Below are 454,636 nucleotides of genomic sequence, written 5' to 3' on the forward strand. Positions count from 1 at the left end.
GAGGGCCAGAAGCGGGCAGGGCAGAACGTCACCATCAACGGAACCTTCTACCCACGCCTTGACGGCTTCATGATTGCCGGGCCGCAGTGGGCCAACTACATGGTGAACGTGGCTCCGCTCTACCCGGCTGCACCGTTCCCGCCGCCTCCTCCGGCCATGATGGGCTCGAATCCTTCGCCCACTCCCACCCGGTAACCACGCCCGAAGCCAAGGGGAACCAGGCAAGGGGCAGCCAGGCAGGGGGAAATCAGACAAGGGGAAGCCACAGGTCAGGGGCTATGGGCGGCAACCCGCTTTTCAGGGATGGAGTGGGTGTTCACGGCTCGTTCAAGCACCTGAACCGGCGGCTTCACCTGAACTCAAGCACCTGAACCGGCGGCTTCACCTGAACTGAGGGCTTTCCCCTGAACGGGTGGCCTCACCCGATCAGAGGGCATCCCTTGAGCAGTGGGTCTTACTGCCGTTGTGAAGGCGCTACCGGGGAGCGGCGGCACGCTTGCCCTGTACGTGTGGCCGGTGGGTGTTCGTGTTTCGACGGCATGCCGTTGCCCTGGCCCGGAAACAGTTGTGGCGCCCCACCGGGTGCTTCTTTGGTGTGGTTACAGGCTTCGCAGAGGCCCTGGCCGTTGGTGCTGGTGGTTGGGTGCGTCGCAGTAGGGGGTGCGGCAGGTGTCATCCCGTACCTGAATAAACCGGCGGAGCCCTGGCGGGAAGAGCCGGGCCTTGGAGTCCATCCCCACCAGCTCGCCACTGGCGGGTGCGGTGTAGAGCCGGCGCAGCCAAACTTTGAGTTCTTTGCTTTCCACGGTTCCTGCTGAGGGCGCGGTTCCCGGGCCGCCAAAACGAACGGCCCCCGTGCCGCTGTCTGCAGAATCATCTGATCCCGGGCCTGCTGGTCCTGGACCAGCCGCCACAAAACCGGTGGATCCTGCGCCAGCCATTTGCCCACCCAGGATGGCTTCCCTGGCCCATTCGCCTGGAACGATGCCGTAGCCGGTGAGGCGGGCGGGTTCGCTGTCGCCTTGGAAGAGGGTGCGGTCCGTCATGACGAGCTGGAGGTCGATGCCGGTGTAGCCGCCCGGGGTGCCGGTGATGCACTCCACGAGCTGATCGGCCATGATCGCTCCCTTGGAACGCTCATCACCGGAAGATTTCTGGGTGTCAGCGTGGCGCGTGAGGGCTGCGTAGGCGGCCACGCCTTGGGCGACCGGGAGCAGTGCCGTCAGGCGGGTCATCGTGTCAGGTGCCGGACGGAGGGTGATAGTCCGCTCACTTACGGCATGAGATGCCCGCTTCACGACCGACTGGGGGTCCCGCCGGTACGCTGCCGTTCGGACGCACGCGACAACGGCGCGGTCTCCGGCTCCGGTCAAGGTCCCGGTATCGGCTGCGATCTCCTCGTCCACTGCGCACCGGTCCTCGATGGACAGGCAGGCAGTTTCCTTCACCACCAAGGTGGCCCGCCACTCGTTCAACTGGCCCGATTCGAGCGCTGCCAGCGCGTGGGGCATCTCGGTGACCAGGGCTTTCCCCAAACCCAGCAGCCTGCCGCCCCGTGACGGCGACTCCCGCCGGGCGAGAGCGATTTCCGCGCCCACCCCGGCACCAAGCTCATCGGCGGGCACACCGGCTGCGGCCTGCTCCTGACGTGTTGCGAGGTCGTAGGCCACGGCGATCCGGGCCTGCTTCGCAGATACCGCAGACTTCAGTCCTCCAACTCCCGCATCTGGTCAATCATTCTTTGCCGGTCAGCAGCCACAGGAATGGAAGCCAGCGATGCAAGGACGTCAGGGACGGAAGGGACAGCACGGTTCCCCACCGGGACCGCCCCTATCGATAACTGATCCGCTTCCATAAACAAAGTCTTCCAGCAGGGTCAGACAAAACCCCGCTACCAACCTGGCTATGTGGATAACGCGGATATCCTTCACGGGCGCCCCGGCAGAGTGGCAGGATGGCGGGGTGGAAAGCCTCGAAACCAAGCGGCTGATCCTCCGCCCATGGGAGCCGGAGGACGCCGACTTCGTGCTGGACCTCTACTCCCGCTGGGAGGTGCAACGCTTTATCGGCAACCAACCACGCGTGATGAGGAAACGTGCTCAAGCTGAGGAACGGATCCTTACGTGGCGATCCATGGGCAACCCCTTCCACGGCGTCTGGGCCGTTCAGCTGAAAGAGCCAGCCCCTCTGCAGGACCCGGCCCTTCTGCAGGAGCCAGCCCAGCTGAAAGACCCAGCCCAGCCCCAGAACAGTCCGCCCCTGGCCGGCACCTTGCTCCTCAAGTCCATCCCGGCGTCGGGCGAAACGCTTCCGCTGCAGCCCTCGGGTGAGACCGAGATTGGTTGGCACTTCCACCCCGATCACTGGGGGCACGGTTACGCGTCGGAAGCAGCCAGCGCGGTCCTCGCCCACGCGTTCGACAACGGGCTGGACAGGATCGTGGCGGTCACGGCCCCGGCCAATACTGCATCACAGAGGGTCTGCCTGCGCATCGGAATGACCCACCGGGGACAAACCAACAGGTACTACAACGCAACCTGCGAGCTCTTCGAAGTCACATCACCCTAGCCCGGCCCCTTCCACAGACGCTGCCACCACGAGCGCGGCGGTTCCGGTTCCGGCGGCGGAAGCTCCTGGGCCCGGGCGGCACGGCGCTGACGCCACCGGTCCACCTCTTCGTCCACGTCCCGGGTCTTGGTGATCACCGGCGGGCCGCCCTGGAGCTGGCGCCGGGCGTCGATGACACGGCGGTTGAAGTCCTGCAGCATGTCCCTCACCTGTTGCTCGGTGTACTGCGCGTCCAGTTTGGCGTCCAGTTCGGCATCATGGGTGCGCAGCAGGAGGGCGGCCGGTCCGAGGCCACTGATGTTTTCCCGCTGGATGAGGCCCTTGACCCACCAGTCGGGGTCGTATGACTCCCCCAGGCCCGGGATCGGCTTGCCCGCATATTTGAGGTTGTCGAACTTTCCGTGCGCCATCGCATCCCGGACCAGGTATTCCGCCCGTGCGGCGTCGCTGACCTTTCGGCGCTTTTCACGCTCCTGCGCGTCAAGGGCGTCGAGCGCGGCTTCCTCCTCGGAACTGATGCCGGCTCCGCGGTAGGACCGGACCTCGGCGGCACGCTCCAGTCGCTTCCGGAAATCCTCCGCACCGCCGCTCATCGCCGCCACCACCCCTCGAAATGTTGCTTCCTTCCAGTATTCAGAAGCTTTTCGTCCGGTTCAACGCCCTCCCGCCAGCACGCATTCCGGGCGGTCCTGGACCTCCCGGCCGGGGGCGAAGGAATGCGTACGACGGCGGGAGGTGCCGCCGTCGTACGCTTTCCTTGGATGCCGTGAAGGTCAGGCGTTGGCGTGCTCGGCGAGGATGGCGTCGATCTGGCCGACGGCCTCCCGCATACCTTCCTCCATGCCCATCTGGACCATCTGCTCCATCTGTTCTTCGGATTCGAAGGTGGAAACGATGGTCATCCGGGTCCCCCCGCCGGTGTCCTCAAGGGTGACCGTGGCGTGGGTGGTGCCCATGGACTCGACCGGAGCCCCGTTTTCGTCGGCGAAACCGTCGTCGAACTCCAGCTTGCCGGGAGCCTCGATGGCAGTGAAGCGCCACCAGCCGCCGGCCTTTTCACCCTCGGGCCCGGTCATGTAGTAGCCGGCTTTTCCGCCGGACTCGAAATCGAACTGTTCAAAAGTGGCAGGCCAGGTGGGCGGACCCCACCAGCGCTCCAGCTGGCGTGGGTCTTCCCAGAGCTGCCAGACGCGTTCGACTCCAGCGTCGAACTCCGCAACGAGAATGAAGCTGAGCGCCTCAAGATTCTTGGTGGAACTGATAACCGGCATTGCAGAACCCTTTCCTTATCCTTCAGCCAGAATGTCAGCGATCCGGCCTACGCGCTGCCGCCAGATCGCCTCGTACTCATCGAGCAGCCGCCGGGCCTTTTGCAGCCCTTCGTGGTTACCGCGCACGATCTGCTCCCTTCCGCGCTTCTCCTTGGTGACCAGGGAGGCGCGCTCCAACACCGCCACGTGCTTTTGGACGGCAGCGAAACTCATGGCGTAAAGGCCCGCGAGGCCGGAGACCGAATACTCACCAACCATCACCCGCCGGACGATGTCCCGGCGCGTGGAATCGGCGAACGCCTGGAAAAGCCGGTCAAGTTCGGTTTCGCGGAGCTGATCTACAACCATCTGGTTGTACGATAGTCCTGGCGGGTACAGGTGTCAATGGGTTTCCTACAAGGAGCACCTGCGCAAGGAACGCTTGTACAACGAACACGCGGCCTGGATTGCCGTGGTGGCCGCCGTGGCTGCGGATGAGGGTACGGCGCTTTTCCTGCCCGACGGCGGAGCCCCGGTCTTCGAGGTGAGAGGCAGCGGCAGCTGTTGGGACATCCGCAGGACCAGGGGAAGGCTGGAGGGTGGCCGTCCGGACGGCAAGCGACAAGGTGCCTAAGCGTCGAAGTGTGTCTGGATGCTGGTGCCCTGCAGCTGTTCAATCAGTTCCGTGGCCACGTCCCGCAGCTTCCGGTTGCGGTTGCTGGAGACCTTGGTCAGGATCTCCATCGCTTCTGATTGCGAGCACCTGTTCTGCGCCATGATTACACCACACGCGAGGTTGATGGCGGTCCGGCTTTGCATTGCTGCTTCCAGGTCTTCCGCCCGGTTTTCCGCAGTTTTGATCCGGACCGACAGATGCAGCGTGCTGTGGGCGGCGGCGCCAAAACCCACGGCCTTGTCGTAGACGTTGGGGCTGAAGACGCCCGGCCTGGACGCGAAGAAGTTCAGTGCCGCGCTTGCTTCATTGTTGATTTCCAGGGGCACACCCAGCGAGCTGTAGACGCCTGACTCGGCGAATCTTTTGGCCAGCTCTGGCCACCGGGAGTCCGAGGAAACATCGTCGATAATCACCGGCGACATCTCCTTCAGGGCCCTCATGCAGGGCCCATCACCGACGGCCTGCTCGATGCGGTCGAGCTCGATGGCCCGATTGCTGCTGCCGGCAACCGTAGACGGCCTGCGCCGCAGCTTGACGGTCACGGCGCACTCAACGGCATCCCCCGACGCTTCGGAAACCGCTGCAGCGGCCAGCCCGGAGAGCCCCGACAGGAACTGCAGGCCATCCTCCGCCCCCACCAGGATGTCTTGAAGCTGCGCGACCGATTCGTTGTCCGATGAATTCGACATAGGCCCATCTTATGTGCCACCCATAAAAGCGGGGGCGTTGGAGTATTAGAGCTAGGGACGGTTGTGTTCCAGGGCTGCCGCCTCGGGTTCGTCCGAGGGCTTGGGCATCATCCTTTCCGATGCGCGCCGGATCGCTTCCCGGGCATGTGCCAGTCTTCGACTATCGAGTCCTGCCCCGTGCAGCGCAGCTTCCAGTTCGGTCATGGCATTGTGCAGTGCCGGCGCATCCGGGTGCTGGATAACAGCCGGCATGCAGGCATCAATGGCGGTCTGGAAGCTTTCCACGTCGCTTGGGTGCAGCCTTGGTGCAAGCCGGGTGAACGAGCGGACCAGTTCGGCACAGGTTTGGACCTGGCGCGACTCCGCACTGGCAATAACGAGGTTGGAGAGGGCCGAAAGTCCGCGGGCCACCGCTCCGTCCGTATAGACAATGGGAAGCTCCTCCCGATCCTTTGAACGGTCCGACCGGTCCCGTTCACCACTGATCAGCCAGCGCCCGAGGAGATCTGAGAGCGACCGCACAGCCACTATGGCTGTGCTGGGACTCTGGCCTGCGCTGGTGGCCGTGGCCCAGGCAATGTTCTCCAGCTGGTCCAAGGCATAGCCCGATTCCGCGTCAACGTCCCGAACGTCGTCGATGCCAAAAGCGGAGAGGACGTCTGCGTCGTACGAATCGTCATCTGCGTCCACCCCCACAACCCGCGCCACCACTTCGGCGAAGACGAGGTACTCACCGAGCCTGCCCTCGATGAGGATCTCAGCGTTCCTGCCGACCCGACGCGCCACTTCGGCCAGTTTGGGAAGGTCAATGGTCACCACGTATCCGCTGTCCAGCACCTTGACTGATCTTTCGGCTGCGCCCGGGAACGTCCGCCGTTCAACCCTGGTACTGCCCAACAGGCGCAGCTCGCTTTCCCTGGCCTCAAGGGCCAGTTCATGGATAGAGCGCATCACGGACTCGGGCCGCATCTGGTCGATGGTGGCGTGGATCAACATCAGCAGGACAACCAAGGCAACGATAGTCAAAAGCAAGGTTATACATGCGCCGTAAACAGGGGCCGGCCCCTCCTCCCGGGCAAGGCCGAGGACCAGGAAAGTGAAGGCGGAGGCGCCAACAAAAAAACCGAAGTAGGCCTGGTTCGGCTTGCGACGAAGAAACTGGTCCAGGACTACCGGAGTGAGGGAACTCGCTGTTTGCTGCACTGCAAGCAGCAGTACCGAGAACGTAATTGATGTGACGGTCAACAGGCTCGTTGCCACAGCGGACACGAAGTCGACCGCTCCGCCGCCAGGCACCAGGCTTTCAGCCGCGGCACGCAGCCCCGAGCGGCCGGTGGAGGAAGCATCCAGCACCGATACCACCACACCGGCAACGCAAAAAGAGATTGTAACCATCAGTGGCAGCCGCAGAAACTCGGCAACTCCGCGCTGAAGCCGGCTCGCCTCATGCATGCCGCCCGAGCTGCGGAGAGGATCCCGGAGCGCTGCTTTCCGCACCGCAGGTTTGTCCGTGTTACTCACCCGCCCACACCTCCGGATCTGTCCGTCCGTCCCCCATCCACGAATTAAGACCGCCTGCCTGACCACTTCGAATAACTACAAATACTGAGGATCAATGTTTACTTACCCGGCCGTCCGGGCCTTATTCAACGGGCCCGGACAGCAACGGATTCTTTGGCGAGCCAAGCGCCTATTCAGGAAGTTCCATCTGGAAACCGCACTGGCAGTGCAGTACCTGCGTGGTGAGGTAGACGTCCAAGGCGTCTTCAAACGGCCCGTCAGTGAAGGCCGGCATGCTGAGCCGGCGCAGTTCGGAGCCGGTTTTCCGCATGGGTTCCCCACAGTGGATGTAGTGCCTGCCGGAGGCAAGCACACCTTCGATGCGATTCCCGGGTCCCTCCGGATGGATGGACATTGCTATGCGGCGGCCGGGTAGCTGGACAGGATGTAGTCGGCCGCTGCCGGGCCCACCATCCGGAGTTTGGTGTCGTGGAGGTCGACGCCGGCCCGGTGCATCGCTGCGCGGAAGGCGACGTCCGTCTTGGCTAACATCCCCTGGAGCAGGCACCAACTGACGTAAAGCCCATAAAGGCAATCCGCAGACATAGGGCAGTCAGTGTCGAATTCCGGGACGGTTGCTTCAGCAAGGAACTTTGTGAAATGCGAGTCAGCCACGATGGCCCTCTTTCGCCGGTGTGCATTTTTCCGCCGTCTTGCTACAGCGGTCACTCCTGAAAGGCCCTGCACATGGCCCGGAGGGGTAAGTCATCAAAATAAGTGACGCCTACCACTAAGAATTTACGCACTGGCCGTACTTCTGTCCAATCGCATTTGTGGCGTACCCGCTGAACTCAAGGCATTACTCATCGAAGTGTGTACGCAGCGCGGGGTCCGGCGAGACTGATTCGATGACCCCTGCCGCCACATCCCGCAGCTTGACGTTGCGGCTGTTGGAGGCCTTCCTCAAAATGGCCATCGCTGCGGCCTGGCCGCATCGGTTTTGAGCCATGATCACGCCCACGGCAATGTCGATGGCCGTCCGCGACTTCATGGCAGCCTCCAGGTCCTCCTTCGCATCCCTCAACTGGGCCAGGCGCAGTTCAAGCCGGAGCGTTTTGGAAGACTGCTCGCCAAAAAACTCGGCCTGTGCGATGTCCCCAGGTGAAAAACCCTGAGCTGCCGATGAATAGACATTCAGGGCAGCCGAGGAGTCCCCCTCGAGTTGCAGGGGCACACTGAGGATAGAGCCGACACCATAGGCTGAGACTGCCTGGGAATACTCCGGCCAGCGGTGTTCGCTGGCAACATCTGCCACGTAGATAGTCTTTCCGGTCCGCATGGCCGCCAGGCAGGGCCCGTCACCATAGGCGTACTGAAGCTCATCCATGACCCGGGCCCTGGGCGTACTGGAAGCGACGGTGATGGGGCGCTTCCGGCGCACCACCGTCACGTTGCAGTGGAGTTCTCCGCCGGGCGGGGCCAGGAGGGAGGCCGAGAAAACCGCGAGTTCCTCGAAGAAGTCCTGGGCGTCAGCGGTTTGCAGGACGAGGTCCTGCAAACGGGATACGATCCCGTCCTGAATTGCAGCGGCAGCGGGCAAAACGTCTGCTCTGATGGGCAAAGAGGCTGTGTCGGGCTGGGCGTCCATTTCGATGTCCCTGAAATTGGGCTTCAACCGCAGCGGTTTCCCACGCGGCCTTTAGACGCCCACTTCCAAACGCTTTCCCCAGACTACATCGAGTCGACGTTCTTACGGAAAGCCGCTGTGCGGAACCCGGCGCGGCGGCATCTGCAGGGGCTATGCTGGTAATGGATCGAAAAAGTTTTTCCGGTCCGGCCCAGCAGGGGGCATCCCACAGCAATGTCCGCCGCAGAAGGTTGGCTACCATGCCACAACAGCTCCCCCTGGATGATCTCACTCTCGCATTGGCCCGCATTAATGACCTGCTCCTGACCGAGGAGAAGGTAGACAGGGCCGTCCAGTTGCTTGCCGAAGGCATCCGTGATGCCTTTCCCGGAAGCTCCGGTGCCGGCGTATCGCTCCTGGACGAAAAGGGCACCAGAACCAGCACAGGAGCCACGGACCCCGTTGTCCTGGAGGCAGATTCTGCCCAGTACGAGCTCGGCCAGGGACCATGCCTTACCGCCTGGGCCAGCGAACGCACTGTACTGATCGACGACGTCTTCACCGACGACCGCTGGCCCTTGTGGTCGCAGGCGGTCAGGGACCTGTCCATCCGGTCCGTCATCAGTTCACCCCTCATGGCAGGCAGGCGTTGCCTGGGGGCATTGAAAATTTACTCATCCCAGCCCGGGGCCTTCGACACTTCCACCTCACGACCGCTGGAAAAACTTGTGGTGCCGGCGGCTACCCTCTTGGACAACATCCAAAGCTCGGACTCCCCTCTTCGCTTTACCAGGGTCCTGACCTCTGCCCTGGACAGCCGGGATACCATCAACCGTGCCCAGGGCTTCCTGATGCGGCTGCACGGCTTGGACCAGGGCGAAGCCCTCAAGAAACTGGTAGAGCTATCCAGGACCTCCAGACAGTCACTTCTCAGCGTCAGCAGAGAGATACTCAACGGGACGAAGAACCTCTCCGATGACGGAACATGACAGGAGCAGCCCCGATCCCTCGGCTGGAATTGAGCAGGAACAAAGCCGGCTCCTGCGCAAAGCCCTGCTCCGCTCCGGCCTGAAGCATGGGGACCTCTGGCTGCGCTACTTCAGCATCGGAGGCACGGTGGGTGAGTACGAAGTGGATGCCTACATCCAGTCACTGCTGTCCCTGCCGCCGGGTCAACGGGACCTGCTGGCCCACGCAGCAAATGAACTCATCGACGAACTTCCACCATTGCCCCGCGCACCGTACTTGGAGGACCTCACCAAGTAAGAAGGAGCCCGATTCATGAAAAGCCGCACCGGCCTGCCCAAGGCCACCGCGTTGGAGTCCGCCGCTTTTTTCTTTGATGTGTTCCTGCCAACCACGGCGAAGGGCCCGATCATCCGCCGGCCAAAGGTGGAGGCAGGAGCGGAACGGCTGGGCCTGGATGACCGGGCAGTCCGCCGCATGGCCAAGCTCGCCCGGAAATACCGTGAGGGGCCGCTCATGCTCCGGCTCCCGGGGCGCGAGCAAGCCGTGGTGCTGCAGCCGGAACACCTGCATTACGTCCTGGCCAACTCACCGGAGCCTTTCTCCCCGGCGAGCAGCGAGAAGAAAGCGGCGCTTGCGCACTTCGAACCACGGTTTGTGCTCATCTCCGAAGGCCGGGAGAGGACCGCGCGAAGGGCGTTGCAGGAACAGGTCCTGGACGCGCACAGTCCTATTCATCACCTTGCAGCATCCTTCATACCCATCGTCCGGGGAGAGGCGGACCAGCTGTTGCGGGGCATCAAGGACGGAAGCCCGGCTGGAAACATGGAATTGGGATGGGACCACTTCATCCAGACGTGGGACCGCGTGGTGCGGCGAAGCATCTTCGGGGATCAAGCCCGTGATGACCACGAACTGACCGACATGCTGGCCAAGCTCCGGGAAAATGCGAATTGGTCTTTCCTCAAGCCCAAGGACAAGGGTCTACGGACGAAGTTCCTCAGCCGCGTTGAGGACCGGATGAAGAATGCTGAGCCGGGCAGCCTGGCATTTTCCATGGCAAAGATGCACCCCGGCCAGGACGCGGCGCCGGTAGATCAGATCCCCCAGTGGCTGTTCGCCCTTGAAACGACAGGTATGGCCACCTTCAGGACGCTGGCACTCCTGGCCACGCATCCGGAACACTTGGCCGCGGCCAAGGCGGAAGTGGAGCAGGACAGGACGGAACGCCGGCACCTGCCCTTCCTGCGCGCTTGTGTCCTGGACTCTCTGCGGTTGTGGCCCACGACGCCCATGATCCTCCGCCAGAGCACCAGGGAAGTAGAGTGGCCCGATGGCGACATGCCAGCCCGTTGCGGTGTCCTGATCTACGTCGCCTACTTTCACCGGGACGAAGCCCACGTCCCCCAGGCGCATTCCTTCACACCGGAGCGCTGGCTGGACAAGAACGGCGATGAGGGCTGGCCGCTGGTCCCCTTCAGCGATGGTCCGGTGTTCTGTCCCGGACGTCAACTCGCGCTGATGCTGAGCAGCGCCATGCTCGCCTCCCTTATTGAAAAGAGCTCTTTCACCCTGTCCTCCCCGCAGGCGCTTGGCCCGGAAAGACGCCTTCCCGGTGCGCTCAACAACTTCTCCCTGCGCTTCACCGTCTCCGGCAGCCAGCCGCATCCCAGCCGGGAGCCGAGTGCCTGAACGCGCGCGCCCGGGGAAGGCTCCCGCCGTCGTCATCGCTTCATGCCCGCAGAATCCCTGTGAGCCAAGGGACGGCGGGAACGCCTTGGCCCTATGCTGGAACTATGGCGCAGCAACTTCCCCTCGACGAGCTCAGCACTGTGATCGCTCGAATCCAGGGGTTGCTGCTGACGGAAGAAAAGGTGAAAACGGCCGTCCGGCTCTTAGCCCAGGCGGCCAAGGAGTCGGTTCCGGGCACCATCGGAGCGGGGGTATCCCTCCTGGATGCCCGTGGGCGCCGCATCAGCAGCGGTTATACGGACAGGATCGTGGCTCAGACCGACGCCATGCAGTATGAATGCGGCGAAGGCCCCTGCCTGACCGCGTGGGCTACGGAAAAGCCGGTTCTTCTCGAGGACATCCGGGAGGAGTCCCGGTGGCCGGACTGGCGCAGGGCAGTGCAAGGGCTGCCAGTGCGCTCGGTGGTCAGCGCTCCCCTCATTGCGGGCAGGGAGTCCATCGGCGCACTGAAGTTGTATGCCGCGGCCCCCAACACTTTTGACGAATCCAGCACCGCCTTGCTTCAACTTTTTGCGGCGCCGGCCGCCACGCTGCTCTCGCACATCCAGGCCAGCGAGGCACCCCACAAAATGACCGAGGGCCTGCAGACATCCTTGTACAGCCGTGACCTTGTGAACCGTGCATGCGGCGTGCTGATGGAGCGCCTGGGGATCAGCCACGAAGCGGCCCTGCAGTGGTTGATCAGGCAAGCGCGGGACGAGAACACAGCATTGCAGGACATCAGCGCGCACGTCCTGGCCGGGACGCCGGCGCCCGGGTCGTAGGAAGCGCCCATGGGCTTTGATCCTAACGAACCCGAACAACGGCGCAGGCTGCGTTCAGCCATGAGGGCCGCAGGCATCTCCGTGTCCGAGTTGTGGCTGAAGTATTTCGGCATGTCCGGAGACGCCGGCGAATACGAGGTGGAGGCATACCTGCAGGGGCTCCTGTCATTGCCACCGGTACAGCGTGACCTGCTCGCGTTGGCGGCCAACGAGCTCATTGACGACCTTCCCCGGCCACGGGCACCGTACTCTGACGATTTCGACGGTGGTCCAGGCCCCAGCCCAAGCACCTCCGGTCCCGCCGCACAAGAGATCCGGAAAGATGGCACCGGCGCGCAATCGGAAGCGGACGAGTAGATCGAAGGACCGGGCGTATCAATAGGTCCGGCACCGGCGTAGTGTCGGTAGTAGGAGATTTCGGGATAGCCAACAGATCCAGAGGTTGAATGATCGGGTTCCCCGCGTAGAGAGCGGAGGCCGCCAGCCAGGGGCATGTGCCCACGGCGCACCCATGGATCGAGGGCCGATGGCCCAGGACAGCAGCCTTACCACTTCGGACCAGATGCAGGATTTGCTCCTCGAAAGTCCCGGGTTCCCTGAGTTCCTCCTGGGTTTGGCCACTATCTCCGCCTCGTTGCTCGGCTCCGACGGTCTGGTCACCTGCACCATCACCGTGGAGCGCGACGGAGGCCCTGCAACGGTTGCGAGCAGCAGCGAGGAGGGGCGGCGGCTGGATGAAACGCAGTACGCGTTCGACGACGGCCCCTGCCTGACTGCCGCACGGCAGCAGCGCCTGGTGTTGATCCCGGACCTGAAAAGCGACCAGCGCTGGAGCGACTATCTGGACGCCGCACTCCGGGAAGGCGTGCGCTCCGTACTGGCTGTCCCCATCCCCACAGACCCCTTTTCGCATGCCGGATTGAACTGCTATGCAAGCACGGTGGGCGCCTTCAACGAGGCGACAATAGCGCTTCTCGGACAGCACGCGGCGGCCATGTCCCGTGTGCTCCGGATCGCCCTGCGGCTGCACGGGGCGGAAATCCATCCGGACCACCTCCGTGCTGCGCTGAAGTCGCGGGCCGTGGTGGACGCGGCCGTGTCGCTCATCATGCTCCAGCAGCACGGCGGACGGGAAGGCGCGCTGGAGGTGCTTCAACTGGCCGCGAAGTCCGGTAACCGCAGGATGCAGGACATCGCCACTGACATCGTCCGTGGAGCCGCACTCCCCGGAACCCAGCGAGACGGAGGGCAGGAATGAATCCCTTTGAAACTGACGGCCCGGAGCCAGCGGACCGGGCCTTCGAAGAACGGCGGGGCACAGCGGAGCGTTTCCGCAAGACCGACCTTCCGCTGGCCCAACTGTGGACGTACTACTACGGGCTGGGCGGCGGAATCGACGAGACGTCCCTGGATGCCTATCTTCACGAGGCACTCGACATCCCGGCCGGGCAAGTCGCGCTGATCGCCATGGCTTTGACGGAACTGATGGAAGGCGAAACCCAATGACGAACCACGAACCCATGGCCGGAAACTTTGGCGCCTTGCCTCAGGCCGCCCCGGCCATCCAGGCATCCCCGGACATGGAAACGCGGCTGCAGGGACTGGTTCTGGCCAGCAAGGATGTCATCAGCTTCCTGACCGATCTCGCGGTGCTGGCCTCCTCCAGGCTGTCCTCCCCGGGCAACCGTATCCACACCGGCGTCACCGTTATCCGGCGCAAGAGGCCCGAAGCCCTTGCCAGCAGCGATGCGGCGGCCAGAGCACTGGATGAGCTGCAGAACGGGTTCGGCGACGGTCCGTGCCTGACGGCCCTTCGCAACGGAACCACCCTCCTGGTTCCCGACCTGACCGACGAGCGGCGGTGGGCTCCGTATGTCAAGGCCGCCCGGGAGCATGGCGTCTGCTCGATCCTTGCAGTACCAATGGATCTGGCCGGCGAGGCCGAAGGCGTGATGAACCTGTATTCCGGCTGCAGCAGCGGGTTCACTGCCGAGGATATTTCCACCGCGGAAGCGTTCGCCAGCCAGGCCGCCAGTTCACTGCGGCTGGTCCTTCGGATCGCCCAGCTCAGTGAGGCCAGAAACGACCTCGCAATAGCGATGCAGTCCCGCACCGTGATCGATATGGCCATCGGAGCCATCATGGCCGAGAACAGGTGCACCCGGGACGTGGCCTTCAACATCCTGACCAAGGCCTCCAGTGCCCGTAATATCAAGCTGCGCGAAGTGGCGGCTGCCGTCATTTCATCCATTTCGGGCGAGAAGCAGATCGACACCTACTTCGACGAATAGACACGTGGCCGGCGTCGCCCTCCCTTGCCGACGTGATGAGTCTCACCTGCAACAATTGCCGGTTTCGGTTGTGGCGCTTCGCCGGCTCTGGGCACTATGGAAAAGCAGGGCAGCCGCCGCTGGGTTCACGCTCCCGGCAGCCTGGTGTGCTTGGTCACATCAGCCCTGTCCCGGTTGCTAATACTTAAAGCAACCTGCACCATGGAAGTACGGGAATGCGCTTTCCCACCTGCAGTCCATCCTCACCGACGAGGACACGGCCCGGGCAACGAAGACTCCGGACCGCCAACCGCATGAAATGGAAGTTGAATAATGACGTTCGATGCCAATAACTCCGTGACCCTCAAGATCTGGGACCGGTCAGCCCTCCACCACACGCTTGACGCCGCGGTGAGTGACCTCTCGGCCCGCCACAACACCACTTCGTGCCGCATTGCCGTCACCTGCAGCGGGCCCAACACGTTCACGTTGAGCGTCCGTGACGAGGGCGCCCTCGCATCGGCCTAACTTCCGGAAAACAAAACTGCAGCGGACGACGGCGGGAGGTTTCCGCCGTCGTCCGCTGCAGTTAATTGCCGCCCGGGTAGGTGCTGCTCATGGCCGCTGGCCGGCACGATGGGGGTGATCAGCAGCAGTCCTGATCGTCGTCGCAGCAACCGGAGTCGCCGCAGCAACCGGAGTCGCCGCAGCATCCTGTCGTCATTCCGCTCACCCCCTCCCCTGTTCCGGATCCTAGCTGTGGGTTGGTTCCTCAACCAGCGCGGTGGCGATGCTGTCCGCATCCTCCAGCGCCGCGAGGTAGCGTTCGGCGTCGAGGGCGGCCGCGCAGCCGGTGCCCGCGGCGGTAATCGCCTGGCGGTAGCGGTGGTCCACGGCGTCGCCGCAGGCGAAAACGCCGGAGAGGTTGGTGACGGTAGTGGGGGCGTCCACCTTGATGTAGCCGTCCCCGTCCAGGTCCACCTGGCCGGTCAGCAGTTCGGTGCGCGGCACGTGCCCGATCGCGACGAAAATGCCGGTGGCCGAGTGTTTCCGGGCCTCCCCGGAGCGGGTATCCGTCAGCGTGACGCCATTGACTTTCCCGTCACCGTGGATGGCGGTGACGGCGGAGTTCCAGGCGAACGTGATCTTGGGGTTGTCCTTGGCCCGCTGCGCCATGATGCGGGAGGCGCGGAGTTCGTTTTTCCGGACCACGACGGTGACTGACTTTCCGAACCGGGTCAGGAACATTGCTTCCTCCATGGCCGAATCACCGCCGCCCACCACGATGATGTCCTGTTCGCGGAAGAAGAACCCGTCGCAGGTGGCGCACCAGGAAACACCGTGGCCGCTGAACTTCTTCTCCTCCGGCAGGCCGAGTTCCTTGTACGCCGAGCCGGTAGCCAGGATGACGGCCGGGGCGCGGTGGGTTTCGCCGCCGCCGGTGACCACCGTCTTAACGTGGCCCTTCAGCGAAACCTCCGTGACGTCGTCGAACACTACCTTGGCGCCGAACTTCTCAGCCTGCTCCTGCAGCCCGTCCATGAGTTCCGGCCCCTGGATGCCGCCGGGGAAGCCGGGGAAGTTTTCCACTTCGGTGGTGTTCATCAGCGCACCGCCGGCGGTGACGGATCCCGCAAGCACCAGCGGCGCAAGGCCCGCGCGGGCTGCGTAGATCGCGGCGGTGTAGCCGGCGGGGCCGGAACCGATGATAATCAGCTGTTCGGTTGCGGGATGCTGGTTGTTCGCGTCAATGGTCACGGCAGGCTTCCTTTTGCGTAGGGCGTTTGGGAACAGGCTACTGGGCGTCCGGGTGCTGCGCGGGCACCAGTTCAGTGATCAGGTTCTCGATCCGGGTCTTGATCTCATCGCGGATGGGCCGGACGGCGTCCACGCCCCGGCCGGCGGGATCCTCCAGGACCCAGTCTTCATAACGCTTTCCAGGGAAATACGGACATTCATCGCCGCAGCCCATGGTGATCACCACGTCGGATTCCTTCACCGCCTCGGCGGTGAGGACCTTCGGCAATTCGGCGGACATGTCGATGCCCAGCTCTGCCATGGCTTCGACGGCGGCCGGGTTCACTTTGTCTGCGGGCCGGGAACCTGCCGAGCGCACCTCCACTGTGCCCTTGGCCATGGTAGTCAGGAACGCGGCGGCCATCTGGGAACGGCCCGCGTTGTGGACGCAGACGAACAATACGGAGGGCTTCCTGGCGGTTTCGGGGATCATGGTCTCTCCTGGGATTCGGGGGTTCAGCGGGCGCCGGGAGCGAAGGCGAAGTAGCGCCTGCGCACCCACAGAGCCGCGTATACAAGTGCAACAAGTGCGGGCACTTCAATCAAGGGTCCGACGACGCCGGCGAGCGCCTGCCCGGACGTCACACCGAAGGTGCCAATCGCCACCGCGATGGCCAGTTCGAAGTTGTTGCCGGCGGCAGTGAACGCGAGGGTGGTGGTTTTGGCGTAGCCAAGGCCCAGCCGCTTCCCCACCAGCATGCCCGCCGCAAAGACCACCACGAAGTAGACCAGCAGCGGCAGCGCAATCCTTGCCACGTCCAGGGGCTTGGAGGTGATGCTGCCGCCCTGGAGGGCGAACAGCAGGGTGATGGTGAAGAGCAGGCCGTACAGCGCCCATGGCCCGATTTTGGGAAGAAAAGCGGATTCATACCAGTCCCGGCCTTTTGCCTTTTCTCCGACGGTCCGGGTGAGGAAGCCGGCCAGCAGCGGGATTCCCAGGAAGATCAGTACCGAGGCTGTGATAGCTCCGAAGGCGAAGTCTGCGCTGGTGGCGGGCAGGCCCAGCCAGGACGGCAGGAGTTGGAGGTAGAACCAGCCCAGCGCTCCGAAGGCGAGCACCTGGAAGATGGAGTTGATGGCTACGAGGACGGCGGCAGCCTCACGGTCTCCGCAGGCGAGGTCGTTCCAGATCATCACCATGGCAATGCAGCGGGCCAGCCCAACGATGATGAGTCCGCTGCGGTACTCAGGCAGGTCTGCCAGGAACAGCCAGGCCAGGACGAACATAAAGGCCGGAGCCAGGAGCCAGTTGATCACCAGCGAGGAGACCAGCAGCTTCCTGTCCCCGATGATGCGCCCGGCCTGGTCGTAGCGGACTTTGGCGAGCACCGGATACATCATCACCAGCAGCCCGATGGCGATGGGGAGCGAGACCTCCCCCACCTTGACGGCTTCGAGCGCCGTGTCCAGGCCCGGGACCAGATTCCCTAGAGCGAGGCCCAGCAGCATCGCCGCAACGATCCAGACGGGAAGGAACCGGTCCAGCGTGGAGAGTTTTCCGACGACCGCGGCCTCTCCCGGAGCAGGTGGCGGCGGTTGGGTCTGGGTGCTCACGGTTCTCCTGGGAGGCTCAGCCGGGACTGAACAAGATTGATGGCTATCGATACGTGCAGTATGACCAGCTATATCGATGGATGTCAATCTGTTGCATAATGGGGTTCATGGCAGCCCAGCAGACCCTCGAACCCGTGGTTGACGACTCCTGCTGCGTTCCTTCCGGGAAGCCTGCCTTGGGCGCCGAGGATGCCCGGCAGAAGGCACAGGTCTTCAAGGCGTTGGCCGACCCCAACCGGCTGCGCCTGCTGTCCATTGTTAAAGCCGGGGAGTCCGGAGAGGCCTGCGTGTGCGACCTGACCGAGCCCTTGGACCTCGGGCAGCCCACTGTCTCACACCACTTGAAAGTCCTCGTGGACGCCGGGCTGCTTCACCGTGAGAAGCGGGGCACGTGGGCCTACTATTCCCTGGTTCCAGGTGCACTCGACGAGGTGGCCGGACTCCTGGGGACGCTGTGAATCAGCAACCCGAAGCGGAAGCCCGACTCCGCGGGGCGCGGCCCGCTGGGCTGAACCGTGCGTCACTGAACCGTGCATCAATGAACCTGGTCCCGGCGGGGCTCGTTTCGGCGTCGGGCTTTCTGCTGTTTGTCCGTGAGGACCGCCTGTCCGGCTTCCTGCTGCTCGGCGCCGCCCTCGTGCTGGCCGGGATCATCAGCCGGCAGTTGTTAGTTGACCTGGCCCTGGTTGCCGTGGGGTTGGCTGCAATGAGCCTGGTCCCCATCACCACGGACATCAGCACCGGGCACATGGCCGTGATGGGGACGGCGATGGTCCTGGCCGTCGGTGTCCCGTATGCCGTTTCGCGCTTCGCCACCAGGGACCACGCCATCCGGTTTCCCGTCCGGACCGGCCAGCCTTGGACCCGCGCTGAGAAGTGGTACCTGCCCGCGGTCCTGGTGATCGGGTATGCGCTGATGCCCGTCTACATGATCCGGACCGGCGTCTACAACAACTGGCCGGCCGTCAGTGACCCGGAGGGCATCGCCAGGCTTTTCCTCGGCACCAACGTGCTGGGCATCTGGGATGAGCTGTTCTTCATCTGCACCGCGTTCACGCTCCTGCGCCGGCATCTCCCGGACTGGCAGGCCAACCTGCTCCAGGCTGTGCTCTTCACGTCCTTCCTGTGGGAGCTTGGATTCCACGCCTGGGCGCCGTTCTTCATCTTCCCGTTTGCGCTGCTGCAGGCCCGGCTGTTCACCATCACCCGGTCGCTGTCCTACATCGTCAGCGTGCACCTGCTGTTCGACTTCGTACTGTTCCTGGTCCTCATCCACGCGCACAACCGCGCATGGATCGACATCTTCCTGTACTGACTCCTTTCACTCTGGACGTGCACTGATGCGGCGCCCATAGTTGAAGCGTGCAGACACCTGACCCTGAACTTGAGGCCCTCCGGAAGCGCGCGGAGCACGGTGATTCCGATGCCGTCGATGAACTGGTGGAACGCGCCGCCGAGCGCGGGGATCTGGCCGAACTCCGCCGGCTTGCGGACTCCGGCAGCAGGGACGCTCTCGACCAGTTGGTCGAATCGGCCGGCGAGCAGGGCGACCTCGATGAGCTCCGGCGGCTGGCGGCCGGCGGAAACCGGGACGCCGCCGAGGTGCTGGCCGAGATTGAAGACGACGACGGCTCCTAGCCCGGGGGGAATCATGAGTGTAGTCATCGACAACTTGGCCGCCGCCTTGAATGCCCACGACTTGGAAGGGGCGGCAGCTCTTATTCACGAGGACTACCGCAGCGAGCAACCGGCCCACCCCGGCGCGGCCTTCGTCGGGCGCGCTCAAATGCACGCCAACTGGCAGGCAATGTTTGCCGGCATTCCCGATTTCCACGCCGCACTGATCCGCTCGGTTGATGACGGTGACACCACCTGGAGCGAGTGGTCCTGGTCCGGGACGCGCAGTGATGGCCAGGACTTCCAGGTGCGTGGCGTGACACTCTTTGAGCTCAGGAACGGCAAGATCACCGCCGGCAGGCTCTATATGGAGGAGGTGGACCGTCTAGCCGTGCGTATCGAGCAGGCCGTGGAGAAGCTGTCGGGACAGCGGCCGGATACGGCGCCGAACCCACAGCAGTAACAACCAAATTTCCGGCCGGTCAGCAGAGAACACCCCAGGACAAGCCACTGGCTAGAAACGGATGGCGTCGATGACCTTGTGTTGATCCTCAATTCCTGCCAGGCCTCCACAAGGGCAGAAACAACCCCGGTCACGCGCTGGCTCCCGCCGGGACGTCCGCGGCCATGAGGACGCCGGATTCGAGCCGGTAGCCGGCCCGGGCAAGGGCTGCGACATTCACGTCGTGGGTGATGGTGACCAGGGTGGCGCCGATTCAGTGGCCACGGTATCCAGCAGTGCCATCACTGCCTGTCCGGTATCCACGTCAAGGGCGCCTGTAGGTTCATAGGCCAGGATCAGCCGCGGACGGCGGACCAGGGCACGTGCGACGGCAACTCTTTTCCCCAGAGCAATCTGGGGGAGCCCACCCAGCATATACGGCGAGTATTCCCGACCTTGTCACAGGTATTCGCGGAGTTGTCACACGGCGGGCATTAGCACCACAAGTTGCCACTTGTGCGGACCCCACTCGCCGGGAGGGGGTTGACAGGTTCCCGCTTATGTCTAATGCTTAGACGAAAGTTTGTGCAGTGGCGCACACTCGATTGGAGCAGTCAATGAAAGACATGTACTTCCAGCCCAAGCACGCCGCAATCTCCCGCAGAAGCCTTCTTTTGGCCGGACTGGGAACGGCCATGTCGGCCCCCTTCCTGGCTTCGTGCGCTGGCTTTGACACAAGTGGCGCGTCCGCCGGGGAAGGAACTGTGGGCTTCTTGTCCACCCAGTTCACACCCGTGGAGGAGAAACAGCGATATGAGGCGGTGCTGAAGAAATTCGCTAAGGCACCCGTCGCTTACAACTCCGTGGATCCGGGTGTCTTCTCGTCCACCGTCAGCACCCAGGCTTCCGCCGGCAACGTCAAGACTTCCCTGCTCGGCGGGCTGCATGGCGAGCTTGCCCCGCTCGCGGAGTCCCTCGAGGATGTGGACAACCTGCTCCGCGATCTGTCCGGCCGTGGTTTCACCAAGGAGATGCTCGAGCTGACGAAAGTGGGCGGCTCTGCGTCCCGCTACGTCCCCTGGATGCAGGCCACGTACGTAGTGGCCGTGAACAAAAAGGCCCTCGAATGGCTGCCGTCGGGAGTGGACGTCAACGATTTGACCTACGAGGGTTACCTTGCGTGGGCGAAGGCGGCAAAACAGGGAGCCGGGCGTCCGGTCTTTGGCATGCCCGCCGGCCCCAAAGGTCTGCATCACCGTTTCTACCAGGGCTTCCTGTTGCCGAGCTTCACTGGTGGCCAGATCACCACATTCCGGAACGAGGACGCCGCCACAGCCTGGACCTACATGCAGGAACTGTGGTCCGCCCTGACACCTGCCTCCACCAACTACGACTACATGCAGGAGCCACTGGCACGCGGCGAAGTACTGGTGGCGTGGGACCACGTGGCACGGCTGGTCAACGCACCGGCCAACAACCCGGATGAGTGGATGATGGTCCCCGCACCGCGGGGCCCCAAGGGCCGCGGTTACATGCTCATCATCGCCGGCCTCGCACTGCCGAAGAATGGCAAGGAAAGGGACCTGGCAGAGAAAGCCATCCGGGCTCTGTCCGAACCGTTGTCCCAGATTGAGACACTGCGAAGCAATGCCTTCTTCCCCGTTGTCCAGACGGAACTCCCTTCGGACCTGACAGGGGCCATTGCGCTGGAAGCCGCGGCAGTCCGCCGGCAGCAACGGTCAGCTGGTGCCCTTCTTGCCCTTCCCCCGGTGGGGCTGGGCCCGAAGGAAGGGGAAGTCTCCCAAATCTTCAAGAACTGCTTCCAGCAAATCTGCCTGGAAAACCGCCCGATCCGGCAAGTCCTTGACACCCAGGCGACACAGCTCAACACCATCTTGCAGGGCCTGAACGTGCCGTGCTGGGAACCCGATCCGATCTCAACGAAGTGCGAGGTAGCGTAATGGCCGTAGAGGCACCATCCACTCCGGCCGAAACGCTGACTCCACCCCGCCGGCGCAAGATACCTCCCGCGATCCTGCTGATCGCCCCTTCGGTGGTCTTTATGGCGCTTCTTCTTGGCTGGCCCGTCATCCAGGGAATCCTCCAGGCATTCCGCGATGAAAACGGCTTCACGCTGGACTTCGTCACGCGGATGGTCCAGGACCCCTACTTCTGGCCTGCCGTGCGGAATACCCTGCTGCTCATCGTGGTGATGATTCCGCTGCAGTTCGCGTTGGCGATCGGCATGGCGCTGATGCTGCGGACCAACCCCCGGCTGCACAAAGTCCACTTCTTCGTCTGGGCCATACCTCTGGCACTCAGCGACCTCGCGGCAGGGCTTGTCTGGCTGGCGATCTTCAACGACCGCGGCTACCTGAACTCGGCCCTGTCATGGTTCGGCATTGAAGGGGGCTCCTGGCTGGCCTACGACAATCAGGCGAGCATGTTCACGTGCGTCCTGATCGCTGAACTCTGGCGGGCAACATCACTGGTGCTGATCATCGTGGTCGCAGGCCTCCAGGGCATACCCAAGGACTACGACGAAGCCGCCCAGGTCTTCGGCGCCACATTCTGGCAGCGGCTGCGGCACATAACCCTGCCGCTGTTGAAACCCAGCCTTCAGGTCGCCCTCATTCTCCGGACAATCCTGGCCTTCCAGACCTTTGCAGTGGCCCAGGCCCTCACCGGACAAAACTTCCCCCTCGTAGTGGGCGAGACCTACCGCTGGTACACCGGCCTGCAGAACCCCAACGTCGCCGCTGCGCTGGCCCTGGTCATCCTCGTCGTCTCCATGCTCACCTCGATCTTCTACCTGCGGGCACTCCGCGACAAAAACCAGGGAGGGCTCCGATGAGCACCGCAGTGGATACCACCCCCATCGCACGGCAGAAGCGTAACCGTTTCCTCCTCCAAGCCGCTTGCATCGCCGTCTCGCTTTTTATGCTGGTCCCCATCTACCTGATCTCGCTGGCGGCATTGTCCACACGGGAGTCCCTCAATGCGTTTCCGCTGTCGCTGCTTCCCAACAATCTGTCCGTGGAGACGCTCAACGCATTCCTCGGATCCACCGGCATCTTCGGCGCCCTGGGCAACTCCCTGATTGTTGGGCTGGGAACACTGATCTTCGCCGCGGTCCTCGGAGTCCCCGCCGGATACGCACTGGCCCGCTACAGCTTCAAGGGCAAGGACCCCTACCAACTGTTCCTGCTCTTCACCCGCGCCCTTCCCATCGTGGTCCTGTCCGTCCCGCTGGCCAGGCTCTTCCTGACGGTGGACGTCTACGACACGACGTACGCCGTGATCCTGCTGCATACCGCCCTTGCCCTGCCAACCACCATCCTCATCTCGGCCAGCGTCTTCCTCAGTGTCCCTATCGACGTGGAGGAGGCGGCCAGGCTTTTCGGATGCACACCGCTTGGGGCCTTCACCAGGGTGGTCCTGCCCATGGCACTGCCGGGCCTCGCGGCGGCGTCAATCTTCACCTTCGTAATGTCCTGGAACGAGGTCTTGGGCGCCTCCATCCTTACCTTGGACCACCGCACGTTGCCTGCCCAGGTGCTTAGCTCATTGTCCGACTCGCCACTCGCGTACCGGTTTGCCGGCGGCTTTGCCCTGGTTATCCCGTCCATCATCTTCATTGCGCTGATGCGCCGCTACCTCACCAACATGTGGGGCTCAACCATCCGCTAGGTCCGCCCGACCTGCCACCGCACTTCAGAAGGAGCCGATCATGGCTGATATCCAGATCTCAAACCTCGTAAAGACCTATCCGGGCGGATCCGAACGGGCCACCGACGATGTATCCCTGCAGATCCAGGATGGCGAATTCACCGTCCTCCTGGGCCCCTCCGGCTGCGGCAAGACCACCCTGCTGCGCATGATCGCGGGCCTTGAACTACCTGACTCGGGCTCCATCTCTATCGGTGGCCGGGATGTCACCTACCTGCCGCCCAACAAGCGCAACCTCTCCATGGTGTTTCAGTCCTACGCTGTATTCCCCCACCGGAAGGTCCGTTACAACATCGGTTTCGGGCTGCGCATGGCAAAAGTCCCGGCAGAAGAAATCGAGCGGAAAGTCCAGTGGGCGGCGGACCTGCTGCAGCTTGGCCCGTACCTGGACCGGCTTCCCGCCAACCTGTCCGGCGGTCAGCGCCAGCGCGTCGCCGTCGCCAGGGCCATTGTGATGGATGCCGACGTCCTGCTCATGGATGAGCCGCTCTCCAACCTGGATGCCCTGTTGCGCCTGACCTTCCGCTCGGAACTTAAAAAGATCGTCCAGGATCTGGGCACCACCACCGTCTATGTCACCCACGACCAAAGCGAGGCCTTGTCCCTCGGCGACCAGGTGGCCGTGATGCGCAAGGGCCGGATCGCACAGCTCGGTGACCCGCTGGACGTTTACGATGCGCCGGCGGACCGCTTCGTGGGCGGCTTCATCGGATCCCCGCCCATGAACTTCATGGACGCCGCGGTCAGCCACGACGGCGGCACCCTGGTCCTGGGCGAACAACAGCTCATGGCCCCGTCCATCCTGAGGTCCTTCGCCGGAAGGAACGTCCTGCTCGGCGTCCGGGCCGAAAACGTGACGGTCAGCAACGAACGTTCCTCCGGCGACGTCGCCGCCACCGTCCTGGTGGTTGAACCCATGGGCTCGACCATCCTCCTGACCGTGGAAGTGGACGGCCACATCCTCAAAGTCCAGGCGCCGCCGACTTTCCGGACGGCACCCCACAAGACAATCTGGCTGGGCTTCGCCCCCAACACCATGCGCGTTTACGACCGCGAAACCTCGATGGCACTGGAGGCCAATTGAACCCCGTCACTTCCGTTTCCAAGGAACAGCTCCGCGCCGCCGCCATCGAGGTCCTTCGCCTCAATGACCTCGGCACCATGACCAGTGCCGCACCAAACCTCTACCCGCACATGTGGAGTTGGGATGCCGCGTTCGTAGCCATTGGCCTGGCCCGGACCAGCGTGCCGCGCGCCGTCACCGAGCTCCGGACCCTGCTCAACGCCCAATGGTCCACCGGAATGATCCCCCACATCGTGTTCAGCGATAACGACACCGGCTATTTTCCCGGCTTCGACCGCTGGGGAACGGCGAATGCGGCAGCCCTGCCCGCAGGTGTGAAAAGCAGCGGAATCTGCCAGCCGCCGGTGCACGCGATCGCTCTTCGCCACATCGTTGACCGCGGCCGGGAAAATGGCGGCGCGGACCAGGCAGCAGCCGAAGAATTTCTTGCCGAATCCTTTGACGGCTGGCTCGCGTGGCACCGTTGGCTCGCCACCGTGCGGGATCCCGACGGTGTGGGGCTCATTGAGATCCATCACGGCTGGGAATCCGGCTTCGACAATTCCCCCCGCTGGGACGGCCCCTACGCGCGCGTGGTGCCCGGCGCCGTCGCGCCCTTCACGCGGCGCGACACCCTCCACGTGGCGGACATCAGCGAACGCCCGGACGATGCCGAATACACAAAGTACCTGTGGCTGGTTCAGCAGATGGCGGACGTCGCCTTCGACGACGACGCCGTCCGGCAAGTGGTCGATTTCCGGGTACGCGACGTGTTTTTCTCGGCCATCATGGCCGCTTCCAGCGCGGTGCTGGCCGACCTTGGTGATGAGATCGGAAGGGACAAGGAAGCCGGGGAACTGCGGCTGATGGCGGCCCGGTTTCAGGCCGGGGTGGCATCAACAGTGGATCCTGCCACGGGCCTGGCGAGGGACTACGACGTGCTGGCGGGACAATCGATCGGCACGGAAACAGTGTCCGGGTTCGCGCCGCTGGTATCCGGTGGAGACCCTGCCCTTCTGGCCGCCCAGCGCGAGCTGCTGCAGGGACCGCGGTGGATGGGCTTCCCGGACCTCCGGTTCCCGCTACCGCCCTCGACCTCTCCTGCAAGCGACGCCTTCAGGCCCCGGACCTACTGGAGGGGGCCCGTATGGCCTTTCCTCAACCTCCTGCTTGGCTGGGCCGCCGCCAGGGACGGCGAACCCGGGCTCTATGGCCGGCTCAGGTCCGCTTCGCTTCAACAGTTGGCCGACCTGCAGTTCGGGGAGTACTACGAACCTTTCACTGGCGAACCTTTGGGCAGCCTCGCCCAGGCCTGGACTGCGGCTGCTGCGCTGGAGTGGATGGGAGCCGAGCCTGTCCCAGGACAATCCGAAACCCAAAAGGGCAACCAATGACCGCAGTTCCGATGCCGGCCGCGAGGGCCGACAGATCCCGCTCCAGGCCGGCGCCGCAGGAAAAGATCATCGTTGGCCTGGACATCGGCGGCTCGAAAACCCGTGGCGTCAGGATCGACGGCGGCCGGGTCACCCGGGAAGAGGTTGCGGGGAGCGCCAACGTCCAGAACGTTGACAAGTCCGTCGCCGGCCGGAACCTTGAAGCGCTCATGGCCGCCCTTGGCGGCGCAGAGGCTGACGAGGTGTACATCGGAGCAGGCGGGATCGACACTGACGAGGACGCCGGCAGCCTCCGGAAGCTCGTTTCCCCATGTGCTCCGCGCGCCACGGTGGAAATTGTCCACGACACCAGGCTCATCCTGGCAGCAGCAGGCCAGGACGTGGGGATAGCGCTGATCGCCGGCACAGGCTCCGCCGCGTGGGGCATCAACCCTGCAGGCGAAGAGGCCAGGAGCGGGGGCTGGGGTTACCTCCTCGGCGACGAAGGCAGCGGCTACTGGTTCGGCCGCGAGGCTGTACGCCACAGCCTCCGGCAGCTCAATCTGGGACTTGCGCCCGACGGGCTCACCGAATTGCTGCTGTCCGACTGCGGGCTGGACCGTCCCGAACACCTGATCAGCCAATTCCACACCAACCACGACCGACGCTACTGGGCCCAGCGGTCCAGAGTGGTTTTCGAGGCGGCAGCCCGCGGCCATGTGCTCAGTCAAGCCATCATCCGTGAAGGTGGATGGCATTTGGCGGAACAGGTCCTGCAGGTTGCCCGGCGCCTCGCCCTGGCTGGCCCGGTGATTGTTGGCGGCGGGCTCGGCCTCCACCAGCCTGCGCTTGTGGAAGCATTGAACGCCCATCTGGCCGGAGAAGGGCTGCCTGCCGCCCGGACCCTCGCCGTCGAGCCGGTTTTCGGTGCCCTTCACCTGGCCGGAGCCCTCCTCAACACCACTGCCGGGCCGGCCGCGGGAAGTCCGGAGCCCGCGAGGAAGTAGGCTTGTAAACCGGGAAAGGGGGCGGTGTGACAGTTGAAAGAATGCCTGCAAGCCTGGGCGGGGCAACCTCGCACGGGCATCTTCTGGAGCTGATTCGTTCAGCGGACGGGCTATCGCGCCAACAACTGCTTTCAATCACCGGCATGTCGCGTGCCACCCTTTATGAACGGCTGGATACCCTCACCCGCCGTGGCTACATCTACGAGGCAGAACCCCTCACTTCCACGGGCGGCCGGCCTTCCCGGAAGATCCGCTTCGAGGACCGCGGGCGCGTTGTCCTGGCGCTGACTCTGGGCCAGACCCACGGCACCGTGAGCATCACGGACACCACCGGCCGCCAGCTGCGTTCCGAGACCTTCGAACTGGAGATCAGCGCGCCGGCAGATTCGGTCCTGGCTCCCCTGGTGGACACAGGACGGAAACTATTGGCGCAGGGCACCGGCGAGACCCTGCTGGGTATCGGCGTCAGCCTTCCAGCACCAGTGGAAGCCGGGACCGGGCACGTGAAGCACCAGACCACCATCCCCGGATGGTCCCCCGATTCAGTGGTGCAGGCAGTCAAAGCAACCTGGGACCTGCCTCTGGTCATTGAGAACGACGCCCGTGCCGCTGCTTTGGGCGAAAGGGCCAGCGATGCTGAGACCGTTGTCTACGTCAAGGTCGGAACCGGCATTGGCTGCGGCATTGTGGTGGAAGGCTCCATTCTCCGTGGTGCCCATGGATCTGCCGGGGACATCGGCCACATCCGTATGTCCGCCGACGGCCCCCTCTGCCGGTGCGGCCGTCACGGCTGCCTGGCCGCCTACAGTTCGGGGCGCGCGCTCAGGGACAGGCTGGGCCATCTGGGATTAACGAAGCTGGAGGACATCGGCGCTGCAGCGGCGACGGGAAACCCGGAGGTCCTGCAAGCCCTGACTGATGCTGCGGACGTGCTTGGCCGGGCTCTTGCAGCTACGGTCACGACGCTCAACCCTGACCGCCTGGTACTGGGCGGACAGATCGGTGGCCTGCCCTGGTTTGTGGAAAAAGTGTCCTTGCGCGTCCTCACCGACGTGGTGGAGCGGATCGCCGAAGGGATAGTGGTGGAGGCAGGCCATCCAGAGGACCTCGCCGCCTGCCACGGGATCACTACCCTCGTCATGCGTAAGATCTTCGCCCCGGAAGCTGTTGACCAGCTCTTTGCGGATGACGCGGAGAGCGCCGCAGGCTAGGGATCCACCGGCGCATGCCGCGCCTTCAGGTAGAGGGGTTTGCCCCCATCGTCTTCGTTTCACGCCCCGTTTGTGGGAACACCCGCGCGGGGTCCGGTAGCCCCTGCGGGGATTGACGCGTGGGGATTAAGATCGGATCAGGGCCGAATGAACAGCCCTTTTCACAGGAGTGCTGCGATGCTTCTTGAGCGTATTTATGACGAAGACCTCGCCCAGGCCAGCTACCTGATCGGTTGCCAGGCCAACGGAACCGCGATGGTTATTGATGGCCGCCGCGACATCGCCGTCTACCAGCATCTCGCCCGGAAACACGGCATGAAAATTGTGGCCGTCACTGAGACCCACATCCACGCCGACTACCTTTCCGGCACGCGGGAACTGGCAGCAGCCACCGGCGCCACTATCTATGTCTCCGGTGAGGGCGGCCCGGACTGGCTGTACGGCTTCGACGGCGTGCGGCTGTTCGACGGCGCCACCATCAGCTTGGGCAACATCACCGTCACGGCGGTCCACACCCCCGGGCACACCCCGGAGCATCTGTCCTTCCTGGTGACCGACGGTGCCTTCACCAACCAGCCGGGCTACCTGTTCACCGGTGATTTTGTTTTCTCCGGTGACCTGGGCCGGCCGGACCTGCTGGATGAAGCTGCAGGCGGCACCGAAACCCGGTTTGCGGGAGCCAGGCAGCTGTTCGCAAGCCTCGGCGACAAGTTCCTCCCCCTGCCCGACTACGTGCAGGTCCACCCGGCCCATGGTGCCGGCAGTGCCTGCGGCAAAGCCATCGGCGCCATTCCCTCCTCCACGGTGGGCTACGAGCGCCTTTACGCCTGGTGGAGTCCCTTTCTCGCGGCCAACGACGAACAGGGTTTCGTCACCGAACTCCTTGCCGGACAGCCGGATGCCCACGCCTACTTTGGGCGGATGAAACGTGAGAACCGGGAAGGCCCGGCACTGCTGGGAGAGCGTCCACCGCTGAATGAACTGCCTGCCGCGGACGTCGCTGCCGGCATCGCCGCGGACCGGTTGACCATCATCGATACCCGTACCAGCCGGCACGTCCACCACGGCACAGTGCTGCGGTCCCTGAACATTCCTGCCGCAGCGATGGCCAGCTACGGCGCCTGGGTGGTGAATCCGGAGACGGATACAAACCCACTGGTGCTCCTGGCCAAGGACCGGGAACAGGCCCAGGACATGCGGGACCACCTGGTGCGGGTGGGCATCGACAACGTCGTCGGATACGTCCCCCGTGTTGACGGGCTCCCCATGATTACTCCCGTCCTCATCCGCCCCGCAGAGCTGGCGGGCCTGAACGCCGCCGTGGTTCTGGACGTCCGAAACCGCACTGAGTACGCCGCCGGGCACATCCCCGGCTCCCGGCAGCTCAGCGGCGGCCGCATAATGTGGCACCTCGATGAGCTTCCTGCCGGTGGCCGCATCGTCGCCTACTGCAAAACCGGAACGCGGAGTTCGGTTGCGGCGAGCGCGCTGCGCCGCGCCGGGTACGACGCCGTCGAACTGGACGGCAGCTACGCCGGCTGGCATGCCTGGCAGCGGGCACGCGACTAAGTCTCCAAGGGTTAGGGCAAACGCAACGGCGGGCCGGCCCCTGAAGGTGCCGGCCCGCCGTCGAGCGCTTTTTGTTACTGGTGCGTGGCGCCTTAGAGGGTGGCGGTGTCGATCACGAAGCGGTACCGGACGTCCGAGGCAAGGACGCGCTCGTAGGCGTCGTTGATCTTTTCGGCCGGGATGACCTCAATTTCGGCGCCAAGACCATGCTCGGCGCAGAAGTCCAGCATTTCCTGGGTTTCACGGATGCCGCCGATCATCGAACCGGCGAAGGAACGGCGTCCGCCGATCAGCGCGAAGGCGTTGACCGGGAGCGGCTCGGCGGGGGCGCCGACGTTCACCAGTGCGCCTTCGAGGGCCAGCAGCTGCAGGTAGGAGCTGATGTCGATCGAGGCGCTGACGGTGTTGATGATCAGGTCAAAGGTGCCGGCGAGCTCCTTGAAGGTGTTCTCGTCGCTCGTGGCGTAGTAGCTGTCCGCACCGAGGCGCAGCCCGTCCTCCTGCTTTTTCAGCGACTGGGACAGGACCGTCACGTCGGCACCCATGGCGTGGGCGAGTTTGACGGCCATGTGGCCGAGTCCGCCGAGGCCGACGACGGCGACCTTCTTGCCGGGGCCGGCGCCCCAGTGCCGCAGCGGGGAGTACGTGGTGATGCCGGCGCACAGCAGGGGTGCGGCGACGTCAAGGTCGATGCCCTCAGGGATGCGGACCACGAAGTCCTCGGTGACGACGACGTGGCTGGAGTAACCGCCCTGGGTGATGGTGCCGTCGCGGTCAACTGCCCCGTAAGTGCCCACCATGGAGTTGAGGCAGTACTGCTCCTCGCCCTTCTGGCAGTTGGCGCATTCGCGGCAGGAGTTGACCATGCAGCCGACGCCGACGCGGTCGCCCACGGCGTGCTTGGTGACGGCCGAACCTACTTCAGAGACGATGCCGGCGATCTCGTGGCCGGGAACAAGCGGGTACTGCTGCGGGCCCCAGTCGCCGCGGACGGTGTGGATGTCCGAGTGGCAGATGCCCGCGAACTTGATCTCGATCAGGACGTCGTGGGGGCCCACTTCGCGGCGTTCAATGGTGGTTGCAATGAGGTCATCTGCGGCAGACGGGGATGCGTAGGCTTTGACGGTAGTCATGGCTCTCCTGTGGTTTTGGGGGTTCTCTAAAATGCTAGCGGGATCGAAGTCAGGCAAACCGGCATATCGGGCCGGCAGGGGTGGCCCTGTTGGTACTGGTTCTGGCAGTCCTACCCTCAGCGGCCTTCGTACTGGTCATCGGTGACGTGCTCTGCCCAGATGGTGGTTACGGCGGGGTCATCATCGTTCTCGAGGATGGCGATGTGCTCCATGAAGGTTCCGTTGGCCGATGCATGCCAGTGCTCTTCCCCGGGCGGGGTGTAGAGCGTCTGGCCGGGGTGCACTTCGATGATAGTGCCATCACGGCTGCCAAAGCGGGCAACGCCGGCGGTGACGTGCAGGTACTGGCCGCGGGCGTGGGAGTGCCAGGCAGTGCGTGCACCCGGGGCGAAGCGCACCTTGGCGACCACCGCGCGCTGTTCGGGCACATGCGGGACGGCGATCAGGTCCAGCCACACATCTCCGGCGAACTGCTCGGGCGGGTTCTTCACGGTCTCGCGGGCAGGTTCGATGAACATGGTGTTTCCTTTCAGAGGGTGACTATTTGGCCAGGACGCGCTTGGCCAGCATGAGCGCGGACACGGCCTTGGGCCAGCCGGCGTAGAACGCGACGTGGGTGATGGCTTCCTTGACCTCATCTTCGGTGAGGCCGTTGGTGATGCCCAGGGGGATGTGCGCTTCGAGCTGTTCGATGTTGCCGGCGGAGACGAGGCTGCTGATGGTGATCAGGCTGCGGTCCCGCGGCGAGAGTTCCGGCCGCGACCACACCTGCCCGAACAGCACGTCATCGGTCAGTGACACAAACGTGGGCGCGAAATCGCCCATCATCTTTTGCATTGGAGTCTGTTCAGCGTTTTCAGACATCTGCTTTTACCTCCTGGAAGGGATTGGTTTTGGTGTGGGGGCGGGCCAGGACAAGGAGCCCGAACAGGGACAGCAGCGCCCCGCCGATCATGAGCAGGGCCATGGGGACAGCCGTGTCGCTGCCGCCCAGGCCCGCGATGGGGGCGACGACGCCTGCGGTGGTCCACTGCACGAGTCCCAGGACCGCCGAACTGGTGCCGGGATGCTCCGGTACCTCCGCGGAGGCGAGGGCGCCGCCGTTGGTGTTAATCAGGCCCTGCGCCACCATGAGGGCGAAGAAGCTGCCCATGGCCAGGAGCAACGGAGTGGCCCACCACAGCGCTCCGGCGAGCATGGCCGCGCCGGCCGCCAGGGCGATGAGCTGGCCAGCAAAGATAACCTTGCGGGTTGAAACGCGCCCCGCGAGCCTGGCGGAGACCAGTGCGGCGATGGTCATGCCGCCGGCGTTTGCGGCGAACACGATCGAATACATCACCGGCGACAGGCCGTTCATGTTCTGCAGGATGAACGCGGACGTTGCCACGTACGCGAACAGGGCAATAAAGGCCGACGACGCCACCACCACGTAGCCAACGAACCGGCGGTTGGAGAGCACGTCCTTCGCCGCGCGGCCGAATTCAGCCAGCCCGCCCGAGTGGCGTTTTCCGGCCGGGAGGGATTCCGGGACCATGAACAGGGCACAGAGGGTCATGAGGACGCCCAGGCCGGCGAGCGCCCAGAACGTCATCCGCCACCCGGTCAGCTGCAGGATGACCGCTCCGAGCAGCGGGCTGATGATCGGTGCCACGCCGCCGATGCCCATCACAATGTTGAGCACCCGGACCAGCTGTGACCCATGGGCCAGGTCGACGATGACGGCCCGGCCGATAACCATGGCCCAGCCGCCCCCAAAGCCCTGCAGGAAGCGGGCGATCATCAGGATCCCGATGTTCGGGGCAAGGGCGCAGGCCACCGATGCCGCCACCATCAGGACGGTGCCCGCCACCAACGGCAGCCGCCGCCCGCGCTGGTCGCTGAACGGTCCGCCCACAAGCTGTCCCAGCCCCATCCCGGCGAAGAACGTGGTCAGGGTCAGCTGCACCGCGGAGGCTGTGCTGCCGAACTCCTCGGACACGCGCGGAAAGGCCGGGACGTACATGTCGGTGGCCAGGGGTGCCACAGCCGTCAGGAAGATGACGGTGGCAACCAGCGTCGCGGAAACGGCGCCGGCCTCGGGGGCACGCGTTGCGGTTGGCAGCATGGAAAAGGACTCCATCTGGTTGATGACGAAAGGGGATAGTTCCATCAAAGCGCCTCCCGGAAGTCCTAGCGAGGGCCCTGCTGAAACGGGTTATGGCAGACCCTCCTTACGGGTTGGCCATTCGTCGTAACGTGTCCCTATGGATAACCGAGCCGAGGTACGGCAGTTCCTCTCCACCCGCCGTGCACGCATCACCCCCGAGCAGGCTGGTATCGAACCATACGGCGGGCGGCGCCGCGTGCCCGGGCTCCGGCGCGAAGAAGTGGCACGCCTCGCCGGCGTCAGCGTTGACTATTACACGCGGCTGGAACGCGGCAACCTCACGGGTGTCTCGGACAGCGTCCTCGACGCGATCGCCCGGGCCCTGGAACTGGACCGGGCCGAACACGACCACCTCTACGACCTGGCACGCTCATCCAACACGTCCGGCCGCAAGCGTGCCGCGAGCGCCGTGCCGGCCCGCGTGCGCCCGGAACTCCAGTACCTCCATTGACACCATCACGGCAGCGCCGGCCTTCATCGGAAACAACCGCATGGACATCGTGGCCGCCAATACCCTGGGCTACGCGCTGTATTCGGACATGTACCGCGGCCCGTCCCGGCCGGCGAACCACTCACGCTTCATTTTCCTCGACCCCCGGGCCCACAACTTCTATGTGGACTGGGAGCGGGCAGCAGCCACCAACGTGGCCATCCTCCGCCGTGAGGCCGGGCGAAACCCGCACGACAAGGGCATCGCGGAGCTGGTGGGTGAACTGTCCATGCGCAGCGACGATTTCCGCACGCGCTGGGCAGCCCACAATGTCCGCCGGCACTACGCCGGGACAAAGTTCTTCCAGCACCCTGTGGTGGGACTGCTCGAACTGAATTACCAGGTCCTCGGGCTGGAAGAGGACCCGGGGCATTCACTCACGGTCTACCCCGCTACCCCGGGAACGTCCTCTGACGAAGCCCTCAAGCTCCTCGCCTCGTGGGCGGCAACCGAGAAAATCACAGAACTGGCGCAGGCCCACGCGGGCTGACTAAGAGCCCCCGGCGCCCGGCTCCGACGCCCTCGGTTCGGGTTCATAGCCGATCAGCCGGTGGAGACCATGGCGGTCAATGACCTGGCCGTCGGAAGCGCGCCGGGGGTTTAGGCCCAACCCGTTCCTGCCAGCCGTCCAGTCACATTAACCTCCGTTGCGGATCATGGCGCAGGATTGCCCGGTTTGTCCTTCCGATGGCGCCATATGTAGCGCCGTTTCCTCACATTGAGTGTCTTTTGCAAGGTGCTGGCCAAGGCCTCGATAACCGTGCTTAGGTGTTTCCACGGCCTCAATCGGCCACACTAAACAGCAGTAGAACCAAGCAGAAACGAACAGGAGGACCCGATGCCGGAACCCATCATCCGCAGCCAAGGCACCCGCCCCTTCCGTTCCTTCTGTTGCGCCACGCACCGAATGTGCGCCATGCGCAGTGCCCTGCAGCGGCAGCTCCCCCGCTGCTGACTGCAGGCTGACAGCGCGCATCACCCCCGGTTTCCCAAGTTCCACTCCGGGCCCTCTTCGAGGGCCAGCTCGGCCGTGCCTTCCTTCCGCCTTCGCATGCCACTTTTCCCACGCCAATCCTCCGAGAGGCCACCCATGACTTTCGCCGCATCCTCACCGCCGCCGTCCGCCATCAGTCCCTCAACCTTCACCCGCCGCCGCGCCTTGGGCGCCTTCCTGGCACTGCCCGCACTCGGGCTCCTGACCGCCTGCGGAGGCTCTGCCACAGCCGGCAACCCGGCTGTTGACCAGGCGTCGCTGGCGCCCCTGGCCACGTCCGTTCCCGCCGAAACCACCATCAAAGTGGGCGACCCCACGGTGAAGGTGGCCCTGGAACTCTCTGGACTCAACAAGGAGCTCGACGGCTTCAAGGTGGAGTTCGCAAACATTTCCGGCGGACCGCAGACCACTGAGGCGTTCCGTGCCAACGCCCTTGATGTTGGTTCCGTGGCGGACATCCCGCCCATCCACGCCACCTGGACCGGGCTCGATGTCCGCATCATTGCCAGCGCCTACCGCCAGGACGCGGTGAACCACCCGATCTACGAGCTGGGCATCGCCCCCGGAGCCGGCATTTCCTCCCTGCAGGAGCTGCGCGGAAAGAAGATTGCCTACAGCCCGGGCCAGGCGCAGGGCGCACTGGTGCTGCGGATCCTTGAAAAGGCAGGCCTTGCCCAGGACGACGTCAAACTCGTTGAACTGCCCAGCACCGGTGACACCTACTCCACCGCGCTGGCCAGCAAGCAGGTGGATGCGGCGCCGCTGGGCGGGGTACAGATCAAGCGTTACCTCGCCAAATACAAGGCCGACGGCGGCACCACCCTCCGGCACGGCCTGCGGGATGATCCGGGGCACCTCTACTCCCCCGCCAAAGTCCTCGCCGACCCCGCCAAGGCCGCCGCGCTGGCCGCCTACGTGAAGGTGTGGGGCAAGGCCCAGCGCTGGATCGAGGACCACCCCGGGGAGTGGCTTGAGGGCTATTACGTCAAGGACCAGGGCCTGTCCCGCGAAGACGGCCAGTACCTGATCGACGCCGCCGGCAAGCGGGACGTTCCCACGTCCTGGGCCGAGGGCATCGAGCGGCACCAGCAGACCATCGACCTGCTCGCCCGTGAACAGAAGAAGCCGCAGCTTAAGGCCGGGGACCTCTACGACACGCGCTTCGAGGCCATCGCCGGCACCGCCTTTGCCGAAGCAGCGAAGGGTGGTCCAGCATGAGCGCCGCCCCCGTACTGGAACGTCCCGCCGTCGAACCCCACCAGGACCCGGCCCTCGCGGGACGCGAAGATGTGCGCCCCACCGGCCGCCGGCTTGGCCCGGGACGCCGGCGGCGGCTGGCGTGGCTGCTGGGCCCCTCGGCCCTGCTGACACTCTGGACCATCAGCTCGGCCACCGGCCTGCTGGATCCGAGGATCCTCTCCGAACCCTGGACCGTGGTGGCCACCGCCGGCGAACTCATTGCTGATGGCAGACTGCAGGAAAACCTCGCCATCTCGGCCCAGCGCGCCGGCCTGGGGCTCTTCTTCGGCATCGTCGTCGGCGCCCTGCTGGCCCTGCTGTCCGGGCTGAGCCGGGTGGGTGAGGCACTCATCGACGGGCCGGTGCAGATCAAGCGTGCCATCCCCGGCCTTGCCCTGATCCCGCTCCTCATCCTGTGGTTCGGCATCGACGAGACCATGAAGGTCCTCACCATCACCCTCGGCGTTTTCGTTCCCATCTACCTACAGACCCATGCCGGCCTGCGCGGCATCGACCTGCGCTACGTGGAACTCGCCCAGACCGTGGGCCTGAGCCGCGCCGCCTTCATCCGCAAGGTGGTCCTCCCCGGCGCCCTGCCCGGCTTCTTCCTGGGCCTGCGCTTCGCCGTCACCGGAGCCTGGGTGTCCCTGGTGGTGGTGGAACAGATCAACGCCACCAGCGGCATCGGCTACATGATGGAGCTCGCCCGCACCTATGGCCAAACCAACATCATCGTCCTCGGACTGGCCGTCTACGGCATTCTCGGCCTGATTTCCGACGGCGCCGTCCGCTTCTTCGAACGAAAGGCCCTCTCATGGCAGCGCACCCTGGCGGGTTGACCGCCGTCGCCCCTTCCGGCACAGCAGCACCCGCCGTCGTAAACCCTGCCGTCGTAAACCCTGTCGGTAAGCCCTCCTCCGGCGCCAGCGGCGCGGTGTCCGTGCGCGACCTGATCCGCAGCTTCGGCCCCAAAGGCGTCCTGAACGGCGTGGACCTGGACATCGCACCGGGCGAATTCGTCGCCCTCCTCGGCCCCAGCGGCTGCGGCAAGAGCACCCTGCTGCGGGCACTGGCCGGGCTGGACCACGACGTGCGCGGAAGCGGCATCATCAACGTCCCCGAGCGGGTGTCGGTGGTCTTCCAGGATTCCCGGCTCCTGCCGTGGGACACAGTGCTGGGCAACGTCACCCTGGGTTTGCGGGAGCACGACGCCGAGACGCGGGCACGCAAGGCCCTCGCCGAAGTGGGACTCGCCGGCCGCGAGAAGTCCTGGCCGCACGAACTGTCCGGCGGCGAACAGCAGCGCGTGGCGCTGGCCCGGTCGCTGGTCCGCGAACCTCAACTGCTGCTGGCCGATGAACCGTTCGGCGCCCTCGATGCCCTGACCCGGATCAAGATGCACGGGCTGCTGCGCGATCTGGTGGCCGCCCACCGGCCGGCCGTCCTGCTGGTCACCCACGACGTGGACGAGGCCATCGCCCTCGCCGACCGGATTGTGGTGCTGGACAGCGGCCGTGTGGCCGCCGTCCACCCTGTTGCGCCGGACATTGGCACGGCAGCAGACGCCGCCGGGCACGAAGCACTGCGCCGCGGACTCCTGGCTGACCTCGGCGTCGTCGGCGCCTCCCACTAAGTTCCCCACCCAAAGGACAAATCCATGACTTCCGAACACCCTTCCGAGCAGCGCAGACTCCACCTCAACGCGTTCCTGATGAGCACCGGTCACCATGAGGCGTCGTGGCGGCTGCCGGAAAGCGACCCGCAGTCCAGCACGGACATTGAGCACTACAAGCACCTGGCCCGCACGGCCGAACGGGGCAAGCTGGACTCGATTTTCTTCGCCGATTCTCCCGTCCTTTTCGGCGAGGTGGGCCGCCGGCCGGCGGGCAAGCTTGAGCCCACCGTGCTGCTGACCGCCATCGCCGGCGCCACAGAGCACATCGGACTGATCGCCACGGCGTCCACCACGTACAACGAGCCGTTCAACCTGGCCCGTCGCTTCGCCTCCGTCGACTGGGTCAGCGGCGGCCGCGCAGGGTGGAACGTGGTGACCACTGCCGGGCCGGACGCCGCCCGAAACTTCGGTGTGGATGACCAGCCCGCCCATGCCGTCCGGTACGAGCGTGCCGCCGAGTTCATTGAGGTGGCGCAGAAGCTGTGGGACAGCTGGCAGGACGACGCCGTGCTCGCGGACAAAGCCGAAGGCGTGTGGGGCGACTCCGAAAAGATCCGCGTCATTGACCACGAGGGCAAGCACTTCAAGGTCCGCGGACCCCTCAATGTGCCCCGCTCGCCGCAGGGGCACCCGCTGATCGTCCAGGCCGGATCGTCTGAGGACGGCAAGGACCTCGCAGCGCGGTACGCGGACGCCGTCTTCACTGCCCACCAGACCCTCGCCGATGCACAGGAGTTCTACCGCGATCTGAAGACGCGCACCGCCGCCACCGGCCGGGACCCGGAGACCATCAAGATCCTGCCCGGCATCGTGCCCGTCATTGGCGCCACCGAGGAGGAAGCCCTGGAACTGGAGCGGGAGCTGGACCGGCTGATCAAGCCCGAGTACGCCCGGATCCAGCTGGCCAAGACGCTGCGTGTGACCCCGGAGGACCTGCCCCTGGACCGCCAGCTCCCGGAGGACCTGCCCAGCGAGGACGAGATCGAGGGTGCCAAGAGCCGCTACACGCTGATCGTGCAGCTCGCCCGCCGCGAACAGCTCACGGTCCGTCAACTGATCGGCCGCCTGGGCGGCGGCCGCGGGCACCGCACCTTCACCGGAACGCCGGTCCAGGTGGCGGACGCCATCCAGGAATGGTTCGACGGCGGCGCGGCGGACGGTTTCAACATCATGCCGCCGGTGCTGCCCTCAGGGCTGGAAACGTTTGTGGACCAGGTAGTTCCGATCCTCCAGGAGCGCGGCCTGTTCCGCACCGAGTACACGGGCACCACGCTGCGGGAGCACTACGGCCTGGAACGCCCGGCCAACCGCTTCGCGGGCGACACCGCCCCGCAGCTGGCGTCGATCGGTTCGGCGTTCTGATGGGCAGGCAGCTCAAGCTCAACCTGTTCATCTACCCGGGCGGACACCACGAGGCCGCCTGGCGGCACCCGAAGTCCCACACTGACCGGCTGCTGGACATCCGCTTCTACCAGGAGCTGGCCCAACGGGCGGAGGCCGCGAAGCTGGATGCCGTGTTCTACGCAGACGGTCCCGCGCTGGAGAACAACGTGCAGTACGCCACCAGGTTCCGGATCGAGCCGTTCACCTGGCTGTCCGCGATTGCCGTCGCCACGGAACGGATCGGCCTGATCGGCACCGCCAGCACCACCTACCTGGAGCCGTACAACGCCGCCCGGCTGTTCGCATCGCTGGACCACCTCAGCAACGGCCGCGCAGGCTGGAACATCGTGACCACCGGAGCGGAGCGGGCAGCCCGGAACTTCGGGCTGGATGAGCACCCGCCGCATGCCGAGCGCTACTCCCGCGCGGACGAATTTGTCCGTGTGGCGGGCAAGCTGTGGGACAGCTGGGAGGACGATGCCGTGGTGGCCGACGCCGACAGCGGGGTTTTTGCGGACACGTCACGCATCCATCCGATCGAGCATGAGGGCGAGTACTTCCGTGTGGAAGGCGCGCTGAACACGCCGCGGTCCCCGCAGGGCCGGCCAGTGTTTGTGCAGGCCGGGTCCTCGGCCGACGGCAAGGCCTTCGCCGCCCGGCACGCCGAGGCCGTATTTACGGCCCACCAGACCCTGGAGAGTGCGCAGGGGTTCTACGCCGACATCAAGGCGCGGGCCGCGGCGAACGGCCGGGACCCGGGACAGCTCCTGGTCCTGCCGGGCATCAGCCCCTACCTGGGCTCCACGGAGGCGGAGGCGCGGGCGCTCAAGCAGGAGTTCGACGAGCTGACCCAGCCGGAGTACGGGCTGGGGATCCTGCGCAAGCTGCTGGGGGTTGACCTGGACGGCGTAAAACTGGACGAGGCCTTCCCGCCGGAGCTTTTGGCCGCTGCAGGGCGGGCTGGCAGCCGCAGCCAGCTGCTTTTGGAAGTCATCCGCCGGGAGAACCCCACCGTCCGCCAGCTGCTGCACCGGTTTGCCGGGGCCCGCGGGCATTACGTTTTCGCCGGAACCCCGGTCCAGGTGGCCGACGAAATCCAGCGCTGGTTCGAAGACGGCGCAGCGGACGGATTCAACATCATGCCGCCCTGGCTGCCCGGCGGCTTCGAGGCCTTCGCCGATGAGGTGGTGCCCATCCTGCAGTCCCGCGGCCTCTTCCGCACTGAGTACACGGGCCGGACCCTGCGCGAGCACTTCGACCTTGACCGTCCTGAAAGCCAGTACAGCGCGGACAGCAACCAACCCGCAAGCCAGTACAACAACCAACTCCTGGGAGCCTCCGCATGACCGAATACCGCAACCTTGGGTCCACCGGCCTCAAGGTCAGCCCGCTGACGCTGGGCACCATGATGTTCGGGGCCATCGGCAACCCGGACCACGAGGATTCCATCCGCATCATCCACCGTGCCCTGGACTCCGGCATCAACCTGGTGGACACCGCGGACGTCTACTCCAAAGGCGAGTCCGAAGTCATCGTGGGCAAGGCGCTCAAAGGCCGCCGGGATGAAGTGGTGCTGGCCACCAAGGTCCACGGCCGCCTGGGCGAGGAAGTGAACCAGGCGGGGAACTCACGCCGGTGGATCATCCGCGAGGTGGAGGACAGCCTGCGCCGGCTGCAGACCGATTGGATCGACCTCTACCAGGTGCACCGGCCGGAACCGGACACGGACATCGACGAAACCCTCGGGGCGCTCACGGACCTGGTGCGGCAGGGCAAGATCCGGTACATCGGCACGTCCACGTTCGAGCCGGGGCAGATCGTGGAGGCCCAGTACGTGGCGCGTGAACGCCACCGCGAGCGGCCGGTCACCGAGCAGCCGCCGTACTCCATCCTGGCCCGCGGCATTGAACGCGAAGTGCTGCCGCTGGCCCAGAAGCACCGGCTCGGCGTGCTGCCGTGGAGCCCCCTGGCTGGCGGCTGGCTGTCCGGCAGGATCAGGCCCGACGGCGCCCACAGCACCTCCAGCAGGGCCGCGAGGCAGCCGGAACGGCACGATCCGTCGTCGTCCGAAAATGCCCGCAAGACCCAGGCGGTACTGGAGCTGACCGAACTCGCCGACCAGGCGGGCCTGTCCCTGATCCACCTGGCGCTCGGCTTTGTACTGGAGCACCCGGCTGTCACGTCCGCGATCATCGGGCCGCGGACGCTGGAGCACCTTGAAGGGGCACTCGGCGCCGACAAGGTGAGCCTGTCCAAGGACGTGCTGGACCGAATCGACGAGATCGTCCCGCCCGGCACTACCCTGAACCAGGCCGACGCCGGCTACCGGCCGCCGTCGTTGACCGACCCGTTGCTGCGGCGCCGGAGCCGCTGAGGACCGGTGTTGCCGGGCGGCCGGACGACGGCGGGAAGCTCCCGCCGTCGTCCGGCCTGCTCACTGAAACGGCCCACAGCCCGGCGGGCCTCGCCCTCCAGGACGGGATCATCAGCGGTGGCGCGGGCGTAGGCCCCCACCGCGGTGAGCGCTTCCATCAGCTTCGCGGCCGCCGCCGCGGATCCAGCGTCCGGCTGCAGCAGGACCGCCTCCCGGTCCGCGGCCATCGTGGCCGCAAGGTCCTGCACGACGACGCGCTGCCGCAGGTCCCGGATGCGCTCCACCTCCACGAGCCTCTCGCGAAGCGGCCACAACCCGATGAAGCGGGTAAGCCATGCCCTGTGCCGTTTCTTGTGCAGACGCCCCTGCCAGTGCGGGTAATAGGTGAGTACCAACGTAACCGGGATCAGGAACAGCAGCACCCACACTACCCAGTCGGCGTCGCCAGGGTCAGGGCCTTCCCACGCATGCTCCAGCTCCCAATACAGCCCGCCGATGGCCATGCACGCCAGGATCCAGCTGACACCCAGGATGTCACGGCGCCGCCTTTGGCCCTTCGTGGCGTACTGGACGGGCGCCGGTTCGGTGGCGGTCCGCACCTCAGCGGCGGTGAGGCCGGTGTTCAGGGCAGTGGAGGTCCCGGCATCGGGCAGTCCCGACCGGTCCGGTACTTCCACAAAAACCGGCGGAAGCTCCGCCTGCTGTGCAGGCAGGTTGGATTGCTCGCCCATTATTCCCCCATCAACAGCGCCCGGACTGGCCCCTCGAGTATAAGGTTCTGCGGGTTATTCCGATCAGGCCGGGTGCACCCGGGTGGTGAGGTAGAGGCGGTGGGCGGTGATGACCAGCGAGAGCCACGCGGCTCCCAGCGCCCAGGCTCCCAGGACGTCCGTGAGCCAGTGGTGCCCGAGGTACACCCGGCTTAGCCCCATCGTGGCGGCGAAGATTGCTGCGGCCACCGCCGTGAGTGCGCGGGCGCGGGCAGATTTGAGGCGCAGGATGATCAGGTATGCCACGATCCCCGCGATCACCACGGAATTCAGGGAGTGGCCGCTGGGGAATGAAGCGGAATATTCGTAGGGCGGCACTGCGTCGGCCAGGTCCGGCCGGGTCCTGCCCACCAGTTCCTTGCCGGCGATGGTCATCAACAGCGACCCGAGCCCGGCCACGAGCATCAGGATGACGGGAGTCCAGGACCGCCGCCGCCAGGCCAGAAAGGCCATAACGGCCAGGGCCAGTACGGGCATTCCGACCGTTCCGCCCACGTCCGTATAAGCGGTGAGCAGGAGATCCAGGGTTGGGGACCGGAGTGTTTTGGCACCGTCCAGGACGGGGTGGTCCAGCCCTGCCACGCCGTCGGCTTCCACCACGGACTCATACACTTGGGCGAAAACCGCCGCCAGCGAAACGGCCAGCACCGCGCCAACAATCAGGGTGAGGACCAGCGCGGTGTGGGAGCCCAGCAGGCTGCTGACTCGTTTAACTACTGACGCCAGGAACCGGCCCGGCTTGGTATCCCACCTGGTAAGGTCCTGCCCGCCGACGAAGCGGTCCTGCTGGACTTCACCGGTGACGCCGGTCTCGGCCGGGTTCTTGCCTGTAACCATTTCCTGGGTCCTCCCCTGCGGCAGATTAGGAATTAGTAAGCAAGCTTACCTTGCCGCTCGGCGGGCTCCTCCTGCCCTTCGCCGTCCGGAGGCTGGGGTCCACTGTCCGGAGGACGGGGTTTGTAGACCCAGGCCACCAGCACCACCGAGATGATCATCAGCAGGAACCAGGAGACCAGCTTGTCCAATGGCACCGGGTGCCAGCCATTGACCTGGCTGGGGTACAGCCACGCGCCGGACCAGGTGGCGATGTTCTCGGCGATCCAGATGAACAGCGCCACCAGCAGGAAGGCGACGACCAGCGGCATCCGGTGGTGCTTCCGAAACACCCGGAAGTGCATCACGCACCGGCCGAAGATGATCACGACGGCGGCGAGCAGCACCCAGCGCAGGTCCCAGACGTAGTGGTGGCTGAAGAAGTTGACGTAGATGGCCGCTGCAACGATCGCCGTGATCCAGCGGCGCGGGTAGCCGGTAAAGCGAAGGTCGAAAAGCCGGTACACACGGACCATGTACGAGCCGACGGCGGCGTACATAAACCCGCTGAAGAGCGGCACCGCGCCGATCCGCAGGACGCCCTCGGCCTCGTAGGACCAGGAGCCGACGCCGGTCTTGAACAGTTCCATCACCGTGCCCACCAGGTGGAACAGGATGATCACCCGGAGTTCCCGGAGGGTTTCCAGTTTGAACACGACCATCAGGACCTGGATAAGGACAGCGGCGAGCGTCAGGAAGTCGTTGCGGGCCAGTCCTGCGCTGTCCGGGTACCAGAGCCGTGCGGCCATCAGCACCGCCAGGAGGGCTGCTCCGAAAATGCAGGCCCAGCCCTGCTTAAGGCCGAAGACCACGAATTCGGTCAGCCGGGGGCGGATGCGGCTGGCCGGGTCGCTGTCCAGGAACCGACGTGCGCCGTCGTCCAGGCGCTGCTCCAGCGGGGTGGAATTACGCATTCATAGCCGGGCGCTTGCCGGCACGGCTACTTGCGCGAATTTCGGCGTCCAGGCTGCGCAGGCAGTAGTTCTTGAACCAGTGCCTGATTCCCTGCGGCAGCTTCGGATAAATCACAGCCGTGGTCCTCATCGTGCGGTTGAAGCGGCTCTCGTGGCGGTCGCTCCAAGGGAGGCCAAAGTCCTTCCTAACCTGGTCGGGAAGGAGGCCCGCGGTGAGGAACCTGGCGGACGGCATAATGGCGCGGTACCAGAGCGCTGTGTGCTTGGGATACAGCAGCCCCCGGCCGACGCGCACCCCGCCGCCCTCCGCGCGCAGCGTGGAGATGCGCCCGCTCCAGTAACGGCTGAATGACGCCCGGTCCCCCGGCCACATTCCGGGCGGAACCTGCAGGGCGGTGCCGAGCCTCGCATAGTCCTGGTACATGGCATCGGCCGATTCGTCGTCGAGCGGGCCGTAGATCTTCTCGATGATGGTGATCGCTGTGTCGTAAAGCGTGGCGACCACCCAGAGCTGCAGTTCGGGATCGTAGGCATTGTAGCCCGGGGACTTCCCCTCGGCTTCCCTGCGGACCGGAACGTGGGCGCGGTTCACCCTGCGGCGGACCTCTTTCACCTGCTCATCCGTGCCGTACACAATGGCGTAGACGTACGTGAGGGTGCCCTTGAGCCTGTTGACCGGGCGGCCAACGAACGTGCTGTGCTCGTCAACGCCCCGGCCCACCGCCGGATCGGCAAGCTGCAGGAGGAGAGCCCGTCCCGCACCGGCGAGCAGGATGCCTTCTGCGCCGAACTCAGCCATTCCTCGCACCATTTCAACAGGGTACCGGAGTCGCTGGCTGGCGACGACGGCGGGACCTCCCGCCGTCGTCCGTTTTCAGTTGTGCGCGCTGAATTGGACGCCGGTGCTAAGCCTTGGCTCCGGCTGTTGGCTTGCCATGGAGCATGTCCAGTTCCCAGCGCGGAGCAGGCGATGATGCATGATGCCGCTCCCCCGGCCGGGTTCGCGAGGGCTGCACCGATTTCGGCGAGCCAGGGCGCCCGGTCGTCGTCGGTCAGTGGAACGCCACCGGCCATCTTGGCCTTGTTGGCGGCGGGATGGAAGTCATCGCCGTCGAAGAACGGAATGCCAAGCCGCTTCCCCAGCAGGGAACCGACTGTGGACTTTCCGCACCCCGAAACGCCCATCACCACCAGTGGCGGCCACGCGGTCATGATGCGCTCCCGGCGCCGAAGCTGAGCAGGACTTTTCCGGATTCTGCGGAGTTGCGTGCGACGTTGAAGGCTTCGAATGCCTGTTCCACGGGGTATTCGTGGGTGATGACAGGGTTGATGTGAAGCGAGCCGTCGGCGAGGGCGGCGATGACGTCGTCGATCTCGTCGTTGAACCGGAACGAGCCCTTGAGCTCCAGTTCCCGGGTGATGGCCAGGGAGATCAGGACCGGCTGCGGGCCGGTGGGCAGCAGCCCGACCATGACCACGGTGCCGCCGCGGGTTGCGCCCTGGATGGCAGAGGCGAGCCCGTGGTGGTTGCCGGAGGATTCAATCACGACGTCGGCCTCCACCGCGGCGATCGCCCCCGCATCGCCGGCGGTGATGACCTGGTCCGCGCCCACGGCCTTGGCGATTTCCAGCGGCTTGTTATGCATGTCGACGGCGGTGATCCGGCTCGCGCCGGCGCGTTTCAGGACCGCGACGGCCAGCGCGCCGATGGGGCCGCTGCCGATCACCAGCGCCGTCTTGCCGGCCACGTCCCCCGCCCTGGCGACTGCGTGCCAGGCCACGGAAGCGGGCTCAATCAGCGCCGCGGTGCGCAGGTCAATGCTGTCCGGCAGGGGCCGGAGCATCCGGGTGGGCAGGTTCACGTACCGGCTGAACGCACCGTCCTGGTGCGGGAACCGCGCCGCGCTGCCGAGGTACGTGCAGCCCGGGGAAAGGTTGGGCCGGTCCGCCGGGAACCGGGCAGCACCAGGGCCGGGCGTGGCCGGGTGGACCGCCACGGGGGTGCCCGCGGCGGGCCCGGTCCCGTCGGCCGCGGCACCGACCACCGTCCCGGAAATCTCATGCCCGAGCACCAGCGGCGCCTTCAGGATTGACTCACCGGCCGCGCCGTGCAGCCAGTAATGCAGGTCGGAACCGCAGATCCCGCCGTAGTGCACCTCGATCACGGCCTCGTCGGCGGCCGGTGCGGTAAGGGCCAGTTCGTCGATCCGGAGGTCGTTGGCGGCGTGGGCCACCACCGCCGGACCGGAAACGGGGAAAGCTGTCTCGGCTGTGGCCGGCTGAACCTGCGTTTCATTCGTCGTCATCAGACCACCACCGTCATTCCGCCATCAATAAAAATCGTCTGCCCGTTTACGAAGTCAGACCCGCTGGAGGCTAGCCACACGGCCGGGCCGGCGAGGTCCTGCACCGTGCCCCAACGGTTCGCCGGGGTGCGGCCCAGGATCCAGGAATTGAACTGCTCATCGTCCACCAGGTTCTGCGTCATCTCGGTATGGATGTACCCCGGCGCGATCCCGTTGATCTGCAACCCGGACGCCGCCCACTCCGCGGTCATGGCACGGGTGAGGTTCCGCAGTCCGCCCTTCGCCGCAACATACGGGGCGATGGTGGGCCGGGCCAGGTCCGTCTGCACCGAACAGATGTTGATGATCTTCCCGTGCCCGCGCGGAATCATGAACCGGGCCGCCTCCCGGCCCACCAGGAACGCACTGGTCAGGTCAGTGGAGATCACCCGTTCCCAGTCCTTCACATCCAACTCCAGCATCGGCACCCGGTGCTGGATCCCGGCGTTGTTCACCAGGATCTCCAGCGGCCCCACATGCTCCTCCACCCACGCGACACCCCGGGCCGCCGCGGCGTCGTCCGTGACATCGAAGGCGACACTGTGGATGCGGCCGGGGGCGAAGTCGACAGCCATCGCCGCCTCGGCGGACTTCAGCCGCTCCCCATTGATGCCGTTCAGCACCACTGTTGCACCGGCGTCGGCCAGCGCGCGGGCCAGCGCATTGCCGATCCCCCGGCTCGAACCCGTCACCAACGCAACCCGGCCCGTCAGGTCAAAAAGAGAACTCATGCGAACGGCCCTGTCTGCACCAGGTTGGCGGGAGCCTGCCCGGCGGCCAGCGCCTCGAGCTGCTTCCGGAGCAGCTTCAGGATCCGCGGCTGGAACGCCGACGCGTTGCCGCCCACGTGGGGCGTGATCAGGGCGTTGGTGGTGGACCACAGCGGGTGGTCCTGCGGCAGCGGCTCGGGATCGACGACGTCGATGGCGCACTGCAGGCGTCCGGACAGGACTTCCTTGGTCAGCGCTGCGGTGTCCACCACGGAGCCGCGGCCCACGTTCACCACCAGGGCGCCGTCCGGCAGTGCAGCCAGGACCTCTTCACCGATCAGCTGGTGCGTGTGCTCGTTCAGGGGCAGAACCGACACGAGGATGTCGTGCGTTGCGGCGAGCGCGGTCAGTTCCGAGGAAGCGTGGACCTCGCCGTGCTCATCCGTCCGGGCCGAGCTTCCCACCCGGGTGAGGGTGACTTCGAAGGGCTCCAGGCGCCGGGCGATCTCGTGCCCGATCCCGCCCACGCCCACCAGCAGGACCCGCCGGTCCGCCAGCGACTGCCGGCGCTCCGGCCGCCACAGGCCGTACTGCTGGTCCCGGACCGCCTGGTCGATGCCACGCAGCTTGGCCAGGATCAGGCCAATGGCAAGCTCCGCCGTTGCAGCCGCGTGGACTCCGGAGGCGTTGGCAACGCCGGCCTCCGGGCCTGCGGCCTCAATGACGCCGTCGTACCCGGTGGACTGGGTCTGGACAAACTTCAGCTGCTTCACCTTGGCGAGGGATCCCAGCACCGCGCCGGCGTTGATATAAGGCAGGATAACGCCGTCGATCTCAGCCAGCGTCCCGCCGTCGGGATCCTCCTTCAGGTCCCAGACCACTCCCCGCAGCCCTTGGGGCAGGGGTGAGAGATCGTCGAGGAGCTGCTGGTCGGGGAAGCTGACGGTGCGGACTGTTTGCATTGGGAAACCTATCAATCGGTGGAGCTGGCTTGCAGGGCTGGGGCTAGCGCCGGTCGAACGTGAGGCCGCCGGGGACCTGGAACGTGGGCATGAGTTCAAGCATGCCAACATTCACGTGCCGGGGTGTTTCGATGGCGTAATCCATGGCGTTGACGATGTCGTCGGTGGTCAACGACTCGTAGCCCTCGTAGTAGGTCTTCCACGCCTCTTCCATGGCTTCCGGCGTGCCGCCCATGTTGCGTCCGAAGATCTCCGTTTCCACGCGGCCGGGGCAGATTTCAGTGACGCGGATGCGCTTGCCCACAGTGTCGTTGCGGAGCTGGCGGGAGATCTGGTGCACCGCCGCCTTGGTCGCGTGGTAAACCGTATGGCCGTAGAAGTTGTATGTGCCGGCAATGGAGCTGACGTTGATGACATGCCCCCGGTCGCGTTCCACCATGCCCGGCAGCACCAGCCGGGTCAGCTGCAGCAGGCCGCGGAGGTTGACGTCAATGAGTTCATCGATGTCGCCCTCGCTGGAGTCCAGGATGTTGCCGGGCCGGGAGACGCCGGCGCAGTTCACCAGGACATCCACTTCAAGGTTTCCGACGGCGGCAGCCAGCGCTGCGGTGTCCGTCAGGTCCACGATGTGGGGCACCGCGCCGGTCTTGTCCGCGAGTTCCTTGAGCCGGTCCTCGTTCCGGGCCAGGGCGTGGACAGTAAGTCCGTGCTTGGCCAGGCGTTCGGCGATGGCGGCTCCCATGCCGGTGGATGCCCCGGTGACGAGGGCGGTTGAGTAGTCAGAAAAGGACATGTAAATCTCCTGGTGGATGCAGCGAAAGTGCCGCTGTGTGAAGTGGAAGTTAGGCGTCGCGGAGGGGCTGGTGTGCCCGGTCCTTGACGGTGCTGACGGCGGCAAGGGTGCCCAGGGCTGTGATGACCGCGTAGAAGGCGGGCATGTAGATGTTGCCGGTGGACGAGATCAGCCAGGTCATCAGCAGCGGCGCGGTGCCGCCGAAGAGCGCCGAGGAGATGTTGTAGCCCAGGCCGTAGGCCGAGTACCGGACCCGGGTGGGGAAAAGTTCCACGATGAGGATGTGGATCACCGCGGTGTGTCCGGCGAAGACCACGGCCATGATGCAGGCGCCGAGGATTGCCAGGCCCATCTGGCCCGTAGCGATGAGGGCGTAGGAAGGAATTCCGAGGATGGCCATGGCGATGGCAGAGCCTGCGATGACCTTCTTGCGGCCAATGCGGTCCGAGAGGGCACCCATGAAGGGGATGGCGATGCAGATGACTACCAGGCTGCAGGCCGTGACGAGCAGGGCTTCGCCAATGGTGAAGTTGAGCTGCTTGCCCTTGAGGAACGTGGGCATGTAGGAGAAGAGGACGTAGTAGCCGGAGCCGTTCATGAGCGGGATGAAGAGGGCCAGCAGCATGGCGCGGCGGTGTTCGGCGGAGGCGAAGGCTTCCTTGAGGGGGTTCTTGGACAGGCCGCCCTCTTCCTTCAGCTTCACGAAATTGGGGGTGTCGCTGATGGCCTTGCGGATGTACCAACCGATGACGCCCATGGGGATGGCCACCAGGAACGGAATGCGCCATGCGAACGCACCGAAGCCGCCGCCGTCGATCGCTGCCTGGGTGAGCCAGGGGGACATGGAGAAGGCAACCAGCGTGCCGGTGAGCAGTGCGGCGAAGGAGGCGATCTGGGCGTAGGAGGTGATGATGCCGCGCTTGCCTTCAGGGGCGTGCTCGGCCAGGAAGGTCATGGCACCGGCGGCTTCGCCGCCCACGGAGAAGCCCTGGAGCAGCCTGAGCAGCACGAGCAGGACGGGTGCGGCGATGCCGATGGCCGCATAGTTGGGCAGGAGGCCGATGCCGGCCGTGGCAACGCTGATCAGCAGGATGACGAAGACCAGGAGCTTTTGCCGCCCGATCCTGTCGCCCAGGTATCCGCAGACCACTGCACCCAGGGGCCGTACGAAGAAGGACACGGCGTAACCGGCGAAGACGAACAGCAGGGCGTTGTCCGGGTTGCCGGGGGCCAGGAAGACAAGGGCAAGCGTTCCGGCCATGAAGGCGAAGATGCCGTTGTCATAGAGTTCCACGAATATGCCGACACAGCCGGCGGTGACCACCTTGCGGGCCTGCTTGCTGCTGAGCCGCTCTTGGTGCGGCTGGGCCGCGTGCGTAGAGGTTGTCATGGCTTTCCTTACTAAGGGGATGGTAACAAGACTTTGAAGCTGAGGGGAGGGTGTTTAGGTTCCGGCTGCCGTGGCGAGCGTTGGCCGGACGGGCTTTCTGCCGATGCCCAGGAGGCCGAAGATGGTACTGACGGTGGACCGGAGATTTTCCAGTTCCCGCAAGGCCGCCCGGTACTTCGCTGTAGCTTCGGGAACGGTGGTCTTGCGGAAAGTTATGGTGTGGCCAGGGCGGGCCTGGGCGAGGACGTCCAGAGAGCGGCTGGTGACCACTGCCAGGACGGGATAGCCGGCAGTGACCCCACGGCCACGATGCAGCACCAGGAGTTCTTCCCGGGACGGCACTTCGATGGCGCCCACCGGAACGCCGCGGGACAGCACCTCGGCGGTGGACTGGCGTTCGGGAAGGGCTCCGCCAAGGCGCAGGCCGATGTGGTTGCTGCGGCCGCTGACGGTGTATTCGGTGTTGAAGAGCAGGCTGGCTGTGTCGCCAAACTCGTCCACGTCGGGGCCGTCCGTCACTTCCACCACCGCGGTGCTGTTGAATTCCGGCCGGGTCAGTCCCAGGCGGAAGAGCGGCAGGTCGAAGTACGGCTGGCGGATAGGCGGGACGGTTCGTGTGGCTTTCAGTTCGGTGCCTTCCGTAAGCCGCAGGCCGAAGCCGACGACGGTGTCCGGCGCGCAGCTTCCCAGGAGGACGGGCGCCTCTACCGAGCCGTGCACGGCGATGTAGGCGCGGAGCCCGCCAGTGATTTGTCGCAGCGCTACAGTTTCTCCGGCGCGGATGGACACTGGCTCCCACTGCTGGCACTCGCGCCCGCCCACCGTGAGGTGCAGGGGTGCGCCGGTGACGGCAATGAGGAGGTCCGCGGTGGCCCGCATGCGGAAGTCCAGCGCGGTGACTTCCAGCAGCGGCGCGTTGTCCGCGTTGCCGGCGAGAATGTTGGCCGCGCGGGCTGAGAACTGGTCCAGGGCGCCGTTCACGGGCAGTCCGAACCGGGGTCCGCGGAAGCGTCCCAGGTCCGTGACCACGGAGTTGCCGGGCTGCTGGATGATCAGGGCGCCGCTCATCGTGCTGCCTCCAGCTTCCGGCCGGCGTACTGTGCGAACTCTTCGGGCGGGATCTGGTGGAAGCGCAGGGTGTCTCCGGGAACGTAGGGAACCAGTGGTTCGCTGGCGGCGTCGAGGACTGTCAGCGGGGTCTGGCCGATGACGCACCAGCCGCCCGGTGCCATGGCCGGTGCGATGACTGCCTGCCGGCCGGCCACCGCGACCGCGCCTGCCGGCACGGACAGCCGGGGGTCCTTCAGGCGCGGCACGGGGAAGGGGAAGTCGGGGCCGTCCATCATGGGAGAGCCGGCCGGAGCGCCAAGGCAGCGGATCATGTAGGACTTGGTGGTGTGAAGCGCGATGATTTCCTCGACGGAGAGCTGCTGCTGGTCTGCCACGCGCTCCAGGTCGGGACCGTACTCGCCGCCGTAGACCACCGGGACGCTGAATTCGCGCGGTTTCCGGGCGGGGGCACCCGTGAATTCGAGCTGGCGCAGGCCGAGCAGGACGAAGGCCCGGACCTGGCGCGCGGAGGTGACACCGGGATCGAATTCCACAAGCAGTGAGTCATAGGTGGGCACTCCGCCGTGGACGCCATCGGCACCGGCAGCATCCAGCCATTCGGCGAGGGCATGAACCGTGGCCCAGTTGGCCTCCCGGTCCGTGGAGGCCGCGACGACGCGCAGTGCGGCGTCCCCGGATTCGAACACCTCCACCGGAGGCTGCGCTGGAGTTGGAGTGGCGGGCATATCAGGCGGCTTTCACTTTGGCGGCGAGCACCCGGGCGAGCGGTGCGATGGTGACACCGGCGCGTTCCAGTTCAGAACGGACCTGGCGGGCCAGCTGGACGGCGCCCGGGGTGTCCCCGTGGAGCAGGATGGTGTCGGCAACGATCCGCAAGTCGGTTCCCGCGACGGTTTCGATGACGCCTTCACAGACCATGCGGATGGTGCGGTAAACGATGGCTGAAGGATCGCGGATGACGGCGCCGGGGCGGTTGCGCGGAACCAAGGTGCCGTCCGCTTCGTAGGCGCGGTCCGCGATTCCCACGATGCCCACGGGAAGCTGGCGGGCTGCAGCGGCGTCGGCGAGTTCGCCGTCCTGGGCGAGGACGATGAGGTCCGGGTTGATGCGGGTGGCCGCGTCAGCTACGGCTTCTGCGTAGTCGGGACGGGTGGCAACGAGGTTGCCGAGGCGGCCGTGCGGGGCAAGATGGACGACGCCGGTGCCATGGTAGGCGGCGAAAGCGCTCAGGGCGCCGAACTGGTACAGGACGTCGTTGCGGACTTCGTCCGCGGTGAGGTCCATGGCGCGGCGGCCGAAGCCCCGCAGGTCAGGGAAACTGGGGTGCGCCCCGATGCTGACGCCGCGCCGCACGCATTCGGCCACGGTGGCGTTCATGATGTCCGGGTCTCCGGCGTGGAAGCCGCAGGCGATGTTGGCGCTGGAAACCACTTCGAGCAGGGCCGCGTCGTCGCCCATCGAGTAGGCACCGAAGCCTTCTCCGAGATCTGCAACGAGATCAACCATGGGTCCCATCTGAGCCCTCCTTTGGAGTGTTGGTACAGCGCTGGCCAGGGGCACAGCATCTGCTGCCGGAAGCGGAAGTGGTATGGACCGGCCTGCGGGGCTTTGGTCCGGATGCCCGGGTCACCGGGCTTGTAGAAAAAAGTCTGACACCGGGACTTTGATCACACAAAGACGTAATCCATGTCACGGGATAGGCGGCGGTTATGACGGGCATACAGTCCTCATGTGTCGACTCGTTTCCAGAAAGGTGCATTGCCCCGAACCGCTGTTCGTGAACGCACTCGATGTAGAGCCTTTACATTTCCGGGTTGTTAAAAGAAATAGCCCCGCGGGTAAAAGGACTGCTTATGCAAAATGCATCTGACGTCATCAGGAAATCGCATGATTGCCCGGGGGTAGAATGTACGACTAGTGAATTAGCGTTCTGGACAGAGACGTTCTGTACCGAGACGTTCTGGACACGGAGAGGGCGGCCATGGATACGCGAAAGCTTGCGTACTTTGTCCAGATCGTGGATTCGGGCAGCATCACCAAGGCTGCTGCAGCGCTCCATGTGGCCCAGCCGGCGCTGAGCCAGCAGGTCTCGGCGCTGGAGACGGACCTCAAGCAGCGCCTGTTGATCCGCAGCAAACAAGGCGTGGTGCCCACGGCCGCCGGGCATACGCTGTACCGGCACGCCCAGTCCATCCTGCGCCTTGTTGAGCAGGCCCGGCAGGACGTTGCCGCATCCGGCGCTGCGCCTTCCGGCCGGGTTTCCATTGCCATCGCTCCCTACAGCATGGCCTCGAGCCTGACTCCCAGGATCATCAGTGAAGTCGCCCGCAGGTATCCGGACATCGTCCTGCACGTGACGGAGATTTATGGCGGCGTCCTCAGCGAAGCCATCAAGAATGGGCGCCTTGATATGGCCCTCATTTACGAGCCTGGGCCCATCCGTGGTGTCCAGTTCACCACCATGATCGTGGAGGACCTCCACTTTGTGGTCAACGCCAGCAGGGCCGGCGTGAACCACGCGGACGGCGAGATCTCCCTTGAGGAAGTGGCCCGGCACGGGCTCTTCCTACCTGAACAGATCCATACCCTGCGCCAGGCTGTGGAGGCAGGGCTCACCAGCAAGGGGCTTCAGCTGCGGCTGGTAGGCGAGGTGGAATCCGTCCCGTCCCTCGCCCGGCTGCTGCGCGCAGACCTCGGTGCCACCATCATGCCCAAGTCCGCCGCGGATGCCTTGTTCCATGAGGAGGACTTCCACGTCCTGCGGATCGTGGACCCGGCTCTCCAGTGCAAGATTGCCCTGTGCACGCCGGACCACGATCCTCTATCAGAGGCAGCGTCCGCGGTTCTCCTGGTCCTGAAGGAAATGCTCCAGGAAATGCTGAACAATAAGTATGCGCGGTAGGCGCCCATAACACCCGCTTATTGGGGCATGCATCATTCGTCTTAGCGCCCTTGCCCTCCTGATCCTAAAATTAATTCATGGCCGGGAAATTGCGGCCGATTCATTCTTTGTAGAATTAATTGGAGCGAGTCGTGAAAAAGATAGACACTCTGAGGAGAATTACTGGAAAAGGCCTGAGCTTGATGGCCAAAACAGGTTTCCACTGCCCCGCAAATGGTTTTTGGCGTCCGGAGGACCGCTCGATGGACCCCATCTTCGTCTTCGAAGGCAGCCTCATGCCGGCTGGCCGTGGAGGGTCCACAGTCTGGCTCCTGGAGGACGCCGTGTTCGGCCCGCCGGAGTACCCGCTTCCAGCACGCTAAAAGTATCTCCGGGCGGTCCTTCCCCTTTTCCGCAGGCGGGCTGCATTTCCCTAGATAGACCTGCCTCTTCCTGGATCCGGCTCTTGCCCGCTCCGGTGCTTGCTCCCAATCTGGCTCGCCCCCTCCGGCGCTTGCTGGCAATCTGGACAATGATGCCCATCGGGTCAACCCGTCCCTGACCCTCCATCGAGGAATGTCAGACCCCCTTGTCATGATGGGTTCATGGGGAAAGCGGCGGTGGCTAAGGCGTTTGAGGACATCAAGGCCGCTCTTGCTGTGCTCAATGCCGAGGTGGATGAGTGTGGTTCGGCGCCGTTCTCGGATGCTGATCCGCTGGCCGGACTGGCTGATGGGTGTCTGGACATTCTTGCCGGGGTGCGGGTGGTGGAGGCCGGGTTTGCTGGTCTGAAGGCCCGGGCTGCGGTGACGTATGCGGACACTGCCCAAGCTGTTGCGGGGCCGGATGTCCCGGTGCAGGCGCAGGAAATGGCTGTCGCCGCTGAAATTGGCTGCCTCCTGGCCCTCGGTTCCCGGGCAGCGGGTGCGTTCCTGGCCGCGTCCCATGCCCTGTGCAAGGAGTTGCCGCCCACCCTTTCGGCGTTGCAGTCCGGGACGATTACTTGGCAGCATGCCCTGGCCATGGTGGATGAAACGGCCAGCCTTGACCCCGCCGGTGCGGCGGCCCTGGAAGCGTATTTCCTGGATCCGGATGTGAACAGGCCGCCCGCGGCTGCGCCGATCGGGGAGATGCCGGCGTACCGGTTCAAAGCCAAGGCCAGGAACTGGCGGGAACGGCACCATGCCGAGTCCATCGAAAAGCGCCATGCCAAGGGCATCGCCGACCGGCGGGTCGAGTACCGGCCGGACCAGGACGGCATGGCCTGGCTCTCGGCCTACCTGCCTGCCCACCATGCCTTGGCGGGCTGGAACCGGCTCACGGCCATCGCCCGGGGGATGCAGGGACCGGACGAGCCCCGTACCCTGGCCCAATTGAAGGCCGACAACTTCGCCGAGGCGATTCTTGGCACCGGCAACCACTCCGGGTGTGCCGGTGCAGGTGGCAGCGACGGAACCCTAACTCTGCCCGGCAACGGCATCGATGCGGAAACCGGCCCCGATGCGGCGGCTGGCCCATCATCGGGGATCCGGGCGCAGGTGCTGGTCACCGTGCCGGTATTCTCCCTCCTGGGATTAACGGACGAGCCAGCAATGCTGGACGGGTATGGTCCGATCCCGCCGTCGATGGCGCGCAAACTCGTAGAAGGCGGCGCCTCCTCGTTCTACCGGGTGCTCGTTGATCCGAGGGACGGGGCGCCACTGGAGATCGGCCGGACAAAGTACCGGATCAGTCAAGCCATGAGGAACTGGCTTAGGTTGCGGGATGGCAAATGCCCCTTTCCGGGATGCAGCAACAATTCGCTCGACAACGAAGCCGACCACATCCTCGCCTGGCATCAAGGCGGCACCACCGGGATATCGAATCTGGGACAGCCCTGCCCCAGACATCACCGGTTACGGCATACCAGCGGCTGGAAACCCACCCCGGCCACCAAAACCGCACCACCCGGCTGGACCTCACCCACCGGCAGGCACTACAAAAGCGAACACCAAGACTGGGAACCACCACACTGGCCAGGGCGACGACAGTCAGCGATCGGTGATCCGCCGGACTTTGTCTACATCGGGCTGTCGCCTGGAGAAAGCGAGCTCGAGCGGTTCCTGCATGCGCCGCCCGCCTGACTCACGGGGTTTCGACAGGCTCAACCACCGAAGTTTCGACAGGCTCAACCACGCGGGGGTCGAAGGCTCAACCACCGGGTTCTGGCTACGCCTGCTCGACCAGGAGTCCCTTCGCCTTCAGTACGTCCGTCAGGTTGCACAGGTCAATGGTGGTGCCGCCGGCCTTGTACAGGCTGATGAGCTCGCGCTCGGCGTCGTCGCGTTCCTGCGAGAGACGGATGACCTCCTCGATTTCATCCCTGCGGACCACCACTACACCGTCGGCGTCGCCGCGGAGGACGTCGCCGGGGTAGATGATTTCGTCGCCGAAGACCACCGGGTGGTTGATGGGGCCGATCGTTTCCTTGACGGTGCCCTTGATGGAGACGCTGCCGGAGAAGACGGGCAATCCGAGCTCAATAAGGTCCTGGGTGTCCCGGACACCGGAGTCCGTCACCAGGCCGGCCAGTCCCTTCGCTTTCATGGCGTTGCCGAGGACGTCGCCGAAAGTCCCGGCTTCCTCGTACTCCCCCGCCGCGGCCAGGATGACGTCCCCGGGCTCGGCATAGTGGATGGCCACCTGCAGCATGAGGTTGTCGCGGGGCGCGCAGCGGACCGTGGTGGCGGGGCCGCAGAAGGACATGGACCTGTCGATCGGCTTGATGCGGGAGCTGAGGGCGCCCTTGCGTCCCTGGGCCTCGTGGATGGTAGCGGACGAGAACTTCGCGAGCCGGCTGACGGCGTCGGCGCTGGGGCGGTCGACTGTGGTTTTAACGTGGATCATGGCGTTTTTCCTTCGGTGGGTTGGGTCAGTTGAGGGCTTGGACGGCCTTGTCGATGGCAGCGATGGATTCTTCGATGATGTCCAGGCTGGTGGCGTAGGAGATGCGGAAGTAGGGGCCCAGTCCGTAGGCGGATCCCTGGATGACGGCTACGGAGGCGGCCTCAAGGAGGTAGAGGGTGAAGTCCTGGTCGTTGCTGATGACGGCGCCGTCCGGTGTTGACTTCCCGATGACCCCCGCACAGTTGACGTAGGCGTAGAAGGCGCCTTCCGGCGTCGTGCATGACAAACCGTCGACGACGTTCAGGGCGGCGACTGCCGTGTCCCGCCTCTTGCGGTACACCTCGAGGCTGTCCCGGACGAAGCCCTGGTCACCGGTGAGGGCGGCGACGGTGGCGGCCTGGCTGACCGAGGAGGGGCAGGACGAGATCTGGGACTGCAGCTTGTTGATGGCGGCAATCACCGGTGCCGGCCCGGCCGCGTAGCCGAGCCGCCAGCCCGTCATCGCATAGGCCTTGGACACGCCGTTGACGGCAAGGATGCGGTCCTTCAGTTCGGGGGCCACCTCCACCAGGCTGGTGAGCTTGCCGTCGCCGAAGTAGATCTGGTCGTAGATTTCGTCGGTGAGTACGTGGACGTGCGGGTAGCCTGCCAGGACATCGGCGAGCGCCCGCAGTTCCGCGCGGGAGTACACGGCGCCGGTGGGGTTGGACGGCGCGTTGAGGATGACCCATGTGGTGCGGTCAGTGATGGCACCGGCCAAGGCCTCTGGAGTGAGCTTGAAGCCCACATCCTCGCCGCAGGAAACCACCACGGGCGTGCCTTCGTTGGCCAGCACCATGTCCGGGTACGAGACCCAGTAGGGAGCGGGAACGATCACTTCGTCGCCGGCGTCGAGCGATGCCATGAAGGCGGTGAAAATAACTTGCTTGGCTCCGCCGCCGATGGTGATCTCGGCCGGGGTGTAGTGGAGCCCGGTGCGCTGCTCGAGGGTCTGGAGGATGGCCTTCTGCAGTTCGGGAGTACCGGTGACGGAGGTGTATTTGGTTTCACCGCGTTTGATGGCCTCGACGGCGGCTTCCTTGATGTGTTCAGGGGTGTCGAAGTCCGGCTCGCCGACCGTCAGGTCGAGGATGCGGCGCCCTTCAGCTTTCAGCTCCCGCACACGGGCCGCGGCAGCCACGCTGGCGGAAGACTTGATGCGGGACACCCGCGAGGCAGGTACGAATTCAGACATGGTCTCTTCCTAGGGAGTCAGGAGCGAGCGGTACTCGTTTCCATCGACACTAGGGAAATCCGACGGGTCTGGATAAGACCAATACTGCGTGGACGGATAAGCGTCCCTTATGACTGGCAGACCCACAGTTTCCCGTTATGGGTCCAGTCACTATTGGTATTTCCGCGGACCGCGCCTTACTGCCTAGCCTCGTAGGTGGCCCATCCGCGGAGTTGGCCCCTCAGGCAAGATTCGAACCGAGGAGTGATCATGGCCGTGATGCACCAAGGAGATATCGGCTACTACCGTTACGGCGGAACGCCCAAGCCTGACAAGGCCGCCCTCGAAGCTGAAAAGATCCGGAAGCTGCTGAAAACGAACCGGCAGCGGCTTGCCTTCAACGCCAGCAGCAGCCGCCCCCTGTCCGCCCGGCTGAACCAACACATTGCTCAGGCGCTCCGGGACGGCATGAAGGTCACCCGCCTGGCCCAGGCTGCCGGGCTTTCACGCTGGACGGTCCGCACCATCGGGCTGACTTATGACGACCTGCTGCCATCCGGCCAGCCTGCGGAACAGCAGCTCGCCGATATTGCCGGGCTGAAGTCCGAGCTTGCCGAACTGGAGGAATCAAGGGCTGCCCTGGAAAAGCGGCGGCTCCACCTCCTGGCCGCTGCCCGCCGGCTCGGCCTGATGGACGACTTCGAGCTGGCGGCGCTGAGCGGCCTCCAAAGTGAGGCCATCCGCAAAATGACATGGGGACAACAGGTCCAAGTTCTCTAGACTGGCTTCTGAACGCCAAGTGACGGACACCAGAAAAGGAGCAAGGCATGAGCGGAGTAGTTGTTGTAGGTGTGGATGGCAGTGAGTCGGCACGAAAAGCCGCGGAGGCTGCGCGGGACCTGGCGGCCTCGCTGGGAGCTTCGCTCCACGTGGTGACCGCCTTCGAGACCGAGAGCGCCGAGACCTTCGGCGTAGGGTCGGACAAGGTGCGGATTTCCAACGCGGACAGCGCCGAAATCGTAGCGAACGGTTTGGGTACATCGGGACAACGTGTGGAGATCACCCACTCGGCCGCCCGCGGCAAACCGGCTGATGCCCTGATCAAGGAAGCCATCCGCCTGGACGCGAAGGTCATCGTGGTGGGCAACCGCAGGATGCGCGGCATCGGCCGGCTCCTGGGCAGCGTCGCCAACAGTGTGGCGCACAACGCCCCCTGCGACGTCTACATCGCCAACACCTACGACGACTAGCGGCCCGCGCGGCAAGCGGCTTTAGAGCCAAGCGGGCTTTTAAAGCAAGCGGCTTAAATAAAGCAAGCGGACGACGACGGGACCTCCCGCCGTCGTCCGCTTGCTTTAAGTAAGGGTGCGGGCCACCTGGATCATTGGTATTGCTCCCGCGCAGTTAAGGACGGGAGCCATGCGCCCAACACGGCCAGCGCACTGATCCAGGTTGTTGCCTGCCGTTTCCGGCCCGCACGGTCTTCTGGCCGGGCGGCGTCAGACGCTGGTTCTCCGCTTCAGCCAGCCCCATACAGCGGTGGCCACAAACAGGACCAGGCCGATGATCGCCAGCCACAGCAGGCCCTTGATCACGAAGCCCAGTACGGACAGAACGAGCCAAATGATAAGCAGTGTGATGATTAGTCCCATAGGGGAAGCTTAGGCCACCGAGGGGACAGCCCGCGCCAAGCGTTAGCTGGACACGTCCCGCTCAATTTCCTCGGCTAGGTCGTCCACGGCTTCGGGGCGCAGGTCGATGCCGGCCTCCTCGAACCGCTCCTCCAGCACGTGGGTTACGTCGTCCTGCACGTGGCCCAGGCGGATTTCATCCTTGACGTCTTCGGCAATACTTTCCGCGGTCTCCACGGCGTCAACCTCCTCTACGCTGTCGTCGTCAAAAGGGGCACCGGTATCAGCTTGGTCAGTCATACTTCATCGTTGCCGGTCGGCGGCGGTCGGTCAATGACGGGAACGGCTTAAAGGCAAGCGGACGACGGCGGGACCTCCCGCCGTCGTCGGCTCCCCGTTCGAAATGCCTAGCCTTTGATCTCCACCTTGACGAAGTCCTGCCGGTGGAACATCCGCCGCTCAGGCCAGCCGTCCATGACCACCCAGATGACGGAGCCGTCAGGGGTGGCGCCGTCAACCACCCCGCAGCCGAGGGGCTGGCCGTCCCGTGAAAGCCGCACCCACTGCCCGGGCGGCAAGGCGTTCCAGGAGACGCGCCGCCAGCTGTGCACTGCAGTCGGTTCCATTTGCGCCTACCGCAGGATGACCGTGCGGTTGCCCAGCAGCAGGATGCGCCCCTCGCAGTGCCAGCGGACAGCATTCCGGAGGGCCACGCACTCGGCGTCCCGGCCCACCGCCACCAGGTCATCGGCCGTGTATGTGTGGTCCACCTCGATCACCTGCTGCGAGATGATCGGGCCCTCATCGAGTTCGGCGTTGACATAGTGAGCCGTAGCGCCCACCGTCTTGACGCCGCGTTCGTAGGCCTGGTGGTAGGGCTTGGCGCCCTTGAAGCTGGGCAGGAACGAGTGGTGGATGTTGATGGTCCGGCCGGCAAGCTTGGCGGAGAGCTCGTCACTGAGCACCTGCATGTACCGGGCCAGGACCACGAGTTCCACGTCGAACGTATCCACGAGTTCCAGCAGCCGGGCCTCCGCGTCAGCCTTCGTGCTGGAGGTGACCGGAACATGGAAGAACGGAATGCCGTGCCACTGGACCAGGCCCTCCTGGTCCCGGTGGTTGGAGACGACGGCGACGATCTCCACCGGGATATCGCCTGTGCGTGCCCGGAACAGCAGATCGTTGAGGCAGTGGCCCATCCTGGACACCATCACCAGCACCCGGCGCTTCCGGCCATGCGGCTCCAGCTGCCAGTTCATCTGCCACTTCTCCCCCACCGGCCCGAAGTCGCGGCGCAGGTCCTCGGTGCCGGGCTGCTGCCCGGTACCTGACACGGACGGTTCCGAAGCGAAGTGCACCCGCATAAAGAAGTGCCCCTGCGCCTTGTCGCCATACTGCTTGATGTCGATGATGTCGCAGCCGCGTTCCAGCAGGAACGCCGAGACTGCGTGCACAATCCCCGGCGACTCCGCACAGTCAACCGTCAGAACATGCTCGACGGCGGCAACGGGCTCCGCCGTCGAGTCACCTGCCGCGGGGGCTGTCGTTTCGACTGCCGTGGTCACTTCTTCACCCCGTCTTTCACTGCACCGTCCAGGTCACGCCCGATAGCGGACGCCTCGGTGTCCATATCCTGCGCCAGCTCCGACTTGAACGTCTCGTAGCGGGCTACGTGCGCGGGCCGGCGGCGCAGCACCAGCCACGCGGCGCCGAGCAGGATGAACCACACAGGGGTGACCAGAAGGGCAACCAGCGTGTCCGGCTGCGTGGTCAGCGCCCACAGGACGAAGGCGAAGAACGCGAACACCGTCCAGACCATCGGGATCCCGCCGGGCATCCGGTACTTCGAGGCAGCGTGCAGGTGCGGGCGGCGGCGGCGGAACGCCAGGTAGCTGGCCAGGATGATAGACCAGACGAACACAAAGCAGACGGCGGACACGGTGGTCACCATGTCGAAGGCCTTGCCGATGTCCTGGCCTGCGTACATCAGCACCACGCCGGAGAGCAGCAGCACGCAGGAGAGGAACAACGCGTTCTGCGGCACCTTCCGGTTGGACAGCCGGCGGAAGACCGACGGCGCGTCCCCTTCCTGTGCCAGCCCGTAGACCATGCGGGAGGTGGAGTAGATGCCGGAGTTGGCCGAAGACATGGCCGAGCTGAGGACCACCAGGTTCACCACGGTGGCGGCGGCGCCTAGGCCGGCCAGGGAAAACATGGCGATGAACGGGCTGTGGCCGGCCTGGAACTGGGTCCACGGGGTGACGGACATCAGGATGATGAGGGCGCCCACGTAGAACAGGAGGACACGGATGGGAATGGAGTTGATGGCCTTGGGCAGGTTCTTTTCCGGGTCCTTCGCTTCGGCAGCCGTGGTACCCACCAGCTCAATGCCCACAAACGCGAACACCGCAATCTGGAAGCCGGCCACAAAACCCATGAACTCGTTCGGGAAGAATCCGCCGTGGCTCCACAGGTTCGTGAAGGCGGCAGGGCCGGCGTCGGACTGGAAGCCCGTGAAGATCATGAACATGCCCACGATGATCAGCGCGGCGATGGCAATGATCTTGATCAGTGCGAACCAGAACTCGGTTTCGCCGAAGGCCTTGACGGTCACCAGGTTCAGGAACAGCAGGATGGCTATGGTGGCCAGGCCCGGGATCCAGAGCGGCAGTCCCGGCCAGAGTTCCTTGGAGTAGCCGGCGATCGCGATCACGTCGGCGATTCCGGTGATCACCCAGCAGAACCAGTAGGTCCAGCCGGTGAAAAAGCCCGCCCAGGGGCCCAGGAGGTCTGCAGCGAAGTCGCTGAAGGATTTGTAGTTCAGGTTGCTCAGCAGCAGTTCACCCATGGCCCGCATGACGAAGAACAGCATGAAGCCGATGATCATGTAGACGAAAATGACAGACGGTCCGGCCGCGGAGATGGTTTTGCCAGAGCCCATGAACAGGCCCGTGCCGATGGCGCCGCCTATGGCGATCAGCTGGATGTGCCTGTTGGTGAGCTGCCGCTCAAGGTGCGGCTCCTGGCGGGAAATTACAGGTTTAGTTGTCACGTGCTGCTCCTCGAATCAATGCTGCCTGGAGTGCTGAAGTGGACGCCTGGTCCGGCCCGGCAGGAAAGGAATTGCCGGGCATGGAATCAAGGCTGTTGAAGCTGTAAAGATGGATACCAGCGATGTTGCCGGGCTGGCTTTCGAGGCCGGCGATCAGGCTGTCCGGCGAGTAGCGGTCGCCGGACAGGAGTTTGCGGGCCAGCGGGCCCTTGCGGCTGAGGAACTTGAGGGAACTTCCGACGCCGATCTGCCCGGCCAGTGCCACCAGTTTGGTCCGCGGGACGGACCCGGCCACGCCCGCCCACAGGGGCAGGTGGACGCCTTCACGGCGCAGGAGCGCCGCGAAGTCATGGATTTTCCCGGCGGAGAAGCACATCTGGGTGACCACGTGCATGGCCAGGTGCTGCTTAGCCAAAAGACCGTCGAGCAGGTCCACCGGGCTAACCAGCGGATGGCCCTCCGGGTACCCCGCGACACCCACCCGCATCATCCCGCCGCTGTACTGCGCGATGTCCTCGAGGACCGGAAGCGCCGAGTCATAGACACCGGCAGGCTCTTTCCGGTCTCCCCCAATAACGAAGACTTCGCGGATACCCGCCGCATCGCAGACGCGGACGATCTCGGTGAGCTCGGCGCGGCTGCGGAGGCTGCGGGCGGCGAGATGTGGCACCACGGTGTAGCCGGCGTCGCTCAGCTCCACCGCGGTGCGCATGGTCCGCTCGATGCCGTGGTGCGGCAGGCACGTCACGCTAAGCGTGGTGGTCTTGGGCACCAGGGCCTGGACCTGCTCAACGATTCCCTCTGTAGGGATGATTTCGATTCTGATGGGGAACATCATTGGTCCTGTCTGTTCATCAGGTATTGGTCATCAGATCTGGCCGGAGGCCGGGGCCATCACGCCGTTGCGGCCAAAAGGGAGCTGGCTTCCTGGCGGGTGCTGCCGGAGGACTCGATGTGGGCGAGTTCGGCGGGGATCTCCCAGCCTTTCTTCCGCATCGCGGTGGCCCAGAGCCGGCCGGCGCGGTAGGAGGAACGGACCAGCGGGCCGGACATCACCCCAAGGAAGCCGATCTCGTCCGCTTCCTGCTGCAGGTCCACGAACTCCTGCGGCTTGACCCACCGGTCCACCGGCAGGTGCCGCTCGGACGGGCGCAGGTACTGGGTGATGGTGATCAGGTCGCACCCGGCCTCGTGCAGGTCCCGCAGCGCCTCGGAAATCTCTTCGCGGGTTTCGCCCATGCCCAGGATCAGGTTGGACTTGGTCACCATGCCCAGGTTCCGGCCCTGCGTGATCACATCCAGGGACCGGTCGTACCGGAACGCCGGCCGGATCCGCTTGAAAATCCTCGGCACCGTCTCCACGTTGTGGGCGAACACCTCGGGCTTGGAATCGCAGATCGCGGCGATGTGTTCGGGTTTGCCGGAGAAGTCCGGGATCAACAGCTCCACCCCGGTGCCGGGGTTCAGCTCATGGATCTTCCGGACCGTCTCTGCGTACAGCCACACACCCTCGTCCTCGAGGTCGTCCCTGGCCACCCCGGTGACGGTGGCGTAGCGCAACTGCATGGCCTGCACGGACCTTGCCACCTTGGTCGGTTCGAACCGGTCCACCGGGGAGGGTTTGCCGGTATCGATCTGGCAGAAATCACACCGCCGGGTGCACTCGGAGCCGCCGATCAGGAACGTGGCTTCCTTGTCCTCCCAGCACTCAAAGATGTTGGGGCAGCCGGCCTCCTCGCACACCGTGTGCAGGCCTTCCTTCTTCACCAGGTTCTTCAACCCGACGAATTCCGGGCCCATCTGGACCTTGGCCTTGATCCACTCCGGCTTGCGCTCCACCGGGACAGCCGAGTTGCGCTGTTCAACGCGCAAAAGCTTCCGGCCTTCAGGTGCCAATGTCATGTGGTTCTCTTCTTTCAGCATTCGACGACGTTGACGGCGAGGCCGCCCATGGCCGTTTCCTTGTATTTGGAGCTCATGTCCTTGCCGGTCTCGCGCATGGTCACGATCACTTCATCGAGCGAGACCCGGTGGGAGCCGTCGCCCCAGAGGGCCATCTTCGCAGCGTTGATCGCCTTCGCCGCAGCGATCGCGTTCCGTTCGATGCAGGGCACCTGCACCAGCCCGCCGATCGGATCGCACGTCAGGCCCAGGTTGTGCTCCATCGCGATCTCCGCGGCGTTCTCCACCTGGGCAGGGGTTCCGCCCATCACCTCGGCCAGTCCGGCCGCTGCCATGGACGACGCCGAGCCCACCTCGCCCTGGCAGCCCACCTCAGCACCGGAAATGGACGCCTGCTCCTTGTAAAGCACCCCGACGGCGCCGGCAGCGAGCAGGAACCTGACCACCACGTCGTCGCGGTCCTCCTGGCTGGCATTCTCCATCCCCGGGGCAAAGTGCAGCGCGTAGTACAGCACCGCCGGAATAATCCCAGCGGCCCCGTTCGTGGGAGCGGTGACCACCCGGCCGCCCGAGGCGTTCTCCTCATTGACCGCCAGGGCGATCAAGTTAACCCACTCCTGCCAATACCTCGGGTCGTGGAACTCCTGGTCCTGGCCCTCAGCGTCCGGCCGTGAACTTTCCTTCTTCAGCCGGTCGTACCAGTCCGGCGCACGACGGCGGACCTTCAGCCCCCCGGGCAGCACGCCTTCGCGCTTCAGGCTGGTGGCCACGCAGCCCTCCATGACGGAGTAGATGTGCAGCAGGCCCTCGCGGATCTCCTCCGGGGTGCGGCTGTCCTCCTCGTTGACACGCATCACGTCGCTGATACCCAGCCCGGTTTCCCGGCAGTGCTCCAGCAATTCGGCGGCGGTGCGGAACGGGAGCGGCAGTTCCTTCTTCGATTCCTCCAGCTCCTGCTGCGCGGCGTCCTCCTCACCCTCACGGACGATAAACCCGCCGCCCACCGAAAAGAACGTGGCAGTGTGCAGCACTTGGCCACCGGCATCGGACACTGTGAAGGTCATGCCGTTGGTATGCCGCGGCAGGACGGTCAGCGGGCGCAGCACCATGTCCTTCACCCCGTAGGGCAGGGGCACGGCACCAGCGAGCTGCAGGATCCCGGTCTCGGCGATCGCAGCCAGCCGCTCCTCCACCTCCTCCGGCAGGATCTGCTCCGGATGGAAACCCTCCAGCCCCAGCAGGATGGCCGTCATGGTGCCGTGCCCGTGGCCGGTCGCCGCGAGCGAGCCGTACAGGTCCACCCGCAGCGACGCCACGTCCGCCAGCTTGCCGAGGCCCTTGAGCTCCTCCGCATAAACGGCAGCAGCCCGCATCGGCCCCACAGTATGGGAACTAGAGGGCCCAATCCCGATTGAGAAAAGGTCAAAGACTCCAACAGCCATGTGCGTGGTTCCTAACTAGGAGGGGGTCGGTGGTTGAGGGGTTTCGACAGGTTCAACCACCGGTGGTTGAACCTGTCGAAACCCTGCCGAACAGCTGAGGTTCGCTACGCCTGGGTAGAGGGGGTGGGCCTTGGCTAGGGCCTCTACGCGGTGACGCAGGCCGGTAAGGTCTGTGCCGGCGTCGGCCGTTAATGCTTCGGCGATGATGTCCGCAACCTCGCGGAAGGCGTCCTCGCCGAACCCGCGGGTGGCCAGGGCCGGGGTGCCGATGCGCAGGCCGGAGGTGACCATCGGCGGACGCGGGTCGAACGGGACGGCGTTGCGGTTGACCGTGATGTCGATCGCCGCGAGGCGGTCCTCGGCCTGCTGCCCGTCGAGTTCGCAGTTGCGCAGGTCCACGAGGACCAGGTGCACATCGGTGCCGCCGGAGATCACACTGATGCCCTTGCTGGTGACGTCCGGTTGGACCAGGCGCTCGGCGAGGATGCGGGCGCCGGCCAGGACGCGCTCCTGGCGTTCCTTGAACTCGGCGGACGCTGCGATCTTGAAGGCCACGGCCTTGCCGGCAATGACGTGCTCCAGCGGGCCGCCCTGCTGGCCCGGGAACACAGCCGAGTTGATCTTCTTGGCGATGTCGGCGTCGTCCGTCAGGATGATCCCGCCGCGCGGACCGGCGAGGGTCTTGTGCGTGGTGGACGTGGTGACGTGCGCGTGCGGCACCGGCGACGGGTGCAGGCCGGCGGCCACGAGGCCTGCGAAGTGGGCCATGTCCACCATCAGGTAGGCGCCAACGGAGTCCGCGATGCGGCGGAACTCGGCGAAGTCCAGCTGGCGGGCGTAGGCGGACCAGCCGGCAACGATCAGCGCGGGCTTGTGCTCCTGGGCAAGGCGCTCCACCTCGGCCATGTCCACGGTGTGGGTGTCCTCGCGGACGCCGTACGGCACCACGTTGTAGAGCTTGCCGGAGAAGTTGATCTTCATGCCGTGCGTGAGGTGGCCGCCGTGGGCAAGGTTGAGGCCCATGATGGTGTCGCCCGGCTTGATCAGCGCGTGCATCACCGAGGCGTTGGCCTGCGCGCCGGAGTGCGGCTGCACGTTGGCGAATTCCGCGCCGAAGAGCGCCTTGATCCGGTCAATGGCGAGCTGTTCGATGACGTCCACGTGCTCGCAGCCGCCGTAGTAGCGCTTGCCCGGGTAGCCCTCGGCGTACTTGTTGGTCAGCACCGAGCCCTGCGCCTGCATCACGGCGACGGCAGTGTGGTTCTCGGAGGCGATCATCTCCAGGCCGTCGCGCTGGCGGCTGAGTTCGTCGTCGATCTTCGCGGCGATCTCCGGGTCCAGAGTGGACAAGTCCGCGTCCAGGGACGGGGAAACGACCTGCTCGAATGCGGTAACTGTGCTCATGCCTGCGGCCGCGGCGCTCACAGTTCGCCGCCGTTGGCTGCCGCGTACTCTTCAGCGGACATCAGCGGACCCTCTTCGGTGACGGCCACCTTGAAGAGCCAGCCGGCGCCGTAGGGGTCGTTGTTGATCAAGGCGGGGTCGGAGACCACTTCCTCGTTGATCTCCACCACTTCGCCGGTGACGGGGGCGTAGAGGTCCGAGACGGACTTAGTGGATTCCACTTCGCCGCAGGTTTCCCCCGCGGTCACTGTGGAGCCCACCTCGGGCAGGTCCACGTACACGATGTCGCCCAGCGCATCCGCGGCCACAGCAGAGATTCCGACGCCGGTAGGCCCGGATCCATCAGCAGCAACCCACTCATGCTCGGCGGAGTACTTCAGTTCAGCAACAACTTTGCTCATGATTCTTTCCTTAGGTTCGTGTTTGAAAGTGTTGGGGCGTTCGCTCAAAACGTGCAGTAAGTGATGGGGCGTTCGCTCAAAACGTGCGGTAAGTGATGGCGCGTTCGCTCAAAACGTGCGGTAAGTGATGGGGCGTTCGCTCAAAACGTGCGGTAAGTGATGGGGCGTTCGCTCAAAACGTGCGGTAAGTGATGGAGCGTTCGGATAACGCGCGAAGGGTGAGCGAGCCTCGAGGGCCGGCGGAGCCGGGCTTTTCGAAAGCGTGCGTCAAAGCGACGAAGGAGCAGCACGCGTGAAAAGTCCGGTCTGCCGGTCCGAAGCCGACCCGAAGCCTATTTGGTGCGCTTGTAGAACGGGAGGTCGACGACTTCGAAGGGCTCTGCCTTGCCGCGGAGGTCGATGTCCAGGGCGGTGCCGGGTTCTGAGTGTTCGACGTCGACATAGGCCAGGGCGATCGGGTAACCGAGGGTCGGGCTCGGCTGGCCGGAGGTCACCTCGCCTACAGCGTTGCCGTCCTTGAGGACCGGGTAGTGGCTGCGTCCGGCGCGGCGGCCCAGGCCCTTGAGGCCCACGAGCTTGCGGCCGGAGGTGGAACCGGCGCCCAATTCCTTGAGCTCGGCAAGCACTGCCTTGCCCACGAAGTCCGATTCCTTCTTGAGCGAGACAACCGGGCCCAGGCCAGCGGCGTAGGGGTTGCCCGAGCGGGAAAGCTCGTTGCCGTAGAGCGGCATGCCCGCTTCGAGGCGGAGCGAGTCGCGGCACGCGAGCCCGGCGGGAATGAGCCCGTGATCAGAACCAACTTCCAGCAGGGCCTCCCACAGGCCGGCAGCATCCTCGTTGGGAATGTAGATCTCGAAGCCGTCTTCGCCGGTGTAACCGGTGCGGGCCAGCAGCAGTTCCTGCCCGTTTATCTCCACCTCGACAGCCGCGTAGTACTTCAGCTCGGTCACCAGCACATGCTGTTCGGCGGGGACCAGCGTCAGGAGGATGGCTTCGGCGTTCGGTCCCTGGACTGCGATGAGGGAGGTCTCAGCGGACACGTCTTCCACGCGGACGTCGAAGTTGGCGGCCCGTTCGGCCAATGCGGCGGCAACCACCGCAGCGTTGCCGGCGTTAGGGACCACGAGGTACTTCTGTTCGCCCCGGCGGTAGGAGATGAGGTCGTCGATGATGCCGCCGTCTTCCTGGCAGATCAGCGAGTATTTGGCCTTGCCCACGGCCACGGCGGACAGCTTGCCGGCAAGGGCATAGTCCAGGAAAGCTCCGGCGTCGGGGCCAGTGACCCAGACTTCGCCCATGTGGGAGAGGTCGAACAGGCCGGCAGCGTTGCGGACGGCGTGATGTTCGGCCAGTTCGGAGCTGTACTTCAGCGGCATCTGCCAGCCACCGAAGTCGGTGAAGGAAGCGCCGGCAATTTTGTGCTGCTCGTACAGCGCGGTGTAGTTCTCAGTCATCGGAAGTCCTTAGTTTTCGAACTCGGTGAGCGGCGGGCAGGAGCAGACCAGGTTGCGGTCCCCTGCTGCGCCGTCGATGCGGCCGACCGGCGGGAAGTACTTGTCCTGCCGCAGCGAGGAAACGGGGAAGGCGGCCTGCTCGCGCGGGTACATCTGGTTCCAGTCGGAGGAAACGACGGCGGCTGCCGTGTGGGGTGCATTCCGCAGCGGGGAGTTCTCCACGGCGAAGTCGCCGGCGGCCACCTGGTCGATTTCCCGGCGGATGGTGATCATGGCTTCGATGAAGCGGTCGATCTCCGCGAGGTCCTCGGACTCGGTGGGCTCCACCATGAGGGTGCCCGCGACCGGGAAGGACAGCGTGGGGGCGTGGAAGCCGAAGTCGATCAGGCGCTTGGCTACGTCCTCGGCGGTGACGCCGGTCTTGGCCGTCAGTTCGCGCAGGTCCAGGATGCACTCGTGCGCAACCAGACCGCTCTCGCCGGTGTAGAGGACCGGGAAGTGCTCGTCCAGCCGGGCCGCAACGTAGTTTGCCGCGAGCAGAGCTGACTTGGTGGCTTCGGTGAGTCCCTGGCCGCCCATCAGCTTCACGTACGCCCACGAGATCGGCAGCACGCCGGCGGAACCGAAGCGTGAAGCAGATATCGCAACCCCGTGCCCGGCCTCGTGCGCGGCCTTGTTGGCATCGCTCGGCATGAACGGCGCGAGGTGTGCCTTAGCAGCAACCGGTCCGACGCCCGGTCCCCCACCACCGTGCGGGATGCAGAAGGTCTTGTGCAGGTTCAGGTGGGACACGTCGCCGCCGAACTTGCCCGGCTGGGCGAGGCCAACGAGGGCGTTCAGGTTCGCGCCGTCAACGTACACCTGGCCGCCGGCTGCGTGGGTGGCGCCGCACACCTCGCGGACGTCGGAATCGTACACACCGTGGGTGGAGGGGTACGTGATCATGATGGCCGAGAGGACGTCCTTGTGGGCCTCGATCTTGGCCTGCAGGTCGGCGTGGTCAATCGTGCCGTCGGCAGCGGTAGCCACCACAACAACCTTCATGCCCGCGAGGACAGCCGAAGCGGCGTTGGTGCCGTGCGCCGAAGCCGGGATCAGGCAGACGTTGCGCTGCTGGTCACCGCGGGAGTGGTGGTAGCCGCGGATTGCCAGCAGGCCGGCGAGCTCGCCCTGCGAGCCGGCATTGGGCTGGATGGACACCTGGTCGTAGCCGGTGATTTCGGCAAGGTCGGATTCGAGTCCGGAAATGAGTTCACGCCAGCCGGCAGTCTGGGAATCCGGCGCGAACGGATGGATGGACGCGAATTCCGGCCAGGAGATGGCTTCCATCTCGGCGGTGGCGTTGAGCTTCATAGTGCAGGAGCCCAGCGGGATCATTGTGCGGTCCAGCGCCAGGTCGCGGTCCGAGAGGCGGCGGATGTAGCGCAGGAGCTGGGTTTCGGAGCGGTGGGTGTTGAATACCGGGTGCTGCAGGTAGGTGGAGGTGCGCAGTACCGTCTCGGGCAGCTCGAACCCGGCGGCCTCCACAACGGGACCGGCGCCAAAGGCGACGACCACTGCGGAGAGGACCTCCGGCGTCGTGGTTTCATCGACTGACACGCCAACTGTGTCCGCATCGATGAGGCGCAGGTTGATGCCGCGGGCTTCGGCGGCGGTGATCACCTTGGCGGCCTTGCCGGGTACGCGGACAGTGATGGTGTCGAAGAAGGTGTCGGACACCAGTTCGCGGCCGGCGATCTTCAGCGTAGCGGCGAGGGCGCGGGCGTTGTTGTGGACGGTTTCGGCGATCGCCTTCAGCCCGTCAGGGCCGTGGTAAACGGCGTAGAAGGACGAGACGATGGCCAGCAGTGCCTGCGCGGTGCAGATGTTGGACGTGGCCTTCTCTCGGCGGATGTGCTGCTCGCGGGTCTGGAGGGCAAGCCGGTAGGCGGGGACGCCGGCGTTGTCCTTGGAAACGCCCACGATGCGGCCGGGAAGGGTCCGTTCCATGCCGTCGCGGACGGCCATGTAGGCGGCGTGCGGTCCCCCAAAGAACAACGGCACGCCAAAACGCTGGGTGGAGCCGACGGCGATGTCCGCGCCCTGCTCGCCCGGCGGCGTGATCAGGGTGAGCGCCAGGAGGTCGGCGGCGACGGTGACCAGGGCACCCCGGTCCTTGGCTTCGGCGATGACGGCCGACTGGTCCCAGACCCGGCCGGAGACGCCCGGCTGCTGGAGGACCACACCGTTGACGTCGCCGTCGGGCAGTCCGTTGGTGAGGTCGGCGATTTCCACCTCGAAGCCCAGTGCTTCGGCGCGGCCCAGCACAATGGCGATGGTCTGCGGGAGGAGGTCGGCGTCGAGGACGGTCTTGCCGTCCTTCGCCGTCTTGTTCTTGTTGGCGCGGCGCATCAGGAGCACGGCTTCGGCGACGGCGGTGGCTTCGTCCAGGAGGGAGGCATTGGCCACCGGGAGCGCGGTGAGGTCCTGGACCATGGTCTGGAAGTTGAGCAGCGCCTCGAGCCGGCCCTGCGAGATTTCGGGCTGGTAGGGGGTGTAGGCGGTGTACCAGGCGGGGGCTTCGAGGATGTTGCGGCGGATCACCGGCGGGGTCACGGTGTCGTAGTAGCCCTGGCCGATCATCTGCACGGCCATCTTGTTCTTGCCCGCCAGCTTGCGGAGCTCGGCGAGGACCTGGACTTCGCTCAGGGCGTTCTCGAGGGTGAGGGGCTTGTCCTGGCGGATGGAATCGGGGACCGCGCTGTCGACCAGGCCGTCAAGGTTGTCGTAGCCGACGGCCTTAAGCATGGTGTCGATGTCCGACTGGCGGCGCGCGCCGATATGGCGGTCTGCGAAGGTGCTGGGGGACGATTGAACCGTCATAAGAGGAACTCCATAATTCAGGTGGCGCCTAAGCACCACGTTGATTCGGGTTCCTCCCCGCTCTGTATTGGACCTGAGAGTTTTGCGTTGCCCTGCCGTTTCGCAGGACGCCACTTGCACCGTCGGTGAGCCCGGTTGCCCGGACTGCTTTCCAGAGTTGCCTTGCCGCGGCGGTACGTGGGCCTGAGAGATTCCTGGGGAGGATTTGCTCCTACGGCGCCTGCAGAACGTACCGGCAGGACTCTCCCGCCGCAGATCATAAGCATGTGCCACTGGTGGGTGACACGGCTCACACCTTACAGGGTTGGGTGGCTGGATGCAAAATTACCGTCCGATAGGTCTGAAATCCTACCCGCACCCGGGATGCTTCATTCGCGGACGGACGACGGCGCGCCGTGCCGCCGGCGCCGTCTCACCAAAGTGCCGCGAGGCTCCGCCCCCTCCTGTGCCTGCGCTCCTCGGGCCTGAGACAATGGCCGAATGGAAATCGCACTGGGACTTCTGGTTCTCGTCGCGGTGGTCTGCGCCGGAAGCGCGTTGAGCCGGAAACTCAACATTTCGGTTCCGCTGCTGCTGGTGCTGGCGGGTGTGATCGGTTCCTTCCTCCCGTTCGTTCCGGACATTGAACTGAACCCGGAAGTGGTCCTGGTGGGACTGTTGCCGCCGCTGCTGTATGCCGCGGCGCTGCGGACTTCCCTGTTCGATTTCCGCTCCAACCGCCGGGCCATTGGACTGCTCTCGGTTGGTTACGTCATCTTCGGGACCATCACGGTGGGCCTGGTGGTCTGGTGGCTGTTCCCGGAGATTCCGCTGGCCGCCGCATTCGCCTTGGGTGCGGTCCTGGCACCGCCGGATGCCGTGGCTGCTACCTCCATCGCCCGGAAGGTGGGGATGCCGCGCAGGATTGTCACCATCCTGGAGGGCGAATCACTGGTCAATGACGCCACGGCATTGATTTGCCTCCGGGCCGCCATCGCCGCCATCGCGGGGTCCGTGTCCGCGGCGGAGATCGCCGGGGACTTCCTGCTCGCCGTGGGCGGCGGGCTGGTGGTGGGCATCGCCGCTGCCTACGTCCTGACTATGCTTCGCAAGCGCATCCGGAACGTCGCGATCAACACCTCCACGTCCCTGGTGGCCCCCTTGGTGGCATACCTCCCGGCGGAAGCGATCCACGCTTCGGGCGTCCTCGCCGTCGTCGTTACAGGGCTCGTGATGGGCACCAAAGCGCCTTCGATGCCCAACGGTGCCGCCCGGCTGAGCCAGCGCAGCAACTGGAACACCGTGCAGTTCCTGCTCGAGAACTCGGTTTTCCTGCTGATCGGGCTGCAGGTGCGGACGATCGTCGAGGGCGTCCAGGACGATTCCCTTGGTGCCGCAAGGATCTGGGCGGGTTGCGCTGTGATTCTGCTGGCGGTGCTGGTGCTCCGGCCGGTGTGGGTGTTCCCGGCGACGTACCTGCCCCGCCTGATTCCGGCCGTGCGGCGCAGCGATCCGTCGCCGCCCTGGCAGTTCCCGGCGATCGTTTCCTGGGCCGGGATGCGGGGGGTGGTCACCCTCGCGGCGGTGCTGGTGCTGCCCGAGGACCTGGAGCACCGTTCGGTGCTGATCCTCGCTGCCCTCGTGGTGGTCGGCGGCACGCTGACGCTGCAGGGCTTCACCCTCCCGGCGCTGGTCCGCGTCCTCAGGGTGCAGGGCCCGGACCAGCGCGAGGATGCGCTGAACAAGGCATCGCTGATGCAGCTCGCCACCGCCGCCGGGGTGGCCCGGCTGCAGGAACTGCGGACGGACGACGATCCGCCGGAGGTGGTGGCCATGCTGAAACGGCGCACCCAGGAGCGCGGGCTGGCGGCCTGGGAACGACTGGGGCGGCCCTCGGCGGAAACAGCGACGCCCAGCGAACGCTACGCCAGGCTGCGGCTTGCCATGCTGGAGGCGGAACGGGCCAAAGTGCTGGATCTGCGGCGCGGCGGCGAGTACGCCCAGGAGGTCCTCAGTGACGTCCTGGAGCGGCTGGACGTTGAGGAATCCATGCTGGATGCGGCGCTGGACGAGGTGGACACGTTCGGCGAGGGCGGCGGCGAAGGAATTGCCAGGCCCGGCGGAGTGTGCGGCCACCTCGAGTCGGCCCGGCCCCGAGAGGTCCCCCAGGATCCCTTCTGCGCGGACTGCCGCTTGGAAGGTACGACGCCGGTACACCTGCGGATGTGCCTGGGCTGCGGCAAAGTCGGATGCTGTGATTCCTCGCCCGCAACCCATGCATCCAGGCACTTTGCCGCCACCGGCCACCCGGTGATGCGGAGCATCGAGCCGGGCGAGGACTGGCTCTGGTGCTACCAGGACGACCTGCTGGGCTGACAGCCTGTTGGCATGGTTCAGGTGAGCGGACGACGACGGCGGAACGTCCCGCCGTCGTCCGCTGGATTGCCTTGGCCATCCCCGGCGGCCGTGAATTAGCCCTTTTCCTCTTCCAGGGCGAGATCCTTCAGGTGGCGGCGCAAACTCGTTGCAACCCTCCCAATGGCTTCAAGGTCTTCCGGGGCAAGGGCATCGACAAAGAACCGGCGTACCAGCCGGAGATGCGGCGCTGAGGAAGCACGGAAAGTCCGGGCCCCGTCCTCGGTCAATTCCACCTCGGCGCCACGGCTGTCGTTACCCGATTTATGCCGTCGGATGAGGCCCCTGTTTTCCATCCGCCCCAGGTGATGGGACAGGCGGCTTCGTTCCCACCCAATCCCCTCGGCCAGTACTGAGGAACGCAACTTGTGCTCCGGGGCCTCGCTGAGGGCCAGGAGCACGGCATAGTCGCCGGGGGACACACCGGACGTGGACTGCAGACCCGCCGCCAAAGCCTGGCGCATCGCCTCGGCCGTCTCGATGTACTCGCGCCACACGGCCAGTTCGTTCGGAGTGGGACTCTGCCGGGCGCCCTTGCTGCTGTGCTCCATGACCACCTTTTTCTACTTGACATGTCAACCCTACGGGTTGATGATTGACACGTCAATTAAGTAATTGACACATCAATTAGAGGACGGGCCCAGTGAGCGAAGTGATTTTTGGTTTGGATACCTTTGGCGACGTCCCCACGGATGATGCGGGTGGACCGGTAAGCCATGCTCGTGCCATCCGGCAACTGGTGGATGAGGCCGTTCTTGCCGATCAGTTGGGCGTGGACGCCTTCCTGGTCGGTGAGCATCACCGACCGGAATACTCGGTGTCGGCCCCGGAGACAGTCCTGGCCGGCATGGCCAGCCGCACCTCACGCATTCGCCTTGGGTCCGGGGTGACCGTGCTCAGTTCCGACGATCCTGTCCGGGTATTCCAGCGCTTCGCCACCGTGGATGCGCTCTCCAACGGCCGTGCCGAGGTCATTCTGGGGCGGGGTTCCTTCACGGAGTCTTTTCCGCTCTTCGGTTATGACCTCAAAGACTACGACGTGCTCTTTGAGCAGAAGATCGAACTGTTCGCGCAGCTTCTTGATGAGAAGCCCGTGACGTGGCGGGGCACGGTGCGTGCGCCGCTCGTTGAGGCGGATGTCTACCCCAAGACCGAGGGTGGCCTGAAAACGTGGGTGGGCGTTGGCGGCACACCCCAGTCGGTGGTCCGCACGGCCAAATACGGGTTCCCCCTGATGCTCGCCATCATCGGCGGACAGCCGGAGAGGTTCAAGCCGTTCATCGACCTTTACAAGCGGGCAGCCGCAGAGTTCAACACAACGGCCTGGCCGGTAGGCATGCACTCCCCCGGGTTCATCGCCGACACCGATGGCGAAGCCAAAGAGATCTTCTGGCCCCACTACAAGGTGGTCCGTGACCGCATCGGAGCACTCCGCGGCTGGCCCCCCGTCCGGCGCGAAGAATTTGAGGCCGAAATCCAGCACGGCTCGATGTACATCGGCTCGCCCGAGACGGTCGCCCGGAGAATCGCAGGTGCGGTGGCATCACTGGACGTCGGCCGCTTCGACCTCATCTTCACCTCGGGAGCGCAGCCGATCAGCGCACGCCTCAAAGCCGTGGAACTCTACGGAAGCAAAGTGGTGCCGATGGTCCGCGACATACTCGCCGCCGGCGGCAGCACTGGGGCAGCCGCATGACCCCCTCCGCCCCGATCAAGCCCTCCCAACCCGAAGGAAGAACATCGTGAACATCACCCTCTGGATCATCACCGCAATCCTCGCCCTAGCTTTCCTGGCGGCAGGAACCATGAAAATCGCCCAGCCGAAGGCGAAGCTTGCGGCCGCCGGCCAAGGGTGGGTGGAGGACTTCTCGGACGCCACGGTCAAGCGCATCGGCGCCCTCGAGATCCTCGCCGCCCTGGGCCTCATCCTTCCGGCCCTCTTTGGCATAGCCACCGTGCTGGTGCCGGCTGCCGCCGTCGGGCTCGTCCTGCTCATGGCAGGCGCGGCCATCACCCACGGCCGGCGCCACGAGACGCCGAATGTCGTTATCAACGTGGTCCTGGCCATCCTTGCCGCGGGGGTGGCTATCGCCCGGTTTGGCCCCTTCGGCTTCTAAGCGGCTCGAGCCTGCCCTGGATGCCCGACGGCGGGACGTCCCGCCGTCGTCATCCCCAGCTGGGTGACCCCCGTCTGGGTGACAGGAGGCTAGCCTCCGGGCAGCTGGATCACGCCGAGCTGCTGCATCAGCCCGAGGTCGTCCCGGTCCGACCAGTGCTCCACGATCTTTCCGTTGTGGATCCGATGGATTGCCACTGCGGTCTCCCGCAGTTGGGCGCCTGTGGGAGGGAGCGGCCCGGGGAGTTCGCCCTCGTGCCTGCCGGTGGCGGTCAGCCTGGTGACCACCCTGTCCCCTTCAGCGACCTGGTCCTCGATTTCATGGGTGCCGGGGGTCGCCGTCGAGAAGATGCGGAACGCCTGCTTCAGCCCTTCGCGGCCTGCCGGCAAGCCGGGGAATGGCGGGTGGTGGTCAAGATAGTCCTCAGCCACCAGCTCATCCATGGCATCAATATTCCCGGCGTCGATCTCGGCATAAAAGCGCCGCACGAGCTTTTTGTTGTCGTCAGTATCCACGGCCCGGCCTTCCATTTGTACACGGAATTTGTACTCGGACCGGATCAGCTGCTGCAGTTCAAGCGTGCCGTGGAGGGCCATTCTAAGCCCGCTTGGTGACCTCGGGAAGAAGTCAGGAGACGCCGGCGAGGACCTCGTCGATCCGGGCCAGGAGGCCGGGCCAGCCGTTGCCCATGCCCTCGATGGCCTGCTTACCCATCGGCGTATCGAGGCGGAAGCCGGCGTGTTCGTGGTGAAGGACGGTGCCGCCATCGACGGGCTCTAGGCGCCAGGTGATGGTGGTGTCCAGGTTGCCCTCGGAGAACAGGAAGGTGATGGACTTGCCGGGGTCCACGGTGAGGACTTCGCATTGCTGCTGGCCCCACGCGCCCATATCCAGGGTGAAGCGGTGGCCGACCACGGGGGCGATATCCCCCGGCGCCCACCAGCGGGCCAGGAGTTCGGGGGTGGTCAGCGCAGCCCACACGGCGTCCGCGGGGTGCGGGAAGCGGCGTTCGAGCCTGATGGCGTTCTCGGTCATAAGGGTTTCTCCTCGTCCAGAAGGTCGGCCAGCGCGTCGAGGCGCCGGTTCCAGTAGTGCTCAAAGTGCTTCACCCAGCCGCCGATCTCTTCGAGACCCGCGGGCTGGAGGTGGTACAGCCTGTTGCGGCCGTGCCGTTCTTCCCGGACCAGCCCGGCCTCGCGGAGGACGGCCAGGTGTTCGGACGCTGCCGAGCGGCTGAGCTCGAGCAGGCCGGTGAGTTCGCCCGCCGTCCTGGGACCCTGGCGGAGCTCGTCGAGGATGACGCGCCTTGCCGGGTTGGAGACAGCACCGAACACATCAGGAAGCACAGGACAAGGATATGTCGGAATTTTCCGACGCATCAATGTCCGGTCCCGTGGTTGAGCAAGCACTAAGCACTACTGGGGGGCTTCCGCTGCAAACGCTTGCAGCTGCCGCCTTTATTTCTTACGCACGTGCCTAACGGCCGGGCACAAAATTGGTTCCGCGGAAGGTATTGTCCTGCAAACGTTTGCATGCAAGAGTGGTCTGCATCACCTCCCAATCCTGCTTTCAAAGGAGAGAGCTATGCACGCACTCGACTGGATCGTTTTGTCCGGATACTTCCTTGTGATGGTGGGGATCGGCTGGTGGTCCCGGCGGAGGGTCCACAACGCGGCCGATTTCTTTACTGCCGGCGGCAAGATGCCGTGGTGGCTTGCCGGCATTTCGCATCACATGTCTGGCTACTCCGCCGCCGTCTTCGTCGGGTACGCAGCGCTCGCCTACACAACCGGATTTGCCGTCTACGTCTGGTGGGCGCTGAGCATCACGGTGGCCTGCGTAGTGGGATCATTCCTGTTCGCGCCACGGTGGCCACGGCTGCGTCAGCGACTGGGCATCATCTCGCCGCTGGAGTATCTCACCACCCGCTACAATCTCCCCGCCCAGCAGGTTCTGGCATGGTCGGGCACCGCGTTGAAGGTCTTTGATGTTGCCGCAAAATGGGCAGCCAGTGCCATCCTGCTCGAAACGTTCGCCGGAGTACCCCTGCCTGTCGGGATCGTCCTGGTGGGCGGCGTGACCATGGTTTACTCCACTATTGGCGGCCTCTGGGCAGACGCACTGACCGACTTTGGCCAGTTTGTCATTCAGTTCGTGGCGGCCATCGCCCTGCTGGTTGCCACGATGGCGAAGCTCGGCGGCATATCCTCAATCTTCGGTATGTGGGAGCAGCTGCCGCCTTCCCATTCCGCACCGTTCGGCGGAACCCTGACCATGGGATTCTTCCTGGCGTACATCGTCATCAGCACGGTTTCCTACAACGGAGGCACTTGGAACCTGGCCCAGCGGTTCATCGCCGCACCCACCGGATCTTCGGCCCGGAAGTCGACCCTCCTCTCGGGCGGACTCTACCTGGTGTGGCCGCTGGTCCTGTTCTTCCCCATGTGGGCAGCCCCGTTGCTTGTGCCCAATTTGGCGCAGCCGGAGCAGTCCTACGCGCTGGTGGCTCAGATGTTGCTGCCTGCGGGTCTGGTCGGGCTGGTTCTGGCCGGCATGTTCTCGCACACCATGGCCATGACATCATCGGACGCAAATGCAATCTCCGCAGTGATCACGCGTGACATTATTCCGGCGCTGCGGGGGTCTAGGCAGCCGCTTGCCTCGAAGACCGAACTGGCGGCAGGCCGTCTCTCCACGTTCCTGTTCATCGGACTTTCGATGGTGATCGCCCTGTCCGCGAATTCCTTCGGCGGCGTCCTGGGCCTTCTGATCCTGTGGTTCGGCGCCCTGGTGGGACCGATCGCCATTCCGATGCTGCTGGGCATGCTTCCCCCATTCAAGCGCTGCGGCCCGTCAGCTGCGCTGTTCTCGTGGGCCGCCGGTTTGATCGTGTTCGCTGTCAACAAGTACGTACTCACAGCGCAAATGGCCTCGCTGGGTGACCTTTCCCAGGCTGTTTCCGTCGCTGCTCCGATTCTCGCCTCCATCGTGGTCTACTGCCTCATGGGTGTCATTCGGCCATGGCGCAACGAGGAATCGGATGCCCTGGTCGATTCCCTCAGCGTCGATGCTCCAGAGGATGTGGACCAGGCGACGATCGCGGCCGGTGCCCGGGCATGACAGCAACGAAACCCGGTCCTAGCGGCGCTGTGCGCGGCATGACAGCATCCGGCTTTTCTCCCCGCGACCACCTGCAGGAAGCCATCCTTCCCTGGTGGGACAGCAACGGCGCGGACGATCTTCACGGCGGCGTCATGACCTGCTTTTCCAACGCAGGCGTTCTGCAGTCCACTGATAAGTACACGTGGTCGCAAGGACGCTGGGCGTGGCTGTGCGCGGAGATCGGCGCCGATGCGCGTCAGGGCATCCTGGAAGTCGACGACGAAAAGTGGTCCAGGCGGGCGGTTCAAACTGCCGAGTTTGTCCGGACGCACGCCGTGCTGGAGGGCGGATTCACCGCCTTCCGCACAGACCGGACCGGCACCGCCCTGCCGTCGGGCCCCTTTGGGGAAGTCGCAACCAGCGTCTTTGCCGATCTGTTCGCAGTCCTTGGCTTTGCAGGCGCAGCGAAAGTGCCCGGATATCCGGAGCCGGAAAAATCGCAGGCCGCGGCCACCGCTGACGAAATTCTGGCCAGCGCGCTGGCGAGAATCAAGTCTCGGAATGCCATGTCTGCCCCCTATCCTGTCCGGTCAGGTTTCAGCGACCTCGCCGCCCCCATGACCCTGCTCCACGCTGGATCCGAGCTCTTCCGGTCAACAGGCTCACCAGCTGCCCGGAGCGCCGTGTCCTACGCGCTTGGCCAGTTGCTTGAGGGTCAAGGCAGGGAACCGATGCTGCAGGAAACCCAGTGGTGGGAGTTCAGGCCGGACTCCGCCGGGGACACCGGCTCCCTCCTGGCAAGGCACAGGACACCGGGACACCTCTTGGAGTGCCTGTGGATGCTGATCCACAGCCAGGAGGCGGTGGGCGGTTCCGCATCAGCCCTCCCCGAGTGGCTTCCCGGGCTTGCGCTGCGAGCGCTGGAGCTCGGCTGGGATCAAGAGCACGGAGGGCTTTTCCGATACGTAGACAAGGACGGCGGCATGCCATCCGGGTCCCTTTTCCGCGGCGACCCCTATGAGGACCTCGTGCAATCCACCTGGAGCACCAAGTTGTGGTGGGTGCATGCGGAGGCCATGTATGCCACGAAGCTGCTCGCCCGGCACTACGGCGGTTACGGCTTCGAAGACTGGAATTCGAAGGTCACTGACTACACCCTTGCAACCTTCCCGGATCCGCACCGGAATGAATGGACACAAATCCGGGACAGACAGGGAGCGCCACTCGACAAGGTGGTGGCACTCCCGGTCAAGGATCCGTTCCACATCGCACGGACGGCGGTATTTCTCAATCGACTCGAAAAGGATGATTCACATGCAGCACAGTGACCTCGACGTCAGTCCGGCGCAACACGGGACACTCGCGGTCCGCGCCTACCCAACTAAAGAGGAACTCGGCAAGGCGGCCGGGGAGCATGCTGCCCTCGTCATCGCTGATGCTATTGCCGTCAACGGCACGGCCAGGGTCATGTTCGCCGCGGCGCCGAGCCAGGAAGCCACCCTGGCCACGCTCGTCGCGGAGCCCGGCGTCGACTGGTCACGCGTGGAGTGCTTCCACATGGACGACTACGTGGGGCTCCACCCGGATGCACCGCAGGGCTTCGGCAACTGGCTGCAGCGGCTGGTCTTCGATTCGGTCAGCCCCAAAGACTTCCACCGCATCAATACAGCGGGTGACGCGGCCCAGGGAGCGGAGGACTACGCCCGCATCATGGGCTCCGCGCCGTTCGATCTTGTGCTGTGCGGCCTTGGGGTCAACGGCCATCTGGCCTTCAATGACCCGCCGGCAGACTTCCACGACCAGAAAGCAGCCCGGGTGATTGCGTTGGATGATGTCTCGCGCCAGCAGCAGGTGGACGAGGGGCATTTCGAAGGGCTGGAAGACGTTCCCACGCAGGCCGTCACCGTGACCATCCCGCGTTTGCTTAACGCGGCAGTGATCATTGCCTCCGTGCCGGGGCAGGCGAAGAAGCAGGCAGTTGCAGATACCCTCGGCAAGCCCATCACGGGAGAACACCCCGGCACCATCCTTCGCACCCATCCCGAGTCGTCCCTCTACCTCGACAAGGAGTCTGATCCGCGATGAGTGACCCAGCAGATCTGGGCGCCGACTACCTGGCCCGCATCACCTCGCTCCTGGAACGCATCCATGCCGAGGAGCAGACTTCCATCGCGAAAGCGGCGTCGGTCCTCGCCGAACAGATAGCCGCGGACCGCCTCATCCACATCTACGGACCCGGCGGCCATTCCAACCTCGCCAGCCAGGAAGTGTTCTTCCGTGCGGGAGGCCTGATGCACATCTCGGCGATCCTCGACGAGGGGACCATGCTCACCGGCGGAGCGCTGCGCTCAATGGCGATGGAACGGACGCCCGGCTATGGTCGCATCGTGATCGAAAACGCGGGCCTTGTGCCCGGCGACGTGCTGATCCTGGTGAACGCGTACGGAATCAATACCGCCTTGATCGACGCCGCACTGACAGCCAGCACGCTGGGTGTCAGGACTATCGGCGTCTCCTCCCGGGAGCACGCCGAAAAGAGCGCAGCCGACCATCCCGCGCGGCACCCCTCAGGATCGAACCTGCACGACGTCGTCGACCTTCACATCGACACGAAAGTGCCGATCGGCGACGCCGTCGTGGAATTGCCCGGCGTCAGCGAAAAAGTCGGCGCTGTGTCCACCTTTGCCAACGCCTACACCCTCAATTGGCTCGTGCAATGCACCATCAGGGAACTGCGGGAGCGGAACATCGAGCCGCCCATCTGGCGGTCCGGCAACGCCCCCGGTGGCGACGAGGCAAACAGGAAGTTCCTGGACCGGTTCAAGGGTCGGGTGCATTCCTTATGACAAGGCAGTCCATCAAGGGCCGCGATGCCAGCCGCGGGGACGTTCTCACTGTTCATTTCGAAGACGGTTACATCGCCGCCGTCGAACGCAAACACGATCCGAACGCCTCGGACTTGCCGGTGCTGGCATCGGGTTTCGTCGACGCGCAGGTCAACGGCTACATGGGCATGGACGTCAACGCGCCCGACGCCGACAGCACAGTCATCGAGGGAATCACCGGGGAATTGGCGCGGATTGGCGTCACCACCTGGGTGCCGACCATTATCACCGCCAGCGAGGAAGCGATCAGCCATGCGCTGAGGTGCGTGGAAAAGGCCCGGAACGCAGATGCCCGGGTGCGGGACGCCATCCCCTGCGTCCACGTTGAAGGCCCTTTCATTTCCGACCATGACGGGGCACGTGGAGTCCACGACGCCAGCCAGGTCCGGGCCATCGATCCGGAGGAGGTGCGGCGGTGGGCCGCCATCACCCGGATAGGCGTGGTCACTGTGTCCCCGCACTGGCCCGATACACCAAGGGCAATCGAGGAGATCTGTTCAATGGGCATCCGGGTTTCCATCGGGCACACCCATGCAGGTGCAGCCGAGGTACTCAGCGCCATCGACGCGGGCGCAAGCCTGTCCACCCACCTGGGCAACGGAATTGCCGCGATGATCCCGCGCCACCCAAACGCCATCTGGACGCAGCTGGCCGACGACCGCGTGACCTGCGGGCTCATAGCGGACGGCCATCATTTGCCCCCGGAAACCATCGAGGTCATGCTGCGGGCGAAAGGACCCCGCGGAGCATTTCTCGTTTCCGATACGACGGCGATTGCCGGCAACGCGCCGGGCCGGTACGAGACTCCTGTCGGCGGGAGTGTAGATCTCGATGAGCACGGACGGCTCTCGTATGTGGGAACGGAGCTGCTGGCCGGCGCGGCAGCCAGCCTTCCCGACGGCCTGCGCAACGTGGTGAGGTCAACCAGCGTGAGCCTGGGACAGGCGCTCAAACTCGTCACGGAAAATCCGGCGCGATCACTTCCGGGAGCCCGTCCCGGACTGGGAACGCTGCAGCCCGGGGCGCCTGCGGACATGGTCCTCGTCTCCGATTCCGGAGCGGTGCTCGAAGTCATCAGATCCTCGGCGAGGATGGAGAACATCCGCCCATGAGCTCCCCATCCATGACAACTGACGACGGCGGCACCAACCACCTGTCGGTGGGCGCCGCCACCGTGGAGGTTGCCGTACCGCCAGGCACCAGGATGTCCGGTTTTGCTGCCCGTGTGGAGCCGAGCACCGGAGTTCATGACCCCCTTACCGTGCGTGCACTTGTTATCGACAACTTCTGCTGGGTGACGGTGGATGTGTGCGGCCTTGACGGCCCCGCCTGCCGGACCATAGCGGACCGGATCCCGTTCCGGGACGGCTACGCGGTGATCGGCGCCACCCACACACACGCCGGCCCCTGTGCAATGCGTGGAGGCTTAGGGGAATGCGACCCGGAAATCATCGAAGCCATCAGCGAAGCTGCAGCAGTTGCCGTCAAAGATGCTTCCAACTCACGGGAACCCTGCCGGGCCTATTACGAATCCTTCCAAGGTCTTGGCATCGCCAAAAACCGGCGGCACCCTGAGCGGGCAATAGATCCATCACTGCAGGTTGTGGCATTCAAGCGGGACGACGGGACAATCAGGACCTGGCTGGTGCAGTATCCCTGCCATCCCGTGGTGCTTGGCGCTGACAACCGGCTGATCTCCGGAGACTACCCTGCCTTTGTGCGCAGCCACCTCGAGCGCGAAGCCCCTGGATCCACTGCAGTCTTCCTGACGGGGGCGGCCGGTGATGTGAACACTGGCCATTCTGCCGAAAGTTCCTATTCCCAGGCATCCTCCCAGCACCGGACATTCACCGAGGCCCAACGGATAGGAGACCTTCTCGGCAAGGCTGCTGCCCGGGCACGGACATCAAGCCAGGCGCTCGGCAGCGTCACCCGGGCCGCCGCGGCTCCCGTTGAGCTGTGCTTCGAAGTACTTGACGCCCGCAGCCCTGCCGAGTCAGCGGCGCACTGGACTAAGCTCATGGCGGGTGCGGTACCGGGTCAGCGGGAGTTGCTGCAGACCTGGATTGACTGGGCAGCCCGCGACCAACTACTGCGGGATATGAAATGGAGAGGGACGGTGACAGTTCTGCGGCTTGGCGGTTTGCTGGTGGTGGCGCTGCCGGGAGAACCCTTCCTCGAGTGCGCCGAGCGCATCCAGGAAGCCTTCGACTCTCCCGTTCTCGTAGCCGCATACAGCAACGGCTGCCCTGGGTACTTTCCCACCTCGGATGAGTACGACCACGGCGGATACGAGGTCACCGACGCCCACCGCTACTACGGCATGCCAGCCCCGTTCAAGCGGGGCAGCGCCGAGCAGTTGGTGGAAACTGCGGTTGGACTGGGACGGGAGTTGTTGTGAAGAGCAAGTCCACGATTGTCCAAGTCGCGAAGCGTATCGGCGTGGCGCCCTCCACCGTTTCCCGCGCATTCACCGATCCGGGGAAGCTGAAGCCGGAGACCGTCCAGCGGGTGATGGATGCGGCTGCAGAGATCGGTTATGTCCCCAACCATCACGCCCGCGCTCTGATCACCGGCCGCTCCGGCGCTATTGGACTGGTGCTGCCTGACGTTGCCAACCCGTTCTTTCCGCCGCTGATCCGGTATGCGCAGTTGGCGGCAGAGGATTACGGGCTGGCAGTCTTCGTTGCCGACACCGCTGAGGACACCAAGCGGGAACTGCAGATGATCGAGCGGCTTTCACCGCAAGTGGAAGGGCTGATCATTGCGTCCTCGCGGCTTTCGGATCGGGTTCTTCAGACCATTGCCGAACGCCAACCAACGGTGTTGATCAACCGCGACGTGGCCGGCGTCCCGCGTGTCCTGATCAGCACTTCCAAGGCCCTCGCCGAAGGGCTCCATCACCTCGTGGAAGCCGGCCACACCCGCATTGCTTACGTTGGCGGGCCGGCGAGGTCCTGGTCCGATGCCCAGCGTCATGGCTGCGTACAGTCAACGCTGGAAAGCCTCGGACTGAAGCCGTTTTTCTTCCAGGCAAAGTCCGGAAACTACTCCGATGCCCTGGAAGTCAGCGGTGAGGTGGAAGCCGCCGGGGCCACGGCCGTGATCGCCTTTGACGACGTCGTTGCCCATGGCCTGATGTCCGGGTTCCGGGCACACGGCATGCGCGTCCCGGAGGACATCAACGTCCTGGGTTGTGACGACACCTTGGCTATAACAACGCATCCCCCGCTTTCGAGTATCTCGCTGGATCTGGCGTCCGCCGCCCGCAGCGCGGTCACAATCCTGCGCTCGGCCGGCAGGCCTGGTGCGAGCAGCGACCAGCGGTTTGAGCTGGAAGGGTCCTTGGTGCTTCGCGGCACGACCATTTGACCTGGCCCTCGCATCCGTGCACGGCCCGGGTTTAGGCTGGGCGGATGTTGACCCTCGGCACCATAGTCCTCGGCGTCAACGACGTCGCGCTCGCTACCGAATTCTGGCATGCCGCCCTCGGCTACGTTCCCCGTGAGCGAGGTGACGAGACGTGGGTGACGCTTGCGCCGGCGTCGGGCCCCGGAGCGCAACTGTCACTCATGTTGAGTGAGACGCCAGTCCAAGAGCACCCGCGGATCCATCTGGACTTATACGCGGACGATCAGGACACGGAGGTGGAGCGGCTCATCTCACTCGGCGCGCAGCGCGTGGACTGGGACCTGTACCCGGAGGATCCTGATTTCGTGGTCCTCGCCGATCCCGACGGGAACCGGTTCTGCGTCATCGACAAAAGCCCGCGGTAGCGCCGCCGTCGGACGCCTCCGGCAGTCCCTCTGCCGTCCGGGAACAACCGCGGCCGTCAGGCCGTTGGCATTCCTACGACCCGAGCCGCCTTTCATGTCAGCGGCACTTACGGAAGGAAACCACATGGTCAGGGCCATCTGGAACGGAAAAGTCATCGCCGAATCCACTGACACCGTGGTGGTGGAGGGCAACCACTACTTCCCGCGCGACGCCGTCAACGCGGGATACCTGCGGGACAGCGACCTCTATTCCATCTGCCCGTGGAAGGGCAAGGCCAGCTATCACACGCTGGAAGTGGACGGGAAGCTGAACGTGGACGCTGCGTGGTACTACCCGGAGACAAAGCCGCGGGCGAAGCAGATCGAGGACCGCATCGCGTTCTGGCGCGGCGTGACCATCGAGGCTTAGAAGGCGGACAACGGACGACGGACGACGGCGGGGAACTCCCGCCATTGTCCGTTGCCTTTTCGCAGCTGGGGACTTCCCGGCGCGGCCTTAGCAGTCCGATGCTGGCCCAAGCCGGTAGATTTAGCGGCGATGATTTCCATTGACCGGGACGATTCCACACACGGTGATGTGCACCAGCTCCTTAGCGAACACCTGGCAGACATGTTCGCCACCTCGCCGGCCGAAAGCGTTCACGCCCTGGACCCCTCTGCACTGTCAGTACCGTCGATTACGTTCTGGGCGGCCCGTGAGGACGGCGGCCTGCTGGGCTGCGGCGCGCTTAAGCTCCTGGAATCCCTCGCCGGGCTCCCCAGACACGGCGAAATAAAGTCCATGCGGACCGCCGCGGCGGCACGGGGAAAGGGAGTGGCAACCCTCATGCTCCGGCATATCCTCGCCGACGCCCGCGCCCGGAACCTCGAGCGCATCTACCTTGAGACCGGCACCGAGGATTATTTCGCCCCCGCTCGGCGCCTGTATGTCCGGAACGGCTTCACCGAGTGCCCGCCTTTCGCGGACTATGCCCTGGATCCCAACAGCGTCTATATGGAACTGCGGCTCTAAGTCCCGGGCTCGCGTCTCACATCCCGAAGAACGCCGGCATCACCGGGTGAAGGTCCCCAGCCCGGTCCTGTCGTAGAAGTCCAGGGTGACACTCGGCGAGGAGCCGCCGCCTGTTTCCGCAAACAGCGCACCGGCAAGGCCGTTGGCGTTTTCTCCTATGGACTCAAAGCTGAAGGTATCGCCGTCGAAATGGGTGAGAAGGAAAGTCGTGGGGTTGGCAGGCGGTCCCATTCTCATGGCCAGTTTTCCGCCCTCTTCGAGGACCACGAGCGGGCCATAGTAGGAGTTGTTGTAGGTGCCCGTGTAAGCGCTGTTTGCCTTGGCAGGGGAAGGGGCAGGCGCAGCTTTGGTGTAGTCGACCTCAGGTTTCTCGGACTCATCAATGCGCTTGAAGGCGCCTTCAGTGAATGCCAGCCAGTCCACCGTGGGTGATCCGTGCTGGGCTGTGTCCAGGAAGCCGGCGGTGATTGCTTCAGGAATCCCCTGCGGGCGCCCGTTGGTCAGGGCCACAATGGCCAATTGTTCACCGGGAAGCATGGCGACGGCGGTGGCGGCGCCAAGGTTGAACGCCCCGGAGTGTCCCAGCTGGACGCGGGCCTGGTCATCGTACGAGACGTTCCAGCCCAGCCCATAGAAACGCGAGCGCGCAGCGGGAGCCGAAGCCGGCCCGGAGACCGCATGGGGAACGTGGCTTGTTTGGAGGGCAGCCGCATCAATAACGGGCTTGCCCTCGTAACTGCCGTTGCCCAGCTGCAGCCGGAGCCATTGGGCCAGGTCCCGCACCGACGAACTCGCACCCCCGGCCGGAGCCTCGGAATCGGCGTTGCGGCGGTATTTCGCTGCCCACTGCTTGTTCCCCAGGGGCACATGAATGGTGGCCTTGTTTGTGGCTCGCTCGTAGTCCGAGTAACGGTAGCTGCTGGCGGACATGCCCAGAGGCCGGAATAAAACCTCGTCGGCCAGATCCTCCCAAGTCACTTTCAGGGCATCGGCTGCCGCCTGGCCGCCTTCCGTGTATCCGAAATTGCTGTAGTTATAGCTGGACCGGAACGTATCCAGGGGCTCCTGGTTGAGGTGGCCGAGGATGTACGCCCGGTCGAAGCCGAGGTCCTCCAGCAGGTCACCCGAGGCTGTTCGCAACCCACTGCGGTGCGACAGCAGATCAGCAAAGGTGGCATTCCGCGTGACGTAGTCGTCCTTGAGCGCGAAGCTCCTGTTATGTTCGATAACGGGGTCCGTCCAGTTGATGACCTCCCGCCCCACCAGCCCGGCCACCACTGTGGATGCCAGGGGCTTGGACACAGAAGCCACCTGGAACACGGTGTCAGGACTAATTTCCTCGGGCTTTCCGACTTCCCGGACCCCAAAACCTTTGGAGTACACCACCTCATCCTGATACACCACGGCGACGGCCATACCCGGGAGCCCGGTGTGCTCCATGGCGGACTGGATCTGTCCGTCGAGCTGGGCCAGGGCATGGTCGACTTTCCGCCGGTCCAGCAGTGGTTCGATCTGTCCCGGCGGGACCGGGAGCAGGGATGCCGGCGCCGTCGCTGAGGATACAGACTCTGCCGATGCGCCGGTACAAGCGGACAGCAGCGGCAACGCGGCGACACTGGCCGCCCCAATCCCGGCTGTCTTCAGCAGCGTGCGCCGGTTCGGGAAAGCGGAACCATCATTCATCTCGAATCCTTGATCCGTAGGCGGTGGGCGTTTCAGTAGGCCCCAGCCTTCCCGACAGCCTTAATAGTGAACCCCACACTGTAAGCAGGCAATGGATGCTGCGGAAGTTGGGTAGGCCCGGGCGCCACACGGATCAGCGGGCATAAGCTGATACCAGCAGCTCCCTTCCAGCCCCCGGGAGGTCGCCATGGACGCTGAAACCGCCAATGTGGTGGGTCATGATGTCACCACAATCACCTGCGTGTGCGGTAACAGTGTCAGCCAGGACGGATTGATTCAGGCGAACTCACAGGGCGTGCCTGTTTATGCAGAGACCCCCGTACCCGAAGGGCTGGCGGCATGGCCCGCGGACGAGGACCTCTACACGCTGTGCCCCAGATGCGGCCGCGTGTACCGTGACACGGTAATTGAGGAGACGGGAACCGCGCCCGTTGCTTTACGCGTCGACGTCACCGCTGGCCCCATTGCTGAGGCAATCCAAGTCCACTGGGACCTCAGCCCCTAAGCGGTAACTGCAGGGACTCCGTCCTCCTGCCGTTGTACCTCTGCCGGCGCAGTCCTTGTCAGTGAGTGGTGGGCGGTCGACGGCGGGCGGCCTCCCGCCGTCGTACGCTCGCGTGTCGCGCCCGGAGGGACAGCCCCTGCGCACCGTTGCTGGCACACTGGCCCAATGAACGCGGCACTCACACCTTCCCGCCGGCCCGGCATCCGGGCGGCGATGTTTGTTGATTTCGACAACGTCTTCACCGGCCTCCAGGCTCTGGATCCGCAGGCGGCGAAGCGGTTTGCCGAAGACCCCAAACATTGGGCCGACGCCTTGTCAGCCAGTGGTTCCGGCGAGGGGACGCGGCGCTTCCTGATCCGCAACTGCTACCTGAACCCCATGGTGTACTCGAAGTACCGCACCTACTGGACCCGCGCCGGATTCCGCGTCATCGACTGCCCGTCCCTGACCCAGCGCGGAAAGAGCAGCACGGACATCAACCTGGTGCTCGATGCCATGGACGCGCTCTCCGGCGGCGGTGGCATCGAAGAGTTCTTCATCGCCTCGGCCGATGCCGATTTCACCTCCCTGATCCAGCGGTTCCGCGCCGCCGACCGGATGACCACCGTTATCGCAGCCGGCGCGGTGGCCTTCGCCTACCGGGAGATGGCGGACCACGTGGTGGAGTCCCATGATTTTGTTGCAATCCTCAACGGCACAACGGCTGAACCCGTCGATGCAGCAGCTTCCGTGAAGCAACCGCAGGCACCTGCCGCAGCCAAGGCAAAAGCAAAAGCCCACTCCCCCGCGATCCGGGAGGTGGCGGAGTTTGTCCGGACGGCACCTGGACCGGTCGTTGGCGCGATGGTGGCACACCGGGCCCTCACGGCCGATCCTTCCTTGAAGACGGACTGGGGCGGCTTCGGAAAGTTTGGGACGTGGGTTTCCCAGATCGGCAAGAACGTCGAGTATTCAGCGGCACAAGGCGGCTGGGTCTGGGACTCGAAGCGGTTCTCAAGCGAGGATCTTCCCCTGCCCGCCGACATGCAGCCGGGGATCGAGGAGCGGGTCACCCGGGTGACGGACGTGCCTGCACTTTCCGCGGCCCAGTTCCGGCAGATCTTCCAGGCCATGGCGGCCCGGCTGCGGGAGCATCCGCCGCTCACCCGCGCTGAACTGTCGCGGAAGGTGCGCGATGATTGCGTCATCGCAGGCCAGCCGGTCTCCCGCAGTGCCGTCAGCTTTGTCCTCCAGGGCCTGGCCTACGCCAACTTCCAGTTCAGCGAGCAGTCGACGCCGGAGGAGCTGGCGGCAGCGTGGACCGGGAACGTGGAAGAACTGTGCCGGGTGGCGCTGCTGGAATTCGACGCGGCGGAGAAGCTGGCGGTGCGGCGCTGGGCCAGCGGCGGGCTGCTGGACAGCTGACCCAAAGAGAGCGGACGATGGCGGGATGTTCCCGCCGTCATCCGCTCTCCGTTTGTCAGCAGTTCTGCTTGCCAGGCGCTTCCCCAGCCGATCCCGCCGGCTCTTCTAGAACTGCCCGGTCGGGCCGCTATCCTCGACTTCGCCACGCCAGCCACCGGTTTCGGTACCGCGCGATTCGATGAAGTCCTTGAACTTCCGCATGTCCGCCTTTACCTGCATTTCGTCGATCTTCAGGGCCGCGCCTGCTTTTTCGGTGACGGTTTCGGGCGCCCATTCGAAATGGACTTTGACCTTCGTATGGTTGGCATCCAGCGGCGTAAACCTGATGATGCCGGCATGGGACTTGCCGTCGGTGCTGCGCCAGGCGATCCGGTCGTCAGGCTCCTGGTCGACTATTTCAGTATCGAACTCCCGCCGAACACCACCTACCTTGGTCACCCAGTGGTTGGTGGTGTCCGTCAGCTGGGTTACGGATTCCACACCGGACATGAACTGCGGAAAGGATTCGAACTGGGTCCACTGGTTGTACGCGGTCCGCACCGGGACAGCGACGTCAACGGTCTCTTCAACGTGTTCCATCTGCTTCCTCCTCGTGACGGACGGCCGCAACAGCGGACCGGCAGCACTGGCTATCCTGCCAGTCAGGCAGCCGCCACCTTTTCACCATAAATCCGGCAGCTACCGGGGTCCAGACCTTCGGAATTCCCTGTCAGCGTGCAGGTGCAAGGTACGGCGGACGACGGCGGGAGGCGCCCGCCGTCGTCCGCTTCCGTTTGTCAGGCCTCGCTGAAGGCGAGGTTGCTCGAGAGGTCCCGGTGGGCATCTGCTTGGTCTTGAAGCAGCTTGGCCCGCGCCTCGAAAGTATCCACGGCGTCGGCGCCTGCGGCGAAGCGCAATGGCGGCTCGTTCAGCTCGGCCAGCTGGATCAGCGCAGCGGCCAGCTTGGCCGGGTCTCCCCACTGCTGGCCGTCCATGCTCTTCCAGGTTTTGACGGTCTGCTCGGTGCGCTCGGCGTAGTCCTCGATGGCGGAGTCCGCATAGCTGGTGGATTCCGGGGTGAGCAGCTCGGTGCGGAAGAATCCGGGTTCCACAATCATGCTGCGAATGCCGAACGGAGCGACTTCCGGGGCCAGCGACTCGGCCCAGCCCTCCACGCCGAACTTGGACGCGGCATAGGCGGTGAGGAACTCGCCGCCTGCGATGCCGGCGGTCGAGGAGATGGTCACCAGCAGGCCTGAGCGCTGGCCGCGGAGGACCGGCAGGGCGGCGCGGGTGACGTTCATCGGCCCGAACATGGTGGTTTCGATCTGTGTCCGGAAGTCCGCCGGCGTGATTTCCTCGAAGAACCCGGCGTAGAAGTTGCCGGCGTTGTTCACGAGGACGTCGATCCGGCCGAAGCGGTCCACGGCTGCCTGGATGGCGGCCGTCGCCTCTGCGGGTTCGGTGACGTCGAGCTTCACGGCCAGTAGATCCGCATGCTCACCGACGGCCTGGGTGACCTTTTCCGGGTTGCGGCCGGTAGCGACCACCGCGTGGCCGGCCGCCAGGGCTGCCTTCGCGATGTCAGTGCCCAGCCCGCGGCCGGCGCCGGTGATGAACCAGACCTTCTTGCCCTTCGTGGTTTCCTGCCCGTGTGTGGTGTTCTGCTCAGTCATGGGTTGGTTCTGTCTTTCCTGGGTTGCGGGTTCCTGGTTGCGCGGGGGCGCGCCCAGGGAGGGTGGATCCGCCGGCACGATCGCCGCCGGTGGTTGTTTCTGGTGCTGAGTCCGTTGGCGTGGACGGCGCCGCCGCCCAGCTGGCGAGGAATCCCAGCGCGTTTTCGGAGGCGGAGCCCGGCTCCGCGGAGAAGGTGAAGACGGTCTGCCCTTCGTCGCCGGGGAGGTCCAGCGTCTCGAACTGCAGGGACAGGTCGCCGGCTACCGGGTGGTGGAAGCGCTTGGTTCCCGTGGTGTGGATGCGCACATCGTGCCCGGCCCACAACCCGGCAAAGAGTCCGCTGCGCGTGGTCAGTTCGCCAATCAGCTCGTTCAGGGCCCTGTCGTGCGGGTTCCGGCCGGATTCAAGCCGGAGCACCGCCACGGTGGTGGCCGCTATCGCGTTCCAGTCGGGGTAGAAGTCCCCCGCGCCCGGATCGAGGAAGAGGTACCGCGCCTGATTCGGGCGCCGGGTGGATCCTTCCGGGCCCAACGACTCAACCGAGGTGAACACCGGCCCGTAGAGGGCAAGGCCCAGCTGGTTGGCGGCGAGCAAGTCCGAACGGCCGTTCTGCACTATGGCCGCCACTCCCGTCATCCCGTCCAGCAGGCGCAGCACACCGGGACGGACCCGTTGCTGCAGCGGCCGGCGGGACGTCCGGCGCGACGGCGCGTTGGCCGTCCGTGCCAGGTCCATCAGGTGTGCCCGCTCGGCGTCGTCCAGCTGGAGGGCGGAGGCCACCGCCTCGAGCACCGAGTCGGAGACGCCGCGGAGGCTGCCCCGTTCCAGCCGCGTGTAGTAGTCCGTGCTCACCCCGGCAAGCTCAGCCACTTCCTCACGGCGCAGCCCAGGCACCCGACGCAGCTCCCCGTAGTTGGGAATCCTGGCCTGGTCCGGGCTGATCTTCGCACGACGCGAGATCAGGAACTCACGAATCTCTTCTTTCCTGTCCACGGCTTCAACGCTACGCAGCCTGCTCCTTCAGTGGCAGTGCCTGTCAGACACCCCCACGAAAACCTGCTGATCGGCAGGGTGTCGCCTAGATCCCGGGAATCACGGCGTAAGGCGATGATTCAACCCGATGACTTGATGAGCCAGTCGTAGGCTACATAGGAGGCCGGACACTAAGCCGGCCGCAGGCCCCGAAGGGAACATCGAGTGGATAGTAATCCTGGTACCTGGTTCTTAAGTGGCAGTGAGCGTGGGAATGCGGCCACCGGCGTGCATGCCGGAAGTGACGGATCAGCGTCCTGGTCCGAGGGTAACCTCGTGCGGCCCCTGGTTCATGGGGCCGCCTACTTCGCCCGGCTGCATGAGGAGCTGTCGGCCCTTCAAGCCGGAGACCGGGTGTGGTTCACCGACTGGCGCGGCGACGCCGACGAGCGGCTCACACCGGACGGACCGACGATCGGAGAGTTGCTGGCGCGGCTGGCCCGGGCGGGAGTGGAAGTCCGCGGCCTGATCTGGAGATCCCACGGTGAGCGCATTTCGGCCCCGATGAGTGGCCGGTCCAACGAGCTCCTCAGCCGCCAGGTCAACGATGCCGGCGGCGAGGTGCTGTTGGATCAGCGGGTGCGCCTCTTCGGCTGCCATCACCAGAAACTGGTCGTCATCCGCCGCCGCGACGACCCGTCACGGGACGTCGCGTTCGTGGGCGGGATCGACCTTTCCCACAGCCGTCGGGACGACGCCGATCACGCGGGAGACCCGCAGGCGGTGGCCATGGATTCCCGGTACGGGAAACAACCACCTTGGCACGATGCCGCCCTCGAACTGCGCGGCCCGGTGGTGGCGGATGTCCTGGAGCTGTTCGCGGAACGGTGGAATGACCCCCATCCCCTGGACCACCGCACGCCGTACCGGATGCTGCTGCAACGCCTGGCGGATATGCCCCGGCACCCCAAACCCCTGCCGGAGACAGCGCCGCCACCGCCGTCGGCTGGCCCCCACGCAGTACAGCTGCTGCGCACCTACGGCGTAAAGCACCCACCGTTCCCGTTCGCTCCCGGCGGTGAGCGGAGCGTTGCCCGGGCCTACACAAAAGCTTTCGCCCAGGCCCGCTCGCTGATCTACATCGAGGACCAGTATCTGTGGTCCGCAGAGGTGGCCGATGGAATCGCAGCTGCCCTCCAACAGAACCCCGGGTTGAACGTGATCGCCGTGGTGCCGCGCTACCCGGACTCGGACGGTCCACTCGGAGGGCCGCCCAAACGGGTGGGACAGTTGCGTGCCATCGAAAAGATGCGCCGCGTTGCCCCCGAAAGATTCGGCGTCTTCAACCTGGAGAACAAGGCAGGGACCCCCATCTATGTCCACGCCAAGATCTGCATCATCGACGACACCTGGTTCACGATCGGGTCGGACAACTTCAACCGCCGGTCATGGACTACGGACAGCGAGCTTACCTGCGCGGTCGTCGACACCAGTGCCGGTTCTGAGGCTTCCCGCTCGTTGGCCCATTCGCTCCGGCTCCAACTTTGGGCCGAACACCTGGGCCTGGACCAGAATGACCCCCAGCTCCACGATCCGGCAGCCCGGCTAGGCCTGTGGAAAGCCACCGCCGACGGCCTGGACCAGTGGCACAAAAACGGGCACAGCTCGCCGCGCCCCAGGGGACAAGTGCGGCACCACCACCCGCAGCCGGTGCCGCCCCTCCAGCGTCTCTGGGCGAATCCTGTCAACAGGTTTCTGGTCGACCCGGACGGCCGCCCCCGCAAGATGCGCGGCACCACCGAGTTCTAGGCAAGGACCCGAGCAAGAGAGGGAAGTGCGGCAGCTGAATGTCACGCTGCCCCCTCCCTACGGAAGCGGACGACGGCGGGAGGTTCCCGCCGTCGTCCGCTTCCTTGGTGCCTACTGGCTGAAGGGGACCTTTTCCCAGCTCAGGACGTCCGCACCGTCCGCGCTGTTGCCGGCGACCGTGAACCGCACATAGTCGACAGCATTGTTGGCCCCGTCCACCGTGATGCGCTGCAGGTTGTCCGCGGCGGGCTGGCCGTAGATGTCCAGCCAGGGCGAGCCCTCGGCGAGGGGCTCGTTCTGGGCGAACACGTGGCTGTCCCCGTTGATGAGGTAGACGGGCGCGTCGAACCGGTTGGTCTCCTCGGTGATGGTCTGCACGATCTCGCGGAAGCCGGAAACAGTGTCCGGGTCCGCGGACGCGCCGGCGAGCAGCGACGGATCGAACATGTCAGCCTGGGCCATCAGCACCACGGCCCTGTCGTTCCGGCGTTCGGCGTCCCGAAAGGTCTCGCGGATCTGGGCCAGGACGGCGTCTGTCCGGTGCTCCACTTCGGCCAGCTGCTCCGGAGTTGCGGCGGTCTTGCCCAGGCCGCTCCAGGGAAGGAGCGAGTTGTTGCTGCCCTGGATGTTCAACACGGAGAAGGCCACCCGGTTCTGGGTGAAGCGGACGTCTTCGGGAAGCCCCAGGTTCTCCTGCGTCTTGACCGGCATGGTGGCGCCGAGCGTTTTGCCGGGTTCGTTGAAGAAGACTTCCCGCAGTTTGTCCAGCCGCTCCAGCGGGTTGTAGGCGCCATTGTTGGTGCGGTGGCAGTCCACCCACTCGTTGTCCCCGGGCGTGTACACCAGAGGATGCGTGAAGGTATCGAGCTGGGTGCGGATGTAGGAGAAGTACTCGTCGGAGCAGACGGAGGAGCCGTTCTTGATATCGCCCACGTGTGCTACAAACTTCAGCTCCCTGTCCGCGTTCAAGTCCTGGATGCGGGACGGGAACTTCGCGATCTCGGCCGCGCCGTAGGGGATGTCACCAATAACGCCGAAGGTGAAAGCCTGCCGGCTGTCCGGGGTGCTGCCGGAGGTGGTGTCAGCGGCGGTGGCGGGCTGGGACGCAAGGAGGCCGAGCGCCAGGACGGCGGCCGCCGTCGTCATTTTTATGGTCTTAGAAGGCATGGGAGTGCTCCTGATTCTGCTGGGTGGTTACTGCGTGCGGGCGGTGAGGAACCGCTGCAACCCGGCGAGGTCGTCGGTGTTGATGTGGTCCACGCCGGCGTCGGCGAGTTCGGTCCAGACGGCGTCACGGGCTTCGCCTGACTGGTCCGGGGTGGCCCAGAAGCGGACGCGGTAGCCGTTGGCATGGGCCGCAGCCACGAAAGTGCGCAGCTTGGCGCGCTCGGCTTCGGGCATGGGTCCCACACCCTGCCACGTGAAGAGCTTGGTCCAGTTGTCGCTGACCAGTGGCATCAGTGCTGCGGGGAGGCCGGAGGTGAGGTCCGCGGACCGGCCGTCGTAGAAGCTGAACCGCTTAGTCTGTGCCTGCATGGTGGCCAGCGGGCGGTTGCCGCTGATGACCGCGGTGACCGCGCCGGTTTTCACGTTGCCGCTGGTGTAGCGGCTCATGATGTCCCGGTGGTCAGCCAGTTCCTGCTCGATGGCGGCGTAGGTGGCCTCGCCTTCGCTCTTGATGTCGATCAGGAGCTGCAGGCTCCCGTCCCATCGAGGGTAGACGCTGTGGCCGGGCTGGCTCCGGACCAGGTCCTCGAGCGGGTCAAGGTAGAGGCTCTCGAGCGTGACGCCTTGCTTGGCGTCGGCAAGGTCGTGGGCCACCCGCAGTTCGCCGTCCACCAGCCACACGTCTGCTTCGATGCTGGTGAAGCCATGCTCCAGCGCGTCGAACAGGGGGCGGTCATGCTCATAGTCGTTGTGGGCATGTGTCCCGGCAAGGGGCTGGCCGACGACGACGGGCGCGGGCTTGGGTGCCTCCGCCTGGGCGGGAGCTGTGGCTGTCCCGGCCAGGGTGGCGAGGACGGCGACGGCGGCGAGGGTGCTTTTCACGAACACGGAGTACTCCTGGTACCTCGGGGATGTCCGCCCGGCTATGGGGTGTGCCGGGCAAGGGGTGCGTGAAAAGACTGCTGGTCCAGGAAGAACGGGTGGGGACCTGGTGGTTGCTGGCGGGTGAACTGGGAGGGACAAAGGTGGCGATCTCGGGCGCGAGATGTCTTGCGCACTGCTCGGCGTCAGGCAACCAGGTTCAGGTCACTGCAGTAAGCGGACGACGGCGGGAGGTTCCCGCCGTCGTCCGCTTGCTTTAGGTGCCGCTCTCCCACATCGCTGCCCAGCCGCCTTGTGGGGATCGTGAGCCTGAATTTGCCCCAACACACCCTGCGGGTACCACCGGGTGTGTTGGCGGTCAGCCAGCGCCCTGGCCTTCGCGGGCCGTTTCCTCCAGAATCCTGGCTGAGGGCGGTGCCGTCATCAGTTGCCCTATCACCTCCGGTTTGTCCCAGACCTCGCTGCGGAGCCGCCCCAGAAAGCCGTTCGCAGCATCCTTGGTCTCGAAGTCAAGGAGCACGGCCACGTTGTTCTGTTCCTCGGTATCCCGGAACAGTCGGACGGACCGGGCGCCCGAGGCAGCGCGGCCTGCAGGATCGGTGTCGAATACCTTCTTGAAAGCCTCGTAATCCCGGACTGGATAGCTGATCTGCAAAGTGAACATCGTCGTTCCTTTCCCTCGGGTTATGGCAGGTCAAAGATAGGCCTTCCAGCACCATCCCGGTAGGGCCGAAGGCGGCTGGAACCGGGTGCGTTGCTCTCCTCACATACATCCGGTCCCTACAGCGCCGACCAGCCGCCGTCGGAGGGGCAGCGGGTAACGACGGCGGGAGGTTCCCGCCGTCGTCGCTCCTCGCCGTCCTCGCTCCTGCATGGTGCCGCTCCCCTATGCCGCGGCGGGAGTGTCAGTTTTTGATGACGTCGAGCTCAATCACAGCCCAGGACAGCGCCGGGAGTGTTGCCCGGAGTTCGGAGCCGCTCGCCTTAGCCTCTTCCAGCGGCTTGAGCCCCACCTGGTTCGGCCTGCTTTGGGTGTTGATGGTGAAACGGTCTCCGTTTTCGGGGATTTCCAAGACCTCCGCGCGGAGTACCTGGCGGGCATCGAACCCACGCAGTGAAACTTCGATGTCTGCCGCTTCCTCAAGGCCGCGGTTTGCGAAGAACAGCGCAATGCGGCCTGTTTCCTCGTTCCACGTGGCGCTGACATCCACAAGGTCGGTGTCGCCGAAGCGGGCATTTTCGTATTTGTCCGAGTCCACGGACAAGCGCAGGATCTGGCCCTTGGCCAGCTCTGCCATACGGGCGAACGGGTGGAAGATGGTCTGGCGCCACGCCGGGCCGTTTTCCTCGCTGAAGATCGGTGAGATCACGTTGACCAACTGCGCCTGGTTGGCGATTTTGACGCGGTCGCCGTGCCGGAGCAACGAATTTAGCAGTGTTCCCACTACCACGGCGTCCGTCACGTTGTACTTGTCCTCGATGACCCGGGGGTGCTCGCGCCAGCCCGCCTTTGCCACGTTGCGTGGCTGGTCTTCGGTGTCCAGGCCCCGCTGGTACCAGACGTTCCACTCGTCGAAGGAAAGGTTGATGTGCTTCTTGTGCTTTCCCTTCGCGCGGACCGCATCCGCAGTCGCGATGACTGATTCGATGAAATAGTCGGTGTCCACTGCGCTGGCGAGGAAGCTGCCGGCGTCGCCGTTGTGTTCCTGGTAGTAGGCGTGGAGGGAGACGTAATCCACCTCGTCGTACGCGTGTGTCAGGACAGTCTGCTCCCAGGCGCCGAACGTCGGCATGCCGGAGTTGGAACTTCCGCAGGCCACCAGTTCGATGTCCGGGTCAACGAAGCGCATGGCCTTGGCGGCTTCCTGCGCCAGGCGGCCGTATTCCTCGGCGGTCTTGTGGCCGATCTGCCACGGTCCGTCCATCTCGTTGCCCAGGCACCAGAGCTTGATATTGAACGGGTCCTTGTGGCCGTTCTTCGCGCGGAGGTCGGACCAGTAGCTGCCGCCCGGATGGTTGGCATATTCCACGATCTCGCGGGCCGCATCCACTCCCTTGGTGCCCAGGTTGATGGCTTCCATGATTTCCGTACCGGCCTGGCGGGACCAATCCACGAATTCGTGCAGGCCGAAGGCGTTGGACTCCACGGTGTGCCAGGCGCCGTCCAGGCGGCTGGGCCGGTTCTCCCGCGGGCCGATGCCGTCCTCCCAGTTGTAGCCCGAGACGAAGTTGCCGCCGGGATAGCGGATGACGGTGGCGCCGAGTTCCTTGACGAGCTTGAGGACGTCAAGGCGGAAGCCGTTCTCATCCGCTTCAGGGTGGCCCGGCTCGTAGATGCCGGTGTAGACGCAGCGGCCCATGTGCTCCACGAAGGAGCCAAAGAGGCGGCGGGGTACTTCGCCGATAGTGAAGTCACGGTCGAGGGTAATCCGGGCGCGGGACATGGGCAGCAGCTCCTTGGTTGTGGTTCAGGTCTGTTTGAAACGTTGGTTGGTAGGCGGAAGGTGCCGGTTCAGGTACCGGCGAGGCCCGTCGTCGCGACGCCCTTGATGATCTGGCGCTGGAAGAAGAGGAATACGAGGATGAGCGGCAGCGCCGCGAGCAAAGCCGACGCCATGTTCTGTGCGTACTGGATGCCGTAGGCGCTCTTGATGGTCTGCAGGCCCACCGGCAAGGTAAGGAGTGCACCGTCGTTAGTGGCGATGAACGGCCACAGGAAGTTGTTCCAGGCGCCGATGAACACGAAGATGGCGACGGCGGCCAGGATGGGCCGGGACAGCGGCAGGATGATTTGGGTGAAGATCCGCATGCGGCTGGCGCCGTCCATCACCGCGGCTTCTTCAAGTTCGCGGGGAATCTGGTCGAAGAATTTCTTGAGCACGAACACCATGGCCGGGTGGATGACCTGCGGCAGGATGATCGCCCAGGAGGTATCGATCATGTGCAGGGCGAGCATTTGGTAGAAAAGCGGGATGATCAGGACCGGCGGAGGGACAATGATGGAGGCGATGATCACGGTCATCAGCACCTTCTTGCCCTTGAAGTCGATCCGGGAAAGTGCATAGGCCACCAGCGCGGAGATCACCAGGGTGATGGCCGTGATGGCCGCCGAGGTGTAGAGCGAATTCCACGTCCAGAGCGGGATGTTGCCGTCCTGGAAGACCTTCACGAATGCTTCGGGAGTAAAGCCCGACGGCGGCAGCCAACTGACCTTCGGAGCTGCGGCGTCCGTCTCGGTCTTGAAAGCCGTGGCGGTGGCCCAGGCGAAGGGGATCAGCCACAGGACTGCGATAATCGCTGCGACCACGACGGCGGCTATCTTGCCCGCGGTTATTTTCTTGCGCGGTTGGCGCAGTACCTGGCTGGTGCTGGTGCCTGACTCGGGGCGGCTAAGCGTCTGAATTGCCATGGTTATGCACTCCTGCGGCGGGTGATGACGAACTGCATGACCGAGACGAGCACTATCAGTCCGAAGAAGATGTAGGAGATGGCTGCGGAGTAGCCCAGCCGATAGCCGGTGAACCCGGTTTCAAAGATGTACTGCACCACGGGCCGGGTTGATCCTCCGGGACCGCCGGCGGTCATCTGGTACACCTGGTCGAAGATCTTGAGTGAGGCCAGGATCTGGAGGAGCACGATCATCACAGTGGTGGGAGTCAGTTGCGGCAAGGTGATGGAGAAGAACTGGCGCCAGGCCCCGGCGCCGTCCAGGGATGCTGCCTCGTAGTGCTGGTGCGGGATGTTCTGCATCGCCGCCAGGTACAGCAGGAAGTTGAAACCCACCGTCCACCACAGCGTGGCAATGACGATGGCCCACATGGCGACATTGGGGTCGTTGAGCCAGGCAACCTTGGGAATTCCGATCTTGGAAAGGGAATCGTTGATGAGGCCAAGCTGCGGGTTGTACATCCATGTGAAGAACAGTGAGACCACAGTGGACGCGAGCAGGTACGGGGCGAAGTAGGAGAGCCGCCACAGCCATTGCGCCGGCAATCCGACGTTGAGCAGTGCCGCCATCACCAGGGCCACCAAGACCAGCGGAACCGTGCTGATGACCGTGAAGTAGAGGGTGTTGCCGAGTGAGCGCCACATGCCGGCGTCGGCCAGGGCTTCGGCGTAGTTCGCAAAGCCGATGAGGCTGTCATTGGCTCCGGTAAGGGACTTGCCGGTGAGGCTCATGTAGAGGCCGTAAAGAAGGGGCCACACGAGGAACACGAGGAAGAAGACCAGGAAAGGCGTGGCGAACCCCCAGCCACTGAGGTTCCTCCTGGTGAAGCTCCCGGGGCTCCGCCGGGCTGTTAGTGAAGAACTCATGAAGGACTCCTTTGTCGCTCGTGCGGTTAGACCGGGTTGGGCCGGGAAAGAAGGGTGTTGGTGCGCTCTTCGAAGGCGTCCCAACCTGCAACTGCCTTGTCGCGTCCCAGGAGGACGTTCTGTACGTTCTCCGCGAAGTAGGTCTGCCAGTCGGAGCCTGAGCCGCTGAACCAGGCTTCGGGATCGTAGGCAATGACATCGGCTGCATTGGCGTAATGCACCTGCGGCGTAAGGTCCTTGTAGGCCTGCGACTGGACCACGGGCTGGTAGGCAGGAATATGGCCCGCTTCTGCCCAGGAGAGTGATCCCTTGAGGACATCGCTGACGAACTTGTAGACGTCGCGGCGCTTCGCATCATCCACATTCAGTTGCCGTGGAAGAACGAAGGAATGCGAGTCCGCGTAAGCCGCTGGCGTGCCATAGAGCGTGGGAATGGTCGCGGCGTCCACCGGCAGTCCTGCCTTCTTGAGCGTCGGCAGTTCCCAAACGCCGCTAAAGAGCATGCCCGAGTCGCCGCGGGCGAATTCCGCGATGCCGGTGCTGATGTCGCCGCTTTTGGCCGCGATGGTGTCATCAAAAAGCGATGCCATGAATTCCAGCGACTCAATGGCTGCGTCCCGGTCAACCTTCATCGGCTGGCCCGGTGTCAGTTCCATGTCAGCGCCGTGCTGCTTGTAGAGGGTGTAGAAGAGCCGCCACATCTGGGATCCACTGCCAAGGTAGCCGAAGGACAATCCATGGGCTTGGGTGACCTTCTGCATTTCTTTGGCCATGGCCATGAATTCCTGCGGGGAAGCCACTTGCTGCAGTTGCCCGTTGCTGGCCAGGACTCCTGCCTTGCCGGCGATGTCCGTGTTGTAGAACATGACGAACGGATGTGAATCCAGGGCGATGGAGAACACCTTGCCGTTCTGCTGGCTCTTCTCCCAGATTCGCGGGGCGAAGTCAGCACCGGAAACTCCGTGCTCTGCCAGCAGCGAGAGGTCCCACGGGTCGATCAGGCCGCCTGGAGCGTAACCCGGAACCCGGCTGGCATGCATGATCGCTACCTCAGGCGGACGTCCACCTGCCGAGGCCATGGTCAGTTTGGTGTAATAAGGGGGTCCCCAGGCCAGCACGGTGGGATGCACCTTGAAGTCCGGATTGGCCTGGTTGGCGCCGTTGATCATCGCCTGCATCTTGATACCGTCGCCACCTGACAGCAGATGCCAGAAGCCGATATCCCGCACCGTGGAGGCCTGGGCGTTCCCGCCGCAGCCGGTCAAGGCGCCTGCTGCCAGGACGCTGCCCAAGGCGGCCGTTCCTGTCAGTAACTGCCTCCGGGACAACTGCTTCCCGGGAAAAAATTCAAACTGCTTCACCAATCACTCCTTTGGATGGGTCCGCTGAAAGGGCACTTCTTTTTGCTCAAAACTTCCGGTTCCGGCGCGCTGCGTTCCCCGCCAATGTTGCACTGAGGGTGACGCGGGTCTCACATTACATCGATGTAATAGCTGCGGCAAGAGAAAATTGTTAGCGCCAACAATTCGATCGACTGTTCTCGTTTCAGCCGCGGCTGCTGTCCCGTTCCACAATGCTGTAGTCGATGGAAACCACGCGCTGCTCCTGGCCCCGGTCCGCCATCCGTTCCGTCAGGAGGCGCAGGGCTTCGCTGGCAATGGCGCGCTTGTCAAAGGACACGGTGGTCAAGGAAGGCACGGCGTAGCGGCCGTCGGCAATGTCGTCGAAGCCCGCCACCGCGATGTCGTCCGGTATCCGCAGGCCCCTCTTCCAGAGCACACTGAGGGCGCCGATGGCCATGGAATCCGTGAAGCAGAACAGGGCCTCGGGAAGCGGATGCGAGTCCAGGTAGGCCGTGAGTGCCTCGGCGGCAGTCTGCGGCGTCCATTTTTCGCAGGGAACCAGCAGTGACTCGTCCCGGGCGATGCCCAGGATCTCCAGTGCCTGTTCATAACCTTGGGTTCTCGCGATCGCCGCGGCCGATCCCCTGCCCTGGGTGGTTCCCAGGACGGCGATTCTGCGGCGCCCGGACTTCGCCAGGGCCAGTGTCATGTCTCGCGCGGCCGCGACGCTATCCACGAAGACGCGGTCGGCGAGCTTTTGGGTGACCTCACCCAGCAGGACAACGGGCGGAAGGGCAACGCCTACCTGGACGGCGCTCTCATCCAACACCACAGGGTTAAGGATCAGCCCGTCGATCAGGTTGGTGCGGGCACGCACCATGAGTTCGTGTTCGCGCTGGGGGTCGGAGCCGGTTTCCTCGATCTGCACAACCCAGCCCTGCTCATGCGCCACCTCGACGATGTTGTGGGCAATTTCTGCCGAGTAGGGCGTAGCAAGGTCAGGCAAGGCCAGCGCAATCACACCGGACCTCCCGTTCCGCAGTCCACGGGCGGAGAGATTGGGCACGTAGTCCAGATCGAGAATGGCCTGCTCCACCTTCAATCTGGTGGCTTCACTTACCGGAACGATGCCGTTCATCACGTTCGAGACAGTCTTGGGTGAAACACCTGCGCGGCGCGCGACGTCCTTGACTGTTGCGCGCACTGCTCCCCTTTCAGACCCACGACGCCTACTCAGCAGGCAGTGGCTGGCACTGCCGATGACTTTGCTGACGATGTTACCTCCCGTCCCGGGCAACGCCGGAGGCGTGTTGATGCATCACTACCGAAGGGTCGTGCCGCGTCTTGAGGGCAGCTCCGTCGGATCGGGGGTGCCGACAAGGGAGGGTCTGCCAGTCCTCGTTTCAGCAGGGACTCCCTTGCCCTTCCACGAAGGCGTTGACTGGAGGTAAGCCCGGCACATCGGCGTCGGCAGGACGATACCAGCAAAGGGAGATTCTATGCATACACGGACACTTGGGCAGGGCCTGCAGGTCTCGGCTATCGGCCTTGGCTGCATGGGCATGTCCCAGAGCTACGGCTCCAACCCCGGGGACCGCCAGGCGATGATCGGTGTGCTGCGGGACGCGGTGGAGATTGGGGTGAATTTCTTTGACACCGCCGAGGTCTACGGACCCTTCGTCAATGAGGAACTCGTGGGGGAAGCACTCGCGCCGGTCCGGGAACAGGTAGTCATCGCCACGAAGTTCGGGTGGCGGATCGAGGACGGGAAATCCGTGGGGCTGGACAGTTCGCCTGAGCGGATAAAGCGCGTTGCGGAGGAGTCACTGCGCCGGTTGCGCGTTGACACGCTCGACCTCTTCTACCAGCACCGCGTTGATCCCGATGTGCCCATCGAAGAGGTGGCCGGCGCGGTGGGCGAACTCGTCCAGGCCGGGAAAGTCCGCCACTTCGGGTTGTCAGAGGCTTCGGCAGCGACCATCCGCGCCGCCCACGCCGTCTTTCCCGTGACGGCTGTCCAGAGCGAGTACTCGCTGTGGACCCGGGATCCGGAGCCGGAAGTGCTGCCAACGCTGGCGGAACTGGGGATCGGTTTCGTGCCCTTCAGCCCGCTGGGCAAGGGGTTCCTCACCGGAACCGTCGATACGTCCACGAAATTCTCGGAGGGTGACGTTCGGGGCACCATCCCCCGCTTCACGCCCGAGAACCGCGCCGCCAACCAGGCCCTGGTGAATCATGTGGCCGGACTCGCCGCGGCCAAAAACGCCACACCCGGGCAGATTGCGCTGGCATGGCTTCTGGCGCAGCAGCCGTGGATTGTGCCGATCCCCGGGACGCGCCGCCGTGAGCGGCTCGAGGAAAACGCAGGCGCAACCACCGTGGCGCTGTCCGCCGATGAAGTGGCCGACCTCAATGCTGTCGCCGCCCGGATCGGCGTGCAGGGGAACCGCTACAACGATCTGCATATGGGCCTCGTCGGGCGATGACCTTCATAACTGCGTAATTTTCAAACAGAAGCGGACGACGCCGGGAGGCCCCCGCCGTCGTCCGCTTCCCTGTGTGCCTGCTCGCTTCCCTAGAGCGCGGACCAGCCGCCATCGGAGGCAAGGATGGCGCCGTTACTGTTGGTGCCGTCGTCGCTGAGCAGGAAGGTGATGGATGCGGCGAGCTGCGCTGCGGTGGCGGGCGCGGGGACAGTGGCCTGCATAAGCGGGCCAAGGCGTTCGGCGGCCAGCTGGGACCCCCAGTCGGCAACGATGTTGGTGATCGTGGCACCCGGAGCCACGGCGTTGAAGCGCAGACCCTTGGGTCCATACATCACGGCCGAGTTCTTGGTGAGGCCTACCACTGCGTGCTTCGACGCGGTGTAGGCCGCGCCGGCAGCGGAACCTCGCAGGCCCGCTTCGGAGGCGACGTTAACCACGGAACCGGTCCCTGCCTGGAGCATCAGCGGCACCAAGGCGGTCGAACGGATTGATGGTGGTTCGCGGGCATCCCACCCGCTGCGATGACAGACCGGGCGTCACACAACGCGACGGCCTCCGGATCCGGACCAACAACGCCCTACCCTTGACTGGTGACTTTGACTAAGATTCGCACCGCCGCCGCGAGCTCCCTCGCCGCCGCCGGTCTCCTGTTTACCCTCGCCGCCTGCTCCGCGCCGGCCGCCACCCAGCCAACCACCTCAGCACCGGCTTCCACAGCAGCGGCTTCATCCAGCGCCGCTGCCGGGCCCTGCACCGGCGTGAAGGTCATCATCGATTCGGGCGCCCTGAAGCAGGCTGCCGCCGACACCTCCGTTTGCGTGCCCGTGGACGCGCCCACCGTCGCTTCCGCGGTGCTCGACAAGGCAAAGGTGAAAACCGAGGGCACCACCCAGTATCCAACTGAACTGGTGTGCCGCGTGAACGGCGTGCCTGCCGCGGACCTGGACATCGTCCACAAGGGCGGCACCTACCGGGAAGAGTGCAAAGGCATGCCCGCCGCGTTTGCCTACTGGGCTTTCTGGGTCAAGCCGGCCTCCGGTGACTGGGCATACGCCCAGGAGGGCCTCGCCACCCAGAAGGTGAGCCCCGGAGAGAGCCTGGAACTGCTCTTCACCGTCGACGGCGAACCGGCCGCCCCCAAGGCATGACCTTTCGACCCGCGCCGCTGCGCGCCGGCATTGCTCTTGCCGTCGTGTTCATCGCGGCGCGGGTCATCTACCGCGTCCTCTTCAACGGCGCGGGCATTGGCTCGCCCATCCTGCTCGATCTGCCAGCCATGCGTCTGCCTGCCCCCTACGCCCATGTGGTCTTCCTCGGTCCGGTCTCCGGTCCCGGGCTGTGGGCGGCGGTCCTGTCCGCCCTGCCCATTGCCGGTATGTTCCTCGGGTTCGGCCTGCTCAACGCCTGGGTGGACGTGGCCCGCGGCTTCGTGCACCTGGCCCGCCGCGGTCCCATGCAGGGCACTGCCCGGATGCTGGTGGTGGCGTGGGCGGCACTCCCTGCACTGTCCGACGCCGTGACCTCCGTACGCCTGGCGTTCCGGTTGCGGGGTGAACGCTTCGGACCCCGCGCCCTGGTGCCCGTGCTCGAGCGCACCCTGGAGCACGCCAGCAGGGTGGCAGCGGCCCTGGAACTGCGCGGCTTCGGGAGCCGGGCACCAAACCAGTCTGGCTCCCATTCCGAAGCGCCGGTCTTCATCCGGGACGCACAATTCCGCATCGGTGATGCCACCGTCCGTGTTGCCGGATTCACCCCCGCCAGTGGCTCTATTTCCGTCATTACCGGGCCCACCGGTTCCGGCAAATCCACCATCCTGCGGGGTATCGCCGGTCTCCTCTCACACGTCGACGGCGGCGAACTTTCCGGCACCGTGCGCATTGCCGGGGCGGACCGCACCACCACTCCGCCGCGCGATACAGCCCGCCACATCGGCGTCGTCCTGCAGAATCCCCGGGCCGCCTTCGCCAGCACCCGGGTCCGGGATGAAATCTCCCTCGCCCTTGAGCTGCGCGGCATGCCATCCGCGTCCACCAAGGCCCGCGTGCAGGAGGTTTCCGAGCGGATTGGCGTGGCCGCGCTGCTGGACCGGAATCTCACCACCCTCTCGGCCGGGGAGGCAACGCTCGTCGCCATCGCCGCCGCGGTGGTGGACCATCCGGCCCTGCTCCTGGTGGACGAGCCCCTGGCCGACCTCGACACCACAGCCCGCGCACGCGTCATCGCCGTACTTCATGCACTCGCCCGGGACGCCGGCGTCTGTGTCATCGTTGCGGAGCACCGTGCGGAGGCGCTCGTCCCCGCTGCCGATTCCTGGTGGACCATCAACGATGGCGTCCTGGTACCGAGTGCCGTGCCAGCCGCGCCTTCGCGCCCAATCGCTGTCCCCGAATCGTCGGAAGAGCCGGTGGACGTCCCGCCCGTACTGACGGCCGCCAACCTCGCGGTGTACCGCAAGGGCAAGCCGCTGGTGCGCGACGCGTCCCTGACCCTGCACCGCGGCGAAGTGGTGGCCCTCGTAGGGCCGAACGGCGCCGGGAAGTCGTCCCTCCTGGTGGCGCTTGCCCTCGGTGAAGGAGCGGTGAGTGAAGGAACGGTCGACAGCGGCACGGCCGACGGCGGCCGGGTCGCCCTGGTGCCGGACGCCTCGGACGACCTCTTCACCAGGGATTCCGTCGCGGGAGAGCTTCGCGCCGCCGAGCGGCGCCAGGCCCGAAAAGGCGGAGTCCAGCCTGCACCCGGCTCTGCAGCGTCCCGCCTCGCCCGTTTGCGCGGAGACGTCACCATTCCCATCGGGCACGAGCATCCCCGGGACCTTTCCGCCGGAGAGCGCAGAATCCTTGCCATCGCCCTGCAGACCATGGACGATCCTCAAGTACTCCTGATCGACGAGCCCACCCGCGGCCTCGATCCCGCGGCGCGCACGGCAGTTTCGGCGGCGCTGCGGGCCGCAGCGAACTCCGGTGCGGCGGTCCTGATCGCCACGCACGACCTCAACTTTGCCCACGGCCTCGGCGCCCGGATCCTCCCGATGCGTGACGGAGTCGCGCCCTCTGCCGAAACGGAAGCCGCTCGGGCTGATGCCGTCTCCGGGCAGCCTGCAACAGCACCTCAAATCCCAGCACGAAAGTTCACCGACGAACCGACCGACGAATCAACCGACGCTCACAGCGCGAGGAAGCACCACCGCGTCCGGATGCCGCGGCCCGTCGAGCTCGCCGTCCTCGCCGCCGCAAACCTCTTGGCTCTCGGTGCCTTCTGCTGGCCGCTGCTCGCCGCCGCGCTCCCGCAGGATGCCGCCGCGGCACTCCCGTACGCTGCGCTGGCCATGGCACCCATCGCCGTCGTGGCTATCGTGGTGTCCCTTGACGGATCCGTCCGCTCCGCACACACGGTGGCGCTGCTCGGTGTCCTGGCCGCGGTAGGTTCCGCGGTGCGGGTGGCGAGTACCGGCGTCGGCGGCGTGGAGGCGGTCTTTATTCTGCTGATCCTGGCCGGGCGGGCGTTCGGTGCCCGCTTCGGCCTGCTGCTGGGTGCAGCCACCATCGCTGTCTCGAGTGTGCTGTGGGGCGGGATAGGGCCGTGGACCCCGTTCCAGATCTTCGCCTGCGCGTGGGTGGGCGCGGGGGCCGGCCTGCTCCCCCGCCGGGTGCGCGGGAAGGCAGAACTGTGGATGCTGTGCGGCTACGGCGTGGTGGCGTCGTACCTGTTCGGCCTGCTGACCAACCTGTGGTTCTGGCCCTTCGCGGTGGGCGCCGGCACGGGCATCTCTTACGAGCCGGGCGCGCCGCTGGGCACCAACCTCAGCAGCTTCCTGCTGTACTCGCTGGTGACGTCGACGGCGGGGTGGGACACCCTGCGCGCCATCACCACGATCATCGGCATCGCGGTGGTAGGCCGGGCCATCCTCGCCGCGCTGCGGCGCGTGAAGCCGGTCTCCAGCGTGGGCGGGCAAACCAAGCAGGCACACTCCGCCCAGGCCAAGGACCCGCTGCAACTGAGGGCCTGAGGACCCCGCTGAAAAATAGTGGCAGGACCAGCCCCTTGTTGATGATGTGCTTCAGGCACCTGCGTATTGAGCAGGGGAGTTGGCTTCGACTGCAGTGTTTAGTTCCTGAAGGGTCGGTGGGTTTGCTCCGGGGCGCTGTACTGTGATGGCCGCGGCTGCCGCTGCGGTGTGTCCAAGCTGCTCCAGGACAGCCGGGGCGAAGCCTTCGGTTCCTCGGGTGAGGAAGCCCAGGATAAGGGCGGACATGTAGGAGTCCCCGGCGCCGATGGTGTCCGCAACTGTCGTTTTCACGGCGGGGATGCTGATGGTGGCGGCGGCTGTAGTGAATTGGGAACCTTCAGCGCCTTTAGTAATGACGGTCAACCGGGTGCCCAGTCCGAGGAGGTGGGCCGCGGTTTCGTCCAGGCTTTTCCGGGGGTACAGCCACTGCGCGTCCTCATCGCTGAGTTTGACCACGTCGGTGAGGGCCACGAGCTCTTCGAAGATAGCCTTCGCTTCCGTGTGGCTGCCGAGGAGGGCTGGCCGAATGTTGGGGTCATAGGTGATCATGCAGTGCCGGTGGGCCTGTTCCAGCAGGGCTTTTACGCCGCTGGCACCTGGGCTAAGGAAAGTGGCGATGGATCCCGTGTGCAGGATTTTGGGGAAGTACGCCGGCGGTGTGGGGGCCAGGTCCCAGGAAATATCGAACTCGTACGTGGCGGAGCCGTCCGGAGCGAGGGTTGCTGTTGCCGATGCCGTCCGGGCGAGGGATTTCGAACCGGGCAGGAGTGCCACTCCTGCACTGCGGAGATGGTTTTCGATGGCGGTCCCCCGGGCGTCCGGCCCGATGGCAGTGAGCAGACCCGTGGCCACGCCGAGGCGGCCGAGTCCGTAGGCTACATTGGCCGGCGAGCCGCCCGGGTGTTCCACCTGGCTGTGTGACGTTGTGACCACGTCGATCAGCGCTTCGCCCACGACCGTAACGTCAAGTGTCGGGTGGATGTCGTTCCGGGCTGTTGTGAGGTAATCCATGGTCTGTCTCTCGTGGGGAGCTGGGGTGGGGGCTGTTCAAGCGACGTCAGTCCGCGGACCGGTAACCTGGTCCGCGGACTGACGTCGGGGGGCAAACAGTTGATCAGGCGGTGGCTGCACCGGTCATGATTGCCACTGCATCGGTCATATTGTGGGATTGCGGGGTGATGGTGGCCGCGCATTTGCCGAGGCGCTGGATGTGGATGCGATCTGCCACGTCGAACACGTGGGGCATGTTGTGGCTGATCAGGATGACCGGCAGGCCGCGGTCCCGGAGGTCCCGGACCAGCTGCAGGACCTGGTTGGACTCGCGCACGCCCAGCGCCGCCGTCGGCTCATCCAGCACCACAACCTTTGAACCGAACGCCGCGGCACGGGCGACCGCCACGGCCTGGCGCTGGCCGCCGGAGAGGTTCTCGACCGGGACGGTGACGTCCTGAAGGGTGGAGATGCCGAGCCGCGTGAGCTCGTCCTTGGCTTTGCGGCGCATTCCCTTCGTGTCCAGGACGCGGAAGAGCTTGCCCACCGGGCCGGGGACCCGCTCTTCACGCCCGAGGAACAGGTTTGACGCCACATCGAGTGCCGGCGATACCGCCAGGTTCTGGTACACGGTCTCGATCCCGTGGGCGCGGGCATCCTGCGGCCGCTTGAAATGTACCGGCTGTCCTGAGACGAAGAGTTCGCCGGAATCCGGGACTTCCGCTCCGGTAAGGCATTTGATCAGGGTTGATTTGCCTGCACCGTTGTCGCCGATGATGGCCAGGACTTCGCCGGGGTAGAGGTCCAGGCTGACGCCGTCCAGGCCGACCACGCGGCCGAAGGTCTTGACGAGGTTCCTGGCTGACAGGATTGGCTCGCGGGTGGCGGTGTGGGGGGCTGCTGATTCTGTCATGGTCATGACTTGACCTTTCGGATCCACTGGTCGATGGACACAGCGAGGATGATCAGGACGCCTACGGCGAGGGTCTGGTACAGAACGTCCAGCCCGGCGAGCGAGAGTCCGTTGCGGAAGACGCCGACGATCAGGGCGCCGAGGAGTGTTCCCCAGACGGAGCCGCGGCCGCCGAAGAGGCTGGTTCCGCCGATCACGACGGCGGTGATGGAGTCGAGGTTCAGGTCCACACCGGCGTTGGGGCTGGCTGCGTTGGTGCGGCCGATCTGGATCCAGGCGCCGATGGCCAGGACGGCGCCGGCGGCGAGGTAGACGCTCATGAGGACTTTGTTCACGGCGATGCCGGCCAGGCGGGCGGCTTCCTTGTCATCGCCCACGGCGTAGACGTGCCGGCCCCAGGCCGTCTTGCCGAGGATGAAGGCGATGGCGATGTAGAGCAGGAGCATCACGACTACGCCGGCGGAGATCCTGACGGCGCCCACAGGGAAGGTCGTCCCGGTCCAGGTCAGCAGGCCCGGCATTGCCGAGCCACGCACCGTTGCTCCGTTGGAGTAAAGCAGCGTCAGGGCGATGAAGATATTCAGGGTGCCGAGGGTGACGATGAACGGAGGGAGCCGGAACCTGGTGACCAGGAACCCGTTCACGGCTCCGGCGGCGAGTCCCACGATCAGGCCTGCGAGCAGGGCAACGGGCGCGGGGAGTCCGTTGTTGACGGCGAGCTGGGCCACGACCATGGAGGACAAGATCATCACGGCTCCGACGGACAGGTCAATCCCGGCCGTGAGGATGATGAGTGTCTGGGCGATGGCAAGGGTGCCGACGACGGAAACCTGCTGGGTAATCAGCGAGAGGTTTTCAACCCGCAGGAACCTGTCATTAAGCAGGCCGAACACAATCACCGCGATGAGAAGTACGAGGGCCGGGCTGAGGGCGGGGTAGCGGTGGAGGATGTTGCGTATCCGGCTGAGCGGGGTCTGGCGGTCAAGGAATTCCTCCGCCAGGTCGGCATGCCCGGCGCTGGGCGGGCCGGCGGTCTGTTGCTGGGTCACGATGGGTCCTGATCTTCGATGATGGTTTGCTAGGGCGGAGCTAGCTCGGAATTGATGCTCCGGGGAGGCCGTAGCAGTGCGCGACCTCCCCGGGCGAATGGCTACGGGGTTCTACTTGCCCCAGCAGATATCGGAAGCTTCAGTGGTGGTGATGCTTTTGATGCCGTCGGCCGGCTTGTCGGTGACGAGTTCGACACCGGTGTTGTAGAAGTCCAGGCCCGGCGAGTTGGCAGGCTTGTTACCGGTCTTGGCCAGATCCACGATGGCCTTCACGCCAAGTTCGGCCATCTTGACCGGGTACTGCTGGGCGGTGGCGCCGATAACGCCGGACTTGACGTTGTTCACGCCGCTACAGCCGCCATCAACCGAAACCACGAGCACGTCCTTCTCCTTGCCCGCGGACTTCAGTGCCTCGAAGGCACCGGCGGCGGCGGGTTCGTTGATGGTGTAGACGACGTTGACATTCGGGTTCTTGGCGAGGAGGGTTTCCATCGCCGTGCGCCCGCCGTCCTCGGCGCCCTGGGAGGCCTGGCTGCCTACGATTTCGTACTCACCGCCCTTGCCGCCGGTGTACTTGCCGGTCTTGGCCTCATCACCGTTCTTCTTCTTGTCAGCGGTGTCGATGCCCAGCCCGGTCAGGAAGCCCTGGTCACGGTTATAGTCCACTGAGACGACCTTGTCGTCGAAGAGGTCCAGCAGGGCGATGGTCGCTTTTTTCCCGCCAAGCTGGGCTGCGGTCCATTTGCCGATCAACTGCCCTGCGGCGAAGTTGTCGGTGGCGAACGTGATGTCCGCGGCGTCGGCCGGGTCCGGCGGAGTGTCCAGGGCGATGACGAACAGGCCTGCATCCTTCGCCTTCTTCAGGGCGTCAACCACGGAGGGGCCATTGGGCGTGATCAGGATCCCCTTATCCCCCTTGGAGATAGCGTTTTCGATCGCCTGGATCTGCGTTTCCTCATCGCCGTCGGCCTTGCCGGCGGCCAGCTTCAGGTCAACCCCGTCTTTTTCGGCGGCTTTCTTTGCACCATCCTGCATGGAAACGAAGAACGGGTTGGTGGTGGTCTTCACGATCAGGGAGACGCCCACCTTCTCATCAGCGGAGCCTCCGGTGGCTGAGGGGCCACTGGAACTGCCGCCGCAGGCAGAAAGACTGACCGCTCCCAACGTCAGGACCGCTCCTGCCGCGAACAGGCGGGTGGCCATTGAACGGGGTGCTTTGGAACTCAACATTGAATCTCCTGGTGTTTGAAGCCTTGGCTGGCCTCGACAACGATGTCATAACGAGGTAAGCAGGATCACACGCTAGAGTCAATAGGAAAAGAACGAGAAGGAGCGACTTTCTTGACAACGATGTCCGATCGTTACCAACCACCCCTGTCCCCAACGCGACCCACAATGCGCCACGTTGCGGCACTCGCGGGTGTCGGAATCAAAACCGTTTCCCGGGTGATCAACGACGAGGCCGGGGTATCTGAGGCCACTCGGCAAAAGGTGCTCGATGCGATCGCGCAGCTGAACTACCAGCTGGACGTCACAGCCGGCAGCCTCCGCCGGGCGGGGAGAAGGACCCTCTCGGTTGGCCTCCTGTTGCCCAGCGTCTCAAACCCGTTCAGCGGTGAGATACACCGGGCCATGGAGGATGCGCTTGGCGCAAGGGGAATAGCCGTTTTCGCCGCCAGCCTCGACGACGACCCTAAACGGGAGCAGGCCATCATCGCAGCTTTCCTGGGCAGGCGGGTCGACGGCCTTGTCCTGACACCGATCGCTAAGAACCAGGCCTACATGATTCCGGAGCACTCCAGAAACCTGCCAATGGTCTTTATTGACCGGGAGCCGGTAGGGGTTGACGCTGATGCTGTGGTCACTGACAACGCCGTGGGCGCGGGCAAAGCGGCCGCACACCTGCTGATGCACGGACACACCAAATTGGCCTACCTGGGCGACCGCACAGACATCCAAACCGCGCGGGAGCGCCGGCGGGGCTTCCTCGAGGAGGTCGGTGGGGCAGGAATTCCCACCTCCGCACTACCCGTCATCGACGATCTTCATGATGAGGAAGCAGCGAGGCGGGCAGCCCTTGAACTGTTGAATTCCGAGGATCCTCCGACGGCAATCTTCTCCAGCCAGAACCTCGTCACCTTCGGAACGATGCGCGCCTTGAAGGAGCTTGGCGCACACAAGCGTGTGGCACTTGTCGGTTTTGACGACTTTACGCTTGCCGACATGATGGACCCCGGGGTTACTGTCATCGCTCAACACCCGGAGCGGATTGGCGTTAAGTCCGCCGAACGGCTTCTGGCCAGAATCGATGGCGACGATCAACCTCCGCGGACCTACGTTGTCCCCTCCGAGCTCATCCAAAGAGGCTCCGGCGAAATCCGCCCGCCGGCATAACCCTTTCCCAAGAAGAACTGCACCCTCTGCAACCAAATAAAGAGAGAGATCATGACCAAAACCTTGTATGCCGAATTCACCGTCAAAGCCGGCAGTGAGGCCCGCGTTGCCGAAATGATGGTCGAATTGACCCGGCACGTCCGCTACGAACCAGGCAACGAACTGTTTCTTCCCTACACCCGCGAAGAGAATCCCCGGGAATACTTCGTCTTCGAGGTCTACCGGGATGAAGCCGCGTTCCAAGAGCACATCACCGCAGACTACGGAGCCAGGTTCAACGAGGAATTGGCCCGCCACATCGAAGGTGACGCCTCGGAGCTGACCTGGCTCAACCCGGTCCTTTAGCCCGGCTGGAGACAGCGGCCATAGGGTAGGCGCCGCCCAGGGTTTCCCCTCAAGGACCGCCCCTTCGCACGCCTCAGCCCCCGTCCTGTGGACGCGGGGCCAGTCGTCGTTGCCTGGCCCGGCAACGTATTCAGACGCAAGAAATCAGCCACAAAATGGCCGTTGACTTGTCCGATAGACATCTTTTAGAGTCCATCGCGTTGACTGACAACGTTGTCTACTGGCTAGACACGCGCGATGAAGGGCGATACAAGCAACATGAAACAATCCACGATGCGGGGCGCGCGCAGCGTCTCTGCACTGACACTGGCCAGCCTCTCGCTCGCCACTGCATTGGCTGGTGCCATGCCCGCGTCCGCCGTCGAACTCGGCGATGAGCTGCACCGCCCGGCCATCCATTACACGCCAGAAAAGAACTGGATGAACGACCCCAACGGGCTCGTATTCCACAAGGGCGTCTACCACATGTACTACCAGCACAACCCCTCCGGGAACACCTGGGGGAACATGTCTTGGGGCCACGCCACGTCCAAGGACCTCGTCCACTGGGAAGAGCAGCCGTTGGCCATCTCCACCGATGCCCAGGAAGATGTTTTCTCCGGCAGCGTCGTCGTCGACAAAAACAACACGTCCGGACTGGGCACGGTGGAAAACCCGCCCCTGATCGCGATCTACACCAGTGCCTACAAGGAAGCGTCCCCGCACCGCGGCCTGCAGGCCCAGTCCCTGGCCTACAGTTTGGACGACGGCCAGACATGGACCAAGTACGACGGCAATCCTGTCCTGAGCCGGAACTCAGCCAATTTCCGTGACCCGAAGGTGTTCTGGTACGACAACCCGGCCGGCGGAGGCTACTGGGTCATGACCGCGGTGGAATCGCAGGAGCACAAGGTTGTCCTGTACAAGTCCGACAACCTCAAGGACTGGACCGCACTGAGCGACTTCGGGCCCGCCAACGCCACCGGCGGGCAGTGGGAGTGCCCCGACCTGTTCCCCCTGGCCGTTGACGGCGACACGAAGAACATCAAATGGGTCATGGTCGTCAACATCAACCCCGGCGGCGTCGCAGGAGGCTCCGCCGGCCAGTACTTTGTGGGCAACTTCGACGGCACCACGTTCACCTCCGAAACCACCAAACCAGCCACCGCCGCGCCGGCCGGAACAGTCCTGGCCGGATTCAACGACGGAACCTACAACGGCTGGACGGTGAACAACGAACCGGGCAACTGGAAGAATGGCCCCTTCGGCGACGCCCCGGCCGCCGGTTCCCTGCCCGGCCAGAGCCCCGTGACCGGATTCGGCGGCAGCGGGCTGATCAACTCTTTCAATGATGGGGACTGGCCCCTCGGTTCCATGCAGTCACCCACATTCACGGTGACAGATGACTACTTGAACTTCCTCGTGGGCGGAGGCAAGCACCCCCATGTCTCGGACAAGCTGGACAATAACCCGCCCGAGGGCGAGCTCAAGTTTGAGGGCTTCGAGGTTCCCGAGGGGACGACGCTGGCCGATGCCGGCTGGACCGGCACAGGAGACCTGACGCCCAATTTCCAGCCTGCCACCAGCGGTGGGGACTATTACATTGGCGCCAAACGGATCAACACCTTCGAATCCGGCACCGTACCCGGCGATGACCGCCAAGGCACCCTGACATCACCCGAGTTCCCCATCACGAAGAGTTTCATGAGCATGCTGGTCGGAGGCGGCAACCGCTCGGCGGACCCTGGACAGACCCTGGCCGTCCAGCTGCTTATTAATGGCAACGTGGTCCGCTCGCTGGCGGGCGACAATGCCGGGTTGCTGAACTGGAAAGGCTGGGACGTCTCCGAATTCGCCGGGCAAAACGCCCGGCTGCGTATCGTTGACCAAGCTACCGGCGGGTGGGGACACCTGACCCTTGACCACGTCATGCTCACCGACACTGCCGCTGTTCCCAGGTCCGATGAAGAAACGGTGAACCTGGTAGTCAACGGCAAGGTGGTACGTACGGCCACCGGCAACGACAGTGAAACCCTGGACTGGGCATCCTGGGATGTCAAGGAATTCGTTGGCCAGCAGGCACAAATCAAGGTTGTCGATAACAACCGGTTCGGCTGGGGGCACATACTCGCGGACGAATTCACAGCAAGCCCCGCCCCAGCGACGTCCCGGCTGGAGTCCTATGACTGGCTGGATTACGGACGGGACTACTACGCCGCTGTATCCTTCGGCAACATGCCGGAGGACAAGCGGATCATGCTCGGCTGGATGAATAACTGGGACTACGCCAACAACATCCCAACCAGCCCCTGGCGCAGTGCCATGGCCCTTCCCCGCGAAGTGAAACTCACCCGAACCCCTGACGGCCACCGCCTCATTCAAAGCGCCGTGACTCAAGTGGAAAAACTGGGAGGGAAAGTCAGCTACAACGATAAGAAGGGCGGCCCGATTTCCGCAGGCACGCACCCGCTGCCTGCACAGTCGGCAGGCCAGGTGCAGCAGGTGGACATCAGCTTCGCCCCCGGTACCGCAACAAAATCCGGCATCACCGTCCTTGGCGACGGACAGTCGTCCACCGTCATCGGCTACGATGCCACGACCCGCAAGATGTTCGTTGACCGCACGAAATCCGGCAACACCGCATTCCACCCGGCCTTTGCATCCATCGAGGACGCCGCCGTCACGCTGGACAAGAACGGCAACGTCACCATGCGTATCTACCTCGACCGCTCCTCCGTGGAGGTGTTCGCCCAGAACGGCCTGAAGACCATTACCGATCAGGTATTCCCCAACCCGGGAGCCGACAAGATGGCCCTCTTCGCCGAAGGCGGTACCGCCCAGCTCAAATCACTCACCGTGACACCGCTGGAAGAGGCAATGTTCCTCCCCGAAAAGAACTAACACACCCACGAAAAGACAGGCTAACCTGCGAGCTGGAGCTGAAGGGACTGGGTTCGGTGATACACCGGGCCCAGTCCCTTCAGCTTTTCCCTTCGAATCAATGATCCATCCATTCCGCATGGTTATCTTCAAAATCTTGCGCTTTTGTTGCAGCTCTTGTGACCCTAGTCTCATCATTACAAGCTCTTCGTCCATCAAATCCATACTTGTCCGATTAAGCGCCGGGCAGGCAGCATCGGGATGCTGTTCCACTGGAACGGCATCCCCTGACAGCCTTCGCCCATGGGAAGGAGAGCTGTCCCGTGCCCGTGAAGGGTGCTTCGGTGGCCTGAAACCTGGGGAGGTATCCTCATCGAAGCATCCTTCACGGGCCATGGGGCAGCGCCTGCAACTTTGCCGGACCAGTGCCAGGCCGTCCGAATGGAAGGCCTGGCACCAAATACCCCTACCAAAAGGAGTGTCCATGTCAGGAAACAGAGCCGTCGCCTACAAAGAACCCGGCGTCGTCGAAATCATCAACACCGACTACCCGACGTTCGAACTCAAAGATGGGCCCGGCGTCAACCCCGCCAATGTGGGCCGAAAAGTACCCCACGGCGCGATCCTGCGCACGGTGACCACCAACATCTGCGGCTCGGACCAGCACATGGTTAGGGGCCGGACCACTGCCCCTAAGGACCTCGTCCTTGGCCATGAAATCACCGGCGAAGTGGTGGAGGTCGGTCCGGACGTGGAGTTCATCAAGGTGGGAGACATTGTCTCTGTACCTTTCAACATCTCCTGCGGCCGTTGCCGGAACTGCAAGGAGCGCAAGACGGGCATCTGCCTGAACGTCAACCCTGACCGCCCGGGCAGCGCCTATGGTTATGTGGATATGGGCGGCTGGGTGGGCGGCCAAGCCGAATACGTGCTGGTCCCCTACGCTGACTGGAACTTGCTCAGGTTCCCGGATCGCGACCAGGCGCTGGAAAAGATCATGGACCTGACCATGCTGTCCGATATCTTCCCCACAGGCTTTCACGGCGCCGTCACCGCCGGAGTGGGCGTCGGATCCACCGTCTACATTGCCGGTGCCGGCCCGGTGGGCCTCGCGGCCGCCGTCGGCGCGCAGCTGCTCGGTGCAGCCGTCGTGATTGTCGGCGACATGAACGAAGACCGCCTGGCTCAGGCCCGCTCCTTCGGCTGCGAAACGGTGAACGTCACCAAGGGCGATCCGAAGGACCAGATCGAGCAAATCCTTGGCGTCCCGGAAGTGGATTGCGGCGTCGACGCCGTAGGGTTCGAAGCCCGTGGTCACGGGAAGGACGCTTCCCACGAGGCTCCCGCCACCGTGCTGAACTCGCTCATGGACATCACCGCTGCAGGCGGGGCTCTTGGCATTCCCGGCCTGTATGTCACCGGCGACCCTGGTGGAATTGACGAAGCAGCAAAGCACGGCTCCCTGTCACTGTCCCTGGGCACCGGATGGGCAAAGTCCCTGTCGTTTACCACTGGACAGTGCCCCGTCATGTCGTACAACCGCCAGCTGATGATGGCGATCCTGCACGACAAGGTCCAGATCGCCAAGGCAGTAAACGCCACAGCGATCCCACTTGAGGATGCACCGCGCGGTTACGCCGAATTTGACGCCGGTTCGGCAACGAAATTCGTGCTGAATCCGAACGGATACGTCAAGGCGTAGAACCCCACTCGGTGGGGCCGGAGATTGCGAAGCACACACCACCTGTGCAGGCCTCGCGGTCCGGCCCCACAGTCACACCCCGGCTGTAGACCGGGACAGTAAGTAGCCGTTCACCGTAAGTAGCAATCCGCGCCGGTGGCACGGGCCTTCCTGGCCCGTGCCACCGGCGCGCATCCACTCTCCCTGCATCAGCAAAGGCAAATCACATGACCCATCGCAACGACCAAGAATCAATTCTCCGCCTTAACAGCAACGGAAAGGAGCATGTTGACATCCGGCTCGAATCATCGAGTCCAGTGACCGTTCGGCTGCACCTGGATGGTGGCTGCAATTGCCAGCATGGCACTGAAAACCGCCCGGGTTCGTATGTCGACAGCGACCTCGGCGTCCGCTGACAGTGGCTGCCCCGGCCTTCCGGCATGAGCCCTAAGGCCGGGACCACATTCAAACAGGCATCTCAGGAACCTTCGCTGCACAGATGATCGTGAGTGTCATGCCCAGCTACAGCCCAACCTGCAGGTGCCGGTCGCGGCGCTGGCGCGGGAACTCGAAGGCAGCCGGTCAGTCTCGGCCGGACCGCTGAACGACGGCGGGCTGGGACACCCTGCGTGCCGTCACCACGATCATTGGCATCGCTGTGGTGGGGCGGGCGATTCTCGCCGCGTTCCGGCGGGTGAAGCCCGTCTCCAGCGTGGGCGGAAGCGTCAACGGACACTCCGCCCACGCTCAATCCACTCAGGCCAGGGACCGGCGGCAACTCAAGGTCTGAGGACATCCAAAACCCGGTGAATCCGAGGGCTCCCCGGCCGGAAATCGGTGCGTATTTGAAGCGAATAATTGCGCCCGGCTCCTCCCCCGGCCTACGCCCATCAGGTAATTGCCTCCGCGGGATTCGGGTACCTGGTACGCGGGTGCCCGTTAGCCCGCGGCCGTACCGTGGACAGCGGGGCCGGCGGCGAAGGTGTACGGCTGAGACCACGTGCATCTCCCCCAGCCGCCGCCGGCCCCACCCGGGTGAGAGGCCTCGCTGCGGTCCCTAGGCGTGGAGGCGCAGTGGCAAGACAATTGAAGGAGAACGGCCAGGATGACCCCTCGCGAAGCACCAGCCCACGGGCCGACGCAGTACGAAGCTGGTTGGCGGTTGAAACCGCGCCCATGGCCTGTTGGCCCCAGTGAGAGCTACGGAAAAGTGGACTTTGATGACGGCGTGGGAAAAGCCATCCTCACCCTCTTCGTTCAGCGCGCGCCCGAAGAAGGTTACGTCCTCCACATCGAGCACCTGGCCGCACCGCTGCGGGTAGCTGGTACGCTCCTTCGCCTGAGCCCGGCTCCACATGTGGACAGGGAGGCCCCAGACTTCCGCCGGATCACCGCTGCACATACGGCCGCAGCCAAGGCCACGGCTGAGCTGGACGCGGCCGTCAGCGCGGCCCGCGCGAAGGGAGACTCCTGGGAGGTTATCGGTACCGCCCTCGGCACGTCCGCTCGAACTGCCCGGCAGCGGTTCGGACACCTCTGAGACGACCGCGAAGTGTGCGGTTGACGAGGTGACGAACGTGCGTCACCGGCGCGGGCGGGCAAGCCGCGAAGGCCCACTCCACCCGGCCAGGGACCGGCTTCAACTTACACCTTGAAGTACTTCGCCTCCGGGTGGTGGAACACGAAGGCGTCGGTGGACTGTTCGGGGTGTAGCATCAGCTCGTCGCTGAGGACCACGCCCATGCGCTCGGGCTTCAGCAGTTCCGTCACCTTGCGGCGGTCCTCCATGTCCGGGCACGCGGGGTAGCCGAGCGAGAACCGCGCACCGCGGTAGTCGAGCTTGAAATACCCTGCCGTGTCTTTGGGCTCCTCGGCCGCGAAGCCCAGCTCCTTGCGAATGCGTGCGTGCCAGAACTCTGCCAGCGCCTCGGTGAGCTGCATGACCAGGCCGTTGAGTTCGTAGTAGTCGCGGTACTGGTTGGCGGCGAACATCTTGGAAGTGAACTCTTCGATCTTCGAGCCGGCGGTGACCAGCTGGACCGGGAGCACGTCGATCTGCCCGGATTCGCGCGGGCGCACGAAGTCGGCCAGGCACAAGTGCCGGTCGCGGCGCTGGCGCGGGAAGTCGAACCGCAGCCTATCGGTGCCGATCGGGCCGCCTGAACCGCCGTCGGGGGCGAGCAGTCCCACGGTGCCGAGGACGCCGTCGCGATCCTCCCCGTGGTGCAGCACCACTACCTGTTCCCCCTCGGAAACCACCGGGAAGTAGCCGTAGGCGACGGACGCGTCCAGCATGCCCTCGCCGAGGATGCGGTCCAGCCAGTACCGCAGGCGCGGCCGGCCTTCGCGTTCCACCAGTTCCTCGTAGGAGGCGCCGTCCTCGCCGCGGCCGGGCTTGAGCCCCCACTGCCCCATGAACGTGGCGCGCTCATCGAGGAAGGCCGAGTAGTCGTGAAGCGAGACGCCGCGGACGATGCGCGTGCCCCAGAACGGCGGCGCGGGCACGAGGTTGTCGGAGACGACGTCGGAACGACCGGGCATCGCTTCCGGCTCGGTCACGGTGAACTTCGCGCCGCCCTTGTGGATGCGCTTCTTCAGCGGCGGCAGGCCGACGTCGTCCGGGGACGCGCCGCGGGCCACCTTCACCAGCGGCTCCATCAGGGCAAGGCCTTCGAAGGCGTCCTTGGCGTACCTGACCACGCCGTCAAACTGCTCCGCCAGGTCCTGCTCCACGTAGGCGCGGGTCAGGGCTGCGCCGCCGAGGATGACCGGCCACTTCTTCGCCAGGCCGCGGGACTGCAGTTCCGCGAGGTTTTCCTTCATCACCACGGTGGATTTCACGAGCAGCCCAGACATGCCGATCACGTCGGCGTTGTGCTCCTCGGCCGCTGCCATGATCTCGGCGATGCCCTGCTTGATGCCGATGTTGATGACTTTGTAGCCGTTGTTGGTGAGGATGATGTCCACCAGGTTCTTGCCGATGTCATGCACGTCGCCGCGCACGGTGGCGATAACCATGGTGCCCTTGCCCGAGGAATCCGACTTCTCCATGTGCGGCTCGAGCAGGGCTACGGCGTTCTTCATCACCTCGGCGGACTGGAGAACGAACGGCAGCTGCATCTCGCCGGCACCGAAGCGCTCGCCCACCACCTTCATGCCTTCGAGCAGGTGGTCGTTGATGATGCCGAGCGGGGTCATGCCCTCACTGCGCGCCAGGTCGAGGTCCTCTTCCAGGCCCTTGCCCTCGCCGTCGATGATGCGCCGCTCCAGGCGCTGGCCGGTTGGCAGCGCGGCGAGTTCAGCGGCGCGCTGGTCCTTGAGTGCTGCGGTGTCGACGCCGGCGAACAGGTCCAGCATGATGGCCAGGGGGTCGTAGGTGGTGTTGCCGTCGGCGTCGTATTCGCGGCGGTCATAGACGAGGTCCAGGGCCACTTTGCGCTGATCTTCCGGCAGGGAGGCGAGCGGGACGATCTTGGCGGCGTCGATGATGCCGCTGGTCAAGCCTGCCTGCACGGCCTCGTGCAGGAACACCGAGTTCAGCACCATACGCGCCGCAGGGTTGAGGCCGAAGGACACGTTCGAGACGCCGAGCGTGGTGTTGATGCCGGGGTACTTGGTGGTGATCTGGCGGATGGCCTCGATGGTTTCGATGCCGTCGCGGCGGGTTTCTTCCTGGCCGGTGGCGACGGGGAAGGTCAGGGCGTCGACGATGATGTCCTCGACGCGCATCCCCCATTCGCCCACCAGGGCGTCGACGAGGCGGGAGGCGATGGCCACCTTGCCTTCGGTGGTCCGGGCCTGGCCCTGTTCGTCGATGGTCAGGGCGATCACGGCAGTGCCGTGTTCCTTCACCAGCGGCATGATGCGCGCGAAGCGGCTGTCCGGGCCGTCGCCGTCCTCATAGTTGACGGAGTTGACCACCGGGCGGCCGCCGATGAGTTCGAGCCCGGCCTGCAGCACGGGCGGTTCCGTTGAGTCGATGACCAGCGGGAGGGTGGAAGCCGAGGCGAAACGTGAGACGACCTCCTTGATGTCGGCCACGCCGTCGCGCCCCACATAGTCGATGCAGACGTCCAGCAGGTGCGCGCCGACGCGGACCTGCTCGCGGGCAATATCCACGCAGTCGTCCCAGCGTTCTTCCAGCATCGCCTGGCGGAACGCCTTCGAACCGTTCGCGTTGGTGCGCTCACCGATAGCGAGGTAGGCGGATTCCTGGTCGAAATTCACGTGATGGTAGAGGGAGGCAATGCCGGCTTCGCGCTCGGCGGGGACGCGGGCGGCGCCGTTACCGTTGCTGGCTGCCGCGGCTTTGGTGCGGAAGGGGGCAAGACGTTCGACGACGGCGGCCATGTGCTCCGGCGTCGTACCGCAGCAGCCGCCCACCAGGCCCAGGCCGAATTCGCGCACGAACTGCTCGTGCGCGGTGGCGAGTTCGGTGGGTGAGAGCGGGTAATGCGCGCCGTTGGCGCCCAGGACGGGCAGGCCGGCGTTGGGCATGCAGGCGATGGCGACGGAGGACTGCTTGGAGAGGTGGCGGAGGTGCTCGCTCATCTCGTCCGGGCCGGTGGCGCAGTTCAGGCCGATGGCGTCGACGCCGAGCGGCTCGAGTGCGGTGAGTGCGGCGCCTATTTCGGATCCCATCAGCATGGTTCCGGTGGTCTCGACGGTTACTTCGACGAAGATGGGGAGCCGGATGCCGCGGGACACGATGGCCTGCTTGCAGCCGTTGACCGCGGCTTTGGTCTGCAGGAGGTCCTGGCTGGTCTCGATGAGGAAGGCGTCCGCTCCCCCGTCGATGAGACCCTCGGCCTGCAGGGCGAAGGTCTGCTTGAGGTAGTCGTAGCTGGTGTGGCCGAGGCTGGGGAGTTTGGTGCCCGGCCCCATTGAGCCGAGGACCCAGCGCATCCGTCCGTCTGTTTCTTCTGCCGCTTCTGCGCGTTCGCGGGCGATTTTCGCACCCTTGCGGGCGAGCTCTTCGATGCGGTCGTCGATGCCGTAGTCGGAGAGGTTGGACCAGTTGGCACCGAAGGTGTTGGTTTCGACGGCGTCGATGCCCGTGGCGAAGTACGCGTCATGGATGTCCGCGAGGACATCCGGGCGCGTGTCATTGAGGATCTCGTTGCAGCCCTCCAGCCCTAGGAAGTCATCCTCGAGCGACAGTTCCCGGCCCTGCAGCATGGTGCCCATCGCGCCGTCGGCGATGACGACCCGGTGGTTCACCGCGTCCAGGAGTTCCTGTGAACGGACGGGACGGGCGACGGAGTCTATATCAAGAGCAAAACGAGGCATCTAAACAGGTTACGGGCGACACGCCGAAACATTGCTTCGTATGTCCGTGTACTACGACGGGGCTGGTTCTGGCTAGAGCCGGGCCCTGCAGTTACTCTCGTTTGGTTGCGAGAATTTCGAGTATCAGTTGCAGCCGTGTTTTCGCTCTTACACTAGACCCACCCGCGACAACCCACTCCTCAAGCCGATCCGCTTCCAGGGCTGCCTCAGCGTCTTTAAGTTCTAGAGCAGCCTTCTCGGCATCTTTGCGAATCTTCCTGTAAACAGATTCACGAATAAACGCCCCGGGCACCCAGCTGGGAAGAATCCAACGACCATCACCTCCTAGTCTCAACAACCCGAGCAAGGGCAAGAGCGTTGGCAAGCCTAGAAGTACAACTTGGTGCAGGATCGCATCGTGCCGGTCCATTGCGGCTATTACGAAACCCGATGGCACCAGAATCATTAGCAACCCAATAGGGGCAGCGATACGGGAAAACAAACTGCGCTTGTGCCACTGCACACCTGCATAGCGCACCAAGGGCAAAAGAAGTGCGGTGATAACCAGACTGCCTAAGATATAGACTGGCGCATTCTCCAACCTCGCAGTCGTCAGGACGACGTCCATAATCCCTGCAACTGCCCCTAGCGCAAGTGCCTGCCAAAGACATTTTAGAGTACGGCGCCATCGGGAAAGTATAAATTTAGGATAGGGCTTCAGCTTGTTGTAATGCTGGCTCACATGCCTAGCCTCAATCACCCGAATCGTCGGGTTCTTGAATTCGACTAGCACTATTCGCCGGGCGGCGTCGGCGGCAACCAATGAGTTCATGGCTGCTAAGAGAACGACCACGAGAAGGTAACTGAGAGATTCCGCTCAACACCGTCAAGAAGTACCGCTACCAAAGAGGACAGGGCCAGGGTGCAACTTGCTGCTGTACCCCCAACAGCAAGGTATGCGATGAGCATCCGATGGTTGTAGTCCGCCATAGTGGCTGCTCGAGACGAAGTGCTACTTTGTGCCATCACCTGAAGGGCAATAGTCCCAGCGGCAACGGCAGCCAATGCAGCTAGGACATCAGATTCCTTGAGATCCATCGGAACGAACGGCCGTGCGTAATCGCCCTCGGTCCAGTACAACAGAAGTTCAACGGCAACCATGTACGTGGCCAAGAACGATCCCAGGCCAATTATGGACCAAAAAGACATTCTCGGCACGACATCTCGATCCTCAACGGATCTCCTGGTTACTGATTCCCTCACCACATTTACCAAATCGCCTTCCCCAATATGCAGTCGTTTTCACGTCTGAATATAAGCACACAAGGGAAAGCCGTTGATGTGTGTCAACGTCAACCCGTCCAAGGACCAAGGCTTTGTCACCCTCCTGCGAGACGGCCTACCGGGCAGATGGCTCAATGGAGCTGCTTTTAGGTCCCCGGATACTTTGCTCAAGTGCGTCGAAGATCGGGAGGGCATGCTCATAGTCTGTGATACCACGACCGCTGCGGATGAACCTGCACAGGCTGCGGTACATCCACCTGCCGTTGCTTCATGCTTGTTTGGCGTCGTTCGCATGTTCCACGAGCTTCGCAAACTCCTCACTACGCCCTAGGAGGGCCGCCATCTCATTTTCAACCTTGTATAGCTCAAGCGTGTCCTGTTTAGATCGATTATCAAGAGCCCTTAGGGTTTCGGCGTAGATCTGCAGCTTTTTGTACTGGTTCTGCAGTCCGGCACTTGCTCCCGTTCGTTCCGGCCGCTGCACCTGAGAAGCGCCCACTAGGGTCGCTTCAATTCTGGAAAGCCGGTCTAAGACCTGCTCTAACACGTCGGCTACGGCGTCGGCACTGTCAGAAGTATCCGCCCTGATCTGGCTGAACATTTCAAAACTGGTTAGAGGGGTTACGAGGTCTTGGGTGTTACTAATGGCATATTCTGCGTACTCGCGGAGTTGCTTCACCGCTTCCTCAACAGAGGCAAGGTCGGTGATATCGTAAAAAATAGTTCTCTGATCGACGATGTCGAATGGCACCGTTTCACCTTTACTGATCAAATGAACTACCGGTTTTCGCCAGCCGTGAGCAATAGCTAACTCATAAAAAACGTTCGGATTGTGTCCCGTCAGATCCGCTACAACAAGATCCGCTTCATACAGCTTTCTAATAACGTGCTGGCCAATGGAGTCCGGGCTTTTGCCTTCATCAGCACGATGAACCTCCCACTCATCACCCTTCAAGGCCTCCCGAAATATGTACTTCAAGGCGTACATTGCCTTTCGATAGACCTCTGAACCTGGAACTCCGATCGGCGAAACTATGAATACCGATTTGCGTACCGGCTGAACCTTCTCAGGGTTCGTTACTCGGGCGTAATTGGGCATGGTCCGATGTTACGGCAACTCCAAAGCTTGTTTGACTATAGGTCCCACATTGCCCCGCACCACCTTGCGGAACCGCGCGTGACAGTATCTCCGCTCAGGAGCAGCATGCCACCGCTGATAGCGCATGCTTCAGTGCTAAAGCGACTAAGATCCCTGGCTTCGCCCCTCCAGAGTGGGCCTAGCAAATTGCCGGGCACTGGACAGTTCCAATTTCGCCGGGAAACCACAAGGAGGGGAAAGGCGGTCTCCCCTCCTTGTGCCTCGTTGGCTCAGGGTGGCCAGTGGGCTGCCATTACCCCAGCGCCGCACGTCCATATAGTTTCCAACATGTAGTGGTAGTAACTTCTAGACTTGACCTCTATGGCTTGAACTTGCCTGTGCTCACCTCTCGGCATACACCACCTCTTTCCTGACCGACGCTCCGCCCACATTCCGAATCCGAAGAATCTTTCACTGAGCAGACGTACGACCGCTAGGAGGAGCAACCCAACGAGGACACCCGTGATGACGCCCCAAGATCCGAGTCCTGGGACCACTGGCACCCTCAACCAACGATGTATTGAATATATAAGAATGCGAAAAGTCATCAAAATTGATAACTAGTTGCTTCCTGACGAACTGAAACCCCCTTTATCAAGTCAAATCGCAGGAACCCGCCCTTCGGCTTTCGCTAGTAATTAAGCTGCACTCCACTGGCATCACCCCCGCAACAACAGCTTGCGTTTCCGATAGGGGTCCATCCAACGGAGATAAGCAATGCCTGAAACAGCTGCGCCTAATCCGTACCCCTAAACCTCCGCCACAGGAGCTGCGAACTGGGCCTCATACAGCCGCGCGTACGCACCGCCCGCAGCCAGCAGCGAGGCGTGCGTGCCCTGCTCCACGATCTGGCCAGCCTCCATCACCAGGATGAGGTCGGCGTCGCGGATGGTGGACAGACGGTGCGCGATCACGAACGAAGTCCGGTCCGACCGCAGGGCACTCATCGCCTTCTGCACCAGCACCTCAGTCCGGGTGTCCACGGAAGAGGTCGCCTCGTCGAGAATCAGCACAGACGGCCGCGCCAGGAACGCCCGCGCAATCGTTAGCAGCTGCTTCTCCCCCGCGGACACATTGGAGCCCTCGTCATCCAGCACGGTGTCGTACCCCTCAGGCAAGGACCGCACGAACCGGTCCACATACGTCGCCTGGGCCGCCTCGAGGATCTCGGATTCAGTAGCCCCAGTCCGCCCATACGCGATGTTGTCCCGGATGGTCCCGCCGAAAAGCCACGTATCCTGCAGCACCATCCCCAGCCGCGAGCGCAGCTCGCGCCGGGGCACCGAGGTGACGTCCACCCCGTCGAGCGTTATCCGCCCCGCATCCAGTTCGTAGAACCGCATCATCAGGTTCACCAGCGTGGTCTTGCCCGCACCCGTCGGGCCCACAATCGCCACCGTCTGCCCCGGCTCCGCCACCAGAGAAAGCCCACTAATGAGCGGCTTGTCCGGCGAATACGAGAAGGAAACGTCCTCGAACACCAGCCGCCCCCGCCCAAAAACCGGCGAAGCAGAAGCAGCAGGCTCAGCAGACTCCTCCGCCTCGTCCAACAACGAGAACACCCGCTCCGCCGAGGCCACCCCGGACTGCAGCAGGTTCGCCATGGACCCCAGCTGCGCCAGCGGCATGGTGAACTGCCGCGAGTACTGGATGAACGCCTGCACGTCGCCCAGCTGCATCGCCCCGGACGCCACCTGCAGGCCGCCCACCACGGCGATTCCCACGTACACCAGGTTCCCGATAAACGTCATGGCCGGCATGATCAGCCCGGAAATGAACTGCGCCCCGAAGCTCGCCTCATACAGCTCCACGTTCTTCTGCCGGAACCGCTCCCCCACCTCCTGCTGCCGGCCGAACACCTTCACCAGCGCATGCCCGGTGTACGTCTCCTCGATCTGCCCGTTCAGCTCCCCCGTATGCTTCCACTGCGCCACGAACAGCTTCTGCGAGCGCTTGGCAATCAGCGCGGTGATCCCCAGCGTCAGCGGAATGGTCACCAGCGCAATCAGCGCCAGCGTGGGCGAGAGGATCACCATCATCACCAGCACGCCCACCACGGACAGCACCGACGTGACCGCCTGGCTGATGCTCTGCTGCAGGCTTTGCGAGATGTTGTCCACGTCGTTGGTGACCCGGCTCAGCAGCTCACCGCGCTGGATCGAGTCGAAATACCGCAGCGGCAGCCGGTGGATCTTCGCCTCGATCTCCTCGCGCAGCCCGGACACCGTCCGCTGCACCACCCCGTTCAGCACATACGCCTGCACCCACATAAACCCCGACGCCAGCACATACAGCACCAGCGCCCACATCAGCACACTGCCCAGCGCGGCGAAGTCGATCCCCTGCCCCGGCGTCAGCGCCATCGGCGTCAGCATGTCCGCCTTCTGGTTCTCCCCCGCGGCCCGCAGCTGCGCGATCAGCTGCTCCTTGCTCACCCCCGCGGGCAGCTGCCTGGACACCACCCCGGAGAAGATCAGGTTGGTGCCCTCCCCCAGCAGCCGCGGCCCGATCACCTGCAGCGCCACGCTGGCCACCGCCGTGGCGAGCACCAGCATCAGCCATGCCCGTTCCGGCCGCAGTTTGCCCAGCAGCCGCTTGGCCGACGGCCCGAAGTTCATCGCCTTCTCCACCGGGACATTCATCCCTGCAAAGGGCCCGCCGCGCCCCGGCCCGCCTGCCGGACGCGGAATGCGTACGACGTCGGCACTTGCAGTTTTGGAGGCGGGTGCAGCCTTGGTGCCGGCTTCGGAGGTGGGTTCCGGGCTCATACCGTCTCCTCCGCTGCCAGCTGTGAGGACACAATCTCGCGGTACGTCTCCGACGTCTCCAGCAGCTCACGGTGCGTTCCGCGCCCCACGATCCTGCCGTCGTCGAGCACTAGAATCTGGTCCGCATCCATGATGCTGGAGACGCGCTGGCCGATGATCACCTGCGTGGCCCCGGCGGTGCTGCGCTTGAGCGCCTGCCGCAAGCGGGCATCGGTGCCGGTGTCCAGGGACGAGAACGAGTCGTCAAAGATGTATAGCTCAGGCTGTTTCACCAGCGCCCGGGCGATGGCCAGCCGCTGCCGCTGCCCGCCGGACACGTTCGTGCCGCCCTGGGAGATGGGTGCATCCAGCCCGCCCTCCATTTCCTCCACGAAGTCCCGGGCCTGGGCGATCTCCAGCGCCTCCCAGCACTCGTCGTCGGTGGCATCCGGCTTGCCGTACTGCAGGTTGCTGCGGACGGTCCCGCTGAACAGGTACGGGCGCTGCGGGACCAAACCGATGTGCCCCCAGAGCAGGTCCGGGTGCAGCTCCCGCACGTCCACTCCGTCGATCCGGACCGAGCCGGTGGTGGCGTCGAACAGCCGGGGCATGAGGTTCACCAGGGTGGTCTTGCCGGCGCCGGTGCTGCCGATGATCGCCGTCGTCTGCCCCGCCCTGGCGGTGAAGCTGATCCCGGAGAGGACCGGCTGGTCGGCACCCGGGTAGGCGAATCCGGCGTCGGCCATCTCCAGCTCGCCGCGCCGCACGCTGCTGCTCAGGGGCTTCCCCGGCAGCCGCACGCTCGACTCCGTCCCCAGCACCTCCCCGATCCGGTCCGCGGAGACGGAGGCACGCGGGATCATCACGGCCATGAAGGTGGCCATCATGACGGACATCAGGATCTGCATGAGGTAGCTCAGGAACGCTATCAGGGTGCCCACCTGCATGGACCCGTCCTCAATCCGGAACGAGCCGAACCAGATCACCGCCACGCTGGATACGTTCAGCACCAGCATCACCACGGGGAACGCGAGCGCCATCAGCCGGCCGGCCCGCAGCGCGGTGTCCGTGACATCCTCGTTGGCCTGGGCGAAGCGCGCGCTCTCGATGTCCTCGCGGACGAACGCGCGGACCACCCGGATGCCGGTGAGCTGCTCGCGGAGGACCCGGTTCACCGTGTCGATCCGCTTCTGCATCTTCCGGAACAGCGGCACCATCCGGATGATGATGAGTCCCACGCTAATGAGCAGCACGGGCACGGCGACGGCGATCAGCCAAGACAGCTGCACATCCTGCTGGATGGCCATGATCACCCCGCCGATGGCCAGCATGGGCGCGGCCACCATCATGGTGGCGCCCATCAGCACCAGCTGCTGGACCTGCTGGACGTCATTCGTGGACCGGGTGATCAGGCTGGGCGCGCCGAACTTGGTGACTTCCTGCTCCGAGAACTCCCCCACCCTGGCGAAGATGGCACCCCGAAGGTCCCGGCCGGTGCCCATGGCCGCCTTCGCCCCGAAGTACACGGCGATCACGGCGCAGGCGATCTGCAGCAGCGTGATCCCCAGCATCAGGCCCCCGAGGTTGAGGATGACACCGGTATCCCCCTTGGCCACGCCCTCATCGATGATGTCCGCGTTCAGCGTGGGCAGGTACAGCGACGCGATGGACTGCGCCAGCTGGAAAATGACGACGGCGATCAGCAGCTGCCGGTGCGGCCGCAGGTATTCAACAAGGAGTTTCCAGAGCAATGCCGGCTCCAACCTGACAGTGTCCACAAGAGGTGGTGCGAAGGTCAGTTTACGTCCGGAGGCTGGGAAATGGGCGGGCGAACTCGTGGGGCTACACTACTAAGCGCCCGGCCGCGTGATGCTTGTGTAGTGCTCCGGGCGTCGATGTTGAGAGAAGTTGAACACGTCTCGCCGATACCGAATTACCATGTCGAGGTCAATTTCGGCTGTCACAATTTCATCATCGAGTGTTCTGGCGACAGCGACAATTTCCCCGGACGGAGCGATGATGGCGCTGCCACCTATCTGGCTCACCCCTTCCTCAGTTCCCGCTTTGGCCGTTCCGATGACCCACATCGAGTTTTGGTAGGCTCCGGCCTGCATGGACAGATGGTTGTGAAAATCGGTCAGGTTGTCACTTTCCGGAAGATGAGGGTTGGATGCAGGCGTGTTGTAGCCCAAGCAGACAACTTCAGCGCCGGCCAGGGCCAGCACCCGGTACGTTTCCGCCCACCGCCGGTCATTGCAAATAGCGAGCCCAATTCTGGTATTGCGCCACGCTTGCACTCCAAACCCGAGGTCACCAACCTCGAAGTATTTCTTTTCCAGGTTTTGGAAAGGGGTTCCTGGCTGAAAGTCACGAAACCCCGGCAGATGAACTTTGCGGTAGCGATGGATCACGCGGCCATTCTCGTCCACGAACGCTGCAGTGTTGAACTGCCGCTCATCCCTGGTTCGTTCTGCATAGCCCAAAACGAATGCAACTCCCAGTGTGCGGGCAGCGTCAAACAACGCCTGCGTGCCGGTTCCGGGGATATCCTCCTCGAAATAGCTGCGAAGTTCCACTTCATCCTTGACAAGCCAGTGCGGAAAAAAGGGAGTCAAAGCAGCTTCCGGAAAAACCACCAGCTCCGCCCCTTCCGCTGCGGCTGCTTCAAGGAGCCGGATAAGGCGGGCCAAGGTCTCCGCTCGCGTCGCCGAACGCGGTACTGGCCCCAGCTGGGCGGCTGAAACGGTCAAAGTCCGGGTACTCATCAGCGGCTTTCAGAAGTAGGGGAGCCTGCCGGTATCGGCTGGCGGAAAGGGCTGCTTCCGCACCTGGATCCGCCGGTGCGCAGAAGCCCCAGTATAGAGAGAGATTGCCCATGCCGGCGAAGCGGCTCCGGTAAGTTGACCATATGGCTACCCCTTTCGAATTCTTCAAATCCAAGCTCCAGTATGAGATCGATGTGATGGATGTGGCAGACGGCCTGCGTGCCGGGGAGTTCGTGCTGGTTGATACTCGGCGGCGCGCATCCTGGGACCACGCTCATATTCCCGGGTCCCTGCACTTGCCCTCGGCAGAAATAACTACCGCTGCGCCGCATCACATACCTCTGGGGAGCCGGGTGGTGGTCTACTCCTGGGGCCCTGGTTGCAACGGCAGCACAGTAGGGGCGTTGGCTTTTGCTGAACTCAAATATCCTGTGCGTGAAATGATCGGCGGGATCGAATACTGGATCCGGAATGGGCTTCCTGTAGAAACCGCGGACGGCCTGATTTCACGGGAAGTCGACCCGCTGGTGCGCGCAGACCGCCGACCTTGACGGCCCTGTGCCCGGTCATCCCCACTTGGCAGTTCCCCGCTATACCTGCCCTGGAGTGCCCCGGGTGGCGATTATTTCTGCGAGCAGGTCGAGTTGGCGGCTGTCGTCCAGTGCTGAACCGATCGCGATCGTTGCCGCCCCTGCCTGAAGGAAGTCGATCGCGTTGGAAGCGTCGATCCCGCCTGTGGCGACAAAGGAGACCCCGGGGAAGGGTCCGCGCATTGCCTTGAACCATTCTGGGCCAAGAATGGATGCCGGGAATGCTTTGAGGACCGTGCAGCCCAGGCGTGCTGCTGACTGTATCTCGCTGGGGGTGGCCACTCCTGGGAGGTGCGGCAGTCCCAGGTCCCGGCAGAGGTTGACGACTCCCGGGTCCAGGCCCGGAGCGACCGTAAAGGCGGCACCCATCTTGGCGCTTTGCCGGACCTGTTCTTCTGTTACAACGGTTCCCGAGCCGACCGGTTTTTCACGTTCAGCCCCCGCTTCAATCACGGCCGCCAGCGACGGCACGGCGTCCGGGGATTGGATTGGAACCTCGACCAGGTCTATGCCGAGATCCCATGCTTTTGAGGCCAGTTCAACGGAACGCTTGGGATCCATGTTGCGCAGAATCGCCATCACGGGCTGTCCTCGAAGCAGATTGGTGACGTCAGTGGACACGGGTGTTTCCTTTCGGAGAGAGGGAATGCAGATCGTCAAGGTGCGAGGCGTTGAGCCGGATCCCGGACCAGTCTTCCCCGTCAAGTTCGCTGACGGCCAGGATGTCCTCGGCGGCAGGCAGCACTGGCAGGTCGCTGACGTGCTGCAGCGTCAGTCCGGCCATGAGATGCCCAAGGCGGAGTGCCCTCGGGGTGTCAAAACCCCGCAGGAATCCCGAGAGGTACCCGGCAGCGAAGGCATCGCCGGCCCCCACTGGTTCCACAACCTCCGCGGCCAGGGCGGGTTGACGGGTAACAGTCCCGCCTGCGAAGTGAACAGCTTCGATGCCCGCGTCCTTGACCACCAAATGGGGCACGTCGGGAAGGATTGCTCGTACGTCTTCCGCACTCTCAGTACCCCATAGTCCTTGCGCCTCATCCCTGCCGACCACCACGATGTCTGCATGGCGTGCCAGCTCGAGCAGTCGCTCGGCGGCTGCCTCGAGCGGCCAGAGGGCGGGACGGTAGTTGACATCAAAACTTATAAGGACATCGGGGACCCTGTGGTCAATGAGGATGTGCTGAAGCAGGCTGTTGGCCGAGGACGAAAGCGCTGCGGTTATCCCCGAAACATGGCAAAGGGTCCGTTGTTCAAGGGCCAGCAATGCGGAGTCGACGGGGCTGAGTGCAGAGGCGGCCGAGCCCGCGCGGTAGTAGTACACACGGCTTGCTCCCGGCTCGCGGTCTTTGAAGTAGACCCCCGTCGGACGCCCCGGATCCACCTGCACCCTGTCCAGTCGGACTCCCCTGCCTCGAAGGAAGTCGGCAATGATGTGTCCGAAAGGATCATTGCCAAGCCTGCTGATCCACTCGACCTCGTGGCCCAGATGCGCGATCCCAGCCGCAACGTTGCTTTCCGCCCCTCCCACGTGGATGCCCAAGTGGGAGTTTTTGGCCAGGCGCCCCTCATCGGGTGTCAGCAGCACCATGGTTTCGCCCAGGCATAATATCGGCGGCGTGCCGCCCGCCGCTCTTTCTGTGCTCATGGTTTTTCCAGCGGGAGCCGTCACCTAGTTGGCGGCCAGCGGCGCGGTGTCGAGCAGTTCGCCGTTATCCGCTGAGTACCAGAGGACGTCGTCAGGGTCGAACGATACCGAGCACATCTGGCCGTGTTCGAGCCAAACGTCGCCCACCAGCTTTGCATAGAACAGGTCGCGGGAAGCCCGCGCCCCCACTTCAAAGTCGTGGGCTTCGGTGCCGAATTTGAAACCAACAACCGTCTCCGCCCCCAGGTGCTCCACCGTGATGACTTGCGCCTGGTAGCCCTGCTGCCCGTCGGGATTGATGTTGACCTTCTCGGCACGGATGCCCAACTGCATGGCTCCCTCGGCCGTTGGTGAAGGGGCAAAAGGCAGTACGTTGCCGAACATCTCCATTCCCTGTCGGCTTCGGGTGACAGGGATGAGGTTCATGGGCGGGGCCCCGATGAACTTGGCCACGAAGGTGTTCGCGGGCCTGTCGTAGATCTCCTTGGGCGTCCCGTACTGCTGGACAACCCCGTCATTGAGGACAATGATGCGCGTTCCCATCGTCATGGCCTCGACCTGGTCGTGGGTCACGTAGACGAAGGTCTTCTTAACCCGGTCGTGGAGTGCCGAAATCTCGGCCCGCATCTGGGTTCGCAGCTTGGCATCGAGATTACTGAGGGGTTCGTCCAGGAGGTAAAGCGCTGGTTCACGGATCAGGGACCTTGCTACCGCGACTCTTTGCCGCTGCCCTCCCGAGAGGGCCTTTGGCCGCCGGTCCAAGTAAGCGGTCAGCTCAAGCATCTCCGCCACCTGGTCGATCTTGGCGGCGATGTCCTTCCTCTTCATCAGGGCGCGCCGTGCAAAGCCACCGGCCACAGGGATGTGATGCCACCAACGGAAGTTGTCCATGACCAATGGGAACCCGATATTGGCGCGCACGCTCATGTGGGGGTAGAGAGCATACGACTGGAAAACAAACGCTATGTTGCGCTTCTTTGGTTCCAGGTTGTTGACCACGACGCCATCGAAGCGGAGCTCGCCGGAGGAAATATCAGTCAGTCCGGCGATCATTCGGAGCATGGTTGATTTCCCGCAGCCGGACGGTCCCAGCAGGACCAGGAACTCCTTGTCCGGCACGGTCGCGTCGAAGTCCTTGATGACGGTGTTGCCGGCAAAATTCTTGCTTACCTGGTCAAATTCAATCGTTGGCATGGAGCTATCCCTTTACTGATCCGGCGGTGAGCCCGGAGACGATCTTGCGCTGCATGAGGAGGAAAAAGACCACGGCCGGGACAGTAAAGACCAGGGCCGCGCTGAACACAGTATCCAGTGGCGTCGAGAACTCCCCGATGAAAGAGGCCAGGCCAGTGGAAGCGACCCAGGACGACCGGTCGCGGATGAACGTCGTGGCGAACAGGTATTCGTTCCACCCGTCGAAGAACGTGATGACTGCGGCGGCGGCCATGGACGGTGCCACGAGCGGTACTACCATGACCTGGAGAATGCTCAGCGGGCTGCAGCCGTCCACGCGGGCCGATTCCTCCAGCTCAAAGGGAATGTTATCGATGGCGGACTTCAGGATGAACAGGGCCACCGGCATCGCGAATGCGGTGTTGACGAGCACCAGGCCACCGAGCTGGTTCAGCAGGCCGAGAGCCGCAAACAGCGAGTACAACGGCACCACCAGCAGGGCCTCGGGCAGCATCTGCGTGGCGAAGAACAGGAAACCCATCGGCCCTTTGCCGACGAACTTATAGCGCGAAAGCGCATATGCCGCCATGGTCGCCAGAATCAGGCTGAGGAAAGTGGTGCCAAAAGCGACGACGGCGGAATTGGCCATCCAGTGCAGGAACGGTGTGTCCGTGGTCAGGACAGAGAAAAGGCCGAAGGTCCTCGATATGTCGGGAATGATTCTTTGTTGCCCCTGGTACAAGTCATTGGTGGGCGTCATCGCCGTATTGATGATCCAGAAGAGCGGGAACCCGGCAAGGCAGGTCAAGAGCAACGCCAGAAAGGCCCTCACTCCGACGCTTAAACGTCTGTGCGCAATCATTAGTCCAGTCCGTTCTGCTTATTGGCCCGCTGTTCGACAACGAAATAGATCGCGGTGACCACGAGGGAGAGCACGAGGCCCAGCATTCCGGCCGCGGCCGCCAGTCCCAGCTGGCTGTTGTTAAAGGCCTCCCGGTAGACGTCGATGACAATGGTGTTCGTCGCGTCCACGGGCCCGCCCCCGGTCAGCAGCCAGATGATCTCGAAGCGCCTGAAAGACCAAATGGTCATCAGCAGTGCAACAACGCGAAGGGTGGGCAGCAAGAAGGGGAGGACTACCAGCTTGAAGGTGCTGTAGCTGTCTGCTCCGTCAATCCTGGTTGCCTCGTAGAGGTCCTCGGGAACCGACTGCAAGGCGGCCAGTACCACCAGCATCACGAAGGGAGTGACCTTCCAGACCGTGGAAATGACTACCGAGGGCATTCCGTAGGCCGGATCAGTCAGCCAGCCACGTTCGCCCAGGCCCAAGGCGCTGCTGGCAGCATTGGCGATGCCGGTCGAGTCGTTGTAGATCCATCGAAACACCAGCGCTACAGCGACCGTGGGAACAGCCCACGGCATCACCATGAGGGCACGAGCCAGCGTTCGTGCCGGAAAGTACCGGTTGATGACAAAGGCTGAGACGGTGCCGAGCGTCAGCGACAGGACAACGGTGAAGGCAGTGTAGATGAGCGTGGTGACCACTGATTTGAAGAAGGCCCCTCCGCCCAGCAGGTGGTCATAATTGTCGACGCCGATGTACCGTCCCGCCGTCGGGTTGAGAAGGCGTGTGTTGGTGAAGCTCAGGTCGAGCCCCTTCAGCAGCGGGACGACAGCGAACAGGAGCAAGTACAGGACGGCGAGTCCGATAAAAAGATATGGAGTCCAACTGAAGCGCCTGCGCGGGGTTGCCGGTGCCGAACGGGTGGTAGCGGTGGTGGTCGCGGTCATCGATGGGTTCTCTCGATAGGGTCGACTGCCCGGGCGGTAGCCGCCCGGGCAGGCCTGCGATTGCTAGGGAGCCAGGCTGGAGGCCTGTTGCTGCGCGGCGTCCATCGCTTCCTTGGCCGATATGCCGGTGGTGAGCATTCGTGCAACTTGCGTAAGGACGATGGTCCGCACCTGCGGCGTCTTGGTTTCAAAGCCCGGAATCACCACCGAGGAGGAGTTTTCCAATTGCTTGTAGAACGCGTCGATCCATGGATTGGCTTTGATCTTGGCGTCCGGGGCGGACACGCCAGTGGCGATACCGGAGGGGAACAGTGCATCCACGAACTTGGACTGGGCATCGGCCGTCATCATCCACTTGAGGAAATCCTTGGCAAGCGCCTTGTTCTTAGAGTGGGCGTTGATTCCTATGGAGAAGCCCGCATAGGCAGATCCGCCCTCTGGGAACGGCAATGGTGACGCCGACACCTGGGTGGACTTCACGCCGTCCTGGCTGGAGACCATGGTGAGCAGGGCGGAGGAGTTGTCGATGACCATTCCGACTTCCCCGGCGGAGAACTTGCTCCGGTACGTTGAGGCATCGTCGCCTACACCGAATCCCCCGGACTTGTAAGCCTTGAGGAAAGCATCCGCAGCAGCAACGTTTTCGTCACTGTTCAAGGTGAGCTTCTTGCCGTCCGACCACTTTCCGCCGTATCCGTAGACCCAGTTGCTGTAATCCGTGAACCAAGGCGCTTCCTCATTGAGCTGGTGCCGGACAACGAAACCGGTTTTTCCGGTCTTGTCCTTGATTGTCTTGGCGGCCGTAACAAGTTCATCTGCGGTTGTTGGCGGCTTCACGCCGGCTGTCGACATGATGTCGTTGTTGTAGAACAGGGCGTAAGGCACTGCCTCCCAAATCAAGCCGAGCTGCTGGCCGTCGAACTTGTAGTTTTCATTGGTCTTGCGAAGGGCTTTTTCACTGTTCGAATCCAGGATGCCGTCCAAGGGCTCAAGGGCACCGCTGGAGGCCAGCTCCGGGAAGAAGGGATCCGGAATGATCAGGATGTCCGGTCCGGCACCCGAGCCAATCTGGGTGCTGATGGTTTTCTCGTAATCGGCGCGGGTGATTTCCTGCTTCTCAATCTTCGCCTTGGTATTGACCTTTTCGTACTCCTTGACCGCGGCCAGGATGTTGTCGCCACGGCCCTTCTCCAACCACTGCCAGTTGGCGAAAGTAAGCGTCCCTCCCTCCGAGGCGGCGGGACCCGTCTCTGTTGTGCCGCCGCCCCCACCGCTGCAACCAGATAGTGCCAGGCTCAGGGCAACCGCCGCGGCTCCGCTCTTCATCACTGTTCGAATCTTCACAAGGACTCCCGAATTGTGCATATGTTGCAACAGCTGTTGCGCAATTGCTATATTGTCAGTTGCGGCTCGTACTGTAAATAGGAATTTGCTATTTCTGTATGCGGCGCACTGCCCGTCCTGGTTTTGCGGAAGTGCGGGTTCCCTGGCGGATGGTTGCTTCGCCGTTGACAAACACGTGATGGATCCCATCGGGCAGCACTTTGGGGTTGTCGTACGTGGCACGGGATCCTACTGCCTGGGCGTCAAAGACGACCAGGTCTGCCCAATTGCCCACCTTGACCACTCCGCGGTCAGCCAAACCCAGCCGGCGGGCTGGCCGCGATGTCGCGTGCAGGACGGCTTCTTCCAAGCTCATAACGCCAAGCTCCCGGACGTAGTGGCCCAGGAAGCGTGGAAAAGTTCCCCAACCGCGCGGGTGGGGCCGGTCACCTACGAGGATTCCGTCGCTGCCCACCGTGTGGGCTCGATGGCGCATGACCGCTTGCACATTCTCCTCGTTGCCAACCTGCACCAGGCATCCTGCACCGAAATCGTCAGCAACAAGCAGGTCCAGGAAGGCAGCGCCGGCGGAAGCCCCCCGCTCCCCTGCCATTTCCGTCACGGTCTTACCAACGGCCCAGGCGTTGTCGGTCCGTTGGGTGGAGGCGATAACGATCGTGGTCCAGTCCATCGGCACGCCGTGATGTCCGTCGGACCCTTCCACCTCAATCTCGCGAAGGATCCGCTGCCGAACCGTCGGGTCAGCCAGCCGCTGGCCCATCGCGTCCTTTCCGCCCTCGTGGACCCAGCTGGGGAGCAGGGCCGCCAGATAGGTCGCCCCGGCCAGGTAGGGGTAGGAATCAAGGGTGACGTCGAGGCCCGCACCCATGGCTTCGTCAATCGCGGCCAGCACTTCAACAGCCCTTCCCTTGTTCTGCGGAAAATTGACGTGGCAGTGAGCAAGATGCAGCGGGACCCCGGCAGCGCCGGCGATCTTCAAACAGGCCTGGTAACCCTCCACCACGTCCGCCCCGTAGTTCCGGTGATGGGGGCAGTAGTAACCACCGATCTCCTTGACGGCGGCCAGGGCATGAACCAGCTCCTCATCGGAGGCGTACATTCCCGGTGTGTACGTCAGGCCTGTCGACATTCCCATGGCGCCATCCCGGAGCCCCTGGGCAACAATGTCCCGGATCCTGCCCAGCTCGTCTGCAGTGGCGGCACGCGATTCAGTGCCCATCACCATCATTCTCGCCGTGCCGTGGGGTACGAGCACTGCAACGTTAGCGGCCGCTCCCTCATCTACCTTTGCCAGGTAGTCCGCGATGCTTCGCCAGGAGTAGTCCAATTCAGGAGTGCCATTCCAACCTGCGATTTGCTCCCGGGTGGCCGCCATCACTTCGTCGTTGACTGGCGCATATCCCAAACCGTCCTGGCCAACCACCTCCAAGGTGATCCCTTGGGCCACCTTGGAAACATGTTCCGGATCAGCAAGGACGGCGAGGTCGGAGTGTGCGTGCATGTCAATGAACCCGGGCGACACCACCAAGCCCCGGACGTCCAACTCCTCACCGCTGAAGTCCTGCCCTGGAGGGAGGATGCCGCTAATCCGGCCGTCGCTGACTGCAAGGTCAGCCGTAAACGCCGGCCTGCCCGTACCGTCAATGATCGAACCGCCCCGCAAAACTAAGTCACCCATTGCAGCCTCCGCTGAAGCATAAAAATGTTGCACTCTTTGCACAGGGGTGTGCAAGACTGTTGGAACACTGCGAGTATATAAGGGGAGTGAATGTCTCAAGCCGTGCAGCGGGCAACCGAAATCCTGGAATTCCTGGGTGAGGGCCCCCGGAGCCTGAGCGAGACGGCCAAGCGCTTCAATGTGCACCGCTCGACTGTCCTGCGGCAGCTGCAGACACTGGAAGAAGCTGGTTTTGTGCTGCGTCGGGGGAACGGCCACTACAGCATCGGGCCAACGATGATCGCGATCGCCCAGCAGGCCCTGGACAGCCTCGACCTGCGCTCCGTCGCCCACGACGAGATCCGGAGCCTGCATGCACGCACCGGCCAGACGATCCACTTGGCGCAGCTTGTCGAATCAACGGTCATGTACGTGGACAAAGTCGAGGGACAGGACAGTGTCCGGATGTACTCCCGCATTGGAAAGACTGTGTTGCCGCACGTCACCGGGGTAGGGAAGGCAATACTCAGCCAGCTTTCAGAGAGCCGCCGTGATTCCACCCTGGCAGGTGTGGAGTGGAAAGCATTCACGCCAAACACGCTTGCCACACGGGAGGCACTTGATGAGCAGTTGGCCGTCATAAAAGACCAGGGGTGGGCGATCGACAACGGAGAGTTCGAGGACTTCGTCAACTGCATCGCCGTGCCCATCACCAACTCCAGCGCAAGCACTGTAGGCGCCATCTCCCTCACGGCAATCAAGGCCGTGGCCACCGTGGAGGACCTCATGGTGCATCTGGACGACATCCGCAGCACCGCCCAGACCATTTCCCGCCACCTCGGCTAGTCACCAACGAAAGGCAGCATGAACTTCTATTCCGGCTTGGGCCTAAAACCCGTCGTAAACGCCGCCACAACCTTCACCGCGCTCGGTGGCTCCCTGATGCCCGAGGAGGTGCTGGAAGCGATGAAGGAGGCGGCGGGCTCTTTTGTCGACATGCACGAACTGCATCTGGCAGCCGGGAAGCGGCTGGCCGAAATCACCCGCAATGACGCCGCCTACGTCACCTCCGGCTGCGCGGCGGCCCTAATCCTTGCGCTCCTGGGCATCCGCACAAACGGAGACCCCCGGATCCTTACCGAATTCCCCGGCCGGGACCTTGCCCCCAGCGAAGTCATTATGCACGCGGCCCATCGCATTCCCTATGACGCAGCGATAGCAATGTCCGGCGTCACTATCCGCCAGATTGGCAACATCCAGCAGACGTTTGACTGGGAGCTGGAGGCAGCGATCACGGAAAAAACGGCGGCCGTCCTGTACGTGGCAGGAACGCATCTTCCACAGGTCGCCTTGCCCCTGCCCGAAGTTGTACGAATTGCCAGAAAAAAAGGCATACCGGTGATTGTCGATGCGGCAGCGCAGCTTCCGCCAGCCGAGAACCTTTGGCACTTCACCAAGAACTTGGGCGCGGACATTGCTGTATTTTCCGGGGGAAAGGCGCTGCGCGGGCCGCAAGCCAGCGGACTAATGGTGGGAAGCCCCGACATCATCGAAGCAGCCCGCCAAAACGGAGCACCCTTCCAGCGCTGGGCACGGGCCATGAAAGCCGGCAAGGAAGAGATAGCGGGGCTCCTGACCGCCGTGGAACGCTTTGTCAACCTTGATCACGCTTCGCTTCATAGCCAATGGCTCGCAACAGTGGAGGCCTGGCATCAGGGACTCATGAACCTCGACGGTATTTTCCTCCGCCCTGAAGCCCTCAATGAAGCCGGCCAGCCAGTCCCTCGCCTCTACGTCGGCATCAACGATGCCGCCCGGGCGGCCCGTTCCCTGTCCGCCCTCACGGCAGCAAACCCGCGAATCGCGGTCCACCCGGACGTACGAAACGGTACGCCGCACGGATTCTGGATCGGACCGGACCTGCTTCAGGACGGCGAAGCAGAGGTCGTGGCCGAGGCGGTACGCACAGCAGTCGCCAGTTCGTAAGACAACACCCACCATCCACACAAGGAGAACCATGACCAAGCAGGCCATCACCATTCCCAACGCCCCGGCCCCGGCTGGACCATACAGCCAGGGGATCGTCGCCAACGGCTTTCTGTACACCGCAGGGTTCGGCCCCCAGGATCCTGCCACGGGAGAAGTCCCCGAAGGCGTCGCAGACCAGACCCGCCAGGTGCTTCGAAACATCGAAGCGGTTCTTCGCGAGGCGGGCGCCACCTTTGCCGACGTCGTCAAGGTAACCGCGCATCTCCAGCACCTCAAGAGGGATTTTGACGAATACAACCAGGCATACGTGGAATTCTTTCCCGCCCCTTTTCCCGTCCGCACAACCGTCGGTTCGGACCTCTATGACATCCTCGTCGAAATAGACGTTGTGGCCGCCCTGCCCCAGTAGCAGCGGCGACACCATGCCCCGGAGGCCCGCCGGCCCGCCGTCTTCGAACGACGGCGGCTCCTGACGGGGTGAGATTATCTTGAAGAAAACGAGGACCACAGGGGGCGGTACCCTGGAGAACACCGTGTTAGCGAATGCTTCTGTTGTCGTCATTCCATCTTCGATGGCTTTGCGGACGTCGTTCTTGGTGCTTGCTTTTAACGGTGGCTTGAGGATCTCGTCCTCTATGCCGGCTGCTACGGCAAAGACTCAGCCGCAGTCGGGTGAGCGGAAATTGCTATCCCAGCCGCGCATCAAACCGCCGCCTGTACTCCGTTGGTGTCGTGGAAAAGGCGGCCGCGAAGTTCTGCCGCAGGGTGACGGCGTTGCCGAATCCGCACTCAGCGGAGATCTGGTCGATTGACAGGTCTGTGGTCTCGAGCAGCCGGCGGGCAGCGTCAAGGCGGCGGGCCCGGATCCAGGCTGCCGGCGTTGTACCGGTTGCTGCCCGGAAGGACCGGACGAAGGTGCGGCGGCTCAGGTGCGCCTGGGCAGCGAGCCGGTCGATGGTGAGGGGCTCACCCAGGCGGCCCAGGGCCCATTCGAGCAGGCGCGAGATCGGGTCATCCGTGGAGCGCTCCGGCACCGGATGCTCGATGTACTGCGCCTGCCCGCCCTCCCGGTGCGGAGCAATGACCAGGCTGCGCGCCACCTGGTTCGCGGCTTCCGCTCCCAGCTTGGCGCGCACCAGGTGCAGGCAGGCATCCAGGGCGGAGGCCGTGCCGGCCGAGGTCAGGACGTCACCGTGGTCGATGTACAGCACAGAGCGGTCGAGCGGGACATCTGGATGCCGAACAGCCAGGGAATCAAACGCCTGCCAGTGTGTGACCGCCCGCCGCCCCGCAAGCAGGCCGGCGTCGGCTACGGGGATCGCCCCAAGGCACAACCCCAGAATTGGCGCCCCGCGACCGTGTGCCCTTTGAAGCACCTGCCGCAGCGACTCGCTGGGGACGCGCCCGTCGTCGAACCATGAAGGCACCACCACAACGTCCGCTTCTTCGGCGGCCGCCGGCCCTTTCACCTCGCCCAGCCCATAGCCCTCAGCGGTTGCAATTCCGCCTTCCTGGTCAGAGAAAAGGACCGTCTTCCACGCGGCAAGGCCTTGGCGGGCCACCTCGTCAAAAACCATCTGCGGAACAGCGAGGTGAAACATCGTTGCGCCATCGAAGGCGTACACGGCGATCCTCATCCAGCTCCCTTCCTCTACTTTGGCCCGAACCCATCGTATATGCGCCTTCGTGCCACTGTTGGTGCGCCTCGCTCGCGGGAAGACTGGAAAGGTCGCCAGAAAAGGCAGTCAAGCAACCATCAGGGAGAAACAAGAACATGAGCACCCCCCGCCGCGCACTCATCCTCATCGACGTCCAGCAGCAATACTTTGATGGCCCCCTCGAAATCCAGTACCCGCCCCACTAGGAATCCCTTCCCACCATTGCCAAGGCAGTTGACGCTGCCACCGCCGCCGGCATTCCCATCGCCGTGATCCAGCATTCTGCCGGTGTTGGCGCGCCCGTCTTTGCCCCCGGCACACCCGCCTTCGAGCTCCACCCCGAAATCGAACGCCGCAAAACCGGTGAATGGAAGTCGCTGGTTAAGCAGTACGGCTCTGTCTACGCCGGTACGGACCTCGCCGAATGGCTGCGGAAGCACGACGTTGACACGGTCACCTTGGTTGGCTACATGACCAACAACTGCGTGCTCGCCTCCGCCGTTGAGGCAGAGTTCCTTGGCTTCACTACCGAAGTCCTCTCAGACGCCACGGGCGCCATCAACCTTGCCAACGACGCAGGCTCCGCCGACGCGAAGACCGTGCACACAACACTCCTCACGCTGCTGAACTCCAACTGGGCAGCGGTGGCCGATTCGGATACGTGGATCAACGCGCTGGGCGCCCGGCAGGCACTCTCAAGGAGTGACCTCGGCAGCTCCGCAACCGCGGGCCTGGAGCTCGTCCCCAGGCGTAAACAGACGCCCCGGCTTCCCGCCCTTCTCCGCCCGGCGGGAAGCCAGGGAACATCGCCGGCGATCGCGCCGTTGCAAACACGGGGACCAAGCCCCACCGAATCTCAAGGACTGTTACATGAAGTGGATTCTTCTCGCCGGCGCGATCCTGAGTGAGGTGACGGCGTCCCTCTCCCTGAAAGCCGCCCTGGATAATCCCGCCTTCTTCGTCGTGGTTGTTGCCGGCTACACCGCCTCCTTCGGCTTCCTCGCAGGAGTCCTCCGCAAAGGCCTCGGCCTCGGCGTCGCCTACGGCATCTGGGCCGCGCTAGGAGTAACGCTCACCGTGCTGCTGGCAGCCCTCATCTTTGGCGAAGCGCTGACCCCCATGATGCTGGTCGGCGTCGCCATGGTCATCGGCGGCGTGCTGTGCGTTGAACTCGGGTCACACAAAGAATCCGCAAAAGAGCCGGCACGAGAAATGGTGGGCTCATGATGTGGCTGCTGCTGGCAGCAGCCATCCTCACCGAGGTGACCGCCACCTTGTTCCTGCGTGTCGCTTCCACCGGCAAGCGCCGCTGGTACATACCTGTCGGCGTCGGGTACTTCCTGGCGTTCACCCTCCTCACCCTGACCCTGGACCAGGGAATGAGCCTCGGGGTTGCCTACGGCATCTGGGCGGCTGCCGGCGTCGCACTGACCGCCCTTGCCAGCCGAATCTTCTTCAAAGAGACCATCACCCCCGTCATGATGCTGGGGCTCGGCCTCATCATCGGCGGCGTCCTGCTCATCGAACTCGGCGCAGCGCACTAAGGCAGTAGATACGCCTTCCCTCCTCACGTTGACGTAACGGGCGTCACCTTCTATGATTAATGAATCGATTCAAGGGAAAGGGCTTTCCAAGCCCTGGAACCGTCAAGATCACCTTGACCATCCGGAACAGAACAGATCCGGTTCCTTGCCAATGACGACGAAGGAATTCATCGAATGAGCACCATCCCCGGTGAAAGCCGCTCCATCCCGGAAGTAAGCACCGGCCGGCGGGACCCGAAGAAGGCCGCCATGAGCGGCTGGATCGGCAGCGCACTTGAGTACTACGACTTCGCGCTGTACTCCCTGGCCGCGACGCTGATCTTCCCGGCCATCTTCTTCCCGTCCGAGAACAAGACCGTGGCCATCATCGCCTCGCTGGCCACGTACGCCGTCGGCTACGTTTCCCGTCCTGTAGGCGCGGTTGTCCTGGGCGCCTACGGTGACCGGCACGGCCGCAAGAAGGTGCTCGTCTTTGCCATGTTGCTGATGGGCTTCGCGACCTTCGCCGTCGGACTCCTGCCCACGTACGGACAGGTCGGTGCCCTGGCTCCGATCCTTTTGGTGATCCTCCGCCTGATCCAGGGGTTCGCCGTCGCCGGTGAACTGGGCGGAGCCAGCGCGATGATCGTGGAGCACTCCCCCGATGCCAAGCGCGGCTTCTTCGCAAGCTTCAGCCTGCAGGGCACGCAGGTGGGCTCCATCCTGGCCACCGCCGTCCTGCTTCCCCTGTCGGCCATTCTCCCCGCCGACCAGTTCCAGGCCTGGGGCTGGCGCATCCCGTTCCTGCTCAGCGCCTTCGTGATCCTGGCCGGCTACCTTATCCGCCGCCGCGTGCAGGAGCCGCCCGCATACCTGGCGGGGACGGAAAAGGGTAAGGCGAAGCCCCGGTTCCCGATCGTTGACCTCGTACGCAGCCACCCCTGGGTCATGGTCCGCTGCGTCATCATGACGTTCACCAACGTGGTGGGCATGGCAACACTCATCTTCGGTGTCTCCTACGCCACCCAGAAGGGCTACGGCAACGGCTTCACCAGCAGCGAATTCCTCTGGGTGACCCTCGTGGCCAACGTGGCCGCCGTCCTGACCATCCCGCTGTTCGGCGCACTGTCCGACAGGATCGGCCGGCGGATGCTGATGGTGGCTGGCGGCATCGGCGGCGGTGTGCTCGCCGGCGGGTACCTGTGGGCCATCGAGCAGGGAAGCCTCGCACTGGTCTTCGTCTGCATCGTGATCGTCCAGGGCATCTTCTTCCAGATGTGGAACGCCACCTTCGCAACGTTCTTCCAGGAGCAGTTCCCCATGCGGATCCGCGTCACCGGGTTCGCGGTGTCGCAGAATCTCGGCCTCATGATCGCATCGTTCTTCCCCAGCATCTTCACCGCGATCGCCCCGCCGGGATCCACCAACGTCCCCATGGTCATCGGGCTGACCACGTTCGGCATCTGCGCCGTCGCGGCGCTGGCCACCCTCCTGTCCCCCGACACCAAGGGCAAGTCCCTTGATGACCTCGAAGCGAACAAGGCTGGCGCGGAATCGCCAAAGCCCGCGATCGCCCGCGAGAGCGTGACGGCGAGCTAACTCATACCGTCCTGGGGGCTGACGTGAGTGGCACCCAGGGCAGAGAGGACGACGGCGGACTTCCCGCCGTCGTCCTCTTCCGTTAAGCACCGGCAAGCATGTGCCGGGCCCCTCCCCCGGGCTTCCCGCTCATGGTTACATAGGAGGGTTGAACCGGCCGCCCGAGTCCGACCACGGCCTCGGCCAGATGGAAGGAAGCACATTGACCGATCCCCAGGAACATCCCCCGGTTCCCACCCCCGGAAGCGCCCAGGGCCTGGACACCAAGGCTGAGGGCGGATGCCCTGTGGCCCATGACAGCGTTACCTCGCACGGCAGCGAGAGTGAGAACCCGGCGATCGATTCGCCGCAGCCCAAGGGGCACCGCCCGCGGACTGTCGCCGACTGGTGGCCCAACCAGCTGGATCTCTCAGTTCTTCACACGCATGGTCAGGCGAGCAACCCGCTGGGCCCCACGTTCAGCTACAGCGAGGAATTCCAGAAGCTCGACGTTGAGGCGCTCAAGCAGGACATCACGCAGGTCCTCACCACCTCCCAAGACTGGTGGCCCGCGGACTTCGGCCACTACGGCGGCCTGATGATCCGGCTGAGCTGGCACGCCGCCGGCACCTACCGTGTCCACGACGGCCGCGGCGGTGCAGGGGACGGCAGCCAGCGGTTCGCGCCGCTGAACAGCTGGCCGGACAACGCCAACCTCGACAAGGCCCGGCGGCTGCTGTGGCCGGTCAAGCAGAAGTATGGCCAGAAACTCTCCTGGGCGGACCTGCTGGTCCTCGCAGGCAACGTCTCCCTGGAGTCGATGGGCTTCCAGACCTTTGGCTTCGCTTTCGGCCGTGAGGATGTGTGGGAGCCCGAGGAGATTTTCTGGGGACCTGAGGACACCTGGCTCGGCGACGAGCGCTACATCGGCGAAGGCCAGATGTCGGAGGAGGTCGGCTCCACGGAAATGGGCCTGATCTACGTCAACCCGGAGGGGCCGATGGGCAACGCGGACCCGCTCGCGGCCGCAGCGTTCATCCGCGAAACCTTCAAGCGCATGGCCATGAATGACGAGGAGACCGTGGCGCTGATCGCCGGCGGCCACACCTTCGGCAAGACGCACGGCGCCGGCGATGCCGACGCCCATGTGGGCCCCGAGCCGGAGGGCGCCGACCTCGAGGCGCAGGGCCTGGGCTGGCTCAGCACGTACGGCAGCGGCAAGGGGCCGGACACCATCACCTCGGGCCTGGAGGTCACCTGGACCGACCGGCCCACCGAGTGGAGCAACCGCTTCTTCGAGATCCTGTTCGGGCACGAATGGGAGCTGGTCCAGAGCCCCGCGGGCGCCAAGCAGTGGGTGGCCAAGGACGCCGAGAAGATCATTCCGGACGCACACGACCCGGAGAAGAAGCACCGGCCCACGATGCTCACCACGGATCTCTCGCTGCGCGTCGACCCGATCTACGGGGAGATCTCGCGGCGCTTCCTGGAGAACCCGGACGAGTTCGCGCTCGCGTTCGCCAAGGCCTGGTACAAACTGCTGCACCGCGACATGGGTCCGGTGGGCCCGCACCTGCTGGGGCCGTGGGTCCCGGAGCCCCAGCTCTGGCAGGACCCCATCCCGGCCGTTGATCACGAGCTGATCGGTGAGCAGGACATTGCGTCGCTTAAGGCCAAGTTGCTGGACTCCGGGCTGTCTGTTTCGCAGCTCGCCAGTACCGCGTGGGCGGCAGCGTCCACCTACCGCAAGACCGATAAGCGCGGCGGCGCCAACGGCGGACGGATCCGGCTGGAGCCCCAGCGCGGCTGGGAGGCCAACGAACCCGAGCAGCTGTCCACGGCTTTGCAGGCGATCGAGAGGGTGCAGCAGGAGTTCAACTCCGCCCAGGCCAACGGCAAGAAGGTTTCGCTGGCGGACCTGATCGTCCTCGGCGGCTGTGCCGCGGTGGAGAAGGCGGCGAACGACGGCGGGTTCCCCGTCACAGTGCCGTTCCGGCCCGGCCGGACCGACGCCGCCCAGGAGCAGACCGACGTCGAGTCCTTCCAGTACCTGCAGCCGCGGGCGGACGGGTTCCGCAACTACGTCCGCCCCGGCGGAAAGCTCCCGCCGGAGACTCTCCTGCTGGACAAGGCGTACCTGCTGGACCTCTCCGCGCCGGAAATGACAGCGCTGGTTGGCGGCATGCGCGCCCTCGGCACCAACGTGGGCGGTTCCAACCACGGAGTCCTCACCGACCGGCCTCAGGTCCTGACGAACGACTTCTTCGTCAACCTGCTCTCCCCCGGCACCAAGTGGAAAGCGTCCGAGGCGGAGGAGAACGTCTACGAGATCACCGACGTCTCCACCGGAGAACTGAAGTGGACCGCCACACCAGTGGACCTGGTCTTCGGCTCCAACTCCCAGCTCCGGGCGTTGGCCGAGGTTTACGCCAGCGACGACGCCAAAGGGAAGTTCGTCAACGACTTCGTGGCGGCCTGGGTCAAGGTCATGGAGCTGGACCGCTTCGACCTGGGCTAAGTTCGATTTACTGAAGACTGCGTCCGGGCCGGCTGCTTCCTGCGGCCGGCCCGGATTGCTCATCATGCCGTTTTCAAGTAGGGTGATTGCCCGCAAAATAGGGGAGGTTGCCCGAATTGTGGGGGGTTCTTGCCCTTTAATAGGGGTGATTCTCCGTTGAGGACACACAGTTCCCTATGCCAGAATGGGCGTGGTTTCGCTTGTCCGCGATGGGAAATTCGTCGAAAAGCAGAGTCGTGTCTGGCCGTGTGACTCAGCTCTTACGCGGCCGGTTCGGTCCCCGCGATACCTGGGGACGTGCCGGGTTGTGGGTGGCAACTCAGCATTCTCCTACAGCCATGGCGCCCGTGAGCCTGAACAAGGCCTCCCAGTAATCGGAACTGGCGGTGGAGCCGTTCCGATCAATGATGGGAACGGCGATCATGACCCGGTTCCTCCGCCCAGGCTTTTATGTTGGCTCGAAGACGAACCGCACCGGAATAACCGGAGTGATTCTGCGCCCAGGATGCCAGCCCGATGCTTACTGATCCGTCTGTCCCCGCCAACGGGACCAGGGACGGGGTCCTCCTCAAGGTGGAACCGCCGGAGGGCGCTTTCACTGCCCCGGCCCTCACGCTGCAACGGGTGCTCTTCGCCAGCGCCGAGGCGTACCCGTTCATGAAGGTGGGCGGACTGGCTGACGTCAGCAGTGCTCTGCCGAAGAGATTATCCCGGCTGGGCTTTGACGTCCGTCTGGTGATTCCGGCTTACAGGGGCCTCGGAGGCAGCCCGGTGCTGACGATCGATGTGCCGTTGGGTCCGATCGCCGAGCGCGTCATTGTTCGCCGGCTCCCGTCCTTGGGCGGAGTGGACGTAATCGCACTTGACGCTCCGGGGTGGTTCGACCGGGAGTTACCGTACAGCTATCAGGACAACGACGTCATGCCGTTTGTGCTGTTCTCCAAAGCAGTCACAGCGCTGGCTGCCCAGGGAGAGTGGCTTCCGGACATCATTCACTGCAACGACTGGCATTGCGGGCTCGTGGCGCAGGAAGTCCGGCAGGGACTGCACAGGCAGGCGCTAGCAGGAACCGGGATCGTCTTCACCATCCACAACATCGCCTATCAGGGGCCTGTAGGGGCCGCGACCGACCAGCTGATAGGACTGCCGCAGGGCGGAAGCTTGCTCGAACGGGGCATCGCATTCGCAGACCGGATAAACACCGTTAGTCCCCGTTACATGGAGGAGATCCTCACCCCGGCCCAGGGAGCGGGTTTGGACGGGCTGCTGCGGGCCCGCAGGGGCGCCGCCCGCGGCATCCTTAATGGCGTCGACTACGACGAGTTCAGCCCCGGGGTGGACCCGTGGATTGACACCCGCTACAACGGCGATTTCATCGCAGGCAAGGGCGCGAACAAGAAAGTCCTGCAGAAGCTCAGCAACCTGGAGCCCGCTCCAGACCGACCGGTCTTCGGCATGGTGGCCCGGCTGGTATCCCAGAAAGGGATCAGCCTGCTGACTTCCGCTTTGGAGCAGTTCGTCGCCCGGGGAGCCCAGGTGGTGGTGCTGGGTGAGGGTGCGCCCCGGTACCGGCGCCAACTGCAGTCGGCCACCCGGAGTTACCCCGGAAGCGTGAGCTACCATCCCACGTCGAGTGAATCCCTGGCCCGGCAGGTCTACGCCGGCAGTGACTTCTTCCTTGCGCCATCCGTTTTCGAGCCGTGCGGGCTGACGCCGCTGATCGCCCTGAAATACGGCACCATCCCCATCGTGCGCCGCACCGGCGGCCTCGCCGACACCGTGACCGATTACGTCGAGGATCCGGCCGAAGGACTGGGGTTCGTCTTCGTGCAACGCCGCGTCACGTCCATGCTGTCGGCTGTGGACAACGCACTGGCACTCTACTCACGGACGCCCGAAATGAACCATCTCCAGCGGAGGGCAATGAGGGCAGACTTCTCCTGGCGGATGCCTGCGCGTGAGTATGTGGCCGTGTACGAGGAGGCCCTGCACTCACGCAATATCATCGAGGTCAGCCGGGGCACCGAACAGACCAGCCAGCCGGGACTCCGGCCGAGGCCGGGTTCCGCTCCGCTTCCCTTGGCGCTCGTCCACCATGCCAATCAGTTCCTGATTACCGACGGCTATCAGGACCGGGAGGGCCTGACCTCACTGCTTAGGGGGTACAGTGCGCTGCTGCGGCTGCACGAGAAGTACCGCGTCCCGCTGAACCTCCACCTGTCCGGGACACTGATTGAAGCCGCAGCCTGGCACCACCCTTGGTTCCTGGCGGAGGTCCGCCGGCTTCGCGACGTCGGCCTGGTCTCACTCATGGGCGGGACATACTCCGAAAACGTCCTTACCGCCTTCGGCAGGGAATACAACCGGCGGCAACTGCAGGAGTTGTTTTGGCTCTACCGGCACCACCTCGGGTGCGCACCCGGCGATCTGGAGATCTGCTGGGTTCCTGAGCGGGTGTGGGATACGGACCGCCTTGCCAAGGTCCTGACCGACCCTCGGCTGCCGAATGGCGGATATCGTTACGTCCTGCTCGATGATCGGCTGCTGTATCCCTCCGATGGTGCCCACGGCGTCAGCGACAGGCTTGAATTTGATGGCGCTGACCCGGCCAGCCCTCCTCCTTCGGATGCCCTTCGCCCATACCGTATCAAGGGCGGCAAGGGCCTGCAGATCGTGCCGATGTCGACCCGGCTGCGCTACTGGATTCCTCCTGATGACAGGAGCCACTGGCGTAGCCTGTCCCGGGCTGCCGAGCTTCCAATGGCTCCCGGTGATGACAGCATCCTGGTCTACGCGGACGACATGGAAAAGAGCGCGGGAGTGGGGCCGTGGCATCCCAGTGCCCTCGGCCGGTATGAGGAGTTCCTGCGCTGGCTTGCCACCCAGCCCAAGCTTTTACCTGTGGACCTGTCATCGTGGCTTCGCCAGCGCCGGAGGAGCCCGGCTGTCCGGGTTGTGGAACGCGGGACCTTCGTGGAGCTGGCCAAGGACTGGCACGCGGGCGAAGACTACAGCGGCTGGGGCAAGGACGAAGCGTGGGCCCCTTACCAGGAGCACCTCGCCCGGGCCCGCCGTGTAGTGGCCGACGCAGAGCGGGCGGGCGCAGAACCCCGGCTGACGGCGCTTGCCTGGAAGCATGTGCTTGCTTCCGGGTATGAGACGGCATGGCACGACATTGACCACCCCGACCGGCTGCCGGCCCCTTGGGCCAAGGCTGTGGCCAGCCATGTGCGGGCCGCCTGCGTGTTGGCCGCCGCCGCCGGATGGTTCGGCCGGCAGGTCCGCCCGCTGGAGGCCGAAATGATTGACATTGACGACGACGGCGTCGAGGAGCTGGTGCTGCGAAACGAGCACCTGTTCGCGGTGCTCGCCCCGAAGCATGGCGGCCGGCTGGTCTACCTGGCGTATCGGGGCCCTAACGGGGGCGTTTTAGTAATCGGCAACCCTACTGACGACTGGAACCGCCAGGAGGAGCTGAACACTTACATGGACGTGCCAGCCAACCACCCCGGCGGCCTTGCCGATGGCGGAGGCGTCCACGACCGATACGACGTCAGCATCCACTGGGGGGACGGAATCATCGTATCGGAGCTGAGGAACGTGCAGGAGGACAGCCCTCTGTTCGGGTTGTGCAAAACCGCGGTCCTTGATGATGCTGCCCCTGCCCTGCTAGTGGCCTACGACCTGCCTGCGGGGGCAGACGGAATCAGCATCCATACGTGCCTGTCGCCGGACTACTACCGTTTGCTCCGCCATGGCGTGGCAGAGCTGCAGCGTACTGGAGGAACCAGTTGGCAGGGCGCCTCCAGCAGGGCAACCCAGGTATGGGTAGCGCTGGCCGACGACGAAGACAGCGCGTGGTGCGACCCGGAAGCACCGGACCCGGGGCACGGGGTCCTCATCAGCCTGCGTGCGCAAGTAGGCTCCTTCCACCTGCTCATCGGCCTCGGCGAGATTGACGAGGAGGCCGCCCAGGAAATGGTGAAGTCGGGCCGGGAACGGCTCGCCACCCTGGCCGCAGGCGAGCTGACGGGAGACCGAGCGTGAGCGCACCAATCCCTGACATTGATGCACGTGCCCAGCGGCAAGCGATTGCCGAGTCCCTGCTCGCCTCGCCGCCACCGCTTGATGCCCTTCCTCCGGGACGGGCGCAAGTGCTCACACGCTCGGTTGTGCATGCCTCCCGGAGCCGGCCCGTTGTCCGGTGGACCGTAGCCCTTGACTCCGGGTCCGGCACCTCCACTCTGCTCGCAGTGATCGGCAAGGGCTACCGTGCCGGCGGCGGCGAGCAGGCATGGCGGTTGCTCAGGAGCCTGCGTCAGGCCGGCTTCGATGAGGCAGAACTCAGGGTTCCTGCGCCATACGGGTTTGACCCGTCGCGTCAGCTTCTCGCGCAAGAGGAGGCCCCAAGCACCACGCTGCATTCACTCTTGGACGGCGACCCACGAACGGCCGCGCCCGAAGCCGGCCGGGCAGGGCGCTGGCTGGCCCGCCTGCACCACGTCAGGGGCGTTCATGCGCCCGACCTGGCGGCAGACTTCGAGCGGCTCAAGCTGGCCCAGTATGCCGAGGCGTTGGCCGGGCTCTTGCCCAAGGCGGCCGCGAGAGTGGCAGAGCTCACCGCAGCCACCATTGAGGAGCTGGCCAGGACCGACGGGCCCCGCGTGCTCACACACGGCGACTTCCAACCCAAGAACATCCACTTGGACCGGTACCGTTTCGTGGTCATCGACTTCGATCGCGCCGCATGGGCCCCTGCCGGGCGGGACCTCGGCCATTTCATCGGGCAGACCCTGACCATGGGCGCCTCCCGGCACGGAAACCTGACGGCCGCCGTGCCCTGGGTGGACGCGTTCCTGGAAGACTACTCGGCTGCCGGCGGCGATGAAGGTGCAGTCCGGTCCGTCCCCGCCTACGTTGCCCGCACCTTCGCCGAGGTCCTTTTCTACCGCCTCGTAGTTCGCCCGGTCAGGGACTCCTCGTTCGTCCCTGACTGGTTGGACGCCTGGGAACGGGCTGTGAGCGCCGCCGCGGGAGGGAGGTCCCGGTGAGACGAACCAGCCGGCGCCAGACTCCCATCTCTGCGGCAGGCACTCCTATTCCCGTCATGCAGGCCCACATGATCCTGCGTACCTTCGGACCGTTCCTGCGCCCGCAATGGCCCGGCTGCCTGCTGGCCGCGCTGCTCGCGGTCGCCGGGACGGGCATCGCGCTGCTCAAGCCATGGCCGCTGAAGTATCTCTTCGACGAAGTGCTGTTGCCCACCGGGAACCCCACCAGCCAGGACATCCAGTACATCCTGGTCCTGGTCGTCGCGGCGCTGGCCGGCATCGCCGTCCTGGACTCCTTGGTCGGCGCAGCCCGAAGCTATATCCTCACCGTGGTCGGCGAACGCGTCTCGGCATCAATCCGTACCAAGCTCTACGATCACCTGCAGCGGCTGCCCCTTGCGTATCACGAAGGGACACCAACAGGTGAACTGACCACCCGCCTGACTGGAGACGTCGACAAGGTGCGGGCACTGCTTACCGTGACGCTCGTTGACGCCTCAACGCACGTGCTCACACTGGCCGGCATGGCCGGGGTGCTGCTGGTCATGGACTGGCAACTGAGCCTGGCGCTGCTGTTGGTGCTGCCACTGTTGCTCCTCACGGTGTCCAGCTTTCGAGCCCGCATCCGCACAGTGGAGGAAAACGCGCGCGACAGCGAGGGCGACCTGGCAGCGGTAGCGCAGGAGTCACTGGTAGCGATCAAGCTGGTCAAGGCCGCAGGACGGGAAGATGACGAGTCCAAGCGCTTCCGTCGCCACTCCGATGCCGCAGTCACTGCTGTGCTGCGCTCGGCGCGGACAAGCGCCGCATTTGGCGCCGCCGTGGACGCTGTGGTGGCTGTAGCCACCACAGGTCTGATCTGGCTTGGAGCCCAGCGTGTGCTCAAAGGCGCGCTGACACCAGGAGACCTGGTCATCTTCACCTCCTACCTGCGTGACTTCTTCGGCCCAACACGCGCCCTGTCCAAGCTGCCCGCCCAGCTGGCCCGAGCCGGCGTGCGCGCGGCCCGCATCGCCGACACCCTCCGGCGCAGCCCTGACATCCAGGACAAACCCGGTGCCCTTCCCGCCGGCCCACCCCGGAAGCAGCTGAGCCTGCACGGGGTCGGATTTTCCTACACCCACGACCGCCCCGTCCTGCGGGATGTGGACCTGACGGTCCCAGTGGGCAGCACCCTGGCAGTTGTCGGACCCACCGGGGCCGGGAAGTCCACAATCGCTGCCCTTATGTGCCGGCTGCAGGACCCCACCAGCGGCCGGGTCCTCCTGGACGGGACGGACCTGCGTGACCTGACTGGCGCCAGCCTGCACACCCAAGTGGGGCTGGTTACCCAGGACGCCGTGCTGTTCCGGGCATCCGTACGGGAGAACATTGCGTACGGCCGGCCCGATGCCTCGCTGGAAGAGGTCCAGGACGCAGCCCGCGCGGCCCAGGCCCACAACTTCGTGCAGGCGCTGCCCCGCGGCTACGACACCGTGCTGGCTGAGCGCGGGGCAACGCTGTCCGGAGGCCAGAAACAGCGGTTGGCACTGGCGCGCGGATTGCTGCAGGGCTGCCCGGTCCTCGTGCTCGACGAACCGACGACGGGTCTGGATGCCCAATCCGAGCACGCGCTGCTGGAGGCCCTCCTGCGCGTGGCATCCGGGCGGACCACAGTGATCATCACGCATCGCATGGCCGCGGCCATGGCAGCAGACGAGATCGTCGTCCTTGATGCGGGCCGGGTAGTGGAACGCGGTACCCACCACAGGCTCATCGCCCGCGGCGGCCTGTATGCCGAGATGTGCCGTCTGCAGGGCATCACCGGCTTACGCCCCGCATGGAACGGCACCAGCCACGGCAATGGGCGCCACCCCTCACCACAGTCCGAAGTCGAAGCTGACCAGCCCACTACCTACCTGAGAGGAAGCCGACCATGACCGGGCACAGCACCCAGCCGGACCCCACCAACTTGATAGCTGGCGTCACCGGTAGCAGGACGCATGTACCGTCCGGCGCACGAGTTCACTGGATTACCCATAACCCCTTCCGAGTACAGGAGGACGCATGAACCGCACCCAAATCCCGTCCCAACACCGCGATATCAAGGAGCAGCAGGTCAATCGTGCCGAACGGGTCTGTGCACCGGAGTTCCTCAACCGCTATGTCCGCCCACACTTGATTCCGGCTGTTCCGGGCGCCTCGGACGGAGGCACGTGGACAACAAAGGTGATTCAGCTGGACGGATCGGGGGCCGCCACTGTAGAGATCAATCTCGACGACGGCCCCCCTGTTTTCGCCAAGCTGTTCCCCTTCGAGGATGGCCCTGCCGTGCACGCAAAATTGCAGGCCATGCGCAACGCCGGGCTGGGGGCCGGCTCCCCGTTCCAGGCTGTCGAGCCGTTGGCGTGGTGCGGGGACGAAAAGGTCCTGCTGTGCCGGGGAGCCCCGGGCAAAGCACTGTCGGAAGTGCTCGACGACGGCGCTGAACTCACCGAGGGCTGCGCCCGCGCGGGATCATGGCTGGCCCACCTGCATAAGGTGGATCTCCGGGTCGGGGCCCCACACTCCCTACTCGTGACAGGGGAACTGACGAGCCTGGCCAAACGCCTTGTCAGAGTGGCGACTGACCGTCCTGGCTACGCTGAGGTGGCATTGGGCATGCTCGAACGGTTGGACGACCTCACCCATGACACCGTGGACAGCGTCCATGCCCAAAGCCACGGGCAGTACCGGCCGATCCACGTCTTTCTGACCGAGGAAACCGTTACGGTGATTGACCTCGACCGCAGCGCCCCGGCGGACCCCGCCCGCGATGTGGCCGAGTTCCTCCACCGGCTCCGCCAAGGCGTTCACTCAGCCACCGGCGACATTTCCCGCGCCGACCAGCCGTGCGACGCTTTCCTCGGCGCGTATCGGGAGGCAGCCGGCGTCGAACGGCTGCGAAACCTGCGGTTCCACTGGTGCCGGTATATATTCCACAGCCTCAACCGCGACGTGAAAAACGGGGCCGCCGACTGGCACAACGGTGCAAACGATGTCTTCCGACGTTACCGGGAGGAGTTCTACAGGGTGGCAGAAGGGCGGGCAGGCGCATGACGTCGACCATGGGCGTCCTGCTGGACCGTGCCGGGGCGGAGCTCCCGCTGTCCGAGCTCGCGAGTCTGTGGCCACTGGGTGGTTGGAACTCAGTTGCCCCGGTGGCAGGCGGCAAAAACGAGCACCTGCGCGTTGAAGCCACGGATGGTGTCCACTACCTGCGCCGCTCGTACCGGTCCAAACCGCATGAGGAACTCGCCCGCCAACTCCGCCTCATGCGGCTGCTCCGGGAGCGGGGATTCCCCGCACCGGAGGTGGCCCCGGCCACCTCCGGCAAGGACCATGCCGAGCTGGACGGCCGGTTATGGATCGCAACGCGGGGAGTCGAAGGGACACCGTTCATCGATGCATCGCCGGCGCATGTGCAGGCTATGGGACGAACACTTGCCCGGTACCACCAGACCGTGGCCGACCTTCCAGCGGCAGTGGCCGAACCCGCCGTGCTGCTTGAGTTGCGCACGCGGGCAAATGACGAAGGGGTAGAGCCGGCCCTGAGAAACCGGACCGCGCACCTGGTCGCACAATTAACCGCAGTCCTGCCGCACCTGCCCCGGATGGTGGTGCACGGCGGCGCCCGACGAGGCAGCCTGGTATTCAACGGCAGCGAGGTAGCGGGCGTCCTGGACTTCGACAGTGCCCACGCGGACGTGCGGGTCCTGGACCTCGCCGTCGCCGTGCACGACGTCGGCAAGGTCTACACCCGACCAGGCGAAGCCGACAATAAGGTCGCCCTCGACCTCGGCCGGGTCACTGACCTGCTGGCCGCATACAGCCGGGACTTGCGGCCCACCGAGGCAGAGATCGAGGCGCTGCCGCTGCTGCTGGAGGCCAAACGGTTGAAGCGCGGCCTGGGACGGCTCAGCCGGTCACGGCACGGCGAGAGGCTCTCCGACAATGACTACACGAAGATCCGGTTGGAAGACCAGCGGATCGCTTGGCTGGAGGAGCACCGCAGCGCATTGGCGGCCGCTTTCCGGAAAGCCCTGGCGTAGCTGTGAACCCTGAAGGTTGGAGCCGGACCGCTTCGACCTGAGCTAAGTTCATCTGATGCAGACGCGTCCGGGCCGGCTGCGGTTTGCGGCCGGCCCGGAGCGCTGCTCGTGTCAGGCCCAGAAGTCGGCGGCCACGGCGGTGTCCTCCTGGAACTCGCTGACTTCCGTGACTTTCCCGTCTCTCAGCGTGAACACGAGGACGCCGTTCTGTTTCATCGACTTCCCGTTCCGCTCTGCTTGAGCGGTTTGCAGGGCCACCGTGTGACGCTCCCCGGGGATAACGTCCTGCAGGTCAACTTTGACCGTGCCGTCTGACCGGGAAAACAATTCACCGAAATAGCCCATGATGGCCTGTTGGCCCTGTTTATCGCCGGAGAGGCCGCTGGTGCCGCCCACACGGTAGACCGCATCGTCGGCGAAGAGGCCCAGAAGGCCCTCCACATCGCCGGCGTTGAAGGCCTCATAACCGCGCCGCACCACTGCGGCGTCTTCCTGAATTCCCATCTCGAACCCTTTCCGTCGTTGTCGTCCGGGTCCCAGCGCAGTCAGCATAGGCCTGCCCGCTGCGGTTGTCCACGGGTGCGAGTAAGCCTCGAATTACCCCGCCGGTGGCAAGGTTTTGGGGTCTTAGGGAGGCAGCTGGATCGGCGCCTTTGTGCAGTTGATTACTCGGCGATGTCCTCCGCCCACAGTTCAGGGTGTTCATTCTGGAACGTGCGCATCATGTCAACGCACCGGTCATCGTTCAAGACCACTACTTCGACCCCACGTGATCGCAGAAGGTCGAATTCGCCGGGGAACGTCTCTGCCTCGCCCACCACCACGCGCGGAATCTTGAACTGGATGATGGTCCCGGTACACATCGCACAAGGTGCCAGGGTGGTGTAAAGGGTCATGTCCCGGTAGCTCTTCTGGCGGCCGGCAACGCGCAGTGCAGACATCTCGCCGTGGGCGATCGGGTCACCATTCTGGACACGCTCGTTGTGCCCGCTGGCTATCACTTCTCCGCCGCGGGCCAAGGCAGCGCCGATCGGGATGCCGCCCTCCCGGAGGCTCTTTTGCGCGGCTTCGTAGGCAGCTTCGAAAACCGGATCTACGGTGACTCGTTCAGTTTCAGTCATGGGTGCAGTCTAAGTGGCCGAGTTTAGTTGTGTTGATGGCTGGGAGGACAAGCGCTGAGCCCTCGCAAGCATCCCGTTAAAGCCTGCGGAACCGGGCCGTTGACCACATGCAACGGCGTGAGTACTGTGGGTCAACTATCGAACCTTGCCCTGGAGGCAACAATGGCCGGCAAGTCGAAAAGCAGCAACGACTACGAATTCCTGACCGTCTGGCGCGTGGCCGGTACCCCGCACGAGGTGGTGGACATTCTTGGTGATGCCGGAACCTTGGCCCGTTGGTGGCCCTCCGTGTATTTGGACGTTGTGCCGCTGGATCCCGGCAACCCGGATGGGACTGGCAAGGCGTTCTCCCTGCGCACCAAGGGCTGGCTGCCCTACACCCTCAAATGGCAGCTCACTGTCACCGAGCCCGTCACGGAACAAGCGCTCGCCCTCTCGGCCCACGGTGACCTCAACGGCACCGGACGCTGGACGTTCGAACAGGACGGGCCGGAAACGGTGGTCACCTACGACTGGCGGGTCAGTACGTCGAAACCGCTGCTGCGCCGGCTGAGCTGGCTGCTCAAGCCCGCTTTCTCCGCGAACCACCGTTGGGCCATGGCCCGCGGGCAGGAAGCACTCGCCCTGGAACTACGACGACGACGTCCCGGCGCGGATCCCGCCAAAATCCCCCAGCCTGCGCCTCCCACGTTTGCAGGCCGGCACCGCCGGCCCACGAGTACAACGCACGCCTGACAAGAACTGCGGGGAACTCTGCGGGTTGCCCAACCCGGGCTGACTGCCCCAAAGGGAGCAGCTTGGGCTAGCCTGACGTTCATGGCCCGGTCAGGCTCTCCCGCACGCGCATGGATCGGAACGATCGTGTTCCTGTTCCTCGCGCCGGCGGCTTACTGAGACGCTTTTGGTGAAGCGCTCAGGACCATCGAAGCGAGTTCCTTGGCCAGTCGGACCGCGTCCGTATGCGCATCAAGCTGTGAGTTGGCCACCGCTCCGTCGTAGAGGAGCTCCAGGCGGGCGGCTACGCCAGCGGGATCATCGAACCCCGCTTCCTGGCACAGCGCCAGGATCATGGTGCTGAGCCAGTCGCGGAAAGTACGCAGCGCCCTGGCCTCCATGCTGTCCGGGAGTGCTTCCGCATTCGCATTCGCAAATGCGCAGCCTTTGTAGCCGGGCTCAGTGACGGCTTCCTGCAGGCTGTCAAACATGGCCAGCAGTTTCTCGACGGGGTCTTCCAGCCCTTGCTGGTACCGTGCGATTCGGTCGCGCCGGCGCTGGTCGCGGCCAGCGAGATAGGCGGCGACGAGCTCTTCCTTGCCCGAAAAGTTGTAGAAGAGCGAACCTTTGGCAACGCCCGCCTCTTCGATGACCCTGTCGATGCCGACCGTGTGGACACCCTCGGCATAAAACAACCTGTCTGCCGCCTCAAGGAGGCGTTGACGTGCCGGGACCCGGGTGGAAGTCATAACACAAAGCGTATCAGACAGACCTGTCTAAAAAAGCTTGACTTCATTGAACCGATCTGTCTAACTGATTTGTGTTAGACCGTTCTGTCTAAGGAGACTTCAATCTTGGCCTGTGTACTCTCACCCCGCTTTTCCTTTGCCGGACTCGCCGCAGTCTTTGGGGCATTCTTTTTCGCCGCCGGGGCCCCGACGCCCCTCCTCTCGCTCCGCCAGCAGGAGTGGGGCTTCTCGGCGGGAACCCTCACCATCGCCTTCTCCGTCTACGCCTTAGGACTGCTGGCCGCGCTGTTGGTGGGCGGCTCGCTCTCTGACCACATTGGCCGCCGCCCGGTAATGCTCGCCGCCTTGTATGGCGAGCTGGGTTCCATGATTGTGTTCGTGTTTGCGCCGAGCATCACCTGGGTCATCGTCGCCCGCGCCCTCCAGGGCCTCGCCACGGGATTGGCCACCAGCGCCTTCAACGCGGCCATTGCCGAGCAGGCACCGGCCCACCTGAAGAAATTCGCCGGCGCCCTGGCAGGAGCGTCGGTGGCAGGCGGCCTCGGCATCGGTGCACTTGCGGCCGGGGCGGCAGTCCAGTTCACCCCTGACGCCAACACGCTCATTTTCGTGGTCCTCAGCGCCGTCATGGTGCTCGCCATCGCCTTTGTAAGCCTTACTTCCGAGACAGCCCCAAAGCGGCCCGGCGCGCTCCGCTCGCTCACCCCCCGCGTTGAGCTCCCTGCCCCTATCCGCGGCGAATTCCTGGCCGGTATTCCCGTACATATCGCCGGCTGGATGTTCCCAGCCCTCTTCCTTGGGCTTTCACCGGCGGTGCTCCGGCTCCACTTTGCCCTGGACGGCGGCCTCGTTGCGGGTTTCACCTCATTTCTGGGCCCTTTCGCTGCGGCCGTTTCAAGTTTCGCCTTCGCGCGGCACTCCGCACGGCGCAGCACCCTCCTGGGCGTGATCCTCATCCTCGCCGGCATAGTGATGGTCCTTCTCGGAGTCCATGAAACCTGGCTGCCCGCTGTCTGGATCGGCGCGGTGCTCGGAGGTGTTGGCTTTGGTGGCTCATTCGGCGGGCAGCTTCGGCTGATCGCCCCGCACATCCAGCCGCACCAACGCGCCGGCCTCTTCTCAGGTATCTATGCCGCCGCGTATCTGGCGTTCAGCGTCCCCGTGATCATCGCGGGCCAACTCGTGCCCCTCCTCGGACTGGTCCCCACCCTGCAGTCCTACGCAGGCGCCATCATCGCCTTTGCCGCTTTGGCCATCGTCATCCAGGCGGCACGGCTGCGGCAGGACATCGCGCTTAAGCCAGCAACCGCCAGTTCTGCCGCCTGACACGAAGTCCCGGCTTTCATTGACAGTCTCCTGCTCCCTCTTTAGGCTCCTGCCATCGCGGATACGGAACCGAAGGAGCAGTGCGTGGACCAGGACAGCAGGCAGTTACGGGAGCAGCTTGGCCGGCTCGGCTTTGGCGGTACGGGAGTAGGCAACCTGTACCGCGCCATCTCCGACGAGCAGGCGGCGGATACCTTGGAGGCAGCCTGGGACGCGGGCATCCGCTACTTCGACACCGCACCGCACTACGGGCTGGGCCTCTCGGAGCGGCGGATGGGCGAAGTCCTGGCCAAGAAACCCCGGCAAGAATTTGTCCTCTCCACCAAGGTGGGCAGGGTCCTGGTGCCGTCGCCTGCAACGGAGGATGCCCGGGACCCGGAGGGATTTGACGTGCCCGCTGCGCTGCGGCGCGAGTGGGACCCCTCCGAGGCCGGGGTAAGGCGAAGCATCGAAGACTCGCTGGAACGGTTGGGCCTGGACTACATCGATATCGCCTACCTGCACGATCCCGATGTCTACAGCATGGAAGATGCGGTGAGTTCCGCCCTTCCCGCCCTGGAGAAAGTCCGGGCGGAAGGACTGGTGCGGGCCATCGGCGTCGGGACCAACACCGCCGGAGCCGCCCTCCAGTGCGTCGAGGCGGCAAACCTGGATTTCCTCATGCTGGCCGGCAGGTTCACCATGCTGGAACAGCCCGGCTCGGACGGCCGCCCAGGCGAGGGGCTGCTGGACCGATGCCTTGAGCTGGGCACAGGGGTGGTGAGCGTCGGCGTTTACAACTCCGGCATCCTCGCCAAACCCGAACTGCCTTCCGATGCCCATTACAACTACTCCCAAGCCAGCGAAGAGATCCTGGAACGGGCCAGGCTGCTGGCCGGGATCTGCAAAGAACACGGCGTCGAGCTTCCCACGGCCGCCATCCAGTTCCCCTTCCGCCACCCCGCCGTCATCAACGTCACCGTGGGAGCCAGCAAACCGGAACAGATCAGCCAAAGCGCCGAGCGCATGTCCACTGAGGTCCCCGGGGAATTGTGGCAGGACCTGCAGGAGCGCGGACTGATCCCGGCCTGACCCGAAATCCAGCCCGCGCGTTACTGAAGCTGGTCCTGCCCTTTACTGGATCCGTCCGAATCTTGTCGAATCCCTCCAAAATGGGGCCGCCAAGGGAGAACTAGCGTCTGCTGTGAAGAACTTCCACGGCAAGCGCAAAGGACCAATCAATGACGATCCAGGAAAATGTACGGACAAGCCCGAAGTCCGCGAGCGTCGGCAAGGACTATCAGAGCAAGGGCCATCACATCCTGGAGATCGCCCGCCAGCAGGTTCTCGAGGACGGCATCGGCCTGGCCCAGGCTCAGCTCGAAGAGGTCCTTCGCCTCCCGGACGAGACGCTTCCCGCCGCTTTGGAGTTGGCGCACCAGGTCCGGCTCCGGCACTGCGGCGAGGACGTGGAGGTGGAAGGCATCATCTCCATCAAAACGGGCGGCTGCCCTGAAGACTGCCATTTCTGCAGCCAGTCCGGGCTCTTCGACTCCCCCGTCCGCGGCGTCTGGCTGGACATCCCGGAACTGGTCAAGGCCGCCAAGGAAACCGCCGCCACCGGAGCCACCGAGTTCTGCATCGTTGCCGCCGTCCGCGGACCCGACATCAAGCTGATGAACCAGATCAAGTTCGCCATTGACCGCATCAACGAAGAAGTGGACATCAACATCGCCTGCTCGCTGGGCATGCTGACCCAGCGCCAGGTGGACCAGCTCAAGGACTGGGGCGTCCACCGCTACAACCACAACCTCGAAACAGCGCGCAGCTACTTCCCCGAAGTCGTCACCACCCACACCTATGAGGAACGGCTGGAGACCTGCAATATGGTCAAGGACGCCGGCATGGAACTGTGCTGCGGCGCCCTGATCGGCATGGGCGAAACCGTGGAGCAGCGGGCAGAACTCGCCGCCCAGCTCGCAGCCCTGGAACCCCACGAAGTCCCGCTGAACTTCCTCAACCCCCGGCCCGGAACCCCACTGGAAAACCAGGGCATTATGGACGGCAAGGACGCCCTCCGCGCCATCGCCGCCTTCCGCCTTGCCATGCCCAAAACCGTCCTCCGTTACGCCGGCGGACGCGAACTCACCCTGGGCGACCTCGGCACGCGCGACGGCCTGCTCGGCGGAATCAACGCCGTCATCGTCGGCAACTACCTCACCACCCTCGGCCGCCCCGCCACCGCGGACCTGAACCTGCTCGTGGACCTCAACATGCCCATCAAGGAACTCCAGAAGACGCTATGAAGCTGGTTTCGCTCCCCAACGGGGTTTCGACGGGCTCAACCAACGGGGTTTCGACAGGCTCAACCACCGGGGTTTCGCTCGGGGTTTCGCTCCCCAACCGCCCCCTCCCCTCGCAAGCTCGGCCAGGGAACCCGGCGGTCGTGGGCCCCGGCTCAACCACCGGGGACTATTGCGGGCACTGCGGGGAGCCGTCCGACGGCGGCGGCGGTCCGCCGTCGGACGTTCACCAACGCTGCGGCGAGCGCCTGGCGATGGAGCCGCCACGGTATTGCGCCACGTGCCGGCGCCGGATGAAAGTCCAGGTGGCACCGCTGGGCTGGACGGCAGAGTGCTCCAGGCACGGGGTGATTGCCTCGTGACGGATGGCAGGGACCGTAGGATCTTGTGATGGCCCAACTCGTGCGCCCGAACAAACTTCCACTCGTCCTGGCTGGAAGCATCCGCCGAGTTCGCCGGTGCCCGCCAGGACGGACCGGGGGGCAGACGGCTGGTCCCCCGACGAGCTTAAAGACCCGCAGGCGGCGGCGTGTATGAGGACACCCGCAACCGCAAGCGCCACTATTGGATCAAGACGGCGCCGTAAACGCCTGGGCGTGGCCCGCTGACGCTGGATACACCTCTCTAAAACGACTTTGCTTGTTTAAAAGCCTTGCGCCTTCTAAAATTAGAAAATCTACTTTTAGAAGGAGTCCACAATGCAGTGGCGGGATCCGGCGCTGATGTTCCGGCGCTTCCAGCACCTAGGCGCCAGGACCAGGTGACGTGGAATGGACTGGCAAGGCTGGGCCGTGTTCGGGCTGCTGGCAACCTCCGCGCTGACCGCGGTGATGATCGCCGCCCAGATGGCGGGGCTGACCAGGCTGGACCTCCCGCTGGTGCTGGGAACTTTGGTAACGCCTGACCCGGACAAGGCCAGGGTGGCGGGATTCTTTATCCATCTCGCCGCGGGGCAGGGTTTCGCCCTGGGCTACGCCGCCGTGTTCGCGCTCCTGGGGCAGGCAACCTGGTGGCTCGGTGCCCTGCTGGGACTGCTCCACGTTGCGGTGGCACTCACGGTCATCCTGCCCCTGCTGCCGGGCGTCCACCCGAGAATGGCAACCACCAGGGCGGGGCTCAGTACGACGGCGGCGCTGGAGCCACCCGGGCTGCTCGGCCTGAACTACGGCATCCAGACGCCGGCCGTGGCCGTGGTGGCCCACGTAATCTATGGTGCAGTGCTTGGGCTGCTTCTGGGGCCACGATGAGCGTTAATCACCTGGACCCCGTCCCCCGCCAGCTTGACCGTACCGTCCCCTTCCGGGCGCAGGAAAGGCCCACCCCCATCGCGGACTATGGGCTCCTTGGCGATACGCGGACCGCCGCACTTGTCTCCGCTGGCGGGTCAGTGGATTGGCTCTGCGCTCCCGCGTTCGACGGCGAGCCCCTCTTTGGTGCCTTGCTGGGAGGACCGGAGGCGGGCAGGTTCCTCGCAGGGCCGGCAGGTCCCGCCACGGTGGTTTCCCGCAAATACCGCGAGAATACGGCGACGCTGGAAACGGTGTGGGCGGCCGGGAAGGACCGGCTCGTTCTCACCGAGGCCATGATCGCCGAAGTGGCCGGCGAGCTGCTGCCCACCACCATCCTGGTCAGGCGCCTGTCCGCGGAAGGGTCACCGGTACCCGTCACGGTACTTTTCGACCCGCGGGTCGGCGAAAACCACCGCCTGCCGCGGGTGCGGCGGGGGCACGACGTCGTCTGCAACTGGGGTCCCCTGGCAGCTTCCCTTGGAGCGAGCCCCCGCCTCGGACTCGAGCCCGGGCGTCCCCTTACCTTCGACGTCACTCCGGGAAAACCCCTGACACTTGTCCTGGCATTGGCCTTCGGCGAACCCCTGATCCACGTGGATCCGGCGGCAGCGTGGGACCTCGTTGCAAGGGACGAAGCCAGCTGGCGGGCATGGACCGAGGAGATTGACGAAACCATCCCGTACCGCCAGGAGGTGGTGCGGAGCCTGCTCACGCTCCGGCTCCTCACCTACTCCCCCTCGGGAGCTCCAGTGGCCGCCCCCACCACGTCCCTGCCCGAGGACCCTGGCGGCATACGCAACTGGGACTACAGGTACGCCTGGCCCCGGGACGCCAGCATCGGCGTCGGTGCTTTCCTCCGCGCTGGCAAGACGCAGGAAGCAGAGAACTTCCTTGGCTGGCTCCTCCATGCCAGCCGCCTGCAGCGGCCCCACCTGCCTGCCCTCCTCACGCTGACTGGAGGACTCGTTCCGGCGGAGCGGCAGCTGGCCCACTGGTCCGGCTACGGCGGCAGCAGCCCGGTGCGGACCGGCAACCTCGCTGCCTCACAGCACCAGCTCGACGGTTACGGCTGGGTCATTGACGCCGCCTGGGCGTTCGTGGAGAGCGGCCGCAGGCTGACATCGGAAACGTGGCGGGCCATGAGGGGCTTCGCGGATCTGGTGGCCGCCACGTGGGAGAAGCCCGACGCCGGCATCTGGGAAGTACGCGGTGAGCCTGCCCAGCATGTCCATTCCAAAGTCATGGCCTGGCTCGCGCTGGACCGTGCCCTGCGCATCGCGGCCACGCACCGGCTCAGCACGCGGCGCCGGCTCCGCTGGGAAACTGAACGGACCCGGATCGCGGCGGAGCTCCGCACCAACGGCTACAACGAAGCCATGAACTCGTACACCCGCACTTACGGTTCCCAGGACATTGACGCAGCCCTGCTGGTCCTGCCGCTCACGGGCCTGGAAAAGCCGGATTCGCCCCGCCTAACGGGGACCATCGACGCAGTCCGCAGGGAGTTGTCCGCAGGCTTCCCGTTGCTCTACCGCTATCCGCCGGGACAGGATGGCCTCCCGGGGACGGAGGGGGCGTTCCTGCCCTGTTCCTTCTGGCTGGTGCAGGCCCTGGCCAATACCGCCCAGCACGAGGAAGCCTCCGCCCTGTTCGAGGCGCTGCTGGAGAAGGGCTCACCGCTGGGACTCTTCAGCGAGGAGATGGACCCGACCTCCGGCTTGTTTCTCGGCAACTTTCCGCAAGCCCTCACGCATTCCGCGCTGGCGCAGGCCGCACTTGCCCTCCGCGACAACCCGCCCGTCCTCAACCCAACGAACAACCCCCGAAATAAGGAGCAATGATGGAAAATCCCACCGCCCACCAATTGTCCAAGCACCCCAAGACCCCACTGGCGGGACCCTACGGGCACCCGCTCCACCCCACCCTGGTAACCATCCCCATCGGGGCGTGGACGGCGAGCCTTGTTTTCGACGTCGTGGCTCTGCTGGGAAGCGACGACGCACCCTTCCTGACCGGTGCGCAGTGGCTGGTGGGAATCGGCATCCTCGGGGCACTTGCCGCCGCCGTCTTTGGCCTCATGGATTTCATGACGCTCACGGGCGGAACAACCGCCCACCGCACAGCACTCGTCCACATGTCGCTGAACCTGACCGCCGTCGCCCTCTTTGCCATCAGCTTTTTCCTCCGGCTCGGGAGCGACAAGCAGGACTTCAGCTTCCTTCCCTTCGTTCTCAGCGTGGTGGGCTACCTGATCGTCGGGGCGTCCGGCTACCTCGGCGGGAAACTTGCTTATCACTACGGGGTGAGGGTTGCCGATGAGAAAACGCAGAGCGAAGGGTTCAGGCAAGGGTCGGAGAAGAACCTGAACTCACGGTGATGGCGAGGCGACGTGCCAGCTTCCTGAATCAGCCAGCGACGAGGAACGCGACGATCCCGATGAGAGGCAGCGATGCTTGACCGATCGCACTCCGCCACAGGCGGTGCTCGGTCACCCACAGCCACGGGCCGAGGATGAGGTGTGCGGCGAGCGCGACGAGGACGATGCCAATTCCTGCAGCCCGGGCCTCACCGCCCGAGTTGGCAAGCCAGATCCCGACCCCGATCCCAAGCGCGGTCAGGATGTTGTACATGCCAACATTCATCGCCCACATGCGGACGGCACCTTCGGTTCCCGGTTTCACGTAGAAGATGGAACGGAATCGTTGATCCCCGTGGAAGAAGATTTCCAGCGTCCCGACGGCTACGAGGCTAACAGCGTAGACCCCTGCCGCTATTTGAGTGACAAGGTTCATGCCGGCCTCCTAGTTAGCGCCACCGCGCAGATAACCCGCGTCATTCCACTCGATGGTGTGCCATCGCGTTTGGTCCGGCCGTCCCGGTGCGATCCGGACCACCGGGGGCGCAGTCAGCAGGAACTCGGCTGCGCAAAAGGTCTCGGCCGGCCGCGCGGGCGTGGGCAGCACGCAGAGACCGTTATCGGTCGCGCTGAGAAGCCTCTGCATGTCGCCCAAGCTTCTGATCTGGTCCAGGCCGCCCTGCAGGCCGGACATCCGGGTATGGGTCCCATGGGCTTCAAAAGCGTGCAGGCCCTGGTTGGCATCGTCCTCATACGGCGACCACAGAATATGGTTCGTGTGGAGAAGGTTCCTGCTGGCGGGGCCGGCAACACATCCTTCTGAGGAGCACTCGTAACCCCGGATGCCCATAGGGTCCCCCAGGGCGTAATGCTGGCCAGAGGCGTGCGGAATCGATGCAAGATAATCCGAAGCAGCCGCAGCATCCCGGCGTAACAGCAGTTCCCGGATGACAAATGCGACAGGAAGGCCTTCTGTGGCTGCCGGAAGTGCCCGCAAGGTGTTAACGCAGACTCCCAGGCCTGCAGCATTCACGCCCAGAAGTCCGATCATGCCTGCGCCTGAAAGGACAATCTGGTCCGGGCCGTCCCCACTTTCAATCTGCAGAACAATCTGTGATCCACCCATCGCGGCAGGCAGGTCCATGTTCTGTCCCAGCACGGCAGTGGCAGTGTTCTTGCCGCCGTCCTGAATGAATGTGCCGATGGTGCTGCACCCGATGTTGGGATCCCTCTCGTAGCGCCATTCCTCATCCATCAGGTTGTACACAAGAACATCGTCGACAGGCTGGCCGCTGCCTGCCGCAATTCCTTCGACCTCCGCGAAGAGATCAGGGCTTAACTCCTTGGCGCTGGCCGCGAATCCGGTGGAGGACAGAAAATCCTCGATGTACTCTTTGGCCGCCATGTTCTCGCGGAGGGCCAGAGATTCCCGCCACCGCTCCATCGCGTCACCGATGAGATCCCGGAACTCCTCTCCATGGGCGTTTCCACGGGCAACCCCGTCACCCTCCACGCGGAGGAGGCGCAGGCCGCCGGCGCTGCCCGGGCCTGAATCAGGTTTGGGAGGGCCGCTGAAATTGCGTGAATCCATGCTCTCTTCCAGTGGTGAATGACGGAAAGCCCCCGCGCGAGTCGCGCTCCAGCGCGGGGGCTTCCCTTGTGCTTCCGCTTTGGGGAAAAACTGGAAGCAGACAGAAATCTACCGGCTGGTAACCTGGCCGGCGGTAAATATTGCCACTATCGGCCGATTCTTGATTGAACCTTGAGCCGGGACCGTTTCCGGCAGCTGGAATGGCGCTGGTTCAGTCGGCCTCGGGGTCGCTGGTTGCGTCCGGATCCTCTTCGGGCTCGAAGGTGTTGGGTTCCCCATCGGCGCCGATGCCCACGCCATCCGCGCCGCCGGGAACACCGCCGTCGTTCTTGCCTTTGGAACCCTGTTCACCGCCCTGCAGCTCGTCGTCAGGAAGGGAGTCGGGTGAGTTGATCGTCATTGTTCCTCCTTCAATGGCTGGGCCTCCACGCTAACAGCCCCCGGCGCGAAAGGCGCCGGGACAGCACGAAAATTTGTTCCGTCGGCAGGAAATCCGGGCTACATTCTGGAACAAAAAGGCAGATGGAACTACCAAAATCTCTTGACTTCCCCTGTTTCAAGCTGTTACAAATTTTGTAACGCAGGTATGAATGACTCCGATATCCGCGCCCCCCATTCCAACGCAACGGGCGGCTTGCCCCCTCTTTGAATCGATACAAAAACACGACGTCGGGGCCTCGCTTCCACCCGTCATCAAAGGAGATGAACGTGACCGAACCCAATTCGCCCCACCCCTCCCATCAACCGCTCCTGAAGGTTCTGGCCTGCTGCCTCGCCACCGCCGCCCTGGCCACCGGCGCAGGCCTGACCCTCAACGCGCCCGCTGCCTACGCGGAGCCGAGCAACTACAAATTCGATTTCGGCGGCGGTCCGGTGGAACCGGGCTACATCGGCGTCAGCGCGACAGACTCGTACAGCCCGGAAATCCGCTACGGCTTCAACACTCCCGAGCACATGGCGAACGTACCGGCGAAAGGCACCGGAGCCGGGAGCGACGCCGTCCGCTTCCTTGAGTTCGGCACCAAGAGCACCAACACGTTCAACGTGGACCTCAAGGAGGGCCTGTACAAGGTATCGGTCACACTGGGCGACACTTCACGGGCCAGCATCGCGGCCGAGGGCGTGTTCCAGGAGATGAACCTGACGGGCAACGGGGCCACGGCTTCCTTCGAGATTCCCGTGACGGATGGCCAGTTGAACCTGCTGGTCACCGAAGGCAAGGTTGGCACGGCCTTTACGCTGAGCTCGGTGGAGATCGAGAAGGTTTCGCGCCATCCTGAAATGGACCCAACTATCTGGGTTGGCGGTGACTCCACGGTCGCCAGCTACTACCCGCTGGAAACAAGCGCCCAGGGCGGCTGGGGCCAGACGCTGCCGCAGTTTGTGGATCCTGAAGCTTTCAACGTCCGGAACATCGCGACCGGCGGACAGATCGCCCGCGGCTTCCGTAACGACGGCCAGCTTGAGGCGATCCTGCAGTACAGCAAGCCAGGCGACCTGTTCCTGCTGGAAATGGGCATCAACGACACCGCCGCCAAGAACGCCACCACCGAGGCGGAGTTCAAGGAGATCATGCGGGACATGATCCGGCAGGTTGCAGCCACCGGGGCCACTCCCGTCCTGGTCACGCCGCAGGGCCGGGCCACCGACTTTGTAGACGGCGTCCACTCCTCCGTGGACCGCTGGTACCGCCACTCCATCGTGGCCTTGGCCCAGGAGGAAGGCGTGCATCTGGTGGACCTTAATGTCCTGGCCTCCGAGTACTTCACCGGGATCGGTCCGGAGGCAACACTGGCCCTGTTCATGACCGGCGATACGCTGCACCCCAACCGCGCCGGCGCCACCGAACTGGCACGCCTCGTGGCGGAGGACCTGGCCCGGCAGGGCCTCTGACCAAAGCACTGACGACGGCGGGACGCGGCAGTGTGCCGCGTCCCGCCGTCGTCCTATCCCCCGAGGTGGTGAACGGTGAAGGCGGTCAGGAAGCCTACCGACGCCGTGAGCCCTGTGAGGTTATGGTGTTCCTCGAAAGCCTCCGGGATCATGGTGTCCGCCAGCATGGCCAGGATTCCCCCGGCAGCCACAGCGGTAATGAACGCCACCAGCTCGCCCGGCGCGTTCTCCAGGGCTGTGTAGCCAATGAGTGAGGCCACCCCGCTGAGCAGGGCGATGCCTCCCCAGAGGCCGAAGACGTAACCGGCGCCCCTGCCGGCTTTCTTCATTCCCGCGGTTCCGGACAGCCCCTCGGGGACGTTGGAGATGAACACGGCCACCATCATTGCCGGGCTCACCGCGCCGCCCGCCAGCATCCCCACGCCAAGAACCACCGATTCCGGTACCCCATCCAGCAGTGCGCCCACCGCAATGGCAGTGCCGCTGCCGGGATCATCGGCCTCGGACGGCTGCTGGTCCCCGGAGCGTTTGCGGTGCTTGGCGCCTGCCCGCGCCAGCAGCATGTTGGCCCCGACGTACACCACTGCTCCCGCCAGGAAGCCCACGGCCGTCGGCCAGAGTCCGCCGCCCTGCACGGCCTCGTCCACCAGTTCGAAGGCAAGGGCGGAAATCAGCACCCCGGCGCCGAACGACATGATCGAGGACACCAGCTTGGGCGGCAGCTTCCACCGCCAGGACAACGCCGCGCCCAGGACCAGTGCAGCCCCGGCGGCCGTGCCCCATAACAGTGCCTGCACCCATACCGGCATGTTCCCGCTTCCCGGCCCCAGCAGGGGTCTGTCTCGTCACGGCTGCCGGCACCCCAAGCCGGCCAACCCTCAAAAAGCCCAGCGTAGTACAGGCTCCGGCCCGGAACGGCAGGCGGCCGAGTTGAGGCAGGACCCGTTGAAAACGACAACCGGAGCCACGGCCGGCCATCGGAAGCGGGAATGGCCCCGCTTGCAATGGTGCACACAATCCGTGCGACCCGTCCGCCGCGCAGAATTGATGCGATCTTGAGGGAAACCTTGCTGCCCATTGACCTTGCAGGTCCACGCTGGAGGCATCGGACCAAATCAGCTTGTGGGGAGCAGGGAGTCATGGGAAACGAAGTAGATTCTGATCAAGTAACCGCCGAGGGAGGCTTGCTCACGGATCAGCATCCGCTCGACTTCTACGCTTTGGGGCTGGCCGGCTGCATCGACCGGCTCACCGGGCCCCTCCGCCAGCGCGGGACCGCCATCCGCTGGGATACCCCGCACTGGGGCATCGAGATCCCGTCAGATTGCGCCACCCTTCTCTACCAGTCGGCCCGCGAAGCGCTCAGCAACGCCTTCAAATATGCCCAGGCCTCGCAGCTCAACCTGCAGCTCGCCGCTGTGGACCACGGAATCCGCCTGGTGGTGTCCGACGACGGCAACGGCTTTGACAGCGACCTCGCCAAATGCGGCCGGCACCACGGCTACGGCCTGCGGCTGATGTCCGTGGCCGTTCATGAGGCCGGCGGAACCATAGACATCTGCTCCGCCCCCGGGCAGGGCACCAGCGTCACGGTAACCATGCCGCTGGACTAAAAGCTCGGATGCCCGCCGTTGCTGGGACGGCGGGCATCCGTACGCCTGGCTCCCTGAGACAGGAACCCCCGACTTACCGGGAAAGCTTCTCCGCGTCGGGTTCGAGGTCGCCGATGTGGCCGGGTGCGTTGGCGGCCAGGACGCGGGCCACGAAGGCGCCGTATTCGTCCATGAAGTGGCGCAGGAACTTCGCGGTCCCCTCGTCCTTGACCTCGCCGTTGTCGCCGAACACCTCAGGGTTGAAGTGGATATAGGCTTCCGGGGCGTTCAACTGCGGAGCGTCCAGGAAGCTGAGGACGCTGCGGAACGAGGACTGCATCACTGCGGTGCCGATGCTGCCCACCGAGGCACCAATAATGCCGGTGGGCTTGCGGGCGAACGAATTGCTCCCCCACGGACGTGAGGCCCAGTCGATAGCGTTTTTGAGGGCGCCGGGAATGGAACGGTTGTACTCCGGGGACACGATCAGGATTCCGTCGGAAGCTTCAATTGCCTCCTTGAGGGCGCGGCCTGCCGGCGGAAAGTCGGCGTCGTAGTCGTAGCTGTAGAGGGGTAGGTCCTTGATGGGGATCTCCGTGAACTCCAGGTCCTCGGGAGCCAGTTTGATCAATGCCTGGGAGAGGACCCGGTTGATGGAGCCGGTAGCGAGGCTCCCCACGAAGTATCCGATCTTGAACGGTGCCATGAGTGTTCCTTCCAAGGGCCGGGCAGCGCCCGGCCGTCCATGTTCTGTTTGGAAAAGGTGCCGCCCGTGGCTGGACGGCGCTTGGTGCCACTGCACCACCAGTCCAGCACAGAAGAGGGGGCCCCGGCCAGAGCAGGGAAGATCCTTGACAGGCCGGGCCGGGGAGCGCTGAATGATCTGTAGCGGAGTTCACGGCCCGGTCAGGAGCAGTCATGAGCGAGAATCCAATGCAGGATGAGCGGGTCCATACGGAGGCACCCGCCGAGGGCGACCCGGATGCGGACGTCTCGGAAATCAGGGTCCACACCCAGGATCCGGCCGAAGGGGCAGATTTGCCGGACGTGCCGGACATTCCGGCTGCAGGCAAGACCGAATAGCCGCGCGCCCATAGCGGCACCGCCCGTACATTTGCCACATCCCGGCTACCCCTTGCCTGCGCACCGTCGCGCACACTAGGTTTTAACCCGCACTGAGAAAGCGCTTTCCCGCCACGGGCGGCGATTACTGGCGCATCAATCACCAGCGGAATTGGATCACATGACGGACAAGACCCTCATCAGGTGGATCGACGGCGAGGCACCTGCGGAGATCAGCGGCGGAACGACGTGGGGCATGCCTTTTGCCCGAGGAACGGTAACGGATTCAGGCGGGATTTCGGTCCGGGACGCCGGCGGAGAAATTGTGGCCAGCCAGGCCTGGCCCCTGGCCACCTGGCCTGACGGCTCCCTGAAGTGGGCCGGGATCGCCCTCCCTGCCACGGATGCACCCTCCCGGGCCTACGGGGTGACCGCCGACGGCGGTGCGTCAGCCCGCGAAGCCAGCCTCCCGCCGTCGGGCGCCACCAGAGTCACCGTCACCGAAACCGCCGAGGCGCTCACCGTGGACACCGGCACACTGCAGATGGTGATCGACCGCGGCGGCTCGCACCTCTTTACCAGCCTCACCCGCGGCGGCATCGAGGTAGCACGGAACGCGCGCCTGGTCAGCCTCCTGCAGGACAACGTTACGGAGGGCGCCGGGACGGCAAGCCGCGAGGCCTTCACCGGCGAGGTCACCGCCGTTGTGCTTGAACAGGACGGTCCCGTACGCGCCGTGGTGCGGCTGGAGGGGCACCACCGCCCGGACGCAGCGGGCAGCGGCAAACAGAGCTGGCTGCCGTTCGTGGTCCGGTTCTATTTCTACGCCAACGCCCGCAGCGTCAGGATGGTGCATTCGTTCATCTGGGATGGCGATGCGGAGCAGGACTTCCTGGCCGGGCTCGGCGTCCGGTTCAGCGTGCCGCTTGAGGCTGAGCTCCATGACCGGCACGTCCGGATTGCCGGTGCGGACGGCGGATTCCTGCTCGAAGGTGTCCGCGGGCTGACAGGCCTCCGCCGGGACCCGGGCGGGGAGGTCCGCCGCGCGCAGCTGGACGGCCGTGCCACCCCTCCCCTGGCCGAGTGGAACCCCGAGGTGTCAGAACGCCTGCACCTGATCCCCGCCTGGAACGACTACACGCTAACCCAGCTCAGCGCGGACGGCTTCGAACTGCGCAAACGCACCGCAACGGGCCATGCCTGGGTGGGCATCTCCGGCGGGACCAGGTCGGCCGGATTCTGTTCCCTGACGGATGCCCGCGGCGGGTTCGGGGTGGGCGTCAAGGACTTCTGGCAATCCCATCCGGGCCAGCTGGACATCCGCAACGCGGCCACGGCGGAAGCTTCCCTTACGGCCTGGCTGTACTCCCCGGAGGCGCAGCCAATGGACCTGCGCTTCTACCACGACGGGCTGGGCCAGGACACCTTCGAGGAACAGCTCGAGGGGCTTGAGATCACCTACGAGGACTACGAGCCGGGCTTCGGCAACGCAACCGGCATCGCCCGCACACATGAGTTGACCCTCTTCGCGTACGAATCCACCCCGGCCACGGAAAGCCTCGCCGCCGACGCCGCCGCGGCTTCCGCCCCCGCCCTGCTGCAGGCCACCCCCGGGTACCTGCATTCCGTGGGCGTCTTCGGCGACTGGGACCCTGTGGACCGCAGCACACCTGCCCGCGCCGGGCTGGAAGACCATCTGGATTTCCTCTTCGACTTCTATGCCGGCCAAGTGGAGCAGCGGCGCTGGTACGGCTTCTGGAACTACGGCGACGTGATGCACACCTACGACCACGACCGCCACGTGTGGCGGTACGACGTAGGGGGCTACGCATGGGACAACTCCGAGCTCTCCCCGGACCTTTGGCTTTGGTACTCGTACCTGCGCTCGGGCCGGGCGGACATCTTCCGCTTTGCCGAGGCCATGACCCGGCACACCGGCGAGGTGGACGTCTACCATCTCGGACCGTGGCGCGGCCTCGGCTCCCGGCACAACGTCCAGCACTGGGGCTGCAGCGCCAAGCAGCTCCGGATCAGCACGCCCGCCTACCGCCGCTTCTACTACTACCTGACGGCGGACGAGCGCACGGGAGACCTGCTCACCGAACTGGTGGACAGCGACCAGAACTTCCTGGGGCTGGATCCCGTACGGAAGGTTCGGCCGGACGCTGACACCTACCGGCCGAACCGGAACGCCCTGGGCGTGGGGCTCGGCACGGACTGGGGATCTCTTGCAGCCACCTGGCTCACAGACTGGGAGCGCACCGGGAACCCGCGCTCCCGCGACCGGCTCCTGGGCACCATGGCAGACATCGGCGCCCTCAAGTACGGCTTCCTCACGGGCGAGGCCCTGTACGACCTGGACATGGGACGGTTCGATACCGGCCGCGAACTGATCCAGGTGTCCCATCTGAGCGCCGTGTTCGGCCTGGTGGAAATCTGCAGCGAACTGGTGGACCTGGTCCCGGACCCGGACTTTGAACGGGCGTGGCTGCAGTACTGCCGGATCTTCCTGGCTACAAAGGAGGAGCAGGTGGAGGCAGTGGGCCAGCCGCTGGCGGGCGTCTACCTCACCCAGGCGCACAGCCGGCTGACTGCGTATGCGGCCGCTCGGCTGGACGATCCGGACCTGGCCGCCCGGGCATGGGAAAGCTTTGCCGAGGGCGGGGAGCACCTGAACCACGAGTCGGCCTTCACGCTGCGGACCATTGAACCGCCGCATGTGCTGCTGCCCGTGGACGAGGCACCCACCGTATCCACGAACGACACGTCCCAGTTCGGCCTCGCCGTGATCCAGAACCTGGCGCTGATCGGCAAGCACCTGCGCTAGCTCTAACATCCGCATTCCGCCGCCAAGTTCCGCCGTCCTACTTTCGACTCTGGAAACCCGCCCGCCCAAAAGGTATGTTGGTAAGCATGCTGATGATTTTTACCGACTCATCAGCTTCCGGTAAGAAAGCGAAGGAGACGTTATGAGCACGAAGGTGGAAAAACGCATTCTGGTGAACGTACCGGTAAGCACCGCTTACAACCAGTGGACCCAGTTCGAGGAATTCCCGCACTTTATGGGTGGCGTCAAGAGCGTTACGCAGCTCAGTGACGACCGGTTGCAGTGGGTGGCCGAGATCGGCGGCGTCCGCAGGGAGTGGGAAGCCAGGATTTTGGAACAGATTCCGGACCGCAAAGTAGCTTGGGCGGCCACGGAAGGCGCCACGAACGCAGGCGCCGTGGACTTCGAGGACGTGGGCGGCGGCCAGACCTCCATCCAACTGACGCTCGAATACGAGCCCGAAGGACTGATCGAAAAGGTGGGCGACAAGCTCAACGTGGTGGACCGCCAGGCCGAGGCAGACCTGAAGCGGTTCAAGGAATTCATTGAGGACGAGGGCTATGCCAGCGGCGCGTGGCGCGGCAGCGTCAGCTCCGGAGCCCCCGTCGGCACGCCGGGCGTCGAGGATGCGGCAGGATCACGCGGCGACTCCGGCAAGGCCGGCGTATCCGGCAAGGTTGCTGCAGGCGTTGGCGTTGCCGCGGTAGCAGGCGCAGCCGCCGCCATGGCTGCCGGCACCAACAAGGGCACAACGGAGGCGGCCGACGAAACGGTAACTCCCGTGGTTCCCGGAGAACCCGTCACCGTCACGCCGCTGACGACCGACACAACCACCGATGCCGCAGCCACCGGCACGGGCACGGGCACCTCAACAATGGGCACCGCCGGAGCGGGCATGTCAGCAACAGGCACGACGGCGGCAGCCGGCTCCACCGGTTCAGTCGCGGACCTGGGCGATGACAGGGTGGGACACGCCTTCGACCAGACGAATGGCCTAGTGGACACCACCGGCGAGTCGGACGAGACGCTTGAGGGCGAGAACTTGAGCGCCGGCGAGCGGGCCGAAAATGAGCGCCGGCCCGACGGCGGCCTGCCGCCCCTCGGTGGCAACCTCGGCCAGCACTGACCGGAACCCGACCGCCTGAGGAACATCCCGGCGTCGAACGTTTCGGCGTCGGAGGTTCCCCGATAACCGGATGTTCCAAGGAAAAGCAAAGCGCCGCCCGCCTCTCCCCCGAGGCGGGCGGCGCTTTGCCGTTGCTGCTTGTTGCTACTTCTCGTCAGCGCCGGCGTAGAAGACTGACGGCGCGGCCGGCGTCTCCATGCCCTCACCGATGAAGAAGCTCGGGTGCGGCGGCTGGTTGTAGGCAACGCTCTCGCGGGCCACACCCGTCCGGTACATGGGATCGTGCATCAGGGTGCGGAGCCGGACCTCAGTGGGCGAGGTGCTGGTGTAGATCCGCAGCTCAGTGCTGTCCGACGACGGGTAGGCCAGCTCCTCCCGCCAGTCACCCAGGAGGTCCGCCTGCATCGACGGGTTGCCCTTGGTGCCATTGTTGGTCCTTGCACCGGCGGCGGTCAGGAGCCGGTCGCTGGATTCGGTTTCCCAGTTCCACTTCGAAACGGTGGGAACGCCCACCTGCGTGGCGGCGTCGAAGTCATGGTCAACAATTTCGCGCAGCAGGTCGCCGTCCCACCAGGCCATAAAGTTGGCGGCCGGGATCTTCTCGGAAATCCGTTCCCCCTTCGCGGACATCAGGTATCCAACCGGGGAGTTCCAGGCAGCGTCGCCGCCAACGGCCCATGCTTCGGCCCCTGCGTGGCGGGGATCGATGTCACCGACCGCCCCGCGGCCCGTGTCACGGGTGGCAGGAATGCTCCAAAGGATTTCACCCGTGGCGGCGTCGCGGAAGGTGGCGCCGCGGTTGCCACTCTGGCTCATGCTCTCGTGCACTGCGAAGGTTTCCAGGCCCGGGCGGGACGGATCCCAATCGCTCGTGTGGATCGCGTCGCCATGGCCGAGCCCGGTGTTGTAGAGGGGCTTGCCGTTGTCGTCGATGGTCATCGAACCAAAGACGAACTCGTCTTTGCCATCCTGGTCCACGTCAGCCACCGAGAGGTTGTGGTTGCCCTGGCCCTTGTACTGGGCTCCCTCAACGTCCGAGTCAAAGGTCCAGCGCTTCACCAGCTTGCCGTCCACCAGGTCGTAAGTGACCAGGACCGCGCGGGTGTAGTAGCCGCGGCTGAACATCATGGAGGGGTGTTCGCCGTCGAGGTAGGCGACGCCGGCCAGGAAGCGGTCCACGCGGTTGCCGTAGTTATCGCCCCAGGCCGCCACCGAACCGCGCGGCGGGTCGTAAGGCACGGTGTCCATAATGGTTCCGGTGGCGCCGTTGAACACGGTAAGGAATTCCGGTCCGGACAGGACGTAGCCGGCGCTGTTCCGGTAGTCTGCGGCAGCATCACCGATGACCGTCCCGGATCCGTCCGTGGTGCCGTCCGCCGTCTTCAGGGACACCTCGGCCTTGCCGTCGCCGTCAAAGTCGTACGCGAGGATCTGGGTGTAGTGGGCGCCGGCGCGGATGTTGCGGCCCAGGTCGATGCGCCACAGCTTGTTACCGTCCATCTTGTAGGCGTCCACGTACACGTTGCCGGTGTAGCCGGACTTCGAGTTGTCCTGCGCATTGGTGGGGTTCCAGAGCTGGATGATTTCGTAGGTGCCGTCGCCGTCCAGGTCTGCGACGCTCGAGTCGTTGGCCGTGTAGCTGTAGGGCTTTCCATCCTTGCTGACGCCGTCGGCCGGCTTGTCCAGCTTGATGGCCAGGTAGTTCTGGGCGAGCGGCGTGAACTCGGCGCTGAGCTTGTCCTGCCCGTTGCCGTTGCCCACCGTTTTGATGACGTACTTCGGCGCTGCCGTACCCGCCGGGTCAACGTAAGTGGTGGTATCGCGGATGGGCTCATCGGTGAGCTGGACGCCGTCGCGGATCACATGGAAGCCAACGCTGTCCTTGTCCAGGCCCAGCATCCGCCAGCCCAGGGTAACGCCCTGGTCCGTCAGCACCGCCACAGGAGCGCGGTCCAGGTTCTCCATCTGACGCTTGAGTTCTGTGCCCGACTGAGCCGGCGCAGTGCCGGGGTTTGCCTGGGCCAGGGGGAGGCCGGTAAAAGCGAGTGCGGCGGCCGTCAGCGATGCTGCTGCGGCAAGGGGAGCCGCTTTCCAGGCACGGCCGGCCCGGGATGCGGGGGAACATTTCGGGTGATAAAGCAAAAGGACATCTCCTTTGATGCGTCGGCAGCTGAGTCTGCGGCACGACAGTTGAAACGTTTCACTCCCCGTCGCAATCGAACCTTTCTGGGTGGTTCGGGCGGTGTGAAGCAGGAGGGAAAGCGCTTTCTGCCCTTTAGGTTTATCAGCGTGCTGAGCTTCGGGTCAAGGCCTTTCCGTTCCTAACTGGGAGTATTTGTTCTATTGCGTTTCGTTATTGGCAGGTCACCGCGACAACCGGCTGGCGGAACCACGACGGGTCCTGCCGCCACGCGCAGTGGCGGCAGGACGCCGGCGTACGTCTTTTCGACGTCTTTTATTCCCGGAACGCCCCTGAAATATCTGCGGCGTAGCAGCTGTTGGCGCGCATATGACAACAATCGGAATCATTGGTGCAGGACACATTGGAAGCGCAGTTGCCCGGAAGGCGGTGGAGCTGGGCTATGACGTGGTCATCAGCAACTCCCGCGGCCCGGAGACCCTGGCCGGGCTGGTAGCGGAACTCGGGCCGAAGGCGCGTGCGGCCACGGCAACGGAAGCGGCTGCGGCCGGAGATTTCGCTGTGGTCACCGTGCCGCTCAAGAACTACAAGGACATCCCGGTGGAGCCGCTGGCCGGCAAGATCGTGATCGACACCAACAACTACTACTGGGAGCGTGACGGCCGCATCCCGGCGCTGGACAACGGCGAGGCCACCACTTCCGGCCTGCTGCAGGAGCACCTCCCCGACTCAAAGGTGGCCAAGGGCTTCAACCACATCATGGCCTCCCAGATCACCACTGACGGAACCCCTTCCGGCACCGACAACCGGCGGGCGCTGGCAACAGCAAGCGATTACCCGGAAGCGGCCGAACTGGTCATCCGCCTGTACGACGAATTCGGCTTCGACACCGTAAACATCGGCGACCTGGAGGACAGTTGGCGTGTGGAGCGGGACCGGCCGGCCTACGTGGTGCGGCAGAACGCCCAGGAGCTGAAGGACAACCTGGCCAAGGCGCAGCGGACCGTTTAGCACCGCAGTCCTGGAATCCAGTTGCCCCGGAACCCAGGAGCCCGGGAAACTGGCTGGCAGCTGACGAGTGCAAAACCGCGTTTTGACGACGTTAACTGCCAGCCAGTCGGGCGCTAACCTAATCCCAGGCCGGGACCAGGACTACCTCATAGCGGGCCGCCTGCCTGCCGAACTTCGCGTTGACCGCGGCGAGGGTATCCCCAAACCTGGCCACCGTCGTCGGGATGTCGAAGTTCTTGCTCTTGATCACGTCCTCAACCTTGAAAGAGGACAAATTATCGGAAAGCTTGAGCCGGCTGATCCGGTTGTCCATGTTCTGGACGGCCCATAGGGTGTGGTCTTTCACCAGGATCCCGTCGATGAACTCCAGGTTCGGACCTTTGATCCTGTCGCTCTTTCCCGTCTCAGGATCCACGGCGTAGAGGGCCTCATCCCTGGTGTGGGCAACAATCAGCGTGTCTCCATCTTCAGCTACTGCGATGCCATTCATGCCGAAGTCGTTGGGGCCCAAGGCAGATGCCGCGTCGCCCTTCACAGTCAGGGTCCTGACCGCCTTGCGCACCTCACCCGAGTGGCTGACCTTCACCAGGTAGAGCTCGCCATATTTTGAGTTGGTGAACCACGCGCCATCGTCGGTGAGGGTCACATCATTGATGAACGAACCAGTCTTCGTGGTCAGCGTGACCTCGGCCACCGTCTTGCGGGTTTCGGTGTTGTAGACGTAGGCCTTGCCCGTGGCACCGCCCGCCACAAACAGCAGGTCGTTGCTGACATCCGCCTTCATTCCGACGGCCATCCGGCCCTCGGGCGCGTCGATAATGCGCTTGGCCTTGCCTTCACGGATGTCGCCGCGGAAGATGTCTCCTGTATTCAGTTCCCCGGCGAAGAACGTTGTCCCTTCTCCTGCCGCGATGCCCTCGGCGGACTTGGCACCCTGGAGGACAATGACGTCGTCGTCACCGGAAGACTCCGATGCCGCTGCCGGCAGGGCTGAAGGTAAGAACAGGGCCAGAAGAGCGATGAAACCAACGGCTGTACGGCGTTGCACTGTTCGGCGCATAATGCTTCCTAGATATGGATTGATGCGCGGGGCCAAAATTGCGCCAACTCCGCGCGGTGGTGCTGTCAGCCTAAGCACCTGCAGGAAGCCCCGCCAGAGCCTGATGCCCCCTTCATAGAAGAGGGGGCACCGCACCCGGGACGGCATTCGCCTCCGGGTTCTGCTTACAATCGAAACCTCAATCAACTACTGAGGGACCCATGAAGAAACTCGCCACAGCCTTGATCGCCGCCGGACTCGTAGTCTCGGCCACGGCCTGCACCGCCTCGAACCAGCTCACCACCGCCGAAACGTGCGAGCGGATCCAGAGCGTAGTGTCCAACCCGGCCAACAACGCAGGCAAGACGGGCATGAACCGCCTCGCCAACCAGATCCGTCCCATTCACGAGGTTGCCTCCGACGACCTCAAGCCCGCCCTCGAGTCCATCCTTGAATACACGGATGAGCAGGCCAAGGAAACGCCGGACGAAGCCAGGCTCGCGGAGTTGCAGGCCGGGTACCAGGAAGCCGGCAGCACCTACAGCAAGTTCTGCAGCTAGCCTTCACTTTCTGCTGGCCGGACCCGGTTGCCTACAAGGTGGCCGGGTCCGTGTTTGCCCCGCAGAGAATGACCGCCACGCGCTCCCCCGCTTTTGGCACGAAGCCGCCAGAGGTCAGGGCAGCGAACGCTGCGGCGGCACCATGCTCCACCACCAGCCGGTAGTCGTTCCACAGGAGCGAGCGTGCCGCGATGATGTCGTCGTCGGACACCAGGACACTTTCGACGCCGGTGCGGACCGCAACGGCGAAACCGATGTCGCCGATGCGGCGGGCACCCAGCGAGTCCGCAGCGACGCCAGATACTGCAACGTCGACGGGTTCGCCCGCTGCCAGGGCGGCATGAAGCGTCGGGGCGTTCCGGGGTTCCACGCCCACTACCTGGGCACGGCCTTCCACCGCGGCCGCGATTCCAGCCATCAGTCCGCCGCCGCCCACCGCCACCAGCACTGTGTCCACCCCGGCGATCTGTTCCAGCAGTTCAGTCCCCACCGTTCCGGCGCCGGCGGCGATCTCGGGTTGATCATAGGCGTGGCAGTAAACAGCTCCGGCGCGCTGGGCATGTTCCACGGCGGCCTGGTACGCCTCGGCATATTCAGCCCCGCCCTGGACCACGGTGGCACCGATCGCCTCGAGCTTCCGAACCTTCACGGCCGGAGCCGCAGCGGGCACGAACACCGTTGCCGGCACTCCCAGCTGGGCTGCAGCATAGGCGTTGGCCAGCCCGGCGTTGCCGCCCGAAGCAACCACCACACCCGCGGTGGAATCCAGCTCACCGCGCTCTTTGCTGGCCAGGATGCGGTTCAGCGCGCCGCGTGCCTTGAAAGTGCCGGTGTGCTGCATGAACTCGCACTTAAACCACACCTCAGCGGGGAATGCGTCCGCCTGTAACACCGGTGTCAAGCGGGTAAGCCCGGCAGTCCGCCGGGCCGCGTCATCAACATCGGTGCGGGTAATCATGTCAGCCTTCGTCGTCCCAGTTTCGCGGCTCATCAAGGGCTTCCTCAGGCTTGTGCTCCTGCGGCGGCGCGCCACTTCCGGAGTACGACGCCGGCACGGTTCCGGCTGCATGGGCTTGCTGCTCCTCGCGGATGTTGCTGGCGCCCGGGAGCTCCGGATGCTGGCCGCTTTGCGGCGCCTGCACTGCCTGCTTGGCTTCGTCGGGGTCACCCGGGCCGCGAAGGTCGGCGGTGTTCCGGGGCTCTTCATTGGACGTGGTCATGGTGTCCTGCCTTTCACCTGGATACCGGCTGCACTATGCCCGGGCAAGTGCCCTGGTCACGTGTCCAGCCTACGTTTACTGCTGTCACAATCGGTTATTTAGCCGCGGTCCGCTCACCGCTCCTGAACAGCCGGCAAACCAGGCAGAAAGGCGGGCGGGACCATCAGGTCCCGCCCGCCTTTCTGTTCCCCCGGAACTAGCGCGAAGCCGTCGGTGACGCAGACGACGTTTCGGTGTCTTCCGTCTCCGTTGCCGTTGAGGTCGCCGTAGGTGATGCTGAACGGCTCGTGGACGACGTGCCCGCTGACCCCGACGTGCTGGCGGACGTGGGGCTGGAAGTTCCGCTGCCGGCATCGGCCTTCTTCAGCACTTCATTGATCAGGTCCTCGAGCTCCTTCTGGTCAGGGTCCCCCAGGTTGGCGCCGCTCTTGGTGGCCACCACCAGCAGCCTGCCTTCGGCCGCGGAGACCTGCATCAGCTTCTGCTGGTTTTCGCCGCTGCGCGTGCTGAGGGTGCCGAAGGTCTTTTCGGCGTCGGTATCAGCCTGGAGCTCCTCGCTGTTGACCTCATACTTCTGGCCGAGCGCGGTCACCGAGAACTTGGCGCACTGGTCCATCTTGCCGCTGATCCCATCGAGGACCTCGACGGCGTCCGGACCGTCGCTGCCGGACTGTGCGGACAGGGTGCGCGGCTGGTCGCCCTCGGAAAGCGCGACGGCGACTTCGCCGCTTTCCACCTTGTCCAGCAGTCCCGCTGTGGCAATGTCCTTGCAATCCGCGGGGTCCACCGTTGCCGTGCTCAGGAGCAGGTTGGCGATGTTGCCGCCCTGATCCACCTGTTCCTTGGAGTAGAGCTTCAGTTCGTTGCCGTCGTCATCCTTCATTCCGGAGATCAGTTCGCGGAGCTCATCCTCGGTATAGACCTTGGCTTCAGCCGTCTTGCTCGGAGTGGCCGTCTGGCTCGTAGAGGGAGTCGCCGTGCCCCCGCCGCCGCCCGTGCATCCCGCCAGGGCAATCATCGCCGCCGCCATCACTCCAAGTGCAGGAACTTTTCGCATCAAATACAACCCCTTCTAAAGATAGAAAGCATGCTTAGTGTTTCCAGCCTAAGCCTATGTCCGCGGCTTGGGAAATAACTAAGCCTGACTTTCTACTTTGATTGCTGTTGCAGTTGGCCGCCGTCAGGCCGGCAGGGCTCCGGCCTCCCGGGAGGGATGCCGCCACGCCCCGCTGGCGGTCGGCTGATGGCCCAGGCTGCGGGAGATGGCGCGGGCAGCGGCCCGCACCAGGGGAACCAGTTCATGGGCCGGCGTCACCGCATCCGGAACCACGATGGACAGGGCGGCAAGGACCTCACCTCCGGCCGAATAAATGGGCGCCGCAACCGAGACGGTCCGGGAGGGCTGTGTTCTCCGGACCACTGCCGCGCCGGACTGCTTGACGCCGGCAAGCACCGCTCGAAGGTCAGCCGCCGGCAGTTCCCCGGCCCCGCGCTCGGCCTCCGGTTCCGTCCCTTGTTCGGCCCTTTGTTCGGCCCCGGCAGGCTGCGCCAGCAGCTCCTCCAGCACGCCGGGAGTGGAGTAGGCCAGCAGGACCTGCCCCACGGCGGTGGTGCGCAGGGGCATTCGGCCTCCCACCCGGTAGGCGACTTCGGTGGCATGCCGCGACGAGAGCCGGTCGATAAGTACCGCGTCCCTGCCTTCGCGGACGGAGAGCAGTACATGGTGGCGCGTCACCTCGTACAGGTCTTCCAGGTACGGAAGCGCTATCTGCCGGACGCCATGGCCGCGCGGCGAGAGCGAGGCGACTTCCCACAAGCGCACCCCCACCACGTACCGGCCATCCTCCAGCCGCTCCAAGGCACCCCATTCGGTCAGGTGCCTCACCAGCCGGAGGGCTGTGGCCGGGGCGAGTCCCGCGAGCCTTGCCAGCTCGGACAGGCTCAGCGCCCGGCGTCGCTCGGTGAACTGTTCCAGCAGACTCAGCGCGCGCACCACCACGGGCTGGCCAGGGCCTTCCCGGAGCCCCCTTGCCCCGCCTGCTCCCGCCACGATCCCTCCAGAACTTGCCTTATGGTCTTTCAAGCGTCCGCCGTGTGGTCCGTGCCACAAAGTGCATTTTCACTCAGTGAAAAGTACAGTCACCGGAGGGGAGCCAGGGAGCCAAGCTGATGGACGTCCCGCCGGCAAGTTTGCCCGCCGCCCTTTGATCCGATTGGAATCAACGATGAACTCCAATGCCCCTCGAAAATCCCTTGTCGGAATTTTTGTGTTGTGCTGGCTTGGCCTGCTCGCCGACGGTTATGACCTCTACGTTTACGGGGCCACCCTTCCCGGCCTGATCGGCCAGCCGCCGTTCAACGTCACACCCGCAGCCGCCGGCGCAGTGGGTTCTCTGGCGTTAGTGGGCATGCTGCTCGGTTCCCTTGTTGTGGGCACCTTGACCGACCGCCTCGGCCGGCGCAGGATCTTTGTCAGCGCCCTGGCCCTGTTTTCGGTGGCCATGCTCGCCTGTTCGCTGGCCCCCACGTGGGAGTTGTTCGCGGCGTTCCGCTTCATCGCCTGCTTCGGCGTGGGAGGTTTGCTTCCGACGGCGGTGGCCCTCACCAACGAGTTCGCCCCGCCGGGCAGGAAATCCCTGGTCCTGGGGGCAGTCCTTACCGGGCCGGCTACGGGCACTGTAGTTGCCTCGCTGACCTCATTGGCCCTGCTGGAATCGAGCGGCTTCCGCCCGGTTTACGCGATCGGGGCTGTCGGTCTTTTGCTGGTGCCGTTCGCCTGGTTCCTCATGCCTGAGTCGCCGTCGTTCCTGCGGACACAGCGCCGGGATGCCGAAGCAGACCGCATTGAAGCCAGCTACGCGCTCCCCCGCACAGCAGAAGCACCGTCCTCCGCCGTCCGTATCTCGCCCACCCGTGCCCTGTTCGCCAACGGCACCGGCCGCACCACAGTACTGCTGTGGGCCATTACCGTGCTGAGCCTGCTGACCATATTCGGCGTCAGCACCTGGCTGCCCCAGATCATGCGGACCGCGGGGTTCGGCGTCGGATCATCCGTGTCCTTCCTGCTGGCCTACTCCGTGGGCGCTGTAGTGGGCACGGTCCTCGCGTCGGTCGGCAGCCAAAAGTTCGGGCCCCGGCCGCTGGTCATCGTGGGCTTCATCAGCGCCGCGGCCGCCCTCCTGCTGATGTCCACCAACCCGCCGGCCGCACTCATGATGGTGCTCGCCGCCGTCGCGGGCTTCGGTGGCCTGGGCACTCAGAACATGATCAACGACTACATCGCGCAGTTCTACCCGGCAGCCACCCGCGCCACCGGCCTGGGATGGGCGCTGGCAGTGGGGCGCATCGGAGCGATTGCCGGCCCCACTTACGGCGCCTTGCTGGTCAGCTTCGGCGGCGGCGTCCCCGTAGCTGCCATGGCATTCGCGGCGCCTGCCCTTGTGGGCGCCGCCCTGATGCTGGCCCTGCGGAGCCGGGTGACCAAACGGTCCGCACCCCAGGAAGCGGAGCTGGTCGCCTGACCCGCCCCCCAGCGCTGCCCTGTGTGGAATAATCCGAAAGAGTGGTCCTCGCCGGACCGCTCCACGGATCGAAGGGCCGACGTGCCAGCCACAGCACCATCCAGGAGCAGCGCTCCGACGGCGAGCGCGACCATCAACAACACCCAGGTCATGGCGGCGGCTCTCTGGAGGGCGACCTGATGGGCAAGGATCTGATACTTCGGGGGCGCATCGTGTCCGCGAGCATGGACATCGATGACGGGCTTGTCGCCGTGGCCGGCGGCCTGATCACATATGCCGGGCCGGCGTCGGAATACCCTGGAGACCGGGGTGATGCCGGTGACGCCGGCGGCTCCGGCGGCTCCGGCGGCTCCGGCCGCATTCTGTTGCCGGGCCTGGTGGACCTCCACTGCCACGGCGCCCACGGCGCGGACTTCGCGGAGGGTTCCGAGGAAGGTGCCCGGGCTGCTGCCCGCTACCTGCACAGCCGCGGCACCACCACACTGCTGGCCAGCCTGGTCACGGGAACGCCCGCGGACCTCGTCCGGAACCTCAAGGTGCTGCGGGCGGTAGCGGAGGAGGGGCTGGTTGCCGGGTCACACCTGGAAGGCCCCTTCCTCTCCGGCCAACAGTGCGGCGCGCACGACCCCGCGCTGCTGCTGGAACCCGACGCCGGCCTGGTGGCCCAACTTTTCGAAGCGGCGGGGCCCACCCTGGCGTCCATGACCCTGGCTGCCGAACTGCCGGGTGCATCCGAACTGGTGGATCTGCTCACTCGCCGCGGCGTGCTGCCTTCGCTCGGGCACACTGCAGCGGATCACTCCGGCGCGGCCGCCTTCCTGGAGCGGGCCGCCGTCGGGCTTGCGGAAACGCCGCCTGGTGCGGATTCGAGTAAGGGGCGGAGGCCCACCGTCACTCACCTCTTCAATGCCATGCCCACCATGCATCATCGCGCCCCTGGTCCCGTCTCCGCCTGCCTGAGTGCCGCGCGCGCCGGGAATGCCGTGGTGGAATTGATTGCCGACGGCGTCCATCTGGCCCCGGAAACGGTCAAGACAGTCTTCGAACTGGTGGGCGCGGACAACATCGCACTGGTCACGGACTCCATGGCCGCGACGGGCTTGGAGGATGGCCAGTACAGGCTCGGCACACTCGCGGTAACGGTTGACGGAGGAGTGGCCCGGGTGGACAACACTGGTGCCATCGCCGGCGGAACGGCGACGTTGCTGGACGTTGTGCGGTCCGCCGTTGCAGCCGGTGTCCCTATGCAGGACGCCGTCACGTCGGCGACTGCAGTACCGGCGGCGGTCCTGGGACTGTCGACGCAGGCAGGTGACCTGTGCGCAGGGATGCGGGCCGACGTCGTTGTCGTTGACCCTGGACTGAACCTGGCCGGAGTCCTGCGGCGGGGCGAGTGGGTGACTTCGCCTTAACAGTCCTCCGATCAGAATGTCAGTGCCTCCGGGGACGATGTTGGTATGGGAACGGATCCGGCAGGCGACGCGGTGAGTGCGGCATCGCTGTTTCCTGCCGCGCCGGCTGCGCCGGTTCGTCCATCAGCAGCATCTCCACAAAATGTCAGTGCCTCGATGGATGATGCTTCTATGGGAAACGGCGCGGGCACAGTGGCGGTGATGGAGGGCATTCATGCTTCCGTCGCTGGCCTTGATGCGCTGTTTGTTGAGGATGCCCGCTTGAGCGCGGGCCGCCCGGGCCCTGCTAATACTGACGGCGTTGACGTCGTGACCGATGTGCTGCAGCGCCGGTACGAGATCCGCCTGGAGCGGATGGCGGTAACGAAGCAGCTGGAAGCACAGATCGCCGCCATCAAGGCCCGGGACGCGGCCGAGGCCATCGAAATCCAGCACACAATGACCCCGCCCGAAGCACCCGCACACGAACGCACTTACGCGGAGATGTCCGCGATCGAGGAAATCGCAGGCGTCCTGACCATCAGCTCCCCCGCCGCCGGGGCGCTCGTCACCCAGTCCCGGCAAGTCTGCTCCCTGCCGCCGGTCATGGACGCCCTCTCCGCCGGGGCCATCTCGTGGCAGCACGCCAAAATCATTGGCGACGAAACCGAAGGCCTCGGCCCCGCCGGCGCGGCCGCCCTCGCCGCGCACTTCCTGGACCCCGACGCACCCAACCCGGCACGCGGAGCCGCCGGCGAACTCGTACCGTCACGGTTCCGGACCCGAGTCCGTAACTGGCGCGAACGCCGCCACCCCGAATCCCTCGAAAAACGCCACACCAAAAGCGCCGCCGACCGGCGGATGGAATACACCCCGGACCGCGACGGCATGGCCTGGCTCTCCCTGTACCTGCCCGCCGACACCGCATCCGCCATCTGGAACCGCAGCACCGCCCTCGCCCGCGGCCTCCAGGGCCCCGAAGAGCCCCGGTCAATGACACAACTCCGGCCCGACATCGCCGCCCGTTTGCTCCTGGCCGCAGGACCAGCCCTCAGCCCCGCCCCGGAAAGCACCGCAGAAGAATTCAACACCGAAGAGAACACCGATGCCCCCATCGGCGTGGCCTCCCTGTCCGTCAATGACCAACCCGCTGCCGCCGCCGGCGCCGGCGCCACCGACGGCACCTCAACCGGATCCAGCGAGCATGAAGCTACTAGCACCGACGCCGCCGACCTCGCCTCCGCCGGGCATGAGGGAACCGGCCGCAGCGGTTACACGGACCTCGCCAGCGTCCCGGTCCCGAATGCCCAAGTGCTCGTCACGGTCCCGGTGTTCGCACTCCTCGGCCTCACCGACGAACCCGCAACCCTGGACGGCTACGGTCCCATCCCCGCCTCCATGGCACGCAAACTCGTTACCGACGGTGCCAGTTCCTTCTACCGCGTCCTCGTCGACCCCCGGGACGGCGCACCATTGGAAATCGGCCGCACCAGCTACCGGCTCACCAAAGCCATGAAAAAAGCACTGCATCTCAGGGACGGCAAATGCACCTTCCCCGGCTGCAACAACCACTCCCTCGACAACGACACCGACCACCTCACCGCCTGGCACCAGGGCGGACATACGGGTATCAGCAACCTGGCACAGCTCTGCCGCAAACATCACCGCCTCAAACACAACAGCCCTTGGGAACCCACACCAGCCGCCAAAAACGAACCACCCGGCTGGACCTCCCCCACCGGCCGACACTACAAACCCGAACAACCCGACCAGGAACCACCACAATGGCCACCCGGACTCCTACCCATGGGCGGAACCAAGTTCCTGAACGCTGAAACGCCCAAGTTGCAGTCGACCGAAACGCCGAGGTTCCGGCCCGCTGACTTATCCAACTTCCAGCCTGCCGATAAGAGCCTCTTGGAAAACGCCCTCATGGACTTGTTAACCGGCTGAGGTCTCCGCACCGTCTTAACCGGCTGAGGAAACAGCAACCGAAACGCTCAGTCAGCGCCGGGAAGGTTCACTTCCACGAGCCCGCCGTTGACCCGGGTTTCGAACAGTGGCTGCCTGGACGTGGCCGGCCCGGCCTGCACCTCGCCTGACCGCAGTGAGAAGGTGCTGCCATGCCAAGGGCACACGACGCAGGGTTCGCCGCCGCCCCCGGCTGCGCTATCCGTCAGGCTGCCGCCTTTGAGCTTGCCCTCGTGCAGTGGTCCGGACAGGTGGCTGCAAACGTCGGACAACACGCTCACTGTTTCCGCCTCCCGGAACACCAGCAGTGGAATCCCGGCGACTACCCGCTGGTGGAGCTTCCCGTCGGGCAGGTCCTCCAAGGGTGCGAGCGGTTGCCATCCACTCGGGAAGCGGTGCGGAATATCCTCGCTGTGGTTGACGCCGGCGGCCTGCCGGTAGCTGAGGTGGCCACCCAGGAAGCCGCCAAAGCTGACTACCCCCAGGCCCAGATAGGCAAGTACCTTGCCCGCACCCTGCTGCCCCTGTGCACGTGCCACGAGCGAGGCGGTGTAGAGGCTTACGGCCGTGATGTTAGCAGTCGCGTGGACCAGCCCCACTCTCTGCTGCTGGCTGTGCAACTGCGACCAATCCATAAAACCGGCCACCGCGGCCGGCACAGCGGAGGCGCTTCCCACACCGATGAGGACACTGGCCGCCCTGTCGTTGCCGGGGAGCGCATCCAGGACTGCCGCCGAAAGCCAGGAACCCAGCGGAACCTGGACAGCCAACGGATGAACCGGATGCCCGATGGGAACGCCGTGCAGGATATCCCGGGCCCACTGGGGCCGGACAGTGCGTTTGACGATCTTTCGTACCTTCTTGGCCACAGGATCCAGCCAATCGGCATCTTCCAGGCGGGCAACAAGCTCAAGTGCCGGCAGCGGTTTCATGTGTCTCCCTTACCCCGTTTGTCAGTATGCATTGGGTACAGCGCAGTCGATGGGTTCAGTCGAAACTGTCCACGCGGGTGTACAGCCGATACCGTCCTGTCGATGCCGGTCAGCCTAGCCGCTGGCGGGCGGAAGGCACAGGGGTGGACAAGACACTAACGGAGTGGAAGAAGCGCAGGTCAGCGCAGCGGGGACCCCAGAACTGAGAACTGGTTGCCGCCCATCTCACCGGAAAGCGGGGGCATTGCCTCGGCGATCGCTGCCCGGACGCTTTCCAGCTGGAGCGACCCCCGGTGCGCCTCCGGTGACTCCCACGAACGCAGTTTCCGCTGCCACCTGAAGCACTGGTCAGCTGCCCACAGATGGGGACAATTCTCGAACGTTATCCACCGCTACGGCGGCCAGGGAGCTACCTGGAAGACTGCCCAATTCAGCCGTGAACAACCCGAATTGACCCCAGGTATGGACAGATGAGGAGTTAGTTTGGTGTCACGGCTGGATCTACCGTCTTTCCTAACGCTGGTTCGTCTTCAATGAGCGAAAGCCCCTTTAAAGCAGAGTATGGGTCATGCCTCTAGCCCCGGGTGGTGCCCAGGTTGGATACTTAGGCCATGGATGGCCCGCTGGGGTCGGCCGAGGGCGGGGAAGCTCGCGAGTTGGAGCGCCTGCGGCGACGTGCGTACGGACGGGATGGCAACATCGCGGGGGATGTGGCGGCTCAGGCTCGGCTTTCCGAACTGGAGGCCGCCCAACACAGACAGCCGACTCCCGTCATCGATCCCACCCCGAGCGTCCCCGCCCCGGTCCCGAAACGCGTCCCGGTCGCTGAGCCGGTCGAAGGGGCGCGGTCGACTTCGACGTCGGTCCCGCAGGCTGTCGACGGAGCCCCCGCGGCACCGTGGTGGCGCCGCCGCCGCTGGTTGATGATCCTCGGCGGCGCCACCGCTGCCCTCGCCCTGATCACGGTCGCATGGCTGTTGCAGCTGCCTGCTGATGAGCCCACTGCAACCCCGGCCAACACGTTAACGGAAATGGCGCCGCCCGTCCCAGATGGGCAGCACCGTGGGGAAGACGAAGACTTGCCCACGCCCGGACCGGACTTCGTGCTCGCATTGAAGTCGGTCGGTGCGGACGCCGATGAGCCGCAAGACAGGCTCGGCACTCTTGACGCGCTGGGTCTCAGTGCCAATGAGCTGCGGCAATACGAGAACTTCAACGGTCTCCGTGTCTGGAGCGGAGAGTCTCGCTACGGCATGGTCTGTCTGCTCCTGGCCGATCAGGCGATTCGCGAGTTCAACGGTGCCGAAGGCTGTTCCCCCAGAGGCCTCGAGACCGTCGCGGAGGTGGTGTGGTTCAATGCCGGGGGTCTCACCCGATTCGTGCTCAACGGCGACCACGTCGAGGTCTACGTGTTCACCAGGGCCGCCGACGCGTCACGAGGCTAGCTAACGCGCCGCGCCACTATAGTCGCCGCGGTTTACCCGCTTAACCGAATGAGTGAACATCGGCTGCTGCTCAGCTAGGCCGACGCACCCTGAGCTGCCCGCACTGGCTGCAACTCGGAGTTTGTTACCTTCGAAATTCGAAGCTGTTGCGACGTTTGTTGGAAACCGCCGGATGCAGCGGTGGCCGTGATGTTCATACCGGTACCTTTTCGTTGAAGGACGGACGGCACAGGGATGCGGCAAGGTCATGAGAAACGGTAGGAAGAACATGTTTCCGGAAAGATAAATCCGTAATGCGGAAGCATTAAGTCCAGGAATCAGGAGGCCTGAGGGATGGCAGAGGCGCCAATTCCGGCAGGAAATAGTCGTTAAGTACGTGAAGCGAACACGCCTTTCGGTACTTCCTGATGCGAAATCTAAAGCGTACAAGGTCACCCAGCCAAAGCAACAATCAACTGATCGGGACGCCTGGCTGCGGACCGAGGAGTACCGCGAAGGAGGGAACACTGGAAGGAGGGAACACTGCTAGTCAAGGTCCGCTAGGCAAGGTACGACGGCGGCGGCGGTCCTGCATCGCCGTCGCACCCCTGTCATATCCTCCAGTAAGAACGGGCGCCACTGTGGTTCGATGGTGTTCTCTTCTTCGAAATGGAGGCGGACTTGGAAGTCTGGACGGGGAGCCCCTATCCGCTGGGTGCCACGTACGACGGGAGCGGTACCAACTTTGCCGTGTTCAGTGAAGCCGCGAGCGCGGTGTACCTGTGCCTGTTCGATGAGGACGGCGTCGAGCAGCGGATCCGCCTTGAGGCGGTGGACGCCTTCGTCTGGCACTGCTACCTGCCTCACGTTTTGCCCGGCCAACTGTACGGCTACCGGATGGAGGGCCCCTACGAGCCTGCCCGTGGCCTCCGCTTCAATCCCAACAAACTGCTGCTGGATCCCTATGCCAAGGCACTCAGCGGCGACATCAGTTGGGGCCAGCCGATGTTCTCCTACAACTTCGGCGACCCCGCATCCTTCAACAGCGAGGACTCCGCCCCGCACACCGTGCGGTCGGTGGTGATCAGCCCGTTCTTCGACTGGCAGCACGACCGGCCGCCGCGGATCCCCTACAGCGACAGCCTGATCTATGAGGCCCACGTGAAGGGTCTCACCATGACCCACCCGGAGGTACCTTCCCGGGAGCGCGGCACCTACGCCGGCATTGCACACCCCGCCGTCATCGAACACCTGCAGAAGCTTGGCGTCACGGCGGTAGAGCTGATGCCGGTGCACCAGTTCGTCCAGGACAGCACCCTCAAAGACAAGGGGCTCACCAATTACTGGGGCTACAACACCATCGGATTCTTCGCCCCGCATGAGAGCTACAGTTCCAGCACTAAACCGGGCCAGCAGGTGCAGGAATTCAAGGCGATGGTCCGCTCCCTGCACGCCGCGGGCATCGAGGTGATTCTCGACGTCGTCTATAACCACACCGCCGAGGGGAACCATCTGGGCCCCACCCTCTCGTTCAAGGGCATCGACAACCAGGCGTACTACCGGCTGGTGGAGCATGAAAAGCAGCATTACCTGGACTACACCGGCACGGGCAACACGATCAACGTCCGCCATCCGCACACCCTGCAGTTGATGATGGATTCCCTCCGGTACTGGGTGCTGGAGATGCACGTGGACGGGTTCCGCTTTGACCTCGCCTCCGCCCTGGCACGCGAGTTCTACGAAGTGGACCGGCTGTCCAGCTTCTTCGACCTCGTCCAGCAGGATCCCGTGGTGTCCCAGGTGAAGCTCATTGCTGAACCATGGGATGTAGGTCCCGGCGGGTACCAGGTGGGGAACTTCCCGCCGCTCTGGACCGAATGGAACGGTAAATACCGCGACGCCGTCCGCGACTTCTGGCGCGGCGCCCCCGCCACCTTGGGTGAATTCGCCTCCCGCTTAGCAGGCTCGGCCGACCTTTACGAAAGCTCAGGCCGTCGGCCCGTCGCCTCGATCAACTTCGTCACCGCCCACGACGGATTCACCCTGCGCGACGTGGTCTCCTACAACGCCAAGCACAACGAGGCCAATGGGGAAAACAACAACGACGGCGAGTCCCACAACCGCTCCTGGAACTGCGGTGCAGAGGGGCCTACTTCAGACCGCGGCATCCTTACCCTGCGGGCGCGCCAGCAACGCAATCTTCTCGCCACGCTCCTCCTTTCGCAGGGCGTCCCCATGGTCCTGCACGGTGACGAACTGGGGCGCAGCCAGCAGGGAAACAACAACGCCTACTGCCAGGACTCGCCGCTCTCGTGGATCGACTGGGAGGCCGCGGACCAGCCCCTCACGGAGTTCCTTGCCGCCGTCAGCCAGCTGCGCCGGGAACATCCCACGTTTCGGCGCAACAGATTTTTTCAAGGCCGTCCCGTCAGACGAGCGGTCGGCCAGCCCCTGCCCGATATTGTCTGGCTCGACAGGGATGCCACAGCCATGGTGCCGGAGGACTGGGACAACCCCCTCGCCCGCGCCATCGGGGTGTTCTACAACGGGACAGCGGTGGGCAAAGACCACCGGGGCCGGGTCATCAACGACCACAACTTCCTGCTGTACTGCAACTCGGGAGACGAACCCGTGGTGTTCACCCTGCCCAGCGTCGAGTACTCGCCCAGCTGGGAACAGCTCATCGATACTGCCGGGAAACACGCGGACACCGGCCTCCTGCATGCTGGCGGAACCGTGGAGCTGGCCGGGAAATCCCTCCTGGTTCTTCGGGCCTACACCGCGCCGCCGGAGAAGCCCGACCACTCGGTATCTGCATCCCTCGCTCTGGTCTGGACTCCTGACGCGCCGCGTCCGCCAGATTCTTCAGTATCCGCCCCCGCTGAGAAGGCGGATTAATCTATTCGGTGTAGTATCTTGGCTGTCCCCGACAACCCCCACCGGTGCTGCCGTCCTTCGCGCACGCCCGCGGGCAAAGGAGCCTCCATGAGCCACCCCAGGTCGAACGAGCGCCAGTCGGCATGGGCCGTATCAGCAGCACCCACGGCTGATCAGGGGGAGCGCAACGTGAGCCCGTGGACGTCCGCACTCATGGGAGTCCTGGCAGGACTGCTCGGCCTGGCTCCCTGGCTTGTGACCGGCGCACGGCTGCCGCTGCAGAACCTGTGGGCAACGGAAGTTCTTCCGGCACAGATGCCGGTATCGCTGCTGCCCCTGAGCCAATACGAACTCACCACATTGGTGGCCCTGATGACAGTGGGTGGAGCCCTTGCCGGTTTCACGGTTCGGCTGTGCCGGCCGGGACGACGTCGGGCGGTAACTTGGAGCGCGGCGGCGGGCGTCCTCGCGGTCCAGGGCGCAGCCACGATCCAGGCGTTCAGTGTTGTCCGCGCCGGGCTGGCGCCGGGATCCGCCTCGGGTCTTTACTTCGCGGGCCTGCTGGCGGGGGTGATTGCCGCCGTCGCTGCCAGCGCGGTGGCGCTGTTCCTCCTGGCGTCCAAGTCACCTGCCCTGGCCGCTTTGGGGCTGGGCCTTATGGCGGTCCCCTTTGCGTCCTGGGCGGTGGAATGGGTGGTGAACCTCGCCGGCGTTGGCAACGTACCTGCCGCGGTACCCACGATCGCCCGCTGGCTACCCGCAGTGCTGGTAGGCCTGGCGTTGGCTTGGTGCGGGTTCCGGCCCACCATCCGCATCCTGGTCTGGGCAGGGGACCTTGTACTGCTGTGGGTAGTGCCGGCGCTGTTCATTTCAGTCAATTACGTCCTTGGCACCCGCGTTTACCTGGGCGACTTCGAGGAGATGGCCTTCATGGGACGGCAAATCCTGGCAGCCACCCTGGGCCCGGCCGGCGGGGCAGGACCACTTATCCTGCTCGCGACCGCCATCGCCCTGGCGGGAACTGGCATCCTGGAAGTACGCCGCAGGCGGCAGGCGCGGCCTGCGGCGTGAGGCCGTGCTTTTAGGCGTGAGGCCGTGCTTTGCGGTGCTTTTAGCGCCGGAACAGCCAGCAGGAATAACTCAGATCAGCGCGTGCATCCCGAAGCTGCGCGGCCTGCCGAACGAGGCGGCACCGAGGAACTCGACGCCGACGAACGGCTCCTCCCCGACCACCCATTCATCGTGTCCGGGAGGAAGCGCATAGGTGTCATTGGCGTGGATGGTTGACCTCCCGCCGTCGGCCGTTTCAATCTCGAGCTGCCCGGAGATGCAGTAGCCGAGGTGGTGGTGCTCGCAGAAGTCGGTCAGTTCGGCGGGCTTGGCGGACAGGGACCACCGCCAGCCGGGCGCGAGGATCAGCCGCGCCACCGAGTAGTCGTCCACCGTGACAAGATCGAACTCCGCCTTGTCCGGGCAACGCTTTTTATCGGGATCATCAAATGATTTGACTGCCAACGCTCTGATGAAATTTGCGGTCATGTGGACACAGCCTGTTGATCGGGATGGGGACGCCTGGCTGCGAACCAGACGGTGGGTTCGGATACCGACGAGCGGTGAAGTATAAGCGAGACCTTGAGCCGTACACGCCTTTGCCCCCGGCGCACACGCGTCCGCCGGGCAGTGCCAGCGTATCTCTAACCGTAGCCCTACCCCCTCTGAAGTCAATGGGGAAAACCGACCAGTATTGGGTAGCCCGGGCCCTAGCGCGGGCCCAAGCGCAGGCGCACGATTAACTATCGGATCCCAAACCAGACTGAATCCGGCAACGTCAGGCCCCCCGCTCAACCGGGGCGTGCTGATCGTAAAATGGGACTGCAGGCTGCGGCCGCCACCCTGCTCAACGGCAAGGCTCAGTCGCGCCCTGGCTCGACCCAATATTGGGGAATTGCACCCAAAAACTGGTGAAACGCATCCTTTCAGGAGCAAAAATGTCCATCACTCCAACAATTAAAAGCCGTACAACCCGGGCAAAGATCGCCCTGATTCCGGCTCTCTCGCTGGGCCTGTTCGTGGGTTCCGCGGCATTCGCTGCCCCGGCCCACGCCCACGACGACGACTCAATTAGAGGCTGTACCGTCAAGCCCCTGAAGCCAACGGACGAACGAGGCAACTGGGTGAACTTTAGGATCAGTGTGAAATGTGAAGACGGGAAAAGGACCGTCCACATCAGACAGATCCGGTACGAGGCTGACCGCGGCAGCGATACCCGCCTGGGCGACGACTACTTCGTGCGCCATCTGGACCACAAGGACGACTACAAAATCATAGACAGCCTTGACCACGTCCAACAGAACCTGGACCGCCACGGCAGCGAAGAGGTCTATCACAAGGTTTCGTTCGCGGTTGAAAACGCCAATGGTCACCTGTCTGACTGGTCCGACTGGGAAAAGAGCGAAGTATTGAGGGACGTGAACGTCCACTAGTCGGTTCAGCAAAAACCGATGCCGCCAGGAGCCAGGGGCTATGAGCCCCTGGCTCCTTCGTCTGCAGCAATTCCTGCACTGCTGCCGTTTTGCTCCAGCAGGCCGCTCCCGCCGCCTCAAGCCCCCTTGACTCACCCCGCCCTCCTTCCCTACACTTTTCATAAAGCAGAATCTAAATTCCACAAAGCGGAAACGGTAGGAACCGGAGAAGCAGAGAAGATAGATCAAAGCCCTCCCTGGAAGGACCTACGATGACGTACACAGTGAACTGCTCCATCCTCCTCACGGAGCTGCCCCTGCTCGAGCGCCCGGCCGCGGCCAAGGCAGCGGGCTTTGATGCTGTCGAGTTCTGGTGGCCCTTCGAAAGCTCAGTCCCCGGCGACGCCGAGGTCGCCGGATTCGAGAACGCCGTCACGGACGCCGGCGTGCAGCTCACCGGCCTGAACTTCAACGCCGGCAACATGCCCGGCGGCGACCGCGGCCTGGTCTCCTGGGCCGGCCGCGAGTCTGAGTTCAAGGACAACATCGACGTCGTTGCCGAAATCGGCGCGCGTCTGGGCTGCAAGGCGTTCAACGCCCTCTACGGCAACCGGCAGGACGACTTCACCCCTGAAGAGCAGGACGAACTCGCAGTCAGGAACCTTGCCGCGGCAGCAGAAGGCGTGGCCCGGATCGGCGGCACCGTCCTCCTCGAGCCCGTCAGCGGCGCACCCAGGTACCCGCTCCTCACGGCTGACGACGCACTCAGGGTCATCACCCGCGTGAAGGCGGAGGCCGGCGTCGACAACATCAAGTTCCTCGCCGACTTCTACCACCTGGCGGTCAACGGCGACGACGTCGAATCCGTCATCGAGAACCATGCCAAGGACTTCGGGCACATCCAGATCGCGGACAACCCCGGCCGAGGCGCCCCGGGCACGGGTACCCTCCCGCTCGGCGAGTGGATCGCACGCAGCCGCGAACTCGGCTACGAGGGCTACATCGGCCTCGAATACAAGGAACCGCAGGAAACAGCCTTCAGCTGGGCCATCCGCCAGCACGCCTCGCAATAAACGCCCACCACTCAGACTTTCAGTAAAGGAAAAAACAATGAGCAACGTTGCAGTTATCGGCCTCGGAATCATGGGCCTGCCCATGGCCATCAACCTGGTCAAGGCCGGCCACGCCGTCACCGGCTTCAACCGCAGCCAGGACAAGATCGACAAGCTCGTCTCCGAAGGCGGCAAGGGCGCCACCAGCATCGCAGACGCCGTCAAGGATGCCGACGTCGTTATCACCATGGTGCCGGACTCCCCCGACGTTGAGGGTGTGGTCAGCGGCAAGGACGGCGTCTTCGCCAACGCCAGGCAGGGCACCTTGTGGATCGATGCGTCCAGCATCCGCCCGGACGTCGCCAAACGCCTTTCCGACGAAGCCCGCGAAGCCGGCATCCGCCCCCTCGACGCACCGGTCAGCGGCGGCGAGCAGGGCGCCATCGACGCCGCCCTCTCGATCATGGTGGGCGGCGACAAGGCAGACTTCGAGGCAGCACAGGATGTCCTCACCGCCGTCGGCAAGACCATCGTCCACGTGGGCCCCTCCGGCTCCGGCCAGACCGTCAAGGCAGCCAACCAGCTGATCGTGGCCGTCAACATCGAGGTCCTCGGCGAGGCCATAGCCTTCCTTGAGGCCTACGGCGTGGATACCGATGCAGCCCTCAAGGTCCTCGGCGGCGGCCTGGCCGGCTCCAAGGTCCTGGACCAGAAGGGCCAGAAGATGCTGGACCGCAACTTCGACCCCGGCTTCCGCCTGGCCCTGCACCACAAGGACCTGGGCATCGTCACCTCCGCCGCCCGCGAAGCCAACGTCGCCGTCCCCCTCGGTGCCGTCGTCGCACAGCTCGTCGCGGCCACCGTCAACCAGGGCGACGGCGGCCTCGACCACTCCGGACTCTTCAAGCAGGTCCTCCAGCTCAGCGGCCGCGAGTAGGTTTCAGCGGGCTCAATCACCGGTGATTGAGCCTGTCGAAATCCAGGTTTAGACCGGCTCACCCAACGAACTTTTAATGCCCTCACCAGCAGGGCTTCCTACAGCACACCCAAAAACAGGTTTCGACAGGCTCAACCACCGGGCCCAACCACAGCTTTCAAGGAGCACACCATGAGCAAGATGCGTACCGTTGATGCAGCGGTTGCCATCCTGGAAAAGGAAGGCGCCATCGAGGCGTTCGGCCTGCCAGGCGCGGCAATCAACCCCTTCTATTCCGCAATGCGCGCCCACGGCGGCATCCGCCACACCCTGGCCCGGCACGTAGAAGGCGCAAGCCACATGGCCGACGGCTTCAGCCGCGCCAAGGACGGCAACATCGGAATCTGCATCGGCACATCCGGCCCCGCCGGAACGGACATGATCACGGGTCTGTACGCCGCCTGGGCCGATTCCATCCCCATGCTCTGCATCACCGGCCAGGCGCCTGTTGCCAAGCTGCACAAGGAAGACTTCCAGGCCGTGGACATCGAGTCCATCGCCAAGCCCGTCACCAAGATGGCCATGACCGTCCTGGAGCCCGGCCAGGTCCCAGGTGCCTTCCAGAAGGCCTTTCAGCTGATGCGCTCCGGCCGCCCCGGCCCGGTACTGCTGGACCTGCCCATCGACGTCCAGCTTGCCGAGATCGAATTCGACATCGATACCTACGAGCCGCTGCCCGTCGAAAAGCCCAAGGCCAGCCGCAAGCAGCTGGAAAAGGCCCTGGACATGCTCACGGCAGCCAAGCACCCGCTGATCGTGGCCGGCGGCGGCATCATCAACGCCGGCGCCTCCGCCCAGCTGGTTGAGCTGGCCGAGACCCTGAACATCCCGGTCATCCCCACCCTCATGGGCTGGGGCACCATCCCTGACGACCACCGCCTCATGGCCGGCATGGTGGGCCTGCAGACCTCCCACCGCTACGGCAATGAGAACTACCTGCAGAGCGACTTCGTGATCGGCATCGGCAACCGCTGGGCCAACCGCCACACCGGCGGACTGGACACCTACACGGCCGGCCGCAAGTTCGTGCACATCGACATCGAGCCCACGCAGATCGGCCGCGTGTTCTCGCCGGACCTGGGCATCGCGTCCGACGCCGGTGCGGCGCTGGCTGGGCTGGTTGAACTCGCCAGGGAGCGCAAGGCGGCCGGGTCCCTGCCGGACTATAGCGCGTGGGTTGCCGAATGCGCCGAGCGCAAGGCCTCCCTGCACCGCAAGACGCACTTCGAGAACATCCCCATCAAGCCGCAGCGCGTGTATGAAGAGATGAACAAGTCCTTCGGCCGTGACACCATCTACGTGTCCACCATCGGGCTGTCCCAGATCGCCGGCGCGCAGATGCTGCACGTGTTCGGCCCGCGCAAGTGGATCAACGCAGGCCAGGCAGGCCCGCTGGGCTGGACCGCTCCGGCAGCCCTCGGCGTCGTGCGCGGCAAGCCGGACGAGACGGTGGTGGCCCTCTCCGGCGACTACGACTTCCAGTTCATGATTGAGGAACTGGCCGTGGGCGCGCAGTTCAACCTGCCGTACATCCACGTGGTGGTGAACAACTCCTACCTGGGCCTGATCCGCCAGTCCCAGCGCGGCTTCAACATGGAGCAGAACGTGTCCCTGGCGTTTGACAACATCAACTCGCCCGAGACAAACGGCTACGGCGTGGACCACCTCAAGGTGGCCGAGGGCCTGGGCTGCAAGGCCGTCCGCGTGGAAGACCCCAACGACCTCGCCGCCGCCTTCGACAAGGCCAAGGCACTGATGGGCGAATTCCAGGTTCCCGTGGTGGTGGAAGTGATCCTGGAAAAGGTCACCAACATCTCCATGGGTGTGGAAATTAACGCGGTGAACGAGTTCGAGGAACTGGCCGAGACCGCCGCCGACGCCCCCACCGCAATCCTGGCGCTGCAGGCCTAAACCTGCACACCTGGAACCTGCACACCTAGAACAAGAAAGACAGCCATGCGGATCGTCATTGCCCCGGACAAGTTCAAAGGGTCCCTGTCCGCCCCCGAAGTGTGCAGCCACCTGGAAAAGGGGCTGCAGCGCGGAGCGGGCGGGAACCTTGAGGTCCTGCGGATCCCGGTAGCCGACGGCGGTGAGGGCACCCTGGACGCCGCCGTCGGCTCCGGCTTCACCCGCCGCAGCGCACTGGTGGCCGGGCCAACAGGCGAACCGGTCACGGCCGACTTCGCTGTCCGGGGCAATGAGGCAGTCATCGAAATGGCGGCTGCCTCGGGCCTGGCCCTGCTCCCCGCCGGAGCATTGGTTGGGGGACGGCCAGGCCCGGCGGCGGCGCGCACCGCCACCAGCCTGGGCACCGGCCAGCTGATCCGCGCCGCCCTCGACGCAGGCTGCAACCGCATCATCCTGGGCGTGGGCGGCAGCGCCAACACCGACGGCGGCGCCGGAGTCCTGCAGGGGCTCGGCGCCCGGTTCTTCGATGCAGCGGGCACCGAACTTCCGGCCGGCGGTGCCGCTTTGGCCCACCTGGACCGGATCGACTTCGGCGGGTTCGAACCCCGACTGAAGGACACACGCTTTGTGCTAGCGTCCGACGTCGACAATCCCCTAATGGGCGCCCAGGGCGCCGCGGCGATTTTCGGCCCGCAGAAAGGCGCCAAACAACAGGACGTCGGCTTGCTCGACGCCGCCCTGGCCAGGTTTGTCGAAGTCCTGGCCAGGGAAATCGGACACCGTGCCATCAAGGCGTCGGAAGCCCCGGGCGCCGGAGCGGCAGGAGGCGTGGGCTACGCAGCCATCGCCGTACTGGCCGCAACCCGCCGCCCAGGCATCGACGTCGTCCTCGAATTCACCGGACTGGAGCAGAGATTGGCCGGCGCCGACCTGGTGATTACGGGCGAAGGCAGCCTGGACGAGCAAAGCCTGCTGGGCAAAACGCCCATGGGCGTTGCCCGGGCCGCCGCCGGGCAGGGCGTTCCGGTGATCGCGGTATGCGGCCGGACCACCCTTCACCGGAACCAGGCCAGCGCCGCGGGATTCGACGACGTTTACGCTTTGACCGAGCTGGAAAGCAATGTAGACAGGTGCATAGCAGAGGCTGCACAGCTTCTGGAGCAGCTGGGCACGCAGATCAGCGGAAGGCTGGCAGCAAACAGGCTGGCCCGCACCGCCACCACCAAGGAGGACCTCCATGTCTGAAGAACGTTTTGACCTGGTCATCCGCGGCCAGCGCATTCTCACCACCGCCGGCCTCGCACCCCGGGAGGTTGGTGTCCGCGGCGGAAAAATCGTCGCGCTCGAACCGCTGGGCAACGGCCTGGCCGGCACCGAGGTCATCGAACTGGCCGACGACGAAACCCTGATCCCCGGCCTGGTGGACACCCACGTCCACGTCAACGAGCCCGGCCGCACCGAGTGGGAGGGCTTCGCCTCCGCCACACGGGCCGCGGCAGCCGGCGGCGTCACCACCATCATCGACATGCCCTTGAACTCCGTCCCGCCCACCACCACAGTGGAAAACCTCAAGCTCAAGCGCGAGGTGGCCGAGGACCAGGCGTTCATCGACGTCGGGTTCTGGGGCGGCGCGATCCCCGGCAACAAGGGCGACCTGCGCGCCCTGCACGATGAAGGGGTGTTCGGCTTCAAGTGCTTCCTCCTGCACTCCGGTGTGGACGAGTTCCCGCACCTGGAGGCGGACGAAATGGAAGAGGACATGCGCGAGCTGAAGTCCTTCGACTCGCTCATGATCGTCCACGCCGAGGACTCCCACGCCATCGACCACGCGCCCCATCCCGGCGGCGCGCACTATTCCACCTTTCTCGCCTCCCGCCCGCGCGGCGCCGAGAACAAAGCCATCGCCGAGGTGATCGAACGGGCCCGCTGGACCGGTGCGCGTGCTCACATCCTGCACCTCTCGTCGTCGGACGCGCTGCCCATGATCGCCTCCGCAAAGCGCGACGGTGTGAAGCTCACCGTGGAAACGTGCCCGCACTACCTCACGCTGATGGCCGAGGAAATCCCGGACGGCGCCACCGCCTACAAGTGCTGCCCGCCCATCCGTGAGGCCTCCAACCGGGAACTACTCTGGCAGGGCCTGCTGGACGGCACCATCGACTGCATCGTCTCGGATCACTCCCCCTCCACGCTGGACCTGAAGGACCTGGAAAACGGTGACTTCGCCGTGGCGTGGGGCGGCGTTTCGTCGCTGCAGCTGGGCCTGTCCCTGATCTGGACCGAGGCCCGGCACCGCGGCATCCCGCTGGAGCAGGTGGTGTCCTGGATGGGCGAGAAGCCGGCAGCCCTCGCCCGGCTCTCCACCAAGGGCCAGCTGGCGCTGGGCTACGACGCCGACTTCGCCGTCTTCGCCCCGGACGAGGCCTTTGTGGTGGACGTGTCCAAGCTCAAGCACAAGAACCCCATCACTCCCTACGACGGCAAGGCCCTCTCCGGCGTGGTCCGGAAGACGTTCCTGCGCGGCGCCGTGGTGGACGGCCAGACCCCCACGGGCAAGCTGATCCGCCGCGGCGGAGTCTAAGGACGCCCCGTGGCCGTGGAAGCGCACTACCCAAGGGGGTTGTCCCGGCATCCGGTTCCTGCCAAACGGGCGGCAGCCCGCGGCCTTGCCATGTGGGTGGTTCCCGAGGAGGGCACCAGCCCCGAACTGCTGGCCCGCGCCGCCCAACTGGTCCTTGCCCGGGCCCTGCAAACTGCTCCGGAGGCGGAAGTCCATTGGCCTGCCGCCGGAGCCCCCACGTCCGGGGTCTCCGCCCCAGCGGAAGGAGCCGCAGACCACTCCTCCCGCACTCCTTCCGCGGCGGAGAACCCCGGCGCACGTGAAGAAGCACCTGAAGAGGCCCCTGAGGGGGCACCTGACGTGGCACCCGCCGCGCTATCCAGCGAGGACGACGGCGGCACGCGACTGCCGCCGTCCGCTGGCCCTGTGAGCCGGGTCGCCGTAGACCTGGCGGCCGACCAGGTCCTGCTGGACGGCACGCCGGTGGCGCTGACCGGCGTCGAGTTCAAGGTGCTCCGGTACCTGGTGACCCACCTGTCCCGTCCGGTGGACAGGGAGGAACTCCAGGAGTTCCTCGATTCGTTTGAAACCCCCGGCGCCTCGGCCCGGTCCATCGACGTGTACGTGGGCCGGATCCGCCGGAAACTCGGCAATGCCCGCCATGCCGTGGCAACCGTACGGGGCGGCGGATACCGGTTTATGCCGGGTGCCTGCGCAACTGTCCGGGGCCCGGCGGAATACTGCATATGACGCCGGAGTTGTATGACTAAGCGGGAACCCGCTTCACTTGATGTTTTGCCATTAACTGACAAAGACTTCCAAAGGAACGCCATGAGCCAGACCCTGACCACCAAGCTTCAGCCCGGAACCCAGGCCCCTGATTTCACCCTTCAGGACGCCCAGGGCCGCGAGACCGCCTTGGCCGACTACCGTGGCAAGAACGTCATCGTGTACTTTTACCCCAAGGCCGCCACTCCCGGCTGCACCACCGAGGCCTGCGACTTCCGCGACAGCCTTGCCTCGCTGCAGGGCAAGGGTTACGAGGTCATCGGCATCTCCCCCGACGCCCCCGAGGCACTGGCCGGCTTCACCGGCGACTTCTCCCTCACCTTCCCGCTGCTCTCCGACGAGGACCACGCAGTTGCCCTGGCCTACGGCGCCTGGGGCGAGAAGCTGGTCGACGGCGAGATCGTTGAAGGCATCGTCCGTTCCACCGTGGTGGTGGACCCCGCAGGCTACGTCACGCTCGCCCAGTACCAGGTGAAGGCCCAGGGCCACGTGGCAGCGCTGAAGGAAGCCCTGGGAATCTAACTTTCCCCGGACGCGCCATCACGTCCTGCAGCTTTTCCCCGGACGCGCCATCACGTCCCGCAGCCTTTCCCGGGACGCTCCATCACGTCCCGCAGCTTTTCCCCGGACGCGCCATCACGTCCTGCAGCTTTTCCCTGGATGCCCCCGCACTTCCTGCGGGGGCATCCAGCGTTTTGACCCAGGCCTATTGCCTTGCTTCCACCGTCCTTTCGAACCGGTACGCTGGTGCTGGTTGCCGCATGGAGGCTCTGGCGGTGCAGGTTGAAACGGGGAGTCCTATGGCACGTCCGCTCATCGCGACGAAGCTGTTCGTCCCGAAGGTGCGATTCCAGGTTGTGACCCGCGCACGGCTTCTGGAGCGCCTTCGCCGAGGAGCCGACGCGCGGCTGACCCTGGTGTCTGCCCCGGCCGGATTCGGCAAAACCACCCTCCTGGCCCAGTGGTTGGGCACCGGGCCGGACGACAGGGCGCACGAACGGCCGGACGAACGGCGGGTCGCCTGGGTCTCGCTGGACGCAACCGACAAGGAATCTTCCAGTTTCTGGACCTACGTGGTGTCGGCGCTGCAAGGAGCAGTGCCAGGCGTCGGATCATCAGCCCTGGAGCTCCTCGCTTCCCCCGCTGCGCCGGTCGAGGGCGCGCTCACCACTCTGGTCAACGACCTGGCCGCGGCCCCGAGCGAGGTGTGGCTGGTTCTCGACGATTACCACCTCGTGGACAACCCGGAAGTTGGCAAAGGGCTGGCCTTCCTGCTGGAGCACCTTCCGCCCAACATCCACGTGATCATCAGTACCCGGGCAGACCCGGGGCTCCCGCTGTCGCGCTGGCGGGCGCGGGGCGAGCTAGTGGAAGTGCGGGCAGCGGAACTCCGTTTTACGTCCCAGGAGGCAGCCGCCTACTTCAACGAGGCAGCCGGGCTGGGTCTTTCCGAGGCGGACGTAGCGGCCTTGGAGCAGCGCACGGAGGGGTGGGTTGCCGCCCTGCAGCTGGCAGCACTCTCCCTTCAGGGGCGCGCGGATATTGCCGGTTTCGTTGCCGGGTTCGCCGGGAACGACCGGTACATCGTGGACTACCTGGTCGAGGAGGTACTTGAGTATCAATCCCAGGAGGTCCGGAACTTCCTGCTGAACACGTCGGTTTTGGACCGCCTCAGCGGGCCCCTCTGCGACGCGGTAACGGGCGGCGGGGACGGGAGCGGGATGCTCACCGCCCTTGAGCGAGCCAACCTTTTTCTCGTTCCGTTGGACGACCGGCGGGAGTGGTTCCGCTACCACCACCTTTTCGCCGACGTCCTGCGGGCGCGCCTGCTCAGCCAGCAGCCCGGGCTTGTGCCACTGCTGCATGAGCGCGCCAGCCTCTGGTACGAACACAATGCCTTGACGGATGAAGCAGTCAGTCACGCGCTGGCGGGCCAGGACTTCGGCCGTGCCGCCCACCTGATGGAACTGGCGGTCCCCATGATCCGGCGCGAGCGGCAGGAGAGCCTGCTGTTCGGCTGGCTCAAGGCACTGCCAGACGACGTGGTCAGGCGCAGCCCCGTTCTCAGCGTCTTTTACGGGTTTATGCTGATGGCCACCGGTGACCTCCAGGATGTGGAGGCCCGGTTCGAGGACGCCGAACGTGCGCTGGCCGAGGTGCCGCCCGGCCAGCCTCTGCCCTGGGCCGACACCGAGGAGCTGCGCGCGCTCCCCGCCACCATCGCCGTCTACCGCGCTTCGCTGGCCCAGGCACGAGGTGATGTGGCCGGGACGGCGGAGCATGCCCGGCGGGCTCTTGACCTGGCCGGTCCCAACGATCATCTTTCGCGCGGTGCAGCCGCCGGGTTCCTGGGCCTCGCCGCCTGGGTGGGAGGGGACGTGGAGTCCGCGCTCGAGACTTTCACGCAGGCTGTGGAAAGCCTGCATGCGTCCGGCAACCTCGTCGATGCCCTGAGCAGCACCGTGATCCTGGCTGACATGTGGCTCGCCGCGGGCCGTCCCGGCCAGGCGCGGCGTCTCTACCTGGATGGGCTGCGGCTGGCCGAGTCGCTGGGGGACCGCGTGGCCCGGGCAACGGCGGAACTGCATGTAGGGCTCAGCGAAATTGAGTGTGAAGCCGGGGATCCCGCCGGCGCGGAAGGACGCCTCCGGGAAGCAGCCGTGTTCTTTGACCGGTCCCCCATGACAGAGAGCCGGTACCGGTGGTTTGTCGCCAGGGCACTGACTGCCTGGGCCGGCGGAAGTCCGGACGACGCCGTCGGCCTCCTTGGCCAGGCGGAGCAGCTCTACCGGCGGGGGTTCTTTCCGGAGGTACGCCCCATCGCTGCCATGCAGGCCAGGATCCGGATCGCCCAGGGCGAACTCGCTGAGGCCGGCGACTGGGCGAGGGCAAGGCGTTTGTCCGTCACCGACGACGCCAGTTACCTGCGCGAGTTTGACCACCTGACGCTGGTGCGGCTTCTCATCGCGCAGTTTAGGGGACAGCCCGACGACGGCGGCGCCAGCGACGAGGCAGCCCGCCTTCTAGAGCGGCTGCTTGAGTCCGCTGCGGCAAACGGCCGGGCCGGAAGCATCGTGGAGATCCGCATGCTGCAGGCACTGCTCGAAGACGTGCACGGACACCGGGAGCGGGCCCGCGACATGCTGGGCCGCGCCTTCACAGAGGTACCGGAACCCGGCGGCTATGCACGGCTCTTCCTCGCGGAAGGGGCGCCGATGCTGGGACTGCTGCGCGACGCCGTCGAGCACGGAACCGGCGGCGACCACCCCCACCGCCTTCTCAGCATGGTTCCGCCGGCAGATGCTGAAGCCCCTGACCAGGGCCACGAACCGCCCGGCCCGGACAGGCAGGCCTCGACGGGCGCGGTGTCAAACGCCGAAAAGCTGAGCGGGCGGGAACTGCAGGTACTCAGGCTCCTCGACAGCGAGCTGAGCGGGCCGGAGATTGCACGGGCACTGTTCATCTCGCACAACACCCTGCGGACCCACACCAAGCACATCTTCGCGAAGCTCGGCGTCAGCAACCGGCAGGGCGCGGTCCGGCGGGCAAGCGAACGGCGCCTGATGTAAACACAGCAGACTGTAACTGCGGCCCCATTTAATTGCACCACCGCCCTAGCGGTGACACCGGAATCACCCTGTCACTCACATCAATGGGTGACGCCTGCTCACCCTGTCCGTCCCTAGGTTTGAATCAGCGCGCAGCGCCCGCCGCGGAAACCCGGAACCAGGGAGCCCACAATGTCCATCACAGCCATCCACCTCACCCGGGCGTCAGGCCTGGCCGCCGTCGCCGCCGGCCTGCTGTTCCTTGGCGTTCAGATCAACCACCCGCAGCTCGACGCGGAGTTCGTCACCACCACGGAATGGTCGGTCCGCCAAAGCCTGAAGATCCTGATGGCCGGCCTGTCACTGGCCGGAATCACGGGGATGTACCTGCGCCAGGTGAAGCAGAGCGGGGCGCCCGGCCTCATCGGATACCTCATTTTCGCCGCCGGTTACCTCATCATGATGAGCGTCGAGGTGGTGGGGCTGGTGGTCCTCCCTGCGGTGGCCCACACTTCAACGGGTTACGTGAACGACGTCCTCGCCGCAGCCACCGGCGGGCACCCGAACGGCGACATTGGCCTGATGCAGCCGCTCACCCTGGTTGCCGGGCTAACGTACATGCTGGGCGGACTGGTCTTCGGGATCGCGCTCTTCCGCGCCAACGTCCTGGCCCGGTGGGCTGCCGCAGTCCTCGCCGCCGGCACCATCTCAAGCATCCTGATCCCCTTCCTGCCGCAGATCAACGAGCGGCTGTTCGCCGTGCCTACCGGCGTCGCCCTGATTGGCCTTGGTTATTCGCTGTGGCGCAGCCAGCGCACCGTGGCGGTGGGGATCCTGTCCCAGGCTGCGGGTTCACCGCTCGATCCCGCCGGCACACGGTGACCACCCGCCTGGCCAGTCCCACCTGGGCAAGCACCACCTGGTCGACATGGTCGGCCAGGTGGGTGCTGTTCAACCGCGGGGGCGGACCTCATGACTGAACTCTCCAGATCCCTGGTTCCCGACGGCTACCGGCTCCGGGTCCACGGCCACCTCCAGGACCGCTGGGAAGCCTGGTTCGAGGGCCTCACCCTGACCCGTGAAGACGACGGCACCACAAGCCTCTGCGGTGAGGTTCCGGACCAGGCCGCGCTTCACGGGCTGCTCACCAAAATCCGCGACCTCGGCGTGCTCCTCATTTCCGTCGAAGCCCTGTACCCGGATGTTCACGGCCCGAAACCGGTTCCTGCTCCGTCCGGAAACTAAGCTCAGAGGGGAGGGCATTCAGGTGGAGGAACTGCGGAAGGAACAGCCATGGCGCACGACCCGGCAGGAGAAGCAATCTCGAAAGTCGGCGCAGAGCACGACGATAAATACAGTGCGAACCGGGAACGCTTCGAGGCTCAATCCTGGTACGAGATTGACCGCCGCCTGATGCTGCTGCTGGCCCCTCTCTTCCGGGCAGGCGACGACGCAACACACGAGGCAACAATAGAGCTCACCGTAGTGGTTGACGGCACCATCATTTCCGGCTCTGTGGTTTCTGAGAATGCCTGGATCCAGCGGCAGAATGACCAGATCCGGATCGGCAGCCCGGCAATTGCGGACGCCCTCGCCGCCGTCGAGTCGAAAAGGAACGAACACAGCCTCGAGCCAGCCGAAGATGCCGAAGCAACCGCCCTCCAGAGGCAGAACCGCTACATTCATTTCCTTGCTCCGGTGCTGCTTTCCGGCGGAGTCCATGTACGCCTGCCGGCCACCAGGGTTGATCTCCGCAAAGTGGCCGCCTGGAGCATCGGACGCATATCCCTTGATTAAGGGAGCAGCCGCGTGGGTGTGTGACAGGATGGCCGCATGGGGATCGAGGTCCGTCCGGCTGCGGGGTTTGAGGACGTCCGGGCGTTGGTGGGGCCCAAGCGCCCCGACGCCAACGTCTGCTGGTGCCTGAGCTACCGCATCCCCTCAAAGCAGAACCAGGCGTTGCGCGGCACGGAGCGCGGAGACCTGGTGAAGCAATTGCTGACCCAGGATCCCCCGCCGGGGGTCTTGGCGTACGACGGCGGCGAGCCAGTGGGGTGGGCAGCGGTTCACCCCCGTGCGGACACCAGTTTCGCCGGCAACCGGAAGATCCCGCACGTGGACGATCTGGACGTCTGGTCAGTATGGTGCATCCGGGTGCGGCCCGGCCACAGGGGACAGGGCATCTCACACCAGCTGTTGAATGGCGCCGTGGACATGGCCCGGAGCTACGGGGCGCCTGCCATCGAGGGCTATCCCCTGGACAACCACGGGCAAAAGGTAGACCTCACTATGGCCTACGCCGGCACGCGGAAACTTTTCGAGGACGCCGGCTTCACCAAGGCGGCGGACACGGAGTCAATGCTGAATGGCTTCCCGCGGGTGCTGATGCGGCTGAACCTGCAAACTTAGCCGGCCCGGAAGACAAACAGGGTCAGGGTTTCTTCCGCCAACTGCCCGGCCAGCCTTCGTCGATAGCCCACAAAGCCAGGAGCAGGGCATCCACTGTCATAAGCCCCGCGATGAGGTAAGCCCACCCGGTGTACCACGCCATTGCAATCTCCTGACTGTATCCCCCAGCCACTCGATTGCACCTAAGTGTGGCACCTAAACCGCCGCAGCGGAACGCCCCAACTCCACACTTCTGAAAAGTGCCTCCAACCTGTTGTGCGCCTCGGTCTCCAGGCTCAGGCGGCGCGTCAGCTTCTCCACCTGCGCAGACATCTCCTCACCCACCGGAAGCCGGTCACCGGGCCAGCTGGATGACTCCCGCGACTCGGCCAGCGCTTGAGCCAGCGCATTGGCTGCGGCCCGCACCTTCCGCGAGTGGAAGTAGACACGCAGCAGCGCCCTGCTTTTGGCCAAGGCCGCGCGCATCAGTTCCCGTGGCCGCGCCGACGTTGCGGCGGCGTGCCCGCCGTCGTCCTGCTTCACGGAGGCCGCCTGATCCGCGGAGCCCTGGTTCACACAGGCTGGTTCCGCGCAGACTGCGGCAGCCGCCGTCGTCCTGCTTGTTATGTTGATGTGTCTCATTGGCTGCGCCTCCCTGCAGGCCGGGCCAGCCTCCGGACGGCGTCCTTGACCCTCGTTCCCACGAAGCTGGTCCCTACCCACGAGTGTCCCGGGCCTTCCTCAACGTCCGGGCAAGCAGGTCGAAAGATTTCCGCAAGATCCGCACGGCGGCTCCCCTGCGCTTTCCGGGCGCCCCCGTGACGCGCGAACCATATGGGAATCAGCCGGCAATCAGCAGGGGGAATTCAGCAGCTGTGAAGCGTGCGACATGCCCTGTTGCGGTTAATACTGTAGAAGTAGACCTATGGTCTCTCCCCCCGAAATCCGTCGTGCCGTTGTCATCGAAGACGACCCGGACATCCGCGGGCTGCTGGTCCGGGTCCTGGTCAAGCAAGGCTTCGACGTAACGGAGGCCGGAGCCGGCCTGCCCGGGGTTGAGGAGGTCCGCCGCTGCCAGCCTGATTTGGTCACGCTGGACCTGAACCTGCCGGACGTTGACGGCCTCGAAGTCTGCAAGCTGCTCCGCGAATTCTCGGACGCCTTCATCGTGATGCTCACCGCGCGCGCCGATGAACTGGACAAGCTGACCGGCCTGGACAACGGGGCGGACGAGTACCTCAGCAAGCCGTTCAGCCCCCGCGAGCTGCAATCGCGGATCAATGCCCTCTTCCGCCGCCGGCCCTCCGCTGCCGCGGATTCAGCAGCCCGAAGTGAGCTGGAACGCGCCACAGAAGTCCAGCAAAGCCTCCTCCCCAAGGAGGACATCCGTGTGGACGGCTACGACGTCGCCGGCGTGTTCCGCCCCTCCCGCAGCGTGGGCGGGGACTTCTACGACTGGTACCAGTCACCGGACGGGCTCCACCTCACCTTCGCCGACGCCATGGGCAAGGGCATGGGTGCGGCGCTCATCGCGGCCACGGTCCGCGCGGTGATGCGCTCCATGGGGCACCGGCAGGACCTGGACGGCGCTTTCGCCTCCGCCAGCCAGTCGATCGCCGCAGACCTGGACTCCTCCAACTCCTTCGTCACGTTGTTCCACGCGCGTTTGGACGCAGCCTCCGGAACCGTCAACTATGTCGACGCCGGGCACGGACTTGCGCTGCACGTCCGCTCCGGCGGGGCTGCTCACCGGTTGCCCTCCGGCGGACCGCCGGTAGGCGCCTGGGCAGGCTCGCAGTGGCCGCAGTCCAACCTGGAACTCGCCCCGGGAGATTCCCTGGTGGTGGTCAGCGACGGCGTGCTGGACGTCTTCGACTCGGTGGAGGACTTCACCGAAGCCGTTCGAAGCGCCATCCAAAACCAGGATTCAGCGCACGCAGCCAGCGGCGCCATCCTGGCCCTCGCTCCTGCCGAGACAGCGGAGGACGACGTCACCGTGGTTGTGGTCCGCCGGCTGCCGGAGCAGGCAGCGGCGTGACCCGCTTCTGGACCCGCCTGGTAGTGGTGCTGACCGTTGTCACCGGGCTCAACTACGTCGCCTGGCGCTGGGCCGCCTCGTTGAACTGGGACGCCTGGTGGATCGCGTTGCCGCTGGTGGTCGCCGAGACCTACAGCCTGATCGACGTGATGCTGTTCGGTATGACTGTCTGGAGGCTGAAGATCCGCAAGGGCGCCCCGCCGCCACCCCACGATGCCACCGTAGACGTCTTCATCACCACGTACAACGAAGACCTGGACATGGTGATGACCACGGCACTCGCTGCCCAGAAGATCCGGCATCCCCACAGCACCTGGATCCTGGACGACGGCGCCCGGGCCGAACTCAAGGCCCTCGCGGAACAGCACGGCCTGGGCTACGTCACCCGCAGCGAGGACTGGACCTCCAACCTCCCCCGGCACGCCAAAGCCGGCAACCTGAACAACGCCCTGATGCAGACCCAGGGCGAGTTCCTCCTGATCCTGGACGCGGACCAGATCCCCGAGCCGGACATCCTCGAAAAGACCCTCGGCTACTTCAACAACCGCCGCGTCGCGCTGGTGCAGACCCCGCAGTACTTCAGCAACGTTCCGGTGAGCGATCCGCTCGGCAGCCAGGCACCCCTCTTCTACGGCCCCATCCAGCAGGGCAAGGACGGCTGGAATGCCGCCTTCTTCTGCGGCTCCAACGCCATCCTGCGCCGCGAGGCCCTGATGCAGCTGGGCCTGGTGGGCTACGTCAAGGAGACCGAGAAGAGCATCCGGCGCGCGCTGGCAGCTTCACGCTCGGCCATCAGGCAAGCCCGGCGGTCCGCGGACCGGGAGGCTCCACTCGTCGCCCAGGTGCTCGACGAGGTGGAGGCAGCCACCCGGGAAGCCCAGCAGGACCTCGAAGCAGGCGGAGCGCTGAGCGAGATCACGTACCGGGTGCGCCGCCGCGTGGATACTGCCGTACAGACCCTGGTGATGGCCGACGTCGAAGCCCTCCAGGCCGACCTCGAAGAGATCGCCGCCATGGAACTGGCCCATGTGGGCGAGTCCGGTGTTCCCGTAGTGGCGGACGATGCCGTCCAGCGCATGTCCGCCCGCGACTGGTCGCCGCTGGGCGCCCTGGAATCGGTGCAGGCCGTCCTGGACGCGCTGTCCGTGGAACGCAACGACGAAGCCCAGCCGGTCATGCCGCTGGCCACCATCTCCGTCACGGAGGACATGGCCACCGCGATGCGCATGCATGCCATGGGCTGGGAGAGCGTCTACCACCACGAGATCCTGGCCTATGGCCTCGCGCCCGAGGACATCGCCACCATGCTCACGCAGCGCCTGCGCTGGGCCCAGGGCACCATCCAGGTGCTGCTGCGTGAGAACCCGCTGGTCCAGAAGGGCCTCAAGCTTGGCCAGCGCCTCATGTACTTCGCCACCATGTGGACCTACCTCAGCGGCTACGCGGCAGTTATCTACTTCGCCGCCCCCATCATCTACCTGCTGCTGGGCATCCTTCCGGTGACGAGCCTGAGCTGGGACTTCTTCATCCGGTTCATCCCGTTTATGGTGGTCAACCAGCTGCTGTTCGCCGTTGCCGGCCGGGGCATCCCCACCTGGCGCGGCCAGCAGTACAGCCTGGCCCTGTTCCCCACCTGGATCAAGGCGTGTTCGACGGCGGCCCGCAACGTCTGGTTCGGCCGTCCCCTCGGCTTTGCCGTCACGCCTAAGGCCCGCCAGAGCGGCGGACCCAGCTGGAGCCTGATCCAGCCACAGATCGTGGTGTCGGTGCTGCTGGCGGTGGCCGCCGTCGTCGGAATTATCCGCCTGGCCACCGGCTTTGCCGAACCGCTCGGCACCCTGGTGAACGTCGCCTGGGTCATCTTCGACCTGGTGGTCATGAGCATTTTGGTGCGCGCAGTGCTTTACAAGGGTTACGAACCGGCAGCGGATCCCGTTGTCCCGGGGAACACAGAGAGGAATCCAGATGGAGTTTAGCTATGAGGTCAAGGACTCGTATGCGGAGGTCAAGGCGGACGGGCGGCTGAACATGGTCTCCGCGCCCAAACTGCGGGAGTTTGTCACCGATGTGATCGCCGGCGGATCCAACCGGATCGTGGTGAACCTGGAAAACACGGCGTTTATGGACTCCTCCGGCCTGGGTGCGCTGATCGGCTGCCTCAAGGCGGCCCGGCAGGCGGGCGGGGACCTCCGGATCGCGGCCGTGCAACCGCAGGTGAAGATGGTCCTGCAGCTCACCAGCATGGACAAGGTCCTGACGGCGTACGGTACTGCCGAAGAGGCTCGGCAATGACTGAGGTCCTGGCGTCACGCAGCTTCCGGGGGCTGGCGGCAGAGGATGCCATCGAGTCGGTGCACAACGACCTCGACAGCCTGTGGCGCGACGTCCCCTTTGTGCAGGACATGGACCAGATGACGTTTACGACGGCGGTCATCGAGTCGGCGTCGAACATCGTCCAGCATGCGGAGCCGGCCGGGCAGAATGCGGTGGAGCTCGGCGTGGACATCACCGTCCAGCCCACGCTGCTCCAGGCCCGGGTCAGCGCCTACAACGCCAAGCCGCCGTTCGGGCTGATGGAGCCGGCAACACCCGGCGAGGACGCCGAGTCCGGCCGGGGCCTGGCGCTGATCCAGGCCCTCGTCACCACCGTCACGTTCGAGCGGCAGGACGGCACCAACACGTGGGTCCTGTCCCGGACGTCGCAGCGCTAGACCCGTCTGAGGATCAGGGCTAGTCCAGGAATACCACCGACACCGTAGTCCCGCCGCCCGGGGTATCGCCGATGAAGAGCTCGCCGCCGTGCGCCTGGGCGATCCGGCGGCAGGTTGCCAGGCCCAGCCCTGTCCCCGGACCATCGCCGGGGCGGTTCAGCCGCATCAGGGGTTCCACGGCCTTCCTGCGCTCTGATGGCAGGATGCCCCTGCCGTTATCGGCCACGTGGATCGTAACCCCGCGGGAGCACCGGGTGGCCGTTACTGTCACCTTGGGCTCCCGCTTCCGGTCCCGGTAATTCAGGGAGTTCGCGAGCAGGTTCTGCACCAGCGTGCGCAGCTGGGCCCGGTCGGCGTACAGCTCCGCGTCCTCGCACAGGATTCCGCTGCTCAGCCCGAGGTCCAGTCCAAGGTCCCGGGCCGCCTCTGCCGTGACACCCAGCAGGGAAACACGCTCACGGTTCAGCTGCCCGTCCGCCCGGGAATAGTCCAGCACGTCCTCCAAAGCGCTCAACATGCGCTGCCCGCCGCTGCCGATATGTTCCAGGTACTCCTTGGCCGGGTGGTTAGGGGGAATCCCGGGATCGTCTTCGGCCAACTCCACGTAACCAAGGATGGTAGTGAGGGGAGCGCGAAGGTCGTGGCTGACCCGGCCGGCAAACTCGGACAGCATCGCGTTGCTGCGCTGGAGTTCCGCCAGGGCGTCGTTGAGCTGCAGGGTGCGGTGCTGGAGCTCGAGAAGCTCCACCACCTGGTGCGCCAGCACCTCCACCAGCTCGATCTGTCCGCGCGTGGGAAGTTCGGCGGTATCGGAGAACACGCACAGTGAGCCCAGCACCAGGCCGCTGGAAGTCCTGAGCGGCACCGAGGCATAGAAGCGGACCTGTGCGATTTCCCCCGTCACAAACGGGTTGGCAGCAAAGCGCGGGTCCTGGGAGGCATCCCGCACCACGGTTGTCCCGGGGCTGAGGAACACGCTCGCGCACATCGAGTCTTCCCGGGAACAGACGACCCGGTCGATGCCGGAGGCCGCAATCTGCAACTGCTGGTCCGCCGTGATGATGTTGACCACGCTGTAGGGCACCCCGCACAACGAGGCAGCCAGCCGCACCAGATTGTCCAGTGCGCCCCTTGCCCGGGCATCCCTTAGCGCAAGAGTTTCGCCGGCAGCAGGTATCAGCCCGTATTCCCGCAGCTCAAGCTCACGTGCGGCATCCTGATCGGTCAGCGTTTGCATAGCCGTCCCGTCCGTATTCATTTTGCGTCCCCCAGTAATAACTGGTCGAGCCTGCGGCTCTCCCGCGATAGTACCGCCTTGGCCTGGCAGCTGCTGTAGTCTCTTGACACCACCGCCATGCTCCACTTCAATATTACGTATGCTGAAATAACAGTTCCATGATGCGGAAGCCTGCGCCGGTAAACCCCCGAGGGGCTTTAGCGGCGATCGGGTGCCGGAAGTCCGGCCTCCGCATAGCCGTCACCATGGATGCCAGCGTTTGTTACTGAGGAAGCAGCCAGCATGAAGCTTGCCGAATTCAACACCGCGGAGCCTGCGCGCGCCGCGGAAACCCTCAAGCCCTGTATTGACGTCCGGCGCTGGGTGGACACCGTAACCGCAGCGCGGCCTTTCCCCTCAAAGGATGCGCTCCTGGCTTTTGCCGCAGAAGCCGCCAATCCGTTCACGTCCGCCGAAGTTGAGTCCGCCATGGCGCACCACCCCCGGATCGGGGAACGCCCGACGGCGGCCACTACCGAAGCGTCCATGTCCCGTTCGGAGCAGGCGGGCGTAGACCCCGCGGACGCTGACGTTGCGCAGGCTTTGGCGCTGGGCAACAGGGACTACGAGGAGAAGTTCGGCCGGGTCTTCCTGATCCGGGCCGCCGGACGCACCGCCCCCCAAATCCTGCAAGCCTTGAAGGACCGGATTGCCAACTCCCCCGCCAAAGAAGACACCATCGTGGCCCAGCAGCTGCGTGAGATTGCCGTTCTGCGGCTCGAAGGACTGATCACAGAATGAGCGTCTCCCACGTCACCACCCACATCCTCGACACAGGGGCCGGACGCCCGGCGGCGGGGGTCGCCGTCGTGCTGTACCAAAACGACGGCGGCACCTGGCAGAAGCTTGCCGGCTCCACCACGGACGCTGACGGGCGGGCCAAGGACCTGGGTCCGGAGCAGCTCGAGCCGGGGCACTACAAGCTCAATTTCGCCACCGGCAGCTACTACGCGGGCCAGCAGACCGCCACGTTTTTCCCGGAGGTGGACCTGGTGTTCGAAGTCACCGGCACTGAGCACTACCACGTCCCGCTCCTGCTCAGCCCGTTCGCCTACTCCACGTACCGCGGCAGCTGACCTCCCCCGTTGCCCTGTCACTCACGGTCCCCAAACCTGGGTTTTGGCAGCCGTAAATGATAGGGCAACGGCGGAAATGTAGGCTTGATGCATGCCTCCTGAAGAACCTGCCGCCGAGCGCCGCGAAGTAACCGTCCGGCGCGCACCCAAGTACGTTCCGTTCCTGATCCTGGGCGCACTGGTGGGCGTGGCGGTCGCTGCCGCAGTCGCTTACGGCCTCCCCGCAACGCCAGACTTCGACCCCGCCTCCGTGTTCGGATTCTTCCTGGTCCTGTTCGCCGGAGCAGGCGCGATCTTGGGCGCCGCGCTGGCGCTGGTCCTGGACCGCCGGAGCGTAAAACGGCAGCAGCGGGCGGTTGTGGAAGCGGTTCCCGACTCCGAGCCCGATCCGGACACCCAGCAGTAGCGCCAGTCACAAAGGGCCGGCCGGAAAAGTCCTACCGCATCTCGTGAGATAATCGACCAGTGGCACGCGGCGATGGAAAACTTTCTCATGATCTTCTCCCTGGCGAAAAAGGCCCCCAGGACGCCTGTGGCGTTTTTGGGGTCTGGGCACCAGGTGAAGAAGTAGCAAAACTCACCTACTACGGGCTGTATGCACTGCAGCACCGCGGCCAGGAGTCGGCTGGTATAGCCACCAGCGACGGCAAGCGGATCAACGTCTACAAGGACATGGGACTCGTCTCCCAGGTCTTCGACGAGACCACCCTGAACACCCTCACCGGCCACCTGGCCGTGGGGCACTGCCGCTACTCCACCACCGGAGCCAGCCACTGGGCCAACGCCCAGCCCACCCTCGGCGCCACCAGCACCGGCACCGTAGCCCTGGCGCACAACGGCAACCTCACCAACACCGCCGAGCTCAACGCCATGATCCAGGAACGCAATGGCGGCCAGCTCACCGGTGAAATGAAGCAGGGCAACACCTCGGACACTGCCCTGGTCACGGCCCTGCTGGAGGGCGAGCCTGGCAAGACCCTCGAAGAGACGGCCATCGAGCTCCTGCCCAAGATCAAGGGCGGCTTCTGCTTCGTCTTTATGGACGAGGGCACCCTCTACGCCGCACGCGACACCTACGGCATCCGTCCGCTGGTCCTGGGCCGGCTGGAACGCGGCTGGGTTGTGGCCTCCGAACAGTCCGCCCTCGCCACCGTCGGCGCCAGCTTCATCCGCGAAATCGAACCCGGCGAGTTCATCGCGATCGACGAGCAGGGCGTGCGTTCCCAGCGCTTTGCCGAGCCGACGCCGGCGGGCTGCGTTTTCGAGTACGTTTACCTTGCCCGTCCGGACGCCGCCATTGCCGGCCGCTCCGTCTACGAGTCCCGCGTGGAGATGGGCCGCCAGCTGGCCCGCGAAAACACGCAGGTGGCGGACATCGTCATCCCGGTTCCGGAATCCGGCACGCCCGCAGCCGTGGGCTACGCCGAAGAGTCCGGTATCCCGTTTGCCCACGGCTTCGTCAAAAACTCCTATGTGGGCCGCACCTTCATCCAGCCCTCACAGACGCTGCGCCAGCTGGGTATCCGGCTCAAGCTCAACGCCCTCGAATCCGTGATCCGCGGCAAGCGCGTGGTGGTGGTGGATGACTCGATCGTCCGCGGCAACACCCAGCGTGCCATCGTGCGGATGCTCCGCGAAGCCGGTGCAGCGTCCGTGCACGTGAAGATTTCCTCCCCGCCGGTTCAGTGGCCCTGCTTCTACGGCATCGATTTTGCCTCCCGTGCAGAACTCATCGCCAACGGCGCCACCATCGAGGAGATCTCCCAGGCCATCGGCGCCGATTCCCTCGCCTACATTTCCGAAGACGGCATGATCGACGCCACCCGGCAGCCGCGGGAGCGCCTGTGCACCGCCTGCTTCACGGGCAAATACCCCATCGAACTTCCGGACGCCAACAAACTGGGCAAGAACCTCCTCGAGCGCACGGACCTGGGCGGCCTGAAGCCTTCGCCGTCGGCCCTTCCGGGTCAGACAGCCGCCCTTGCCGTGGATCCGCAGGAGGACCCGTCGGAGAAGGCCGGCGCCACCGGCTGCGACCCCGGACCGGACTCCGAGTTTGAGAACCTGCTGACCGAAGCCGACCTCGTGCCAGACGTACACGCCGCCACCGGCGCTGACAAGAAAGAGTCCGTATGACTTCCGCTGCCCCCGCCGCCGGCAACACATCCGCTGCAAACGCTGCCGGCATCACCTACGCCTCCGCAGGCGTCGATGTTGAAGCCGGCGACCGCGCCGTCGAGCTGATGAAGGGTGCCGTCAAGGCAACCCACAACTCCTCGGTGATCGGCGGGGTAGGCGGCTTCGCCGGCCTCTACGACGTCTCCCGGCTCCTGACCTTCAAGAAGCCGCTGCTGGCGACCTCCACAGATGGCGTAGGCACCAAGGTTGCCATCGCCCAGGCCATGGACATCCACGACACCATCGGGTTCGACCTCGTGGGCATGGTGGTGGACGACATCGTGGTGGTTGGTGCAGAGCCGCTGTACATGACCGACTACATCGCCTGCGGCAAGGTGGTGCCTGAGCGCATCGCCGATATTGTCCGCGGCATCGCCGCCGCCTGCTCCGTGGCCGGCACCGCGCTGGTGGGCGGCGAAACCGCCGAGCACCCCGGCCTGCTGGGCGAGCACGAGTATGACGTCGCAGGCGCAGCCACGGGCGTGGTTGAAGCTGACCAGCTGCTGGGACCGGACCGGGTCCGCGCGGGAGATGTGGTCATTGGCATGGCCTCCTCCGGCCTGCACTCCAACGGCTACTCCCTGGTCCGCCGCGTGATCAACCACGCCGGATGGGCCCTGGACCGCCAGGTATCCGAACTCGGCCGCACCCTGGGCGAGGAACTCCTCGAGCCCACCCGCGTCTACGCTGCAGACTGCCTGGACCTGGCCCGCGCGTTCCCCGTCACAGGAGCTTCCGCCGTCCACGGCTTCAGCCACGTCACCGGCGGCGGCCTCGCAGCCAACCTGGCCCGCGTACTTCCCCAGGGCCTCGTGGCCACCGTGGACCGCTCCACCTGGGAACTGCCGGCCATCTTCAAGCTGGTGTCGGAGCTGGGCAACGTGCCGCTGGCAGACCTCGAGCGCACGCTGAACCTGGGCGTGGGCATGGTGGCAATCGTCTCCGCTGAGGCCGCCGACGCCGCCGTATCCCGTCTTAACGACCGGGGCCTGCCGTCCTGGGTGATGGGAACCGTTACCGAGGATTCCGATTCGATCCTCAAGTCCGGACCGGACTACGTGCAGGGCGCCAAGGGTGTGGACGGCGGCGCCGTCCGCTTGGTCAACGCCTACGCCTAAATACCCCATCGAGTGCTCCATAACCGGCCTTTCCAAGCTCGAAAGGGCGGTTGCGGAGCACTCGATCGCTTTAGCAGTCCACTAGCTCATGGATGGCCAGAACCGGCAAATTGAGATAAGTCACGTACTTCCCTTGACTACTAAGCATACTTAGCTTTAGGCTTGTTAATGGAAGCGCAGTACAGATGTTCAACCCCGGAGCCTTCCCAAGGCCTACTGCCCAGCCCGACTAAGCCGGCGTTTGGGCGCCGAGCCGGTTGAACCGCCTTCCCCGCCGAAACCGGCGGATGCCAGAAGAAGCAACCACAGAGACGCCCGGTCCCCTGCGCCATGCATCAGCACGGCTTTCAGGCAGCCCAAGAGCTAATCGCGGACTGCCCGATTGGGGGCACCAGGGCCGATATCAAGGGAGCGAAAACTATGTCAGTTCTGAAGAAAGCCACCGCCGCAGCCGCTGGAAGCCTGTTCCTGATGGGCGCCATTGCCGGCCCTTCCCAGGCGGCAAACAACAACACTTTCAACGACGGCCTCGTTAATGTCACTGTTGGCGACATCACCGTCGAGGATGCCGTTGACGTCAATGTGGCCGCCAGTGTCGCAGCAACCCTCTGCGATGTCGCGGACATCGGTTCGATCGCAGTTCTCGGCGAAGCGGTGGATGCCACCGGATCCGAGCAAACCATCTGCGATACCGCGACCGGTCCAGTTCGCATCATCAATAACTAGTAGAGCAGCGGACTCGATGAGGAACAATCGACAAAGCGCTTAGTCGGCCTCCCCTTCCGGGTTCCACGTGAAGAGCCTCAGCCACCGGCTGGGGCTTTTTCGCATAAAAACACCAAACCACCAAAAAGCCCGCTGCCTGCACCGGTAACGGTGCGGGCAGCGGGCTTCATAACTGAGGTCAGCACCCGCGATCCGCCCGGATCCGGGTGCCAAAAAGAAGCGCTGCACCGGTCCAAATCAGGAGACCCGGACCTCAAACTGGATCCGTTGGTGCCACGGCGTCACAGGGCTGCCAAGTACGGCAACAGCACCTTGCGACAACTAGCCGATGCGACGGGTGTCTACCTCGTCGTCGTCTTCTTCCAAATCATCCGCGTACTTATCCACATAAGCCGAATAATCCGGTTCAACCGGCTCATTCGCATAATGGCTCGTGGCACGACTGCTCGGGCCCGTCAGCTCACGCTGAAGTGCCGAATAGTCAGTGTTCGGGGAGTAGTACTTGATATCCCGAGCCTGCTTGGTAGCTTTTGCCTTTTGACGGCCGCGCCCCATGGCGTGACCCCCTTTTGTACTTGGACCGGAGGTGGTCACCTTGGCGTAGGTGAGGCCCCGGAATGTTTGGTCAATTTGTCGTACACCTAGATTACATGCTTTCGACTGGCCCCGCTTGCCAGTTGCGGCTCGCGACGGTGACATGCAGTACTATTCCCGCCCAATCAAGGCCGGAAACGGGCTTTTTTCTTCGGTAGAGTCACTTAAGCAACTGCTGGTACCGGCCGGCAACCCGGCTGCCCGAGTGGACAAATACGCAGGAGGATGCACCCCGTGAACCACCAGGATGTCCCGCCCAAACCGAGCTCGCCACCCACCGCCGGCCTCCCGCGGGTCCCCGCCGCTGAGTACGGCGTACCGGCGGCCGAGCCGCCGGCACGGAACCAGGGCCAGGTTCACCACCCCCAGGGGCCGGGCGATGGCCGGAGGCAGGGAAACCGGCGGATCCTCTGGAAGGCATTCTTCGCCGTCGTCCTGCTCGTGGTCATCGGGTCGCTGGTGTGGCTCGTCCTGTGGCTGAACTCCAGTGGGGATCCCGAAGCCTCAGAAGGTGCCGGCCGGGGAGTGCTGGAAACAACCGTCACGCCCCCGGCGACGCCACTGCCCCTGCCGCGGGAGGTGGAGCCTGCCGCCTATGCTCTGGGCGACTGCTTCACGGACTTTGACCCCGAAGCGCTGAAATCCACGGTGGTGCCCTGCGACACCGGCCACTCCGCCCAGCTGGTTGCGGTGTTCCGCTACCCGGAAGAGGTCGAATATCCCGGCGCGGAAGCGCTCAAAGCCAAAGCCCTGGAAGCGTGCCAGGCGGCAAAACTCGGGCCGGCCGCGGAGCAATTCACCTTGAACTACGAGCGGAGCTTTCCCAGCTCCACCAGCTGGGGGTCAGGAGATCGACGACTGGACTGCTACGTGACGTCCCCCGGCGGGAACAACGTTAACGCGAGCGTGCTGCCCTAGTACTTTTGCAGCACCCGGGCAGCACGCCCCGCTTTCGAGCCCCGCTTCGGCGGACCTGGTCTTTCCCGCGGACCTGGTCTTCTGGCCGAGCCCCTAATCTTGCTGGGTGACCTGGTCCTTCCGGCGCACCACGAGCCCGGTTCCCGGGACGGGACCGCCGCCGGGACCGGACAGTGCCTCCAGCCCCTCAATGGTGAGTTCGTCCACGTCGGTGGCCGTGTCCACCAGCACAGTGTCCCCGTCAGCAATATCGCCGGACAGGATGGCCTTGGCCAGGCGGTCGCCAATCTCCCGCTGCACCAGACGGCGCAGCGGACGGGCGCCGTAGGCGGATTCGAAGCCGGACATGGCCAGCCAGGCGCGGGCGCCTTCCGAAACGTCGAGGGTGAGCCGCCGCTCGTGCAGCCTCCGGCCCAGCTCAGCCACCTGGAGCTCCACAATGCGGGCCAGTTCTTCGACGGACAGCGGATCGAACAGCACCACTTCGTCCAGCCGGTTCAGGAACTCCGGCTTGAAGGAGGCGTTCACGGTGGCCAGTACGGCGTTCCGTTTGGCCTCCGCATCAAGCGACGGGTCCACCAGGAACTGGCTGCCCAGGTTGGAGGTCAACACCAGGATGGCGTTGCGGAAATCCACGGTGCGTCCCTGGCCATCGGTGAGGCGGCCGTCGTCGAGGACCTGCAGGAGGATGTCGAAGACCTCGGGGTGGGCCTTCTCCACCTCGTCCAGCAGAATGACCGAGTAGGGCCGCCGGCGGACGGCTTCGGTGAGCTGGCCGCCTTCCTCGTAGCCCACATATCCCGGAGGCGCGCCGACCAGCCGGGCCACTGAGTGCTTCTCGCCGTACTCGGACATGTCGATCCGCACCATGGCGCGTTCGTCGTCGAACAGGAAGTCCGCCAGGGCCTTGGCCAGCTCGGTCTTACCCACGCCCGTGGGGCCCAGGAACAGGAACGAGCCGGTGGGCCGGTTGGGGTCGCTGATGCCTGCGCGGGCGCGACGGACGGCGTCGGACACGGCCGTGACGGCCTTCTTCTGGCCGATGAGCCGCTTCCCGAGTTCCTCCTCCATATGGAGGAGCTTCTGGCTTTCACCCTGCAGCATGCGGCCGGCGGGGATGCCGGTCCAGGCGGAGATGACCTCGGCGATGTCGTCCGCGGTCACCTGTTCGGCCACCATCTGCGAGGACTTGTCCGTGACAGCGGCTTCGGCCTCCGCGGCAGCGTTGAGCTCACGCTCCAGCGCAGGGATCTCGCCATAGAGAATCCGCGACGCCGTCTCCAGGTCGCCTTCACGGGCAGCCTTGTCGTAAGTGGAGCGGAGCTCATCCAGCTTCGCCTTGAGGTCACCCACCCGGTTGAGGCCGGCCTTCTCAGCCTCCCAGCGGGCGTTCAAGGCGGCGAGTTCCTCTTCCCGGTCCGCCTTGTCCGCACGAAGCGCAGCGAGGCGCTCCACCGACGCTGCATCTGTCTCGCCTTCCAGGGCCAGCTCTTCCATGGTGAGCCGGTCGACGGCGCGACGGAGCTGGTCGATCTCCTCGGGGGCCGAGTCGATCTCCATCCGGAGCCGGGACGCGGCCTCATCCACCAGGTCGATGGCCTTGTCCGGCAGTTGGCGGCCGGAGATGTAGCGGTTGGAGAGCGTTGCGGCAGCAACCAGGGCGGAGTCGGCAATGGCCACCTTGTGGTGCGCCTCGTAGCGCTCCTTCAGGCCGCGGAGGATGCCGATGGTGTCCTCAACGCTGGGCTCTCCCACATACACCTGCTGGAAGCGGCGTTCCAGGGCCGGGTCCTTTTCGATGTTCTCGCGGTACTCATCCAGTGTGGTGGCGCCGATGAGCCGCAGCTCGCCGCGCGCCAGCATGGGCTTGAGCATGTTGCCGGCGTCCATGGAGGAATCGCCGGTTGCCCCGGCGCCCACCACTGTGTGGATCTCGTCGATGAAGGTGACGATCTGGCCTTCGGAGTTCTTGATCTCCTCCAGGACAGCCTTGAGGCGCTCCTCGAACTCCCCGCGGTACTTGGCACCGGCCACCATGGACGCCAGGTCCAGGGCGATCAGGGTTTTGCCGCGCAGGCTTTCGGGAACGTCACCGGCCACAATGCGCTGGGCCAGGCCCTCGACGACGGCTGTCTTGCCCACGCCGGGCTCGCCGATGATCACCGGGTTGTTCTTGGTCCGCCGGCTCAGGACCTGGACAATCCGGCGGATTTCCGTGTCGCGGCCGATGACGGGGTCCAGCTTGCCGGCCCGGGCCATCGCGGTAAGGTCAGTGCCGAACTTTTCCAGCGACTGGAACGTGTTCTCCGGGTCGGGGCTGGTGACCTTCCGGTCGCCGCGGACACCCGGCAGGGCGGCGAGCAGCGCCTCATGGGAGGCACCGGCGTCGCGCAGGACCCGGGCCGCGGCGTCATTCCCGCCGGAGAGGCCGAGGAGGAGGACCTCGGTGGATACGAAGGTATCGCCCAGCCGGTCCGCTTCCTCCTTGGCGTTCTGGATCGCCTGCAGCGCGGGACGCGACAACTGGGCCTGCTGGCTGGAGCCGCCGGAAGTGGCCGGCAGGGCCTTGATAGCGCTGCTCGCTTGGACACTGACGGCGTCCGGGTCGGCGCCGGTGGCGCGGAGAAGCGCCACAGCAACGCCCTCGCGCTGATCCATCAGCGCTTTGAGCAGGTGGGCCGGCTCCACCTGCGGGTTGCCTGCCGTGGAGGCGTTCATGGCAGCAGCCGAGAGAGCCTCCTGGCTCTTGGTGGTGAATTTGACGTCCAAAGAGAGCTCCTTTCGGGGGTTATTCGATCTTAGGGTTGAGTCTACTACGCTCAACTTTAGATGGGGTGCTATTTATTTCCTGTTTGCCCACAGCGAACCAGGGACAAAACCCGCCCGAAGAAATCCGTTTCCAACCCGACCGGTTCACTCTAGGATCGCCTTGTGACCGGGGCAATGGTGCCGCCGGCATTGGGAGACGGGACTGGCAATGAAGAAGTTTGTTGTTCTCTATAACGCACCACAATCGGCCCAGGCGCAGATGGCCGAGAGCACGCCCGAAGCCGCCCAGGAGGGAATGAAGGCCTGGACGGCATGGGCCGAACGGGCCGGCGAAGGAATCGTGGATATGGGCACGCCACTCGGGGAAGGGAAGGAAATTACAGCCAACGGCACGTCGGGTACCAACACGGGATTGGGCGGCTACACGATCCTCCAGGCCGACGATCTGGCCGGGGCCGAGGCGCTCCTCGACGGGCACCCCCACCTCATGATGCCGGGCGCCAGCATCCAGGTGTACGAATCACTCGATATCCCGGGCATGTAAGCCGGCAGCCAGCCACAGCACCGCAGTCAAGGCCCAAAAGAAACCGGCGGGCGGCTCCCCCCAGAAGCCGTCCGCCGGGTCCTTATCCGCCCATTCGGGACTTTACCGCTATTCGTGGTGCTTGTCAGCAGATGTGACTACTTTTGTAATGTCCGTGGGCGGCTTAGGCCGGGTACACCGCCACGGAGGTTGCTTTCACCACGAAGTGCACTGTGAGGCCGGGGACCAACCCCAGGTCTGCGGAGGCGGCGGGCGTGATGTCGGCCGCGAGGCTTCCTGCCCTGACCCGGATGAAGTCGCCGTGCGGTTCAAGATCGGTGATGGTCACCTCGAACGAATTGCGCGGACTGCCGTGGGCGTCATCGAGGAACACGGACACGGCCGACGGCGGGAACACTGCCACCGCCGCCCCCTCACCTTCGTCTGTCCGCGGGCGGTCCTCCAAGCGCCGGTCCTCCATAGGCCGGCCCTCAGGTTGCCGGTCTTCCAGGTGCCGGTCCTCCCTAAGGCCGGCAACCGCCCAGCCCTCGGCGGTCCTGATCCCGTCGCCTTCGAACGTCCCGGCCATCAGGTTCAACCCCGCCAGCCCTGCCGCGAACGTGCTGCGCGGCCGCTGGAGCACTTCCCGCGTGGGGCCCTCCTCTGAAATCCTGCCGTTCTCGAGGATGACAACGCGGTCCGCCAGCATCAGGGCGTCCAGGACGTCGTGCGTGATGATGATGGCCTGCCGGCCCGTGAGGACCCGCTTGAGCAGCCGGCGGAGAAGCGGCGCCGAGTGGATATCCAGCGCCGCCATGGGTTCGTCCAGGAGAAGCAACGCGGGGTCCGCGGCGAGGGCCCGGGCAATGGCAACGCGCTGGGCCTGGCCGCCGGAGAGCTTACCGGGGCGCCTGGCCTGAAGGTCAAGGGCGTCCACCTCGGCGAGCCAGCCCAAGGCCTCTGCCTTGGCTTGCTTCCTCGGCACACCCGCACTGCGCGGCCCGAAAGCCACGTTGTCCACTGCGCTAAGATGCGGGAACAGCAGGGGCTCCTGGGCGAGCAGCGCGGTGCCCCGGTGGTGCGGCGGCGTCCACGCGCCCCGGCCAGCCGAAAGCTCGAAGAGGGTCCGCCCGTTGAGCTCGCCCCGGCCGCTGTCCGGCCGAAGCAGGCCTGAGATCACGGACAGCAGTGTGGACTTACCGGCGCCGTTAGGACCCATCACGGCCACCGTCTCGGTGGATCCCAGCGTCAGGGCCACATCGAATCCCCGCCCGGCCACAGCTGCCTCAAGTGCGAACGTCACGGGACGTCCCCGCCCGCTCCGGCAGCCGTCGTCGTCCGCTGGATCCCGAAAGTTATGCCTCCGCCGACGGGCCGCCGGTAGGCGAGTGCCACCACGCCCACTGCCACGGCCATCAACACCAGGGAAAGGGCGACGGCGGCGTCAGGGTCGGTTTCCCGCTGGAGGTAAATCTCCAGCGGCAGGGTCCGGGTCACCCCTTGGAGGCTGCCCGCGAAAGTCAGTGTGGCACCGAACTCGCCGAGGCTTCGGGCGAAGGCAAGTACCGCTCCGGAGGCCAGCCCGGGGAGCACCAGCGGGAGCGTGACGCGGCGGAAAACGCGGCCGGGCGAGGCCCCCAGGGTTGCCGCCACCGCTTCATACCGTTCGCCCCCGCTCCGCAGCGCCCCCTCCAGGCTGACCACGAGGAAGGGCAACGCCACAAACGTCTGGGCCAGGACCACGGCGGTGGTGGAAAAGGCGATCTGCAGGCCCAGAACCTCGAGGGTCCGGCCCAGGAGGCCCTGGCGGCCAAAGGTGTACAGGAGTGCGATGCCGCCGACCACCGGCGGCAGCACCAGCGGGAGCAGCACGAGGGAGCGCAGGAGGCCCTGCAGCCGGAACCTGCCCCGGGCCAGGACCAGGGCCAACGGCACCCCGAGAACGATGCACAGAACTGTGCTGGCCGTGGATGTGCGCAGGCTCAGGCCCAGGGCAGACAAGGCCGGGTCCGAGGTGACCAGGGGAAGGAAGTCTGCCCACTTCACCCTGGCAACCATCGCGAACAGGGGCAGGACCACCAGCAGGGCGGCCAGGACGGCCACCATGTAGGTCCAGCGCGGAATGCTGCGGTAGGCGTGGCTCATGGTGTGCCGCCTCAAGGCCTGCTGCTGCCAAAGCCGGCTGCTGCCAGCACGTGTTGGCCCTGGGGGCCGGTCACGAGGTCAAGGAAGGCTTGCACCTTGGTGCTGTTCCTACTGTTGGCCAGCGCGGCGATCGGGTAGCTGTTCACGGCTGCTGCGGCTTCAGGGAAGGGAACGGCTTCCACCTTTCCTGCGGCAGACTTGACGTCGGTGACGTAGACCAGCCCGGCGTCCGCTTCTCCGGAGATGACCTTTCCGAGCACGTCCGTCACGGAGTTTTCCTCGCTGACCGGGTTCAGATCCGTTCCCGCTTGCTGTTCGACGGCCGCCGCGGCGGCCCCGCAGGGGACCTGCCGGGCACACTGGACCAGCCGCGTTCCCGGCTTGGCGAGGTCAGAGAAAGAACGGATGCCTGCCGGGTTGCCAGGTGGGACCGCTAGGGCGAGGGTGTTCGTGGCGAAAATGCGCGGCTCACCGTCCACCAGTCCAGCCTGCTGCAGCTTGTCCATGTTCCCCGTGTCCGCTGACGCGAAGACGTCCGCCGGGGCACCCTGGCTGATCTGGGTTGCCAGATCAGCCGAGCCGGCGAAGCTGAGGGTGACGGTGGTGCCAGGGTGGCCGGCTTCGTACGTCTTTGCCAGCTCGGTGAAGCTGGCTTTGAGGGAGGCTGCGGCGAACACGGTCAGGGTATCCCCGGCGCCGCTGCTTCCGGCGGCCGAACCACCGGCAGTGGAGCATCCCGGCAGCCCCGCCAGCAATGCAAGGGCGGCCAACAGCCCGGCGAGTTTTTGGCTCTTCGACAACGCCACCTTGTTCACAGCGCCTTGCCCTGCGGCGTTTCGATGATCACGGTGGTGGCCTTCACCACGGCGGTGGCCACGGAGCCGAGTTCCAGCCCCAGATCCCGCACGGCCTCGCTGCTCATCAGGGATACCACCCGGAAGGGCCCGCACTGGAGCTCCACCTGTGCCATGACCTTGTCCATGGTGATACCGGTAACCAGGCCTACGAACCGGTTCCGCGCCGAACTGCCGTTACGGTGCGGATCGTCCGGCAACTGTGCGAGCTTCTGTGCATGCCGTGCCAGCTCCAGGCCATCCACGGCGAGGCGGCCCCCGTCGTCCTTCACCGGCGTCAGCGCGCCGTTGTCCATCCAGCGGCGCACGGTATCGTCGCTGACGCCGAGGAACCGGGCGGCCTCAGAAACGCGGATGATAGTCATAGGCCCAGTGTAGGGCGCAGGTACGGCAGGAAAAGCAAAAGTATGCCGCATCTCCGGGGAGCGTCACATCATGGATCCCCGCTGGAAGGACACCACCAGACTTCCTCCACGGCCGTCTACGTCGATCCGCCGCAATCCACTGGCCAAGGTGCGGCCCTGCCTTCCTTCGCCGGAATGAACTTCTTAGGATCTCCGTGTCCGTGCGCCGGAAAGGCGGGTAGATTCACCGCATGGGGATACAGAAAGTCTGGGCCGGGATTGTTGAGTGGCTGAGGGCTAACGCACCAGTAACAGCCCGGACCATACGGGCCCCCGCACCCGAAGCACATATTCGTTCGTTTGAAGAGGCAGCCCCGAACGGGTGGCCCAAAGACGTGTCCACCCTCTATCGCCTCTTCGATGGCGCAGAACCATCAACCGCAGGGTATATCTTCCCCAACTACCGGCCGCTCCCATTGAAAGAAGCCGGGAAAACGCGACAAATGATGCTCGACATCTGGGTGCGGGTCGTAGATGAAGCAAATGCCGTGGATGAACGCGGGAAGAGGTCGCCTCTTTACTTAAATCTGCGTGCCGCCCACGAAGCTCAAGGCGGTGCTCCTGCGCCCATGCACCATGAACCTCACGACCGGGCACATGCTGAAGCTGCAGAGGCGGGCACCCGGGCCTCTATGTTTATCTCATCCTTCCTCCCGGTGGCAGACGATGGTTCCGGCGACTTTCTGTTCGTCGACCTCAGAAAGGGACGGCAGCATGGCTGCGTCAGCGAATATTTCAAGGAGGAGGCCGATTGGCGCCCGGCCATCTGGCCATCTCTTGAAACTCTTTTGGCCGACACTCTGTTGAGCCTGCGGACCGGCCAACCTGCACTGTCCTTCATACCCACAGTTGCAGAGGGCAGGCTCAATTGGGGAATATTTCCGGGACGTTGAGGTCCTCCCGGCCATGTGTTGCCGTTGGAAGGCCCGGAATGCCGGACTGATCGGACACGCCCGAGCCGCGCTAGGATCTTTTCAGCAAGCGTCCGCAGGCTCCGGAGCTCGGGAAGGATCACTTGATATACATCGACCCGCCGCTCTGGCCTGCCCACGGAACACACTTTTCGCACCTGGTCTCGGACTCGTCATTGGAAGAACTGCACGATTTCGCTGCGGGCGCCGGTATCCCGGAGCGGGCATTCGACGGCGACCACTACGACGTGGCGGAGCGGCGCTACAACGATCTGGTGGCGGCCGGAGCGGTCCCCGTCGAGGCCCGGATCCTGGTTCGGAAACTGATCGCCAGCGGCCTGCGCATCCCGGCCCGCCAGCGGAACAAGTCGCTCAAGGTGCCGCTGTTCAACCGGTGGGAGGCCATCATGCCCAGGCACGACTCGCTCTTCCTGGACCTCCTGGACCGCTGGAGCGAGCCCCACCGCAGGTACCACGGCTGCACCCACCTGCTCTCGGTCCTGGAAGCCCTCGATCTGCTGACCGATCCCGCCGACCCGCCCCGCACCGTGCTGCTGGCGGCCTGGTTCCACGACGCCGTCTACCGCGGAGTTGCGGGCCAGGATGAGGAGGAGTCGGCCCGGCTCGCGGAGGATCGGCTGGAAGCTGCCGGCCTTCCCGACGCGGAGGTTGCCGAGGTGGCACGGCTGGTGCGGCTGACGTCCGACCACCGCCCGGAGCAAGGCGACGACGACGGCGCCCTCCTCTGCGACGCGGACCTTTCCGTCCTCGGCGGGGAACCTGGCGAATACGCCCGGTACGTGGCGGACGTCCGCCAGGATTATGCGCACATCGGCGACGCTGACTTCGCTGCCGGACGCGCCGACGTCGTACGCCAACTCCTGGAACTTGACCCCCTGTTCCACACAGGACGAGCCAAAGAGCTGTGGCAGGATGCGGCACACCGGAACCTGCTCGGGGAACTGGCGTGAACGCGCCCTACTCCAACCCACGCCACTCGGTCACCCCGAGCGCCGCCCACCGTCAACTGGACTACACCGTCCGGCTGGAATGGGGGCTCGACGGCGCCCGGACCGTGGCGTCCGGGGCCGACCTCGCCGTGGTGGTGGACGTCCTGTCCTTCAGCACGTGCGTCAGCGTCGCCCTCGACCGGGGCGCCGAGGTTTTTCCCTTTCCGTGGAAGGACACCCGGGCGGAGGATTTCGCCGCGCATCACCACGCCCAGCTGGCTGGTCCCCGCAACGGCGGCGGGCTCAGCCTCTCCCCCGCCAGCTTCCGGGCCGCGGAATCCCTGGGGCGCGTGGTGCTGCCCTCGCCCAACGGCTCCGCGCTCTGCCACGAACTGGCAGGCGAAGTCCCGCTGGTGGCCGCCGTTTGCCTCCGCAACGCGGGGGCAACAGCGGATTGGGTGGCAGCGAACCTCCCGCCCGATGCCGTGATCGCCGTTATTGCCGCCGGCGAGCGGTGGCCGGACGGCACCCTCCGCCCGGCTGTGGAGGACCAGATCGGGGCGGGAGCGTTCATCGCCGGCCTCGCGGCTGCGGGCAAGGGCGGTTACGAGGCCGAAGTGGGCAGGCACGGCTACTCACCGGAGGCCATCGCAGCGGCGGCGGTGTTCGAGGCCGCAGAGCCCCGGCTCCGGGAGATGCTGCACGGATGTTCCAGTGGCCTTGAGTTGTCCGGTGCGGGCTACGCCGGCGACGTCGATATCGCTGCAGAGCTGGACGACAGCGACGCCGTGGCTATTCTGGCGGACGGGATGTTCAGTCCGCGCTGAGCGTCCTTCTGTTTGCGGCTCCCCAGCCGGTGGATTGGCGTGGAGGGCTGCACTGCTGCCCCCGCTGTCAGCCCTTTACGGCTCCGCTGCGTGGATGCAACACTGCTCGGATGACCCTGCGCATGCAAGCCATCAGCATTGATTCCATCGATCCGAAAGTGCCCGCGGACTTCTGGGAAAAGGCGCTGGGGTGGCGCCGCACCTACGAGGCAGACGACGAGATTGCGCTCGAGCCGCCGGCGGGCAGCCCCGAAGACGGCGTGTCCCCTGACCTGCTGTTCCTCAAAGTGCCCGAGCGCAAGGAGGTCAAGAACAGGCTTCACCTGGACCTGCGGCCTGAAGACCAGGACGCGGAAGTGGCGCGGCTGGAAACGCTTGGCGCCCGGCGCGTTTCAGTCGGCCAGGGGCCGGACGTCACCTGGGTGGTGATGGCGGATCCGGACGGGAACGAATTCTGCATCCTGCGGGCGCTGCGGCCCGATGAATTGACGGGCTAAACCCTTCGGGTGAACCCGGCAGCAGCTCCGCCTATCCCCCGGCAGCAGCTCTGCGTATCCGCGGCGTCACGGCCCGCGGCACCATCCCCACCGGTACGTCGCCACAAACGGCGCGCTCGTAGGCACGATCTGCTTGCCCAGCGGCATCAAGGACACCGGGATGAGCTTCAGGTTGGCGATGGCCAGCGGGATGCCGATGATGGTGACGGCCATGGCGAACGCGGTGACCACGTGGCCGATCGCGATCCAGATGCCGGCCACCAGCAGCCAGATCACGTTGCCCAGCAGCGAGAACACGCCGGTGCCGCCGGGCTTGTCCACCACCATGCGCCCGAACGGCCACAGTGTGTAGGCCGCGATCCTGAACGAGGCGATGCCCCACGGGATGGTGACGATCAGCAGGCAGCAGATCACACCCGCCGCGAAGTAGCCCAGCGCAAGCCAGAAGCCGCCGAAAACCAGCCAGATGATGTTGAGCAGTGTCTTCATCCACCCATTGTGCACCGGAGGCTCTGACAAAAGGATGGGGGCCTGCCCTGACCGGCCCCTGAACTCTGATGGATTTGGACTATGAGCGAATTGAACTGTGACGAATTTGAACTCTGACGGATTTTAGAATGCGGCTAGACCGGCGCGTCAGCACCTTTTGCCGAATGCACAAAGGCGCGGATTTTAGCCAGGTCCTTCACGCCGCGCGATGCTTCAACACCCGAGGAAACGTCAACACCCCAGGCATGGGCTGCCCTTGAGGCCCCGCCAACGTTCACCGGGTCCAGTCCCCCGGCCAGGAGCCAGTGCCGCCCTTGGAGTGCAGGCAGCGCGGCAACGGAGGCGTAGTCCCAGGCTTCACCCGAGCCGGGCACCGCGGCATCGATCAGCAGAAGGTCCTCGCCCCAGTCCTCAAACTCCTCCGGAGCGGCACCCATGGTGACAGCCCTGATCAGCTTCATGCCGGCGTCGTGCACCATGGCCACGTCCTGGCGGGACCGCGGGCCGTGCAATTGGATCCATTCCAGCCCTGCCGCCCTGGCGATAGCGACGGCGTCGGCCACCGGTTCGTGCCGGAATACCCCGATCGGCGAAACCCCCGCGGGGACAGCTGCCAGCAAGGAGGACGCCTGCGACGGCGACACCACGCGGGGACTGGCGGTGAGGACGAAACCGACGGCGTCAGCGCCGGCCTCTACTGCCTCGCGGACTGATTCAGCCGTACTGAGACCACACACTTTGACGAACATTCCCGGCTCCTTCAGGCTGTTTTCGTGTTGTCCCCCCGGAGGAGAGTAGCAGGGAAGGGCCCAACCCGCGACGCTGTGAAGGCCGGCCGGGAACTAGGCTGGGCGCATGGAGATTATCCGCTTTGCAGACATCAAGCCCGAGCCCTGGCGCAATGGTGGAGGCGTTACGCGCCAACTGGCCAGCCAGTCAGGGGCCGGATCGGCGAAGGACGGGAGCTGGGACTGGCGGGTCAGCATCGCGGACGTCAGCAAGGCCGGTGACTTCTCCCCTTTCCCCGGGATGGAACGGGTGCTGACCGTGGTGGAGGGCGAGCTCCTGCTGTTGACCGTGGACGGCGCGGAACAACCGCTGGAAAAGTACCGCCCCTTCCGCTTTCCGGGCGGTGCGGCCACGACGGCATCCCTGCCCACGGGTGATATCCGGGACTTGAACGTCATCACGCGCACCGGAAGTTTCAAGGGCTTTACGTCCATCATCGAACTCTCCAAGAAGCGCGCCCAGCCCATCTTCGAAGGCTCCTTCGGGATCCTTCTGCAGGGGCAGGCAACGGTTGGCGACGCCGTGAATGAACCCGAACCACTGGCGCGGTACGACGCCGTGGTGGGTTCCGACGTCGACACCCCTGAGATCCTTGGCCGCGGCTTCCTGGCGGTGGTCTCGATCGACCCCGTCGAGGTTTAGCCCCGGCACGGGGTAGGCCAGCCTCGCCTTGCAGTAGCCGAGCCTGTCCACACTGGTCACTGCCTACGGCCGTCCCTAGACTCGGGCTATGACCACATCATCCTTCAATGCGCTCCTGTCCACCCAGATCGGCAACGAATTCACGGCATCGCAGCAGTACATTGCGGTGGCCACCTGGTTCGCCAACCAGGATCTCCCCCAGCTGGCCCGCTACTTCTACCGGCAGTCCGTGGAGGAGCGGAACCACGCCATGATGATGGTGCAGTACATGCTGGACCGGGACATCGCGTTCACCATTCCGGGTGTTCCTGCCGTCCGCAACGACTTCGCTTCCGTCACCGAACCTCTGGCCCTTGCCCTGCAGCAGGAAAAAGAGGTTACCCGGAACATCGAAGACCTGTTCCGGGCCGCACGCGGTGAAAACGACGCCCTGGGCGAGCAGTTCATGCTCTGGTTCCTGAAGGAGCAGGTGGAGGAGGTCGCCTCCATGACCACACTCCTGAACATCGCCGAGCGCGCCGACAACCTGTTCGACATCGAGAACTTCATCGCCCGGGAAACCGTTGGCGACGGCGGCCGGGACACTGCCGCCCCCTTAGCGGCCGGCGGCACCCTCTAGCCGCCGGCCAGCCCGGTTGAATGCTGTGGTGAGGTCGGGCACCATCGGTGGCCGCCCGGCGTCGGGCGTTGCTACGCTGGAAGCCAAGGTTCCGTGTGGGAGCCTCCGGACGACGGTTCAGTACCCGGCACGCGACAAGACTGGCCAAAGGATCTGTCATGTCGTGGTTAATCCTCCTTCTATCCGGCGCCCTTGAAGCCGTGTGGGCCGCCGCCCTGCACCGCACGTTCCAGGCTTCCGGCCGGCGCCGCATCGCCCCCGCCGTGCTGTTCCTGGTTTCTGTCGCGGCCAGCACCGGCGGCCTGGCCATCGCCATGCAGTCCATTCCTACTGGCACCGCTTACGCCGTCTGGGTGGGCGTGGGTGTGGTGCTGACTTCCGCATACGCCATCATCACCAAGGTGGAGCGTCCGACGGCGGCACGCCTCCTCCTGCTGTCCGGCATCGCTGCATGCGTGGTTGGCTTGAAGGTGGTGGCGTGATGCTGCGGCGTGCGATTCCCTGGCTGGTCCTCCTCGCCTCCGCCGTCCTGGAAGCAGTGTGGGCAACAGCCCTGGGCCTGTCCGACGGCTTCAGCAAGCCCCTGCCCACCCAGGTTTTCGCCGTCACGGCAACCCTGAGCATGCTGGGCCTGGGCGTCGCCATCCGGCATATCCCGCTGGGCACCGCTTACGCCGTGTGGGTCGGGATCGGGGCTGCGCTGACCGTCGGCTGGGCCATGGCCACCGGCGTGGAGCCCTTCAGCCTGGTCAAGGTGGTTTTTATTGCCGGAATCGTGGGCTGCGCGGCCGGGCTGAAGGCACTGCCCTCAGGCACTGCCGCCCCGGAGCCCGAACCGGCTCACTCGTCCCGCCGCTGAATCTCCCCACCTTTAGGGGAGGACGACGGCGTGTCCCCACGAATCGCCGTCGTACCTCACGTTCTTGAAATGAAAGATGGGGAGATTCAGCGGGCGGTCTAGGCTTTTGCCATGGACTCCCCCGAGATTATTGAGGCGATGGACGCCCTCCGGGCCAGGATGGTCCCCGGAACGCGGACCATCCTTGGCATAGCGGGCGCGCCCGGTTCCGGGAAATCCACCTTCGGCGAATGGATCCGGCAGCAGTTTGGGCCCGGCCTGGCCGTGGTGGTTCCCATGGACGGCTTCCATCTGGGCAACGCCATCCTTGACGGCACGCCGTTGCGGCAGCGCAAGGGCGCAATAGACACGTTCGACGCCGGCGGGTACCTTTCGCTGCTGCGCCGCCTGGTGCGCCGGGACGAGCCAGTGGTCTACGCACCGGCGTTCCGGCGCACCCTGGACGAGCCGGTGGCCGCGTCCATCGCTGTCCCCGCCGAGGTTCCGCTGGTGATCACCGAGGGCAACTACCTGCTGGCGGAGCTGGACCCGTGGAAAGAGGTCCGGGCCCAGCTGGACGAGGTGTGGTTTGTGGACACTCCCCCGACCCTGCGGCTCAAGCGCCTCGTGGAACGGCATGTGTCGTTCGGGATGGACCGGGACGCAGCCAGCGCTTGGGCCACCGGGCCGGACGAGGCCAACGCAGTGCTGATCCAGGCGACGCGGCCGGCAGCTGACCGGGTCATCCCCTGGGACTGACCCAATGCCCCACACTCTGAAACCCGTGAAGGAACGAACAGGAGAACCCATGGCAGCAACAGTCCGGCTCGGCGGCGGTTTCGACGTCAGTCCGCTTGGCTTCGGTGGAATGGCGCTCACCCCGGTTTATGGGGAGGTGGATCCGGAGGACGCGCTCCGGACGCTGCATCACGCCGTCGACTCCGGTGTCAGCTTCATTGACACCGCGGACATCTATGGCGGGGGCAGCAACGAGGAGTTGATCGCCCGGCTGCTGAAGGAACGGCGGGGCGAGGTCCAGTTGGCCACCAAGTTCGGGCTGCTTGGCTCCCCGGCTGAGGGGTATTCGGACATCCGGGGCGATGCCAGCCATATCCGGCAGGCCGTGGACCGCAGCCTGCAACGGCTGGGCACTGACGTGATCGACCTCTACTACATGCACCGCCGCGACCTCCGCGTTCCGATTGTGGAAACCGTGGAGGCCATGGCGGAGCTGGTGCAGCAAGGCAAGGTCAAGCACCTGGGGCTGTCGGAGGTGACGGCGCAGGAGCTTGAAGAAGCCTCTGCAGTCCATCCCATTGCGGCGGTCCAGAGTGAATGGTCCATCTGGAGCCGCGACGTGGAACGCAACGTTGTTCCTGCCGCGGCTGCCCTGGGGGTGGGCTTTGTGCCGTACTCGCCGCTGGGCAGGGGATTCCTGACCGGCACCGTTGACGCTGCCAACCTGGGCGAGACGGACTTCCGACGCCGGATCCCCCGCTTCGCCCCGGATGCGGCCAGTGCCAACCAGGCAGTGGTGGCCACCGTCAGGGCTGTGGCGGACGAGCTGGATGCAACGCCGGCCCAGGTGGCCCTGGCCTGGCTGCTCGCCCAAGGCAAGCGGCTGGGCCTGCCGGTCGTCCCGATCCCCGGCACGCGCAAAACGCACCGGATCGACGAAAACCTTGGCGCACTGGCTTTGGAGCTGACCCCGGCGCAACTGGACGCACTGGCGGAAGCTTCGGACGCCGTCGTCGGCTCCCGCTCGGCGGATCCCAACTGGGTGTCCGAAGGGCGCGAGTAACCGGGGCCGGGAACAGTCGTCCCTAGACTGAAGCCTATGGACTCACTTCTTTACGACCTGCCGGCGCTGACCATCCGCCGGATTTCCGTCAGCGAGATGGACAACAACGTGTACCTGCTGACCGGCAAAGCCAGCGGCGCGCAGGTGCTGATCGACGCCGCGGACGACCTTCCGGCCATCCAACAGCTGCTGGAGGACGGCGGCGCGGATACGTCGGCCGAACCGAACCTGGCGCTGATCGCCACTACCCACCAGCACTCGGACCACGTCCGGGCACTGAAGGGGCTGGTGGACGCTACTGGTGCCAGGACCGCAGCGGGGACCGAGGACGCACCGCACCTGCCCGTCAACGTTGACCTGCTGCTGGACCACGCTGCCGTGAGCAACTTCGACGGTTTCGACCTGACAGCCATCCATTTGCGCGGGCACACGCCGGGCTCGATCGCGTTTGTGTACGAGGACCCCGAGGGCCCGGCGCACATCTTCTCCGGCGACTCGCTGTTCCCCGGCGGCGTGGGCAACACACAGAAGGATCCGGAACGGTTCAACCAGCTTCTTACCGACGTCACCCAGCGGCTGTTCGGGCCCTACCCGGACTCCGCCATCGTGCACCCGGGCCACGGCAAGCCCACCACCCTTGGTGCCGAGCGGCCGCACCTGAAGGAGTGGCGCGCCCGCGGCTGGTAGACAGCGGTGGTTGAGGGTTTCCGTGGTTGAGCCCGTCGGGTACCGACAGGCTCAACCACCGAAAATACTCTTAGCGGCTGCGGCGTTCGTTCGACGCCGGAGCGGAAGCACGGCGCGGGCCGCTGCGGGCGGCACGGCCGGAGCCGCCGTTTCCGGCACTGTAGGACCCGCCGGACGTTCCACCCGTGTTGGAGGACCAGACGGCCTTGTTGCCGCCGGTTGCGCCTGCGCCTGCGGAGCGCTGGCCACCGGTACGGGTGCCTGCACCGGCGCCGGCTGCGGCTCGCTGGCCTGTTGCCGGACGTCCGTTGCGCTGTCCGCCTGAGGAAGCCGGGCGGCCGGAGGAAGCCGGGCGACCGGTGCCGCCGCGGGGAGCGTCGCTGCGGGTTACGCGTGAATCGGTGCGTCCGTCGGAACCGCGGCCGGCCGCTGCACGGCCACCTGCCGCGGGGACGTCATTGCGGTGGGTGGAAGCAGCGGTGCCGCGGCCACGGGCGTTGCGGCGGGCAGCCGCTGCCGCAATGGCGCGGTCCTCGTTCTGCTCGGCAACCCGGTCGAAGGCTGCACGGGCTTCCGTGCGGCCTTCAAAAGCAACTGCCCGGCGCTCGGAACGCGGAACGTCGGTGCGGACGGCCTCGGCCCCGACCTTGCCGCGTCCACCACGGCCGCCGCGTCCACCCGCGGTGGGGGCAGCCTGGCGGCGGGCGCGCTTGCGCTCGGCGTTGGCACCCGTTGAGGTGCCGCCGCCCTGCTTGGAAGCCTTGGCAGCCAGCAGCGCGGCGCGGGTCCGGGGATCGACCTTGTCCGCGATGTCGCCGGTCAGTTCGCCAACAATCGGCGAGTTGGCGGTGACGCGCTCGAAGTTGACGTCCACTCCGGCGGCCTTCATCAGCTTCTTCACGTCGGTCTGCTGCTCGGGCAGGGTGATGGTCACAACGGTGCCATCGGAACCGGCGCGGGCGGTACGGCCTGAACGGTGCAGGTAGGCCTTGTGCTCGGTGGGCGGATCAACGTGGATGACCAGTTCGACGTCGTCCACGTGCACACCGCGGGCGGCGACGTCGGTTGCCACCAGGACGCGGACATCGCCGGAGGAGAACTCGGCGAGGTTGCGGTCACGGGCATTCTGCGAGAGGTTGCCATGCAGGTCCACGGCGGGGATCCCGGCGTCGGTGAGGGTCTTGGCCAGCTTGCGGGCGTGATGCTTGGTCCGCATGAAGAGGACGCGGCGGCCGGCGCCGGAGGCGAGCTCCACGATCAGCTGCTTCTTGACGGTCTGGTCATTGACCACCAGGACGTGGTGTTCCATGGTGGTCACCGCGGCCTGCGGGTCGTCCACGGAGTGGGTGAGCGGGTTGGACAGGTAGCGCTGGACGATCTTGTCCACGCCGTTGTCCAGGGTTGCGGAGAAGAGCAGGCGCTGGCCCTGGCTGGGGGTCATGTCCATGAGCTTCTTGACCACGGGCAGGAAGCCGAGGTCGGCCATGTGGTCGGCCTCGTCCAGGACGGTGATTTCCACGGCCTCAAGGGTAAGGATGCGCTGGCGGATCAGGTCCTCCAGGCGGCCGGGGCAGGCGATCACAATGTCGACGCCGGCGCGCAGGGCCTTTTCCTGGCGGGCCTGGGAGATGCCTCCGTAGATCACGGTGGTGTTCAGGCCGGCAGCCTTGGCCAGCGGCTCGATGGTGGCGTTGATCTGGGTGGCCAGTTCGCGGGTGGGCGCCAGCACCAGGCCCATGGGGCGGCCGGGCTTGCGGAAGTGCTTGGCTTCCCGCTCAGCGAGTCGTGCTACAAGCGGGATGGCGAACGCGATGGTCTTGCCGGAGCCGGTGCGGCCGCGGCCCAGGACGTCGCGTCCTGCCAGCGTGTCAGGGAGGGTCTTCACCTGGATGGGGAACGGCTCGGTGATTCCCTGTGCGGTGAGGGTGTCGGCAAGGGCTTTGGGCGTGCCGAGGGCAGCAAAAGTAGTCAAAGTCAAAGGTCTTTCAGGCGGTATCCGTACGGATATCGGCCCCCGACGCCGGTTGGCCAAGGGGGTTCGCCGAAGAAAATTCAGGTGATCAACCAGCCTGCTGCCGCTTATACAAAGCGGCGGCCGGGACCAAATGGAACGCGTTCATCGACGCAGGATGTGCCTCTCACATGAAAAAAGCCCTGTCCCCAAAGTTCGGGGTACATGGGCATCACTGCACATCAAGTTCCACCAGTCTACCATCCCGCGCGCACTTCCCTTCCCGCCCTGCTTCTCCCCCTCCCCGATGGGGCCGGGCACTAGCTGGTTGGGCGTTGCCAACACCGCCGCAGCGGGGCAGGGTTGAGGCATGACGGAACACGCTGCCCACCAGCAGGAACACCAGGCAACTCACGACGGCGGCCCCGGCCTCGCGGGGCACGCGGGCTCCGCGCGCGGTGAGGGAATAGGCGGTCAGGGCATAAGGGACGCGGCGGCGCTGTGGGACGAGCGGTACCGCAGCAAGCCCCAGGTCTGGAGTGGCAAGCCGAACCCCCAACTGGTGCGGGAAGCCGGCGGACTCCGGCCGGGCCATGCGCTGGACCTGGGCTGCGGCGAAGGGGCGGACGCCATTTGGCTGGCCCAGCACGGCTGGACCGTCACCGCCGTCGACGTTTCCGCCGTTGCACTGGAACGGGCGCACGGCCACGAGAAGGCGGCGCTCGCGCGGGAAAGCGTGCACGCGGCCGAGGGCGCCATCGCCAGCCGGATCCACTGGCAGCAGGCCGATCTCGAGCAGTGGCAGCCGGAGGACTCGTTCGACCTTGTGACCTCGCAGTTCCTCCACTCCCAGGAGCTGGCCTGGCAGGGACCGCTCCGCGCCGCCGCCGCGGCCGTCAGGCCAGGCGGAACCCTGCTGGTGGTGGGCCACCACCCGGACCGGTTGCCGCCTTGGGGAGGGGCGCACACCCACCACAACATGTTCTACACCGCTGACGAGCTGGTCCGGGAGCTGGAACTGGACAGCCCTGAGTGGCAGCTGGAAGTACAGACCAGCCGGGAGCGGCCGGTGACCGGACCGGAGGGCCAGCAGGCCACCATTGCCGATGTGGTGGTCCGGGCCAGCCGGCTCCCCTGAATCCTGCCGCCGGCTACTGCCCAACCGCCCGGCTGGTGACCCGGGGCGCCACCGCCACCGCGGCTGCGGCGAGCACGGCGGTAAGGCCGAAGACCCCGGCGAAGGATTCGATCGTCGTCGTGAACGCGGCGAAAACGATGCCCGTGGTGGCCAGTGCCAGCGCGCCGCCCAGCGAGTCTGAGATGGACATGGCCGAGCTGTTGAAGCCCTCGTTCTCCTTGCTCGACAGCGCCAGGGTCATCACGCTCAGCCGCGGATAAAGCAGGCCCATGCCGCCGCCCGCGAGGATCCACCCGGCGATGACGACGACGGGTGGCCAGTGCAGCGCGGTGGTCGCCAACGCGAGGAGTACAGCCGCGAGGACCATCATTGAGCCGGTCCGGACGGCGCCGCGATGGGATAACCGGGTACCGAGGCGTCCTTGGACGGCCGCTGCCCCCGCCCAAGCAAGCGCTCCGCCGGTGAGGGTAAGGCCCGCAAAGGTGGGCGCGAACTCGTACTGCTCGATCAGCAGGTACGGCAGGTAGACCTCCGCGCCGAAGAACCCGGCGGACGCGAGCCCGCGGACCAGGATCACGCTGGGCAAGCCGCGGCGGGCGGCGAGCGTACCCTGCGGCACCAGCGGCCGCACGGCCACCAGCGCAATCACGACGGCGGCCACAGCCAGGAATGCCGGCGCGGCGGCGAAGCCGGGGAGGCGGACTTCCCGCGAGAGGTTCAGACCGAGCACGGCGAGCGCGGCCAGGCTGGCCCAAGCGAGGCGGCCTAAGGCCCACGGCGCTGGCGGCTGGGCCGCGACATCGTCCTGTCCCCGGCCCGGCCCCATGTTCCGCAACACCGGAACGATCATCATCAGGGCTGGAATGACCAGCCCCACCACGCCCAGGAACACCCAGTGCCAGCTGAACACCTGCGCCACCAGGCCGGCGGCAAACGGCCCAACGAGGGACGGGATCACCCAGGCCGCGGAGAAGGCGGCGAAGATCTTGGGGTGCAGCAGCCCCGGGTAAATCCGGGCTACCAATACATACAGCGCCACTGTCAGGGCGCCGCCGCCCAGCCCTTGCACCAGCCTGCCCGCCACGAGCAGCGGCATGGACACAGCGGTGCCCGCGATCAGCAGTCCCGCGACGAACAGCGCCACGGACCCATAGAGGGGGACCGTGGGGCCGCGGCGGTCGGACCAGTTCCCGGCTGCAACCATCCCGATCACCCCGGTTGCGAGCGGGCCCGCGAAGGCCAAGGCGTAGAGGTCCGCGCCGTGCAGTTCGCGGCTCACCACGGGCATGATGGTGGTCACGGCAAGGGATTCGAACGCGGCCAGAAACACCAGCGCGCAGGTGCCGATGGTCACCCACAGGTACGGCCGCTGCAGGATGCCGGATTGGGTGTCTGCCGGGGGAAGGGTTGTGTCGCGCACGCTCTGGCCCGATCGGTTGCTTATCTTTCCTGCCAGCATAGCCGCCGGGTACGATGCACCTACGCGGCGCCAGCCACGGCAGCAGGAACGATGACGCGTCCAGTGGCCGTCGAGTCCCGGTTCAGCATCCACCCCACCCGCTTGACAGTACTCAGCATCACTACGCTCTCCACCAGCTCAATTGCGGGGATCCGCTGCTGCAGGGCGAGCTCGGCGTTCATCACATCGGCCAGCGACTGCAACCACATGATGATCACAAAGTTGGTGCGGCCCGTAGTGGAGGCACTGAGCCGGACGTTGCGCAGGCCCCTGAGCTCGGCCGCGGCAGTCTCATGCTGTCCTGGCGGGACGTTGGCGAACCACTGGCATGTCACAGGGTAGCCGGAGAACTTCTGCGCCACTTCGCAGCGGAAGGAGAGCACCCTGCTGGCGAGGACCCGGTTCAGCTGGCGCTGCACCGTGGCCGGGTGGCGGCCCAGCTCCCGGGCGATGTCGGCCGCCGTGGCCCGCCCGTCCCTGGCAAGGAAGGGAAGCAGTGCCAGGTGGCTTTCAGGCAGGGGCTCCACAACGGCTTCCGGGGGTGCGGACCCTGCCGCTTCGGGACCCGCCTTCGCCTGCAGCGCCGCGACCTGGGCTCGGTCCAGCACATTGAGGCGCCAGGCGTACCCGCCCGAGTGCAGCCTGGTGCACAGGGCGGTCTGGTACTTCAGGAGACCCTGGATGTCCTGGAGCCGGGACGCCACGGCCGTAGTGAACTCCTCCAGGGACCGGGTGAGGACCGTCAGCATCAGGTCCCTGTTGCTGGCGGCCTCCTCGATGGTAACGATCTCGGGGACCGCGGCCAACGCCTCCGTCACCTCAGCCCGGCGGTGCATTTCGCAGTCAACGTCCACGAGTGCAAGGCACATCTGTTTGGGGTCGCCCATCAAGTGGGCGGTCACCCAGGCCGCACCTGAACCGCGGACCCGTTCCCACCGTGCCGCAAGTGTAGTGGCGTGGACACCAAGAATTTCTCCTGCATCCGCCCAGCTGATCCTCGGCGCGATCTCCAGCGCGTTGATGAGGGCAAGGTCCTCCTCGCTCAGTTCCATATTCATCATTCTTCCGGAGGGATGCGCAAAACGTGGAAGACAAGGAGGGCTTCTGCATTTTTCGAGCAGTTTGAACATATGTGAACCAAGTCACCCCAGACTGGATAAAACTGATTCTTGGAGGAGCAGCAATGACCATCACATCAGCGGCCAGGGAACTCCAGCCCGAACTCACCCGCTACCGCCACGCCATGCACCGGGAGCCGGAAATCGGCCTTGACCTGCCCCGGACGCAGGAGAAAGTCCTCCGGGCATTGGACGGGCTGCCTTACGAAATCACCCTGGGCAAGGAGACGACGTCGGTCACGGCGGTCCTGCGGGGCACCGGCGGCAGAGCAGGAATGGGCGAAGCAGGGCAGGATCAGCCTGTGCCATCGGTCCTGCTCCGTGCCGACATGGACGGCCTGCCCGTCCAGGAGAAGACCGGCGTCGACTACACCTCCCGGCTGGACGGCGCCATGCACGCCTGCGGCCACGACCTCCACATGGCCATGCTCGCCGGCGCCGCCACGCTGCTGGCCGAGAGCCGGCACCGCCTGGCGGGCGACGTCGTCCTGATGTTCCAGCCGGGCGAGGAAGGCTTCGATGGCGCCAGCTACATGATCCGTGAAGGTGTACTGGACGCTCCCGGGCGCCGTGTGGACGCCGCGTACGGGATGCATGTGTTCTCCGCCCTCGAACCGCACGGCACCTTCGCCACCAAACCCGGCGTGATGCTCAGTGCGTCCGATGGCCTGGTGGTCACTGTCCTCGGCGCAGGCGGCCACGGCTCCGCCCCGCACACTGCCAAGGATCCGGTGACGGCGGCCGCCGAGATGGTCACCGCGCTGCAGGTGATGATCACCCGCCAGTTCAACATGTTCGATCCCGTGGTCCTGTCCGTCGGTATCCTCCATGCCGGCACCAAGCGGAACGTCATCCCGGAGACCGCGCGGATCGAGGCCACCATCCGGACGTTCTCCGAAGCCTCCCGGGTAAAGCTGATGGACTCGATTCCGCGCCTCCTGCAGGGCATCGCGGCAGCGCACGGCCTGGAGGTGGACGTCGACTACCAGCAGGAGTACCCGATCACCATCACTGACGCGGATGAAACCCATACTGCCGAGAACGTCATCACCGGGATGTTCGGCGACTCCCGGCTCTCCCGCTGGGCCACTCCCCTGAGCGGCTCGGAGGACTTCTCCAGGGTGCTCGCCGAAGTACCCGGCACCTTCATCGGCCTCAGTGCCGTCCCGCAGGGCGCTGACCATGCCGCCTCCCCGTTCAACCACTCGCCGTATGCAACGTTCGACGACGGCGTGCTGGCTGACGGCGCCGCCCTCTACGCGGAACTGGCCATGCAGCGCCTTGCGGCGCTTTCGTCCACGCGCACCAACTCCTGATCCACCCTTCCAGGAAGAGAACTCAGATGACCACTATCGTCAACCCGCAGCGCACCGCACGGGCTGCACTGCGGAAAACCATCGTCGGGACCGGGATCGGCAATGCCGTCGAATGGTACGACTGGGCGATTTATGCAACCTTTACCCCCTTCATAGCCAGCCAGTTGTTCAGCAAGGCGGACCCGGCGTCGGCCGTTCTGTCCACGCTGGCGATCTTCGCCGTCGGCTTCGTCGCCCGGCCCTTCGGCGGCTTCCTGTTCGGCTGGATCGGCGACCGTGTGGGCCGTAAGACGTCCATGACCCTCGCGGTGGGCTTGGCGTCGCTCGGCAGCCTAATGATCGGCATTGCGCCCACCTTCGCCAGCGTCGGGGCGTGGGCGTCACTGATGCTGCTGGTGGCCCGGCTGGTGCAGGGCCTGGCGCACGGCGGCGAGCTGCCGTCGTCGCAGACGTACCTTTCTGAGATGGCCCCGAAGGAAAAGCGCGGCTTCTGGGCCACCCTGATCTACACCTCGGGGACCGTGGGCATCCTGTTCGGCACGCTGCTGGGCGCGGTCCTGAACATGGCACTGAGCACCGACGCCATGAATGCCTGGGGCTGGCGTATCCCGTTCCTGATCGGCGCGGCACTGGGGCTGTACGCCCTGATCATGCGGTCCCGGCTGCACGAAACCGAGGCGTTCGAGAGCGAATCCGCCGGCACGAAGCGTGCTCCGATTTGGCCGCAGATCGTCCGCCACCGGAAGCAGGCCCTGCAGGTCATCGGCCTGACCGTGGGGCTCACGGTGATCTACTACATCTGGGGTGTGGTGGCCCCTAGCTACGCCACCACTGCGCTGAAGATCGACCGCGGCGAAGCACTGTGGGCCGGCGTGGTCGGGAACATCGTGTTCATCGCGGCGCTGCCGGTGTGGGGCAAGCTGTCTGACAAGATCGGCCGCAAGAAGGTGCTGTGGTCCGGCGCCATCGGATCCGCCGTGATGCACTTCCCCATGACCTGGCTGCTGAAGGACTCAGCATGGCAGCTGGCCGTCAGCATGTCCGTGATGCTGATCTTCATCGCAGCGAGCGCCGCGATTGTCCCGGCCGTGTACGCGGAACTCTTCCCCACCAGTATCCGCACCGTGGGAGTAGGCGTCCCGTACTCCATCTGCGTGGCACTGTTCGGCGGCACAGCCCCGTACCTGCAGCAGTGGCTCGGCACCACCCTCCACGTGCCTGACCTGTTCAATGTCTACGCCGTGCTGCTGCTGGTGGTCAGTGCCGCGTTCGTATTCACCATCCCGGAGACGAAGGGCAAGGACCTCACCCACTAGTCTTCCCAGGCAGGTAGCAGCAGGTGCCGTCATGAGCTCATAACGGCACCTGCTGCTACCCGTTTCAGTTACCGACGAAACGGTTCCGTCCCGCCCGGTAGCCAAACAAGGCCGCGAGCAGCCCCACGGCCAGGAAAAGGACGCCCGCGGCGGTGAAGGATCCGGTGGCCTGGTGCAACTGGCCCACCATCAGGGTTCCCGTTGAACCCAGGCCGTACCCCACGCCCTGCATCATTCCCGAAAGGTGGGCTGCCGTGTGCCCGTCACGGGTGCGCAGCATGATCATGGTCAGCGCCACCGCGGTGAGGCTGCCCTGCCCGAGTCCCAAAAGACCTGCCCAGACCCAGACCAGCTCAAGCGGACCGAAAATGCTCAGCGCAAAGCCGCCGCCGGTCATCAGCGCCACCACCGTGTTGATGCCACGCTGGTCGCGGAACCTCGCAGCCAGCGCCGGCGCAAACAGTGAGCCGAGCATCTGCAGCACAATGCTGGCCGAAACGATCAGCCCCGCCGTGGCGCCGTCCACTCCCCGTTCGCGCAGGATCGGCGCCAGCCAGGCGAACACGCTGAAGGACATCATCGCCTGCAGCACCATAAAGATGGTGACCTGCCACGCAACCGGCGAACGCCACACGTTCACGCCGTCCTTCACCAGCTGGTGCCGCACGGCGCGCTGCCGGAGCGCCACCGGAAGGAAGAGCAAAAGCACGACGGCGGCAGGCAGCGCCCACAACCACAGCGCCAGGGTCCATTCCCCCGTCGCCGCATAGACAGGGTACGTAAAGCCCGCTCCCAGGGCGGCTGAAGCGCAGATGGCGGTGGTGTACAGCCCTCCCATTAGTCCCAGCCGGTGCGGAAAATCGCGCTTGACCAGCCCCGGCAGGAGCACGTTGCACAGGGCGATGGCGGCGCCGCAGGCAGCAGTTCCGGCCAGCAGGGCGGGTAGCTGTGACGGTCCTGCGGGGCGGAGCAGGAGTCCCGCCGTGAGGAGCGCCATCGCGCCGAGGAGGACGCGTTCGGGGCCGAAGCGGCGCGCCAGGACCGGGGCCAGGGGCGCAAACACGCCCAGCAGTGTCACCGGGACTGTGGTCAGGACCACCACGGCCCACCCGGGCAAAGCGGCGTGCGCCGTGATTTCGGGAAGCACGGCCGAGAAACTGGAGAAGACCGTGCGCAGGTTCAGGCCGATCAGGACCAGGCACAGGCCCAGGTAAACGAGGGCCCTTCGGCTTCCTACCTGTGTTGGTTCCGGGGCGGGAAGCTCGTCAATTTCCGCGTCCACCAGATTGTCCGGCCGGGCCGCGTTGGCAGGCCGGGGCTCCGCCGCCGGTTTCCCGGACCGCTGCCTTTTTGCCGCCGCATTTGTCGCTTCTGTCACCTGCCCATTCTTGCAGGACGCCGGCGGACGAAGTTATCCACATACGGCAGGTGGCGCCTACTGCGAAGGTCACGGCCTCCATAGGTTGGAACAACACACCCGCAGGGTTCAGCAGCGGCCTTCGGACCTATCTGAGGAGAACCATGGGCATCCCGCCACCAGATACGAACCGGCCAGTAGATGGAACAAAACCGCCCGACGGTCCCCCTGAAGCGGGAACCCGGGAACAGGGAACAGAGGGCTACGAGCGTAAAGCAACTCACAGCGTCACGATGGCGGTCCTTGCCATTCTCAGCATGATCGTGACTGCTCCATTGGCAGCGTTTGCCATGCTCGGCACTTATCCGTCCAGTGGCCCCTCACCTCTGCCTTGGGTGGCACCTTTGGTGTTCTTCAGCCTGCCCCTCCTGTTTGCTTTGCCCTCCCTGGCGCTGGCAATTTCCGTCATCAAGAACTCCCCGGATACGTCACCCGCCCGGTCATCGGCGGCGTTTGCCTTGTGCATCTCGGGGCTGGTCTTTGCTTTGGCCCTCGGGCCTGCACTGGACCAACTGGGGAACTGATGATTCCGCCCTCCGGCCGCCGGTATTCTGGAAGGGATGAGCGAATCCCCAGAAACCCCCCAGCCGCAGCATGTCCCCAGGCCGGTGACGCCCGGCACGCAGGCTTCCTACGGCACATACGGCGGGCGGCCGGTCAGCTTCGTCCGCCGCGGAACCCGCCTTCAGGGACGCCGGCAGGCGGCTTGGGAACTGCATGCCGAGCGGTGGGCGGTGAACGTCCCCCGGCACGTCGCCAACACCTCCGTCCACCCGGACTACACGTTTGATGCCGAGGCGGAATTCGGCCGCAAGGCACCCCTCATCGTCGAGATCGGATCGGGCCTGGGCGACGCCATCTGCCACGCCGCCGAGCAGAACCCGGACACCGACTTCCTCGCAGTGGAGGTCTACACCCCCGGGCTCGCCAACACCCTCATCAAAATCAACAGCCGCGGCCTGAGCAACGTGCGGGTGGTTGAGGCCAACGCTCCGGAAGTGCTGGCCACCATGCTTCCGGAGGGCTCCGTCAGCGAACTGTGGGTCTTCTTCCCCGACCCCTGGCACAAGTCGCGGCACCACAAACGGCGCCTGATCCAGCCCGAGTTCGCTGAACTGGCCGCACGAGCGCTGAAAAAGGGCGGCCTGTGGCGGATAGCCACCGACTGGTCCAACTACGCGGTCCACGTCCGCGACGTCTTGGCGGACTCCAAGGACTTTGAGAACCTGCACACCGGCGAGCGCCGCGGACCCGAAAGCCCGTTGACCCACGTGTGGCAGTCGGGCGTGGAATCAGTGGTGGGAGGAGCGCCCGTCCGGGAAGGCCGTGCACCGGTCAGCACGGAACACACCGGGCCCAACGAGGGTGTGGATGAAACGGGCGGCTGGGCGCCGCGCTTCGAGGGCCGGATCCGGACCAGCTTCGAGGCCAAGGCCCACGAGGCCGGGCGGCTGATCTTCGACCTCTGCTACCGCCGGCGGTAGACCCACCCGCCGGCAGACCGCGGCGCCCATCACGACCTCAGCCGTGGTTCAGCCCGTCAGGCCACGCTGATGGACCCGACGATCTCCTTCAGCATATCCAGCCTCGGCTCCCCCCGGGGTTGCTGTAAGGCCAGATGACCACCAAACCGATGAACCGCCCGCGTTCCCTCACGCCGACGGTTGCTGCAACCTTTCCCGAGCCGTCGGCGTCGTCATAGCCCACCACCACGGCGTAGGCGGCTTTGCCGGCCAGGTTGAGTTCGCCTTCGGTCAGTAGGGTGCCACCCCTCTCCTCAAGGTAGAAGCCGGACATCAGGTGCGCCCAGCCGTTGGCTTGCGGTGCGCCCCGGACGGAGGTGTCGGTGGGGACCTTGCAGTAGGTGGAGACGTTGGTGGTGGCCCGGCTCTCGGTTTTCACTTCCACTTCGCCCAGCTTGACGTCCAGCCCGGCCTCGTTGGAGGCCGTGACCACGCTGTTGACGATGTTGTTGTCCTTGTCCATGTTCAGCTCGAGCCCGCCCTTGCCGGACGCCTCGAAAGTCCGGCCGTCAAGGTTCAGCCGCGGCTTCAGCACCGCTGGATGTCAAACGCCTGAACCACAAGCTCCACACGCTATTCCACACAGTTCCCCCACTGGTTCGCCGGGACCAATTCCGCGTGGCACGATGGCGGTATACGGGGCACGCACCGTTCGCGCTTTGGCACCGGCACAAAGGAACAGCCATCAAAAGAGAACTGAAGCAGGCCGCGGACGCGGCAGAGGATGTCACCAACTCCCGCCCCCTGGAGCTGCTGGCCAGGGCAGGTTTTGCGGCCGGCGGCATCCTGCATCTGCTGGTGGGCGCCATCGCCTTCCGGCTGGCCAGGGGCGGCACAGGAAGTGCCGATTTCAGCGGCGCCGTGGCTGAGCTGGCCACCCAGCCTGCCGGACCCTTCCTGTTGTGGGCCAGCTTCGCCGCGTGCGCCGCCCTTGCCCTGTGGCAGGCCGGCGATGCCATCTTCGACTACAACCATCTCCAAACCAAGGAAAAGGTGGGGAAGAAGGCCAAGGCAGCGGCGCAGGCCCTCGTTTACGCGGGGCTTGCCCTGACGCTGCTGTCCTTCGCGCGCGGCACGGGCTCAAGCGGGGACAACCGGGAGAACATCAGCGACCTTACCGCCTCGCTGATGCGGGCTCCGGGGGGCGTGGTACTGCTGCTCCTGCTGGGCGCCGGCATTGCCGTGACCGGAGTGGCCTATGGCATCCGCGGTATACGGAAATCGTTTGTGAAGCAGCTGGCGATGCCGGGGTCCCCTGCGGCAAGGAACGCCGTCACCGTGCTGGGCGTAACCGGGTACGTCGCCAAGGGAATAGTGCTGCTGCTGACCGGCCTGCTGATCGCCATTGCCACCCTCGAGGCGCATCCCGAGGACTCCACAGGACTGGATGGCGCCCTCCGGGCGCTGCGCGACCAGCCCTTCGGCCTGTACGTCCTGGCGGCCGTGGGCGCGGGACTGATCTGTTACGGCGTCTACATGGTTGTCCGGGCGCGCCTGGCGAAGATGGTCCACTAGCTGCGCTCCGGGCGCGCGGCGGGTCCGGAACGGGCCCGCCCAAGGTGCGCATAGGGTTGGACCATGCCCCAGGTACGCGCAGAACGCTTCATCCGCATCGACCCGGACACCGCTTTCGCCTTCTCCCAGACCACCGGCACCTTCCGGCTGAAGTGGGATCCTTTCATCTCCGGACAACAGTTCCTGGGCGGCGCCGCCAGCGCGGGCAAGGGCGTGCGCACACGCACCCGCTCGCGCCTCGGCCTGACGATGGTCAGTGAGTACGTCTCCTATGCTCCGCCCAAAAACGTCGGCATGACCATGGTGTCCGGCCCCTGGTTCTTCGAAAACTTTGGCGGCGGCTGGCGGTTCACAGCCGACGACGGCGGCACGCGGGCAGTCTGGAAGTACACCTTCTCCTGCCGCCCGGCGTTGTTGCGGCCGGTGATGGAGCGGATCGGCCGCTGGCTGCTGGGCCGGGAAATCGAGAAACGGATCGAAGCGTTCGCCCGCGCCTGCGAAGACCCCGCCCTGGTTGCCGAGTTCCGGGCCCTGGAACCAGGCAAGGTGAACGGGAAGCAGCAGTAGCCCACGGGGCGTCCTTCAGGGCGCTGTATATTACGGCACAGTAAATTGGGGCACACTGATTACGGCCCTGTGATTACGGCACAGTGATCACGGCAACGGCTTGCTGCGTGCCGTCCCGCAGTTCCACACTGGAGATGCTGGCCAGCTGGATGGGTGTTGCCCCGGTGACCTTGACCCGGCCGCTGGGCGTGGCCGTCCAGGCACAGGCACGGTCCTCCCCGCCGGCACGGTCCCGGACCCACAGCGACAGCGTACCGTCGGCCGGGAGGCTGCTGCCGTTCACTGCCAGCTCCGTTCCCCAGGTTTTGCGGGCCAGGTCGATGCTGAACTGCAGGCCCCCGCCCGACTGGACCGAGTAGGTGGCGTCCGGCTGTGGGGCCCGGCCCAGCAGCGGACCTACGGCCAGGCCCACGGCGAGGCAGGCAGCGGCGACGGCGCCTGCCAGCGCCGCCCACCGCCGTCGTGCCTTACGACGGCGGTGCGCCAGTTCGGCGAGGAGGGCCACCGGGGCCGCAGCTGTTGGCGCGGCCGCCGCCGCCGACGGAACAACGGTAAGCGCCACCGCGTCCGGTACGGGAACGGCGTCCAGCAGTGCGGGCACCTTCTCCAGCCGGCCCAGTTCCCCCCGGCACTGCGCGCACTCACGAAGGTGGTCTTCAAAACTCTTAAGGTCCACGGCATCCAGCCCGCCCAGCAGGTAGGCGCCCAGCAGCTGGTGCGGTCCGGGAGCGCTCACCGGTCCACCCCCATCTCGTCCAGGATGGTCCGCAGGGCACGGACGGCATAGTACGCGCGGGATTTGACCGTTCCACTGGGAATATTCAGCTGCACGGCGGCCTCGTTCACTGTGAAGCGGCGGTAGTGCAGGGCCACCAGGACGTCCCGGTGTTCCCTGGTGAGGCGGAGCAGTGCCTCCTCGATCAGCACGCGGTTCAACAGTTCGTCCACCCGCTCCACGGCTTCAGCGTGCCCGTTGAGCCCGTCCCCCAGCGCTTCGGCCGGGCGGTGTTGGGCGCGGCGGTAGTTGTCAATCATGATGTTCCTCGCGGTCCGGAACAGGTAGCTGCGGAGGCTGCCGTTGACCTCGGGCGCGTGCTGCCACACCCGGAGCACGGTTTCCTGGACCACGTCCTCGGCAAGTTGGGGGTCCCGGGAGGCGCTGAGCACAAAGCGGCGGAGTGCGGGGCCGTGGTCACGGTAAATGGACTCCACCACGTCTTCGTCAAGTGGCATTCCAGGACCTCCAGTCCCAGCCTCTGCACGGCTGTTCCGCGCTTCCCTGCTGGTACCACGTCCGCAGCCGGGTTTTGGTTCATCGTGAACCATTCTTCACCCTGGTGCGTCGTATCGGTTAGCGTCCGGCGATTGGCGCCGGGCACTACCGAAGGAGCAACCCATGAAACAGCATGTGTTTGGGGCAGGCCTGGCCATCTTGGCCCTGACAGCGGCCCTAAGCGGGTGCGCCGGCGGCAGCGGAACCACTCCTGCGGCCACCAGCCCCGCTGCTGCGGCAAGTTCACCTGCAGCGTCGGCACCCGCATCGTCTTCAGCAAAGGCATCCTCAACGGCGTCCTCAACGGCGAGTGCAGGCGTTGACCTTAAGACAGGATCCTCAAGTTTGGGCACCATCGTGGTGGACGCCAAAGGCATGAGCCTTTATTACTTCACCAAGGACGTCAAGGATTCAGGCACCAGTGCCTGCACGGGTGGATGCCTGACCGCGTGGCCGCCGCTCACCACCACTTCTGCCACACCCAAGGTCGAAGGGGTCACCGGGAAGGTAGGCACCATCACAACTCCGGAAGGCGCAAAGCAGGTGACCCTGAACGGGATGCCGCTGTACTACTTTGCCAAGGACACCAAGGCCGGCGACGTCCTGGGCCAGGGGGTCAACAATGTCTGGTACGTTGCGGATCCGGCGGGCGAAATGATCACGAAGATGCCTGCTGCCGGCTAGTCACCGTCGGCGTTTGAGGCGGGCTTGGGTGATGTCAGGAAAGGTGACGTCAGGGAAGCGGGACGGCCGGCAACGTCCCCGGCAGGGGAACCTGAGAAGGGACCGGCACCTCCGGTGGCTTGCCGAGGCCGTTGGCGATCTGCCCGGGAACTGCCCCGGGCAGGGTTTCTGAAGCGGGGACTTCCCCGGGCCTCCCCGGGGAAGTTTGCTGGCCATGGGCAGTCTCCGCCGCAGCAGGATGGTCCGACGGCGGCGTGGCCGTCGGGTGCGCCGCTGCGGCGGGGTCCGCCGGGATCGATGCCGGGTCCCCCGGTGCAGAGCCCGCGGGCACTGTGCCGGGGACCGTGGGAACAGGAGCGGAGGGCTGCCCCGCCTGATCGCTGGCGGGAGCTCCGGCGGAACCGGTGATAAAGGAGGTAAAAGCCTGGTTGAGCTGGGTAAACGAGTCACGGATGCCCTGGTCAGATGCTGCGGCAACGGCACCGCCGGCGCCGAGCGATACCGCTACGGACAGGGTGGTGAGGGCAATCCGGCGCTTGGCCCTGCGGGCCGCGAGTTCGTCGCGGGGAGCCGGATTTGCCTGCACGGCGGGCACTGATGCTGCTTCGGCAGCGCGGGATGTGATGGCACCGGCGCCGTTGGCGCCTGCCATCAACGCCAGCAGTTCGGCAGAGGGCTGCGGCGCTGCTGTGCCCAGCGCCTGGAGCTCCAGGAGGACGGGGCGGAGCTGGCTGTCGCCGCCAAGCTCTGCTTCCAGCAGCAGCTGGTCCACTGCCGCGCCACGGTGCAGTCCTGCGGTGTCACTCATGGTTTGCCTGGTTTCTTTTGAGCGTCTGTGCCTTGAGGTTGTGAAGGGCCCTGCGTTGAAGCTGTTTGATGGCTCCCTCGCTTTTGCCCATAATGCCGGCTACCTGTTCGATGGACAGGTCCGCCACCACGCGCAGGGCCAGCACTTCCTGGTGTTCGTCGCTGAGCCCCTCCAGCAGTGCTTCGGCCGCGCCGTTCAGCTCCACTGCGTGGTCTTCCGCCGAGGGCGTGCTGCGGCGGTCCTCCTGCGGGTCGTAGGGAGTCACCCAGGGCCTGCTTTCCAGCCGCCGGTAGTGGTCCACCATCCGGGCGTGGGCGATGGCGAAGAGCAGTGACTTTGCGCCCTGCAGCCCGCCGCTGAGGCCGCTGATCTTGGGGAAGAAGGCCAGGAACACGTCCTGGGTGACCGCTTCGGGATCGTCCACGCCGCGTGCCTTGAGGTAACCCAGCACCGGGCCGGCGAAGGTCCGGTAGGCCACGCCGAAGAGCGCTGCCGGGTCGGTTCCGGCGGCGTCGTCGAATATGTCGATCTGTTCTTGGGCCAAAGTGACTGGCACCAGCGGCTCCTCCATCCCGGGACGGGCAAGGCCTGTCCCGGTTTACGCGGCGGTCTGCGGGTCCCTCCCGGACTGCCCGGCTGCCTTCAGGCGGGCGGGCCCGGACTGCATGTCCGGGTGCCGTTTCCGGGCGCCATTTCCGGGTGCGGGTGGTGATCTTGAAGATCGGGACTGCCTTACTGCGGGAAACGGAACTTGTCCCGTTTCCCGCAGTACACACTAGCTAAGCCCGCCTAGCGGACCGAAACGGAGGGTGCGTCCACAACGTGGCCGGCTTGGCCGGGAACGGCGGGAACTGCAGGTACGGCAGGAACTGCAGGCTCGCCGTCGACACCCGGGACCGCGGGGACTGCCGGAACAGCAGGCAGCTCAGGACGCTCCGCGTCAACAGCGGCAGAACCGGTTGCTTCGGCACCGGCCTGTGCGGCGGCGTCAGCCTGGGCCGCGACGTCGGTGCAGAAGGATTTGATGTTTGCCTCACCCTGCGCTGCGATGGCCAGCGAGGAGAAGCCCTCGGAGGAAGCGTTCAGGCCCCCGCTGGTGAACGCCGTGCAGAGGCCGAGGGATGCGGCGCCGGCTGCATCAACGGCGGTGCCGGCTGCAGCCGAGGCAGAGGCCTGGGCGGCGATGTTCTCGTCGGAAACGGTGGCGTCTCCGGCTGCTTCGGCGTCTGCATCAGCGGAGGCGTTGGCTGCAGTGTCCGCCGCGGCGTCCGCGGTGGCCTGGCCTTCGGTGGCTGCTTCTGCGGCGAGCTTCGGGGCCGGGGCGCCGAAGAGGTCGTGGGCGCTCTGCTGTGCTTCGGTGGGGAGAACACCGGAAACAGCAGCGGCTCCGGTTCCGCCGACGGCAAGGGTTCCGGCTGCGAGGACTCCGGCGGCGACTTTGCTGGTGGCGAGAACGGTGAACAACGACATGAGAAACTCCAAGATCTAGACAACACTTTCGGTTCGGGCCCTGCGAGCGGACCCATCACCTCCTACATCGCAGGGGCAGGCGGAAAGGTTACGGCTGTGCAGAATCTTTTTTCGTAGCCCTCTGCAGCAGGCGTTGCCCGCACCGGCCAGGAGGCGGGTGCCGCCAGCCAGGAGGCGGGTCCGGCCGGCGCTACGATCGAGGCATGCCTACAACCCCCGAGCCGCAGAAAAAAGCCGGCACCTGGCAGCTGATGGTGGACAACAACAAGGCCCTCCTGGTCCGGAAGACCGGCCAGGACACCGCACATTGGGCCGGGAAGGCCCGCGCCGCCGGCATCCACAACGACGGTGAGCTCCGCCGCTGGATGCGCGACGAATTCGGTGTGATCGGCTACGCCCAATATGCAGTGTCCTGGGAAATGTTCGGCTACCCGGACTTTATGCTCCGCGACGCCGATGAACTGATCGACGGCCAGTACGCCAACCACCCGCATCTGAGGCCCATCGCCGATGCGCTCCTGGCGTGGGCCTCTGCCACTGACGGGGTGGGGATTCAGATGCGGAAGGGCTACGTGTCACTCCACAGCCGGCGGCGGAAGTTCGCCCAGGTCACCAGGACCACCAACAACGCAGTGGACGTGACCCTCCGGCTCGGCGCCGCTGTGCTGGATCCCCGTATGGAGGGCAGGATCGACACAGTCAAGACCCGCGCCGATGACCCGTTCATCCGCCGGGTCCGGCTCACGTCAGAGGACCAGGTGGACCACGAACTGCTGGAGATCCTGGCAGCCGCCCTGGATCAGAACAGCTGACGGGGCGCCGCTGCAGAGTTCGCGGATGATGATTTCGAAGTCGGGGGCGTTCTCCGCAGGCAACCCGGAGCTCAAGCCGGCTTCCTGGAAGATCGGCTACAAGCCCATTCCTGGCGACGGAGAGCCTGTCTTCGGTGAACTGGAGAAGGTGCCTGGATGCTTTGTGGCGTTCACGCACTCGGGGGCCACGCTCGGACTGATCGCCGGCGAACTGCTGGCCGGCGAAATCCTCACCGGGTCCCGCCACCCGATGCTGGAGACCTTCCGGCCGGAGCGGTTCGTGCAGCCTGCCAACAACCAACCTGCCAACACCCGGTCGCCCAACCGCTAATCCCCCCACGCGAAGTGCGCGGCCGCGGCCGTGGTGCGCTGTTGATTCCCGACGGCAGCACCACGGCCGTTCTGTTCAGGCCCTGTCTGTCCTGCCTTCCGCCCTCGGGGACCCGCGGCACGCCCTCCCCCGCAGGCGAACTAAGATGGATCAGATAACCAACCACCGGCCCCGCCCCGCCGCGGCCTGTTGAAAGTAGCGCGCACCATTCCATCCCAACCGGACGAAAGTACGGCACTGGCAATACAGACCCCCGCCATCAACGACCGTTCCCTGGCGGCCGGACTGGCATATGCCATGGGCAGCCGCGTCTCCGGCATCTCGTTCGACGCCGCCACCGGGCTCATGCTGGGCAAGGTCCGCGGCGGTGCTGACATGCCCTATTCCACCACCGCCAAACTGGTCCGCAAGGCCGGCGGCTGGAGCTGCACGGTGGGGGTGTGCAGCTGCCCGGTCCGGAAGGACTGCAAGCACGTGGCGGCGCTGCTCTTCGCGGCAGAGGACAACCCTGCCACCCGCGTCCAGCTGCTGTCACCGGGCACCGCCACCCAGACTTCGCGTGAGCCGGCAGTGGCCGTCTCCGATTGGGAAAAAGCGCTCAGCCCCCTGATCTCCCAGCCCGGGGCTGCACCCTCCACCAACGGCGTGCCGCTGGCACTCCAGTTCGAGATCGAAGAGCCTGCCCCGCACTTCTCCTACACAGGGCGGCGCGATCCGCTCCGCAGCGTCCGCCAGCTTAAAGCGCGCCCCGTGATCATGGGCACCAAGGGCAAGTGGATCCGCGGCGACGTCTCCTGGAACACCCTGAACTACCTGAACTTCCGCCGCGAGTGCAATGAATCGCACGTGGAGTGGATGCAGGAGTTCCTGGCCGCCCACTCCGCCTCGGCCGGCCGGATGCAGAACTCCTCAGGCCTCTGGCTGGGTTTAAACACCTACTCCGGTAAAAACCTGTGGAGCCTGCTGGCGGAGGCCCGGAAGATCGGGCTGGCACTCGTTCACTCCAAGGGCAGCGACCAAGTGCGGCTCGCGGAGTCCCCCGCCGCCGTCGGCCTGAACCTGGGCCGTTACGGCACCCCTGTGAATGAAAGCCCGGTAACTGAACCCGCCCCGGGTCAAGGCACACCAGCCAAGGAACAGGCCTCCGACGGCGGCCTGGAGCTGGCGCCCACCATCACCGTGGAGGGGGAAGAGGTTGATCCGGCCGCCGTGGGAACCATCGGCCGGCCCGCGCATGGCATCTTCTTCACGTCCGGGGAAGCCTCCTTACCGGGGGTCCCCGACCCTGACGGCGTCATCACGCTGGCACCGCTCGAGGGCGGCCTGAGCGAGGAACTGCTGGCGTTCGTCACCGCCGGGAGCACCCTGCACATCCCCGCCAAGGACGAGACGCGCTTCCTCACCGGCTTCTATCCCAAGCTCAAGCAGGCGGCCCGGGTCACGGCCCGCGACGAGTCTGTTGCCCTGCCTGCCCTGGCAGTCCCCACCCTCTCGCTGCTGGCCAACTACGCCGCCGACCACCGGGTCCGGCTGCACTGGGAGTGGCACTACAAGACAGGAAACCTCGTCACCGCCCAGCCGCTGTGGCGGCACCCCGGCGACCACGGCTACCGCGATGACACCGCCGAGGCCCGCATCCTCGAGGGCATCGGCCGGCCCTGGGAAGTGGTTCCGGCCCTGGGCGAATCCGCCACCGGGGGCTGGGGCACACCCCGGCTCGCCGCGTCCGTGGAGCTGAAGGGCCTGGACACACTGGCCTTCACCGAGGAGGTCCTCCCCCGCCTGCGCGAGGCCCCCGACGTGGACGTGGACACGGTGGGAGACATCGCCGACTACCGCGAGGCCGAGGAAGCGCCGGTGGTTTCCATCTCCACCAAGGCCACCGAGCAGCGCGACTGGTTCGACCTTGGCATCCAGATTTCGCTGGAGGGCCAGCCGGTGTCCTTCGCCGCAGTATTCTCGGCGCTCGCAGCGGGCCAGACCAAGATGCTGCTGCCCAGCGGCGCCTACTTCTCCCTCGACCTGCCCGAGCTGCACCAGCTCCGGGCACTGATCGAGGAGGCCCGCTCACTGCAGGACAACAAGGATGCGCCGCTGCAGATCAGCCGCTTCCAGGCCGGCCTGTGGGATGAACTGGCGCAGCTGGGAATCGTGGACGAGCAGGCAGCAGCTTGGCGCTCGGCGGTGGGCGGCCTGCTGGAGGGCGGCGTTGACGGCCTGCCGCTGCCCGCCACCCTGAACGCGGACCTCCGTCCCTACCAGCTTGAAGGCTTCAACTGGCTCACCTTCCTGTACAAGCACAGCCTGGGCGGGATCCTCGCGGACGATATGGGCCTTGGTAAGACTGTGCAGGCGCTCGCGCTGATGTGCGCCGCCAAAGATCTGGCCCTTTCGGCCGCTGCCGAGGGTTCCGGCACCAGCGCGGGTTCCGGCCCTTCAGGTTCCGGCGCACCAGGGCCTGGCGCTTCAGGGTCCGTGGCCGACGCCGGAGCTCCCTTTTTGGTGGTTGCCCCCACCAGCGTCGTGGGCAACTGGGCGTTGGAAGCCGCGCGCTTCGCGCCCGGCCTGAAGGTGCACGCGGTCAGCGAGACCTTCGCCAAAAGCAGCCAGCTCCCGGCCGAGGCACTCGCCGGCGCGGACATCGTGATCACGTCGTACGCCCTGTTCCGGATCGATTATGACGCCTACGCGTCCCGTGACTGGGCGGGCCTGGTGCTGGACGAGGCGCAGTTCGTGAAGAACCACCAGTCCAAGGCGTACCAGTGCGCCCGGAAACTGCCCGCGGCCTTCAAGCTGGCCATCACGGGCACGCCGCTGGAGAACAACCTCATGGAGTTCTGGGCGCTGACTTCCATCGTCGCGCCCGGCCTGTTTTCCAGTCCCAAGCGCTTCGCGGAGTACTACCAGAAGCCGGTGGAGAAAAACGGCGACAAGGGGCAGCTGGACAAGCTCCGCCGTCGGGTCCGTCCACTGATGATGCGCCGCACCAAGGACCAGGTGATCAAGGACCTGCCGCCCAAGCAGGAGCAGATCCTGGAAGTGGTGCTGAACCCGCGCCACCAGAAGGTGTACCAGACGCATCTGCAGCGGGAACGGCAGAAGATCCTGGGCCTGATCGAGGACGTCAACAAGAACCGGTTCACCATCTTCCAGTCGCTGACCCTGCTACGGCAGCTCAGCCTGGACGCCTCACTGATTGATCCGGCGTTGTCGTCGGTCCGGTCGAGCAAGCTGGACGTGCTGTTCGAGCAGCTGGAGGACCTGGTGGCCGAGGGCCACCGCGCCCTGATCTTCAGCCAGTTCACCGGGTTCCTGGGCAAGGTCCGGGAGCGGCTGGACGAGGAGAAAATCGAGTACTGCTACCTCGACGGCGGCACCCGCAACCGTGCCGACGTGGTCAGTGAGTTCAAGAACGGCAGCGCGCCGGTGTTCCTGATTTCGCTGAAGGCCGGCGGTTTTGGCCTCAATCTCACCGAGGCCGACTATGTGTTCCTGCTGGATCCGTGGTGGAACCCGGCCTCGGAGGCGCAGGCGGTGGACCGGACGCACCGGATCGGGCAGGCGCGGAACGTTATGGTCTACCGGCTTGTGGCCAAGGACACGATCGAAGAAAAGGTCATGGCCTTGAAGGCCCGGAAGTCGCAGCTGTTCGCCGACGTGATGGAGGGCGATGCCCTGGCCGGCGGTGCCATCACGGCCGAAGACCTGGCAGGGCTGTTCCAGGAGTAGCTCCGGAATCTGCGCAGCGCAGGTGCGTTTGCGCGTCCTCTATCCGCCTATGCTGGTATCCACAACAAAACTATAACGTTGGAGAAATGGTGCCAAAGGACAGCGTGCAGCAGGACCTACCGGAAGCGGACCAGCTCGCCAATCAAGCCCGCGCTTCACCGGCCCTGCCTCCCCTGCGCGCGGACGCCTTTACCACCCCCTACCGCGACCCCGTCTGGGACGGCCCCACCGACCCGGTCCTGGTCCCGGACCACCTCACTGGCGAATGGGTGCTGTTCTACACCCAGCGCCGCGCCTCCGCTCCTGGCCTGACCGGCGTCGAATGGGTGCACGGCACGGCGATCGGAACGGCAAGGTCCTCCGACGGCGGACTCAACTGGACCTACCAGGGCACCGTGGACGGACTCGTCCCGCCGGACACCGAACTCCCGGCAACCCTGTGGGCTCCCGACGTCGTACGGATCGGTGACCAGTGGATCATGTACCTGACCGTCCTCGGCGGGGCGCGAACGGACTGGACAGGGACTGCGTCCATCGTCCAGTTCGCCAGCCGGGACCTGGTCCAGTGGGAGTACCTGGGCACCGTTGACCTGGCCTCGCCCCGCGTCATCGACGCCGCCGTTGCCCGGTGCGGGGACGGCCGCTACCGGCTCTGGTACAAGGACGAAGCCCGCGGATCCAATACCTGCAGCGCGGTCAGCGATACCCCGGCGGATCCGTCGTCGTGGGTTCTTGAAGGGCTGGCCATCCCGGGCCGCCCGCATGAAGGGCCCAAGGTCTTCCGGCTCGGGGGAACGTTCTGGATGATCGTGGACGAATGGCGTGGCCAGGGCATCTACCGCTCAGAAGACGCCGCAGGAGGCTGGATCCGGCAGGAACACCTGGGCGGACTCATCCTTACAGCGCCGGAATCCGTGGAAGGGCGTCCCGTCGTCGGACGCCATGCGGATGTGGTCCCCCTCCCCGGCAGGGAAGGTGGCAAGGAACGCGCCCTCCTGGTCTATTTCACCCACCCGCACTGGGGCGGCGAAGACATCGACACCATGGCGCCGGATCCCCGGACCCGCCTCAGCCACATCCTGGCGGCGGTGCTCGAGGTCAGCGATGGCAATCTGGTCTGCAGCGGGCCCTGAACCGCAAAAACAGCACAAGACAAAGGGCCAAACCTTGGAACTATAAGCCAGCTGCTGCTGGCACCGGTCCAAGGTTTAGCCCTTTGCCTGACTCGTATCCCGGGCGCCCCCACCCGGAATTCTTTAGTGCCTAGACCCGCTGGGGCGAACCGAGCTCCACCGGATCTTCGTCCGTGAGGTACGCCAGCTCGGAGTGCGCGGCGAGGTCGATGCCACGCAGCTCGTCCTCGGGCTTGATGCGCAGGCCAATGGTCTTGTCCAGGATCTTCGCCAGGACCCAGGTGATGCCGAACGAGTAGGCCAGGACGGAGACTGTTGCCAGCGCTTGGACACCCAGCAGCTCCAATCCGCCGCCGTAGAACAGTCCGCTCACACCGTTAGGTGCAGCTTCCGTCGCAAACAGGCCGATCAGCAGGGTGCCGAGGATGCCACCCACCAGGTGGACACCAACGACGTCGAGCGAATCGTCAAAGCCGAGGCGGAACTTCAGCTCAATGGCCAGGGAGCAGACGGCCCCGGCGATGGCGCCGATGGCCACCGCACCGAGCGGGCTGACAGCACCACAGGCCGGCGTGATGGCAACCAGTGCAGAGATCAGGCCGGAGGCCGCCCCCATGCTGGTGGCGGCTCCATGGCGGACCCGCTCAACGAGCGCCCAGGCCAGGAGGCCGGCGGAAGCAGCAACAGCGGTGTTCAGGAAAACCACCGACGCTGACTGTCCGGCGGAGAGAGCGGAACCGGCGTTAAAGCCGAACCAGCCCACCCACAGCAGGCCTGCGCCCACCAGCACCAGCGGGCGGCTGTGCGGCTTGGCGTGTTCCACCTTGGGCCAGCCGGAGCTCTTGCCGAGGACCAGGGCCAGGGCCAGGGCGGCGGCGCCGGCGTTCATGTGCACCGCGGTACCGCCGGCGAAGTCGATGGCCTTGATGCCGCTGGCGATCCACCCGCCAACGGTGCTGCCGTCGGCGGAGGAGAAGGCGAACACCCAGTGCGCGATGGGGAAGTAGACGATGGTGGCCCAGATGCCGGCGAACAGCATCCAGGCGCCGAATTTCATGCGGCCGGCTGCGGCTCCGGCAACCAGCGCCGTGGTGACGCAGGCGAAGAACAGCTGGAACGCTGCGAAGAGGATTACGGGGATAGAGGCGCTCTCATCAGCCGCAAGCAGCTGGCTCATACCGGGGAATTCCGTGACGTCCCCGATCAGCCCCACGCCGCCGACCGAGTTTCCGAAAGCCATCGAGTAGCCGAAGAGCGCCCAGAGGACGGCCACAAGGCTGGCGCCGCCGAAGCACATCATCATCATGTTGAGGATGCGGCGCGAGCCCACCATGCCCCCGTAAAACAGGGCCAGGGCGGGGATCATCATACAGACCAGAGCGGAACTGGCCAGAATCCAAGCGACATTTCCCGAATCCATGGGAAACCCCTTTCGTGATGCGAAGAGAGAACGGTAAGTTGCCGTCAGAGCCGCTCCGTTGGGAGGGACGCGGGGTCTGGTCCCACGTTCAGCGGAGGGTGGCTGTTGCCGTCGTGCTCCAACTGTATGGCGGCCACTTTTGGGTAGGTTTCCGGCGTGTTAAATGATGGTTTCAGTCGTTCACGCCCGAGTTTCAGCAGTCCCACTGATTCCAATAGCCCTACCGGCATCAGCCGCAACGGAAGAGCAGCCCGGGAGGGCAGCAGCGGCTGCGGCGGGGAGCCGGGCGGGACGTACGACGGCGGTCCTAAACGATGGTGCGGGCCTTGCCGAGCAGCCCGGCGAGGGAGTCCGCCAGTGCCACGGCGCCTTCCTCCGCATCCCAGTCCTCCACCAGTTCGTCCGGCGAGTGCGAGACGCCGGTGGGGTTCCGGACGAACAGCATGGCAGTAGGGACGTGCCCGCCCAGCACGCCCGCGTCGTGTCCCGCCCCGGTGTCCAGGACCGGCGCGGCGGGAAGCAATTCCTGCAGCCGGTCCCGCAGGCCGCCGTCGAAGTGCACTGTGGGACTCAACGATTCCGTGGTCAGGCTGGCCAGGCAGCCTTCCTCCGCGGCGAACATCCCGCTGTTCAACCGGATGGCCTCAACCAGGGCCGCGGTGACGGAGTCGTCCGGGTGGCGGACGTCAATCCACAGGTCCACGCGCGAGGCAATCACGTTGGTCCCGCCCGGAACGGGTTGGACCCGGCCAACGGTGGCCCGGGCGTCCCGGTACTTCCTGGCCGTATCGCGGATGCTGACCATAATCTTGGCAGCAGCGATCATGGGGTCCTTGCGGCCGGCCATGAGGGTGGTCCCGGCGTGGTTTCCCTGCCCGGAGACGCTGAGCTTCCAGCGGCCGTGGCCCAGGATCGAGGAGCCGATGGCCACGGGCTGGTTCAGGTCGATCAGCCCCCGGCCCTGCTCCACATGCAGCTCCACAAACAGGCCCAGCTGCTGGAGGGCCTTGTAATCGGCGCCGATGAGCCGGGGATCCTGCCCGTTCGCGGCGGCGACGTCAGCATAGGTGTTGCCGTCCGGGTCCTTGAGCCGGCGGGCCTTGTCCGGGTCCAGCTCTCCGGTCAGAAGCCGGGAACCCAGGCAGGCCACGCCGAACCTCGAGCCCTCCTCCTCTGGAAAAACTGCGATGACCAGCGGCCTTCGGGGGCGGAGCCCGCGGGCCTTCAGGATGTCGACGGCGACCAGCGCCGAGGCGACACCCAGCGGGCCGTCGTACGCGCCGCCGCCCGGGACGGAATCGAGATGGCTGCCGGTAGCAACAGCGTCCCGCCGCGTGCCAGCGGAGGTGTCCCACCAGGCCCAGATGATGCCGTTGTGGTCCGTATGGACGTCAAGGCCGCGCCGTTCCGCCTGCTCAATGAACCAGCTCCGCAGGTCCGTTTCCGCACTGGAGAAAACCGGCCGCGAATAGCCACCCCGCGATGCATCCCTGCCGATGGTGGAGATGTCCTGCAGCAGGCTGGAAACAGTGGAGGCACTGGTTCGGGCAGAAGGCAGCGCATCCGCTGTGGGTACTGTCTGTGGAAGGCTCACTGGTATCCGTTCTATGTGGTCACAGCTGTTGAAGACGCGGTCCGGAACCGGCCGGGAACATTCCCGGCACCGGTGGCCAGGTCCGCAGCCCATTGGCCGATCAGCGGCGCAAACTTGGCGCCGTGCCCGGAGCACGGCGACAGAACCGTGACGTTGTCCGCTCGGTCGATGAGGAAGTCCTCATTGGGCGTGTTGGTGAACAGGCACGTGGTTTCGGCGTACGGTTCCGGGTCCAGGCCGGGAAGGTAGCGGCGCACGTAATCCACCACCCGGCGGCGGTTGGCCGGGTCCACTTCTCCGGTCTGTTCCGCGGCCGACGGGATGAGCCTGCCGCCGTTGTACTCGGCCACTTTCTGCCCGGCATGGCCGGCGTCCCGTCCACCGGGAAGGCCGTAGGCCTGGATCTCTGCGGCCTTGTGGATGAACGTCGGCCAGCCCCGGGCACCGGGGGCGGTGGCACCGGCCGCAGCGCCGCCGTCGTGATCCCGGTACTTGAAGTGGAACGCCTGCTCCTGCCGGACAGTGATCTCCGGAAGCCCCGCCAGGAAACCGGCCGGAAGGGACAGCTGCCCCAGCAGGCCGGGGAGCCAGCCGCCCGCACTGATCACCACGTTGCCGGCGTCCACGGTTTCACCCGTGGAAGAACGGAGCCGGTAACCGGCGCCCGTCCGCTCCACGCTCTGCAGCTCCCAGCCCGTCACCAGCCGGGCGCCATGGCCGACGGCGAGGTTCACCATGGCGTTGACGGCGCCTTCCGCGTCAATCACGCCGGCGCCGGGGTGCCACAGAACCTCGGTATCGAAGGCGATCTGCGGCCAATGCCGCCGGGCCTCGGCAGCGGACAGGAGTTCGTGCTCGATGCCTTTACCGGCCAGCACGGAGGCCAGCAGCCGGGGATTGCGCTCCGGGCCGTAATCCACGGCGCCGTAGGGAGTGATCAGGGAGGTTCCGGAGGCGTCGGCCATCCCGTCCCACAGTGCCTTCGACTCCAGGACGGCCCGGGTATAGAAGGCGTCCGGGTAGGCGTAGCGGAAGATCCGGGCGGAACCGTGGGAGCTGCCATCGTGGCTGGCGGGGACATTGCGTTCCAGGAGGGTGACCTGGTGCCCGCGGGAGGCGAGCTGCCAGGCGGTGGCGGCACCGGCCAGGCCGGCGCCCACCACTACAAAGTCTGACGAGTCTGTCACGGGCAACGCCCTAGCCTGCGCCGGGGATCCAGCTGGTGCCGGCCAGCGGCACCCGCGCCATGGCTGAAGCCTCGATGGTCAGCGCCACCAGGTCCTCAGGCTCCAGGTTGTGCAGGTGCGACTTTCCGCAGGCCCGGGCGATGGTCTGGGCTTCCATGGTGAGGACGCGGACGTAGTTGGCCAGCCGCTTGCCCGCAGCTACCGGATCCAGCCTGCCCGCGAGTTCCGGGTCCTGGGTGGTGATGCCGGCGGGGTCCCGGCCGTCCTGGAAGTCATCGTAGAAGCCGGCGGCGGAGCCCAGGGCGGAGTATTCGGCGGCGTAACGGGGGGCGTTGTCGCCGAGGGCGATCAGCGCCGCGGTGCCGATGGCCACCGCGTCCGCGCCCAGGGCCATGGCCTTGGCGACGTCGGCCCCGGTGCGGATGCCGCCGGAGACGATGAGCTGGACCTTCCGGTGCACCCCGAGTTCCTGCAGGGCCCGGACGGCCTGCGGGATGGCGGCGAGGGTGGGGATGCCCACGTTTTCGATGAACACCTGCTGCGTGGCGGCGGTTCCGCCCTGCATTCCGTCCACCACCACGACGTCCGCGCCGGACTTCACGGCGAGCGCGGTGTCGTAGTAGGGCCGGGAGGCGCCGATTTTGACGTAGATGGGGGTCTTCCAGTCGGTGATTTCCCGCAGTTCGCCGATCTTGATTTCCAGGTCGTCCGGGCCGGTCCAGTCGGGGTGGCGGCTGGCGGAGCGCTGGTCAATGCCTACAGGCAGGGTGCGCATGCCGGCCACACGCTCGGTGATTTTCTGGCCCAGCAGCATGCCGCCGCCGCCTGGCTTGGCCCCTTGTCCCAGCACGATTTCGATGGCGTCGGCCTTGCGCAGGTCATCCGGGTTCATGCCGTAGCGGGACGGCAGGTACTGGTACACCAGGTGCTTGGACTGGCCGCGCTCCTCAGGGGTCATGCCGCCGTCGCCCGTGGTGGTGGAGGTGCCCACCTCGGACGCGCCGCGCCCCAGCGCCTCCTTGGCGTTGGCGGACAGTGCGCCGAAGCTCATGCCGGCGATGGTCACCGGGGTCTGCAGGTGCAGCGGGCGGGTGGCGTGCCGGTCGCCTAGGACGACGTCGGTATCGCACTTTTCGCGGTAGCCCTCCAGCGGGTAGCGGGACATGGAGGCGCCGAGGAAGAGCAGGTCGTCAAAGTGCGGGACCTTGCGTTTGGCGCCCCAGCCGCGGATGTCGTAGACACCGGTGGCGGCGGCGCGCTGGATATCGGCGATGGTGGCACGATCGAAGGTGGCGGACTCGCGCAGGCCCAGGGCTGCGATATCAGGCGCAGCCAGGTTCTGTGCAGGAAGGTTCTGTGCGGGCGCTTCAGCGGGCAGGGGTACTGAGGTGATGGTCATGGGGGCTCCTAGTACGACGTCGAGTTGTCGACGTGGAAGTGGTAGAGATTCCTTGCTGAGCCGTAGCGCTTGAAGTCTGCCGGGTCGTCGGTACGGCCGGCGGCGGCCAGCAGCTCGGCGAGTTCGGCCAGGTGCTCTGCCTTCAGCGGCTTTTCGATGCAGTCCGCGCCGAGTGAGGCCACGGTGCCTTTGACGTAAATGCGCGCCTCGTAGATGGAGTCGCCGAGCGCGTCACCGGCATCGCCGCAGACCACCAGCCGGCCGGCCTGGGCCATAAAGGCGGACATGTGGCCGATGTTGCCGCCCACCACAATGTCCACGCCCTTCATGGAAATCCCGCAGCGGGCCCCGGCGTTCCCGTCGATGACCACCAGGCCGCCGTGGCCGGTGGCTGCGGCGGACTGTGAGGCGTCACCCTTTACGTGGACTGTCCCGGACATGATGTTCTCGGCCAGCCCGACGCCGGCGTTGCCGTTGACTGTCACGTCCCCCTTTTGGTGCATCCCGGCTGCGTAGTAGCCGGCGTGGCCTTCGATGGCCACCTTGATGTCCGCGTTGATGCCGACGGCCAGGCTGTGCTTGCCGCCGGGATTGGTGACGGTCCAGGCCTGGCCGTCAACGGCGTTGTGGATGGCCTGGTTGAGTTGCCGGACGGTGCTGCCGGCCAGGTCCACTGTGGTGGTTTCCGCAGTCGCGCCGGTTTCCGGAGCAGTTCCTCGGGCGGGCGCTTCGGGGGCTGTCAGAGTGACCATGTGTAGACCTTTCCGGGTTCCGGTTCAAAGATGCGGGCATTTTCAATGCCGGGCAGGGCTGCCAGGGCACGGTATTCGGAGGCCATGGCCACGTAGTCGTCCGTTTCGGCGATGATGGCCGGCTTGCAGGCGATAGGGTCGCGGACCACGGCCATGCTGTCCGCCGTGGTGACCACCAGGGTGTAGAAACCGTCCAGGACCTTGCCCAGGTTCACCAGGGCTTCCTCAAGGGTGTCGCCCTGCTTCAGCCGGGAGGCGACGTAGCGGGCGCCCACTTCGGTGTCGTTTTCGGAGTCAAAGACCACGCCCTCGCGCTTGAGATCACGCCGTACGGTGGCGTGGTTGGAGAAGGAACCGTTGTGGACCAGGCACAGGTCGTCGGCAACCGAGAAGGGATGCGAACCGCCGGCGGTGACAGCGGATTCGGTGGCCATCCGGGTGTGGGACAGTCCCTGGCTTCCGCCCATCGCTTCCAGCCCATGCTCGGCGGCAATCTCCATCGGGTGGCCCACGCTTTTCATCACGGCAACGTGCTCGCCGCGGCCGATGATGGTGGAGCCCGGCAGGGTTTCGCTGACGGCCTTCACCAGCAGGTCCGTTCCGACGGCGGCACTCACCAGCGTGGTATCGCCCACCACCTGGACAGCTGCTGCCGCGTCCGGCGGGAGCAGGGCGGCGACGCCGCTGGTGATGGCCGCCGTCGTCATTCCCTGGTCCTTGCCCAGGAGGCTGAGGGTGGATGTTCCCTCCTTGACGAGGCCGGGGGTGTTGTAGACGGCGAGGCCCGCTGAGTCCGGCCCGCGGTCCACGATCTGGCAGAGCATGGAGGACAGCAGGCTGCCCATCCGGGGATGCAGTGAGGGGTTGCGCAGCTGCAGCGCAGCGATTCCGCACATGGTGGAAGTCCTTTACAGAGTAGGGGTCAGATGGACGTCAAATACGTGCGGATTTCCCAGTCGCTGACCTGGTTGTGCCAGCTGAGGAATTCCTCTTCCTTGGCGTCCGCGTAGTAGCTGGCGATGGCGGGGTCACCGCTGAGGCTGGCCAGGATGACGGGGTCCTTCCGCAGTGCTTCCACGGCGTGGAGCAGCGTGGCCGGCAGGAAGTGAGCGTCCGGCCTGGACTCCCCGGGGCCGGACGGCTGGCCGGGGTCCAGGGACTTCTCCAGACCGTCCAGCCCGGCGGCGATGGTGGTGGCGAGGGCAAGGTACGGGTTGGCCGAGCCGTCGCCGGAGCGCAGCTCGATCCGCTTGTTGTCCGGCACCCGGATCATGTGGGTGCGGTCGTTCCCGCCGAAGGATGCCTTCCGGGGCGACCAGGTGGCGCCGGAGGAGCTGGTGGTGGCGCCGGTCCTTTTGTAGGAGTTCACGGTCGGGGCGAGGAATGCCTGCAGTGCGGGGGCGTGGTCCAGGACGCCGGCGATGAACGAATAGGCGAGGCCGGAAAGCCCAAGGCCGCGGCCATCGTCGTCCGCGCCGTCATTCGGGAACAGCGCCTCGGCACCGGACCACAGGGACAGGTGGAAGTGCAATCCGGTGCCCGTGCGGTCGGTGAACGGCTTGGGCATAAACGTGGCAGTCATGCCGCGCTGCTCAGCCAGGATGTTCAGGATGTAGCGGAGGGAAACCACGCGGTCCGCGGTGGTGAGAGCGTCCGCGTAGTTGAAGTTCTGCTCGAACTGGCCGGCTGCGTCCTCGTGGTCGTTGGCGTAGTTGCCCCAGCCCAGGCCGTTCATCGCATCGGAGATGGAGGTGAGGTGGTCGTACATCCGGGTGACGCCGCGGGCGTCGTAGCAGGGGCGGGGCGAATCGTCCCGGTCGTCTGCGGTACTGAGCGTCCCGTCGTCGTTCTTTTTCACCAGGAAGTATTCAACCTCGGCGCCCACCTTGGCCTGCATGCCCTGATCTGCCAGACGGACCAGGGTGTTCTTGAGGACCACCCGCGGGGCGTAGGGCCAGGGCTTGCCGTCAACGTGCGGGTCGCAGTGGATGATGGCCAGGCCCTTTTTGATAAAGGGAACCGGAGTGAAGGACGCGAGATCCGGAATGGCGATCAGGTCCGAGTCCTGCGGCTTTTGCCCCATCAGGCCTGCGGCGTAGCCGGCGAAGCCCATCGCGCCTTTTTCCAGTTCATCGGCGGCTTCCACGGGGACCAGCTTGGCGCAGGGCTTCCCGGTCATGTCCACAAACGTGGCAAGGAGGAAGCGGACCTCGTGCGCCCTGGCGACGTCCGCGAGGGAAATCCGGCCGGTGCTCTCCGCCAGGGGTACATCTGTTGGTGTTTCAGGTGTCGCGACACTTGTCATCGGAACTGTCCTGTTCGCTTTGCTGTTACTCGATATGAAACCTTGTTGAACCACAGTAGTCAAAACGATGTTTCAGAAGAGCGCAGGATTTGTTAACTCTGGATGTCGCGAAGGAATTTATTGGGCGGGGAGTTGTGCAGCAGGTGCGTTTCGACCTGCGCGAAGGCGCAACTACGTCACCTGCCACGCGCCTGGTGAACCGGGGTCACGCGAGCTGGTGGTGTCCGGCTGCCACGCGCGGCAGCCGGTTACTTCGCGGCGACGGCCAGGAACCGGATGGGGAGTTCCTGAAGCTCGAGCGGTCCGTGCGGGCCCTCGCCATCAAGCAGCAGGGAATCTCCCGGCTCCATGGTGTATTCGTACTGGCCGTGGCCGTAAACCATCCTGCCGGCGAGCATGTAGATGAACTCGGTCCCGGGGTGCTGGAAGAGCGGGAAAACGTCCGAGGCGTCCGTCAGTGTCACGAGGGTTGGCTCCAGCGCATCTGTCCGGCCCTTCAAGGTACCCAGCACGCGGTATTCGTGCCCGTGCTGGGTGCCGCTGCGGACGGTGAGGCTGCCCTGGCCGTTCTTGGTGAACGTGGCGTCCCGGTCGGTGTCAGCGCCGCGGAAAAGCGCGGTCACCGGGATCTTGAGCCCGTCGGCAAGGCGTTGCAGCGTGGTCAGCGAACAGGACGTGCTGGCAGTTTCAATCTTCGAAATCATCGCTTTGGACAGCCCGGTGCGGGCAGCAAGCTCCGCGGAGGACAGGCCATGGGAGGTACGGTAGCGCCGCAGCTGGGTTGCGATCACCTGTTCGAGTTTTCCCGCAACCTCTTCCCGGGCATGTTCCGTCATATCAGCCATCATAGGTGGCGTGCTGCGGTGACGAACGGCCACAGCAGACACCGCCAGCAGTTTCATAACGCGTCGGTCACGCCCCGGAAGGCTTGGCGCCGTATCGGCCCGGGCCGGGACAAATCCGCCAGCGTGGCGGCTAAGCTGGGGAAAAACCCGCCCCATCATGGCCCGGGCAAGGGCAGGGCGGCAAGGACCAGTGGCACTGGTCGCGAAAGGACATCGAATGGCGCGAGCGACAGTCCAGGACGTCGCTAAAACAGCCGGAGTGTCTGTAGGCACTGTGTCTCGCGTCCTGAACGGAAGTCCGGCCGTCAGCAAGGCGAGCAAGGAAAAGGTCACAGCCGCCATCCTCCAGCTCAACTACCGGCCCCTCGCCTCCGCCCGTGACCTGCGCCGGGACCGGACCATGCGCATACTGGCCCTGGCCAAAAACCTGAACTCACCCGTGATCAGTGAAGTTTTCCGTGGTGTCGGAGACGCTGCGGCAGTGTCGGGATATGTCAGCCTCATCGCACCAACCGCTGGGGACCTGGAACGGGAACAGCAGTTGGTGGACATGCTGCGCAACGGGTCGGTGGACGGGCTGATCATGTTTTCGCCCACGATGCCGGATGAGGATATGGAAGAAATGGCCGAGCAGCTATGCGTTGTCCAAGTGTGTGAGATCGCTGATTCCGAGGCAGCATTCGGCGTCTCCATTGACGACCGGAAGGCCGCCTTCGACATTACGCAGCACCTGATTGAAACGGGCGGCCGGCGCTTGGCGATGATTGGCAACAGGGCGGCCCGCTCCGGTCGACTGCGCGAGGAAGGCTTTCGCCAGGCTGCCGCCGAAGCTGGCTTGTCGCCGGACCAGATGCTGTTCGTCGAAGGTGAGTTCGACTTCCATACAGGGCGCCGCCTCACCAGGAAGCTGCTCGCGGCGGATCCCCTTCCTGACGCCGTTTTCTGCGGCAGTGATACCGTCGCCGCAGGCTGCGTCCGGGAAATTACGGACGCAGGAATGCGGGTGCCCGAGGACATAGCCGTGGCGGGTTTTGACGACTCAATACAGGCCGAAATGTGTGTGCCGGAACTGACCACGATCAGGCAGCCGGCCTATGACATGGGCCGCGTAGCATTCGGCGAGCTCTTGGCGCGGATGACCGTGCCTGCGGTTCACCGCCGTGGCCGGATCTTCCTTCCCCACGATCTTGTAGTGCGGGACTCGACAAGGAACTAGGACAAGGGTTGACAGCCGCACGTGGCGCCTGTCACACTTCTTTGGAATCGATTCCACGCACCTTGTGGGAGTATCCGTCCAGACTTTGGAATCGATTCCATCTTCAACAGAAGCCAGCCCGGCAAAGGAGCCATTTGTGGACTTGATTCGACTTTCTTCTCCCGTCCAGGAAGACACAGGACCGTCAAAGCCGGTGATGCGGAAGAGCGCTTCCCGCCGGCACGCGCGCCTCACCGCTTCGGCCGTTGCGGCTATGGCTGCCGGCTTGCTGATCACCGGGTGCGGTGGCGGCGCGGCCACGCAGGGCGCGGACAACGCGGCCGCTGCCGATCCGGCCTCGGCGGCTGGCGCCACCGGAAGCATCAACATCTGCGGCGGCAAGGACGCCTCCGGCATCTATAAGGGCACAGCGGAAGCCTTCACCACCGCGAACGGCAAGGTCACCGCCAAGTACACCGAGATCGGAGCGACCACCGACGAGGCCCGGACCCAGGCCGTACAGCGGCTTGAAGGCAAGTCCACCGAATGCGATATCTTCGTCGCGGATGTCATCTGGACCTCCGAGTTCGCCTCCCAGGGCTGGCTTCTGGACCAGACCAAGCTGGTCGAAGCGAACAAGGACCGCCTCATCCCCTCCACAGTGGAGACCGCCAAATACGAGGACAAGTACTGGGCTTCCCCGTTTTTCACCAACGCAGGACTCGTTTACTACCAGAAGGACAAGGTGGCAAAGCCCGAGACCTGGCAGCAGCTCTACGCTGAGGCAGCCAAGGCCCCGGGCAACAGTTTTGTCTACCAGGGCAAGCAGTATGAGGGCCTCACCGTCAACTTCCTGGAGATGCTCTACAGCGCCGGAGGAGAGGTGTTGGACGACAAGGGCGAGGTCAAAATCGACTCGGCGGAAACCCGGGAGGTACTCGACTTCATGACCAAGGGCCTCAAGGATGGCTCCGCGGACCGTGCGGTGCTGACCTACAACGAGGATCCGGCCCGGTTGGCCTACGAGTCCGGCAACTTTGGCTACCAGCGCAACTGGCCGCACGTCTACCGCCTGCTCAACGCCACCCCGCTGGCCGGCACTTTCGGTGTAGCTCCACTTCCGGCCTGGGAAGGCGGCAAGGCCTCCGGTGTCCTGGGGGGCTGGAACCTGGCGATCTCGGCCCATTCCACCAACCCGGCCGGAGCTGTGGCGTTCATCGACTTCGCCACCACCCCGGACTGGCAGAAGCACGTGGCCATGGACTTCTCGCAGGCCCCGGTCAACGAAGCCGCCTATTCCGATGTTGCTGTCCTGGCGAAGATGCCGTTCGCCACCGAACTGCTCGCCTCAGTCAAAGGTGCCAAGCCGCGCCCGATCTCCCCGGTTTACCCGCAGATTTCCCAGGCCATCTACAAAAATGTGTATGCCGTCCTCTCCGGCACCGCCTCTTCCGAGGACGCCGTAAAGGCGATGGCCCAAGAGATCACCACCGCAAAGGCGAGCTTCTGACCATGGCAACCAGGTCCCTTGCCGCCAGCCGTGGGGTGAACAGCCGTGGGGAGAACAGCCGCGACCGGGCGGAACGGCGGCTTGCGTTCCGGATGACTGCTCCGGCCCTGGTCCTCATGGCGTTGGTGGCGGCGGTGCCCATCGGCTATGCGCTCTGGCTGTCCCTGAACCAGTACAGCGTCCGCACTGCCGGTCTATCCCGCTTCGTCGGCCTGGAAAACTACATCACGGCCCTCAGCGGACCGCACTGGTGGGCCGCCTTCGGCCAGACCTTCCTCTTCGCAGGACTTTCGGTCTCGCTCGAGCTGGTGCTCGGCACGGCCATGGCATTGCTGCTCAACCTCGCCTTCAAGGGCCGCGCACTCTTGCGGACCGTGGTCCTGCTGCCCTACGCGGTGGTGACCGTGGTCAGCGCCATCACCTGGGAAACAATGTTCCAGCCCAACCTGGGCCTGGTCACCAACGTGCTATCGACCCTGGGCCTGCCCGGCGGGGACGTGGTCTGGCTCGGCGAGCACGGTTACGCGATGGCCGTGATTGTGCTTGCCGACGTCTGGAAAACGACGCCGTTCGCTGCCCTGATCATCCTGGCCGGCCTGCAGGTCATCTCCGCAGAGACCTACGAGGCGGCCGAACTCGACGGCGCCAACAAGTGGCAGGCCTTCCTCAACATCACCCTGCCGCTGCTCCGTCCTGCGATCGTTCTCGCAGCGATCTTCCGCAGCATGGATGCCCTGCGCGTCTTCGACCTTCCGTTTGTGCTCACCCGAGGTGCCAACGGGACCGAGTCCATGTCCATGCTGGCGTACACCCAGCTGCGCGAAAACCGCCTGGTGGGCGAAGGATCGGCGCTGTCCATCCTGACCTTCCTCACCGTCATGGCCGTGTCGGTTGTCTACATCCGCTTCGCCGGCGGCAACATCCGCGAAGTCGCCAAGGAGGAACAATTAGCACACTGACTGCACAGCGCACGACGGCGGCACCCGCCGCCCCCGGCAGGGCACCGAAGCGGAGGCTCCGCGGCGAGGAGAAGCTCCACCCGCTCGTCTGGGTCTTCGTCATTGCCGTCATGTGCTTCTCGCTCATACCGTTCTACTGGCTGGTCAACACCTCCCTCAAGAAGGGCGTGAGCCTGTCCAAGGGCGAACTCTTTCCGAGCCAGCCCACCTTGGAGAACTACCTCCTGGTGTTCCAGAACCCCGAGTTCCTCCTGGCCCTGCGCAACTCAGTGATCATCGCCGTCGTCACCACAACGGTGGCACTGGTGTTCGCTTCCTTCGCCGCCTACGCCCTGGCCAGGCTCAAGATGCGCCGCAAAGCCTTGATCCTGACCCTGATCCTGTCGGTTACCACCTTCCCCGCCATCGCGATCGCCGCCCCGATGTTCTCGATCTGGCGTGAAATCGGCCTCTACGACACGCTTCTGGGCCTCATCATCCCCAAGCTGACTTTCGCGTTGCCCCTGGCGATTTACACACTGACGTCCTTCTTCCGGGAGATCCCGCGTGAACTCGAGGAATCGGCGTACATGGACGGGGCCACACCCTTCACCGCGTTTCGCAAAGTCATCCTGCCGCTGGCAGTTCCGGGCCTTGCCACAACGGCGATCCTCGTGTTCATCTCGGTGTGGAACGAATTCCTGCTTGCCGTCACCCTCACCACCTCGCCGGAGGCCCGTCCGGTCCCGGTTGCGATTGCGTTTTTCAGCGGAACCAGCGAGTTTGACCAGCCACTGGGCACCATCAGTGCCGCGTCCGTGATCATCACGGTCCCGCTCGTCATCCTCGTACTCGTTTGCCAGAAGCGCATCGTTTCCGGCATGACCGCCGGCGCCGTCAAGGGCTAAAACCTCAACAATCAGTCCCAAGCACCACAAGAAAAGGAAAATATCCGTGAGCAACGACCAGTCCCCCAGCCAGCAGGCTTCTGCCCTGGAAGAACCACAAGCCGAAGAACTGAGGGTAGGCGTCGTCGGCATTGGCTGGGCGGGCCAGCAGCACCTGAAGGCCTACGACTCGCTGGAAGGCGTCCGCATCGTGTCGCTGGCGGGGATGGAGCAGGAGCTCCGCGACTCGCTGCAGGCAGAATACTCGATCCCGAACGCGTTCGCCGGCTGGGAAGAGATGCTGGAACACGGTGGCCTGGATGCGATCAGCGTGGCAGTGCCTACCTTCCTGCACGCGCCCATCGCCGTTGCCGCCCTGGAACGGGGAATCCACGTGCTGAGCGAGAAGCCCATCGCGCGCAACGCCGTCGAAGGCCAGGCCATGGTGGACGCCGCACGCAAGGCCGGCCGCGTCCTGGACATCGCCTTCAACCACCGCCGCCGCGGCGACATCAAGGCGCTCAAGGAAGTGATCGACGGCGGCGGCGTGGGCCGCCCGTACTACGCCAAGGCGTCATGGCTGCGGCGCTCCGGCATCCCCATGCTGGGGAGCTGGTTCACCAATCCCGAGCTCGCAGGGGGCGGGCCCCTTGCCGACATTGGCGTTCACGCCCTCGACTATGCCCTGCACCTCCTGGGCGAACCGAAGGTGGTTGCCGTATCCGCAACCACCCATTCAGAGCTGGGCCCGCGGGGCCGCGGCGGAAACGACCGATATACCGCGATGGCCACCAGCCACGCGTTCGAGGTGGAAGACTTCGCCTCCGCGTTCCTGCGGCTGGAGGGCGGCGCCACGCTGCTGATAGAGGCAGGCTGGGCCAGCTACCGGGAGACGGATGACCTGCTGGACTTCACGGTCTACGGGACCGACGGCGGAGCGGAGCTCAAGGTACAGGGGGCACCGTTCGCCCCGGTGGGAAAGCTCAAGGTGTTCACCGAAAAGGACGGCGAGAACGCCGACTACGTGCCTTCCGCGCTGCCGGGCCGCGCCCACGATGCCGTGATTGAAGACTTCGTGACGGCCGTTCGCGGCGGTACGGAAGTATGGGGTGAACATGATGGATCCTTGGCGCTCTACCGCGCCCAAATCATCGATGCGTGCTACCAGTCGGCACGCGAGCAGAGGGAGGTTCGTCTCTAATGAACGACAAGCTGAAAATCCGGGTCTGGAACGAGGGTGTCCACGAGGCACTCAACGAGCCGTCTCACATCGGGGAAATCTACCCGAACGGGATCCACGGTGCCATCGCAGCCGGGCTGCGCTCCTACTACCCTGACGCCGAGATCACGACGGCAGTCCTGGCCACGGACGATGAACACGGCCTCGACGAGGAGATCCTTGCCGAGACCGATGTCCTGCTTTGGTGGGGACACATGGCCCATCACGAGGTGAGCGACGCCGTCGTCGAACGCGTCCACCGGCACGTCCTCGGCGGCATGGGATTGATCGTGCTCCACTCGGGGCACTTCGCCAAGGTGTTCACCAAGCTGCTGGGCACCAGCTGCTCCCTGGCCTGGCGGAACGACGGCGAGCGGGAGCTGGTGTGGACCGTCAAGCCCTCCCACCCCATCGCCGAAGGCGTGGACAGCCCGATCGTTATCCCCGAGCAGGAGATGTACGGCGAGCTGTTCGACATCCCGGACCCGGACGACCTGATTTTCATCAGCTCCTTCGCCGGCGGCGAGGTGTTCCGCTCCGGCGTCACCTTCACCCGCGGGAAAGGCCGCATCTTCTACTTCAGCCCGGGCGACCAGGAATACCCGGTCTACCACCACCCGCAGATCCAGCGGGTCCTGGCCAACGGCGTGAAGTGGGCGGCCCAGCCGGAGCTCCATCGTGCGGCCCCGGAAGTCAGCAACCCGGCCCGGGACTGGTTCGGCCAGGGGTAAGCAGATCAGGTGCATTGGCTGCGGCTGCGGCTCCCCCGGCGCAGCCGCGCCACCAGTGTGGCGGCGAGCAACGCCGTCGCCAGTTCCAGTCCGATGACCAGCAGCAGCTGGGCGGCGCCCGCCCGCGCAGCGTACGACGCCGGCCCTCCGCCATGCGTGTGTCCGGCACCTCCGGTGCCGAGCAGCAATGCGACATGCAGTGCGACCATGGCCAACGCCACAAGAGTCACGTGATGCAGCGCGCCGATGCGGCTGTGGCGCCACACATGAACCGTGCACGGCACGCAGACGGCGGCCAAGGCAATCATGAGGAGGCCCAGCCAAGCGCCATGGTGGCCCGCTACTGCCACCCAGAGGTGCGTCGCGCAGGAAGCAGCGGTGACCACGGCGCAGGCCCGGGGATGCACGACGGGACCGCGGGTGCGGACCCGTCCTGCCGTCGTCGGCCTTTCCATCTTGTCGTGGACGGGGCTAGTGGCAGGAGCCACCGGTGGTTCCCTCGCTGTGGCAGGAGGATACCTGCTGGTTCGGGTTGGCGGGGACGTCCAGCACCGGGCTGCGGTCAAAGAAGCCCTCGGGGCGGAGCTTGAAGCCCACGGTGTCCACGGGCATGATGGGCCAGTCCTCCATCCGCGGGAAGTGGGTCAGCCCAAAGGTGTGCCACACCACGATGTCCTGGCCGTCGAGTTCCCGGTCCTCCGCCACAAAGGCGGGCAGGCCGGCTCCGCCGGAGTGCTGGTTGACGAAGTCGCCCGTGGGGTACCGCTCGTCCTCCGCGTAGCGGGTCACCCACAGGTCCTTGGTGGCGAAGGCTGCCCGCTTGGCGATCGAGGATCCCGGGTCAGCGAGCAGGGTGGGCTGGTTTTCAGAGTGGAGTTTGTAGCCCACCGGCTCTCCCAGCCGGTTCCGGGACTCCGGGTTGGAGATGATCCACGTCCGGCCGCTGCGGGCATCGGCCTCTCGGACACCCTCCGATTCGCTGGCGAGGAGAGTGCGCCTGCGGGAGAAGGCATTGCCGCGTTCGTTGCCCGGGCCCATCGCCTGGCGGACCACGTCCTCCTCCTCCACCCGGTTCGTGAAACCGTCAACGGCCATGTCCAGCCGGGCGCTGAAGAGGTGCTGGTGGAAGGGTGCGCCCAGTCCCGGGGCGAGCTGGGAAATGTTGTCCGAGCCGCCCTCCGGGAACGCGGAGGTGAAGACCACGCCGGTGGCCTTGGCCTCGAACTCGATGGTGCCGTCCAGGTACAGGTACCAGTAGAAGCCGTAATCGTAGTTGCCGATGGTGGTGAAGAAGGAGATCACCAGGCGGCGGTTCCGGCGGGTGTAGTTGATCCCGGTCCAGAGGTCCGAGTGCTTGGAGAGGACGCCCCAGTCCTCCTCATGCATGCAGATGCCGTTGCGGATCTCGCGCGGATTGCCGAAGGCGTCCGAGATGACGGGGCTGAGGTAGGTGATGTCGCCCAGGCAGTCGCAGCCGAGCTCCAGGGAGTTGGCGTACTGGCCCACCAGGTATTCGCCGGTGTCGAAGTAGTTCTGCCACGACCGGATCGGTGACGGGTCGCCGTACGGGACCACCATCTCGGCGATGGAAGCACGGTTGATGATGGGCCGCAGCCGGCCGCCGTCACGGAAGCCCAGGTTGTGCAGGACCACTCCTTCGCGGACGTCGAAGCCCACGTCCACGCTCCACTTTTCCCACTCCACATGGTTTCCGCCGATGACGGTGAAGCTGGGGCCTTCTGGCTGCGTGATGCTGATGGGCTTCTGGGTGGTCCGCAGGGGGCCGGTCAACTCCGGGTCCGTGTAGTTGCCATGGTCAGCCGGGATGGGCATAACCCCGAGGTCGATGACCTGCATGACTTCCTTGTTCACCACGTCCACGTAGGCCAGCAGTCCGTCCACGGGATGTGCCCAGGCGCTGTCCGCCGGGAAGTCCTGGACGAAAGCCAGGCCCCGGAGGATCCGGCGCCCCTTCTCCTCCGCGTACTCGAATACGCCGGCGGACAGCGGCGCCACGCGGACGCCAGCGACGTCCAGGCCGCGGGCAGCAAGGGCGTCCAGCCAGCGCTGGTCAGCGGCCAGCAGCGACTCCACCAGTTCGAACTCCTCCTCGAGAACGGGAAGTTCACCGGTCACGGCGGTATCGAGCACGACGGCGGATTCCACCTTCTGGTGCGTCAGGGAGACGATGACATCGCTTGGCGCAGCCCCGGAGACGTCGTGGATAAAGATCCGGAAGCGCCGATCCTCCGCCTGGTCGGCGCCGCCTTCGGCTCCGGGCCGGCCGCCCCGGACCGGATCCAGGAGTCCCAGGTACGCAATGCGGTGCTGCGCCCCAAGGAGGTCCTCCGACTGCAGGACGGACCGTATCTCCAGGATCTCCGGGGCGGTGGCGAGGCCGAATGTTGATGCGGTGTCAACGGGTGCAAGCGTCATGGTCAAGCCTTTGATCGGACCCCTGGTGGGTCGGTCGGTTTATTTTCTATAGTTGTAGAGAATAAGCTGTACGTAAGATGGGCCACAAGGGTTTGGGCGAAAATATTTCCGGGGAGCAGCTGCGGTGCCAAAGATTGTTGACCATGATGAGCGGCGCCTGGAACTGGTGGATGCGACATGGCGCATCATTGCGCGCCATGGCCTGGAGGGCGCCACGATGCGCGAGATCGCCATGGAGGCAGGCTTCGCCAACGGCGCCCTGAAGCCCTACTTCCCCACCAAGGACACCTTGCTCGAATTCGCCTTCAGCCATGTGTTCAACCGCACGAACCAGCGGATCGCGGAGGTTACGCAAGGCCAGTCCGGCCTTGCTGCCCTGCGGGCCTTTTGCCTCGAGGTGCTGCCCCTGGACGAGGAGCGCGTCAACGAGGCGCGGATCGTGATCCCCTTCTGGCAGAAGGCGGTCAACGACCCGCAAAAAGCATTGATCCACCAGCAGTCAATGGCCGAGTGGCTTACGGTCATCCGGCATTGCCTCGCGGAGGCCCGGGACGCAGGCGACGTGAGTACCGCTGTCGACGATGACGCCCTGGCCGGCCAGCTCCTGAACATGCTGCTGGGCGCACAGATCGAGGCAGCCCTGGCACCGGCGGGCCGCGGAGACTTCGGTCACCACCACCAGCTTGAGGGCTACCTGGCCCTGCTGAGCCAGCCGGCGGACCATTGAACGCTGAGAGCGCAGCCGCGACCATTCCTGCTGACATCGACACTCCCGAGATCCTCGTGGACGTTGACGTCCTGGACCGCAACATCACCCGGATGGCCCGGGCCGTGCAGGCGAAAGGACTCGTCCTGCGTCCGCACGCCAAGACCCACAAGATCCCGGAGATCGCCGCCCGGCAACTCGCGGCCGGGGCGGTTGGGCTGACCGTGGCCACTATCGGCGAGGCGGAAGTGTTCGCCGCGTCAGGAGTCCAGGATCTCTTCATTGCCTACCCCCTGTGGGTCTCTCCGCAAAAGGCAGTGCGGCTCCGGCAGCTTGTAGCAAGCGCGAAAATTTCAGTAGGCGTGGACTCGGCAGCCGGAGCTTCCGCGCTGGGTGCAGGTCTCGGCGATGCCGCCGGGGAGATCAGCGTGCTGGTGGAGATCGACAGCGGCCACCACCGCAGCGGCGTCCAGGCTGAAGCAGCAGCAGCCGTTGCCCAGGCAGCGTCCGGCGCCGGCCTCAAGGTGGCAGGGGTCTTCACCTTCCCCGGCCACAGCTATGCGCCAGGCATGCCCGTCGAAGCGGCGGTGCAGGAGCAGGACGCCCTGCACCGGGCAGCGGAAGCGCTGGGCGCGGCGGGCTTCGAGGCCGCTGTGCGAAGTGGAGGATCCACCCCGACGGCGCTCCTCACCGAAGGCTCTGCTGCCACCGAAGTGCGTCCCGGCGTCTACGTCTTCGGTGATGCCCAGCAGCTGGAGCTGGGCCGTTGCGCCCTTGAGGACATCGCACTGGCGGTTGCGGCCACCGTGGTCAGCCACCACACCACCGCTCCGGACAGCCCGCAGCGGTTCATCCTTGACGCCGGGAGCAAGATCCTGGGCAGCGACCGGCCGGCCTGGGCCAGCGGGTTCGGGCGCCTGATGGACCACCCCGGGGCAAGAATCACCGCACTGTCAGAGCACCACGCCACAGTGGAGTGGCACAACGACGGCGCGCCGCCGGCCATCGGTACGCGTCTCCGGGTCATCCCCAACCACGTCTGCCTCGCCATCAATCTCGTGGATGACGTGGCCGTTGTGAGCCAGGGCAGGCTGACTGATCGCTGGGCGGTGGCAGCCCGGGGGAAGAACAAATAGCGGCAATTCTTTTTTCGCCAAGTGTTGAAAAAAGACGGCGGGTGGCACTAACCTGATGGGACTGTGTTGCAGGACACAGTTTCGGGGGAATGTCAGATGGCCCGCCCGTCGTCAGGAACATCCATGCAAGCACCAGCCTCGCCCGCCAGCCAGAACCAGAACCTCACCACCAGGGTTGCGGCGTCTTTCGACCACTGGAAGCACCTCGTGGCCGAGTCCTTTGTGCCGCTCACGGCAAAAACGGCTGACGTGGACGGCTTCCGCGGGCAGCTGCGCGCGCGGGTACTGGACCGGATGTCCATCGTGGAAGTCACCGCCACATCCCATGAGGTCCACCGCACGCCAGCGCTCATTGCCCAGGCCGGCGAGCGCTATTTCAAGCTCAGCCTCCAGCTTGAGGGCACCGGACTCCTCATCCAGGACAACCGGGAGGCGCTGCTCCAGCCCGGTGATCTGGCCATCTATGACACCAACCGCCCGTACACCCTGGCGTTCGAGGAACAGGCCCGGATGATGGTGGTGATGTTTCCATGCGGCGCCCTCACGCTGCCCACGGATTACGTTGGCCAGCTCTCCGCCGTCAGGATGCCCGGCAGCACGGGCCTGAGCGGGATCGTGGGACAGTTCATCCGCCAGCTCGCCGAAAATATCGACATCCTGAGCGGTCCCAGCGGGTCGCGGCTGGCCACCAATGCCCTGGACCTGGTGTCCACCATGCTGCATGCAGAAATGGACATCGCCCCGGACCGGATGAAGCCGCAGGCCCTGCTGGCCGCGTCCGTTCGCGAATACATCGAGGGCAACCTGTCCGATCCGCTGCTCTGCCCGGCGAGCATCGCGGCCGCGCACTTCATCTCCACCAGGCACCTGCACAACGTCTTCCACGAGTCCGGCAACACCGTGGCCGGCTGGATCCGGAGCCAGCGCCTTGACGGATCGCGCCGCGACCTGCGGGATCCCCTGCACGCCGGGAAGTCCGTCAGTGCGGTGGCTTCCCGCTGGGGGTTCCTTGATGCGGCCCACTTCAGCCGCACCTTCCGCGACGCTTTCGGCATGTCCCCCACCGACTGGCGCCGGGGCGCCTGAGCATCAGCACCGGCGGGCATTAGTGCACGACGGCGGATGGCGCCGGCTTGGCATGCCCGGCTTAGATCAGCCCCTGCGCGAGCATCGCGTCGGCCACCTTCACGAATCCGCCGACGTTGGCACCGAGGACGTAGTCGCCGGGCGCACCGTATTCCTCCGCGGTGGCAGCGCACAGGTCATGGATTCCCACCATGATGTCCGTGAGCCGCTGCTCGGTGTGCTCGAAGGACCAGGAATCGCGGCTGGCGTTCTGCTGCATCTCCAGGGCGGAGGTGGCCACACCCCCGGCGTTGGCTGCCTTGCCGGGTGCGAACAGGACACCGGCCTGCTGGAAGACGGAGACGGCGTCGGGCGTGCTGGGCATGTTGGCCCCTTCACCCACGGCGAGCAGGCCGCCCCGCACCAAGGCGGCGGCAGCAGCGCCGTCGAGCTCGTTCTGCGTTGCACACGGCAGCGCCACGGTGGGGCCGGCGGCGTCCCAGACGGAACCGCCGTCCACGTACGTGGCGCCCGGCTTGCGGACGCCGTATTCCTTGAGCCGGGCGCGCTCCACTTCCTTGACCTGGCGCAGCAGCGGAACGTCGATCCCTGACTCGTCGATGATGTAGCCGCTGGAGTCCGAGCAGGCAACCACCGTGGCGCCCAGTGCCTGCGCCTTGGCGATGGCATTGATGGCCACGTTTCCGGAGCCGGAGACCACCACGCGCTGCCCGTCGAAGGAGAGCCCGCGGGTCTTGAGCATCTCGTTGGCGAAGATGACTGTCCCGAAACCCGTTGCTTCCGGCCGCACCAGGGACCCGCCCCAGGAGATCCCCTTGCCGGTGAGGACGCCGGATTCGTAGCGGTTGGTGATGCGCTTGTACTGGCCGAAGAGGTAGCCGATTTCACGCCCGCCCACCCCGATGTCGCCGGCCGGGACGTCGGTGTACTCGCCGATGTGGCGGTAAAGCTCGGTCATGAAGGACTGGCAGAACCGCATGACCTCGGCGTCGCTGCGGCCACGCGGGTCGAAGTCGGAGCCGCCCTTGCCGCCGCCGATGGGCATGCCGGTCAGTGCATTCTTGAAGATCTGCTCAAAGCCGAGGAATTTGACGATGCCAAGATTCACCGACGGATGGAACCTCAGCCCGCCCTTGTACGGGCCCAGTGCCGAGTTGAATTCCACCCGGAAGCCGCGGTTGATCTGAACCCGGCCGTGGTCGTCAGTCCAGGGGACGCGGAAGATGATCTGCCGCTCGGGTTCGCAGAGGCGTTCCAGGATGGCTGCTTCAAGGAACTCGGGGTGGCGGTCGTGGACCGGCCCGAGGCTTTCGAAGACCTCGGTGATGGCCTGGTGGAATTCCGCCTCGCCGGGGTTCCGCGCCAGAACTGTATTCCTGATGGTTTCCAGCCGTGCATCCATGAGTTCTTCCTAACGTGGCCTGCACGGGACGGCCACGAGGAGGCGGCGTTGTCCTGAAAAAAGTTTACGTTTCAACTTATCGGATTACGACTGCGCACTGTTAGGCGGGCGGGCGCGCTTCAGCTAATCTCCGTATTGTGACAGCAAACTTCCGTCTTATGAAATTTGAGGGGAATAATTCTCCCGGCCCCGGGGCGTCCTGATGCCGTATATTTGCCTGCTCCTCTCCGGTGCCCCGCTGCTGGTCAACGGGCTGGCAACACTGGGACGCCTGCCCCGCCGCGACGCAGCCGTGCTGAGCCTCGTGGTGGGTATCGTCCAGGTGGTGCTCGGCGTCGTCGTCCTGTCCCCGGGCACTCCTGCAACCCCAGCACTGACTGCCGCCGGCATGTTCCTGTTCGGCCTAACGTACGTCTATGCGGGCCTGGACGTCCTGCTGGCGCTGGGCTCCAAGGGGCTGGGCTGGTTCTGCGGCATGGTGGCCTTCGTTGGACTGCTCCTGGCAGCGGCGTGGCTTCGTGACGATCCCCTGCTGTCCGTTATGTGGCTGGTTTGGTCCGTGCTGTGGGCGCTGCTTTTCGCCTCGCTGGCCCTGGGCCTGGCCCGGGTAGACACCTTCACGGGCTGGGCGCTGGTGCTCACCAGCCAGGTCACGGCTACAATCCCGGCTTTCCTGGGGCTGGCCGGGCTGTGGCCACACAGCCCGTCGGTAGCCGCCGCTGCAGCGGTATTACTGGGCGGGCTGCTCGTCCTTGCCGGCGTTCTTGCCCGGCGGACCCTGGCCGCAAAGGGAATGGCCCGGGCCGATGCTGTCGCACCGGACCGGGCCCTTCAAACCCCTCACCGCGTCAGCGAAGGAAGCTGTCCGTTAACCGGCGTTCCCCAGACTGCCGGCCTTCTGCCGCCGTTCAATCCGTGACTCCACCAGGACACCGGCGGCGAACATCACCGGGACAGCCACCAGCAGGGCCGCGGCCGTTTCTGCGCTGCCGCCAATCAGTGCGGTGAAGTTGCTGACCACCAGGGCCAGCACCCACGCCAGCAGCAGGGTGGCCAGGGCAGGCGCCAGGAAGGTCTGCCAGAGCTGGACTTCCACACGCTCCCGCCGGAAAAATCCCACCACGGCCACGGAACAAAGGATGTACAGCACCAGCAGTGCAGCAACAGCCAGTCCGCTGAACCAGGAGAACAGGGTCAGGACAGGATCCAGCGCGAGCAGCGCGAAGGGAACCACCAGTACCACGGCGGTGGCGGTCTGGATCCGGGCGGCCGCGGCGGGGGCGCTGTGGCGGTTGGTCCGGGCCAGGACGGCGGGCATGGAGCCCTGCAGTGCCAGCGAGTGAAGGTACCGGTTGATGCCGTTATGGAAGGCGATGATGCCGGCCAGCAGGGACGTCACCAGCAGGATGCCCGTGGCAGTGCCGGCCCACGGTCCGAACAGTTCCACCATGGGAGCCAGCACAAAGCTGGTGGAGTCGCCCGATTCAAGGGCCGCACCGGCTGCGTCCATGACCTGGCTGGGGCCGTAGTAGCTCACCAGCATCCAGGAGATAAACGAGAAGAACACGGCGATCACGGCTACTGACAGGTAGGTGGCCCGCGCTACGGTGCGGTGGGCGTCCTTGGCTTCTGCCGAATAGATGGCGGTGGATTCGAAGCCGAACATCGAGGCCACAGCGAACATGATGGCCACGCCCGGGGCGCCGGCGGCGATGGCCTCCGGGGAGAAGGACGCCGCGATGCTGATCCCCTCGGGACCGCCGCCGCTAAAGAGCACCGTGAAGCCGAACATCAGCAGGATGGCCACTTCGAGCCCCACCAGCAGGGCGAGGACCTTGGCGCCGAGTTCGATGTTGAGCGAGCCCAGCACCTGCACTCCGGCCATCGTGGCCAGGGCCAGCGCCCACCAGGGGACGTTGACGCTAACGGAAGCCAGCAGCCCGGAAAACGCTGCCCCATAGAGCCCGTACATCGCTGCCTGAACCGTGCTGTACGCCAAGAGCGCCAACCAGGCCGCGCCGGCTCCGGCCTTCCGGCCGAAGGCCGCCGTGACATAGGCGTAAAACGCGCCGCTGCCCTGGATCCTGCGGCTCATCGCCACGAATCCCACGGCGAAGATGACAATAACGACGCCCACAATCAGGTAGGCGCCCGGGGCGCCGGCACCGTTGCCGAGGGCGGCGGCCAAGGGGGAAGCACCGGTGATTCCCGTCAGGGGCGCCTGGGCGGACAGAACGAAGAACAGGATTCCCATGACGCCGATGCTGCCGGCGCGGAGGGCAGTGGAGTGTTCCTTTGCGGGGCTTGCATCAGCAGTCCGGGATTCGGAATTGGAAATACTCATTGGATCCTTCTTAACGGTCATGAGCGCTGGGGGGGAAGGGTGCGGTTCAAGGTCCTGCACCGTTGAATCCAGCATGGCAGCGGACCGCCTCAAGGGTTTTGTCGCGCAGCGATCAGTTGTTGTACCTGAGCGCAATGCCCGGGCTGGAGCGGGACGCGTCCGCCACTTAATCCAAGGCGGTGCCGAATCACCTGCCCGTGGCATACTGCCGTTACCAGACATCGCCGGATCCGCCGGCCGGAAGGGGTCCCTTCGTGCAGGAATTCGGTGTGGACGAGACGGCGCGGCAGCACGTCGTCGAGGCCCTTGCCAGGGCGGACAGCGGCGCGGGGACGGACTTTCAGCGGCGGTTCGACCGGCACTTCCCGGACCTCTGCCGTCTCTTCCAGTCGCTGTACGGTTCCCGCGAGGACTGGCTGGACCAGCTCACCGCACTGGTCCTTCAGAACGCCCGCTCCTGGCAGGACCGCCCGGCGGAGCTGAAGGCCCTCGACGCCGAGCGGGAAGCCAACAGCGGCTGGTTCCTGGCCAACAAGATGCTGGGCGGGGTCTGCTACGTGGACCGGTACGCCGAAAGCCTGGAGGGAGTCCGCGCCCGCATCCCGTACTTCAGGGAACTGGGCCTCACCTACCTGCACCTCATGCCGCTGTTCCTGGCGCCGGAGCCGCACTCCGACGGCGGTTATGCGGTCTCCAGTTACCGCCAGGTCAACCCGAAACTTGGCACTATGGAACAACTGCGCGAGCTTGCGGCGGAACTGAAAGCCAACGGGATCAGCCTGGTGGTCGACTTTATCTTCAACCACACCTCCGACGAGCACGAGTGGGCACGGCGCGCCGCCGCCGGGGATCCCGAATTCAGCGATTACTACTGGATCTTCCCGGACCGCACCATGCCGGACGCCTTTGAACAGAATGTGCGGGAGATCTTCCCGGAGAACCACCCCGGGTCCTTCATCCGGATGGAGGACGGCCGCTGGGTCTGGGCCACCTTCCACACCTACCAATGGGACCTGAACTACTCCAACCCGGACGTTTTCCGTGCCATGGCCGGCGAAATGCTGTTCCTGGCCAACCAGGGCGTGGACATCCTGCGCATGGATGCGGTCGCCTTCATCTGGAAACAGCTCGGCACCCCCTGCGAAAACCGCCCCGAAGCCCATACGCTGCTCCAGGCCTTCAACGCGGTGTGCCGGCTCGCCGCGCCGTCGCTGCTGTTCAAGTCCGAGGCCATCGTGCACCCCGACGAAGTGGCGCTCTACATCGACCCTGCCGAGTGCCAGATCTCCTACAACCCGCTGCAGATGGCGCTGATCTGGGAATCGCTGGCCACCCGGGACGTGTCGCTCCTGGCCCAGGCACTGCAGCGCCGGCACAACATCGCCGAGGGCACGTCCTGGGTGAACTACGTCCGCAGCCACGACGACATCGGCTGGACTTTTGCTGACGAGGACGCGGCGGAACTGGGCATCAACGGCTTTGACCACCGCCGGTTCCTGAACTCCTTCTACGTCAACCGCTTCCCCGGCAGCTTCGCCCGCGGTGTGCCCTTCCAGGACAACCCCAAGACCGGTGACTGCAGGATTTCAGGCACGACGGCGTCGCTGTGCGGCATGGAGGTGGACCCGGCTGAGGCGGTGGAGCGGATCCTCCTCGCCCACTCGGTTGCCTTCAGCACCGGCGGCATTCCCCTGCTGTACCTCGGCGACGAGGTGGGCCAGGTCAACGACTACAGCTATGCCTCGGAACCCGGGCATGAGTCGGACACCCGCTGGGTCCACCGGCCGCACTACCCGGCGGAGCAGTATGCCCGCCGCCATGACCCTTCCACTCCCGAAGGCGCCGTCTACGCGGGCCTGAAACGAATGATCGAGGTCCGTGCCGGCGCTCCGGAGCTGGCAGGAACAAGGCTGGTGGACTTCGCCACCCACAACTCCCGCGTGCTGGCCTACCAGCGCCCCGGCGAGCAGACCTGGGTCCTGGCACTGGCCAACTTCAGCGACGAACCGCAGGCATTGCCCGCCGAAACCTTTTCCGGATACTCAGCCGCCGCCGTCGACCTTCTCTCCGAAGCCTCGCTGCAGCTGGACGACGGCGTCACGCTCCTACCGCGCCAGTATCTCTGGCTGCGCGTCACCCCCAGCTGATGTTCCCTTTTCCCAACTAAGTAGCGTCAAGTGTCGTTTTGACCGCCCAAAACGACACTTAGCGCTACCCAGTTGGGCGGGCGGGCACGGGACGTGAAACCATACGGATCATGGCCTCCAAGATTGCGTACCAGGGTGAGCCCGGCGCCAACTCCAATATCGCGTGCAAGCAGATGTTCCCGGACATGGAAAGCGTGCCCTGCGCCAGCTTCGAGGACGCGTTTGAACTCGTGTCCAGCGGCGAGGCGGACCTGGCCATGATCCCCATCGAAAACTCGATTGCCGGGCGGGTGGCGGACATCCATATCCTGCTGCCCCAGTCCAACCTGCAGATCGTGGGCGAGTTCTTCCTGCCCATCCACTTCGACCTGCTGGGCATCCCGGGCAGCACCATCGCGGACGCCACCGAGGTCCACAGCCACATCCACGCCCTGGGCCAGTGCCGCAAGCTGATCCGTGAGCACGGCCTCAAGCCGGTCATCGCGGGCGACACCGCCGGGTCCGCCCGTGAAGTGGCCGAGTGGAACGATCCCCGCAAGCTCTCCCTCGCTCCCCCGCTGGCCGCGCAGATCTACGGCCTGGAAGTGCTGGCCTCCCGGGTTGAGGATGATCCGTCCAACACCACAAGGTTCGTGGTCCTGGCCCGGGAGATGGCGCTGCCGGCCCGGGACGAACTGCCCGGACCGGCGGTCACCAGCTTCGTGTTCCGCGTCCGCAACGTCCCGTCCGCGCTGTACAAGGCGCTGGGCGGCTTCGCGACGAACGGCGTCAACATGACGCGGCTGGAAAGCTACATGGTGGGCAACGAGTTCGCGGCCACCATGTTTATGGCCGACGTGGAAGGTCACCCCGGGGACTTACCGCTGAAGCTGGCCCTCGAGGAGCTGGACTTCTTCACCACCGAGGTGCGCATCCTTGGCGTTTATGAGGCCGCGGAGTACAGGACAGCTCAGACCGTCAGCGGCTGACCCGTTGCCTGGCGCGGCTTGAGCAGGCCCGGCTTCAGCAAGGCAGCAAAGAACTCCCCCAGTTCCGCCGTCGCGGTGAGCGGCAGGACGTTCGCCACATACTGGTCCGGGCGCACCACCACCACCACGCCGCCGCGGTCCAGCCCGCGCAGTTCGAAGATGTCTGCCCCGGGATCGGTGGCGTACACCTTCTCGTAATCGGTCAGCTTGAACGGGCCCACCTGCGGCTTGAAGACGGCGGGAACCTTTCCAATGTCCACGGCCGTGTGCGGTTGCTGGTAAATCACCTTCACGTCGAACCAGGCGTCAGGATCAGCGTCCGACGGCGTTGCGGCCAGCGGCGAGTCAGGCGAGTTTGCGATCCACCCGGCGAAGTCCGCCACCCCTGAGTGCGTACCGGCGGGCGCGGCGTCCGCGAAGACGTAGATCCGCCACCGCCCGTCCGCCGTGGCGTGGTGGCCGAGGTGCATGGGGTTGGTATCGCCCACCCGCACCACCGGTGCTGATTTGAAACGCTTGCCCACGGGGAAGCCGGTGGCAAGGTCCTGGTGCTTCGCGGGTGCCACCAGCATGGACGGCGCGTACTCGGTCATGAATCCGGCCGGGAACTCGGCAGTGCGCACGTAGAAGTCTTCGAGGTCCGAGGGGTTCTCGAACTCCTCGGGCTTCTTGGCCATCATGGTGGACCATTCCTTGTCGAAGTCAATGAGATTCTTTGCCACCACCTGCCGCTCCGCGGAATACGTGGACAGCAGGCCTTCCGGGCTGCGGCCTTCCAGCACGTGGCCGAGCTTCCAGGCGATGTTGAAGCCGTCCTGCATCGAAACGTTCATGCCCTGGCCCGCCTTGGCACTGTGCGTGTGGCAGGCGTCGCCGGTGATAAACACCCGCGGGGTGCGCGTACCGCGCTCCTCCGGCAGGACGTCGTCGAACCTGTCCGTGAGCCGGTGCCCCACCTCGTAGACGCTGTGCCACGCCACGTTGCGGACGTCCAGCGTGTAGGGGTGGAGGATCTCGTTGGCCTTGTGGATGATCTGCTCGATGGTGGTGTTCCGGACGGCGTGATGGGTGGCCGGGTCCACCTCGCCCAGGTCCACATACATGCGGAACAGATGTCCGCCTTCGCGCGGGATCAGCAGGATGCTGCCTTTTTCCCCCTGGATGGCGCACTTGGTCCGGATATCGGGGAAGTCGGTCACGGCGAGGGTGTCCATCACGCCCCAGGCGTGGTTGGCCTGGTCCCCGGCAAGAGTGCAGCCAATCGCTGTGCGCACTTTGCTGCGCGCGCCATCGGCACCCACCACATATTTAGCCCGCACTATGCGTTCCTGGCCCTCATTCGGCCCGGAAGTGCGCAGGAGTGTCACGGTGACGGGGAAGTCGCCCTCGTCCGTGACGCTAAGGGACTGGAAGTCGTAGCCGTAGTCGGGCTTCAGGCGGGTAGGCGAGTTGGCGGCAAACTCGGCGAAGTAGTCCAGCACGCGCGCCTGGTTGACGATGAGGTGCGGGAACTCGCTGATGCCCATCTCGTCGTCGACAGCGCGGGCGGTACGAATGATGTTGGCATGGCTGGCGGGGTCCGGCTTCCAGAACGCCATCTCGGTGATGCGGTAGGCCTCGGCAATGATGCGCTCCGCGAACCCGAACGCCTGGAAGGTTTCGACGCTGCGCGCCTGGATGCCGTCGGCCTGGCCGATGGCGAGCCGTCCGGGACGCCGCTCGATGATGCGCGTGCTGACATTCGGGAACATGGAAAGCTGCGCCGCGGCGAGCATTCCCGCCGGCCCGGTGCCGACAATCAGGACGTCCACTTCATCCGGGAGCTCGTCGGGCCGGTTCAGCCCGACGCCAGCTGCCGGCTTTACCCGCGGGTCTCCGGATACGTAACCGTGGTGGTGAAACTGCACGGGATTCCTCACTTCGTTGTGTGGCTCTTCGGCCATAAGGCTTGTTCGATAATAGAACTAGGGTTTCCATATGAGAAAACTCGGGTGTGGGGCAATACTGTACGCCACCTGTAACGGGGACGACAAGGGTGCCAAAAATGCGAGCCTCGAACGCTTGACAAGCGTCAGCCAAAGCGCGAAGGTGATCGTATACGATTTCGTACTTCGCTAGGAGACGCTTTGGAGCAGGTCAACGGGGAGACCCTCGCAGCGGCACGCAAGGTGATCGCGGTGCACATCAACTACCCCAGTCGGGCCGCACAACGGGGACGCACGCCGGTCCAGCCGTCCTACTTCCTCAAGCCGTCGTCGTCGCTCTCGCTTAGCGGCAGCACGGTGGAACGCCCCGCCGGATGCGAACTTCTTGGCTACGAGGGCGAGATCGCGCTGGTCATCGGCAAGGCTGCCCGCCGCGTCAGTATCGAGGACGCATGGAGCCACGTCGCCGCCGTGACAGCCGGCAATGACCTTGGCGTGTACGACCTGCGCTGGGCGGACAAGGGTTCGAACCTCAAGTCCAAGGGCGGGGACGGTTTCACCCCGGTGGGCCCGGGACTGATCCCGGCAGACGCCGTCGACCCCGCCCAGCTTCGCATCCGCACCTGGCACAACGGCCAGCTCGTCCAGGATGACATCACGGAAGACCTGCTCTTCCCGTTTGCCCGGCTCGTGGCCGACCTGTCCCAGCTGCTCACCCTTGAGGAGGGGGACATCATCCTCACCGGCACCCCTGCCGGTGCGTCTGTCGCCAAGCCCGGGGATGTGCTCGAAGTGGAGGTCTCAGCCGGGAACCTCACCACCGGCCGTTTGGTCACCAAGGTGGAGGAAGGCACGACGCCGTTCGCGGACTTTGGTGCCGGACCCCAGGTTGATGACGTGCAGCGGGAGGAGGCGTGGGGTTCGCGTGAGGCTGCGGGACTGCCCGCGGCAGCCAGTGTCCTCACCCCCGGACTGAAAGCCAATCTCGAAAGTGTCGCCACGGCAACCCTGTCCTCGCAACTTCGCAAACGCGGCCTTAATAACGTCAGCATCGACGGCCTGCAGTCCACCCGGCCGGACCGCCGCGTGGTGGGCCTGGCCCGGACCCTGCGGTACGTTCCCAACCGCGAGGACCTGTTCAAGACCCACGGCGGCGGGTTCAACGCCCAGAAGCGCGCCATCGATTCCGTGAACGAGGGCGAAATCCTGGTCATGGAGGCCCGCGGCGAGAAGGGCACCGGCACGGTGGGTGACATTCTTGCCCTGCGCGCCCAGGTCCGCGGCGCCGCGGCCATCATTACCGACGGCGGCGTGCGGGACTTCTCAGCTGTGGCCGGGCTGGAGATGCCCACCTATTTCGCCAACCCGCACCCTGCCGTGCTGGGGCGGCGCCACATCCCGTGGGACACGGACATCACCATCGCCTGCGGCGGAGCCACCGTCCAGCCCGGCGACATCATCGTGGCCGACTCCGACGGCATCCTGGTGATCCCGCCGGCCATCGCCGAGGAACTCGTGGAGGACTGCATCACGCAGGAACAGGAAGAGAGCTTCATCTTCGAAATGGTCCAGCAGGGCAACAGCGTGGACGGCCTCTACCCGATGAATGCCGAATGGCAGGCCCGGTACGAGGAATGGAAGGCAGGCACCATGAATCCGGCAGCAGGTAACCCGAATGACTGAGACAGTGACCGGTCTTCCCGCGGCATCGGCGGGCAGCAAATCCGAGCAGGCCTACCAGGCCGTCAAAGCCCGGATCATCGAAGGAACCTACACTCCCGGTTACCGGCTGGTCCTGGGCAGCATCGCCAAGGACCTGGGATTCAGCGTGGTCCCGGTCCGTGAGGCCATCCGCCGGCTTGAGGCCGAGGGCCTGGTGACGTTCGAACGCAACGTGGGCGCCACCGTGGCCGGGATCGACCCCACCGAATACCTGTACACCATGCAGACCCTCAGCATCGTCGAAGGTGCCGCCACAGCGCTGTCCGCACCGCTGATCGACCCGGCAGCGATCGCCCGGGCCCGTGGAGTGAATGCCGAGATGCGCGAGTGCCTGAAGCACTTCGACCCCGTCAGGTTCACCGCGCTGAACCAGGACTTCCACAGCGTCCTGTTTGAGCACTGCCCGAATCCGCACATCCTGGACCTGGTGCACCGCGGTTGGAACCGGCTGGCGGCACTGCGGTCTTCCACCTTCCGCTTTGTCCCCGGCCGCGCCCACGATTCAGTAGACGAGCACGAGGCACTGCTCCGGCTCATCGAATCCGGAGCAGATGCCGATGCCATCGAGAAGGCAGCGCGCTTGCACCGCTCCGCCACCCTCGACGCCTACCTCGCGCAGGCCAAGAACCTCTGACCCGCTCCCCGGGAGCAAGACCCCCACCTCAGCAGTAAGGAAACAACAATGACGTTCACTGCAGAACAGACAGCCACCCATTACGTGCCGCAGGATTTGCCCCGCCACATCCAGCACTACATCAACGGCGAGTTCGTTGATTCGGTGGGCGGCAAGACCTTTGATGTCCTGGACCCGGTCTCCAACACCAACTACGCCACTGCCGCGGCCGGCCAGAAAGAGGACATCGACCTCGCCGTAGCCGCAGCCCGCGAAGCCTTCGTCAGCGGGCCCTGGCCCAAGATGAAGCCCCGCGAACGCGCCCGGGTCCTGAACAAAATCGCCGACGCCGTCGAGGCCCAGGAAGCCCGGCTCGCCGAACTGGAAACCTTCGACACCGGCCTGCCCATCACGCAGGCCAAGGGCCAGGCCCTGCGTGCGGCCGAGAACTTCCGTTTCTTCGCGGACCTGATCGTGGCCCAGTTCGACGACGCCATGAAGGTTCCGGGCTCGCAGATCAACTACGTGAACCGCAAACCGATCGGCGTCGCCGGCCTGATCACGCCCTGGAACACCCCGTTCATGCTCGAGTCCTGGAAGCTCGCCCCGGCCCTGGCCACCGGCAACACCGTGGTCCTCAAGCCCGCCGAATTCACCCCACTGTCCGCCTCCCTCTGGGCCACCATCTTCAAGGAAGCCGGCCTGCCCGACGGCGTCTTCAACCTGGTCAACGGCCTGGGCGAGGAAGCAGGCGACGCCCTGGTCAAGCACCCGGACGTCCCGCTGATCTCCTTCACCGGCGAAACCACCACCGGCCAGACGATCTTCCGCAACGCTGCAACCAACCTCAAAGGCCTGTCCATGGAGCTGGGCGGCAAGTCCCCCTGCGTCGTGTTCGCCGACGCCGACCTGGACGCAGCCATCGACTCGGCCCTGTTCGGGGTCTTCTCCCTCAACGGCGAACGCTGCACCGCCGGCTCCCGCATCTTGGTTGAACGCGCCATCTACGACGAATTCTGCGAGAAGTACGCTGCCCGCGCGAAGAACATTGTGGTGGGCGATCCTCATGATCCCAAAACCCAGGTGGGCGCCCTGGTCCACCCGGAGCACTACGAGAAGGTGGCTTCCTACGTCGAGATAGGAAAGTCCGAAGGCAGGCTTCTCGCGGGCGGCGGCCGGCCGGAGAACCTGCCGGAGGGCAACTACATCGCCCCCACCGTGTTCGCCGACGTCGCACCCGATGCCCGGATCTTCCAGGAGGAAATCTTCGGACCCGTCGTGGCCATCACCCCGTTCGAGAACGACGACGAAGCCCTCGCCCTGGCGAACAACACCAAGTACGGCCTGGCCGCCTACATATGGACGCAGAACCTGACGCGCGCGCACAACTTCTCCCAGAACGTGGAGGCCGGCATGGTTTGGCTGAACAGCCACAACGTCCGCGACCTGCGCACCCCGTTCGGCGGCGTCAAGGCCTCCGGCCTCGGCCACGAGGGCGGCTACCGCTCCATCGATTTCTACACGGACCAGCAAGCGGTGCACATCACCCTCGGCTCCGTCCACACCCCCAAGTTCGGCAGCATCGAAGCCTCCGCCGCCAACGAAGGCTAGGCCCAGGCACCCAGCCCGGCCTGCCGCCGTCGTACTTCCCAAAACCTTTCAAAGAAGAGAGCACACCATGACCAACTTCGTTCCCACCCCTTCTGTTCCGGCCCCGGACATTGTCCGCTGCGCCTACATGGAGATCGTGGTCACGGACCTCACCAAGTCCCGCGAGTTCTATGTGGATGTCCTGGGCCTGCACGTCACCGAAGAAGACGAAAACACCATCTACCTCCGCACCCTGGAGGAGTTCATCCACCACAACCTGGTGCTGCGCAAGGGACCCATCGCGGCCGTGGCCGCGTTCGCATACCGGGTGAAGTCCCCCGCGGAGGTGGACGCTGCGGAGGCCTACTACAAGGAACTCGGCTGCCGGACCGAACGCCGCATCGGCGGCTTCACCAAGGGTGTGGGCGACTCCGTCCGCGTGGAGGATCCGCTCGGGTTCCCGTACGAGTTCTTTTACGACGTGGAGCACGTGGAGCGACTCACCCAGCGTTACGACCTCTACTCCGCCGGCGAACTGGTGCGCCTGGACCACTTCAACCAGGTCACCCCGGACGTCCCCCGCGGCCGGGCTTACCTGGAGGACCTGGGCTTCCGTGTCTCGGAGGACATCAAGGATGCCGACGGCGTCACGTACGCCGCGTGGATGCACCGGAAGCAGACTGTTCACGACACCGCGCTCACCGGCGGCAACGGCCCGCGCATGCACCACGTCGCGTTCGCCACGCACGAGAAGCACAACATCATCCAGATCTGCGACAAGATGGGCGCCCTGCGCATCAGCGACCGGATCGAACGCGGGCCCGGCCGGCACGGCGTGTCCAACGCGTTCTACCTCTACATCCTTGACCCCGACGGCCACCGCATCGAGATCTACACCCAGGACTACTACACGGGCGACCCTGACAACCCCACCATCACCTGGGACGTCCACGACAACCAGCGCCGCGACTGGTGGGGCAACCCCGTGGTCCCGTCCTGGTACACCGAGGCCTCCCTGGTCCTGGACCTGGACGGCAACCCGCAGCCCGTGATCGTGCGTGAGGAGAAGAGCGAAATGGCAGTCACCGTGGGCGCCGATGGCTTCTCCTACACCCGGCCGAGTGAAGCAGCCGGGGCTGAGGGCTTCAAGCTTGGGGCGCAGCTGTAGCCATGCTGGATGCCAAGACGATCGAGGCCATCGCGGACGAACTGCTGGAAGCAGGTCGGAGCCGGACGCCGGTGCCGCGGCTGACGGCGCGCTACCCGCACATGACAGTGGAGGACTCCTACGCCGTGCAGCAGCTCTGGCGCCGCCGCAATGAGGAGGCCGGCCGGACCCTGGTGGGCCGGAAGATCGGCCTCACGTCCAAGGCAATGCAGGACGCCACCGGCATTACCGAGCCGGACTATGGCGCCATCTTCGATGACATGGTCCTCGAAACCGGCTGCTCAGTGGAGTGGGACCAGTACACCCACCCGCGGGTGGAGGTGGAGCTGGCGTTCGTGCTCAAGGACGGGCTCAAGGGCCCGGGCGTCACCATCTTCGATGTCCTGAAAGCCACCGACTACGTGGTCCCGGCCCTCGAGATCCTGGACTCCAGGATCGAGATGGAGGGCCGGACCATAGTGGACACCATCTCCGACAACGCCGCCATGGGCGCCATGGTGATCGGCGGCAACCCCGTCAAGCCCGACGCCGTGGACCTCCGCTGGGTCTCGGCCATCCTGTACAAAAACCAGACCGTGGAGGAAACCGGCGTCGCCGCCGGCGTCCTGGACCACCCCGCCAACGGCGTCCACTGGCTGGCCAACAAAATCGCCGCCCACGGCGATGCACTCAAGGCCGGGGACATCATCCTCGCCGGATCCTTCACCCGGCCGCTCTGGGTGTACAAGGGCGACACCATTCACGCCGACTACGGACCCCTGGGAGCTGTGACATGCCGCTTCCAGTAGACGACACATTCCGGGATGCCTTAGCTGCAGCCAACCGGCCCCTGGCAGGGATGTGGGTGTGCTCCGGCAACCCGCTGGTCGCAGAAATTTGCGCCGGGTCCGGGTTGGACTGGTTGCTGGTGGACGCCGAGCACAGCCCCAATGGGCTCGAATCCATCCTCGCCCAGCTCCAGGCCATCAACGGCTACCCGGTCCAGGTTATGGTCCGTCCTCCGGTCAATGACACCGTGGTCATCAAGCAATACCTCGACCTCGGCGTCCAGAACCTGCTGATCCCCATGGTCAACTCCGTCACCGAGGCCGAGGCGGCCGTGGCCGCCACGCGCTATCCGCCGCAGGGCGTCCGCGGCGTGGGGTCCGCCCTGGCCAGGGCCGCCCGCTGGAACCGGGTGCCGGACTACCTCCCCCGGGCCAGTGAGACCATCAGCGTCACCGTGCAGATTGAGTCGACGGCGGCCGTGGACTCCGTGGCGGACATCCTGAAGGTCGACGGCGTGGACGCGATCTTCGTCGGGCCCTCCGACCTCGCCGCGTCCATGGGCCTGCTGGGACAGCAGGAACACCCCGAGGTGCGCGCCGCCGTCGAACACTGCCTCGCGGCTGCCAAAGCCGCAGGCAAACCCGCCGGCGTCAACGCCTTCAATCCGGACACCGCCCGCCACTACCTGGACCACGGCGCCAACTTCATCCTGGTGGGCGCCGACGTCGCCCTCCTCGCCCGCGGCTCCGAAGCCCTCGCGGCCAGGTACATCCCCAAGAGCCCGGTGGTTGAGCCTGTCGAAACCCCCGCCAGCTACTGATCTTCCCTTCTTTAAGACTTCTTTCACGACTGTGAGGAAGGCCGACCGAGTGGAAGCCGCTCAGGCCGGGTGTTCTACCGGGAGCCCTGCCGCCTTCCACTCGGGAAAGCCCTCCTCGAGCCTTGTGGCGGGCCGCCCTTCGTCCATGATCAGCCGCACGGCCTCGTCCGCATACAGGCAGTAAGGTCCGCGGCAGTAGGCGACGATTTCGCTCCCCGAAGGAACGTCATGCAGCCGCGACTTCAGGTCCGAGACGGGCAGGGAAAGCGCACCCGGGATATGTCCGGCGTCGTACTCTGGCTGCGGGCGCACGTCCAGGACAACGACGTCCCCCTGCCGCAGCCGCACCAGCAGTTCGTCGCGCCTGATAATGCTCAAGCCGGCACGATCGCCGATGTAGGCATGGACGAGACTGTCCAACTCCCCCGAGTGCACTTCGGCTGTCTCCCGAAGTGCCCGCCATAGCCGCTCCACCGCCGGGCCGGCAAGGGAGTAGTAGATCCGCGTCCCCGAGCGTCGGGAGCAGACAAGGCCAGCCCGCAGCAAGCGCTGGAGGTGCTGGGATGTATTGGCCATACTCTGCTGGATCTCTGCGGCCAGCTCGTCAACCGGCCGCTCCCCCTGCCCGAGGACATCGATCAGCTGCGCCCTCCTGCCGTTCCCCAACGCCTTGGCAGCTTCTACCAAGCCGTCGAAGAGTGCCTCTTTATCCTGCTGGTCACCCACTTACGCCTCCTATTCAAGAGATCTCTTGACAAGCCTACCGTCCCGGGGTTCTTATTCAAGTATCCATTTGAATAAGAAAGGAAGTAGTGGCCGTGTCCACCATCCAAACTCCCGAGCGGAAGCAGTCCCGCGTTCGGACAGGAGCCGCTCTCATGACGTTGGCCGGTCTGGCCTTCGTGGCGTACGCCGTGATCTTCCTAATAATGAACTTCACGGACGCCTTCCTTGAGCTGGGCATCGGCTCCGACCAAGTAGACAAGGGCAAGGCGGAGATCGAAGCGTTCAGCCCGCAGCTGTACCACTACATCAGCCACCTGCACATCGCGCTCAGCGGCTTCATCGCTGCGACGGGACTGGCAGTCGCAGGCCTGTCATGGTACGGAGTTCGCCGCGGAGAACGCTGGGCCTTCGTCACAGCCGTCATCGTCCCGGTCGTCGGACTCGCCGTGGCCCTCCCCGCCCACTACCCATGGGGCCTGGCCACACTTGGGCATCTCGGCCTGATCTACCTCGCCGTGGTCATTTTCCTCGTAGGGGTCGTCGCGGCCTATAGCGGAATGCGGGGCCCTGCGACTACACACCACTGACACTCAGACGGCAGCCAATAGAACATGCCCGGCTGCCCGGATCCCGTTCCCTCCACGTCAACGGTCCTGCGCGAAAAGACAAGCATTCCTGACGCCCACTCAACGAGACTGGGAGCAACCCGCCGGCCATCCGGCAAGCGCCTGACTACTCGAAGTGGAGTACCCCATGGAAAGTTACGATGCCCTCCTGGCGTCCATCTCCCCCACATCCGGCCCTACCCGGACCATCCTCGACCCGGCAACCGGCGAAGAAGTGGGCGAGGCACCCATCCACACCCTCGAGCACCTTGAGGAGGCTGTCGCCGCCGCCCAGTCAGCCCAGCCTACCTGGGCAGCACTGGGCCACGACGCCCGGTCGGCCGCGCTTCTTAAAGCAGCCGACGCCGTCGAACGCTCCGCCGAGGAGCTCGCCCGCCTGCTCTCCCGCGAGCAGGGCAAACCCCTCAACGGCCCTAATGCCCGCTTCGAAGTCGGCGCTTGCGCCGCCTGGCTGCGCGTCGCAGCCACTACCGCGCTTGAGCCTGAAACACTCGTGGACGATGGCGAAACGTACGCCAAACTGCACTACAAGCCCATCGGCGTCGTGGGCGCCATCGGCCCGTGGAACTGGCCCATGATGATCACCGTCTGGCAGATCGCCCCGGCCCTGCGGATGGGAAATGCGGTAGTGGTCAAGCCGTCTGAATACACTCCGCTAAGCGTCCTCGCCCTCATCAAAGTTATCAACGAGGAACTGCCCGAAGGCCTGCTGTCCGTGGTTTCCGGGGGCCGGGGCGTCGGCGCCCGCCTCGCCGGACACCCGACCATCGGAAAGGTCATGTTTACGGGCTCCACCGCCACGGGCAAGGCCATCATCAAATCCTCCGCGGACACGGTCAAACGGCTCACCCTCGAACTAGGCGGGAATGACGCCGGCATCGTCCTGCCGGACGCCGACCCCAAGGCCATCGCCGAAGGGCTCTTCTGGGGTGCCTTCATCAACACCGGACAGACCTGCGCAGCCCTGAAGCGCCTCTACGTCCACACCGACATTTACGACGCCGTCTGTGAAGAACTCACTAACGTCGCCAAAGCGATGCCCATGGGAAATGGCCTGGACGAGAACAACGTCTTGGGCCCGCTGCAGAACAAGGCCCAGTACAGCATCGTCGCCAACCTGGTGGACGCCGCGAGGGAATCGGGCGCCCGCCTCCTGCTCGGCGGAAACCCGGATACCAGTCAGCCCGGCTACTTCTACCCCACCACCCTCGTAGCGGACATCGACAATGACAACCCGCTGGTGGCTGAGGAACAGTTCGGTCCCGCCCTGCCCATCATCCGCTACAGCACGGTGGACGAGGCCGTGGAGAAAGCAAACGCACTCGACGTCGGGCTCGGCGCCTCGGTCTGGTCGTCCGATCTTCACGCCGCCCGCGAAGTCGCAGCGCGCATCCAGGCCGGCACCGTCTGGATCAACAAGCACGGCGCCGTGGACCCGCGGATCCCGTTCGGCGGCGCCAAGCAGTCCGGCTACGGCCTCGAGTTCGGGGTTGAAGGCCTCAAGGCCCTCGGGGTACCGCAGGTCATCAACGGATAAGCACCGGGGACCGGCGTCGCCCCCATCACAGGGTTACCCCATGGCAGGGGCGGCGGCGGTCCGGCCGGAGAGCTGGCGTCGGGCCCAGCGGGCGAGTTTCTTGCCCTTGCCCTTCCACCAGTTGTCCTCGTCCTTGTCGTGGTGCAGGCGGAAGATGATGGCCATCAGCACGAACATCCCCATCACCACATCAATCCAGGACGCCAGCACCAGGGCAATCAGGACGGTTACCCCGTTGGCAATGATGGATGGAATGGCGAGGGTCCGGAAGACAGTGCTGGCGACGTAGCGCCGGTGGGACCGGGGCACGGACAGGGCACGCACCATGTCGAAGCACACGCATATCACCACCACTGTCTGGCCGATGGCCAGCAGGATCTGCCCGGGAATCGAGCCGCTGAAAGCGGCCACGCCTTCCATCCCCGGGCTCACGGCCGGCCCTTGCTTTGAGCATTAAACATAAAAACCCCCAGAAACTTGGAACCACTGCTGCTGATCCAGCAGTGGTTCCATTCAAGTTTCCGGGGGCCGAAGCGTCACGAGTAGTGGGTACTCGAATTTCGGCCGGCCTGCTTAAGCCGCTACCTATTGCCCGATGGCCCGCGGCCGCCACAGCACCACAGCCTGCGACCGCGGCCGGGGGCGCTGCCCGCGCGCCAGGCTCACCACGTCGCCCGCCGCGCCCGCCGCGAAGATCCGCGAATCGAACGGCTGCGGGCGCCGGCTGAGTTCCTCGGCGAGTTCCGAAACCCGGCGCTGCAGGGCGGCAACCTGGTTTTCGAGTTCCAGGATCCGCTTGATGCCTTCGAGCGAGACGCCCTCCTGGGAGAGCCGCTGCACCTCGCGCAGCATGTTGACGTCCCTTTGCGAATAGCGGCGGGACTTGCCGGGCGCGCGGCTGGGCGAAACGATGCCCAGCCGGTCGTACTGCCGCAGCGTCTGGGGGTGCATGTCCGCCAGTTCAGCCGCCACCGAGATCACGAAGATGGGCTGGTCTGAGTTGATGTCCACGGCTCATCCGTCACTAAAGCCGGGCCTTGGCGGCCAGGCCCTCTCGGACGTCAGCTCCGGACGTCGCCTCGGCAAAGGCCTTCACCGCAGCTTCGGCTTCCTTGTTCAGGTTCTTGGGAACGGCGACGTCGATCGTCACCAGCAGGTCGCCGGTCCCCTTGGACGTCTTCACGCCTTTGCCCTTTACCCGCAAGGTACGGCCCGACGGCGTCCCGGCCGGAACGCGCACACGCACTTTTTCGCCTTCGATGGTGGGCACTTCGATGTCGGCGCCCAAGGCAGCCTCCGGGAAGGTGACGGGGACGTGGATGCGGAGGTTGTCGCCGTCGCGCGTGTAGAACGCGTGCGGCTGCACCGAAACGGTCACCACCAGGTCGCCGTTGCCGGCGGGACCGGGCTGGCCCTTGCCCCGTACCCGGACCTTCTGGCCGTCCTTGATGCCGGCGGGAACGCGGACATCGATGACTTCACCGCTGGGCTCGCGCAGGCCAATGGTGGTGCCGCGGATGGACCCGGCGAACGAGATGCTGGTGGACGCCGTGCGGTCCGCGCCCTTCTGCGGGGCGCGCTGGAAGCCCGTCTGCCCAAAGCCGCCGCCGAACAGGTCTGCGAACTCGGGCGGAATTCCGCCTGCCGGGCTGAACCCGCCTGGCTGGCGTCCCGGGCCGCCGGTGAACAGGCCGCCGAACATGTCCTCGAAGCCGCCGTTGCCGCCACCGGCACCGCCGGGAGCGAAGCGGGCTCCGCCGCCCATTGCCCGGATGGCGTCGTACTGCTGGCGCTCTTCGGGATCGGAAAGTACTGAGTAAGCCTCGGAGATGTCCTTGAACTTCTTCTCGGAAGCAGTGTTCCCCGAGTTGGTATCAGGGTGATGCTGCCGCGCAAGCTTCCGGTAGGCCTTCTTGATGTCGGCGTCGGAAGCGTCCTTGGCAACACCAAGGATCTTGTAAAAATCCTTGTCCACCCAATCCTGGCTAGCCAATGGCGTTTCCTTTCAGTCTTTACTTGCTAAAGCTCTACGCGCTGCATGGGTAACGAACAGCTCTCCGCGGTACAGGGGCCCCCGCCCCTACGCGTGGTGGCTTGGTCCTCGCGGACCAAGCCACCACGCTCCGGCAGGCCCGATGCCACTCCCGGGGCCCCTGTACCGCTGCGAGCTTTGTGGTTACCTCACCTTAGGCGAGATGACCGCCGGTGCGGAGGCCGGATAGGGGGCGGCGGTGTGGAGGGCACCGCGGAGCGGGCACCGCCCCCTATCCGGCGTAGCGCCGAGCCAACCCGGACTAAGCAGGGACCGCCACGATGACTTGCGCGGCCCGGAGGACGCGGTCGCCTGACTTGTAGCCTGAGCGGAGCACCTGGCTGACGGTGTCAACTTCGATGTCCTCGCCGGGCTGCTGGATGAGGGCCTCGTGGATGGTGGGATCGAACTCCACGCCGGTCTCATCAATGCGTACCAGGCCGTAGGTCTTCAGCGCGTTCTCCAGCTTGGTGGCGATCGCGGCGAAGGGACCATCGGCGAGGTCACCGTGCTGGCGGGCTGCGTCGATGTCGTCCAGGACGGGCAGCACCGAGTTCAGGACGCCGATGACGGCCATCTCCCCTGCCACGGCCCGGTCGCGTTCAACGCGCTTACGGTAGTTGACGTACTCGGCCTGCAGGCGGAGGAGGTCGTTCTTCAGCTCGGCTGCCTCAGCACTGCTGGTCCCTGCCGGGACCCCCTGGGCCACCGATTCCTCAGCCGGCACATCGATTCCGTTGAGGATCTCCTCAGCCTGGGCCAGCGCGTCGCCGTCGGAATCCTCGGAACCGGCGCCGGGGGCAGTGTTGCCGCCTTCCGCGTGACCGCCCTCGGGGTGCCGGGCCTGGCCGGTCACCGGGTCAACCTTGCGATTGTCCCGGATGACCGGTTCCTGGTGGCCGTTGCCCTGCTGATCCTGGAGGTGCTCTTCACGGGGTGACGTGTTGTGCTCTTCCTCGTTACCGTGATGCGGCATGGTTACTTCTTCGCTTCGTCTTCGTCGATGATCTCGGCGTCGACGATGTCCTCGTCGGCAGCCTTGTCTCCGCCCGCGGCGGCACCTTCAGCACCTGCGGCACCGGTTGCGCCGTCCGGGGAACCGGCCTGCGAGTAGATGGCCTCGCCCAGCTTGCCCTGGGAAGCCTGCAGCTTCTCAAAGGCGGCCTTCACCGCGGCGTCGTCCGTGCCTTCGAGGGCCTTCTTGAGGTCGTCGACGTCGGTCTGGACCTCGGTCTTGACCTCTTCAGGCAGCTTGTCGGCGTTGTCGGCGATCAGCTTGTCCACGGAGTAGGCGAGCTGCTCGGCGGAGTTGCGGGTGTCGGTTGCCTCGCGGCGGGCTTTGTCCTCGGCTGCGTGCTCCTCGGCGTCACGGACCATGCGGTCGATGTCTTCCTTGGAGAGCGCGGTGCCGCCGGTGATGGTCATGGACTGTTCCTTGCCGGTGCCCTTGTCCTTCGCGGAGACGTGGACGATGCCGTTGGCGTCGATGTCGAAGGTGACCTCGACCTGGGGAACGCCGCGCGGAGCCGGAGCAATGCCGGTCAGCTCGAACGTGCCCAGCGGCTTGTTGTCGCGGGTGAACTCGCGCTCGCCCTGGAACACCTGGATGGCCACGGACGGCTGGTTGTCGTCAGCGGTGGTGAAGGTCTCGGACCGCTTGGTGGGGATGGCGGTGTTGCGCTCGATCAGGTGCGTCATCACGCCGCCCTTGGTTTCGATGCCGAGGGAAAGCGGGGTGACGTCGATCAGGAGGACGTCCTTGCGCTCACCCTTCAGCACACCAGCCTGGAGGGCTGCACCAACGGCCACAACCTCATCAGGGTTGACGCCCTTGTTCGGCTCCTTGCCGCCGGCGAGTTCCTTGACCAGTTCGGAAACGGCGGGCATGCGGGTGGAGCCACCCACGAGCACGATGTGGTTGATGTCGGAGAGCTTGATGCCGGCTTCCTTGATCACGTCGTGGAACGGCTTCTTGGTGCGCTCGAGCAGGTCCTTGGTGAGGTCCTGGAACTTGGCGCGGGTCAGCTGCTCGTCCAGGTGGACGGGGCCGTCGGGGGTGACGGACAGGTACTGGAGTGAGACGTTGGTGCTGGTCGAGGAGGAGAGTTCCTTCTTCGCCTGCTCGGCTGCTTCGCGGAGGCGCTGCAGGGCGATCTTGTCCTTGGACAGGTCGATGCCCTTGACCTTGAGCTGGTTCAGCAGGTAGTCAACAACGCGCTGGTCCCAGTCGTCGCCGCCGAGGCGGTTGTCACCGGCGGTGGCGCGCACCTGGATGGTGGAGAAGTTGTCCTCGTCCTTGCCGACTTCCAGCAGGGAGACGTCGAAGGTGCCGCCGCCGAGGTCGAAGACCAGGATGAGTTCGTCTTCCTTGCCCTTGTCCAGGCCGTAGGCGAGTGCCGCGGCGGTGGGCTCGTTGACGATGCGCAGGACGTTCAGGCCCGCGATTTCGCCGGCTTCCTTGGTGGCCTGGCGCTCGGCGTCGTTGAAGTAGGCCGGGACGGTGATGACGGCGTCGGTGACCTTTTCGCCCAGGTAGGACTCGGCGTCGTTCTTCAGCTTCATGAGGATACGCGCGGAGATTTCCTGCGGCGTGTACTTCTTGTCGTCGATCGCGACGTTCCAGCCGGTGCCCATGTGGCGCTTGACGGAGGCGATGGTGCGGTCGATGTTGTTGACGGCCTGGCGCTTGGCGATCTCGCCAACCAGGACCTCGCCGGACTTGGAGAATGCAACGACCGACGGCGTGGTGCGGCCACCCTCGGCGTTGGCAATAACGGTGGGCTCGCCACCTTCGAGAACGGAGACGACGGAGTTGGTGGTTCCGAGGTCAATACCTACTGCACGTGACATGTGTTGCTTCCTTCTTTCCTTGGAAACTTGCTGGCGCCCGAATGATTGAGCGTTCTGCACTCAACTTTACTCACGGCGCCGACAATGTCAACCAAACTTGAGCGTAGTACGCTCAACTTCCACTTTTGCAGCAGGATGCGGCTCCCTTTTTCCTTGTATTTCTGCGCTTAAAGGCCGACGGCGGCCCTCCGTTTCGCTGTTGGAGAACCGCTCCGCCGGGCTGCTTTCTTTATCAGTTGCTTGCGCTGCTACCTGTCGCTGTCAGTGCCGCCGTGCAGCGGACCGCGCTCCTCGGCCGTGGTGTTGACCTGCCCGTCAGTAAGCCGTTCGCGGATGCCGTCCGCTTCGTGTGCCGTGCCTGCGGTGCCGGCGGTGCCTGCGGTGCCGGCCTCGCCGTAGTCGCCATCCGGGTATTCGCCGTCCTCAAGGTTTTCGGCAGGCTCCCCTACGGTGCCGGCATCACCGTAGTCGCCGTCCACATACTGCCCGCCCTCACCTTCCAGTCCCGGGGCGCTGCTTCCCTTGCGGGGCTCCTCGCCAAAGGTTTCCGGATTCTCGGTCATGGTGCATCTCTCCTTTGAGTTCCGCGTCCATGCGGGCGCACTTGCAGTCTAACCAGCCCGAACTTCCGCCAACAGGGCAGGCTTCAACCTTCAGGAGCTTTGCCCAGGCAACCCCGCCACGCCCGCCAGAACGCTGAGGTGATAGTCAAAAAGCTCACCCGGGGCGGAGAAGGTGTCCGGCCCGTACTGGTTGAAGACCTCGAAGCTCACCGCCCCAAACATTGCGCTCCACACCAGGACCCCGCGCGCCACCAGCTCCCCGGAAATATCCAGGTTGAACTGCGAGCGGATCGCGGAGAGGTCCGATCCAAGTGCCGGAGGAATGGCCGCAACGCCCTGCTCCCGGACCATTAGCCGGCCGGCGCGTGCCGCGGCGTCGAGGATCCCTACCAGCGTGACGATCACGCGGGTGCCGGGCCCGGTGGTCCGCTCCGCGGGGGCTTCATACCCGGGCACTGGACTGCCGAAAAGGAGGGCATAACTGGCCGGCTCACGCAGCGCCCACGCCCGGACGGCCCGGCCCAGCGCGCAAAACCGGCCCATATGGTCACCCTCCGGAACGGCGGCCACCGCGGCATCAACTTCGTCGCCGAGTTCTCCGAAGGCGTCGATCAGCAGCAGCGTCAACAGCTCGTCGCGGTTCTCCACATACCGGTAAACCGCGGAGGACACCACCCCCAGGTCCCTGGCGACGGCGCGAAGCGAAAGAGCAGCGGCCCCGTGGACGGCGAGATGCTGCCGGCCCAGCCGCACAATGTCCGCGACAGTCCGGGCGCGGGCCCGCTCCCGTGGCGTCCCTGGCTGCAGCGAACCCGGCTGCAGCCAACCGGGCTGCAGCGAACCGGGCTGCGGCGTCCGAGCCGTCCAGCTCGCGGGGCGTTCCCCAGCCGGCGCCATTGCGTCCTTTTCCCGTTCAGTCACAGCTTCAGCATGCCACAACCTGAGAGCAGTGGAAGCAAAAGAGAGCACTGCTCTTGACTCTGCAACCGCCACGCCCCATGCTGATCCTGAGAGCACCGCTCTCACCATCAGCCTGCCAGGAGGAAAAATGTCGAAGACATTCGTGGTGACCGGAGCAGGGCCCGTCGGCTGGACCGTCGCCGGGCAGCTGGCCGGCGGCGGCAACCGGGTGCGCGTCCTGACCCGTTCCGGCAGCGGACCCACGCACCCGCTGGTGGAGCGCGTTGCGGGCGACGCCAGGGACGCCTCCCAGCTGCGGAAAGTCTTCGCGGGCGCGGGCGCGGTCTTCCACTGCATCCACGGCTCCGCCTACACGGCCGCCGCATGGGAGGCAGAACTGCCTGCGGCGGAGCAGGCGGTGATGGAGGCGGCGCAGGAGGCGGGCGCCGTCGTCGTATTTCCCGAAAGTCTCTACTCCTACAGCGAACCCCACCGCGTCATGACGGAAGGCAGCCTGAGGGCCGCCGCGGGCGGCAAGCGCGGAGTGCGGACGGAGCTGCTGCAGGCGCGCGAAGCCTCAGCCACGCCAACCGTGAGCGTGGTGGCCGGCGACTTCTTCGGGCCCCGCGTCCGGATGGCGCACGGCGGCGAACGCATCGTGGCGCCAATTTGGCGGGCAGGAACGTAAGCGTAGTGGGAAGCGCCCGGCAACCCCACTCATTCACGTACGTCGCGGACCTGGCCAGGGCAATGATCACGGCCGCCGGTATGCCCTCAGCCTGGAACTCTGTATGGCACGCGCCTACCGGGCCCGCGATAACCCAGCGGGAGCTCGCCCACGCCTTCGCAGCGGCGGCCGGCCAGCCTGGACCAAAGGTCCGCGCCCTGCCCGGCTGGATCCTCCGGGCGGGCGGAATCTTTTCCACCGATGCCCGGGAGCTGGCCGAGACGCTTTACCAGTTCGAGAAGCCATTCGTGATGGATTCATCGCTTTCCGAAGCGACTCTGGGCCTCGCCCCGACGCCTCTTCCCGAGGCTGCTGCCGCCACCGTGGAGTGGTGGAGGCAGCAAGGGTGACTGCTAGCGGCTGGCCACCTCTTCAAGGGGTTCGGCTCCGGCCTCCCGCTGCACGGCGGCGTCGTGTTCCGGCCTGCCCAGTTTGCCGGGCCACCAGATGCGCGGACCGATGTGATAGGCCAGTGCGGGAACCAGCAGCGAGCGCACCAGGATGGTGTCCAGCAGCACCCCGAAAGCGACGATGAACGCCAGCTGCACCAGGAACATGATCGGAATGACGCCCAGCGCGGCGAACGTTGCGGCCAGGACCACGCCGGCGGATGTGATCACGCCGCCAGTTACACCGAGCCCGCGAAGGATGCCGGGCCGGGTGCCGTGCTTCAGGGATTCCTCGCGGACCCGGCTCATCAGGAAGATGTTGTAGTCCACGCCGAGCGCCACCAGGAACACAAAGCCGAACAGCGGAACCGTGGCATCTGCACCCGGGAAGCCGAGGATGTTGTTGAAAACGAAGGCGGAGACGCCCATGGCCGCCCCGTAGGACAGCACCACCGAGAGCACCAGCAGGACCGGCGCCACAATGGAGCGCAGCAGAAGCATCAGGATCAAGAGGATCACCACCAGGACCACCGGGATGATGATCACCAGGTCGCGCTGGGCGGTGGTGTTGGTATCCAGCGCCGTCGCCGTCACACCGCCCACCAGTGCACCCGGGTCAACGGCTTTCACCTCCGTGCGGAGGGCTTTGACGGTCTCCTCGGCCTGCAGCGAATCCGCGGCGTCCTTCAAGGTCGCGTTAATCAGCACCCTTCCTTCACGGACGTCCGGGGCGCTGGGAGCACCGGGGGCTCCGGTGATGGGCACCGAACCTTGGGCCAGCAGGTAAGCCTCGCCGACGCCGTCGGACGCTTTCACCGTGTCCAGCACCTCCTGCGCCTTGCCCTGGCCGGCAACCACGACGGCGGGGCTGCCGCTGCCCGCGTCGAAATGGCGCGCCAGCGCGTCCTGGCCGTCCACCGCGTTGGAGGCGGTGAGGATAACGTCCGTCTGCGGGACGCCGTTTGCCTTCAGCTGAAGCAGCCCGCTCGCCGCAACCACCAGCAGCAGGACCGAAGCCACCCAGACGGTCCGGGGCCGCCGGGACACCAGGGAGCCGGTGGCACGCCACAAGCCCTTCTGGCCCTCGAGTCCGGTGACCAGCTCGGGTTCACGCTGGTCAGCCGGGACGAGCTTGGGCCGGAATGGCCAGAATGCGGCCCGGCCCAGGAGTGCCATCAGGGCGGGAAGCAAGGTCAGGGCGGCGAACAGCGAGCAGAGGATTCCCGCCGCAGCCACGGGACCCAGCGCTTTGTTGGAGTTCAGGTCGGAGAAGAGCAGGCACAGGAGGGCGATGATCACGGTGGCGCCCGATGCCAGGATGGGCTCGAAGGAGGCCTTCCAGGCTGTGAGCACACCGGCGGTGCGGTTGGTGGTGTGGGTCAGGGCCTCCCGGAACCTCGCCACAAACAGCAGGGCGTAGTCCGTGGCAGCACCGATCACCAGGATGGACAGGATGCCCTGGCTCTGCCCGTTGAGCTGGATCCACCCGGCCTTGGCCATGCCGAAGACCAGCAGGATGGCCGCGCACAGGGCGAAGACCGAGGTCAGCAGCACCACGATGGGCAGCAGGAGTGAGCGGTAAACAACCAGCAGGATCACGAACACGGCCCCCAGCGCCACCAGCAGGAGGATGCCGTCAATGCCGGCGAAGGCTGCCGTCAGGTCAGCCGCGAGCCCCGCAGGACCGGTGACATAGGTTTTGATGCCCGCCGGGGCCGATTGCGCGACCGTATCGCGCAGCTCCCGGACAACCTCCTTCACCTCTTTGGACGAGTCGATCGGCACGATGAACTGCACGGCCTTCCCGTCCCCTGAGGGGATGGGCCCGATCACCGCACTGCCCGCCTGCAGACCTTCCAGATCATTGCGGAGGCTGGCGATCCCGCCAAGCTGTACCGCGTTCAGGGTTTCGTCGGCTTCCAGGACGATAACGCCGGGCACCTCGTCGGAATCCCGGAACTTCGCCTGCCAGTCCTGGGCGGCGGTGGCTTCGGCGCTGGCTGGCAGGAATGATGCCTGGTCATTTGAGGAGACCTCGTCCAAGCGCCCGAACGTGGGTCCGCCAACGCCCGCGAGCGCGAGCCAGGCCAGCACGAGGATAACGGGGACGAGCCAGCGCAGCCAGAAAGGGACGCGCTCCTTGGCGGGGGAGTGGGATTTCATGATGCCTTCCGGACAGCGACGGGAGTAGACTTGATTCCATCCTAGAGTATCTCCACCATAGAGATAAGTGCTGGCCTAGCTTTTCTTCAGTTGATCCAATACAGAGAGGTTCCCGCGCCTGAAGTAATATCCGTCAGTACGGCCGGGCGCTGGAGCGCTCTGTTCGAAGCAGGAATGAGGAGGTAGACGTGGCAGGCAACAAGGCCCCCGCCGCACCCGCACCTCCCCCGGGGGCCGGGGCCCGGAAGGGTGGGAACCCCTCGCAAGGCGGGCCTCCCCAAGGCAGGGGCCCGCACCCGCTGATTCGGCTCCTTCAGGAGTTCACGCTCGAAGCCAACCGGTATGTGGATGCGGCCGGCGGCCGGAAAGACATGCACCGGACGGACCTGAATGCGCTGGCAGTCATCATGCGCCACACCGCAAATGGCGGCACGGTCACGCCCGGGCTGCTGCGAAAAGAACTGAACCTCAGCTCCCCGGCCACCACCGCCCTGATTGACAGGCTGGACAGCTCCGGACATGTAGTGCGGGAGCGGGACAGCTCCGACCGCCGGCAGGTCCACCTTCGAATGACGCCCAAGGCCTTCGAGGAGGGCGGCGCCATCTTCGCTCCGCTCTCACGCCGGATGGGCAGCGCACTGGCCACCTTCTCCCCTGAAGAACTGGAAACGGTCACCCGGTTTATGACAGCCATGGTGGAAGCCACGGTGGCGGCGCGGGAAGAACCCGCCGGCGCACCGGCCTCCTCCACCGCACCCAACTAAGTCGCGCCAAGTGTCGTTTTGAAGGGGCAAAACGACACTTGGCGCGACCTGGTTGGGGGTAGCGTTTGCTTATGAGTGCGCAGCAGCCCGAAGACGACGTTTACACGCACGGCCATCACGAGTCGGTGGTCCGCGCCCATGCCGCCAGGACCGCCGAGAATTCGGCCGCCTTTGTCCTGCCGCACCTGACGCCCGGAACGGAATTGCTCGACGTCGGCTGCGGCCCGGGCAGCATCACCTGCGATTTCGCCGCACTGGTGAGCCCCGGCAAGGTCATCGGCCTGGACCGCTCGCCGGACATCATTGCCCAGGCCACGGCCCTCGCCGTGGAGCGCGAGGTGGCGAATGTCGAGTTCGTTGCCGGCAACATCTACGATCTCGACTTCGAGGATGAAACGTTCGATGTGGTGCACGCCCACCAGGTGCTTCAACACCTGACCGATCCCGTTGAGGCGTTGCGGGAAATGCGCAGGGTGGCAAAGCCCGGCGGGATTGTCGCCGTGCGCGACGCGGACTTCCATGGCATGAGCTGGTACCCGGCCATCCCTGAGCTGGACGAGTGGATGGAGCTTTACCAGCGCATCGCGCGCAGGAACGGAGCAGAGCCCGACGCCGGGCGGCGGCTGGTGAGCTGGGCACAGTCGGCGGGATTCACCGACGTCGCGCCCACCAGCAGCAACTGGCTTTACGCCACCGGGCAGCAGCGCCGCTGGCAGGCCCGCGTCTGGGGCGAGCGTGTGCTTCATTCGGCGTTCGCCGAGCAGGCGCTGGAATACGGATTCGCCAACCCCGCGGACCTGGCCAGGATCTCCGCCGGCTGGCACCGCTGGGGATCCACGGACGACGGCTGGTTCCTGATCCCCAACGGCGAGGTCATCGCGCGGGCTTAGGCCGTTTAAGCGTCATTACCGATATCCACATAACAACTTTGCGGTCTGCCAGGGGACTGCTGCCAGGGAATATCCTCGGGCACATGGGCTACTACGGCGGCCATGAATACTGGGCGGAACCTTACATGGTGGAGGTTGACCAAGTAAGGTTGGTCAACATGGGACAGTACAACGTCCAGGAAGCAAAAACGCGTTTGTCTGAGCTGTTGAACCAGGTGGAAAACGGCGAGGATGTGGTGATTGCCAAAGCAGGCAGGCCTGTCGCCCGGCTGGTAAAAATCGACGGTCCCCATAAACGGGAGCTGGGCTTCCTGGGCCCCCTGCGCATTCCTGATGAGTTCTACGAGCCCTGGAGCGACGAGGAGATGGGGGCCGCGGAATGATGCGGCTCCTCCTGGATACTCACGTTTTCCTGTGGGCGGTTGCGGAACCGAAGCGCCTCTCCAGCAAAGCCAGGAGTTCCATCAGCAAGCTGGAAAACCAAATCTTCGTGTCGCCGGTCACCGCCTATGAGCTGTCATACAAGCACCGCCAAGGAAAACTGCCCTCCGGAGCGGCGATCGTCATGAGCTTTGGTCGGCAGGTTGCCCATCTTTACGCTTCTGAACTCGCGGTCTCGTCGCCTCATACCGTGGCGGCAGGACAACTGGACTGGGACCACAAGGATCCCTTCGACCGCATGCTCGCTGCCCAGGCGATGGTGGAGGGACTTACCCTCGTTACCGCAGATGAAGACCTGCAGGCTTTCGACCCCGTGGCAACCCTCTGGTGAATGCGGCACTAAACTTGGCTGGTGCAATTTTCCCTTTGGCTCGCCCTGGCCGGCGCCGGCGTCCTGATCAGTTTCACCCCCGGCGCAGGGGCCATCAACACCATGAGCAATTCACTGAACGCCGGGTTCCGGCGCTCCATGTGGGGAATCCTCGGCCAGCAGGCAGCACTGGTGATCCACGTGGTGATCGTTGCGCTCGGCGTGGGAGTTCTGGTGGCCAGCTCGCCCGTTGCCTTCAACGTCATCCGATACTCCGGGGCTGCCTACCTGGTGTATCTGGGTATCAGGCAGTTCCTCGCCAAGCCGGACCTTGAGCAGGAGAAAATTGCCGGCCTGAGGAACGAGCCCGCCTGGTCCATCTTCCGGCGCGGGTTCTGGGTAAACCTGCTGAACCCAAAGGCAATAATCTTCTTCCTCGCCTTTATGCCCCAGTTCATCCGGCCGGAGCTTCCCCTCCTTGCCCAGTACGCAGTACTGACGGCAACGATCGTGGCCATCGACATCCTGGTGATGTGGTTCTTCTTTGCGGCCGCCGCCAGGTCCTTTGAGCGGTTCACCCGCAGCCCTGGCGGCCAGCTGGTCCTCAACCGGTCATTCGGCGTGCTGTTTGTGGCCGTGGGTATCCTGCTGGCCCTCCTCCACTAGCTTCCCCGTGTTCCATCCGCCCCCCGAAGGCTATGTGACGGGAAAACACACCATCTTTACAAAAGGGTCAAGCTTTGCGGACCTGCCGCTAGCCAACAGGGTGTATTAGCACGCATGCTTAGTATATGAACTCAGCGTCGAGCCCATACAGAGTTATCGCCGTCTGCACCGGAAACATCTGCCGGTCCCCCATGGCCGAGCTGATGCTGACCGCCGCGCTGGAACGCGAAGGGCTGGACCAACTGGTAACCGTAGACTCCGCAGGCACCACCGGCTACGAGGCCGGCCGGCCGATTGACCCTCGAGCGGCCCGACGCTTAGGCGCAACACAGCTCACGTCGAACACGCACATTGCCCGCCAGTGGCAGCACGCGTGGTTCCGGGAACGCGACCTGATCCTGGCCCTGGACATCGACCACCACGCCTGGCTCAGCGAGTCCGCCCCGGACCAGGAGTCCCGGGACAAGATCCGCATGCTCCGCAGCTTCGATCCCCGGCTGGCGGACAAAGACCTGCTGGACCAAGGCATTGAGGACCCCTGGTACGGCGGGCAAGCCGACTTCGAGACCGTCTGGCACGAGGTCCACGCTGCCCTGCCCGGACTGCTGGACTACATCAAAGGGGCTGTCCTTAGAAACGCCCAGCTCCAGCGGCAGGCCTAGGCTATAAGCATTGCCTGCTGCAGGGCCTGCTCCAGCAGGGCCAGCTCGCAGACATGAAAGCCCGGCAGGGATAACGGTACGCTCTAATCCATGAGCCCAGCCCCCGTCATCATCGCCGTCGACGGGCGCTCGGGTGCTGGCAAAACTACCCTCGCCGTCGAACTGGCGGCACGACTGCGCGCCCACCACAAGGTCTCGCTGTTCCACCTCGAGGACATCTACCCGGGATGGAACGGCTTGCTGGCGGGCATCCACCGCTACGTGGCCACGGTCCTGGAACCCCTGAGCCGCGGCGAGGCGGCCACCTGGACCAGCTGGGACTGGGAAAACCATTACGACGGCGGCTCCCGCGTCACGCTGCCCGCCGAGATTGTCATCGTTGAGGGGGTGGGGGCGGCTGCCGCTGCCGCCAGGCCGCTGCTCAGCGCCGTCATCTGGGCGGACTCCCCGGATGACATCCGCCGCACCCGCGCCCTGGACCGCGACGGCGGAACCTACGAACCCTACTGGGACCAGTGGGCTGTGCAGGAAGAGGAATGGCTGCTCGGCGACGACGTCCCGCAGCACGCCGACGTGCGTGTGCTGAACCGCGCTGACGGAACCGCCCCTGCGGACGTGCTGCAGCTCCTGCCGTACCTTCCCGCCCTGGCCCCCACCCTGTCCCCCGAACTCGCGGCGCGCCGTGCCCTCAGCCTCCGGGCCGAGCGCCTTGACCGCCGTCCGAACGCAGCCGGCTTGTTCAGTTCCCTCTATGGGGCCTCGGCCAACGCCGTCTGGCTGGACTCTTCCAATATGGACGCTTCCAATGCTGACTCCTCCAACGGCAGCTCTGCTGCCCACGTCCGTGAGGACCGGGCAAGACCTGCAGCCGCTGAGCGCAGCCGCTTCAGCATCATGGCCGACAACGGAGGCTTGTTGGGCCGGTCCGTGACGCACCGTTCCGGTTACAGCAGGATCGAGGCGGGCTGCGCCTCAGCCACGGTGGCAGGCCCCTTCTTCCGCTGGCTCGACACCGTGTGGGGAGACGCTGCAGTCAGCACCCCGGAAGGGTACCCCGGCGAATTCACGCTGGGCTGGCTCGGCTGCCTTGGCTACGAGCTCAAACGGGAAACCGGCGGAACTGACCATTCTGCCTCCACCCCTGACGCAGCCCTGATCTTCGCCGGAAGGGCAGTGGTCCTGGATCATGCCGAAGGCACGGCCTGGCTCCTGGCCCTCGATGCTCCGGACGCCGATGAATGGCTGGAAGATGCCCGCACCGCTGTCGAAACAGCTGCCAGCCCCGCCGCCCAGGCTGCCGGAGCCCATGGGGGCCTTGGCACCCAGGCCAGCGGCAGCAACGGCGTCGTACTTCCGGACGCGCCCGCATTCACAAGCCGCGATAACGGTGCGGCATACCGGGAGAAAATCGCCGCCGCCCAGCACGAAATAGCCGAGGGAAACACCTACGAGGTCTGCCTGACCACCACGTTGTCAGCGCGGATTCCGGCCGCCGCGCTCGACCCGTGGCAGACCTACCTGGCCCTGCGCCGGAAAAACCCGGCGCCCTTTGCCAGCTACCTTCGGCTCGGCAGCCTGCACGTAGCGAGCACCTCGCCCGAGCGCTTCCTGAAGATAGCGTCCGACGGCGGCATGCGCGCCGAACCCATCAAGGGGACCCGCCGCCGCGCCTCCGATCCGGCTGAAGACGCCGCGCTGCGCACAGAGCTTGAGACGTCGCTGAAGGACCGCGCCGAGAACATCATGATCGTGGATTTGCTGCGGAACGACCTGAGCCACTTCGCCGTCCCCGGCTCCGTGACCGTCAGCCGGCTCTGTGCCATCGAAAGCTACGCCACCGTCCACCAGATGGTGAGCACCATCGACGCACAGCTTCAGCGCGGATCGTCCCGGGCCGAAGCGGTGGCCGCCTGTTTCCCGGCCGGCTCGATGACCGGCGCGCCGAAGATCAGCACCATGGCCATCCTGGACCGGCTTGAAGGCGAAGCACGCGGGCTCTATTCCGGCGCCATCGGCTACTTCTCGCTGAATGGCGCCACGGACCTCGCCGTCGCCATCAGGACCCTGGTGATCAATGCCGGCGGCGACGGAACCTCGGAACTGACCCTCGGCGTCGGCGGTGCTATTACGGCCGATTCAGTGCCGGACGAGGAATACGAGGAAATCCGCACCAAGGCCTTTGGGGTCCTCTCGACGCTGGGCACACAGTTCCCCGAAAGCTAGCCGCTGCACTGCACTTTCTAAAGCACCCTATTTCTATTGCACCGTCTTCTACTGCACGGTCTTCTACTGCACCGTCTTCTACTGCACGGTCTTCTACTGCACCGTCGCCGTCAGCCTGGCCACGTTGTCCACGTACCGCCTGGCCAGGGGCCGCTGGAGCCAGTCGGCCAGCCTGAGCTCGTGCGAAATGTCCCGGTACGTGTCTTCGACCGCGCGCATCTTGGTGACGATGTCCTCGCCCAGCAGCATCACGGACACTTCAAGATTGAGCGAGAACGAGCGCATGTCCATGTTGCTGGAGCCGAGCACCGCAACCTCGTCGTCGATGGTGAAGTGCTTGGCGTGGAGCACAAAGGGAGCTTTGTACAGGTAGATCCGGACGCCGGCCTCCAGCAGGGCCTCGTAGTACGAGCTCTGGGCGTGGTGGACCAGGAACTGGTCGCCCTTCTCCGAGACGAACAGCTCCACGTCCACACCCCGCTGGGCGGCAGTGGTGATGGCATAGAGCAGGGAATCGTCCGGTACGAAATACGGGCTGCAGATGGAAATCCGCTGCTGGGCCGAATAAATGAGGGTGTTGAACAGCCGCAGGTTGTTTTCGGTGATGAAGCCGGGGCCGCTGGGCACCACCTGGGCGGTGACGTTGCCGGGGTGGGGGTTGGTCGGAAGCTGCAGCTGGTGCTCCAGGGACTCGTCGGTTTCGCTCAGCCAGTCGGTGGCGAAAACCACGTTCAGGGTGGTGACGATGGGCCCGCGCAGGCAGGCCATCAGCTCCACCCATTCGCGGCCGGCTTTCCGGTGCCGGGGGTTGTTGTAGGAGGGCTCAATCAGGTTCTGCGACCCGGTGAAGGCCACTTCGCCGTCGATCACCATGATCTTGCGGTGGTTGCGCAGGTCCGGCCGGCGCCACTGGCCGTGGATGGGCAGCAGCGGGAGCATCCGCTTCCACTGGATTTTTCCGGCCCGGAGCCGTTTGAGCAGGTTCCGGTAGCCCTTCACTCGGAGGGTGCCAATGTGGTCAAACAGCACCCGGACTTCCACCCCGCGCTCCGCGGCTTCCTCCAGGGCTGTCATCAGGTCGTCGGTGATGTGGTCCGTGCTCATGATGTAGAACTCGGCGTTGACGAACTTCTTCGCCTTCCGCACCGCCTTGGTCATCTCAAGGATCGAATCCGGATACCCGGGGATCAGGTCCACTGAGTTGCCGTCCACCATGGGCAAGGAGCCCAGCCGCCGGTTAAGCTCCGCCGCGGACCGCACCCAGTCCGGGCCCGGGTAGTCGCTTTCGACGTCGGCCAGCGCCGAGATACCGGCCCGCACCCTGTCGTTGACATCCTGCTGCTGCTGCCGCCGGCGGCTGGACAGCTTGAAGTTGCCGAACAGCAGGAACAGGATGATGCCGACGAACGGGACAAAGAAAATGCCCAGCAGCCATGCCATTGCGGTGGTGGGCCGCCGGTTGCCCGGAATGATGCCTACGGCGAGCACCCTGATCACCAGGTCGGCGACGCCCAGCAGCACCACCACCCACATCGGCGCGGTGCCGGCAAGCGAAAATGGCCACAACACGTGAATAACCCCCGGAAGACTCCGCTCCCGGCGGACGGTTTCCGGCCAGGGCACTCTGCCCAGCTTATCCGCGGGCACCGCACTAAGCTGGACCCATGACCTCTCCAGCCAACGTGGTTCTCGTATTCCTCGATCCTGCTTTCCCCGACGGCCGGTTTGCTGATGCTTCCCAGCCCCAGTTGCTGGTGACGGACCTGGGCGCCACCCGGGGCGACGGAATCTTTGAGACCATGCACGCTGTGGGCGGCACAGTGCGGAAGATCCAGGCGCACCTGGACCGCCTTGCCGGTTCCGCGGAAGCGCTGGACCTGGCCATCCCCACAGAGGACGAGTGGCGCCGCGCCATCAGCGCCGCAGTCTCTGAGCACCGGTCCCGGCATCTGCCCACCTCCGCCCCTGATGAACTGGCAGTAAAGCTGGTGGTGACCCGCGGGGTGGAAGGTGCTCCGGCGCCCACGTCCTGGGTCCAGGTATCCCCTGCCGGCGCAGGCCTGCGCCGGCAGCGTGAGACGGGCATCGACGTCATCCTGCTGGACCGCGGCTACGACAGTCATGTTGCGGAACGCGCGCCGTGGCTGCTGCTGGGCGCGAAGACGCTCTCCTACGCCGTCAACATGGCAGCCCTTCGCTACGCCCACAAACAGGGCGCGGACGACGTCATCTTTACGTCCTCCGACGGCCGTGTCCTTGAAGGCCCCACGTCCACCGTGCTGATGGCACACGTGAAAACGTCCGACGACGGGAGGCCCGTAAAGCGCCTCGTCACGCCCCTGCTGGACAGCGGAATCCTCCCCGGCACCTCCCAGGGTGCGCTGTTCGCCGCGGCAAAGGCTGCCGGCTGGGAGTTGGGCTACGGCCCGCTTGAGCCGCAGGATCTCCTGGACGCCGACGCCGTCTGGCTGATTTCGAGTGTGCGGATGCTGGCGCCGGTAAACCGGATCGACGGCAAGGAAATCGGCACGCCGTCCCTGCAAAAAGAGCTGACTGCCGAACTGAACGAACTGTTCGCCGGCATTCAATAAACTCCAGGACTTTCAGGACGGTCCGGCGGAATACTCGAAGCGCTCCAGGACCGCGCTGCCGCCGCCCGCGCTGACACCGATCACGCGGCCGGTAAATCCCCCGGCAAGCAGACATTCAGCGGGCAAGGCATAGTCACCGGACGAAGATTGGCCTTAGTGTGTGGTTCATGACTTCTGACGCGGGACCTGCCGGGAAACTGTCCTTTGATGAATGCTGGGAACTTCTCGAAGGTGACACCCTGGGCCGGCTCGGCTTGACGGTGGACGGACACCCCGAAATTTTCCCGGTCAACTATGTGGTGCACCGCGGGAGCATTGTCTTCAGGACGTCCGGCGTCACCAAGCTGTGGAATGCCAGGGCGGAACGGCCGGCGGCCCTAGAGATCGACGGCTACGACGCCCACACCGAAGAGGCATGGAGCGTAGTGGTGCGCGGGGACACGGACATCATCGAGGACCAGGCTGACAAGGATGCCGTGGACAGCCTGGGGCTGGAGCCGTGGCAGCCGGGCGAGAAAGCCCACTACATCAGGTTGACAGCCCGGGCACTGACGGGCCGCCGCTTCAAGGTGAACAAACCGGACATCTGGAACACCCGCACCACAGACCGGCGCCGCGCTTCTTTCGAGTAGCTGCTGACCGCGCCGGGATGCTAGGCGGGCGAAGCGGCCGGGTGCTCTGAGAGCTGCGCTTCAAGCCCGGACAGCAGGATGGTCAGTCCCTGGTCCAGCTCTGTCTCGCCGTCGTATTCTGAAAGGTCCGGAGCCAATGCCCTCAGCCGGGGGAACTCCTTGGCGGGCAGCCGGTGCAGGCCGAGCCGCAGCAGTGCTTCGTTTTCTTCCGGATCCACCACATATTCCTGCAGTTCGTTCAGGATGTGGCCGTAGAGGAAGCCGTAGTAGGCGCGGTAGACGTGCAGGGCACCGGCGGGGTTGAACCCTGCCCCGATCAGCAGGGAGAGGATCTGTTCCAGCGGACGCAGGGTGCCCAGCGGCCTCAGCCCCAGTGGGGTGGAGAGGGGCCTGGTGACCAGCAGCGGCACCACGTTGGGGTGCTGGAGCGCGAGCAGCCGCAGGTTGTGGGCGATGCTGCGGAGCTGTTCTTTCCAGTCCGGGTCCTCGGGATGGATGGGGAGCTGGTTGAGGACCAGTTCGGACACTCCGTCAAGCAATGCTGCCCGGTTCTCCGCGTAGCGGTAGAGGCTCATGGGGTCACGGCCCAGTTCCTGGCCCAAACGGCGCATTGTCAGCGCATCCAGGCCTTCAGCGTCCACCAGTTCGAGCGCTTTGGCCAGCACCAGTTCACGGCTGAGCGGAGCCTTCCGGCCGCGTTCTTCGGTGCGTGAGGGCTTCGGGGAGGACATGTGTTTACCGTTCTGGAGCCGTCAGCAAGTGGGGTGCCCGAAGGTAATTCCAGACGCTTGCCGTATTTGTAGTCTACGGGTAAAGTCTACAGCGTAGACAAGGTGTTAGCGCCATCTTGCACCCATCGATTCCCGAAGATTCGATTAACGCTCCATTGCCTTGTGCAGGCTTTGAGGTTCCCGCTGCTGTAGCCGAACGGCGGCACCCACGCACCTAGCGAAGGGACGCCGTCATGGCACATTCGCAGTTCGACACTTTCCTCCAGGAAGCCACCCAGCTGGATAAGGCCTACGATCACAGCCTCGACGACGACCGGCTTTACGGCCTGTACACCAGCTGGTGCTTCATCAACCAGCAGACGCCCGGCCAGGAGTCCGTTTTCTGGGCAGCCATGAAACACCGTATGCCGGCGGGCCACAACGGCCTGCGCATGAAGGGCCCGGCAGCCGCCGACTACATCCTGACAAGCTACCCCGGCCTCGTTTAGGGTCTGGCACATGAAAAGGCGTGAAGCGCTTCCCGGCAGGAAGCGCTTCACGCCTTTTCGTTTTTTCAGCTCTCTATCCTTCTCCGACTGTCGCCTCAGGTCGGAATGATCCGGAAGAGGAACCGCGTCCGGACCATCACGCACAGGAGCCCCAGGACAAGCGCGCAGGCCGCCGTATTAATCCAAATGTCGCCTTGGCGCAGCGCCGGGATGTTGGCGATCACCGCGATCAGCACCACGTGGATGATGAAGACGTACAGGGTTGCCCGGCCCAGGGGAATCAGGAACCAGCCCAGGGCGCGGGCCACCGGTTTCCAGTAGGCCGTGAGGAATGCGTAGGCGGCCACCACCAGCACCAGGACGTTGAGGAGCCGGCCCGGGGCCAGATAAGTGCGGCCGAAGAAGAGGTCATACATGGTCCGGTAGGCCGTGTCCGGAACAATCGCGAGCCGCATATCAAAGGCGTTGGCCAGGTACGGGTTGCCCCAGGACAGGAACGCGAAAGCGAAGGCGGCCGCAGTGCAGGCGGCCACTGCCCAGGTGTGGTCAGTCAGCCACGAAACAATGCGGTGGCGGTGGAAGCCCGCCACCAGGCCGATCACGAAAAGGACCTGCCACACCAGCAGCGGGAAAGAGTCCTCGAACTGCGAGGGCAGGATCCGGAACCGGGTGGCCGCGCCCACTGCGTACACGGCCAGCGTGGCGCCGAGCACCCATACTGCCTTGCCGCGGTTGAGTGCGGCAAGGATCAGCGGGCTGACGAGCAGCAGCACCACGTACAGGCCCATCACGTTGAACTGCCACGGGCCGAACTGCAGCAGCAGGATGGCCGGCAGGACCTGCGGCGGTACGGGGAACTGGAACAGCGATTCCATTCCGGCGTAGAGGTCGTAGGTCCGGCCGGCGCCATTGTGCCCCGCCCCGCCGGTTCCCTGGTCAACGTAGGTGGTCAGTGCATCACTCTGGAACAGGGGCAGCAGCGAGATCAGGAAAACGCCGATCAGCACCGCCAGGGCCGTCAGGTAAAGCTTCCCCGCACGGCGGGAGGTCAGGTCCACCACCGTCCCAAAGTCCCGGTTGACCCGGGGCCCGTACACCATGCCCACCACCAGCCCCGAGAAGAGGACAAAAAGTTCGGCCCCGGAAACGAAACCCACCGCCTCCTGCGTGAGCAGCTGGAACAACGATGTCATGCCCAGGTGGTTCACCACCACAAACACAATGGCCATGCCGCGCAGCAGGTCCACCCGCGAATCCCTGCTTGAGGGATCGGTGTAGCCCCAGGCTGTTGCGGCATTGACCCGCCGGGGGATCTGCCAAAGCGCCACCAGGAGGATGATCAACGCCGCTCCCACGGTCCAGGCAGCCGCCCCCGGGAGGGTGTTGGCGCGGACGTATCCGCTGCCGGCAGCGATTTCGGTGGCAGGACCGGTCACCATGGGGGAAGCCTCGAGCCGGTCCAGGGCGGCAGCAGCAACCGCAGGATTCCCGGTGACCAGCCAGTCGATGCTGGCCACCCCCGTGTCCCTGGTGCTGGTCCGCTCATCCCAGGCCACTGCCGACGTGCCGGCGAAGTCCGTGGACGTGGCCGCATCCAGGACCTGGTCCCACCAGCCGACTTTGATGTCCACGTCGGAAGCGCCGCCGGAGGCCGGGCTGTAGAACGCGGAGGTCTGCAGCAGGAACGGCTTGTCCTTGCCGGACGCATAAGTCGCGTAGAAGTTTTCCCCGCCGGAGGCCGTGAGCATCTCCTGGAGTTCGTTCTGCCGGGGAACGGTGTTGACCGCCGCGCCGCCGGCAGTGTCGTCGTGGAAAGCGGCCAGGCCCACCCAGTCCACGGCATCGTCCCCCGGATAGTACGGGGCGTAGGCCGCATCGGAGCCGTTCCACACGCCGTCACCGTTGGTATCGAGCAGGGCGAAGCCATCGCTGCCCGGCACAGGGGCGTTCCGGTGCCGGTCAAACGGATAGTCCTTCCTCAGGTACGGCTCCCACACCATCGGTGGGCGGCTGCCGTCGGTATCTTCAAAGGCTGCGGCGACGGCCTGGAAGGCGGACCGGTAAGCGGCAGGCTGCTGGCCCCACTCCACCCAGCTGGCATTCATGTCGGGGGCAAAGCGGATCAGCACCTGGCCCTTGAAGTCCGCCGTCAGCCTCCGCACGTCGCCGGCGAATGATGCGGCAGCTTCAGCGGTAACCTGGTCAAGCGGAACGTTGGGCTTCACCGTGAGCATCGCGTGGGCGCCCTGCATCCCGGACTGCTCCAGGAAGCCCCGGATGTCGTTCTCCTCCGATCCACGGAAGGGCAACGCGATGTCGTGCCCGAAAAGCGCCGGCGACGCGCCGAACCTCTCCGTAAAACCGGCCGCCGTGTCCTCGCCCCATTCGAGGACAGCGCCCAACAGCGGTTTGCCCTCACCCGGGAAGGTGTCTGCAGCATGGGCAGCTCCGGCGGGCAGCACCACTGCCAGGAGGGCAATCGTCACCGCGGCAAGAAGGGCAGCACCCCCGCGGACAGCCGACTGGCGGGTATGTTGTCCCCGGAAATTTTGCCAATGGAGTTGCGTGGGACGGCTCTCCAGCACGGCGGCTCGTGGCGTGCTGATGGGGACCCCCAGGAATTTTGCTCCGACGGCGCGGCGGCGCCCTGACAAGAACCCTATCTGGCGTGGAAAGCCGCGGCGGGCGTCGGTCGGCTTCGCTGCCCGTGGCGGTTCCCGCCGTCGTACGTTCCAGGAACCGCCGCGCAATCACCCAAGCTGCTTCAGCGGCGCTTCAGTTACGGAACATGACGACGACGGCGGTGCGGCCCCGCGCGCCAAGTGTTACGTTTTTGGGGAGTAATGAGTACCGGTGCCAAGCCCTGACTGGCCGGTCGGCAACCCTCCTTCCGCGGCGGGGTGCCTCAGGTGAATACTCGGCATATCGACCGATTCGAGCTGCAAGCGTGAGAGAAGGAGATCCGTCATGTCTGACGCACCTGCCCCTGAAGAGAAATTGTCCTACCGCCTCATCAGCGGGCCGGATGACCGTGCGTTCTGTGAGCGGATCTCGGCCGCGCTGGCAGAGGGGTATGTGCTGCACGGAAGCCCCGCAGCAACCTTCAACGGCAGCAGCGTCATTGTGGCCCAGGCTGTAGTCCTGCCGGCCGCCATCGCGTCCGCGGATGCCGCCGTCGCCACTGCCGTTGATGACCTTGAAGCAGCCAGCGAAGACCTCGAGTTCGACGGCGAGGGCCACGCATGAGCTATGCAGGAGACCTCACCCCCCAGGAAGCCTGGGACAAGCTGCAGCAGGGCGCCATCCTCGTGGACGTGCGCACCGAGGGCGAATGGGCCCACATCGGCATCCCCGACACAAAGGCCACGGACAATGATCCGCTGTTCATCCAGTGGACCTTCCCGGGCGGCATTCCCAACCCTGATTTCATCAAGGACCTGAGCCTGCAGGCCCCCGACAATCCTTCAACTGAGCTGCTCTTCCTCTGCCGCTCCGGGCAGCGTTCCATCGCTGCCGCAACCGCCGCCACGCAGGCCGGCTTCACCTCCTACAACGTGCTGGAGGGCTTCGAAGGCGAGCCGGACCGCTATGGAGAGCGCACCGTCAACGGCTGGAAAAACCGCGGCCTGCCAACCAACCTGGGAAAGAACTAAGTGACCTTCAACGAAGACGCCGCCGGCTGGAGCCCCGACACCCAGGCCGTCCGCGGCGGGCTGGACCGCACCAACTTCCAGGAAACCAGCGAGGCTGTGTTCCTGAACTCCGGCTTTGTGTACGAATCCGCCGCCGCTGCCGAACGGGCCTTCACCGGTGAGGACGAACGCTTCGTCTACTCCCGCTACGGCAACCCCTCCGTTGCTACATTCCAGGAGCGGCTCCGCCTCCTGGAGGGCACCGAAGCGTGCTTTGCGACGGCGTCCGGCATGTCCGCAGTTTTCACCGCCCTGGGTGCCTTGCTGGCTGCCGGCGACAGGGTGGTTGCCGCCCGCTCGCTCTTTGGCTCCTGCTTCGTGATCCTCAACGAGATCCTGCCGCGGTGGGGCGTGGAGACCGTATTCGTGGACGGCCCGGACCTGGACCAGTGGCGCGAAGCCCTGTCCCAGCCCACCACCGCCGTGTTCTTCGAGTCGCCGTCAAATCCCATGCAGGAAATCGTGGACACTGCGGCGGTGAGCGAACTCGCCCACGCCGCAGGTGCCACCGTCGTCGTCGACAACGTCTTTGCCACTCCCCTGCTGCAGCGTTGCGGCCAGTTCGGCGCCGACGTCATTGTCTACTCGGGTACCAAGCACATCGACGGCCAGGGCAGGGTCCTGGGCGGCGCCATCCTGGGCACCAAGGAATTCATCGAAGGCCCGGTCAAGCAGCTCATGCGGCACACCGGCCCGTCGCTGTCCGCCTTCAACGCGTGGGTCCTCACCAAGGGCCTTGAGACCATGGCCTTGCGCGTCAACCACTCCTCCGCCTCGGCGCTGCGGATCGCCGAGTGGCTGGAGCAGCAGCCGGCCGTGAGCTGGATCAAGTACCCGCTGCTGAAGTCGCACCCGCAGTACGAGCTCGCCGCAAAGCAGATGAAGGCGGGCGGCACGGTGCTCACCCTTGAACTTGCCCCTTCCGGCGGCCGCTCGGGCAAGGAGGCCGCCTTTGCGCTGCTGGATGCCTTGCGGATCATCGACATCTCGAACAACCTGGGCGATTCCAAGTCCCTGATCACCCACCCTGCCACCACCACGCACCGGGCGATGGGACCTGAGGGCCGCGCGGCCATTGGCCTGAGCGATGGAGTTGTTCGGCTCTCGGTGGGGCTTGAGGACGTGGACGACCTGATTGGCGACCTGGAACAGGCACTCAAGCAGATTTAGCGCTGGCTGGAGCTTTGTGCTGGCTCCCGAGCGCTGGCTCCGCTCCGGCACCGGGACCATTTGCCGCTTGCTGCTCCTTCGTCGCTCTGACGCAAGCTACAAAAATGGCCCCGGTCCCCTCGCTGGACTACGCGACTGTACCGGAAATCTCGCGCGCTGCGCCGGAAATCCACCGGCCGTTGCCCTGGTCTCAGGCGTCCGGTACGGAGAGTTGGACGGCGACCACGTCGCCTTCACTGATCCGCGCTTTGTCCCTGATCGCCTTCTTCAGGGGCAAAAGGTAAGAACCGCTCTGAGCGTCCCGGAAGAGCGAAGTCTGCCAGGAGTGTCCGCCGATCTCGGCCCTGACTTTGATCGAGCCGAACGCCTTGCTGGACCCTGCAGTTTGAACGCGCACATCGTCCGCGATCTCTGCCGGCAGGGTCAGGAAGTGCCAACCGGCCTCGCCGGGATACAGCCACAATGCTGCTTTGAAAGAATACGACGCCGTCACGCGCCGAGTATGGCACTTTCGGGCCCCACATATAAAGCGGCCAAAAAGTTCTGCAGTTTTTCCCACCGGCCGGCCCACCGCACCTAAAATGTCAGACCCCCGTTAGAAGATGTTTCTATGGGAAACGGCGCGGGCACAGTGGCGGTGATGGAGGGCATTCATGCTTCCGTCGCTGGCCTTGATGCGCTGTTTGTTGAGGATGCCCGCTTGGGCGCGGGCCGCCCGGGCCCTGCTAATACTGACGGCGTTGACGTCGTGACCGATGTGCTGCAGCGGCAGTATGAGATCCGTCTGGAGCGGATGGCCGTAACGAAGCAGCTGGAAGCCCAGATCGCCGCCATCAAGGCCCGGGATGCCGCCGAGGCCATCGAAATCCAGCACGAGATGACCCCGCCCGAAGCACCCGCACACGAACGCACTTACGCGGAGATGTCCGCGATCGAGGAAATCGCAGGCGTCCTGACCATCAGCTCCCCCGCCGCCGGGGCGCTCGTCACCCAGTCCCGGCAAGTCTGCTCCCTGCCGCCGGTCATGGACGCCCTCTCCGCCGGGGCCATTACCTGGCAGCACGCCAAAATCATCGCCGACGAAACCGAAGGCCTCGGCCCCGCCGGCGCGGCCGCCCTCGCCGCGCACTTCCTGGACCCCGACGCACCCAACCCGGCACGCGGAGCCGCCGCCGGCGAACTCGTACCGTCACGGTTCCGGACCCGAGTCCGTAACTGGCGCGAACGCCACCACCCCGAAACCCTCGAAAAACGCCACACCAAAGGCGCCGCCGACCGGCGGATGGAATACACCCCGGACCGCGACGGCATGGCCTGGCTCTCCCTGTACCTGCCCGCCGACACCGCATCCGCCATCTGGAACCGCAGCACCGCCCTCGCCCGCGGCCTCCAGGGCCCCGAAGAGCCCCGGTCAATGACACAACTCCGGCCCGACATCGCCGCCGGCCTGCTTCTCAGCGCCGGCCCAGCCCTCAGCCCCGCCCCCGAAAGCACCGCGGGTCAAAGCACCGCAGGACAAAGCACCACGGGCGAAGGCAAGACAGAAACCACCGAAGACGGCTTCGATGCCCCCATCGGCGTGGCCTCCGTGTCCGTCAATGACCGGCCCGCCGCCGACCTCGCCTCCGCCGGGCATGAGGAAACCGGCCGCAGCGGTTACACGGACCTCGCCAGCGTCCCAGTCCCGAATGCCCAAGTGCTCGTCACGGTCCCGGTGTTCGCACTCCTCGGCCTCACCGACGAACCCGCAACCCTGGACGGCTACGGACCTATCCCCGCCTCCATGGCCCGGAAACTGGTCACCGAAGGGGCCAGTTCCTTCTACCGGGTGCTCGTAGATCCCCGGGACGGGGCACCGCTCGAGATCGGGCGCACCAGCTACCGGCTCACTAAAGCCCTGAAAAAGGCGCTCCAGCTTCGGGACGGCAAATGCACCTTCCCCGGCTGCAACAACCACTCCCTCGACAACGACACCGACCACCTCACCGCCTGGCACCACGGCGGAACCACCGGAATCAGCAACCTGGCCCAACTCTGCCCGAAACACCATCGCCTCAAACACCACAAACCTTGGACACCCACCCAAGCCACACACAACGAACCACCCGGCTGGACCTCCCCCACCGGCCGACACTACAAACCCGAACAACCCGACCAGGAACCACCACAATGGCCGCAGATCCTGCATGTCTTCGGGAAACCCTTCGAAGCGCCCGCCTTCGACCCACGCTGGGCGGAGCCGCCCACCCTGGAGCCGCCTGACGGTTACTTCCTGGACGTTGAGCCTCCGCTTGAAGAACCCGACGATGACAGTCTTGTGGATCCGGACGACATCCCGCTCGACGATCCTGCATGGGACGACTTCTACGCCACGCCCCCGAAACTCCCTCAGGACCCGTTTCCCGACTGGCACCTCTGGCTCAGCGAATCCCTCTCGGTCCCCTGAGGCTTGCTGTTCGCGGCTCTTTCCCCTGAATCCTGGCCCTCAGTCCCGGCCCACTAGGACTGCCTGACACGCAGCAGTTCCGGGGCCTCATCAACCGGGGAAAGATTCAACGCCCCCCGCATGGTGACGTCCACCGCATGCCTGACCACAGCGCTGAAACCAAGGTCGCCAGGTTCCGCGGCTGCCATAGCCCTGTCCCGGACGCGCCGCTGTTCAGCTGCCCCTGTTCCACGAGCAATGACGTCCTCCACCCCTTGCCGGGCCAAGGCCAGTTCACCTTGCTCCTGCAATACCGGGGCGAGATAGTCCACCAGGGAGCGCACCACGTCCGCGGCACGCGCCGGCCGGAAAGTCCCAAAGTCGAGCAGTTCCCCGCCAAGTCCCTCGCTGCTCGCCTGCCAGGAAGCCATCCGCAAAAGCACAGTGGGCACGGGAGCGGGATCCACTCCGTCGTGCCACTCACGGCTCGCAGTTTCCACCAGCGCCCGCACCAGGACTGCAATGAGTGCGGCGTCTTCTGCCCGAAGGCAGACGTCCGCCACCCTGACCTCAACCGTGGGATGGTTTCGCGACAGGCGGGCGTCGAAGTAAATCATCCCTTCATCCAGCATCACACCGCTGTCCAGGAGCCGGGCAACCACCCTCCGGTAGGCAGAGTAGGTCCCGTAGATTCCGGACGGTCCGGCAGTCGGCCAACGGTTCCATGCCTGCGTGCGGTAGCTCTCGAAGCCGGTCTGCATACCGTTCCAGAAGGGAGAATTCGCGCTGAGCGCAGTCAGCACGGCAAGCTTGTCGCGGATCCGGTCCAGCACTGCCACGCCCTCGTCGTGCGACTCAATGTAGGTGTGTACGTGGAAGCCGCACGTCAATTGCTCCTGGGCTGTCAGGCCAAACCGCTCCAGCATCTTGGCATAACGGGGATCAGGAGTAGTGTGGCTGGACAAACCGAGCGGTGAGGTGGCCAACGCCGCCACCCGTGCCTTGTTATTCCTGGCAGCCCTGTCCGCAAGCGCCCGCCCTGCCCGGATCTGCTCCAGCAGCTCTCCGTACTCCAGGCAGGGCCGGGTCTGGGTCTCTATCTGCTCCAGCTTGAGTTCGGCACTCAGTCCCATCTCGTCATCGATAACGGCTGTGTCCTGGGCGTGCAGAACACGAGGGTCGTCTGGAGCGTCGTCGGCGGCCATTCGGCGGCCGGACAGCAGCGCATCAGCAAGGGCCAGCGGTTCGCCACTGTCCGCATCAACGATCAGGAGTTCTTCCTCGACTCCGAATGTACGCATACTCACATTCTGCGACAGGGCAGCGCCTTTTGACGGCCTTCATTGTTTCATGACGAAGCGTGAATGGTCAGTCCTGGAAGTACTCCACCTTGGCCCCGATGGTGTTAAGCCGCTCTGCCAGGTCCTCGTAACCGCGCTCGATAACGTAAATGTTCCGCAGCTCGGACACTCCCCTTGCCGCCAGCATGGCCAGCAGCAAGCAGGCCGCGGGGCGTAGAGCCGGCGGGCAGCCAACCTCTGCCGCGCGCCACTTGGTGGGCCCGTTGACGTAGATCCGGTGCGGGTCCAGCAGCTGGACCTGCGCCCCCAACCGGTTCAGCTCAGTCAGGTAGATGGCGCGGTTCTCGTAGACCCAGTCGTGGATCATGGTTTGCCCGCTCGCATTTGCAGCGATCACGGCAAAGAAGGGCAGGTTATCGATATTCAGGCCCGGGAACGGCATGGGGTGGATCTTGTCCTCGGGAGCATTCAGCCGGGATGGCTTGGTGGTGACGTCCACCAGCCGGGTCCGGCCATTCCGGGCCATATACTCGCTCGAGATTTCAAGCCGCTGTCCCATCTGCTCCAGCGTGGCCAGTTCGATCTCCATGAACTCGATGGGCACGCGGCGGATGGTCACTTCCGAATTGGTGACAATACCGGCGGTGATGAGGCTCATGGCCTCGATGGGGTCCTCGGACGGGAAGTATTCAATCTCGGCATTGATCAGGGAACGGCCGGTGATCTTCAACGTGGTGGTGCCGATTCCGTCAATGCTTACACCGAGCATCTGCAGGTAGAAGCACAGGTCCTGCACCATGTAGTTCGGGCTGGCGTTGCGGATCACGGTCGTCCCCTCCCGGTGCGCCGCTGCCATGATGGCGTTCTCGGTGACGGTGTCGCCGCGCTCGGTCAGTACAAAGGAACGGTCGCGGGTATCGGCAGAGGGCGCCTGCACGGTGTAGAAGCCCTGAGTTGCTTCCACGCTGAGACCGAACTGGCGCAGCGCCTGCATGTGCGGCTCCACGGTACGGGTGCCAAGGTCACAACCGCCAGCGTACGGAAGGCGGTACCCCGAGGACTCATCCATCAGGGGCCCCAGCAGCATGATGACACTGCGGGTGCGGCGGGCGGCTTCCACGTCCATGGCTTCGAGGTTCAGGACCTCCGGCCGGCGGAGCTGAAGGTCGGTGTCATTCAGCCAGGTGCATTCCATGCCGATGCTGGTGAGCACCTCGACGATGCGGTTGACTTCCTCAATGCGGGCAAGACGGCGAAGAATAGTGGTGCCCCGGTTGATGAGGCTGGCACACAGCAGCGCGACACCTGCATTCTTGCTGCTGTTGACGTCCACAGCACCGGAGAGGGTCCGCCCGCCCTCCACCCGGAGGTGCGTCATTTGGGGTTTACCCACGTTGACGATGCTTCGGCCGAAAATTGTTTCGAGGCGCTGGATCATCTTCAGGCTCAGGTTCTGCTTGCCCTGCTCCATCCGGGCAATGGCACTCTGGCTGGTGCCGAGCTCCGAGGCCAGCTGTCCCTGGGTCCAGCCCTTCTCGCTCCGGGCATCCCGAAGCATGGCGGCAACGTGTTCCGTGGTCTCTTGCGTCATGGAGGCAATATATCATAAATGAGCTATGGCGGATCCTGGGAGAGCGCAAAAGCGGCAATAAGAGAACGTTTACCCACTACATGCGATAGAAATGGAACACTCTCCGTTCTTGACCCCGCCCACTGCGCCGGGGACACCGTAAGGACCTCTTCCTTCAGTGACCACGGAGGTGGCCCATTGCGGACGTCACAAGGCACGCGAACGCCAGCCGCCTGGGCTGCTTTGATGCTCGCCGCCCTGCTCCTGGTCCCTTGGCCGGCTTCCGCATCACCCTCACCGGGAGAAGGCACCCAGTCGCTCCTCGGCAACGATATTTCGTGGCCCCAGTGCAGCAAGGACCTTCCCACGAGCCAGGCGTTCGCGATCGTGGGCGTCAACAACGGCCTAGCCAACACCACCAACCCATGCCTCGCCAAACAGCTCACGTGGGCAGCGTCGTCATCCGGCGGCACACCGCAACCAAAGGTCTCCCTTTACGTCAACACCGCCAATCCGGGGAGCGCAGGCTCATGGTGGCCCACCAGCGATGAATATCCCGCCGGCACCCCGGTCCATAACCCCTACGGGCCCTGCAAGGCGAAGGACTACGGCAAGGCCTGCGCCTACATGTACGGCTACGCGAAGGCTTGGGATGACGCCTACATCCGCGGGATCAGCCAACCCTCGGATTACATCTGGTGGCTGGATGTGGAAACCGGAAACAGCTGGTCCACGGCAGACAAGGACGCCAATCGCGCAGTCCTGGAGGGCATGACGGACTTCTTCCGCAGCATCAACACCAAGGGAGTGGGCATCTATTCGACCGGCTCCCAATGGAGCCAGATCGTGGGAACCATCAGCAGTTCGAGCAACCTCTACTCACTGCCGAGCTGGCTGGCGGGGGCGCGCACGCAGACCGGTGCCAAAGGCAACTGTTCCAACCCGCCGCTGGCGTCGGGCGGCCGGGTCACGCTCACGCAGTTTGTGTCGCGGGTTCGACTACGACTATTCCTGCGTCTGAGCCCGCCCTGCGCCGCCCGCATATGCACCTGCACCAGCCGGACAAATCAGGCTTTGGCCGGTCAGCTCCCCAGCCACACCATGTTCCAGGTTCCTGCCCATAGTGCGGTAGCAAAGGCAGCACCGGCCATCAGCACGCCACCGCCCAGGACCCAGAGATCCAACCTGCTATACGTAGACTCCCGCGCCCAGGTCCGGGTTTCCCCGCCAAACCCGCGCGCCTCCATGGTCACCGCCAGGCGTGACGCGCGGCGGATGGCCTGAACCAGCAGTCCGAAACTCTGCCCCAGCGTCGCCTTGATCCGCTGCAGCGCGCTGCCCCGCGAGCCCACCCCGCGGGCACGCCGGGCCATGCCGATGGTTTGCCACTCTTCAGCCAGCAGTCCCACCAAGCGCATGGCCGCCAAGGTACCCAGCACGAACCGGTGCGGCAACCGGGCCTTTTGCGCCAGTGCGTCGGCCAGGTCAGTAGGGTCCGTGCAGCTCATCAGCAGCACCGCCGGCAGCGCAATCGCCAGCCCGCGCAGCATGAACCCGGCCCCCAGCTCCAGCGAGCCTTCGCTCATGGTCCAGATGCCGACGTCGATCAGCGTCCTTCCGCTGTCCGGCGCCAGGATGGAGGTGCTCCAGCCGCCCACGGCCGCGGCGATGATCAGCGGCCACCCCCGCTGCCACAGCAGCGTGAGGGTGAGGCCGGCCAGCGGGAACAGCAGGAGTTCCGCAGCGAGGGCCACGGAGGCGGACACCCAGTCGATGGACAGTGCCAGCACAGCGGTCACCAGGAAGACGGCGGCGAACTTGCTCAGCGGATTGGCCCGGGTCAGCAGGGCGCGGTTTCCCTGCAGGTTCAGCTCCCGCCTCATGATGCCACCGTCTGCGCCGCAGCGATTCGCAGCTCCGTCCCGCCCAGGGCCGCCGTGAATTCGGCATCATGGGTCACCGAGACCACCGCAGTCCCGGCGTCCAGCAGTTCGGACAGGAACGAGGCCAGCTCGGCCCAGGTGTTGGCGTCCTGGCCGAACGTGGGCTCGTCCAGGACCAGGACCTGCGGATGGGCAGCCAGGACCGTAGCCACGGAAAGCCGCCGTTTCTCACCGCCCGAGAGCGTATACGGGTTGGCGTCAACGAGCTCCGTCAGCCGCAACCGCTCCAGCAGCTCGTCCACCCGCTCCATGCCGTGACCCAGATGCCGGGGGCCAAACCGGAGTTCGTCCAGCACCTTCCCCGTGACGAACTGGTGCTCGGGCTCCTGGAAAACGGTGCCCACACGCTCGATCAGTTGTTCCGCCTTCCACTGGAAAGGATCAATCCCGGCACCGCGGCTGAGGGCCAGGGTGGCGGAGACCTTGCCGGCAACCGGCTCAAGCAGTCCGGCAAGGGTCAGGGCGAAAGTTGATTTTCCTGCGCCGTTGGGTCCCGTGACGGCCAGCGCCTGTCCGGCCCGGACCTGCGCGGTAATGCCTTGCTGCACGGGCATGGGCGGCAGCCTCCGGAAACCCTTGCGGCGGGCCCGTTCACGCGAGACCGCCAGTTCCTCGGCGGCGAGCAGGAGGTCGCCGGTTCCGGAAGCGGGTTCCGCCCGCCGCCGGGTTTCCGGGACATAGCCGGGCACCCATACCCCGGCAGCGGCCAGCATGCTCCGGGCCTCACTGAACACGCGGTCCGGCGGCCCGTCCAGAAGCACAGCTGGATCGGTGGACGAGCCGGGCTGCAGCACCACAATCCGGTCCACCAGGTCCTTCCACACGGACACCCGGTGCTCCACCACCACCAGCGTCGCCCCGGTCTTCTCGAGGCAACGCCCCACGGCGTCGCGGACCTCGATCACCCCCGCGGGGTCCAGGTTGGCCGTCGGCTCGTCGAGGAGGATCAGCCCGGGCCGCATGGCAAGGATGCCCGCGAGCGCAAGCCGCTGTTTCTGCCCGCCGGACAAGGCCGACGTCGGATGGTCCAGCGGCAGGTGGGACAGGCCGACGTCGGCCAGCGCCTCGTGCACGCGGGCCCAGATTTCGTCCCGGGGCACGGCAAGGTTCTCCGCGCCGAAGGCGACGTCGTCACCTACGCGTGAAAGGACCACCTGCGTCTCGGGGTCCTGCTGCATGAGGCCGGCGCGGCCCCGCTGCTCGCGCGGGTAGGCTCCGCCAACCAGCAGCGAACCGGACTCGTCGGAATCGCCCGCCTCGCCGCCGTCGTCGTTTACATCGCCCAGGACCCCCGCCAAGGCATGAAGGAGGGTGGACTTGCCCGCTCCGGACGGGCCGAGGAGGAGCACGCGCTCCCCCGGTTGGATGTCCAGGTCAAGGGCACGCACCGCGGGTTTGGCCCTGCCGGCATGCCGCCAGCCCCAGCCGCGGGCGCTGATGGCGGCCGGGCGCGCCGCAACCGGAGTCCCGTGCTGGGAGGTAGCGGTCATCAGGAGAAGACGGGCTCCGTTGCTGCCTTCCGGGAGGCGAAGGAGCTCAGGACCCCGGTCTTCGCGAGGCCGCGCGTGGCGACCCAGGACAGTGCGCCGGCAATGATGGCGCCCGAGATGGCCGTGAAAATGATGTACGCCAGCTTGTCCCCGCCCGAGTAGGCGATGTTCCAGCCCCACGGCGCGAAGGAATCGTTCAGGCCGCAAAACAGCCCGGCGCCGGCCCCGGCAAGCAGGGATACCGGCAGGTTGAACTTCCTGTACACGAAGATGGCGAAAATGATCTCTGCACCCAGGCCCTGGACGAAGCCGGAGAAGAGCACGGAGGCGCCGTACTGTGACCCCATCAGCAGTTCACCGGTGGCGGCCACGGTCTCGCAGAACAGTGCTGCGCCCGGTTTGCGGATGATAAGCATGCCCAGCGCGGCCGGGATCATCCAGCCGCCGGCGATCAGGCCGGTCAGGGGCGGGTAGACGGCGTTCATGGGGGCCGAGACTGCGGCGGCCCCCTGGGACCAGGCCCAGAAGATGACTCCGCCGGCGATGGCGATCAAGGCTGCCACCACGATGTCCACAACGCGCCAGGACTTGCTGGTGGTCTTCTTTACTGCTGTTGTTGCCATGCGATCCTCCTGAGGAACAGGAGGGGAAAGTGGACCGGCCGGCGCTGCTGCCGCGGCCGGACACACTTCGAGAACTCGACTCCCTTGCGCCGGTACTAACCGGATCAGGTTCGAGGGTCTGCGGCTGTCCGCACTCTCAGCGCCCACCTGCGGATCCTGGCATGGCCAGAACTGCCGACGGCGGCGCTCCCCTGTCGTTGAATGATTCTGTAGGTAAAACAATGCCCTGATGGGCGTGGTCCAGTTTACACCGGAGGAGGGGTAGATTGTGGGCCATGACTGCCAATTCGCGGGATATGACTGAGTTCGATCCCGACTCGGATGACACCCAGCCGGAAGGCTCCCTGCAAACGCTCATCGCCCGGATCGAGGGTGAAATCCGCGAGCTCCAGTTCCCCCGGTTCTCCATGGACGATGCGCTGAACCTGGGGCTGTTGCTGGTGGAACTGGGCAAGGAGGACCAGCTCCCCATCGCCATCGACATCACCAAGGGTGAACAGGTCCTGTTCCATGTCGCCCTGCCGGGCGCCACCCCGGACAACGAGCACTGGATCCGGGCCAAACAGCGTACCGCTGCCCGGTACGAGGTGCCGTCCCTGCTGGTGGGGCTCCGCGGACGGCTCCGCGGCGGACGGATTGAAGACCAGGCCTGGTTCGATCAAAGCCGGTACGCAGCCCACGGCGGCTCCTTCCCGGTCTATGTCACGGGGGTGGGCGCGGTAGCCGCCGTGACTGTTTCGGGGCTTCCCCAGGTGGAGGACCACAACATGGTGGTTCGGGCCCTGCGCGAAGTCCTTGGTTCCATGGGCGCGGACTGACGCCGGGCGTGGGTGAGATCGGACGCGGGGAGAGATCAGGCCAGAGCTGACGTCGGGCTTTGGCGGGGAGGGCACCATGAGCGGTCCCGTGGAGGAGAACCTGGTGCGGGCGGCGGTGGACAAAGCCGAGGACGAGATGATCTTCATCGGCCCGGACCACCCTTACTACCCGCTGCTCGCGGAACTTGTGGCCGCCGTCGGGATGGCCTGGCAGCAGGGGTACGAGCAGGGCCGCCACGGCGGGCGCCACCCGAACCCTTATACGTGGAACAGCCCGGAGGAGTGAGGGCGGGCGGGAAGCGTGCTTAGCTTTTATTAGTAATCATGCTTACTATGTTGTTCCCGGCTTTTGAGGAGTACAGGTTATGGCGGTCAGCACCCAGGCCACCGCAGCGAGGACCGGCCTGCAGAAGGCCACCCGAGCCACGGGCGCAATTTTCCTGCTGCTGGGAATTTTGGGATTCATTCCGGGCGTGACCGCCAACTACGGTTCCCTGCGCTTCGCGGGGCCCGGCTCTGGAGCGGAGCTGTTCGGCATCTTCCAGGTGTCCGTTTTGCACAACGGCGTCCACCTTTTGTTCGGTATCGCCGGCCTGGTGATGGCCAGGACGCACCGGCAGGGGAGGAACTTCCTCATCTACGGGGGCGTGGCCTATTTGTTCCTGTGGCTCTACGGACTGTTGGTGGGTGATGACCTGCCGGCGAACTTCCTTCCCGAGAACAATGCGGACATATGGCTGCACCTGGCACTGAGCCTTGCCATGATCGCCCTGGCCATTCTGTTGTCCCCTCGGACCGTCCCCGGCACCGCCTCGCGGGACCCCGACGCGGCGAACGAGACCTGACCGTCCATAAGACCGGCTGTCGAAGACGCAGCACCGGCAGCAATTCCGTCCGCCCAAAGGAGAATCATGAAGATCCCGGAACCCCGAGGTCCCATCAGCAGTACCCTGTTCACGACCCTCGCCCACATGCCCGGCAGCGCTGAGGGAGCCGCCGCCGTCGAGGAACTGCGCCTGCTGGCCACACCCGGGGCGGCGTCATCCGCTGACATCGTCGGGGACGACGACGCCCAGCTGGCCCTTTTCTGCCTTTACGAGCTGCACTACTCCGGACTTGTTGGCGTCAGCGATGAGTGGGAGTGGGAACCCGGGCTGATCCAGGTCCGCCGCCTTCTTGAACGGCCCTTTGAAGTGGCGCTCCGGACTGCCGCGGCATCCGCTGCCGGAGAGATCAACGTACCGGCCGCTGCGAAGCTGACCAGTGACGCCGTGGCGGACATCCTTTTCGGACTGGCCGCCGGTGACACCGGGCCCAGCGTCTCCCGCTTTGTCGCCAAGAAGGCGACCCTGGACCAGCTCAAGGAGTTCCTGATCCACAAGTCCATCTACCAGCTCAAGGAAGCGGACCCGCACACCTGGGCCGTCCCCCGCCTCACCGGAAGGCCCAAGGCTGCCCTCGTGGAGATCCAGGCCGATGAGTACGGCGGCGGGCGCCCCGAACGTATGCACAGCGCCCTGTTCGCCCGGACCATGCGCGGGTTGGGCCTGGACGACAGTTATGGCGCCTACGTGGACACCGTTCCCGCCGTCTCCCTCGCCGCAGTGAACATGATGTCCCTCTTCGGGTTGAACCGCCGGCTCCGCGGGGCCATCACCGGGCACCTGGCCATCTACGAGATGACCTCCTCGCAGCCGAACCGGCTGTACGGCAACGGCTTCCGGCGGCACGGCTTCGAAGCCGGGGTGACCCACTACTTCGACGAACATGTGGAAGCCGACGCCGTCCACGAGCAGATCGCCGGGCGCGACCTGGCAGGCGGCCTGGTGGAGGCCGAGCCTGAGTTGCTTGCTGACGTCCTGTTTGGTGCCACGGCGGCGATGGCCATCGACGGCAGGCTGTCCACCCACCTCCTGGCCAGCTGGGAAAACGGCATGACCTCGCTGAGGGCGGCAGTACCGGCGGCAGCATGAATACCCCGATCGCAGGGCCCTCCGCGGAGTACATCCTGCCGCTGCGCTGGGCGGCGGAGACGGAACTGAACTCGGAGCTGCAGGACCTCGCCGCCTACCTTGAGCGCCTTCTTGAATGGATTCCCGTCACCGTGGTGGACGGCTCCGCCCCTGAGCTGTTCGAGCGGCACCACGCTGTTTTTCCACAGGGCGTCCGCCACCTCCAGCCCGGGCCCGCCGGCGGTAATGGCAAGGTGGCCGGTGTCATGACCGGGGTGCGCGCCTCCTCGGCGGAACTGCTGGTGATAGCCGACGACGACGTGCGCTACACGCGTGAGTCGCTCGCCGCCGTCGTCCATCACCTCAGCTCGGCGGACATAGTGCGGCCGCAGAATTACTTTGACCCGCTGCCCTGGCATGCGTGGTGGGACACATCACGGACCCTGGTCAACCGGGGCCTGGTCGGCGGACTACCCTGGCACCCTGGCCGTTCGCAGGAGCGCACTGCTGGCAACCGGCGGCTACGATCCCGTGCTGTTCGAAAACCTTGAGCTGATCCGGACCGTCAAGGCAGCCGGCGGCCGCGAAAAGATAGTGCCGGATTTGTTTGTGGCCCGCAGGCCGCCGAAGTTCCGGCACTTCCTCAAGCAGCGCACGCGCCAGGCCTACGATGACTTCGCCCAGCCCCGGCGCCTCGCCGCCGAACTTGCCCTGCTGCCGGTGATTGCCTGCGCAGCCCGCCTTCCCGCCGGCCGGCGACGGACTGCCCTCCTGGGCCTGGTTGCGGCGCCCGTCCTCGTCGCCGAGATGGGACGACGGCGGCACTCCGGGACGGCGGCCTTTCCCTTCCGCGCAGTGTGGTTCGCCCCGCTGTGGACCCTCGAGCGGGCGGCCTGCATTTGGATCGCCCTGGCGTTCCGTTTGGGCGGGGGCGTGCCCTACGCCGGAACCCGGCTTAAGACTGCCGCCCACTCGGAGGCGGAACTCCGGCGCCGGCACCAGGGCAAACTCTCCACAATGCAGGGCGGCGCCCGGAGTTTTACCGACAACCCAAACAAGGAGCAGCCATGAACCAGGAACCCGCCGAAAGCTCCATCGTGGTGTGCCCCGACGGCCCGCTGATTATTCGGGGCGACTTCGACATCGTCACGCCGTCCGGTGCCCGGGTCCCCCGCCAGCGCCAAACGGTGGCACTGTGCCGCTGCGGCGCGTCAGCCATCAAGCCCTATTGTGACGGCACCCACAAAATGATCAAGTTCCGGACGGAACCTCCTGCCAATTGACGCAGCTACATGCCGGCCGCCGTTGCTGTGCCGTAGCCGCAGAATGGGCGGTTAGGCTGGGTACAGCCCGTTTTTCCGCCCGCAAGGAGTACAAAGAATGAATCTCTTCATCAAGCTGCTCGGTACCGGTATAAGCCTTGGCGCCGGCTTCATCGGGACCAAGCTGGTCAACACCGTCTGGGAAAAGAGCACCGGACGCAAGCCGCCCACCGGCAAGGACGAGGACATCCCCACCAGCCTGCAGTCCGCCCTGACGTTCGCGCTGATCTCGGCCTCCGTCAGCACCATCATCCAGGTCCTGGCCAACCGCGGCACCCAGCGTGCCATCACCCGGTTCGCCAAGAGCCAGGACATCGTCTGACGCCTTAGCCGCTTCTAGTTCAACGAGCCGTCGCCGGAACCGTCCTCGCGGGCGGTTTTGGCGGCGGCTTTTTGCACTACCGCCTCCAGTTCGTCGGCCGTCAGCAGTTCGCGGTGCAGGTGCTTGGTGCGGTAGCCGGCCCGGCCCACCATGTGCGCGGACACCGGCACCGTCAACAGCTGGAAGATCCAGGCGACCACCAGCGCCGGCCACACCCACCAGGTGCGCATCTGCAACCCGATCGAGGCCAGCAGCAGGAACAGCCCCAGCACCTGCGGTTTGGTGGCCGCGTGCATACGGCTCAAAAGGTCCGGGAAACGGAGCAGGCCGATCGCCGCACCCAGGGACATCACCGCACCGACCACCATAAACACGGCGGACAGCAGGTCAATCCAGAAATCCAGGCCAGTGGCGTCAGGACTCATCCGGCTGCTCCCTTCGGTCTGCCACAAAGCGGGCAACAGTGACGGACCCGATGAACCCGATGATGGAGATGGCCACCACCAGCATCAGGTTGTTCAGGTGCCGGTTCACGGCCATGTCCACGCACAAGGCCCCGCCCAGGATGGCGAGCAGGACGTCCGCCGCGAGCACCCGGTCAAGCAGTGACGGGCCCCGCGAAATCCTGATGATGGCCCCGCCCGCGGCGAGCGAGAAGATGACGGCTGTGAGAACCAGGACGGTCTGCATCAAGGGGCTGTCTCCATCCGTACGGCGTCGAGTTCTTCCCTGGTGCCCATGATCCGGATCAGCCCGGCCTCGATGGACCGGACCTCCTGCCGAAAGTTCTCCACATCTTCAGCGGAGCTGATGTTCAGGGCGTGCAGGTACAGGGTGGAGGTTGACCGGTCCACCTCCACCACCAGCGAGCCCGGAATCAGGGAAATGACATGCCCGGTGGCGGTGACCAGCAGGTCCTGGTGGCTCCGGAGCGTCACCGCCACCAACGCGTTCTTGACCTCGGACCCGCGCATCACGGCAAGGTACAGGACTTGGGCACTGGCCACCGCCACCTTCGCCAGGAACATCAGCGAGAAGGGCACGGCGTAAAGGATGTTGAAGCGGCCGCTCAGCTCAACCGGCGGCAGATAGAACAGCCGGGCCACAGCCACGGCCAGCAGGGCGCCGAACAGGAGGTTTCCCGGGCTGAAGTCCTGCCACAGGGCGCCCCAGACGATCACCAGCCACACCAGGAGCGGGAGTTCCTGGCGCAGCGAAATACGGCGTCGGCTCATTTTCCGCCTCCGGTCGTGAGGATCATGGGCACCACGGTGTCCTCGCCCAGGACTGCCTGGATATAGGCAGACCTGTTGAGCATGTCGCGGGCGGCCTGATCGGAAACTTCAAACAGCGGACCCGCGAACACTGTCAGCGCGACGCCGAGAACCACCAGTCCCAGCGTTGAGCCCACCATGGTGCGCGGCAGGAGCGTTACGGTGTTGCGCTTGGCCCCCGGCCCGGCAACCCTCGCCCCCGGCGCGGCGAGGAGCACGGGATCCGGGTGCTCGGCGTCGGTGGGCCTGCGCCAGAAGGCGCGGTTCCACACTCTGGCGATGGCCAGCAGCGTCAGGAGGCTGGTGACCACGCCGCCGATTACCAGGGCGTAGGCCAGCGGCGTGCCCAGCTCGATGCCGGCCTGCATCAGCCCCACCTTCCCGAGGAACCCGGAGAAGGGCGGGATGCCTGCCAGGTTCATGGCGGGAACGAAGAACAGCAGCGCCAGCAGGGGCGAGAGTTTGGCGAGCCCGCCCAGGCGATCCACCGACGAGCTGCCGCCACGGCGCTCAATCAGGCCCGTCACCAGGAACAAGCTGGTCTGGATGGTGATGTGGTGGGCCACGTAGAAGACCGCCGCCCCCAGTCCGGCGGCGGAGGACATGGCCAGCCCGAACACCATGTAGCCGATGTGGCTGACCAGGGTGAACGAGAGCAGACGTTTGATGTCGTTCTGGGCCAGCGCACCAAGGATTCCCACCACCATGGTCAACAGCGCGGCCACCATGAGGGGCGTGTTCAGCGTGTCTCCGGGGAAAAGCAGGGTCTCCGTCCGCACCATCGCGTAAACACCCACTTTGGTCAGCAGGCCCGCGAACACGGCGGTGACCGGCGCAGGGGCGGTGGGATAGGAGTCAGGCAGCCAGAAGGACAGCGGGAAAACAGCGGCCTTGATGCCGAACGCCACCAGCAGCATCACGTGCAGGAGGGTTTTGGTTCCCTGGTCCAGTTCGCCGAGCTTGATGGCGAGGTCCGCCATGTTGACGGTTCCCGTGGCCCCGTAAACCATAGCGATGGAGATCAGGAACAGCACCGAGGACACCACGGACACCACCACATAAGTGACGCCTGCCCGGATCCGCGGCCCGGTCCCGCCCAGCGTCATCAGCACGTAGCTTGCCGTCAGCAGGATCTCGAAGCCCACGTAGAGGTTGAAGAGGTCACCGGACAGGAACGCATTGGACACTCCGGCCACCAGGATCAGGTACGTCGGGTGGAAGATCGAGACGGGCGCGTCATGGTCGCCGTCGGCCATGCCCTGCCCGGTGGCGTAGACCAGCACGGCCAGGCTCACCGCCGAGGAAACCACGAGCATCAACGAGGAGAACTGGTCCACCACCATCACGATGCCCCACGGCGGCAGCCAGCCGCCGATGGTCACCGCGGCGGTGCCGCCGTCCCATACCGAGGCCAGCAGCAGGCATTCGAGCAGCAGCGTGAGGGACAGCAGGGCAATACTGACGGCGCGCTGGGCGCGTGAGTGCCGGATCAGCAGGAAGGTCAGGGCGGCGCCCAGGATGGGAAGTACGACGGCGAGCGGGGCAAAGCTTGCGATGTTCACATTCCGCCTCCTTCCGGGCCGGGGGCCACCTTCGTGGAGCCGGGTTTTTCTTCTGCGGCTGCGTGTTCGGCGGCCATTTCACGGCCGCCTGCCAGAACCGTCGCCACCGGAAACTCGGAGGTCTCAGCGGGGATCTCGGCGTCGTCCTCGGCGTCGAAACTTGGGGTTACCGCAACGCGGAGGTCTTCCACGTCATCCTGGATCTCATCCTGGCGGGCCAGGACCCAGGTGCGGTAAATGATGCCGAGCATAAATGCGGTGACGGCAAACGAGATCACGATGGACGTCAGGATCAGGGCCTGCGGAAGGGGGTCGTTGTAATCCGCCGCCGCCGTCTCCTTTGAATAAAAGGGTGCGAGGCCGGCGTAGCCGCCAGTTGCCAGGATCAGCAGGTTGGTGGCGTTGGCCAGGAGCATCAGCCCCAGCAGCACGCGCGTGAGGCTGCGTTCCAGGATCAGGTAGATCCCGCAGGCGTATAGGGCACCCATCACGATCAGCAGGGTCAGGTTGATGCTCATGCTTGGCCCCTCGAGGTGGTCTCGGCCGGGACGCCTTCCGGCTCCCCGTCACTGGCGGGCACATCCGCAGGTGCGCTCGCGGCGAAGTCCTGCTCGTCGTCGGGCACGTCGCCGGCGGGATCGGCGAAACGCTCTTCAAAGTGCTCGTCGATCTCGGCCCCGAGGCTCCGCAGGACGTCCAGCACCAGGCCCACCACCACGATGTACACGCCGATGTCGAAGATGGTGGAGGTGACGAATTTGATGTCGCCGAACACCGGCAGCCAGAGTTCGATGATGGCCGTCTGGAACACCTGTCCGCCCAAAAGCAACGGCACCGCACCGGAGGCGGCTGCCACTGCCAGCCCGATCCCCAGCAGGGCACCGGCGCTGACAGGAGTGGCTTCCCGAAGTTCGAACCGCCCGCCCGCCAGGTACCGGATGGTCAGGGCCAGTCCTGCCGTCAGGCCGCCGGCAAAACCGCCGCCGGGCAGGTTGTGTCCCGCCAGCAGGAGGTAGAGCGAGAAGATGATCATGGAGTGGAAAACCAGCCGGGTGACCACCTCGAAGATGATGGAGCGCCGTTCCGGGGCCAGGGTGCGGCCTGCAACGATCCACGCATCGCGGGCTGAGGCGGCGAACTTCCGGCTGACCGCAAGCGCAGCGGCGTCCCGCGTACCGGGGTCGATTCCCCTGAGTCGGCCCACGGTGCCTGCGGCGACGGTGGCGGAGTTCCTGATCCGGTCGCCGCGGCCGCGGACGAAGATCAGGCTGGCCACACCCGTGGCTGCCAGTGCCAGGACGCTGATCTCGCCGAACGTGTCCCAGGCGCGGATGTCCACGAGCGTCACGTTGACGATGTTCAATCCGCCGCCGCCCTCGTAGGCGAGGCGCGGGAACTCCAGGGACACCGGCGTCGCGATCCGTGCGCCCATGGCCTGGATCGCGGCGAAGACCATGGTGACGCCGAAGGCCAACCCGATGATCACACGCACCGCGCGGTACTTGCCGCCGGTGCGGTCCCGCAGTTCGGGGGGCAGGCTGCGCATCGCCAGGACGAAGGCCACCAGGATGATGGTCTCCACCAGCATTTGGGTCAGGGCCAGGTCCGGGGCGCCCTGCAGCGCAAACATCAGGGCGATGCCGTAGCCGGTGACCGAAACCATGAGGACGGCCAGGAACCGCTTGTTCGCTTTGACGGCGGCCAGGGCACCGATCACGATGCCCGCACCCACCACCAGCTGGATCGGGGAGCCCGGATCAAGCAGGTAAATCCCGTCCGGGAGGGGCTTGCCTGCCAGCAGGATGGCCGAGAGCGGCAGCACAAAGGCGACGCTCAGGATGACGGCAAGGTAGTAGTACAGCGAACCGCGCTGGGTGCGGCCGGTGATCCATACCGCCACGTCATCCAGCGCACCGATGGTCAGCTGGTAGGCCTTGTCCGCGTCCACCCACGGCGGCACCAGCGACTGGACCCGCGCCACGGCGTTGCGGCCGAAGTACATTGCCAGGCCCAGCGCGAAGGTGAGGGCCGTCAGTCCCAGTGCCGGGGTGAAGCCATGCCACAGTGCGAGGTGGCCGGCCTGTCCGGGTGCGGTGCCGGCGTCGGACGGGGTGGAGGCAAACAGCGCCGCATACGGCTGAATCCACGCGTCAACGGGGACCGGCCAGAGGCCGTAAACGATGGTCAGGAGGCTGAGGATGGCGGGCGCGGCCAGGAAGGAAGGGCTGATGGCCTTGAAGGGGGTGCGTTCCACGCCGGGCTTGGTGGCGAATGCACCCCACATAAAGCGGGCGCTGTACGCGAAGGTGAGGACGGATCCCAGGACCAGTCCGGCCAGGACCACCGTCCCCCACGCGCCGGCTTCGGGGTTACCGGCGTGGTGGACAAACGCCTCCAGCACCGATTCCTTGGCCACAAACCCGCCCAGGAGCGGAACACCGGCCATGGAAGCTGCACCAATCGCGGCCACGATGCCCAAGGCGCGCGAGGACCGGAAGACCCCGGACAGCTTGGTGACATCGCGGGTGCCCGACTGGTGGTCGATGATGCCCACCACCAGGAACAGCGTGGCTTTGAACAGGCCATGGGCCAGCAGCATCGCCAGGCCGGCGAGGGCCGCATCCGGCGTGCCGAGCCCCACCACCATGGTGAGGAAACCGAGCTGGCTGACCGTGCCATACGCGAGGATGAGCTTGATGTCGGTCTGGCGCAGCGCCCGGTAGCCGCCCACCAGCATCGTCGCCAGCCCGAGGCCCAGCACCACCGGCTGCCAGTAGGACGTCCCGGCGAAGCCCGGTGCCAGCCTTGCCACCAGGTAAATGCCCGCTTTGACCATCGCCGCGGCGTGCAGGTAAGCGCTCACCGGCGTGGGCGCGGCCATGGCTCCGGGAAGCCAGAAATGGAAGGGGACCAGCGCGGATTTGGTGATGGCGCCCACCAGGATAAGGACGACGGCGCCACTCACCATCGCTGCGGACGTCCCGTTCACCAGGTCGGGGGCCTGCTGGAGGATGGCCGAGATCCGGTAGGAACCGGCGGCCTGCCCCAGCATGATGAGGCCCACCAGCATGGCAAGGCCCCCCGCGGTGGTAACCATGAGCGCCTGCAGCGCCGACCGCCGGGCTGCCAGCCTGGTGCGGGCGAAACCGATCAGGAGGTAGGACAGGATGGTGGTGAGTTCCCAGAAGATGAACAGCAGCAGCAGGTCGTCCGCCACGACGAGGCCGAACATGGCGCCGGCGAATGCCAGGAGCTGCGCACCAAAGCCGCCGAGGTCCTCGTCCTTTTCCTTGAAGTACCGCGCGCAGTACACCAGCACCAGTGAGCCGACGCCCAGCACCAGGAGGGACATCACCCAGGCAAGTGCATCCATCCGGAAGGCGAGCTCGAGCTGGAGGCCCGGGATCCACGGGACCACTTCGGCTACCGCGCCGTCACTCGAATAGACGGGAGCGTGCTGGAACAGGAGCCAGGCAAAGGATGCCGCGGGAACAGCGGCCAGGATGTAGAAAGCGTTGCGGCCCCAAGCCCTGAAGAAGAACGGCGCCAGCACAGCCACCGTAAAGTGCACGGCAAGGACTGTGATCACTGGTATCTCCGCAACGTCAGGGATTCGATTGTCAAAAGTTGGAGCAGGCGGTTTATTCGTTAGGTCCGGGAGCGCCCAGTTTATCAAGGCTTCTGTACCCATTCTTCTCCCGCTGCTGTATCCTCCCGCCGCTTTCCCCGGTGTCATGGGCCGGAGCTCCGCCTTCTGTTCGCCATCGGCGGATACGATGCATCGTATGAACAGCGCCAGCGCTCCCGGGGCAACGCAGCCTTCCTCAGAACTTGAATCGGGGAACCGGGCCACCAGCAAGGGCCGCGTCCTCGCCTGGGCTTCCTGGGACTGGGGCTCGGCCGCCTTCAACGCGGTGATGACCACCTTCGTCTTCACGGTGTACCTCACCTCGAACGCGTTCGGCGGCGAGGATCAGGCCTCGGCGGTCCTTGGCGGTGCGCTGGCCATCGCGGGTTTCGCCATCGCCTTGCTCGCTCCGGTCACCGGCCAGCGCTCGGACGCCGGCGGCCGGCGCAAGCTGTGGCTCGGAGTCAACACGGCCGTCGTCGCCATCCTGACAGCCCTGTGCTTCTTTGTGTTCCCCCGGCCAGAGTTCCTCCTCCTGGGGGTGTCGCTCATCGCCCTGGGCAACGTATTCTTCGAGTTTGCCGGCGTGAACTACAACGCCATGCTGGCCCAGATTTCCACGCCCCGGAACATCGGCAAGGTCAGCGGGCTGGGCTGGGGAGCCGGGTACCTGGGCGGAATTGTGGCACTGCTGATCGTCCTGCAGCTGTTCGTCCAGCCCAGCTTCGAATGGTTCGGAGCCTCCACCCAGGACAGCCTGAATATCCGGCTTGTCGCTGTTTTCTCCGCCGCCTGGTTCTTCGTCTTCGCCCTGCCTGTGCTGTTCGCTGTTCCCGAACTGCCCAAAACACCCCAAGCCCAACGGCTGGGGATGGTGGCCAGCTATGGGCTGCTGCTCCGGCGGATCAAGGCGATCTACGCCACGAGCCCGCACACCATTTACTTCCTGCTGGCCAGCGCTGTTTTCCGTGACGGACTGGCAGCGGTGTTTACCTTCGGCGGAATCATCGCCGCAGGCACCTTCGGCTTTGAGCTGTCGCAGGTCATCTTCTTCGCCATCTTTGGGAATGTGGTGGCGGCTGTCGGCGCCCTAATTGGGGGCTTCCTCGACGACAAGGTGGGGCCCAAGGCAGTCATCCTCGGGTCCTTGGTGGGACTCCTGATCGCCGGGACCGTCATCCTGGTGCTGGGCAACGGCGAGTATTCCTTCTTCGGCATGGACTGGCAGGGATCCACCACCTTCTGGGTGTTCGGGCTCTTCCTCTGCCTCTTCGTCGGGCCGGCGCAATCCTCGTCCCGCGCCTACCTGGCGCGCCTTGCCCCGGACGGCGAGTCCGGCGAGCTCTTCGGGCTCTATGCCACCACCGGCCGCGCCGTAAGTTTCCTGGCACCGGCCCTGTTTACCCTCTGCATCACCGTGGCCACGCCGCTGGTGGCACCGGGCGAGGCCCAGCGCTGGGGGATCCTCGGAATCATGGTGGTGCTCCTGGCCGGACTCCTGGTCCTGCTGCCGGTGAAGTCCCCGGACAAGGCCCCCATCGCGGTGGTCCCGGCCGCCTGATACCTTCCTGGTCCCGGGCTTGTCCTCCCGATGGCTACCGTCCTGCAATCCCGTCCAACGCTTTCCCGGCGGACTTGTTGGCGCCCCCACCACATCGGCGCCGGCCAGACTAGGCTGGAATCATGAACGTGGATGAGACGGACCTTCCGGGCCTCGGCCGGCGGAAGGATTTTATGACGGCTTCCGGCCGCCGGATCGGCGTCGTGGAGCTGCGGGAAGGCCAGACGGAACTCATCGTTTCCACCTGGGATGATCCCGATACCTGCCAGGCGTCAATCCCCTTGACTTCGGATGAAGCAGCAACCCTCGGCAACCTGCTGGGCGGGCAGCACCTGGCCATGAAGCTGACGGAGGAACACAAGGATGTTCCCGGCATCGTCACCCGGCAGTTTTCCATCGCTCCGGGCTCCCCGTTCCAGAACCAGCCCATGGGGAAGGCCTGCATCCGTACCCGCTGCGGCGTTTCCATCGTGGCGATCATGCGCGAAGGTGAGGTGCTCCCTTCGCCGGGACCAGACGTCGTACTTCACACCGGTGATCTGCTTGTTGCTGTAGGCACGCAGGAAGGCCTCGATTCGGCGGCCGATATCCTTCGCAACGGATAAACGCCATGGACCCGTTGGCCCTGACCCTCATCGAGCTGGGGGCCGTTGTGTTCTGCCTCGGCCTTTTGGCCAGGCTGGCCGGACGGATCGGAATGTCGCCCATCCCGCTTTACCTGTTAGGCGGGCTGGCCTTCGGTGCCGGCGGGATCGTCAAGCTCGAAGGTATGCACGAGTTTGCCCACCTCTCCGGGGAAATCGGCGTTATCCTGCTGCTTCTTATGCTCGGCCTGGAATATACAGCTGCCGAGCTTTTCACTGGCCTGCGCCGCTCCTGGCAGGCCGGCGTCCTGGATCTGGTCCTGAACTTCCTCCCGGGCGCCGCCCTTGCGCTGATGCTTGGCTGGGGCGGCGTGGGGGCCATGGTGATGGGCGGCGTCACCTACATCTCCTCATCAGGAATCGCGGCCAAGGTCATCACCGACCTGGGCCGGCTGGGTAACCGCGAGACGCCAGTGGTGCTGTCCATCCTCGTGTTCGAAGACCTGGCCATGGCCGTCTACCTGCCCATCCTCACGGCTACGCTGGCCGGTGTAAGTTTCCTCGGCGGGCTGACGACAGTGGGTATTGCGCTGGCTGTGGTGAGCCTGGTGCTGATGGTGGCGCTGAAGCATGGGCACCACGTCTCAAAAGCCGTGCACAGCGAAAACTCGGAAGTCTTCCTCCTGAACGTCCTGGGTGCGGCGCTGCTGGTGGCAGGCGTGGCATCGGCAATGCAGGTGTCCGCGGCAGTAGGGGCCTTTATGCTTGGCATCGCCATTTCGGGCGCCACAGCCCACAACGCAACCCGTATCCTGGAGCCGCTCAGGGACCTCTTTGCCGCCATCTTCTTTGTGGCATTCGGCCTGAACACCGATCCCACGTCCATCCCGCCGGTTCTGGGCTGGGCGCTGGTGCTGGCCGTCATGACCGCGGTCACCAAAATGGTCACCGGCATCTGGGCTGCGAAGGGTGCCGGTATTGCACGCCCGGGGCGCCTCCGTGCCGGAGCGACGCTCATAGCCCGCGGCGAATTCTCCATAGTGATTGCCGGACTCGCGGTGGCGTCCGGCGCGGTCACTGACGAGCTCGCGGCGCTGGCTACCGCCTATGTGCTCCTGATGGCGGTCATCGGTCCGCTCGCCGCCCGCTACGTGGAACCGCTCGTCAAGCCGTTGCTGCGGCCCGTGGGCGTCGCTGCGAAAGCCTAGGTAGCCGTGCGGTACTAGATGGCCGTGCGGTGGAAGTTCAGGTGGCTGCGGCTGGCTGTGGGTCCCCGCTGGCCCTGGTAGCGGTTGCCGTAGTCGCCCTGGCCGTACGGGTACGCGGCCGCGGAGGTCAGGCGGAAGAAGCAGAGCTGGCCGATTTTCATGCCCGGCCACAGCTTGATGGGCAGCGTGGCCATGTTGGAAAGTTCCAAGGTGACGTGCCCGGAGAAGCCGGGGTCGATGAACCCCGCAGTGGAGTGCGTCAGCAGGCCAAGCCGGCCCAGCGAGGACTTGCCTTCCAGCCGCGCGGCGATGTCATCCGGCAGGGTGACGGTCTCATAGGTTGAGCCGAGGACGAACTCGCCGGGGTGCAGGATGAACGGTTCATTCTGTTCCACCTCCACCAGGCGCGTGAGTTCCGGCTGCTCTTCCGCAGGATCGATGTGCGCGTACTTGTGGTTGTCGAACAGGCGGAAAAATTTATCGATCCGCACATCCACGGACGACGGCTGGACCATCGCCGGATCGTACGGTTCAAGGACGATCCGCTGGGAGTCAATTTCGGCACGAATATCGCGGTCAGAGATCAGCACCGTCCCAAATTACCGTATCGGTTATCCACAGCCATATTCTTTCGTTGTTGCTGTCAACCTGTGGGGCTAATGTTGCCTCAGTGATTAAGGCGCCGGATGGTCTCCCGGATGGCCCAACAGAGCTGGGGATGTTGTGAATAAATTAGTGGCGCCCGCGTTTCTTGGCGTGCTCTGTTCGTTAGTGCTGGTCTCCTCGTCCGTGGGAGTCCTTCCCTCGCCGCTTGCGGCAAGCCAGTCTGCCGCGGCAGGCCCGCACAGTGTCACCCTGGGCCCGCCAACGGCCGACGGCGGCGGCGCCCGGGGCGACAGCTCAGTCCTGTCCCGGCTCACCCCGGCCGTGGATCCGGATATCAGGCCGGCCTCGCCGTCCAGTGCCGCAAGTGCGCCCGCTGCGCAGCAAGTCACCGGACAGCAAGTTACCGGGCAACAAGTCACTGGACGGCAAGCGATCGGGCAGCCCACCACTGCTGGAGCCTCAACCGAGGCGCTGGTGCCACCTGCACCTGCCACAACGGCGTCTGCCTCCGCTTCCGAAGTTCCCTCGATCCCGGCGCTTTGGGCACCTGATGAAGAATTGGAGACGCCCTCACCCACCCGGCTTGCGGCTCCTGAATCCCTTTCCGCCATGCCTGCGCCGGAGGCCCTGGTCCCGGACAGCAATGCGGCAGCTATTCTCACGGTGTTCAACAGGATCAACGAATACCGGGTGTCCAAGGGCCTGAATCCGGTGAAGTACCACCCCACGGTGGCCGGCTTGGCGCAGGAGTGGTCAGACAGTATTGCCTCACGTGAGGTGATTGAGCACCGCGCGAGCTTCTGGACTGACCCGCGTGCCATGAATCCCAACAACGGCGCCGGCGAAGTCATCGCCATCCGCACGGATCGGGACGCAGCCCAGCTGGTGGAATGGTGGAAAGGATCGCCCGGCCACAACGCAATGCTGCTCGATCCGCGTTTCAACGTGATGGGCGCTGGAATCTCCTACACCAACTCCACGTACCAGATCTGGGGCGTGGTGAACTTCTTCGGCTACACCACCCTTCCCGCCGGCACCATCAACTCTCCAGGCGGTGCGGGATCCGGCGGTGCTTTCCCACTGCCCGCCCCCAGCATGTGTGATGCCCCCGCACGTCACATGCCGCCCACGCTGGATCTGTCCGCCGCCGCCATCAAGGGGCCGGGAGACTTGGCAACCGTTGATTCATCCGGGCAACTTCTGGCCCGGGCAGCCAGCGGAGTACGCACCTTCGCCGCGGCCAGGGTCATCGGATCAGGCTTCGCGGGCGCAAAGGAGGTCTTCACCACGGACTGGGACCGTGACGGCGCCTTCGATCTCCTGACGCAATGGACCAGCGGGGCCCTGACCCTGCACCGCGGCGTCGCCACCGGAGGCTTCCAGGCGCCGGTCACCCTCGGGAGCGGAGGATGGGACACGCTGACCCTCGCCGTGGGCGGCTGGTGCGCCAACAACAGGCTTCCCCAGATTCTTGCCCTCGACGGTGCCGGGAACCTTTACCTGTACCCGAACAGGGGCACCGGCGACCTCTACGAGCGCACGCTGGTCAGCGCCATAGGTGCCGCACAGAAGTTGTCCATGGTGGATTACGACGCCGACGGGTTCCAGGATCTGCTGGCCCTTCGGGCGGACGGCTCGGTCCAGCTCCACCGCGGCTGGGGCACCACCGCGTTGCGGGCCGAGACCAGGCCCACCGTTGCCACCGGGTGGGGCGACGTCACCGGGATCCGGCCGCTCAAGGACGTCACGGCACTGAACTCCACGGGCCTTGCCCTGCGCCGGGCAAACGACGTGGTGCAGTATTGGGACCTGACTTCGGGAAGCCTCGCGGCGCCGTCGAACATTCCCGGCCCCTGGACCGGGCAGCGGCTGGCACAGTAAGGCCAGTGCCCGGTGCAGAACGGCTACGCCGCCGCCTGGAGCTCCATGATGTCATTGAGGCGCTCCAGCTGGGCCAACTCGGAGCAGAGGTTCCGTTGGGCCAGCCTGCTCAGGAACCCGAGCCGGTGAAGGAACCTGAGCCGGCCCTCCGGCTTGAATTCCAGGGCAAAGCGAACGCGTGTTCCTGAGGCTTCGGAGCTGAGGTAATAGCCCCCTGTGCGGTGGCCCAGACCTGACGTGACCTGGAACTGGATTTCTGCCCCTGGCCTTGCCTCAGTGATTTCCAGGTCGGCAGGAATGCTGAGTCCGGACCGTCCTGCAATCATCTTCCGGTAGACAGCACCTTTGGTCCCGGCGGAACCCTGGATCAGCTTGACGCTGCGCACCCCGTCGCGCCACAGCGGAAGGTTGGTGGCGTCGAGCAGATACAGGTACACAGCCATGGCGTCACGCCGGATGAGGACCTCATGCTCTGCGAATGCCATCAGGATCTTTCGTGGTTGACGTCGGCCTGCCGCATAGCTGCACCCCCCGGCACCGCAGCTACCGGTTCAGGTTAGCCAGCGCTCCTCATACCCTCCTAGCCCGTGCCGGGGACGTTATTGAAGAGTTACTGGATGACGGCCCCGGTGACCGGACACGCGGCGCTGACGCGCTCCTTGGACGGCCCGCCACCACATCTGCGCTAAGCTATGTTCTGCCCCTGAAACGGGGGCATCGCGGCTGTAGCTCAATGGTAGAGCGCTAGCTTCCCAAGCTTGATACGCGGGTTCGATTCCCGTCAGCCGCTCCACTTTGTCGCCCGGGTTGCAGCACCCGGACCTCCCCCGAGTGGTCTGCGCCGCCGGGCGCGATGGGACGGCACTCCCGGGTCGTTAGGTACCGGCGTGTATGGTCAGAGGTCAGGAACCTCTTCGGTTCCGCTACAGGAGCAATCATGGCTGACAAGTCCCCGCGTCAAGCAGCATCCAAAAAGTCCGGCAAGTCCATCAAGGAAAAGCGCGCAGACAAGAAGGCCGCTTCGGCGCCGGCCAGCTCCCTGGACACCACATCCAGCAAGGCCGCCAAGAAGAAGTGACAGGCCGCGGGAACAAATTGACCTTAGGCGTCCTGGCTTCCACTCGTAAGGCCGCCGAGCGCCGGCTCCCCATCCACCCTTTGCATCTTGAGCGGATAGCACCTGAGGTGCGTCAGCACCTCATCCTTGAGCAGGGCTACGGTGAGCGTTTCGGCGTCTCAGACAACCACCTCTCCACCCTTGTGGGGAAAATGGCCAGTAAGGAAGCGCTGCTGGCGGCTGCCGACGTCGTACTCCTGCCCAAGCCGCAGCCGGCGGATCTGTCCGAACTGCGGGACGGGCAGGTCCTTTGGGGCTGGCCGCACTGCGTACAGGACCGCGCCATCACGCAATTGGCCATTGACAAGAAGCTGACCCTGATCGCCTTCGAAGCCATGAACCACTGGGCCAGTGATGGCGGTTTTGGCCTGCATGTCTTCCACAAGAACAACGAATTGGCCGGGTATTGCTCGGTGCTGCACGCCTTGGCCCTGACGGGTTCCACCGGCGATTACGGGCGCCGCCTCAGCGCTGTGGTGATCGGCTTCGGAGCCACCGCCCGGGGTGCGGTGACCGCGCTGAATGCCCACGGGGTCCATGACGTCCAAGTCCTGACCAACCGTGGAGTGGCCGCCGTCGGCGCCCCCATCCACTCAGTGAATATCGTCCAGTTTGATCACGACGACGAAGCGCCCTTCTTGAGCCAGGTCATCACCGAGCGTGGCAGGGTGCCTCTCGCACCCTTCCTGGCCGAGAGCGACATCGTGGTCAACTGCACCTTGCAGGACCCCAATAATCCACTGACCTACCTGCAGACAGAGGATCTTGCCGCCTTCAGACCGGGCAGCCTGATCGTCGACGTGTCCTGTGACGAAGGAATGGGGTTCAGCTGGGCCAGGTCCACCACGTTCGCAGATCCAATGTTCACGGTCGGTGACCACATCAACTACTACGCGGTGGACCACAGCCCGTCCTATCTCTGGAACTCGGCCACCTGGGAGATCAGCCAGGCTTTGCTCCCGTTCCTGGACACGGTCATGGATGGCCCGGAAGCTTGGGCGCGGAACGACACCATCGCCCGCGCCATCGAGATCCGCGATGGCGTGGTTCTAAACAAGGATGTCCTCGAGTTCCAGAAGCGGGAAGACGTGTACCCGCACGCGGCCCGGTAGCCCAACTACCCCGCCGTCGCCTTGCTGACGATGCACACGGGGTGGCGGCGGTCCTTGAGGCTGACCCTCAGCAGCAACGAGCCCTTCCGGGCCAGGATGACGGCGACTGTGAGGGCCGCGAGCGCCGGGACTCCGCCGGCTACCAGCAGGGCGGCATGCGGGTTCACGTGCTCGGAAAGCCAGCCGAGCATAGGTCCGCCGATTGCCTGGCCACCGATCAGCACCATGATGTACAGGCTCATGACCCGGCCCCGGATCCTCATGTTCGAGCTCACCTGGACCAGCTGGTTGGAACCTGTCAGGAACATAAGGCACCAGAAACCGGACAGCACCATCACGGCGCCGAATACTGGCATGGACGGCGCAACGGCCGCGAGGCAGAGCATCACTCCGTACATCCCGGCACAGAACACCACGGAACGGAGCCTCAGCTGCCTCCGGCGGGTGGATGCCACCGCTCCTGCCAAGGCGCCGAGGGCGACGAGGGCGTTCAGCAGGCCGTAGCCTCCAGCTCCAACGTCGAAGACGTGGTCGGCAAAGGCGGCCAGCACCACGGGCAGGCTCATCGCGAAGACCGCGATGAATCCCGCCATCAGCCACGGCCAGTAGATGGTGGGCTTACTGAGGGCGTAGCTCAGGCCTTCGCGAAGCATCCCCTTGCTCTTGGGTGCGGGGGCACTGACGAACAGCTGGTCCTTCCGCAGGATCAGGAGCATGGCCACCGTGGAGCAGCAGGCAAAGGCGTTGCCGGCGAAGGCCCACCCTGCGCCAACCGCGGTAAGCATCCAGCCGGCGAGGGCAGGACCGATCAGGCCTCCCAGCTGGAAGGTTGTGGAGTTGACGCTGATTGCGTTGCGCAGGTACTTCGGTCCCACCAGTTCGTTGACGAAAACCTGCCGCGCCGGCTGGTCCAGCACGGTGACCAGGCCAAGGACCAGTGCGATGACGTAGACGTGCCAGACCTCGATCGCTCCTGTCAAAGCAAGGGTGGCGAGGGCCGCGGCCAGGAGAGCTGCCATGCTTTGGCACAGGATGAGGATCTTGCGCTTGGCGAAACGGTCCGCGATCATGCCGCCCCACGGTCCCAGCAGGAGGCTGGGAAGGAACTGCAACGCCACGGTGAAGCCCACGGCGGTCACGGATCCGGAAAGCTGCAGGACCATCCAGTCCTGGGAAATACGTTGCATCCAGATGGCGATGACGGCGATGAAGTGCCCGATCGCGAAGATCCGGAAATTGGGGACCTTCAGCGAGATGAACGTGTGCTTCCACGGAAGGCGTTCAGGGACGACGGCGAGGGGCTGGGTCTGGTGGTCCGGCGGTGCCGAGCTGGCTGAGTCGATAACGGGCTGGGTGACGGTTGCCGATGACGGCGGTGGGGGTGCCACAGGTGTGTCCTCAAATTGCGGTCGGTCCGGGATGTCGTTAACGCTAGGCTGGGACCTAGGATTATGGAGGCGTATTGTCCCTATAACTCGTATTGCGAACTGCAATGCCAATGACATCCGCACTCATGCCAATGGAGTCCAAAGTGTTCGAACCAGCCCAGCTGCGCTCCTTCCTGGCGGTGGCCGAAACGCTTAGCTTCACCAAGGCAGCTGAGCGGCTGGGCCTGGCCCAACCTACCGTCAGCCAGCACGTCCGCAAGCTGGAGACGGCGGCAAAGCGGGTGCTTATCACCAGGGACACGCGGGACGTGCGCCTCACGGACAATGGCGATGCGATGGCAGGGTTTGCCCGGAACATCCTGTCGGCCCACGACGCTGCTGCCCGGTACTTCTCAGGTTCCGCGATGCGGGGCAGGCTGCGTTTCGGGACGGCGGATGACCTCGCCATCACCGGCCTGCCGCGGATCCTTCGCGAATTCCGGCAGATCTATCCGCAGATCAACCTCGAACTGACAGTGGGCCAGAGTGACCAGCTCTACAAGAAACTCAATGCAGGCCAGCTGGACCTGGTGTTTGTGAAGTGGGTGGCCGGCGCCAAGGACGGCACCGTGGTGCAGCATGACTCATTCTCCTGGGTGGGGCAGGAACAGACTGTGCTTGAGCCCGGTGCGCCGGTCCCGTTGATTGCCTATCCCTCACCCAGCTTGAGCCGGAAGCTGGCCATTGACGCTCTCGAGTCCCACGGCAGGACCTGGCGTATCACCTGCACCACGCGCCAGATCAGCGGCGTGCTGGCTGCGGTCCGCGCGGGAATCGGGGTGGCGGTCATGCCGTCGTCGCTGGTGCCCGAGGACCTGAAGATCATCACGCGCCGCTTTGACCTGCCGGCAGTGGGCGACGTGGACTTCACGCTGATCCGCAACCCGTTGGCCAACTCCGAGGTCATCGACGCCCTGACGCAGTCCATTGTGGGCAGGACCATCAACCGGCCGGCGTAGGACCAAGGTGCCTCCGGGCAAGTAGCCCGGGCAGAAGCACGGGGGCCGGCGACCTCTCGCGTGAAGCCTTTGTGGCCGACGCCGTCCAGCGGCACCGAATATGCAGCCCGGGGAATTCTTCAGATTCCGGCTGTTGCCTTCCGGCCTCGGTGGTTTATGGCGAAGAAGGAATGTTTCCCGAGGATGAGAAAAGGACTTTCGTGCTGTTTAGCCCGGGCGCCCCGCCGGGTAGACCTGCCAGAAGCATCACACGACACCCACCTCAACGGATTCGGACTTTGGGTAGCGGCGCTGGGCACCTTCCTGTGCAGCCCGTGCTTGCAGCTGTAAGTAGCCACCGGGTACTGCCGTGTGCTCATTTCCATTGATCAGTGAAGGCCGCATAATCTATGCTGGTTTTCCCATGGTCAAGCAGATGGCCGGTTCACTAACACGAGCACGCTCCTGCGTGCCAGGTTTCACGTGCTCGGGACAGGCAGCCAATGACGACAGCCCGGAACACCCATCTCAGCTCCACGCACGCGCGCCCGCATAATGCGGCGCGTCCACCGGCCACCCGCAGCTCCACACTCGGCGCCGGCATCGCCACCACGGATACCGGATACGTGGGCAAGCCTACCTGCGACAAATGCCGCACCGACGAATTTGTCTACCTCGAGTCCTACATTCCGCCGACGTACCGGCGGGACGGCAGCGTGGCCACGTTGGGGGAAGTGGCCTACACCTGCACGCACTGCGAACAGTTCTCCGCCCACAGCGTTCCCGTGACCTGGGCACCCCCGGGGTGGTACCTGGGCTGACGCGCGCAAGACGAGGTCCGGTGGTTGAGCTCCTCGAAACCCAGGTTTCGACGCTCAACCACCGGACCTTCCTTTATGCCCTCACGTAATGACTAGATCAGGGCGTCCGAGAGGTGGTTCGGTGTGCCGAACCGGTGGGCTGTGATGCTGACAGCCTGCTCATGCAGGAACGGCAGCAGCTCAACGCGTCCGGCCTCCGTGACGGGGTGGGCGTAGACGGCCAGGTCGGGACGCCCGCCCGTGGCCTTCGCCAAAGCAGCGGCGTCCCCGCCGATGAGGCGGATCCGTGCCCCGGACAGCTTCCCTGCCGAAGCGAGGCGTTCCGCAGAAGCCAGCCACCCGGCGTCGGTCTCTACCGTCACCTCGATGTCCAGCGCGGTAAGCACCGGGCGCAGCTGGGCAGGAGGTTCGACGGCGGAGGATACCGTCAGTGCCGAACCCGCCAGGACCCCGGCTGCCACAGTCCGGACCAGGTGCGCCAGCGGCGCACCTTCGGAAAGACGCACGGTGACGGGCAGGCTCCGGTAGCGGAAGATGTTGCGTTCCGCGCTGAGTCCGGAGATGTCTTTGGCGGTGCCGAACTCCTCAGCCCAGGCTTCGGCGTCGGACGCCAGGGCGCGCTGCACTGACGCAAGCTCGCCCGGCTGCAGGGCGGTCCCGGCGGCGTTGATGATACGGCGGACCCCCGGGTGGGTAACAGGGGCGTCCGCGGCGCTGGCCGCCGGGGTCCAATCGCCCAGGCCAGCCAGGTAGTTGGGTCCTCCGGCCTTGGTGCCGGCGCCGACGGCCGACTTCTTCCACCCGCCGAACGGCTGGCGCTGCACGATGGCACCGGTAATGCCGCGGTTCACGTAAAGGTTTCCGGCCTGGATCGTGTCCAGCCAGACCCCGAGCTCTTTCGAGTTCAGGGAGTGCAGTCCCGCGGTGAGGCCGTACTCGATCTGGTTCTGCATGGCGATGGCCTCTTCGAGCGTGTCAGCGGTCATCACTCCAAGCACCGGGCCGAAGAACTCGGTCAGGTGGAAGTAGGATCCCCGCTTGACGCCATGGCGTACGCCCGGGCTCCAGAGCCGGCCGGTGTTGTCCAGCTTCTTGGGTTCAACCGCCCAGTTTTCGCCTTCGCCGAGGGTGGTGAGGGCGTTGAGGAGCTTGCCGTTGGCGGGCTCGATGATCGGGCCCATCTGGCTGGTGGGATCCTCGGGGTAGCCCACCTTCAGCGAGGTGACGGCGTCAATCAGCTGGTTGTGGAACCGCTTGGACTTGGCCACCGAACCCACCAGGATCACCAGTGAGGCGGCAGAGCACTTCTGGCCGGCGTGGCCGAACGCGGAGTAGGCCACGTCCTTGGCTGCCAGGTCCAGGTCGGCGCTGGGGGTGACGATGATGGCGTTCTTGCCGCTGGTTTCGGCCAGGAGCGGCAGGTCCTGCCGGAAGGAGCGGAACAGCTCGGCGGTTTCGTAGCCGCCGGTGAGGATCACCCGGTCAACGGATGGGTGGGAGATGAGCTGCTTGCCGAGTTCCCGTTCGCCGAGCTGCACCATGGTCAGCACGTCGCGGGGCACACCGGCCTCCCAGAGTGCTTCCACCATCACGGCGCCGCTGCGGGCGGCCTGCTTGGCGGGCTTGATCACGACGGCGGAGCCGGCGGCAAGTGCCGCGAGCGTGGAGCCGGCCGGAATGGCCACCGGGAAGTTCCATGGCGGGGTGACCACGGTGAGGTTCGCAGGGACGAACGTGGCGCCGTCCACCTCGTCCAGTTTCCGCGCGGACTCCGCGTAGTAGTGGGCAAAGTCCACTGCTTCGCTGACCTCGGGGTCGCCCTGGTCAATGGTCTTGCCGGTCTCGCTGGCCATGACCTCGAGCAGGTCCGCGCGGCGGGCTTCCAGGACGTCGCCGGCACGGTGCAGGATCCCGGCGCGCTCCGCGCCGGAGAGTTCGCCCCAGGCCTTGCCCTTTTCCACTGCGGTGGCGATGACCCTGTTGAGGGTGGCCTCATCCTTGATGGAAGCTGCAGCGACGGAAGCGTTGCCCAGGGTGGAGGACGGGACTCGTTCCAGGATGGCGCGGCCCCAGCGGCGGTTTTCGGGCAGGGACGGGTCGGTGTCCGGGGTGTTCTCAAAGCCCGTGTGCGGCATCGGGACGGGCGGGAGGCTGCGGTCCTGCTGCCGGTTGGCCGGCGGAACGCTGTTGTCCAATGCTGCCAGGGAGGCGAGGAAGCGCTGCTTCTCACGCTCGAACAGGGCTTCGTTTTCACTGAGTTCGAACACCGCGGACATGAAGTTGTCCTGGCTGGCGCCCTCTTCGAGGCGGCGGATCAGGTAGGCGATGGCGACGTCGAACTCGGCCGGGTGCACTACCGGGGTGTAGAGCAGCAGCGAGCCGACGTCCTTCTTGACGGCTTCGGCCTGGCCCTGGGCCATGCCCAGCAGCATCTCGAACTCGATGCCCGCTTCAACGCCGCGCTGCCTGGCCAGGAGCCAGGCGAAGGCGATGTCGAACAGGTTGTGGCCGGCGACGCCGATCCGGATGTTCTTGATCCGCTCCGGGTGCAGGGAGTAGTTGATGACACTCTTGTAGCTGGTGTCAGAGTCCTGTTTGCTGCCCCAGGTTGCCAGCGGCCAGTCGTGCAGGGAGGCTTCCACCTGCTCCATGGGCAGGTTGGCGCCCTTGACCACGCGGACCTTGATGGCGGCGCCGCCGTTGGCCCGGCGCCCGGCGGCCCAGTCCTGCAGGCGGATCATGGCGGAGAGTGCGTCGGGGAGGTAGGCCTGGAGCACAATGCCGGCTTCGAGGTCCTTGAACTCGGGCTTGTCCAGGATCCGGGTGAAGACCGCGATGGTCATGTCCAGGTCCTTGTACTCCTCCATGTCCAGGTTGATGAACTTGGCCTTCCCGCCGTCCCGGGCAAAGGAAGCCGCGCGCTGGAACAGCGGCGTGAGCTTCTCGACGACGTGTTCCACGGCTTCGTCGAAGGCCCAGGCGGAGTGCGGGGCGACGGTGGAGGAGACCTTGATGGAGACGTAGTCGACGTCGGGACGGGCCAGGAGGGTATGCGTCCCTTCGAGCCGGCGGGCGGCCTCGTGCTCGCCGAGCACCGCTTCGCCGAGGAGGTTGACGTTGAGCTTGATGCCGTCCTTGCGGATCTTGGCGATGGCCGGACCCAGCTTGGCGTCGGTGGCGTCCACGATCAGGTGGCCCACCATCTCGCGCAGGACCTTGCGGGCGACGGGGATGACCACCTGCGGCAGGACCGGGGCCATGGTGCCGCCCAGCTGCACGGCGCGGCGCATATACCAGGGCAGGAAGGCCGGAACTTTGGGTGCGAGTGCTGCCAGGTTGCGGGCGGCGACGTTCAGGTCCTCGGGACGGACCACGCCGTCCACGAAACCAACAGTGAACTCCAGGCCGTTGGGGTCCTTCAGGACGCCCGCGAGCTGCTGGGCGGAGGCGTCCACAGGGACCTTGGACGCCTCGGTCAGCCAGTGGCGGACCAGTGCGACGGCTTCGGTGGCCAGGGCGTTCGCCTGCGGCACATCAACGTCAACGGTCTGCGGCGCGATGCCGGCGGCGACTGCCGGCTCCATTGCAATGTGGGTCATGGTTTTCCCGATCTTTCTTGCTGTGGCAGGAGGTCTTTCCACCAGTATGAGCTTCTCCTCACATAAGATAAAGCGATCTTTTCTAAGCAATACAGGTTAGAAAAACCAACGCTTTGATCATCGCCTCCCGCACCCGCCAGCCCCCGACGCTCTCTCACTTAACGCGGGAAAAACGGAAACGCTCTATCACCATCCACAGGAAGGTGATAGAGCGTCCGGGTTTAAGCGACGTTAAGTGAGAGAGCGTCCCGGGGGTCAGCCGACGGGGCCGTGCATCTCCACGATCTCCTGGTGCCGGGGACTGTTGGGGTTCATCAGTGAGTGGCGCCGGCCATAGAAGAAGTAGATGGCCAGACCAATGATCAGCCAGACGAGGAAGCGTACCCAGGTTTCCCAGGGCAACTGGGTCATGAGGAATCCGGAGGACAGGATGCCGAAGGCCGGCACCAGGGGCATCAGCGGGAGGCGGAAGGTGCGCGGGGCGTCCGGCTTCTTGTAGCGGAAGATGATCACGGACAGGCAGACCACGACGAACGCCGCCAGGATGCCGATGTTGGTCAGGTCCGCGACTTCCTTGATGGGGAACACACCGGCCAGGAACGCGGACGTGATGCCGGCGATCCAGGTGACCCGCTGCGGAGTACCATGGCGGTCGGTCTTGGCGAACCAGCCCGGCAGCAGCCCGTCCCGGCTCATGCTGAACCAGACGCGGGTGACACCCAGGAGGAAGGTCAGCATCACGGTAAGGATGGACAGCACCGCAAACACCGAGATGATGGTGGCGATGACCGGCAGGCCCACGGAGGTGAAGGCGGACGCAAAGCCGGCCTTGGGATCGATGTCCTTGTAGTTCTGCATGCCGGTCAGGACCAGGGTGGCCGCCACGTAAAGCAGCATGGCGACGATCAGCGAGAGCACGATCGCCTTGGGCATGTGCTTCTTGCCGTCGGTGGCTTCTTCGGCCGCCGTGCTCATGGCGTCATAGCCGAAGACGGCAAAGAAGACAGTGGCGGAGCCTGCCACCACGGGGCCGAAGCCGCTGGGCATGAACGGGTTGTAATTGTTGGTGTCGATGTAAAAGACGCCGAGGCCGATGATGAAAAGAATCAGGATGACCTTGATGGCCACTGCCACCAGTTCGAACCGGCCAAAGGCCTTGGTGCCGCGGGACAGGATCCAGGTGACCAGCAGGCAGACCAGGATCGCCGGAATGTTAACGATGCCGCCCTTGCCCTCATCAACCGTGGACGTCATCCAGGCCGGCATGTGGATGCCGATGCCCGAGAGGAAGGCGTCAAAGTAGCCGGAGATACCGATGGCCACCACGGCCACGATCGCGATGTACTCGAGCAGCAGGTCCCAGCCGATGAACCAGCCAATCACCTCGCCCAGGGCAACATATCCGTAGGTATAGGCGGAGCCGGCGCGGGGAATCATGCCGGCAAACTCGGCGTACGAAAGCGCGGCCGCCGCCGAGGCGAGGCCCGCAATCAGGAACGAGATCAGCACCGCGGGCCCCACACCCGGGTTGTCGCCGCTGCCTGCTGCCACCAGGCCGGCAAGGGAGAAGATGCCGACGCCGATGATGCCGCCTACACCAATAGCCGTCAGCTGCCACAGTCCGAGTGACTTGAAAAGGCCGCTGTGTTTGTTTTCTTCCTCGATGTCGTCGATAGGTTTGCGCCGCATGATCGACTGGGTCATATCTCTACTGCTCATCAGGAACTCCTGCTTGGGTGCGACCCCATCACGGCGCGCGAAGAATCGCTTGTGACGGGGGTAACTCGGTCCCAACAGTATGCAAGGGTGCTTGCGTTAGATAAAGTGACTACTTCTAACCTATATTCATTAGTTTCGGTAAGGATTTCCTCATGCTTGACGTCCGCAGGCTCCGCCTGCTTCGGGAATTAAGCATCCGCGGGACTCTGGCAGAGGTGGCCGAGGCACTCCAGTACAGCCCGTCGTCGGTATCGCAGCAGCTGGCCCTCCTGGAAAAGGAAGTGGGCGTGGAACTGCTCCGGAAAACCGGACGGCGGGTCCAGCTCACGCCGCAGGCCGAAGTGCTGGTGGCGCACACGGCGAACCTGCTGGAAACCATGGAGCAGGCGGAGGCGGACCTCGCCGCTTCCCTGACCACCGTCACGGGCACTGTCCGGATCGCGGTGTTCCAGTCCGCGGCCCTGGCCCTGATGCCGGACACCTTGACGAGGATGACCAAGGCCTACCCGGAGGTCCGCATCGAAATGATCCAGCGCGAGCCCGAAACGGCCCTGCACGAGACCTGGGCACGGGATTTCGACCTCGTCATTGCCGAACAGTATCCGGGCCACGCCGCCCCACGGTACCCCGAACTGGACCGGGTCCGGCTGACCACCGATGCCATCCGCCTGGCGGTTCCACCCGCGTCCGACGACGGGCCCGCCGTCCGTTCGCTCGAGGACACCGCGGGACTCGCCTGGGTCATGGAGCCGCGGGGGGCGGCATCCCGCCACTGGGCGGAGCAGGCGTGCCGCAGCGCCGGCTTCGAGCCCGACGTGCGCTTCGAAACCGCCGACCTTCAGGCCCAGATCCGGCTGATCGAATCAGGCAACGCGGTGGCCCTGATGCCGGACCTGGTGTGGACCGGGCGCGGCACCACAGCCCGGCTGCTGGAGCTGCCAGGCAAGCCGCACCGCACCGTTTTTACCTCTGTCCGGCGCTCCAGCGCCCAGCGGCCGGCCATCCTGGCCGCAAGGGAGACCCTTGCTGCAGCAGCCGCGGCGGTGGCGGGGAACGACGCCGGGTGACCGGCCGCCGTCGTACGTTTCCTCCCAAAGGTGGGGCGCCAGTGTTCCCTGCGTCACTGCGCGGATCAGAGCCCGGCGCTAGAATGATGCCGTTATGAATCGAACAATGTTCAAGTCCAAAATCCACCGGGCCACCGTCACGCACGCCGACCTGCACTACGTAGGTTCCGTCACCGTGGACCTGGACCTGCTTGAGGCCGCCGACATCCTCCCCGGCGAGCTCGTGTCCATTGTGGATATCACCAACGGCGCACGGCTTGAGACCTACACGATTGCCGGCGAGCGCGGCTCCGGCGTGATCGGCATCAACGGTGCAGCGGCGCACCTCATGCACGAGAACGACCTTGTCATCCTGATTACTTACGCGCAAATGACCACCGAAGAGGCCAAGGCCTATGAACCGCGGGTGGTCCACGTGGACGGGAACAACCGGATGATCCAGCTGGGCAACGACCCCGCCGAGGGCCTCACTCCCGGGATGATGCGCCCCCCTTTCGCGCTTAACAACGCCACCGTCTAGCCGGAGCGTGCATCCCGGTACCCACCTCCGCCGCGCCCTGAGGGATAAGTCGCCGGTGACCCCGTGCTAGGTGTACTGGCAGGCTTCTTTGTGGTGTGGTGCATCATCCTGGTGGGCTGGTTCGTGGGCCGGCAGAAAATCCTGGGCGACAATGCACGGCAGGTCCTCAGCTCCCTCACCTTCTTTGTGGCCAGCCCCGCGTTGCTCTTCGAAACGCTGGGCAAGGCCCGCCTCGCCGAAGTCTTTGCCGCACCCCTGCTGGTGACGGCGGTGGCGGCCATCGCCACGGCCGGCATCTTCTTCACCATCGCCAAATGGTGGCTCAAGCGTTCCCTGCCCGAATCCCTGATGAGCGCCATGGCGGCGTCGCTCGCCAACTCCGCCAACCTGGGCATTCCCATCGCCGTCTATGTCCTGGGTGATGCCAGCTATGTGGCGCCGCTGCTGATTTTCCAACTGGCGTTCTTCACCCCGCTGTTCCTGATGATCCTGGACTCCAGCACCAGCGCGCACCGCACCACGCCCCTGAGTTTTGCGGTGATGATCCTGCGCAATCCCATGATTGTGGGCTCCGCGCTGGGCCTGGTGGTGGCCGGCACCGGCTGGCAGGTTCCACCCCTGGTGATGGAGCCCATCCACCTGATCGGCGGTGCTGCCATCCCGGCCATGCTGATCGCCTTCGGCATGAGCCTGAACGGCACCCGTCCGCTGCAGGCGGTTGCAGGCCGGCGCCTGGACACCCTGCTGGCGAGCGGGTTCAAGCTGGCCATCCAGCCGGCGCTGGCGTATCTCTTCGCCCGTTTCGCGCTCGGCATGGCGGACCACGCCCTGTTCGCCGTGGTGGTCACGTCCGCCTTGCCCACCGCGCAGAACGTCTTTGTGGCCGCCAGCCGCTACAAGACCGGCCTCACCGTGGCCAAGGACACCGTACTGATTACTACCGTTGTGGCCGTTCCGGCGATGATTGGCGTAGCGCTGCTGCTGACGTGAGGGGAGATTGATGGAAAAGATGCTGGACACCGTGGTGGTGGGCGGCGGAGCCATGGGATCGGCCGCAGCCTGGGCGCTGGCCCGCCGCGGACGGCAGGTGACGCTGGTGGAGCAGTTCGGGCCGGGGCATAAGATCGGCGCCTCGCACGGCAGTACGCGCAACCTGAATCCGGGTTACTACCGTCCCGAATACGTGGCCATGCTGGCCGAGGGGCTGGCTCTGTGGGACGAACTGGAGCAGGAAAGCGGCGAGACGCTGCTGGCCCGCACGGGCATCGTCAATCACGGCCCGGACCCGCGGCTTCCGGACGTCGCCGCGGCACTGGACTACGCGGGCATCCGCGCCGAATTCCTGTCCCCCGCGGAGGCGGGCCAGCGCTGGCGCGGCATCCGTTTCGATCAGCAGGCACTGCACATGCCCGACGGCGGGCAGCTCAACCCCGAGGCGGCACTCCCCGCTTTCCAGCGGCTCGCAGCAGCCCGGGGCGCTGAAATCCGCCACCACACCAAAGTGGTCGACCTGAAGGTGATGGACGACGGCGTCCGGCTGGCTTTGGAATCTGAGGCAGGCACCGAGGTGGTCACCGCCGCCCAGGTTGTGGTCACGGCCGGCGGCTGGACAGAGAAACTCCTCGGCGCCAGCGGCGCAGGGCTCCGGATTCCGAAGCTTCGGGTCACCCAGGAGCAGCCGGCGCACTTCCGGGTGGCCGATGGCGAGGCGGTCTGGCCCGGGTTCAATCACATGCCAGGCACCAGCGCGGAATACAGGAACTGGTACTCCCCCGTCTACGGGATGCAGACCCCGGGCGAGGGCATCAAGGCCGGCTGGCACGGCGTAGGCCCCCTGGTTGACCCGGACCGGCGCTCCTTCCAGCCAGAACCCGCGCAGCTCGCGGCACTGCAGGACTACGCGCGGACATGGCTCCCGGGCGTGGACGCCGATTCGTTCGAGGCCATCAGCTGCACGTACACCACCACCCCGGATGAGGACTTCATCCTGGACCGGATCGGACCGGTGGTGATCGGCGCCGGGTTTTCGGGGCACGGGTTCAAGTTCACTCCCGTGGTGGGCCGGATCCTTGCAGACCTTGCCACGGGCACGCGGCCGGCGCCCGAGATTTTCAGAGCCTCGCGTTAGCTATGCCCGGCGTCGGGGACCGGTCTCCCGGGACGGTTCTCCCGGGGTACCCGACATCTGCCGTCTCTGGCCGGGGCGTCTTCCCGCTAAGTGTCAGCGCTGCTGCGGCTGCTTTCGGGCTCGGTGTCCGGCCGGGCATTGCTTTGGGCCGCCTCATCTGCGGTGCTCGCCTCGCCCGCCTTCACTGCAGGCATGGCCAGCACCGCGGCCACGGTGAGGATGCCGCCCACCAGCGCCGCCAGGAAGACTGCGCCGGAAGCGGCCACCACGGCGGGAGCATCACCTTCGCCGCCCGCGTTCCCGTAGACCGCATTGGCCACGGCGCCGAAGACGGCCACGCCAAGTGCGCTGCCGATAGACCTGGCGAACATGTTGCTGCTGGTGACCACACCGCGCTCATTCCAGGAAACGCTGGACTGTGCAGAGATCAGGGTGGGAGTGGCCACCAGGCCCAAACCGAGTCCCACCACGAAGCAGCTGGTCGCCACCAGGGCCACGTTGGGAGTGGCAGCCGTAAGCGTCAGGACCAGCAGGCCCACCACGGTAATGGAGATCCCGATCAACGCGGTGGCCTTGAACCCGATCCGCAGGTAGAACCGGCCCGCCTGCGAGGCGCTAATGGGCCAGCCAAGGGTGAGTGCTGCGAGCGCCAGGCCTGCAATGAGGGGCGAGCTGTGCAGCGCCCCTTCCAGGAACGTGGGCACGTAGGAGGTCAGGCCAATCATCACTGCCCCGACTCCAAAGGACACCAGCGCGGTGGTGCCGAGAAGCCGCCGCGACACCACCCAGGACGGCAGGACCGGCTCCGCGGCCCGCCGCTCCACCACCAGGAACACGGCCAGCAGCGCCCCGCCTACCACGAAGATGCCAATACTTATCGTTGAATTCCACTCCCACCCCTGGCCACCTTGGAGGGCGCCAAGGATCAGCAGGCCAAGTGACCCCGCCAGCAGGGCCGCACCGGCGTAGTCCACCCGGTGCCTGGCGCGCTCCACGTTCTCATGCAGGGTCCGGAGCAGCATCCACGAGGCCAAGAGGCAGAGCGGAACGTTGACCAGGAAAATGCCGCGCCAGATGCCCAGGGCGGAGAAGATACCGCCAAGGCTCGGGCCTACGACGGAGGAGACAGCCCACACGCTGGCCAGGTAGCCCTGCACTTTGGCGCGCTCCTCCAGCGAATAAATGTCGCCCGCGATGGTGATGGACACGGGTAGCACCGCTCCCGCGCCGAGCCCTTGCAGCGCCCGGAAGGCGATCAGGGCGGGCATGCTCCAGGCGATCCCGCAGAGTATGGATCCGAGCAGGAACAGCCCGATGCCCGCCAGGATGATCGGCTTGCGGCCCACCATGTCGGACAGCTTCCCGTAGATGGGCACCGAGACGGCCTGGGCCAGCAGGTATGCCGAAAAAAGCCAGGGGAACGATTCGAACCCGCCCACGTCGCGGACGATCGACGGCACGGCGGTGGCCACGATGGTGGAATCGATGGCCACCAGTCCGGTGGACAGCATCAGGGCAATGAGAATAGGGCCCCGTTCAGAGCGGAACCCCACTCCCTGGGTTCGGGCGGTCATCATCAGTCTCGTTTCGGTTTGGGTCCCTGTTACCTCCACTCTAGGTACCCAAAACGCACACCTGCTATCTCCTGCCCTGGTGTTCGTCCAGGAGCCGGGCGCAGCGGATGAAGCCCAGGTGCGAGTAGGCCTGCGGATGGTTCCCCAGGTGGGTCTCCGTGCCGGGGTCGTACTCCTCCGGCAGCAGCCCGGTGGGCCCGAAAAGGTTCACCAGCTGGTCGAACAGGTCCCAGGCCTCATCGATCCGGCCTACCGCCACGTAGGCTTCGATCAGCCAGGTGGTGCAGATGTGGAACCCGCCCTCCAGGCCCGGCAGGCCGTCGTCGTACCTGTACCGGAAGACGGTGGGCCCCACCCGCAGCTCCCGCTCCACGGCAGTGACGGTGTCCAGGAAGCGCTGGTCCGCAACACCCAGCAGGCCGGAGAGGCCGATGTGCAGGACGGCAGCATCAAGGTCCGGACTGTCGTACGCCACGGTGTAGGACTGCGCCGACTCGTCCCAGCCTTCGCGCAGCACCTCTTCCCGGATGGTGCCGGCGGTCGGAGCCCAGGCCGGGTCCGGCTCCCGGCCGTGGCGGCCCGCAGTCCGCAACGCCCGGTCAAGGGTCACCCAGCACATCACCTTGGAGTAGACGTGGTGGCGGGCTGCACGCCGGGCTTCCCAGATGCCGTGGTCGGGTTCGTGCCAGCGGGCCAGGACCGCTGAGGCCATCTGGACCATCAGCTCCCAGTGGTCATCGGCGAGCGCGCTTTCCCGCTCGCTCAGGGCATGGATCAGTTCAGCAACGGGCCCGAAGACGTCCAGCTGGACCTGGTGGTCCGCGGCGTTGCCGATCCTGACGGGGCGGGAGCCGGCGTACCCGGGAAGGCTGTCGATGACGGCTTCCGTGGAGAGCGGCGCGCCGGTCACCGAGTACAGGGGGTGCAGCCATTCGGGGCCGGGTGCGTGTTCGAGGATCCGCCCCAGCCAGCCCAGGAATCCTGCAGCCTCCGCCGTGGAGCCAAGGTCCACCAGCGCGTTGACCGTCATGGATCCGTCCCGCAGCCAGCAGTACCGGTAGTCCCAGTTCCTTGTCCCGCCGATTCCTTCAGGCAACGACGTGGTGGGGGCGGCGAGGACTGCACCCGTGGGTTCGTGCACCAGGGCGCGGAGCACCAGGGCCGACCGCCGCACCAGGGAGGGTTTGACGGACGGGAGCACAAGTTTCTGGACCCACTGCCGGGCATGCAGGGCCACCCCCGACCGCCGCTCCGTCTCACCTTCCGGGTCCGCGGGCTGGGGTTCCGTATCGCCGCAGCGCAGGTTGAGGACCACGGGACCGTCCTGCAGGTTCACGGATGCTGTGGCTGTAGCGTGGCGCCCGTCCGAGGTGATGCTGAAGGTGACCCCGGGGGCGAACAGGATGATCGGTTCTGAGGTGCCCACAACGTGGAGTTCACCGCCGCGCGCCTCCATGCTGAACGGGGCATTGGCGTAGTCCGGCCGGGGAGCAAAGGTGATCCTGGCGGCGCCGTTGCCGGAGAGCACCCGGACCAGGCTGGTGATGCCGTCCGGGGCAGGCTCCAGGTAGTCCGTGACCGTGACGTCCGCCCACCGGGTTTCGACAATCATGGTGCTGTCCACGTACCGCTGCCCCAGCACCTGGGAGCCCTTGACCGGCTCCACAGAGAAGTGCCCGGCAGCGTCTCCGCCCAGGATGTGGGCAAACAAGGACCCGGAATCCGGCAGCGGGTGGCTCATCCAGCAGATCTTCGCATCGGGTGTCAGTAGCGCGGTGGAGGACCCGTTCCCGATCATCGTGTGCCGCTCAAGGCCTACGGCGTCCTCGCCGAATAGCCAGGCCCGGCGCAGTTCGAAGAGGAGGGCAAGGACCCGGGCAAAGGATTCCGGGTCGCGGACGCGGTGCGCCGCGGCGGTCTCCCCGGGCCCTACCCGCAGCCCGAGGTCCGGCCCGCGCAGGGTGGCGATGGCCAGTTCGTCACTGTAGGCATCCCCGGCGAACATGGCAGCGCTGGCTCCGAGCCGGGATCGGAGGCTCTCCAGCGCCTCCGCTTTGGACGGCTCCACCACGGACAGGTCCAGCACCGAACCGTCCACAATGAAGAACAGGCCGTGCACGCGGGCAATCTCCCGGGCGGTTTCCGTCACCGACTCCACGACGTCCGGCGGGGCGGGGCGGGTGTGGACCGAAACGGCCACGGGTTTGCGTTCGATCCAGATGCCTTTTTGGAAACCCACGGCCTCATTGAGCGCGGCGTTGACTTTTTGCAGGACGGATTCGGTGGCCAGGGTCTGGGCGTGTGCGAAGCCCATATCCGATTCCGCGCCGTGGGAGCCGATGAGATGAACCTCCACCGGAAGGCGTGATACGGCGGCAAGATCACGGAGCGAGCGCCCCGAAATGATGGCCGCGTGGGTGTTGGGGAGGGCTGCAAGGGCGCGCAGGGCTATGGCGGCGCTGCCGAGCGGGAGGATCTCCGTGGAGATGCCCTCGGCGTCGCAGAGGGTTCCGCCGTAGTTGCAGGCCACCAGCAGCCCGGGAACGCGCGCCAGTACTTTGAGCTCCGCGAGGAGCGCAGGCGTCAGCCCGTTGTCCGCCGCATCCGACTGGACGAAGGCCCGGAGCATCTCCAGCGGGAGGGAACGCGTGAGCAGCGCGGAATCCGCCACGCTTTGGTTCAAAGGCGTCGCCATGCGCGTACCCCTAAGGCAAAACCCGGCCGGGACTTCAGCCGCTGGATTGCCTGCGGACTACCGGTTGGTGCCCCTCCCGGGAATCCCAGCGATTCCCGAGGAGGCAAGTCCTATCCTCAGCCCCGGCGGTTTCCCACGAAAGTCCCCTTCATTGCGTATGTGTAAAAGTCCCGGAAATGCGCACCGGGCTTGTGCCGGGGACCTGCCCCCGGCCAGCCGGGGCGCCCCGAGGCTAGACCCTCGCCAGGCCTGCAGCCTGGGCCAGGAGCTCCACCGAACGCAGCCGCTCCTCCGTGCCGTTGCTTTGGTGGGCAACGATCAGTTCATCGGCGTCGGCGTGCTTGCCGAACCCGTCCAGGTAATCGATGACGGCATCCGGCGTCCCCACCGCCGAGTAGGTCATCATCTGCGAGACGTGCTGGCCCTGCGGCGAGTCGAGGATCATATCCGCTTCGTCGTCGGTGAACTCGCGGCCCCCGCCGAAGAACAGGGACACCCGCGCCCGCATCGTGGCCCGCAGCATGGCCTGCGCCTCCGCGGCGGAATCGGCGGCAACCACGTTCACACCGGCGATCACGTGCGGCGCGTCCAGCTGCGCCGAGGGCTTGAACTCCCGGCGGTAGATGGCCACGGCATCCTGCAGGGCGTTGGGGGCAAAGTGGGAGGCAAACGCGTACGGCAGCCCCAGTTGGGCGGCCAGCCGCGCACCGAACAGGGAGGATCCCAGGATGTACAGCGGAACGTTGGTGCCCTTGCCCGGGGTGGCTTCAACCCCCTGGATCCGGGTGGGGCCGGTGAGGTAGCCCTGCAACTCCAGGACGTCCTGGGGGAAGCTGTCCGCGGACATGGGGTCGCGGCGCAGGGCGCGCATGGTGTTCTGGTCGCTGCCCGGTGCGCGGCCCAGGCCGAGGTCGATCCGGCCCGGGTGCAGCGTCTCCAGGGTGCCGAACTGCTCTGCGATGGTCAGCGGCGAGTGGTTGGGCAGCATCACGCCGCCGGCACCGAGCCGGATGCTTTCCGTGTGCGCGGCAACGTGGGCGATCAGCACGCTGGTGGCGGAGGAGGCGATGGAGGACATGTTGTGGTGCTCGGCGTACCAGACCCGCCGGTATCCCAGCCGCTCCGCGCTCTGCGCCATGGCCACGCTGCCCGCGAAGCTCTCCGCCGCCGTCTGGCCCTTGCCGATGGTTGCCAGGTCAAGGATGGAGAGGGGAAGAGTCACGGTGAGTGCCGGCCTTTCAGAACTTTTCGTAGGATGTGCGGGCCCAGTCGCGGCGGGCACAGAAGATATAACGACGGCGGCGGCCGGCTTATTTCTGTGACTTCCGGAATACTCAGCAGGCTGATGAGGTTGCCGCCCCTATGAGCCTGGAGACAACAAACAAGTTGGAACTGTCCGCAACCATCGACCTGAAAGACCTCGGAAGGGTGCACCGGCTCGGCTTCGGTGCCATGCGCATTGTGGGCGACGGCGTCTGGGGCGAGCCCGCGGACCGCCAGGCCGCCGTGGCCGTGGTGCGACGCGCCGTCGAACTCGGCGTCGACTTCATCGACACCGCCGACTCCTACGGCCCGAACATCAGCGAGGAGATCCTGGCTGAGGCGCTGCACCCGTACAAGGACGGCCTGAAGATCGCCACAAAAGTCGGGTTCACCCGCACCGGGCCCAACAGATGGATTCCCGTGGGCCGCCCGGAATACCTCCGCCAGCAGACCGAACTGAGCCTGCGGAAGCTGAAGGTGGACACCCTGGACCTGCTGCAGCTGCACCGGATCGACCCCAAGGTGGACGCTGAGGAGCAGTTCGGTGTGCTCCGCGAACTCCAGGACGAGGGCAAGGTGCGGGCGCTGGGACTCTCGCAGGTCAGCGTGGCCGAACTTGAGGCGGCCGGGAAGTATTTCACCGTTGCAACCGTGCAGAACCGCTACAACCTGACGGACCGGAGCTCGGAGGACGTGCTGCGGTACTCGGAGGAGAACGGGATTGGATTCATTCCCTGGGCTCCCATTTCAGCCGGCGAACTGGCGCGGCCGGGTGGACCGCTGGATGAGGCAGCCAAGCGCCTGGATGCGACCACGTCGCAGGTTGCGCTGGCCTGGCTGCTCCGCCGCTCCCCCGTGATGATGCCGATTCCCGGCACCGGCTCGATAAAGCACCTTGAGGAGAACATGGCCGCCGCGGGCATCACGCTCGACGACGATACGTACGCGCAGCTCGAAGCCGCCAGCGAGTAGCCACTTCCGTGCAGAGAGGAGCAGCACCATGGCAAACATTTTGATGGTTGTTTCAGCAGCAGATTCGCTCACCATGAAGGACGGCAGCGAGCACCCCACCGGATTCTGGGCCGAGGAGCTGGTGGTTGCGCACCAGACGCTGGTCGACGCCGCACACACCGTCCACATCGCAACCCCCGGCGGGGCGAAGCCCACCGTGGACCAGGTGAGCCTGGTCCCGACTCGGCAGGTGGCGAGGAGCGGGCGAAAGGTTTCCGCAACTACCTCGCATCCATCGACGGCGAGCTATCGCAGCCGCTGGTCCTGGCCGATATCGACCTCTCCGCGTACGACGCCGTGGTGATGCCCGGCGGCCACGGCCCGATGGCGGACCTCTACAAGGACGCGGACCTGGGCCGGCTGCTGGCAACCGCGGACAAGGACGACAAAATCATCGCGCCGTTCTGCCATGGTCCCGCCGGTCTGCTGAGCGCCATGAACGACGACGGCAAATTCGTTTTCGCCGGACGCCGCCTCACCGTCTTCACCAATGAGGAGGAACTGGGCGGCGGCACCGGCGAAAACACACCGTGGCTGGTGGAGGACGCGCTGAAGGAAAAAGACGCGCTGATTGAGAACGCCGCGGCCTGGAGCTCCCACGTGGTCCGGGACGGCAACCTCATCACGGGCCAGAACCCGCAGTCCAGCGAGGACCTGGCGAGGGAAGTCATCAAGGCGCTGAGCTGACTCACGTTTGTGACGCAAGGAAGTGGCCCGGTCTTTTGACCGGGCCACTTCCGTCTGGGCGGACTTTGGGTGCAGCACTACCAGCTTCCCGAATGTGACCGCCGCGGTCCTCGCGTGACCTGCAGTTACTCCCTGTATCTCCGGATTTCAGCGCCTTTGATTCACCAGCTCACGCTGCCGGATAGTTGCTGCAACGAACCCATTCCGTTGCATCAAATACCTACCTCCAAGGAGGAAAAATGGCCATTATCAAGGCGAAACCGGCTGCTGCCGTGGCCCTCACCATCACCGCGCTGCTGGGGCTGGCAGCCTGCTCAGATCCGGGCGCGAGGGCGGCGACAGCACCGACGTCGGGATCCTCCAGCACCGCAGCAGGCAAGACCTTCAACCTGTCCCCGCAGCAGGACCGCTTCAAGGTCTCCGTTGACCCCGCAGCCGCAGCGCTGGTCCCCGAAACCATCAAAGCTGATGGCAAGCTCACTGTGGTGAGCACCGGCGGCACAGCGCCACTGAGCCTCTTCGCCACCGACAACAAGACCCTCATCGGCAGCGAGCTGGACATCGCCTACGCGGTGGGCGAGACGCTGGGGCTGGAGGTTGAGGCTCTTCCCGTGGCCTGGGCTGACTGGCCCCTGGGTATCGAATCCGCCAAATACGAAGCGGTGCTCTCCAACGTCACGGTCACCGAGGCGCGCAAGGAAAAGTTCGATTTCGCCACCTACCGGAACGACCTGCTGGGCTTCTACGCCAAGAGCGATTCGGACATCGGCGAGATCAAGGAAGCCAAGGACGTTGCCGGCAAGCGCATCATCGTCGGCTCCGGCACCAACCAGGAAGCCATCCTGGTGCGCTGGGACGAGGAGAACAAAAAGAACGGCCTCAAGCCTGTTGAGTTCCAGTATTACGACGACGACTCGGCCTCCACCCTGGCCCTTCAGTCGGGCCGCGCGGACCTGACGTTCGGGCCCAACGCGGGTGCCGCCTACAAGGCAGCCCAGGACGGCAAGAGCAAGCAGGTGGGCACCCTCAACGGCGGCTGGCCGCTGACTGCCGAAATCGCCTTTACCACCAAGAAGGACAACGGCCTGGCCGTTGCTGCCCAGGCTGCCCTAAACAAGCTGATCGAGAACGGCACCTACGCCAAGATCCTGGACCGCTGGGGCCTGTCTTCCGAGGCCATCCAGAAGTCCCAGCTGAACCCGGCGGGCCTGCCCAAGAAGTAGGCGGACCTGCCGACGAATGGATCCCCGCTTCGCTCCGGCAAGGCGGGGATTCTTCATGTTTGACGCCGGTCAATCAACAACCAGGCTCTGAGGGCCGCAACCTGTGTCCGGGCGGCACCGAAAGTGCACTGCCCCGGGTTTGGCAATAGTCTGGCCAGATGGGGACAAATACCGTGAACAATGGAGAACAGATCGACAGGCAGTCGCGCATTCTCGAAGCGGCGATGGATCTGCTCTCGCGGCACGGTATTTCAGGGGTCAGCATGCGTGCCGTAGCCCGCGAAGCCGGCGTCGCGCTGGGCCTGGTGAACTACTACTACGACGACAAGACGAGCCTGATCCGCGCAGCCCTGCGCCGGGTGGACGAGCACGACCTCCTGCTGGTTGCGCCGGACGCGTCGTTGGCCCCGGACGAACAATTGCGCAAGGCTTTGCGGCGCGTTGCGGGCGCTGATCTGCTGACCACCCGCTACCTGTCCCTGCGCCTGCACCTCTGGGCCCTCGCCCAGGCCGACGAGGACTACGCGCAAATCAACGCCGCCGCCTTCGACCGCTACATCGACGGGCTCGCTGCACTGGTCTCCAATGCCCAGCCCGGACTGTCGTGGGAGGAGTGCAGGGAGCGGGCATCCGACATTGTGGTGGTACAGAACGGCATGTGGCTGACGTCGCTTCTCGGCGTGGACAAGGAGTCCATCAAGCGAAGCATCACCCGCACGGAGCAGATCGCATTTGCGCCGGCCCAGGATCAAAACAGCGGCCACGGCGACAGCCACAGCGCGCTTCAGGAGCACTAGAACAAGGCGGCCTTCGCCGGTACCGGCACTTCACGTCACATTGAACGTTTGTTCAAAATAGGTATTGAACACTCGTTCAACATCCATTACTGTCCTGCGTATGACATACGCCACACCATCCACTGACACGGCAGCATCCACACTGTTCATCAACGGCTCATGGGAGCCGGCCGCGTCCGGCGCGGTGCGCCAGATCCGCAACCCGGCCGACGGCGAACTGGCAGCCACTGTGTCCGAGGCCGGCCGGGAAGATGCGGAGCGGGCCATAGCCGCAGCCCGGGCCGCCTTCGATTCCGGTGTCTGGTCCGGGGTGCCGGCACCCGAGCGCGGCACCTTCCTGCTCAAGGTCGCCGCGGAACTGCGCGAACGCCGGGAAAAGTTTGCCCGCGCCGAGTCGCTGGACACCGGGAAGCGGATCGTCGAAAGCCGCATCGACATGGACGACATCGCGGCCTGCTTCGAATACTTCGGCAGGCTTGCAGGGCAACAGGCCGGACGCATGGTCGATGCCGGGGACCCCGCCGTCGTCAGCAAAATTGTCTACGAGCCCGTGGGTGTCTGCGGCCTGATCACGCCTTGGAACTACCCCCTGCTCCAGGCGGCGTGGAAGATTGCCCCCGCCCTCGCCGCCGGCTGCACCTTCGTCCTCAAGCCTTCCGAGCTGACACCTTCCACCGCCATCCTGGCCATGCAACTGCTGCAGGACCTTGGCCTTCCCGACGGCGTCGCCAACCTCGTGACGGGACCCGGCGCCGAGGCGGGTGCACCCCTTTCGGAACACCCCGCCGTCGACCTTGTCTCCTTCACCGGCGGCCTGGAAACCGGCAAGCGTATCGCGGCGGCGGCCGCAGGGACGGTCAAGAAGGTGGCGCTGGAGCTTGGCGGCAAGAACCCCAATGTGGTGTTCGCGGACGCGGACTTCGACGCCGCCGTCGACAATGCCTTGAACGGGGCCTTCGTCCACTCTGGCCAGGTCTGCTCCGCCGGGGCACGGCTGCTGGTGGAGGAATCGATCGCCGAACGCTTCGTCGAGGAACTGGTCCGTCGCGCGCAGGGCATCCGGCTTGGCGGTCCGTTTGACGACGCTGCCGAAACCGGGCCGCTGATCTCCGCGGCCCACCGGGACAAAGTGCACACTTACGTCCAGCGCGGCCTCCAGGAAGGCGCACGGCTCCGCAGCGGCGGCGCGGCACCTGCCGGGGAGAAGTACGACGCCGGCTACTACTACCAGCCGACCATCCTGGACCAGGTGCAGCGAGGCATGTCCGTGGTCACCGATGAGGCGTTCGGCCCCGTGGTGACCGTGGAAACCTTCCGCACCGAGGACGAGGCCGTCGCCACCGCCAATGACACCATCTACGGGCTGGCCGGCGCGGTCTGGACCCAGGACGCCGGCAAGGCGCAGCGCGTGGCATCCCGGCTGCGGCACGGCACAGTGTGGATCAACGATTACCACCCCTACCTCCCACAGGCCGAGTGGGGCGGCTTCGGCCAGTCCGGCGTCGGCCGCGAGCTTGGCCCCACCGGGCTGGCGGAATACCAGGAAGCCAAACACATCTACCAGAACACCAACCCGCAGGTAACCGGCTGGTTTGCTGATCACAGCAAGGAGAACTAGATGCACGTCGACAACATCGAGGACCTCAGCGAGCGCTCGTTCGATTACATCGTCATCGGCGGCGGATCCGCCGGCGCGGCTGTGGCCGCACGGCTCAGTGAAGATCCTGAGGTGACCGTGGCCCTTGTGGAAGCCGGCCCGGATGACCGCAACCTGCCCGAGATCCTGCAGCTGGACCGCTGGATGGAGCTGCTCGAATCCGGCTACGACTGGGACTACCCGGTGGAGCCGCAGGAAAACGGCAACTCCTTTATGCGCCACGCCCGCGCCAAAGTCATGGGCGGCTGCTCCAGCCACAACTCCTGCATCGCCTTCTGGGCGCCGCGCGAGGACCTGGACGAGTGGGAATCCAAGTACGGGGCCAGCGGCTGGAACGCTGACGCCGCCTGGCCGCTCTACCAGCGGCTGGAGACCAACGAGGACGCGGGCCCGGACGCGCCGCACCACGGGGACTCAGGCCCCGTGCACCTGATGAACGTGCCCCCGGTGGATCCTGCCGGCGTCGCGCTTTTGGACGCCTGCGAACAGGCCGGCATTCCCCGGGCGAAGTTCAATACCGGAACCACCGTGGTCAACGGCGCCAACTTCTTCCAGATCAACCGCCGCGCGGACGGCACGCGCTCCTCCAGCTCCGTTTCCTATATCCACCCGATCATCGGGCGCCCCAACTTCACCCTGCTGACCGGCCTCCGCGCCCGCCAGCTGGTGATCGACGCGGACAAACGCTGCACCGGCGTGGACGTGGTGGACTCAGCGTTCGGCCGGACCCACCGGCTCTCCGCGCACCGCGAGGTCATCCTGTCCACCGGTGCCATTGATTCCCCCAAGCTGCTGATGCTGTCCGGCATCGGCCCGGCAGCGCACCTGGCCCAGCACGGCATCGAGGTCCTGGTGGACTCCCCCGGTGTGGGCGAGCACCTGCAGGACCACCCGGAAGGCGTGGTGCAGTACGAGGCCAGGCAGCCCATGGTGCAGACCTCAACGCAGTGGTGGGAGATCGGCATCTTCACCCCCACCGAGGACGGCCTGGACCGGCCGGACCTGATGATGCACTACGGCTCGGTCCCGTTCGACATGAACACTCTGCGGCACGGCTACCCCACCACGGAGAACGGCTTCAGCCTCACCCCGAACGTCACGCACGCCCGCTCCCGCGGAACCGTTCGCCTGCGCAGCCGCGACTTCCGGGACAAGCCCATGGTTGACCCGCGCTATTTCACGGACCCGGAGGGCCACGACATGCGCGTCATGGTTGCCGGCATCCGCAAGGCCCGCGAAATCGCCGCCCAGCCTGCAATGGCCGAATGGGCGGGCCGGGAACTTTCCCCGGGCATCGAGGCGCAGACCGACGAGGAGCTGCGGGACTACATCCGCAAGACGCACAACACTGTGTACCACCCGGTAGGCACCGTCCGGATGGGACCTCTCGACGACGGCATGTCACCGCTCGATCCCGAGCTGCGGGTCAAGGGCGTCACAGGACTTCGCGTCGCCGATGCCTCCGTCATGCCTGAGCACGTCACCGTCAACCCCAACATCACCGTCATGATGATCGGCGAGCGCTGCGCGGACCTCATCCGCGCCAGCCGGTCCGGCGAAGCCATGGCCATTGAAGAAATGGAGCTCACCGCGTCCCTCGCCTGAGAGGCGAGGTCCGGCGGCAGGGCATCGACCTTCCATTTGCCACGGCCGGCCGGTCATCACTATCGTGCTTTTCTGATTTAGGAGTCCCACATGGCGGAACCCAGCAAGAGTATTGATTCAAGCGGCATGGACGAGTTTGGTTATACGCAGACCCTGGACCGAAGCATCGGCAAGTTTGCCAGCTTCGCAGCAGGCGTCAGCTACATCTCCATCCTCACCGGTGTTTTTCAACTGTTCTACTTTGGCTTTTCCATGGCCGGCCCTGCGTACGCGTGGTCCTGGCCGCTGGTCTTCGCCGGCCAGCTGATGGTGGCATTGTGTTTTGCCGAACTGGCGGGCCGATACCCGGTTGCCGGATCGGTGTACAACTGGGCCAAGAGGCTCACCACCGGGACGTGGTCCTGGCTCGCAGGGTGGCTGCTGCTCATCTCGTCCATCGTGGCGCTCGGCGCCGTGGCGCTGGCCTTGCAGCTCACCCTGCCGCAGCTCTGGTCCGGCTTCCAGTTCATCGGAGACGGAACGGGCACCTACGACTTCGCCCTCAACGGCGTGCTGCTGGCGAGCATCATGATCGGCATTTCCACCATGATCAACGCGTTCGGCGTGAAACTCATGACCAGGATCAACAGCATCGGCGTGTTCGTGGAGCTGATCGCTGCCGTGCTGCTGATCCTCGCCCTGGGCTGGCACGTGGTGCGGGGGCCTGAGGTCTTCTTCGACACCGCCGGTTTCGGAGAAGGGCACGACCTCGGTTTCTTCGGCGTGTTTATGATCGGTGCCATGGCCTCGGGCTACGTGATGTACGGCTTTGACACCGCAAGCTCGCTGGGCGAGGAAACCAAGGACCCCAAGCGCACCGCACCCAAGGCCATCCTCCGTGCGGTGACGGCGTCCTTCCTGCTGGGCGGCCTGATCCTGCTCTTTGGCATCCTGGCAGCCCCGGATCTCAACGATCCCAAGCTGGGGGCGGCCGACGGCGGCCTGCAGTACCTGGTGCTCTCAGTGCTGGGCGGCCCCTTCGGGAAAGCCTTCCTGGTGTGCATCGTGGTGGCCGTGGTGGTCTGCACCCTGGCCGTCCATGCTGCAGCCATCCGGATGATGTTCGCCATGGCGCGGGACAACAACCTGCCCTTCAGCCGGCAGCTGAGCAAGGTGGACCCGGTCCGCCGGACCCCCACTGTTGCCGCGATCGTCATCGGCATCCTGGCCGTGCTCCCGTTGGTGGTCAACGTGATGCAGCCGGCGATTTTCACCATCCTGTCCAGCATCAGCATCGTCCTGATTTACCTGTCCTACCTCCTGGTCACCGTTCCGTTGCTCCGCAAGCGGCTGCAGAAGAAGTGGCCGCTTGCCGACGACGGCTCCGAGCCAGGGTTCAGCCTGGGCAAGTGGGGCCTGCCGGTGAATATCCTCGCGGTCCTGTGGGGCGGCGCCATGACGCTGAACCTGGTCTGGCCGCGGCCGGAGATCTACAACTCGGTGCCGCCGTTCGAGTGGTACCTGCAGTGGGGCGGCGTGATCTTCGTTGCCGCTGTCGCCGGGGGCGGGGCCCTGCTCTACCGGCTGAAGATCCGCCATCAGACGGGTGTTCTCGCGGAGCACGCCGCAGCGGTTGCGGCGCACCCGTCGTCTGGCCCGGCCTTACAGGCAACCACAACCGAAGCCCACGCGATGGAGGCCCCGGTGGCCTAGAGCCGCTGCTCCCACCCCGTCAGTTGGAGCCTGACGCCCCCAAGGAAGGGTCGACGGCGGCACTCACCTCAGTGCCGCCGTCGGCCCTTTCTTGATGCTCCAAGCACGTTGATGAAAAGTTCTTTCGCCGATACTTATGACTTCAGCATCAGGCACGAGTGGCCGGTCCACGGATGAATGGACACAACCATTGGGAGCAGGGGCAACAGGAAAGCCCGTGTCAGTGACACGGGCTTTCCTTCAGAGACTGCGTTTTAGACGCGGGACCTGCCGCGGACGAAGTGAACGATCAGGACGATCACGGCAACGACCAGAAGGATATGGATGAGGCCGCCGCCGATGTTGCCAAGCAGGCCGAGCAGCCAGAGAACGGCGATAATAATGGCTATCCAAAGCAACATAGTAGTATCTCCTTCGTTCGTCTGCGGATGGGATACTGCGGCCCGTCCGCTCTTCACATGGTTCGCTCAGCCTACGCCAGCGGCTGCCCTTGGGGGAGGCTACAGCTCACGCTGTTTCAGGCGTTGGGCTTGAGCCAGACAAGCGCGGCGACGACAATGGCGGCTGTACCGGTCTGAAGCGTGGGGGTGATGACCGGCGCGAAGTGTGGTGAGTGGTTGGCCGGGATATCGCTGGATACGGTCCCGGCCGCTTCGGCCTTCGCGTACAGTGCCGGATCGATCCCGCCGAGTCCCCAGTACGTGTATGGGATGCCCAGCGAGTCCGCGATTTCACTGAAGTCCTCGCTGGCTGATTGCCGGTCAAGAGTGGTTGCCTTCTTGCCGAAATGGCTGCGGAAGGCCTTGTCCACCCTTGCCGTTACGCCGGGATCATTCGTGGTCAGCGGGTAGTGGTCATAGAGTTCGAAGTCGGGATGCTTCGGGGAGCCGGCGGCGCTGCATTCCCCGCTGACGATCCGTCTGATCGCGTCCAAAACGAGTTTGCGGGTGTCGTTGTCGAAGGTACGGATGTTCAGCTCCAGCACGGCACGGTCAGAGATGATGTTGCTTTTCGTTCCGGCGCTGAGCCGGCCGATCGTGAGGACGGCGAATACACCGGGGGTGACCTCGCGGGAGACGACGGTTTGCAGGCGCAGAGCGATCGAGGCAGCCAGGAGGACCGGGTCTACGCTCAGTTGGGGCATGGAGCCGTGACTGCCCCGCCCGAAGACGGTGATCCTCATGCTGTCCGCGCTGGAGAGGAAGGCGCCGGGGCGGGTACCGAGGTGCCCGGAAGGAAACGCGAGCACGTGCTGGGCGAGCGCGACGTCCGGTTTCGGGATCATCCCCGCCAGACCGCCCTCGATCATCCGGCGGGCTCCGTCTGCCAGTTCCTCCGCCGGTTGGAACAGTGCGATGAACGTCCCGGTCCAGGCGGACTTACTTTCGGCGAGCAGCCGCGCTGCTCCCAGGAGGCAGGCAACGTGCACATCGTGCCCGCAAGCATGCGCCACGGGTACTTCTTCGCCCGCGTCATCGGCCGTCACTTTGCTGGCGTAGGGCAGCCCGGTGTCTTCGGCCACGGGCAGGGCATCCATGTCAGCGCGCATCAGCACGGTGGGGCCCTCGCCGTTTCTCAGGATACCTACCACGCCCGTGGAACCGACCTTCTGGTGCACCTCGTAACCGAATTCCTGCAGTAGCCCGGCGGCTTTGGCTGCCGTTCTGTCCTCCTGATTGCCGAGCTCCGGATGCCGGTGCAGGTCCTTGTACAACTCGTCCCGCCAGCCGGCGATGCCCTCCTGGCGGGCGAGAATCTGCGCTACTGTGTCCTGGCCCGGGCCGTCAACTTCGGTTCCCGTCTGCGTCCCATCCTTTCCTGCTGCGCCCATGGCCCGCTCCTTCCACCTTTGGAATCCCTGCCATCCCCCTGACAGTGTCCGCCCCAAGCTGGGCGGCTGCAAGGGACGACTCCCGGCCCCCGCTGCAACGGCAGTCGAGTCCTTCGGTAGGTTGGTTCGGTAATGCCAGCCAGTCAAACCGACTCATTGGAGAAGACGTGAAAGCGATTGTGTTCGAGGAGACAGGTCCGTCCGCAGTGCTGGAGCTTCGGGACAAGCCGTTGACTGATCCAGGCGCTGGTGAGGTCCGCGTCCGGGTCGTCGTCTCCGGGGTGAATCCCACCGACTGGAAGTCCCGGGCAGGCGGAGGAAGCACCAAGCTGGACGCTCCAAAGGTTCCTAATCAGGACGGTGCCGGCGTGATCGACGAGATCGGATCCGGAGTGACGGGATTCAGCATCGGAGACCGCGTCTGGCTGTGGGACGTTGCTTGGGGCGGCAATGAAGGCACCGCGCAGGAGTACGCGGTTGTACCGGCGGTCAAAGCAGTGGCACTTCCGGATACCGAATCCTTCGACACGGGCGCATCCATCGGTATCCCCGCCCTGACAGCGCACCGGGCGCTGACCTCGGCCGAGGATGGCCCCGCCAGGCTCGCACCCGGAGCCCTGTCGGGACGAACCGTGCTCGTTACCGGCGGCGCAGGCGCAGTGGGACATGCGGCCATTCAGTTGGCAGTATGGGCTGGAGCGACTGTCATTACGACCGTCAGCGGCGAACGGAAAGGTGAACTCGCGCGCCTCGCCGGAGCCCATTCAGTTATCAACTACCGGACGGACGACGTCGTGACTGCTGTCCGCCGAGCGGCCCCAGGCGGAGTCGACATCATCGTCGATGTTAACGCTCCAGCGAATATCGACTCCGACGTACAGGTGCTCAAGCCGAACGGAACCATCGCCATTTACGCGGCGAATCCCGGGGAATTAGTGACCGTTCCCATCCGTGAAAGCATGACGAAGAACGTCCGCTACCAGTTCATCCTGACTTACACCGTTGGGGACGAGCAGAAACAGCACGCCGTGAACGCCGTCTCCGAGGCGCTAAAGGCCGGCGCGTTGCGAGTTGGTGAAGAACATGGCCTGCCGCTGACCCGCTTTCCGCTCGAAGCGACCGCCGCGGCACATGACGCCGTGGAGCAGGGCACCATCGGTAAGGTGCTCATCGACGTCGCATCGTCATCCTGAGCTTCTCTATGGCCTTCCGACTCGCCCGGGCCGTTATCAACTGATCTGCCCCCACTCCCTGGCACGCGACGGGAATGTCCAGGAAGGCAGGGTCAAAAGGCGCATCGGAGCCGGTCAGGTCGGTCACCCATGCGGAGTATTCGGCGTGGTCAGGATGCGACGGCTCCACCAAGGCATCCATGACCTCCTCGTAGCCGGGAAAACCTCCGGAGTCTTCCAACGGCCCGCGCCGGGCGCCGTCCATCAGTAGGGCCGGCGGACTTGTTTCGTCCAAGGGCCGGCGGGCAACCAGCTCAAGCCGGTGAAGCCACCTGTCACCAAAAGTCGCACTCCCTGGATTCTCAGCAGCCGCATGCGGAAAACCCCCGGGCCGCGCCTAGCACCACCGCAAAATAGACAGTATGCTTACAAGCGGGTTGGCGGCTGCATCATTTGCCGCCAAGACCAGTCAAGCAACGGCTTCCACTACTCCCATTGATGATGGGCTCCCACCGTGTTGAAGCATGCCGATGCCGCCAGAGTTGTTCCCCGTAGTGCCGGTCGCCTGTCTGTCGATTACGTGACAACCACCGACCACGCCCTCTCCTTTTGGTTTTTCTTTTCAGCCTCATAAATCGCCCTCGCCTGGTTCCTCATGCCCAGGGTTCGGCTGACTGCGGTTGGACCCCATACACGGCAATGGGGCACGCCACGTACTCCCCGGGGCGTGGGCGGAGACTTCCAGCGGGGATTTATGAGGGTCAGGCGCAGAGGCAGCGCTTGGTGGAATAAGGGTGGGAAGTAGCTGTGCATGGTGCTCCCGGCGGAGCTTCCCGGGCAGGGATGTAAGGAGAGGTAGGTGACCATCGACTACTACGCACCTCACCCTTCCTCGTGCATCACCCAGCAGATGGCAAGGCAAATGGATGGGCGTGAGTACTGCATTGAATGTGAAGGATGAGTACGAGCACCTCGCTCATCCGGACCACACGTTTGATAACTGGCGTTAACAGACACCGCGAAACGGCTGGGGAGTCGCCTTAGCGGAGGAGCAAGGTATGTATGTGTCGACCAGCTTTGGCTTTACCTATACTTTCGGGCTTATGGACTGGGTGGGTCGCGCCGACTCGAAAACCCCCTCCGCGGTTGCCCTTGCCCTATTAATAATGGCGGTCACGTTAGCGACGAGAGCAGTCGTCACTCATAGCGCGAGGGAGCCCATTGCCGCTTTCGTTTACGGCGTGGGCGGGGCGCTCTGCCTGGCGGGGTGCATCTGGATGATGGTTGAAGCCTGGAATCGATGGCTGACCGGCTTGGGTCAAAGCGGGATCCACCTGGGTGGAATTTCTGGAGCAGCCGCAGGCACAGTACTAGCCCTGCTCCCGATCATCATCGTGACAGGAATCATGCGCTATGTGGGACGGCGCCTTTCAGGAGCTAAACCCGTTTCACACCACGCCATAACCCCGGCCGCAGCGAGCAGGCGTCCTGGTCCATACCAAACAAACCAATGACCACCGGGCAATCCAGCACTATGCAGATCACGCCAAGTTCAGTTTGGCGGAATGGAGCGACTATGGCCTTCCTGAACTTAGCCAGACTGCAGGGCGGCTTTAATGTCATCAACGGGCTTTGGCCGTTAGTGCACATGCGCAGCTTTGAGGCGGTCAGTGGAGCCAAAACCGATAAATGGCTGGTCCGGACCGTATCAGGGCTGCTCATCACCATTGGTGTGGAGCAACTGCGTGCCGCGGCCCGGTCTGGCAGCGATAGGTCAGCACGACGACTTGGTATCGGGACGGCGGCCACACTTGCGGCCATTGATTTGATCTACGTGGGCAAAGGGCGGATCAGCAAGATCTACCTTCTGGACGCCGTCGTCGAAATACTTATCCTTCAGGGTTGGTTGAAGACACCGAATACCATCAAACAAATATTCTCTGGACGTGTTCCTCCCCGGGGCATATCCTGATCTCGCATTGCTCGGGGGGGTGAATGGAATGGGCAGCTTGCTTCGCTATTGCCGCATTGTTTCTGTGCGCGCCCTTCTGGTCCCCGCCCTGATTGCACTGGCGTGGCTCGTGTGGGGCGCGGACAGTGCGCAGGCGTCAACGGACCCTTCCAAGGCCGCCGTCTCTGAAAGCGCCTTGGACCCTAGCCTCGTCAATGCTCCTTCATCCCCGGCTGCTCAGCTTCTGCCTGCCGGGCAGGACCCCGCCAGTTCCACCGCGCAACACGTTGCAGGTGTCGGGGGTGCCGTCGTCGGCGCAACCGCGCCTACTGTTTCCATAGTTACCCAGGTGACCGAGCCGGTGGCCTTGCCGGTGACCGGGATCGCGGCACCGGCAGTCTCCGCCGTTTCTCAGACAGCCACACCGGTGACCGCCACCGTGAACAGGACTGTCGCCTCTTTAGCCTCCACTCTCGACCGTACGGTGGCAGCTGTGGACGACGCCGTTGCTTCCATACCCCAGCCGCTACCCCGACTGCCCCTTCCGGCGGTCATACCTCCACAACTGCCCAACCCGAACGTTCCTGTCGCTACCGTTCCCGAGACGAAGCCGGCGGCGGTGTCCACTGTGCTGCCGTCACCTGCTGCGGACGCCCGGCAATTCGTCCCTGACCGTCCGTCCGGGGAGGTTAACCCGGTCCAAAACATTGATCCGCCGTTCAAGACATTCGCCCAGCCGAAGATCACTGCCTCAACCGGCCCTCTGGCCAGCGCTATCCAGGCACCGGCCCCAGGGCAGCTGCACGAACACCCCGTCACAGACTGGCTGAATAATGCCGCGACCCACGGCGCGCCGGGCTCCTCCGGCTCAGGCGGCTCCGCCTCACACATGGCCCATATTGCCGCCTTCTGGGACGGGCTGTCCCCCGCCGCCAGCGCCGTCGCCACCAATGCAGCGGTGACACCGCCTTCCGGTCCCGCCGCCGATCCGGGGTCTTCCCCCGACTGAACAGGTCAGCTCTGCCTTCACGCAGGCAGATAAGACCAGCCGTACGCCGCATTTCGGCCTACGGACTCAATGTTCAGTCAGGAGAAATGCCATGTCCAACCGCACCCCGCTTTCCGTTGCCTCAGACCAGTCCCGCCGCTCCCACATCGGCAACTGGCCGGATCCATGCCTGCACACATCGGCAGTGGCCCAACCCGCAACACCTAGGGTAGCCACCCCCGGGTTCATGATTTAGATCGGAAAAGGACCCGAAGTAATGTTGTTCCCGCACTGCCACGAGGCTGTGCGGGAACACCATCACCATGTTTAGACCTGAATTGGCTCAATCGCTTGATGTCACTGCCTTTGCGAACCGGCAGCGCCCAACCGACTGCTAAGTACGTAATCGCCAGGTTGACAGAACGTCGGCTATCAGCTTTTAGTCCTTAGGCAAAGGGCGATGGGGCAACGACATTTCAAATGTCATCGGGCTTACCGGATCGATGAGAACGCGATTTGAATGACGAGGCGGGCTTGGCGTTGGGGGAACAAAAAGAAGCTGGCCAGCATGTGCCGGCCAGCTTCCTAACAACCGACTAGAGCGGCTGGATGTTCTCCGCCTGCGGACCCTTCGGGCCCTGGGTGACGTCGAACTGAACCTTCTGGTTCTCGTCGAGGGAGCGGTAACCGCTGGACGCGATTGCCGAAAAGTGTGCGAACACGTCAGCGCTTCCGTCGTCGGGGGCGATGAAACCGAAGCCCTTTTCGGCGTTGAACCACTTGACTGTACCTGTTGCCATGCCTGTTTCCTTCACGGGTCGCGGGCCGGATCCGCTTTTCGGATTGCCGTCCCCGCCACTCACACCATGAGCCTATGGGCCAGCAGTGGGGGCGGGCAAGAGATTGGTCAAAGGCTGAACTTCGGGAGGACGGCCATACGAGTTGCGGCAGTCTGACTTGTGAGTACCTGGCCGGAGCGCAGTGTGAGGCACGACTGGCCCGTTGCCCAACTGCAAGACCATCGGGAAGGGTGGGCCGGCCTCATTGAAAAATTGCGCGAAGCGGGATCACGACCGCGCTTCTTGAATGGCTATTGTCGTGGAGGTACCCCTCTTGTTCTGACGATCTCCAGTCCTGCAATAAGCGCGAAAACTAGGGGCGGTAGCGCCATCACGCGGAGCTTTTTGAGCTGGGGCCTTAATCGCGATTAAGCGGCAGCGACAATCAATGGGGGACCAGTGGGGAGCGGCGTGGAGCCGGCGGCGGCTGGGGGTGGCCTTCGCGGTCTCAGACGACGGCCCTCGTCGCCGACTCCGCTTATGACGCTATGGCGAAGAGTTGAGAGATACCCGAGTAATCCGTACGTGTTTCCTGAAGCAGGACTACCCGCTGGCTGTTGGTGACTGAGGTGTCCATCACTAAGTGACAGTGGAGGGGGAGTGGCTCGACTGCTTCATTTTGGCTCAAGGCCAGATCTTCAAACATGCGGGAGCGGCGGTGCTTAGCCTGTGGGTTGCCAGCTCCCAGCAGTTTCTCAGGTTTCAGGGGTCATAATGAATCGAAGCTCCGGTCAACCGCTATTTGACCGGGGCTTCGCCATTGCTCGGCGCAGTGCTCCCGCGGCGTGAAGCACCTTTTACGTCTTGACGTATTTATTGATCTGCACGGGTGAAAAGTTGCCGCACATCTCGATGGGCGCCACGATATCGCTGGCAGAATTTTTTGAGGAACAACCGCGCAACCGCGTACGTTAGAGTCTCGTCCGGAAAGAGCATCAGAGAGACAGAAGGAAGAAGCTCCTAGTGGCAGCCGACTATGACGAAGTCCGTCCCGACGTCAAAGAATCCCAAGAGCGCTCCCTGGAGGATTTGCAGTCTGCAAACGCCCCTGATGCCCGCAGCGTCGTCACCGAACTGGACGAGGCCGACGTCCTTAATGAGGGGCTGACGCCTGGCGGGGAAATCATCTCGGACGAGCTCATCGTGCAGGTGATTCCGCAGGCCGCGGACGAGTTCACCTGCTATTCCTGTTTCCTTGTCCGTCACCGGTCCCAACTGGCGCGGGAAAGCAACGGCCATTCATACTGCATCGAGTGCGAAGGCTAAAACACGCACTTTTGCGGCGTATTGCGGCCCCTTGTGACCGCAGCTTTACATAATATAAGCTACCGGCTCTTTGAAACGGCGGGGGAGTACCCGCAAAAGGGGCTGATTCCTGCTGCCGCTCGGAGCATCTTTCCCGAAGTCCGGTAAGTCAGAACAGCTTAGCCAGCGATCGGTTCAGGTCGTCGATGTCCAGGAACGCAGGGTCAAAAGGCTCATCGGAGCCTGTCATATCGGCCACCCAGGCAGCGTGTTCGGCGTGGTCGGGATGCGACGGGTCTTCCAGCCGGGGCCGCGCAGGGCGCCGTCGATCAGTCGGGCCGGCGGGAATCCAGCTCAAGCCGGTGAGGCCAGCTGTCACCAAGTCGTACGTCGTGGAACACTATGCCGGAGCCCAATGGACGCAGCTGATCAAGCGTCATCGGACGCATGTCGACGTCCGCTCCTCGGTATGGATGCGGGGATGTGTAGGTCGAGTTATAGGAGCGGGCAGGCGTTTAGACTTGCGGGATGATCGACACCACGGGTTCAGCACAGACGCGGCTGCGCCGTCTACCGCGGTGGAGGGCTGACCGGCCGTTGACTGCCGAAGATGCCGCGAGCCGCATCACGGCGTTCGTGTATGGGAACATTCTTGTTCTTGCCGCGCTGCTTGCACTTCATCCGGATGACCTGACGGGACCGAAAGCTATTGCCTATGTAGTAGGAACGGGTGTCTCCACGTTCCTCGCTCACGTTGTCGCGGAGTTGGCCGGGGGAAGTGTTCACGCCGTGGAGGGTGAGACCGGAGCCGCGGGTCGTCTCCGGTTGCGGCACCACTTGTGGGATGCCGTGCCAATTGCCTCTTCCGCGATCACACCGGCCGTCTTGATGGCTGTCGTCCTGGTGGGCTGGGTTGCTCCCATCACCGGATTGATCCTTGCTATCAGTGTCACGGTGCTGCGCCTTGCTGGCCTTGGTTTCGTGGTTGCACGCTTACGCCAGAAAAAGGCATCGCTCCGCACGATACTGGCAGGGATCCTGCTCGCAGTGGTCTGTGTGGTTGCGGCCTTGGTGAAGTGGTGGCTGACGCACTAAGCACTAAGCTTTGTGCTGCCCACCATGTATGCAGGCATCTTCTACTACCAGTTCATGGTCCGCGGCGACGCCCTCCACCACGAACCACAAGGAAACCTGGGCACGCTGCCACACAGCCACTGGCACGGACCTAAGGAATCTCAACATGTTGTCAACGGAGTCCCGGCTGCCGTGAAAGCTTCCATGCGGCTTCTACCAACCTGTCAACGAATGTTGGCAGTGCCGTTGGGGTGTTCCGGCCAGTTGGTGGCGGGAACACCCGAACGCCTTTCTAGCTTATCCAGCCCGGGCTCGTCCGGCAGTCGTGCGCAGGCAGCCAGCCAGCCACATCATCCACATGCGTCGCTGCCGACCCCCGCGACGTCATTCAGCCTTGCGGCCAAGCCGCCATCCACGCGCAGATCGCAGCCGCTGATGAAGCTCGCGGCATCGGATAGCAGGAACTCTACAGCTTCTGCGACGTCCAGAGCCGTACCCCAGCGTCCGACTGGTGCTTGCTCGGCCAGTCCCGACGCTTCTGTATTTCCTTGCGCTTCCGCGAGCCCCATCGACGTCGCGATGAGCCCCGGCGAAATGGACGTCAGGCGTGCACCTCGCTCGCCCCACTGCCGTGCCCGGCTCTCGCAAATAAGTTTCACGGCATACTTGCTCACCTTGTAGGCGGCACCGCTAAGCGATAGCGGGTCAGCGTCGTCGGCCACGGATCGCACGAGGGGCTCCAACCCGTCGACGGTGTCAGCTGTGACAGCTTTCAGCGTGGCGTCGATCTCCGGTGAGCCGTCGAAAAGCTGCGCAGCCAGCGATGCAATCAGCACGCCGGCGGCGCCGGGCACCAGCCGTGGCTCGACCGCGTCGAGCAGATTGAGCGTCGCGGTGAGATTTACTCTCAGTACCTGCTCCCAGGAGCCCATTGTGGGGGAAATACCTGCTGTGTGCACGAGGGCGTCCAGGCCGCCGTTCTCCTCGATGAGGCGGCCGATTGTCGCGATTGTTTCTGGTGCGGAGATATCGCCCGTCACCGCACCTACAATGTTCGCGCCGTCACGGCGGAGGGGGTCAGCTACTGACGTGAGCGGTTCCGCGGTGAGCTCGGCCAGGATCAGGCGGTATCGCCTGCTGAGCACGCGCGCGGATGCCGCGCCCATGCCGCCACCGGCTCCCGTGATCAGGGCTAGCGGCCGCCGAGTGGTTTCCTTCTTGTCGTGGGTCATCCCATCTCCCTTTGTTCTTCGTTGCAATTTTCTGGATAGTTACGGGTGGTCGTCACACATGACCCGGGTGGAAGCGTTTCCCGTCTTTTGCCCCGGCTGTTGCCAAGGCGAGTGCAGACCAGAGATCAGTCCGTTCCAAACCGCACTCGAATTCGGACTTCGGCTGGCCCCTACGCGGGCCGGAAGCTCAACGATCCCGAGGATCTCGGTCCGCCGGGTCAAACAAATGCCAGCTGCGCGCATTGTCGTACTCTCCGTGTAGAGGCGATGGTCTGCGTGAATAGATACTTCTTCAGGACACCGGTTGCCCGGCATGCACCCCGGGTAGGCTCTCCGCACAGTATCGGTCGTGCACCGAAGGCGGGTTGCTCTGTTTCCCCGCCCATTTCGTCTTCCGTGATGGCGTCGATCCGGCCAACCGCCAGGCGCTTGGTCAGCTGGACCAGCACGTCTTTGCCTTCCCGGTCTACCGCAGGGTGTACGAGGACGGTAGCGCGGGGGGGTAAAACGCAGCGACTGAAGCCGTTCCGCTCTGATTCGGTGTGATGCAGTGCGATGGATGCGGGGTTAGACATTCGAGAACCTAAGGTCTCACTACTGCTCCCTTGTCAGTGAGGGGTGACTGAAGGTCCCTTTTTGCGGGAGGGCAAGCTGGAGCAGGCCAGAGCTGCGGGCCGACATCCATCGGACATTTTTGGTCCGTAAATAACGCTAGCAGGTGGATGTTGAGGCGACAAGGGTGCCCCCCTTGTCGTCTAAGATGTGCCGCTTGATGGAGGGGGTGCATCCTGTTCAACTGAGCCGGTTGATGTGTGCGCTCCAAACATGGGGCACGGCCTGTTTTTCGGCATTGTCGGTAAGGACAAGGCCCCGCTGGTGGCCGAACGGCTGATGTCCCCGGAGATGTTTAGCGGCTGGGGCGTGCGGACCCTGGCCAGTAACATGGGAGCCTACAACCCCGCAAGCTACCACAACGGGTCCGTCTGGCCTCACGATAATGCAATTATCCAAGCCGGCTTGCTGCGCTACGGGTTCATAGCGGAAGCACAACGGATTTCCACAGCCCTGTTTGAGGCGGCCGAGTACTCAGAAGGGCGGCTGCCCGAACTGTTCTGCGGCTTCAGCCGCGAGCACTTCGACGAACCCGCGCCCTACCCCACATCGTGCTCACCGCAGGCCTGGGCCGCCACGACCCCTATCCAATTGGTGAAGAGTCTCATGGGCTACCACGCCGACGTTGCCCTCGGAGGTCTCTGGATGGATCCCGTGCTCCCGGAATCCTACGGTAACCTGCACATCACCAACGCCCCCATGGCCGACGGCAGGATCACCATCGACATTTCCGGTTCTACCGCGTCCGTCCGGGGACTTCCTAAAGGCATGGTGTTCCACCGCGAAACGCGTCCGTGGGCGGCTGACCTTGTGGAACAGGCCATAAGGCACGGAAAGTACTAACGCGGTCGCGGTCAGGCAGGCTCAGGAGGGCAGCTTTCCGGTTTAGAGAGTCTCCTGTGATTGTCACGTGAGACGCGTTCAGCACCCTGTGATTCACATCGCATTTTCTATTGACATCGGTCCTAAAACTTCCAATACTTCACTTATGGACGATTTATGTCCCTAAGTGAAGTATCGCACAATCCTGTTCCGAGTCGTCGTGGTCAAAGTCGCCCATGAGGTGCAGCATCACCGAAGCTGATGCACCGCAGGTACTACGTTTGAGACCGCCACTGGACACCCCCAGCGCTGGTGGCTCCCTGGAACAGGATTCACCCAATTCCATTCCGAGCTGCCTAACGGCCTCAGGAGAGTAGATCCATGTCTCAAACTGAAGAAGTCCTGGACCAGACCCCGGACACCGGCAAGAAAACCGTAAGCCAAATTATTGATGCGCTGCCCCGCGTGGGTTTGACGAAATGGGCCGCGGTAGCCCTTTTCTGTTCCTTCTTTTTTTCAAACTACGAGATCGCAGTCTTCACGCTCACCATCCCCGGGCTCCGCCTGGGGCTGGGACTGACTCCGGGTGACTTTGCTTGGCCGGTCGTGTGGAATCTGGTCGGGTACGCCGTGGGGGCGTACGTCTTCGGCTATGTGGCCGACAGGCGCGGGCGACAGTGGGGACTTCGGCTGACCTTCGTCACCCTGGGCTTGGGCGGGCTGCTGAGCGGGCTCTCCTGGGACGTGGCATCGCTGTCGTTCTTCCGTTTTCTGGCCGGCTGCGGCATGGGCGCGGTTCTGGCCATCTGCTCCACCTACATCGGAGAAATGGCGCCTTCGAATCAGCGTGGCCGGTACCAGGCCCGCTTCTACCTCATTCAGGCCCCGCTGCTCTTGCTTGCAGGGCTCCTTTCCTTGCCGTTGCTCGCCGCTATGCCGGACACCGCATGGCGATACCTGCTCAGCTTCGGTGGTCTCGTGTTGCTGGTCGTCCCGCTTATCAACGGAAAGCACCTGATCGAGTCACCTCGGTGGCTGGAAGAGAAGGAACGTCGTAATGAGGCGCTGCGTGTGCTGTCCCAGCTGGTGGCAGGCGCCGGTGCTGGGCCGCTCCCAGCCGGAACCGAACTTGCGTCGGAAGCTAAGGAAACCTCATCGGTTGGTCCCCTGCGCACTCTGCTGGCTTCAGGCTATATGCCAAGGCTCATGGTGATACTTGGGTTCTGGTTCGTTTTCTTCATTGGGATGTATGGGTTCGGTAGCTACCAGACAATGATCCTGGAGGGGCTGGGCATCAGCACGAGTAACGCCCTGCTCGTGTCAGTACTGGGGCGGGCGGTGCCGATCTTGGCGGCCCTTGGCGTCTTTGTTGTGATCGAACGCTTCGAGCGGCGCAGTATCATCATCACCGGTGTGATCATCTTTGCGGCGTCCGTCCTGCTCATGGCTTCAGGTCTTGGAGAGTGGGCGGCCACGGTCGGTTCCCTTGGCACTGGTGTAGGAGTTTCTCTGATGGCAAGCCCTGCCTACACCTACACTGCCGAGGTCTTCCCCACCAAAGTGCGCGGGACAGCTTCGTCGATTTGTGACGGCATTGGGCACTTGGGCGGAGCTGTGGCGCCATTCATCATCCTTCCTATTCTGCAAAGCTTTGGGGCCTCGGCGGCCTGCTGGGCGATTATCGCCTGCCTGCTCCTGTCAGCCGCCATTGTCCGCCTGGGCGTGAAAACCAAGAACCGCACGCTGGAGCAGATCGCAGCATAAGCCCTGGGACTAAAAACCGTCACTGGGATAACCTCTTCTGGAGCGGGTCGTAGCACCGCTCCAGAAGAGGTTGGCGAAGGGAACACGATGAGTAATTCCACGGCACTTTTGGGCAGGCCCCGCGATCCGGCAATCGACCGCCGGATCAACGAAGCCGCCCTTTCGGTCTACGCAGCCCAAGGATGGCAGGCCATGACCATGGACGCCATCGCCAAGGACGCCGGGGTCGGCAAGTCAGCCTTGTACCGGCGCTGGCCCAACAAGGGCAAGCTGCTCATCGACGCAATGTTAACCCTGGAAGTAATACAGGACGTGGACACCGGCAACCTCCGGGAGGACCTCCTGATCCTCGCCCGGCAGTTCGCCGATATGTACTTCGGACCCACAAGCATGACCTACCTTCGGTTCCAGGTCGAGGCAAGGCTGATACCGGAGCTGCAGGAAGTCGGGGAGGATTACGTCCGCCGCCAGGTCCTCGCTGGCCGGAGTATTATTCGCCGGGCCATCGCCCGCGGCGAACTGCCGGTCGAGACTTCACCCACCGTTCCCATGGCCATGCTGTATGGCGCAATCATGACCCACTCCTTCTCCTATCCCCAGCAGCTCGACGAACGGGTCCGACGAAACCTCCCCCTTTTCCTAGAAGATCTCGTCGACTCCGTCATAGCGGGAGCAAACCGGTCCCGCCACCAAGGGGACGACGGTTCAAAGTTAGCTCCAGGAAGTCAACTGTGACCATTGTCTCCGGCACGGGGAACGGCTAGTCTTATTACGGACCCAGAACGTACCGTAAATACTTTTCCTTCTCGCGTGGACCGCAGTGTCGGCGGTCCGCCCCCCTTATTTCACCGTTATGCAAGGCGCATAGACGGGAAAGGTTGCAATGACGCAAGACATTACGTGGATGCCAGCTTGGCAAATTCGCGATCTTATCACTACGGGCAAAATGACCGCCGTGGACGTGCTCGAACACTTCATCGAGCGCATCGGGAAACTCGAATCCACACTTCATGCATTCGACGTTCTGGACTTGGAGGGCGCCCGGAAACAGGCAAAGGATGCAGACGAAGCCGTTCGTTACGGACATCCACTTGGCCTGCTCCACGGTATCCCCATCGGTGTCATGGACGCAGTCAAGGTCAAGGGTCTCCCAAACCACGTGTGGCATTCTCAGGAAGAACAGCACGACGATCTGTCTGTCGAACGGCTTCGAAACGCGGGAGCAGTAATTGTCGGACTCACCGCAACCTACTTCTGGGATCCTAACGAACGCCCCCGGAACCCCTGGGACCTGACCAAAGATCCTGGAAACTCGAGTCGCGGAAGCGCGATCGCCGTATCTGCAGGCATGCTCCCCCTGGCCCTCGCCGAAGATGGCGCCGGTTCGACGCGTCTTCCCGCATCTTGGTGCGGCGTTCTCGGCCTATCTCCAGGGCGCGGTTTAATCCCGTACATCGATTATCAGAAACCTGGCTTTGCGCTGACCGTGACCAATGGGCCCATCGCCCGTAACGCTCGTGACGCCGCGATCATGCTTCAGGCCCTCGCAGGCCCAGATGGCAGGGACTTCACCTCTATTCAGGCCGATCCTCCGAACTACTTAGAACGCATAGAGGAGGGGGCGAACGGCGTAAAGCTTGCTTGGACCGATGATTTTGGGTGGTCAAGGTCTCAATGGGTGCCAGAAACTCCAGCAATCGTTGAGTTTGCCCGGGAATCCGTTTTTGGCATGGCCGAAGTGGGGGCTGAAGTAATCGAGACGAGGGAGGTCTGGGAGGATATTCGCCCAGCAATGTTCCAGCTTGGTGTAATCATGAAGGGAATGGGTTATGAGCCTCCGATCGATGCCAGTGAAATTAGTGAGATGAAGAAACGTATTGACGAGGTTTGGGGACTAGCGGAGGATGCGTCCGTCCCATTCGCACTTCCGGGCGGTGTCGAAAGCGTTGAGAACTCCTTCGAACTTGCGAGTAAGACGAGGGAACAGGCTTGGCGTACCTTGCGCAACGTACTTGACGAGAATGATGCGCTGGTGTCTATCACTACCCCGCTTCCACCCCAGGATCTCTACCGTTGGGGAATGAGCGGTAGAGACCTCACAATGACGAGCTACTCCGCACACACCGCAATGTTCAATTTTCTTGGATTCCCTGCATATTCGGTTCCGATCGGGCTACTCAACGGGCTCCCTGTTGGAATCCAGATCGCCTCTAAACCAGGTAAGGAAGACCTCCTGCTGCGCCTTGCAGGGGCAATCATGGACAAGTATCCGCTGAAAGAACGACCTGCGGTCGCGCTTTAACAGATCCTCGGAATTGAGTGTGGAAAACCCAGCCGTGTAAGTGCCCGGATACTGCGATGACCTCGCGGGACAATCAGAGTGTCTAGGTTGAGATAGCCACGAGGAGGTACTGAGTGGCTAACGCTACCTTCCGCCTGACCTGACCACGTTCTGCCGCCTCGACGACCACGTGCGATGGTACGCGAGTGAGCGAGTCACGGAGAACCCCATCCGCTCCGCACTTGCCCAGCCACGGGTCGGGCTCCGTAAACGCGGCACTCGGTGATTGGCCTTGAAGCGGTCGGGCAGCAACGCATCGAGCCCGACCGCACGACACGTGCCCGTCAAGTTCTTCTGCTGCTCACAATCCGTGAGCTGATTGCACCACGGCCACCCGCTAAAGCTGTGGTGCCAAAGACCGCCCTACCTCCTACCGTGCTTGGCCCCTTCTCGGGTCTGGTCACATCCACGACGCCGCCCTTTCGGTATTTCCTTGAAATCGCGTCGCCTCTGTCATAGCGGGAGCAAACCGCTCCCGACGCCAGCGGACCAGTTCAACTGGCCCGGACGAAGTCAGCTGTGACCCTTGTCACGGGTGCGGGGAACGGCTAGTCTAGTTACGGACAAAGAACGTCCCGTAATAATTTTTCTTCCTCCTCACGTGGACCGCAGTGTCGCTGGTCCCCCCCACTTCAGTTTTGGAGTAGTCATGGAATCTTCTCTCACCCTTAGCCCCGCACCTCCCGTCGAGATAACGTCAGAGCGGCTGGCTTCACTTTTCCGGCCCCGCTCCATTGCTCTGATCGGAGCTTCGGACAAATCGTCCTTTTCCCACACCGCGTACACCAACCTGAAAGAGTTTGGTTTCGGCGACCGCACCTATCTTGTTAACAAGCGCGGCGCTGTCACTCACGGGGTTCAGACGTACACCAGTTGCGCGCACCTGCCCGAGCAGGTCGACGTTGGCTACTTCATGGTCCCGCAGGCCGTCACCTTGGAGGCCATGACAGAGGCCGCACAGGCGGGCATCAAAAACGCCGTCATCCTCTCCTCCGGCTACGGTGAGGCAGGCGCGGCCGGCAAAGCCGCCGAGCAGGAGCTCGTCGCCCACGCACAGAGCCTGGGCATGGTCCTTCTTGGCCCGAACCACTTGGGCTTTATCAATATCGTCGATCAAATCCCGGTCGCGTCTTTGAACAACATTCCCCGCACCTCGGGATCTGTGGCGCTGTTGTCACAGTCGGGAGCTTCGTCAGCGGCGATGCTGGATTTCGCAAAAATCGCCGATGTGGGACTTTCCTACGCAATTACGCTCGGGAATGAGGCGATGATCACCGCCGGTCACGTGATCGACTACATGGTCGACGACCCTTCGACAAAAGCCATCGCTATATTTCTGGAAACCATCCGCGATCCGGAAAACTTTAAGAAAGCTGCCCTGCGGGCCGCTGCGGCCGGGAAAGCCATCGTCATCCTCAAGGCGGGCAGCTCCGAACTCGCAGCCCGTACCGCGGCAGCACACACGGGGGCCCTCGTCGGCGACGATAAGACAATCAATGCGATCTTCCACGAGCTGGGCATTATCCGGGTGGACAGCATCGAAGACATGCTCGTTACCGCCAACGTTTGCGCCAGGATCGGCCGACTCGAGCACCCCGGCGTTGGTATCGTCTCGATCTCCGGCGGCGCCTGCGACATCATCGCTGACCGGGCCCAGGACTTCAGGGTCCAGCTTCCCACGATCACCGATGAGACCCGCACGCGCCTGCAGGAGGTCATGCCCGGCTTCGGAACCGTTCAAAACCCGCTCGATGTCACGGGCGCCGCCATCATTGACCCGTCACTGTTCACCAAAGCCATCCAGATTATGTCCGAAGACCCGAACGTCGGAATTGTCGCGGCCGTCAACAGCATGCCCTGGGAACGCCAGGAAGTACATCCGATGCAGCTGGGCGCGTACAAGGCCGTGGGCGAGGGAGCAAAGAGCGCGGCAGTACCTGTCGTCTTCGCCAACCAGGTCATCCAGCCCGCCAGCGACTTCAGCCGCGAACTCATGGAAGACGCGGGCATCGAACACACCATCGCCGGACTTGGTCAAAGCGTCTATTCCCTGGGAAAGCTCGCATGGTGGTCCGGCCGAGTGAGGGAGCTTGCGGCGCCAGCGGAACGGGTCGCTGTTGAACTCGACCGAGGCGCAACACCCCTTACGGGGTCCTGGTCCGAGTTCCAGGCCCGGAACTTCCTCGAGGCCGCCGGGGTCCCAGTAATACCGTCGAAACTCCTTACCAGCCCAGAGGAAGCAGCTGCCTTCGCTGCCGAAACCGGCACCGCACTTGCCCTGAAAATCGTCTCCCCGGACATCCTGCACAAGAGCGACATCGGCGGCGTCAAGCTGGGCGTCACGGGCCCGGCGGAAGCCTCAGCTGCCTACTCCGAAATCCTGGAAGCCGGTAGCAGGGTTTCGGGGGCACGGATCGAGGGAGTCCTCGCCAGCCCCATGCGCGCTGGCGGAACCGAACTGCTCGTCGGAGTCGTCCGCGATCCGCAGTGGGGACCCATCCTCGCCGTCGCCCTCGGCGGAATCTTCGTGGAAGTCCTGCAGGACTCGGCGCTGGCCTCGATCCCCGTATCACCGGCACGGGCAAAAGAAATGATCGAAACCCTGCGCGGAGCTGCCCTGCTCCGTGGCGTCAGAGGCACGGAACCGGCCGATCTGGACCGGCTCAGCGACGTTGTCGCCCGCGTGAGCGAGATCGCCCATGCCCTTGGCGATGACCTTGAATCCCTCGAAATCAACCCCCTCCGCGTCAACGGCGAGCAAATCGAGGCCCTCGACGCGGTCCTTACCTGGACCAACTAAACCTTCTGAAAGGAAAAGACATCATGATCCGCACCAAACTCACCGAACTCCTCGGCATCGATAATCCCTTGGTTGGGTTCAGCCGCTCACCACGGGTAGTCACCGAAGTCACCAACGCCGGGGGCTTCGGCGTCCTCGCCGCCTCCGCCTACTCCCCCGAGGAACTCGACGCCCAACTCAGTTGGATCGAGGAACAGGTCAAGGGACGGCCCTACGGCGTCGACATGCTGATCCCGGGCAAGACCGCAGCCGGGAACCCCAACGACCTCATTGCCAGCCTCCGGGCGCAGATCCCGCAGGAACACATCGACTTCGTAGCAGGCCTGCTGAAGAAATACGGCGTGCCGGAGGCAACGGAGTTCGAAAACAAGGACGAACTGTCAGCCTCGGTGAACCCCGAAGGCGCCATGGCATTGGTGGACGTCGCCTTCACACACAAGATCTCACTCATCGCCAATGCCCTCGGCACTCCTCCGCCGGTACTCGTGGAACGCGGGCACAAGGAAGGCGTCGCGGTGGCCGCCCTTGTCGGCCAGGCCAAGCACGCGGTGCGCCAGCTTGAATCAGGGGTCGACATCCTCGTCGCCCAGGGCTATGAGGCTGGCGGACACACAGGCACCATCGCCGGCATGGTCCTGACCCCGGAAATCGTCGCCATCGCCGGTGACGTTCCGGTGCTGACAGCAGGGGCGATGGCCAGCGGCCGCCAGATGGCCGCCGCCATCGCACTGGGCGCCTCCGGTGCCTGGGCCGGCTCGGTATGGCTGAACAGCCATGAAGACATTACCCCGATCGAAATCAAGCAAAAATTCCTTGCCGCGTCATCCAATGACACGCTGCGCTCCCCCACGCGAACCGGAAAGCCTGCCCGCCAGCTTCGCAGTGCATGGCACGACGAGTGGGAAGCCGAGGGTGCGCCCAAGCCGCTGCCGATGCCCCTGCAGCCCATGCTCGCTAACGCCGCTTGGGAATCCATTGACCAGGCAGCCGCCCAAGGCAACGAAGGGGCCCTGAAACTCGAGTCCTTCTTCATCGGTCAGGTTGTTGGCTCCTTCACTGAACTGCGCGGCGCCGGTGATATCACACGAGAGATCCTCGCCGACTGCGAACAGCGCCTCAAGGAACTGAGCGAACTCGTCGCCGACACCCAGCCCGTCTCCTAACTGACAATGCTCTCCACCGGGGGCCCGCTCTTGCCGGGCCCCCGGAACCATCCACAAAGGAATCAGCATGACCACCTCCACAGCTCCTGAGACGGACCGCCCGATTGTCCTCAACTGCAATGATGCAGTCACGGCCGAAGAAATCGGCCACGTCCTGCTTGTGACTATCAACCGGCCCGACGCCCGGAACTCTGTCAACCCCGACGTCATCAGGGGTGTGGGCAAGGCACTCGAGCACGCGGAGCAATGCCCCGGCGTTTGGGTTGTCGTCATCACCGGAGCCGGTGACAAAGCGTTTTGTGCCGGCGCGGATCTCAAGGCAGCGGCCGCCGGCGCCTTCAACGAGATGGGCGAAGAACTGGAAAAGTGGGGATTCGCCGGGTTCGTCAAACACCACATTTCCAAGCCCACCATCGCAGCAGTCAACGGCTTTGCCCTCGGCGGGGGCACCGAAATCGTCCTGGCCAGCGACCTCGCCGTCGCCTCCTCCGAGGCGACCTTTGGCCTGCCCGAGGTCAAGCGCGGAATCTTCGCCGGCGCCGGAGGAGCCTTCCGCATCGGCCGTCAGGTTCCCAAGAAAATAGCCATGGAAATCCTACTCACCGGTCAGCCCCTCACCGCCCAGCGCGCCCTGGAAATCGGCCTTATCAACAGGGCCGTTCCCCAGGACCAGGTCCTGGATGCTGCACTGGAGCTCGCTAACCTCATCTGCGAGAACGCGCCGCTGGCGGTACAAACCAGCAAGCGCATCGCCAACGCCATCTCCGACGGAAAGGTGCACAGTGAAGACGATGACTGGGCCCGATCCGAAGCCGAGGGGCAGGCCCTGATGCTCAGCCAGGACTCCCGCGAAGGAATGCTTGCCTTCGCTGAAAAGCGTGCTCCCAAATGGCAGGGCCAGTAAACAGAAACGGCGCTGCAGAATCAGGACAGGAATTTACATGAGCACATTAACTGACCGCACCCCGGCGATCGCCGGGCTTGGCATCACTGAACTTGGCAAGGTCTATGGCCGCAGCGCACCGCAGTTCGCTGCCGAGGCCGTCCAGCGGGCCGTCGCCGACGCCGGGCTCCAGCTCGGTGACCTGGACGGTCTCATCGTCTCCGGCGGCCTCGATGACACCGTTGACCTGAATATGCAGGGCCGGCTGGGGCTGACAGACCTGAAACTCTTCACCCAGATGCAGGCCTACGGATCAACGGCCGGGCAGATGGTCCAGTACGCAGCCATGGCAGTGCAGGCCGGGATGGCCGAGACGATCGCCGTCGTCTGGGCCGACGCTCCCCTCAAAGAGAAAGTCAGCGGGTCAGCTTCCTACGCCTCTGCCGCCACCAAGAACCCGGCCGGCTGGCAGGCCATTAACGGAACCTCCGGGCTTGTCAGCGCCAACCAGATGTACGCAATCGCCGCCCGCCGCCACATGGACACCTATGGTACGACCAGCGAACAGTTCGGAGCCATCGCCGTAGCCCAGCGCGCGTGGGCGGGTCGTAACCCCCTGGCGCAGCTCCGCGAGCCCATCACACTGGCTGACCACCAGGGGTCGCGGATGATTTCGGACCCGATGCACCTGCTGGACTGCTGTCTTGTTTCCAACGGCGGCATCGCCTTGGTGATTACAACAACCGAACGTGCCAAGAGCCTCGCCCAACCACCTGTCGAAATCCTCGGATGGGGACAGGGACATCCCGGCCGGACGGGGATCCGCAATGACAACTTTGGTCTCGCCACGGGAGCGGCAATTTCAGGTCCCACCGCCCTTGCGATGGCCGGTCTGACCGTCGATGACATCGATGTGGTCGAACTCTACGACTGCTACACCTACACCGCACTGGTCACCCTCGAAGACTACGGATTCTGCGCCAAGGGCGAAGGCGGAGACTTCGTAGCCGAACCCGGCATGCTCGGGCCCGGAGGGAAACTAGCTGTCAACACCGGCGGGGGTCAATTGTCCTCCTACTACATGTGGGGCATGACCCCGCTCTCGGAAGCAGTCATCCAAACCCGCGGCCAGGGAGGAGACCGGCAGGTCGCCAACCACGACCGCGTCCTCGTCTCTGGAAACGGGGGCATCCTCGATTACCACTCCACGCTAGTCCTTGGAACCGTCTAGGAGAATCCCATGGCCCTCTTCCCCATCATCACTGACGCCGACACCAAACCTTTTCTCGACGCTGCAGAACGCGGAGAATTCCTTCTGGTCCGCAGCAAGTCCACCGGCGAATACTTCGAACCACGGACCGACCCCACACTTGATGATGACCTTGAATATGCTGCAGCTGCCGGCACCGGCACCGTAATTTCCTGGACCATCGCGCACGGCAAAGACCGGGACGGCAACCCGACCCGGACCGGCCTCGGCATTGTCGAGCTCACCGAAGGACCCTGGTGGTGGACACGGATCGATGGCATCGGTTCGGACAGTCCAACAGGGAAACCAGTGCACGTCGAGTTCGAAAAGTCCGGCCCTGGCGAAATCCACGCAACCGTCCCCTACTTCGTCATGGACTGAAGTGGATCGGGCTGCAGGGACACCGTGAGTATCACTATCACCGGCCGCTGCAGTAAGCGCTTCGAGTCTCCAAACTCCTGTAAAGCTTTACCCACGCCGCATCGTGGTTATTGGTCAGCGCCTGGGTGCGCGAGCAGTGAGCTGGCTTCCTGGCGGGTGGTCCCGGAGTCCTGGATGCCTTCTGCGATGTGGGCGAGTTCGGCGGGGATGTCCCGGCCTTTCTTGCGCATGGCGGTGGCCCAGAGCCGGCCGGCCCGGTACGAGGAACGTACCAGCGGGCCACTCATGACGCCGAGGAAGCCGAGCTCGGTGGCCTCGTCCTGCAGGTCCACGAACTCCTGGGGCTTGACCCACCGGTCCACCGGCAGGTGCCGCTCGGACGGGCGAAGGTACTGGGTGATGGTGATCAGGTCGCACCCCGCCTCGTGCAGGTCGCGGAGCGCTTCGGAGATTTCTTCGCGGGTTTCGCCCATGCCCAGGATCAGGTTGGACTTGGTGACCATGCCCAGGTTCCGGCCCTGCGTGATCACGTCCAGGGACCGCTCGTACCGGAACGCGGGCCGGATCCGCTTGAAGATCCTTGGCACGGTTTCGACGTTGTGCGCGAACACCTCGGGTTTGGAGTCGCAGATCGCGGCGATGTGTTCGGGTTTGCCGGAGAAGTCCGGGATCAGCAGCTCCACCCCGGTGCCCGGGTTCAGCTCGTGGATCTTCCGGACGGTTTCGGCGTACAGCCATACGCCCTCGTCCGCCAGGTCGTCGCGGGCCACCCCGGTGACGGTGGCGTAGCGCAGCTGCATGGCCTGCACGGACCGGGCCACCTTGGTGGGCTCGAACATGTCCACCGGGGAGGGTTTGCCGGTATCGATCTGGCAGAAGTCACAGCGGCGCGTGCACTCGGACCCGCCGATCAGGAACGTGGCTTCCTTGTCCTCCCAGCACTCAAAAATGTTGGGGCAGCCGGCCTCCTCACACACCGTGTGCAGGCCCTCTTTCTTCACCAGGTTTTTGAGCTGGACGAACTCCGGGCCCATCTGGACCTTGGCCTTGATCCACTCCGGCTTCCGCTCCACAGGAACAGCAGAATTGCGCTGTTCAACCCGCAACAGCTTGCGGCCTTCAGGTGCCAATGTCATATCAACGCTCCCCATGGCTCTACTTGGTTGGACGGTCGTGAAGTCTTAGTGCCTGTTTCCGCTCTGAATTGCTTCATACTCATCCCTTGACTGGGTGCTACCCGTCGTTATTTGGACATAGATAAATTTGTGTCTGCGGGAGTACCAGCAAGAACTGAAATTTGGAGATCACTGATGTACAGGATCCTCGGATGCGTTTAGACCGGGCCTCGCATTGCTAGGCCACGAGGTTATTAGCGGCTTCGTGCATATGCTCGTGGATGGTCCTGATTGACAGTGCAGCGTCACCGGTTTCGATTGCGGTCACGATATCGCGGTGGCGCTGCGCGGTCATGTTGGTGGCGGCCCTTTCCAGACCACCGAACATGACGGACATGCGGATGGAGCCTTCAAGGGAGGTCCAGGAGTGAAGCAGCGTTTTATTCCCAGTAAGCCTGCAGAGGCTCCGGTGGAATTCTGTATCAGTGTCGATTCGCTCCTCGACTGGTGCGTCACGGGCAGCGTCTATCGCGTCAACTGCCAGATGCAGCGATTTCGTCGCACGATCACGCTCCGGGAGTTCGCAAAGTATACGAGCGGCCAGCGATTCCAGCGCGGCACGCACGGCGTAGATGTCCCGAATCTCAGTGACATTGATGGCGCGGACGGAGAGACGGCCCCGCTCTCCTGCAGTCACCAGGCCTTCTTGCTCGAGTTGCCGCAGTGCTTCACGGAGGGTTCCACGGCTGATCTGGAGCATTTCCGAAAGCTCTGTCTCGACCAGGTGCCGGCCGGGTACCAGCTCGCCTCTTGTGATGGCGGTGCGCAGCGCAGCAAGCGTCTGCTCGCGGAGGCTCTTTTTTTCCAGGCCGCGTAGCGGTGTGCGCAGTGCGCCTTGGTCTGGTGTGATGGGATCTCCTCATTGAGTCTTTGCGTATGTGCGGATGCAGATTTCCGGAGCTGGGTTAGCCCGTTGTCCGAGGCTCTACATGGTTAGGTCCCGCGGGACATCCACGATTGAGGAGTCATCCGCGGTATCGAGGCCTTCTTCCGAGGCTCGCTGGAATTCTTGGGCCACGGCGTTGAGGATTCTGGCATCGAATCCCGCCGCTGCCGCTGCGGTCTTCACCAGTGATGTGTCTTTGACGAAGATGGATAGGTGGGTCTGCGTGGGGCGTTGTTCTGGGGGCAGGAGCATGCGGGGGCCGCGGTCTGCGAGCATCCAGGATCCGCCAGCACCCCCACCGACGGCCTTGAGCACTTTTTCCTGATCCAATCCGAGCGAGTGAGCAAACGCGAGTGCTTCCCCTGCAACGGCGAGATGGGACGCGGACAGCAGCTGGTTGACCATTTTGTAAGCCTGTCCGTTGCCGACTTTGCTTCCGCAGTCCTGGATGGTCCCTATGGTTTCCAACGTCTCCCGGAGGGAACTCACGTCCGCCGAGTTGCCCGCGACGAAGAGGCCCAAGCGACCTTCAAGCGCGCCGCTGACTCCCCCTGTTACCGGACAGTCGATGACGCTGATCCCGCGGCCAGCAAGTTTGTCAGCGAAGTCACTCACCGCATCGACGCCTACCGTACTGAGGACCACAACAATCTTAATGGCGCTGGCACCGGACAGCAGTCCGGAGTCCAGCAGGTCCCGAAGTTGGTCGCCAGTTGCGACCACGACAAACAGGGCGGTGGCGTCGGTGAGATCCTCAAGTGCCGTAGACGCTGCGATTCCCAGCTCGGAGGCCTTGGCGACCTGGCTTTCATTCAGGTCCACGGCGCATAACGCCTGGCCGCTGTTGTGGATACGTTGCGCCATGGGCAGACCCATGGCGCCTATCCCGAGAAAACCGACGAGAGGAGCCGTAGTTACTGTGGTCATACTTTCTGCGCCACCTTGCAGTGCAGAAAGTATGACTCCAACTGTCATGGCTTCCCTTCGCCGCGGAGCGGTGCGTGGGTTTGCGGACAGGTCTTTTTGGAAGTTGCCCCTGAGTCGTGTCAGAGCATTTTGAAGAAGCTCCACAGAGGGTTTCCTTCCTATCGGCAGGGGACGCATGGGCCGCGGCGACCGTTCCCCAGCGTTTCGCCGCGACTTTCCTGATGCTTTGCGGCGGCTACAGAGCCTCTGAGTATCATCTAGGCCACCCAAAGGCTATATTGGTAGTACCAAGATGTCCAGCCTTAACGGTTCCTGGCCCCGCTCAGACGTCAATGAACCGCGCGTCGGCCATGGTGGCAGCAGCCTGCCCCGCCCTCCTGGATGCCGGGCGTCGGCCCTTCTTGTGGGATGGTGCCGCGAGAAATCGAAACGCCTCACACCAAACTCTGGATGTGGGCTTGACCACACTCAAAGGTCATGCCAAACTTACTTCTGGTACTACCAAGATTCGGGTTGTAGCGACATGCTGGTCATGTCGAATCAAAGCATGGACCTACTAATGGCCCGTAGCCCATATCTTCATCGGGTCGATAGCGAAAGGATTCTGCCATGGACACTGTTGTCAAGCGGAAGCTTCCCGAGAGCAGCGCGGAAACTCGCCTGCCTCGATCTGAACCGAATGAGCAGCCCGTCGGGGTAGCAGCCTGGCGCGTCAACCAGTGGAGCCTCCTTGTGGGGCTCGATGTGGAGGTCCGGCTCGAGCCGGGACAGCGTATTACCGGTCGAGTCGATGATGCGATGCCTGACTCCACCCTCCTTTGGCTGAACACAGATGGTACGGGGAGGCGGACAATCGAAAAGTCCCGAGGGCATGAAGTTTGGCTCCACGCGCCGGTCTCGGACCTGCGCCCGCGAAGGTAGAGACCGTCTGGTGTCTACTGCCCATTAACTGCATATGCGTTACACCTACATAGGCGTGAGGCCTCACGGCCCGCGCGAAAGGGACATATGAGCAACAAATCCCCCGTCTCGAATTCTGAGGCAACAAAACCGTCGGCCGAGAAGTCTCCTCCGATCATGAAAAAAGTCGCCTTCGCGAGTTTCGTTGGCACAGCAATCGAGTATTACGACTTTTTCATCTACGGCACAGCAGCGGCGCTGGTCTTCCCGACGGTGTTTTTCCCTGAAATGACACCGGCGCTGGCCGCAACGGCATCTTTTGCCACCTTCGCCGTCGCCTTCCTTTCACGGCCCCTCGGAGCTGCAATCTTCGGCCATTTTGGTGATCGCCTGGGCCGCAAGAAGACCCTGGTTGCCACCCTGCTCATCATGGGCCTGTCAACGGTGGCCGTCGGGATTCTGCCGGGTGCTGCCGCAATCGGCATTGCCGCACCCATCATTTTGTTGATCCTTAGACTGCTGCAGGGAGTGGCGGTCGGTGGTGAATGGGCCGGCTCGGCCCTGCTCAGCGCAGAATACGCGCCAGCCAATAAGCGTGGTCTCTATGGCATGTTCACCCAGCTGGGCGTGGGCGCCGGCCTGGTGCTGACCAACCTGGTCTTCCTTGCTGTCAACTTCACCATGGGAGAAAAGAGCGAAGCGTTCCTCACCTGGGGCTGGAGGATCCCGTTCCTTTTCAGTGCCGTCCTGGTCATCATCGCGCTGTACGTGCGGCTCACCATCGAAGAGACCCCGGTGTTCCGCGCAGAGAAGGCGAAGTCGGGGGCCGTCAAGGCACCCATCGTCGAGCTGTTCCGTCACCAGGGGGGCAGGGTAGTGCTGGCAGGCGGATGTATCCTCGCAGCCTACATCTACAGCTTCATGGGCGGAACGTTCCTGCTTGGATATGCCAGCACCTCAGTGCATCACCCGCGGACGCTGATCCTGGTGGGCGGTGTTCTCGGCGGACTCGCCCTGATGGCTGTCACTGCAGTCTCGGCGATCCTCTGCGACAAGTACGGGCGCCGCGCAATGATGATCCTTGGGTTCAGCCTGGCCCTCCCCTGGTCCTTCGCAGTCATACCCCTTCTCGATACCGGATCACCGTTCCTGTTTATCGTCGGAGTCATGGGAACGTCCGCGGTCATGGGTGTTTTCTATGGCCCGCTGGCATCCTTCATCCCGGAACTCTTCGCTACCCGGTACCGGTACACCGGGGCCAGCCTGGCGTTCCACGTCAGCGGCATCATCGGTGGCGCCATCCCGCCGCTTCTCATCGGTGCCCTCCTCGTGTCCTATGGAAGCTGGGCAGTAGGAGCCATGATGGCAGTTCTTGTACTGCTAAGCCTGCTGAGCACCCTTGCCCTCAAAGAAACGCGTGACGAGGCCTTGGACGCGGTCTACTAAAGTCTCTTAGTCAGGGAAATCCCCGGCGTCCTAATAGGTGGGCTCCGAGATGAGGAAACTCATCTCGGAGCCCACTTGAGATCTACCTCACAAGGGCGTATCGTACTCATTAGATGGATCCTGGATCCAGGATCCAGACAAGCTGCTTAGTTTCTCCAGCACAATGAAGTGGAAGGAAAAGATTTATATGAGTCTGGCCCAAAAAAGCGCGGCTGATGTCATGTCCTCCGGCGGTGTCCGGCCTGCCGTCGTCGATTGCGACGTTCATCCTATTCTGGAGTCTTCCGGTCAGCTGCTGCCCTATCTGGATGAGTACTGGCATGACCAGCTGGTTGCCGCGAGGACGCCGACGTATGAGCCGAACTATCACCCGCGAAACTCTGCAATCGCTCAGCGTCCCGGAACCAAGACAGCGGAAAATGGGCGAGCAGCCACTACGGTTGAAAACCTTGTTGCCGATGTCTTTAAGGACGGGTTCACGGATTTCGCGATTTTGAACTGCCTGTATGCCACTCAGCAGATTCATCAGCCGCGGCGGGAGCAGGCCCATGTCCGTGCGCTGAACACGTGGATCGCCAATGAGTGGCTGGCTAAGGACTCCAGGCTGAGGGCATCCATCGTTGTGCCCCTGGGAACACCGGAAGCCGCTGCGGCGGAAATCGATTTCTGGGCCAGCGACGACCGGTTCGTGCAGGTACTGCTGGTGGGCCAGTCCGAGTTGCTCTACGGCCGCCAGATCAATTGGCCGATCTGGGAAGCTGCAGAACGGGCCGGGCTTCCGGTTGCCATTCACATCGGAGGCGTATTCCGTCAGGCTCCTACATCTGTTGGATGGCCCGCGACGCACCTGGAATGGTATGTCGGCCAGACGTCCAATCTTGAAGCGCAGATCAGCTCGATCGTCTGTGAAGGCGTGCTTCAGAAGTTCCCGGGCACCAAGGTTGTTATCAGCGAGGTTGGTTTCAACTGGCTGCCGGCCTATATGTGGAAATTTGACAAGCTCTGGAAGAGCTACCGGCCCGACACTCCGTGGCTTGACCGGGCACCCTCGGATTTGATCCGTGAGCACTTCAGGTTCACAACCAGCCCGTCAGACGGTGCCGAGATTCCCGGGCAACTCGACAAGACCGTTGATCGTATGGGCTCAGATCGCTTGCTGGTTTACTCCAGCGACTATCCGCACAACCATGCCTCCGGGCCACGGGACATCGAAGCGGGAACCAACGACCAAGCACTTCTGGATCGGATCTACCGCCAGAACGCCGCCGAACTCTACAACCTGGTCGTTGCCGAAAACCGGATTGAGGGGAAATAGGAGCCATGACTACAACCAAAAGCGAAAAGGCGACTGCTTTGTCCAAGCCAGTCGTAACAACGGGGCTTATCGACGTCGATATCCACCCTCTTCCCAAAGTCGGGGGACTCAACGAGTACTTGCCAACCGGCATCCTGAAGCAGCTTGATGAGTACGGCATGAGGTCAACCACGGGACTCCAGCTCATCAGCGAATACCCGCAGATGTATGGCAACGCGATGCGCGCCGATGCCTGGCCCGAAGACGGCTACCCGGGCAGCGACCTGGACCTCATGCGGACGCAGCTTCTTGACCTGTACAACATTGAGCTCGGGGTGCTGCAGTGCCTCTCCCCCGGGGGTCAGACGCTGAATCCCGCTGGGCAGGCTCTGAACCCTGAAATCGGATCAGCCCTGTGCAGCGCACTCAACGACTACCAGATTGAACACCTGGTTCACCCTGAACCCCGCCTGCGTGTGTCAATGGCGGCAACCTTCGAAGCGCCCGACCTGGCTGTTAAGGAGATCGACCGCGTTGGCTCCGACCCGGCGGTCATTTCCATTCTTGGGCTGAGCAAGACCATGGAACCGATGGGCAGCAGGAAGTACTGGCCCATCTACGAGGCGGCGGTGGCGCACAACCTGCCCATCCAGGTACACCTGTCCCAAGGAGGCGGCCACGCCAACACGGGTACCGGCTGGACTTCGTATCACGCCGAGTACCATGTCGGTCACGTACAAAGCATCCAGTCCCAAATGCTGAGCCTCATTCTTCAGGGGGTCTTCGACCGGTTCCCCGGCCTCAAAATCATGTTCGTTGAAGGCAACGTCGCACACTTCGTCCCGTTGATTCAGCGGCTTGACTACCACTGGAAGACGCTGCGCAGTGAGGTCCCGAACCTGCAGCGCAAACCGTCTGAGTACATTCACGATCACATTTGGGCTTCCACACAGCCGATTGATGAGCCGCAGAACCCCCGGCATCTTCAGGAAATCATTGAAGAGTTCTGCCCTGACAACGTGCTCTTCGCCTCTGACTATCCGCACTTTGATTTTGACTCGCCTGAAACCGTGTTCCCGGCAAGCTTTTCGCCGGAGCTCAAGGAGAAGATCTTCAGGACCAACGGCATGCGATTCTTCGGGCTGGAGAATGGGGCAAAGTGAGTAAGTACGTTGTTGCCCGGGCTGGCGAGATTGAGCCAGGGGGCCGGAAAATCATCGAACTCGAAGGACGCTCAGTGGGCGTGCTGAATGTCGATGGCGAGTACTTTGCCCTCCTGAACCACTGCCCACACGCCGGGGCCGAACTGTGCAGATTTGGCACCATCTTTGGAGTGTCTTCCGCTGAAAAGCCTGACTCGCCCATCACCTACCAACGCGGGCCGTTCCATTCGCTGTCCGTGGCACCAGTGGGAGTTCGATATCCGCACCGGTGAGTCCTTCTACGACCCGAAAAACGCCAGAGTACGCAAGTACGACGTCGAGGTGTTCCCCGGGTCCCCGGAGGCATTGACAGACCCTGAGGGGGGCCTGCAAAAAGGGCCCTACGTCATGGAGGGATACGAGGTCAGTATCGAGGGCGAAGTCATCGTTGTGGACACGAGCCGTCGACGCAAAGAACGTCGTCCCAACATCGAGCCGTGATCTGCCGCTGACATCCGCCCCCTCCGGGGAGTCGCACTTCCGGGGCAGCTCAGAGGTCCAAAAGGGCATCTGAGCTGCCCCACAGCAATCCACCGGTACATCCGTACCCAACTCTTACAGGTGAGACCATGACCCACGCAAAAAAGTCCTTCCCTGAGCATTCAACCGTAAATGCTCAGATCGTAGATATTGTCAATGAAGCCGAGGGTGTCGTGTCCTTGCACCTGGCGCCCGTAGAAGGCTCATTCCCTGGCTGGGAACCTGGTGCCCACATCGAGTTGAATCTTGCTCCTGACCTGATCCGCCAGTATTCGCTCTGCGGAGATCCTCAGGTACGCGACCGTTGGCGGGTTGGAGTTCTGCGCGAACCCCAAAGCCGCGGTGGATCCCAGTTCGTTCACGACAAGCTATCGGTCGGGGACGTCATCGAATGTGGCAGCCCTCTGAACAACTTCGAACTGGTCGATGCAAAAGAATACCTGTTTATTGCGGGCGGAATCGGGGTGACCCCTATTTTGCCGATGATCGCCGAGTGTGAGGCACGAGGTGCTTCCTGGCGGATGGTCTACGGCGGGCGCAACGAAAATTCCATGGCCTTCAGGGCCGAAGTGGCAAAATACGGCGACAAAGTGACCATGTGGCCTCAGGACCGATTCGGGATCATTGATCTAAAATCGCTACTCACAGAACCAAACGACGGCCTTGCCGTCTATTGCTGCGGCCCGGGCGTGCTGCTCGATGCGGTGGAGGGGTTCTGCGCGCAGTGGCCCGAAAACACCGCAACGCTGCACCTGGAGCGGTTCCGCCCCAAGGCCGGCGCCCTCGATGGGCAAAACACCGCGTTCGAGGTAGTGATTGATTCCTCGGGTGACGTACTAACGGTTGAGGCCGACCGGTCCATTGCAGAAACACTCGAGGCCGCCGGTATCCACGTGCCAACTTCATGTCGGGAAGGCACCTGCGGTACCTGCGAAACGGGCCTCCTCGAGGGGATCCCGGATCATCGGGACTCTTACTTGACACCAGAGGAGAAATCCTCGAACGAGATCATCATGCTTTGCTGCTCGAGGTCCTGCAGCAAACGCCTGGTCCTCGATCTGTGATTTTACTTCTCCCGACCAGACGCGCCATAGAGGGTTGAAAACGTTGGTCGTGGCTGCAGGTCCCCGCCAGGACAAACTCAACCGTCCATGCTAGTTGAAGTATTCCTTAAGGTCCTCCCACTCTTCCTTGGGATCCTCGTTGGATACCTTGCAAGTTACTGGCCGCGATTTCAGGAGAACGCCGAGCCCGCAATCAGTGCCTTCGTGTTCTACATCGCACTACCGGCCCTACTTTTCGTCGTCGCGGCTAAAGCCGATCTGGGTGAAGGCATCCCGCCGGCCTTTCCCGCCTTGATCGTGGCTGTCACCGTTGGAGTCTCCTTAGTGAGCTTTGTTCCACTGTGGATCATCTCGAAAAGAGACCTGCCCAACAGCATTGCCGCTACGCTTTCAGCGACCTATGGCAACGTCTCCTACCTTGGGATACCAGTGGTGTTGGGCATTCTGGGCACAGCGGGCGGCCTGCCAGCAGTGATTGGCCAGCTCGTCCACAACCTCATATTCCTGCTCGGCTACCCCGTTCTTCATGAGCTGCTGTTCAGCCAGCGGGCGGACAGAGCCGGCCGATGGAAAGCGATCACCCACACGGTCTACAAAGCGATGGTGTGCAGCCCCTTAATCTGGGCCATCGTGCTCGGCATCGCCGTAAGCACGACGAAAATCTCTGTGTTCGCTCCGCTGATGGAATTCACAAGCATGCTGGCAGGAGCAGCCGCACCAGGGGCGCTATTCGCGATCGGCCTGAGCCTACGGGGCGCGGTCCGGGTTTTTCGCGGAGGCAAACTTCGTCTTACCCCTGTATGGGCGGCCGGAGTCGCCAAGCTGATCCTTATGCCAGCGGCAACAGCAGCCGCCGCTCTCATTTTCGCTCCGGACATACCTCACCCCTGGCTAATCACCCTCATCATCATGGCCGGAATGCCAACCTCAGCCACCGCCTATGTATTGTCCCAAACCAGCGGCGGGGACGGCCGAACAGTTGCGGCAATCATCCTCGTCACCAACTTTTTCGGGATCGTCACCCTTCCCATCGCCGCACAGTTGTTCACCTAAAGGGCAGTCATCGATCCGGAGAACCAACTGGACTGCCCTGCCCGCCCCCGGCTGTCTTCAAGCGGCACATTTGTCCTTCAATGTAAAAGGTTGCCGCGGCCGGGTGCACGCTCTGTCTACCCGGATACTCCAGACTCTGAACAGAAGCTGCGGGGCTTTGCCTGCGGGAGAAAGCACGCTTGGAACGATGGTCACCCGTCAGTCGTACGGAGGCTTATCGGTTGCACCGGAACGCCGACCGTACACACCCGGGGACGTGTTAACGCTAACCGAAAATAGGGCCAGTGTGCCGATCGAAAACGGGCCACAGGTTGCTGTTCTATTGTGCCTGAAGCTGCGTTCTGGTCTTGTCCCTGAGCCGGTAGCTGTTTCCGGTCAGGTTCAGGACTTCTGCATGGTGAACGATCCGGTCGATCATTGCTGAGGCCACTGTCGCGTCGCTGAAGACCTCGCCCCACCTGCTGAAGGCGAGGTTGCCGGTCAGCACCGGGAGGCGTGTTCCTAGCGGGATGAAACCAACCGGAAAAGGGGATGTAGCTGACGTCGTCAACGATGAGCAGCTTGTAACGGCGGAGCTTGGCCAGTTCCTGGGGCAGGCGTCCGGGGTCGTGGACTTCGGCCAACCTCAATACCCACCTGGTCGCGCTGTCGAACAGGACCCGGTGGCTGGCACGTGCCGCCCGGATCCCCCGGACCGGATCAGCTACGAACCCGGGCAGGCGCAGTGCGATTTCTCGTTCCCGGAGGTCGGGATACCCGTTGGCGCCGGCAAGGTCAGGGTTCTGCCGGAGCCGGTGTCATACCATTCGCGGCGCATCATTGCCCCGGATGATCCCGTCCCGGATGACCGGGGACCTGTCAGCCGGAGTGTGGGACCTGTCAGCCGGAGTGTGGGAGCTGCTCGGTGGGTTGGGCGCGGTCCCGCGGCGGCTGGTCCGCGATAACGAAACCGGCATCCGGCGGCGGAACGCTATGCCGCCGGGGTGGCGCATTCGCCGGGTCCTCGCCACTCCGATCGTTTAGGTCAAGCCTGCGGCCCGGAGATCAAGGGCGTGGTCGAGCGGCCCAGTTCCTGGAGATGTCGATCTGCCGGGCCGTCATCGCCTCACCGGAGGACTACATCGATGGCCGGCACCTGGGTGTGGGGCTTACGCTGATGGCAACCTCAGTTAGACCCCTTGGACGCCAGCCCACATCATGCGGCATGACGTGGGATTTCGGCATCGGGGATGACTGGGCCGCCCGCGAGTATCAGTCGTTGTCCGGGGTACGGCAACGGCCCTCAAAAGGTTGCTGTCAGACCCGCATCTTCGATTGCGGTGGCAAAGGCGGCAAGCACCGTTGCCGCGGCGGCCCCGTCAAGGGCCTGATGATCAAAGGTTAAGGACAAAGGAATCTGTGGGGCGCTTCCCGGGACGGCAGTGTGCATGGCTCCAATACCCAGGATGCCGACTTCGGGGGCGTTCAAAACCGGTGTGAACCAGTGGATTCCGAGCCCTCCCAGGTTGGACACGGTGAAAGTTCCTCCGGTCATCGCGTCCATGGTGATCTTTCCAGTTTTCGCAAGTTCGATTAACTGCTTGCTCCGTTGTGCCAGTTCTTTCAGGCTGAGCCCGTTGGCGCCATGGATAACCGGAACCAGGAGGGACTTCCCGGTGTCGACGGCAAATCCAAGGTTCACAGAGGAATGCCGCTCGATGCCCTCTGAGGTGAAGAGAGCGTTGATCTCAGTATGAGTTTCCAACACCCGCGACGCACAGTACATGATGATGTCGTTGACGGTAGGGCAGACATCATCAGGGTTCTCTGTGCTCTGTTTCTTCAGGCTTGCTCTGAGAGAGACCATGTTTGTGGCGTCGGCATATCGGGTCAGGGTGACCTGAGCCGTTTCCTGCAGTGACGCGCGCATCCGTTGGGCGGTGATTTTCCGTGCGCCCCGGACCTTGATGAGTTCCGTGCATGTGTGGTCGGTATCCTGCATGAGTGAGCTTTCTTGAGGCTGTCGGCAGAGCGTGTCTGTTACGCCGGCTTCCGGTTGTTTGGGATCGACGCCGCGCCTTGGGGCGCGGGATTTCTTCAGCATTCTGATTCAGGCCATGCGCTGCGGGATGCAGCAGCGCACAGCCTGAATGTCAACGCCGTGTGGCATTAAAGCTACGGAGTCACACAGTCAGTTTGCTGTGGTGTCCCACTGTTGCCAGAGCCTCGGCAACGATGTTCTCCGTGGAGGGGACCACGGCGCTCTCCAGCTCTTCGGAATAGGGAATGGGTGCTCGTGCGGCGCCCATCCGGCGGGGGGCTGCGGCAAGTTCTCCCCAGCATTCCTGCACCGTGTTACTGATGAACTCCCCGCCCCAGCCGAAGTCCCGGACTGCTTCGTGAACAACCAGAAGGTGTCGGGTTTTCCGAACGGAAGTAAAGACAGTCTCCATGTCGAAGGGATAGAGAGTCCGCGGATCGATGATTTCCACGTCCACTCCTTGAGAGCTGAGAATGTCTGCGGCTTCGAGTGCGCGCTTGGTCATTAGTTGCGTTGCAACTATGGTGAGGTCTTTGCCTTCACGGGCCACCCGGGCCTTGCCCAGCGGAATGAGTTCCTTCGTCACTGGGCCCTTGTCGTAGTAAAGGGCTTTGTGTTCGAGGAAAATTGTGGGGTTGTTGCTCTTGATAGCGCTGCGCAAGAGACCGTAAGCGTCGTTTGCGGTACCGGGAACGACGACCTCCAAGCCCGGAATGTGGGCATAGAGGGTTTCCAGCGACTGTGAATGCTGGGCCGCTTTGCCGATGCCGGATCCACCGTTGCTGCGCACCACCAGCGGGGTGGAGAACTGTCCCCCGAACATGTAGCGGGCTTTGGCGGCCTGGTTAATCAGTCCGTCTGCTCCCAGAAGCATAAAGTCGGAGTACATGATCTCAACGACAGTCCGTGTGCCCGCCATAGCGGCCCCGGCTCCGGCAGAGATCAAAGCTTCTTCACTGATTGGCGTGTCCCGGACACGCTCTTTACCAAACACTTCAGCCATTTTGCGTGTCACACCGTAGATGCCGCCGCCGGTACCCCAGGTGGTGAGGTCCTCGCCCATGATGATCGTTGAAGGGTCCTCAGTGAATTCATCATGCAGGGCTGCGTTCAGTGCCCGCCAAATTGTCAGTTGCTGAGCTGGTTTGTTCATCGGTTGACCTCGCTGACTTGAGTGAAGGCTGAAGAAACGTCCGGGTAGGGAGAGGCCTTGGCAAATTCCTCAGCGGCGTCTACTGCTGTCAGAGCGGCGGCTGCAATCGTCTGCAGTTGCGTCTCGTCCAACACGTTCGAGTCGAGGAGTTTTTTCGCGATCCGTGCAATTGGGTCACGGCCCTTCCATTGCTCCACCTGTTCCGCAGTCCTGTAAATTTCGGTGTCTCCGGCCATATGACCCAGGTACCGATAGGTGTCCGCAACGATGAAGGACGGTCCCTGCCCGGACCGGGCCCTATGGACCGCTGCGGCGGCGGCATTGCTGACGGCTTCTACGTCCATTCCATCAACATCAACAGATGGCACTCCATAAGCTTCTCCGCGCCGGCGCAGATCGGGCTGGGCCACCATCTCCTCCAACGTTGCGGACTGAGCGAAGTGGTTGTTTTCGCAGACAAAAATCACGGGGAGATTCCAGATCGCTGCAAGATTAAAGGCTTCGGCCAGCACACCCTGATTGGTGGCCCCATCGCCGAAATAGGCCACCGCCACATCGTCTGTGCCCTGCGCTTGGGCCGCCAGTGCCGCGCCGGTGGCGAGCCCGATGCCGGCGCCAACGATGCCGTTGGTGCCCAAAATTCCCAGCTCTTTCACTCCGATGTGCATAGAGCCTCCCTTGCCACCGCAATATCCATCGCGACGTCCCAGGATTTCAGCCAGTGTCCGTCCGGCATCTGCTCCCTTAGCCAGGCAATGGGCGTGCCCACGATGATTGCTTGCGACGCTGTCGGAGGCCCGCAGTGCCCAAGACACGCCCACTGCTACGGCTTCCATGCCTACCGAAGGGTGGGTCGAGCCGCGAATAAGGCCTTCCTCTGAATACCCCGGAAGGCGGGACTCAAACTCGCGGATTGTACTCATCAACTCCAAAGCCGACGGTCCATCTATGTCAAGAGCAAACCTGGTGGTCTCCGAAGTGTCGACAGTCATATCTAGCTCACCCTCGCGATGATCGTCTCAGGTTCCACAACATCTCCCTCGGCTGCCACGTACTTAATGGTTCCGCTGGCCGGTGACACGACTTCGACCTGGACCTTTGAGGTTTCGAGTTCGGCGATGGCTTGGCCTGCGGTAACTTCACTGCCATCCTCCACCAGCCATTCACTGAGGTCGGCTTCAGTTTCGCTTCCCAGGAGTTCCTTACTCACAATGACATCCACAATAAAATCCCTTCGTTGGTGTTTCCCTCATCCATCATGGTGCTACCAAGTAAGTTATGTCAATGACCTGTCTTAAATTTCAAACAATCTTCTGAGCGGAGCTCCTGGCGACTCGGGTAGGGTCCGTACCCTCGCATGCAGCCCCTGAAGGAGCATCTTCTTCAGGGCACAGCACCATGCAACCCAGCGTCAACCCCTGCACAAATGCGCCTTTTACGGACCACGACCACGAACACCGCAGTCCTGCGCGAAACCTGAAGGCGTTCCCCGGTTCCGCACAACGGCTCGGCGAGTTTTTGGCTTCGGGGGCACAGGGTGCCACAACGCAGCCCGCTAGTCGGAGAGGGAGATGACCTTGGCTAGCTGGGCTGCACCATTTTCAAGATGCTGCCGGAGCCTGCTCTCGGCGAGGTCGGGGTCACCGTCGAAGATCGCGGCAGCAATCATTTCGTGTTCGTCCCAGGCAATGGCAGCCACGCTCGGCATGTTTAACATCCTGAACATGGCCCGCTCCACGACTGACCACACGGGGATGACAACTTTCCGGAACTGGGAATTTCCAGTAGCGGTCAGAATCGACATGTGGAACTCCCGGTCGACCTCCAGCAGTTGCTCGGCGTCGTAGCCGGATACCTTGCCCCGATGTTTTTCCAGGACGCGGCGGATCTGCTCCACCCCCTCCATCGGGCGATGAGTGGCCACGTGCCGGACGGCCTGGGACTCAAGAGCCTGCCGGATTTCGTAGACGTCTTGCAGATCCTTCAGGTACAGGGGACGGACAGCCACACCGCCCCCTGGCAGCTTTTCGAGCAGCCCTTCAGTTACAAGTTCGCTGATGGCTGCCCGAACAGGCATGCGGCTGACGCCAAGCTGGTTGGCGACCTGCTCTTGGCTGAGCCGGACCCCGGTGGGTAATTCGTCGCGTGCGACTGCCAGTCGCAATCTGTCCCGAACCGTCCGGGCCAGAGTTGTGGAGTCCCGGGCAGGAATTTCGGCCATCGCTGGACCGCCGGCCCGAGGCAGGCTCATTCCAAAGCCTGGCGTAGCTTCTGGGTTACGCAAGGACATAGTGCCTCCTCGGACGGCTGTGTTATAGATATCCTATCCTTTGGATCCCGGATCCCACGTCAGGGCGGTTAGGGTGCGGCTGCAAGTGCCGAATTACTGTCCCACGGAGGCCGTCAGACCACCGTCTACGGGCAGGCAAACACCGTTGACGTATTTCGACTCATCCGAAGCCAGGAAGAGCGCGGCCTGGGCAACGTCAAAGGATGTACCCATTTTTCCCGTGGGGCTGAGGGCGTGGCGGGCTTCGAGCATCGCTTCAATGGACGGGTAGTTACCGGCGATTTGCTTGTACATCATCGGTGTTTCGATGAAGCCGGGCGCTACAGCGTTGGCGCGGATGCCCTTATCGGCGTATTCAAGAGCCAGGTTGACCGTAAACTGAATCAGGCCGCCCTTGGTCGCTGAGTAACTTGGGTAGTTGTACCCCAGGTAGCGCATGCCGCCCACTGAGGCGATGTTGACGATGCTGCCGTAGCCCTGTTCGAGGAAGATCGGCAGGACATGCTTGGTGGTGATGAAGGCGCTGGTGAGGTTGACCCTCATGACAAGGTCCCACTCGTCCAGGCCCATCTCGATGGGCCCGCCCATCCTCGCGATGCCGACGTTGTTATGGAGCACGCTTGGTTTCCCCACTTGGGAAACACAGTCGCGGACAGACGCCTCCACTGCCGCGTTGTCGGATACGTCCGCTACCGCACCACCGATTGAAATCGAGAGATTCCTCGCATCCTTCAGCTCAGCCAGTTTTTCGACGGAACCCTTCACTGCATCCGGCGAAACATCTACGACAAAAACGTTGCCGCCCTCTTCGGCGTATGTCAGCGCCGCAGCCAAACCATTGTTGATCTCACCCCCCACCGATCCCCCGCCGAATACGATGACTGTTTTCCCTGCCATACGTGCTGTCATAACGTCTCCTTTGTCGATTCTGATTTTTGCAACCGGATCCCCGCATGCGAGTGGCAATCTGGCTTCCGTATGAACCCTGACCATGCGCTGGCACGCCGGAACTGGGCGGTGCGGCGTTTTGGTCAGTTCTTCACCCGGGCAGGCCATGGAAAATGCTTGCACCCCAGCCGCAATTTTGGTGCTACCAAGCCTGTGGTGTCAAGGCAGGTCTATTAAAATCCACGTACCATGTACAGAAATAGGCCGCGAAAAGACAGCCTTGGTACTGCCAAAATAGGTAGGAGGGTGAGGAGCGCAATGGAAGACAACCTTCTGGTCAAATTGCTGAACTTGGTGGAGGACGCGGGACCTGATCAGCGCATACCTTCCGAGCGCGAACTTACCGTCCAGTGGGGTACCTCGCGGACGGCATTACGTCACCGGCTCAGGATGCTGGAAGCCATGGGGGCCCTCGAAAGGAGAGGGGCCGCAGGGACGTATACACGCACCGTGAAGCCGCATGATGTTGCAGCTGCGCTCAAGATAGGTCTGCATTCCTCGGCCCTCTCATCAGCTTCCGCTTTTCAACCGGTGCGAGTCGCGCTTGAACGACAGGCGGCCAAGATGGCAGCAGAGGACTTCAAACCCATTCCTGTCGCTCATGCAGAAGACGCCGTCATGAGAATGGAAAAGTCCACCACACCCGACGCCCTCTACGCAGCTGATCTCGATTTTCACCATGCAATTTTCGAGGCCTCCGGCGACCCTGCATTGATCTTCTTCTCCACGGCGGTCGGTGACTTGATCGCGGACTCGGTGAGCTCCCGCCGGTCGAGAATGCTTCGGCTCGCGAATGATGTAGATGAAATGAGGGTGCTCCACCGCGCCATCCTTGAAGCGGTCAAAGCCAAGGATCCGGCCAGCGCCATGGCTGCTATGGATAGCCATTTCGACAGAATCGATTCCTTGGAAATTCATGACCCTACTTACCGACCTGTAGTGGACGAGGTGGTCTAAAGATTTGTGATAATCGCTCGCCTGGGATGCGGGCGGACCGCACAAAAATGCCCCGCTACGTTTAGTCGGCCCTGCACGCGAGGTAATCAGATGATCACCGAGGGATGCCAACATCCTGTGAGAAACAAGGCGGCAGCGGCTCGAAAAATCACAACAGCGGCGGTGCAACTGGGGAATGAAACTCTCCATCGGGCGGGTTCGCATGCCGAAGCCCGCACCCGGTACTTCCCCAGCTGAGCCGAGAGCATTGCGTTTGCCCGCAGCAGCCTTTCCTTATCTCATTGGGATAGGTGAGCGATAGCTTTTCTTCCCTCGTCCGGCTAGGGGCGGTGGAACTTGTCCAGCCAGTGTTCTCCGTCATTCTTCGCGTGGTTCCCGATCTCCGAAAAACTCCTCCGAACAAATCGGTTCGCGTAGCCCGGACCCCAGATTGACAAAAGAACTTTTCCTGGTCCGCCTCCGCGATCTCTACATGCTCTGGGGTTTTCTCGTTTAATGCCGAGGTACCCCCAACCTGACAAGGGAATGTCAGGGTCTTAACTTCCTTGTAGGACGGTTCTGGAACTCAACCTCACAGGCGAAGGTTGGAGGCAACTCTGGCCGGACAGCGAATCGGGTATATGCGGTGAGCACGCTGGACCAGAACGAGAAACGCCAACTCGAAGGCCAGGTCCTCCACCGGGTGATCACGGACAAGGCCTCCGGCAGTGCCGCCGACGCCGGCGTGTCAGCATCCCTGGTAAAGAAGCTGTTCCTTTCCAAGGAAAAACTCTTTGCCGCCGTGCAACCTGAAGAGTCACTGCTTGCCGAAGTGAACGTCCCGACGTTGGAACTGGGCATAGCCCTCGTCTTTCGCGTGCTGATGCGCCAGGAACGCGGAATGCAGGAGCCCTGGGCAACCATCCCGCTGGCCGTGCTGAACTCCCCCAACCCCGAGGCCGCGCGGACAGAAATCCGCGAACGCTACCTCGATGCCATCGCCCAGCTCATCGGTGACACCACCCCGGACCGCCGATTCGCCTCCACCGTGACCGCCTTGATGACCGGGTTCGGCGGGACCATGCGTACCCTGGGCCTCTTCGACGGCTGGGACCTTGACGAACTCGTGGAGCAGTACGGAGCAATCGTCCAAACCCAGATCAACGCATCCAAGGCCGCCGCATAGACCGGATCCGCCTCCCCAAACTGCGTCGGCTGGCGACACGGCCCGGGATCGCTCCCCCGGCCGCGGCTCGTGAAGGCCTGATGCCCGAGCCCGTAAAGCGGAGCTTGAGCGAAACCCCAGGCAGGCCGTAATAGCCGTCCCAGCGGGGCAAGGTCGACAACAATCAGTCGACGGCCTGAGGCGAGGAAAACTACAAGCAGCCCGAGCGCGAGCTCTCAAAGTGGTCCTGGGATGACCTGAGCCTTTTAGCAGCTAAGGACGGGTGCAAAAGCATTCCGAGTTAGCGCACTGAACATCATAGGGCCCTAGCTGTTCAAATGTCTGTTCCGAACGCCTCCGGCTATTTTCCTTGTCCTCGTCAATGGACCGCGTCACCTTTTTCATAGCTCGCACCTAGTCCTCCTTCGGTGGCCAGCGAGAGCGGCCGTTCATAATCATTCGACGGTAGGGGCCCGGGATTTCGGTTCCGGGCATGAATTATTTCCGCTGAGTAAAATGCAGGTTTAGGCACGAAATAACGCGGAATCTGAACACTTCGCGGACGTGGTACCACCGGTGGGACACGATAGCCGACCTGGAGCGTTCGACTACTCAAAAAAGCGCCGCTGCTCCTCCTGGGCGGCTACCACACCCCTGGAGGCATCCGGCGGATAGGATTGGCCCGGCTTACCGGCTGGCTGAAAAAACGCGGCTGCCGCAACAGTGCCAAGATGGCCGAGAAGGCATTGATAGCCGCGAACTCGCAGCGCACCGTCCTGCCTTACTCAGGCCACGGGCTTTGCCATCACAAACGCATTCGTACTGGTCTGATCGAGCATCTCCATGTCGTCATCGGAGAGAAGTGATACTTTCGAGCTCACCTTGGCCTCCAAAACCCGGCGGACTTGCAGCAACTCTCGCGGAAGGTATCAACTCGCGTACGTGGCGAAAGGACCATCTGTTCGCAGGATGTTCCATTCAGTTGGCTAAGGTAACGGGAGCATTCACGCGGTCATTCCTGTCTACGGGAAATCCCCAACGGCCATCCGGCGCACGAAGTCCGTGCGCACCGGCTCAGGAGCCCGGAGTACGCCGGGGTCACCTAAGCCTCGCGGCAGGGTAAACACCGGTGAAGTACCACCTACTGGGCCCTTAAAAGGACCACTTGCATTCGAGAAAACTCGCGGTAGCTCAGTTAGGAGCGCACGCTCCCAAACCATTCCTCCTCAAACGCCACGGGTCACGCATATGTGACCCGCCGCTACGGATACATGGCGTGGCAGAGCCTGGTCAGGTACTTAACCGGGCTCTTTCCTGCTCCCCTGCTCATGGTTACATAGGAGAGTTTGCAGCGGCTCCCCGAGTCCACCAGGCCTCGGCCATATGGAAGGAAGCACATGACCGATCCCCAGGAACATCCCCCGGTACCTACTCCCGGAAGTGCCCAGGGCCTGGACAGCAAGGCTGAAGGCGGATGCCCGGTGGCGCATGGCAGCGTGACCTCGCACGGCAGCGAAAGTGAAAATCCGGCCATTGATTCGCCGCAGCCCAAGGGGCACCGGCCGCGGACCGTCGCGGATTGGTGGCCCAACCAGCTGGACCTCTCGGTGCTTCACAGCCATAACCCCAAGGGCAACCCGCTCGGCACTGGCTTCAGCTACCGCGAAGAGTTCCAGAAACTCGACGTCGAGGCGCTTAAGCAGGACATCACCGAGGTCCTCACCACCTCCCAGGACTGGTGGCCGGCGGACTTCGGCCACTACGGCGGCCTGATGATCCGGTTGAGCTGGCACGCTGCCGGCACCTACCGCGTCCAGGACGGCCGCGGCGGTGCAGGGGATGGCAGCCAGCGGTTCGCGCCGCTGAACAGTTGGCCGGACAACGCCAACCTGGACAAGGCCCGGCGGCTGCTGTGGCCCGTCAAGCAGAAATACGGCCAGAAGCTTTCCTGGGCGGACCTGCTGGTCCTGGCCGGCAACGTCTCCCTCGAATCAATGGGATTCAAAACTTTCGGCTTCGCCTTCGGCCGCGAGGACGTGTGGGAGCCCGAGGAGATTTTCTGGGGGCCTGAGGACACGTGGCTTGGCGACGAACGCTATATCGGCGAGGGCCAGATGTCGGAGGAGGTCGGCTCCACGGAGATGGGCCTGATCTACGTCAACCCTGAGGGACCGATGGGCAACCCGGATCCCAAACTCGCGGCAGCCTTCATCCGCGAGACCTTCAAGCGGATGGCGATGAACGACGAAGAGACCTTCGCGCTGATCGCCGGTGGCCACACCTTCGGCAAGACCCACGGCGCCGGTGACGCCGACGCGCACGTGGGCCCGGAGCCGGAAGGCGCCAACCTGGAGGCGCAGGGGCTGGGCTGGCTCAGCACGTACGGCAGCGGCAAGGGTGGCGACACGATCACCTCGGGCCTCGAGGTCACGTGGACGGACCGGCCCACCCAGTGGAGCAACCGCTTCCTGGAGATCCTGTTCGAGTACGAGTGGGAGCTGGTCAAGAGCCCCGCCGGCGCCCACCAGTGGGTGGCCAAGGATGCCCCGGAGATCATCCCGGACGCGCACGACCCTAACAAGAAGCACCGCCCCACCATGCTGACCACGGACCTGTCGCTGCGCTTCGACCCGATTTATGAGGAAATAGGGCAGCGCTTCCTGAAGAACCCGGACGAGTTCCAGATCGCCTTCGCCAAGGCCTGGTACAAGCTGCTGCACCGCGACATGGGCCCGGTTGGCCCGCACATGCTCGGGCCGTGGGTTCCGGAAGCGCAGCTCTGGCAGGACCCGGTTCCGGCAGTGGACCACGAGCTGATCGACGAGCAGGACATCGCCACCCTCAAGGCCCAACTCCTGGACTCGGGCCTGTCCGTCTCACAGCTTGCCAGTACGGCATGGGCCGCGGCGTCCACCTTCCGCAAGACCGATCGGCGCGGCGGCGCCAACGGGGCGCGGATCCGGCTGGAGCCCCAGCGCGGCTGGGAGGTCAACGAGCCTGAGCAGCTTCCGACGGCGTTGCAGGCCATTGAGAGCGTGCAGCAGGAGTTCAACGCCGCCCAGGCCGGGGGCAGGAAGGTCTCACTGGCTGACCTGATTGTCCTCGGCGGCTGCGCCGCGGTCGAGAAGGCGGCGAACGACGGCGGGTTCCCCGTCACTGTGCCGTTCCGGCCCGGCCGCACCGACGCCGAACAGGACCAGACCGACGTCGAATCCTTCCAGTACCTGCAGCCGCGGGCGGACGGGTTCCGCAACTATGTGCGCCCCGGCGGGAAGCTCCAGCCGGAGACCCTCCTGCTGGACAAGGCGTACCTGCTGGACCTCTCCGCCCCGGAGATGACAGCGCTCGTAGGCGGCATGCGCGCCCTCGGCACCAACGTGGGCGGTTCCGCCCACGGAGTCCTCACGGACAGGCCGCAGGTCCTGACGAACGACTTCTTCGTTAACCTGCTCTCCCCCGGCACGAAGTGGAAGGCCTCGGAGGCGGAGGAGAACGTCTACGAGATCATGGACGTCGCCACCGGCGAACTGAAGTGGACCGCCACACCGGTGGATCTGGTCTTCGGCTCCAACTCACAGCTCCGTGCGATCGCCGAGGTCTACGCCAGCGACGACGCCAGGGAGAAGTTCGTCAACGATTTCGTGGCGGCCTGGGTGAAGGTGATGGAGCTCGACCGCTTCGACCTGCGGTGAGCGCGCTTTACTGAGTGACGTGTCCGGGCCGGCTGCAGCTGTGGCCGGCCCGGAACACGCGGAGCGCTCTGGGCTGTACTGATGTTCTGCTCAAAGTTTTCCTCCCCTTTCGGCGCCTATGCATTGATGAGAGATGCTTTGGACGCCTCGGCACTTGCATGCGCATCGCGACTCGTTGCTTGGAGGTTGATAGTCTTCGTCGGTTGTGACTCAGGGAGCACCCGGCCAGGTAATAACTGGGCTGGTGCGTCCAGTTACGGACACCCCAACCTGACGCCAGGCAGAAGTGCTGATTGGTGTCAGTCCGGGATGGCTGTAAAACGAATTGACGTCTGTTACTAGCTCTTCCTAGGTTTCTACCTGACACTTGTGGTTAGGAATGGCATGACCGGGCAGCGCCTCGGCTACAGTCAGGGTCAGCAGTGGACCAGGACATCGAGCGCCAGCTTGAAGTATGGAGCTGGACATGACCTTCACTGACAAAGCTTAGGGCAAGGATATAAATCGCCCCCAGCTTGAGGATCTCCTTCGCTTCAGCCCGACTGTGACACCCTCTTCGTACATTGCATGGAACCGCCTTGCACCGGAATCTGGCCGACGTCGGAGTGTGAGACAGCCCGGAAAAACAGATGGTATCGCGGCGAGGCGATGTCAGCTCGCCTCGGCGCCGCCGGGTGTGCGGGCGAGCCGGAGCCAAGTGTCCACTACGGTGTCGGGATTTAGGGAGACGGAGTCAATGCCTTCCGCCACCAGCCAATCCGCGAAGTCTGCGTGGTCGCTGGGGCCTTGGCCGCAGATACCCACGTATTTTCCGCGTTCTTTGCATGCCTTGATGGCCATGCTTAGGAGCATTTTGACGGCGGGATCTCGCTCGTCGAATCCGGCCGCGACAGTGGCGGAATCTCGGTCCAGGCCCAGCGACAGCTGCGTCATGTCGTTGGAGCCGATGGAGAACCCGTCGAAGTACTCCAGGAAGTCCCCGGCAAGTAGGGCGTTGGAGGGAATCTCGCACATCATGATCACTTCGAGGCCATGCTCCCCACGGACTAGTCCGTTCTCGGCCAGTAACTCGATGACGCCGCGGGCCTCATCGAGGGTTCGCACGAACGGGATCATCAGCTTGACGTTGGTAAGGCCCATTTTATTGCGTACGAAGGACAGGGCCTCGCATTCGAAGTCGAAGCAGTCGCGGAATGATGGGTCCAGGTAGCGGGAGGCGCCCCGGAAGCCGAGCATCGGGTTTTCCTCGTGGGGCTCGTACGCAGGCCCGCCAATCAGGTTTGCGTATTCGTTGGACTTAAAGTCGGACATCCGCACAATGACCGGCTCCGGCGCGAACGCCGCGGCGATGGTGGACACCCCTTCGGCCAGCCGCTTGATGTAGTAGTCGCGCGGGGTGTCGTAGGCGGAAATTCGTTCACGGATTTCTGCGGCGACGTCCTCCGGTTGGTTGTCCAGGTTCAGGAGGGCTTTGGGGTGGATGCCGATTTGGCGGTTGATGATGAATTCCAGTCCGGCTAAGCCCACCCCGTGGTTGGGCAGCTGCGCGAAGGTGAAGGCCTGTTCCGGGGTGCCGACATTCATCATGACCTTGACCGGCGCTGCCGGCAGGTGTGTGACTTCAGTTTCCTCGACGCTGAAGTCCAGAAGGCCTTCGTAGATCACACCGGTTTCCCCGTCGGCGCAGGAGACCGTCACTTCCCGGCCGTCGGCGAGGACGTGGGTAGCATCCCCGGTGCCGACGACGGCCGGAATGCCGAGTTCGCGGGCAATGATGGCTGCGTGGCAGGTGCGTCCGCCGCGGTTGGTCACGATGGCAGATGCCCGCTTCATGATCGGTTCCCAGTCCGGGTCGGTCATGTCCGCGACGAGGACATCACCGCTCTGGAAGGTTGCCATCTGGTCGATCGCGGTGAGGATTCGGACCTTACCGGCGCCGATGCGCTGGCCGATGGCGCGGCCCTCGGCCAGCACCTGGCCGGTGCCGTTGAGGCGGAACCGGCTCAGGCTGCCGGAGGCCCGGCGGGACTGCACTGTTTCAGGGCGTGCCTGCAGGATGTACAGGCCCCCGTCGATTCCGTCCTTGCCCCACTCGATGTCCATTGGACGGCCGTAGTGGTTCTCGATAGCGAGGGCGTGCCGCGCGAGCTGCTCGACATCCTCATCAGTGAGGCTGAAGCGGTTCCGCAGCGAAGCCTCAACGGGAACAAAGTCAATGGTGTGACCCACTTCGCGGTTGCTCGTGTAGGTCATTTGAAGGGCTTTCTCGCCCAGTCCGCGCTTGAGGATCGCCGGGCGTCCGGCATGGAGGGCAGGTTTGTAGACGTAGAACTCGTCCGGGTTCACGGCACCCTGGACGACAGCTTCGCCGAGGCCATAGGAGGATGTGACGAACACTGCGTCCTGGAACCCGGACTCGGTGTCCATGGTGAACATGACCCCTGAGGCGCCAACGTCGGAGCGCACCATGCGTTGGATCCCGGCTGACAGCGCGACTTCGGCGTGTTCGAATTTGTGGTGCACACGGTAGGCAATGGCGCGGTCGTTATAGAGGGACGCGAATACATCCTTGATGGCGAGCAGGATGTTTTCGATGCCGCGGACGTTCAGGAAGGTCTCCTGTTGGCCGGCGAAGGAGGCATCCGGAAGGTCTTCGGCGGTAGCGCTGGAGCGGACAGCCCAGGAAAGGTCCTCGGAGCCGCCATGCTTGTCCACCAGTTGCTGGTAGAAGTCGCGTACCTGCGCTTCAAAGTCAGGCAGGAAGGGTGTCTGGCGGATGAGGTCCCGGATTTCCTGGCCGGCCGAGGCGAGGGCGGTTACGTCATCGGTGTCCAGGCCTAGGAGCCGGTCGACAATCTTTTGGTCCAGGCCTGAATCTGCCAGGAAGCTGCGGTAGGCATCCGCTGTTGTTGCAAGCCGTCGGGGACCAGGACCCCGGCAAAGCTCAGGTTCTGAACCATTTCACCAAGGGAGGCGTTCTTTCCGCCTACGCGGTCCAGGTCTTTCAGTCCGAGTTCTGAGAACCACAGTACGTTTTTCGTCATTTTTACTGCTCCTTTGCAGATGGTGCAGGGGTAACCGTTCACTAGCCGCGACCACAGGTTGCTGGACGGAAAATCCTGTCTACAGTTACAGGTCTTCAGCGCTCTTTCCACATGATGTACGCCACACAGGGCCAGTGAAATCGTTTTTCAGTGCTTAATGTTCATCCGTTGCAGGATGGTCGCTGCCATCTCCTCCACTGAGACGGTGGCCGAATTCAGGTACGGGATCCTATGAGATACGTACAACTGCTCTGCGCAGCTCGAAGCCGCACTGCCGCAGGGAGGCGTACGGTGAGCCGCTGCGGCGTTCGGTGCGAATCTGGCTAAGGCGCAGGGGGTTAGATGAGAGGCCGAAACATTTCGAAACGAACGGTCTGAGTGGCTTGGGAAGCCCTTCCCGTTCAAAGTCTTCATCTACCAGTGGGAAGTTCGCCGCAAAGATGCCGTGTTGGAGTGCCAGGTACATGGTGGTGGGCGTTTTGCCGCACCGAGATGGAGCCACCAAAATGACCTGCGCTTTTTCGAGAGCACGCAGGCTCTGACCGTCGTCGTGTTCCATGGCGTACTCGACGGCCGCCATACGGGCTTGGTAACGAGCCGCGTTTCCGAGGCCGTGCGCCCGCCCCGGTTCTCCGCTGGCCGGGGTGCTGAGTGCGTGCTCCAACTGCCCGACATACGTCCCAATGAGATCCACGACGATCCCCTTGCACGTCGCCAGAACCTGCCTGATATCGCTGCTTACTGCAGTGGAAAAGACAATTGGCTGCGGGCCACTGGCGGCGACGCCGTTGATGGCCTTCACTACGGATCCGGCTTGTTCGACGGTGGTGATAAAGGGAACAGTAATACGGTCAAAATGATTCGCGGGGAACTGCGTCAGCAAGGTGTTGCCGAGCGTTTCCGCGGTGATGCCCGTACTGTCCGAAAGGAAGTAGACGGGTCGACGATCGTCCTTGGTCATAACCAATTCTCCACTCTCGTAGTAGGGGCGTGTGACAGACCCCGGAATGACGCCAGGCGCCCTGCGACTGATTGTCAGTAGGGTCCGGTCGTTCATTTCTTTACATGCCCTTTGGGTAGCTAGAGGGTTGATTCGTGACAGCTTCAGTCCGGGCGCATTGGTCGGCAACGTGGCTGAGGCTGCCGGGCGAACAAGGGGTCTGAGTAGTAATGGAACAGGATTGCGCGTTTAGCCGAACTGTTGAACAAACTGCTGGAAGAAAACCTCTAGATCCCCTTGCGGTAGCACGGCGGCGCGAGCAAAGGGAAGGCCGGTAGCCACCCGTTAGGGGGCTACCGGCCTTGCAGCAGAGTGGGTGGACTAGTGGCAGAGTCACCCCATCATGCCTTAGGACGCCCAAGGCCGCCGACTGTCATGTGCCGGCGGCCAAGGCGGCCGTTATGCCGTGGTTTCAGACCGTTGCGAAGCCAGCGGCGCTACTGGCAGGTGTAGCTCGCAGCAGCGTTCACATCCCCACCGAGATACTTCACCCGCTCGGGGTACATGCACAGCGGGCGCGAGCGGCTACCGTCAGGCGACGTTGCGACAAAGGTGTCGGGTGCCTGGTTCCTCTCCACCCAATCGACCAGTGCGAGGTAGACCTCGTCCTTGCCGATGTCGGACACGAAGGGCCCGATTTGCGGGGTGGTGGCACTGTTCGCGTCGATGCTGCCAACGCCGCCGCCGTGGCTGCGGCCGGGCAGCATGAAGAGGCGATGCACATCCTGCGCTTTTTGGATGCCGCCGAGAATGTCGGCAGACTCCTCGTAGTACTTGGTCATCATTTCCACCGAGTTATAAGGGTCGTGGGTACCGGTGATGGTGATCATCTTGGACCCACTGCGCTTGAACTCTGTCAGATCTGGGTTGTCCGCGTCGATGTTGGCGAACGCCGAGTCGTTCAGGGACTTGCCTGCGGGGAAAACCTTCGCAAACTCTTCGTAGCTCATTTCCATCCAGCGGTTCTCGCCGGTGCCCGACGCGTTCTTGAACCCGGGATACGTGTACGAGAGATCCTGCAGGTTAAAGGCGAGCTGGCTAGCCGTGATCTGGGCAATGACCGGTGAAACGGGAGTTGCCGTGGTTGCATCCAGTACCGTACCGCGGGTCGGGCCCCACCATAGATGGTTTGGAGCGCGGAAGGTGTTGCGACCGTTATCGACCGCCGGATCGGGCACGGATCCGTCGACCGTCGGGCCGTACCAGATCTTGTTGAACACTTGCGCTTCCACCTTGGTCACGCATGAGGCAGTGGCATTCGTGCCTCCATCGGACGGGCACAGCACGCTGGCGTCCTTCGTTGGGTCATACTTGCACTCGTCGTTGTATGTCAAGTAGCCATCGTGTGTGCCGTTCACGGCCGTGTCGCAGGAGTTCAATGCCGCGCGTGATACGGCATCCCTCTTCTCCTTCGTCAACAGAGGCAGCCCCTTGTCCGCCAGGTCTCGCTGCATCACAATCTGCGGCCACATGAGTCCGGGCATAAATTGCGTCTGGTCGAGGGAGACAGAGTCCGCCAGGATGCCGTCATAGTCGCCCGGGAACATCTGTGCGGATTGATACACCGCGCGGCCTCCGCTGGACTGGCCATAGATGTACGAATACTTGACCGGCTCTTTGTAGTAGGCCTTTGCCAGTGCTTTGGTGCTCACGGCCATCTCGTGCACGGCCCCGTAGGAGAGCTGCTCCCATCCCAGGGCGTTGGGCGTTCCGTCAGGCTGCACGAGAAACTCCCCCGAAAGCGGGCCCCTATCGTGGCCGCCATCAGTATAGACCGTGACGCTGCCTTTGGCAGCGGCGTAAGCACCCATCCTCGGCGAGTAGATGTCGGTCACAGACCTGACCCCAGGCATGCCCATGAAACCCCCTACCGCCGTTGCGCGGATGCGCCTATCCCACTTCTCCGGAGCGGGCAGCCACACCTCCAGGCCGACGCCATCCGTTGTCGACGGTGCACCGGCCGGTCCGGGGTTGCTCTCACCAACAAGCATTTTGACGAGGCATACGTCCGACTCCGCCTTGGCCGTGCCTGCAGGCGGAGTTTCCGCCAACGACAATGCGTCGCCCGCTTTGAAGGCTTTTACCAACAACACTCGGGTTTCCGGAGTCGGCTTGAATGCCGTCTTCATGCTCTCGTCGCACGAGAGCGCAACCGCCGCGCGGTCCGCGGGAGGGGCTGCGGCACTGGCGACCCCGGGTAAACTCCCCACGCTGAGCGCGACCAACGCGGTCGCGAGGATGGGAAACAACTTTCTTTTCATATTCGAACTCCCTAAGTTTGTCGCCTCAGGAGGCGACAGCGCCAAACCAAAGCTTCGGCTTCGGTTTCCGTCGTCAATCCGTCTGCATCCCGCTTTCGGCGAGATCACACCTTAGTGACCCCATTTGCTGCCGCTGTCACCCATGCATCAACTGACTCTCCATTAGCCGTTGCCATTTTGGTACGCCTCGACAGTTGGTAAGACCATTCGCAATGTTGGCATGATCAAAGGATGTGGTCAAGCTCACGCGTTGACTCATTAAGGTGCGCGCGTAGAGGACATCGAAGAATCATTTGGTAATTCGCGCGTAGCGGGGTGTCTGCCGGTCGTCGGGTCTCCGGTGAGGGTATGCCTGCTGTTATGAGCTGACGATGAGCGAAGGCAAGGCTATGACGAGGATTTTGGCCAGGGAGTACCGCCGTGCCTCAAGAAAGCGCAAAGGCGAAACCCTGAGTCAAAGCTGCGACGCGACAGGCTGGCACCGCAGCCATGCCCGCAAGGCGATTGGGTTGGCCCTGGCGATCAAGGTGGCGCGTCCGCGCACGCCAAGGCCGCCTCTCTACGGCGACGCGGTCATCGACGCGCTGCGGTTCTGCTGGGCGGTCCAGGGCACCGCCTGCGCGCGCTTAACAAGGTGGCCATCCACGGCCACCACGCTGATATCGTTGCCGACATCAAAGGGCTCCCGGAGTTCAAGGACTGGGCCTCAACGTTACCCTCGGCATGCCCTTCGACGCCACTCATCAACGCTGTTCCGGGCGGCACCGACAAGACAACCAGCACGGACATCGTCCAATTGACCTGCTACGGAAACTGCTCGGGCTACTTCCCCGGGTTCGCCGACGACGACCAGCAGGTCGCGCAGTGGATGGAGGACCTGTACACGGTGGCACCCCAGCTTCGCGGCCGGGTCCCCTCGATGTACACGCCCAAACCTGGCAGCACTGCTTCGCCTTACTCAGCCCCGAGCGGGCAGAAGCCTCTTCCGCAACTTCAGCGTTCGATCAGATCGCTGCACTTTGCAGGCTATTACACCTCCGAAACCGCAGGGACGCACGGGGCACCGCCGAGGTCGATCGCGTTGCTGCACTGATTGGCAACTCCTGCAGCCCCCGGGTCAGCGGAGACACAGCGGCATAGCACCACAGCGGCTGGCGGACCGGCTACTTGGGTTTGCGGAACACGGCCCTTGTATAACCGGACTCATTTGATCCGGAGAACTTGCTCGCCGTGGAGGTCGCCCAGTTGGGGCCCACCCCAACCTGACACCGGGGCGTTGTGTTGTTGGGCCCCAGATATAAGGGACTTCATCCGGGGCCAACGAGAGGCTGGTCCCACCGCCGCCCACAGCCAGGGACAATTCTCATGGGTTATCCACCGCTACTGCTGCTCCGGGAGCTAGTCCAGGGGCACCCGCTATCCAGCCGTGGATAACCCGAATTGACCCCAACTGTGGACGGAACAGAGCCACCAGCGCAGCTTGTCCGAGCCTCGCTTACTGGTAAGCGTGCATATTCCATTTCGAACTATTCGCACCCCTTGAAGTCGCTGTTCGTCGTGTTAGGGCATACCCCAACCTGACACGGCGCATCCGCGCACGAGAAAAATCGGCGCGTGAAGCAGCGGCAGCCGAAGACCAAAAGGGACGCGAACTGATGTCCCGACTCGAGGGCGAACGCGCAGCCGCACGCGCACAGCTCGCACCTGCGCTGGATGCCCGCTGGTGGGATACAGCCGAAGCAGAAGACATCGTCCGCGTCCACCAAACCGCCACGGCGTGGAAGGGCCAGGACCCCATGGCGCGGTCCGCGGCAAACGCCATTCGAGATCAGGTACAGCAACGCTACGCCATCGACGTTAACGCCCTGGGCACAGGTGTAGACGGTGCAGCCGCACTTAGTGAAGCGGCACGCGCAAAGACGCACGCTCAGGAAGAACGGACAGCGGCAACAGGAGAAAACTCTCAAGCCGTCCACCTTCTCGCAGAAGCCAAACGGGCCGACAAAGCGCAGCGCGAAAAGGTCGAAGCCGACAATGCACGCCCCGAGCAGCCAGCTGATGAAGCGGGGGCAGCTTACGACTCATTCGAACGGCGTGAAGGCTTGGCAAGAAGCCTCGAGCACGTAGCGGACCGGGAAGCGGTGCTGGCAAGAATCAATGCAGACAGGGACCAGGCAACCCCGCCGGCAGCTGCCGTGACTGCCTGGCAAGGGAAGTTCCATAAAGTCCAGAAAGCCCGCACGGCCCTTGGAACTTCGCAACAGGTGCAGAGAGATCTAGGCCGGTAGCAGGATTCTTTATTCTGCGAGGGTTGGTTCTGCGGGTCCGCTTTGACGTTCGCTTGGCTCACATTCGGGATGCCGCATGGACCATCCTCGCCGTATATCAACAACGTTTTCATTCTCGAGGTCTTCCCCGGCTCCAAAGAGAGTGAAAACGGGTCGATTCGCTTGTACGTTACAGGTCCGACTGATCCCGTCAGCGTCGCGGGCCTTGCCTGTCGCGATCGTGACGCCTTCCTTCGGAAGTTTGACGTTAATCGTGTTTCCCCAAGGACCCCACTCCAAGTCGACCTCGACCGTGGTGTCGACTTCGGTTGGCTTCGGCTTGATCTTTATCCAGACCATTCCGGAGTAGTTTGCCGGCCAGCAGCCGAAGTGATTTTTGCGGGCCCATTCTTCAGAGTCTCCACTCCATGGATCCCAACGGCTGCGCCACAATGACTTGATCGACATAGCTACCCATCCTCCCCCTCCATATAGCTTGTCTAAGTGGTCGGCATGTTTCAAGGGGGGAAGGTTGGCGTGCTCGTACCGTGAGAGTTGCGAGCGAGAGATGACAGGGCAGGTCGATCCTGTCTCGCGAGCTGCTTCCGCCCACCGTTCCTGGGCTTCCTCATAGGTCCGTAGACCCACACGACCGCGAAATTTCCTCAGTGCGAATGCGAGTTCATGCGGATCCGTCGCGACGGGACCCGGGCGTTTTCCATGCACGCATTCCCTCTTCCGTCCCAGCTGTCTCAAAAACGTCCCGCAAGCCCTGACTTCCCGGGGCTCCGGGTCACGATATTCCTATCACCGATTAGGCGGATCGGGATAAAGGGAAAGGGCAGATCCAATGATTAGGACGAAGATACGTAACACTGCAGCAGCACTGGCGCTAGCCGCAGCAATCACCACAGGAGGAGCAATTGTTGCTCCTCAGCCGGCGGAGGCAGCCGTCGGCTACTGCGGCGGCGGGCGCTGCACGGTCTACCTCAGCAAGGCAGAAACCCGCGACCTGGGCAACGGCCGCGTACCGGCACCCCCGGCATCAACTCCCGTTCAACTCCGGACTGCGTATTACGCGCTGGCTTACGGACACCGGTGGTTCGCCCAGCAGTACGCCAACAGGGGCTGGTGCTCCGGATTCCAGTTGTCCATTTACCCATGGGAATCACAAGGCTACTTCGGTTACGCCTGCTAGTGAACTGAAGGTGTGGGCCGCGACTGCGGCCCACACCTTCCTGCCATAAGGCGGTCAGGAAGCCGCCACCCCGTAGCCGCAAACGGCTTCATCAGTTACTCAGGCGAAAACGAGATTAAGGCGGCTACAAAAGATGACTACCAGCCTCGTCAAAAGGGTCTTCCAGGAGTGGGCGACCATCGAACTGGACGACGACGAGTCGGTTAGGCTCGCTGAAGCAGCAGCACGGTCCACTGCCGATCCACGCGTAGATCCGGCCCGCTTTCGTGAGGAAGCCAAGAACGGTTGGGCTGCACTCAATCAAAGCACCAGGAACGGAGTCGAGCAGTTCGCCAAGGGAACGACGTCTCGTCCTGAGGTTTACGTCACAAACCTTCCCGTCGATCCCGATCTTCCTGCCACACCACTTATCGGCCAAACGACGGATGCCGTGACCAACACCTTGGGCGAGTTCATCATGGTCACATTCTCACTCGCACTGGGATTCCCCATCTCCTACCGTGATCAGCGGGCCGGGCGTCTTGTGCATGATGTGTACCCGACCAGCAAAAACGCGGAAAAGGTCTCAAGCCAAAGTTCTTCTGTATCCCTTGGGTTCCACACTGAGATGTTTTTCCATCCCGCTCCGCCCGATTTTCTGATCTTGCATTGTCTCCGCGCAGATCCTGCCGGCAAGGCCGCCACCAGCATCGCATCCCTGACTGATATCCAGCGCCAACTCACCGTTCAGGAAATCGCGGTGCTGACTGCGCCAATGTTTGCCATGGATCTAGCCCGGCTGCACGGCACCTACCGATGTGAAGGCCGACCCATTCGGCATGCTGATCCACGCCCGGTTTTCCAAATCATTGATGAACATGCTGGCGGTGTCCAGTTCCGGTTCGAACCAGAACTCACCACCGCAGTAGGGCCAGAAGCACGCCAAGCCATGGCAGCTGCCGACAACGCGGCGGAGGCTGTCTCTGTTTCAGGACGGCTCGAACAGGGTGGCATGCTGCTTCTCGACAACCGCCGGGCGGTGCACTCGCGTTCGCCCTTCCGGGCCAACTTCGACGGCAACGATCGTTGGTTGCGCCGTATGATGGTCGGCTCCCACCCTTCAGGTGACTCATCAGGCGGGCTAGCCGCACGGGGATTTCATGAACGCCCTGATCTTGAACTGGCCAAGGCATGGGAACGCACTGGTGCGTCGCTGCAGGTTATCCCCTATTCAACGCAGGAGCAGATGGCCCAGACCGCTGCCCCTACCGGTGCAGCCATGAACCAGACGGGAGAAGGACACTGATGAGCCTGCCATGGTTGACGGATATCGAATACGGCTCAGCTACTGAAGAGCTACTTGCAAAGGACATGGACGCCGAGCTTCAAAAGCATGGTGTCGTCAGGCTTACAGGCTTTCCCGCTACGGCCAACGAACTCATCCGTCTCCTGGAACACTTGGGTACTCCTCTTCGGTACTACGGAGGAGACACTGGGACGCACCCGCATCATAATGCAATCTGGCGGGTCAGTTACGATCGCGAAGGAGCCCGACGCGGTGAAGCTCACGCTGTCGATGGTCCGCTGGCCATGCATTCCTCACAGTCACTTCTGGAACCAAGACCGCGGTATTTTTGCATGCTGATGGTAAACCCAGGCTGGCAGGACCAAGCAGAAGGAATGAATGGAGAGTCCCTGCTCGTGCCGTGGGCTGATGCCCTAAGAACGCTCAGCGAGGCGGACCCCTCAGATTACATGAGCATGCTGAACACGCTCCGGTCTGACATCCCCTATCCGGACGGGCTCACCCGCTCGGTTGCCTACTCGATAGAACCCAAACAAAACGAGTTCGATTACGGCATCAGACTTAAGAGTGACCTGCTCCACCACCTGCAGGAAATCCTGCCAGGTGCCGATATAACCCAAGTTGTAAAGGCATTGGTTAAAGCGGCTCAACGGGCTGCCCTTCGCGTGCAGCTCACGGCGGGAGACCTCATCATCGTGGACAACAACCGCTGGGGTCACGGCCGGGAAAGCGTTATTGGTCAACTGCCCACCGGGGGTGGCGGCTGGGATGTCAATCCGCGCGAACTCTGGAGCCTGACTCTCGCCTGAGTCAAGATCGTCTCCAAGTCATCTCTATCGTCCAATTTGCTTACAGAGCGACGCTCCGGTCCATATGACCGGAGCGTCGCCTGCGGTAAGGAGGGGGCAGTCCGACCTTCTCGCTGGCCAAGCCTGCATCCATATAGAAAGGGTTGCACGCTCCCGAGCTGCTACAACGTACAGTTAGTTGAAGGTTTTAGCAATTTACTGGTAAGCGTGCATATTCGATTTCGAACTATTCGTTCTCTTTGAGGGGCGAGATTTGTCCGACGGGGCACACCCCAACCTGACGTCAGGCTACAGGCCCAAAGGCGTCAGAATAGGGTCGAAACAAAGATTCCCAGTCACATCGCCAGACACACCCCAGGTTTCAACCTGACACCTTTGGCGCCGATGGTGGAATCGGCAATCCGAAGCCCCAGGACCTACAGCCGCTGCTCCCACACCGTCAGCTGGAGCGTGACAGCCCCAAAAGAAGGCTCGACGGCGGCACTCACTTCAGTGCCGCCGTCGAACACTCCAACAAAGCCGCGGCGCGAGGTCCGGAACCTGCGCCGCAGCCACCCGCCGAGGCGGTCTGTGCTCATGATGCGCGGACCGCCTCAGCAGTCTCGTCAATGGAACGAACGGGCGTTTCCAGCCCAAGGTTTTCGCGAAGCGTGCTGCCCGCGTACTCCGTGGGGTAGACGCCGCGTTCCTGCAGTTCCGGCACCAGGTGGTTCACGATGTCGTCCAGGCCGGTGGGAACCAGCCACGGCGAGATGTTGAAACCGTCCACTGCCCCCACCCGGGCATACTCGGCCAGCTGGTCCGCCACTGCCGTGTACGAACCGGTAAAGGTGGCATCGACGCGGGCCGTCTTGGAGGACACGAACTGGCGGATGGACAGGCCCTTGTCCTTGGCCTCCGCCCGCCACTGGTCCGCCAGCTGCCGGGCCTTGGCGCCGTGGAATCCGCTGCCGCGCGTCTCGGAGGTCTCCTCCACCACAGGATCGATCTCCGGCAGCGGCCCGTCGGGATCGTATTCGGACAGCTCGCGGCCCCAGAACTGCTCCAGGTACGCCACCGCCTGCTGCGGGCCGATCTGCAGGCTCCGCACCCACTCCTTCTTCGCCAAGGCCTCTTCAGCCGTCGGTGCGAGGATGAATTCGCTGGCCGGCATGATCTGCACGGCGTTGGCACCGCGGCCCGCCGCCAGCGAACGCTCCACCAGATCCTTGCGGAACTCTACGGCGTCGTCGAACTTGGGGTGTGCCGAGAAGATGACGTCTGCCTGGCGGGCGGCAAAGTTGCGGCCCTCCGGGGAGTCGCCCGCCTGGAAGAGCACGGGCTGGTACTGGGCACTGCGGGGCAGGCGCGGCGTGACGTCCACCGTGTAGTGCTGTCCTTCATGGAGCACCCGGCGAGCGGGCCCCGCCGCGGTTTCCCAGGAATCCCAGATCCGCTTAGCCGTTTCCACGAACGCTTCTGCGTGCTTGTAGCGGTCGGCGTGGTCCAGGTAACCCCCGCGCCGGAAGTTCGCCCCGGTCCACGCGTTGTCCGTGGTCACGATGTTCCACGCCGCACGGCCGCCCGAGATCAGGTCAAGGGAAGCGAGCCGGTGCGCGAGGTCTGCGGGATCGTTGTACGTAGTGTTCTGGGTTGCCACCAGCCCGATGTTTTTGGTCACCGACGCGAGGGCGGCAAGCATCGTCTGCGCATCCGGACGGCCCACCACATCCAGTGCGTGCGGGCGGCCCAGGTGTTCACGCAGGCGCAGTCCCTCGCCCAGGAAGAAGGCGGCGAACAGCCCGCGCTCGGCGGTCTGGGCGAGGCGGCGGAACGATTCGAAGTCGGTCTGCGAGCCGGATTCTGCCGCCTTCCAGATGGTGCCGGAGTTCACGCCCTGGAAGAAGATACCGAACTGGATCTTGCCCGACGGCGTAAAGACCTCGGATTTTGCACGGTTGTGCTGAGTCATGGTTTTCCCTTACTTTTCGGCGCCGGCGGCGGCGGCTGCGTAGCGGCTGGCCGGGCGCGTCAGCCCCAGCAGGTCACGGAAGGTGCCGTCCTGCACAGGCGGCCGGAGCACGCCCCTGCGCCGAAGCTCCGGCAGCACCAGCCGGGAAAGCTCGTCCAGCTCCAAGGCGAGCGACGCCGGGTGGAGGCGCACGCCGTCGGCCTCCTGCAGGAGCGATCCCAGGAAGTCCGTGAGGCCTTCAGCCGTGCCGGCATACTGTGCGCGGCCGCCGTCGAACCCGGAAGAACGCTCGCCCGCAGCCTGCCCGCGCGAGTCCAGGACGACGTCGAGCTCGGCGATCACTGCCACGGACGCACCAACCCGGGCACGCACATCGCGCACCTCGGCGGCGAGCAGTTCAGGCGTCGGCGCGGTGACCAGTACAGCGTCAACGGCATCCGCCGGAATCTGTCCCTCGCCCACCAGCGACGCAGCGGCAAGGACCGGCAGCTGTCCCTGCAGCGGCCTCGGGATGATGGACGGACCCTTCACCGAGTATGCGGGGCCAGCGAAATTTGCCGGAGTTTCGAAGTCCGCATAATGCAGCTTGTCCACGTCGATGTAGCGGCCAGTGGTGACGTCGCGGATCACGGCGTCGTCCTCCCACGAGTCCCACAGCCTCCGGGACACCTCGATAGACGCCGCGGCTTCCTGCGCGAGCACCTCACCGCCAACTGAAGAACGTCCGACGGCGGCAGCCGCCTCGGGTGATTCCGCTGCCGTGGCGATCCACCCCGCCCGGCCGCCGGAAACATAGTCCAGGCTCGCGAGCTGGGTGGAGACGTGGAACGGTTCGGTGTAGACGGTGTCCACTTCGGGGACCAGGGCGATGGTGCGCGTCACCGGCCCGGCGAAGGCCGCCCGCTGCAGCGCGTTGGCCCGGCCCTGAAACGGCGAGTCGGTGAAGGTGGCGGCGTGGAAACCGGCGGACTCGGCTGCAAGGATGGCTTCGCCGAGGCTCGCGAAGTCCCCGCCGTCCCAGCCGGCGCCGTCGAGCTCGATGGCAAGGAACCCTGCCGGGCTTGTTGAAGGCACGGGTGTTTCAGAGGTGCTCACTGCTGGTCCTGACGTTCGTAGGGAATCTTTTCGCCGGCCTCAATGGCCACGGGCAGGCGGTTTTCCGCTGGCGGCAGCGGGCAGGTGGCGAGGTCTGTGTAGGCGCAGGGCAGGTTCACGGCCCGGTTGAAGTCGAGCTCCACGGACCCGTCCGCAGCGGGCACCACGGACAACGAGCGGTTGGCCGCGTACGTGGTCCTGCCGGAGGTCTGGTCCGTGAACAGCACGGAGAGCGAGCCCGGGGCATGGCCGTTGAACGCGGTCAGCGCCAGCTCCTGGCCGGCCAGCTTGAAGCGGATCTCGCCCGGCGCCTCGTACACATGCTGGATGCCTTCGACGGCGGCACCCACCGTGGTAGGCCGCGGCGCCTCGAACGGCACAAAGGTTCCACGGACGGCGTACGCCGCATCCGGCGAGTAGGCCGGCGTGCCCTGGTAATCGCGCAGCAGCCCGTTTTCCGGATTCCGCGGCCGCACAATGTACTCGCCGCCGCGCTTGGCCAGCTCAATCACGGTATCGCCGGAGGCGAGGCTGATCCCGCCGCGCTCCTCGATGGGGCCGAGCGTGAGCGTGGTGCCCCCCTCGGTGTTGAGCTCCTTGCCGTCCCGCTGCAGGCTTTCGCCCGGTTCGAGGACTACGCGGACGACGTCGGCCTCCACGCTCCAGGTGCCGGGGGCACCTTCCAGCCGGGTGGCTTCGCTGCCCAGCCAGTGCAGGTGGGTCACCGCCAGGAAGCCGTGCGGGTGGGCGCGGTGGCGTTCGTGGGCTGCGTGCCATTCCTGCCAGTCGGCTTCGAAGGCTTCAAATGCGGTCTCAGTGGACGTAGGCAATTTCGCTCCTGTTGGTTGCGTGGGCGGATTCGGGGCGGCTGCCGTAGGGGTCTTCGGCTTCCCACAGCGTGGTGGGCGCAGCTGCCCGGACAGCCGGGATGACCTCCAGGGCAAACCGCTCCAGGATGTCCAGCTGCTGTTCAAACGGCAAGGTGGTGGGCAGTGAAATGGACTGCAGGTCGTCGCCGTACAGAGAGTGGTAGCTCAAGATCTTGTCGATGACCTGTTCCGGGCTGCCCACCAGGGCGGGACCTTCAGCCACGGCGTGCTGGATGTCCCGGAAGGGCGAGTTGTTGCCGGGCACGTTTCGGTTGGCCGTCAGCGCTTCGTAGACCGGGCCGAACTGGCGGATGGCCTCCTGGGTGGTGTCGGCGATGAACACACCACCGGCGCCGCTGCCCGAGCCGAGGTACTGCTGCCGGGGATCGTGGCCGTGCCGCGCATACTCTTCCCGGTAATGCTCGATCAGCACGTGGTAGTTCTCCCGCGGCTGGATGGCGTTGGCCGTAAAGAGCGGATCGCCCCACTTCGCCGCCAGCGCGGCCGACGTCAAGGTTGTAGCAGAACCGTGCCAAATCCGGGGCGGACCATCAAAGGGACGGGGTGTGGTGGTGGTCGGTTCCGTCAGCGCAGACCGGAAGCGGCCGGACCAGGTGACACCCTCCTCGCGCCAGAGCCGGCGGAGCAGTTCGTACTTTTCGGCCAGCAGGTCCCACTGGTCCGCCAGGTCCAACCCGAACAGCGGGTACTGCAGCACCTCGTTGCCCTTACCGATCACCAGTTCCAGCCGGCCGCGGCTCAGCTGGTCGATGGTGGCGTAGTCCTCGGCCACCCGCACGGGGTCAAGGACGGAGAGGACCGTGACGCCGCTTTGCAGCCGGATCCTGTCCGTGACCGCCGCGATGGCGGCCAGCACCGTGGTGGGCGATGAGGAGATGAACTCCCCCGCGTGCCGCTCCCCCACGGAAAAGCTGTCGTAGCCGAGTTCCTCGGCCCGGCGCGCGGTCTCCACCACCTGGTTGAGCCGGTCCGCCGTGGAGACAATCTCCCCCGTCACCGGGTTCTTCAGGTGCGGGATGATGTCCAGGACCTGGAACTTCATGAGGTCTTTCCTGACGCCGACGGCGTGGCCGTGGGGGCAGCCTGGGAAGCCGCGAAGCTTTCCTCAGTGATGGTCTTGGACTCCGGCAGGGCCTCCTCGGACAGGCCCCAGCGCTCGAGTACCTCCCCGTACGAGCCGTCCTTGATGACTGAGTTCAGGGCTTCGGTGATCACGGGTGCCAGGCCGTTGCCCCGCAGGGTAGTGGCAGCCACGAGGGTTTCGGACGGCCAGCCGGCGTTGACCTTGCCCACCACTTTCAGGTCGTCGCGGGTGTTTTCCCGGTACACGGTGGACGGGTAGGGTGCGATGTTCAGGTCGGTGCGGCCGGAGGAGAGTGCCAGGATGGTGTCGGCGTCGGAGGAGTAGTACTGCAGGGTGGCCGGCGCTTTGCCCTTGCCCTCGAGCTCCTTGTTCCATGCCAGCAGGATCTTTTCCTGGTTGGTTCCGGACCCCACGGACACCTTCAGGCCGGAGATGTCGTCCGCGCCCTTGATGTCGTAGGTGGCGGATTTTTTGGCCTCAAAGCCCATGAAGGCAGCCCGGTAGCTGGCGAAGTCGAACAGCTTCACCCTGTCCTTGTTCACGCCCACGTTGGAGAACACAGCCTCGAAGTCGCCCGACTGGGTCTTCAGCGGCCAGTTCTCCCAGGACGTCACCTGGACGTCCAGCTCGAGGCCCAGCTTGTCCGCCACCAGCTGCGCGATGTCCAGCTCTGAGCCGATGGGCGTCTTGTCGTCGGTGGCGTGGAAGGTCAGCGGGATGGAACCGGCGGTGGTGGCGATGGTCAGCTTGCCGTCCTTGCCGATCAGCCCGGGAACCTTGGCGGCGAGCGCCGCATCCTTCTCCGCGCGGACGCGCTGCTGGTCCGGCGAGGTGTTGTAGACGACGCCGTTGCGTGCCGCCGTCGTCTCAGCTCCGCCGGAAGCTGCGGCGGTGGCGCCGGGATCAGCGCAGCCTGCGAGCGCAGCAGTACCAAGAAGTACGACGGCGGGCAGCACCGTCAGGGAGCGTGCGCGGCGTGGGCGGCGGGAAGGGCCGGTGGGAAGTGCCATGGGGGAATCCTTTAGATGTTGAAAGCCGGCTCGAGCACTTTGGAGAAGAAGCTCCGGGTGCGCGGTTCCTGCGGGTTGGTGAAAATCTGTTCGGGGGTGCCCTGTTCCACGATCTGCCCCTGGTCCATAAACACCACGGTGTCCGCCACGTCGCGGGCGAAGCCCATCTCGTGGGTGACGATGATCAGCGTGGTGCCGGATTTCGCGAGTTCGCGGATGACGTCCAGCACTTCGTTGACCAGCTCCGGGTCCAGGGCCGAGGTGGGCTCGTCGAACAGCAGGATCTTGGGGTCCAGTGCCAGTGCGCGGGCGATGGCCACGCGCTGCTGCTGGCCGCCGGAGAGCTGGCGCGGGTACGCGTCCGCGCGGTCCTTGAGGCCCACCCGGTCCAGCAGCTCGAGGCCGCGGCGCCGGGCCTCCTCCTTGGAGCGGCCCTGCGCGACGACGGGGGCTTCGACCACGTTCTCGAGTGCGGTGAGGTGCGGGAACAGGTTGAAGCTCTGGAACACCATGCCGATTTCGGTGCGTTGCTTGAGGATGTCCTTTTCGCGCAGCTCGTGGAGCCGCTGGCCGCGGACTTCGTAGCCCACCAGCCTGCCGTCAATGGAGATGTAGCCGCCGTCCACCTTTTCCAGGTGGTTGATGGTGCGCAGCAGGGTGGACTTGCCCGAGCCGGACGGACCCACAATGACGGCCACGCCGCCAGGTTCCACCGTGAGGCTGACGCCCTTGAGGACCTCTGTGGCGCCGAAGGACTTGTGGACCTTGGTGATTTCGACCAGGCCGCGGGTGGCGGGGGCCGGTGTGGCGGCAGTTGCTTGGGCAGTAGGGGTTGCGGTGCTCATCGGGCGTTCCTTGCGTTGTTGACCACGGCGTGGGTGGCGAAGAATTTGCGGGCCTTCTGAAGGGGCGTCAGCGGCAGGTTACGCACCGCGCCCTTGGAGTAGTGCCGTTCGATGTAGTACTGGAAGACGCTGAGGACCGAGGTGATCACCACGTACCAGAGGGTGGCCACCAGCAGCAGCGGCAGGACCTGCTGCGTGCGGTTGTAGATGACCTGCACCGTGTAGAACAGCTCGGAGTAGGCCAGCACGTACACGATGGACGTGCCCTTCACGAGGCCGATGATCTCGTTGAACGCGGTGGGCAGGATGGCCCGCATGGCCTGCGGCAGGACGATCCGGGTGGACCTGCGCCAGGCCGGGATGCCCAGTGCGGCCGCGGCTTCCAGCTGGCCCTGGTCCACTGACAGGATGCCGCCGCGGATGATTTCGGCGGAGTAGGCGGCCTGGTTCAGGGTCAGGCCCAGCACTGCGGCCGCAAATTGGCTGATCAGCGTGGTGGTCTGCACCTCGAAGAACCGGACGTCGGTGAACGGGATGCCCAGCGAGATCTTTTCGTACAGGTAGCCCAGGTTGTACCAAAGCAGCATCTGGACCAGCAGCGGGGTGGACCGGAAGATCCAGGAGAAGGTCCAGGACACCGAGACCAGCAGCGGCGATGCGGACAGCCGCATCAGCGCCAGGATGAACCCCAGAACGAAGCCCAGGATGCCTGAGATCGCGGTCAGCTTCAGGGTCTCAAGCAACCCGTTGATGACGGACTGCGCCGTGAACCACTGCGCCACCACGCCCCACTCCCAGCGGGGGTTGGTGGCAAGGGACCAGGCGACTGCCAGGAGCCCGAGGGCCACAAATGCTGTACCCACCCAGCGCCAGGGATGCTTCGCGGCCACCACACGGTAGGCGGAGTAATCGGTGGCCACCCGGGCGCTCCGGTTTTCCGGCGGGAACCCGCCGGTACCCGAAACATCCGTCCCCGGGGTAACGGTCTCTGCAGTTGCGGCGTCTGTTGTAACGCCGCCGGCATCCGGCCGGCCAGCAACGGCGTCCGGTGCCGCACCGGCAGCTGACTGTGCTGACGTTGTTGACTGCGCCGCCGTAGTTGCTGCTGAACTCATGCGCCACCTCGCTTCTCTGGTTTGGGCCGGGACTGTTTGACCCGGTTGCTGGCTGCAAATCTAGGACCGGCCGGAATGGGGCAGCAAGGCGGCAAGTTGCATAACTTCACCGGAGTTCGCACAGCGTCATGAGTCGGTTTTTTGCGTCCCTTGACGGGATGTGACGCGGAGTTAACGGCCGTGACCAGGCGCTCGACCGCCGTCGGAATCGCTGCCTAGCATGGGCACTCCAGCCACCCCCAACCGCCGCTACCAGGAGCACCCATGCCAGCGAACATCCCGGCCGTCGTCTTCGTCGGCGGCGGACCCCGCACGGCCGGAGTGCTGGAGCGGCTCGCCGCGAACCGTCCGGAGCTCTTCAGCGGCCCGCTGGAGATCCACGTCGTGGAGCCGCACGTTCCGGGCTCGGGCCGCATCTGGCGCTATGACCAGCACCCTGGCCTCCTGCTCAATTCCATGGCAGCGGACATCACCATGTACACCGATGCTTCTGTGGCCTGCGAGGGCCCGGCCAGCCAGGGACCGAACCTGGCCGAATGGGCCGCGGGCGTGGTGGACGGGTCCATCACGGATGTTCCGGACTTTCCCAGCGCCCTGCGCGAACAGCTCCGCTCGCTCACCGGCGCCACGTTCCCTACCCGCCAGCTGCAAAGCCAGTACCTGGAGTGGTTCTTCCGGCGGGCAGCACGGTCCCTGGGGCGAGACGTTACGGTCCACCGGACCACGGCGGTGGGTGTCAGGCAGGTCCGCGAGCCCGAAGCTGAAACCGCCGCCAGTCCCTCCGCCTACCTTGTGGAGCTGGCCAACGGCCGGACCCTGCGGGCCGACGTCGTCGTCACTGCCCTGGGCCACACCGACTCCCGTCCGGGCGCCGCCTCGGACGCCTGGACCGACTTCGCCGGGCGGCACGACGGCTACCACGCGGCACCCAGCTACACCACCGACGTCGACTACTCACCCATCGCGCCCGGCCAGGACGTCATTGTCGCCGGCATGGGCCTGGCCTTCGTTGACCTGCTGGTCCTCCTGATGGAGGGCCGGGGCGGGCGGTTCGTTGAAAGGTCCGACGGCGGGCTTCGCTACCTTCCCTCCGGCCGGGAACCGAAGCTGTGGGCCGGTTCGCGCCGGGGAGTGCCGTACCATTCGAAGATTTCAGCAACGCTGCGGGGCGAGGCACCCGGCCCGCTGCGGTTCCTCACCCCGGCCGCCGTGGAGGCCCTGCTGGCGCAGCACGAAGAACTGGATTTCCACCGGGACCTGTGGCCGCTGATCGCCAAGGAGGCCGGGTACGGCTATTACCGTGAGCTGCTGACCGGCAACCCCGCCCGCGCCGCCATGGACTGGGACGAATTCGCCGCCCGGTACTCCGGCCTGGACTGGTACAGCCCCGCCCGGGAGGAACTCGTCGCCGCTGCCTTTCCGGACGCTAGCCTGCACCTCGACCTGGAGCGGCTGGACCGCCCCTTCGCCGGCCACCGCTTTGCCGGCCACCAGGAGGTGCAGGATGCGGTGGTTGGATACATCGAGCACGATCTTGCCCTCCGGGACAGCCCCGACCACCCCGAAACCCTGGCCCTTTTCCTGGCCCTGCTGCACGTCTACATGGAAGTGGGCCGCGTGGTCCCGCCGGAGCGCCTCAACTCCAGGTCGCAGCAGACGGTCCACGGCTGGTGGCACGGGTTCTTCAGTTTTGTGGACTCGGGACCGCCGCCGCACCGCCTGCGCCAAATGCTTGCACTGCACCGCGCCGGACTGCTCCAGTTCCTCGGCCCGGACCTTGAGGTGACCACGGACGAGTCCACAGGCCTCTTCCACGGCAGCTCGCTCCAGTCCGGTACGTCCGTAGCAGCGAAGGCACTGATCGAAGCCCGCCTGCCGTCACCCACGGTGGCGCGCTCACTCAACCCGCTGCTTGAATCCCTGCACAAAACGGGCCTGGGCACTGAGCAACAGCTGCTGACCGCCGACGGGATCCATTCCACCGGCAAACTCCTGATCTCGTCCGGGCACCAGCTGGTGAACCCCGAAGGGGTGCCGCAGCCTGCACTGTTCGGCGTGGGCCCGGGCACCTCCGGCTGGGGCGCGGGCGCGTTCGCCCGTCCGGGCACCAACGCCGCGCCCTTCCGCGAAAATGACGCCCTGGCCCGCACCATCCTCACCACCGCCAGTGGCCTCGCCGCACAACCATCCGCCACACTGTCCACAGAACCAGCCGCCGTCGGAAAGAACTGAACCGTGACCGCAGAACCTGACCTCAGGCGCGAGCCTTTAGAAACCGCGGGCCAGCCCCTCAATGCTGGGCTCCAGCCCCTGGATGCTGAACGCGGGCCGCTCGCCAATCGGCCGCGGCCGCTTGACCCGGATGTCCTGACGGTCCTCAACCTCCCGATGCAGGATCCCCGGGTGCGGCCGCTGCTGGACGAACTGGCGGTCGAGTATGACATGCGTTATGGCGACCTGTTCGGCCGGGAGGGAGCGGCAGAGGAACTGAACCGCTACCCGGCCGAAGAGTTCGCGGGACCCGGCGGGGCCTTGCTGGTGATCCAGGAGAACGGCGAATCCATCGCCGGCGGAGCCTTCCGCCGGTACGACGACGCCACCGCCGAGTTGAAGCGGATCTGGACACACTCGGCCCACCGCCGCCGCGGCCTGGCCCGGCTGGTGCTGGCCGAGCTGGAAGCGTTGGCAGTGCGCCGCGGGTACACCCGGCTCTACCTCACCACCGGTCCACGCCAGCCCGAAGCCAAGCACCTTTACCTGACCACCGGTTACGAGCCGCAATTCGACCTGGACGCCGACCCGGAAACGATCAAGTTCCTCGCCTTCACCAAGGACCTTTCCGGACACCTGCAGAACTGAGTGTGGTCCCGCCCACACGTCGCGCGGAGCCGCGGCTAAGCTAGCCGAATGGCCAACAAAACCACAGCAGAGAAGCTTGCCACCATCCAGAAGGGGTACACGCTGGAAGGGGCCGCCATCGAGCTGGGCGCCGCCATCGTGGACGGCGAGCTCCACAAGGAGGCGCAGGTCCGGCTGCCGTTGGCCATGATGAACCGGCACGGCCTGGTGGCCGGTGCCACCGGCACCGGCAAAACCGTCACGCTGCACATGATGGCGGAACAGCTGTCCAATGCCGGTGTGCCCGTCTTCCTCGCGGACATCAAGGGCGACCTGTCCGGGCTCGCCACCGCCGCCGCCGGAAGTGACAAACTCAAGGCCCGCACGGAAAGCATCGGGCAAGCGTGGCAGGGCAGGACCTACCCCGTGGAATTCCTCGCCCTGGGCGGGGACGGCAATGGCATTCCGGTCCGGGCAACGGTGTCCTCCTTCGGGCCCATCCTGCTCTCGCGCATCATGGAGCTGAACGACACCCAGGAATCAAGCCTGCAACTGGTGTTCTACTTCGCGGACAAAAACGGCCTGGAACTGATCGACCTGAAGGACCTGCGGGCCGTTATCCAGTTCCTGACCTCGGACGAGGGCAAGGACCAGCTGGAAGAGCTCGGCGGGCTGTCCAAGGCCACCGCGGGCGTGATCCTGCGCGAACTGGTGAACCTTGAGGCCCAGGGGCTGGAAAAGTTCTTCGGCGAACCGGAGTTCGATACCGCCGAGTTGCTGCGCACCGCCCCGGACGGCCGCGGCGTGGTCACCTGCCTGGAACTGCCCACCCTGCAGACCAAGCCCATGCTCTTCTCCACCTTCCTGATGTGGCTGCTCGCCGACCTCTTCGAGGACCTGCCCGAGGCCGGCGACCTCGACAAACCCAAGCTGGTGTTCTTCCTGGACGAGGCCCACCTCCTGTTCAACGGCGCCTCAAAGGCATTCCTGGCGGCGATCACCACCACCGTCCGGCTCATCCGGTCCAAGGGCGTGGGCATCTTCTTCGTCACCCAGACCCCCAAGGACGTCCCGGCCGATGTGCTGGGGCAGCTGGCCAACCGGGTGCAGCATGCCCTGCGTGCCTTCACGCCGGAGGACTCAAAGGCACTTAAGGCGACGGTTTCCACGTTCCCGGTCAGCGACTACGACCTCGAAGAGACGCTCACCTCTGCGGGCATTGGTGAGGCCGTCGTCACCGTGATGAACGAGAAGGGCGCTCCCACTCCGGTGGCGCTCACAAGGCTGCGCGCCCCCGAATCCCTGATGGGGCCCAGCGCCGAGGACCTGGTCCGCAGCACGGTGGCCGGGTCCGCGTTGCTGGGGAAGTACGGGACGGCGGTGGACAACCCCTCGGCCTACGAGAAGCTCACGGGCACGGCGGCGGCTTCCACCGGGCCCGCCGCCCCCGGCCAGCCGCCTGTTCCGGGCTCCGGTGTTCCCGGTTCCGGTGCCGGCGGCAGCCTGGATGTTGATGCCGAGGCCCGCCGCATTGAAGAGGAGATTCTTGGCCGGCCCAGCAGCAGGCCGGCACCTTCCACCAGGACCAGTGCGCCCCGCACCCGGGATGAAGAGCCGCAGGTTTCCCGGCAGCAGTCCCGTTCCCAGGACGCGGGCGGGGACGGGATGATGGGCGACCTCGGCGGTGTGCTTGGCGGGGCACTCGGAGGCGGGCTAAAGAGCATGGCCAGGTCTATCGGAACGCAGCTGGGACGTGAGCTCCTTCGGGGTGTTTTCGGCACGTCGTCCCGGCGCCGCCGCCGCTGAGAGGTACCGCAGCCGGCTGACTCAACTGCCGTCGTCGGGCGCGGGGCAGGTAACGTATTGAACGTGCAGATGAGTCAAGCGTTGGTGAGGATAGCGGCCGGATGGCTGCTGGGCCTCATGCTTGCCGTGGCCGCTGCCATTGTTGCCGTGAACCTGGTGAACAACACTGTGGCCAGTCCGCAGCAGCCGGTGCGTGAGTATTTGGACGCGCTGCGAAGCGGAGACGGCGGCAAGGCGCTGGGGCTCCTGCGGGCCACGGTACCGCCCAGCAACGCCGCCCTGCTGGACGGCACGGCGCTGCAGAGCGCCGCTTCCCGTATCGCCAACGTGAACATCGGCGAGGCCGAGGAACGCCCGGGCGGCCAGGTGACGGTACCCATGGAATACACCATTGACGGCAGCCGCCTCCGCACGGATTTCCAGCTGCAGAAAAGCGGAACCGAGTGGATCTTCTTCAACACGTGGGCGTTTGTCCCGTCCCGGCTGCCCACTGTTGACGTCTCGGTGGTCAACTCACCCACGGCCACCGTCAACGGCGTGGACGTGAACATGCCCAACGGCCGGAACTCGTTCGCGGTCTTTTATCCGGGCGAGTACGAGGCCACGGTGAACGGTGAGTACTTCTCTGCTTCCGCCACCCGCGCCACCGTTACTGCCCGCGACGCCCCGGTGGCCCCGCTCAACCTGCTGACCCAGGCCACGGACGACCTGAAGAAGGACGTGGCCGCGAAGGTCAGGGAATTCCTGGACGGCTGCGCTGCCCAGGCGGTCAAGGAGCAGAAGCTCCAGCCGGATTGCCCCTTCTACTACGCCAGCAACAACCGGGTCCAGGACGGCAGCATCAAGTGGTCCGTCACGGAATACC

At 64.7% G+C, this 454,636-nt stretch carries 412 protein-coding genes, 1 tRNA gene, 15 pseudogenes and 5 riboswitches (2 of these 433 running past the window's edge); of the genes and pseudogenes, 240 read left to right on the top strand and 188 right to left on the bottom strand.

All coding sequences use genetic code 11. The features are described 5' to 3' along the window. Positions 1–195, top strand: partial view of a transglycosylase domain-containing protein gene (locus QFZ36_RS09300; RefSeq protein WP_306635791.1) — the end only. Its footprint begins 1,983 nt before the window's first position; the window shows 195 of its 2,178 coding nt (coding positions 1,984–2,178); the start codon falls outside the window, past its left edge; its stop codon occupies positions 193–195. Positions 196–359: 164 nt separating this feature from the next. Here QFZ36_RS09300 and QFZ36_RS09305 read toward each other — a convergent pair. Then, a pseudogene (locus QFZ36_RS09305) lies at positions 360–1,855 on the bottom strand (HNH endonuclease). 107 nt (positions 1,856–1,962) lie between these two features. Here QFZ36_RS09305 and QFZ36_RS09310 point away from each other — a divergent pair. After that, positions 1,963–2,568, top strand: a complete 606-nt coding sequence (locus QFZ36_RS09310; RefSeq protein WP_306635793.1) for a GNAT family N-acetyltransferase — start codon at positions 1,963–1,965, stop codon at positions 2,566–2,568. On the opposite strand, the gene QFZ36_RS09315 is transcribed toward QFZ36_RS09310, so the two are convergent. The 3 genes from QFZ36_RS09315 to QFZ36_RS09325 form a co-directional block, all read right to left on the bottom strand. Next, positions 2,565–3,161 (bottom strand): DnaJ family domain-containing protein, encoded by a 597-nt coding sequence (locus QFZ36_RS09315; RefSeq protein WP_306635795.1) that lies wholly within the window; start codon positions 3,159–3,161, stop codon positions 2,565–2,567. The genes QFZ36_RS09310 and QFZ36_RS09315 overlap by 4 nt on opposite strands. Positions 3,162–3,341: 180 nt before the next feature. Then, complete coding sequence (locus QFZ36_RS09320) at positions 3,342–3,839, bottom strand: SRPBCC family protein (protein WP_306635796.1); 498 nt, start codon at positions 3,837–3,839, stop codon at positions 3,342–3,344. Between the two features lie 15 nt (positions 3,840–3,854). Further along, positions 3,855–4,187, bottom strand: coding sequence for an ArsR/SmtB family transcription factor (locus tag QFZ36_RS09325; RefSeq protein ID WP_306635797.1), 333 nt, complete (start codon positions 4,185–4,187; stop codon positions 3,855–3,857). Positions 4,188–4,260: 73 nt separating this feature from the next. Here QFZ36_RS09325 and QFZ36_RS09330 point away from each other — a divergent pair, with 73 nt between their 5' ends. After that, on the top strand, positions 4,261–4,452 hold the full coding sequence (locus QFZ36_RS09330) for a hypothetical protein (RefSeq protein ID WP_306635799.1): 192 nt from the start codon (positions 4,261–4,263) through the stop codon (positions 4,450–4,452). On the opposite strand, the gene QFZ36_RS09335 is transcribed toward QFZ36_RS09330, so the two are convergent. The 5 genes from QFZ36_RS09335 to QFZ36_RS09355 all read right to left on the bottom strand — a co-directional run bounded on the left by QFZ36_RS09335 (position 4,449) and on the right by QFZ36_RS09355 (position 8,331). Beyond that, positions 4,449–5,183 carry a GAF and ANTAR domain-containing protein gene (locus QFZ36_RS09335; RefSeq protein WP_306635801.1) on the bottom strand — a complete coding sequence of 245 codons (735 nt, stop codon included), beginning with the start codon at positions 5,181–5,183 and terminating at the stop codon, positions 4,449–4,451. The two genes, QFZ36_RS09330 and QFZ36_RS09335, sit on opposite strands and share 4 nt — an antisense overlap. 51 nt (positions 5,184–5,234) lie before the next feature. Then, positions 5,235–6,635, bottom strand: coding sequence for a DUF2254 family protein (locus tag QFZ36_RS09340; RefSeq protein WP_306639153.1), 1,401 nt, complete (start codon positions 6,633–6,635; stop codon positions 5,235–5,237). A 238-nt stretch (positions 6,636–6,873) separates the two neighbouring features. After that, positions 6,874–7,014: a hypothetical protein gene (locus QFZ36_RS09345; protein WP_306635802.1), complete on the bottom strand. Its 141-nt coding sequence runs from the start codon at positions 7,012–7,014 to the stop codon at positions 6,874–6,876. Between the two features lie 86 nt (positions 7,015–7,100). Continuing rightward, positions 7,101–7,235, bottom strand: coding sequence for a hypothetical protein (locus tag QFZ36_RS09350; protein WP_306635804.1), 135 nt, complete (start codon positions 7,233–7,235; stop codon positions 7,101–7,103). Between the two features lie 307 nt (positions 7,236–7,542). Continuing rightward, positions 7,543–8,331 (bottom strand): GAF and ANTAR domain-containing protein, encoded by a 789-nt coding sequence (locus QFZ36_RS09355; protein ID WP_306635805.1) that lies wholly within the window; start codon positions 8,329–8,331, stop codon positions 7,543–7,545. A gap of 239 nt (positions 8,332–8,570) precedes the next feature. Between QFZ36_RS09355 and QFZ36_RS09360 the strand changes: the two genes are divergently transcribed. The 9 genes from QFZ36_RS09360 to QFZ36_RS09400 all read left to right on the top strand — a co-directional run bounded on the left by QFZ36_RS09360 (position 8,571) and on the right by QFZ36_RS09400 (position 14,590). Continuing rightward, complete coding sequence (locus QFZ36_RS09360) at positions 8,571–9,299, top strand: GAF domain-containing protein (RefSeq protein WP_306635807.1); 729 nt, start codon at positions 8,571–8,573, stop codon at positions 9,297–9,299. Continuing rightward, positions 9,286–9,576 carry a hypothetical protein gene (locus tag QFZ36_RS09365; protein ID WP_306635809.1) on the top strand — a complete coding sequence of 97 codons (291 nt, stop codon included), beginning with the start codon at positions 9,286–9,288 and terminating at the stop codon, positions 9,574–9,576. The genes QFZ36_RS09360 and QFZ36_RS09365 overlap by 14 nt, the downstream gene beginning before the upstream one ends. A 15-nt stretch (positions 9,577–9,591) precedes the next feature. Next, on the top strand, positions 9,592–10,968 hold the full coding sequence (locus tag QFZ36_RS09370; RefSeq protein WP_306635810.1) for a cytochrome P450: 1,377 nt from the start codon (positions 9,592–9,594) through the stop codon (positions 10,966–10,968). Positions 10,969–11,072: 104 nt separating this feature from the next. Next, positions 11,073–11,792 carry a GAF and ANTAR domain-containing protein gene (locus tag QFZ36_RS09375; RefSeq protein WP_306635812.1) on the top strand — a complete coding sequence of 240 codons (720 nt, stop codon included), beginning with the start codon at positions 11,073–11,075 and terminating at the stop codon, positions 11,790–11,792. A 9-nt stretch (positions 11,793–11,801) separates the two neighbouring features. Next, complete coding sequence (locus QFZ36_RS09380) at positions 11,802–12,149, top strand: hypothetical protein (protein WP_306635814.1); 348 nt, start codon at positions 11,802–11,804, stop codon at positions 12,147–12,149. Positions 12,150–12,318: 169 nt separating this feature from the next. Then, entirely contained in the window at positions 12,319–13,050 is a 732-nt protein-coding gene (locus QFZ36_RS09385; RefSeq protein ID WP_306635816.1) for a GAF and ANTAR domain-containing protein, read from the top strand. Next, positions 13,047–13,298, top strand: coding sequence for a hypothetical protein (locus QFZ36_RS09390; protein WP_306635818.1), 252 nt, complete (start codon positions 13,047–13,049; stop codon positions 13,296–13,298). The genes QFZ36_RS09385 and QFZ36_RS09390 overlap by 4 nt, the downstream gene beginning before the upstream one ends. Continuing rightward, complete coding sequence (locus QFZ36_RS09395) at positions 13,295–14,083, top strand: GAF and ANTAR domain-containing protein (protein WP_306635819.1); 789 nt, start codon at positions 13,295–13,297, stop codon at positions 14,081–14,083. Before QFZ36_RS09390 ends, QFZ36_RS09395 begins: the two co-directional genes overlap by 4 nt. A gap of 312 nt (positions 14,084–14,395) precedes the next feature. Continuing rightward, on the top strand, positions 14,396–14,590 hold the full coding sequence (locus QFZ36_RS09400; protein WP_306635821.1) for a hypothetical protein: 195 nt from the start codon (positions 14,396–14,398) through the stop codon (positions 14,588–14,590). Between the two features lie 225 nt (positions 14,591–14,815). Here QFZ36_RS09400 and trxB read toward each other — a convergent pair whose 3' ends face one another. The 3 genes from trxB to arsB are packed head-to-tail and all read right to left on the bottom strand — an operon-like array spanning position 14,816 to position 17,413. Then, positions 14,816–15,820 carry a thioredoxin-disulfide reductase gene (gene trxB / locus QFZ36_RS09405; RefSeq protein WP_306635823.1) on the bottom strand — a complete coding sequence of 335 codons (1,005 nt, stop codon included), beginning with the start codon at positions 15,818–15,820 and terminating at the stop codon, positions 14,816–14,818. Positions 15,821–15,857: 37 nt separating this feature from the next. Continuing rightward, positions 15,858–16,292 (bottom strand): arsenate reductase ArsC, encoded by a 435-nt coding sequence (locus QFZ36_RS09410; RefSeq protein WP_306635825.1) that lies wholly within the window; start codon positions 16,290–16,292, stop codon positions 15,858–15,860. 23 nt (positions 16,293–16,315) lie between these two features. After that, on the bottom strand, positions 16,316–17,413 hold the full coding sequence (gene arsB / locus QFZ36_RS09415; protein ID WP_373427032.1) for an ACR3 family arsenite efflux transporter: 1,098 nt from the start codon (positions 17,411–17,413) through the stop codon (positions 16,316–16,318). Between the two features lie 107 nt (positions 17,414–17,520). On the opposite strand from arsB, the gene QFZ36_RS09420 reads away from it, so the two are divergent. The 4 genes from QFZ36_RS09420 (at position 17,521) to QFZ36_RS09435 (ending at position 19,493) form a co-directional block, all read left to right on the top strand. After that, positions 17,521–17,871: an ArsR/SmtB family transcription factor gene (locus QFZ36_RS09420; protein ID WP_306635827.1), complete on the top strand. Its 351-nt coding sequence runs from the start codon at positions 17,521–17,523 to the stop codon at positions 17,869–17,871. Between the two features lie 80 nt (positions 17,872–17,951). Continuing rightward, a complete protein-coding gene (locus tag QFZ36_RS09425) occupies positions 17,952–18,728 on the top strand; it encodes a CPBP family glutamic-type intramembrane protease (protein WP_306635828.1) in 777 nt (258 codons plus the stop codon). Between the two features lie 47 nt (positions 18,729–18,775). Beyond that, complete coding sequence (locus QFZ36_RS09430; protein ID WP_306635830.1) at positions 18,776–19,051, top strand: hypothetical protein; 276 nt, start codon at positions 18,776–18,778, stop codon at positions 19,049–19,051. 13 nt (positions 19,052–19,064) lie between these two features. Continuing rightward, positions 19,065–19,493 (top strand): nuclear transport factor 2 family protein, encoded by a 429-nt coding sequence (locus QFZ36_RS09435; protein ID WP_306635832.1) that lies wholly within the window; start codon positions 19,065–19,067, stop codon positions 19,491–19,493. A 130-nt stretch (positions 19,494–19,623) separates the two neighbouring features. On the opposite strand, the pseudogene QFZ36_RS09440 reads toward QFZ36_RS09435, so the two are convergent. Then, a pseudogene (locus QFZ36_RS09440) lies at positions 19,624–19,874 on the bottom strand (ABC transporter ATP-binding protein); the annotation flags it as partial. 362 nt (positions 19,875–20,236) lie between these two features. On the opposite strand from QFZ36_RS09440, the gene QFZ36_RS09445 reads away from it, so the two are divergent. From QFZ36_RS09445 to QFZ36_RS09480, 8 genes are all read left to right on the top strand, one after another. Further along, entirely contained in the window at positions 20,237–21,433 is a 1,197-nt protein-coding gene (locus QFZ36_RS09445) for an ABC transporter substrate-binding protein (protein WP_306635834.1), read from the top strand. Beyond that, complete coding sequence (locus QFZ36_RS09450) at positions 21,433–22,326, top strand: carbohydrate ABC transporter permease (protein WP_306635836.1); 894 nt, start codon at positions 21,433–21,435, stop codon at positions 22,324–22,326. The genes QFZ36_RS09445 and QFZ36_RS09450 overlap by 1 nt, the downstream gene beginning before the upstream one ends. After that, complete coding sequence (locus tag QFZ36_RS09455; RefSeq protein ID WP_306635837.1) at positions 22,323–23,162, top strand: carbohydrate ABC transporter permease; 840 nt, start codon at positions 22,323–22,325, stop codon at positions 23,160–23,162. The genes QFZ36_RS09450 and QFZ36_RS09455 overlap by 4 nt, the downstream gene beginning before the upstream one ends. Positions 23,163–23,202: 40 nt before the next feature. Beyond that, a complete protein-coding gene (locus tag QFZ36_RS09460; protein WP_306635839.1) occupies positions 23,203–24,285 on the top strand; it encodes an ABC transporter ATP-binding protein in 1,083 nt (360 codons plus the stop codon). Next, the gene (gene ggh / locus QFZ36_RS09465; RefSeq protein WP_306635841.1) at positions 24,282–25,658 is read left to right on the top strand and encodes a glucosylglycerate hydrolase; all 1,377 of its coding nucleotides are present in this window, start codon (positions 24,282–24,284) and stop codon (positions 25,656–25,658) included. The genes QFZ36_RS09460 and ggh overlap by 4 nt, the downstream gene beginning before the upstream one ends. Continuing rightward, on the top strand, positions 25,655–26,644 hold the full coding sequence (locus tag QFZ36_RS09470; RefSeq protein ID WP_306635842.1) for an N-acetylglucosamine kinase: 990 nt from the start codon (positions 25,655–25,657) through the stop codon (positions 26,642–26,644). The genes ggh and QFZ36_RS09470 overlap by 4 nt, the downstream gene beginning before the upstream one ends. Before the next feature lie 26 nt (positions 26,645–26,670). Next, positions 26,671–27,855 carry an ROK family transcriptional regulator gene (locus QFZ36_RS09475; RefSeq protein WP_306635843.1) on the top strand — a complete coding sequence of 395 codons (1,185 nt, stop codon included), beginning with the start codon at positions 26,671–26,673 and terminating at the stop codon, positions 27,853–27,855. A gap of 177 nt (positions 27,856–28,032) precedes the next feature. Further along, the gene (locus QFZ36_RS09480; RefSeq protein WP_306635845.1) at positions 28,033–29,424 is read left to right on the top strand and encodes an MBL fold metallo-hydrolase; all 1,392 of its coding nucleotides are present in this window, start codon (positions 28,033–28,035) and stop codon (positions 29,422–29,424) included. A 92-nt stretch (positions 29,425–29,516) separates the two neighbouring features. Here the strand turns inward: QFZ36_RS09480 and QFZ36_RS09485 are convergent, their stop codons facing one another. The 4 genes from QFZ36_RS09485 to QFZ36_RS09500 form a co-directional block, all read right to left on the bottom strand. After that, on the bottom strand, positions 29,517–30,557 hold the full coding sequence (locus QFZ36_RS09485; RefSeq protein WP_306635847.1) for an NAD(P)-dependent alcohol dehydrogenase: 1,041 nt from the start codon (positions 30,555–30,557) through the stop codon (positions 29,517–29,519). Between the two features lie 116 nt (positions 30,558–30,673). Further along, a complete protein-coding gene (locus QFZ36_RS09490) occupies positions 30,674–31,075 on the bottom strand; it encodes a (R)-mandelonitrile lyase (protein ID WP_306635848.1) in 402 nt (133 codons plus the stop codon). 22 nt (positions 31,076–31,097) lie between these two features. After that, on the bottom strand, positions 31,098–31,421 hold the full coding sequence (locus tag QFZ36_RS09495) for a carboxymuconolactone decarboxylase family protein (protein WP_306635849.1): 324 nt from the start codon (positions 31,419–31,421) through the stop codon (positions 31,098–31,100). Beyond that, entirely contained in the window at positions 31,414–32,706 is a 1,293-nt protein-coding gene (locus QFZ36_RS09500; RefSeq protein WP_306635851.1) for a multidrug effflux MFS transporter, read from the bottom strand. The genes QFZ36_RS09495 and QFZ36_RS09500 overlap by 8 nt, the downstream gene beginning before the upstream one ends. A 94-nt stretch (positions 32,707–32,800) precedes the next feature. Between QFZ36_RS09500 and QFZ36_RS09505 the strand changes: the two are divergent. The 7 genes and pseudogenes from QFZ36_RS09505 (at position 32,801) to QFZ36_RS09535 (ending at position 40,858) form a co-directional block, all read left to right on the top strand. Continuing rightward, positions 32,801–33,683 (top strand): annotated as a pseudogene (locus tag QFZ36_RS09505) (helix-turn-helix transcriptional regulator). Between the two features lie 600 nt (positions 33,684–34,283). Then, a complete protein-coding gene (locus QFZ36_RS09510; RefSeq protein ID WP_306635853.1) occupies positions 34,284–35,405 on the top strand; it encodes an ABC transporter substrate-binding protein in 1,122 nt (373 codons plus the stop codon). Beyond that, on the top strand, positions 35,402–36,265 hold the full coding sequence (locus QFZ36_RS09515) for an ABC transporter permease (protein WP_306635855.1): 864 nt from the start codon (positions 35,402–35,404) through the stop codon (positions 36,263–36,265). Before QFZ36_RS09510 ends, QFZ36_RS09515 begins: the two co-directional genes overlap by 4 nt. Further along, the gene (locus QFZ36_RS09520) at positions 36,241–37,059 is read left to right on the top strand and encodes an ABC transporter ATP-binding protein (protein ID WP_306635858.1); all 819 of its coding nucleotides are present in this window, start codon (positions 36,241–36,243) and stop codon (positions 37,057–37,059) included. The genes QFZ36_RS09515 and QFZ36_RS09520 overlap by 25 nt, the downstream gene beginning before the upstream one ends. A 24-nt stretch (positions 37,060–37,083) precedes the next feature. Further along, entirely contained in the window at positions 37,084–38,463 is a 1,380-nt protein-coding gene (locus tag QFZ36_RS09525) for an LLM class flavin-dependent oxidoreductase (protein ID WP_306635860.1), read from the top strand. Further along, a complete protein-coding gene (locus QFZ36_RS09530) occupies positions 38,463–39,830 on the top strand; it encodes an LLM class flavin-dependent oxidoreductase (protein WP_306635861.1) in 1,368 nt (455 codons plus the stop codon). Before QFZ36_RS09525 ends, QFZ36_RS09530 begins: the two co-directional genes overlap by 1 nt. After that, the gene (locus QFZ36_RS09535) at positions 39,827–40,858 is read left to right on the top strand and encodes an aldo/keto reductase (RefSeq protein WP_306635863.1); all 1,032 of its coding nucleotides are present in this window, start codon (positions 39,827–39,829) and stop codon (positions 40,856–40,858) included. Before QFZ36_RS09530 ends, QFZ36_RS09535 begins: the two co-directional genes overlap by 4 nt. On the opposite strand, the gene QFZ36_RS09540 is transcribed toward QFZ36_RS09535, so the two are convergent. From QFZ36_RS09540 to QFZ36_RS09600, 13 genes and pseudogenes are all read right to left on the bottom strand, one after another. Beyond that, positions 40,807–41,589: a hypothetical protein gene (locus QFZ36_RS09540; RefSeq protein ID WP_306635865.1), complete on the bottom strand. Its 783-nt coding sequence runs from the start codon at positions 41,587–41,589 to the stop codon at positions 40,807–40,809. The genes QFZ36_RS09535 and QFZ36_RS09540 overlap by 52 nt on opposite strands. Before the next feature lie 63 nt (positions 41,590–41,652). Then, positions 41,653–42,465, bottom strand: coding sequence for a phosphatase PAP2 family protein (locus tag QFZ36_RS09545; RefSeq protein WP_306635866.1), 813 nt, complete (start codon positions 42,463–42,465; stop codon positions 41,653–41,655). 32 nt (positions 42,466–42,497) lie between these two features. Then, entirely contained in the window at positions 42,498–43,415 is a 918-nt protein-coding gene (locus QFZ36_RS09550) for a DUF817 domain-containing protein (RefSeq protein WP_306635869.1), read from the bottom strand. Continuing rightward, a complete protein-coding gene (locus QFZ36_RS09555) occupies positions 43,408–44,214 on the bottom strand; it encodes an oxygenase MpaB family protein (protein WP_306635871.1) in 807 nt (268 codons plus the stop codon). Before QFZ36_RS09555 ends, QFZ36_RS09550 begins: the two co-directional genes overlap by 8 nt. A 290-nt stretch (positions 44,215–44,504) precedes the next feature. Beyond that, positions 44,505–44,627, bottom strand: a pseudogene (locus tag QFZ36_RS20935) (shikimate kinase); the annotation flags it as partial. After that, entirely contained in the window at positions 44,624–45,721 is a 1,098-nt protein-coding gene (locus QFZ36_RS09565; RefSeq protein ID WP_306635872.1) for an L-idonate 5-dehydrogenase, read from the bottom strand. The pseudogene QFZ36_RS20935 and the gene QFZ36_RS09565, both read right to left, overlap by 4 nt. Next, positions 45,721–46,491 (bottom strand): SDR family oxidoreductase, encoded by a 771-nt coding sequence (locus tag QFZ36_RS09570; protein ID WP_306635873.1) that lies wholly within the window; start codon positions 46,489–46,491, stop codon positions 45,721–45,723. Before QFZ36_RS09570 ends, QFZ36_RS09565 begins: the two co-directional genes overlap by 1 nt. Further along, on the bottom strand, positions 46,488–47,432 hold the full coding sequence (locus tag QFZ36_RS09575) for a 2-hydroxyacid dehydrogenase (protein WP_306635875.1): 945 nt from the start codon (positions 47,430–47,432) through the stop codon (positions 46,488–46,490). The genes QFZ36_RS09570 and QFZ36_RS09575 overlap by 4 nt, the downstream gene beginning before the upstream one ends. Positions 47,433–47,475: 43 nt before the next feature. Beyond that, entirely contained in the window at positions 47,476–48,225 is a 750-nt protein-coding gene (locus QFZ36_RS09580) for an SDR family oxidoreductase (RefSeq protein ID WP_306635878.1), read from the bottom strand. A 49-nt stretch (positions 48,226–48,274) separates the two neighbouring features. Next, on the bottom strand, positions 48,275–49,615 hold the full coding sequence (locus QFZ36_RS09585) for an MFS transporter (RefSeq protein ID WP_306635880.1): 1,341 nt from the start codon (positions 49,613–49,615) through the stop codon (positions 48,275–48,277). Positions 49,616–49,669: 54 nt separating this feature from the next. Continuing rightward, positions 49,670–50,683: a 5-oxoprolinase subunit C family protein gene (locus QFZ36_RS09590; protein WP_306635882.1), complete on the bottom strand. Its 1,014-nt coding sequence runs from the start codon at positions 50,681–50,683 to the stop codon at positions 49,670–49,672. Then, positions 50,680–51,411, bottom strand: coding sequence for a 5-oxoprolinase subunit B family protein (locus tag QFZ36_RS09595; RefSeq protein WP_306635884.1), 732 nt, complete (start codon positions 51,409–51,411; stop codon positions 50,680–50,682). Before QFZ36_RS09595 ends, QFZ36_RS09590 begins: the two co-directional genes overlap by 4 nt. Before the next feature lies 1 nt (position 51,412). Then, a complete protein-coding gene (locus QFZ36_RS09600; protein ID WP_306635886.1) occupies positions 51,413–52,201 on the bottom strand; it encodes a LamB/YcsF family protein in 789 nt (262 codons plus the stop codon). 466 nt (positions 52,202–52,667) lie between these two features. Here QFZ36_RS09600 and QFZ36_RS09605 point away from each other — a divergent pair, with 466 nt between their 5' ends. Then, positions 52,668–53,588: a LysR substrate-binding domain-containing protein gene (locus tag QFZ36_RS09605; RefSeq protein ID WP_306635888.1), complete on the top strand. Its 921-nt coding sequence runs from the start codon at positions 52,668–52,670 to the stop codon at positions 53,586–53,588. A gap of 584 nt (positions 53,589–54,172) precedes the next feature. Beyond that, positions 54,173–55,690 carry an HNH endonuclease signature motif containing protein gene (locus QFZ36_RS09610; protein WP_306635891.1) on the top strand — a complete coding sequence of 506 codons (1,518 nt, stop codon included), beginning with the start codon at positions 54,173–54,175 and terminating at the stop codon, positions 55,688–55,690. 85 nt (positions 55,691–55,775) lie between these two features. Here QFZ36_RS09610 and QFZ36_RS09615 read toward each other — a convergent pair whose 3' ends face one another. Next, positions 55,776–56,453 carry a 4-carboxy-4-hydroxy-2-oxoadipate aldolase/oxaloacetate decarboxylase gene (locus tag QFZ36_RS09615; protein ID WP_306635893.1) on the bottom strand — a complete coding sequence of 226 codons (678 nt, stop codon included), beginning with the start codon at positions 56,451–56,453 and terminating at the stop codon, positions 55,776–55,778. Positions 56,454–56,478: 25 nt separating this feature from the next. After that, the gene (locus QFZ36_RS09620; protein ID WP_306635894.1) at positions 56,479–57,687 is read right to left on the bottom strand and encodes an aspartate transaminase; all 1,209 of its coding nucleotides are present in this window, start codon (positions 57,685–57,687) and stop codon (positions 56,479–56,481) included. A gap of 249 nt (positions 57,688–57,936) precedes the next feature. Here QFZ36_RS09620 and QFZ36_RS09625 point away from each other — a divergent pair, with 249 nt between their 5' ends. Continuing rightward, a complete protein-coding gene (locus QFZ36_RS09625) occupies positions 57,937–58,446 on the top strand; it encodes a hypothetical protein (protein ID WP_306635895.1) in 510 nt (169 codons plus the stop codon). Positions 58,447–58,493: 47 nt separating this feature from the next. Then, complete coding sequence (locus QFZ36_RS09630) at positions 58,494–58,916, top strand: universal stress protein (RefSeq protein ID WP_306635896.1); 423 nt, start codon at positions 58,494–58,496, stop codon at positions 58,914–58,916. Between the two features lie 249 nt (positions 58,917–59,165). Here the strand turns inward: QFZ36_RS09630 and QFZ36_RS09635 are convergent, their stop codons facing one another. The 12 genes and pseudogenes from QFZ36_RS09635 to gcvP form a co-directional block, all read right to left on the bottom strand. Beyond that, complete coding sequence (locus tag QFZ36_RS09635) at positions 59,166–59,318, bottom strand: hypothetical protein (protein WP_306635897.1); 153 nt, start codon at positions 59,316–59,318, stop codon at positions 59,166–59,168. A gap of 42 nt (positions 59,319–59,360) precedes the next feature. Further along, positions 59,361–59,597, bottom strand: coding sequence for a hypothetical protein (locus tag QFZ36_RS09640; RefSeq protein ID WP_306635898.1), 237 nt, complete (start codon positions 59,595–59,597; stop codon positions 59,361–59,363). A gap of 107 nt (positions 59,598–59,704) precedes the next feature. Beyond that, on the bottom strand, positions 59,705–59,923 hold the full coding sequence (locus tag QFZ36_RS09645; RefSeq protein ID WP_306635899.1) for a hypothetical protein: 219 nt from the start codon (positions 59,921–59,923) through the stop codon (positions 59,705–59,707). A gap of 6 nt (positions 59,924–59,929) precedes the next feature. Then, the gene (gene purU, locus QFZ36_RS09650; protein WP_373427033.1) at positions 59,930–60,862 is read right to left on the bottom strand and encodes a formyltetrahydrofolate deformylase; all 933 of its coding nucleotides are present in this window, start codon (positions 60,860–60,862) and stop codon (positions 59,930–59,932) included. Next, the gene (gene cycA, locus QFZ36_RS09655; protein ID WP_306635901.1) at positions 60,859–62,349 is read right to left on the bottom strand and encodes a D-serine/D-alanine/glycine transporter; all 1,491 of its coding nucleotides are present in this window, start codon (positions 62,347–62,349) and stop codon (positions 60,859–60,861) included. Before cycA ends, purU begins: the two co-directional genes overlap by 4 nt. Next, a complete protein-coding gene (locus QFZ36_RS09660; protein ID WP_306635902.1) occupies positions 62,339–63,184 on the bottom strand; it encodes a methylenetetrahydrofolate reductase in 846 nt (281 codons plus the stop codon). Before QFZ36_RS09660 ends, cycA begins: the two co-directional genes overlap by 11 nt. Positions 63,185–63,243: 59 nt before the next feature. Continuing rightward, positions 63,244–64,251, bottom strand: coding sequence for a lipoyl synthase (gene lipA, locus QFZ36_RS09665; RefSeq protein ID WP_306635904.1), 1,008 nt, complete (start codon positions 64,249–64,251; stop codon positions 63,244–63,246). Between the two features lie 14 nt (positions 64,252–64,265). Then, on the bottom strand, positions 64,266–65,693 hold the full coding sequence (locus QFZ36_RS09670; protein WP_306635906.1) for an L-serine ammonia-lyase: 1,428 nt from the start codon (positions 65,691–65,693) through the stop codon (positions 64,266–64,268). A gap of 93 nt (positions 65,694–65,786) precedes the next feature. Next, positions 65,787–67,097: pseudogene (glyA, locus tag QFZ36_RS09675) on the bottom strand (serine hydroxymethyltransferase); the annotation flags it as partial. 17 nt (positions 67,098–67,114) lie between these two features. After that, positions 67,115–67,498 (bottom strand): glycine cleavage system protein GcvH, encoded by a 384-nt coding sequence (gene gcvH, locus QFZ36_RS09680; RefSeq protein ID WP_306635908.1) that lies wholly within the window; start codon positions 67,496–67,498, stop codon positions 67,115–67,117. Positions 67,499–67,830: 332 nt separating this feature from the next. Then, complete coding sequence (gene gcvT, locus QFZ36_RS09685; RefSeq protein WP_306635910.1) at positions 67,831–68,952, bottom strand: glycine cleavage system aminomethyltransferase GcvT; 1,122 nt, start codon at positions 68,950–68,952, stop codon at positions 67,831–67,833. A 9-nt stretch (positions 68,953–68,961) separates the two neighbouring features. Further along, the gene (gene gcvP / locus QFZ36_RS09690; RefSeq protein WP_306635912.1) at positions 68,962–71,814 is read right to left on the bottom strand and encodes an aminomethyl-transferring glycine dehydrogenase; all 2,853 of its coding nucleotides are present in this window, start codon (positions 71,812–71,814) and stop codon (positions 68,962–68,964) included. 52 nt (positions 71,815–71,866) lie between these two features. Beyond that, positions 71,867–71,974: riboswitch (glycine riboswitch) on the bottom strand. A 1-nt stretch (position 71,975) separates the two neighbouring features. Next, positions 71,976–72,073, bottom strand: a riboswitch (glycine riboswitch). Positions 72,074–72,294: 221 nt separating this feature from the next. Here gcvP and QFZ36_RS09695 point away from each other — a divergent pair. After that, a complete protein-coding gene (locus tag QFZ36_RS09695) occupies positions 72,295–74,169 on the top strand; it encodes a Na+/H+ antiporter (RefSeq protein ID WP_306635914.1) in 1,875 nt (624 codons plus the stop codon). 95 nt (positions 74,170–74,264) lie between these two features. Here the strand turns inward: QFZ36_RS09695 and QFZ36_RS09700 are convergent, their stop codons facing one another. Beyond that, complete coding sequence (locus QFZ36_RS09700; protein ID WP_306635916.1) at positions 74,265–74,759, bottom strand: MarR family winged helix-turn-helix transcriptional regulator; 495 nt, start codon at positions 74,757–74,759, stop codon at positions 74,265–74,267. Positions 74,760–74,851: 92 nt separating this feature from the next. On the opposite strand from QFZ36_RS09700, the gene QFZ36_RS09705 reads away from it, so the two are divergent. Next, positions 74,852–75,904: an LLM class flavin-dependent oxidoreductase gene (locus tag QFZ36_RS09705; protein ID WP_306635918.1), complete on the top strand. Its 1,053-nt coding sequence runs from the start codon at positions 74,852–74,854 to the stop codon at positions 75,902–75,904. A 46-nt stretch (positions 75,905–75,950) separates the two neighbouring features. Continuing rightward, entirely contained in the window at positions 75,951–76,325 is a 375-nt protein-coding gene (locus QFZ36_RS09710) for a DoxX family protein (protein WP_306635920.1), read from the top strand. Positions 76,326–76,414: 89 nt separating this feature from the next. Here the strand turns inward: QFZ36_RS09710 and QFZ36_RS09715 are convergent, their stop codons facing one another. From QFZ36_RS09715 to QFZ36_RS09725, 3 genes are read right to left on the bottom strand one after another with little or no spacing between them, the layout of a single operon-like run. Next, positions 76,415–76,921, bottom strand: coding sequence for an ester cyclase (locus QFZ36_RS09715; RefSeq protein ID WP_306635921.1), 507 nt, complete (start codon positions 76,919–76,921; stop codon positions 76,415–76,417). Positions 76,922–76,952: 31 nt separating this feature from the next. After that, on the bottom strand, positions 76,953–77,360 hold the full coding sequence (locus QFZ36_RS09720) for an SRPBCC family protein (RefSeq protein WP_306635922.1): 408 nt from the start codon (positions 77,358–77,360) through the stop codon (positions 76,953–76,955). Continuing rightward, a complete protein-coding gene (locus QFZ36_RS09725; protein WP_306635924.1) occupies positions 77,357–77,671 on the bottom strand; it encodes an ArsR/SmtB family transcription factor in 315 nt (104 codons plus the stop codon). Before QFZ36_RS09725 ends, QFZ36_RS09720 begins: the two co-directional genes overlap by 4 nt. Before the next feature lie 238 nt (positions 77,672–77,909). Here QFZ36_RS09725 and QFZ36_RS09730 point away from each other — a divergent pair, with 238 nt between their 5' ends. The 10 genes from QFZ36_RS09730 (at position 77,910) to QFZ36_RS09775 (ending at position 87,100) form a co-directional block, all read left to right on the top strand. After that, the gene (locus tag QFZ36_RS09730) at positions 77,910–79,445 is read left to right on the top strand and encodes a sodium:solute symporter family protein (protein WP_306635926.1); all 1,536 of its coding nucleotides are present in this window, start codon (positions 77,910–77,912) and stop codon (positions 79,443–79,445) included. 38 nt (positions 79,446–79,483) lie between these two features. Further along, complete coding sequence (locus QFZ36_RS09735; protein ID WP_306635927.1) at positions 79,484–80,755, top strand: AGE family epimerase/isomerase; 1,272 nt, start codon at positions 79,484–79,486, stop codon at positions 80,753–80,755. Next, complete coding sequence (locus QFZ36_RS09740; RefSeq protein WP_306635929.1) at positions 80,742–81,512, top strand: 6-phosphogluconolactonase; 771 nt, start codon at positions 80,742–80,744, stop codon at positions 81,510–81,512. The genes QFZ36_RS09735 and QFZ36_RS09740 overlap by 14 nt, the downstream gene beginning before the upstream one ends. Beyond that, positions 81,509–82,273: an SIS domain-containing protein gene (locus tag QFZ36_RS09745; protein ID WP_306635930.1), complete on the top strand. Its 765-nt coding sequence runs from the start codon at positions 81,509–81,511 to the stop codon at positions 82,271–82,273. The genes QFZ36_RS09740 and QFZ36_RS09745 overlap by 4 nt, the downstream gene beginning before the upstream one ends. Then, on the top strand, positions 82,270–83,424 hold the full coding sequence (locus QFZ36_RS09750) for an N-acetylglucosamine-6-phosphate deacetylase (protein WP_306635933.1): 1,155 nt from the start codon (positions 82,270–82,272) through the stop codon (positions 83,422–83,424). Before QFZ36_RS09745 ends, QFZ36_RS09750 begins: the two co-directional genes overlap by 4 nt. Beyond that, positions 83,421–84,713, top strand: coding sequence for a hypothetical protein (locus QFZ36_RS09755; protein WP_306635935.1), 1,293 nt, complete (start codon positions 83,421–83,423; stop codon positions 84,711–84,713). Before QFZ36_RS09750 ends, QFZ36_RS09755 begins: the two co-directional genes overlap by 4 nt. Then, positions 84,710–85,684, top strand: coding sequence for a LacI family DNA-binding transcriptional regulator (locus tag QFZ36_RS09760; protein ID WP_306635936.1), 975 nt, complete (start codon positions 84,710–84,712; stop codon positions 85,682–85,684). Before QFZ36_RS09755 ends, QFZ36_RS09760 begins: the two co-directional genes overlap by 4 nt. A 44-nt stretch (positions 85,685–85,728) precedes the next feature. Further along, positions 85,729–86,088, top strand: a complete 360-nt coding sequence (locus tag QFZ36_RS09765) for a VOC family protein (RefSeq protein ID WP_306635939.1) — start codon at positions 85,729–85,731, stop codon at positions 86,086–86,088. Positions 86,089–86,212: 124 nt separating this feature from the next. Next, positions 86,213–86,497 (top strand): DUF427 domain-containing protein, encoded by a 285-nt coding sequence (locus QFZ36_RS09770; RefSeq protein WP_306635941.1) that lies wholly within the window; start codon positions 86,213–86,215, stop codon positions 86,495–86,497. Between the two features lie 129 nt (positions 86,498–86,626). Next, a complete protein-coding gene (locus tag QFZ36_RS09775; RefSeq protein ID WP_306635944.1) occupies positions 86,627–87,100 on the top strand; it encodes a GNAT family N-acetyltransferase in 474 nt (157 codons plus the stop codon). A gap of 39 nt (positions 87,101–87,139) precedes the next feature. On the opposite strand, the gene QFZ36_RS09780 is transcribed toward QFZ36_RS09775, so the two are convergent. Continuing rightward, complete coding sequence (locus QFZ36_RS09780; RefSeq protein WP_306635946.1) at positions 87,140–88,783, bottom strand: serine hydrolase; 1,644 nt, start codon at positions 88,781–88,783, stop codon at positions 87,140–87,142. A 187-nt stretch (positions 88,784–88,970) separates the two neighbouring features. On the opposite strand from QFZ36_RS09780, the gene QFZ36_RS09785 reads away from it, so the two are divergent. Then, positions 88,971–89,288: a hypothetical protein gene (locus QFZ36_RS09785; protein WP_306635948.1), complete on the top strand. Its 318-nt coding sequence runs from the start codon at positions 88,971–88,973 to the stop codon at positions 89,286–89,288. Positions 89,289–89,453: 165 nt separating this feature from the next. After that, positions 89,454–90,692, top strand: a complete 1,239-nt coding sequence (locus QFZ36_RS09790; protein WP_306635949.1) for an NYN domain-containing protein — start codon at positions 89,454–89,456, stop codon at positions 90,690–90,692. Positions 90,693–90,797: 105 nt separating this feature from the next. On the opposite strand, the gene QFZ36_RS09795 is transcribed toward QFZ36_RS09790, so the two are convergent. The 3 genes from QFZ36_RS09795 to QFZ36_RS09805 all read right to left on the bottom strand — a co-directional run bounded on the left by QFZ36_RS09795 (position 90,798) and on the right by QFZ36_RS09805 (position 93,341). Next, positions 90,798–91,271, bottom strand: a complete 474-nt coding sequence (locus QFZ36_RS09795) for an SRPBCC family protein (protein ID WP_306635951.1) — start codon at positions 91,269–91,271, stop codon at positions 90,798–90,800. 197 nt (positions 91,272–91,468) lie between these two features. Then, entirely contained in the window at positions 91,469–92,347 is an 879-nt protein-coding gene (locus QFZ36_RS09800) for an SDR family oxidoreductase (RefSeq protein ID WP_306635953.1), read from the bottom strand. After that, positions 92,340–93,341, bottom strand: coding sequence for a helix-turn-helix transcriptional regulator (locus QFZ36_RS09805; protein WP_306635954.1), 1,002 nt, complete (start codon positions 93,339–93,341; stop codon positions 92,340–92,342). Before QFZ36_RS09805 ends, QFZ36_RS09800 begins: the two co-directional genes overlap by 8 nt. Positions 93,342–93,656: 315 nt before the next feature. Between QFZ36_RS09805 and QFZ36_RS09810 the strand changes: the two genes are divergently transcribed. Then, positions 93,657–95,129 carry a phospholipase D family protein gene (locus tag QFZ36_RS09810; protein WP_306635956.1) on the top strand — a complete coding sequence of 491 codons (1,473 nt, stop codon included), beginning with the start codon at positions 93,657–93,659 and terminating at the stop codon, positions 95,127–95,129. Positions 95,130–95,240: 111 nt separating this feature from the next. Here the strand turns inward: QFZ36_RS09810 and QFZ36_RS09815 are convergent, their stop codons facing one another. The 8 genes from QFZ36_RS09815 to QFZ36_RS09850 form a co-directional block, all read right to left on the bottom strand. Continuing rightward, positions 95,241–96,296 (bottom strand): hypothetical protein, encoded by a 1,056-nt coding sequence (locus QFZ36_RS09815; RefSeq protein WP_306635957.1) that lies wholly within the window; start codon positions 96,294–96,296, stop codon positions 95,241–95,243. Between the two features lie 27 nt (positions 96,297–96,323). Next, entirely contained in the window at positions 96,324–97,184 is an 861-nt protein-coding gene (locus QFZ36_RS09820) for a phosphatidylinositol-specific phospholipase C/glycerophosphodiester phosphodiesterase family protein (protein ID WP_306635958.1), read from the bottom strand. A gap of 352 nt (positions 97,185–97,536) precedes the next feature. Next, positions 97,537–97,842, bottom strand: a complete 306-nt coding sequence (locus tag QFZ36_RS09825) for a hypothetical protein (protein ID WP_306635959.1) — start codon at positions 97,840–97,842, stop codon at positions 97,537–97,539. Positions 97,843–98,083: 241 nt separating this feature from the next. Further along, positions 98,084–99,622: an arabinosylfuranosidase ArfA gene (arfA, locus tag QFZ36_RS09830; RefSeq protein WP_306635960.1), complete on the bottom strand. Its 1,539-nt coding sequence runs from the start codon at positions 99,620–99,622 to the stop codon at positions 98,084–98,086. Positions 99,623–99,690: 68 nt separating this feature from the next. Continuing rightward, positions 99,691–100,587: a carbohydrate ABC transporter permease gene (locus tag QFZ36_RS09835; RefSeq protein ID WP_306635962.1), complete on the bottom strand. Its 897-nt coding sequence runs from the start codon at positions 100,585–100,587 to the stop codon at positions 99,691–99,693. A gap of 2 nt (positions 100,588–100,589) precedes the next feature. Next, positions 100,590–101,492, bottom strand: coding sequence for a carbohydrate ABC transporter permease (locus QFZ36_RS09840; RefSeq protein WP_306635964.1), 903 nt, complete (start codon positions 101,490–101,492; stop codon positions 100,590–100,592). A 26-nt stretch (positions 101,493–101,518) separates the two neighbouring features. Continuing rightward, entirely contained in the window at positions 101,519–102,853 is a 1,335-nt protein-coding gene (locus QFZ36_RS09845; RefSeq protein ID WP_306635966.1) for an extracellular solute-binding protein, read from the bottom strand. Between the two features lie 184 nt (positions 102,854–103,037). Then, positions 103,038–104,039, bottom strand: coding sequence for a LacI family DNA-binding transcriptional regulator (locus tag QFZ36_RS09850; protein WP_306635970.1), 1,002 nt, complete (start codon positions 104,037–104,039; stop codon positions 103,038–103,040). A 295-nt stretch (positions 104,040–104,334) separates the two neighbouring features. Here QFZ36_RS09850 and QFZ36_RS09855 point away from each other — a divergent pair, with 295 nt between their 5' ends. Continuing rightward, positions 104,335–105,321 carry an aldo/keto reductase gene (locus QFZ36_RS09855; protein WP_306635972.1) on the top strand — a complete coding sequence of 329 codons (987 nt, stop codon included), beginning with the start codon at positions 104,335–104,337 and terminating at the stop codon, positions 105,319–105,321. 89 nt (positions 105,322–105,410) lie between these two features. Here QFZ36_RS09855 and QFZ36_RS09860 read toward each other — a convergent pair. Next, positions 105,411–105,797: pseudogene (locus QFZ36_RS09860) on the bottom strand (SDR family oxidoreductase); the annotation flags it as partial. A 114-nt stretch (positions 105,798–105,911) separates the two neighbouring features. Here QFZ36_RS09860 and QFZ36_RS09865 point away from each other — a divergent pair. Next, positions 105,912–106,469 (top strand): hypothetical protein, encoded by a 558-nt coding sequence (locus tag QFZ36_RS09865; protein WP_306635974.1) that lies wholly within the window; start codon positions 105,912–105,914, stop codon positions 106,467–106,469. Continuing rightward, the gene (locus QFZ36_RS09870) at positions 106,466–109,327 is read left to right on the top strand and encodes an ATP-binding cassette domain-containing protein (protein WP_306635977.1); all 2,862 of its coding nucleotides are present in this window, start codon (positions 106,466–106,468) and stop codon (positions 109,325–109,327) included. Before QFZ36_RS09865 ends, QFZ36_RS09870 begins: the two co-directional genes overlap by 4 nt. A 51-nt stretch (positions 109,328–109,378) precedes the next feature. On the opposite strand, the gene QFZ36_RS09875 is transcribed toward QFZ36_RS09870, so the two are convergent. From QFZ36_RS09875 to QFZ36_RS09890, 4 genes are all read right to left on the bottom strand, one after another. Then, on the bottom strand, positions 109,379–110,338 hold the full coding sequence (locus QFZ36_RS09875) for a carbohydrate kinase family protein (protein WP_306635979.1): 960 nt from the start codon (positions 110,336–110,338) through the stop codon (positions 109,379–109,381). 103 nt (positions 110,339–110,441) lie between these two features. After that, positions 110,442–111,236, bottom strand: a complete 795-nt coding sequence (locus QFZ36_RS09880) for an ATP-binding cassette domain-containing protein (protein ID WP_306635981.1) — start codon at positions 111,234–111,236, stop codon at positions 110,442–110,444. Continuing rightward, complete coding sequence (locus QFZ36_RS09885; RefSeq protein ID WP_306635983.1) at positions 111,233–112,279, bottom strand: ABC transporter permease; 1,047 nt, start codon at positions 112,277–112,279, stop codon at positions 111,233–111,235. Before QFZ36_RS09885 ends, QFZ36_RS09880 begins: the two co-directional genes overlap by 4 nt. Before the next feature lie 111 nt (positions 112,280–112,390). Beyond that, positions 112,391–113,509: a substrate-binding domain-containing protein gene (locus QFZ36_RS09890; RefSeq protein WP_306635985.1), complete on the bottom strand. Its 1,119-nt coding sequence runs from the start codon at positions 113,507–113,509 to the stop codon at positions 112,391–112,393. Positions 113,510–113,674: 165 nt separating this feature from the next. Between QFZ36_RS09890 and QFZ36_RS09895 the strand changes: the two genes are divergently transcribed. The 4 genes from QFZ36_RS09895 (at position 113,675) to fdhA (ending at position 119,579) form a co-directional block, all read left to right on the top strand. Then, positions 113,675–114,673, top strand: coding sequence for a LacI family DNA-binding transcriptional regulator (locus QFZ36_RS09895; RefSeq protein ID WP_306635987.1), 999 nt, complete (start codon positions 113,675–113,677; stop codon positions 114,671–114,673). Positions 114,674–114,724: 51 nt separating this feature from the next. Further along, entirely contained in the window at positions 114,725–115,018 is a 294-nt protein-coding gene (locus tag QFZ36_RS09900; protein WP_306635989.1) for a putative quinol monooxygenase, read from the top strand. A gap of 273 nt (positions 115,019–115,291) precedes the next feature. Next, on the top strand, positions 115,292–117,898 hold the full coding sequence (locus QFZ36_RS09905) for a GH32 C-terminal domain-containing protein (RefSeq protein ID WP_373427078.1): 2,607 nt from the start codon (positions 115,292–115,294) through the stop codon (positions 117,896–117,898). Positions 117,899–118,361: 463 nt separating this feature from the next. Then, positions 118,362–119,579 (top strand): formaldehyde dehydrogenase, glutathione-independent, encoded by a 1,218-nt coding sequence (fdhA, locus tag QFZ36_RS09910; protein WP_190613821.1) that lies wholly within the window; start codon positions 118,362–118,364, stop codon positions 119,577–119,579. A gap of 561 nt (positions 119,580–120,140) precedes the next feature. Here the strand turns inward: fdhA and QFZ36_RS09915 are convergent. Next, positions 120,141–120,287: a hypothetical protein gene (locus tag QFZ36_RS09915; protein ID WP_306635994.1), complete on the bottom strand. Its 147-nt coding sequence runs from the start codon at positions 120,285–120,287 to the stop codon at positions 120,141–120,143. A 376-nt stretch (positions 120,288–120,663) separates the two neighbouring features. Between QFZ36_RS09915 and QFZ36_RS09920 the strand changes: the two genes are divergently transcribed. Further along, positions 120,664–121,098, top strand: a complete 435-nt coding sequence (locus QFZ36_RS09920) for a hypothetical protein (RefSeq protein WP_306635996.1) — start codon at positions 120,664–120,666, stop codon at positions 121,096–121,098. 104 nt (positions 121,099–121,202) lie between these two features. On the opposite strand, the gene metH is transcribed toward QFZ36_RS09920, so the two are convergent. The 6 genes from metH to QFZ36_RS09950 form a co-directional block, all read right to left on the bottom strand. Next, the gene (gene metH, locus QFZ36_RS09925) at positions 121,203–124,847 is read right to left on the bottom strand and encodes a methionine synthase (RefSeq protein WP_306635998.1); all 3,645 of its coding nucleotides are present in this window, start codon (positions 124,845–124,847) and stop codon (positions 121,203–121,205) included. 91 nt (positions 124,848–124,938) lie between these two features. Next, positions 124,939–125,658 (bottom strand): hypothetical protein, encoded by a 720-nt coding sequence (locus QFZ36_RS09930; RefSeq protein WP_306636000.1) that lies wholly within the window; start codon positions 125,656–125,658, stop codon positions 124,939–124,941. A 720-nt stretch (positions 125,659–126,378) separates the two neighbouring features. Continuing rightward, entirely contained in the window at positions 126,379–127,209 is an 831-nt protein-coding gene (locus tag QFZ36_RS09935) for a hypothetical protein (RefSeq protein WP_306636001.1), read from the bottom strand. 788 nt (positions 127,210–127,997) lie between these two features. Next, the gene (locus tag QFZ36_RS09940) at positions 127,998–130,016 is read right to left on the bottom strand and encodes an ABC transporter ATP-binding protein (RefSeq protein ID WP_306636003.1); all 2,019 of its coding nucleotides are present in this window, start codon (positions 130,014–130,016) and stop codon (positions 127,998–128,000) included. Beyond that, on the bottom strand, positions 130,013–131,746 hold the full coding sequence (locus QFZ36_RS09945; RefSeq protein ID WP_306636005.1) for an ABC transporter ATP-binding protein: 1,734 nt from the start codon (positions 131,744–131,746) through the stop codon (positions 130,013–130,015). Before QFZ36_RS09945 ends, QFZ36_RS09940 begins: the two co-directional genes overlap by 4 nt. A 99-nt stretch (positions 131,747–131,845) precedes the next feature. Then, positions 131,846–132,760, bottom strand: a complete 915-nt coding sequence (locus QFZ36_RS09950) for a nitrilase-related carbon-nitrogen hydrolase (RefSeq protein ID WP_306636007.1) — start codon at positions 132,758–132,760, stop codon at positions 131,846–131,848. Between the two features lie 143 nt (positions 132,761–132,903). On the opposite strand from QFZ36_RS09950, the gene QFZ36_RS09955 reads away from it, so the two are divergent. Further along, positions 132,904–133,311 (top strand): rhodanese-like domain-containing protein, encoded by a 408-nt coding sequence (locus tag QFZ36_RS09955; RefSeq protein ID WP_306636009.1) that lies wholly within the window; start codon positions 132,904–132,906, stop codon positions 133,309–133,311. Between the two features lie 39 nt (positions 133,312–133,350). Here QFZ36_RS09955 and QFZ36_RS09960 read toward each other — a convergent pair whose 3' ends face one another. The 7 genes from QFZ36_RS09960 to QFZ36_RS09990 form a co-directional block, all read right to left on the bottom strand. Next, positions 133,351–133,971 (bottom strand): bifunctional 4-hydroxy-2-oxoglutarate aldolase/2-dehydro-3-deoxy-phosphogluconate aldolase, encoded by a 621-nt coding sequence (locus QFZ36_RS09960; protein WP_306636011.1) that lies wholly within the window; start codon positions 133,969–133,971, stop codon positions 133,351–133,353. After that, entirely contained in the window at positions 133,961–134,995 is a 1,035-nt protein-coding gene (locus tag QFZ36_RS09965) for a sugar kinase (protein WP_306636013.1), read from the bottom strand. Before QFZ36_RS09965 ends, QFZ36_RS09960 begins: the two co-directional genes overlap by 11 nt. Positions 134,996–135,019: 24 nt before the next feature. Continuing rightward, on the bottom strand, positions 135,020–136,189 hold the full coding sequence (locus QFZ36_RS09970; RefSeq protein WP_306636015.1) for an ABC transporter ATP-binding protein: 1,170 nt from the start codon (positions 136,187–136,189) through the stop codon (positions 135,020–135,022). A 4-nt stretch (positions 136,190–136,193) separates the two neighbouring features. Then, complete coding sequence (locus QFZ36_RS09975; protein ID WP_306636017.1) at positions 136,194–137,000, bottom strand: carbohydrate ABC transporter permease; 807 nt, start codon at positions 136,998–137,000, stop codon at positions 136,194–136,196. A gap of 29 nt (positions 137,001–137,029) precedes the next feature. Next, positions 137,030–137,959 carry a carbohydrate ABC transporter permease gene (locus QFZ36_RS09980; RefSeq protein WP_306636019.1) on the bottom strand — a complete coding sequence of 310 codons (930 nt, stop codon included), beginning with the start codon at positions 137,957–137,959 and terminating at the stop codon, positions 137,030–137,032. Positions 137,960–138,022: 63 nt separating this feature from the next. After that, on the bottom strand, positions 138,023–139,303 hold the full coding sequence (locus QFZ36_RS09985) for an ABC transporter substrate-binding protein (protein WP_306636021.1): 1,281 nt from the start codon (positions 139,301–139,303) through the stop codon (positions 138,023–138,025). 88 nt (positions 139,304–139,391) lie between these two features. Then, positions 139,392–140,981: an N-acyl-D-amino-acid deacylase family protein gene (locus tag QFZ36_RS09990; RefSeq protein ID WP_306636023.1), complete on the bottom strand. Its 1,590-nt coding sequence runs from the start codon at positions 140,979–140,981 to the stop codon at positions 139,392–139,394. A 90-nt stretch (positions 140,982–141,071) separates the two neighbouring features. Here QFZ36_RS09990 and QFZ36_RS09995 point away from each other — a divergent pair, with 90 nt between their 5' ends. Genes QFZ36_RS09995 through QFZ36_RS10005 form a run of 3 tightly spaced genes read left to right on the top strand, consistent with a single transcriptional unit; the run spans position 141,072 to position 143,358 of the window. Then, positions 141,072–141,806 (top strand): IclR family transcriptional regulator, encoded by a 735-nt coding sequence (locus tag QFZ36_RS09995; RefSeq protein ID WP_306636025.1) that lies wholly within the window; start codon positions 141,072–141,074, stop codon positions 141,804–141,806. An 18-nt stretch (positions 141,807–141,824) separates the two neighbouring features. After that, positions 141,825–142,946: an aminotransferase class V-fold PLP-dependent enzyme gene (locus tag QFZ36_RS10000; protein WP_306636027.1), complete on the top strand. Its 1,122-nt coding sequence runs from the start codon at positions 141,825–141,827 to the stop codon at positions 142,944–142,946. A gap of 31 nt (positions 142,947–142,977) precedes the next feature. After that, on the top strand, positions 142,978–143,358 hold the full coding sequence (locus QFZ36_RS10005) for a RidA family protein (RefSeq protein ID WP_306636029.1): 381 nt from the start codon (positions 142,978–142,980) through the stop codon (positions 143,356–143,358). Positions 143,359–143,635: 277 nt separating this feature from the next. Here the strand turns inward: QFZ36_RS10005 and QFZ36_RS10010 are convergent, their stop codons facing one another. Further along, positions 143,636–144,586, bottom strand: a complete 951-nt coding sequence (locus QFZ36_RS10010; protein WP_306636031.1) for a GlxA family transcriptional regulator — start codon at positions 144,584–144,586, stop codon at positions 143,636–143,638. 242 nt (positions 144,587–144,828) lie between these two features. On the opposite strand from QFZ36_RS10010, the gene QFZ36_RS10015 reads away from it, so the two are divergent. The 10 genes from QFZ36_RS10015 to QFZ36_RS10060 all read left to right on the top strand — a co-directional run bounded on the left by QFZ36_RS10015 (position 144,829) and on the right by QFZ36_RS10060 (position 159,347). Next, the gene (locus tag QFZ36_RS10015) at positions 144,829–145,515 is read left to right on the top strand and encodes an isochorismatase family protein (RefSeq protein ID WP_306639158.1); all 687 of its coding nucleotides are present in this window, start codon (positions 144,829–144,831) and stop codon (positions 145,513–145,515) included. Beyond that, entirely contained in the window at positions 145,478–145,834 is a 357-nt protein-coding gene (locus QFZ36_RS10020) for a DMT family transporter (protein WP_306636032.1), read from the top strand. Before QFZ36_RS10015 ends, QFZ36_RS10020 begins: the two co-directional genes overlap by 38 nt. Then, the gene (locus QFZ36_RS10025; RefSeq protein ID WP_306636034.1) at positions 145,831–146,151 is read left to right on the top strand and encodes a DMT family transporter; all 321 of its coding nucleotides are present in this window, start codon (positions 145,831–145,833) and stop codon (positions 146,149–146,151) included. Before QFZ36_RS10020 ends, QFZ36_RS10025 begins: the two co-directional genes overlap by 4 nt. Positions 146,152–146,325: 174 nt before the next feature. Further along, positions 146,326–147,729: an MFS transporter gene (locus QFZ36_RS10030; RefSeq protein ID WP_306636037.1), complete on the top strand. Its 1,404-nt coding sequence runs from the start codon at positions 146,326–146,328 to the stop codon at positions 147,727–147,729. 187 nt (positions 147,730–147,916) lie between these two features. Continuing rightward, a complete protein-coding gene (katG, locus tag QFZ36_RS10035; protein ID WP_373427034.1) occupies positions 147,917–150,226 on the top strand; it encodes a catalase/peroxidase HPI in 2,310 nt (769 codons plus the stop codon). A gap of 516 nt (positions 150,227–150,742) precedes the next feature. Further along, positions 150,743–154,273, top strand: coding sequence for a glycogen/starch synthase (locus QFZ36_RS10040; RefSeq protein WP_306636041.1), 3,531 nt, complete (start codon positions 150,743–150,745; stop codon positions 154,271–154,273). Continuing rightward, on the top strand, positions 154,270–155,277 hold the full coding sequence (locus tag QFZ36_RS10045) for an aminoglycoside phosphotransferase family protein (protein ID WP_306636043.1): 1,008 nt from the start codon (positions 154,270–154,272) through the stop codon (positions 155,275–155,277). The genes QFZ36_RS10040 and QFZ36_RS10045 overlap by 4 nt, the downstream gene beginning before the upstream one ends. Next, positions 155,274–157,196 (top strand): ABC transporter ATP-binding protein, encoded by a 1,923-nt coding sequence (locus tag QFZ36_RS10050; protein WP_306636045.1) that lies wholly within the window; start codon positions 155,274–155,276, stop codon positions 157,194–157,196. The genes QFZ36_RS10045 and QFZ36_RS10050 overlap by 4 nt, the downstream gene beginning before the upstream one ends. Before the next feature lie 127 nt (positions 157,197–157,323). After that, a complete protein-coding gene (locus tag QFZ36_RS10055) occupies positions 157,324–158,355 on the top strand; it encodes a phosphotransferase family protein (RefSeq protein WP_306636047.1) in 1,032 nt (343 codons plus the stop codon). Beyond that, the gene (locus QFZ36_RS10060; RefSeq protein WP_306636049.1) at positions 158,352–159,347 is read left to right on the top strand and encodes a phosphotransferase enzyme family protein; all 996 of its coding nucleotides are present in this window, start codon (positions 158,352–158,354) and stop codon (positions 159,345–159,347) included. Before QFZ36_RS10055 ends, QFZ36_RS10060 begins: the two co-directional genes overlap by 4 nt. A gap of 111 nt (positions 159,348–159,458) precedes the next feature. On the opposite strand, the gene QFZ36_RS10065 is transcribed toward QFZ36_RS10060, so the two are convergent. Together QFZ36_RS10065 and QFZ36_RS10070 are read right to left on the bottom strand one after the other, a co-directional pair. Further along, positions 159,459–159,851: a nuclear transport factor 2 family protein gene (locus tag QFZ36_RS10065; protein ID WP_306636050.1), complete on the bottom strand. Its 393-nt coding sequence runs from the start codon at positions 159,849–159,851 to the stop codon at positions 159,459–159,461. Between the two features lie 161 nt (positions 159,852–160,012). Then, positions 160,013–160,468 carry a nucleoside deaminase gene (locus QFZ36_RS10070; RefSeq protein ID WP_306636052.1) on the bottom strand — a complete coding sequence of 152 codons (456 nt, stop codon included), beginning with the start codon at positions 160,466–160,468 and terminating at the stop codon, positions 160,013–160,015. A gap of 162 nt (positions 160,469–160,630) precedes the next feature. Here QFZ36_RS10070 and QFZ36_RS10075 point away from each other — a divergent pair, with 162 nt between their 5' ends. After that, on the top strand, positions 160,631–161,203 hold the full coding sequence (locus QFZ36_RS10075) for an SRPBCC family protein (protein ID WP_306639160.1): 573 nt from the start codon (positions 160,631–160,633) through the stop codon (positions 161,201–161,203). A 152-nt stretch (positions 161,204–161,355) separates the two neighbouring features. Here QFZ36_RS10075 and QFZ36_RS10080 read toward each other — a convergent pair whose 3' ends face one another. Beyond that, complete coding sequence (locus QFZ36_RS10080; protein WP_306636054.1) at positions 161,356–161,931, bottom strand: TetR/AcrR family transcriptional regulator; 576 nt, start codon at positions 161,929–161,931, stop codon at positions 161,356–161,358. A gap of 105 nt (positions 161,932–162,036) precedes the next feature. Between QFZ36_RS10080 and QFZ36_RS10085 the strand changes: the two genes are divergently transcribed. From QFZ36_RS10085 to QFZ36_RS10110, 7 genes are all read left to right on the top strand, one after another. Then, positions 162,037–163,257: an MFS transporter gene (locus QFZ36_RS10085; protein ID WP_306636056.1), complete on the top strand. Its 1,221-nt coding sequence runs from the start codon at positions 162,037–162,039 to the stop codon at positions 163,255–163,257. 84 nt (positions 163,258–163,341) lie between these two features. Further along, complete coding sequence (locus QFZ36_RS10090; RefSeq protein ID WP_306636057.1) at positions 163,342–164,328, top strand: aldo/keto reductase; 987 nt, start codon at positions 163,342–163,344, stop codon at positions 164,326–164,328. A 149-nt stretch (positions 164,329–164,477) separates the two neighbouring features. Then, a complete protein-coding gene (bioB, locus tag QFZ36_RS10095) occupies positions 164,478–165,542 on the top strand; it encodes a biotin synthase BioB (protein WP_306636059.1) in 1,065 nt (354 codons plus the stop codon). Further along, a complete protein-coding gene (gene bsaP / locus QFZ36_RS20980) occupies positions 165,539–165,901 on the top strand; it encodes a biotin synthase auxiliary protein BsaP (protein WP_444964481.1) in 363 nt (120 codons plus the stop codon). Before bioB ends, bsaP begins: the two co-directional genes overlap by 4 nt. A 408-nt stretch (positions 165,902–166,309) precedes the next feature. Then, positions 166,310–166,786 carry a hypothetical protein gene (locus QFZ36_RS10100; RefSeq protein ID WP_306636060.1) on the top strand — a complete coding sequence of 159 codons (477 nt, stop codon included), beginning with the start codon at positions 166,310–166,312 and terminating at the stop codon, positions 166,784–166,786. Beyond that, positions 166,783–168,669, top strand: a complete 1,887-nt coding sequence (locus tag QFZ36_RS10105; RefSeq protein ID WP_306636062.1) for a glycoside hydrolase family 15 protein — start codon at positions 166,783–166,785, stop codon at positions 168,667–168,669. The genes QFZ36_RS10100 and QFZ36_RS10105 overlap by 4 nt, the downstream gene beginning before the upstream one ends. Beyond that, the gene (locus QFZ36_RS10110; protein ID WP_306636063.1) at positions 168,669–169,205 is read left to right on the top strand and encodes a DUF2231 domain-containing protein; all 537 of its coding nucleotides are present in this window, start codon (positions 168,669–168,671) and stop codon (positions 169,203–169,205) included. The genes QFZ36_RS10105 and QFZ36_RS10110 overlap by 1 nt, the downstream gene beginning before the upstream one ends. A 28-nt stretch (positions 169,206–169,233) precedes the next feature. Here QFZ36_RS10110 and QFZ36_RS10115 read toward each other — a convergent pair whose 3' ends face one another. The 3 genes from QFZ36_RS10115 to QFZ36_RS10125 all read right to left on the bottom strand — a co-directional run bounded on the left by QFZ36_RS10115 (position 169,234) and on the right by QFZ36_RS10125 (position 171,175). Then, complete coding sequence (locus QFZ36_RS10115; protein ID WP_306636065.1) at positions 169,234–169,620, bottom strand: DUF1304 family protein; 387 nt, start codon at positions 169,618–169,620, stop codon at positions 169,234–169,236. Positions 169,621–169,629: 9 nt separating this feature from the next. Next, positions 169,630–170,775 (bottom strand): C45 family autoproteolytic acyltransferase/hydolase, encoded by a 1,146-nt coding sequence (locus QFZ36_RS10120; RefSeq protein WP_306636067.1) that lies wholly within the window; start codon positions 170,773–170,775, stop codon positions 169,630–169,632. 211 nt (positions 170,776–170,986) lie between these two features. Then, positions 170,987–171,175, bottom strand: coding sequence for a hypothetical protein (locus QFZ36_RS10125; RefSeq protein ID WP_306636069.1), 189 nt, complete (start codon positions 171,173–171,175; stop codon positions 170,987–170,989). 308 nt (positions 171,176–171,483) lie between these two features. On the opposite strand from QFZ36_RS10125, the gene QFZ36_RS10130 reads away from it, so the two are divergent. Next, on the top strand, positions 171,484–172,668 hold the full coding sequence (locus QFZ36_RS10130; RefSeq protein WP_306636071.1) for a rhamnogalacturonan acetylesterase: 1,185 nt from the start codon (positions 171,484–171,486) through the stop codon (positions 172,666–172,668). A gap of 53 nt (positions 172,669–172,721) precedes the next feature. On the opposite strand, the gene QFZ36_RS10135 is transcribed toward QFZ36_RS10130, so the two are convergent. Beyond that, the gene (locus QFZ36_RS10135; protein ID WP_306636073.1) at positions 172,722–173,477 is read right to left on the bottom strand and encodes a ZIP family metal transporter; all 756 of its coding nucleotides are present in this window, start codon (positions 173,475–173,477) and stop codon (positions 172,722–172,724) included. Between the two features lie 330 nt (positions 173,478–173,807). On the opposite strand from QFZ36_RS10135, the gene QFZ36_RS10140 reads away from it, so the two are divergent. Continuing rightward, positions 173,808–174,281, top strand: a complete 474-nt coding sequence (locus QFZ36_RS10140) for a sensor histidine kinase (RefSeq protein WP_306636075.1) — start codon at positions 173,808–173,810, stop codon at positions 174,279–174,281. Between the two features lie 73 nt (positions 174,282–174,354). Here QFZ36_RS10140 and QFZ36_RS10145 read toward each other — a convergent pair whose 3' ends face one another. Continuing rightward, a complete protein-coding gene (locus QFZ36_RS10145) occupies positions 174,355–174,966 on the bottom strand; it encodes an NADPH-dependent FMN reductase (protein WP_306636077.1) in 612 nt (203 codons plus the stop codon). A gap of 212 nt (positions 174,967–175,178) precedes the next feature. Between QFZ36_RS10145 and QFZ36_RS10150 the strand changes: the two genes are divergently transcribed. From QFZ36_RS10150 to QFZ36_RS10160, 3 genes are all read left to right on the top strand, one after another. Continuing rightward, positions 175,179–175,343: a hypothetical protein gene (locus QFZ36_RS10150; protein ID WP_306636079.1), complete on the top strand. Its 165-nt coding sequence runs from the start codon at positions 175,179–175,181 to the stop codon at positions 175,341–175,343. 160 nt (positions 175,344–175,503) lie between these two features. Continuing rightward, positions 175,504–178,149, top strand: a complete 2,646-nt coding sequence (locus QFZ36_RS10155) for an exo-rhamnogalacturonan lyase family protein (protein ID WP_306636081.1) — start codon at positions 175,504–175,506, stop codon at positions 178,147–178,149. Between the two features lie 142 nt (positions 178,150–178,291). After that, the gene (locus tag QFZ36_RS10160; protein WP_306636083.1) at positions 178,292–179,275 is read left to right on the top strand and encodes an SRPBCC family protein; all 984 of its coding nucleotides are present in this window, start codon (positions 178,292–178,294) and stop codon (positions 179,273–179,275) included. 144 nt (positions 179,276–179,419) lie between these two features. Here QFZ36_RS10160 and QFZ36_RS10165 read toward each other — a convergent pair whose 3' ends face one another. Continuing rightward, positions 179,420–181,417: a rhamnogalacturonan lyase gene (locus tag QFZ36_RS10165; RefSeq protein WP_306636085.1), complete on the bottom strand. Its 1,998-nt coding sequence runs from the start codon at positions 181,415–181,417 to the stop codon at positions 179,420–179,422. A gap of 367 nt (positions 181,418–181,784) precedes the next feature. Between QFZ36_RS10165 and QFZ36_RS10170 the strand changes: the two genes are divergently transcribed. Continuing rightward, positions 181,785–182,426, top strand: coding sequence for an NADPH-dependent F420 reductase (locus QFZ36_RS10170; protein WP_306636087.1), 642 nt, complete (start codon positions 181,785–181,787; stop codon positions 182,424–182,426). Positions 182,427–182,544: 118 nt separating this feature from the next. On the opposite strand, the gene QFZ36_RS10175 is transcribed toward QFZ36_RS10170, so the two are convergent. Beyond that, positions 182,545–183,486, bottom strand: a complete 942-nt coding sequence (locus QFZ36_RS10175) for an SMP-30/gluconolactonase/LRE family protein (RefSeq protein ID WP_306636089.1) — start codon at positions 183,484–183,486, stop codon at positions 182,545–182,547. A gap of 200 nt (positions 183,487–183,686) precedes the next feature. Between QFZ36_RS10175 and QFZ36_RS10180 the strand changes: the two genes are divergently transcribed. Next, the gene (locus QFZ36_RS10180) at positions 183,687–184,025 is read left to right on the top strand and encodes a hypothetical protein (protein ID WP_306636091.1); all 339 of its coding nucleotides are present in this window, start codon (positions 183,687–183,689) and stop codon (positions 184,023–184,025) included. 31 nt (positions 184,026–184,056) lie between these two features. On the opposite strand, the gene QFZ36_RS10185 is transcribed toward QFZ36_RS10180, so the two are convergent. From QFZ36_RS10185 to QFZ36_RS10200, 4 genes are all read right to left on the bottom strand, one after another. Beyond that, positions 184,057–184,983, bottom strand: a complete 927-nt coding sequence (locus tag QFZ36_RS10185) for a threonine/serine dehydratase (protein ID WP_306639162.1) — start codon at positions 184,981–184,983, stop codon at positions 184,057–184,059. Position 184,984: 1 nt separating this feature from the next. Further along, complete coding sequence (locus tag QFZ36_RS10190) at positions 184,985–185,245, bottom strand: hypothetical protein (protein WP_306636093.1); 261 nt, start codon at positions 185,243–185,245, stop codon at positions 184,985–184,987. Positions 185,246–185,441: 196 nt separating this feature from the next. Further along, the gene (locus QFZ36_RS10195) at positions 185,442–186,302 is read right to left on the bottom strand and encodes a hypothetical protein (RefSeq protein ID WP_306636095.1); all 861 of its coding nucleotides are present in this window, start codon (positions 186,300–186,302) and stop codon (positions 185,442–185,444) included. Between the two features lie 123 nt (positions 186,303–186,425). Continuing rightward, a complete protein-coding gene (locus tag QFZ36_RS10200) occupies positions 186,426–187,295 on the bottom strand; it encodes an IclR family transcriptional regulator (protein WP_306636097.1) in 870 nt (289 codons plus the stop codon). A 175-nt stretch (positions 187,296–187,470) separates the two neighbouring features. Between QFZ36_RS10200 and QFZ36_RS10205 the strand changes: the two genes are divergently transcribed. The 3 genes from QFZ36_RS10205 (at position 187,471) to QFZ36_RS10215 (ending at position 192,110) form a co-directional block, all read left to right on the top strand. After that, positions 187,471–188,766, top strand: coding sequence for an MFS transporter (locus QFZ36_RS10205; protein ID WP_306636098.1), 1,296 nt, complete (start codon positions 187,471–187,473; stop codon positions 188,764–188,766). 179 nt (positions 188,767–188,945) lie between these two features. After that, positions 188,946–190,178 (top strand): N-acetylglucosamine-6-phosphate deacetylase, encoded by a 1,233-nt coding sequence (locus tag QFZ36_RS10210; protein ID WP_306639163.1) that lies wholly within the window; start codon positions 188,946–188,948, stop codon positions 190,176–190,178. A 156-nt stretch (positions 190,179–190,334) separates the two neighbouring features. Further along, a complete protein-coding gene (locus QFZ36_RS10215; protein WP_306636100.1) occupies positions 190,335–192,110 on the top strand; it encodes an HNH endonuclease signature motif containing protein in 1,776 nt (591 codons plus the stop codon). A 47-nt stretch (positions 192,111–192,157) separates the two neighbouring features. Here QFZ36_RS10215 and QFZ36_RS10220 read toward each other — a convergent pair whose 3' ends face one another. Continuing rightward, positions 192,158–193,060, bottom strand: coding sequence for a Rieske 2Fe-2S domain-containing protein (locus QFZ36_RS10220; protein ID WP_306636102.1), 903 nt, complete (start codon positions 193,058–193,060; stop codon positions 192,158–192,160). Positions 193,061–193,671: 611 nt separating this feature from the next. Between QFZ36_RS10220 and QFZ36_RS10230 the strand changes: the two genes are divergently transcribed. From QFZ36_RS10230 to QFZ36_RS10240, 3 genes are all read left to right on the top strand, one after another. Continuing rightward, the gene (locus QFZ36_RS10230; protein WP_306636104.1) at positions 193,672–194,505 is read left to right on the top strand and encodes a hypothetical protein; all 834 of its coding nucleotides are present in this window, start codon (positions 193,672–193,674) and stop codon (positions 194,503–194,505) included. 660 nt (positions 194,506–195,165) lie between these two features. After that, complete coding sequence (glgX, locus tag QFZ36_RS10235) at positions 195,166–197,382, top strand: glycogen debranching protein GlgX (RefSeq protein WP_306636106.1); 2,217 nt, start codon at positions 195,166–195,168, stop codon at positions 197,380–197,382. A gap of 87 nt (positions 197,383–197,469) precedes the next feature. After that, positions 197,470–198,432 (top strand): hypothetical protein, encoded by a 963-nt coding sequence (locus QFZ36_RS10240; RefSeq protein ID WP_306636108.1) that lies wholly within the window; start codon positions 197,470–197,472, stop codon positions 198,430–198,432. A gap of 69 nt (positions 198,433–198,501) precedes the next feature. On the opposite strand, the gene QFZ36_RS10245 is transcribed toward QFZ36_RS10240, so the two are convergent. Beyond that, the gene (locus tag QFZ36_RS10245; RefSeq protein WP_306636110.1) at positions 198,502–198,900 is read right to left on the bottom strand and encodes a cupin domain-containing protein; all 399 of its coding nucleotides are present in this window, start codon (positions 198,898–198,900) and stop codon (positions 198,502–198,504) included. Positions 198,901–199,349: 449 nt separating this feature from the next. On the opposite strand from QFZ36_RS10245, the gene QFZ36_RS10250 reads away from it, so the two are divergent. The 13 genes and pseudogenes from QFZ36_RS10250 (at position 199,350) to QFZ36_RS10310 (ending at position 213,068) form a co-directional block, all read left to right on the top strand. Further along, complete coding sequence (locus QFZ36_RS10250) at positions 199,350–199,844, top strand: hypothetical protein (protein ID WP_306636112.1); 495 nt, start codon at positions 199,350–199,352, stop codon at positions 199,842–199,844. 251 nt (positions 199,845–200,095) lie between these two features. Next, positions 200,096–200,800, top strand: a pseudogene (locus QFZ36_RS10255) (hydroxypyruvate isomerase family protein); the annotation flags it as partial. After that, the gene (locus QFZ36_RS10260; protein ID WP_373427035.1) at positions 200,703–201,812 is read left to right on the top strand and encodes a 2-hydroxy-3-oxopropionate reductase; all 1,110 of its coding nucleotides are present in this window, start codon (positions 200,703–200,705) and stop codon (positions 201,810–201,812) included. The pseudogene QFZ36_RS10255 and the gene QFZ36_RS10260, both read left to right, overlap by 98 nt. Before the next feature lie 171 nt (positions 201,813–201,983). Beyond that, positions 201,984–203,762 (top strand): glyoxylate carboligase, encoded by a 1,779-nt coding sequence (gcl, locus tag QFZ36_RS10265; RefSeq protein WP_306636117.1) that lies wholly within the window; start codon positions 201,984–201,986, stop codon positions 203,760–203,762. A gap of 45 nt (positions 203,763–203,807) precedes the next feature. After that, complete coding sequence (locus QFZ36_RS10270) at positions 203,808–205,007, top strand: glycerate kinase (protein ID WP_306636119.1); 1,200 nt, start codon at positions 203,808–203,810, stop codon at positions 205,005–205,007. Beyond that, positions 205,000–206,343, top strand: coding sequence for an allantoinase AllB (gene allB, locus QFZ36_RS10275; protein ID WP_306636121.1), 1,344 nt, complete (start codon positions 205,000–205,002; stop codon positions 206,341–206,343). Before QFZ36_RS10270 ends, allB begins: the two co-directional genes overlap by 8 nt. Positions 206,344–206,352: 9 nt before the next feature. Further along, the gene (locus QFZ36_RS10280; RefSeq protein WP_306636123.1) at positions 206,353–207,072 is read left to right on the top strand and encodes a winged helix-turn-helix domain-containing protein; all 720 of its coding nucleotides are present in this window, start codon (positions 206,353–206,355) and stop codon (positions 207,070–207,072) included. Positions 207,073–207,153: 81 nt separating this feature from the next. After that, positions 207,154–207,633, top strand: a complete 480-nt coding sequence (gene bcp, locus QFZ36_RS10285) for a thioredoxin-dependent thiol peroxidase (protein WP_306636125.1) — start codon at positions 207,154–207,156, stop codon at positions 207,631–207,633. A 278-nt stretch (positions 207,634–207,911) separates the two neighbouring features. Beyond that, positions 207,912–210,680 carry a LuxR C-terminal-related transcriptional regulator gene (locus QFZ36_RS10290; protein ID WP_306636127.1) on the top strand — a complete coding sequence of 923 codons (2,769 nt, stop codon included), beginning with the start codon at positions 207,912–207,914 and terminating at the stop codon, positions 210,678–210,680. Positions 210,681–210,851: 171 nt separating this feature from the next. Then, the gene (locus QFZ36_RS10295) at positions 210,852–211,541 is read left to right on the top strand and encodes a hypothetical protein (RefSeq protein WP_306636129.1); all 690 of its coding nucleotides are present in this window, start codon (positions 210,852–210,854) and stop codon (positions 211,539–211,541) included. 90 nt (positions 211,542–211,631) lie between these two features. Then, a complete protein-coding gene (locus QFZ36_RS10300; RefSeq protein WP_306636130.1) occupies positions 211,632–211,904 on the top strand; it encodes a hypothetical protein in 273 nt (90 codons plus the stop codon). Between the two features lie 48 nt (positions 211,905–211,952). Continuing rightward, a complete protein-coding gene (locus QFZ36_RS10305) occupies positions 211,953–212,456 on the top strand; it encodes a hypothetical protein (protein WP_306636132.1) in 504 nt (167 codons plus the stop codon). A 36-nt stretch (positions 212,457–212,492) separates the two neighbouring features. Further along, positions 212,493–213,068, top strand: coding sequence for a GNAT family N-acetyltransferase (locus QFZ36_RS10310; protein ID WP_306636134.1), 576 nt, complete (start codon positions 212,493–212,495; stop codon positions 213,066–213,068). Between the two features lie 195 nt (positions 213,069–213,263). Here the strand turns inward: QFZ36_RS10310 and QFZ36_RS10315 are convergent, their stop codons facing one another. Then, positions 213,264–213,689 carry a hypothetical protein gene (locus QFZ36_RS10315; protein ID WP_306636136.1) on the bottom strand — a complete coding sequence of 142 codons (426 nt, stop codon included), beginning with the start codon at positions 213,687–213,689 and terminating at the stop codon, positions 213,264–213,266. Between the two features lie 283 nt (positions 213,690–213,972). Between QFZ36_RS10315 and QFZ36_RS10320 the strand changes: the two genes are divergently transcribed. The 4 genes from QFZ36_RS10320 to QFZ36_RS10335 are packed head-to-tail and all read left to right on the top strand — an operon-like array spanning position 213,973 to position 217,796. Next, the gene (locus QFZ36_RS10320; RefSeq protein ID WP_306636138.1) at positions 213,973–215,085 is read left to right on the top strand and encodes a PP2C family protein-serine/threonine phosphatase; all 1,113 of its coding nucleotides are present in this window, start codon (positions 213,973–213,975) and stop codon (positions 215,083–215,085) included. After that, positions 215,082–217,061, top strand: coding sequence for a glycosyltransferase family 2 protein (locus QFZ36_RS10325; protein ID WP_306636140.1), 1,980 nt, complete (start codon positions 215,082–215,084; stop codon positions 217,059–217,061). Before QFZ36_RS10320 ends, QFZ36_RS10325 begins: the two co-directional genes overlap by 4 nt. Next, a complete protein-coding gene (locus QFZ36_RS10330; protein ID WP_306636141.1) occupies positions 217,051–217,377 on the top strand; it encodes an STAS domain-containing protein in 327 nt (108 codons plus the stop codon). The genes QFZ36_RS10325 and QFZ36_RS10330 overlap by 11 nt, the downstream gene beginning before the upstream one ends. After that, positions 217,374–217,796 (top strand): ATP-binding protein, encoded by a 423-nt coding sequence (locus QFZ36_RS10335; RefSeq protein WP_306636143.1) that lies wholly within the window; start codon positions 217,374–217,376, stop codon positions 217,794–217,796. Before QFZ36_RS10330 ends, QFZ36_RS10335 begins: the two co-directional genes overlap by 4 nt. A gap of 19 nt (positions 217,797–217,815) precedes the next feature. Here the strand turns inward: QFZ36_RS10335 and QFZ36_RS10340 are convergent, their stop codons facing one another. Then, complete coding sequence (locus QFZ36_RS10340; RefSeq protein ID WP_306636145.1) at positions 217,816–219,033, bottom strand: sensor histidine kinase; 1,218 nt, start codon at positions 219,031–219,033, stop codon at positions 217,816–217,818. Positions 219,034–219,315: 282 nt separating this feature from the next. Between QFZ36_RS10340 and uraD the strand changes: the two genes are divergently transcribed. The 6 genes from uraD (at position 219,316) to QFZ36_RS10370 (ending at position 224,170) form a co-directional block, all read left to right on the top strand. Then, positions 219,316–219,813 carry a 2-oxo-4-hydroxy-4-carboxy-5-ureidoimidazoline decarboxylase gene (gene uraD / locus QFZ36_RS10345; protein ID WP_306636147.1) on the top strand — a complete coding sequence of 166 codons (498 nt, stop codon included), beginning with the start codon at positions 219,316–219,318 and terminating at the stop codon, positions 219,811–219,813. Next, complete coding sequence (gene uraH, locus QFZ36_RS10350; RefSeq protein WP_306636149.1) at positions 219,810–220,148, top strand: hydroxyisourate hydrolase; 339 nt, start codon at positions 219,810–219,812, stop codon at positions 220,146–220,148. The genes uraD and uraH overlap by 4 nt, the downstream gene beginning before the upstream one ends. A 91-nt stretch (positions 220,149–220,239) precedes the next feature. After that, positions 220,240–220,554, top strand: coding sequence for a hypothetical protein (locus QFZ36_RS10355; protein ID WP_306636151.1), 315 nt, complete (start codon positions 220,240–220,242; stop codon positions 220,552–220,554). A gap of 59 nt (positions 220,555–220,613) precedes the next feature. Beyond that, entirely contained in the window at positions 220,614–222,284 is a 1,671-nt protein-coding gene (gene purF / locus QFZ36_RS10360) for an amidophosphoribosyltransferase (protein WP_306636153.1), read from the top strand. After that, positions 222,281–223,444 carry a phosphoribosylformylglycinamidine cyclo-ligase gene (gene purM, locus QFZ36_RS10365; RefSeq protein ID WP_306636155.1) on the top strand — a complete coding sequence of 388 codons (1,164 nt, stop codon included), beginning with the start codon at positions 222,281–222,283 and terminating at the stop codon, positions 223,442–223,444. The genes purF and purM overlap by 4 nt, the downstream gene beginning before the upstream one ends. A 420-nt stretch (positions 223,445–223,864) precedes the next feature. Further along, positions 223,865–224,170, top strand: a complete 306-nt coding sequence (locus QFZ36_RS10370) for a hypothetical protein (RefSeq protein WP_306636157.1) — start codon at positions 223,865–223,867, stop codon at positions 224,168–224,170. Positions 224,171–224,491: 321 nt separating this feature from the next. On the opposite strand, the gene QFZ36_RS10375 is transcribed toward QFZ36_RS10370, so the two are convergent. Then, positions 224,492–224,725 carry a DUF3073 domain-containing protein gene (locus QFZ36_RS10375; protein ID WP_009359485.1) on the bottom strand — a complete coding sequence of 78 codons (234 nt, stop codon included), beginning with the start codon at positions 224,723–224,725 and terminating at the stop codon, positions 224,492–224,494. Between the two features lie 264 nt (positions 224,726–224,989). Here QFZ36_RS10375 and QFZ36_RS10380 point away from each other — a divergent pair, with 264 nt between their 5' ends. Next, positions 224,990–225,682 (top strand): septum formation family protein, encoded by a 693-nt coding sequence (locus tag QFZ36_RS10380; protein WP_306636159.1) that lies wholly within the window; start codon positions 224,990–224,992, stop codon positions 225,680–225,682. Positions 225,683–225,775: 93 nt separating this feature from the next. On the opposite strand, the gene clpB is transcribed toward QFZ36_RS10380, so the two are convergent. After that, entirely contained in the window at positions 225,776–228,451 is a 2,676-nt protein-coding gene (gene clpB / locus QFZ36_RS10385) for an ATP-dependent chaperone ClpB (protein WP_306636161.1), read from the bottom strand. Between the two features lie 208 nt (positions 228,452–228,659). Here clpB and QFZ36_RS10390 point away from each other — a divergent pair, with 208 nt between their 5' ends. Further along, positions 228,660–228,995 carry a YciI family protein gene (locus QFZ36_RS10390; protein WP_306636163.1) on the top strand — a complete coding sequence of 112 codons (336 nt, stop codon included), beginning with the start codon at positions 228,660–228,662 and terminating at the stop codon, positions 228,993–228,995. 163 nt (positions 228,996–229,158) lie between these two features. Here the strand turns inward: QFZ36_RS10390 and QFZ36_RS10395 are convergent, their stop codons facing one another. Genes QFZ36_RS10395 through QFZ36_RS10410 form a run of 4 tightly spaced genes read right to left on the bottom strand, consistent with a single transcriptional unit; the run spans position 229,159 to position 232,338 of the window. Next, positions 229,159–230,277 (bottom strand): sulfate/molybdate ABC transporter ATP-binding protein, encoded by a 1,119-nt coding sequence (locus QFZ36_RS10395; RefSeq protein ID WP_306636165.1) that lies wholly within the window; start codon positions 230,275–230,277, stop codon positions 229,159–229,161. Then, positions 230,274–231,119 (bottom strand): ABC transporter permease, encoded by an 846-nt coding sequence (locus tag QFZ36_RS10400; protein WP_306636167.1) that lies wholly within the window; start codon positions 231,117–231,119, stop codon positions 230,274–230,276. The genes QFZ36_RS10395 and QFZ36_RS10400 overlap by 4 nt, the downstream gene beginning before the upstream one ends. An 11-nt stretch (positions 231,120–231,130) precedes the next feature. After that, positions 231,131–231,925, bottom strand: coding sequence for a molybdate ABC transporter substrate-binding protein (gene modA, locus QFZ36_RS10405; RefSeq protein WP_306636169.1), 795 nt, complete (start codon positions 231,923–231,925; stop codon positions 231,131–231,133). A 5-nt stretch (positions 231,926–231,930) separates the two neighbouring features. After that, positions 231,931–232,338 carry a TOBE domain-containing protein gene (locus QFZ36_RS10410; RefSeq protein ID WP_306636171.1) on the bottom strand — a complete coding sequence of 136 codons (408 nt, stop codon included), beginning with the start codon at positions 232,336–232,338 and terminating at the stop codon, positions 231,931–231,933. A 230-nt stretch (positions 232,339–232,568) separates the two neighbouring features. Between QFZ36_RS10410 and QFZ36_RS10415 the strand changes: the two genes are divergently transcribed. The 4 genes from QFZ36_RS10415 (at position 232,569) to QFZ36_RS10430 (ending at position 235,562) form a co-directional block, all read left to right on the top strand. Next, entirely contained in the window at positions 232,569–233,270 is a 702-nt protein-coding gene (locus QFZ36_RS10415) for an SMI1/KNR4 family protein (protein WP_306636173.1), read from the top strand. A gap of 122 nt (positions 233,271–233,392) precedes the next feature. Then, the gene (locus QFZ36_RS10420) at positions 233,393–234,259 is read left to right on the top strand and encodes a DUF4031 domain-containing protein (RefSeq protein WP_306636175.1); all 867 of its coding nucleotides are present in this window, start codon (positions 233,393–233,395) and stop codon (positions 234,257–234,259) included. Further along, positions 234,256–235,065, top strand: coding sequence for a 2-phosphosulfolactate phosphatase (locus QFZ36_RS10425; protein ID WP_306636177.1), 810 nt, complete (start codon positions 234,256–234,258; stop codon positions 235,063–235,065). The genes QFZ36_RS10420 and QFZ36_RS10425 overlap by 4 nt, the downstream gene beginning before the upstream one ends. A 110-nt stretch (positions 235,066–235,175) precedes the next feature. Next, positions 235,176–235,562: a VOC family protein gene (locus QFZ36_RS10430; protein ID WP_306636179.1), complete on the top strand. Its 387-nt coding sequence runs from the start codon at positions 235,176–235,178 to the stop codon at positions 235,560–235,562. Between the two features lie 66 nt (positions 235,563–235,628). On the opposite strand, the gene QFZ36_RS10435 is transcribed toward QFZ36_RS10430, so the two are convergent. Together QFZ36_RS10435 and QFZ36_RS10440 are read right to left on the bottom strand one after the other, a co-directional pair. Further along, positions 235,629–236,051 carry a YccF domain-containing protein gene (locus QFZ36_RS10435; protein ID WP_306636181.1) on the bottom strand — a complete coding sequence of 141 codons (423 nt, stop codon included), beginning with the start codon at positions 236,049–236,051 and terminating at the stop codon, positions 235,629–235,631. Between the two features lie 134 nt (positions 236,052–236,185). Further along, on the bottom strand, positions 236,186–236,800 hold the full coding sequence (locus QFZ36_RS10440) for a phosphoribosylanthranilate isomerase (protein ID WP_306636183.1): 615 nt from the start codon (positions 236,798–236,800) through the stop codon (positions 236,186–236,188). A 106-nt stretch (positions 236,801–236,906) separates the two neighbouring features. Between QFZ36_RS10440 and QFZ36_RS10445 the strand changes: the two genes are divergently transcribed. The 7 genes from QFZ36_RS10445 (at position 236,907) to QFZ36_RS10475 (ending at position 241,427) form a co-directional block, all read left to right on the top strand. Then, on the top strand, positions 236,907–237,482 hold the full coding sequence (locus tag QFZ36_RS10445; protein WP_306636184.1) for a HutD/Ves family protein: 576 nt from the start codon (positions 236,907–236,909) through the stop codon (positions 237,480–237,482). Between the two features lie 88 nt (positions 237,483–237,570). Next, entirely contained in the window at positions 237,571–238,101 is a 531-nt protein-coding gene (locus tag QFZ36_RS10450; protein ID WP_306636186.1) for a ferritin, read from the top strand. Positions 238,102–238,184: 83 nt separating this feature from the next. Further along, positions 238,185–238,250: riboswitch (guanidine-III (ykkC-III) riboswitch) on the top strand. Positions 238,251–238,259: 9 nt separating this feature from the next. Next, positions 238,260–238,583 carry a DMT family transporter gene (locus QFZ36_RS10455; protein WP_306636187.1) on the top strand — a complete coding sequence of 108 codons (324 nt, stop codon included), beginning with the start codon at positions 238,260–238,262 and terminating at the stop codon, positions 238,581–238,583. After that, the gene (locus tag QFZ36_RS10460) at positions 238,583–238,960 is read left to right on the top strand and encodes a DMT family transporter (protein ID WP_306639164.1); all 378 of its coding nucleotides are present in this window, start codon (positions 238,583–238,585) and stop codon (positions 238,958–238,960) included. Before QFZ36_RS10455 ends, QFZ36_RS10460 begins: the two co-directional genes overlap by 1 nt. A gap of 111 nt (positions 238,961–239,071) precedes the next feature. Continuing rightward, positions 239,072–239,698 (top strand): nucleoside/nucleotide kinase family protein, encoded by a 627-nt coding sequence (locus tag QFZ36_RS10465; protein ID WP_306636189.1) that lies wholly within the window; start codon positions 239,072–239,074, stop codon positions 239,696–239,698. Positions 239,699–239,747: 49 nt separating this feature from the next. Beyond that, positions 239,748–240,740, top strand: coding sequence for an aldo/keto reductase (locus QFZ36_RS10470; protein ID WP_306636191.1), 993 nt, complete (start codon positions 239,748–239,750; stop codon positions 240,738–240,740). A 36-nt stretch (positions 240,741–240,776) separates the two neighbouring features. Next, complete coding sequence (locus tag QFZ36_RS10475; protein ID WP_306636193.1) at positions 240,777–241,427, top strand: MBL fold metallo-hydrolase; 651 nt, start codon at positions 240,777–240,779, stop codon at positions 241,425–241,427. Between the two features lie 70 nt (positions 241,428–241,497). On the opposite strand, the gene QFZ36_RS10480 is transcribed toward QFZ36_RS10475, so the two are convergent. Then, positions 241,498–243,399, bottom strand: coding sequence for a DEAD/DEAH box helicase (locus QFZ36_RS10480; RefSeq protein ID WP_306636194.1), 1,902 nt, complete (start codon positions 243,397–243,399; stop codon positions 241,498–241,500). A 349-nt stretch (positions 243,400–243,748) separates the two neighbouring features. Here QFZ36_RS10480 and QFZ36_RS10485 point away from each other — a divergent pair, with 349 nt between their 5' ends. Then, positions 243,749–244,516, top strand: coding sequence for a class I SAM-dependent methyltransferase (locus QFZ36_RS10485; RefSeq protein ID WP_306636195.1), 768 nt, complete (start codon positions 243,749–243,751; stop codon positions 244,514–244,516). 13 nt (positions 244,517–244,529) lie between these two features. Here the strand turns inward: QFZ36_RS10485 and QFZ36_RS10490 are convergent, their stop codons facing one another. Together QFZ36_RS10490 and QFZ36_RS10495 are read right to left on the bottom strand one after the other, a co-directional pair. Then, a complete protein-coding gene (locus tag QFZ36_RS10490; protein ID WP_306636197.1) occupies positions 244,530–245,936 on the bottom strand; it encodes an MFS transporter in 1,407 nt (468 codons plus the stop codon). Between the two features lie 59 nt (positions 245,937–245,995). Beyond that, positions 245,996–247,027, bottom strand: coding sequence for an Lrp/AsnC family transcriptional regulator (locus tag QFZ36_RS10495; RefSeq protein WP_306636198.1), 1,032 nt, complete (start codon positions 247,025–247,027; stop codon positions 245,996–245,998). Between the two features lie 131 nt (positions 247,028–247,158). Here QFZ36_RS10495 and QFZ36_RS10500 point away from each other — a divergent pair, with 131 nt between their 5' ends. Together QFZ36_RS10500 and QFZ36_RS10505 are read left to right on the top strand one after the other, a co-directional pair. Then, positions 247,159–248,409, top strand: a complete 1,251-nt coding sequence (locus tag QFZ36_RS10500) for a M20 metallopeptidase family protein (RefSeq protein WP_306636200.1) — start codon at positions 247,159–247,161, stop codon at positions 248,407–248,409. A gap of 26 nt (positions 248,410–248,435) precedes the next feature. After that, entirely contained in the window at positions 248,436–249,725 is a 1,290-nt protein-coding gene (locus tag QFZ36_RS10505) for an MFS transporter (protein ID WP_306636202.1), read from the top strand. A 64-nt stretch (positions 249,726–249,789) separates the two neighbouring features. On the opposite strand, the gene QFZ36_RS10510 is transcribed toward QFZ36_RS10505, so the two are convergent. Further along, positions 249,790–251,103 (bottom strand): CynX/NimT family MFS transporter, encoded by a 1,314-nt coding sequence (locus QFZ36_RS10510; protein ID WP_306636203.1) that lies wholly within the window; start codon positions 251,101–251,103, stop codon positions 249,790–249,792. 302 nt (positions 251,104–251,405) lie between these two features. Here QFZ36_RS10510 and QFZ36_RS10515 point away from each other — a divergent pair, with 302 nt between their 5' ends. Further along, positions 251,406–251,666, top strand: coding sequence for a hypothetical protein (locus QFZ36_RS10515; protein WP_306636205.1), 261 nt, complete (start codon positions 251,406–251,408; stop codon positions 251,664–251,666). Between the two features lie 36 nt (positions 251,667–251,702). Beyond that, the gene (trmB, locus tag QFZ36_RS10520) at positions 251,703–252,626 is read left to right on the top strand and encodes a tRNA (guanosine(46)-N7)-methyltransferase TrmB (RefSeq protein WP_306636207.1); all 924 of its coding nucleotides are present in this window, start codon (positions 251,703–251,705) and stop codon (positions 252,624–252,626) included. Positions 252,627–252,714: 88 nt separating this feature from the next. Here trmB and QFZ36_RS10525 read toward each other — a convergent pair whose 3' ends face one another. After that, entirely contained in the window at positions 252,715–253,200 is a 486-nt protein-coding gene (locus QFZ36_RS10525) for a hypothetical protein (protein WP_306636209.1), read from the bottom strand. 161 nt (positions 253,201–253,361) lie between these two features. Here QFZ36_RS10525 and QFZ36_RS10530 point away from each other — a divergent pair, with 161 nt between their 5' ends. After that, complete coding sequence (locus tag QFZ36_RS10530; RefSeq protein WP_306639166.1) at positions 253,362–254,180, top strand: DUF1206 domain-containing protein; 819 nt, start codon at positions 253,362–253,364, stop codon at positions 254,178–254,180. A gap of 63 nt (positions 254,181–254,243) precedes the next feature. Then, a complete protein-coding gene (locus QFZ36_RS10535; protein WP_306636210.1) occupies positions 254,244–254,747 on the top strand; it encodes an SRPBCC family protein in 504 nt (167 codons plus the stop codon). Between the two features lie 73 nt (positions 254,748–254,820). Here QFZ36_RS10535 and QFZ36_RS10540 read toward each other — a convergent pair whose 3' ends face one another. Next, positions 254,821–255,483, bottom strand: coding sequence for a zf-HC2 domain-containing protein (locus QFZ36_RS10540; protein WP_306636212.1), 663 nt, complete (start codon positions 255,481–255,483; stop codon positions 254,821–254,823). Further along, positions 255,480–255,980: a sigma-70 family RNA polymerase sigma factor gene (locus QFZ36_RS10545; RefSeq protein WP_306636214.1), complete on the bottom strand. Its 501-nt coding sequence runs from the start codon at positions 255,978–255,980 to the stop codon at positions 255,480–255,482. Before QFZ36_RS10545 ends, QFZ36_RS10540 begins: the two co-directional genes overlap by 4 nt. A gap of 163 nt (positions 255,981–256,143) precedes the next feature. Between QFZ36_RS10545 and QFZ36_RS10550 the strand changes: the two genes are divergently transcribed. Then, positions 256,144–256,704, top strand: a complete 561-nt coding sequence (locus tag QFZ36_RS10550) for a COG4315 family predicted lipoprotein (RefSeq protein ID WP_306636215.1) — start codon at positions 256,144–256,146, stop codon at positions 256,702–256,704. Between the two features lie 49 nt (positions 256,705–256,753). Here QFZ36_RS10550 and QFZ36_RS10555 read toward each other — a convergent pair whose 3' ends face one another. From QFZ36_RS10555 to QFZ36_RS10565, 3 genes are all read right to left on the bottom strand, one after another. Continuing rightward, entirely contained in the window at positions 256,754–257,512 is a 759-nt protein-coding gene (locus tag QFZ36_RS10555; RefSeq protein WP_306636216.1) for a hypothetical protein, read from the bottom strand. Beyond that, positions 257,505–258,083 (bottom strand): RNA polymerase sigma factor, encoded by a 579-nt coding sequence (locus QFZ36_RS10560; protein WP_306636218.1) that lies wholly within the window; start codon positions 258,081–258,083, stop codon positions 257,505–257,507. Before QFZ36_RS10560 ends, QFZ36_RS10555 begins: the two co-directional genes overlap by 8 nt. Before the next feature lie 218 nt (positions 258,084–258,301). Continuing rightward, entirely contained in the window at positions 258,302–258,982 is a 681-nt protein-coding gene (locus tag QFZ36_RS10565) for a protein tyrosine phosphatase (RefSeq protein WP_306636220.1), read from the bottom strand. A 203-nt stretch (positions 258,983–259,185) separates the two neighbouring features. Between QFZ36_RS10565 and QFZ36_RS10570 the strand changes: the two genes are divergently transcribed. From QFZ36_RS10570 to QFZ36_RS10585, 4 genes and pseudogenes are all read left to right on the top strand, one after another. Next, positions 259,186–259,794: a DUF5655 domain-containing protein gene (locus tag QFZ36_RS10570; protein WP_306636222.1), complete on the top strand. Its 609-nt coding sequence runs from the start codon at positions 259,186–259,188 to the stop codon at positions 259,792–259,794. 49 nt (positions 259,795–259,843) lie between these two features. Continuing rightward, positions 259,844–260,125 (top strand): annotated as a pseudogene (locus QFZ36_RS10575) (hypothetical protein); the annotation flags it as partial. Between the two features lie 207 nt (positions 260,126–260,332). Next, the gene (locus QFZ36_RS10580) at positions 260,333–263,854 is read left to right on the top strand and encodes a DEAD/DEAH box helicase (RefSeq protein ID WP_306639168.1); all 3,522 of its coding nucleotides are present in this window, start codon (positions 260,333–260,335) and stop codon (positions 263,852–263,854) included. A 104-nt stretch (positions 263,855–263,958) separates the two neighbouring features. Further along, positions 263,959–264,987: a glycoside hydrolase gene (locus QFZ36_RS10585; RefSeq protein ID WP_306636228.1), complete on the top strand. Its 1,029-nt coding sequence runs from the start codon at positions 263,959–263,961 to the stop codon at positions 264,985–264,987. Between the two features lie 130 nt (positions 264,988–265,117). On the opposite strand, the gene QFZ36_RS10590 is transcribed toward QFZ36_RS10585, so the two are convergent. From QFZ36_RS10590 to QFZ36_RS10625, 8 genes are all read right to left on the bottom strand, one after another. Beyond that, positions 265,118–266,407, bottom strand: coding sequence for an ammonium transporter (locus QFZ36_RS10590; protein ID WP_306636231.1), 1,290 nt, complete (start codon positions 266,405–266,407; stop codon positions 265,118–265,120). Between the two features lie 307 nt (positions 266,408–266,714). Then, entirely contained in the window at positions 266,715–268,001 is a 1,287-nt protein-coding gene (locus tag QFZ36_RS10595; RefSeq protein WP_306636235.1) for an allantoate amidohydrolase, read from the bottom strand. Positions 268,002–268,012: 11 nt separating this feature from the next. Beyond that, positions 268,013–269,188 (bottom strand): FAD-dependent oxidoreductase, encoded by a 1,176-nt coding sequence (locus QFZ36_RS10600; protein WP_306636237.1) that lies wholly within the window; start codon positions 269,186–269,188, stop codon positions 268,013–268,015. Between the two features lie 10 nt (positions 269,189–269,198). After that, the gene (locus QFZ36_RS10605; protein ID WP_306636239.1) at positions 269,199–270,587 is read right to left on the bottom strand and encodes an FMN-binding glutamate synthase family protein; all 1,389 of its coding nucleotides are present in this window, start codon (positions 270,585–270,587) and stop codon (positions 269,199–269,201) included. Positions 270,588–270,595: 8 nt separating this feature from the next. Next, positions 270,596–271,339 carry a protein glxC gene (locus QFZ36_RS10610; protein WP_306636241.1) on the bottom strand — a complete coding sequence of 248 codons (744 nt, stop codon included), beginning with the start codon at positions 271,337–271,339 and terminating at the stop codon, positions 270,596–270,598. Continuing rightward, positions 271,327–272,235, bottom strand: a complete 909-nt coding sequence (locus tag QFZ36_RS10615; RefSeq protein WP_306636243.1) for a glutamine amidotransferase — start codon at positions 272,233–272,235, stop codon at positions 271,327–271,329. The genes QFZ36_RS10610 and QFZ36_RS10615 overlap by 13 nt, the downstream gene beginning before the upstream one ends. Positions 272,236–272,261: 26 nt before the next feature. Then, a complete protein-coding gene (gene glnT, locus QFZ36_RS10620) occupies positions 272,262–273,644 on the bottom strand; it encodes a type III glutamate--ammonia ligase (RefSeq protein ID WP_306636245.1) in 1,383 nt (460 codons plus the stop codon). 248 nt (positions 273,645–273,892) lie between these two features. Further along, the gene (locus QFZ36_RS10625) at positions 273,893–274,480 is read right to left on the bottom strand and encodes a helix-turn-helix domain-containing protein (RefSeq protein WP_306636247.1); all 588 of its coding nucleotides are present in this window, start codon (positions 274,478–274,480) and stop codon (positions 273,893–273,895) included. A 226-nt stretch (positions 274,481–274,706) separates the two neighbouring features. Between QFZ36_RS10625 and QFZ36_RS10630 the strand changes: the two genes are divergently transcribed. The 6 genes from QFZ36_RS10630 to QFZ36_RS10655 all read left to right on the top strand — a co-directional run bounded on the left by QFZ36_RS10630 (position 274,707) and on the right by QFZ36_RS10655 (position 280,969). Continuing rightward, the gene (locus QFZ36_RS10630) at positions 274,707–275,705 is read left to right on the top strand and encodes a LacI family DNA-binding transcriptional regulator (RefSeq protein WP_306636249.1); all 999 of its coding nucleotides are present in this window, start codon (positions 274,707–274,709) and stop codon (positions 275,703–275,705) included. Positions 275,706–275,841: 136 nt separating this feature from the next. Beyond that, positions 275,842–277,194 (top strand): ABC transporter substrate-binding protein, encoded by a 1,353-nt coding sequence (locus QFZ36_RS10635; protein ID WP_306636255.1) that lies wholly within the window; start codon positions 275,842–275,844, stop codon positions 277,192–277,194. Between the two features lie 2 nt (positions 277,195–277,196). After that, positions 277,197–278,153, top strand: coding sequence for a carbohydrate ABC transporter permease (locus QFZ36_RS10640; protein ID WP_306636263.1), 957 nt, complete (start codon positions 277,197–277,199; stop codon positions 278,151–278,153). Next, on the top strand, positions 278,141–279,040 hold the full coding sequence (locus QFZ36_RS10645; protein ID WP_306639170.1) for a carbohydrate ABC transporter permease: 900 nt from the start codon (positions 278,141–278,143) through the stop codon (positions 279,038–279,040). Before QFZ36_RS10640 ends, QFZ36_RS10645 begins: the two co-directional genes overlap by 13 nt. Before the next feature lie 85 nt (positions 279,041–279,125). Further along, positions 279,126–280,220 carry a Gfo/Idh/MocA family protein gene (locus tag QFZ36_RS10650; RefSeq protein ID WP_306639172.1) on the top strand — a complete coding sequence of 365 codons (1,095 nt, stop codon included), beginning with the start codon at positions 279,126–279,128 and terminating at the stop codon, positions 280,218–280,220. Continuing rightward, complete coding sequence (locus QFZ36_RS10655) at positions 280,220–280,969, top strand: ThuA domain-containing protein (RefSeq protein ID WP_306636272.1); 750 nt, start codon at positions 280,220–280,222, stop codon at positions 280,967–280,969. Before QFZ36_RS10650 ends, QFZ36_RS10655 begins: the two co-directional genes overlap by 1 nt. A gap of 5 nt (positions 280,970–280,974) precedes the next feature. Here the strand turns inward: QFZ36_RS10655 and QFZ36_RS10660 are convergent, their stop codons facing one another. Both QFZ36_RS10660 and QFZ36_RS10665 read right to left on the bottom strand, forming a co-directional pair. Beyond that, a complete protein-coding gene (locus QFZ36_RS10660; RefSeq protein WP_306639174.1) occupies positions 280,975–281,424 on the bottom strand; it encodes a hypothetical protein in 450 nt (149 codons plus the stop codon). 16 nt (positions 281,425–281,440) lie between these two features. Further along, the gene (locus QFZ36_RS10665) at positions 281,441–283,405 is read right to left on the bottom strand and encodes a primary-amine oxidase (RefSeq protein WP_306636274.1); all 1,965 of its coding nucleotides are present in this window, start codon (positions 283,403–283,405) and stop codon (positions 281,441–281,443) included. Positions 283,406–283,529: 124 nt separating this feature from the next. Here QFZ36_RS10665 and QFZ36_RS10670 point away from each other — a divergent pair, with 124 nt between their 5' ends. The 3 genes from QFZ36_RS10670 (at position 283,530) to QFZ36_RS10680 (ending at position 286,333) form a co-directional block, all read left to right on the top strand. Continuing rightward, a complete protein-coding gene (locus QFZ36_RS10670; RefSeq protein ID WP_306636276.1) occupies positions 283,530–284,132 on the top strand; it encodes a TetR/AcrR family transcriptional regulator in 603 nt (200 codons plus the stop codon). After that, positions 284,129–285,247 carry an alanine racemase gene (locus QFZ36_RS10675; RefSeq protein ID WP_306636278.1) on the top strand — a complete coding sequence of 373 codons (1,119 nt, stop codon included), beginning with the start codon at positions 284,129–284,131 and terminating at the stop codon, positions 285,245–285,247. Before QFZ36_RS10670 ends, QFZ36_RS10675 begins: the two co-directional genes overlap by 4 nt. 123 nt (positions 285,248–285,370) lie before the next feature. Continuing rightward, positions 285,371–286,333: an AraC-like ligand-binding domain-containing protein gene (locus tag QFZ36_RS10680; RefSeq protein ID WP_306636280.1), complete on the top strand. Its 963-nt coding sequence runs from the start codon at positions 285,371–285,373 to the stop codon at positions 286,331–286,333. A 61-nt stretch (positions 286,334–286,394) separates the two neighbouring features. On the opposite strand, the gene gdhA is transcribed toward QFZ36_RS10680, so the two are convergent. Then, a complete protein-coding gene (gene gdhA, locus QFZ36_RS10685) occupies positions 286,395–287,735 on the bottom strand; it encodes an NADP-specific glutamate dehydrogenase (RefSeq protein ID WP_306636282.1) in 1,341 nt (446 codons plus the stop codon). Between the two features lie 202 nt (positions 287,736–287,937). Here gdhA and QFZ36_RS10690 point away from each other — a divergent pair, with 202 nt between their 5' ends. Beyond that, a complete protein-coding gene (locus tag QFZ36_RS10690) occupies positions 287,938–288,654 on the top strand; it encodes an AmiS/UreI family transporter (protein WP_306636284.1) in 717 nt (238 codons plus the stop codon). Here QFZ36_RS10690 and QFZ36_RS10695 read toward each other — a convergent pair. Beyond that, entirely contained in the window at positions 288,604–290,079 is a 1,476-nt protein-coding gene (locus QFZ36_RS10695) for an APC family permease (protein ID WP_306636286.1), read from the bottom strand. The genes QFZ36_RS10690 and QFZ36_RS10695 overlap by 51 nt on opposite strands. Positions 290,080–290,333: 254 nt before the next feature. Between QFZ36_RS10695 and QFZ36_RS10700 the strand changes: the two genes are divergently transcribed. After that, positions 290,334–292,226 carry an amylosucrase gene (locus tag QFZ36_RS10700; protein WP_306636288.1) on the top strand — a complete coding sequence of 631 codons (1,893 nt, stop codon included), beginning with the start codon at positions 290,334–290,336 and terminating at the stop codon, positions 292,224–292,226. Between the two features lie 110 nt (positions 292,227–292,336). Next, positions 292,337–293,194: a prephenate dehydratase gene (locus tag QFZ36_RS10705; protein ID WP_306636290.1), complete on the top strand. Its 858-nt coding sequence runs from the start codon at positions 292,337–292,339 to the stop codon at positions 293,192–293,194. Here QFZ36_RS10705 and QFZ36_RS10710 read toward each other — a convergent pair. Further along, the gene (locus QFZ36_RS10710) at positions 293,176–295,101 is read right to left on the bottom strand and encodes an FAD-binding monooxygenase (protein WP_306636292.1); all 1,926 of its coding nucleotides are present in this window, start codon (positions 295,099–295,101) and stop codon (positions 293,176–293,178) included. The genes QFZ36_RS10705 and QFZ36_RS10710 overlap by 19 nt on opposite strands. Before the next feature lie 219 nt (positions 295,102–295,320). On the opposite strand from QFZ36_RS10710, the gene QFZ36_RS10715 reads away from it, so the two are divergent. From QFZ36_RS10715 to QFZ36_RS10740, 6 genes are all read left to right on the top strand, one after another. After that, the gene (locus QFZ36_RS10715) at positions 295,321–296,802 is read left to right on the top strand and encodes a fumarylacetoacetate hydrolase family protein (protein ID WP_306636294.1); all 1,482 of its coding nucleotides are present in this window, start codon (positions 295,321–295,323) and stop codon (positions 296,800–296,802) included. Beyond that, positions 296,795–297,475: a GntR family transcriptional regulator gene (locus QFZ36_RS10720; RefSeq protein ID WP_306636296.1), complete on the top strand. Its 681-nt coding sequence runs from the start codon at positions 296,795–296,797 to the stop codon at positions 297,473–297,475. The genes QFZ36_RS10715 and QFZ36_RS10720 overlap by 8 nt, the downstream gene beginning before the upstream one ends. Before the next feature lie 48 nt (positions 297,476–297,523). Continuing rightward, a complete protein-coding gene (gene hpaE / locus QFZ36_RS10725; protein WP_306636298.1) occupies positions 297,524–299,065 on the top strand; it encodes a 5-carboxymethyl-2-hydroxymuconate semialdehyde dehydrogenase in 1,542 nt (513 codons plus the stop codon). A 67-nt stretch (positions 299,066–299,132) separates the two neighbouring features. Then, complete coding sequence (gene hpaD / locus QFZ36_RS10730) at positions 299,133–300,212, top strand: 3,4-dihydroxyphenylacetate 2,3-dioxygenase (RefSeq protein ID WP_306636300.1); 1,080 nt, start codon at positions 299,133–299,135, stop codon at positions 300,210–300,212. A gap of 2 nt (positions 300,213–300,214) precedes the next feature. Beyond that, the gene (gene hpaH, locus QFZ36_RS10735) at positions 300,215–301,000 is read left to right on the top strand and encodes a 2-oxo-hept-4-ene-1,7-dioate hydratase (RefSeq protein WP_306636302.1); all 786 of its coding nucleotides are present in this window, start codon (positions 300,215–300,217) and stop codon (positions 300,998–301,000) included. Next, a complete protein-coding gene (locus tag QFZ36_RS10740) occupies positions 300,985–301,800 on the top strand; it encodes an HpcH/HpaI aldolase/citrate lyase family protein (protein WP_306636304.1) in 816 nt (271 codons plus the stop codon). Before hpaH ends, QFZ36_RS10740 begins: the two co-directional genes overlap by 16 nt. A 60-nt stretch (positions 301,801–301,860) precedes the next feature. Here QFZ36_RS10740 and QFZ36_RS10745 read toward each other — a convergent pair whose 3' ends face one another. Further along, entirely contained in the window at positions 301,861–302,526 is a 666-nt protein-coding gene (locus tag QFZ36_RS10745) for an ArsR/SmtB family transcription factor (RefSeq protein WP_306636306.1), read from the bottom strand. A 92-nt stretch (positions 302,527–302,618) separates the two neighbouring features. Between QFZ36_RS10745 and QFZ36_RS10750 the strand changes: the two genes are divergently transcribed. Together QFZ36_RS10750 and QFZ36_RS10755 are read left to right on the top strand one after the other, a co-directional pair. Continuing rightward, positions 302,619–303,113 carry a hypothetical protein gene (locus QFZ36_RS10750; RefSeq protein WP_306636308.1) on the top strand — a complete coding sequence of 165 codons (495 nt, stop codon included), beginning with the start codon at positions 302,619–302,621 and terminating at the stop codon, positions 303,111–303,113. A gap of 166 nt (positions 303,114–303,279) precedes the next feature. Then, the gene (locus QFZ36_RS10755; RefSeq protein WP_306636311.1) at positions 303,280–304,689 is read left to right on the top strand and encodes an aldehyde dehydrogenase family protein; all 1,410 of its coding nucleotides are present in this window, start codon (positions 303,280–303,282) and stop codon (positions 304,687–304,689) included. Between the two features lie 33 nt (positions 304,690–304,722). Here QFZ36_RS10755 and QFZ36_RS10760 read toward each other — a convergent pair whose 3' ends face one another. From QFZ36_RS10760 to QFZ36_RS10790, 7 genes are all read right to left on the bottom strand, one after another. Beyond that, on the bottom strand, positions 304,723–305,109 hold the full coding sequence (locus QFZ36_RS10760; protein ID WP_306639176.1) for a hypothetical protein: 387 nt from the start codon (positions 305,107–305,109) through the stop codon (positions 304,723–304,725). Between the two features lie 165 nt (positions 305,110–305,274). Then, complete coding sequence (locus tag QFZ36_RS10765) at positions 305,275–305,700, bottom strand: heat shock protein transcriptional repressor HspR (RefSeq protein ID WP_306636313.1); 426 nt, start codon at positions 305,698–305,700, stop codon at positions 305,275–305,277. A gap of 13 nt (positions 305,701–305,713) precedes the next feature. Then, positions 305,714–306,682, bottom strand: coding sequence for a DnaJ C-terminal domain-containing protein (locus QFZ36_RS10770; protein ID WP_306636315.1), 969 nt, complete (start codon positions 306,680–306,682; stop codon positions 305,714–305,716). Positions 306,683–306,983: 301 nt separating this feature from the next. Beyond that, a complete protein-coding gene (locus tag QFZ36_RS10775; RefSeq protein ID WP_306636317.1) occupies positions 306,984–307,697 on the bottom strand; it encodes a nucleotide exchange factor GrpE in 714 nt (237 codons plus the stop codon). 2 nt (positions 307,698–307,699) lie between these two features. Further along, positions 307,700–309,571, bottom strand: coding sequence for a molecular chaperone DnaK (gene dnaK / locus QFZ36_RS10780; RefSeq protein ID WP_306636319.1), 1,872 nt, complete (start codon positions 309,569–309,571; stop codon positions 307,700–307,702). Positions 309,572–309,819: 248 nt separating this feature from the next. Continuing rightward, positions 309,820–310,134, bottom strand: a complete 315-nt coding sequence (locus tag QFZ36_RS10785; RefSeq protein WP_306636321.1) for a hypothetical protein — start codon at positions 310,132–310,134, stop codon at positions 309,820–309,822. A gap of 90 nt (positions 310,135–310,224) precedes the next feature. Further along, a complete protein-coding gene (locus tag QFZ36_RS10790) occupies positions 310,225–311,055 on the bottom strand; it encodes a TetR/AcrR family transcriptional regulator (protein ID WP_306636324.1) in 831 nt (276 codons plus the stop codon). 127 nt (positions 311,056–311,182) lie between these two features. On the opposite strand from QFZ36_RS10790, the pseudogene QFZ36_RS10795 reads away from it, so the two are divergent. Beyond that, positions 311,183–312,111, top strand: a pseudogene (locus QFZ36_RS10795) (NAD-dependent epimerase/dehydratase family protein). 3 nt (positions 312,112–312,114) lie between these two features. On the opposite strand, the gene QFZ36_RS10800 reads toward QFZ36_RS10795, so the two are convergent. Next, entirely contained in the window at positions 312,115–314,313 is a 2,199-nt protein-coding gene (locus QFZ36_RS10800) for an MMPL family transporter (RefSeq protein ID WP_306636326.1), read from the bottom strand. Between the two features lie 299 nt (positions 314,314–314,612). Here QFZ36_RS10800 and QFZ36_RS10805 point away from each other — a divergent pair, with 299 nt between their 5' ends. The 7 genes from QFZ36_RS10805 to pabB all read left to right on the top strand — a co-directional run bounded on the left by QFZ36_RS10805 (position 314,613) and on the right by pabB (position 320,269). After that, entirely contained in the window at positions 314,613–315,077 is a 465-nt protein-coding gene (locus QFZ36_RS10805; protein WP_306639178.1) for a MarR family winged helix-turn-helix transcriptional regulator, read from the top strand. 71 nt (positions 315,078–315,148) lie between these two features. After that, positions 315,149–315,967 carry a methyltransferase domain-containing protein gene (locus tag QFZ36_RS10810; protein ID WP_306636328.1) on the top strand — a complete coding sequence of 273 codons (819 nt, stop codon included), beginning with the start codon at positions 315,149–315,151 and terminating at the stop codon, positions 315,965–315,967. 83 nt (positions 315,968–316,050) lie between these two features. Continuing rightward, positions 316,051–316,350, top strand: a complete 300-nt coding sequence (locus tag QFZ36_RS10815; protein ID WP_306636330.1) for a type II toxin-antitoxin system Phd/YefM family antitoxin — start codon at positions 316,051–316,053, stop codon at positions 316,348–316,350. Then, positions 316,347–316,739, top strand: coding sequence for a type II toxin-antitoxin system VapC family toxin (locus QFZ36_RS10820; protein WP_306636333.1), 393 nt, complete (start codon positions 316,347–316,349; stop codon positions 316,737–316,739). The genes QFZ36_RS10815 and QFZ36_RS10820 overlap by 4 nt, the downstream gene beginning before the upstream one ends. A gap of 21 nt (positions 316,740–316,760) precedes the next feature. Then, complete coding sequence (locus QFZ36_RS10825; RefSeq protein ID WP_306636335.1) at positions 316,761–317,384, top strand: LysE family transporter; 624 nt, start codon at positions 316,761–316,763, stop codon at positions 317,382–317,384. Positions 317,385–317,509: 125 nt separating this feature from the next. Beyond that, entirely contained in the window at positions 317,510–318,046 is a 537-nt protein-coding gene (locus tag QFZ36_RS10830) for a low molecular weight protein-tyrosine-phosphatase (protein WP_306636337.1), read from the top strand. 90 nt (positions 318,047–318,136) lie between these two features. Next, positions 318,137–320,269: an aminodeoxychorismate synthase component I gene (pabB, locus tag QFZ36_RS10835; protein WP_306636339.1), complete on the top strand. Its 2,133-nt coding sequence runs from the start codon at positions 318,137–318,139 to the stop codon at positions 320,267–320,269. A 93-nt stretch (positions 320,270–320,362) separates the two neighbouring features. Here the strand turns inward: pabB and cls are convergent, their stop codons facing one another. After that, the gene (cls, locus tag QFZ36_RS10840; RefSeq protein WP_306639180.1) at positions 320,363–321,802 is read right to left on the bottom strand and encodes a cardiolipin synthase; all 1,440 of its coding nucleotides are present in this window, start codon (positions 321,800–321,802) and stop codon (positions 320,363–320,365) included. Positions 321,803–321,933: 131 nt separating this feature from the next. Between cls and QFZ36_RS10845 the strand changes: the two genes are divergently transcribed. Further along, a complete protein-coding gene (locus tag QFZ36_RS10845; RefSeq protein ID WP_306636341.1) occupies positions 321,934–322,860 on the top strand; it encodes an aminodeoxychorismate lyase in 927 nt (308 codons plus the stop codon). A 167-nt stretch (positions 322,861–323,027) separates the two neighbouring features. Beyond that, positions 323,028–323,492 (top strand): pyridoxamine 5'-phosphate oxidase family protein, encoded by a 465-nt coding sequence (locus QFZ36_RS10850; protein ID WP_306636344.1) that lies wholly within the window; start codon positions 323,028–323,030, stop codon positions 323,490–323,492. Positions 323,493–323,512: 20 nt separating this feature from the next. Here the strand turns inward: QFZ36_RS10850 and QFZ36_RS10855 are convergent, their stop codons facing one another. Further along, positions 323,513–324,223, bottom strand: a complete 711-nt coding sequence (locus QFZ36_RS10855) for a TetR/AcrR family transcriptional regulator C-terminal domain-containing protein (RefSeq protein ID WP_306636346.1) — start codon at positions 324,221–324,223, stop codon at positions 323,513–323,515. Between the two features lie 233 nt (positions 324,224–324,456). Between QFZ36_RS10855 and QFZ36_RS10860 the strand changes: the two genes are divergently transcribed. Further along, positions 324,457–324,711, top strand: coding sequence for a hypothetical protein (locus QFZ36_RS10860; protein WP_306636348.1), 255 nt, complete (start codon positions 324,457–324,459; stop codon positions 324,709–324,711). A gap of 95 nt (positions 324,712–324,806) precedes the next feature. Here QFZ36_RS10860 and opgC read toward each other — a convergent pair whose 3' ends face one another. Continuing rightward, positions 324,807–327,197: an OpgC domain-containing protein gene (opgC, locus tag QFZ36_RS10865; RefSeq protein WP_306636350.1), complete on the bottom strand. Its 2,391-nt coding sequence runs from the start codon at positions 327,195–327,197 to the stop codon at positions 324,807–324,809. Between the two features lie 353 nt (positions 327,198–327,550). Next, a riboswitch (SAM riboswitch) is annotated at positions 327,551–327,665 on the top strand. A 13-nt stretch (positions 327,666–327,678) separates the two neighbouring features. On the opposite strand from opgC, the gene QFZ36_RS10870 reads away from it, so the two are divergent. From QFZ36_RS10870 to QFZ36_RS10880, 3 genes are read left to right on the top strand one after another with little or no spacing between them, the layout of a single operon-like run. Further along, a complete protein-coding gene (locus QFZ36_RS10870) occupies positions 327,679–327,957 on the top strand; it encodes a DUF1737 domain-containing protein (protein WP_306636352.1) in 279 nt (92 codons plus the stop codon). Next, positions 327,954–328,364, top strand: coding sequence for a rhodanese-like domain-containing protein (locus tag QFZ36_RS10875; RefSeq protein WP_306636354.1), 411 nt, complete (start codon positions 327,954–327,956; stop codon positions 328,362–328,364). Before QFZ36_RS10870 ends, QFZ36_RS10875 begins: the two co-directional genes overlap by 4 nt. Next, on the top strand, positions 328,365–329,573 hold the full coding sequence (locus QFZ36_RS10880; RefSeq protein ID WP_306636356.1) for an O-succinylhomoserine sulfhydrylase: 1,209 nt from the start codon (positions 328,365–328,367) through the stop codon (positions 329,571–329,573). Between the two features lie 190 nt (positions 329,574–329,763). Here QFZ36_RS10880 and QFZ36_RS10885 read toward each other — a convergent pair whose 3' ends face one another. Beyond that, positions 329,764–330,066 carry a DUF1905 domain-containing protein gene (locus QFZ36_RS10885; protein ID WP_306636358.1) on the bottom strand — a complete coding sequence of 101 codons (303 nt, stop codon included), beginning with the start codon at positions 330,064–330,066 and terminating at the stop codon, positions 329,764–329,766. A 117-nt stretch (positions 330,067–330,183) separates the two neighbouring features. On the opposite strand from QFZ36_RS10885, the gene QFZ36_RS10890 reads away from it, so the two are divergent. Next, positions 330,184–332,019, top strand: coding sequence for an HNH endonuclease signature motif containing protein (locus QFZ36_RS10890; protein ID WP_306636360.1), 1,836 nt, complete (start codon positions 330,184–330,186; stop codon positions 332,017–332,019). Positions 332,020–332,072: 53 nt separating this feature from the next. On the opposite strand, the gene QFZ36_RS10895 is transcribed toward QFZ36_RS10890, so the two are convergent. The 5 genes from QFZ36_RS10895 to QFZ36_RS10915 all read right to left on the bottom strand — a co-directional run bounded on the left by QFZ36_RS10895 (position 332,073) and on the right by QFZ36_RS10915 (position 338,925). After that, positions 332,073–333,299, bottom strand: a complete 1,227-nt coding sequence (locus QFZ36_RS10895; protein WP_306636362.1) for a glutamate--cysteine ligase 2 — start codon at positions 333,297–333,299, stop codon at positions 332,073–332,075. Positions 333,300–333,366: 67 nt separating this feature from the next. Beyond that, on the bottom strand, positions 333,367–334,890 hold the full coding sequence (locus tag QFZ36_RS10900) for a UDP-N-acetylglucosamine 1-carboxyvinyltransferase (RefSeq protein WP_306636364.1): 1,524 nt from the start codon (positions 334,888–334,890) through the stop codon (positions 333,367–333,369). A 1,061-nt stretch (positions 334,891–335,951) separates the two neighbouring features. Continuing rightward, complete coding sequence (locus QFZ36_RS10905; protein ID WP_306636366.1) at positions 335,952–336,752, bottom strand: energy-coupling factor transporter transmembrane component T family protein; 801 nt, start codon at positions 336,750–336,752, stop codon at positions 335,952–335,954. Then, positions 336,749–338,302, bottom strand: a complete 1,554-nt coding sequence (locus QFZ36_RS10910) for an ABC transporter ATP-binding protein (protein WP_306636368.1) — start codon at positions 338,300–338,302, stop codon at positions 336,749–336,751. Before QFZ36_RS10910 ends, QFZ36_RS10905 begins: the two co-directional genes overlap by 4 nt. Beyond that, entirely contained in the window at positions 338,302–338,925 is a 624-nt protein-coding gene (locus QFZ36_RS10915; RefSeq protein WP_306636370.1) for an ECF transporter S component, read from the bottom strand. Before QFZ36_RS10915 ends, QFZ36_RS10910 begins: the two co-directional genes overlap by 1 nt. Positions 338,926–338,988: 63 nt before the next feature. Continuing rightward, positions 338,989–339,128: riboswitch (TPP riboswitch) on the bottom strand. Between the two features lie 72 nt (positions 339,129–339,200). Here QFZ36_RS10915 and QFZ36_RS10920 point away from each other — a divergent pair. From QFZ36_RS10920 to QFZ36_RS10955, 8 genes are all read left to right on the top strand, one after another. Then, positions 339,201–339,743, top strand: coding sequence for a heme-degrading domain-containing protein (locus tag QFZ36_RS10920; protein WP_306636372.1), 543 nt, complete (start codon positions 339,201–339,203; stop codon positions 339,741–339,743). Between the two features lie 76 nt (positions 339,744–339,819). After that, positions 339,820–340,029: a hypothetical protein gene (locus QFZ36_RS10925; protein WP_306636374.1), complete on the top strand. Its 210-nt coding sequence runs from the start codon at positions 339,820–339,822 to the stop codon at positions 340,027–340,029. Positions 340,030–340,108: 79 nt separating this feature from the next. After that, entirely contained in the window at positions 340,109–340,588 is a 480-nt protein-coding gene (locus tag QFZ36_RS10930) for a DUF4383 domain-containing protein (RefSeq protein ID WP_306636376.1), read from the top strand. Between the two features lie 66 nt (positions 340,589–340,654). Continuing rightward, positions 340,655–341,716 (top strand): iron-containing redox enzyme family protein, encoded by a 1,062-nt coding sequence (locus tag QFZ36_RS10935; protein WP_306636378.1) that lies wholly within the window; start codon positions 340,655–340,657, stop codon positions 341,714–341,716. Next, positions 341,713–342,246, top strand: a complete 534-nt coding sequence (locus QFZ36_RS10940; RefSeq protein WP_306636380.1) for a glycosyltransferase family 2 protein — start codon at positions 341,713–341,715, stop codon at positions 342,244–342,246. The genes QFZ36_RS10935 and QFZ36_RS10940 overlap by 4 nt, the downstream gene beginning before the upstream one ends. Then, positions 342,227–342,766: a hypothetical protein gene (locus QFZ36_RS10945; RefSeq protein ID WP_306636383.1), complete on the top strand. Its 540-nt coding sequence runs from the start codon at positions 342,227–342,229 to the stop codon at positions 342,764–342,766. Before QFZ36_RS10940 ends, QFZ36_RS10945 begins: the two co-directional genes overlap by 20 nt. Continuing rightward, positions 342,763–342,978 carry a CDGSH iron-sulfur domain-containing protein gene (locus QFZ36_RS10950; protein WP_306636385.1) on the top strand — a complete coding sequence of 72 codons (216 nt, stop codon included), beginning with the start codon at positions 342,763–342,765 and terminating at the stop codon, positions 342,976–342,978. The genes QFZ36_RS10945 and QFZ36_RS10950 overlap by 4 nt, the downstream gene beginning before the upstream one ends. A 97-nt stretch (positions 342,979–343,075) precedes the next feature. Beyond that, positions 343,076–343,339, top strand: a complete 264-nt coding sequence (locus QFZ36_RS10955; RefSeq protein ID WP_306636387.1) for a DUF4235 domain-containing protein — start codon at positions 343,076–343,078, stop codon at positions 343,337–343,339. 14 nt (positions 343,340–343,353) lie between these two features. Here QFZ36_RS10955 and mnhG read toward each other — a convergent pair whose 3' ends face one another. Genes mnhG through QFZ36_RS10985 form a run of 6 tightly spaced genes read right to left on the bottom strand, consistent with a single transcriptional unit; the run spans position 343,354 to position 349,764 of the window. Further along, complete coding sequence (gene mnhG, locus QFZ36_RS10960) at positions 343,354–343,764, bottom strand: monovalent cation/H(+) antiporter subunit G (protein WP_306636390.1); 411 nt, start codon at positions 343,762–343,764, stop codon at positions 343,354–343,356. After that, on the bottom strand, positions 343,754–344,029 hold the full coding sequence (locus tag QFZ36_RS10965; RefSeq protein ID WP_373427036.1) for a monovalent cation/H+ antiporter complex subunit F: 276 nt from the start codon (positions 344,027–344,029) through the stop codon (positions 343,754–343,756). Before QFZ36_RS10965 ends, mnhG begins: the two co-directional genes overlap by 11 nt. Continuing rightward, positions 344,029–344,574, bottom strand: coding sequence for a Na+/H+ antiporter subunit E (locus tag QFZ36_RS10970; protein WP_306636394.1), 546 nt, complete (start codon positions 344,572–344,574; stop codon positions 344,029–344,031). The genes QFZ36_RS10965 and QFZ36_RS10970 overlap by 1 nt, the downstream gene beginning before the upstream one ends. After that, the gene (locus QFZ36_RS10975; protein WP_306636396.1) at positions 344,571–346,175 is read right to left on the bottom strand and encodes a Na+/H+ antiporter subunit D; all 1,605 of its coding nucleotides are present in this window, start codon (positions 346,173–346,175) and stop codon (positions 344,571–344,573) included. The genes QFZ36_RS10970 and QFZ36_RS10975 overlap by 4 nt, the downstream gene beginning before the upstream one ends. Continuing rightward, positions 346,172–346,693: a Na(+)/H(+) antiporter subunit C gene (locus QFZ36_RS10980; protein ID WP_306636397.1), complete on the bottom strand. Its 522-nt coding sequence runs from the start codon at positions 346,691–346,693 to the stop codon at positions 346,172–346,174. The genes QFZ36_RS10975 and QFZ36_RS10980 overlap by 4 nt, the downstream gene beginning before the upstream one ends. Continuing rightward, positions 346,690–349,764, bottom strand: a complete 3,075-nt coding sequence (locus QFZ36_RS10985; RefSeq protein WP_306636398.1) for a Na+/H+ antiporter subunit A — start codon at positions 349,762–349,764, stop codon at positions 346,690–346,692. Before QFZ36_RS10985 ends, QFZ36_RS10980 begins: the two co-directional genes overlap by 4 nt. Positions 349,765–349,960: 196 nt before the next feature. Here QFZ36_RS10985 and QFZ36_RS10990 point away from each other — a divergent pair, with 196 nt between their 5' ends. From QFZ36_RS10990 to QFZ36_RS11000, 3 genes are all read left to right on the top strand, one after another. Beyond that, complete coding sequence (locus QFZ36_RS10990) at positions 349,961–351,364, top strand: MFS transporter (RefSeq protein ID WP_306636400.1); 1,404 nt, start codon at positions 349,961–349,963, stop codon at positions 351,362–351,364. A gap of 122 nt (positions 351,365–351,486) precedes the next feature. Then, on the top strand, positions 351,487–351,969 hold the full coding sequence (locus QFZ36_RS10995) for a cation:proton antiporter regulatory subunit (RefSeq protein ID WP_306636402.1): 483 nt from the start codon (positions 351,487–351,489) through the stop codon (positions 351,967–351,969). Between the two features lie 5 nt (positions 351,970–351,974). Further along, complete coding sequence (locus QFZ36_RS11000; RefSeq protein ID WP_306636404.1) at positions 351,975–353,156, top strand: cation:proton antiporter; 1,182 nt, start codon at positions 351,975–351,977, stop codon at positions 353,154–353,156. Positions 353,157–353,170: 14 nt separating this feature from the next. Here the strand turns inward: QFZ36_RS11000 and dcd are convergent, their stop codons facing one another. Then, positions 353,171–353,746 carry a dCTP deaminase gene (gene dcd / locus QFZ36_RS11005; protein ID WP_091421821.1) on the bottom strand — a complete coding sequence of 192 codons (576 nt, stop codon included), beginning with the start codon at positions 353,744–353,746 and terminating at the stop codon, positions 353,171–353,173. A 166-nt stretch (positions 353,747–353,912) separates the two neighbouring features. Between dcd and QFZ36_RS11010 the strand changes: the two genes are divergently transcribed. Next, the gene (locus QFZ36_RS11010) at positions 353,913–355,643 is read left to right on the top strand and encodes a CAP domain-containing protein (RefSeq protein ID WP_306636407.1); all 1,731 of its coding nucleotides are present in this window, start codon (positions 353,913–353,915) and stop codon (positions 355,641–355,643) included. Between the two features lie 23 nt (positions 355,644–355,666). Here the strand turns inward: QFZ36_RS11010 and QFZ36_RS11015 are convergent, their stop codons facing one another. Then, positions 355,667–356,128 carry an SRPBCC family protein gene (locus tag QFZ36_RS11015; protein WP_306636410.1) on the bottom strand — a complete coding sequence of 154 codons (462 nt, stop codon included), beginning with the start codon at positions 356,126–356,128 and terminating at the stop codon, positions 355,667–355,669. A 234-nt stretch (positions 356,129–356,362) separates the two neighbouring features. Between QFZ36_RS11015 and QFZ36_RS11020 the strand changes: the two genes are divergently transcribed. From QFZ36_RS11020 to QFZ36_RS11030, 3 genes are all read left to right on the top strand, one after another. Then, positions 356,363–356,436, top strand: a tRNA-Gly gene (locus QFZ36_RS11020). 144 nt (positions 356,437–356,580) lie between these two features. Further along, positions 356,581–356,721, top strand: coding sequence for a hypothetical protein (locus QFZ36_RS11025; protein ID WP_189337621.1), 141 nt, complete (start codon positions 356,581–356,583; stop codon positions 356,719–356,721). Further along, entirely contained in the window at positions 356,718–357,872 is a 1,155-nt protein-coding gene (locus tag QFZ36_RS11030; RefSeq protein WP_306636413.1) for a N(5)-(carboxyethyl)ornithine synthase, read from the top strand. Before QFZ36_RS11025 ends, QFZ36_RS11030 begins: the two co-directional genes overlap by 4 nt. Positions 357,873–357,877: 5 nt before the next feature. On the opposite strand, the gene QFZ36_RS11035 is transcribed toward QFZ36_RS11030, so the two are convergent. Further along, positions 357,878–359,260: an MFS transporter gene (locus QFZ36_RS11035; protein ID WP_306636415.1), complete on the bottom strand. Its 1,383-nt coding sequence runs from the start codon at positions 359,258–359,260 to the stop codon at positions 357,878–357,880. Positions 359,261–359,403: 143 nt separating this feature from the next. On the opposite strand from QFZ36_RS11035, the gene QFZ36_RS11040 reads away from it, so the two are divergent. Then, positions 359,404–360,258 (top strand): LysR substrate-binding domain-containing protein, encoded by an 855-nt coding sequence (locus QFZ36_RS11040; RefSeq protein ID WP_306636417.1) that lies wholly within the window; start codon positions 359,404–359,406, stop codon positions 360,256–360,258. Between the two features lie 482 nt (positions 360,259–360,740). After that, on the top strand, positions 360,741–361,058 hold the full coding sequence (locus QFZ36_RS11045) for a hypothetical protein (protein ID WP_306636419.1): 318 nt from the start codon (positions 360,741–360,743) through the stop codon (positions 361,056–361,058). Positions 361,059–361,150: 92 nt separating this feature from the next. Here QFZ36_RS11045 and QFZ36_RS11050 read toward each other — a convergent pair whose 3' ends face one another. Next, positions 361,151–364,657, bottom strand: coding sequence for a bifunctional proline dehydrogenase/L-glutamate gamma-semialdehyde dehydrogenase (locus QFZ36_RS11050; RefSeq protein ID WP_306636421.1), 3,507 nt, complete (start codon positions 364,655–364,657; stop codon positions 361,151–361,153). 255 nt (positions 364,658–364,912) lie between these two features. Next, positions 364,913–366,376, bottom strand: coding sequence for an amino acid permease (locus tag QFZ36_RS11055; RefSeq protein ID WP_306636423.1), 1,464 nt, complete (start codon positions 366,374–366,376; stop codon positions 364,913–364,915). 152 nt (positions 366,377–366,528) lie between these two features. On the opposite strand from QFZ36_RS11055, the gene QFZ36_RS11060 reads away from it, so the two are divergent. The 4 genes from QFZ36_RS11060 to QFZ36_RS11075 all read left to right on the top strand — a co-directional run bounded on the left by QFZ36_RS11060 (position 366,529) and on the right by QFZ36_RS11075 (position 370,091). Further along, complete coding sequence (locus tag QFZ36_RS11060) at positions 366,529–367,443, top strand: LysR family transcriptional regulator (RefSeq protein WP_306636425.1); 915 nt, start codon at positions 366,529–366,531, stop codon at positions 367,441–367,443. Positions 367,444–367,537: 94 nt separating this feature from the next. Next, positions 367,538–367,963: an aspartate 1-decarboxylase gene (gene panD, locus QFZ36_RS11065; protein WP_306636427.1), complete on the top strand. Its 426-nt coding sequence runs from the start codon at positions 367,538–367,540 to the stop codon at positions 367,961–367,963. Between the two features lie 63 nt (positions 367,964–368,026). Continuing rightward, on the top strand, positions 368,027–368,953 hold the full coding sequence (locus QFZ36_RS11070; protein WP_306636429.1) for an AEC family transporter: 927 nt from the start codon (positions 368,027–368,029) through the stop codon (positions 368,951–368,953). A gap of 10 nt (positions 368,954–368,963) precedes the next feature. Then, a complete protein-coding gene (locus tag QFZ36_RS11075; protein WP_306636431.1) occupies positions 368,964–370,091 on the top strand; it encodes an FAD-dependent oxidoreductase in 1,128 nt (375 codons plus the stop codon). Between the two features lie 86 nt (positions 370,092–370,177). On the opposite strand, the gene QFZ36_RS11080 is transcribed toward QFZ36_RS11075, so the two are convergent. The 3 genes from QFZ36_RS11080 to QFZ36_RS11090 form a co-directional block, all read right to left on the bottom strand. Next, a complete protein-coding gene (locus QFZ36_RS11080; protein ID WP_306636433.1) occupies positions 370,178–371,668 on the bottom strand; it encodes an MFS transporter in 1,491 nt (496 codons plus the stop codon). Positions 371,669–371,729: 61 nt separating this feature from the next. Next, positions 371,730–374,360 (bottom strand): trehalase-like domain-containing protein, encoded by a 2,631-nt coding sequence (locus QFZ36_RS11085; RefSeq protein ID WP_306636435.1) that lies wholly within the window; start codon positions 374,358–374,360, stop codon positions 371,730–371,732. A gap of 232 nt (positions 374,361–374,592) precedes the next feature. Continuing rightward, the gene (locus tag QFZ36_RS11090) at positions 374,593–375,582 is read right to left on the bottom strand and encodes an LLM class flavin-dependent oxidoreductase (protein ID WP_306636437.1); all 990 of its coding nucleotides are present in this window, start codon (positions 375,580–375,582) and stop codon (positions 374,593–374,595) included. A gap of 140 nt (positions 375,583–375,722) precedes the next feature. Between QFZ36_RS11090 and QFZ36_RS11095 the strand changes: the two genes are divergently transcribed. From QFZ36_RS11095 to QFZ36_RS11125, 7 genes and pseudogenes are all read left to right on the top strand, one after another. Continuing rightward, positions 375,723–376,595: an aldo/keto reductase gene (locus tag QFZ36_RS11095; protein WP_306636439.1), complete on the top strand. Its 873-nt coding sequence runs from the start codon at positions 375,723–375,725 to the stop codon at positions 376,593–376,595. Between the two features lie 28 nt (positions 376,596–376,623). Next, positions 376,624–377,321, top strand: a pseudogene (locus tag QFZ36_RS11100) (type 1 glutamine amidotransferase domain-containing protein). Positions 377,322–377,560: 239 nt separating this feature from the next. Then, the gene (locus tag QFZ36_RS11105) at positions 377,561–378,544 is read left to right on the top strand and encodes an ABC transporter substrate-binding protein (RefSeq protein WP_306636441.1); all 984 of its coding nucleotides are present in this window, start codon (positions 377,561–377,563) and stop codon (positions 378,542–378,544) included. Positions 378,545–378,702: 158 nt separating this feature from the next. Then, positions 378,703–379,341 carry a TetR/AcrR family transcriptional regulator gene (locus QFZ36_RS11110; protein ID WP_306636443.1) on the top strand — a complete coding sequence of 213 codons (639 nt, stop codon included), beginning with the start codon at positions 378,703–378,705 and terminating at the stop codon, positions 379,339–379,341. A gap of 100 nt (positions 379,342–379,441) precedes the next feature. Next, the gene (locus QFZ36_RS11115) at positions 379,442–380,959 is read left to right on the top strand and encodes an aldehyde dehydrogenase family protein (protein WP_306636445.1); all 1,518 of its coding nucleotides are present in this window, start codon (positions 379,442–379,444) and stop codon (positions 380,957–380,959) included. Further along, positions 380,960–382,603: a GMC family oxidoreductase gene (locus QFZ36_RS11120; protein WP_306636447.1), complete on the top strand. Its 1,644-nt coding sequence runs from the start codon at positions 380,960–380,962 to the stop codon at positions 382,601–382,603. It abuts the gene before it with no gap. A gap of 90 nt (positions 382,604–382,693) precedes the next feature. Next, positions 382,694–384,295 carry an APC family permease gene (locus QFZ36_RS11125; protein ID WP_306636449.1) on the top strand — a complete coding sequence of 534 codons (1,602 nt, stop codon included), beginning with the start codon at positions 382,694–382,696 and terminating at the stop codon, positions 384,293–384,295. Between the two features lie 254 nt (positions 384,296–384,549). On the opposite strand, the gene QFZ36_RS11130 is transcribed toward QFZ36_RS11125, so the two are convergent. Then, positions 384,550–384,696: a lmo0937 family membrane protein gene (locus tag QFZ36_RS11130; RefSeq protein ID WP_306636451.1), complete on the bottom strand. Its 147-nt coding sequence runs from the start codon at positions 384,694–384,696 to the stop codon at positions 384,550–384,552. 116 nt (positions 384,697–384,812) lie between these two features. Then, the gene (locus tag QFZ36_RS11135) at positions 384,813–386,126 is read right to left on the bottom strand and encodes an amidohydrolase (protein ID WP_306636453.1); all 1,314 of its coding nucleotides are present in this window, start codon (positions 386,124–386,126) and stop codon (positions 384,813–384,815) included. Positions 386,127–386,293: 167 nt separating this feature from the next. Here QFZ36_RS11135 and QFZ36_RS11140 point away from each other — a divergent pair, with 167 nt between their 5' ends. Continuing rightward, positions 386,294–387,319 (top strand): NADPH:quinone reductase, encoded by a 1,026-nt coding sequence (locus QFZ36_RS11140; protein ID WP_306636455.1) that lies wholly within the window; start codon positions 386,294–386,296, stop codon positions 387,317–387,319. Here QFZ36_RS11140 and QFZ36_RS11145 read toward each other — a convergent pair. Next, positions 387,294–387,629: pseudogene (locus QFZ36_RS11145) on the bottom strand (IS1096 element passenger TnpR family protein); the annotation flags it as partial. The gene QFZ36_RS11140 and the pseudogene QFZ36_RS11145 sit on opposite strands and share 26 nt — an antisense overlap. A gap of 1,245 nt (positions 387,630–388,874) precedes the next feature. Between QFZ36_RS11145 and QFZ36_RS11150 the strand changes: the two are divergent. Beyond that, the gene (locus QFZ36_RS11150) at positions 388,875–389,270 is read left to right on the top strand and encodes a hypothetical protein (RefSeq protein WP_306636457.1); all 396 of its coding nucleotides are present in this window, start codon (positions 388,875–388,877) and stop codon (positions 389,268–389,270) included. 64 nt (positions 389,271–389,334) lie between these two features. Beyond that, a complete protein-coding gene (locus tag QFZ36_RS11155) occupies positions 389,335–390,258 on the top strand; it encodes a hypothetical protein (RefSeq protein WP_306636459.1) in 924 nt (307 codons plus the stop codon). A 575-nt stretch (positions 390,259–390,833) separates the two neighbouring features. Here the strand turns inward: QFZ36_RS11155 and cspE are convergent. Next, positions 390,834–391,037, bottom strand: a complete 204-nt coding sequence (gene cspE / locus QFZ36_RS11160; protein ID WP_104046164.1) for a transcription antiterminator/RNA stability regulator CspE — start codon at positions 391,035–391,037, stop codon at positions 390,834–390,836. A 1,002-nt stretch (positions 391,038–392,039) separates the two neighbouring features. On the opposite strand from cspE, the gene QFZ36_RS11165 reads away from it, so the two are divergent. Together QFZ36_RS11165 and QFZ36_RS11170 are read left to right on the top strand one after the other, a co-directional pair. Further along, entirely contained in the window at positions 392,040–392,342 is a 303-nt protein-coding gene (locus QFZ36_RS11165) for a DUF4193 domain-containing protein (RefSeq protein WP_306636461.1), read from the top strand. Positions 392,343–392,849: 507 nt separating this feature from the next. Then, the gene (locus QFZ36_RS11170; protein ID WP_306636463.1) at positions 392,850–393,416 is read left to right on the top strand and encodes a hypothetical protein; all 567 of its coding nucleotides are present in this window, start codon (positions 392,850–392,852) and stop codon (positions 393,414–393,416) included. Between the two features lie 329 nt (positions 393,417–393,745). On the opposite strand, the gene QFZ36_RS11175 is transcribed toward QFZ36_RS11170, so the two are convergent. Further along, positions 393,746–394,627 (bottom strand): SDR family oxidoreductase, encoded by an 882-nt coding sequence (locus tag QFZ36_RS11175; RefSeq protein WP_306636465.1) that lies wholly within the window; start codon positions 394,625–394,627, stop codon positions 393,746–393,748. 798 nt (positions 394,628–395,425) lie between these two features. On the opposite strand from QFZ36_RS11175, the pseudogene QFZ36_RS11180 reads away from it, so the two are divergent. From QFZ36_RS11180 to QFZ36_RS11220, 9 genes and pseudogenes are all read left to right on the top strand, one after another. Then, a pseudogene (locus QFZ36_RS11180) lies at positions 395,426–396,082 on the top strand (amylo-alpha-1,6-glucosidase); the annotation flags it as partial. 360 nt (positions 396,083–396,442) lie between these two features. Beyond that, positions 396,443–397,825: an MFS transporter gene (locus tag QFZ36_RS11185; protein ID WP_306636467.1), complete on the top strand. Its 1,383-nt coding sequence runs from the start codon at positions 396,443–396,445 to the stop codon at positions 397,823–397,825. 87 nt (positions 397,826–397,912) lie between these two features. Further along, positions 397,913–398,560, top strand: a complete 648-nt coding sequence (locus tag QFZ36_RS11190) for a TetR/AcrR family transcriptional regulator (RefSeq protein ID WP_306636469.1) — start codon at positions 397,913–397,915, stop codon at positions 398,558–398,560. Between the two features lie 220 nt (positions 398,561–398,780). Further along, the gene (locus tag QFZ36_RS11195) at positions 398,781–400,127 is read left to right on the top strand and encodes an amidase (RefSeq protein ID WP_306636471.1); all 1,347 of its coding nucleotides are present in this window, start codon (positions 398,781–398,783) and stop codon (positions 400,125–400,127) included. 688 nt (positions 400,128–400,815) lie between these two features. Beyond that, positions 400,816–402,966, top strand: a complete 2,151-nt coding sequence (locus QFZ36_RS11200) for an acetate--CoA ligase family protein (protein ID WP_306636473.1) — start codon at positions 400,816–400,818, stop codon at positions 402,964–402,966. A 23-nt stretch (positions 402,967–402,989) separates the two neighbouring features. Next, a complete protein-coding gene (locus tag QFZ36_RS11205) occupies positions 402,990–404,129 on the top strand; it encodes an NAD(P)H-dependent flavin oxidoreductase (protein WP_306636474.1) in 1,140 nt (379 codons plus the stop codon). Between the two features lie 67 nt (positions 404,130–404,196). After that, positions 404,197–405,033 carry a crotonase/enoyl-CoA hydratase family protein gene (locus tag QFZ36_RS11210; RefSeq protein WP_306636477.1) on the top strand — a complete coding sequence of 279 codons (837 nt, stop codon included), beginning with the start codon at positions 404,197–404,199 and terminating at the stop codon, positions 405,031–405,033. A gap of 37 nt (positions 405,034–405,070) precedes the next feature. Beyond that, positions 405,071–406,243: a thiolase family protein gene (locus QFZ36_RS11215; protein ID WP_306636479.1), complete on the top strand. Its 1,173-nt coding sequence runs from the start codon at positions 405,071–405,073 to the stop codon at positions 406,241–406,243. A 9-nt stretch (positions 406,244–406,252) separates the two neighbouring features. Continuing rightward, positions 406,253–406,642: a Zn-ribbon domain-containing OB-fold protein gene (locus tag QFZ36_RS11220; protein WP_306636481.1), complete on the top strand. Its 390-nt coding sequence runs from the start codon at positions 406,253–406,255 to the stop codon at positions 406,640–406,642. Positions 406,643–406,749: 107 nt separating this feature from the next. On the opposite strand, the gene lipA (QFZ36_RS11225) is transcribed toward QFZ36_RS11220, so the two are convergent. From lipA (QFZ36_RS11225) to QFZ36_RS11235, 3 genes are all read right to left on the bottom strand, one after another. Further along, positions 406,750–407,778, bottom strand: coding sequence for a lipoyl synthase (lipA, locus tag QFZ36_RS11225; RefSeq protein WP_306636483.1), 1,029 nt, complete (start codon positions 407,776–407,778; stop codon positions 406,750–406,752). A gap of 217 nt (positions 407,779–407,995) precedes the next feature. Then, a complete protein-coding gene (locus tag QFZ36_RS11230) occupies positions 407,996–408,646 on the bottom strand; it encodes a GntR family transcriptional regulator (RefSeq protein WP_306639181.1) in 651 nt (216 codons plus the stop codon). Between the two features lie 96 nt (positions 408,647–408,742). Continuing rightward, positions 408,743–409,630: an NAD(P)-dependent oxidoreductase gene (locus QFZ36_RS11235; protein WP_306636484.1), complete on the bottom strand. Its 888-nt coding sequence runs from the start codon at positions 409,628–409,630 to the stop codon at positions 408,743–408,745. 1,077 nt (positions 409,631–410,707) lie between these two features. Here QFZ36_RS11235 and QFZ36_RS11240 point away from each other — a divergent pair. From QFZ36_RS11240 to QFZ36_RS11265, 7 genes are all read left to right on the top strand, one after another. Then, complete coding sequence (locus QFZ36_RS11240; protein WP_306636486.1) at positions 410,708–411,976, top strand: MFS transporter; 1,269 nt, start codon at positions 410,708–410,710, stop codon at positions 411,974–411,976. A gap of 163 nt (positions 411,977–412,139) precedes the next feature. Further along, positions 412,140–413,291: an amidohydrolase family protein gene (locus tag QFZ36_RS11245; protein ID WP_306636488.1), complete on the top strand. Its 1,152-nt coding sequence runs from the start codon at positions 412,140–412,142 to the stop codon at positions 413,289–413,291. Between the two features lie 5 nt (positions 413,292–413,296). After that, positions 413,297–414,433, top strand: a complete 1,137-nt coding sequence (locus tag QFZ36_RS11250; protein WP_306636490.1) for an amidohydrolase family protein — start codon at positions 413,297–413,299, stop codon at positions 414,431–414,433. Continuing rightward, on the top strand, positions 414,430–414,705 hold the full coding sequence (locus QFZ36_RS11255; protein WP_306636492.1) for a Rieske (2Fe-2S) protein: 276 nt from the start codon (positions 414,430–414,432) through the stop codon (positions 414,703–414,705). Before QFZ36_RS11250 ends, QFZ36_RS11255 begins: the two co-directional genes overlap by 4 nt. Further along, positions 414,599–414,913, top strand: a complete 315-nt coding sequence (locus QFZ36_RS20940) for a Rieske (2Fe-2S) protein (protein ID WP_373427037.1) — start codon at positions 414,599–414,601, stop codon at positions 414,911–414,913. Before QFZ36_RS11255 ends, QFZ36_RS20940 begins: the two co-directional genes overlap by 107 nt. A gap of 128 nt (positions 414,914–415,041) precedes the next feature. Further along, a complete protein-coding gene (locus QFZ36_RS11260; protein ID WP_306636494.1) occupies positions 415,042–416,016 on the top strand; it encodes a PDR/VanB family oxidoreductase in 975 nt (324 codons plus the stop codon). Positions 416,017–416,103: 87 nt separating this feature from the next. Then, positions 416,104–417,069: an AEC family transporter gene (locus QFZ36_RS11265; protein ID WP_306636495.1), complete on the top strand. Its 966-nt coding sequence runs from the start codon at positions 416,104–416,106 to the stop codon at positions 417,067–417,069. 319 nt (positions 417,070–417,388) lie between these two features. Here QFZ36_RS11265 and QFZ36_RS20985 read toward each other — a convergent pair. Continuing rightward, a pseudogene (locus QFZ36_RS20985) lies at positions 417,389–417,758 on the bottom strand (ATP-binding protein); the annotation flags it as partial. A gap of 154 nt (positions 417,759–417,912) precedes the next feature. Between QFZ36_RS20985 and QFZ36_RS11280 the strand changes: the two are divergent. Then, positions 417,913–418,092, top strand: a complete 180-nt coding sequence (locus tag QFZ36_RS11280; RefSeq protein WP_306636498.1) for a hypothetical protein — start codon at positions 417,913–417,915, stop codon at positions 418,090–418,092. A 259-nt stretch (positions 418,093–418,351) separates the two neighbouring features. Here QFZ36_RS11280 and QFZ36_RS11285 read toward each other — a convergent pair whose 3' ends face one another. The 6 genes from QFZ36_RS11285 to QFZ36_RS11310 form a co-directional block, all read right to left on the bottom strand. Next, a complete protein-coding gene (locus QFZ36_RS11285; protein WP_306636500.1) occupies positions 418,352–419,152 on the bottom strand; it encodes a 2-oxo acid dehydrogenase subunit E2 in 801 nt (266 codons plus the stop codon). A 79-nt stretch (positions 419,153–419,231) separates the two neighbouring features. After that, a complete protein-coding gene (locus QFZ36_RS11290) occupies positions 419,232–420,242 on the bottom strand; it encodes an alpha-ketoacid dehydrogenase subunit beta (protein ID WP_306636502.1) in 1,011 nt (336 codons plus the stop codon). Then, on the bottom strand, positions 420,239–421,234 hold the full coding sequence (locus QFZ36_RS11295) for a thiamine pyrophosphate-dependent dehydrogenase E1 component subunit alpha (RefSeq protein WP_306636504.1): 996 nt from the start codon (positions 421,232–421,234) through the stop codon (positions 420,239–420,241). Before QFZ36_RS11295 ends, QFZ36_RS11290 begins: the two co-directional genes overlap by 4 nt. Before the next feature lie 2 nt (positions 421,235–421,236). Continuing rightward, entirely contained in the window at positions 421,237–421,452 is a 216-nt protein-coding gene (locus tag QFZ36_RS11300; RefSeq protein ID WP_306636505.1) for a lipoyl domain-containing protein, read from the bottom strand. A gap of 345 nt (positions 421,453–421,797) precedes the next feature. Then, positions 421,798–422,493 (bottom strand): GntR family transcriptional regulator, encoded by a 696-nt coding sequence (locus QFZ36_RS11305; protein ID WP_306636507.1) that lies wholly within the window; start codon positions 422,491–422,493, stop codon positions 421,798–421,800. 132 nt (positions 422,494–422,625) lie between these two features. Then, positions 422,626–423,441: an SDR family NAD(P)-dependent oxidoreductase gene (locus QFZ36_RS11310; RefSeq protein WP_306636509.1), complete on the bottom strand. Its 816-nt coding sequence runs from the start codon at positions 423,439–423,441 to the stop codon at positions 422,626–422,628. 297 nt (positions 423,442–423,738) lie between these two features. Here QFZ36_RS11310 and QFZ36_RS11315 point away from each other — a divergent pair, with 297 nt between their 5' ends. The 4 genes from QFZ36_RS11315 to katG (QFZ36_RS11330) all read left to right on the top strand — a co-directional run bounded on the left by QFZ36_RS11315 (position 423,739) and on the right by katG (QFZ36_RS11330) (position 429,273). Continuing rightward, on the top strand, positions 423,739–424,437 hold the full coding sequence (locus QFZ36_RS11315) for a FadR/GntR family transcriptional regulator (RefSeq protein WP_306636510.1): 699 nt from the start codon (positions 423,739–423,741) through the stop codon (positions 424,435–424,437). A 625-nt stretch (positions 424,438–425,062) separates the two neighbouring features. Beyond that, positions 425,063–425,602, top strand: a complete 540-nt coding sequence (locus QFZ36_RS11320; protein WP_306636512.1) for a TetR/AcrR family transcriptional regulator — start codon at positions 425,063–425,065, stop codon at positions 425,600–425,602. A 710-nt stretch (positions 425,603–426,312) separates the two neighbouring features. Then, the gene (locus QFZ36_RS11325) at positions 426,313–426,447 is read left to right on the top strand and encodes a hypothetical protein (RefSeq protein WP_306636514.1); all 135 of its coding nucleotides are present in this window, start codon (positions 426,313–426,315) and stop codon (positions 426,445–426,447) included. Positions 426,448–426,978: 531 nt separating this feature from the next. After that, a complete protein-coding gene (gene katG / locus QFZ36_RS11330; RefSeq protein WP_306636516.1) occupies positions 426,979–429,273 on the top strand; it encodes a catalase/peroxidase HPI in 2,295 nt (764 codons plus the stop codon). A gap of 651 nt (positions 429,274–429,924) precedes the next feature. On the opposite strand, the pseudogene ppsA reads toward katG (QFZ36_RS11330), so the two are convergent. The 3 genes and pseudogenes from ppsA to QFZ36_RS11345 form a co-directional block, all read right to left on the bottom strand. Next, positions 429,925–432,317: pseudogene (gene ppsA / locus QFZ36_RS11335) on the bottom strand (phosphoenolpyruvate synthase). Positions 432,318–432,464: 147 nt separating this feature from the next. Further along, positions 432,465–433,278: pseudogene (locus tag QFZ36_RS11340) on the bottom strand (pyruvate, water dikinase regulatory protein). 476 nt (positions 433,279–433,754) lie between these two features. Beyond that, the gene (locus tag QFZ36_RS11345) at positions 433,755–435,578 is read right to left on the bottom strand and encodes a tannase/feruloyl esterase family alpha/beta hydrolase (protein ID WP_306636518.1); all 1,824 of its coding nucleotides are present in this window, start codon (positions 435,576–435,578) and stop codon (positions 433,755–433,757) included. Between the two features lie 634 nt (positions 435,579–436,212). Between QFZ36_RS11345 and QFZ36_RS11350 the strand changes: the two genes are divergently transcribed. Continuing rightward, positions 436,213–436,671 carry a hypothetical protein gene (locus QFZ36_RS11350; protein WP_306636519.1) on the top strand — a complete coding sequence of 153 codons (459 nt, stop codon included), beginning with the start codon at positions 436,213–436,215 and terminating at the stop codon, positions 436,669–436,671. A gap of 562 nt (positions 436,672–437,233) precedes the next feature. After that, positions 437,234–437,866 (top strand): hypothetical protein, encoded by a 633-nt coding sequence (locus QFZ36_RS11355; protein WP_306636520.1) that lies wholly within the window; start codon positions 437,234–437,236, stop codon positions 437,864–437,866. 9 nt (positions 437,867–437,875) lie between these two features. On the opposite strand, the gene QFZ36_RS11360 is transcribed toward QFZ36_RS11355, so the two are convergent. Next, positions 437,876–438,313: a hypothetical protein gene (locus QFZ36_RS11360; RefSeq protein ID WP_306636522.1), complete on the bottom strand. Its 438-nt coding sequence runs from the start codon at positions 438,311–438,313 to the stop codon at positions 437,876–437,878. A gap of 382 nt (positions 438,314–438,695) precedes the next feature. Here QFZ36_RS11360 and QFZ36_RS11365 point away from each other — a divergent pair, with 382 nt between their 5' ends. The 3 genes from QFZ36_RS11365 to QFZ36_RS11375 all read left to right on the top strand — a co-directional run bounded on the left by QFZ36_RS11365 (position 438,696) and on the right by QFZ36_RS11375 (position 441,137). Next, complete coding sequence (locus QFZ36_RS11365; RefSeq protein ID WP_306636524.1) at positions 438,696–439,043, top strand: hypothetical protein; 348 nt, start codon at positions 438,696–438,698, stop codon at positions 439,041–439,043. Between the two features lie 133 nt (positions 439,044–439,176). Continuing rightward, positions 439,177–440,328, top strand: coding sequence for a TauD/TfdA family dioxygenase (locus QFZ36_RS11370; protein WP_306636525.1), 1,152 nt, complete (start codon positions 439,177–439,179; stop codon positions 440,326–440,328). Beyond that, positions 440,328–441,137, top strand: coding sequence for a TauD/TfdA family dioxygenase (locus QFZ36_RS11375; protein ID WP_306636527.1), 810 nt, complete (start codon positions 440,328–440,330; stop codon positions 441,135–441,137). Before QFZ36_RS11370 ends, QFZ36_RS11375 begins: the two co-directional genes overlap by 1 nt. A gap of 416 nt (positions 441,138–441,553) precedes the next feature. Here the strand turns inward: QFZ36_RS11375 and QFZ36_RS11380 are convergent, their stop codons facing one another. The 8 genes from QFZ36_RS11380 to QFZ36_RS11415 are packed head-to-tail and all read right to left on the bottom strand — an operon-like array spanning position 441,554 to position 449,127. Beyond that, positions 441,554–441,715, bottom strand: a complete 162-nt coding sequence (locus QFZ36_RS11380) for a hypothetical protein (protein WP_306636529.1) — start codon at positions 441,713–441,715, stop codon at positions 441,554–441,556. Further along, complete coding sequence (locus QFZ36_RS11385) at positions 441,712–443,088, bottom strand: NtaA/DmoA family FMN-dependent monooxygenase (protein ID WP_306636531.1); 1,377 nt, start codon at positions 443,086–443,088, stop codon at positions 441,712–441,714. The genes QFZ36_RS11380 and QFZ36_RS11385 overlap by 4 nt, the downstream gene beginning before the upstream one ends. Positions 443,089–443,097: 9 nt before the next feature. Beyond that, the gene (locus tag QFZ36_RS11390; RefSeq protein WP_306636533.1) at positions 443,098–444,183 is read right to left on the bottom strand and encodes an LLM class flavin-dependent oxidoreductase; all 1,086 of its coding nucleotides are present in this window, start codon (positions 444,181–444,183) and stop codon (positions 443,098–443,100) included. Beyond that, positions 444,180–445,013, bottom strand: coding sequence for a DUF1684 domain-containing protein (locus tag QFZ36_RS11395; RefSeq protein WP_306636535.1), 834 nt, complete (start codon positions 445,011–445,013; stop codon positions 444,180–444,182). Before QFZ36_RS11395 ends, QFZ36_RS11390 begins: the two co-directional genes overlap by 4 nt. After that, positions 444,997–446,115, bottom strand: a complete 1,119-nt coding sequence (locus QFZ36_RS11400) for an LLM class flavin-dependent oxidoreductase (RefSeq protein WP_306636537.1) — start codon at positions 446,113–446,115, stop codon at positions 444,997–444,999. Before QFZ36_RS11400 ends, QFZ36_RS11395 begins: the two co-directional genes overlap by 17 nt. Further along, on the bottom strand, positions 446,112–447,167 hold the full coding sequence (locus QFZ36_RS11405) for a transporter substrate-binding domain-containing protein (protein WP_306636539.1): 1,056 nt from the start codon (positions 447,165–447,167) through the stop codon (positions 446,112–446,114). The genes QFZ36_RS11400 and QFZ36_RS11405 overlap by 4 nt, the downstream gene beginning before the upstream one ends. A gap of 11 nt (positions 447,168–447,178) precedes the next feature. Next, positions 447,179–448,012: an amino acid ABC transporter ATP-binding protein gene (locus QFZ36_RS11410; protein WP_306636541.1), complete on the bottom strand. Its 834-nt coding sequence runs from the start codon at positions 448,010–448,012 to the stop codon at positions 447,179–447,181. After that, entirely contained in the window at positions 448,009–449,127 is a 1,119-nt protein-coding gene (locus QFZ36_RS11415; RefSeq protein WP_306636543.1) for an amino acid ABC transporter permease, read from the bottom strand. The genes QFZ36_RS11410 and QFZ36_RS11415 overlap by 4 nt, the downstream gene beginning before the upstream one ends. 264 nt (positions 449,128–449,391) lie before the next feature. On the opposite strand from QFZ36_RS11415, the gene QFZ36_RS11420 reads away from it, so the two are divergent. The 4 genes from QFZ36_RS11420 to QFZ36_RS11435 all read left to right on the top strand — a co-directional run. Next, complete coding sequence (locus QFZ36_RS11420; protein WP_306636545.1) at positions 449,392–451,359, top strand: FAD/NAD(P)-binding protein; 1,968 nt, start codon at positions 449,392–449,394, stop codon at positions 451,357–451,359. A 156-nt stretch (positions 451,360–451,515) separates the two neighbouring features. After that, positions 451,516–451,986 carry a GNAT family N-acetyltransferase gene (locus QFZ36_RS11425; RefSeq protein ID WP_306639182.1) on the top strand — a complete coding sequence of 157 codons (471 nt, stop codon included), beginning with the start codon at positions 451,516–451,518 and terminating at the stop codon, positions 451,984–451,986. Between the two features lie 48 nt (positions 451,987–452,034). Continuing rightward, a complete protein-coding gene (locus QFZ36_RS11430) occupies positions 452,035–453,771 on the top strand; it encodes a helicase HerA-like domain-containing protein (protein WP_306636547.1) in 1,737 nt (578 codons plus the stop codon). Positions 453,772–453,840: 69 nt separating this feature from the next. Next, on the top strand, positions 453,841–454,636 hold the 5' portion of the coding sequence (locus QFZ36_RS11435; RefSeq protein ID WP_306639184.1) for a hypothetical protein. Its footprint extends 197 nt past the window's final position; only the first 796 of its 993 coding nucleotides appear in the window; the start codon lies at positions 453,841–453,843; the stop codon falls past the right edge of the window.

This window comes from Pseudarthrobacter siccitolerans, assembly GCF_030823375.1.
Taxonomy (GTDB): Bacteria; Actinomycetota; Actinomycetes; order Actinomycetales; family Micrococcaceae; genus Arthrobacter; species Arthrobacter siccitolerans_A.

Coding starts and splice junctions, on each gene's coding strand:
- QFZ36_RS09315 (WP_306635795.1), bottom strand. CDS start 3,161: ATGAGCGGCGGTGCGGAGGATTTCCGGAAGCGACTGGAGCGTGCCGCC.
- QFZ36_RS09320 (WP_306635796.1), bottom strand. CDS start 3,839: ATGCCGGTTATCAGTTCCACCAAGAATCTTGAGGCGCTCAGCTTCATT.
- QFZ36_RS09325 (WP_306635797.1), bottom strand. CDS start 4,187: ATGGTTGTAGATCAGCTCCGCGAAACCGAACTTGACCGGCTTTTCCAG.
- QFZ36_RS09335 (WP_306635801.1), bottom strand. CDS start 5,183: ATGTCGAATTCATCGGACAACGAATCGGTCGCGCAGCTTCAAGACATC.
- QFZ36_RS09340 (WP_306639153.1), bottom strand. CDS start 6,635: ATGCATGAGGCGAGCCGGCTTCAGCGCGGAGTTGCCGAGTTTCTGCGG.
- QFZ36_RS09345 (WP_306635802.1), bottom strand. CDS start 7,014: ATGCGGAAAACCGGCTCCGAACTGCGCCGGCTCAGCATGCCGGCCTTC.
- QFZ36_RS09350 (WP_306635804.1), bottom strand. CDS start 7,235: ATGTTAGCCAAGACGGACGTCGCCTTCCGCGCAGCGATGCACCGGGCC.
- QFZ36_RS09355 (WP_306635805.1), bottom strand. CDS start 8,331: ATGGACGCCCAGCCCGACACAGCCTCTTTGCCCATCAGAGCAGACGTT.
- QFZ36_RS09360 (WP_306635807.1), top strand. CDS start 8,571: ATGCCACAACAGCTCCCCCTGGATGATCTCACTCTCGCATTGGCCCGC.
- QFZ36_RS09365 (WP_306635809.1), top strand. CDS start 9,286: ATGACGGAACATGACAGGAGCAGCCCCGATCCCTCGGCTGGAATTGAG.
- QFZ36_RS09370 (WP_306635810.1), top strand. CDS start 9,592: ATGAAAAGCCGCACCGGCCTGCCCAAGGCCACCGCGTTGGAGTCCGCC.
- QFZ36_RS09375 (WP_306635812.1), top strand. CDS start 11,073: ATGGCGCAGCAACTTCCCCTCGACGAGCTCAGCACTGTGATCGCTCGA.
- QFZ36_RS09380 (WP_306635814.1), top strand. CDS start 11,802: ATGGGCTTTGATCCTAACGAACCCGAACAACGGCGCAGGCTGCGTTCA.
- QFZ36_RS09385 (WP_306635816.1), top strand. CDS start 12,319: ATGGCCCAGGACAGCAGCCTTACCACTTCGGACCAGATGCAGGATTTG.
- QFZ36_RS09390 (WP_306635818.1), top strand. CDS start 13,047: ATGAATCCCTTTGAAACTGACGGCCCGGAGCCAGCGGACCGGGCCTTC.
- QFZ36_RS09395 (WP_306635819.1), top strand. CDS start 13,295: ATGACGAACCACGAACCCATGGCCGGAAACTTTGGCGCCTTGCCTCAG.
- QFZ36_RS09400 (WP_306635821.1), top strand. CDS start 14,396: ATGACGTTCGATGCCAATAACTCCGTGACCCTCAAGATCTGGGACCGG.
- QFZ36_RS09410 (WP_306635825.1), bottom strand. CDS start 16,292: ATGATCCCCGAAACCGCCAGGAAGCCCTCCGTATTGTTCGTCTGCGTC.
- QFZ36_RS09420 (WP_306635827.1), top strand. CDS start 17,521: ATGGCAGCCCAGCAGACCCTCGAACCCGTGGTTGACGACTCCTGCTGC.
- QFZ36_RS09425 (WP_306635828.1), top strand. CDS start 17,952: ATGAACCTGGTCCCGGCGGGGCTCGTTTCGGCGTCGGGCTTTCTGCTG.
- QFZ36_RS09435 (WP_306635832.1), top strand. CDS start 19,065: ATGAGTGTAGTCATCGACAACTTGGCCGCCGCCTTGAATGCCCACGAC.
- QFZ36_RS09450 (WP_306635836.1), top strand. CDS start 21,433: ATGGCCGTAGAGGCACCATCCACTCCGGCCGAAACGCTGACTCCACCC.
- QFZ36_RS09455 (WP_306635837.1), top strand. CDS start 22,323: ATGAGCACCGCAGTGGATACCACCCCCATCGCACGGCAGAAGCGTAAC.
- QFZ36_RS09460 (WP_306635839.1), top strand. CDS start 23,203: ATGGCTGATATCCAGATCTCAAACCTCGTAAAGACCTATCCGGGCGGA.
- QFZ36_RS09470 (WP_306635842.1), top strand. CDS start 25,655: ATGACCGCAGTTCCGATGCCGGCCGCGAGGGCCGACAGATCCCGCTCC.
- QFZ36_RS09480 (WP_306635845.1), top strand. CDS start 28,033: ATGCTTCTTGAGCGTATTTATGACGAAGACCTCGCCCAGGCCAGCTAC.
- QFZ36_RS09485 (WP_306635847.1), bottom strand. CDS start 30,557: ATGACTACCGTCAAAGCCTACGCATCCCCGTCTGCCGCAGATGACCTC.
- QFZ36_RS09490 (WP_306635848.1), bottom strand. CDS start 31,075: ATGTTCATCGAACCTGCCCGCGAGACCGTGAAGAACCCGCCCGAGCAG.
- QFZ36_RS09495 (WP_306635849.1), bottom strand. CDS start 31,421: ATGTCTGAAAACGCTGAACAGACTCCAATGCAAAAGATGATGGGCGAT.
- QFZ36_RS09500 (WP_306635851.1), bottom strand. CDS start 32,706: ATGGAACTATCCCCTTTCGTCATCAACCAGATGGAGTCCTTTTCCATG.
- QFZ36_RS09510 (WP_306635853.1), top strand. CDS start 34,284: ATGACTTTCGCCGCATCCTCACCGCCGCCGTCCGCCATCAGTCCCTCA.
- QFZ36_RS09515 (WP_306635855.1), top strand. CDS start 35,402: ATGAGCGCCGCCCCCGTACTGGAACGTCCCGCCGTCGAACCCCACCAG.
- QFZ36_RS09520 (WP_306635858.1), top strand. CDS start 36,241: ATGGCAGCGCACCCTGGCGGGTTGACCGCCGTCGCCCCTTCCGGCACA.
- QFZ36_RS09525 (WP_306635860.1), top strand. CDS start 37,084: ATGACTTCCGAACACCCTTCCGAGCAGCGCAGACTCCACCTCAACGCG.
- QFZ36_RS09530 (WP_306635861.1), top strand. CDS start 38,463: ATGGGCAGGCAGCTCAAGCTCAACCTGTTCATCTACCCGGGCGGACAC.
- QFZ36_RS09535 (WP_306635863.1), top strand. CDS start 39,827: ATGACCGAATACCGCAACCTTGGGTCCACCGGCCTCAAGGTCAGCCCG.
- QFZ36_RS09540 (WP_306635865.1), bottom strand. CDS start 41,589: ATGGGCGAGCAATCCAACCTGCCTGCACAGCAGGCGGAGCTTCCGCCG.
- QFZ36_RS09545 (WP_306635866.1), bottom strand. CDS start 42,465: ATGGTTACAGGCAAGAACCCGGCCGAGACCGGCGTCACCGGTGAAGTC.
- QFZ36_RS09550 (WP_306635869.1), bottom strand. CDS start 43,415: ATGCGTAATTCCACCCCGCTGGAGCAGCGCCTGGACGACGGCGCACGT.
- QFZ36_RS09555 (WP_306635871.1), bottom strand. CDS start 44,214: ATGGCTGAGTTCGGCGCAGAAGGCATCCTGCTCGCCGGTGCGGGACGG.
- QFZ36_RS09565 (WP_306635872.1), bottom strand. CDS start 45,721: ATGACGACGAATGAAACGCAGGTTCAGCCGGCCACAGCCGAGACAGCT.
- QFZ36_RS09570 (WP_306635873.1), bottom strand. CDS start 46,491: ATGAGTTCTCTTTTTGACCTGACGGGCCGGGTTGCGTTGGTGACGGGT.
- QFZ36_RS09575 (WP_306635875.1), bottom strand. CDS start 47,432: ATGCAAACAGTCCGCACCGTCAGCTTCCCCGACCAGCAGCTCCTCGAC.
- QFZ36_RS09580 (WP_306635878.1), bottom strand. CDS start 48,225: ATGTCCTTTTCTGACTACTCAACCGCCCTCGTCACCGGGGCATCCACC.
- QFZ36_RS09585 (WP_306635880.1), bottom strand. CDS start 49,615: ATGACAACCTCTACGCACGCGGCCCAGCCGCACCAAGAGCGGCTCAGC.
- QFZ36_RS09590 (WP_306635882.1), bottom strand. CDS start 50,683: ATGAGCGGCGCCCTGATCATCCAGCAGCCCGGCAACTCCGTGGTCACG.
- QFZ36_RS09595 (WP_306635884.1), bottom strand. CDS start 51,411: ATGCCCGCCACTCCAACTCCAGCGCAGCCTCCGGTGGAGGTGTTCGAA.
- QFZ36_RS09600 (WP_306635886.1), bottom strand. CDS start 52,201: ATGGGACCCATGGTTGATCTCGTTGCAGATCTCGGAGAAGGCTTCGGT.
- QFZ36_RS09605 (WP_306635888.1), top strand. CDS start 52,668: ATGGATACGCGAAAGCTTGCGTACTTTGTCCAGATCGTGGATTCGGGC.
- QFZ36_RS09610 (WP_306635891.1), top strand. CDS start 54,173: ATGGGGAAAGCGGCGGTGGCTAAGGCGTTTGAGGACATCAAGGCCGCT.
- QFZ36_RS09615 (WP_306635893.1), bottom strand. CDS start 56,453: ATGATCCACGTTAAAACCACAGTCGACCGCCCCAGCGCCGACGCCGTC.
- QFZ36_RS09620 (WP_306635894.1), bottom strand. CDS start 57,687: ATGTCTGAATTCGTACCTGCCTCGCGGGTGTCCCGCATCAAGTCTTCC.
- QFZ36_RS09625 (WP_306635895.1), top strand. CDS start 57,937: ATGGCCGTGATGCACCAAGGAGATATCGGCTACTACCGTTACGGCGGA.
- QFZ36_RS09630 (WP_306635896.1), top strand. CDS start 58,494: ATGAGCGGAGTAGTTGTTGTAGGTGTGGATGGCAGTGAGTCGGCACGA.
- QFZ36_RS09635 (WP_306635897.1), bottom strand. CDS start 59,318: ATGGGACTAATCATCACACTGCTTATCATTTGGCTCGTTCTGTCCGTA.
- QFZ36_RS09640 (WP_306635898.1), bottom strand. CDS start 59,597: ATGACTGACCAAGCTGATACCGGTGCCCCTTTTGACGACGACAGCGTA.
- QFZ36_RS09645 (WP_306635899.1), bottom strand. CDS start 59,923: ATGGAACCGACTGCAGTGCACAGCTGGCGGCGCGTCTCCTGGAACGCC.
- QFZ36_RS09660 (WP_306635902.1), bottom strand. CDS start 63,184: ATGTTCCCCATCAGAATCGAAATCATCCCTACAGAGGGAATCGTTGAG.
- lipA (WP_306635904.1), bottom strand. CDS start 64,251: ATGACATTGGCACCTGAAGGCCGGAAGCTTTTGCGCGTTGAACAGCGC.
- QFZ36_RS09670 (WP_306635906.1), bottom strand. CDS start 65,693: ATGGCTGTTGGAGTCTTTGACCTTTTCTCAATCGGGATTGGGCCCTCT.
- gcvH (WP_306635908.1), bottom strand. CDS start 67,498: ATGAGCAAAGTTGTTGCTGAACTGAAGTACTCCGCCGAGCATGAGTGG.
- gcvT (WP_306635910.1), bottom strand. CDS start 68,952: ATGACTGAGAACTACACCGCGCTGTACGAGCAGCACAAAATTGCCGGC.
- gcvP (WP_306635912.1), bottom strand. CDS start 71,814: ATGACGGTTCAATCGTCCCCCAGCACCTTCGCAGACCGCCATATCGGC.
- QFZ36_RS09695 (WP_306635914.1), top strand. CDS start 72,295: ATGGAAATCGCACTGGGACTTCTGGTTCTCGTCGCGGTGGTCTGCGCC.
- QFZ36_RS09700 (WP_306635916.1), bottom strand. CDS start 74,759: ATGGAGCACAGCAGCAAGGGCGCCCGGCAGAGTCCCACTCCGAACGAA.
- QFZ36_RS09715 (WP_306635921.1), bottom strand. CDS start 76,921: ATGGCCCTCCACGGCACGCTTGAACTGCAGCAGCTGATCCGGTCCGAG.
- QFZ36_RS09720 (WP_306635922.1), bottom strand. CDS start 77,360: ATGACCGAGAACGCCATCAGGCTCGAACGCCGCTTCCCGCACCCCGCG.
- QFZ36_RS09730 (WP_306635926.1), top strand. CDS start 77,910: ATGCACGCACTCGACTGGATCGTTTTGTCCGGATACTTCCTTGTGATG.
- QFZ36_RS09735 (WP_306635927.1), top strand. CDS start 79,484: ATGACAGCATCCGGCTTTTCTCCCCGCGACCACCTGCAGGAAGCCATC.
- QFZ36_RS09740 (WP_306635929.1), top strand. CDS start 80,742: ATGCAGCACAGTGACCTCGACGTCAGTCCGGCGCAACACGGGACACTC.
- QFZ36_RS09745 (WP_306635930.1), top strand. CDS start 81,509: ATGAGTGACCCAGCAGATCTGGGCGCCGACTACCTGGCCCGCATCACC.
- QFZ36_RS09750 (WP_306635933.1), top strand. CDS start 82,270: ATGACAAGGCAGTCCATCAAGGGCCGCGATGCCAGCCGCGGGGACGTT.
- QFZ36_RS09755 (WP_306635935.1), top strand. CDS start 83,421: ATGAGCTCCCCATCCATGACAACTGACGACGGCGGCACCAACCACCTG.
- QFZ36_RS09765 (WP_306635939.1), top strand. CDS start 85,729: ATGTTGACCCTCGGCACCATAGTCCTCGGCGTCAACGACGTCGCGCTC.
- QFZ36_RS09770 (WP_306635941.1), top strand. CDS start 86,213: ATGGTCAGGGCCATCTGGAACGGAAAAGTCATCGCCGAATCCACTGAC.
- QFZ36_RS09775 (WP_306635944.1), top strand. CDS start 86,627: ATGATTTCCATTGACCGGGACGATTCCACACACGGTGATGTGCACCAG.
- QFZ36_RS09780 (WP_306635946.1), bottom strand. CDS start 88,783: ATGAATGATGGTTCCGCTTTCCCGAACCGGCGCACGCTGCTGAAGACA.
- QFZ36_RS09785 (WP_306635948.1), top strand. CDS start 88,971: ATGGACGCTGAAACCGCCAATGTGGTGGGTCATGATGTCACCACAATC.
- QFZ36_RS09790 (WP_306635949.1), top strand. CDS start 89,454: ATGAACGCGGCACTCACACCTTCCCGCCGGCCCGGCATCCGGGCGGCG.
- QFZ36_RS09795 (WP_306635951.1), bottom strand. CDS start 91,271: ATGGAACACGTTGAAGAGACCGTTGACGTCGCTGTCCCGGTGCGGACC.
- QFZ36_RS09800 (WP_306635953.1), bottom strand. CDS start 92,347: ATGACTGAGCAGAACACCACACACGGGCAGGAAACCACGAAGGGCAAG.
- QFZ36_RS09815 (WP_306635957.1), bottom strand. CDS start 96,296: ATGCCTTCTAAGACCATAAAAATGACGACGGCGGCCGCCGTCCTGGCG.
- QFZ36_RS09825 (WP_306635959.1), bottom strand. CDS start 97,842: ATGTTCACTTTGCAGATCAGCTATCCAGTCCGGGATTACGAGGCTTTC.
- arfA (WP_306635960.1), bottom strand. CDS start 99,622: ATGTCCCGCGCCCGGATTACCCTCGACCGTGACTTCACTATCGGCGAA.
- QFZ36_RS09835 (WP_306635962.1), bottom strand. CDS start 100,587: ATGGCAATTCAGACGCTTAGCCGCCCCGAGTCAGGCACCAGCACCAGC.
- QFZ36_RS09840 (WP_306635964.1), bottom strand. CDS start 101,492: ATGAGTTCTTCACTAACAGCCCGGCGGAGCCCCGGGAGCTTCACCAGG.
- QFZ36_RS09855 (WP_306635972.1), top strand. CDS start 104,335: ATGCATACACGGACACTTGGGCAGGGCCTGCAGGTCTCGGCTATCGGC.
- QFZ36_RS09870 (WP_306635977.1), top strand. CDS start 106,466: ATGACCTTTCGACCCGCGCCGCTGCGCGCCGGCATTGCTCTTGCCGTC.
- QFZ36_RS09875 (WP_306635979.1), bottom strand. CDS start 110,338: ATGGATTACCTCACAACAGCCCGGAACGACATCCACCCGACACTTGAC.
- QFZ36_RS09880 (WP_306635981.1), bottom strand. CDS start 111,236: ATGACCATGACAGAATCAGCAGCCCCCCACACCGCCACCCGCGAGCCA.
- QFZ36_RS09890 (WP_306635985.1), bottom strand. CDS start 113,509: ATGTTGAGTTCCAAAGCACCCCGTTCAATGGCCACCCGCCTGTTCGCG.
- QFZ36_RS09895 (WP_306635987.1), top strand. CDS start 113,675: ATGCGCCACGTTGCGGCACTCGCGGGTGTCGGAATCAAAACCGTTTCC.
- QFZ36_RS09900 (WP_306635989.1), top strand. CDS start 114,725: ATGACCAAAACCTTGTATGCCGAATTCACCGTCAAAGCCGGCAGTGAG.
- QFZ36_RS09905 (WP_373427078.1), top strand. CDS start 115,292: ATGCGGGGCGCGCGCAGCGTCTCTGCACTGACACTGGCCAGCCTCTCG.
- fdhA (WP_190613821.1), top strand. CDS start 118,362: ATGTCAGGAAACAGAGCCGTCGCCTACAAAGAACCCGGCGTCGTCGAA.
- QFZ36_RS09920 (WP_306635996.1), top strand. CDS start 120,664: ATGACCCCTCGCGAAGCACCAGCCCACGGGCCGACGCAGTACGAAGCT.
- metH (WP_306635998.1), bottom strand. CDS start 124,847: ATGCCTCGTTTTGCTCTTGATATAGACTCCGTCGCCCGTCCCGTCCGT.
- QFZ36_RS09930 (WP_306636000.1), bottom strand. CDS start 125,658: ATGAACTCATTGGTTGCCGCCGACGCCGCCCGGCGAATAGTGCTAGTC.
- QFZ36_RS09935 (WP_306636001.1), bottom strand. CDS start 127,209: ATGCCCAATTACGCCCGAGTAACGAACCCTGAGAAGGTTCAGCCGGTA.
- QFZ36_RS09940 (WP_306636003.1), bottom strand. CDS start 130,016: ATGAGCCCGGAACCCACCTCCGAAGCCGGCACCAAGGCTGCACCCGCC.
- QFZ36_RS09950 (WP_306636007.1), bottom strand. CDS start 132,760: ATGAGTACCCGGACTTTGACCGTTTCAGCCGCCCAGCTGGGGCCAGTA.
- QFZ36_RS09955 (WP_306636009.1), top strand. CDS start 132,904: ATGGCTACCCCTTTCGAATTCTTCAAATCCAAGCTCCAGTATGAGATC.
- QFZ36_RS09965 (WP_306636013.1), bottom strand. CDS start 134,995: ATGAGCACAGAAAGAGCGGCGGGCGGCACGCCGCCGATATTATGCCTG.
- QFZ36_RS09970 (WP_306636015.1), bottom strand. CDS start 136,189: ATGCCAACGATTGAATTTGACCAGGTAAGCAAGAATTTTGCCGGCAAC.
- QFZ36_RS09980 (WP_306636019.1), bottom strand. CDS start 137,959: ATGACCGCGACCACCACCGCTACCACCCGTTCGGCACCGGCAACCCCG.
- QFZ36_RS09990 (WP_306636023.1), bottom strand. CDS start 140,981: ATGGGTGACTTAGTTTTGCGGGGCGGTTCGATCATTGACGGTACGGGC.
- QFZ36_RS09995 (WP_306636025.1), top strand. CDS start 141,072: ATGTCTCAAGCCGTGCAGCGGGCAACCGAAATCCTGGAATTCCTGGGT.
- QFZ36_RS10000 (WP_306636027.1), top strand. CDS start 141,825: ATGAACTTCTATTCCGGCTTGGGCCTAAAACCCGTCGTAAACGCCGCC.
- QFZ36_RS10005 (WP_306636029.1), top strand. CDS start 142,978: ATGACCAAGCAGGCCATCACCATTCCCAACGCCCCGGCCCCGGCTGGA.
- QFZ36_RS10010 (WP_306636031.1), bottom strand. CDS start 144,586: ATGAGGATCGCCGTGTACGCCTTCGATGGCGCAACGATGTTTCACCTC.
- QFZ36_RS10020 (WP_306636032.1), top strand. CDS start 145,478: ATGAAGTGGATTCTTCTCGCCGGCGCGATCCTGAGTGAGGTGACGGCG.
- QFZ36_RS10025 (WP_306636034.1), top strand. CDS start 145,831: ATGATGTGGCTGCTGCTGGCAGCAGCCATCCTCACCGAGGTGACCGCC.
- QFZ36_RS10030 (WP_306636037.1), top strand. CDS start 146,326: ATGAGCACCATCCCCGGTGAAAGCCGCTCCATCCCGGAAGTAAGCACC.
- katG (WP_373427034.1), top strand. CDS start 147,917: ATGGAAGGAAGCACATTGACCGATCCCCAGGAACATCCCCCGGTTCCC.
- QFZ36_RS10040 (WP_306636041.1), top strand. CDS start 150,743: ATGCTTACTGATCCGTCTGTCCCCGCCAACGGGACCAGGGACGGGGTC.
- QFZ36_RS10055 (WP_306636047.1), top strand. CDS start 157,324: ATGAACCGCACCCAAATCCCGTCCCAACACCGCGATATCAAGGAGCAG.
- QFZ36_RS10060 (WP_306636049.1), top strand. CDS start 158,352: ATGACGTCGACCATGGGCGTCCTGCTGGACCGTGCCGGGGCGGAGCTC.
- QFZ36_RS10065 (WP_306636050.1), bottom strand. CDS start 159,851: ATGGGAATTCAGGAAGACGCCGCAGTGGTGCGGCGCGGTTATGAGGCC.
- QFZ36_RS10070 (WP_306636052.1), bottom strand. CDS start 160,468: ATGACTGAAACTGAACGAGTCACCGTAGATCCGGTTTTCGAAGCTGCC.
- QFZ36_RS10075 (WP_306639160.1), top strand. CDS start 160,631: ATGGCCGGCAAGTCGAAAAGCAGCAACGACTACGAATTCCTGACCGTC.
- QFZ36_RS10080 (WP_306636054.1), bottom strand. CDS start 161,931: ATGACTTCCACCCGGGTCCCGGCACGTCAACGCCTCCTTGAGGCGGCA.
- bioB (WP_306636059.1), top strand. CDS start 164,478: ATGACGATCCAGGAAAATGTACGGACAAGCCCGAAGTCCGCGAGCGTC.
- bsaP (WP_444964481.1), top strand. CDS start 165,539: ATGAAGCTGGTTTCGCTCCCCAACGGGGTTTCGACGGGCTCAACCAAC.
- QFZ36_RS10100 (WP_306636060.1), top strand. CDS start 166,310: ATGGACTGGCAAGGCTGGGCCGTGTTCGGGCTGCTGGCAACCTCCGCG.
- QFZ36_RS10105 (WP_306636062.1), top strand. CDS start 166,783: ATGAGCGTTAATCACCTGGACCCCGTCCCCCGCCAGCTTGACCGTACC.
- QFZ36_RS10110 (WP_306636063.1), top strand. CDS start 168,669: ATGGAAAATCCCACCGCCCACCAATTGTCCAAGCACCCCAAGACCCCA.
- QFZ36_RS10115 (WP_306636065.1), bottom strand. CDS start 169,620: ATGAACCTTGTCACTCAAATAGCGGCAGGGGTCTACGCTGTTAGCCTC.
- QFZ36_RS10120 (WP_306636067.1), bottom strand. CDS start 170,775: ATGGATTCACGCAATTTCAGCGGCCCTCCCAAACCTGATTCAGGCCCG.
- QFZ36_RS10125 (WP_306636069.1), bottom strand. CDS start 171,175: ATGACGATCAACTCACCCGACTCCCTTCCTGACGACGAGCTGCAGGGC.
- QFZ36_RS10135 (WP_306636073.1), bottom strand. CDS start 173,477: ATGCCGGTATGGGTGCAGGCACTGTTATGGGGCACGGCCGCCGGGGCT.
- QFZ36_RS10140 (WP_306636075.1), top strand. CDS start 173,808: ATGGGAAACGAAGTAGATTCTGATCAAGTAACCGCCGAGGGAGGCTTG.
- QFZ36_RS10145 (WP_306636077.1), bottom strand. CDS start 174,966: ATGGCACCGTTCAAGATCGGATACTTCGTGGGGAGCCTCGCTACCGGC.
- QFZ36_RS10150 (WP_306636079.1), top strand. CDS start 175,179: ATGAGCGAGAATCCAATGCAGGATGAGCGGGTCCATACGGAGGCACCC.
- QFZ36_RS10155 (WP_306636081.1), top strand. CDS start 175,504: ATGACGGACAAGACCCTCATCAGGTGGATCGACGGCGAGGCACCTGCG.
- QFZ36_RS10160 (WP_306636083.1), top strand. CDS start 178,292: ATGAGCACGAAGGTGGAAAAACGCATTCTGGTGAACGTACCGGTAAGC.
- QFZ36_RS10170 (WP_306636087.1), top strand. CDS start 181,785: ATGACAACAATCGGAATCATTGGTGCAGGACACATTGGAAGCGCAGTT.
- QFZ36_RS10175 (WP_306636089.1), bottom strand. CDS start 183,486: ATGCGCCGAACAGTGCAACGCCGTACAGCCGTTGGTTTCATCGCTCTT.
- QFZ36_RS10180 (WP_306636091.1), top strand. CDS start 183,687: ATGAAGAAACTCGCCACAGCCTTGATCGCCGCCGGACTCGTAGTCTCG.
- QFZ36_RS10185 (WP_306639162.1), bottom strand. CDS start 184,983: ATGATTACCCGCACCGATGTTGATGACGCGGCCCGGCGGACTGCCGGG.
- QFZ36_RS10190 (WP_306636093.1), bottom strand. CDS start 185,245: ATGACCACGTCCAATGAAGAGCCCCGGAACACCGCCGACCTTCGCGGC.
- QFZ36_RS10195 (WP_306636095.1), bottom strand. CDS start 186,302: ATGCGAAAAGTTCCTGCACTTGGAGTGATGGCGGCGGCGATGATTGCC.
- QFZ36_RS10205 (WP_306636098.1), top strand. CDS start 187,471: ATGAACTCCAATGCCCCTCGAAAATCCCTTGTCGGAATTTTTGTGTTG.
- QFZ36_RS10210 (WP_306639163.1), top strand. CDS start 188,946: ATGGGCAAGGATCTGATACTTCGGGGGCGCATCGTGTCCGCGAGCATG.
- QFZ36_RS10215 (WP_306636100.1), top strand. CDS start 190,335: ATGGATGATGCTTCTATGGGAAACGGCGCGGGCACAGTGGCGGTGATG.
- QFZ36_RS10220 (WP_306636102.1), bottom strand. CDS start 193,060: ATGAAACCGCTGCCGGCACTTGAGCTTGTTGCCCGCCTGGAAGATGCC.
- QFZ36_RS10230 (WP_306636104.1), top strand. CDS start 193,672: ATGGATGGCCCGCTGGGGTCGGCCGAGGGCGGGGAAGCTCGCGAGTTG.
- QFZ36_RS10240 (WP_306636108.1), top strand. CDS start 197,470: ATGAGCCACCCCAGGTCGAACGAGCGCCAGTCGGCATGGGCCGTATCA.
- QFZ36_RS10245 (WP_306636110.1), bottom strand. CDS start 198,900: ATGACCGCAAATTTCATCAGAGCGTTGGCAGTCAAATCATTTGATGAT.
- QFZ36_RS10250 (WP_306636112.1), top strand. CDS start 199,350: ATGTCCATCACTCCAACAATTAAAAGCCGTACAACCCGGGCAAAGATC.
- QFZ36_RS10260 (WP_373427035.1), top strand. CDS start 200,703: ATGCCAAGGACTTCGGGCACATCCAGATCGCGGACAACCCCGGCCGAG.
- gcl (WP_306636117.1), top strand. CDS start 201,984: ATGAGCAAGATGCGTACCGTTGATGCAGCGGTTGCCATCCTGGAAAAG.
- QFZ36_RS10270 (WP_306636119.1), top strand. CDS start 203,808: ATGCGGATCGTCATTGCCCCGGACAAGTTCAAAGGGTCCCTGTCCGCC.
- allB (WP_306636121.1), top strand. CDS start 205,000: ATGTCTGAAGAACGTTTTGACCTGGTCATCCGCGGCCAGCGCATTCTC.
- bcp (WP_306636125.1), top strand. CDS start 207,154: ATGAGCCAGACCCTGACCACCAAGCTTCAGCCCGGAACCCAGGCCCCT.
- QFZ36_RS10290 (WP_306636127.1), top strand. CDS start 207,912: ATGGCACGTCCGCTCATCGCGACGAAGCTGTTCGTCCCGAAGGTGCGA.
- QFZ36_RS10295 (WP_306636129.1), top strand. CDS start 210,852: ATGTCCATCACAGCCATCCACCTCACCCGGGCGTCAGGCCTGGCCGCC.
- QFZ36_RS10300 (WP_306636130.1), top strand. CDS start 211,632: ATGACTGAACTCTCCAGATCCCTGGTTCCCGACGGCTACCGGCTCCGG.
- QFZ36_RS10305 (WP_306636132.1), top strand. CDS start 211,953: ATGGCGCACGACCCGGCAGGAGAAGCAATCTCGAAAGTCGGCGCAGAG.
- QFZ36_RS10310 (WP_306636134.1), top strand. CDS start 212,493: ATGGGGATCGAGGTCCGTCCGGCTGCGGGGTTTGAGGACGTCCGGGCG.
- QFZ36_RS10315 (WP_306636136.1), bottom strand. CDS start 213,689: ATGAGACACATCAACATAACAAGCAGGACGACGGCGGCTGCCGCAGTC.
- QFZ36_RS10320 (WP_306636138.1), top strand. CDS start 213,973: ATGGTCTCTCCCCCCGAAATCCGTCGTGCCGTTGTCATCGAAGACGAC.
- QFZ36_RS10330 (WP_306636141.1), top strand. CDS start 217,051: ATGGAGTTTAGCTATGAGGTCAAGGACTCGTATGCGGAGGTCAAGGCG.
- QFZ36_RS10335 (WP_306636143.1), top strand. CDS start 217,374: ATGACTGAGGTCCTGGCGTCACGCAGCTTCCGGGGGCTGGCGGCAGAG.
- QFZ36_RS10340 (WP_306636145.1), bottom strand. CDS start 219,033: ATGCAAACGCTGACCGATCAGGATGCCGCACGTGAGCTTGAGCTGCGG.
- uraD (WP_306636147.1), top strand. CDS start 219,316: ATGAAGCTTGCCGAATTCAACACCGCGGAGCCTGCGCGCGCCGCGGAA.
- uraH (WP_306636149.1), top strand. CDS start 219,810: ATGAGCGTCTCCCACGTCACCACCCACATCCTCGACACAGGGGCCGGA.
- QFZ36_RS10355 (WP_306636151.1), top strand. CDS start 220,240: ATGCCTCCTGAAGAACCTGCCGCCGAGCGCCGCGAAGTAACCGTCCGG.
- purM (WP_306636155.1), top strand. CDS start 222,281: ATGACTTCCGCTGCCCCCGCCGCCGGCAACACATCCGCTGCAAACGCT.
- QFZ36_RS10370 (WP_306636157.1), top strand. CDS start 223,865: ATGTCAGTTCTGAAGAAAGCCACCGCCGCAGCCGCTGGAAGCCTGTTC.
- QFZ36_RS10375 (WP_009359485.1), bottom strand. CDS start 224,725: ATGGGGCGCGGCCGTCAAAAGGCAAAAGCTACCAAGCAGGCTCGGGAT.
- QFZ36_RS10380 (WP_306636159.1), top strand. CDS start 224,990: ATGCACCCCGTGAACCACCAGGATGTCCCGCCCAAACCGAGCTCGCCA.
- QFZ36_RS10390 (WP_306636163.1), top strand. CDS start 228,660: ATGAAGAAGTTTGTTGTTCTCTATAACGCACCACAATCGGCCCAGGCG.
- QFZ36_RS10400 (WP_306636167.1), bottom strand. CDS start 231,119: ATGAGCCACGCCTACCGCAGCATTCCGCGCTGGACCTACATGGTGGCC.
- QFZ36_RS10410 (WP_306636171.1), bottom strand. CDS start 232,338: ATGACTATCATCCGCGTTTCTGAGGCCGCCCGGTTCCTCGGCGTCAGC.
- QFZ36_RS10415 (WP_306636173.1), top strand. CDS start 232,569: ATGGGGATACAGAAAGTCTGGGCCGGGATTGTTGAGTGGCTGAGGGCT.
- QFZ36_RS10430 (WP_306636179.1), top strand. CDS start 235,176: ATGACCCTGCGCATGCAAGCCATCAGCATTGATTCCATCGATCCGAAA.
- QFZ36_RS10435 (WP_306636181.1), bottom strand. CDS start 236,051: ATGAAGACACTGCTCAACATCATCTGGCTGGTTTTCGGCGGCTTCTGG.
- QFZ36_RS10440 (WP_306636183.1), bottom strand. CDS start 236,800: ATGTTCGTCAAAGTGTGTGGTCTCAGTACGGCTGAATCAGTCCGCGAG.
- QFZ36_RS10445 (WP_306636184.1), top strand. CDS start 236,907: ATGGAGATTATCCGCTTTGCAGACATCAAGCCCGAGCCCTGGCGCAAT.
- QFZ36_RS10450 (WP_306636186.1), top strand. CDS start 237,571: ATGACCACATCATCCTTCAATGCGCTCCTGTCCACCCAGATCGGCAAC.
- QFZ36_RS10455 (WP_306636187.1), top strand. CDS start 238,260: ATGTCGTGGTTAATCCTCCTTCTATCCGGCGCCCTTGAAGCCGTGTGG.
- QFZ36_RS10460 (WP_306639164.1), top strand. CDS start 238,583: ATGCTGCGGCGTGCGATTCCCTGGCTGGTCCTCCTCGCCTCCGCCGTC.
- QFZ36_RS10465 (WP_306636189.1), top strand. CDS start 239,072: ATGGACTCCCCCGAGATTATTGAGGCGATGGACGCCCTCCGGGCCAGG.
- QFZ36_RS10470 (WP_306636191.1), top strand. CDS start 239,748: ATGGCAGCAACAGTCCGGCTCGGCGGCGGTTTCGACGTCAGTCCGCTT.
- QFZ36_RS10475 (WP_306636193.1), top strand. CDS start 240,777: ATGGACTCACTTCTTTACGACCTGCCGGCGCTGACCATCCGCCGGATT.
- QFZ36_RS10485 (WP_306636195.1), top strand. CDS start 243,749: ATGACGGAACACGCTGCCCACCAGCAGGAACACCAGGCAACTCACGAC.
- QFZ36_RS10495 (WP_306636198.1), bottom strand. CDS start 247,027: ATGGAACTGAGCGAGGAGGACCTTGCCCTCATCAACGCGCTGGAGATC.
- QFZ36_RS10500 (WP_306636200.1), top strand. CDS start 247,159: ATGACCATCACATCAGCGGCCAGGGAACTCCAGCCCGAACTCACCCGC.
- QFZ36_RS10505 (WP_306636202.1), top strand. CDS start 248,436: ATGACCACTATCGTCAACCCGCAGCGCACCGCACGGGCTGCACTGCGG.
- trmB (WP_306636207.1), top strand. CDS start 251,703: ATGAGCGAATCCCCAGAAACCCCCCAGCCGCAGCATGTCCCCAGGCCG.
- QFZ36_RS10535 (WP_306636210.1), top strand. CDS start 254,244: ATGCCCCAGGTACGCGCAGAACGCTTCATCCGCATCGACCCGGACACC.
- QFZ36_RS10545 (WP_306636214.1), bottom strand. CDS start 255,980: ATGCCACTTGACGAAGACGTGGTGGAGTCCATTTACCGTGACCACGGC.
- QFZ36_RS10550 (WP_306636215.1), top strand. CDS start 256,144: ATGAAACAGCATGTGTTTGGGGCAGGCCTGGCCATCTTGGCCCTGACA.
- QFZ36_RS10555 (WP_306636216.1), bottom strand. CDS start 257,512: ATGAGTGACACCGCAGGACTGCACCGTGGCGCGGCAGTGGACCAGCTG.
- QFZ36_RS10560 (WP_306636218.1), bottom strand. CDS start 258,083: ATGGAGGAGCCGCTGGTGCCAGTCACTTTGGCCCAAGAACAGATCGAC.
- QFZ36_RS10565 (WP_306636220.1), bottom strand. CDS start 258,982: ATGTCGTTGTTCACCGTTCTCGCCACCAGCAAAGTCGCCGCCGGAGTC.
- QFZ36_RS10570 (WP_306636222.1), top strand. CDS start 259,186: ATGCCTACAACCCCCGAGCCGCAGAAAAAAGCCGGCACCTGGCAGCTG.
- QFZ36_RS10590 (WP_306636231.1), bottom strand. CDS start 266,407: ATGGATTCGGGAAATGTCGCTTGGATTCTGGCCAGTTCCGCTCTGGTC.
- QFZ36_RS10605 (WP_306636239.1), bottom strand. CDS start 270,587: ATGACCATCACCTCAGTACCCCTGCCCGCTGAAGCGCCCGCACAGAAC.
- QFZ36_RS10610 (WP_306636241.1), bottom strand. CDS start 271,339: ATGGTCACTCTGACAGCCCCCGAAGCGCCCGCCCGAGGAACTGCTCCG.
- QFZ36_RS10615 (WP_306636243.1), bottom strand. CDS start 272,235: ATGTGCGGAATCGCTGCGCTGCAGCTGCGCAACCCCTCACTGCATCCC.
- glnT (WP_306636245.1), bottom strand. CDS start 273,644: ATGACAAGTGTCGCGACACCTGAAACACCAACAGATGTACCCCTGGCG.
- QFZ36_RS10625 (WP_306636247.1), bottom strand. CDS start 274,480: ATGACGGAACATGCCCGGGAAGAGGTTGCGGGAAAACTCGAACAGGTG.
- QFZ36_RS10630 (WP_306636249.1), top strand. CDS start 274,707: ATGGCGCGAGCGACAGTCCAGGACGTCGCTAAAACAGCCGGAGTGTCT.
- QFZ36_RS10640 (WP_306636263.1), top strand. CDS start 277,197: ATGGCAACCAGGTCCCTTGCCGCCAGCCGTGGGGTGAACAGCCGTGGG.
- QFZ36_RS10655 (WP_306636272.1), top strand. CDS start 280,220: ATGAACGACAAGCTGAAAATCCGGGTCTGGAACGAGGGTGTCCACGAG.
- QFZ36_RS10660 (WP_306639174.1), bottom strand. CDS start 281,424: ATGGAAAGGCCGACGACGGCAGGACGGGTCCGCACCCGCGGTCCCGTC.
- QFZ36_RS10665 (WP_306636274.1), bottom strand. CDS start 283,405: ATGACGCTTGCACCCGTTGACACCGCATCAACATTCGGCCTCGCCACC.
- QFZ36_RS10680 (WP_306636280.1), top strand. CDS start 285,371: ATGCAAGCACCAGCCTCGCCCGCCAGCCAGAACCAGAACCTCACCACC.
- gdhA (WP_306636282.1), bottom strand. CDS start 287,735: ATGGATGCACGGCTGGAAACCATCAGGAATACAGTTCTGGCGCGGAAC.
- QFZ36_RS10690 (WP_306636284.1), top strand. CDS start 287,938: ATGCCGTATATTTGCCTGCTCCTCTCCGGTGCCCCGCTGCTGGTCAAC.
- QFZ36_RS10695 (WP_306636286.1), bottom strand. CDS start 290,079: ATGAGTATTTCCAATTCCGAATCCCGGACTGCTGATGCAAGCCCCGCA.
- QFZ36_RS10705 (WP_306636290.1), top strand. CDS start 292,337: ATGGCCTCCAAGATTGCGTACCAGGGTGAGCCCGGCGCCAACTCCAAT.
- QFZ36_RS10720 (WP_306636296.1), top strand. CDS start 296,795: ATGACTGAGACAGTGACCGGTCTTCCCGCGGCATCGGCGGGCAGCAAA.
- hpaE (WP_306636298.1), top strand. CDS start 297,524: ATGACGTTCACTGCAGAACAGACAGCCACCCATTACGTGCCGCAGGAT.
- hpaD (WP_306636300.1), top strand. CDS start 299,133: ATGACCAACTTCGTTCCCACCCCTTCTGTTCCGGCCCCGGACATTGTC.
- hpaH (WP_306636302.1), top strand. CDS start 300,215: ATGCTGGATGCCAAGACGATCGAGGCCATCGCGGACGAACTGCTGGAA.
- QFZ36_RS10740 (WP_306636304.1), top strand. CDS start 300,985: ATGCCGCTTCCAGTAGACGACACATTCCGGGATGCCTTAGCTGCAGCC.
- QFZ36_RS10755 (WP_306636311.1), top strand. CDS start 303,280: ATGGAAAGTTACGATGCCCTCCTGGCGTCCATCTCCCCCACATCCGGC.
- QFZ36_RS10760 (WP_306639176.1), bottom strand. CDS start 305,109: ATGGAAGGCGTGGCCGCTTTCAGCGGCTCGATTCCCGGGCAGATCCTG.
- QFZ36_RS10775 (WP_306636317.1), bottom strand. CDS start 307,697: ATGCCGCATCACGGTAACGAGGAAGAGCACAACACGTCACCCCGTGAA.
- dnaK (WP_306636319.1), bottom strand. CDS start 309,571: ATGTCACGTGCAGTAGGTATTGACCTCGGAACCACCAACTCCGTCGTC.
- QFZ36_RS10785 (WP_306636321.1), bottom strand. CDS start 310,134: ATGACCGAGAATCCGGAAACCTTTGGCGAGGAGCCCCGCAAGGGAAGC.
- QFZ36_RS10800 (WP_306636326.1), bottom strand. CDS start 314,313: ATGAAATCCCACTCCCCCGCCAAGGAGCGCGTCCCTTTCTGGCTGCGC.
- QFZ36_RS10810 (WP_306636328.1), top strand. CDS start 315,149: ATGAGTGCGCAGCAGCCCGAAGACGACGTTTACACGCACGGCCATCAC.
- QFZ36_RS10815 (WP_306636330.1), top strand. CDS start 316,051: ATGGGCTACTACGGCGGCCATGAATACTGGGCGGAACCTTACATGGTG.
- QFZ36_RS10820 (WP_306636333.1), top strand. CDS start 316,347: ATGATGCGGCTCCTCCTGGATACTCACGTTTTCCTGTGGGCGGTTGCG.
- QFZ36_RS10830 (WP_306636337.1), top strand. CDS start 317,510: ATGAACTCAGCGTCGAGCCCATACAGAGTTATCGCCGTCTGCACCGGA.
- pabB (WP_306636339.1), top strand. CDS start 318,137: ATGAGCCCAGCCCCCGTCATCATCGCCGTCGACGGGCGCTCGGGTGCT.
- cls (WP_306639180.1), bottom strand. CDS start 321,802: ATGTGGGTGGTGGTGCTGCTGGGCGTCGCCGACCTGGTGATCAGGGTG.
- QFZ36_RS10845 (WP_306636341.1), top strand. CDS start 321,934: ATGACCTCTCCAGCCAACGTGGTTCTCGTATTCCTCGATCCTGCTTTC.
- QFZ36_RS10850 (WP_306636344.1), top strand. CDS start 323,028: ATGACTTCTGACGCGGGACCTGCCGGGAAACTGTCCTTTGATGAATGC.
- QFZ36_RS10855 (WP_306636346.1), bottom strand. CDS start 324,223: ATGTCCTCCCCGAAGCCCTCACGCACCGAAGAACGCGGCCGGAAGGCT.
- QFZ36_RS10860 (WP_306636348.1), top strand. CDS start 324,457: ATGGCACATTCGCAGTTCGACACTTTCCTCCAGGAAGCCACCCAGCTG.
- QFZ36_RS10870 (WP_306636352.1), top strand. CDS start 327,679: ATGTCTGACGCACCTGCCCCTGAAGAGAAATTGTCCTACCGCCTCATC.
- QFZ36_RS10875 (WP_306636354.1), top strand. CDS start 327,954: ATGAGCTATGCAGGAGACCTCACCCCCCAGGAAGCCTGGGACAAGCTG.
- QFZ36_RS10890 (WP_306636360.1), top strand. CDS start 330,184: ATGGGAAACGGCGCGGGCACAGTGGCGGTGATGGAGGGCATTCATGCT.
- QFZ36_RS10895 (WP_306636362.1), bottom strand. CDS start 333,299: ATGCGTACATTCGGAGTCGAGGAAGAACTCCTGATCGTTGATGCGGAC.
- QFZ36_RS10900 (WP_306636364.1), bottom strand. CDS start 334,890: ATGACGCAAGAGACCACGGAACACGTTGCCGCCATGCTTCGGGATGCC.
- QFZ36_RS10905 (WP_306636366.1), bottom strand. CDS start 336,752: ATGAGGCGGGAGCTGAACCTGCAGGGAAACCGCGCCCTGCTGACCCGG.
- QFZ36_RS10910 (WP_306636368.1), bottom strand. CDS start 338,302: ATGACCGCTACCTCCCAGCACGGGACTCCGGTTGCGGCGCGCCCGGCC.
- QFZ36_RS10915 (WP_306636370.1), bottom strand. CDS start 338,925: ATGGCAACAACAGCAGTAAAGAAGACCACCAGCAAGTCCTGGCGCGTT.
- QFZ36_RS10920 (WP_306636372.1), top strand. CDS start 339,201: ATGACTGCCAATTCGCGGGATATGACTGAGTTCGATCCCGACTCGGAT.
- QFZ36_RS10925 (WP_306636374.1), top strand. CDS start 339,820: ATGAGCGGTCCCGTGGAGGAGAACCTGGTGCGGGCGGCGGTGGACAAA.
- QFZ36_RS10930 (WP_306636376.1), top strand. CDS start 340,109: ATGGCGGTCAGCACCCAGGCCACCGCAGCGAGGACCGGCCTGCAGAAG.
- QFZ36_RS10935 (WP_306636378.1), top strand. CDS start 340,655: ATGAAGATCCCGGAACCCCGAGGTCCCATCAGCAGTACCCTGTTCACG.
- QFZ36_RS10940 (WP_306636380.1), top strand. CDS start 341,713: ATGAATACCCCGATCGCAGGGCCCTCCGCGGAGTACATCCTGCCGCTG.
- QFZ36_RS10950 (WP_306636385.1), top strand. CDS start 342,763: ATGAACCAGGAACCCGCCGAAAGCTCCATCGTGGTGTGCCCCGACGGC.
- QFZ36_RS10955 (WP_306636387.1), top strand. CDS start 343,076: ATGAATCTCTTCATCAAGCTGCTCGGTACCGGTATAAGCCTTGGCGCC.
- mnhG (WP_306636390.1), bottom strand. CDS start 343,764: ATGAGTCCTGACGCCACTGGCCTGGATTTCTGGATTGACCTGCTGTCC.
- QFZ36_RS10965 (WP_373427036.1), bottom strand. CDS start 344,029: ATGCAGACCGTCCTGGTTCTCACAGCCGTCATCTTCTCGCTCGCCGCG.
- QFZ36_RS10970 (WP_306636394.1), bottom strand. CDS start 344,574: ATGAGCCGACGCCGTATTTCGCTGCGCCAGGAACTCCCGCTCCTGGTG.
- QFZ36_RS10980 (WP_306636397.1), bottom strand. CDS start 346,693: ATGAGCATCAACCTGACCCTGCTGATCGTGATGGGTGCCCTATACGCC.
- QFZ36_RS10990 (WP_306636400.1), top strand. CDS start 349,961: ATGAACAGCGCCAGCGCTCCCGGGGCAACGCAGCCTTCCTCAGAACTT.
- QFZ36_RS10995 (WP_306636402.1), top strand. CDS start 351,487: ATGAACGTGGATGAGACGGACCTTCCGGGCCTCGGCCGGCGGAAGGAT.
- QFZ36_RS11000 (WP_306636404.1), top strand. CDS start 351,975: ATGGACCCGTTGGCCCTGACCCTCATCGAGCTGGGGGCCGTTGTGTTC.
- QFZ36_RS11015 (WP_306636410.1), bottom strand. CDS start 356,128: ATGGCATTCGCAGAGCATGAGGTCCTCATCCGGCGTGACGCCATGGCT.
- QFZ36_RS11025 (WP_189337621.1), top strand. CDS start 356,581: ATGGCTGACAAGTCCCCGCGTCAAGCAGCATCCAAAAAGTCCGGCAAG.
- QFZ36_RS11045 (WP_306636419.1), top strand. CDS start 360,741: ATGACGACAGCCCGGAACACCCATCTCAGCTCCACGCACGCGCGCCCG.
- QFZ36_RS11050 (WP_306636421.1), bottom strand. CDS start 364,657: ATGACCCACATTGCAATGGAGCCGGCAGTCGCCGCCGGCATCGCGCCG.
- QFZ36_RS11055 (WP_306636423.1), bottom strand. CDS start 366,376: ATGAGCAGTAGAGATATGACCCAGTCGATCATGCGGCGCAAACCTATC.
- QFZ36_RS11060 (WP_306636425.1), top strand. CDS start 366,529: ATGCTTGACGTCCGCAGGCTCCGCCTGCTTCGGGAATTAAGCATCCGC.
- panD (WP_306636427.1), top strand. CDS start 367,538: ATGAATCGAACAATGTTCAAGTCCAAAATCCACCGGGCCACCGTCACG.
- QFZ36_RS11075 (WP_306636431.1), top strand. CDS start 368,964: ATGGAAAAGATGCTGGACACCGTGGTGGTGGGCGGCGGAGCCATGGGA.
- QFZ36_RS11080 (WP_306636433.1), bottom strand. CDS start 371,668: ATGATGACCGCCCGAACCCAGGGAGTGGGGTTCCGCTCTGAACGGGGC.
- QFZ36_RS11085 (WP_306636435.1), bottom strand. CDS start 374,360: ATGGCGACGCCTTTGAACCAAAGCGTGGCGGATTCCGCGCTGCTCACG.
- QFZ36_RS11095 (WP_306636439.1), top strand. CDS start 375,723: ATGAGCCTGGAGACAACAAACAAGTTGGAACTGTCCGCAACCATCGAC.
- QFZ36_RS11105 (WP_306636441.1), top strand. CDS start 377,561: ATGGCCATTATCAAGGCGAAACCGGCTGCTGCCGTGGCCCTCACCATC.
- QFZ36_RS11110 (WP_306636443.1), top strand. CDS start 378,703: ATGGGGACAAATACCGTGAACAATGGAGAACAGATCGACAGGCAGTCG.
- QFZ36_RS11115 (WP_306636445.1), top strand. CDS start 379,442: ATGACATACGCCACACCATCCACTGACACGGCAGCATCCACACTGTTC.
- QFZ36_RS11120 (WP_306636447.1), top strand. CDS start 380,960: ATGCACGTCGACAACATCGAGGACCTCAGCGAGCGCTCGTTCGATTAC.
- QFZ36_RS11125 (WP_306636449.1), top strand. CDS start 382,694: ATGGCGGAACCCAGCAAGAGTATTGATTCAAGCGGCATGGACGAGTTT.
- QFZ36_RS11130 (WP_306636451.1), bottom strand. CDS start 384,696: ATGTTGCTTTGGATAGCCATTATTATCGCCGTTCTCTGGCTGCTCGGC.
- QFZ36_RS11135 (WP_306636453.1), bottom strand. CDS start 386,126: ATGGGCGCAGCAGGAAAGGATGGGACGCAGACGGGAACCGAAGTTGAC.
- QFZ36_RS11150 (WP_306636457.1), top strand. CDS start 388,875: ATGGCCTTCCTGAACTTAGCCAGACTGCAGGGCGGCTTTAATGTCATC.
- cspE (WP_104046164.1), bottom strand. CDS start 391,037: ATGGCAACAGGTACAGTCAAGTGGTTCAACGCCGAAAAGGGCTTCGGT.
- QFZ36_RS11170 (WP_306636463.1), top strand. CDS start 392,850: ATGATCGACACCACGGGTTCAGCACAGACGCGGCTGCGCCGTCTACCG.
- QFZ36_RS11175 (WP_306636465.1), bottom strand. CDS start 394,627: ATGACCCACGACAAGAAGGAAACCACTCGGCGGCCGCTAGCCCTGATC.
- QFZ36_RS11185 (WP_306636467.1), top strand. CDS start 396,443: ATGTCTCAAACTGAAGAAGTCCTGGACCAGACCCCGGACACCGGCAAG.
- QFZ36_RS11190 (WP_306636469.1), top strand. CDS start 397,913: ATGAGTAATTCCACGGCACTTTTGGGCAGGCCCCGCGATCCGGCAATC.
- QFZ36_RS11200 (WP_306636473.1), top strand. CDS start 400,816: ATGGAATCTTCTCTCACCCTTAGCCCCGCACCTCCCGTCGAGATAACG.
- QFZ36_RS11205 (WP_306636474.1), top strand. CDS start 402,990: ATGATCCGCACCAAACTCACCGAACTCCTCGGCATCGATAATCCCTTG.
- QFZ36_RS11210 (WP_306636477.1), top strand. CDS start 404,197: ATGACCACCTCCACAGCTCCTGAGACGGACCGCCCGATTGTCCTCAAC.
- QFZ36_RS11215 (WP_306636479.1), top strand. CDS start 405,071: ATGAGCACATTAACTGACCGCACCCCGGCGATCGCCGGGCTTGGCATC.
- QFZ36_RS11220 (WP_306636481.1), top strand. CDS start 406,253: ATGGCCCTCTTCCCCATCATCACTGACGCCGACACCAAACCTTTTCTC.
- lipA (WP_306636483.1), bottom strand. CDS start 407,778: ATGACATTGGCACCTGAAGGCCGCAAGCTGTTGCGGGTTGAACAGCGC.
- QFZ36_RS11235 (WP_306636484.1), bottom strand. CDS start 409,630: ATGACCACAGTAACTACGGCTCCTCTCGTCGGTTTTCTCGGGATAGGC.
- QFZ36_RS11240 (WP_306636486.1), top strand. CDS start 410,708: ATGAAAAAAGTCGCCTTCGCGAGTTTCGTTGGCACAGCAATCGAGTAT.
- QFZ36_RS11245 (WP_306636488.1), top strand. CDS start 412,140: ATGAAGTGGAAGGAAAAGATTTATATGAGTCTGGCCCAAAAAAGCGCG.
- QFZ36_RS11250 (WP_306636490.1), top strand. CDS start 413,297: ATGACTACAACCAAAAGCGAAAAGGCGACTGCTTTGTCCAAGCCAGTC.
- QFZ36_RS11260 (WP_306636494.1), top strand. CDS start 415,042: ATGACCCACGCAAAAAAGTCCTTCCCTGAGCATTCAACCGTAAATGCT.
- QFZ36_RS11265 (WP_306636495.1), top strand. CDS start 416,104: ATGCTAGTTGAAGTATTCCTTAAGGTCCTCCCACTCTTCCTTGGGATC.
- QFZ36_RS11280 (WP_306636498.1), top strand. CDS start 417,913: ATGACCGGGGACCTGTCAGCCGGAGTGTGGGACCTGTCAGCCGGAGTG.
- QFZ36_RS11285 (WP_306636500.1), bottom strand. CDS start 419,152: ATGCTGAAGAAATCCCGCGCCCCAAGGCGCGGCGTCGATCCCAAACAA.
- QFZ36_RS11290 (WP_306636502.1), bottom strand. CDS start 420,242: ATGAACAAACCAGCTCAGCAACTGACAATTTGGCGGGCACTGAACGCA.
- QFZ36_RS11295 (WP_306636504.1), bottom strand. CDS start 421,234: ATGACTGTCGACACTTCGGAGACCACCAGGTTTGCTCTTGACATAGAT.
- QFZ36_RS11305 (WP_306636507.1), bottom strand. CDS start 422,493: ATGAGCCTGCCTCGGGCCGGCGGTCCAGCGATGGCCGAAATTCCTGCC.
- QFZ36_RS11310 (WP_306636509.1), bottom strand. CDS start 423,441: ATGACAGCACGTATGGCAGGGAAAACAGTCATCGTATTCGGCGGGGGA.
- QFZ36_RS11315 (WP_306636510.1), top strand. CDS start 423,739: ATGGAAGACAACCTTCTGGTCAAATTGCTGAACTTGGTGGAGGACGCG.
- QFZ36_RS11325 (WP_306636514.1), top strand. CDS start 426,313: ATGGCCGAGAAGGCATTGATAGCCGCGAACTCGCAGCGCACCGTCCTG.
- katG (WP_306636516.1), top strand. CDS start 426,979: ATGACCGATCCCCAGGAACATCCCCCGGTACCTACTCCCGGAAGTGCC.
- QFZ36_RS11345 (WP_306636518.1), bottom strand. CDS start 435,578: ATGAAAAGAAAGTTGTTTCCCATCCTCGCGACCGCGTTGGTCGCGCTC.
- QFZ36_RS11355 (WP_306636520.1), top strand. CDS start 437,234: ATGTCCCGACTCGAGGGCGAACGCGCAGCCGCACGCGCACAGCTCGCA.
- QFZ36_RS11360 (WP_306636522.1), bottom strand. CDS start 438,313: ATGTCGATCAAGTCATTGTGGCGCAGCCGTTGGGATCCATGGAGTGGA.
- QFZ36_RS11365 (WP_306636524.1), top strand. CDS start 438,696: ATGATTAGGACGAAGATACGTAACACTGCAGCAGCACTGGCGCTAGCC.
- QFZ36_RS11370 (WP_306636525.1), top strand. CDS start 439,177: ATGACTACCAGCCTCGTCAAAAGGGTCTTCCAGGAGTGGGCGACCATC.
- QFZ36_RS11375 (WP_306636527.1), top strand. CDS start 440,328: ATGAGCCTGCCATGGTTGACGGATATCGAATACGGCTCAGCTACTGAA.
- QFZ36_RS11380 (WP_306636529.1), bottom strand. CDS start 441,715: ATGAGCACAGACCGCCTCGGCGGGTGGCTGCGGCGCAGGTTCCGGACC.
- QFZ36_RS11385 (WP_306636531.1), bottom strand. CDS start 443,088: ATGACTCAGCACAACCGTGCAAAATCCGAGGTCTTTACGCCGTCGGGC.
- QFZ36_RS11400 (WP_306636537.1), bottom strand. CDS start 446,115: ATGAAGTTCCAGGTCCTGGACATCATCCCGCACCTGAAGAACCCGGTG.
- QFZ36_RS11405 (WP_306636539.1), bottom strand. CDS start 447,167: ATGGCACTTCCCACCGGCCCTTCCCGCCGCCCACGCCGCGCACGCTCC.
- QFZ36_RS11410 (WP_306636541.1), bottom strand. CDS start 448,012: ATGAGCACCGCAACCCCTACTGCCCAAGCAACTGCCGCCACACCGGCC.
- QFZ36_RS11415 (WP_306636543.1), bottom strand. CDS start 449,127: ATGAGTTCAGCAGCAACTACGGCGGCGCAGTCAACAACGTCAGCACAG.
- QFZ36_RS11420 (WP_306636545.1), top strand. CDS start 449,392: ATGCCAGCGAACATCCCGGCCGTCGTCTTCGTCGGCGGCGGACCCCGC.
- QFZ36_RS11425 (WP_306639182.1), top strand. CDS start 451,516: ATGCAGGATCCCCGGGTGCGGCCGCTGCTGGACGAACTGGCGGTCGAG.
- QFZ36_RS11430 (WP_306636547.1), top strand. CDS start 452,035: ATGGCCAACAAAACCACAGCAGAGAAGCTTGCCACCATCCAGAAGGGG.